The organism is Campylobacter subantarcticus LMG 24377 (genome assembly GCF_000816305.1).
Classification (GTDB): Bacteria; Campylobacterota; Campylobacteria; order Campylobacterales; family Campylobacteraceae; genus Campylobacter_D; species Campylobacter_D subantarcticus.
Genome location: NZ_CP007773.1, coordinates 1,209,534 through 1,670,906, shown reverse-complemented (window position 1 = coordinate 1,670,906; position 461,373 = coordinate 1,209,534). Strand labels below are relative to the sequence as shown.

General features: G+C 30.1%; 455 protein-coding genes, 2 tRNA genes, 1 other RNA gene, 13 pseudogenes and 1 riboswitch (2 of these 472 running past the window's edge). Of the genes and pseudogenes, 280 read left to right on the top strand and 191 right to left on the bottom strand.

Features of this window, described 5'->3' with window-relative positions; translation table 11 throughout:
* The 11 genes from rlmB to purF form a co-directional block, all read left to right on the top strand.
* A protein-coding gene (gene rlmB / locus CSUB8523_RS08550; RefSeq protein WP_039664586.1) for a 23S rRNA (guanosine(2251)-2'-O)-methyltransferase RlmB crosses the window boundary here: on the top strand, positions 1–524 show its 3' portion. Its footprint begins 157 nt before the window's first position; 524 of the gene's 681 nt are visible here — the last part of the coding sequence; the start codon falls outside the window, past its left edge; its stop codon occupies positions 522–524.
* Positions 517–1,392 carry a hypothetical protein gene (locus CSUB8523_RS08545; protein ID WP_043020221.1) on the top strand — a complete coding sequence of 292 codons (876 nt, stop codon included), beginning with the start codon at positions 517–519 and terminating at the stop codon, positions 1,390–1,392. The genes rlmB and CSUB8523_RS08545 overlap by 8 nt, the downstream gene beginning before the upstream one ends.
* Positions 1,386–2,192, top strand: a complete 807-nt coding sequence (locus tag CSUB8523_RS08540) for a hypothetical protein (RefSeq protein WP_043020220.1) — start codon at positions 1,386–1,388, stop codon at positions 2,190–2,192. The genes CSUB8523_RS08545 and CSUB8523_RS08540 overlap by 7 nt, the downstream gene beginning before the upstream one ends.
* Before the next feature lie 12 nt (positions 2,193–2,204).
* Positions 2,205–3,407, top strand: coding sequence for an LL-diaminopimelate aminotransferase (locus CSUB8523_RS08535; RefSeq protein WP_043020219.1), 1,203 nt, complete (start codon positions 2,205–2,207; stop codon positions 3,405–3,407).
* A 1-nt stretch (position 3,408) separates the two neighbouring features.
* Positions 3,409–4,662 (top strand): homoserine dehydrogenase, encoded by a 1,254-nt coding sequence (locus tag CSUB8523_RS08530; protein WP_039664582.1) that lies wholly within the window; start codon positions 3,409–3,411, stop codon positions 4,660–4,662.
* Positions 4,663–5,001: a YraN family protein gene (locus CSUB8523_RS08525; RefSeq protein WP_039664581.1), complete on the top strand. Its 339-nt coding sequence runs from the start codon at positions 4,663–4,665 to the stop codon at positions 4,999–5,001.
* A 49-nt stretch (positions 5,002–5,050) separates the two neighbouring features.
* Entirely contained in the window at positions 5,051–5,365 is a 315-nt protein-coding gene (trxA, locus tag CSUB8523_RS08520; protein WP_039664580.1) for a thioredoxin, read from the top strand.
* A 119-nt stretch (positions 5,366–5,484) separates the two neighbouring features.
* On the top strand, positions 5,485–6,423 hold the full coding sequence (gene trxB, locus CSUB8523_RS08515) for a thioredoxin-disulfide reductase (protein WP_043020218.1): 939 nt from the start codon (positions 5,485–5,487) through the stop codon (positions 6,421–6,423).
* 122 nt (positions 6,424–6,545) lie between these two features.
* The gene (locus CSUB8523_RS08510) at positions 6,546–6,785 is read left to right on the top strand and encodes a PepSY-like domain-containing protein (protein WP_392389816.1); all 240 of its coding nucleotides are present in this window, start codon (positions 6,546–6,548) and stop codon (positions 6,783–6,785) included.
* Between the two features lie 70 nt (positions 6,786–6,855).
* Positions 6,856–7,584, top strand: a complete 729-nt coding sequence (gene dapB, locus CSUB8523_RS08505; protein WP_039664577.1) for a 4-hydroxy-tetrahydrodipicolinate reductase — start codon at positions 6,856–6,858, stop codon at positions 7,582–7,584.
* On the top strand, positions 7,585–8,925 hold the full coding sequence (gene purF, locus CSUB8523_RS08500) for an amidophosphoribosyltransferase (RefSeq protein WP_043020217.1): 1,341 nt from the start codon (positions 7,585–7,587) through the stop codon (positions 8,923–8,925).
* Between the two features lie 3 nt (positions 8,926–8,928).
* On the opposite strand, the gene CSUB8523_RS08495 is transcribed toward purF, so the two are convergent.
* Genes CSUB8523_RS08495 through ilvE form a run of 4 tightly spaced genes read right to left on the bottom strand, consistent with a single transcriptional unit; the run spans position 8,929 to position 12,009 of the window.
* Positions 8,929–9,459: a DUF2393 domain-containing membrane protein gene (locus tag CSUB8523_RS08495; RefSeq protein ID WP_043020216.1), complete on the bottom strand. Its 531-nt coding sequence runs from the start codon at positions 9,457–9,459 to the stop codon at positions 8,929–8,931.
* On the bottom strand, positions 9,459–9,995 hold the full coding sequence (locus CSUB8523_RS08490; RefSeq protein WP_039664574.1) for a DUF2393 domain-containing membrane protein: 537 nt from the start codon (positions 9,993–9,995) through the stop codon (positions 9,459–9,461). Before CSUB8523_RS08490 ends, CSUB8523_RS08495 begins: the two co-directional genes overlap by 1 nt.
* 16 nt (positions 9,996–10,011) lie before the next feature.
* A complete protein-coding gene (locus tag CSUB8523_RS08485; RefSeq protein WP_039664573.1) occupies positions 10,012–11,082 on the bottom strand; it encodes a prohibitin family protein in 1,071 nt (356 codons plus the stop codon).
* 12 nt (positions 11,083–11,094) lie between these two features.
* On the bottom strand, positions 11,095–12,009 hold the full coding sequence (gene ilvE / locus CSUB8523_RS08480; RefSeq protein ID WP_043020215.1) for a branched-chain-amino-acid transaminase: 915 nt from the start codon (positions 12,007–12,009) through the stop codon (positions 11,095–11,097).
* A 100-nt stretch (positions 12,010–12,109) separates the two neighbouring features.
* Between ilvE and CSUB8523_RS08475 the strand changes: the two genes are divergently transcribed.
* The 10 genes from CSUB8523_RS08475 (at position 12,110) to CSUB8523_RS08430 (ending at position 21,898) form a co-directional block, all read left to right on the top strand.
* Positions 12,110–12,316 carry a tautomerase family protein gene (locus CSUB8523_RS08475; RefSeq protein ID WP_043020214.1) on the top strand — a complete coding sequence of 69 codons (207 nt, stop codon included), beginning with the start codon at positions 12,110–12,112 and terminating at the stop codon, positions 12,314–12,316.
* On the top strand, positions 12,313–12,774 hold the full coding sequence (gene bcp, locus CSUB8523_RS08470) for a thioredoxin-dependent thiol peroxidase (RefSeq protein WP_043020213.1): 462 nt from the start codon (positions 12,313–12,315) through the stop codon (positions 12,772–12,774). Before CSUB8523_RS08475 ends, bcp begins: the two co-directional genes overlap by 4 nt.
* On the top strand, positions 12,768–13,841 hold the full coding sequence (locus tag CSUB8523_RS08465; RefSeq protein ID WP_043020212.1) for an epoxyqueuosine reductase QueH: 1,074 nt from the start codon (positions 12,768–12,770) through the stop codon (positions 13,839–13,841). The genes bcp and CSUB8523_RS08465 overlap by 7 nt, the downstream gene beginning before the upstream one ends.
* A 68-nt stretch (positions 13,842–13,909) precedes the next feature.
* Positions 13,910–14,350 (top strand): 3-hydroxyacyl-ACP dehydratase FabZ, encoded by a 441-nt coding sequence (gene fabZ, locus CSUB8523_RS08460; protein ID WP_039664568.1) that lies wholly within the window; start codon positions 13,910–13,912, stop codon positions 14,348–14,350.
* Positions 14,350–15,141, top strand: a complete 792-nt coding sequence (gene lpxA / locus CSUB8523_RS08455) for an acyl-ACP--UDP-N-acetylglucosamine O-acyltransferase (protein ID WP_043020211.1) — start codon at positions 14,350–14,352, stop codon at positions 15,139–15,141. The genes fabZ and lpxA overlap by 1 nt, the downstream gene beginning before the upstream one ends.
* Positions 15,134–16,363: an ATP-dependent Clp protease ATP-binding subunit ClpX gene (gene clpX, locus CSUB8523_RS08450; protein ID WP_039664566.1), complete on the top strand. Its 1,230-nt coding sequence runs from the start codon at positions 15,134–15,136 to the stop codon at positions 16,361–16,363. The genes lpxA and clpX overlap by 8 nt, the downstream gene beginning before the upstream one ends.
* 2 nt (positions 16,364–16,365) lie before the next feature.
* The gene (locus tag CSUB8523_RS08445; protein WP_039664565.1) at positions 16,366–17,403 is read left to right on the top strand and encodes a rod shape-determining protein; all 1,038 of its coding nucleotides are present in this window, start codon (positions 16,366–16,368) and stop codon (positions 17,401–17,403) included.
* A complete protein-coding gene (gene mreC, locus CSUB8523_RS08440; RefSeq protein ID WP_039664564.1) occupies positions 17,393–18,133 on the top strand; it encodes a rod shape-determining protein MreC in 741 nt (246 codons plus the stop codon). The genes CSUB8523_RS08445 and mreC overlap by 11 nt, the downstream gene beginning before the upstream one ends.
* A gap of 82 nt (positions 18,134–18,215) precedes the next feature.
* Positions 18,216–21,479 carry a carbamoyl-phosphate synthase large subunit gene (carB, locus tag CSUB8523_RS08435; protein WP_043020210.1) on the top strand — a complete coding sequence of 1,088 codons (3,264 nt, stop codon included), beginning with the start codon at positions 18,216–18,218 and terminating at the stop codon, positions 21,477–21,479.
* Positions 21,476–21,898 (top strand): hypothetical protein, encoded by a 423-nt coding sequence (locus CSUB8523_RS08430; RefSeq protein ID WP_043020209.1) that lies wholly within the window; start codon positions 21,476–21,478, stop codon positions 21,896–21,898. The genes carB and CSUB8523_RS08430 overlap by 4 nt, the downstream gene beginning before the upstream one ends.
* Here the strand turns inward: CSUB8523_RS08430 and CSUB8523_RS08425 are convergent, their stop codons facing one another.
* Positions 21,899–22,930 (bottom strand): isoaspartyl peptidase/L-asparaginase family protein, encoded by a 1,032-nt coding sequence (locus tag CSUB8523_RS08425; RefSeq protein WP_039664561.1) that lies wholly within the window; start codon positions 22,928–22,930, stop codon positions 21,899–21,901.
* Between the two features lie 340 nt (positions 22,931–23,270).
* Here CSUB8523_RS08425 and CSUB8523_RS10735 point away from each other — a divergent pair.
* From CSUB8523_RS10735 to bioD, 5 genes and pseudogenes are all read left to right on the top strand, one after another.
* Positions 23,271–23,900, top strand: a pseudogene (locus CSUB8523_RS10735) (cache domain-containing protein); the annotation flags it as partial.
* Positions 23,901–24,716: 816 nt separating this feature from the next.
* Positions 24,717–25,118 (top strand): annotated as a pseudogene (locus CSUB8523_RS10730) (methyl-accepting chemotaxis protein); the annotation flags it as partial.
* A gap of 64 nt (positions 25,119–25,182) precedes the next feature.
* Positions 25,183–25,530 carry a DMT family transporter gene (locus tag CSUB8523_RS08415; protein ID WP_039664559.1) on the top strand — a complete coding sequence of 116 codons (348 nt, stop codon included), beginning with the start codon at positions 25,183–25,185 and terminating at the stop codon, positions 25,528–25,530.
* Positions 25,530–25,844: a DMT family transporter gene (locus tag CSUB8523_RS08410; RefSeq protein WP_039619256.1), complete on the top strand. Its 315-nt coding sequence runs from the start codon at positions 25,530–25,532 to the stop codon at positions 25,842–25,844. The genes CSUB8523_RS08415 and CSUB8523_RS08410 overlap by 1 nt, the downstream gene beginning before the upstream one ends.
* Before the next feature lie 6 nt (positions 25,845–25,850).
* Positions 25,851–26,423 carry a dethiobiotin synthase gene (gene bioD / locus CSUB8523_RS08405; RefSeq protein WP_039664558.1) on the top strand — a complete coding sequence of 191 codons (573 nt, stop codon included), beginning with the start codon at positions 25,851–25,853 and terminating at the stop codon, positions 26,421–26,423.
* On the opposite strand, the gene CSUB8523_RS08400 is transcribed toward bioD, so the two are convergent.
* Positions 26,397–27,665, bottom strand: a complete 1,269-nt coding sequence (locus CSUB8523_RS08400) for an adenosylmethionine--8-amino-7-oxononanoate transaminase (protein ID WP_043020207.1) — start codon at positions 27,663–27,665, stop codon at positions 26,397–26,399. The genes bioD and CSUB8523_RS08400 overlap by 27 nt on opposite strands.
* Before the next feature lie 128 nt (positions 27,666–27,793).
* Here CSUB8523_RS08400 and CSUB8523_RS08395 point away from each other — a divergent pair, with 128 nt between their 5' ends.
* The 7 genes from CSUB8523_RS08395 to panD are packed head-to-tail and all read left to right on the top strand — an operon-like array spanning position 27,794 to position 33,072.
* On the top strand, positions 27,794–28,525 hold the full coding sequence (locus tag CSUB8523_RS08395) for a TPR repeat protein, Sel1 subfamily (protein WP_043020206.1): 732 nt from the start codon (positions 27,794–27,796) through the stop codon (positions 28,523–28,525).
* Positions 28,526–28,533: 8 nt separating this feature from the next.
* Complete coding sequence (locus CSUB8523_RS08390; protein WP_043020205.1) at positions 28,534–29,658, top strand: aminotransferase class I/II-fold pyridoxal phosphate-dependent enzyme; 1,125 nt, start codon at positions 28,534–28,536, stop codon at positions 29,656–29,658.
* On the top strand, positions 29,655–30,281 hold the full coding sequence (locus tag CSUB8523_RS08385; protein ID WP_043020204.1) for a pimeloyl-ACP methyl esterase BioG family protein: 627 nt from the start codon (positions 29,655–29,657) through the stop codon (positions 30,279–30,281). The genes CSUB8523_RS08390 and CSUB8523_RS08385 overlap by 4 nt, the downstream gene beginning before the upstream one ends.
* Complete coding sequence (locus tag CSUB8523_RS08380) at positions 30,266–30,967, top strand: biotin synthesis protein BioC (protein ID WP_052243013.1); 702 nt, start codon at positions 30,266–30,268, stop codon at positions 30,965–30,967. Before CSUB8523_RS08385 ends, CSUB8523_RS08380 begins: the two co-directional genes overlap by 16 nt.
* Positions 30,968–31,007: 40 nt before the next feature.
* Complete coding sequence (panB, locus tag CSUB8523_RS08375; protein ID WP_043020203.1) at positions 31,008–31,832, top strand: 3-methyl-2-oxobutanoate hydroxymethyltransferase; 825 nt, start codon at positions 31,008–31,010, stop codon at positions 31,830–31,832.
* 8 nt (positions 31,833–31,840) lie between these two features.
* Entirely contained in the window at positions 31,841–32,689 is an 849-nt protein-coding gene (gene panC, locus CSUB8523_RS08370) for a pantoate--beta-alanine ligase (RefSeq protein ID WP_039664551.1), read from the top strand.
* Positions 32,686–33,072: an aspartate 1-decarboxylase gene (gene panD / locus CSUB8523_RS08365; RefSeq protein WP_039664550.1), complete on the top strand. Its 387-nt coding sequence runs from the start codon at positions 32,686–32,688 to the stop codon at positions 33,070–33,072. The genes panC and panD overlap by 4 nt, the downstream gene beginning before the upstream one ends.
* Here the strand turns inward: panD and blaOXA are convergent.
* The 3 genes from blaOXA to surE all read right to left on the bottom strand — a co-directional run bounded on the left by blaOXA (position 33,055) and on the right by surE (position 35,288).
* On the bottom strand, positions 33,055–33,807 hold the full coding sequence (gene blaOXA, locus CSUB8523_RS08360; RefSeq protein ID WP_043020202.1) for an OXA-493 family class D beta-lactamase: 753 nt from the start codon (positions 33,805–33,807) through the stop codon (positions 33,055–33,057). The two genes, panD and blaOXA, sit on opposite strands and share 18 nt — an antisense overlap.
* A gap of 61 nt (positions 33,808–33,868) precedes the next feature.
* Positions 33,869–34,522, bottom strand: a complete 654-nt coding sequence (locus CSUB8523_RS08355) for a dinucleotide-utilizing enzyme, molybdopterin/thiamine biosynthesis family 1 (RefSeq protein ID WP_043020201.1) — start codon at positions 34,520–34,522, stop codon at positions 33,869–33,871.
* Positions 34,515–35,288 carry a 5'/3'-nucleotidase SurE gene (surE, locus tag CSUB8523_RS08350; protein WP_043020200.1) on the bottom strand — a complete coding sequence of 258 codons (774 nt, stop codon included), beginning with the start codon at positions 35,286–35,288 and terminating at the stop codon, positions 34,515–34,517. Before surE ends, CSUB8523_RS08355 begins: the two co-directional genes overlap by 8 nt.
* Before the next feature lie 108 nt (positions 35,289–35,396).
* Between surE and pepE the strand changes: the two genes are divergently transcribed.
* Positions 35,397–36,101, top strand: coding sequence for a dipeptidase PepE (gene pepE / locus CSUB8523_RS08345; protein WP_039664546.1), 705 nt, complete (start codon positions 35,397–35,399; stop codon positions 36,099–36,101).
* A gap of 9 nt (positions 36,102–36,110) precedes the next feature.
* Positions 36,111–37,403, top strand: coding sequence for a C4-dicarboxylate transporter DcuC (gene dcuC / locus CSUB8523_RS08340; protein ID WP_043020199.1), 1,293 nt, complete (start codon positions 36,111–36,113; stop codon positions 37,401–37,403).
* A gap of 17 nt (positions 37,404–37,420) precedes the next feature.
* Here dcuC and pepT read toward each other — a convergent pair whose 3' ends face one another.
* On the bottom strand, positions 37,421–38,653 hold the full coding sequence (gene pepT, locus CSUB8523_RS08335) for a peptidase T (RefSeq protein ID WP_039664544.1): 1,233 nt from the start codon (positions 38,651–38,653) through the stop codon (positions 37,421–37,423).
* A 125-nt stretch (positions 38,654–38,778) separates the two neighbouring features.
* On the opposite strand from pepT, the gene CSUB8523_RS08330 reads away from it, so the two are divergent.
* From CSUB8523_RS08330 to uvrA, 36 genes are all read left to right on the top strand, one after another.
* Positions 38,779–39,564 (top strand): RICIN domain-containing protein, encoded by a 786-nt coding sequence (locus tag CSUB8523_RS08330; protein ID WP_039664543.1) that lies wholly within the window; start codon positions 38,779–38,781, stop codon positions 39,562–39,564.
* On the top strand, positions 39,561–40,361 hold the full coding sequence (locus tag CSUB8523_RS08325; RefSeq protein WP_043020198.1) for a cytolethal distending toxin subunit B family protein: 801 nt from the start codon (positions 39,561–39,563) through the stop codon (positions 40,359–40,361). Before CSUB8523_RS08330 ends, CSUB8523_RS08325 begins: the two co-directional genes overlap by 4 nt.
* Positions 40,362–40,370: 9 nt before the next feature.
* Complete coding sequence (locus CSUB8523_RS08320; RefSeq protein ID WP_043020197.1) at positions 40,371–40,934, top strand: cytolethal distending toxin subunit A/C; 564 nt, start codon at positions 40,371–40,373, stop codon at positions 40,932–40,934.
* Between the two features lie 96 nt (positions 40,935–41,030).
* Positions 41,031–42,716 (top strand): carbon starvation CstA family protein, encoded by a 1,686-nt coding sequence (locus tag CSUB8523_RS08315; protein WP_043020196.1) that lies wholly within the window; start codon positions 41,031–41,033, stop codon positions 42,714–42,716.
* Complete coding sequence (locus tag CSUB8523_RS08310) at positions 42,713–42,976, top strand: cory-CC-star protein (RefSeq protein ID WP_043020195.1); 264 nt, start codon at positions 42,713–42,715, stop codon at positions 42,974–42,976. Before CSUB8523_RS08315 ends, CSUB8523_RS08310 begins: the two co-directional genes overlap by 4 nt.
* A gap of 1 nt (position 42,977) precedes the next feature.
* Positions 42,978–43,889 carry an ArsA family ATPase gene (locus CSUB8523_RS08305; RefSeq protein WP_043020427.1) on the top strand — a complete coding sequence of 304 codons (912 nt, stop codon included), beginning with the start codon at positions 42,978–42,980 and terminating at the stop codon, positions 43,887–43,889.
* Between the two features lie 145 nt (positions 43,890–44,034).
* The gene (locus CSUB8523_RS08300) at positions 44,035–46,344 is read left to right on the top strand and encodes a site-specific DNA-methyltransferase (protein WP_043020426.1); all 2,310 of its coding nucleotides are present in this window, start codon (positions 44,035–44,037) and stop codon (positions 46,342–46,344) included.
* On the top strand, positions 46,344–47,264 hold the full coding sequence (locus CSUB8523_RS08295; protein ID WP_043020194.1) for a hypothetical protein: 921 nt from the start codon (positions 46,344–46,346) through the stop codon (positions 47,262–47,264). Before CSUB8523_RS08300 ends, CSUB8523_RS08295 begins: the two co-directional genes overlap by 1 nt.
* Positions 47,265–47,313: 49 nt before the next feature.
* The gene (locus CSUB8523_RS10080) at positions 47,314–47,460 is read left to right on the top strand and encodes a virulence RhuM family protein (protein WP_158336979.1); all 147 of its coding nucleotides are present in this window, start codon (positions 47,314–47,316) and stop codon (positions 47,458–47,460) included.
* A 71-nt stretch (positions 47,461–47,531) separates the two neighbouring features.
* Positions 47,532–50,348 carry a DEAD/DEAH box helicase family protein gene (locus CSUB8523_RS08290; protein ID WP_043020193.1) on the top strand — a complete coding sequence of 939 codons (2,817 nt, stop codon included), beginning with the start codon at positions 47,532–47,534 and terminating at the stop codon, positions 50,346–50,348.
* Positions 50,345–51,448: a lipid-A-disaccharide synthase gene (gene lpxB, locus CSUB8523_RS08285; RefSeq protein ID WP_043020192.1), complete on the top strand. Its 1,104-nt coding sequence runs from the start codon at positions 50,345–50,347 to the stop codon at positions 51,446–51,448. Before CSUB8523_RS08290 ends, lpxB begins: the two co-directional genes overlap by 4 nt.
* Before the next feature lie 3 nt (positions 51,449–51,451).
* A complete protein-coding gene (gene greA, locus CSUB8523_RS08280; protein WP_039664536.1) occupies positions 51,452–51,937 on the top strand; it encodes a transcription elongation factor GreA in 486 nt (161 codons plus the stop codon).
* Complete coding sequence (locus tag CSUB8523_RS08275; protein ID WP_043020191.1) at positions 51,937–53,670, top strand: phosphoethanolamine transferase; 1,734 nt, start codon at positions 51,937–51,939, stop codon at positions 53,668–53,670. The genes greA and CSUB8523_RS08275 overlap by 1 nt, the downstream gene beginning before the upstream one ends.
* Positions 53,667–54,395, top strand: a complete 729-nt coding sequence (locus tag CSUB8523_RS08270; RefSeq protein WP_148308440.1) for a metallophosphoesterase — start codon at positions 53,667–53,669, stop codon at positions 54,393–54,395. The genes CSUB8523_RS08275 and CSUB8523_RS08270 overlap by 4 nt, the downstream gene beginning before the upstream one ends.
* Positions 54,395–55,348 (top strand): chemotaxis protein, encoded by a 954-nt coding sequence (locus CSUB8523_RS08265; protein ID WP_039664535.1) that lies wholly within the window; start codon positions 54,395–54,397, stop codon positions 55,346–55,348. The genes CSUB8523_RS08270 and CSUB8523_RS08265 overlap by 1 nt, the downstream gene beginning before the upstream one ends.
* A gap of 2 nt (positions 55,349–55,350) precedes the next feature.
* On the top strand, positions 55,351–57,645 hold the full coding sequence (locus CSUB8523_RS08260; RefSeq protein ID WP_039664534.1) for a hybrid sensor histidine kinase/response regulator: 2,295 nt from the start codon (positions 55,351–55,353) through the stop codon (positions 57,643–57,645).
* A 4-nt stretch (positions 57,646–57,649) separates the two neighbouring features.
* The gene (locus CSUB8523_RS08255; RefSeq protein ID WP_039664533.1) at positions 57,650–58,168 is read left to right on the top strand and encodes a chemotaxis protein CheW; all 519 of its coding nucleotides are present in this window, start codon (positions 57,650–57,652) and stop codon (positions 58,166–58,168) included.
* On the top strand, positions 58,168–58,794 hold the full coding sequence (serB, locus tag CSUB8523_RS08250; RefSeq protein WP_043020190.1) for a phosphoserine phosphatase SerB: 627 nt from the start codon (positions 58,168–58,170) through the stop codon (positions 58,792–58,794). Before CSUB8523_RS08255 ends, serB begins: the two co-directional genes overlap by 1 nt.
* Positions 58,791–59,762 (top strand): transaldolase, encoded by a 972-nt coding sequence (locus CSUB8523_RS08245; protein ID WP_043020189.1) that lies wholly within the window; start codon positions 58,791–58,793, stop codon positions 59,760–59,762. The genes serB and CSUB8523_RS08245 overlap by 4 nt, the downstream gene beginning before the upstream one ends.
* Before the next feature lie 46 nt (positions 59,763–59,808).
* The gene (locus tag CSUB8523_RS08240; protein WP_039627041.1) at positions 59,809–60,345 is read left to right on the top strand and encodes a 50S ribosomal protein L25/general stress protein Ctc; all 537 of its coding nucleotides are present in this window, start codon (positions 59,809–59,811) and stop codon (positions 60,343–60,345) included.
* Position 60,346: 1 nt separating this feature from the next.
* The gene (gene pth / locus CSUB8523_RS08235) at positions 60,347–60,886 is read left to right on the top strand and encodes an aminoacyl-tRNA hydrolase (RefSeq protein WP_043020188.1); all 540 of its coding nucleotides are present in this window, start codon (positions 60,347–60,349) and stop codon (positions 60,884–60,886) included.
* A gap of 3 nt (positions 60,887–60,889) precedes the next feature.
* Positions 60,890–61,951 (top strand): LptF/LptG family permease, encoded by a 1,062-nt coding sequence (locus tag CSUB8523_RS08230; protein ID WP_043020187.1) that lies wholly within the window; start codon positions 60,890–60,892, stop codon positions 61,949–61,951.
* Between the two features lie 18 nt (positions 61,952–61,969).
* Positions 61,970–63,175 (top strand): diaminopimelate decarboxylase, encoded by a 1,206-nt coding sequence (gene lysA / locus CSUB8523_RS08225; protein ID WP_043020186.1) that lies wholly within the window; start codon positions 61,970–61,972, stop codon positions 63,173–63,175.
* A gap of 1 nt (position 63,176) precedes the next feature.
* Positions 63,177–63,938, top strand: coding sequence for an HAD-IIA family hydrolase (locus CSUB8523_RS08220; protein ID WP_043020185.1), 762 nt, complete (start codon positions 63,177–63,179; stop codon positions 63,936–63,938).
* A complete protein-coding gene (locus tag CSUB8523_RS08215) occupies positions 63,935–65,008 on the top strand; it encodes a chorismate mutase / prephenate dehydratase (RefSeq protein WP_043020184.1) in 1,074 nt (357 codons plus the stop codon). Before CSUB8523_RS08220 ends, CSUB8523_RS08215 begins: the two co-directional genes overlap by 4 nt.
* Positions 64,998–66,089 (top strand): histidinol-phosphate transaminase, encoded by a 1,092-nt coding sequence (hisC, locus tag CSUB8523_RS08210; RefSeq protein WP_043020183.1) that lies wholly within the window; start codon positions 64,998–65,000, stop codon positions 66,087–66,089. Before CSUB8523_RS08215 ends, hisC begins: the two co-directional genes overlap by 11 nt.
* Positions 66,090–66,103: 14 nt before the next feature.
* On the top strand, positions 66,104–67,789 hold the full coding sequence (fliF, locus tag CSUB8523_RS08205) for a flagellar basal-body MS-ring/collar protein FliF (RefSeq protein WP_043020182.1): 1,686 nt from the start codon (positions 66,104–66,106) through the stop codon (positions 67,787–67,789).
* Entirely contained in the window at positions 67,789–68,817 is a 1,029-nt protein-coding gene (gene fliG, locus CSUB8523_RS08200; RefSeq protein ID WP_043020181.1) for a flagellar motor switch protein FliG, read from the top strand. The genes fliF and fliG overlap by 1 nt, the downstream gene beginning before the upstream one ends.
* 4 nt (positions 68,818–68,821) lie before the next feature.
* Positions 68,822–69,637, top strand: coding sequence for a flagellar assembly protein FliH (gene fliH / locus CSUB8523_RS08195; RefSeq protein WP_043020180.1), 816 nt, complete (start codon positions 68,822–68,824; stop codon positions 69,635–69,637).
* On the top strand, positions 69,634–71,463 hold the full coding sequence (dxs, locus tag CSUB8523_RS08190) for a 1-deoxy-D-xylulose-5-phosphate synthase (RefSeq protein WP_043020179.1): 1,830 nt from the start codon (positions 69,634–69,636) through the stop codon (positions 71,461–71,463). Before fliH ends, dxs begins: the two co-directional genes overlap by 4 nt.
* 79 nt (positions 71,464–71,542) lie before the next feature.
* Entirely contained in the window at positions 71,543–71,956 is a 414-nt protein-coding gene (perR, locus tag CSUB8523_RS08185) for a peroxide-responsive transcriptional repressor PerR (protein ID WP_043020178.1), read from the top strand.
* A 1-nt stretch (position 71,957) separates the two neighbouring features.
* Entirely contained in the window at positions 71,958–73,142 is a 1,185-nt protein-coding gene (locus CSUB8523_RS08180) for a CYTH domain-containing protein (protein ID WP_148308439.1), read from the top strand.
* A gap of 7 nt (positions 73,143–73,149) precedes the next feature.
* Entirely contained in the window at positions 73,150–73,851 is a 702-nt protein-coding gene (gene ubiE / locus CSUB8523_RS08175) for a bifunctional demethylmenaquinone methyltransferase/2-methoxy-6-polyprenyl-1,4-benzoquinol methylase UbiE (protein ID WP_043020176.1), read from the top strand.
* Positions 73,848–75,011, top strand: coding sequence for an exodeoxyribonuclease VII large subunit (gene xseA / locus CSUB8523_RS08170; RefSeq protein ID WP_043020175.1), 1,164 nt, complete (start codon positions 73,848–73,850; stop codon positions 75,009–75,011). The genes ubiE and xseA overlap by 4 nt, the downstream gene beginning before the upstream one ends.
* Before the next feature lie 12 nt (positions 75,012–75,023).
* Positions 75,024–76,100, top strand: a complete 1,077-nt coding sequence (gene serC, locus CSUB8523_RS08165) for a phosphoserine transaminase (RefSeq protein WP_043020174.1) — start codon at positions 75,024–75,026, stop codon at positions 76,098–76,100.
* Positions 76,101–76,121: 21 nt separating this feature from the next.
* On the top strand, positions 76,122–78,953 hold the full coding sequence (gene uvrA, locus CSUB8523_RS08160) for an excinuclease ABC subunit UvrA (RefSeq protein WP_043020173.1): 2,832 nt from the start codon (positions 76,122–76,124) through the stop codon (positions 78,951–78,953).
* A gap of 20 nt (positions 78,954–78,973) precedes the next feature.
* Here uvrA and CSUB8523_RS08155 read toward each other — a convergent pair whose 3' ends face one another.
* Entirely contained in the window at positions 78,974–79,354 is a 381-nt protein-coding gene (locus CSUB8523_RS08155; RefSeq protein ID WP_052243009.1) for a TPR repeat protein, Sel1 subfamily, read from the bottom strand.
* Between the two features lie 192 nt (positions 79,355–79,546).
* Here CSUB8523_RS08155 and CSUB8523_RS08150 point away from each other — a divergent pair.
* Positions 79,547–81,560 (top strand): annotated as a pseudogene (locus CSUB8523_RS08150) (N-6 DNA methylase).
* A 614-nt stretch (positions 81,561–82,174) separates the two neighbouring features.
* Here CSUB8523_RS08150 and trpB read toward each other — a convergent pair.
* Positions 82,175–83,350 (bottom strand): tryptophan synthase subunit beta, encoded by a 1,176-nt coding sequence (gene trpB, locus CSUB8523_RS08145; RefSeq protein WP_043020172.1) that lies wholly within the window; start codon positions 83,348–83,350, stop codon positions 82,175–82,177.
* Between the two features lie 285 nt (positions 83,351–83,635).
* On the opposite strand from trpB, the gene CSUB8523_RS08140 reads away from it, so the two are divergent.
* On the top strand, positions 83,636–84,079 hold the full coding sequence (locus tag CSUB8523_RS08140; protein ID WP_043020171.1) for a YqaA family protein: 444 nt from the start codon (positions 83,636–83,638) through the stop codon (positions 84,077–84,079).
* Here the strand turns inward: CSUB8523_RS08140 and CSUB8523_RS08135 are convergent.
* Together CSUB8523_RS08135 and CSUB8523_RS08130 are read right to left on the bottom strand one after the other, a co-directional pair.
* Positions 84,035–84,904 (bottom strand): annotated as a pseudogene (locus CSUB8523_RS08135) (nucleoside hydrolase). The gene CSUB8523_RS08140 and the pseudogene CSUB8523_RS08135 overlap by 45 nt on opposite strands.
* Positions 84,903–86,119 (bottom strand): annotated as a pseudogene (locus CSUB8523_RS08130) (MFS transporter); the annotation flags it as partial. The pseudogenes CSUB8523_RS08130 and CSUB8523_RS08135, both read right to left, overlap by 2 nt.
* Positions 86,120–86,261: 142 nt before the next feature.
* On the opposite strand from CSUB8523_RS08130, the gene polA reads away from it, so the two are divergent.
* Genes polA through motB form a run of 3 tightly spaced genes read left to right on the top strand, consistent with a single transcriptional unit; the run spans position 86,262 to position 90,431 of the window.
* Positions 86,262–88,901 (top strand): DNA polymerase I, encoded by a 2,640-nt coding sequence (gene polA / locus CSUB8523_RS08125; protein WP_043020170.1) that lies wholly within the window; start codon positions 86,262–86,264, stop codon positions 88,899–88,901.
* A gap of 12 nt (positions 88,902–88,913) precedes the next feature.
* Positions 88,914–89,687 carry a flagellar motor stator protein MotA gene (motA, locus tag CSUB8523_RS08120; protein ID WP_039664511.1) on the top strand — a complete coding sequence of 258 codons (774 nt, stop codon included), beginning with the start codon at positions 88,914–88,916 and terminating at the stop codon, positions 89,685–89,687.
* A gap of 9 nt (positions 89,688–89,696) precedes the next feature.
* Positions 89,697–90,431: a flagellar motor protein MotB gene (gene motB, locus CSUB8523_RS08115; protein WP_039664510.1), complete on the top strand. Its 735-nt coding sequence runs from the start codon at positions 89,697–89,699 to the stop codon at positions 90,429–90,431.
* Between the two features lie 14 nt (positions 90,432–90,445).
* On the opposite strand, the gene CSUB8523_RS08110 is transcribed toward motB, so the two are convergent.
* The 6 genes from CSUB8523_RS08110 to CSUB8523_RS08085 all read right to left on the bottom strand — a co-directional run bounded on the left by CSUB8523_RS08110 (position 90,446) and on the right by CSUB8523_RS08085 (position 93,763).
* Positions 90,446–91,429, bottom strand: a complete 984-nt coding sequence (locus tag CSUB8523_RS08110) for a beta-ketoacyl-ACP synthase III (protein WP_043020169.1) — start codon at positions 91,427–91,429, stop codon at positions 90,446–90,448.
* Positions 91,416–92,405, bottom strand: coding sequence for a phosphate acyltransferase PlsX (gene plsX, locus CSUB8523_RS08105; RefSeq protein ID WP_043020168.1), 990 nt, complete (start codon positions 92,403–92,405; stop codon positions 91,416–91,418). The genes CSUB8523_RS08110 and plsX overlap by 14 nt, the downstream gene beginning before the upstream one ends.
* 5 nt (positions 92,406–92,410) lie before the next feature.
* On the bottom strand, positions 92,411–92,557 hold the full coding sequence (rpmF, locus tag CSUB8523_RS08100; RefSeq protein ID WP_012662034.1) for a 50S ribosomal protein L32: 147 nt from the start codon (positions 92,555–92,557) through the stop codon (positions 92,411–92,413).
* Positions 92,558–92,571: 14 nt separating this feature from the next.
* Complete coding sequence (locus tag CSUB8523_RS08095; protein ID WP_039664507.1) at positions 92,572–92,925, bottom strand: DUF177 domain-containing protein; 354 nt, start codon at positions 92,923–92,925, stop codon at positions 92,572–92,574.
* Positions 92,925–93,338, bottom strand: a complete 414-nt coding sequence (gene ndk / locus CSUB8523_RS08090) for a nucleoside-diphosphate kinase (protein WP_039664506.1) — start codon at positions 93,336–93,338, stop codon at positions 92,925–92,927. Before ndk ends, CSUB8523_RS08095 begins: the two co-directional genes overlap by 1 nt.
* A gap of 140 nt (positions 93,339–93,478) precedes the next feature.
* Positions 93,479–93,763, bottom strand: coding sequence for a ferredoxin, 4Fe-4S (locus tag CSUB8523_RS08085; protein ID WP_043020167.1), 285 nt, complete (start codon positions 93,761–93,763; stop codon positions 93,479–93,481).
* Positions 93,764–93,946: 183 nt separating this feature from the next.
* Here CSUB8523_RS08085 and CSUB8523_RS08080 point away from each other — a divergent pair, with 183 nt between their 5' ends.
* From CSUB8523_RS08080 to flhB, 4 genes and pseudogenes are all read left to right on the top strand, one after another.
* Complete coding sequence (locus CSUB8523_RS08080; protein WP_039664504.1) at positions 93,947–94,543, top strand: peroxiredoxin; 597 nt, start codon at positions 93,947–93,949, stop codon at positions 94,541–94,543.
* Between the two features lie 173 nt (positions 94,544–94,716).
* A pseudogene (locus tag CSUB8523_RS10725) lies at positions 94,717–95,367 on the top strand (cache domain-containing protein); the annotation flags it as partial.
* 993 nt (positions 95,368–96,360) lie between these two features.
* Positions 96,361–96,753: pseudogene (locus CSUB8523_RS10720) on the top strand (methyl-accepting chemotaxis protein); the annotation flags it as partial.
* A 90-nt stretch (positions 96,754–96,843) separates the two neighbouring features.
* Complete coding sequence (gene flhB, locus CSUB8523_RS08070; protein WP_043020165.1) at positions 96,844–97,920, top strand: flagellar biosynthesis protein FlhB; 1,077 nt, start codon at positions 96,844–96,846, stop codon at positions 97,918–97,920.
* On the opposite strand, the gene CSUB8523_RS08065 is transcribed toward flhB, so the two are convergent.
* A complete protein-coding gene (locus tag CSUB8523_RS08065) occupies positions 97,912–98,691 on the bottom strand; it encodes a sulfite exporter TauE/SafE family protein (protein WP_043020164.1) in 780 nt (259 codons plus the stop codon). The genes flhB and CSUB8523_RS08065 overlap by 9 nt on opposite strands.
* Before the next feature lie 108 nt (positions 98,692–98,799).
* On the opposite strand from CSUB8523_RS08065, the gene pseA reads away from it, so the two are divergent.
* Genes pseA through CSUB8523_RS08050 form a run of 3 tightly spaced genes read left to right on the top strand, consistent with a single transcriptional unit; the run spans position 98,800 to position 101,283 of the window.
* The gene (gene pseA / locus CSUB8523_RS08060; RefSeq protein WP_043020163.1) at positions 98,800–99,936 is read left to right on the top strand and encodes a pseudaminic acid biosynthesis protein PseA; all 1,137 of its coding nucleotides are present in this window, start codon (positions 98,800–98,802) and stop codon (positions 99,934–99,936) included.
* Positions 99,933–100,544, top strand: a complete 612-nt coding sequence (gene hisH / locus CSUB8523_RS08055) for an imidazole glycerol phosphate synthase subunit HisH (RefSeq protein ID WP_043020162.1) — start codon at positions 99,933–99,935, stop codon at positions 100,542–100,544. The genes pseA and hisH overlap by 4 nt, the downstream gene beginning before the upstream one ends.
* A 1-nt stretch (position 100,545) precedes the next feature.
* The gene (locus CSUB8523_RS08050) at positions 100,546–101,283 is read left to right on the top strand and encodes a HisA/HisF-related TIM barrel protein (RefSeq protein WP_043020161.1); all 738 of its coding nucleotides are present in this window, start codon (positions 100,546–100,548) and stop codon (positions 101,281–101,283) included.
* Here CSUB8523_RS08050 and pseH (CSUB8523_RS08045) read toward each other — a convergent pair.
* Genes pseH (CSUB8523_RS08045) through pseF form a run of 9 tightly spaced genes read right to left on the bottom strand, consistent with a single transcriptional unit; the run spans position 101,251 to position 107,143 of the window.
* Positions 101,251–101,715, bottom strand: a complete 465-nt coding sequence (gene pseH / locus CSUB8523_RS08045; protein ID WP_039664497.1) for a UDP-4-amino-4,6-dideoxy-N-acetyl-beta-L-altrosamine N-acetyltransferase — start codon at positions 101,713–101,715, stop codon at positions 101,251–101,253. The genes CSUB8523_RS08050 and pseH (CSUB8523_RS08045) overlap by 33 nt on opposite strands.
* Positions 101,712–102,383: a PIG-L deacetylase family protein gene (locus CSUB8523_RS08040; protein ID WP_043020160.1), complete on the bottom strand. Its 672-nt coding sequence runs from the start codon at positions 102,381–102,383 to the stop codon at positions 101,712–101,714. Before CSUB8523_RS08040 ends, pseH (CSUB8523_RS08045) begins: the two co-directional genes overlap by 4 nt.
* Positions 102,370–103,059 carry a formyl transferase gene (locus CSUB8523_RS08035; protein ID WP_043020159.1) on the bottom strand — a complete coding sequence of 230 codons (690 nt, stop codon included), beginning with the start codon at positions 103,057–103,059 and terminating at the stop codon, positions 102,370–102,372. Before CSUB8523_RS08035 ends, CSUB8523_RS08040 begins: the two co-directional genes overlap by 14 nt.
* Positions 103,056–103,559, bottom strand: coding sequence for a UDP-4-amino-4,6-dideoxy-N-acetyl-beta-L-altrosamine N-acetyltransferase (gene pseH, locus CSUB8523_RS08030; RefSeq protein ID WP_043020158.1), 504 nt, complete (start codon positions 103,557–103,559; stop codon positions 103,056–103,058). The genes CSUB8523_RS08035 and pseH (CSUB8523_RS08030) overlap by 4 nt, the downstream gene beginning before the upstream one ends.
* Positions 103,556–104,380, bottom strand: coding sequence for a UDP-2,4-diacetamido-2,4,6-trideoxy-beta-L-altropyranose hydrolase (pseG, locus tag CSUB8523_RS08025; protein WP_043020157.1), 825 nt, complete (start codon positions 104,378–104,380; stop codon positions 103,556–103,558). Before pseG ends, pseH (CSUB8523_RS08030) begins: the two co-directional genes overlap by 4 nt.
* Positions 104,364–105,089 (bottom strand): WbqC family protein, encoded by a 726-nt coding sequence (locus tag CSUB8523_RS08020; protein WP_167333041.1) that lies wholly within the window; start codon positions 105,087–105,089, stop codon positions 104,364–104,366. The genes pseG and CSUB8523_RS08020 overlap by 17 nt, the downstream gene beginning before the upstream one ends.
* The gene (locus CSUB8523_RS08015; protein WP_039664492.1) at positions 105,086–105,760 is read right to left on the bottom strand and encodes a class I SAM-dependent methyltransferase; all 675 of its coding nucleotides are present in this window, start codon (positions 105,758–105,760) and stop codon (positions 105,086–105,088) included. Before CSUB8523_RS08015 ends, CSUB8523_RS08020 begins: the two co-directional genes overlap by 4 nt.
* 1 nt (position 105,761) lies before the next feature.
* Positions 105,762–106,451 carry a class I SAM-dependent methyltransferase gene (locus CSUB8523_RS08010; RefSeq protein WP_235362556.1) on the bottom strand — a complete coding sequence of 230 codons (690 nt, stop codon included), beginning with the start codon at positions 106,449–106,451 and terminating at the stop codon, positions 105,762–105,764.
* Entirely contained in the window at positions 106,442–107,143 is a 702-nt protein-coding gene (pseF, locus tag CSUB8523_RS08005) for a pseudaminic acid cytidylyltransferase (protein ID WP_043020156.1), read from the bottom strand. The genes CSUB8523_RS08010 and pseF overlap by 10 nt, the downstream gene beginning before the upstream one ends.
* Before the next feature lie 62 nt (positions 107,144–107,205).
* Between pseF and CSUB8523_RS08000 the strand changes: the two genes are divergently transcribed.
* Positions 107,206–108,438, top strand: a complete 1,233-nt coding sequence (locus CSUB8523_RS08000; RefSeq protein WP_043020155.1) for a DUF2920 family protein — start codon at positions 107,206–107,208, stop codon at positions 108,436–108,438.
* Between the two features lie 13 nt (positions 108,439–108,451).
* Here CSUB8523_RS08000 and CSUB8523_RS07995 read toward each other — a convergent pair whose 3' ends face one another.
* From CSUB8523_RS07995 to dcd, 12 genes are read right to left on the bottom strand one after another with little or no spacing between them, the layout of a single operon-like run.
* Complete coding sequence (locus tag CSUB8523_RS07995) at positions 108,452–108,670, bottom strand: acyl carrier protein (RefSeq protein ID WP_043020154.1); 219 nt, start codon at positions 108,668–108,670, stop codon at positions 108,452–108,454.
* The gene (locus CSUB8523_RS07990) at positions 108,663–109,730 is read right to left on the bottom strand and encodes a beta-ketoacyl-ACP synthase III (protein WP_043020153.1); all 1,068 of its coding nucleotides are present in this window, start codon (positions 109,728–109,730) and stop codon (positions 108,663–108,665) included. The genes CSUB8523_RS07995 and CSUB8523_RS07990 overlap by 8 nt, the downstream gene beginning before the upstream one ends.
* Complete coding sequence (locus tag CSUB8523_RS07985) at positions 109,720–111,243, bottom strand: HAD-IIIC family phosphatase (protein WP_039664487.1); 1,524 nt, start codon at positions 111,241–111,243, stop codon at positions 109,720–109,722. Before CSUB8523_RS07985 ends, CSUB8523_RS07990 begins: the two co-directional genes overlap by 11 nt.
* Entirely contained in the window at positions 111,240–111,647 is a 408-nt protein-coding gene (locus tag CSUB8523_RS07980; RefSeq protein ID WP_039664486.1) for a VOC family protein, read from the bottom strand. The genes CSUB8523_RS07985 and CSUB8523_RS07980 overlap by 4 nt, the downstream gene beginning before the upstream one ends.
* Positions 111,644–112,486, bottom strand: a complete 843-nt coding sequence (locus CSUB8523_RS07975; protein ID WP_052243723.1) for a class I SAM-dependent methyltransferase — start codon at positions 112,484–112,486, stop codon at positions 111,644–111,646. Before CSUB8523_RS07975 ends, CSUB8523_RS07980 begins: the two co-directional genes overlap by 4 nt.
* 49 nt (positions 112,487–112,535) lie before the next feature.
* Complete coding sequence (locus CSUB8523_RS07970) at positions 112,536–113,438, bottom strand: class I SAM-dependent methyltransferase (protein ID WP_039664484.1); 903 nt, start codon at positions 113,436–113,438, stop codon at positions 112,536–112,538.
* Complete coding sequence (locus tag CSUB8523_RS07965; protein ID WP_039664483.1) at positions 113,432–113,656, bottom strand: acyl carrier protein; 225 nt, start codon at positions 113,654–113,656, stop codon at positions 113,432–113,434. Before CSUB8523_RS07965 ends, CSUB8523_RS07970 begins: the two co-directional genes overlap by 7 nt.
* A gap of 2 nt (positions 113,657–113,658) precedes the next feature.
* The gene (locus tag CSUB8523_RS07960) at positions 113,659–114,441 is read right to left on the bottom strand and encodes an AAC(3) family N-acetyltransferase (protein ID WP_043020151.1); all 783 of its coding nucleotides are present in this window, start codon (positions 114,439–114,441) and stop codon (positions 113,659–113,661) included.
* Complete coding sequence (locus tag CSUB8523_RS07955; RefSeq protein WP_082019388.1) at positions 114,438–115,700, bottom strand: DUF4910 domain-containing protein; 1,263 nt, start codon at positions 115,698–115,700, stop codon at positions 114,438–114,440. Before CSUB8523_RS07955 ends, CSUB8523_RS07960 begins: the two co-directional genes overlap by 4 nt.
* A gap of 35 nt (positions 115,701–115,735) precedes the next feature.
* Positions 115,736–116,860 (bottom strand): UDP-4-amino-4,6-dideoxy-N-acetyl-beta-L-altrosamine transaminase, encoded by a 1,125-nt coding sequence (gene pseC, locus CSUB8523_RS07950; RefSeq protein WP_043020149.1) that lies wholly within the window; start codon positions 116,858–116,860, stop codon positions 115,736–115,738.
* Position 116,861: 1 nt separating this feature from the next.
* Positions 116,862–117,866 carry a UDP-N-acetylglucosamine 4,6-dehydratase (inverting) gene (gene pseB, locus CSUB8523_RS07945; RefSeq protein ID WP_039664479.1) on the bottom strand — a complete coding sequence of 335 codons (1,005 nt, stop codon included), beginning with the start codon at positions 117,864–117,866 and terminating at the stop codon, positions 116,862–116,864.
* A gap of 48 nt (positions 117,867–117,914) precedes the next feature.
* Complete coding sequence (gene dcd, locus CSUB8523_RS07940) at positions 117,915–118,475, bottom strand: dCTP deaminase (protein WP_012661997.1); 561 nt, start codon at positions 118,473–118,475, stop codon at positions 117,915–117,917.
* 131 nt (positions 118,476–118,606) lie between these two features.
* Between dcd and accB the strand changes: the two genes are divergently transcribed.
* Positions 118,607–119,056 carry an acetyl-CoA carboxylase biotin carboxyl carrier protein gene (gene accB / locus CSUB8523_RS07935; protein ID WP_043020148.1) on the top strand — a complete coding sequence of 150 codons (450 nt, stop codon included), beginning with the start codon at positions 118,607–118,609 and terminating at the stop codon, positions 119,054–119,056.
* A gap of 1 nt (position 119,057) precedes the next feature.
* Entirely contained in the window at positions 119,058–120,389 is a 1,332-nt protein-coding gene (locus tag CSUB8523_RS07930) for an acetyl-CoA carboxylase biotin carboxylase subunit (RefSeq protein ID WP_043020147.1), read from the top strand.
* Between the two features lie 18 nt (positions 120,390–120,407).
* On the opposite strand, the gene CSUB8523_RS07925 is transcribed toward CSUB8523_RS07930, so the two are convergent.
* A complete protein-coding gene (locus CSUB8523_RS07925) occupies positions 120,408–121,235 on the bottom strand; it encodes a peptidylprolyl isomerase (RefSeq protein ID WP_039664476.1) in 828 nt (275 codons plus the stop codon).
* Between the two features lie 64 nt (positions 121,236–121,299).
* On the opposite strand from CSUB8523_RS07925, the gene gltX reads away from it, so the two are divergent.
* From gltX to gdhA, 4 genes are all read left to right on the top strand, one after another.
* Positions 121,300–122,691 (top strand): glutamate--tRNA ligase, encoded by a 1,392-nt coding sequence (gltX, locus tag CSUB8523_RS07920; protein WP_043020146.1) that lies wholly within the window; start codon positions 121,300–121,302, stop codon positions 122,689–122,691.
* Entirely contained in the window at positions 122,691–123,926 is a 1,236-nt protein-coding gene (locus CSUB8523_RS07915) for a malate oxidoreductase (protein ID WP_043020145.1), read from the top strand. Before gltX ends, CSUB8523_RS07915 begins: the two co-directional genes overlap by 1 nt.
* A gap of 246 nt (positions 123,927–124,172) precedes the next feature.
* Positions 124,173–124,838, top strand: a complete 666-nt coding sequence (locus CSUB8523_RS07910; protein WP_039664473.1) for a 6-amino-6-deoxyfutalosine synthase — start codon at positions 124,173–124,175, stop codon at positions 124,836–124,838.
* A 12-nt stretch (positions 124,839–124,850) separates the two neighbouring features.
* Positions 124,851–126,218: an NADP-specific glutamate dehydrogenase gene (gene gdhA, locus CSUB8523_RS07905; RefSeq protein ID WP_039664472.1), complete on the top strand. Its 1,368-nt coding sequence runs from the start codon at positions 124,851–124,853 to the stop codon at positions 126,216–126,218.
* Positions 126,219–126,240: 22 nt separating this feature from the next.
* Here gdhA and CSUB8523_RS07900 read toward each other — a convergent pair whose 3' ends face one another.
* The 4 genes from CSUB8523_RS07900 to selA are packed head-to-tail and all read right to left on the bottom strand — an operon-like array spanning position 126,241 to position 130,651.
* A complete protein-coding gene (locus tag CSUB8523_RS07900; RefSeq protein WP_043020144.1) occupies positions 126,241–126,768 on the bottom strand; it encodes a hypothetical protein in 528 nt (175 codons plus the stop codon).
* Entirely contained in the window at positions 126,755–127,468 is a 714-nt protein-coding gene (locus tag CSUB8523_RS07895; protein WP_039664470.1) for a bifunctional thiol oxidoreductase, read from the bottom strand. Before CSUB8523_RS07895 ends, CSUB8523_RS07900 begins: the two co-directional genes overlap by 14 nt.
* A 53-nt stretch (positions 127,469–127,521) precedes the next feature.
* On the bottom strand, positions 127,522–129,327 hold the full coding sequence (selB, locus tag CSUB8523_RS07890) for a selenocysteine-specific translation elongation factor (protein WP_043020143.1): 1,806 nt from the start codon (positions 129,325–129,327) through the stop codon (positions 127,522–127,524).
* Entirely contained in the window at positions 129,320–130,651 is a 1,332-nt protein-coding gene (selA, locus tag CSUB8523_RS07885; RefSeq protein WP_043020142.1) for an L-seryl-tRNA(Sec) selenium transferase, read from the bottom strand. The genes selB and selA overlap by 8 nt, the downstream gene beginning before the upstream one ends.
* 89 nt (positions 130,652–130,740) lie before the next feature.
* Here selA and CSUB8523_RS07880 point away from each other — a divergent pair, with 89 nt between their 5' ends.
* Positions 130,741–132,393 carry a 4Fe-4S dicluster domain-containing protein gene (locus tag CSUB8523_RS07880; protein ID WP_043020141.1) on the top strand — a complete coding sequence of 551 codons (1,653 nt, stop codon included), beginning with the start codon at positions 130,741–130,743 and terminating at the stop codon, positions 132,391–132,393.
* A gap of 10 nt (positions 132,394–132,403) precedes the next feature.
* Here CSUB8523_RS07880 and CSUB8523_RS07875 read toward each other — a convergent pair whose 3' ends face one another.
* The 5 genes from CSUB8523_RS07875 to modA all read right to left on the bottom strand — a co-directional run bounded on the left by CSUB8523_RS07875 (position 132,404) and on the right by modA (position 134,883).
* Positions 132,404–132,616 carry a DMT family transporter gene (locus tag CSUB8523_RS07875; RefSeq protein WP_158336977.1) on the bottom strand — a complete coding sequence of 71 codons (213 nt, stop codon included), beginning with the start codon at positions 132,614–132,616 and terminating at the stop codon, positions 132,404–132,406.
* The gene (locus CSUB8523_RS10715; protein ID WP_417903409.1) at positions 132,558–132,698 is read right to left on the bottom strand and encodes a hypothetical protein; all 141 of its coding nucleotides are present in this window, start codon (positions 132,696–132,698) and stop codon (positions 132,558–132,560) included. Before CSUB8523_RS10715 ends, CSUB8523_RS07875 begins: the two co-directional genes overlap by 59 nt.
* 204 nt (positions 132,699–132,902) lie before the next feature.
* A complete protein-coding gene (locus tag CSUB8523_RS07870) occupies positions 132,903–133,757 on the bottom strand; it encodes an ABC transporter ATP-binding protein (protein ID WP_043020140.1) in 855 nt (284 codons plus the stop codon).
* Positions 133,751–134,140: a hypothetical protein gene (locus CSUB8523_RS07865; protein ID WP_039664464.1), complete on the bottom strand. Its 390-nt coding sequence runs from the start codon at positions 134,138–134,140 to the stop codon at positions 133,751–133,753. The genes CSUB8523_RS07870 and CSUB8523_RS07865 overlap by 7 nt, the downstream gene beginning before the upstream one ends.
* On the bottom strand, positions 134,137–134,883 hold the full coding sequence (modA, locus tag CSUB8523_RS07860) for a molybdate ABC transporter substrate-binding protein (RefSeq protein WP_039664463.1): 747 nt from the start codon (positions 134,881–134,883) through the stop codon (positions 134,137–134,139). Before modA ends, CSUB8523_RS07865 begins: the two co-directional genes overlap by 4 nt.
* Positions 134,884–135,102: 219 nt before the next feature.
* Here modA and CSUB8523_RS07855 point away from each other — a divergent pair, with 219 nt between their 5' ends.
* From CSUB8523_RS07855 to CSUB8523_RS07845, 3 genes are read left to right on the top strand one after another with little or no spacing between them, the layout of a single operon-like run.
* Complete coding sequence (locus tag CSUB8523_RS07855) at positions 135,103–135,789, top strand: MlaA family lipoprotein (RefSeq protein ID WP_039664462.1); 687 nt, start codon at positions 135,103–135,105, stop codon at positions 135,787–135,789.
* A gap of 9 nt (positions 135,790–135,798) precedes the next feature.
* On the top strand, positions 135,799–136,368 hold the full coding sequence (locus CSUB8523_RS07850) for a transporter, toluene tolerance family (RefSeq protein WP_039664461.1): 570 nt from the start codon (positions 135,799–135,801) through the stop codon (positions 136,366–136,368).
* Positions 136,368–138,818 (top strand): efflux RND transporter permease subunit, encoded by a 2,451-nt coding sequence (locus tag CSUB8523_RS07845; protein ID WP_043020139.1) that lies wholly within the window; start codon positions 136,368–136,370, stop codon positions 138,816–138,818. Before CSUB8523_RS07850 ends, CSUB8523_RS07845 begins: the two co-directional genes overlap by 1 nt.
* Positions 138,819–138,855: 37 nt before the next feature.
* Here CSUB8523_RS07845 and rdgB read toward each other — a convergent pair whose 3' ends face one another.
* Positions 138,856–139,473 (bottom strand): RdgB/HAM1 family non-canonical purine NTP pyrophosphatase, encoded by a 618-nt coding sequence (gene rdgB, locus CSUB8523_RS07840; RefSeq protein WP_043020138.1) that lies wholly within the window; start codon positions 139,471–139,473, stop codon positions 138,856–138,858.
* Between the two features lie 76 nt (positions 139,474–139,549).
* Between rdgB and CSUB8523_RS07835 the strand changes: the two genes are divergently transcribed.
* Positions 139,550–140,851 carry an MFS transporter gene (locus CSUB8523_RS07835; RefSeq protein ID WP_043020137.1) on the top strand — a complete coding sequence of 434 codons (1,302 nt, stop codon included), beginning with the start codon at positions 139,550–139,552 and terminating at the stop codon, positions 140,849–140,851.
* A gap of 7 nt (positions 140,852–140,858) precedes the next feature.
* Here the strand turns inward: CSUB8523_RS07835 and CSUB8523_RS07830 are convergent, their stop codons facing one another.
* The gene (locus tag CSUB8523_RS07830; protein WP_043020136.1) at positions 140,859–141,902 is read right to left on the bottom strand and encodes an AI-2E family transporter; all 1,044 of its coding nucleotides are present in this window, start codon (positions 141,900–141,902) and stop codon (positions 140,859–140,861) included.
* Positions 141,892–142,902 carry a Holliday junction branch migration DNA helicase RuvB gene (ruvB, locus tag CSUB8523_RS07825; RefSeq protein ID WP_043020135.1) on the bottom strand — a complete coding sequence of 337 codons (1,011 nt, stop codon included), beginning with the start codon at positions 142,900–142,902 and terminating at the stop codon, positions 141,892–141,894. The genes CSUB8523_RS07830 and ruvB overlap by 11 nt, the downstream gene beginning before the upstream one ends.
* Positions 142,903–142,989: 87 nt before the next feature.
* Here ruvB and CSUB8523_RS07820 point away from each other — a divergent pair, with 87 nt between their 5' ends.
* Both CSUB8523_RS07820 and ssrA read left to right on the top strand, forming a co-directional pair.
* Positions 142,990–143,400 (top strand): hypothetical protein, encoded by a 411-nt coding sequence (locus CSUB8523_RS07820; protein ID WP_043020134.1) that lies wholly within the window; start codon positions 142,990–142,992, stop codon positions 143,398–143,400.
* A 1-nt stretch (position 143,401) separates the two neighbouring features.
* Positions 143,402–143,759, top strand: a transfer-messenger RNA (tmRNA) gene (gene ssrA, locus CSUB8523_RS09685).
* Between the two features lie 27 nt (positions 143,760–143,786).
* Here ssrA and CSUB8523_RS07815 read toward each other — a convergent pair.
* From CSUB8523_RS07815 to CSUB8523_RS07800, 4 genes are all read right to left on the bottom strand, one after another.
* A complete protein-coding gene (locus CSUB8523_RS07815) occupies positions 143,787–146,318 on the bottom strand; it encodes a DEAD/DEAH box helicase family protein (RefSeq protein WP_043020133.1) in 2,532 nt (843 codons plus the stop codon).
* A complete protein-coding gene (locus CSUB8523_RS07810; RefSeq protein WP_039664453.1) occupies positions 146,311–148,245 on the bottom strand; it encodes a site-specific DNA-methyltransferase in 1,935 nt (644 codons plus the stop codon). The genes CSUB8523_RS07815 and CSUB8523_RS07810 overlap by 8 nt, the downstream gene beginning before the upstream one ends.
* A 116-nt stretch (positions 148,246–148,361) precedes the next feature.
* A complete protein-coding gene (locus CSUB8523_RS07805; protein WP_039664452.1) occupies positions 148,362–149,291 on the bottom strand; it encodes a ribose-phosphate pyrophosphokinase in 930 nt (309 codons plus the stop codon).
* 64 nt (positions 149,292–149,355) lie between these two features.
* Positions 149,356–149,760, bottom strand: coding sequence for an acyl-CoA thioesterase (locus tag CSUB8523_RS07800; RefSeq protein WP_043020132.1), 405 nt, complete (start codon positions 149,758–149,760; stop codon positions 149,356–149,358).
* Between the two features lie 64 nt (positions 149,761–149,824).
* Here CSUB8523_RS07800 and ciaB point away from each other — a divergent pair, with 64 nt between their 5' ends.
* Positions 149,825–151,660 carry an invasion protein CiaB gene (ciaB, locus tag CSUB8523_RS07795; RefSeq protein ID WP_043020131.1) on the top strand — a complete coding sequence of 612 codons (1,836 nt, stop codon included), beginning with the start codon at positions 149,825–149,827 and terminating at the stop codon, positions 151,658–151,660.
* Between the two features lie 19 nt (positions 151,661–151,679).
* Here the strand turns inward: ciaB and CSUB8523_RS07790 are convergent, their stop codons facing one another.
* From CSUB8523_RS07790 to CSUB8523_RS07695, 20 genes are all read right to left on the bottom strand, one after another.
* Positions 151,680–151,874 carry a hypothetical protein gene (locus CSUB8523_RS07790; protein ID WP_043020130.1) on the bottom strand — a complete coding sequence of 65 codons (195 nt, stop codon included), beginning with the start codon at positions 151,872–151,874 and terminating at the stop codon, positions 151,680–151,682.
* Positions 151,867–153,336: a Y-family DNA polymerase gene (locus CSUB8523_RS07785; protein WP_043020129.1), complete on the bottom strand. Its 1,470-nt coding sequence runs from the start codon at positions 153,334–153,336 to the stop codon at positions 151,867–151,869. The genes CSUB8523_RS07790 and CSUB8523_RS07785 overlap by 8 nt, the downstream gene beginning before the upstream one ends.
* A 96-nt stretch (positions 153,337–153,432) precedes the next feature.
* Positions 153,433–153,522 (bottom strand) — tRNA-Ser (locus CSUB8523_RS07780).
* A gap of 49 nt (positions 153,523–153,571) precedes the next feature.
* Positions 153,572–154,126, bottom strand: a complete 555-nt coding sequence (locus CSUB8523_RS07775; protein WP_043020128.1) for a membrane protein — start codon at positions 154,124–154,126, stop codon at positions 153,572–153,574.
* A gap of 59 nt (positions 154,127–154,185) precedes the next feature.
* Positions 154,186–154,896 (bottom strand): CDP-diacylglycerol--serine O-phosphatidyltransferase, encoded by a 711-nt coding sequence (gene pssA, locus CSUB8523_RS07770; protein ID WP_039664447.1) that lies wholly within the window; start codon positions 154,894–154,896, stop codon positions 154,186–154,188.
* A complete protein-coding gene (locus tag CSUB8523_RS07765) occupies positions 154,893–155,510 on the bottom strand; it encodes a phosphatidylserine decarboxylase-related protein (protein WP_039664446.1) in 618 nt (205 codons plus the stop codon). Before CSUB8523_RS07765 ends, pssA begins: the two co-directional genes overlap by 4 nt.
* Positions 155,510–157,432 (bottom strand): ATP-dependent zinc metalloprotease FtsH, encoded by a 1,923-nt coding sequence (gene ftsH, locus CSUB8523_RS07760; RefSeq protein ID WP_043020423.1) that lies wholly within the window; start codon positions 157,430–157,432, stop codon positions 155,510–155,512. The genes CSUB8523_RS07765 and ftsH overlap by 1 nt, the downstream gene beginning before the upstream one ends.
* Positions 157,432–158,268: a 50S ribosomal protein L11 methyltransferase gene (locus tag CSUB8523_RS07755; RefSeq protein WP_043020127.1), complete on the bottom strand. Its 837-nt coding sequence runs from the start codon at positions 158,266–158,268 to the stop codon at positions 157,432–157,434. The genes ftsH and CSUB8523_RS07755 overlap by 1 nt, the downstream gene beginning before the upstream one ends.
* A gap of 12 nt (positions 158,269–158,280) precedes the next feature.
* Positions 158,281–158,658, bottom strand: coding sequence for a chemotaxis response regulator CheY (locus CSUB8523_RS07750; protein WP_012661962.1), 378 nt, complete (start codon positions 158,656–158,658; stop codon positions 158,281–158,283).
* A 111-nt stretch (positions 158,659–158,769) separates the two neighbouring features.
* Complete coding sequence (pglF, locus tag CSUB8523_RS07745) at positions 158,770–160,533, bottom strand: UDP-N-acetylglucosamine 4,6-dehydratase (configuration-retaining) (RefSeq protein ID WP_043020126.1); 1,764 nt, start codon at positions 160,531–160,533, stop codon at positions 158,770–158,772.
* Position 160,534: 1 nt separating this feature from the next.
* Positions 160,535–161,695 carry a UDP-N-acetylbacillosamine transaminase gene (gene pglE, locus CSUB8523_RS07740; RefSeq protein ID WP_043020125.1) on the bottom strand — a complete coding sequence of 387 codons (1,161 nt, stop codon included), beginning with the start codon at positions 161,693–161,695 and terminating at the stop codon, positions 160,535–160,537.
* On the bottom strand, positions 161,692–162,288 hold the full coding sequence (pglD, locus tag CSUB8523_RS07735; protein WP_043020124.1) for a UDP-N-acetylbacillosamine N-acetyltransferase: 597 nt from the start codon (positions 162,286–162,288) through the stop codon (positions 161,692–161,694). The genes pglE and pglD overlap by 4 nt, the downstream gene beginning before the upstream one ends.
* Complete coding sequence (pglC, locus tag CSUB8523_RS07730) at positions 162,275–162,877, bottom strand: undecaprenyl phosphate N,N'-diacetylbacillosamine 1-phosphate transferase (RefSeq protein WP_043020123.1); 603 nt, start codon at positions 162,875–162,877, stop codon at positions 162,275–162,277. Before pglC ends, pglD begins: the two co-directional genes overlap by 14 nt.
* Entirely contained in the window at positions 162,870–163,997 is a 1,128-nt protein-coding gene (gene pglA, locus CSUB8523_RS07725; RefSeq protein ID WP_043020122.1) for a N,N'-diacetylbacillosaminyl-diphospho-undecaprenol alpha-1,3-N-acetylgalactosaminyltransferase, read from the bottom strand. The genes pglC and pglA overlap by 8 nt, the downstream gene beginning before the upstream one ends.
* A complete protein-coding gene (pglB, locus tag CSUB8523_RS07720; RefSeq protein WP_043020121.1) occupies positions 163,994–166,132 on the bottom strand; it encodes an undecaprenyl-diphosphooligosaccharide--protein glycotransferase in 2,139 nt (712 codons plus the stop codon). Before pglB ends, pglA begins: the two co-directional genes overlap by 4 nt.
* Position 166,133: 1 nt before the next feature.
* Positions 166,134–167,234 carry an N-acetylgalactosamine-N,N'-diacetylbacillosaminyl-diphospho-undecaprenol 4-alpha-N-acetylgalactosaminyltransferase gene (gene pglJ / locus CSUB8523_RS07715; protein WP_043020120.1) on the bottom strand — a complete coding sequence of 367 codons (1,101 nt, stop codon included), beginning with the start codon at positions 167,232–167,234 and terminating at the stop codon, positions 166,134–166,136.
* A 1-nt stretch (position 167,235) separates the two neighbouring features.
* Positions 167,236–168,300, bottom strand: coding sequence for a GalNAc-alpha-(1->4)-GalNAc-alpha-(1->3)-diNAcBac-PP-undecaprenol alpha-1,4-N-acetyl-D-galactosaminyltransferase (gene pglH, locus CSUB8523_RS07710; protein ID WP_043020119.1), 1,065 nt, complete (start codon positions 168,298–168,300; stop codon positions 167,236–167,238).
* Positions 168,297–169,991 carry a BC-type lipopolysaccharide transporter PglK gene (pglK, locus tag CSUB8523_RS07705; RefSeq protein ID WP_043020422.1) on the bottom strand — a complete coding sequence of 565 codons (1,695 nt, stop codon included), beginning with the start codon at positions 169,989–169,991 and terminating at the stop codon, positions 168,297–168,299. Before pglK ends, pglH begins: the two co-directional genes overlap by 4 nt.
* Positions 169,985–170,971, bottom strand: coding sequence for a UDP-glucose 4-epimerase GalE (gene galE, locus CSUB8523_RS07700; protein ID WP_039664435.1), 987 nt, complete (start codon positions 170,969–170,971; stop codon positions 169,985–169,987). Before galE ends, pglK begins: the two co-directional genes overlap by 7 nt.
* A 53-nt stretch (positions 170,972–171,024) precedes the next feature.
* Entirely contained in the window at positions 171,025–171,810 is a 786-nt protein-coding gene (locus CSUB8523_RS07695) for a 3'-5' exonuclease (protein ID WP_043020118.1), read from the bottom strand.
* A gap of 66 nt (positions 171,811–171,876) precedes the next feature.
* Between CSUB8523_RS07695 and waaC the strand changes: the two genes are divergently transcribed.
* From waaC to CSUB8523_RS07670, 5 genes are read left to right on the top strand one after another with little or no spacing between them, the layout of a single operon-like run.
* Positions 171,877–172,896, top strand: a complete 1,020-nt coding sequence (gene waaC, locus CSUB8523_RS07690; protein WP_043020117.1) for a lipopolysaccharide heptosyltransferase I — start codon at positions 171,877–171,879, stop codon at positions 172,894–172,896.
* Positions 172,893–173,765 (top strand): lipid A biosynthesis lauroyl acyltransferase, encoded by an 873-nt coding sequence (locus CSUB8523_RS07685; protein WP_043020116.1) that lies wholly within the window; start codon positions 172,893–172,895, stop codon positions 173,763–173,765. Before waaC ends, CSUB8523_RS07685 begins: the two co-directional genes overlap by 4 nt.
* Before the next feature lie 8 nt (positions 173,766–173,773).
* A complete protein-coding gene (locus CSUB8523_RS07680; RefSeq protein WP_043020115.1) occupies positions 173,774–175,321 on the top strand; it encodes a glycosyltransferase family 2 protein in 1,548 nt (515 codons plus the stop codon).
* 3 nt (positions 175,322–175,324) lie between these two features.
* The gene (locus CSUB8523_RS07675) at positions 175,325–176,479 is read left to right on the top strand and encodes a glycosyltransferase family 2 protein (RefSeq protein WP_043020114.1); all 1,155 of its coding nucleotides are present in this window, start codon (positions 175,325–175,327) and stop codon (positions 176,477–176,479) included.
* A gap of 55 nt (positions 176,480–176,534) precedes the next feature.
* Positions 176,535–177,704: a glycosyltransferase family 2 protein gene (locus tag CSUB8523_RS07670; RefSeq protein ID WP_043020113.1), complete on the top strand. Its 1,170-nt coding sequence runs from the start codon at positions 176,535–176,537 to the stop codon at positions 177,702–177,704.
* Positions 177,705–177,765: 61 nt separating this feature from the next.
* Here the strand turns inward: CSUB8523_RS07670 and CSUB8523_RS07665 are convergent, their stop codons facing one another.
* Both CSUB8523_RS07665 and CSUB8523_RS07660 read right to left on the bottom strand, forming a co-directional pair.
* The gene (locus CSUB8523_RS07665; RefSeq protein ID WP_043020112.1) at positions 177,766–178,734 is read right to left on the bottom strand and encodes a glycosyltransferase family 2 protein; all 969 of its coding nucleotides are present in this window, start codon (positions 178,732–178,734) and stop codon (positions 177,766–177,768) included.
* A 1-nt stretch (position 178,735) separates the two neighbouring features.
* Complete coding sequence (locus CSUB8523_RS07660; protein ID WP_043020111.1) at positions 178,736–179,608, bottom strand: glycosyltransferase family 32 protein; 873 nt, start codon at positions 179,606–179,608, stop codon at positions 178,736–178,738.
* Between the two features lie 138 nt (positions 179,609–179,746).
* Between CSUB8523_RS07660 and CSUB8523_RS10325 the strand changes: the two genes are divergently transcribed.
* The 13 genes and pseudogenes from CSUB8523_RS10325 to CSUB8523_RS07595 all read left to right on the top strand — a co-directional run bounded on the left by CSUB8523_RS10325 (position 179,747) and on the right by CSUB8523_RS07595 (position 192,798).
* Entirely contained in the window at positions 179,747–180,169 is a 423-nt protein-coding gene (locus CSUB8523_RS10325; RefSeq protein ID WP_256378647.1) for an alpha-2,3-sialyltransferase, read from the top strand.
* A gap of 578 nt (positions 180,170–180,747) precedes the next feature.
* Positions 180,748–181,755 (top strand): NAD-dependent 4,6-dehydratase LegB, encoded by a 1,008-nt coding sequence (locus CSUB8523_RS07650; RefSeq protein ID WP_043020110.1) that lies wholly within the window; start codon positions 180,748–180,750, stop codon positions 181,753–181,755.
* A 27-nt stretch (positions 181,756–181,782) separates the two neighbouring features.
* Positions 181,783–182,505: a class I SAM-dependent methyltransferase gene (locus tag CSUB8523_RS07645; RefSeq protein ID WP_039664422.1), complete on the top strand. Its 723-nt coding sequence runs from the start codon at positions 181,783–181,785 to the stop codon at positions 182,503–182,505.
* Between the two features lie 43 nt (positions 182,506–182,548).
* On the top strand, positions 182,549–183,463 hold the full coding sequence (locus tag CSUB8523_RS07640) for a hypothetical protein (RefSeq protein ID WP_052243692.1): 915 nt from the start codon (positions 182,549–182,551) through the stop codon (positions 183,461–183,463).
* Positions 183,464–183,526: 63 nt separating this feature from the next.
* Positions 183,527–184,644, top strand: a pseudogene (locus CSUB8523_RS07635) (N-acetyl sugar amidotransferase).
* Positions 184,645–184,657: 13 nt separating this feature from the next.
* On the top strand, positions 184,658–185,332 hold the full coding sequence (locus tag CSUB8523_RS07630) for a methyltransferase domain-containing protein (RefSeq protein WP_043020108.1): 675 nt from the start codon (positions 184,658–184,660) through the stop codon (positions 185,330–185,332).
* Between the two features lies 1 nt (position 185,333).
* Positions 185,334–186,338, top strand: coding sequence for an N-acetylneuraminate synthase (gene neuB, locus CSUB8523_RS07625; protein ID WP_043020107.1), 1,005 nt, complete (start codon positions 185,334–185,336; stop codon positions 186,336–186,338).
* The gene (neuC, locus tag CSUB8523_RS07620) at positions 186,328–187,488 is read left to right on the top strand and encodes a UDP-N-acetylglucosamine 2-epimerase (RefSeq protein ID WP_148308437.1); all 1,161 of its coding nucleotides are present in this window, start codon (positions 186,328–186,330) and stop codon (positions 187,486–187,488) included. Before neuB ends, neuC begins: the two co-directional genes overlap by 11 nt.
* Positions 187,485–188,513, top strand: a complete 1,029-nt coding sequence (locus tag CSUB8523_RS07615) for a glucosamine-1-P guanylyltransferase (RefSeq protein ID WP_043020105.1) — start codon at positions 187,485–187,487, stop codon at positions 188,511–188,513. Before neuC ends, CSUB8523_RS07615 begins: the two co-directional genes overlap by 4 nt.
* On the top strand, positions 188,510–189,412 hold the full coding sequence (locus CSUB8523_RS07610; RefSeq protein ID WP_043020104.1) for a Gfo/Idh/MocA family protein: 903 nt from the start codon (positions 188,510–188,512) through the stop codon (positions 189,410–189,412). The genes CSUB8523_RS07615 and CSUB8523_RS07610 overlap by 4 nt, the downstream gene beginning before the upstream one ends.
* The gene (locus CSUB8523_RS07605; protein WP_043020103.1) at positions 189,405–190,112 is read left to right on the top strand and encodes a flagellin modification protein, acylneuraminate cytidylyltransferase; all 708 of its coding nucleotides are present in this window, start codon (positions 189,405–189,407) and stop codon (positions 190,110–190,112) included. The genes CSUB8523_RS07610 and CSUB8523_RS07605 overlap by 8 nt, the downstream gene beginning before the upstream one ends.
* Complete coding sequence (gene ptmA / locus CSUB8523_RS07600) at positions 190,112–190,876, top strand: flagellin modification protein PtmA (protein WP_043020102.1); 765 nt, start codon at positions 190,112–190,114, stop codon at positions 190,874–190,876. The genes CSUB8523_RS07605 and ptmA overlap by 1 nt, the downstream gene beginning before the upstream one ends.
* Positions 190,876–192,798 (top strand): motility associated factor glycosyltransferase family protein, encoded by a 1,923-nt coding sequence (locus tag CSUB8523_RS07595; RefSeq protein ID WP_235362554.1) that lies wholly within the window; start codon positions 190,876–190,878, stop codon positions 192,796–192,798. Before ptmA ends, CSUB8523_RS07595 begins: the two co-directional genes overlap by 1 nt.
* Before the next feature lie 4 nt (positions 192,799–192,802).
* Here CSUB8523_RS07595 and CSUB8523_RS07590 read toward each other — a convergent pair whose 3' ends face one another.
* Complete coding sequence (locus CSUB8523_RS07590; protein WP_043020100.1) at positions 192,803–193,603, bottom strand: glycosyltransferase family 2 protein; 801 nt, start codon at positions 193,601–193,603, stop codon at positions 192,803–192,805.
* 50 nt (positions 193,604–193,653) lie between these two features.
* On the opposite strand from CSUB8523_RS07590, the gene CSUB8523_RS07585 reads away from it, so the two are divergent.
* From CSUB8523_RS07585 to CSUB8523_RS07570, 4 genes are all read left to right on the top strand, one after another.
* Complete coding sequence (locus tag CSUB8523_RS07585; RefSeq protein WP_043020099.1) at positions 193,654–194,568, top strand: heptosyltransferase II; 915 nt, start codon at positions 193,654–193,656, stop codon at positions 194,566–194,568.
* Positions 194,569–194,659: 91 nt separating this feature from the next.
* Positions 194,660–194,962, top strand: coding sequence for an HU family DNA-binding protein (locus CSUB8523_RS07580; RefSeq protein WP_039619003.1), 303 nt, complete (start codon positions 194,660–194,662; stop codon positions 194,960–194,962).
* Positions 194,963–195,059: 97 nt separating this feature from the next.
* The gene (gene cysK, locus CSUB8523_RS07575; RefSeq protein WP_043020098.1) at positions 195,060–195,962 is read left to right on the top strand and encodes a cysteine synthase A; all 903 of its coding nucleotides are present in this window, start codon (positions 195,060–195,062) and stop codon (positions 195,960–195,962) included.
* A 12-nt stretch (positions 195,963–195,974) separates the two neighbouring features.
* Positions 195,975–197,360 carry a replicative DNA helicase gene (locus tag CSUB8523_RS07570; protein ID WP_039664409.1) on the top strand — a complete coding sequence of 462 codons (1,386 nt, stop codon included), beginning with the start codon at positions 195,975–195,977 and terminating at the stop codon, positions 197,358–197,360.
* Here the strand turns inward: CSUB8523_RS07570 and tpx are convergent.
* The 3 genes from tpx to CSUB8523_RS07555 are packed head-to-tail and all read right to left on the bottom strand — an operon-like array spanning position 197,357 to position 200,389.
* On the bottom strand, positions 197,357–197,872 hold the full coding sequence (tpx, locus tag CSUB8523_RS07565) for a thiol peroxidase (protein ID WP_043020097.1): 516 nt from the start codon (positions 197,870–197,872) through the stop codon (positions 197,357–197,359). The two genes, CSUB8523_RS07570 and tpx, sit on opposite strands and share 4 nt — an antisense overlap.
* Before the next feature lie 14 nt (positions 197,873–197,886).
* On the bottom strand, positions 197,887–199,230 hold the full coding sequence (gene mgtE / locus CSUB8523_RS07560) for a magnesium transporter (RefSeq protein ID WP_043020096.1): 1,344 nt from the start codon (positions 199,228–199,230) through the stop codon (positions 197,887–197,889).
* 1 nt (position 199,231) lies between these two features.
* On the bottom strand, positions 199,232–200,389 hold the full coding sequence (locus tag CSUB8523_RS07555) for a M23 family metallopeptidase (RefSeq protein WP_043020095.1): 1,158 nt from the start codon (positions 200,387–200,389) through the stop codon (positions 199,232–199,234).
* 126 nt (positions 200,390–200,515) lie between these two features.
* Between CSUB8523_RS07555 and CSUB8523_RS07550 the strand changes: the two genes are divergently transcribed.
* The 3 genes from CSUB8523_RS07550 to CSUB8523_RS07540 are packed head-to-tail and all read left to right on the top strand — an operon-like array spanning position 200,516 to position 203,420.
* A complete protein-coding gene (locus CSUB8523_RS07550; protein WP_082019387.1) occupies positions 200,516–201,226 on the top strand; it encodes a plasminogen-binding N-terminal domain-containing protein in 711 nt (236 codons plus the stop codon).
* Entirely contained in the window at positions 201,226–202,608 is a 1,383-nt protein-coding gene (locus CSUB8523_RS07545) for a gycolate oxidase, subunit GlcD-related protein (protein ID WP_043020093.1), read from the top strand. Before CSUB8523_RS07550 ends, CSUB8523_RS07545 begins: the two co-directional genes overlap by 1 nt.
* On the top strand, positions 202,608–203,420 hold the full coding sequence (locus CSUB8523_RS07540; protein ID WP_043020092.1) for a ribonuclease BN: 813 nt from the start codon (positions 202,608–202,610) through the stop codon (positions 203,418–203,420). The genes CSUB8523_RS07545 and CSUB8523_RS07540 overlap by 1 nt, the downstream gene beginning before the upstream one ends.
* Here CSUB8523_RS07540 and CSUB8523_RS07535 read toward each other — a convergent pair.
* The 4 genes from CSUB8523_RS07535 to CSUB8523_RS07520 are packed head-to-tail and all read right to left on the bottom strand — an operon-like array spanning position 203,367 to position 207,298.
* On the bottom strand, positions 203,367–204,623 hold the full coding sequence (locus CSUB8523_RS07535; RefSeq protein ID WP_043020091.1) for a ComEC/Rec2 family competence protein: 1,257 nt from the start codon (positions 204,621–204,623) through the stop codon (positions 203,367–203,369). The two genes, CSUB8523_RS07540 and CSUB8523_RS07535, sit on opposite strands and share 54 nt — an antisense overlap.
* Positions 204,620–205,183 (bottom strand): DedA family protein, encoded by a 564-nt coding sequence (locus CSUB8523_RS07530; RefSeq protein ID WP_043020090.1) that lies wholly within the window; start codon positions 205,181–205,183, stop codon positions 204,620–204,622. The genes CSUB8523_RS07535 and CSUB8523_RS07530 overlap by 4 nt, the downstream gene beginning before the upstream one ends.
* Before the next feature lie 8 nt (positions 205,184–205,191).
* Entirely contained in the window at positions 205,192–206,745 is a 1,554-nt protein-coding gene (gene rny, locus CSUB8523_RS07525) for a ribonuclease Y (RefSeq protein ID WP_043020089.1), read from the bottom strand.
* Complete coding sequence (locus CSUB8523_RS07520; RefSeq protein WP_043020088.1) at positions 206,669–207,298, bottom strand: 5-formyltetrahydrofolate cyclo-ligase; 630 nt, start codon at positions 207,296–207,298, stop codon at positions 206,669–206,671. Before CSUB8523_RS07520 ends, rny begins: the two co-directional genes overlap by 77 nt.
* 67 nt (positions 207,299–207,365) lie before the next feature.
* Between CSUB8523_RS07520 and CSUB8523_RS07515 the strand changes: the two genes are divergently transcribed.
* The 9 genes from CSUB8523_RS07515 (at position 207,366) to CSUB8523_RS07475 (ending at position 217,889) form a co-directional block, all read left to right on the top strand.
* Positions 207,366–207,911: a TlpA family protein disulfide reductase gene (locus CSUB8523_RS07515; protein WP_043020087.1), complete on the top strand. Its 546-nt coding sequence runs from the start codon at positions 207,366–207,368 to the stop codon at positions 207,909–207,911.
* Positions 207,911–208,777, top strand: coding sequence for a signal recognition particle-docking protein FtsY (gene ftsY / locus CSUB8523_RS07510; protein WP_043020086.1), 867 nt, complete (start codon positions 207,911–207,913; stop codon positions 208,775–208,777). The genes CSUB8523_RS07515 and ftsY overlap by 1 nt, the downstream gene beginning before the upstream one ends.
* An 87-nt stretch (positions 208,778–208,864) precedes the next feature.
* The gene (locus CSUB8523_RS07505) at positions 208,865–210,658 is read left to right on the top strand and encodes a motility associated factor glycosyltransferase family protein (RefSeq protein ID WP_470262280.1); all 1,794 of its coding nucleotides are present in this window, start codon (positions 208,865–208,867) and stop codon (positions 210,656–210,658) included.
* 41 nt (positions 210,659–210,699) lie between these two features.
* Positions 210,700–212,040 carry a DNA repair protein RadA gene (radA, locus tag CSUB8523_RS07500; RefSeq protein ID WP_043020085.1) on the top strand — a complete coding sequence of 447 codons (1,341 nt, stop codon included), beginning with the start codon at positions 210,700–210,702 and terminating at the stop codon, positions 212,038–212,040.
* On the top strand, positions 212,031–213,539 hold the full coding sequence (locus CSUB8523_RS07495) for a phytoene desaturase family protein (RefSeq protein ID WP_052243690.1): 1,509 nt from the start codon (positions 212,031–212,033) through the stop codon (positions 213,537–213,539). The genes radA and CSUB8523_RS07495 overlap by 10 nt, the downstream gene beginning before the upstream one ends.
* A gap of 62 nt (positions 213,540–213,601) precedes the next feature.
* On the top strand, positions 213,602–214,282 hold the full coding sequence (locus CSUB8523_RS07490) for a F0F1 ATP synthase subunit A (protein WP_043020084.1): 681 nt from the start codon (positions 213,602–213,604) through the stop codon (positions 214,280–214,282).
* Positions 214,283–214,405: 123 nt separating this feature from the next.
* A complete protein-coding gene (gene gatB / locus CSUB8523_RS07485; protein ID WP_043020083.1) occupies positions 214,406–215,824 on the top strand; it encodes an Asp-tRNA(Asn)/Glu-tRNA(Gln) amidotransferase subunit GatB in 1,419 nt (472 codons plus the stop codon).
* Between the two features lie 2 nt (positions 215,825–215,826).
* Positions 215,827–216,729 carry an NAD(P)H-dependent glycerol-3-phosphate dehydrogenase gene (locus CSUB8523_RS07480; protein ID WP_043020082.1) on the top strand — a complete coding sequence of 301 codons (903 nt, stop codon included), beginning with the start codon at positions 215,827–215,829 and terminating at the stop codon, positions 216,727–216,729.
* A complete protein-coding gene (locus CSUB8523_RS07475) occupies positions 216,726–217,889 on the top strand; it encodes a dihydroorotase, subgroup IIa (protein ID WP_043020081.1) in 1,164 nt (387 codons plus the stop codon). Before CSUB8523_RS07480 ends, CSUB8523_RS07475 begins: the two co-directional genes overlap by 4 nt.
* Before the next feature lie 192 nt (positions 217,890–218,081).
* On the opposite strand, the pseudogene CSUB8523_RS10780 reads toward CSUB8523_RS07475, so the two are convergent.
* The 6 genes and pseudogenes from CSUB8523_RS10780 to CSUB8523_RS07455 form a co-directional block, all read right to left on the bottom strand.
* A pseudogene (locus CSUB8523_RS10780) lies at positions 218,082–218,198 on the bottom strand (methyl-accepting chemotaxis protein); the annotation flags it as partial.
* Between the two features lie 362 nt (positions 218,199–218,560).
* On the bottom strand, positions 218,561–218,770 hold the full coding sequence (locus CSUB8523_RS10775; RefSeq protein ID WP_148308435.1) for a PAS domain S-box protein: 210 nt from the start codon (positions 218,768–218,770) through the stop codon (positions 218,561–218,563).
* A 165-nt stretch (positions 218,771–218,935) separates the two neighbouring features.
* Entirely contained in the window at positions 218,936–219,094 is a 159-nt protein-coding gene (locus CSUB8523_RS10770) for a PAS domain-containing protein (protein ID WP_158336975.1), read from the bottom strand.
* 161 nt (positions 219,095–219,255) lie between these two features.
* Positions 219,256–219,690 carry a hypothetical protein gene (locus CSUB8523_RS07465; protein ID WP_043020080.1) on the bottom strand — a complete coding sequence of 145 codons (435 nt, stop codon included), beginning with the start codon at positions 219,688–219,690 and terminating at the stop codon, positions 219,256–219,258.
* 20 nt (positions 219,691–219,710) lie between these two features.
* Positions 219,711–219,796: transfer RNA gene (locus CSUB8523_RS07460), tRNA-Leu, on the bottom strand.
* 27 nt (positions 219,797–219,823) lie between these two features.
* On the bottom strand, positions 219,824–220,147 hold the full coding sequence (locus tag CSUB8523_RS07455) for a F0F1 ATP synthase subunit C (RefSeq protein ID WP_012661906.1): 324 nt from the start codon (positions 220,145–220,147) through the stop codon (positions 219,824–219,826).
* Positions 220,148–220,346: 199 nt separating this feature from the next.
* Between CSUB8523_RS07455 and CSUB8523_RS07450 the strand changes: the two genes are divergently transcribed.
* Genes CSUB8523_RS07450 through pckA form a run of 5 tightly spaced genes read left to right on the top strand, consistent with a single transcriptional unit; the run spans position 220,347 to position 227,817 of the window.
* On the top strand, positions 220,347–221,699 hold the full coding sequence (locus CSUB8523_RS07450; RefSeq protein ID WP_043020079.1) for a sodium-dependent transporter: 1,353 nt from the start codon (positions 220,347–220,349) through the stop codon (positions 221,697–221,699).
* Positions 221,700–221,708: 9 nt separating this feature from the next.
* On the top strand, positions 221,709–223,046 hold the full coding sequence (locus CSUB8523_RS07445; protein WP_039664389.1) for a sodium-dependent transporter: 1,338 nt from the start codon (positions 221,709–221,711) through the stop codon (positions 223,044–223,046).
* 9 nt (positions 223,047–223,055) lie between these two features.
* The gene (locus CSUB8523_RS07440) at positions 223,056–224,390 is read left to right on the top strand and encodes a sodium-dependent transporter (RefSeq protein WP_039664388.1); all 1,335 of its coding nucleotides are present in this window, start codon (positions 223,056–223,058) and stop codon (positions 224,388–224,390) included.
* Positions 224,391–224,448: 58 nt separating this feature from the next.
* On the top strand, positions 224,449–226,233 hold the full coding sequence (locus CSUB8523_RS07435; protein ID WP_043020078.1) for a pyruvate carboxylase subunit B: 1,785 nt from the start codon (positions 224,449–224,451) through the stop codon (positions 226,231–226,233).
* Positions 226,234–226,242: 9 nt separating this feature from the next.
* Entirely contained in the window at positions 226,243–227,817 is a 1,575-nt protein-coding gene (gene pckA / locus CSUB8523_RS07430) for a phosphoenolpyruvate carboxykinase (ATP) (protein WP_043020077.1), read from the top strand.
* A 17-nt stretch (positions 227,818–227,834) separates the two neighbouring features.
* On the opposite strand, the gene CSUB8523_RS07425 is transcribed toward pckA, so the two are convergent.
* On the bottom strand, positions 227,835–228,200 hold the full coding sequence (locus CSUB8523_RS07425; protein ID WP_039664385.1) for a histidine triad nucleotide-binding protein: 366 nt from the start codon (positions 228,198–228,200) through the stop codon (positions 227,835–227,837).
* Between the two features lie 84 nt (positions 228,201–228,284).
* Here CSUB8523_RS07425 and pheS point away from each other — a divergent pair, with 84 nt between their 5' ends.
* Genes pheS through efp form a run of 8 tightly spaced genes read left to right on the top strand, consistent with a single transcriptional unit; the run spans position 228,285 to position 238,129 of the window.
* Positions 228,285–229,277, top strand: a complete 993-nt coding sequence (gene pheS, locus CSUB8523_RS07420) for a phenylalanine--tRNA ligase subunit alpha (protein ID WP_039664384.1) — start codon at positions 228,285–228,287, stop codon at positions 229,275–229,277.
* Entirely contained in the window at positions 229,274–231,604 is a 2,331-nt protein-coding gene (pheT, locus tag CSUB8523_RS07415; RefSeq protein ID WP_043020076.1) for a phenylalanine--tRNA ligase subunit beta, read from the top strand. The genes pheS and pheT overlap by 4 nt, the downstream gene beginning before the upstream one ends.
* Positions 231,601–232,887 carry a 3-phosphoshikimate 1-carboxyvinyltransferase gene (gene aroA, locus CSUB8523_RS07410; protein ID WP_039664382.1) on the top strand — a complete coding sequence of 429 codons (1,287 nt, stop codon included), beginning with the start codon at positions 231,601–231,603 and terminating at the stop codon, positions 232,885–232,887. The genes pheT and aroA overlap by 4 nt, the downstream gene beginning before the upstream one ends.
* Positions 232,877–233,713, top strand: coding sequence for a 4-hydroxy-3-methylbut-2-enyl diphosphate reductase (locus tag CSUB8523_RS07405; RefSeq protein ID WP_039664381.1), 837 nt, complete (start codon positions 232,877–232,879; stop codon positions 233,711–233,713). The genes aroA and CSUB8523_RS07405 overlap by 11 nt, the downstream gene beginning before the upstream one ends.
* A 55-nt stretch (positions 233,714–233,768) precedes the next feature.
* Positions 233,769–235,436 carry a 30S ribosomal protein S1 gene (locus CSUB8523_RS07400; protein ID WP_039664380.1) on the top strand — a complete coding sequence of 556 codons (1,668 nt, stop codon included), beginning with the start codon at positions 233,769–233,771 and terminating at the stop codon, positions 235,434–235,436.
* A gap of 6 nt (positions 235,437–235,442) precedes the next feature.
* A complete protein-coding gene (locus tag CSUB8523_RS07395) occupies positions 235,443–235,922 on the top strand; it encodes a hypothetical protein (protein ID WP_039664379.1) in 480 nt (159 codons plus the stop codon).
* The gene (locus CSUB8523_RS07390; protein ID WP_043020075.1) at positions 235,919–237,499 is read left to right on the top strand and encodes an alpha-ketoglutarate reductase / D-3-phosphoglycerate dehydrogenase; all 1,581 of its coding nucleotides are present in this window, start codon (positions 235,919–235,921) and stop codon (positions 237,497–237,499) included. The genes CSUB8523_RS07395 and CSUB8523_RS07390 overlap by 4 nt, the downstream gene beginning before the upstream one ends.
* Positions 237,500–237,559: 60 nt before the next feature.
* On the top strand, positions 237,560–238,129 hold the full coding sequence (efp, locus tag CSUB8523_RS07385) for an elongation factor P (RefSeq protein ID WP_039664377.1): 570 nt from the start codon (positions 237,560–237,562) through the stop codon (positions 238,127–238,129).
* Between the two features lie 83 nt (positions 238,130–238,212).
* Here efp and CSUB8523_RS10710 read toward each other — a convergent pair whose 3' ends face one another.
* The 9 genes and pseudogenes from CSUB8523_RS10710 to uvrB form a co-directional block, all read right to left on the bottom strand.
* Positions 238,213–238,476, bottom strand: a complete 264-nt coding sequence (locus tag CSUB8523_RS10710) for an ABC transporter permease (protein ID WP_052243006.1) — start codon at positions 238,474–238,476, stop codon at positions 238,213–238,215.
* 181 nt (positions 238,477–238,657) lie between these two features.
* The gene (locus tag CSUB8523_RS09615) at positions 238,658–239,020 is read right to left on the bottom strand and encodes an ABC transporter permease (protein ID WP_052243005.1); all 363 of its coding nucleotides are present in this window, start codon (positions 239,018–239,020) and stop codon (positions 238,658–238,660) included.
* 577 nt (positions 239,021–239,597) lie between these two features.
* Positions 239,598–239,747: a hypothetical protein gene (locus CSUB8523_RS10070; RefSeq protein ID WP_158336831.1), complete on the bottom strand. Its 150-nt coding sequence runs from the start codon at positions 239,745–239,747 to the stop codon at positions 239,598–239,600.
* Positions 239,748–240,232: 485 nt separating this feature from the next.
* Positions 240,233–240,358: pseudogene (locus tag CSUB8523_RS10705) on the bottom strand (ATP-binding cassette domain-containing protein); the annotation flags it as partial.
* 164 nt (positions 240,359–240,522) lie between these two features.
* Entirely contained in the window at positions 240,523–240,735 is a 213-nt protein-coding gene (locus tag CSUB8523_RS09610; RefSeq protein WP_052243004.1) for an ATP-binding cassette domain-containing protein, read from the bottom strand.
* Positions 240,728–240,898 (bottom strand): hypothetical protein, encoded by a 171-nt coding sequence (locus CSUB8523_RS10065; protein WP_158336829.1) that lies wholly within the window; start codon positions 240,896–240,898, stop codon positions 240,728–240,730. Before CSUB8523_RS10065 ends, CSUB8523_RS09610 begins: the two co-directional genes overlap by 8 nt.
* Before the next feature lie 118 nt (positions 240,899–241,016).
* Complete coding sequence (locus CSUB8523_RS07365) at positions 241,017–241,286, bottom strand: HlyD family secretion protein (protein WP_039664376.1); 270 nt, start codon at positions 241,284–241,286, stop codon at positions 241,017–241,019.
* A 33-nt stretch (positions 241,287–241,319) separates the two neighbouring features.
* Positions 241,320–241,586 carry an HlyD family secretion protein gene (locus CSUB8523_RS07360; protein ID WP_043020074.1) on the bottom strand — a complete coding sequence of 89 codons (267 nt, stop codon included), beginning with the start codon at positions 241,584–241,586 and terminating at the stop codon, positions 241,320–241,322.
* 70 nt (positions 241,587–241,656) lie between these two features.
* Positions 241,657–243,630 (bottom strand): excinuclease ABC subunit UvrB, encoded by a 1,974-nt coding sequence (gene uvrB, locus CSUB8523_RS07355; protein ID WP_043020073.1) that lies wholly within the window; start codon positions 243,628–243,630, stop codon positions 241,657–241,659.
* A gap of 154 nt (positions 243,631–243,784) precedes the next feature.
* Here uvrB and CSUB8523_RS07350 point away from each other — a divergent pair, with 154 nt between their 5' ends.
* The 4 genes from CSUB8523_RS07350 to CSUB8523_RS07335 are packed head-to-tail and all read left to right on the top strand — an operon-like array spanning position 243,785 to position 246,556.
* Positions 243,785–244,018 (top strand): hypothetical protein, encoded by a 234-nt coding sequence (locus tag CSUB8523_RS07350; protein WP_012661890.1) that lies wholly within the window; start codon positions 243,785–243,787, stop codon positions 244,016–244,018.
* The gene (locus tag CSUB8523_RS07345) at positions 244,005–244,244 is read left to right on the top strand and encodes a hypothetical protein (RefSeq protein ID WP_012661889.1); all 240 of its coding nucleotides are present in this window, start codon (positions 244,005–244,007) and stop codon (positions 244,242–244,244) included. The genes CSUB8523_RS07350 and CSUB8523_RS07345 overlap by 14 nt, the downstream gene beginning before the upstream one ends.
* Entirely contained in the window at positions 244,245–244,715 is a 471-nt protein-coding gene (locus CSUB8523_RS07340; protein WP_039664373.1) for a type II secretion system protein, read from the top strand.
* Entirely contained in the window at positions 244,712–246,556 is a 1,845-nt protein-coding gene (locus CSUB8523_RS07335; protein ID WP_043020072.1) for a primosomal protein N', read from the top strand. Before CSUB8523_RS07340 ends, CSUB8523_RS07335 begins: the two co-directional genes overlap by 4 nt.
* Here CSUB8523_RS07335 and CSUB8523_RS09845 read toward each other — a convergent pair.
* On the bottom strand, positions 246,549–247,373 hold the full coding sequence (locus CSUB8523_RS09845) for a DUF2972 domain-containing protein (RefSeq protein ID WP_148308434.1): 825 nt from the start codon (positions 247,371–247,373) through the stop codon (positions 246,549–246,551). The two genes, CSUB8523_RS07335 and CSUB8523_RS09845, sit on opposite strands and share 8 nt — an antisense overlap.
* A 247-nt stretch (positions 247,374–247,620) precedes the next feature.
* Positions 247,621–247,842, bottom strand: coding sequence for a hypothetical protein (locus CSUB8523_RS09840; protein ID WP_052243688.1), 222 nt, complete (start codon positions 247,840–247,842; stop codon positions 247,621–247,623).
* A 67-nt stretch (positions 247,843–247,909) separates the two neighbouring features.
* On the opposite strand from CSUB8523_RS09840, the gene ispG reads away from it, so the two are divergent.
* Positions 247,910–248,974, top strand: a complete 1,065-nt coding sequence (ispG, locus tag CSUB8523_RS07325) for a flavodoxin-dependent (E)-4-hydroxy-3-methylbut-2-enyl-diphosphate synthase (RefSeq protein WP_043020071.1) — start codon at positions 247,910–247,912, stop codon at positions 248,972–248,974.
* Here ispG and CSUB8523_RS07320 read toward each other — a convergent pair.
* The 5 genes from CSUB8523_RS07320 to CSUB8523_RS07300 all read right to left on the bottom strand — a co-directional run bounded on the left by CSUB8523_RS07320 (position 248,971) and on the right by CSUB8523_RS07300 (position 254,993).
* On the bottom strand, positions 248,971–250,335 hold the full coding sequence (locus CSUB8523_RS07320) for a nicotinate phosphoribosyltransferase (protein ID WP_039664369.1): 1,365 nt from the start codon (positions 250,333–250,335) through the stop codon (positions 248,971–248,973). The two genes, ispG and CSUB8523_RS07320, sit on opposite strands and share 4 nt — an antisense overlap.
* 19 nt (positions 250,336–250,354) lie before the next feature.
* Positions 250,355–251,461: a cell division protein FtsZ gene (ftsZ, locus tag CSUB8523_RS07315; protein ID WP_039664368.1), complete on the bottom strand. Its 1,107-nt coding sequence runs from the start codon at positions 251,459–251,461 to the stop codon at positions 250,355–250,357.
* Positions 251,462–251,472: 11 nt separating this feature from the next.
* Positions 251,473–252,855 carry a cell division protein FtsA gene (gene ftsA / locus CSUB8523_RS07310; protein WP_039664367.1) on the bottom strand — a complete coding sequence of 461 codons (1,383 nt, stop codon included), beginning with the start codon at positions 252,853–252,855 and terminating at the stop codon, positions 251,473–251,475.
* Positions 252,852–254,330 (bottom strand): peptidylprolyl isomerase, encoded by a 1,479-nt coding sequence (locus CSUB8523_RS07305; RefSeq protein ID WP_043020070.1) that lies wholly within the window; start codon positions 254,328–254,330, stop codon positions 252,852–252,854. The genes ftsA and CSUB8523_RS07305 overlap by 4 nt, the downstream gene beginning before the upstream one ends.
* An 84-nt stretch (positions 254,331–254,414) precedes the next feature.
* On the bottom strand, positions 254,415–254,993 hold the full coding sequence (locus CSUB8523_RS07300) for a class II aldolase and adducin N-terminal domain-containing protein (protein ID WP_043020069.1): 579 nt from the start codon (positions 254,991–254,993) through the stop codon (positions 254,415–254,417).
* A gap of 60 nt (positions 254,994–255,053) precedes the next feature.
* On the opposite strand from CSUB8523_RS07300, the gene rsmH reads away from it, so the two are divergent.
* Together rsmH and CSUB8523_RS10485 are read left to right on the top strand one after the other, a co-directional pair.
* A complete protein-coding gene (gene rsmH, locus CSUB8523_RS07295) occupies positions 255,054–255,971 on the top strand; it encodes a 16S rRNA (cytosine(1402)-N(4))-methyltransferase RsmH (protein WP_039664364.1) in 918 nt (305 codons plus the stop codon).
* Between the two features lie 3 nt (positions 255,972–255,974).
* Positions 255,975–256,889, top strand: a complete 915-nt coding sequence (locus tag CSUB8523_RS10485; RefSeq protein WP_043020068.1) for a hypothetical protein — start codon at positions 255,975–255,977, stop codon at positions 256,887–256,889.
* On the opposite strand, the gene CSUB8523_RS07285 is transcribed toward CSUB8523_RS10485, so the two are convergent.
* On the bottom strand, positions 256,886–257,377 hold the full coding sequence (locus CSUB8523_RS07285; RefSeq protein ID WP_043020067.1) for a hypothetical protein: 492 nt from the start codon (positions 257,375–257,377) through the stop codon (positions 256,886–256,888). The genes CSUB8523_RS10485 and CSUB8523_RS07285 overlap by 4 nt on opposite strands.
* 123 nt (positions 257,378–257,500) lie before the next feature.
* On the opposite strand from CSUB8523_RS07285, the gene CSUB8523_RS07280 reads away from it, so the two are divergent.
* The 13 genes from CSUB8523_RS07280 (at position 257,501) to CSUB8523_RS07220 (ending at position 276,301) form a co-directional block, all read left to right on the top strand.
* Positions 257,501–258,478, top strand: a complete 978-nt coding sequence (locus CSUB8523_RS07280) for a glycosyl transferase family 90 (protein ID WP_043020066.1) — start codon at positions 257,501–257,503, stop codon at positions 258,476–258,478.
* An 11-nt stretch (positions 258,479–258,489) separates the two neighbouring features.
* Entirely contained in the window at positions 258,490–259,350 is an 861-nt protein-coding gene (locus CSUB8523_RS07275; RefSeq protein WP_043020065.1) for a D-amino acid aminotransferase, read from the top strand.
* A gap of 399 nt (positions 259,351–259,749) precedes the next feature.
* Positions 259,750–261,801, top strand: coding sequence for a ferrirhodotorulic acid transporter inner membrane protein (locus tag CSUB8523_RS07270; protein ID WP_043020064.1), 2,052 nt, complete (start codon positions 259,750–259,752; stop codon positions 261,799–261,801).
* Positions 261,798–262,319, top strand: a complete 522-nt coding sequence (locus CSUB8523_RS07265) for a ferrirhodotorulic acid transporter, periplasmic binding protein (protein ID WP_039664358.1) — start codon at positions 261,798–261,800, stop codon at positions 262,317–262,319. Before CSUB8523_RS07270 ends, CSUB8523_RS07265 begins: the two co-directional genes overlap by 4 nt.
* A gap of 76 nt (positions 262,320–262,395) precedes the next feature.
* On the top strand, positions 262,396–263,817 hold the full coding sequence (locus CSUB8523_RS07260) for a ferrirhodotorulic acid ABC transporter membrane protein (protein WP_043020063.1): 1,422 nt from the start codon (positions 262,396–262,398) through the stop codon (positions 263,815–263,817).
* Positions 263,807–265,099 carry an ABC transporter permease gene (locus CSUB8523_RS07255; protein ID WP_039664356.1) on the top strand — a complete coding sequence of 431 codons (1,293 nt, stop codon included), beginning with the start codon at positions 263,807–263,809 and terminating at the stop codon, positions 265,097–265,099. Before CSUB8523_RS07260 ends, CSUB8523_RS07255 begins: the two co-directional genes overlap by 11 nt.
* The gene (locus CSUB8523_RS07250) at positions 265,089–266,204 is read left to right on the top strand and encodes an ABC transporter permease (protein WP_043020062.1); all 1,116 of its coding nucleotides are present in this window, start codon (positions 265,089–265,091) and stop codon (positions 266,202–266,204) included. The genes CSUB8523_RS07255 and CSUB8523_RS07250 overlap by 11 nt, the downstream gene beginning before the upstream one ends.
* Complete coding sequence (locus CSUB8523_RS07245) at positions 266,204–266,860, top strand: ABC transporter ATP-binding protein (RefSeq protein WP_039664354.1); 657 nt, start codon at positions 266,204–266,206, stop codon at positions 266,858–266,860. Before CSUB8523_RS07250 ends, CSUB8523_RS07245 begins: the two co-directional genes overlap by 1 nt.
* Positions 266,850–267,341, top strand: coding sequence for a TlpA family protein disulfide reductase (locus tag CSUB8523_RS07240; RefSeq protein WP_039664353.1), 492 nt, complete (start codon positions 266,850–266,852; stop codon positions 267,339–267,341). The genes CSUB8523_RS07245 and CSUB8523_RS07240 overlap by 11 nt, the downstream gene beginning before the upstream one ends.
* On the top strand, positions 267,302–267,799 hold the full coding sequence (locus CSUB8523_RS07235) for a TlpA family protein disulfide reductase (protein ID WP_043020061.1): 498 nt from the start codon (positions 267,302–267,304) through the stop codon (positions 267,797–267,799). The genes CSUB8523_RS07240 and CSUB8523_RS07235 overlap by 40 nt, the downstream gene beginning before the upstream one ends.
* A gap of 198 nt (positions 267,800–267,997) precedes the next feature.
* Complete coding sequence (locus tag CSUB8523_RS07230) at positions 267,998–270,604, top strand: hypothetical protein (RefSeq protein ID WP_052243665.1); 2,607 nt, start codon at positions 267,998–268,000, stop codon at positions 270,602–270,604.
* 19 nt (positions 270,605–270,623) lie between these two features.
* Positions 270,624–274,316 carry a two-partner secretion domain-containing protein gene (locus CSUB8523_RS09590; protein WP_052243687.1) on the top strand — a complete coding sequence of 1,231 codons (3,693 nt, stop codon included), beginning with the start codon at positions 270,624–270,626 and terminating at the stop codon, positions 274,314–274,316.
* Between the two features lie 137 nt (positions 274,317–274,453).
* Positions 274,454–276,301 carry a ShlB/FhaC/HecB family hemolysin secretion/activation protein gene (locus CSUB8523_RS07220; protein ID WP_043020060.1) on the top strand — a complete coding sequence of 616 codons (1,848 nt, stop codon included), beginning with the start codon at positions 274,454–274,456 and terminating at the stop codon, positions 276,299–276,301.
* 14 nt (positions 276,302–276,315) lie between these two features.
* Here the strand turns inward: CSUB8523_RS07220 and CSUB8523_RS07215 are convergent, their stop codons facing one another.
* Positions 276,316–277,407, bottom strand: a complete 1,092-nt coding sequence (locus CSUB8523_RS07215) for a CinA family protein (RefSeq protein ID WP_043020059.1) — start codon at positions 277,405–277,407, stop codon at positions 276,316–276,318.
* A gap of 100 nt (positions 277,408–277,507) precedes the next feature.
* Here CSUB8523_RS07215 and ileS point away from each other — a divergent pair, with 100 nt between their 5' ends.
* The 10 genes from ileS to CSUB8523_RS07165 all read left to right on the top strand — a co-directional run bounded on the left by ileS (position 277,508) and on the right by CSUB8523_RS07165 (position 290,079).
* Positions 277,508–280,273, top strand: a complete 2,766-nt coding sequence (gene ileS / locus CSUB8523_RS07210; protein ID WP_043020058.1) for an isoleucine--tRNA ligase — start codon at positions 277,508–277,510, stop codon at positions 280,271–280,273.
* Positions 280,274–280,372: 99 nt separating this feature from the next.
* Complete coding sequence (gatA, locus tag CSUB8523_RS07205) at positions 280,373–281,737, top strand: Asp-tRNA(Asn)/Glu-tRNA(Gln) amidotransferase subunit GatA (protein WP_043020057.1); 1,365 nt, start codon at positions 280,373–280,375, stop codon at positions 281,735–281,737.
* 10 nt (positions 281,738–281,747) lie between these two features.
* Positions 281,748–283,199, top strand: coding sequence for an IMP dehydrogenase (gene guaB, locus CSUB8523_RS07200; protein ID WP_043020056.1), 1,452 nt, complete (start codon positions 281,748–281,750; stop codon positions 283,197–283,199).
* Positions 283,199–283,372, top strand: coding sequence for an exodeoxyribonuclease VII small subunit (gene xseB, locus CSUB8523_RS07195; protein WP_039664347.1), 174 nt, complete (start codon positions 283,199–283,201; stop codon positions 283,370–283,372). The genes guaB and xseB overlap by 1 nt, the downstream gene beginning before the upstream one ends.
* A complete protein-coding gene (locus CSUB8523_RS07190; RefSeq protein ID WP_043020055.1) occupies positions 283,365–284,153 on the top strand; it encodes a carbon-nitrogen hydrolase family protein in 789 nt (262 codons plus the stop codon). The genes xseB and CSUB8523_RS07190 overlap by 8 nt, the downstream gene beginning before the upstream one ends.
* Positions 284,154–284,189: 36 nt before the next feature.
* A complete protein-coding gene (locus CSUB8523_RS07185) occupies positions 284,190–284,441 on the top strand; it encodes a hypothetical protein (protein ID WP_043020054.1) in 252 nt (83 codons plus the stop codon).
* 197 nt (positions 284,442–284,638) lie between these two features.
* Positions 284,639–286,162: an LTA synthase family protein gene (locus CSUB8523_RS07180; protein WP_052243686.1), complete on the top strand. Its 1,524-nt coding sequence runs from the start codon at positions 284,639–284,641 to the stop codon at positions 286,160–286,162.
* Between the two features lie 86 nt (positions 286,163–286,248).
* The gene (gene murC, locus CSUB8523_RS07175; protein WP_043020052.1) at positions 286,249–287,541 is read left to right on the top strand and encodes a UDP-N-acetylmuramate--L-alanine ligase; all 1,293 of its coding nucleotides are present in this window, start codon (positions 286,249–286,251) and stop codon (positions 287,539–287,541) included.
* A gap of 160 nt (positions 287,542–287,701) precedes the next feature.
* Positions 287,702–287,881, top strand: coding sequence for a hypothetical protein (locus CSUB8523_RS09980; protein ID WP_148308433.1), 180 nt, complete (start codon positions 287,702–287,704; stop codon positions 287,879–287,881).
* Complete coding sequence (locus CSUB8523_RS07165) at positions 287,881–290,079, top strand: endonuclease MutS2 (RefSeq protein WP_043020050.1); 2,199 nt, start codon at positions 287,881–287,883, stop codon at positions 290,077–290,079. The genes CSUB8523_RS09980 and CSUB8523_RS07165 overlap by 1 nt, the downstream gene beginning before the upstream one ends.
* On the opposite strand, the gene CSUB8523_RS07160 is transcribed toward CSUB8523_RS07165, so the two are convergent.
* A complete protein-coding gene (locus CSUB8523_RS07160; RefSeq protein ID WP_235362552.1) occupies positions 290,074–291,087 on the bottom strand; it encodes a hypothetical protein in 1,014 nt (337 codons plus the stop codon). The genes CSUB8523_RS07165 and CSUB8523_RS07160 overlap by 6 nt on opposite strands.
* A complete protein-coding gene (locus CSUB8523_RS07155) occupies positions 291,053–291,982 on the bottom strand; it encodes a polysaccharide deacetylase family protein (protein ID WP_043020048.1) in 930 nt (309 codons plus the stop codon). Before CSUB8523_RS07155 ends, CSUB8523_RS07160 begins: the two co-directional genes overlap by 35 nt.
* Positions 291,983–292,073: 91 nt before the next feature.
* Between CSUB8523_RS07155 and CSUB8523_RS07150 the strand changes: the two genes are divergently transcribed.
* From CSUB8523_RS07150 to CSUB8523_RS07110, 9 genes are read left to right on the top strand one after another with little or no spacing between them, the layout of a single operon-like run.
* Complete coding sequence (locus CSUB8523_RS07150; protein ID WP_043020047.1) at positions 292,074–292,760, top strand: SIR2 family NAD-dependent protein deacylase; 687 nt, start codon at positions 292,074–292,076, stop codon at positions 292,758–292,760.
* Positions 292,754–293,347, top strand: a complete 594-nt coding sequence (locus CSUB8523_RS07145) for a LysE family transporter (protein ID WP_043020046.1) — start codon at positions 292,754–292,756, stop codon at positions 293,345–293,347. Before CSUB8523_RS07150 ends, CSUB8523_RS07145 begins: the two co-directional genes overlap by 7 nt.
* 3 nt (positions 293,348–293,350) lie before the next feature.
* The gene (gene dapE, locus CSUB8523_RS07140; protein WP_043020045.1) at positions 293,351–294,451 is read left to right on the top strand and encodes a succinyl-diaminopimelate desuccinylase; all 1,101 of its coding nucleotides are present in this window, start codon (positions 293,351–293,353) and stop codon (positions 294,449–294,451) included.
* Between the two features lie 18 nt (positions 294,452–294,469).
* Positions 294,470–296,329 (top strand): DUF262 domain-containing protein, encoded by a 1,860-nt coding sequence (locus tag CSUB8523_RS07135; protein ID WP_043020044.1) that lies wholly within the window; start codon positions 294,470–294,472, stop codon positions 296,327–296,329.
* Positions 296,330–296,521 carry a sulfur carrier protein ThiS gene (thiS, locus tag CSUB8523_RS07130; protein WP_043020043.1) on the top strand — a complete coding sequence of 64 codons (192 nt, stop codon included), beginning with the start codon at positions 296,330–296,332 and terminating at the stop codon, positions 296,519–296,521.
* The gene (thiF, locus tag CSUB8523_RS07125) at positions 296,518–297,318 is read left to right on the top strand and encodes a thiamine biosynthesis protein ThiF (RefSeq protein WP_148308432.1); all 801 of its coding nucleotides are present in this window, start codon (positions 296,518–296,520) and stop codon (positions 297,316–297,318) included. The genes thiS and thiF overlap by 4 nt, the downstream gene beginning before the upstream one ends.
* The gene (locus CSUB8523_RS07120; protein ID WP_043020041.1) at positions 297,318–298,076 is read left to right on the top strand and encodes a thiazole synthase; all 759 of its coding nucleotides are present in this window, start codon (positions 297,318–297,320) and stop codon (positions 298,074–298,076) included. The genes thiF and CSUB8523_RS07120 overlap by 1 nt, the downstream gene beginning before the upstream one ends.
* Positions 298,077–299,210 (top strand): 2-iminoacetate synthase ThiH, encoded by a 1,134-nt coding sequence (thiH, locus tag CSUB8523_RS07115; RefSeq protein ID WP_039664331.1) that lies wholly within the window; start codon positions 298,077–298,079, stop codon positions 299,208–299,210.
* Positions 299,200–299,814 (top strand): thiamine phosphate synthase, encoded by a 615-nt coding sequence (locus CSUB8523_RS07110; protein WP_043020419.1) that lies wholly within the window; start codon positions 299,200–299,202, stop codon positions 299,812–299,814. Before thiH ends, CSUB8523_RS07110 begins: the two co-directional genes overlap by 11 nt.
* Before the next feature lie 4 nt (positions 299,815–299,818).
* Here the strand turns inward: CSUB8523_RS07110 and CSUB8523_RS07105 are convergent, their stop codons facing one another.
* Complete coding sequence (locus CSUB8523_RS07105) at positions 299,819–301,180, bottom strand: DASS family sodium-coupled anion symporter (RefSeq protein ID WP_043020040.1); 1,362 nt, start codon at positions 301,178–301,180, stop codon at positions 299,819–299,821.
* Positions 301,181–301,376: 196 nt separating this feature from the next.
* Between CSUB8523_RS07105 and mapA the strand changes: the two genes are divergently transcribed.
* From mapA to CSUB8523_RS07075, 6 genes are read left to right on the top strand one after another with little or no spacing between them, the layout of a single operon-like run.
* Positions 301,377–302,024 carry an outer membrane lipoprotein MapA gene (gene mapA, locus CSUB8523_RS07100; protein WP_039664328.1) on the top strand — a complete coding sequence of 216 codons (648 nt, stop codon included), beginning with the start codon at positions 301,377–301,379 and terminating at the stop codon, positions 302,022–302,024.
* The gene (locus tag CSUB8523_RS07095) at positions 302,021–302,602 is read left to right on the top strand and encodes a ComF family protein (protein ID WP_039664327.1); all 582 of its coding nucleotides are present in this window, start codon (positions 302,021–302,023) and stop codon (positions 302,600–302,602) included. The genes mapA and CSUB8523_RS07095 overlap by 4 nt, the downstream gene beginning before the upstream one ends.
* Positions 302,603–302,623: 21 nt before the next feature.
* Positions 302,624–305,212 carry a DNA gyrase subunit A gene (gyrA, locus tag CSUB8523_RS07090; RefSeq protein WP_043020039.1) on the top strand — a complete coding sequence of 863 codons (2,589 nt, stop codon included), beginning with the start codon at positions 302,624–302,626 and terminating at the stop codon, positions 305,210–305,212.
* A 58-nt stretch (positions 305,213–305,270) separates the two neighbouring features.
* On the top strand, positions 305,271–305,786 hold the full coding sequence (locus tag CSUB8523_RS07085; RefSeq protein WP_039664325.1) for an LPP20 family lipoprotein: 516 nt from the start codon (positions 305,271–305,273) through the stop codon (positions 305,784–305,786).
* Entirely contained in the window at positions 305,762–306,208 is a 447-nt protein-coding gene (locus tag CSUB8523_RS07080; protein WP_039664324.1) for a hypothetical protein, read from the top strand. Before CSUB8523_RS07085 ends, CSUB8523_RS07080 begins: the two co-directional genes overlap by 25 nt.
* Before the next feature lie 51 nt (positions 306,209–306,259).
* Positions 306,260–307,462, top strand: a complete 1,203-nt coding sequence (locus tag CSUB8523_RS07075; RefSeq protein WP_043020038.1) for an ABC transporter permease — start codon at positions 306,260–306,262, stop codon at positions 307,460–307,462.
* Positions 307,463–307,471: 9 nt separating this feature from the next.
* Here CSUB8523_RS07075 and CSUB8523_RS07070 read toward each other — a convergent pair whose 3' ends face one another.
* From CSUB8523_RS07070 to CSUB8523_RS07060, 3 genes are read right to left on the bottom strand one after another with little or no spacing between them, the layout of a single operon-like run.
* Positions 307,472–308,029 carry a cytochrome oxidase biogenesis protein, Sco1/SenC/PrrC family gene (locus CSUB8523_RS07070; protein WP_039664322.1) on the bottom strand — a complete coding sequence of 186 codons (558 nt, stop codon included), beginning with the start codon at positions 308,027–308,029 and terminating at the stop codon, positions 307,472–307,474.
* A 3-nt stretch (positions 308,030–308,032) separates the two neighbouring features.
* Entirely contained in the window at positions 308,033–308,479 is a 447-nt protein-coding gene (locus tag CSUB8523_RS07065; RefSeq protein WP_039664321.1) for a hypothetical protein, read from the bottom strand.
* Entirely contained in the window at positions 308,479–308,898 is a 420-nt protein-coding gene (locus CSUB8523_RS07060; protein WP_039664320.1) for a copper chaperone PCu(A)C, read from the bottom strand. Before CSUB8523_RS07060 ends, CSUB8523_RS07065 begins: the two co-directional genes overlap by 1 nt.
* Positions 308,899–309,027: 129 nt before the next feature.
* On the opposite strand from CSUB8523_RS07060, the gene CSUB8523_RS07055 reads away from it, so the two are divergent.
* From CSUB8523_RS07055 to CSUB8523_RS07045, 3 genes are read left to right on the top strand one after another with little or no spacing between them, the layout of a single operon-like run.
* Complete coding sequence (locus CSUB8523_RS07055) at positions 309,028–309,999, top strand: L,D-transpeptidase family protein (RefSeq protein WP_148308431.1); 972 nt, start codon at positions 309,028–309,030, stop codon at positions 309,997–309,999.
* Positions 309,999–311,006 carry an alanine racemase gene (locus tag CSUB8523_RS07050; protein ID WP_039664318.1) on the top strand — a complete coding sequence of 336 codons (1,008 nt, stop codon included), beginning with the start codon at positions 309,999–310,001 and terminating at the stop codon, positions 311,004–311,006. The genes CSUB8523_RS07055 and CSUB8523_RS07050 overlap by 1 nt, the downstream gene beginning before the upstream one ends.
* A gap of 39 nt (positions 311,007–311,045) precedes the next feature.
* The gene (locus CSUB8523_RS07045; RefSeq protein WP_039664317.1) at positions 311,046–311,255 is read left to right on the top strand and encodes a hypothetical protein; all 210 of its coding nucleotides are present in this window, start codon (positions 311,046–311,048) and stop codon (positions 311,253–311,255) included.
* 2 nt (positions 311,256–311,257) lie between these two features.
* Here CSUB8523_RS07045 and CSUB8523_RS07040 read toward each other — a convergent pair whose 3' ends face one another.
* The 4 genes from CSUB8523_RS07040 to hemB are packed head-to-tail and all read right to left on the bottom strand — an operon-like array spanning position 311,258 to position 315,341.
* Positions 311,258–312,526 (bottom strand): anaerobic glycerol-3-phosphate dehydrogenase, encoded by a 1,269-nt coding sequence (locus CSUB8523_RS07040; RefSeq protein WP_043020036.1) that lies wholly within the window; start codon positions 312,524–312,526, stop codon positions 311,258–311,260.
* Position 312,527: 1 nt separating this feature from the next.
* Entirely contained in the window at positions 312,528–313,883 is a 1,356-nt protein-coding gene (gene hemN / locus CSUB8523_RS07035) for an oxygen-independent coproporphyrinogen III oxidase (RefSeq protein WP_039664315.1), read from the bottom strand.
* Positions 313,870–314,355, bottom strand: a complete 486-nt coding sequence (locus CSUB8523_RS07030; protein WP_052243001.1) for a DUF2603 domain-containing protein — start codon at positions 314,353–314,355, stop codon at positions 313,870–313,872. Before CSUB8523_RS07030 ends, hemN begins: the two co-directional genes overlap by 14 nt.
* A 2-nt stretch (positions 314,356–314,357) precedes the next feature.
* On the bottom strand, positions 314,358–315,341 hold the full coding sequence (gene hemB / locus CSUB8523_RS07025; RefSeq protein WP_043020035.1) for a porphobilinogen synthase: 984 nt from the start codon (positions 315,339–315,341) through the stop codon (positions 314,358–314,360).
* A gap of 71 nt (positions 315,342–315,412) precedes the next feature.
* Between hemB and ribA the strand changes: the two genes are divergently transcribed.
* The 3 genes from ribA to CSUB8523_RS07010 are packed head-to-tail and all read left to right on the top strand — an operon-like array spanning position 315,413 to position 316,923.
* Positions 315,413–315,973, top strand: a complete 561-nt coding sequence (ribA, locus tag CSUB8523_RS07020; protein ID WP_039664312.1) for a GTP cyclohydrolase II — start codon at positions 315,413–315,415, stop codon at positions 315,971–315,973.
* Positions 315,970–316,551, top strand: a complete 582-nt coding sequence (gene rsmG / locus CSUB8523_RS07015) for a 16S rRNA (guanine(527)-N(7))-methyltransferase RsmG (RefSeq protein ID WP_039664311.1) — start codon at positions 315,970–315,972, stop codon at positions 316,549–316,551. Before ribA ends, rsmG begins: the two co-directional genes overlap by 4 nt.
* A gap of 9 nt (positions 316,552–316,560) precedes the next feature.
* Positions 316,561–316,923, top strand: a complete 363-nt coding sequence (locus CSUB8523_RS07010; RefSeq protein WP_043020034.1) for a hypothetical protein — start codon at positions 316,561–316,563, stop codon at positions 316,921–316,923.
* Between the two features lie 38 nt (positions 316,924–316,961).
* On the opposite strand, the pseudogene CSUB8523_RS10700 reads toward CSUB8523_RS07010, so the two are convergent.
* From CSUB8523_RS10700 to CSUB8523_RS07000, 3 genes and pseudogenes are all read right to left on the bottom strand, one after another.
* Positions 316,962–317,354 (bottom strand): annotated as a pseudogene (locus CSUB8523_RS10700) (methyl-accepting chemotaxis protein); the annotation flags it as partial.
* 900 nt (positions 317,355–318,254) lie between these two features.
* A pseudogene (locus CSUB8523_RS10695) lies at positions 318,255–318,782 on the bottom strand (PDC sensor domain-containing protein); the annotation flags it as partial.
* 252 nt (positions 318,783–319,034) lie between these two features.
* The gene (locus CSUB8523_RS07000) at positions 319,035–319,490 is read right to left on the bottom strand and encodes a low molecular weight protein-tyrosine-phosphatase (protein ID WP_043020032.1); all 456 of its coding nucleotides are present in this window, start codon (positions 319,488–319,490) and stop codon (positions 319,035–319,037) included.
* A 209-nt stretch (positions 319,491–319,699) separates the two neighbouring features.
* Between CSUB8523_RS07000 and thiD the strand changes: the two genes are divergently transcribed.
* Genes thiD through CSUB8523_RS06980 form a run of 4 tightly spaced genes read left to right on the top strand, consistent with a single transcriptional unit; the run spans position 319,700 to position 322,544 of the window.
* Complete coding sequence (thiD, locus tag CSUB8523_RS06995; RefSeq protein WP_043020418.1) at positions 319,700–320,509, top strand: bifunctional hydroxymethylpyrimidine kinase/phosphomethylpyrimidine kinase; 810 nt, start codon at positions 319,700–319,702, stop codon at positions 320,507–320,509.
* 1 nt (position 320,510) lies between these two features.
* Positions 320,511–321,293 (top strand): hydroxyethylthiazole kinase, encoded by a 783-nt coding sequence (thiM, locus tag CSUB8523_RS06990; protein WP_043020031.1) that lies wholly within the window; start codon positions 320,511–320,513, stop codon positions 321,291–321,293.
* Positions 321,280–321,906 (top strand): thiamine phosphate synthase, encoded by a 627-nt coding sequence (gene thiE, locus CSUB8523_RS06985; RefSeq protein WP_039664306.1) that lies wholly within the window; start codon positions 321,280–321,282, stop codon positions 321,904–321,906. The genes thiM and thiE overlap by 14 nt, the downstream gene beginning before the upstream one ends.
* The gene (locus CSUB8523_RS06980; protein ID WP_039664305.1) at positions 321,903–322,544 is read left to right on the top strand and encodes a uroporphyrinogen-III synthase; all 642 of its coding nucleotides are present in this window, start codon (positions 321,903–321,905) and stop codon (positions 322,542–322,544) included. Before thiE ends, CSUB8523_RS06980 begins: the two co-directional genes overlap by 4 nt.
* Here CSUB8523_RS06980 and CSUB8523_RS06975 read toward each other — a convergent pair.
* Positions 322,525–323,853 carry an MATE family efflux transporter gene (locus tag CSUB8523_RS06975; RefSeq protein WP_043020417.1) on the bottom strand — a complete coding sequence of 443 codons (1,329 nt, stop codon included), beginning with the start codon at positions 323,851–323,853 and terminating at the stop codon, positions 322,525–322,527. The two genes, CSUB8523_RS06980 and CSUB8523_RS06975, sit on opposite strands and share 20 nt — an antisense overlap.
* Positions 323,854–324,121: 268 nt before the next feature.
* Between CSUB8523_RS06975 and CSUB8523_RS06970 the strand changes: the two genes are divergently transcribed.
* The gene (locus CSUB8523_RS06970; protein WP_043020030.1) at positions 324,122–324,742 is read left to right on the top strand and encodes a hypothetical protein; all 621 of its coding nucleotides are present in this window, start codon (positions 324,122–324,124) and stop codon (positions 324,740–324,742) included.
* A gap of 30 nt (positions 324,743–324,772) precedes the next feature.
* Here the strand turns inward: CSUB8523_RS06970 and lepA are convergent, their stop codons facing one another.
* From lepA to CSUB8523_RS06900, 14 genes are all read right to left on the bottom strand, one after another.
* A complete protein-coding gene (gene lepA / locus CSUB8523_RS06965; protein ID WP_039664303.1) occupies positions 324,773–326,563 on the bottom strand; it encodes a translation elongation factor 4 in 1,791 nt (596 codons plus the stop codon).
* Positions 326,564–326,573: 10 nt separating this feature from the next.
* On the bottom strand, positions 326,574–326,999 hold the full coding sequence (locus tag CSUB8523_RS06960) for a hypothetical protein (protein WP_052243000.1): 426 nt from the start codon (positions 326,997–326,999) through the stop codon (positions 326,574–326,576).
* 11 nt (positions 327,000–327,010) lie between these two features.
* The gene (locus CSUB8523_RS06955) at positions 327,011–330,241 is read right to left on the bottom strand and encodes a cytochrome c biogenesis protein (RefSeq protein ID WP_043020029.1); all 3,231 of its coding nucleotides are present in this window, start codon (positions 330,239–330,241) and stop codon (positions 327,011–327,013) included.
* Positions 330,242–330,244: 3 nt separating this feature from the next.
* Positions 330,245–330,940: a high-affinity branched-chain amino acid transporter, ATP-binding protein gene (locus tag CSUB8523_RS06950; RefSeq protein WP_039664301.1), complete on the bottom strand. Its 696-nt coding sequence runs from the start codon at positions 330,938–330,940 to the stop codon at positions 330,245–330,247.
* Entirely contained in the window at positions 330,927–331,697 is a 771-nt protein-coding gene (locus CSUB8523_RS06945; RefSeq protein WP_043020028.1) for a high-affinity branched-chain amino acid transporter, ATP-binding protein, read from the bottom strand. Before CSUB8523_RS06945 ends, CSUB8523_RS06950 begins: the two co-directional genes overlap by 14 nt.
* Positions 331,694–332,725: a branched-chain amino acid ABC transporter permease gene (locus CSUB8523_RS06940; protein ID WP_043020027.1), complete on the bottom strand. Its 1,032-nt coding sequence runs from the start codon at positions 332,723–332,725 to the stop codon at positions 331,694–331,696. Before CSUB8523_RS06940 ends, CSUB8523_RS06945 begins: the two co-directional genes overlap by 4 nt.
* A gap of 1 nt (position 332,726) precedes the next feature.
* Positions 332,727–333,623, bottom strand: a complete 897-nt coding sequence (locus CSUB8523_RS06935; RefSeq protein WP_043020026.1) for a branched-chain amino acid ABC transporter permease — start codon at positions 333,621–333,623, stop codon at positions 332,727–332,729.
* Positions 333,624–333,643: 20 nt separating this feature from the next.
* Positions 333,644–334,759, bottom strand: a complete 1,116-nt coding sequence (locus CSUB8523_RS06930) for an ABC transporter substrate-binding protein (protein WP_043020025.1) — start codon at positions 334,757–334,759, stop codon at positions 333,644–333,646.
* 11 nt (positions 334,760–334,770) lie between these two features.
* Positions 334,771–335,883 (bottom strand): ABC transporter substrate-binding protein, encoded by a 1,113-nt coding sequence (locus tag CSUB8523_RS06925; protein WP_043020024.1) that lies wholly within the window; start codon positions 335,881–335,883, stop codon positions 334,771–334,773.
* 15 nt (positions 335,884–335,898) lie between these two features.
* Positions 335,899–336,336 (bottom strand): c-type cytochrome, encoded by a 438-nt coding sequence (locus CSUB8523_RS06920; RefSeq protein ID WP_043020023.1) that lies wholly within the window; start codon positions 336,334–336,336, stop codon positions 335,899–335,901.
* A 289-nt stretch (positions 336,337–336,625) separates the two neighbouring features.
* Complete coding sequence (locus CSUB8523_RS06915) at positions 336,626–337,834, bottom strand: major outer membrane protein (RefSeq protein ID WP_043019494.1); 1,209 nt, start codon at positions 337,832–337,834, stop codon at positions 336,626–336,628.
* 367 nt (positions 337,835–338,201) lie between these two features.
* A complete protein-coding gene (locus CSUB8523_RS06910; RefSeq protein ID WP_039664294.1) occupies positions 338,202–338,423 on the bottom strand; it encodes a ribbon-helix-helix domain protein in 222 nt (73 codons plus the stop codon).
* A gap of 10 nt (positions 338,424–338,433) precedes the next feature.
* Entirely contained in the window at positions 338,434–338,997 is a 564-nt protein-coding gene (locus tag CSUB8523_RS06905) for a bacteriohemerythrin (protein WP_039664293.1), read from the bottom strand.
* A gap of 77 nt (positions 338,998–339,074) precedes the next feature.
* Positions 339,075–339,662, bottom strand: a complete 588-nt coding sequence (locus CSUB8523_RS06900; protein ID WP_052242999.1) for a bacteriohemerythrin — start codon at positions 339,660–339,662, stop codon at positions 339,075–339,077.
* Between the two features lie 135 nt (positions 339,663–339,797).
* Between CSUB8523_RS06900 and dccR the strand changes: the two genes are divergently transcribed.
* Complete coding sequence (gene dccR, locus CSUB8523_RS06895; RefSeq protein WP_043020022.1) at positions 339,798–340,463, top strand: two-component system response regulator DccR; 666 nt, start codon at positions 339,798–339,800, stop codon at positions 340,461–340,463.
* Positions 340,456–341,679 carry a sensor histidine kinase gene (locus tag CSUB8523_RS06890; protein ID WP_039664291.1) on the top strand — a complete coding sequence of 408 codons (1,224 nt, stop codon included), beginning with the start codon at positions 340,456–340,458 and terminating at the stop codon, positions 341,677–341,679. Before dccR ends, CSUB8523_RS06890 begins: the two co-directional genes overlap by 8 nt.
* Positions 341,680–341,681: 2 nt before the next feature.
* Here the strand turns inward: CSUB8523_RS06890 and CSUB8523_RS06885 are convergent, their stop codons facing one another.
* The 3 genes from CSUB8523_RS06885 to ribE are packed head-to-tail and all read right to left on the bottom strand — an operon-like array spanning position 341,682 to position 343,130.
* The gene (locus CSUB8523_RS06885) at positions 341,682–341,888 is read right to left on the bottom strand and encodes a hypothetical protein (RefSeq protein WP_039664290.1); all 207 of its coding nucleotides are present in this window, start codon (positions 341,886–341,888) and stop codon (positions 341,682–341,684) included.
* 1 nt (position 341,889) lies between these two features.
* Positions 341,890–342,558, bottom strand: coding sequence for a peptidoglycan editing factor PgeF (gene pgeF / locus CSUB8523_RS06880; protein ID WP_039664289.1), 669 nt, complete (start codon positions 342,556–342,558; stop codon positions 341,890–341,892).
* The gene (gene ribE / locus CSUB8523_RS06875) at positions 342,522–343,130 is read right to left on the bottom strand and encodes a riboflavin synthase (RefSeq protein ID WP_039664288.1); all 609 of its coding nucleotides are present in this window, start codon (positions 343,128–343,130) and stop codon (positions 342,522–342,524) included. Before ribE ends, pgeF begins: the two co-directional genes overlap by 37 nt.
* 122 nt (positions 343,131–343,252) lie before the next feature.
* Here ribE and mnmG point away from each other — a divergent pair, with 122 nt between their 5' ends.
* The 12 genes from mnmG to argS all read left to right on the top strand — a co-directional run bounded on the left by mnmG (position 343,253) and on the right by argS (position 355,499).
* A complete protein-coding gene (gene mnmG, locus CSUB8523_RS06870; RefSeq protein WP_043020021.1) occupies positions 343,253–345,109 on the top strand; it encodes a tRNA uridine-5-carboxymethylaminomethyl(34) synthesis enzyme MnmG in 1,857 nt (618 codons plus the stop codon).
* Positions 345,110–345,272: 163 nt separating this feature from the next.
* Positions 345,273–345,776, top strand: coding sequence for a ubiquinol cytochrome c oxidoreductase, 2Fe-2S subunit (locus tag CSUB8523_RS06865; RefSeq protein WP_039664286.1), 504 nt, complete (start codon positions 345,273–345,275; stop codon positions 345,774–345,776).
* A 1-nt stretch (position 345,777) separates the two neighbouring features.
* Positions 345,778–347,022, top strand: coding sequence for a ubiquinol cytochrome c oxidoreductase, cytochrome b subunit (locus CSUB8523_RS06860; protein ID WP_043020020.1), 1,245 nt, complete (start codon positions 345,778–345,780; stop codon positions 347,020–347,022).
* Positions 347,023–347,024: 2 nt separating this feature from the next.
* Positions 347,025–348,152 (top strand): ubiquinol cytochrome c oxidoreductase, cytochrome c subunit, encoded by a 1,128-nt coding sequence (locus CSUB8523_RS06855; RefSeq protein WP_043020019.1) that lies wholly within the window; start codon positions 347,025–347,027, stop codon positions 348,150–348,152.
* A gap of 172 nt (positions 348,153–348,324) precedes the next feature.
* Positions 348,325–349,110, top strand: coding sequence for a 30S ribosomal protein S2 (rpsB, locus tag CSUB8523_RS06850; protein ID WP_039664283.1), 786 nt, complete (start codon positions 348,325–348,327; stop codon positions 349,108–349,110).
* The gene (gene tsf, locus CSUB8523_RS06845; RefSeq protein ID WP_039664282.1) at positions 349,110–350,186 is read left to right on the top strand and encodes a translation elongation factor Ts; all 1,077 of its coding nucleotides are present in this window, start codon (positions 349,110–349,112) and stop codon (positions 350,184–350,186) included. Before rpsB ends, tsf begins: the two co-directional genes overlap by 1 nt.
* 2 nt (positions 350,187–350,188) lie before the next feature.
* On the top strand, positions 350,189–350,824 hold the full coding sequence (locus tag CSUB8523_RS06840; RefSeq protein WP_043020018.1) for an ABC transporter ATP-binding protein: 636 nt from the start codon (positions 350,189–350,191) through the stop codon (positions 350,822–350,824).
* Positions 350,811–351,581: a flagellar biosynthetic protein FliR gene (gene fliR / locus CSUB8523_RS06835; protein ID WP_043020017.1), complete on the top strand. Its 771-nt coding sequence runs from the start codon at positions 350,811–350,813 to the stop codon at positions 351,579–351,581. The genes CSUB8523_RS06840 and fliR overlap by 14 nt, the downstream gene beginning before the upstream one ends.
* Before the next feature lie 57 nt (positions 351,582–351,638).
* Positions 351,639–353,042 carry a hypothetical protein gene (locus tag CSUB8523_RS06830; protein ID WP_043020016.1) on the top strand — a complete coding sequence of 468 codons (1,404 nt, stop codon included), beginning with the start codon at positions 351,639–351,641 and terminating at the stop codon, positions 353,040–353,042.
* Positions 353,039–353,653 (top strand): deoxyguanylate kinase / guanylate kinase, encoded by a 615-nt coding sequence (locus tag CSUB8523_RS06825; RefSeq protein ID WP_043020015.1) that lies wholly within the window; start codon positions 353,039–353,041, stop codon positions 353,651–353,653. The genes CSUB8523_RS06830 and CSUB8523_RS06825 overlap by 4 nt, the downstream gene beginning before the upstream one ends.
* Before the next feature lies 1 nt (position 353,654).
* A complete protein-coding gene (locus tag CSUB8523_RS06820; protein WP_039664277.1) occupies positions 353,655–353,894 on the top strand; it encodes a twin-arginine translocase TatA/TatE family subunit in 240 nt (79 codons plus the stop codon).
* A gap of 9 nt (positions 353,895–353,903) precedes the next feature.
* Complete coding sequence (argS, locus tag CSUB8523_RS06815) at positions 353,904–355,499, top strand: arginine--tRNA ligase (protein ID WP_043020014.1); 1,596 nt, start codon at positions 353,904–353,906, stop codon at positions 355,497–355,499.
* Positions 355,500–355,501: 2 nt separating this feature from the next.
* Here the strand turns inward: argS and CSUB8523_RS06810 are convergent, their stop codons facing one another.
* The 6 genes from CSUB8523_RS06810 to CSUB8523_RS06785 all read right to left on the bottom strand — a co-directional run bounded on the left by CSUB8523_RS06810 (position 355,502) and on the right by CSUB8523_RS06785 (position 359,282).
* Positions 355,502–356,014, bottom strand: coding sequence for a threonine/serine exporter family protein (locus CSUB8523_RS06810; protein ID WP_039664275.1), 513 nt, complete (start codon positions 356,012–356,014; stop codon positions 355,502–355,504).
* A complete protein-coding gene (locus CSUB8523_RS06805) occupies positions 356,011–356,787 on the bottom strand; it encodes a threonine/serine exporter family protein (protein WP_039664274.1) in 777 nt (258 codons plus the stop codon). Before CSUB8523_RS06805 ends, CSUB8523_RS06810 begins: the two co-directional genes overlap by 4 nt.
* Positions 356,788–356,949: 162 nt before the next feature.
* Positions 356,950–357,555 carry a DedA family protein gene (locus tag CSUB8523_RS06800; RefSeq protein WP_043020013.1) on the bottom strand — a complete coding sequence of 202 codons (606 nt, stop codon included), beginning with the start codon at positions 357,553–357,555 and terminating at the stop codon, positions 356,950–356,952.
* Positions 357,556–357,604: 49 nt separating this feature from the next.
* Positions 357,605–358,033, bottom strand: coding sequence for a hypothetical protein (locus CSUB8523_RS06795; RefSeq protein ID WP_043020012.1), 429 nt, complete (start codon positions 358,031–358,033; stop codon positions 357,605–357,607).
* Between the two features lie 49 nt (positions 358,034–358,082).
* The gene (locus tag CSUB8523_RS06790) at positions 358,083–358,565 is read right to left on the bottom strand and encodes a peptidylprolyl isomerase (RefSeq protein WP_043020011.1); all 483 of its coding nucleotides are present in this window, start codon (positions 358,563–358,565) and stop codon (positions 358,083–358,085) included.
* 9 nt (positions 358,566–358,574) lie between these two features.
* Entirely contained in the window at positions 358,575–359,282 is a 708-nt protein-coding gene (locus tag CSUB8523_RS06785; RefSeq protein WP_043020010.1) for a YebC/PmpR family DNA-binding transcriptional regulator, read from the bottom strand.
* 81 nt (positions 359,283–359,363) lie between these two features.
* Between CSUB8523_RS06785 and CSUB8523_RS06780 the strand changes: the two genes are divergently transcribed.
* The 6 genes from CSUB8523_RS06780 to CSUB8523_RS10315 all read left to right on the top strand — a co-directional run bounded on the left by CSUB8523_RS06780 (position 359,364) and on the right by CSUB8523_RS10315 (position 362,772).
* Positions 359,364–359,909 (top strand): GNAT family N-acetyltransferase, encoded by a 546-nt coding sequence (locus CSUB8523_RS06780; RefSeq protein ID WP_039664269.1) that lies wholly within the window; start codon positions 359,364–359,366, stop codon positions 359,907–359,909.
* The gene (locus CSUB8523_RS06775; protein ID WP_039664268.1) at positions 359,910–360,101 is read left to right on the top strand and encodes a heavy-metal-associated domain-containing protein; all 192 of its coding nucleotides are present in this window, start codon (positions 359,910–359,912) and stop codon (positions 360,099–360,101) included.
* Complete coding sequence (locus tag CSUB8523_RS06770) at positions 360,094–362,211, top strand: heavy metal translocating P-type ATPase (protein WP_043020009.1); 2,118 nt, start codon at positions 360,094–360,096, stop codon at positions 362,209–362,211. The genes CSUB8523_RS06775 and CSUB8523_RS06770 overlap by 8 nt, the downstream gene beginning before the upstream one ends.
* A gap of 136 nt (positions 362,212–362,347) precedes the next feature.
* Positions 362,348–362,509: a DUF2165 family protein gene (locus CSUB8523_RS10690; RefSeq protein WP_167333039.1), complete on the top strand. Its 162-nt coding sequence runs from the start codon at positions 362,348–362,350 to the stop codon at positions 362,507–362,509.
* A gap of 40 nt (positions 362,510–362,549) precedes the next feature.
* Complete coding sequence (locus CSUB8523_RS10565) at positions 362,550–362,684, top strand: hypothetical protein (protein ID WP_256378633.1); 135 nt, start codon at positions 362,550–362,552, stop codon at positions 362,682–362,684.
* Positions 362,677–362,772: a hypothetical protein gene (locus CSUB8523_RS10315; protein ID WP_235362551.1), complete on the top strand. Its 96-nt coding sequence runs from the start codon at positions 362,677–362,679 to the stop codon at positions 362,770–362,772. Before CSUB8523_RS10565 ends, CSUB8523_RS10315 begins: the two co-directional genes overlap by 8 nt.
* Before the next feature lie 29 nt (positions 362,773–362,801).
* Here CSUB8523_RS10315 and CSUB8523_RS06760 read toward each other — a convergent pair whose 3' ends face one another.
* The 6 genes from CSUB8523_RS06760 to alaS form a co-directional block, all read right to left on the bottom strand.
* Entirely contained in the window at positions 362,802–364,697 is a 1,896-nt protein-coding gene (locus CSUB8523_RS06760) for an NAD(P)/FAD-dependent oxidoreductase (protein ID WP_043020008.1), read from the bottom strand.
* A 90-nt stretch (positions 364,698–364,787) separates the two neighbouring features.
* Positions 364,788–365,348, bottom strand: a complete 561-nt coding sequence (locus tag CSUB8523_RS06755) for a ferric reductase (RefSeq protein ID WP_043020007.1) — start codon at positions 365,346–365,348, stop codon at positions 364,788–364,790.
* On the bottom strand, positions 365,348–366,241 hold the full coding sequence (gene msrP, locus CSUB8523_RS06750) for a protein-methionine-sulfoxide reductase catalytic subunit MsrP (protein ID WP_039664264.1): 894 nt from the start codon (positions 366,239–366,241) through the stop codon (positions 365,348–365,350). Before msrP ends, CSUB8523_RS06755 begins: the two co-directional genes overlap by 1 nt.
* An 84-nt stretch (positions 366,242–366,325) precedes the next feature.
* Positions 366,326–368,257, bottom strand: a complete 1,932-nt coding sequence (locus tag CSUB8523_RS06745; RefSeq protein WP_043020416.1) for a penicillin-binding protein 1A — start codon at positions 368,255–368,257, stop codon at positions 366,326–366,328.
* Positions 368,257–368,799 (bottom strand): septum formation inhibitor Maf, encoded by a 543-nt coding sequence (maf, locus tag CSUB8523_RS06740; protein ID WP_039664263.1) that lies wholly within the window; start codon positions 368,797–368,799, stop codon positions 368,257–368,259. Before maf ends, CSUB8523_RS06745 begins: the two co-directional genes overlap by 1 nt.
* Positions 368,799–371,336 (bottom strand): alanine--tRNA ligase, encoded by a 2,538-nt coding sequence (gene alaS / locus CSUB8523_RS06735; RefSeq protein WP_043020006.1) that lies wholly within the window; start codon positions 371,334–371,336, stop codon positions 368,799–368,801. The genes maf and alaS overlap by 1 nt, the downstream gene beginning before the upstream one ends.
* Positions 371,337–371,444: 108 nt before the next feature.
* On the opposite strand from alaS, the gene CSUB8523_RS06730 reads away from it, so the two are divergent.
* The 3 genes from CSUB8523_RS06730 to hemH are packed head-to-tail and all read left to right on the top strand — an operon-like array spanning position 371,445 to position 374,280.
* Positions 371,445–372,521 carry a DegT/DnrJ/EryC1/StrS family aminotransferase gene (locus tag CSUB8523_RS06730; protein ID WP_082019386.1) on the top strand — a complete coding sequence of 359 codons (1,077 nt, stop codon included), beginning with the start codon at positions 371,445–371,447 and terminating at the stop codon, positions 372,519–372,521.
* The gene (locus CSUB8523_RS06725; RefSeq protein WP_043020004.1) at positions 372,518–373,381 is read left to right on the top strand and encodes a Gfo/Idh/MocA family protein; all 864 of its coding nucleotides are present in this window, start codon (positions 372,518–372,520) and stop codon (positions 373,379–373,381) included. Before CSUB8523_RS06730 ends, CSUB8523_RS06725 begins: the two co-directional genes overlap by 4 nt.
* Positions 373,378–374,280, top strand: a complete 903-nt coding sequence (gene hemH / locus CSUB8523_RS06720; protein WP_043020003.1) for a ferrochelatase — start codon at positions 373,378–373,380, stop codon at positions 374,278–374,280. The genes CSUB8523_RS06725 and hemH overlap by 4 nt, the downstream gene beginning before the upstream one ends.
* Positions 374,281–374,298: 18 nt before the next feature.
* Here hemH and CSUB8523_RS06715 read toward each other — a convergent pair whose 3' ends face one another.
* The 17 genes from CSUB8523_RS06715 to sstT all read right to left on the bottom strand — a co-directional run bounded on the left by CSUB8523_RS06715 (position 374,299) and on the right by sstT (position 389,679).
* The gene (locus CSUB8523_RS06715; RefSeq protein ID WP_043020002.1) at positions 374,299–376,116 is read right to left on the bottom strand and encodes a cell division protein FtsI/penicillin-binding protein; all 1,818 of its coding nucleotides are present in this window, start codon (positions 376,114–376,116) and stop codon (positions 374,299–374,301) included.
* Between the two features lie 3 nt (positions 376,117–376,119).
* Entirely contained in the window at positions 376,120–376,416 is a 297-nt protein-coding gene (fliE, locus tag CSUB8523_RS06710; protein ID WP_043020001.1) for a flagellar hook-basal body complex protein FliE, read from the bottom strand.
* Positions 376,417–376,419: 3 nt separating this feature from the next.
* Positions 376,420–376,914 (bottom strand): flagellar basal body rod protein FlgC, encoded by a 495-nt coding sequence (gene flgC, locus CSUB8523_RS06705; RefSeq protein ID WP_043020000.1) that lies wholly within the window; start codon positions 376,912–376,914, stop codon positions 376,420–376,422.
* A gap of 10 nt (positions 376,915–376,924) precedes the next feature.
* On the bottom strand, positions 376,925–377,356 hold the full coding sequence (gene flgB, locus CSUB8523_RS06700) for a flagellar basal body rod protein FlgB (RefSeq protein ID WP_039664255.1): 432 nt from the start codon (positions 377,354–377,356) through the stop codon (positions 376,925–376,927).
* 90 nt (positions 377,357–377,446) lie between these two features.
* Complete coding sequence (gene aat, locus CSUB8523_RS06695; protein WP_043019999.1) at positions 377,447–378,088, bottom strand: leucyl/phenylalanyl-tRNA--protein transferase; 642 nt, start codon at positions 378,086–378,088, stop codon at positions 377,447–377,449.
* Positions 378,063–380,192, bottom strand: coding sequence for an ATP-dependent ClpAP protease, ATP-binding subunit ClpA (locus CSUB8523_RS06690; RefSeq protein WP_043019998.1), 2,130 nt, complete (start codon positions 380,190–380,192; stop codon positions 378,063–378,065). Before CSUB8523_RS06690 ends, aat begins: the two co-directional genes overlap by 26 nt.
* Positions 380,189–380,482, bottom strand: coding sequence for an ATP-dependent Clp protease adaptor ClpS (locus CSUB8523_RS06685; protein WP_043019997.1), 294 nt, complete (start codon positions 380,480–380,482; stop codon positions 380,189–380,191). Before CSUB8523_RS06685 ends, CSUB8523_RS06690 begins: the two co-directional genes overlap by 4 nt.
* Positions 380,466–381,083 carry a thioredoxin domain-containing protein gene (locus CSUB8523_RS06680; protein ID WP_043019996.1) on the bottom strand — a complete coding sequence of 206 codons (618 nt, stop codon included), beginning with the start codon at positions 381,081–381,083 and terminating at the stop codon, positions 380,466–380,468. The genes CSUB8523_RS06685 and CSUB8523_RS06680 overlap by 17 nt, the downstream gene beginning before the upstream one ends.
* A 13-nt stretch (positions 381,084–381,096) precedes the next feature.
* Positions 381,097–381,552, bottom strand: a complete 456-nt coding sequence (gene smpB, locus CSUB8523_RS06675; RefSeq protein WP_039664250.1) for an SsrA-binding protein SmpB — start codon at positions 381,550–381,552, stop codon at positions 381,097–381,099.
* Entirely contained in the window at positions 381,552–382,307 is a 756-nt protein-coding gene (locus CSUB8523_RS06670) for a 4-(cytidine 5'-diphospho)-2-C-methyl-D-erythritol kinase (protein WP_043019995.1), read from the bottom strand. The genes smpB and CSUB8523_RS06670 overlap by 1 nt, the downstream gene beginning before the upstream one ends.
* On the bottom strand, positions 382,304–382,531 hold the full coding sequence (csrA, locus tag CSUB8523_RS06665) for a carbon storage regulator CsrA (RefSeq protein ID WP_039664248.1): 228 nt from the start codon (positions 382,529–382,531) through the stop codon (positions 382,304–382,306). The genes CSUB8523_RS06670 and csrA overlap by 4 nt, the downstream gene beginning before the upstream one ends.
* Entirely contained in the window at positions 382,525–383,343 is an 819-nt protein-coding gene (locus tag CSUB8523_RS06660; protein ID WP_043019994.1) for a pseudouridine synthase family protein, read from the bottom strand. The genes csrA and CSUB8523_RS06660 overlap by 7 nt, the downstream gene beginning before the upstream one ends.
* Entirely contained in the window at positions 383,340–385,403 is a 2,064-nt protein-coding gene (locus tag CSUB8523_RS06655; protein WP_043019993.1) for a UvrD/REP family helicase, read from the bottom strand. The genes CSUB8523_RS06660 and CSUB8523_RS06655 overlap by 4 nt, the downstream gene beginning before the upstream one ends.
* Positions 385,400–385,846 carry a hypothetical protein gene (locus tag CSUB8523_RS06650; protein ID WP_039664245.1) on the bottom strand — a complete coding sequence of 149 codons (447 nt, stop codon included), beginning with the start codon at positions 385,844–385,846 and terminating at the stop codon, positions 385,400–385,402. Before CSUB8523_RS06650 ends, CSUB8523_RS06655 begins: the two co-directional genes overlap by 4 nt.
* Positions 385,839–387,560 (bottom strand): M3 family oligoendopeptidase, encoded by a 1,722-nt coding sequence (locus tag CSUB8523_RS06645; RefSeq protein WP_043019992.1) that lies wholly within the window; start codon positions 387,558–387,560, stop codon positions 385,839–385,841. The genes CSUB8523_RS06650 and CSUB8523_RS06645 overlap by 8 nt, the downstream gene beginning before the upstream one ends.
* A gap of 4 nt (positions 387,561–387,564) precedes the next feature.
* Positions 387,565–388,443, bottom strand: a complete 879-nt coding sequence (locus tag CSUB8523_RS06640; RefSeq protein WP_043019991.1) for an aspartate carbamoyltransferase catalytic subunit — start codon at positions 388,441–388,443, stop codon at positions 387,565–387,567.
* Between the two features lie 9 nt (positions 388,444–388,452).
* Positions 388,453–389,679 (bottom strand): serine/threonine transporter SstT, encoded by a 1,227-nt coding sequence (gene sstT / locus CSUB8523_RS06635; RefSeq protein WP_039664242.1) that lies wholly within the window; start codon positions 389,677–389,679, stop codon positions 388,453–388,455.
* A 143-nt stretch (positions 389,680–389,822) separates the two neighbouring features.
* On the opposite strand from sstT, the gene metK reads away from it, so the two are divergent.
* Positions 389,823–391,016, top strand: coding sequence for a methionine adenosyltransferase (metK, locus tag CSUB8523_RS06630; protein ID WP_039664241.1), 1,194 nt, complete (start codon positions 389,823–389,825; stop codon positions 391,014–391,016).
* A gap of 10 nt (positions 391,017–391,026) precedes the next feature.
* Here the strand turns inward: metK and CSUB8523_RS06625 are convergent, their stop codons facing one another.
* Entirely contained in the window at positions 391,027–392,349 is a 1,323-nt protein-coding gene (locus CSUB8523_RS06625) for an apolipoprotein N-acyltransferase (protein WP_043019990.1), read from the bottom strand.
* Here CSUB8523_RS06625 and yajC point away from each other — a divergent pair.
* From yajC to hpf, 13 genes are all read left to right on the top strand, one after another.
* On the top strand, positions 392,319–392,594 hold the full coding sequence (gene yajC / locus CSUB8523_RS06620) for a preprotein translocase subunit YajC (RefSeq protein ID WP_039618686.1): 276 nt from the start codon (positions 392,319–392,321) through the stop codon (positions 392,592–392,594). The two genes, CSUB8523_RS06625 and yajC, sit on opposite strands and share 31 nt — an antisense overlap.
* Positions 392,587–394,167: a protein translocase subunit SecD gene (gene secD, locus CSUB8523_RS06615; RefSeq protein ID WP_043019989.1), complete on the top strand. Its 1,581-nt coding sequence runs from the start codon at positions 392,587–392,589 to the stop codon at positions 394,165–394,167. The genes yajC and secD overlap by 8 nt, the downstream gene beginning before the upstream one ends.
* Complete coding sequence (gene secF, locus CSUB8523_RS06610) at positions 394,167–395,138, top strand: protein translocase subunit SecF (RefSeq protein ID WP_043019988.1); 972 nt, start codon at positions 394,167–394,169, stop codon at positions 395,136–395,138. Before secD ends, secF begins: the two co-directional genes overlap by 1 nt.
* Before the next feature lie 2 nt (positions 395,139–395,140).
* The gene (locus CSUB8523_RS06605; protein ID WP_039618681.1) at positions 395,141–395,482 is read left to right on the top strand and encodes a DUF6394 family protein; all 342 of its coding nucleotides are present in this window, start codon (positions 395,141–395,143) and stop codon (positions 395,480–395,482) included.
* 8 nt (positions 395,483–395,490) lie between these two features.
* A complete protein-coding gene (gene leuS, locus CSUB8523_RS06600) occupies positions 395,491–397,920 on the top strand; it encodes a leucine--tRNA ligase (protein ID WP_043019987.1) in 2,430 nt (809 codons plus the stop codon).
* Positions 397,917–398,426 (top strand): LPS assembly lipoprotein LptE, encoded by a 510-nt coding sequence (gene lptE / locus CSUB8523_RS06595; protein ID WP_039664236.1) that lies wholly within the window; start codon positions 397,917–397,919, stop codon positions 398,424–398,426. The genes leuS and lptE overlap by 4 nt, the downstream gene beginning before the upstream one ends.
* Complete coding sequence (locus CSUB8523_RS06590; RefSeq protein WP_043019986.1) at positions 398,410–399,777, top strand: hypothetical protein; 1,368 nt, start codon at positions 398,410–398,412, stop codon at positions 399,775–399,777. Before lptE ends, CSUB8523_RS06590 begins: the two co-directional genes overlap by 17 nt.
* 1 nt (position 399,778) lies before the next feature.
* Positions 399,779–400,948, top strand: a complete 1,170-nt coding sequence (locus tag CSUB8523_RS06585; RefSeq protein ID WP_043019985.1) for a bifunctional tetrahydrofolate synthase/dihydrofolate synthase — start codon at positions 399,779–399,781, stop codon at positions 400,946–400,948.
* Positions 400,935–401,846, top strand: a complete 912-nt coding sequence (locus CSUB8523_RS06580) for a M23 family metallopeptidase (protein WP_235362581.1) — start codon at positions 400,935–400,937, stop codon at positions 401,844–401,846. Before CSUB8523_RS06585 ends, CSUB8523_RS06580 begins: the two co-directional genes overlap by 14 nt.
* Positions 401,774–402,178 (top strand): bactofilin family protein, encoded by a 405-nt coding sequence (locus CSUB8523_RS06575; protein ID WP_039664232.1) that lies wholly within the window; start codon positions 401,774–401,776, stop codon positions 402,176–402,178. Before CSUB8523_RS06580 ends, CSUB8523_RS06575 begins: the two co-directional genes overlap by 73 nt.
* On the top strand, positions 402,168–405,107 hold the full coding sequence (locus CSUB8523_RS06570; protein WP_043019983.1) for a transcription-repair coupling factor: 2,940 nt from the start codon (positions 402,168–402,170) through the stop codon (positions 405,105–405,107). Before CSUB8523_RS06575 ends, CSUB8523_RS06570 begins: the two co-directional genes overlap by 11 nt.
* Positions 405,104–405,784, top strand: coding sequence for a 3-methyladenine DNA glycosylase (locus CSUB8523_RS06565; RefSeq protein WP_043019982.1), 681 nt, complete (start codon positions 405,104–405,106; stop codon positions 405,782–405,784). Before CSUB8523_RS06570 ends, CSUB8523_RS06565 begins: the two co-directional genes overlap by 4 nt.
* Before the next feature lie 78 nt (positions 405,785–405,862).
* Positions 405,863–406,381 (top strand): ribosome hibernation-promoting factor, HPF/YfiA family, encoded by a 519-nt coding sequence (gene hpf / locus CSUB8523_RS06560; RefSeq protein WP_043019981.1) that lies wholly within the window; start codon positions 405,863–405,865, stop codon positions 406,379–406,381.
* Between the two features lie 29 nt (positions 406,382–406,410).
* Here hpf and CSUB8523_RS06555 read toward each other — a convergent pair whose 3' ends face one another.
* Positions 406,411–408,954: a hypothetical protein gene (locus CSUB8523_RS06555; RefSeq protein ID WP_043019980.1), complete on the bottom strand. Its 2,544-nt coding sequence runs from the start codon at positions 408,952–408,954 to the stop codon at positions 406,411–406,413.
* Between the two features lie 162 nt (positions 408,955–409,116).
* On the opposite strand from CSUB8523_RS06555, the gene groES reads away from it, so the two are divergent.
* The 3 genes from groES (at position 409,117) to CSUB8523_RS06540 (ending at position 411,713) form a co-directional block, all read left to right on the top strand.
* Positions 409,117–409,377 carry a co-chaperone GroES gene (gene groES, locus CSUB8523_RS06550; protein WP_039664227.1) on the top strand — a complete coding sequence of 87 codons (261 nt, stop codon included), beginning with the start codon at positions 409,117–409,119 and terminating at the stop codon, positions 409,375–409,377.
* Between the two features lie 15 nt (positions 409,378–409,392).
* On the top strand, positions 409,393–411,030 hold the full coding sequence (groL, locus tag CSUB8523_RS06545; RefSeq protein WP_043019979.1) for a chaperonin GroEL: 1,638 nt from the start codon (positions 409,393–409,395) through the stop codon (positions 411,028–411,030).
* A gap of 113 nt (positions 411,031–411,143) precedes the next feature.
* The gene (locus CSUB8523_RS06540) at positions 411,144–411,713 is read left to right on the top strand and encodes a nudix-type nucleoside diphosphatase (protein ID WP_043019978.1); all 570 of its coding nucleotides are present in this window, start codon (positions 411,144–411,146) and stop codon (positions 411,711–411,713) included.
* A gap of 12 nt (positions 411,714–411,725) precedes the next feature.
* Here CSUB8523_RS06540 and CSUB8523_RS10685 read toward each other — a convergent pair whose 3' ends face one another.
* The 5 genes and pseudogenes from CSUB8523_RS10685 to rpmB all read right to left on the bottom strand — a co-directional run bounded on the left by CSUB8523_RS10685 (position 411,726) and on the right by rpmB (position 414,494).
* Positions 411,726–412,073 (bottom strand): CZB domain-containing protein, encoded by a 348-nt coding sequence (locus tag CSUB8523_RS10685; protein WP_392389814.1) that lies wholly within the window; start codon positions 412,071–412,073, stop codon positions 411,726–411,728.
* A 99-nt stretch (positions 412,074–412,172) separates the two neighbouring features.
* A pseudogene (locus CSUB8523_RS10680) lies at positions 412,173–412,457 on the bottom strand (methyl-accepting chemotaxis protein); the annotation flags it as partial.
* 426 nt (positions 412,458–412,883) lie between these two features.
* The gene (locus CSUB8523_RS06530) at positions 412,884–413,099 is read right to left on the bottom strand and encodes an HP1242/YdcH family protein (protein WP_039664223.1); all 216 of its coding nucleotides are present in this window, start codon (positions 413,097–413,099) and stop codon (positions 412,884–412,886) included.
* 47 nt (positions 413,100–413,146) lie between these two features.
* Positions 413,147–414,274 carry a potassium channel family protein gene (locus CSUB8523_RS06525; RefSeq protein ID WP_043019976.1) on the bottom strand — a complete coding sequence of 376 codons (1,128 nt, stop codon included), beginning with the start codon at positions 414,272–414,274 and terminating at the stop codon, positions 413,147–413,149.
* A gap of 25 nt (positions 414,275–414,299) precedes the next feature.
* On the bottom strand, positions 414,300–414,494 hold the full coding sequence (rpmB, locus tag CSUB8523_RS06520; protein WP_039664221.1) for a 50S ribosomal protein L28: 195 nt from the start codon (positions 414,492–414,494) through the stop codon (positions 414,300–414,302).
* Between the two features lie 141 nt (positions 414,495–414,635).
* On the opposite strand from rpmB, the gene rpe reads away from it, so the two are divergent.
* The 3 genes from rpe to thiC all read left to right on the top strand — a co-directional run bounded on the left by rpe (position 414,636) and on the right by thiC (position 417,524).
* Positions 414,636–415,283 (top strand): ribulose-phosphate 3-epimerase, encoded by a 648-nt coding sequence (gene rpe, locus CSUB8523_RS06515; RefSeq protein ID WP_039664220.1) that lies wholly within the window; start codon positions 414,636–414,638, stop codon positions 415,281–415,283.
* Positions 415,280–416,044 (top strand): 3'-5' exonuclease, encoded by a 765-nt coding sequence (locus tag CSUB8523_RS06510; protein WP_039664219.1) that lies wholly within the window; start codon positions 415,280–415,282, stop codon positions 416,042–416,044. Before rpe ends, CSUB8523_RS06510 begins: the two co-directional genes overlap by 4 nt.
* Before the next feature lie 32 nt (positions 416,045–416,076).
* Positions 416,077–416,180: riboswitch (TPP riboswitch) on the top strand.
* A gap of 45 nt (positions 416,181–416,225) precedes the next feature.
* Entirely contained in the window at positions 416,226–417,524 is a 1,299-nt protein-coding gene (gene thiC / locus CSUB8523_RS06505) for a phosphomethylpyrimidine synthase ThiC (RefSeq protein WP_043019975.1), read from the top strand.
* Between the two features lie 25 nt (positions 417,525–417,549).
* Here the strand turns inward: thiC and CSUB8523_RS06500 are convergent, their stop codons facing one another.
* Both CSUB8523_RS06500 and nrfH read right to left on the bottom strand, forming a co-directional pair.
* The gene (locus tag CSUB8523_RS06500; RefSeq protein WP_043019974.1) at positions 417,550–419,367 is read right to left on the bottom strand and encodes an ammonia-forming cytochrome c nitrite reductase subunit c552; all 1,818 of its coding nucleotides are present in this window, start codon (positions 419,365–419,367) and stop codon (positions 417,550–417,552) included.
* A gap of 16 nt (positions 419,368–419,383) precedes the next feature.
* Positions 419,384–419,881: a cytochrome c nitrite reductase small subunit gene (nrfH, locus tag CSUB8523_RS06495; protein WP_039664216.1), complete on the bottom strand. Its 498-nt coding sequence runs from the start codon at positions 419,879–419,881 to the stop codon at positions 419,384–419,386.
* Between the two features lie 227 nt (positions 419,882–420,108).
* On the opposite strand from nrfH, the gene CSUB8523_RS06490 reads away from it, so the two are divergent.
* Positions 420,109–422,202, top strand: a complete 2,094-nt coding sequence (locus tag CSUB8523_RS06490) for an RNA degradosome polyphosphate kinase (RefSeq protein WP_043019973.1) — start codon at positions 420,109–420,111, stop codon at positions 422,200–422,202.
* Between the two features lie 19 nt (positions 422,203–422,221).
* Here the strand turns inward: CSUB8523_RS06490 and rpoD are convergent, their stop codons facing one another.
* A complete protein-coding gene (gene rpoD / locus CSUB8523_RS06485; protein WP_043019972.1) occupies positions 422,222–424,099 on the bottom strand; it encodes an RNA polymerase sigma factor RpoD in 1,878 nt (625 codons plus the stop codon).
* Between the two features lie 137 nt (positions 424,100–424,236).
* Here rpoD and CSUB8523_RS06480 point away from each other — a divergent pair, with 137 nt between their 5' ends.
* From CSUB8523_RS06480 to purU, 14 genes are all read left to right on the top strand, one after another.
* Positions 424,237–425,049: a flagellar hook-basal body protein gene (locus CSUB8523_RS06480; RefSeq protein ID WP_043019971.1), complete on the top strand. Its 813-nt coding sequence runs from the start codon at positions 424,237–424,239 to the stop codon at positions 425,047–425,049.
* A 17-nt stretch (positions 425,050–425,066) separates the two neighbouring features.
* A complete protein-coding gene (gene flgG, locus CSUB8523_RS06475) occupies positions 425,067–425,861 on the top strand; it encodes a flagellar basal-body rod protein FlgG (RefSeq protein WP_039626513.1) in 795 nt (264 codons plus the stop codon).
* A gap of 170 nt (positions 425,862–426,031) precedes the next feature.
* Positions 426,032–428,806 (top strand): periplasmic nitrate reductase subunit alpha, encoded by a 2,775-nt coding sequence (napA, locus tag CSUB8523_RS06470; protein WP_039664211.1) that lies wholly within the window; start codon positions 426,032–426,034, stop codon positions 428,804–428,806.
* A gap of 4 nt (positions 428,807–428,810) precedes the next feature.
* A complete protein-coding gene (gene napG, locus CSUB8523_RS06465) occupies positions 428,811–429,560 on the top strand; it encodes a ferredoxin-type protein NapG (protein WP_043019970.1) in 750 nt (249 codons plus the stop codon).
* Complete coding sequence (gene napH / locus CSUB8523_RS06460) at positions 429,557–430,348, top strand: quinol dehydrogenase ferredoxin subunit NapH (RefSeq protein WP_043019969.1); 792 nt, start codon at positions 429,557–429,559, stop codon at positions 430,346–430,348. Before napG ends, napH begins: the two co-directional genes overlap by 4 nt.
* A complete protein-coding gene (locus CSUB8523_RS06455; protein WP_039664208.1) occupies positions 430,338–430,856 on the top strand; it encodes a periplasmic nitrate reductase, small subunit, cytochrome c550 protein in 519 nt (172 codons plus the stop codon). Before napH ends, CSUB8523_RS06455 begins: the two co-directional genes overlap by 11 nt.
* 4 nt (positions 430,857–430,860) lie before the next feature.
* On the top strand, positions 430,861–431,787 hold the full coding sequence (locus CSUB8523_RS06450; RefSeq protein WP_043019968.1) for a nitrate reductase accessory protein: 927 nt from the start codon (positions 430,861–430,863) through the stop codon (positions 431,785–431,787).
* Complete coding sequence (locus CSUB8523_RS06445; RefSeq protein ID WP_039664206.1) at positions 431,774–432,109, top strand: chaperone NapD; 336 nt, start codon at positions 431,774–431,776, stop codon at positions 432,107–432,109. The genes CSUB8523_RS06450 and CSUB8523_RS06445 overlap by 14 nt, the downstream gene beginning before the upstream one ends.
* A gap of 2 nt (positions 432,110–432,111) precedes the next feature.
* Positions 432,112–432,279 (top strand): hypothetical protein, encoded by a 168-nt coding sequence (locus CSUB8523_RS10310; protein ID WP_167333037.1) that lies wholly within the window; start codon positions 432,112–432,114, stop codon positions 432,277–432,279.
* 2 nt (positions 432,280–432,281) lie between these two features.
* Positions 432,282–433,454, top strand: a complete 1,173-nt coding sequence (locus CSUB8523_RS06440) for an MFS transporter (protein WP_043019967.1) — start codon at positions 432,282–432,284, stop codon at positions 433,452–433,454.
* A 62-nt stretch (positions 433,455–433,516) separates the two neighbouring features.
* On the top strand, positions 433,517–433,765 hold the full coding sequence (locus tag CSUB8523_RS06435) for a hypothetical protein (protein ID WP_087691144.1): 249 nt from the start codon (positions 433,517–433,519) through the stop codon (positions 433,763–433,765).
* Entirely contained in the window at positions 433,762–434,199 is a 438-nt protein-coding gene (ciaD, locus tag CSUB8523_RS06430; protein ID WP_043019966.1) for an effector protein CiaD, read from the top strand. The genes CSUB8523_RS06435 and ciaD overlap by 4 nt, the downstream gene beginning before the upstream one ends.
* Positions 434,168–435,277: a multifunctional tRNA nucleotidyl transferase/2'3'-cyclic phosphodiesterase/2'nucleotidase/phosphatase gene (locus tag CSUB8523_RS06425; protein ID WP_043019965.1), complete on the top strand. Its 1,110-nt coding sequence runs from the start codon at positions 434,168–434,170 to the stop codon at positions 435,275–435,277. Before ciaD ends, CSUB8523_RS06425 begins: the two co-directional genes overlap by 32 nt.
* Entirely contained in the window at positions 435,274–436,101 is an 828-nt protein-coding gene (purU, locus tag CSUB8523_RS06420; RefSeq protein WP_043019964.1) for a formyltetrahydrofolate deformylase, read from the top strand. The genes CSUB8523_RS06425 and purU overlap by 4 nt, the downstream gene beginning before the upstream one ends.
* A 26-nt stretch (positions 436,102–436,127) precedes the next feature.
* On the opposite strand, the gene glnA is transcribed toward purU, so the two are convergent.
* Positions 436,128–437,558 carry a type I glutamate--ammonia ligase gene (gene glnA / locus CSUB8523_RS06415; protein ID WP_043019963.1) on the bottom strand — a complete coding sequence of 477 codons (1,431 nt, stop codon included), beginning with the start codon at positions 437,556–437,558 and terminating at the stop codon, positions 436,128–436,130.
* Between the two features lie 205 nt (positions 437,559–437,763).
* On the opposite strand from glnA, the gene CSUB8523_RS06410 reads away from it, so the two are divergent.
* From CSUB8523_RS06410 to CSUB8523_RS06325, 18 genes are all read left to right on the top strand, one after another.
* Positions 437,764–438,474 carry a hypothetical protein gene (locus CSUB8523_RS06410; protein WP_043019962.1) on the top strand — a complete coding sequence of 237 codons (711 nt, stop codon included), beginning with the start codon at positions 437,764–437,766 and terminating at the stop codon, positions 438,472–438,474.
* A complete protein-coding gene (locus tag CSUB8523_RS06405; RefSeq protein ID WP_043019961.1) occupies positions 438,471–439,727 on the top strand; it encodes a peptidase U32 family protein in 1,257 nt (418 codons plus the stop codon). The genes CSUB8523_RS06410 and CSUB8523_RS06405 overlap by 4 nt, the downstream gene beginning before the upstream one ends.
* On the top strand, positions 439,724–440,218 hold the full coding sequence (gene purE, locus CSUB8523_RS06400; protein ID WP_043019960.1) for a 5-(carboxyamino)imidazole ribonucleotide mutase: 495 nt from the start codon (positions 439,724–439,726) through the stop codon (positions 440,216–440,218). Before CSUB8523_RS06405 ends, purE begins: the two co-directional genes overlap by 4 nt.
* Before the next feature lie 9 nt (positions 440,219–440,227).
* Positions 440,228–440,734, top strand: a complete 507-nt coding sequence (locus CSUB8523_RS06395) for a DUF3972 domain-containing protein (protein WP_039664197.1) — start codon at positions 440,228–440,230, stop codon at positions 440,732–440,734.
* Positions 440,731–441,591 (top strand): glycine--tRNA ligase subunit alpha, encoded by an 861-nt coding sequence (glyQ, locus tag CSUB8523_RS06390; RefSeq protein ID WP_039664196.1) that lies wholly within the window; start codon positions 440,731–440,733, stop codon positions 441,589–441,591. The genes CSUB8523_RS06395 and glyQ overlap by 4 nt, the downstream gene beginning before the upstream one ends.
* Positions 441,581–442,306 carry a Nif3-like dinuclear metal center hexameric protein gene (locus tag CSUB8523_RS06385; protein WP_043019959.1) on the top strand — a complete coding sequence of 242 codons (726 nt, stop codon included), beginning with the start codon at positions 441,581–441,583 and terminating at the stop codon, positions 442,304–442,306. The genes glyQ and CSUB8523_RS06385 overlap by 11 nt, the downstream gene beginning before the upstream one ends.
* Before the next feature lie 12 nt (positions 442,307–442,318).
* Positions 442,319–443,038, top strand: coding sequence for a zinc ribbon domain-containing protein (locus CSUB8523_RS06380; RefSeq protein ID WP_043019958.1), 720 nt, complete (start codon positions 442,319–442,321; stop codon positions 443,036–443,038).
* Positions 443,035–444,219 (top strand): lipid IV(A) 3-deoxy-D-manno-octulosonic acid transferase, encoded by a 1,185-nt coding sequence (gene waaA / locus CSUB8523_RS06375; protein WP_043020415.1) that lies wholly within the window; start codon positions 443,035–443,037, stop codon positions 444,217–444,219. Before CSUB8523_RS06380 ends, waaA begins: the two co-directional genes overlap by 4 nt.
* Positions 444,200–444,952, top strand: coding sequence for a 23S RNA-specific pseudouridylate synthase (locus tag CSUB8523_RS06370; RefSeq protein WP_043019957.1), 753 nt, complete (start codon positions 444,200–444,202; stop codon positions 444,950–444,952). Before waaA ends, CSUB8523_RS06370 begins: the two co-directional genes overlap by 20 nt.
* Positions 444,953–445,016: 64 nt before the next feature.
* A complete protein-coding gene (gene ffh / locus CSUB8523_RS06365) occupies positions 445,017–446,354 on the top strand; it encodes a signal recognition particle protein (protein WP_039664192.1) in 1,338 nt (445 codons plus the stop codon).
* A gap of 71 nt (positions 446,355–446,425) precedes the next feature.
* Positions 446,426–446,653: a 30S ribosomal protein S16 gene (rpsP, locus tag CSUB8523_RS06360; protein ID WP_039664191.1), complete on the top strand. Its 228-nt coding sequence runs from the start codon at positions 446,426–446,428 to the stop codon at positions 446,651–446,653.
* 2 nt (positions 446,654–446,655) lie between these two features.
* Positions 446,656–446,901, top strand: coding sequence for a KH domain-containing protein (locus CSUB8523_RS06355; protein WP_043019956.1), 246 nt, complete (start codon positions 446,656–446,658; stop codon positions 446,899–446,901).
* Positions 446,891–447,415 (top strand): ribosome maturation factor RimM, encoded by a 525-nt coding sequence (gene rimM / locus CSUB8523_RS06350; RefSeq protein WP_043019955.1) that lies wholly within the window; start codon positions 446,891–446,893, stop codon positions 447,413–447,415. The genes CSUB8523_RS06355 and rimM overlap by 11 nt, the downstream gene beginning before the upstream one ends.
* Positions 447,412–448,116 (top strand): tRNA (guanosine(37)-N1)-methyltransferase TrmD, encoded by a 705-nt coding sequence (gene trmD / locus CSUB8523_RS06345; protein ID WP_043019954.1) that lies wholly within the window; start codon positions 447,412–447,414, stop codon positions 448,114–448,116. Before rimM ends, trmD begins: the two co-directional genes overlap by 4 nt.
* Positions 448,117–448,127: 11 nt before the next feature.
* Complete coding sequence (rplS, locus tag CSUB8523_RS06340) at positions 448,128–448,484, top strand: 50S ribosomal protein L19 (RefSeq protein ID WP_012661698.1); 357 nt, start codon at positions 448,128–448,130, stop codon at positions 448,482–448,484.
* Between the two features lie 2 nt (positions 448,485–448,486).
* Positions 448,487–448,840 (top strand): cupin domain-containing protein, encoded by a 354-nt coding sequence (locus CSUB8523_RS06335; RefSeq protein ID WP_039664188.1) that lies wholly within the window; start codon positions 448,487–448,489, stop codon positions 448,838–448,840.
* A gap of 52 nt (positions 448,841–448,892) precedes the next feature.
* Positions 448,893–450,233, top strand: coding sequence for a class II 3-deoxy-7-phosphoheptulonate synthase (locus tag CSUB8523_RS06330; protein WP_043019953.1), 1,341 nt, complete (start codon positions 448,893–448,895; stop codon positions 450,231–450,233).
* Entirely contained in the window at positions 450,230–450,556 is a 327-nt protein-coding gene (locus tag CSUB8523_RS06325) for an ArsC/Spx/MgsR family protein (protein ID WP_043020414.1), read from the top strand. The genes CSUB8523_RS06330 and CSUB8523_RS06325 overlap by 4 nt, the downstream gene beginning before the upstream one ends.
* Before the next feature lie 50 nt (positions 450,557–450,606).
* Here CSUB8523_RS06325 and CSUB8523_RS06320 read toward each other — a convergent pair whose 3' ends face one another.
* From CSUB8523_RS06320 to CSUB8523_RS09825, 6 genes are all read right to left on the bottom strand, one after another.
* Positions 450,607–452,847, bottom strand: a complete 2,241-nt coding sequence (locus CSUB8523_RS06320) for an autotransporter domain protein (RefSeq protein WP_043019952.1) — start codon at positions 452,845–452,847, stop codon at positions 450,607–450,609.
* Positions 452,848–452,941: 94 nt separating this feature from the next.
* A complete protein-coding gene (locus CSUB8523_RS06315) occupies positions 452,942–453,508 on the bottom strand; it encodes an anthranilate synthase component II (RefSeq protein ID WP_039664185.1) in 567 nt (188 codons plus the stop codon).
* Complete coding sequence (locus CSUB8523_RS06310; protein ID WP_043019951.1) at positions 453,505–455,253, bottom strand: aminodeoxychorismate synthase, component I (aminotransferase-4 domain-containing); 1,749 nt, start codon at positions 455,251–455,253, stop codon at positions 453,505–453,507. The genes CSUB8523_RS06315 and CSUB8523_RS06310 overlap by 4 nt, the downstream gene beginning before the upstream one ends.
* A gap of 53 nt (positions 455,254–455,306) precedes the next feature.
* The gene (fliP, locus tag CSUB8523_RS06305) at positions 455,307–456,041 is read right to left on the bottom strand and encodes a flagellar type III secretion system pore protein FliP (RefSeq protein WP_039664183.1); all 735 of its coding nucleotides are present in this window, start codon (positions 456,039–456,041) and stop codon (positions 455,307–455,309) included.
* A 139-nt stretch (positions 456,042–456,180) separates the two neighbouring features.
* Positions 456,181–458,001 (bottom strand): autotransporter outer membrane beta-barrel domain-containing protein, encoded by a 1,821-nt coding sequence (locus tag CSUB8523_RS06300; RefSeq protein ID WP_052243685.1) that lies wholly within the window; start codon positions 457,999–458,001, stop codon positions 456,181–456,183.
* A gap of 27 nt (positions 458,002–458,028) precedes the next feature.
* Positions 458,029–458,526, bottom strand: coding sequence for a hypothetical protein (locus CSUB8523_RS09825; RefSeq protein WP_052243684.1), 498 nt, complete (start codon positions 458,524–458,526; stop codon positions 458,029–458,031).
* A 162-nt stretch (positions 458,527–458,688) separates the two neighbouring features.
* Here CSUB8523_RS09825 and glmU point away from each other — a divergent pair, with 162 nt between their 5' ends.
* The 3 genes in view from glmU to CSUB8523_RS06285 are tightly spaced (each overlapping or abutting the next) and all read left to right on the top strand, a layout consistent with a single transcriptional unit that may run on beyond the window.
* The gene (gene glmU / locus CSUB8523_RS06295) at positions 458,689–459,981 is read left to right on the top strand and encodes a bifunctional UDP-N-acetylglucosamine diphosphorylase/glucosamine-1-phosphate N-acetyltransferase GlmU (protein WP_043019950.1); all 1,293 of its coding nucleotides are present in this window, start codon (positions 458,689–458,691) and stop codon (positions 459,979–459,981) included.
* Positions 459,978–461,141 carry a bifunctional phosphopantothenoylcysteine decarboxylase/phosphopantothenate--cysteine ligase CoaBC gene (coaBC, locus tag CSUB8523_RS06290; protein WP_043019949.1) on the top strand — a complete coding sequence of 388 codons (1,164 nt, stop codon included), beginning with the start codon at positions 459,978–459,980 and terminating at the stop codon, positions 461,139–461,141. The genes glmU and coaBC overlap by 4 nt, the downstream gene beginning before the upstream one ends.
* Positions 461,138–461,373, top strand: partial view of a hypothetical protein gene (locus CSUB8523_RS06285; protein WP_043019948.1) — the 5' portion only. It continues 385 nt past the right edge of the window; the window shows 236 of its 621 coding nt (coding positions 1–236); it begins with the start codon at positions 461,138–461,140; its stop codon lies beyond the right edge, outside the window. The genes coaBC and CSUB8523_RS06285 overlap by 4 nt, the downstream gene beginning before the upstream one ends.

The window sequence follows — 461,373 nt, the reverse complement described above, 5'->3', positions numbered from 1 at the left end:
AAAGTTTGGCAAGAGGTGGAAATCATCAGGGTTTTTTAATGGAGATTGATGAGTTTGAATTTAGTTCTTTTGAAAATTTAAAAGAAAAAGATTTTATAGTTATTTTATATAATATTAGCGATGTTGGAAATATAGGTGCTATCGTGCGTAGCGCTTATGCTTTGGGTGTTAATGGGATTGTTTTGGCAGCTAAAAATGTGGCTATGGATGGAGTTATTCGTACAAGTAGTGGTGCAGCGTTGGATATGAAGATAGTTTTAAATGATGATGTTTTAAGTATGATAAATGAGTTAAAACAAAAAGGCTTTTATATCTATGCTAGTGCAAGTGGGGGTAGTGATATACATACTATCAAGACTAAAGAAAAAAAAGTTTTAATTATGGGAAGTGAAGGTTTTGGTATAGCACCAAAGGTACTTAAAAAATGTGATGAATGCGTAGGTATAAAAATGCATAATGATTTTGATAGTTTAAATGTAAGTGCAGCATTTGCAATACTTTGCGATAGGATGAAAAATGGATAGTTGGAAAAAATTAGAAGATTTAAATTTATTAGAAGTTCAAAAAAAAACACAAATAGAGATAGCTTGTCTTGAATATATCATTAAAAAAGATTTTAAGTCTTTATCTCGCTTTAATGTAAATGGTTTTATTAAAATTTTACAAAGAGAATATGAACTTGACTTTTCTAATTTTTTAGAAGAATATCATGTTTATTTAGAAGAAAATGGTATTGAGAAAAAAAATCATGTGCATATTTTACCTAGAATGAACTCATATACCAAAGAAAGCTCGAGTGTATGGTATATTGTGATTATAGTAGTAGTACTTTTGATAGTGGCTTTAGCTTGGGGTGTTTCAAGATTTTTCCAAAGTTCTGTGCTAGATGAAAATACTACTGGTGTATTAAATCAAGAACAGGTTGTTTTAGAAGAAAAAGTTGATGAAAATGAAACCCCAGTTCTTGATTTTTTTGCTAGTGATGTTATAGAAAATAATGAAACAAATGCAACCATTTTAGAGTCAATGGATGGGGGCAATAACACTATAGAAGAAACATTAGAAGATAATGCTAGTTTAAATATGCCTGAAGAAAATACCATTTTGCTCAATGAAAGTATTATAAAACCAAGTGCAGAACTTTGGCTTGGTATAGTGGATTTAAAAACTTTTAGAAAGAGTTCTTTAACTATCAAAAATGATTATGTTTTACCTTTAGATAAAGATATGTTAATTACTACAGGTCATGCTGCTTTTAGTTTAAATGACGAGAATAATAATACTTTAGAGTTAAAAAATGGTATGTCTAAATTTTTAATGATTAAAGATGGTAAAATTAAACAAATTACAAAAACTGAATTTAAAAAAGAAAATAGAGGAAAAATATGGTAAGAATTTTAATATTTTCCATTTTTTTTACTCTTAATGCTTTTGCATTAAGTGCTTTAGAAGTTGCTAAGCATATTGTTAATGATAATTCTAAGGATGCAAAATTAGAGCTTTTGTTTGCAAGAAATGATTATAAAGATGAGTGTGGAAATGTAGATATTTATACCATCTCCCAAATTTTAAAAACTAATTCTTTGGCAAATTTTATACTAAATGAGCCAAAAACCCTAACTTTTAGTTTTAAAGCTCAAGCTGATTCTGTTTTATTTTTTAAAACGATTAATGATACTTTAAACGAGTTGGGCTATGTATATTTTATATCAACTGAGTTAATTTTAAGAGAAAATTATATTACTTATAAATTGGCTGTAAATTCTCAATATATGCTTGATCCGGGAGTTTTTTATAAAGCTTTGTTGGGAAGTTCTGTTTTTATTAAAGACATTTCTAAAATTTCAGAGTTAAATTATGAATATGAGCTAGATTTTTCAAAAGCAAAGCCTAAAGTTAATACTCAAATTCCATTAAATACTATTACTCAATTAAGCAAACCTTTAAGAGAATATATTATTGATTTGCAAGGTGCAAAAAGTATGGAGCTTAGTGCGCATAATCTTGATTCTTGGTTTTGTAAAATTCAGTTTTTGGACAAAAACTTAAATTTTATTCAAGGTGTAGAAAATACACATAAGCAAAATGAAGTAAATGTAAATATACCATTGGGTGCTAAATATGTTATTATAGGGGATATGTTTAGCCTTGATAACATAAAAAGGGGTTTAAAAATTTACTTAAGACGCTAAAAAGGATGGACGATGTTTGAAGAAATTCATTTTAATACCATAGAAAGACTTCCAAATTATGTTTTTGCTGAAGTTAATGCGATTAAAATGGCAGCAAGAAGAGCAGGGGAAGATATAATAGATTTTTCTATGGGAAATCCTGATGGTAAAACTCCCCAACATATTATAGATAAACTTTGTGAAAGTGCAAATAAAGACAAAACTTCAGGTTATTCTGCTTCGAGCGGAATTTATAAACTAAGACTTGCAATTTGTAATTGGTATAAAAGAAAATACGATGTTGATTTAGATCCTGAAAGTGAAGTAGTTGCAACGATGGGCTCTAAAGAAGGTTTTGTAAATTTAGCAAGAGCGGTGATTAACCCAGGGGATGTAGCTATTGTACCTACACCTGCTTATCCTATACATACTCAAGCTTTTATCATAGCAGGTGGTAATGTAGCAACTATGAATTTTGATTTTAATGAAAATTACGAATTAAACGAAAATACTTTTTTTGAAAATTTACAAAAAACACTACATGAAAGCATTCCGCGTCCAAAATATGTAGTGGTAAATTTTCCGCATAATCCCACAACGGTTACAGTAGAAAAAAGTTTTTATGAGAGATTGGTTACTATGGCAAAAAAAGAAAGATTTTATATTATTTCTGATATTGCTTATGCGGACTTAACTTTTGGCTCTTATAAAACTCCTTCGATTTTTGAAGTTGAAGGTGCTAAAGATGTAGCAGTAGAAACTTATACACTTTCAAAATCTTACAACATGGCAGGTTGGCGCGTAGGTTTTGTGGTGGGTAATAAACGCTTAATTGCGGCTTTGAAAAAGATTAAATCTTGGTTTGATTATGGTATGTACACGCCTATACAAGTTGCTGCTACTGTAGCTTTAGATGGAGATCAAACTTGTGTTGAAGAGATTAAGGCAACTTATGCAAAAAGATTAGAAGTTTTACTAGAATCATTTTATCAAGCAGGATGGGAGTTAAAAAAGCCTAATGCAAGTATGTTTGTTTGGGCAAAACTCCCTCAAAGTAAGGCTCATCTTGGTAGCATGGAATTTTCTAAGCAGCTTTTACAAAAAGCAAATGTAGCAGTAAGTCCTGGAGTTGGTTTTGGTGAGGCAGGTAATGAGTACGTTAGAATTGCTTTGATAGAAAATGAAAATCGCATTCGTCAGGCTGCTAGAAATATCAAAAAATATTTAAGAGAATAAAATGAAAATCGCAATTTTAGGCTATGGGACAGTTGGAAGTGCTGTTGTTGAAACACTATTAAAAAATCAAGAATTAATCAAAGCAAGATGTGATGAGGAAATTATTCCGGTGGTCGCTTTAGCAAGAAGTGTAAAACTAAATGCCCTAATTCCTGTGGTAAATGATATTGATGAAATTTTAAATCGTGATGATATTGATGTTTTTGTAGAATTAATGGGTGGTATAGAACTACCTTTTGAATTAATTTCAAAGATTTTACAGAGAAAAAAAGCGGTTGTGACTGCCAATAAAGCTTTGCTTGCTTATCATCGCTATGAGCTTGAGAAGTTAGCACAAAACACGGCTTTTGGTTATGAAGCTAGTGTGGCAGGCGGAATTCCTATCATTAAAATTTTAAAAGAGGGTTTAAGTGCTAATAATATTGTTTCTATTAAAGGCATTTTAAATGGTACAAGTAATTATATTTTAAGTAAAATGACCGAAGATAATGCTAAATTTCAAGAAGTATTAAAAAAAGCACAAGATTTAGGATATGCCGAAGTTGATCCAGCTTTTGACATAGAGGGCTTTGATGCTGCACATAAGCTTTTAATTTTAGCAAATATTGCCTATGGATTAAGAGTAAAACCTGAAGATATCTTGATTGAGGGTGTTAGTAAGGTAAGTGATGAAGATATTTATTTTGCAAAGGAATTTGAATACACTATAAAGCATTTGGGTATTGCTAAAATTAAAGAGGGAAAAATAGAACTAAGATCTCATCCTGCTATGTTAAGTAAAGATAGAATGTTAGCAAAAGTTGACGGGGTGATGAATGCTATTAGTGTTGATGGGGATATTTTGGGTGAAAGTTTATATTATGGTCCAGGGGCAGGTGGTAAGGCAACTGCAAGTGCTGTTATAGCTGATTTAATTGATATAGCAAGAAAAGAAAAAAATAGTGCCATTTTTGGATATTTAAATGATACTTCTTATAAGCTTTTAGAAAAAGATTCAATTTATACAAGATACTATTTAAGATTAAAAGTGTTGGATAAAATAGGGGTATTATCAAAAATTACACAATTAATGAGCAAACATCAAATTTCAATCGATACTTTTTTGCAAAAACCTAAAAAAGAAAAGCAAGATTATAGTACTTTGTTTTTCATTACTCATCAAACTTATGAGAAGAATATACAAGTGCTTATCCAAAAATTACAGGAACAAGAATTTGTCCAAGGTGATGTTTTTATGATGAGAATTGAAGATTAAATGGCTTTATTGCACTATCTTTTTGGAAAAAAAGGTGAAGATTTAGCTTGTGAATATTTAGAAAAATATGGTTTTGAAATTCTTCAAAGAAATTTTCATTCTAAATTTGGAGAAGTTGATATCATCGCCAAAAAAGATGAAATTTTACATTTTGTTGAGGTTAAAAGTACGCAGGGAGATTATGAAGTAACATATCGACTAGATGCAAAAAAATATCATAAACTTGTAAAAACAATACAATATTACTTTATGAAACACAAAAGTGATGAGAATTATCAAATAGATTTACTTTGTGTGTATAAAGATGATATAAAACTACTAGAGAACATTAGTTATTAAGAGAATATTTATTCTAATTCAATAGAATTTAAAAAATAAAGGAGAAAAAATGGGAAAATATATCGATTTAACAGCAGAAAATTTTGCACAAGCAAAAGAAGGTGTTGCGTTAGTAGACTTTTGGGCTCCATGGTGTGGACCTTGTAGAATGCTAGCTCCAGTTATTGATGAACTTGCAAATGATTTTGATGGCAAAGCTAAAATTTGCAAAGTTAATACAGATGAGCAAGGTGATTTGGCTGCTCAATTTGGTGTAAGATCTATCCCGACTATCATTTTCTTTAAAGATGGGGAAGTAGTAGATCAGCTAGTAGGCGCTCAATCAAAACAAGCATTAGCAGATAAACTAAACTCACTTTTATAATCTCAAGCCACTTTTTGTGGCTTTTTTCTCACATTTTTTACTATTTAATAATTTTTATTATTTATAATTAAAGAAAAATTTGTATAATACTTATAAATATAAATTATAAGGAAGATAATATGTTAGACTTAGCTATTATAGGTGGTGGTCCTGCGGGCTTAAGTGCTGGTTTGTACGCTACTAGAGGTGGATTAAAAAACGTTGTTATGTTTGAAAAAGGTATGCCTGGGGGGCAAATTACTTCTAGCTCTGAAATTGAAAATTATCCCGGTGTTGCGCAGGTTTTAGATGGAATTTCTTTTATGGCTCCATGGAATGAACAATGTATGCGTTTTGGTTTGAAACATGAAATGGTAGGAGTTGAGCAAGTTAGTAGAAATGATGATGGCAGCTTTACTATAAAGTTAGAAGGTGGAAAAAGCGAGCAAGCAAAAGCTGTGATTGTGTGTACAGGTTCTACACCATGTCGCGCAGGTTTTAAAGGCGAAGACGAATTTTTTGGAAAAGGCGTAAGCACTTGTGCAACATGCGATGGCTTTTTTTATAAAAATAAAGAAGTTGCTGTTTTAGGTGGTGGAGATACCGCTTTAGAAGAAGCATTGTATTTAGCAAATATATGCTCAAAAGTGTATTTAATACACAGAAGAGATGAATTTAGAGCTGCTCCTTCTACTGTGGAAAAAGTTAAAAACAACAATAAGATCGAATTAATCACCAATGCAGTAGTAGATGAGGTTTGTGGTGATAATATGGGCGTTAATAAGATCAAAATAGGAATGAAAGACGGCAGCAAAAGAGAACTTGATGTGCCTGGAATTTTCACCTTTGTGGGTTTAAATGTAAGAAATGAAATTTTAAAGCAAGATAATGGTGAATTTTTATGTGCAATGGAAGAAGGTGGACAAGTAAATGTGGATCTTAAAATGCAAACTAATATTGCAGGATTGTTCGCAGCAGGAGATTTGAGAAAAGATGCTCCTAAGCAAGTGATATGTGCCGCAGGTGATGGTGCAGTTGCAGCACTTAGTGCTTTAGCTTATATTGAAAGTTTACATTAGTCTTCACATAAATTTCACATAAACTAACTAAGATTCTCCTACAAAAAATATAAGGAGAATCTAAAATGAAAAAAATATTAATCATAAGTGCTACTTTGGCTACTTTCTTAAGTGCAAATACAATGCAAAATCAACCTAACGCGCAATATTATCAAGAGCCTATGCAACAAGCATATCCTTATGCGCAAAATTATTATGGTCTATCTAAACCTATCATGGATAAAATTCAAAGTTCTTTTCCAGGTGCGTTTATCGTTGATGTAGATTGGGAAGATTTTGGATATGAAATCAAACTTAGTAATAATATGGAAATGTTTTTTGATAGGAATGGAAATTTTCTAGGTCAAAAATGGGATGATTAATCAAAAGTGTTATTTGCTTTTAAATAAATAAACGCTACAATTTTCCAAATTCTAAAAAGGTAGATTTTAAATGATAAATATCGGAATTCATGGAAGTAGTGGGCGTATGGGTACACAAATAAGGCTTTGTTTAGAAGGCGATGAGTTTGCAAAGTTAAGTGCCTTGTTTGATCAAGGCTCAAGTTATGAGGATTTTTTCGCAAAATGTGATGTGATAATTGACTTTTCTACCTCAAAAGGTTGTGAGGATTTGCTTTTATATGCAAGAAGCAATCCCAAGCCTTTGGTAATAGGCACAACAGGATTAGATGCTAAACAAAATGAATTGATGCAAAGTGCTAGCATTACTATGCCTATTCTTTATGCTACCAACATGTCTTTAGGTGTTGCAATTTTAAAAAAACTTTCTTATTTAGCAAGCGAAGCCTTAAGAGATTTTGATATAGAAATACTAGAAATGCATCATAATAAGAAAAAAGACGCTCCTAGTGGTACTGCTATGACTTTAGCACAAAGTGTTGCAAAGGCTAGAAATTTAGACTTAGAAAAGGTCAGAGTGAGCGGGAGAGATGGAATCATCGGACAAAGAAGTAAAGATGAGATAGCAGTAATGAGTTTAAGAGGCGGTGATATAGTTGGCTCGCATAGGGTTGGTTTTTATAATGAAGGCGAATTTATAGAATTAAATCATACCGCAACATCACGAGCTACTTTCGCAAAAGGTGCAATAAAATGTGCAAAATGGCTAGTTTCTCAAGAAAATGGCCTGTATGATATAGATGATTGTTTAGGAATTTAAATGTGTGCAGTAGTTGGAGTAATTAATTCAAAAAACGCAAGTACGGTGGCTTATTATGCTTTATTTGCAATGCAACATCGTGGGCAAGAGGCAAGTGGGATTAGTGTAAGTGATGGTTTAAATATTCAAACACATAAAGCTAAAGGCGAGGTTGGGCAAATTTTTAACACGCAAATTTTAGCAGAGCTCAAAGGTAGCATTGCTATTGGGCATAATCGTTATTCTACGGCTGGAAATTCTTCTTTGCATGATGCACAACCTGTTGCCGCTACTTGTTCTTTGGGTGATATTTCTTTGGTGCATAATGGAAATTTAATCAACAAAGAAGCGGTAAGAAAAGAGCTCATTGACAATGGCGCGATTTTTCATTCTAATATGGACACAGAAAATGTAGTACATTTGATCGCCAAAAGTAAAAAAGAAACTCTAAAAGATAGATTTATAGAAAGTTTAGTGCAAAGTAAAGGTGCATATTGCTTTATGTTGGCTAGTAAAAATCAACTTTTTGTAGTAAGAGATCCTTACGGGGTTAGACCTTTGTCTTTAGGTAGATTAAAAGATGGAGGGTATATTGTAGCAAGTGAAACATGCGCTTTTGATTTAATAGAAGCTGAATTTATTCGCGATGTAAAACCAGGCGAAATGTTGATTTTTACTCAAGGTAGTGATGAAATTGAAAGCATTCAGGTTTTTGATCAAGTTGATCCGAGAATTTGTGCGTTTGAGTATATTTATTTTGCTAGACCTGATAGTATTATAGAAGGTAAAAGCGTATATGAAGTACGTAAAAAAATGGGTGAAGCCTTGGCTAAAAAGTTTAAAGAGAAAGTGGATTTTGTAGTGCCTGTACCAGATAGTGGCGTGAGCGCTGCGATAGGATTTGCACAGTATTTAAAGATCCCGCTTGAAATGGCGATAGTTAGAAATCACTATGTAGGAAGAACCTTTATAGAGCCAACTCAAGAAATGAGAAATTTAAAAGTTAAATTAAAACTCAATCCTATGAAAAAAGTTTTAGAAGGTAAAGATATAGTAGTGATTGATGATAGCGTTGTAAGAGGTACAACTTCTAAAAAAATTATTGCTCTTTTAAAACAAGCAGGGGCAAGAAAAATTCATCTAGCTATAGCATGTCCAGAAATCAAATTTCCTGATATTTATGGTATTGATACTCCAACATTTGAAGAGTTAATCTCTGCTAATAAAAATGTTGAAGAAGTTAGAGAGTATACAGGTGCAGATAGTTTAACTTTCTTAGATATCAATGAGTTGGTTTCAAGTATAGGTAATGAAAGAAAGTATTCATTGATCAGTTTTGATGGGGATTATTTTATTCAATAATCCTTATCGACATTTTAACTGTTTAAATACTTTATAGCTTTGAAATTGGGGTGGCAATGCCACTTCAAATGAAAAGTCTTTATAAGTATGCCCTAGTAAGTTTTTTGCAATATTTATATTATATGAAGCATCTCTTTGTTTTTGATTTGCTCTTTTTATGCTATCAAAATTTTGTTGATTAAAAATTTCACCGCTTACTTCATGTTTTTTATTATCATCAATTATCCTAAGCTCTAAAAAGCATTCAGAAATTTTAAAATTAGTATCGTTAGTTATTCTACCTTTGACAATAATACTTTCAGATGCTAAGCGTCTGTAGGTTGAAAAATTACTTAAACTTGCTTTTTTGGTGTATTGATCTATAGTTAATGATAAAGAAATTGTTAAAATCAAAGCCAAGATAAAACTAATTACACAAAAAACAATCATATGTTTTTTATTTTGCACTTTAATGTAGAGTAAGATCCAAAATAAAGCAGTGGAAACTAACATAATGACAATAATCAGAATATGAAAAATAGTAAAATATCCCATTAAAAACACTTTGAGCTAATTTCAATATCAAAATTTTGACCTTCTTTAAAATCGGAAAATTTAGTTTTTAAATTAATAGTTTGTTGAGGATTTATTATTTTTTCTATCATAGTCGATCTACTTCTTAGGGGTTTTATAGTATGTATTAAATTTTTAAAAGTGCTATTGCCATCACTTTTTTTAAAGACTTCTACTTTTAATTTACAGTATCTAAAACTTTTTTTAGAAGTATTTGTCAAGCTATAATCAATGCTAAGTGAGTTATCATATACAAAAAATTGAGCATTATCTAAGCTGGCTATTCTTGATCTAACTTTAGTATCAATTAAAAAATATCCTAAATAAGCGATGCTTGCTGAACATAAAATTCCTAAAAAAATAACTATAAAAGCAAAAACAGGCTTATTTCTAATGATTAAAGCAATAAATAAAGTGATAATGAAAAAAAATATAACCAAAGCCATTAGTAAAAAATCAATCAAGTGCAAATGAGTGGTATAAAAAATCATTTGTTCTCGAATGTGTTGAGCATTCATTATCACTTCTTTAGTTTTAGTTTGCTATTGAGCTTGTTTTTTTGCTATCTTTGCTATCAACCCAAATATTTGGCACCGCTCCACCAGGTGTTAAGAAGATCTTAGCATCTTGGTTAACTTTAAGTGCTTCGTTGAATTGTTTTTGAGTTTCGATTTGTTTTAAGCTAAGCAAAGGAGCATTTAAGCTTTTTGCAATTTCTCTATTAGAATATGCTTGTGCGTCAGCTTCTATTTTTACAGCACTTGCTCTACCTTTAGCACTAATAATAGTAGCATTTGCTTCCCCTTCAGCTAAAGCAGCTTTTTTGAGTGCTTCTTGATTGGCTCTTTCAACTTCGTATTTAGTTCTTTCAGCCTCTTGTTTAGCAATCTGAACTCTTTCAATTTGTTCTTTTACTTTGATAGGTAAAATAATCTCTCTAAGTTGTACTGCTTGGAGTTCTGCTGGTTCATTTGGTTGGCTTTCTATAGTTTTTCTAATACCTTGATCAATTTGTACTGCTATGGTGTTACGATTGGTTGGTAGTTCTTCAGCGGTGTATTGTCCTACAACATTTCTTACTACATCTCTAACTACCGGATCAATGATTTTGTTTTCCCAGTTTAATCCCCAAGTTGCGATAGTTTGAGGAACTTGTAAAGGGTTTAGTCTATATTGTACAGTTACATCGATAGATACAGGCAAACCTCTTGAATCAAGCACAGAAATACTGTTTTTATTAACCACGCCTGAGCCTATATGTAAATTTTCATTTACACCTTCGATTGAAGCGTAATTGATTTGTCGAACTCTAGTGTCTACGATAGTAATTTTTTGCAACACAGGCATAAAAAAGTGAAGTCCTGGTTCTAAAGGAGTAGGATTGTATTTACCGGTGGTAGATTTGATCCCCATTTCACCTGAATTAACAATGGCAAAAGGCTTAAAAAGCGCAAAAATTAAAATTATAGCAATTGTGCTATAAATAAGTGGAGAAAATTTTCCAAAACCTTTAAAGTTAAATTCAGGCGTCTTGAAATTCAAGTTTTGCTTATTGTTGTTTTGATTGTTTTTTTTGTTAAAATAATCATTCAAATCAGCTGGCATTAAGTTCCTTTATTAAATGTAAGTTAGCATTGAAGCGTATTTTTCATTGCGTCCATAAACTACATCAAAATACGCATTTTGAAGCTTTGTCGTTAGCTCACCTCTTTTTCCATTTCCTATAATTCTTGCGTCTATATTGTTAATTGGAGTAATTTCTGCTGCAGTTCCTGTAAAAAATGCTTCATCAGCAACATAAACTTCATCTCTTGAAATTCTTTGACGTACTATGCTTATGCCTAAATCATGCGCAATTTTTAAAACCGTATCTTGCGTAATGCTTTTTAAAGAAAAATCATTTGGAGGAGTGATTAGTTTTTTATCTTTTATCATAAAGAAACACTCACCTGTTCCTTCTGCTATAAAACCTTCCTCATCTAGCATTAAAGCTTCTTCATATCCTGCTTCAATAGCTTCAAATTTAGCCATTTGAGAATTCAGGTAATTTGCGCTCGCTTTTGCTTTACCTAGGCTAGATTTTACACTATTTCTTGCAAAAGATGAAATTTTTACTTTAATACCTTTCTCTAAACCTTCCTCGCCCAAATATGCACCCCATTCCCATGCAGCAATAGCTACCCTAACAGGTGCATTGGCATGGTAGACTCCCATGGTGCCATCTCCCAAAAAAATCAAAGGACGCAAATAAACATTGCTTTGAAAGTTATTTGCTTTTAAAAGTTCAATTTGAGCATTTTCAAGTTCTTCTTGCGAATAAGGGGAGTTGATTAAAGTGATTTTTGCGGATTCTAAAAGTCTTTTGGTATGTTCTTTTAGTTTAAAAATTGCCAATCCATTTTGCGTTTTGTAAGCTCTTGTTCCTTCAAAAACCGCGTTTCCATAATGTAATGAATGTGTTAAAACATGAATTTTTGCATCTTCAAAATCAATGATTTTTCCATCCATCCAAATTTTTTTTGCCCTAATCATAAGTTGGTCCTTCTTGAAAATAAAATCAATTTTATCAAAAATATACTAATAATTGCTAGAATATAGTAAAATTCTTTATTTTATAAAAAAAGGAAAAAGTATGCCAATTATTAATATCAAGCTAGCTAAGCCAGAATTTAGTAAAGAGCAAAAGGAAGAATTAATAGCAGATATCACAGAGCTTTTGCATACAAAATACAATAAGCCAAAACAAAATATAGTGATTATGCTTGAAAGCATTGAGCCTTATGATATTGCTTTTGGAGGAGAAAGTGTAGAAAAATTAAGATCAAAAGGTAACAAATGAAAGAGTTGCAAGTAGGAGATAAGGCACCGGTTTTTGAGCTTTTAAATCAAGATGGTGTGAAAATTTCATTAAGTGATTTTTTAGGAAAAAAGGTTGTTTTGTATTTTTATCCAAAAGATAACACCCCAGGTTGCACTACACAAGCTTGCGAGTTTAGTCAACATTATGAAGTTTTTTTGGAACAAAATGCTGTGATTATAGGTGTTAGTCCTGATAGTGTGAAGTCGCATGAAAATTTTATAAAAAAATATGATTTAAAGCATATTTTATTAAGCGATAGCGAAAAAGAAATCTGCAAACTTTATGGAGCGTGGGGTTTAAAGAAAAATTATGGCAAAGAATACGAAGGACTTATAAGATCTACTTTTGTGATCGATGTAGATGGAAATATTGCAAAAATATATAAAAATGTAAGAGCTAAAGATCATGCTTTTAAGGTGTTGCAAGAATTATGCTAGTTCATATTTGTTGTAGTGTTGATAGTCATTATTTTATACAAGAATTAAGCAAAGCTTATCCTGATGAGAAGATCATCGGATATTTTTATGATCCAAATATTCATCCTTATAGCGAGCATGAACTTAGATTTTTAGATGTTAAGCGTAGTTGTGGTAAATTAGGTATTAAGCTATATAAAGGCGAGTATGAATATGAAAAATGGCTTGAGAGTGTAAAAGGTTATGAAGATGAGCCTGAAAAAGGCGCTAGATGTCAAATTTGTTTTGATTTTAGAATGCAAAAAAGCGTTGAATTTGCTCAAAAAATAGGAGAAAAAAAGCTTACTACAACCCTTTTAACTTCTCCAAAAAAAGATTTGGAGCAATTAAAGCTAGCACTACAAAAAGAATGTGATAAATTTGGTATAGAGTTTTTAGCCCCTGATTTTAGAAAAAATGGAGGTACGCAAAGACAATTTGCCTTAGCTAAGCAAGATATGCTTTATCATCAAAATTATTGTGGTTGTATTTATGCGCTTGCGAAGCAAAAAAGTCAAAAAGCTTTTATCGATGAGCTTATGAGTCCTATTAACAAACAAGTATTGCCCTCAAGTATAGAAGAAAAAATCAAATTATACAATCAAGTTAAAAATTTAGAAAAAAAAGGCATTCAGTTTGCAATCCAAAGAGAGAAATTTTTAAATTATCGTTTGTTAAGAGCTTTGATAAGACAAAACAAACAAGCTATAAAAGCCCATGTTTTATTTTATTCACACTTTAAAAATTCATATACTAAATTCAGTATTTTAGAAGAAGGATTGAAGCATTATAAAAGTGTAAAAGATGAGATTAATCTATGGAGTTTTGATTACCTAAATAGTTTGTGTAAAATGCGTTTTAGGGATTTTGAAGACTTTTTGCAAAACCCCTTAAAAGTGGAACAAGAAATTAAAATAAGACAAAAGCACTTTGGAGCTTATGATCTTTCTCCGCTTGTGATTGTGGAAAAAATCAACAAAGGGTCATATGAATTTATAGCTAAAAGTGAAATTTATTTTGACAGTAGAGAAAAGATAGTGAAGTTATAAAACTTAATTAGTTTATTAATATTTTTTTTGTAAAATCTGAATTTTGAATATATTTTAAGGCTAAATTTATGATAGATGTAATGCAAATTCAAAAAATTTTACCACATAGGTATCCATTTTTACTTGTTGATAAAATCGTGGAATTAAAAAATAAAGAAGTTGTTAGAGGTTATAAAAATATTAGTATCAGTGATCATGTTTTTATGGGACATTTTCCAGGCCATCCAATTTATCCAGGAGTACTGATTTTAGAAGGTATGGCGCAAACTGGTGGGGTGTTGGCTTTTGAAAGTATGGACGATAAAGTGGATCCAAGCGAAAAAGTGGTTTATTTTACAGGAATTGATAATGCTAAATTCAGAAATCCTGTGCGTCCTGGTGATAGACTTGATTATGAAATGAGTGTTGTTAAAAATCGTGGAAATATGTGGATTTTTCAAGGAAAAGCTTTTGTAGATGGACAATTAGTTGCAGAAGCTGAACTTAAAGCCATGATAGTAGATAAATAATGAGCAAAATACATCCAAGTGCAGTTATAGAAGATGGGGCTATTATAGCAGATGATGTGGTGGTAGAAGCCTATGCTTATGTTGGAAAAAATGCCAATATAGGTGCAAATAGTGTCATTAAGCAAGGTGCGAGAATTTTGCCTAATGTGACTATAGGTGAGAATTCAAAAGTTTTTTCTTATGCTATAGTGGGAGATATTCCGCAAGATATTTCCTATAAAGATGAAATTAATTCAGGTGTTATTATAGGAAAAAATGCGGTTATTAGAGAGTTTGTGACTATTAATTCGGGTACAGCTAAAGGCGATGGTTTTACAAGAATAGGTGATAATGCTTTTATCATGGCTTATTCGCATATTGCACATGATTGTATTTTGGGAGATCATATTATTTTAGCAAATAATGCCACTTTAGCAGGACATGTAGAACTTGGTGATTATACTGTAGTGGGTGGACTTACCCCTATTCATCAGTTTGTTAAAGTGGGCGAGGGTTGTATGATAGCAGGCGCTAGTGCGCTTTCTCAAGATGTGGTGCCATTTTGTCTAGCTGAGGGCAACCGTGCAAGTATTAGAAGCTTGAATTTAGTAGGTATAAGAAGACGTTTTGATAAAGATGAAGTGGATGTATTAAGCAGAGCTTTTAAATTTTTATTCAGACAAGGAAATTTAAAAGACAATGCTTTGAATTTATTGGAAAATACCTCGAGTGAAAATGTTAAAAAAATGTGTAATTTTATTTTAGAAACAAAAAGAGGAATTCCTATATATAAGGAAAAAAACCATGGTTAAAAGATGTAGTTTTTGCAACGAAATAGAAACAAGTGAAAGAAGAATCTTAGTCAATGACTATAATAATGCTTTCATTTGTGAGTACTGTGCTGAAAGTGCTTGTAATATTTTCTTTGGAGAAGAAAAAGAACTAAAAAACAAAGAGGTAGACAAAGAGAATTTTAAAGATATAACCCCTAAGGAATTGAAAGCGTATTTAGATAAATATGTTATCGGACAAGATAGGGCTAAAAAAATCTTTAGTGTAGGGGTGTACAATCACTATAAAAGACTTTTTAAATCAGATTTGGAAGATGATGATACAGAATTAGCCAAATCTAATATCTTGCTAGTGGGTCCAACTGGAAGTGGAAAAACTTTACTAGCGCAAACTTTGGCAAGATTTTTAGATGTGCCTATTGCAATTTGTGATGCAACTTCTTTAACAGAAGCAGGTTATGTAGGGGAAGATGTTGAAAATATCTTAACACGTCTTTTGCAGGCTGCAGATGGTGATGTGCAAAGAGCTCAAAAAGGAATTATATTTATTGATGAAATTGATAAAATTGCAAGAATGGGAGAAAACCGCTCTATTACAAGAGATGTAAGCGGAGAAGGTGTGCAACAAGCTTTACTTAAAATTATTGAAGGTTCTTTGGTGAATATCCCGCCAAAGGGTGGTAGAAAACATCCTAATCAAGATTTTATACAAATTGATACGACCAATATTTTATTTGTTTGCGGGGGTGCTTTTGATGGTATTGGTGATATCATTAAAAGAAAACTAGGTGATAATGTCATGGGCTTTTTTACTGATGATAAAAAAGATACAAAAGAAGCCTTACTGCAAAGACTAGAACCTGATGATTTGGTGCATTTTGGACTTATTCCTGAACTTATAGGAAGATTGCATGTATTAGCTTCTTTGGAAGAGCTTGATGAAGAGAGTATGGTGCGTATTTTAACAGAGCCAAAAAATGCCATTATTAAACAGTATCAAAAGCTTTTTGCTATTGATAATGTGGAATTAAAATTTGAAGATGATGCTTTAAGAGAAATTGCTAAGCTATCGCTAGAGCGTAAAACAGGTGCTAGAGGCTTAAGAAGTATTATTGAAGAAATGATGGTGGATTTGATGTTTGACTTGCCAGAATATCATGGATATAGCATAGTCATTACAAAAGAAGTGATCAAAGAGGGTGCTAAACCTTTATTTATAAAAAATAAAAAAATTAAAGGCTGAGAATGATTTTAGATCAAATAATTGGATTTTTTTCAAGTGATATGGGTATTGACTTAGGTACTGCAAATACTTTGGTTTTGGTAAAAGACAAAGGTATAGTTATTGATGAGCCATCGGTGGTTGCAGTAGAGCGTGAAAGATATGGTAGAGTGAAAATTTTAGCAGTGGGAAAAGAAGCTAAAGAAATGGTGGGTAAAACACCAGGTAATATCGAAGCGATCCGTCCTATGAAAGATGGTGTGATTGCTGATTTTGATATGACTGAAAAAATGATCCGTTATTTCATAGAAAAAACTCATAGAAGAAAATCTTTTTTAAGACCTAGAATTATCATTTCAGTGCCTTATGGTCTAACTCAGGTTGAGAGAAAAGCTGTAAGAGAAAGTGCTTTAAGTGCGGGCGCTAGAGAGGTGTTTTTGATCGAAGAACCTATGGCTGCAGCTATTGGTGCAAATTTACCAGTTAGAGAGCCTCAAGGAAGCTTGGTGGTTGATATTGGTGGGGGTACAACAGAAATTGGAGTAACTTCTTTGGGTGGACTTGTAATATCAAAATCAATCCGCACAGCAGGAGATAAACTTGATACTAGTATAGTAAATTATGTAAAAGAAAAATATAACCTTGTTATAGGTGAAAGAACAGGCGAAGAGATTAAAATCGCTATAGGTTCAGCAGTGCAACTTCCAAAAGAACTTTCTATGGTAGTTAAAGGACGTGATCAAGTAACAGGTTTATTAAATAGGATCGAGTTAACAAGTGAAGATGTAAGAGAGGCAATGCGTGAGCACTTAAAAGAAATTGCTGATGCGTTAAAAATTGTTCTTGAAATGATGCCACCTGATCTTGCGGCGGATATTGTTGAAAATGGTGTTGTTTTAACAGGAGGTGGAGCTTTAATACGCGGGCTTGATAAGTATTTATCTGAAATTGTAAAACTTCCAGTTTATGTAGCTGATGAACCACTTTTAGCAGTTGCAAAAGGAACAGGTAAGGCTTTAGAAGAAATTTCATTATTACATCAACTAACGAATGAAGAGTAAAATTCTTAGCATTTTAATCTTATCTTTTTTAGTATTTATTTCGTTTTATTATGGTGATATAATAAAGCGAAATGTTTTAGATTTAAATATTGCTATTGTTAATCAATTCTCTCAAAGTCTTGAACTTCTAAAAAATAAATTCAATGAACATTTCAACCAAGCTCAAGAAATTAGAAATTTAAGAGAAAGAAACGCTGAGCTTGAAAAAAACAACATTTATATGAAAAATTTTGCCAATGAATTAAATAATATTTTAAGTGATAGAAACTCAAGTTTTTATTATCCTAATGTGAGCCTAGTTAAAGCAACTTCTTATGCGCAAATTAGTGATTATCATAAGGTTTGGCTTGATATTGACTATAAGGGAAAGATCAAAGGTTTGATTTATAATGGCTATACAGCGGGCATAGTTATAGAAAAAAATGGCAGAGCTTTGGGGCTTTTGCAAGGTGATGAGGAGTGTATTTTTTCTGTATATATAGGCAAGGATCAAGCACCAGGTATAGCTCATGGTAGAAATGATTATGTTTTGGTTAAGTATATCCCTAAATGGCTTGAGCTTAAAATCGGAGATAAAGTCTATACAAGTGGTTTAGATGAGATTTTCTTTTCAGGAATACCCGTGGGGGAAATTTATAAAGTAGAGGAAGAGGGTGCTTACCAAAATGCTTATGTTAAGCCATATGTAAAAATGATAGTGCCAAGTTATTTTTATATGGTAGAAAACTAATGTTTACTTATTTGTATAATTTCAACTTCTAAAAAACTTATATTTGTTATAATTTGACTAAAAATTTAGCTTAGGAAATCATATGCCAAAAAGAACAGATATCAAAAATATACTATTAATAGGCAGTGGGCCTATCATTATAGGTCAAGCTTGTGAGTTTGATTACTCGGGAACTCAAGCAGCAAAAACCTTAAAAGAGTTGGGTTATAGAGTGGTTTTAATCAATTCTAATCCAGCTACCATTATGACAGATCCAGAATTTGCTGATGCAACTTATATAGAGCCAATTACCAAAGAAAGTATTTTAAGCATAATCAAAAAAGAAAAAATCGATGCGATCTTACCTACTATGGGTGGACAAGTGGCGTTAAATGTAGCTATGGAAGTTTATGAAAGTGGTGAGCTTGGAGAGGTTAAATTTTTAGGTGCAAATCCTGAAGCGATAAAAAAAGGTGAAGATAGACAGATTTTTAAAGAAAGTATGAAAAAAATCGGCATGGATTTGCCAAAATCTATGTATGCATACAATTATGATGAGGCTTTAAAAGCGGTAGAAGAAATCGGTTTTCCTTTAATGATAAGAGCTTCTTTTACTTTAGGTGGCGTAGGAAGCGGTGTGGTGTATAATATGGATGAGTTTAGAGAACTAGCAAATACTGCTTTAGCACTTAGTCCAATTCATGAAATTTTGATCGAAGAAAGTTTGCTTGGTTGGAAAGAATATGAAATGGAGGTTATTAGAGATAAAAACGATAATTGTATTATCGTTTGTTCTATTGAAAATGTTGATCCTATGGGGGTTCATACGGGAGATTCTATCACCATAGCTCCAGCATTAACACTTACTGATAAAGAATATCAAGCAATGCGTAATGCTTCTTTTGCGATTTTAAGAGAAATCGGAGTGGATACAGGCGGATCAAATGTCCAATTTGCTATCAATCCGGTCAATGGAAGAATGATAGTTATTGAAATGAATCCTCGTGTTTCAAGATCTTCAGCTTTAGCTAGTAAAGCAACAGGATACCCTATCGCTAAAGTTGCTACACTTTTAGCGGTTGGATTTAGTTTAGATGAAATTAAAAACGACATCACAGGCACTCCTGCTTCTTTTGAGCCGGTGATTGATTATATTGTAACTAAAATTCCTCGTTTTACTTTTGAAAAATTTCCAAACGCAAGCACCGAGCTTGGCACTGCGATGAAGAGCGTAGGCGAGGTCATGGCTATAGGAAGAACCTTTAAAGAAAGTATTCAAAAAGCACTTTGCTCGCTTGAGAGAAATTTAAGTGGTTTTGATGTGATAGAGTGTGACAAAAACGAACTTTTGGTAAAAATTCGCCATGCGAACGAAAAACGCTTGCTTTATATAGCACAAGCATTCAGAGAAGGTTTTAGCACTCAAGAGCTTTATGAGCTTTGTAAAATAGATCCTTGGTTTTTAAATCAAATCAAAGAAATAGTGGAATTTGAAAACCAAATAGATATGGATATTTTAAGCAATAAGCAACTATTAAGAAAAGCCAAAACCTTAGGTTTTTCAGATAAAAAAATCGCTAGCTTGATAAATCAAAAAGATAATCTTGAGTTAAGCCAAAATGATATTTATTATGCAAGAATTAAGCATAAAATCATCGCTCAATATAGCGAAGTAGATACATGTGCAGGAGAATTTGAAGCACTAACTCCGTATTTATACTCAAGTATTAATGCAAGTGAATCTACGCAAGTTAAAGATGGTAAAGACAAAAAAGACAAAAAAGTAATGATTATAGGTGGTGGGCCAAATCGTATAGGACAAGGTATTGAATTTGATTATGCGTGCGTGCATGCATCTTTTGCTTTAAAAGATATGGGTGTAAAAACGATAATGTATAATTGTAATCCAGAGACAGTTTCAACAGATTATGATACCAGTGATATTTTGTATTTTGAACCGATCGATTTTGAGCATTTAAGAGCAGTGATTGATAAAGAAAGGCCAGATGGGGTGATAGTGCATTTTGGTGGGCAAACTCCGCTTAAATTTGCAAAACGCTTGAGTGCTTTTGGAGCAAAGATCATAGGAACTAGTGCAAGAGTGATAGATCTAGCCGAAGATAGAAAGAAATTTGCTAAATTTATTGAAGATTTAGGCATAGATCAGCCTAAAAATGGCACAGCAGTAAGCGTAGAAGAGGCGATTTTAAAAGCAAAAGAAATAGGTTATCCTGTGCTTGTTAGACCAAGTTATGTTTTAGGTGGTCGTGCAATGCGTGTAGTGCATGATGAGAATGAGCTTAGATTATATATGCAAGAAGCAGTAGATGTGAGTGATAAATCTCCGGTTTTGATTGATCAGTTTTTAGACAATGCGACCGAACTTGATGTGGATGCAATAAGCGATGGAAAAGAAGTGTATGTGGCAGGTATTATGGAGCACATTGAAGAAGCGGGAATTCACTCGGGTGATAGTGCTTGTTCTTTACCTGCTGTAAATATCGATGAAGCTATGCTTGAGATGATTGAGCAAAAAACAAAAGATATTGCTTTAAATTTAGGTGTAGTAGGACTTTTAAATATACAATTTGCCATCCATAATAATAAGCTATATATGATAGAAGTCAATCCAAGAGCTAGTAGAACTGTGCCTTTTGTGAGCAAGGCTACAGGAATTCCTTTAGCTAAGGTTGCAACACGCGTGATGTGGCAAGGAAATTTAAGAGAAAGTTTGAAAATTTATGATACCTTTAAAGTGATAGAAGAAAAAAATGGAATTTTAAGAGCTAAAAAACCAAAACACATTAGTGTAAAATCAGTGGTATTTCCTTTTGCTAAACTTAGTGGAAGTGACCTTGAGCTTGGGCCTGAAATGCGCTCAACCGGCGAAGTTATGGGAGTAAGCAAAGACTTTGAAAACTCTTACGCAAAAAGTCAACTTGCTTCTTCAAATTTCTTACCAGAAAGTGGCAATGTATTTTTATCACTAAGAGAACAAGATAAAAAATATGCAGTAGATTTAGCTAATGAATATATTAAGCTAGGATTTAAAATCATTGCAACAAGCGGTACTTATAAAATTTTACAAGAAGCAGGTTTAGAGTGTGAGTTTGTGCATAAAATTTCTGAAGGACGCCCAAATGTAGAGGATAAGTTTAAAAATTCTCAAATTCAACTTGCTATTAATACTAGCGATGAGCATAGTTTTAAGGGTGATACTAAAAAAATTAGAGCAAATATATTACGTTTTAAAACCCCATATTTTACAAACCTAAGAGCAGCGTATGCAGGTGCTAAAGCGATTAAAGCTATACAAAATAAATCATGCCTTGAAGTAAAGAGCTTACAAGAATACTTAAAAGCATGATTTATCTTGCTCAAACCGATACGACAGCAGGGTTTTTAAGTAAAGACTTAAAAGCTCTTAATGCTTTAAAAAAAAGACCTCTAGACCAAGCTTGTTTGATTACCACAGCTAAATTGAGTGAGTTAACAAAACTCACTAGAGTGCCAAGTCATTTTAAAAACACTGTAAGAAAATCCAAAAAAACTACTTTTTTATACCCTAATTCCAAGGCAATACGCGTTGTGAAAGATTGTAGCCATATAAATTTTTTAAAAAATTTTGATTGGCTTTATTCTACTTCTGCAAACGAACATGGAAAAAGCTTTAATTATCAATGGGCTATCAGCAATGCAGATGTAAAAGTAGATGAGTTTTTTTTTGAAAGTAGTGCCTCTAAAATTTTTAAATTAAGAGGTACAAAAAAGATTAGATTGCGTTAGTTATTTTGCAAGTGGCCAAAATACTTTTGGTTCTTCGCCAATTCTGGCTTCTCCATGATACATACCAAGTTTGTCTTTAGTCCAAGCATATCCTACATTTCCATTTTTATCTATAGAAATAATACCACCTGTTCCACCTAGAGCGGCAACTTCTTTGATAGTTTCTTGTGCTGCTTTTTCAATAGGAAGTTTTTTGTATTTGTATAAAGATGCTACTTCATGTGCTGCTACAGCTCTTATGTAAATATCTCCTGTTCCTGTGCATGAAACTGCAACAGAATCATTATTTGCGTAATTTCCCGCGCCTATAATAGGTGAATCGCCTATGCGACCTGTCATTTTGTTTGTAGTTCCACCCGTGCTCGTTCCTGCTGCTAAATTCCCATTTTTATCTAAAGCAATAGCGCCAACTGTGCCTAAATATGGTTCGGTGTTTATGCCAAGGTGTGCTTTAGCTTTGTCACTATCGAGCAATACTTCTTTACTTTTTTTTGCTTCTTGGAATTGCTTGTATCTATGATCTGTATAAAAATATTTTTGATCAACTATTTCTAAGCTACTATTTTTAGCAAGCCTATCAGCTCCTTCTCCTGCTATTAGAGTGTGAGGGGTTTTATCCATTACAACCCTTGCTGCTTCTATAGGATTTTTAATAGTTCTTGCCATAGCTATTGCGCCTGCATTCAAGCTTTTTCCATCCATTAAAGAAGCATCTAATTCGTTAAATCCATCTGAAGTAAATACAGCTCCTTTTCCTGCATTAAATTCAGGACTATCTTCCATTACTTTAATGGCAGCTATTACTGCATCAACAGAGCTTCCACCTTTTTCAAGTATGTTTTGACCTGTTTTTAAAGATTCTTTCATTACCTTTTCTCTTTTGGTAAATTCCTCTTTAGTAAGTCCTAAGCCACTTGTACCACCATGAATTACTATAATAGGTTTAAAGTCATTTGCAAAAGTATCACTTGTTAGAAATATCAAACTAGCTAATATTATTAAAGCTTTTTTGCTATTTACCAAAAAACCCATTTTTATCTCCTTTTTTTTAAGCTACTTTATCTATTTTATAAATAATAAAATTAAATACAAATTAATTTATATAACAAAATGTGAAAATTTAAAACAAAATATTTATATTTTTTCTATTTTATTAATATAAATCAATAAATTATTAACAATTACATTATAATGTTTAAAAATTATTACAATATGGAGGTATTTTTTGATTTTTAAAACGATTATTGCAAGAAGAATTTCTATACTCACAGCTTTGATCTTGTGTATAGGCTTTGGGGTTTTTGTAGGAATAAATTATCATTCTTCCAAAAGAGATATTTTACAAAGCATTACTCACGGAAAGCAAGAAAGTGTGAAAAATGGTAAAAGTTTCATTGAGCTTTATTTTAATTCAAGAAAAGAAAACATAGATAAAATAGCAAAAGCTATTGTTGCTAGTGAAGATGTTAGTGAGGAAGGTCTTGCTAGGTTTTTGGAGCATGTTTTCACCTTGTATTCTTTTACGGCTATTTATGTAGGCTATGAAAAAGATGGAAGCTTGATTGATGTAGATATGAATTCTAAAGGTAAGCATTTTATTTTAAATCAAGAAAAAGATGGTTTTGATGCTAGAACAAGAGCGTGGTATAAACTTACAAAAGACACCAAAATGACAAACATCTCTGATCCTTTTTTAGATGTGGTTACAAAAAAGATGGTTGTTTCGATCACTACACCTCTTGAAATAGATGGAAAATTTGTAGGAGTGTTAGCGGGGGAGATTTTTCTTGATGATATGCGTAAAGCTTTTGAGGGGTTAAAAATAACTCCAAGCAATAGTGTTTTTTTGATTAATAATAATGAAAATTTGATCGCTCATTCTTCAGGGGATATTGATTTAAACAAAGAAACAGAAATAGCAAATGCAATTAATCTTTTTATAAAAGAAGTTAAAGCAACACCTAACACGCCAACTGATTTGATCGAATACACCTTAAAAGGTGATCAACGTGTTGCAGTGTGTTTAAATACAGCCAATGAAATGATGTTGTGTTCTGCAAATTCTTTAAAAGACTATGATGATGTTTTTGATAAATTGCTTGTTACGCAGATTATTTTTGGAGTGATATTTGTGATTGTTATTATTGCTATTTTGGGTGGTATGATAGATTATTTTTTAAAAAAAATCATCATTATACAAAATACATTAAAAAGCTTTTTTGATAGTTTAAACTATAAAAAGAAAATGGATTCAATAGAAATTAGTCTCAAAGGTAATGATGAATTTTCAGTTATAGCGCGTGAAATCAGTCAAAGCATTACAAACACTCAAAACAACTTACATAAAGACCAAGAAGCAGTTGCTGAAAGTGTGCAAAAAGTAAAAGAAATAGAACGCGGTAATTTATCTGCAAGAATTGATAAAAATCCTATCAACCCTCAACTTGTAGAGTTAAAAAATATTTTAAATGATATGCTTGATGTTTTAGAAGAGAAAATAGGATCAAATATCAATGAGCTTGATCGAGTGCTTGATAGTTATAAAGCTTTGGATTTTTCTACGCAGGTTCAAAACGCAAAAGGTAATGTAGAGGTTACTACTAATGTGTTAGGTGGGGAGATTAAAAAAATGCTTATTTCATCTTCTGCTTTTGCAAAAGAACTAACTCTACAAAGTGTAAAACTAGAAGAGTCGATGCAAAAATTAGTAGATGGGACGTACTCTCAGTCACAATCGCTTGAAAAATCCATTCATGCGGTAGATCAGATCAACATCTCTATGCAAAATGTAGGCGATAAAACCAAAGAGGTTGCAACACAAGCAGATAATATCAAAGAAATTGTCAATGTGATTAAAGATATAGCAGATCAAACTAATTTACTTGCCCTAAATGCTGCTATTGAAGCTGCGCGTGCGGGTGAGCATGGGCGAGGTTTTGCGGTAGTAGCTGATGAGGTGCGTCATTTAGCTGAAAAAACTGAAAAAAGTTTAGGAGAGATTGAAGCTAATGTAAATATTTTGGTGCAAAGTGTGAATGATGTATCTAGTTCAATGCAAGAACAAACTCAAAGTATTACACAAATTAATGATGCAATTGTTAATTTAGAAGGCGTTACAAAAGAAAATGTAAAAATTGCAAATTTCACAAATGAAGCTACCAAAGCAGTTGGAAACATCTCTCAATCCATACTCAAAGAGGTTGAAAGTAAAAAAATTTAACTCTAAAGAACTTATGTTTTGTAATTTTAGTTATAATTTGCACTTTTAAAAAAAAGGTAGATTTATGATAGAAAGAACAAAAATAAGTTCTAATTTTGGTTGGTTTATGGTTATTTTAGGTGGTTTGGTTGAGTGTTTTTGGGTAAGTGGTTTAAAATACTCAACCGAGGTATGGCATTATATTTTAACGATTATTGGTATATGTATATCCTTTATATGTTTTCTAAAAGCTTGCGAAAGACTTGAAGTAAGCATTGCTTATAGTGTTTTTGTCGGTATTGGTTCAGTTGGAGTGGTGTTTAATGAAATGTTTATTTTTAATGAGCCAACTTCCATTACCAAGCTTGTTTTAATAGCCATTTTGCTTTTAAGCATTATAGGCCTTAAGATCATCAGCAAGGAAACTAAGTAATGGAATGGTTTTTTTTATTCTTAGCGACTGCTTTTGAAATTTTTGGCGTGATTATCATGAAACAGCTTGTAAGCACTAAAAACAAGCTTTATCTTTTAGCTTTGATAGTGTGTTTTGGTTTTTCATTTGGTTTTTTAAGCCTTAGTATGCAAAGTATTGCTATGAGTGTGGCTTATTCTATATGGACAGGTGCAGGAACAGCAGGTGGGGTCATCATAGGAGTGCTTTTTTACAAAGAAAGCAAAAGCTTTTTAAAGCTTTTTTTGATCGCTCTCATCATTGCTTGTACTGTGGGTTTAAAAATACTCTCATAGTTTAAAATGAAAATATACATTAGTGGTATAGACACAAATGTTGGCAAAACTTATCTAAGTGCTAGACTTTGTAAGGAATTGGATTTTGATTATTTTAAGCTTATTCAAGCAGGTGTGCCAAAAGATAGCGAGGCAATAGCTCAATTTAGCCCAAAAACTAAGATTTTTAAAGAAGGTGTGTTTTTACAAACTCCTGCTTCACCGCATAAAGGTAGGATTTTAGAGAATTTAAACTACAAAGCCTTTGATATACAAATTCCACAAAGTGATAAACTCATCATCGAGTTAGCTGGTGGGCTTTTTTCGCCTCTTGATGATGAAAAAACGATGATTGATTATATGAGCGCGTTTAAGCATCCTACGATTTTAGTCGCAAAAGACTATCTAGGAAGTATCAATCACACGCTTTTAAGCATAGAAGCACTCAAACAAAGAGATATTAAAATCCTTGCTTTAATCTTAAAAAGCCAAGATAATTTTAGCAAGGATTTTATAAGCAACTATGCTAAAATTCCTATCATAGAATTTGATGATAAAGTGTGCAAAAAGCTTTTAAAAATCCTTGAAAATCTCTCTTAAAGACTGCACTACATAATTAATCTCATCTTCATTGATAACATATGGTGGCATGAAGTAGATTGTATTTCCAAGTGGTCTTAAAAGCAAGCCTTTTTCTAAGGCTCTTTGAAAGACTTCAAGTCCTGCTCTTTGGTATTTGCTTTTTTGTATATCAAATGCACTTACCATACCTAAATTTCTAAAATTTCCTAAAAAGTCAAATTCTTTTAAACTCTCCCATTGAGTTTTTATAAAAGCACTTTTGATTTTATTTTTTGTGATGATATTTTCTTTTTCAAAAATATCCAAAGTCGCATTAGCCGCCGCACAAGCTAGGGCATTACCCGTGTAAGAGTGAGAGTGCAAAAAGGCCTTTTGACTCTCATAACTATCATAAAATTTCTCATAAATTTCATCTTTAGTAAGCACCACTGAAAGTGGTAAATACCCACCCGTGATAGCTTTAGAAAGACATATATAATCAATACTTTGTGAGCAATAATCAAGCGCAAACATTTCCCCTGTGCGTCCAAAACCTGTGGCTATCTCATCAAATATCACTTGTACGCCATAACTTTTAGCAAGTTTAATCGCTTCATTTAAATACCCAAGCTCATACATATGCATATTGCCCGCACATTGAAGTAAAGGTTCAAGTATAAAAGCACAAATTTCATGATGATGATTTTTTAAAATGCTTTCTAAAATTTCAAGTTCTTTTGTATAATCCTTGCTTGTTGGCACAGGCGTTGTGATACTTTTTAAAAGTAAAGGCTCATAGGTTTTTTTATAAAGCGCTACATCGCCAACGCTTAATGCACCTAAGGTTTCTCCATGGTAAGAATTGCTAAGTGATAAGAATTTATCCTTTTTAGAGCCATTGTTTAAGTGGTATTGAAAACTCATTTTTAAAGCCACTTCTATGGCTGAACTACCATTGTCTGCAAAAAAGCATTTATCAAAAGGTAAAAGCTTGCAAAGTCTTTGTGAAAGCTCTATGATGGGCTCATGTGAAAAGCCAGCCAGCAAGACATGCTCTAAACTTTGAAGTTGATCTTTGATTTTTTCATTGATATGTTCATTACAATGGCCAAAGATATTCACCCACCAAGAGCTAATGCAGTCTATGTAGGATTTTTCATCAAAATCATACAAATACACTCCCTTAGCCTTTTTTATAGGTATTAAAGGTAAAAACTCATGATCGCTCATTTGCGTGCAAGGGTGCCAAATGTGTTTTAAGTCTAGTTCTTTTAAATTCATTTTTACTTCTTTGATTTTTATTACTAATGATACTACAATTTTTACTCAAATTTATGCTTTAAAATGAAAAAGGATTATTTAGAAAATATTTATATAATTAGCTTTTATCTTAAATTTAGAGGTAAAGTATGAAAAAAGTTTTGATTATCTTAACGATTTTATTTTCAAATTTTGCATACTCACAAGAGGATATACTCGAAAAAGGAATTAAAGCCTATGAGAGTGGTGATTATATAAATGCTATGAAGTATTACAAGCAAGCCTGTGATTTAAATAATGGTTTTGGTTGTTATAATCTTGGTTTTATGTATGATGAAATGCTTTTAAAAAAAGACAATTTTAAAGCAGTGGAGTTTTATAAAAAAGCCTGTGATTTAAATGTTGGCAAGGGGTGTGTTAATCTTGGTTTTATGTATAAAAATGGAGAAAGTATTAGAAAAGATAATTTCAAAGCGGTAGAATTGTATCAAAAATCATGTAATTTAAATGAAGGCTCGGGTTGTTCTAATCTTGGTTTTATGTATCAAAATGGACAAGGTGTAAAAAAGGATAATTTTAAGGCAGTAGAATTGTATCAAAAGGCATGTGACTTAAATTTCGGCTTAGGCTGTACCAATCTTGGCGCTATGTATGTAGGTGGAAAAGGTGTAAGAATAGATAATTTTAAAGCAGTCAAATTATATCAAAAAGCTTGCGATTTAAATGATGGATTAGGCTGTATTCGCCTTGGATTTATGTATGGGTTTGGAAATGGTGTTAAAAAAGATATTTCCAAAGCTTTAGAGTATTTTGGCAAAGCTTGTGACTTAAAAAATGAAGATGGGTGTATGCTTTATGCAAATTTTAAAGAACAATTTTAGGTTCAAATATGCAAATTGCACAAATTTTAGATGAGTTAAAACAACAAGATAATTTTAGAATTCTACGCTCATTAAAACATGAGGGAAAATATGTCATTTATAATGGGCAAAAATTGCTAAATTTAGCGAGTAATGATTATCTAAATTTAAGCAATGAAAAAGCATTAAAGCAAGATTTTTTAACACATTTAAAAGAATTTGAATTTTCTAGTTCAAGTTCAAGAAGCTTGAGTGGAAATTATGCGATTTTTGATGAATTTGAAAGCTTTTTAGAAACTAAATTAGGCAAAAAAATTTTGCATTTTAACAACGGCTATGCCTTAAATGTTAGCTGTTTGCAAGCTTTAGCAAGCATTAAAAATACTTTGTTTTTAGCAGATAAACAAGTGCATGCAAGTATCATCGATGGTTTAAGGCTTGGCGGGGCTAAATTTATAAGATTTAAGCACAATGATATAAAGCATTTGCAAAGCTTAGTGCAAAAACACCATAAAGAATTTGAAAATATCATCATCGTAAGTGAAGCGTTATTTAGTATGGATGGAGATTTTGCACCTATAAAAGAATTCATAAATTTAAAAAAAGAATTTAAAAATATCAAAATTTACATTGATGAAGCTCATAGCATAGGGTGTTTTAGTGATGATGGTTTGGGTTATGTGAAATTTTTGGGCTTAGAAAAGGAAGTGGATTTTTTAGTTTTTACCTTTGGTAAAGCCATAGCTTCTACGGGAGCTTGTATGATAAGTGATGAAAAAGATTTTTTTATCAACAAAGCAAGGGCCTTTATATACTCAACTGCTATTGCGCCTATCAATGTAGCTTGGACTTTGCATGTTTTTAAGCATTTGCATGAATTTAGCGCTCAAAGAAAAGAACTTTTAGAGTTAAGCACTTGGTTTAAAAATGCTTTAGCAAGTAAAGGTGCAGTTCTAGGCGAGGCTTATGTGATATCTTTTATTTTAGGGCAAAATGCACTAGCTAGTGAAATTTCACAAAAGCTTTTAGAAAATGGTATTTTTGCACCTGCTATTAAAGAGCCAACCGTAGCTAAAAATACAGCTAGAATTCGCTTTTCTTTGCATGCTGGGCTAGTGAAAAAAGATTTAGAAAAGGTTTTGGAGGTACTTTGAAAACTCATTTTTTACATGAAAATGCAAGTTCGCGTGAGTTGATTTTGTTTTTTTCAGGGTTTTGCTCGCATTTTAGCCATTTTGCACATTTAAAAAGCGATGTAAATGTTTTAATGGTGTATGATTATACGAGTTTTGATTGGGAATTTGATCTTCATAAATTTGAAAAAATCACCCTTGTTGGTTTTTCTATGGGAGTTTGCGTCGCGAGTAAACTTTTAAAAGATATAAAATTTGATAAAAAAATAGCCATAAATGGCACCAATTTACCTATAGATGATGAATTTGGGATCAAAAAAGCCATTTTTAAACTAACGATGAAAAGATTTGCCTTGGAAGATTTTAAAGCGAATTTATTTGAAAAAAGAATGAGTTTAAGTGATGAATTTTACTTTGAAAAAAATGAGTATTTAAAAGCGGAGCTTTTAAGTTTATATGAGTTTTGCACTAAAGACTTAAATGAAAATTTCACTTGGGATAAAGCCATAATCAGTAAAGATGATAAAATCTTTCCGCCAAAGCATGCTTTTCATTTTTTCAAAGAAAAGGCAATGTTTGTTGATGAACCACATTTTGCATTTTTTAAATACCGCACTTGGGAAGCACTTTGCAAACTTTCATAAGAGCAAAAGACACTTATAGCGCAAATACACCTGTGCAAAAAGACATGGCTAAAGAGCTTTGTAAAATGCTTGTTGAGAATGATTTGAGCGATTTTGAAGCGGTGTTTGAGTTTGGCTGTGGGGTAGGGGATTTTAGTAAGACTTTACAAGAGTGTATTAAATTTAAGCATTATTTTTTAAACGATATATATCCTTTTGAAAATCCTTGTAAATTTGATGAATTTGGTGTTTTTGATATGAATGAACTTAAAAATCATCATTTTTATGCGAAAAAATTTGATCTTATAGCTTCCAATGCCTGTGTGCAATGGTTAAAGATAGATGAGCTTTTAGAAAACCTTGCAAGTATGTTAAATCAAAATGGGATTTTGCTTTTTTCTACTTTTGGAGAAAAAAATTTCACTCAAATAAAGCAAAGCACCAATTTATCGCTAGAGTATTTAAGTTTAGAACAAATTGCACAAAAGCTCTCTAAAAATTTTAAGATTATAAAAGTAAAAGAAGAATTAAAAGAGTTAAAATTTGATCATACTTTAGAGCTTTTTAGACATTTAAAACTAAGTGGTGTAAATGCATTAGAAAAGAATTTTTTTATAAGTAAAGCTTTTTTAAAAAACTATGAAAAAGAATTTCAAAACATGTTAAATTATCATTCTATTTGTCTTTTGTGTAAAATTATATGTTAATTTTACATTTATTTTATAAGGTAAATATTTAAGGTGAAAAATGAGAAAAAGTATGCTTGGTTTTTCAGAAAAAAAAGCCAAAAATGAAAAAATAACTATGGTAAGTGCTTATGATTACCATAGTGCAAAAATTTTAGATGTATGTGATATAGATATTATTTTAGTTGGAGATTCTTTGGCTATGGTAGTGTTGGGTATGCAGGATACTTTAAGTGTTACTATGGATGAGATGTTAATCTTTACTAAAGCTGTTTCTCGTGGAGCTAAAAAGGCTTTTATTTTAGCGGATATGCCTTTTATGTCTTATCAAAGTTCAGATTATGATGCTATTTCAAACGCATCAAGATTTATCAAAGAAAGTCATGCAAATGGGGTAAAGCTTGAAGGAGGTAAAGAGGTTTTTAGTAAAATTAAATTAATTTCTCAAGCAGGAATACCAGTAGTTGCACATTTAGGTTTGACACCGCAATCTATTAACACTTTAGGTGGATATAAGGTGCAAGGAAGAGATTTGCATTCAGCTCAAAAGATTATAGATGATGCAAAAATTATACAAGATGCTGGTGCAAGTATGTTGGTTTTAGAGTGTATACCTTTAAAATTGGCACAAAAAATAAGTTCTATTTTATCCATTCCTACAATTGGTATAGGTTCAGGAAAATACTGTGATGGGCAGGTTTTGGTATATCATGATCTTTTAGGGTTAAATCAAGATTTTAAAGCTAAATTTGTTAAGCATTTTGATGATTTTAATCCAAAAGTTGCGGTTGAAAGATATATTCATGAAGTTAAAAATGGTATTTTTCCTTCTCAAGAATATAGTTTTGATTTTTTAGATGAAGAATTGTTGGATAAATTATATTAAGGGTAAGTATGGAAATTGTTGATACTATTAAAACTGCAAGAGAAATTGTTAAAAACTGGAAATCACATAATCAAAGTATAGCTTATGTGCCAACGATGGGTTTTTTGCATGATGGGCACTTGAGTTTAATCAAAAATGCTCAATCACATGATAAAATCATAGTAAGTATATTTGTAAATCCTATGCAATTTGGCCCTAAAGAAGATTATTCTCAATATCCACGAGATTTAGAGCGTGATATTCAATTGTGTAAAGAAAATAATGTTGATATGGTTTTTATTCCTGATACAAGTCAAATGTATTCGCATTATTTTAGTACTTATGTGGATATGAATTCTCTTAGCAATACACTTTGTGGTATTAAAAGGCCAGGCCATTTTAGAGGTGTTTGTACGGTTTTGGCTAAATTTTTTAATATCTTAACTCCTGATGTGGTATATCTTGGACAAAAAGATGCGCAGCAATGCGTAGTTGTAAAGCATATGATTGAAGATTTAAATTTTGATATAAAAGTTCAAATTTGTCCTATTGTAAGAGAAGATGATGGTTTGGCTAAAAGTTCTAGAAATATATATCTTAACCAAGACGAAAGAAAGGCTTCTTTGGCTTTATCAAAAAGTATTTTTTGTGCTGAGAAAATGATTCAAGAGGGTGAAAAAAGTAGCTTTAAGATTATTTATGCTATGACTAATATTTTAAAGCAAGAAAAATTAATTGAAATTGATTATATAGAATTAGTTGATTTTGATACAATGGAAAGTGTTAATACAATAGGTGATAATGTATTAGGTGCGGCAGCTATTTTTGTTGGAAAAACAAGATTAATTGATAATTTTTTATTACAAGGAATAAAATGAAAGTTACTTTACTTAAATCAAAAATACATCGCGCAAGTGTTACAGAGGCTAAGCTTGATTACATAGGAAGTATAAGTATAGACGAAAAGTTATTGCAAGCTAGTGGAATTTTAGAATATGAAAAAGTACAAGTGGTGAATATTAATAATGGTGCTAGATTTGAAACTTATACCATTGCTACACAAGAAGAGGGAGTCATTTGTTTAAATGGTGCCGCAGCGCGTCTTGTTGCAACAGGAGATAAAATTATTATTATGGCTTATGCTGATTTTAATGAAGAAGAGGCAAAAACATTTAAACCTAAGGTTGTTTTTGTAGATGAAAATAATATGGCTGTTAAAATAACAAATTATGAAAAACACGGTTCAATTTTTAATATTTAGGATAATATTTATATATTTTTTTGCTAGTTTTTCTCTTAGATAAAGTTTGTTAAAATCACTTATATCTATATATAAAGCAAAAGCGTAAATTTTGTTACTTTTTGTAAAACCTACGATTTGTCCATATTGTCTAAGACCCCAACCTGTTTTTGTAAAAAGTTCATAATGATCATTTTCTTTTAGCTTGATGATATTAATCACTTCTTTTTGTATATGTTTAGGGTAATCTAGTGTTAAATTGGCAAGTTTAAAAAGTAAAATAGCTTGTTCTTTAGGGCTAATTTGTAAAGAATTATCAAGCCAGAATTCATCGATTTTGCTTATTTTTTGGTTGCCGTAATTGAGTTTGTTTAAGTTTTTTTGCATTTTTTCTAAGCCTATTTTTCTAGCTAGTTCTTTATAAGCAGGAACTTGAGATCTTTGCATGGCCAAAGCTAAATTTGCATCATTTTTCCAAGAAGGTAGAAAAACTTCCTCTCCTTTATAATGATAAAAAATTGTATTAGTATCTTTTACAACGCCTTCATTTAGCGCAATTAGGGTGTTAAAAATTTTAAAAGTAGAGGCAGGTAAAATGCGTTTGTTTGCTTTTTTAAAATCATTGCTATAGTAATTCTTACCATCATAAGCTATAAAAACTCCACTTTCATTATAATCTTTAAAAAGATCTTTTAAATTTTCATTTGCCAAAATAAAAGAGCAAAAAAGACTAAAAAGCAAAAATATTTTTTTCATTATAAAACTTAATTTTATTTACCTATAACTCAAGCTTGATTCAAAAATTGAAATCTTGTAATCAAGCTTTTTTATTGAGTACTTTTCTTAAGGCTAAAGAAGCTAAAGCAAGTCCAAAAGAGGCTGTCACACCCATAAATGAACCAAGTTCTTTACAATGAGCTTCTTCATCTGAGAATACCACATCAAAATCCCCTTTAAAGCCTGATTTTCTAAGCTCATAGCGGAATTTTTTAGCTAGAGCGTCACCGTGTGTTTTAAAGATACTTGTGGTTTTAATGCGTGTTGGATCAAGTTTTCTAGCTCCACCAGTTGATGAGATAAAAATTTGCTTTTTTAAATCAACCAAATTGGCTAAGGCAACTTTAGCGGGTATATCATCGATTGCATCGATGATAAGATCAAACTCGCTTAGATTAAAACTTTGCAAAAATTCATTATCGATTTTACTCACTATACTTTTGGCGTTGTAAATACGTTCAAAAATCTTAGCTTTTTCTTCGCCTATATTTTCGCTATGAAGTTGGCGGTTTTGATTAGTTGTTTCAAATCTATCTGCATCGATTAAAGTTAAATCACCAAAACCGCTTCTAAAAAGTGCATCTGTGCAAATTCCACCAACTCCACCTAAGCCACAAACTAAAACCTTAGTGCTTTGAATTCGAGCAAAATTTTCTTCATTAATAAGCCATTTTATACGCGTGTATCTATCCATTCTTTATCCATTTTTTGAGATTTTTTATTTGCTTATAAGCTGTGAGATCAAGCATTATAGGCGTGATTGTAGCATAACCTTGTTTTAAAAGTGTTATATCTGAATTTTTTTCATTTTCATGATCAAGATTAGCAGCAGCTAGCCAGTAGTACTCCACTCCTCTTGGATTAGTGTTAGAATGTGCTTCATAGCTATAAATTCTTTTTCCTGCTTTGCATACTTTTATGCCTTGAAAAGCTACTTTACTAGAAGGAAAATTGATATTTAGAAATTCTTTTTTATCCAAAGGAAAACCATGATCGAAGATGTTTTTAACAATTTTTTTAGTAAGTTTTAATGCTAATTTGAAATCAAGTTCTTTTTGATTGTCCTGATAAAATTGAGACAAAGCGATGGCAGGAATTCTATGAAGTACAGCTTCCATTGCTCCTGCACAAGTACCTGAGTAGGTTATATCTTCACCCACATTGGCACCTTTATTGATCCCACTAATGACAAGATCAGGCAAGCGTTTTTTATATAAAGCATGTAAAGCAAGGTAAACACAATCAGCGGGTGTGCCATCATCAAGTTTGTAAAAATTTTTTTTTATTTTTTGAAATTTTAAGGGTTTGGTTAAGCTTATAGAATGTGAACAAGCGGATTTTTCATTTGCTGGAGCTATTATGGTGATTTCAGCCTTAAAATGTTTTTTTAGCATTTTAGCAAGTTTTATTAGTCCCTTGCTTTCATATCCATCATCATTAGTTAGTAAAATTTTTTTCATAAAATTTCCCTTTTATCTAAGAGTAAATTATAACATAAGTTGTATAATACTTTATTATGAAAATTATTTTTGAAATACTAATTGCCAATTAGATTCTAAGGATGGAAAATGTCAAAACTTCTACTTTTTAGTGCTTCTGGCTATAAAGATAGCCCATATTTAAGCCATACTATCGAATTTATAGATACATTTTTAAAAGAAAATATAATGATTGATGAAGATATACTTTTTATACCTTATGCAGGTGTTAGAAGAAGCTATGATGCTTATGAAGCTAAGGTAAAAGATGGTTTAAAAAAAGACAATATTAAATCTTTACACCATTTTAGTGATAAAAAAGAAGCTATTTTAAATGCTAAGGTTTTTTTAGTAGGTGGTGGAAATAGCTTTATGTTGTTAGCTAAACTTTATGAATATGATTTATTGGAGATATTAAAAGAGCGTATTGAGAGTGGAGCTTGTTATATAGGTTGGAGTGCAGGATCAAATATAGCAGGAAAAAGCATAATGACTACTAATGATATGCCTATAATAATGCCAAAGAGTTTTGATAGCTTAGGTGTATTTAAACATCAAATCAATCCGCATTTTATAAGCGGTAAATTTCCTGGACATAATGGAGAAAGCAGGGAAGAGCGTTTGGAAGAATTTTTAATTACCCACCCTAAAGATATAGTTTATGCTATTCCTGAAGGAACTGCTTTGAAAATACAAGGAGATAATTTAAGTGTCGTAGGTTATCATGATGTTTTAAAAATACATCATCCTTTTGAGGTTGAATATTTAAAAATTAATTGTGAATATAAAATTTAAAGGAAATAAATGCAAACTTTGTATCTTTTAATTGCTATTTTGGGTGTTATTGGTGTAGTATATTTATTAGTTAAAAAAGTAGAAACTAAAACAGCACTGATCGGAGTTGGTTTTATTTTGTGTTTGCTTTCTTTAAAGCCTATAGAAGCTTTAAATGCTTTTACTCATGCTATGGTTCAACCTGCTTTGATTGAAGCAATTTGTGCAAGTATGGGCTTTGCTTTTGTGATGAAGGTTACCAAATGTGATAAGCACTTGGTAAAGCTTTTAACAGCACCTTTAAAAAATGTAGGATTTTTTTTAATTCCCCTTGCTTTTATGGTAACTTTTTTTATCGCGATAGCTATACCATCAGCTGCTGGGTGTTCGGCTGCAGTTGGAGCTACTTTGATACCACTTTTAATGGCTTCAGGTATAAAACCAGCTATGGCGGCAGCTACTGTTCTTTGTGGAACTATGGGTGGTATATTAAGTCCAGGGGTTTCGCATACAGCTTTAATTTCTGAAATTTCTGGTAAAAATATACAAGAAATAATTTTAGTTCAAACTCCAAATGCTCTAACAGCAGGAGTGATAGTAATGATTTCTTTGATGATTATGGCTTTAGTTTTTAAAGATTATCAAAAAGGTAAGGTGTTTGAGGTAGCAAATCAGAATATTAAAGAAGAAAGTATAGAAAAAGTTAGTATTTTATATGCATTGATGCCTTTAGTGCCTTTAGCAATTCTAATAATAGGTGCAAGTCCTTTGCGAATGTATGAATTTTTATCTTGGACATCTAAAATAGGTGTGGCTGAGGCTATGCTTTTAGGTACTATTATTGCTGTAGTTGTAACTTGGACTAAACCTGATATAATTTCGAGAGAATTTTTTAATGGTATGGGAAAATCTTATGCTGAAATTATTGGTATTATTATAGCAGCAAGTGTTTTTGTAGCAGGTCTTAAGGCTTGCGGAGTAATAGATATAATCATAGAATGGCTTAAAAATGAACAAGATTATGTGCGTTTTGGCGGTACTTTTATTCCTTTTTTAATGGCTATGGTAACAGGAAGTGGAGATGCTGCTGCGATGGCATTTAATAAGGCAGTAACAATTCATGCTCAAGATCTTGGTTTTGATCAGTTAAAATTAGGAACAGCTGTGGCAATGTCTGCAGTACTTGGAAGATATCTTTCTCCTATTTTGGGAGCTTGTATTATTGTTTCGGCAATTGCTGGTGTTAATCCTTTAGAAATTGTAAAGAGAACAGTTTTAGGATGTGTGATTTCAGTAGTGGTAATTGCTTTTGTGTTGTTATAAGTTTAAGCTTTTAAAGCTTAAACTTCTTTGGCTGCAAGTATAATAATTTCTTGTATAACTTTGCTAGCTGCTTTTAAAGAATTTACTGGTAAATACTCATAAATAGAGTGAAAATTATGTGCTCCTGTAAAGATATTTGGACAAGGTAGGCCTTTTTCTGAAAGCACAGCTCCATCGTATCCTCCGCGCATAGGAGTGATTTTAGTTTTTATGTTTAGATTTTCATAAGCTTTTAATGCAAGTTTTATAGGTAAAGAATCTGTGCTTTTTAAAGAATTAAATACATTTTTATATCTATTGCTTAATTTTATATTTATTCTTTCTTCTCCATAAAGAATTTTAAAACTATCACATAATTTTTGTAAAAATTGCATTCTTTGAGTATATTTTTCATCATTAAATTCTCTCACATCGATTTTTAATATAGTTTTAGCACTATTTCCTTTCAATTCTTTTACCCAAAAATATCCTTCTTTGTTTTCTGTATATTCAGGGGCTTCACCATTTGGAAGTAGTAATATAAATTTATGAGCCAGTATTAAAGAATTGATCAATTTTCCTTTAGCGCTCATAGGATGAGCCGATTTTCCTATAAATTCTACCTCACAATCTCCTGCATTCCAATTTTCGTAGATAAACTCACCTATTTCACAACAATCTAGACAATATCCAAAATCTGCATTTATTTCTTTTATATCAAAAGCTTTAGCACCTCTTAAGCCTTGCTCTTCATCTGGTAAAAAACAAGCATAAATATCGCCATGTTTAATTTCAGGGTTTTTTACAAAAAATTCTAACATATCCATTATAGCTGCAATAGCTGCTTTATCATCAGCTCCTAATAAGCTTGTGCCATCTGTGTGTATAATATCATCGTTTATATAATTTTTAAGTTCTTTGAATTCACTTTCTTTTAAATATAAATTTAAATCTTTGTTTAAGCAAATATCTCCACCTTTATAGTGTGTGATTTGAGCCTTAGTGTTATTGGTTTGTTCCATACTCGTATCTAAGTGTGCAAAAAATGCTATTTTTGGTGCATTTGGAGTATTTGCTGGTAAAAGAGCTGTTGTGATGGTATTTTCTCTTCTTTTTATATCTTTTAAACCAAGTTCATGCAATTGTTCTTCAAGTAATTTTGCAAGTTCTGCTTGATTAGGACTTGATGGCATTATACCTTTAGCACCATTTTCTCTATTTGTAGTGGTGTTTATTTTTGTATAATTTATAAATCTCTCAACTATATCCATATTTTTCCTTTTTAAATATAATTTACATTATTGTAGCAAATATTTTATTGTAAATAATTGTTTATTTATATTTTTTTTATGTTAATTTTTCTAAAATTAATTATAAAAATAAAAGGAGGTTTTTTGTGAATAAAAAATATGTTGTTATAATATGTTTTGCGATGTTGGTTTTAGGTTGTTCTTCAAAAGAAGATTTAAATCCTTTAGGTAGATCTTTAGGCGATGTACATGATAGTGATCCTTTAAAACTAGGGAGTGTCCCAAAAGAACCAAAAAATTTAAAAATAACTACAAGTGAAAATTCTACCAAGGTTAAAGTGCCTTTATATCCACCAAGTATAAAGTCAAATCCATCAAATATAGATTTTAAGCCTCAACCAAGATTATTGGGCGGGCAGTTTAGTGATGTAGCTGTCTTTGAAAGTAAAGGAGTAAAAGGAGATTTTGTAACCATAATGAATCCTGCTGGAAGTATTTTAGTAGCCTCAAATCCAAATCCTGGCAATTGGATATGGGCTTATACCTTACTTAATAGTAAAGATTTTCGTAATGCTAGAGCATGGCAATTAATCGAATTTCCAAATAATAATTTTATGATTAAAAATTCAAAAACAGGTACTTGTTTAAATGCTTATAATGGAGGAGTTGTTCATTATCCTTGTGATGAAAGTAATCAAGCACAATTTTGGACTTTAATTCCATACAATAACAAGGCTGTAAAAATTCAAAATTTAGCAACTAAAACATGTATGAGAGTTATTATAAAGAATCCATTAAAAGACTTTGATACTATAAGACAAGTCTTTTTAACAAAATGTGCTCCAAAGGGTCAAGATAATTTAGATCAACAATGGTATATAACCGCACCTGCATTTAATGCAAAACCACTTTATTTAAAGGGTGAAAAATGAAAAAAATAGTGTTAATTTTATTGAGTGTTTGGTATCTTTTTGGTGCTATTGAAGATTACAATATAGGAACTTGGAATTTGCAAGGTTCATCAGCAACTAGTACAGAAAGCAAATGGACAATAAGCATAAGGCAATTAATAACAGGAGAAAATCCTTTGGATATATTAATGGTTCAAGAGGCTGGAATTTTACCTTCAACTGCAGTTATGACTCCAAGACAGGTTCAACCAGCAGGAGTTGGAATTCCCATACACGAATATATTTGGAATTTAGGAACTTTATCGCGTCCTAATAATGTATTTATTTATTATTCTCGTATTGATGTAGGAGCAAATAGAGTTAATTTTGCTATAGTTAGTAGAAGAATGGCTGATGAGGTTATTATTTTGCCATCTCCTACTGTTGCGTCTCGTCCTATAATAGGTATTCGTATAGGAGATGATGTATTTTTTAACGTGCATGCTCTTTCTCCTGGTGGAAATGATGCTGGTGCAATTGTAACAGCAGTTGATATGCATTTTAGAAATATGTCTAATGTAAATTGGATGATAGCAGGAGATTTTAATAGAGAACCATTAGATACTTTAAGATTATTAGATAGAGATTTATTAAGAAGAGTTAATGTGTTTTTCCCACCTAGTTTTACTCAAACTACTTCTGGAAGAACAATTGATTATGCAATAGTAGGTAATGCTATGAGACAGACTCCACCGCTGCTGTCAGCTGTTTTAATGTTTGCTGGACTTAGAACTTTTTTAGCTTCAGATCATTATCCTGTTAATTTTAGGAAATTTTAAGGAAATAATATGAAAAAAATTTTAATTATATTGAATTTATTTTTAAGTTTTATTTTTGCCTTGGATGAATCTACTAACTCAACCTCTATGCTTTCTATAAGATCTTTAGAAACAGGTATAAGTTTAAGTCCTTTTAGAGAAACTTCACAAGATCTTAGAGATCAAAATTGGGTTGTGAAAGAAATTGTTTTAGATGAGAAATTAAAAGCTAGGGACAAAATGGCAGAGCGTTTGCCCTTTGGCTATGTTCAATTTACTAATCCAATTAATGAAGATGTGTGTTTAGCTATAGCTCCTGATGGGTTTTTTACGGGTAAATCTTGTTCTTTAGATTTACAAACTGGAGAATTAGAAACAGTTTTTTCTATTATGCCAACTACAACTTCAGCTGTACAAATAAGATCTTTGGTTTTAAATAGCGATGAGTGTATTATTACATTTTTTAATCCAAATGTTCCTGTAGAATATCGATTTGGACTAGGCACTTGTACTATAGATCCAGCATTTTTTGCCGAGTTAAATGAGCTTATGATTTTAACTCCACCATTAATTAATGCAAAACCTTTAGAGTGATGTTGTGTAAAATATAAATAATATATATTTTTATATAGAAATAAAGAAAAATATATAGCAATTAATGCTACAATAAAATATATTTAGGAGGATTGCATGAGTGCTAGTATCTTGTTAATTGTTGGTGTTGCTATGTTCGTGTTTGGCTATTTTGTTTATTCTAGATTCGTGGCTAAATATATTTTAAAACTTGATGATAAAAATATCACTCCTGCTCATGAGTTTAGAGACGAGATTGATTATGTTCCTGCAAATAAATTTGTCTTATGGGGCCATCATTTTACTGCAGTTGCGGGTGCTGCGCCTATAGTAGGACCTGCCATAGCAGTGCAATGGGGTTGGTTACCTGCATTTTTATGGGTTGTTTTAGGAACAGTATTTTTTGCTGGAATTCATGATATGTCAGCTTTGTGGGCCAGTGTTAAAAATCAAGGAAAATCTATAGGAAATGTTTGTCAAAAAGTTATAGGAACAAAGATTGGGCAATTATTTATGGTAGTAATATTTTTGGTTCTTTTGATGGTAAATGCTGCATTTGGTGTTATCATAGCAAAAGAATCAGTAGAGTATCCAACTACTATTATACCTGCTTGGGGAGCAATTTTAATTGCTTTATTGATGGGGCAGGCAATTTATAGGTTCAAAATGAATTTAGCTTTGGTTACCATAGTAGCTGTTGTTTTATTGTATATTTTAGTACCAATTGGTGTCGCATATCCTGTGAATTTACCTGAAAATATAGCTGGACTTGATTCTTTAAGACAATGGGTAGTGATTTTATTTATATATGCTGGAATTGCTTCTATTTTACCTGTTTGGATGTTGTTGCAACCTAGAGATTATGTAAATGGAGTTCAACTTGTTATAGGTTTGTTTCTTTTGTATGGTTCTATTGTTATAATCAACCCTACCGTTTTAGCGCCTGATATAATTCCTGCTATAAAAGCTGGAGATTATAGCTTGATTATACCTGTTTTATTTATTACTATTGCTTGTGGCGCAATTAGTGGTTTTCATGGTATAGTAGCAAGTGGAACTACTTCTAAACAAATTAATAAAGAGGGTGATGTAAGATTTGTTGGATATTTAGGAGCAGTTGGAGAAGGAAGTTTGGCTTTAGGTACAATTATAGCTTGTGTGGCTGGTGTTGGACTTTTAAGCATGAATGCTGGATTAAATCCTGAAACATGGACCTCTTTATTTAAACCTGGCGCAGGTAATTTTGCTTCTGGTGGGGGTGCTATTGTTGCAAATGCCACTGGACTTTCTTTTGAAGCAGCTTCTACTTTATTTTCTTTGATGCTTATTTTATTTGCAGCAACAACGATGGATGCTGGTATAAGACTTCAAAGATATATCATTCAAGAATGGGGTGAAATTTATAAAATTCCTTTCTTGAGAAAAAATGTTATTGCAACTATTTTGGCTGTGGGTATATCTTTTATAATGGCGATGAATGGTATAGGAGAAGGTGGTAAAAATGAAGTTGCAATTTGGCCTTTATTTGGTGCAACCAATCAAATACTAGCTTCATTAACTCTGCTAACTATAGCGGTTATTTTAATTAAAAATAAAAAAATAGGCGGTTCTTTGGTTGTTTTAGTACCTTTGGTGTTTATATTAATCATGGCATTTTGGGGTGCTTTGATAAAGGTTTTTGAATTTTACAATCAAGGTAATTGGTTGTTATTTGTAATTGATATTTTGGTTTTGATAGTGACTATACTAGTGGTTTTATCAGCATTATCAACTATAAGCAAAACATTAAGTAATAACAAATGAATGTATTTCATAGCTTTTCTAAAAAATTAGAAGAATTTTACTTTTCTAAATACGGAAAAGCTATAAAAAAAGAACAAGAAGAAATTGATGATTTTTTTATGATTATCACTTTTTCAGAGCTTATGGGCATAGAAAATCCTTTTATGCTATATACCTTAGAGCTTATACCCACTTTGTCACCAAAATTTCATAAATGGCATACAAAGATGGGCTTAAAGCATAGTGTTTTTGATAACTTTCCTTGTTCGTGTTGTTGTTAAAATGATTTTTCCAAAGATAGTTTTTATAGGTGGCAAGGGAGGAGTAGGTAAAAGCACTATATCTAGTTCTATAGCTAAGATGTTATCTTTAAATGGTAAAAAAGTGTTATTAATTTCCACTGATCCTGCACATAATTTAAAAGATATTTTTGATATAGAAAAAAATAATAAACATAATGCAAACTTGCAAATTTTAGAATTAGATCCGAAAAAGGAAGCAAAAGAATATATAGAAAATGTAAGTAATGCAACAAAAGAGTTTATAAGTCCAAATTCTTATGAAATGCTTGATAATTATTATAATATAGTCAAAGAAAGTGCTACTGCACAAGAAAGTGCTATGTTTGATAAATTGATAAAAATTATAAGTGAAGATGTAAATTTTGATCACATTGTTATAGATACAGCTCCGACAGGTCATACTTTAAGATTATTTAAAATGCCAAAAAATTTAAAAATTTGGAGTGAGCTTTTATTAAAACAAAGAGAAAAAAACTCAAATTTACAAAATATCATTGGTAATATAGAAGGTAAAGACATTTTAAAGGATAATCTTGAAAATAGGCATTTAAGGTATTCTAAATTTTTAAATATTTTAAAAGATTTTAAGCAATGTGGCATTATTTTTGTTTTGAATTTAGAAATATTACCTATAAATGAGACTTTAAGAGCTATTGAAGAATTACAAATACAAAAAATAGCCCCTTTTGCGATTATTATTAATAAAATTCCACCTAACAGTAATGATGAATTTTTTAAAAATAGATTTGAGATAAGTTTGCAAAATTTAAAACTTGCAAAAAAGCTTTTTAAAGATTTTAGCTTACTAGAAATTCCTTTGCATAATAAAGATATTTCTAGCGAGAATGATTTAGAATTTATAATCATGCATTTAAAATCTTTTGTCGTTTAACTATATAAATTAACTAAATTTTTGCAACGACAAATATAATTTATAATTTTATTATGTTTTGTTAAAATATATGTTTTATTTAAGAATTTAAATGATTTTTGAAAATGAAAACATAATTAATATCTACTTTAAGGAAGAGCAAAATATGGATTATAAAAAAGCATTTTATTCAAAATTAGAAGATTGTTATTTGGGTGTGAAAATCAAAAACTCGCAAAATCATGCTAAAAATGGTTTTACAAATTTACTTGTTATAAAAGAAAAATATTTTCAAAAAATCAAAGACTATTTAGACACGCAAAAGCTTTATACAGATACTTATAATAAACTTTATAATTTTTTTAGCACTTATTTAAACGAAACAGGAACGCCGTTTTTTTACGATACACCTATGTATAAAAATATCTATGCAAGGGTATATTCAAACTCAAAAGACACAAGTCTTTTTTATAAAACACAAAAATTATACTATGTAAAATCAGATACTATTTACAATCCTTTAAGCTTGCAAAGTGAAGATAAAAAATACACTTTAAATTTTCTTACCGATGAGTATGAGCAAAATGCTGATAATAATAAAAGTAAAACAATTTTTATTTGCAAAAATATACAAGATAGCAATATAAACATAAAAGTGATAAATTCTAAAAATTATGATGGCGCAAATGTATTTAAACAAAACTCAAGTGAATTTAGTGATGTTTTTTTAAAGACTTTAAAAAATGCACAAATAAACATAAAAGAAGAAGAGCTAAAAAAGCTTTTTAAAACTTATAAAAAACAAAATGAAGTAGATTTTTTCATACATAAAAATGCGAAAGAATTTTTAAAAGAACAATTTGATTTGTGGTTGTTTTCTTATGTGAATGATAGCATTACCGAATGGACCAAAGAAAAGATAGATGAGATTAACGCTCTAAAACAAATTGCTTTTGCTATCATTGACTTGATAGCTGACTTTGAAAATGAGTTAAAAGCTATATGGTTAAAGCCAAAATTTGCTAAAAATGCTCACTATGTATTTAGCTTAGATACTATTAAATCACACTCAAATAACGCTGATGAAATTTTAAAATCCATCTATAAAGATATAAAATTTAATGAGCAAATCACAGAATGGAAAGAATTAAATTTCATAAATGATGAATTTGATATAAATGTTATAAATGATGAAAAATATAAATTCTTACCATTTGATACAAAGTATTTAAGTGAGAAAAATTATTATAAACTTTTGCAAAGTTTTGAAAATTTAGATGAAATTTTAAACGGAGAGCTTGTAAAAGCAGATAATTTTCAAGCACTTAACTCTCTAATGCCAAAATACCAAGGTAAAATAGATATAATTTACATAGATCCACCATTTAACACAGGAAGCGACTTTGATTACAAAGATAAATTTCAAGATAGTACTTGGCTTTCTTTGATGCATAATCGCTTAGAACTAGCAAAAGAATTTTTAAGCGATAAAGGAAGTTTTTATTTGCATTTGGATCACAATGCAAATTATCGTGGCAGAGAACTTTTAAATGAAGTTTTCGGGGAAGAGAATTTTGTAAATGAAATTGTGTGGAGTTATCAAGGAACTGGAGAGCCAAAGATAGGTTTTAAGAATAAACATGACTATATTTTATTTTTTTCCAACAAACTTGATAAATTATATTTTAATCGATTAGAAGCTATGGAAAAAATTAGTGAATTTTCAAAATCTAAATACAATAAAGAAGATGAAAATGGAAAGTATAAAGAGATAAAACATAGCGGTGGAAAAATTTTTAAACAATATGAAAAAGATGAAATGCTAATGAGATCTGTATGGGAATTACCTATAATAAATGCTCAAGCTTTGGAAAGAATTAAAGAATATAAAATAACTCAAAAACCTGAAGCTTTACTTCAAAGAATAATAAAGGCAAGCAGTAATGAAAATTCTATAGTTTTTGATTATTATTCGGGAAGTGGCACGACAATAGTTACTGCACATAAACTAAAACGCAAATGGCTTGGGGTGGAAATGGGAGAGCATTTTTACAAAGTCATCATTCCTAGAATGAAAAAAGTTTTAAATGGTTTTGTTTGTGGTATAAGCAAAGAAGTAGAATTTAAAGGTGGTGGTGCTTTTAGATACTATGAACTTGAAAGCTATGAAGAAAGTTTAGAAAATTGTGAATACAAACTTGATGAAAATTCACTCATAGATTATAGAAAATCACGCAAACTCATAAAAGCACTCAAAAAAGGTGAAAATATATGCCTTGATATGAATGCTTATAATAAAGAATTTGATATATTTTTAACGATGTCAAATCTTTTAGGACTTCAAATCAAAAATATTTTTATAGATGAAAATGGCATAAAATCTTGCAAATTTGAAAACGATGAGATTGTGAATTTAGAAAATATAGATTTAATTAAATATCCAAAACTAAAAAATCTAATTTGGTGGGAAAAGTGATGAATGAGAGTGAATTATATATTTATTTAGGACAAGATGAGCATTATATTACTCTTGATGAAATGAATTCGATTGTAAATGCTATTAATATAATTAGCAATGATTTGTGTGTAAAGTTGTTATCAAATTATCAAGATATTTCATTGGTTATATATCCATGTGAACAAGGTTCGTTTAAATTAAAAATTAAACATATGTTGTTAGGTACAGGTGTTTGTATTTTGACTTGGCTCAATGAAAGTGAAGCTGGTAGAGCCTTTGTTGAAGGCTTAACAGGACATGAAACACCATATTACTATAAGAGGGCTGGACAAATTTTAGGAGATGCAATAAAAGGTGTGTTAGAAAAAGATATATTTACACTCGAAAAAATAAATAATGAATTAGGTAATTGCGGGTATATTTTAGATAAATCTATAAAAGAAAAAAGTGTGTTGTATGAAGCAATCAATAAGAGCAAAACGATAAAATCAATAAGTTTTAACAATGAGAATAGCAATGCAATACCAAAAAAAGATTTTATTAATCATATTAAAAAAGGTGATATTATCCGTCAATTAAAACCTAATTATGAAATATTAGATTTAATAATTTCAAAATCGATCAACACTAAGCAACAAGGAAAATGGACATTTGAATTATTAGAGACTAAAAAAAAGTTTAATGCAAAAATACTAGATAATGTATTTATGTCAAAATTTTTGGATGGTTTTTATCCGCTTAAAGAAGGTAATCAGGATGATATTATCAAGGCTTTATTACGCATAGATACAAAAATAAAAAATGGAAATAAGGAAACGGAGGAATACTTTATTCAAGAAATTTTTAATTTCAATGAAAATAAAATTAAAGTTATTCCTCAAGAATTTGAAAAATATCTGCAAACAAAGTATGATTATAAAATGCCAAGCCTTTTTTAATTGAGATCAGAGGTAATAAGCTAATGCAAATAACATTATTTTTTACACTATGCAAGTTAAAAAGTTCAAAGCAGGGCTTTATGAACTTGGCGATAGTGTGTATTTAAATCAAGAAAGTTTAGTAAAACTTTTTTACATCCTAAGAGAAAATATTGATATGTATATTAAAAACATATTGCAAGATGAGCGGTTATAAGAATTTCAGTATGTAAAAAATTCTTACATGCTGCAAATGATAATAAACAATTAAAGCTTTAAAGGAAAATAATGGCTAAAGCAAAACAAAACACAAGAAAACATTTATTGTTAAACAAATTTATCCATGATAAATCACTAGTACAAAAGCTTGATGAAAGTTATGATTTTAGTAATTTTTCTCAAGCCATAAATTTGCAATTTTATCAGCAAGAAAGTGTTAAAAATGCTTTAGCCATACTTTCTTTTTATATGAAAGATGAGTTAAATTTACATGAATACAATCAAGAGCACAGAAAACTTTTAGAATTTTATCAAGATGAAAGCGAGAATTTAAAACTACAAAAAGAACATATCGCAAGAGCTTCATTTTGGATGGCTACAGGAAGCGGTAAAACTATAGTTATGATCAAACTTATAGCTTTGATACATGAATTTATTAAAAATAATCAATTACCTAAAAAGCCTATCATGCTTTTAGCACCAAATGACAAGATTTTAAATCAATTTAAAGCAAATATAGCTAAATACAACAATCATCACAGTAATTTTATCAAAATAAAAGATTTAAAAGATTTTGAAAGCATAGAAAAAGAAGCTAGTTTGTTAAATGAAGCGGTGGTGTATTTTGCAAGAAGTGATTTACTTGAGAGTGAAGAAAATGTAGGCAAAGATAAAAAAGCAAAAAGATTAAATTATAAAAATTATCTTAATAAAGATGGTTGGTATATATTGTTAGATGAAGCTCATAGAGGCGATAGTAAAACATCACTAAGAAAAAACTATTATCATGAGCTTGCTAGAGGTTTTATCAAAGAAGATGAATTTCCAAAAGGCTTTGTTTTTAATTTTTCTGCTACTTTTGAAGATGAAATAGACTTTGTAACTTGTGCTTATAATTATAATCTTCAAAAATTCAATCAAGAAGGATATGGTAAAAATATAGCAGTTTTAAATGAGAATTTAGATTTTAAAAGTGAAAATAACGAAGAAGCAAAAATTAAAACGATTTTAGAAAGTTTTATAATATTCAATGCTATTGTAAAATCAAAAGAAGAATTGTTTTTAAAAAGACAAGATTTTACATATCATAATCCTTTAATTATAGCAGTTTCTGATAAAGTAAATACTCAAGATGCGGGTATAAAAGCGTATTTTAAAGTAGTGCATAGTGTGCTAAAAAATAAAGTAGATGTAGGTAATATAGCCTTAGAACTTCATGAAAAACTTCAAAATCAAAATTTGCATTTTGGTATAAATACACTAAGCGATGATTTTTTGAAATATATAAAAAATGCAAATAACGATGAACTTAGAGAAAATATTTTTTATGCAAATGCAAATGCAAATTTAGAATGCTATAGTATTAAAGGAAATGATAAAGAATTAGCTTTTAAGAGTAAAAATTCAAACAAATCTTTCATGCTTTTAAATATTTCAAATGCAAAAGAATGGGAAAAAGATTTTTTACTTGAGCTTGGGGTAGAAAGCATAAGTGATATATCACAAAGTCATTCTTCTATCAATATAATGTTAGGAAGTAAAGTTTTTTCAGAAGGTTGGGATAGCAATCGCGTAAATTTAATTTCTTTTATCAATATAGGCAGTATTAATGCTAAAAAATATGTTTTACAAACTATAGGAAGAGGTGTTAGAATAGAACCTTTCTTAAATATAAGAAAGAGATTAAATGCTTTAAAAGAAATGTTTAAAATCGATGAGCGATGTGTAAATTTAGCATGCGGTTTAGAAACTCTTTTTGTAATGGCAAGTGATAATGAAGCCATAAAAGCTATCATAGAGGGTATAGAATGTGAATTTATGGAAAGTATGCATTTAAAAGGATTTAAAGAAACAAAAATGTCATTTAATTTACCTGTGCCAAAATACAAAAACGAAGCAAAACTAAAAAATATTTATAAAATTTCAGAAAAAGAAGCAAAATCTTTAAAAGAATTTATAAAATCTTATGATGAGGATGTTTTGATTTTAGAGCAGTGTTTGTATAAAAATTTTAAATATTCTACATTAGAAGAATTTTATAAATTTAGCAATGGCAAAGAAAGTAAAATACAATTATCAGGAGATAGAGTAGAATTTAATGAAAAAACAACATTAAAAATAATTAATAGTGTGTTAAATTCTAATGCTAAGGTTTTAGATAAATTTGTAAAGTTAGAAGAAGAAATAACGCACCATAAAAATATACAAGCAAAGTTAGATTTTGAAACCGTTCAAAAAATTAATAAGACTATAAAAAATGTTTTAAATGCAAAAAGTGAAGATGAATTAAAAGCAGACTTTGAAAATAAAAAAATAAATTTAGATGAGCTAATGCAAGGTATAAAAGAAAGTCAAAAAAGCAAGGAAGTGCAAAATTATATAATTAGTGCAAAACTTAGCAAGCATTATTATAGCCCTTTAATCATTTACAATAAAAACGATAAAGAAAATAAGATTAATTTTGCCATTTCTAATAAAAGCGAAAAAGAATTTTTAGAAGATTTAGAAAGTAATTTAAAATCACCTTTTTTTGAACAATATGAATGGTATTTTTCTAAATTGGTAGAAAATCAAGATGAAATTTATATCCCTTATTTTGATGAAGAACAGCAAAAAGAAAGAAAATTTTATCCTGATTTTATATTTTGGTTAAAAAATAAACAAAGTGGAGATTTTTTTATATATTTTATAGATCCAAAAGGCTTAAAAATAGAAGATAATCCTAGATTTAAATTAAAAGGCTTTAAAGCAATATTTGAAAATAAAAATTTAAGTTATGAAGATAAAAGTATAAAAGTTAATTTATTTTTTTATAATAAAAATTATACTTTTTCGGATGAATTAAAAGACTTTGTTAAATCCACAATAGAGGATATTTTCAAATGAAAACCTTTTTAGTTTGTGCCTTAGAGCCTTCAGCAAATTTGCATTTAAAAGAAGTTTTAAAAGCTTATAAAAATGAGTATAAAGAATTTGATTTAGTGGGAATTTATGATGAGAATTTATGTGAAGAATTTGGTTTAAATTCCAAGCCACTTTATAGTTCACATGAGTTTAGTGCTATGGGTTTTATAGAGGTTTTGCCTCTCATTTTAAAAGCTAAAAGAGCTATAAAAGAGCTAGTAAATCTAAGTCTTACTCAAAATATTGATGCGATTTTGTGTATAGATTCACCTGCTTTTAACATACCTTTTGCAAAAGCTTTAAAAAAAGCAAATTCTAAAGTAAAAAGAATTTATTATATTTTACCTCAAGTTTGGGCGTGGAAAAAAGGTCGTATACCCATCATAGAAAGTCATTTTGATGTGCTAGCTTCTATTTTACCTTTTGATAGTGAGTTTTTTAGTAAAAGCACTTATGTGGGACATCCGCTTTTAGATGAGATAAAAGAGTTTAAAAACCAAGAAGATATAAATTCTATATTTTCAAAAAAAGATGATGAAAAAGTCATCGCTTTTTTATCAGGCTCAAGAAAAAGTGAAATAAAGCGTTTAATGCCTATTTTTAGAGAATTAAGCACTAAATTTAAAGGTAAAAAAATCCTTTGTGTGCCTGAGTTTAATCTAAAAAGATTAGATCTTTATGGTGATGTGGGTAATTTTGAAATTCAAACTAATACCCCAAAAGTGCTTAAAAATGCTGATTTTGCTTTTATTTGTAGTGGCACAGCTACACTTGAAGCAGCTTTGGTTGGCACGCCTTTTGTGCTTGCTTATAAGGCTAAAGCTATTGATGTATTTATCGCAAGATGTTTTGTGAAGCTTAAGTATATAGGCCTTGCAAATATCTTTTTAAATTTTGCAGGAAAAAGCGAACTTAATCCTGAATTTTTACAAGAGCAAGTGAGCGTAAAAAATTTGCATCAAGCTTATCTTAAATACGATTATAAGGCATTTTTTGATAAAGTAGATTTTTTAAAAGAATATTTGCAATTTGCAAGTGCAAAAAATTTAGCTAAAATACTTTATGAAATCAAACAAGGATAAATTATGCAAAAAGAACCTATGAGTAAATATGGCTATGAAAAATTAGAAAAAGAATTAGAGCATTTAAAAAAAGTTGAACGCCCAAAAGTGGTAGAAGAAATAGATATAGCAAGAAGCCATGGCGATTTAAAAGAAAATGCAGAATATCATGCAGCTAGAGAAAAACAAGCTTTTATAGAAGGTAAGATTGCTGAACTTGGAGATTTGATCTCAAGAGCGCAAATCATCGACCCATCTTCTTACGAGCATGATAGTGTGAAATTTGGCTCAACTGTGGTAGTAGAAGATTTAGACAGTGAAAAACAAAGCACCTATACTTTAGTAGGAGTTAATGAAGGAAATTTAGAAAAAGGTTATATTTCTATTAGTTCGCCTATTGCTAAAGCAATGCTTGGTAAAAAAGAAGGCGATGACTTTAAAGTACGCTTGCCAAAAGGTGAAAGTGAATTTGAAATCATCTCTATAGAATACAAAGCTTTGGAATTTTAATGCAAAAAAAAAGATATTTCGATTTTGTCGTTGAATATTTTCCGCATATTTTTTTAATTTTTATTTTAGATACAAGCATTTCGTTATGGTGGAGTTATTTAACTTTTGAAAGAGAAATATTTGAATGGATTATATTTAAAGCTGTAAAAAATATTTTTATAGTGCTTGTATTGAATATTTTTATTATTCATCTATTTTTTATTTTATTAAAGGAAAAAACCAAGTATGTTGTATATTTTTTAACTTTATTTGCTATTTTAGTTTTTTTGTTGCAAACTTATTTATTATTAAATTATTCTGCTAAATTTAATCCTTTGTTTATAGATGTGTTACTACAAACAACTTGGACTGAAATTTTTGAATTTATAGAAACTTATATCAATAAAAGCTATATTATTTATTTGTTTTTATTTGTTTGTATAGTATTTTTGTTTTTTTATATTTTTAAATCTATTCAAAAAAAACTTAGTATTAAAAATAAAACAGTAAAAAAGTTTATAGGAATCATTTATATCCTATGTATTTTTGGATTGCTTATAGATTGCACCAATAGATATTTTATTAAAAAACATGGAATAAATTCTATTGATAAAATAAATTTTAGTTTTTTTATTGATATTCCAGAGCAGTTTTTAAGATATTATGCTAACAATGGTATATGGGCAAGTTATAATTTTTATTTGAAAAATTATGAGCGTATTTTTAATTTATATAGGGGGGGGGTAAGTATTCAAAAGAAAATTCCTTATATAGTATTTATTATTGGAGAAAGTACTCAAAGAAATTATATGAGTTTATATGGATATAATCTTCAAACAACTCCAAAACTAGAAGAATTAGAGAAAAAAGGATATTTGATTAAATTTAGTGATGTTATAGCTCCTTTTGCAAGTACTCATGCTTCTTTAAGAAGGGTTTTAAATTTTTCAAATATTGAAAATGAAGAAGAATGGTTTAATCAATTAAATATGGTTGATTTATTTAATTTGGCAGGTTATAAAAGCATATTTATATCAAATCATGAACCTTTATCTGGCCACACAAGTATCACAACAGCTGTAGCCAATAGGGCAGATAAAGCTATATTTATTGATCAGTTTTCTACTGATGATAAAATTTTTACAAAACAAACAGATGGAGTAATGTTGCCTATTATAAAAGATAGCATTGATTCAAAAAATTTTTTTATTGTTCAGCTTATGGGAACTCATTTTAAATATAACAGAAGATTTGAGAAAGGATTTGTAAAATTTGAAAATAAAGATATTAATAGAACTCTTAATAATAAAGAAAAACAAAATGTCGCTGATTATGCAAATGCAGTTTTGTATAATGATTATTTTATTAATGAGACTTTTAATTTGTTTAAGGATAAGGAAGCAATTATAGTGTATATAAGTGATCATGGAGAGAGTGTTTATGAATTTCGGGGTAGAGCTGAGCATTTTGTAACTTCAAGATTTACTGCTGAAATCCCGTTCTTTTTTATAGTTAGTGATAAATTTAAACAAAAAAATCCAGAATTACTAAATAAAATAATCAAAGCAAAAGATAAACCTTTTATGAGTGATGATTTAATTCATACTATGGTAACTATAGCAGGAATTAAGGTAAGGGATTATAATAAAACTAGAGATATTTTAAGTGATAATTTTAATGAAAAAAGAGTGAGAATTTTTAATGGTGAAATTGATTATGATAAAATTTTAAAATACGAGAAAGCCAAATATTGATTAGTATCAAAGAAAATGCTATTTTTATCGCTGATGCGCACGAAAATGAGAATAGACGTGGTTTTTGGAAATTTTTACAAATTTTAAAAAATGGTGAAATTCAAACTCCACAGCTTTTTTTAATGGGTGATATTTTTGACTTGTTAGTTTATGAAGTCAAAGCTACTCATGAATTTGCATTGCCTTATATAGAGCTTTTGGAGGAATTAGCTAAAAAAATTGAGATAGTGTATTTGGAAGGAAATCATGATTTTAATTTAGCCAATTTTTTTACTCGTGTAAAAGTTTTTAGTATAGATAAACAACCTTTGCTTTGTAAATTTGAAGATAAGGCGCATACTTTTGCCCAATTAGCTCATGGGGATATTTTTTTAAAACCATTTTTACAATTTTGCTTAAAAAGTTTGAGAAATCATTATTTGCTTTGCTTTTTAAATTTTATCAATAATCTTTGTGACTTTAAGATAACACAAAAAATTCTACAAAATCAAAACAAAAAACAACTTGTTGGAAAAATTAATAATTTTGATTTGATTATTAAAAATCGAATTGAAAACTATAGAACTAAATTTGTTATAGAAGGACATTATCATCAAGATGTGCTTTATAAATTTAATGAGATAAAATATTTAAATTTAGCTACTTTTGCATACAAGGAAAGTTTTTTTATAGTAGAATATAACTCAGAAATCAGATTTCACAAAATAGAACTTAAGGAGGCATAATGTTTGATGAGAATGTCGTTAAAACAGGTTCAAATGAAATGGAACTTGTTGATTTTCGCATCTTTAAGCAAGGCCAAGATAAAGTTTATGAGGGAATTTATGGTGTGAATGTATCTAAAGTTAGAGAAATCATTAAAATTCCTTTCTTGACTGAAATTCCAGGAGTGCCTGAGTATGTTGAAGGTATCTTTGATCTTCGTGGCGTGGTAATTCCTGTGATTAACTTAGCTAAGTGGATGCAAATTCAAGAACCAGAAATGACAAATATAAAACCTAGGGTAATCATTACTGAATTTAGTAATGTATTAATCGGTTTTATCGTGCATGAGGCAAAAAGAATTCGTAGAATTAATTGGAAAAATATCGAACCAGCTAATTTTGCTACAAGTGCAGGTAGTTTGGATAAAAGTAAAATAACAGGTGTAACCAAAATCGAAGGCGATGAGGTATTGTTGATTTTAGACTTAGAAAGTATTGTACAAGAGCTTGGAATTTATACCCCGCAAACTGATATTGAAGATGATAAAATTCAAAAAATTGAAGGTATAGCTTTAGCACTTGATGATAGTTCTACTGCAAGAAAACTTGTTAAAGATTTACTTAATAAAATCGGATTGAAAGTTGTAGAAGCAAAAGATGGAGTTGAAGGTTTACAAAAACTTCAAGAGTTATACGGGGCATATGGTGATGATTTAAGCAAACACTTAAAAATCATTGTAAGTGATGTTGAAATGCCTCAAATGGATGGTTTCCATTTTGCGGCTAAAGTAAGAGAAGACGAGAGATTTAAAAATATTCCTATCGTATTTAACTCTTCTTTGTCAAATGAGTTTATGAGTGATAAAGGTGTTAAAGAAGCAGGTGGAGAAGGGTATTTGGTTAAATTTAATGCAAGTGATTTCTTTGCTGAAATTTCCCGCGTTATTAAAAAACATGAAAAAGGTGAGGAGTAAAAATGGAAGATATTCAAGAAATACTTGAGGATTTTTTAGTTGAAGCCTTTGAATTAGTCGAGCAAATTGACCATGATTTGGTTGAATTAGAAGCAAATCCTGAAGACTTAGAGCTATTAAATAGAATTTTCCGTGTTGCGCATACTGTTAAAGGTTCGTCAAGTTTTTTAAATTTTGATGTTTTAACAAAACTTACTCATCACATGGAAGATGTTTTAAATAAAGCAAGGCACAATGAGCTTAAAATTACTCCTGAGGTAATGGATGTAGTTTTAGAGTCTATTGATATGATGAAGACCTTGTTAAATTCTATTAGAGATAATGGAAATGATACGACTATTGGACTTGATATTGCTCCAATTTGTGCAAGATTAACGGCTATTTCAGAAGGTGAAAGTTTAGAGTCTGTTGCACCAGTTAAAGTTGAAGAAGTAAAAGAAGAACCAAAAGCTGAAGAACCTGAAGTAGATGTGAATAAACTAAGCGATGATGAAGTGGAAGCAGAGATTGAAAGACTTTTAAAAGTAAGAAAAGCAGAAGATCAAGCAAGACGCGCAGAAAAGAAAAAAACACAAGAAACCAAAGCAGCTCCTGCTAAAGCAGCTCCGCAAGCACAAGGTGCAACTGCTGAGAAAAAAGTTCCTGCAGCAGGTGGTGGAAGCAGCGGTGCAAATATGGATCAAACCATCAGGGTTGAAGTAAAAAGACTTGATCACTTGATGAACTTAATCGGTGAGTTAGTATTAGGCAAAAACCGCTTGTTAAAAATTTATGATGATGTTGAAGAAAGATATGATGGTGAAAAATTCTTAGAAGAATTAAATCAAGTTGTATCACAGCTTAGCATCGTTACAACAGATATTCAGCTTGCGGTAATGAAAACAAGAATGCAACCTATCGCAAAAGTTTTCAACAAATTTCCAAGAGTTGTGCGTGACTTGGGTCGTGAACTTGGTAAGCAAATGGAGCTTGAAATTTCAGGGGAAGAAACCGAACTTGATAAGTCAATTGTAGAAGAAATAGGTGATCCTATTATGCATATGATTAGAAATTCATGTGATCATGGCATTGAAGATCCAGTAACACGTGCGGCAAATGGCAAACCAGAAAAAGGAACGGTTAATCTTAAAGCTTACAACGAAGGAAACCACATTGTCGTTGAAATTGCTGATGATGGTAAAGGTTTAGATGCAGATGCATTAAAAGCAAAAGCGATAGAGAAAAACTTAATCACAGAACGCGAAGCAGATCAAATGAATGACAAAGAAGCGTTTGCACTGATTTTCAAACCAGGTTTTTCAACAGCTGCCAAGATCACCAATGTATCAGGTCGTGGCGTTGGGATGGATGTTGTTAAGACAAATATTGAGAAACTAAATGGTGTGATTGAGATTGATAGTGAGCTTGGAAAAGGCACTGTGATGAAGCTTAAAATCCCACTTACCTTGGCGATTATTCAGTCATTGCTTGTGGGTACACAAGAAGAATTTTATGCAATTCCACTTGCAAGTGTTCTTGAAACAGTTAGAGTGCCAATTGATGATATTTACACTATTGAGGGTAAAAATGTATTAAGATTAAGAGATGAAGTTTTATCTTTAGTCAGACTTTCAGATGTATTTGGTGTAAAACAAGTGCTTGAAAATAGTGATCAAACTTATGTGGTTGTTATAGGTGTAGCAGAAAGTAAACTTGGTATTATAGTAGACACTTTAGTAGGTCAAGAAGAAATTGTTATTAAATCTATGGGTGAGTATTTGCAAAATATCCAAGGTATAGCAGGGGCGACTATTCGCGGTGATGGTAGAGTTACATTAATCATTGATGTTGCGGCTATGATGGATATTGCAAAAGAAATCAAAGTTGATATCAAAGCTCAAATTGAAGCGCAAGCTAAAAAGGTTGTGAAAGAAAAACCAAGCGATTATACAGTGCTTATAGTGGATGATTCTAAGATGGATAGAAACATTATGCAAAAGTCATTAGAGCCACTAGGTGTGAGTATTATAGAGGCAACTAACGGCGTAGAAGCCTTAAATACAATCAAATCAGGTGAGTATGATATTGATGCAGTATTGATTGATATCGAAATGCCAAGAATGGATGGTTATACCTTGGCAGGTGAAATTAGAAAGTATTCTAAGTATAAAAATCTTCCGCTTGTTGCAGTAACTTCAAGAACTAGCAAATCAGACCGTTTAAGAGGTGTGGAAGTAGGAATGACTGAGTATATTACTAAGCCTTACTCTCCAGAGTACTTAGAAAATGTAGTTAGAAAAAATTTAAAACTAGGATAAGAAGATGAATGATAAGTTAAGTCAAGTTTTGCAAAAACAACAAGCACAAATTGCAGAACCAGATCTGGACAAAGAAGAGGATATTATTCAGCTTGTTGGTTTTGTGGTAGGGGATGAGGAATATGCTATTCCAATTCTTAATATCCAAGAAATTATTAAACCTATAGAATATACTAGGGTTCCAAGTGTGCCTGATTATGTATTAGGCGTATTTAACATGAGGGGTAATGTAATGCCTTTGATTGATCTTGCGAAAAGATTTAATCAAGGTGGTTCTAAAATGACTCCTCAAACAAGATATATTGTTTTAAAAGGTATAGCAAATGGAAATCAAACTCCTACAGGTAATGCAGGATTTGTGATAGATAGATTAACAGAAGCTATCAAAATTCACAGAAGTAGAATTGATCCACCACCTGAAACCTTACTAAAAGAAAAAGGTATGATTTTTGGTATAGGTAAAAGGGAAGAAAATATCTTGACTATATTAAAAGCTGAAGCTTTGTTAAAGCGTGAGTTTTGATGATAAAGCTTTGTGCCTTTGACTTTGACTCTACATTAATAGACGGAGAAACTATCGATATTTTAGCAGATGAGTATAATGTTGGTGATGCTATTAAAAGTATCACCAACAAAGCAATGAATGGTGAACTTGATTTTTTTGAAAGCTTAAGTGCGAGAGTAGCCTTGCTAGAGGGTATGCCAATCGAACGAGTAAACAAATGCTGTGAAAATTTACCTTTGATGAATGGTGCTAAAGAATTATGCGAGTATTTAAAAAATAAAAATATAAAAATTATTGTTTTTAGCGGTGGATTTCATGAGGGAATTGACTTAATACAAAATAAACTTCATTTTGATTTTGGTTTTGCTAACTTTTTACATAGTAAAAACGGTGTTTTAACAGGAAAAGTTGGCGGAGAAATTATGTTTAACAACTCAAAAGGTATTATACTACAAAGACTTAAGAAATTTTTAAATTTAAAAACAGAAGAAATTATGTGTGTGGGCGATGGAGCTAATGATATTTCTATGTTTAAAGAATGCGGGTTAAAAATAGCTTTTTGTGCCAAAGAAATTTTAAGATCTCATGCAGATATTTGTATAGATAAAAAAGATTTAAAAGAAATAATAAAGGTAATACAATGAAAAAATTTTCACTATGGTGTGATTTTATAGAAAATGAATTTTTAGATCATGAATTATTAGATTTAATATATTCAAAAACAATTAACGGCGCTACTTCAAATCCTGCTATTTTTAAAAATGCGATTTTAAACTCAGCTATATATAAAGAAAAAATCAAAAAATTAAACATGCAGGATAAAAAATCTTTGTATGAACACTTAGCGATAGAAGATATCGCTAAAGCTGCAGATAAACTCGCTGCGAATTATTATGAAAATAACGATGGTTTTATTAGTATTGAAATTGATCCAAGATTAAAAGATAATACTAGCTTATCTTTGGCTGAAGCAAAAAGATTATATATGCAAATTGCAAAAGAAAATGTGATGATGAAAATTCCTGCTACAGAGGCTTCTTATGAAGTAATGCAAGAATTAATGAAGAATGGTATTAGTGTAAATGCTACTTTGATTTTTGATTTTGAGCAAACTAAAAAATGCTTTGAAGCTTTAAATTTAGGTTTAAAAGAATTTAGAAAAAATAATATTGCAGCTAAAAAAGAGCCTCAAGCGGTTATTAGTATTTTTGTAAGCCGTTTTGATAGGCTTTTAAATCATCAAGTTCTAGATAAAAACTATATAGGAATTCTTACAGCAACTAAGGCTTATAATTATATTATCAAGCAAGAAGAAGCTAACATTAGAGCATTGTTTGCTAGTACTGGGGTGAAGGGTGATGATTTAGAAAAAGATTATTACATTAAAGAGTTGTTATACGATAAAGCTATCAACACTGCACCTTTAGATGCTATCATGGCTTTTAAAGGTAAAGCGCTTGTATTTAAAGAGCCTTTGAAAGATGAGTGTATAGAGAAAAAGCTCAATGCAAATATTTCAAAAGATGCTTTAAGTAAAGCTTGCAAAGATTTACTTGATGATGGTTTAGAACAATTTTGTATCGCATATGAAGATATTTTAAAATCTTTATAAACTTATTTAGATATAATTAGCGTTTATTTTTTTAGAAAGGAAACAGATGTTAGAAGGTATCGTTAGAGAGAGTATCGGTAGAAAAGCTGCTAAAGCTTTAAAAAGAGATGGTTATCTAATCGCAAACATCTACGGAAAAGGATTAGAAAACATCAATGCTGCTTTTAAAGTAAATGAATTTATTAAAGAAGTACGCAAAAAAACTACTTTAGCTTTTGATGTAAAAGTTGGAGATAAAGTATTAAATGTTGTAGTGGTAGATTACCAAAAAGATCCTGTAACAGCAGAATTAAAGCATGTGGATTTAAAAGTAGCACAAAAAGGTGTTATTTCTAAATATATGGTTCCTGTAAAAATCGTAGGAACTGCAATGGGTCTTAAAAACAAAGGTGTTTTAATCCAATCAAAAAGAAGATTAAAAGTAAAATGTGCAGCTGAAAACTTACCAAATTATTTTGAATTAGATGTTACTAAGCTTGATGTAGGTGATGCACTTTTAATTCGTGATGTAGTTGTACCTGAAGGTGTAACTATGGTTGATGCTGATAGAGTAGCTGTAGTTGGCGTAGAAAAAGCAAGATAAAATGACCTTAGTCGTAGGACTTGGTAATATAGGAGAACAATACGAGCAAACTAGACATAATGTCGGGTTTATGCTGATTGACTTGCTTATAGAAGATTTGGAAGTAGCAAAACTTTCAAATGCTAAATTTAAAGGAGAACTTTTTAAAAGTTCTTCTACTCTTTTTTTAAAACCTTCTACTTATATGAATCTATCCGGAGAAAGCGTTAAAGCAGTTAGCGAATACTACAAATGCGATAGGATTATCGTAATTCATGATGATATTGACTTAAATTTGGGTGCATTGAAATTTAAAATGGGCGGATCAAGTGGCGGTCATAATGGGCTTAAAAGTATTGATAGTCTTTGTGGGAATGCTTATGAGAGAGTGCGTATAGGTGTGGGAAAAGGCCAAGATGCGGTTTCTCATGTTTTGGGTAAATTTAAGCAAGACGAAAAAGAAAGTTTAGCTAAGGTTTTAGAGCATAGCAAAAAAGCTTTATTTGAACTTTTAGATTCTAATATAGAAAAAATTGCTTCGAAATATTCTTTAAAAAGTTAGATAATGAGTATTTTTTTTCGTTATATTTCATCTTTGTATTTAAAATCATTTTTTATCTTATTTTTTTCTTTAACTTTTTTCTTTGTAGCTATTGATTTTTTACTCAATTTCAATAGACTGCCAAAAAGTGCAAATTTAGAATTATTATATATCTTTTTTTTAACATGTTCAGCAGCTTCTTATATACTACCATTAGCTATAGTTCTTGCTTTGGTTTTATGTATTTTTAATATGATACGCTCGAATGAATTGGTTAGCTTATATGCTTTGGGTTTAAGTAAAAACCAAGTGATTTTTTATCCTTTTTTATGGGCTATGTTTTTTTGTTGTGTTTATGTAGGACTTAATTTTAGCTCCTTTGCTTATGCGGATGAATATAAAAGCAATATTCTTAAGCGAGGTGTTGTAGATAGAGAGGGCGGAGATGTTTTGATTAAATATAATGATAAATTTATTTATATACAAAAAACAAGTTCTCAAACCTTATATAATGTAAAAATCTTTGATGTAAAAAATTTAGACATTCAAAGCATAATCCATGCAAAAACTGCTAAATTTAATGGAGATTCTTGGGATTTAAATGACGCTAAAGCTATCAATGTACCACAAAATTTAATTGTTTCAAAAGAGGGTTTAAGTATAGAAGAATTTAAAAATATTAAAGGCTTAGAAGACTTTTCACCAAAAATTTTAGAAAGAATTTCTTTAGTAGAGAGTAATCCTTCTTATTCTATTTTAGACGCACTAGAAAGTATGGTAATTTTTGTAAAACAAAATATTTCTACTAATACACTTAGAACAAGTTTATATTCTTTGGTTCTTACACCATTTTTTGCACCATTTTTGATGCTTATTATATATTATTACTTTCCTTTAACGGCAAGATTTTTTAATCTCGCACTTTTAGCTTTTGTGTTTTTTGTATGCATACTTTTGGTTTGGGGTTTATTGTTTTTATTAACAAGATTGAGTGAAAATGAAATTTTACTTCCAGAGCTTGGTATAATGCTACCAGTATTTATTTTAATGAGTATAGGAAGTTTTTATTATTTTAAACACAAATAACTACAAGTGAGGTTTTTTATGGATTATTTAAAACTAGCAAAAGAATACAACACACCATTTTATATTTATGATTTTGATAAAATCAAAGAGCGCTTTACAATGTTAAAAGATGCCTTTAAGGCAAGAAAATCGCAAATTTTTTATGCAGTTAAAGCAAATTCTAATTTAAGTGTTTTAAAACTTTTAGCTTCTTTAGATAGTGGGTTTGATTGTGTTAGTGCGGGTGAGATTTATAGAGTTTTAAAAGCAGGTGCTAAAAATTATAAAATTATTTTTAGTGGGGTTGGCAAAAGCGAAGATGAATTAAAATATGCTTTAGAACAAAACATACTTTATGTAAATTTAGAAAGTTACGAAGAAATGCTTCTTTTGGAACAAATTGCTAAAGAAAATCAAAAAATTGCTCGTATAAGCATAAGAGTCAATCCAAATGTAGATGCTAAAACACATCCTTATATTTCTACGGGTTTGCATGAAAATAAATTTGGCGTAGATATAAAAAGCGCTAAAAAAATGTATCTTTATGCTAAAAATTCACAATTTTTAGAGCCAGTTGGTGTACATTTTCACATAGGTTCGCAAATTCTTGATATACGCAGTATTCATGAAGCTTCTGTGATTGTTGCAAAATTGGTAAAAGAACTTTTGGTTTTAAAAATTAATATTAAATTCTTTGATATAGGTGGTGGCTTAGGGGTTTGTTATAAAGATGAACAAGAGCCAAGCTTATATGATTATGCTCAAGGAATTTTAGCAAGTTTGCAAGGACTTGATGTGTGCATAGGTATGGAACCTGGTAGGTTTTTAGTAGCAAATGCAGGGGAGTTTGTTACTAAAGTTTTATATGAAAAATTTAATGATAAAAAGCGTTTTGTGATTGTTGATGGGGCAATGAATGATTTATTGCGTCCAAGTTTATATAGTGCTTATCATGAAATCAAGCTTTTAAGTGAAAATAAAGAAGAAAGCCTTTGTGATATTGTCGGTGGGGTTTGTGAGAGTGGAGATTTTTTAGCTAAAGATAGAAAATTAGCTAAAACAAAAGCAGGGGATTTGATTATAATTAAAAGTGCAGGCGCATATGGTTTTAGCATGAGTAGTAATTATAATACTCGCAATAGAGTATGTGAGCTAGCTTGTGAAAATGGCAAGGTAAGAATGATTAGAAAAAGAGAAAGTTATGAGGATCAAATTGCTTTAGAGCTTGATTTTTTAAAGGATTAAAATGTTGTTTTTAGATGTGCAAGGAACTTTGATTTCAGATTATGATAAAAGTCCTATAAATGGTGCTTTAGAACTCATTAAATCTTTAAATAAAGAAAAAATTCCTTATGTGATTATTACTAATAACACCAAAAGATTAGATTTTTTAAATTATTTGCAAAATTTGGGTTTTGAAATTAATGAAAAGGTTTATATTGATCCTTTTTGTGTTTTAAAAGATTATTTAAAACCTTGTAAAATAGCAGCTTTTGGGGCAAAAGAATTTTTAGATTCACTTCAAGAGTTAGGTTATGAGCTTGATTATAAAAATCCAAAAGCATTTTTGCTAGCAAGTTATGATAATTTTAAATTTCAAGATTTTGCTAATATGATAGAGTATATTAAAGATGGCGTGCAAGCTATAGCAATGCATGAGGGTAGTATTTATAAGAAAAACTCAAGGCTTTATCCAGGCGTTGGAAGTATCATGTCTATGCTTAAAAATGCATGCGAGTTTGATTATAAAGTGATAGGAAAACCTAGTAAGGCTTTTTATGAAAGTGCTTTAAAATTATTAAAACAGCAAGATTGTAATGTGAGTTTTAAAAAGACTTTGATTATTAGTGATGATTTTAAAGGTGATTTACTTGGTGCTTATGAGCTTGGTATGCAAACAGGCTTAGTTTTAAGTGGTAAAATTTCTAACACTCAAGGTCTTGATACAACTAAACTTAATTTTGTATATGATAGTATTAAGGATTACTACATATCGAGGTTTAAATGAAAGATATAGAAAAATTACGCAATAAAATCGATACTATCGATGATAAAATTTTGGCTTTGCTTAATGAAAGAATGCTTCATGTTAAAGATATAGGAGTTATTAAACAAAATTTAGGCGGGAGTATTTATAGACCTGAGCGTGAAAGAGCTATTATAAATAGACTTAAAAATTATAATCATGGCTTATTAGATCAAAATGCAATCGAAGCAATTTACCAAGAAATTTTTGCTGTATCAAGAAATTTAGAAATGCCTCAAAGCATAGCTTATTTAGGGCCTGAAGGAAGTTATACGCATCAAGTAGCAAGAACGCGTTTTGGTGCTATGAGTCGTTATACTCCACTTACAAATATAGAAGATGTTTTTAAAGAATTAGCCCACAAAGAAGCAAAATATGGAGTAGTACCTATAGAAAATAATACAGCAGGTGCAGTGGGTGTGACGCTTGATTGTCTTGGAAAATATGAAGATGTAAAGATTTTTGCTGAAATTTATATGGACATTCATCATTCTTTTGTAAGTATGAGTGAAAATTTAAAAGATATTAAACGCATATATTCTCATCCACAAGGCTATAATCAATGTAGAAATTTTTTAGAAAGTCATGATTTAAGTGAAGTAGAATTTGTAGCAAGCAAATCCACAGCTCATGCGGCTTATTTAGCTTCGCAAGATGTTACTTCAGCTGCGATTTGCTCTAAAATTGCAGCAAAACTTTATAATGTACCTATATTATTTGAAACGATTGAGGATAATTTGGCAAATCGTACTAGATTTTTGATTTTAAGTGATATAAAAATACCTCAAATGTCTCATTGTAAAACTTCTATCTTAGCACTTGCTGCACACAAACCAGGTGGGCTTAGCGATTTATTATATGAGTTTAAAAAAGAAGGAATAAATTTAACAAAACTTGAATCACGCCCTATAAAAACAAGAGAATTTGTACATAGTTTTTATATAGATTTTGAAGGACATATTGATGATGAAAATGTCCAAAGAGTATTAAAAAAAGCTGAGCATATAAAATGGCTTGGATCGTATTTATCAGGAGAAAGTAATGAAATTTAATCCTTTTTTAGAAGCTATTAAAACTTATGAAAGTGGTAAGGATATGGATTTAATTGCTAAAGAATATGGTTTAAAAGAGGTGATTAAATTAGCTAGTAATGAAAATCCTTATGGAGTCAGTCCTAAGGCTAAAAGGGCTATTGTAGATCATGCGCACTTGGCTTATTTATATCCTGATGATACTATGAGTGAATTAAAACAAGCCTTGGCAAAACATTATAACATCTTAAATGAAAACATCATTATAGGCAGTGGAAGTGATCAAATCATAGAATACATCGTGCATGCAAAATTAGATCAATCTAAAGCATACTTACAATGCGGGGTTAGTTTTGCTATGTATGAAATTTATGCAAAACAATTAGGAGTTAAGGTTTATAAAACTCCAAGTTTAACGCATGATTTAAATGAGTTATATGAATTATATCAAAAACATGAAAATGAAATAAAAGTAATCTTTTTATGCTTACCAAATAATCCTTTGGGTGAATGTTTGGATGCAAGTGCGGTTTTTGAGTTTTTAGGGAAAATTGATGATGATTGTTTGGTGGCAATTGATGGGGCATATAATGAATTTGCTGCATTTAAAGATGATAAAAAGCGTATTGATCCTAAAGAATTAATTAATAAATTTCAAAATACTATATACCTAGGAACTTTTTCAAAGCTTTATGGTTTAGGTGGTATGAGAGTGGGTTATGGTATAGCTTGCAAAGAGATTATTGATGTATTTTATAAACTAAGAGCACCTTTTAATGTAACGAATTTAAGTTTAAAAGCCGCTGTTGCTGCGCTTAATGATGATGAGTTTGTGCGAAAAACCTTAGAGAATAATTTTTCACAAATGCGACTATATGAAGATTTTGCTCAAAAATATCAAATCAAATATATACCAAGTTATACAAATTTTATCACATATTTTTTTGATAAAAAAAATAGTACAGATTTATCTGAAAAATTGCTTAAAAACGGTATAATAATAAGAAATTTACAAAGTTATGGTCTAAATGCTGTGCGTATAAGTATAGGTACAGAATATGAAAATTCAAGGTTTTTTGAAGAGTTTTCTAAAAATTTTTAGTTTGTAGGAAATAAATGGATTATAAAACTATACTGCACCAAGTAGGTCAGCTTTATCAAAATTTAAGTTTAAGACAGCGTATTATTATTGCTGCTTCTATTGTTGTTGTAGTTGGATTTTTAGTATTTTTAACCCTTTTTAGAAGTGGTTCGACGGTAGCTAGTGAAGCTGGATATTCGGTACTATTTGAAAATACTAATACTAGTGATTCGGCGATGATCGTAACTCAACTTGAAAAAAGCGGCGTTCCTTATATTTTGCGTAATGAAGGAACAATTTTAGTACCTAATGAGCAAGTATATAAACAACGTTTAGCTATTGCTTCTGCTGGGTTATTACCAAAGGATAATAAAGTAGGCTTTGAGCTTTTTGATAAACAAGAATTTGGCGCAACCGAAGCTGAACAAAAAGTAAAATATCAAAGAGCATTAGAAGGAGAGCTTGCTAGAACGATTGAAAGTTTAGAGCCTATTCATAGTGCCACAGTGCATATTGCTTTTGCTAAAGATACGCTTTTTACCCAACAACAAGTCCCGCCAACTGCTTCAGTAGCTTTGACGATAAAAGAGGGCTTAAAGCTTAATAAAAAGCAAATTATGGGAATTAAAAATCTAATTGCATCTTCTGTTACAAAGCTTAGCCCTGAAAATGTAAAAATCATGGATCAAAAAGGAATTCCTTTAGATGATGAGGGTGCTTTTGAAAGTGACTTAATCGCTGCACAAATCAAATACAAAAGAGACCAAGAGTACGAATTAGAACAAAAAATTGTTGCTTCTATTGCTCCATTTGCGGGTGGTTATGATAGAGTAGTGGCAAAGGTTAGTATTGATTTTGATTTTTCTAAAGAAGAATCGCAAAGTGAAATATATGATCCAAACACAGTTGTGCGTAGTGAGCAAACTTTAGAAGAGCATAGAGAAGGTTATAAAGATAAAGAAATTCAAGGTGTACCAGGTGCTGTTTCAAATATCGGACCTGTAGAAGGTTTAGATGATAAAGGTGCACGCGAGGTTTATACAAAAAACCAAGCCACTACTAATAATGAAATTTCTAAAAAAATTACCAACACTACTAAGCAATTTGCAACTGTGAAAAGAATTTCAGCGGCTGTTGTTGTTGATGGAAAATATAAAGTGATTACCGATGATCAAGGAAATGTAACAAATGAATACATTCCTTTGAGTGATAAAGAAATTCAAGCTATTGAAAATCTTACCAAGGGTGCGATTGGATTTAATCTTGCTAGGGGTGATGCAGTTGAAGTTAATAACTTAGAGTTTCATAGAACAGTCAAGGTTGAAAACAAGGTTCAAACTTTTTATTCTAAATTTGTGGAACCATTTATCCCGCCTGTTAAGTATGTATTTGCAGCGATATTGCTTTTTATCTTTTACAAAAAAGTTATTGTGCCATTTTCTCAAAAAATGCTTGCAGATATCAAACTTGAAGAAGAAATGGAAGGCAAAGATGGACAAATTATCGATGAGGCTGAAGATGCCATTGAAAAATTCAATGCTGCACGTAAGAAAGTTGAAGAACAACTTGGCTTTGGAGATAATTTTGATGAAGATGCGCTTCAGTATGATGTTTTACTTGAAAAATTAAGAGCTGTGGCAAATGAAAAAGGTGAAGAAGTTGCGCTATTATTGCAAAAGCTTGTGGAAAATGAAGCTGAATTTGGTGAGAAGGATATCTAATGATAAAGCTTAGTGAAGAACAAAAAATGGTCTATGATGACCTTTCTATGCCAGAAAAGGTTGCGATATTTTTAATTCAATTAGGAGAAGATGTAACGACAGTTTTATTTTCTCATATGGATATTAATGTCATTACAGAAATCTCACGTTATATTGCTTTGGCGAAGAATGTTGATAAACCTGTAGCCACAGCAGTATTAGAAGAATTTTATACTCTATTGCAGTCAAACCAGTATTTAAAAAGCGGTGGTTTGGAATATGCAAAAGAAATTTTATTTAGAACTTTTGGTCCTGAAATTGCCAATAAAATTTTGGAAAAACTTACCAAAAGTATGGAAAACAACCAAAACTTTGCTTATCTTTCACAAATTAAACCACAACAACTTGCAGACTTTATCATTAAAGAGCATCCACAAACCATTGCATTGATTTTGGCGCATATGGAAACTACTCAAGCGGCAGAAACTTTAGAGTATTTTAGCGATGAATTAAGAGCTGAGGTTGTGATTAGAATGGCAAATCTTGGAGATATTTCACCTTCAATCATCAAAAGAGTATCTGCTGTACTTGAAAGCAAACTCGAAAGTCTTACTTCTTATAAGGTTGAAGTGGGTGGCCCAAGAGCTGTTGCTGAAGTACTTAATCGTTTGGGTCAAAAAGCTTCTAAAACAACACTTTCTTATATTGAACAAAGCGATGAAAAACTTGCTACAACCATTAAAGATTTAATGTTTACATTTGATGATATTTCTCAACTTAGTACTAATGCAATTAGAGAGGTTTTAAAGGCTGCTGATAAGCGTGATTTGATGATAGGTTTAAAAGGTGCAAGCGAGGATCTAAAGCAAAAATTTATGGCAAATATGTCTACGCGTGCAGCTGAAGCTTTTGTAGAAGAAATGGGATTTTTAGGTGCAGTACGTGTTAAAGATGTAGAAGAAGCACAAAGAAAAGTGGTGGAAGTGGTGCAAAAACTTGCAGAACAAGGTCTTATCCAAGTGGGTGAGGCTGATGAGATGATAGAGTAAAAGCATGGCTAAATTAACCAATGTGATCTCACCTGAAAATATTTCTACTCATGTGGTTGAGGATTATCATTTTAAAGTTATGAGTGAAATGTCTTCTAATGAAGAACAAAAACAAGAAGAAAATCAAACTATAAACCAAACTTCCCCAGTTCAAAATGCTATCCAGCAAACGGTAGAAATTCAAACAGTAGAAACCACCCAACAAGCTCCACAACCACAAATTCAACCTGATTTTGTAGAAGATTTGCTTAAAAAAACTGATGAAATGTCAGGGAATATTATTAAGTTGCAAATGCAAATAGAAAGTCAAGAAGCTGAATTTAATAATCGCTTAAATGTAGAATTAGAACATGCAAAAGAAAAATTTACCAAAGAAGGTTATGAACAAGCTCAAAAAAAATTTGAAAATGAATTAGAAGCTTTAAAAGAAAAATACTTAAAAAGTGTGGAAAAACTTGAAGGTACAGTGCAAAATTTAAATGAGTTTTTATCTAAAAATGAAAAAGAATTAGCCGATACTGCTGTAATTATTGCAAAAGAAGTGATAGCAAAAGAGCTTGAAGAAAATTCATCACTCATAGCATTAAATTTAGCAAAAGAACTTATGAATGAGCTTAAAAATGCTACTAAAATAGAATTAAAATTAAATCCTGATGATTTTGAGTATGTAAAAATACACTTGCAAGAACAAAATAATATCAAATTTAGCCTTGATGATGCGATTAACAAGGGAAGTGTTTTAATATTAAGTGATGCAGGCAATATAGAATCAAACCTTAATAATCGTTTGCAAAAAATCAAAAATATGGTTAACGAATGATAGATTTGAATAACTTAAATATTAAAAATATGCAAATTAAAGAGTTAGAAAATTTAGCTAATAATTTGCGTGAAGTTATTATAGATACAGTGAGCAAAAATGGTGGTCATTTGAGTTCAAATTTAGGTGTTGTTGAGCTTAGTATAGGAATGCATTATGTTTTTAATGTACAAAAAGATCCTTTTATTTTCGATGTTTCACATCAATCTTACCCGCATAAGCTTTTAAGTGGTAAGATAGATAATTTTCATACTCTAAGGCAGTTTAATGGTATAAGTGGTTATACCAAACCTGATGAAGGGGATTATTTTGTAGCGGGTCATTCAAGTACTTCTATATCTTTAGCGGTTGGAGCTTGTAAAGCTATAAGATTAAAAAATGAAGATCGTGTACCAGTGGTGTTAATCGGTGATGGTGCATTAAGTGCAGGTATGGCTTATGAAGCCTTAAATGAGCTTGGTGATAGAGAATACCCATGTGTAATTATCTTAAATGATAATGAAATGAGTATTTCCAAGCCAATTGGAGCTATCTCTAAGTATTTATCTCAAGCAATGGCAACGCAGTTTTATCAAAAATTTAAAAAACGCATAGAAAATCTTTTAGAATACTTTCCTCAAGGTGCTTCTTATATGGCAAAGCGTTTTGAAGAAAGCTTAAGACTTATCACACCTGGACTTTTGTTTGAAGAATTAGGACTTGAGTATATTGGGCCTATTGATGGGCATAATTTAAATGAAGTTATTAATGCACTCAATCAAGCTAAAGCTATGAATAAACCTTGTGTAGTGCATGCGCAAACTATCAAAGGCAAAGGTTATACATTAGCTGAGGGAAAAAATGCAAAATGGCATGGGGTAGGTGCTTTTGATAGAAGTAGTGGGGAGAGCTTAAAGGCTAATATGAACAAAAAAAGTGCGACAGAAATTTTTTCAAATACACTTTTGAATTTAGCTCAAAAATATGAAAATATAGTAGGTGTAACTGCTGCTATGCCAAGTGGAACTGGAATAGATAAGCTAATGGAAAAATACCCTGAGCGTTTTTGGGATGTAGCAATTGCAGAACAACATGCTGTGACTTCTATGGCGGCTATGGCAAAAGAAGGTTTTAAACCTTTTATAGCAATTTATAGCACTTTTATGCAAAGAGCATATGATCAAGTAATTCATGATTGTGCTATTATGAATTTAAATGTTGTTATTGCCATGGATAGAGCAGGAATTGTAGGAGAAGATGGAGAAACTCATCAAGGTGTTTTTGATATTAGTTTTTTAAGTGCTATACCAAATATTACCCTAGTGGCTCCAAGAGATGAGGCTATGATGGAAAAAATCATGGAGTATGCTTATTTTCATCAAGGTGTTTTTGCTCTTCGTTACCCTAGGGGCAATTTTTTATTAGACGATAATTTTAATCCATGTGAGATAAAACTTGGTAAAGCTCAAATTTTATCTAAAGTGCAAAGCGATAAAGTGTTTTTAGGCTTTGGACAAGGTGCGGCTAAGGCAAAACTAGTTTTAGATAAACTTGGTTTAGATTATGCGAGCTTAATAGATTTGATTTTTGCAAAACCTTTAGATGAAGAGCTTTTAAAAGAGTTGGCAAAAGATACAAAAACTTGGTTTATTTTTTCAGATAGCGCTAAGATAGGTGGAGTGGGAAGTTTGATTGCAAATTTTTTACAAAAAGAAAATCTTTGTCATATAAAGCTAGTAAGCTTTGAATTTGAAGATCAATTCATAACTCATGGTAAAACAAATGAAGTGGAAAAATTTCTAGAAATTGATGTTGAATCTTTGTGTAAAAAGATTAAAATTTATTAAAAGATAAAAAATATCCTTTAATATAATCATTTTTTATAAAAAAGCGTTATACTATATAAAAAATATCGGAGAATTAATAATGGAACTTATTCAACTGCTTAAAAATTGTGATTTAAAAGCCACTCCTCAAAGACTTTGTATTTTAAAAATTTTAAAACGCCATGAACACCCTAATATTGAATCTTTATATGAAAGTATTAAGGAAGAATACCCTTCTATTTCTTTAGCTACAGTGTATAAAAATTTAAATACCTTAAAAGAACAAGGTTTGGTAGTAGAAATCAACACTCCAAATCAAAAAACTTGTTATGATATTTATGAATATCCACATATTCATGTTATTTGTAGCAAATGTAATCATATTGAAGATGTGTGTTATGAAGATAGTGGGATTAATAAATATCAAGAAGAACTTGAGAAAAAAATCGGCAATATTATTGATTATCTTGGTGTGTTTGCTTATGTGAATGGTTGTAAAGCTTGTAAAAAATAAAATGGTTTGTGAAGTTCAAAGACACTTTTTACTCAAAAATGGTGACTTTATAAAAAATTTAAAAGAAGAAAAAATTATATATTCTAAGGATAAAATACGCGTTTTCTTTACGCGTATAAGTCCTTTTTGTGATGTGAAATACAAAAAAATCAATCAAGATTATTATCAATTTTCAATTTATAAATTGCATGAAATTATAGATAAAAAAACTCATAAGCTCTCTAAAAAAGAATTTAAGCGCCAAAGTAAAAATGTTATAGGGGATGTTATTAAAAAAACTAGAACTAGTTTTGAGATTAATGGCATTCGATTTTTACTTTATAAGTTTAAAAATAATCTGCAAGATTTGGTTATTTTGAAAGTTGTTTTTCCTACTTTTGAAAAAGCAAAGCAATTTAATTTACCTCACTTTTTTAAAAGCTATAAAGAGATTTCAGATAATGAAAATTTCTACAGCAAAAATTTAGCATTATATGGAGATTTTTCTAAAATTTTTGATAGTGTAAAATGTATTAAAATTTTAGACAAACAAGGAGATATTAACTTACATTTTCCAAGTCAAATTCAAAGTTTTGAAGCGGGTAAAATCTTACTTTTTGTGCTTTCAAAAAGATTAAAAAATAATAGATTAAACTTTTTACAAAAATTAAATTTTGAAAGTTTTGAGCAATTTTTTATAAGTCTTAGACAAATTTGCATTTTTTTTGAGCTTTTTAGCACTCTTTTTGAAAAAAGTATTCAAAATAAACTTCAAAATTATATTTTAAATTTAGAAAAACAAGTTTGTAATGATAAAATTTGTAAATTTGAACTAGAAAAATATATTTTTATTTTAAGCGATGAAAAAATTAATGATATTTTTCTTGATATGGATTTTATTTTAAAAAATAATTATGAAATTTATCAAGGAGAGAAAAATCAAATTTTAAAGCCTTTAATAGCTTTTAAACTAAGAAAAGAATTAGTTTTTTTAAAGAAAAAAATTGTAAAATCTCAAAGAAATCTTGAAGAAGAATTAGAAAGAATAAAATTTTTATTATGCTATTTTGCAACTATGTTTAAAGAAAAAAGTATTAGTAAGCTAAAAAATTATTTTAGACATAATCATTTAGAGCAAATTTCTTTTGATGAAAATATAATAAAACAAATTGAAAAAAGTATTAAAAAATTAAAAATATATAGTTAGGAAAAACATGCAAAAACAAGAAAAAATAGTTAAAATGTTTGATGATATAGCTCCAACTTATGATAAAGCTAATAGAATTTTAAGCTTTGGAACTGATGTGAGTTGGAGAAAAAAAGCTTGTTTAGATGTTTTTAAATTTTCTAATAATGAACTTGATATTATCGATGTAGCTTGTGGTACGGGCGATATGATTATAGAATGGCAAAATCAAGCCCTAAGAGCAAATAAAAATATCCTTAGTATAAAAGGGGTTGATCCAAGTGCAGGTATGCTTGAAGTGGCTAAGAAAAAAATTCCAAATGCTATTTTTATACAAGCAAAAGCACAAGAGCTTCCGCTTGAAAATGAAAGTGCAGATATTATAAGTATAAGTTATGGCATACGCAATGTTGTAGATAGAAAAGAAGCTATAAAAGAATTTGCAAGGGTGTTAAAAAAGGATGGGATTTTACTTGTGCTTGAATTTACCAAAAGAGAGCAGGGTGGTTTTATAGCTGCTTGTAGAGATTTTTACTTAAAAAATATTTTGCCAAAAGTGGGTGGATTTATCAGTAAAAATTATAGTGCTTATGAATATTTACCAAATTCCATTGATGATTTTTTAAGTAAAGAAGAATTTATTAAAGAACTCCGTGAGCATTTTGAAATGCTAGAGTATAAAAGCTTTAGCTTTGGTGTTTGCTCTATGTTTATTGCAAGAAAAAAATGAAAGTTTCAGAACTTAATTTAAAAGCTAAAAGTTTATTAGAATTTCATCTTGATGATATAGAGCTTAGTGGAGAAATTTCTAAGATAACTATACACGGTTCAGGACATTGGTATTTTGATTTAAAAGATGAAAAATCAAGTATAGCTTGCGTAATGTTTAAAGGCTTTAATCAATTTGTTCAAGTTAAACCTAAAGTTGGTGATATGCTTGATCTTAGAGGCTATGTGAGTTTATATGAAGCAAGCGGTAGGTATCAATTTATCGCTAAAAGTATGCAAAAAACAAGCCTTGGAGATTTAGAAGCTAAATTTTTAGCCTTAAAAGAAAAACTTGAAAAAGAAGGTTTGTTTGATGTAAATGCCAAAAAAAGCATTGTAAAATTTCCCAAAAAAATAGGCATAATCACTTCTTTTACTTCAGCTGCTTTGCAAGATATGTTAAAGCTAATTTCACAAAAAGAATACAATCTTTGCAAAATAACTATTTTTAATGCTCTCACTCAAGGACAAAGCGCTCCAAATTCTTTGATAAATGCTTTAAAAAAAGCTGATGAGTATGATTTTGATGCGATTATTTTAGCAAGAGGTGGTGGAAGTAGGGAGGATTTATTTTGTTTTAATGATGAAGAACTTGCAAGATGTATTTTTTCTTTAAAAACGCCTACTGTTTCTGCTATTGGACATGAGATTGATTATGTTATTAGTGATTTTGTAGCAGATTTAAGAGCGCCAACTCCAAGTGCGGCTATTGATATGATTTTTCCAAATAAACTCAGCTTAGAACAAGGACTTGATGAGCTTGCTATGCGTTTTAAAAGCCAAATGTTAAACCATCTTAAGTTTTATCAAAATAAAATCGATCATTTGCAAAATTTAGCCAAAGCCAAATCTTTAGAAAATGCTTTTTTTCTTAGAAAACAAAAGCTTGATTTTTTACAAAGTCAACTAAAGAGCGTTTTAAATTTAAAATTACTAAACTATGAAAACAAACTTAATAATTTTGAAGAGCTTTTAACTCAGCATAAAAATTTTTTTGATAAAAGTAAAAATTTGATAAATTTACAAAAAGATGGCAAAAATATTTCTCTTGAAAAACTAAAAAAAGGAGATATTATAAAACTTTGCTCAATAAATGAGAGTAAAGAAGCCCAAATACTATAAAAAGGAGACAAAATGAGAGTAATGAATTTTAGTGCAGGTCCTTCAAATTTGCCTGATGAGGTTTTAAAAGAAGCACAGGAGCATTTGTTTGATTATCATGGCAAAGGCTTTTCTATTATGGAAGTTTCTCACCGTGGTAAGGTTTTTGAAGAAGTGCATTTTGATGCGATTAAAATGGCTAAAGAACTTTATGGCGTAAGTGATGATTATGAAGTGCTTTTGATGCAAGGTGGAGCTAGCTTACAATTTGCTATGATACCTATGAATTTATATATGGGTGGAGTTTGTGAATTTGCTAATACAGGAGTTTGGACTAAAAAGGCTATTAAAGAGGCTGAAATTTTAGGAGTAAATACAAAAATAGTAGCAAGTAGCCAAGAAAGTGAGTTTAATCATATCCCACAATTTGAATTTAGCGATAATGCTGATTATGCATATATATGCTCAAATAATACCATTTATGGAACTCAATATAAAAGTTATCCAAAGACTAAAAGTCCTTTGATAATTGATGCTTCTAGTGATTTTTTCTCTAAAAAGATAGATTTTTCTAATATTGCTATGCTTTTTGGCGGAGTGCAAAAAAATGCAGGAATTTCAGGACTTGCTTGTGCATTTTTGCGTAAAGATATGATAGAGCGTAGTAAAAATAAAAATATACCTAGTATGTTAAAATACAGCATTTATGCTGAAAACAATTCTTTATTTAATACACCTGCAACCTTTGCTATATATATGTTTAATCTTGAAATGAAATGGCTTTTAAATCAAGGTGGCTTAGATAAAATCAATGAGCAAAACATACAAAAGGCTAAAATTTTATATGATGTGATTGATGAGAGTAATGGTTTTTATAAAGGTCATGCTAAAAAAGAAGATAGATCGCTAGTGAATGTTAGTTTTAATATAGCTCATGATAAAAACTTAGAATCAGTTTTTGTAAAAGAAGCTGAAGAAAATGGCATGATAGGCCTTAAAGGGCATAAAATTTTAGGTGGAATTCGTGCTAGTATTTATAATTCTGTCAGCATTGAAAAGGTTCAAAAGTTAAGTGAATTTATGAAAGATTTTGCTAAAAAACATGCTTGATTAGATAAAAAGAGGATTTTTATGAATAATGACAAAATAAGTATCATTGGTGCTAAGGAAAATAATCTTAAAAATATCAACCTAGAAATTCCTAAAAATAAGCTTATAGTTTTTACAGGACTTAGTGGAAGCGGTAAATCTACTTTAGCTTTTGGCACACTATATGCAGAAGGTCAACGCCGTTATATTGAGAGTTTAAGTGCTTATGCAAGACAGTTTTTAGATAAAGTAGGCAAACCAAATGTTGATAAAATAGAAGGCCTAACTCCTGCTATTGCCATTGATCAAAAAACAACTTCTAAAAATCCTCGTTCTACTGTCGGGACTATTACTGAAATTTATGACTATTTAAGACTTTTATACGCAAGAGTAGGGGTGCAACATTGTCACCAATGCGGACAAAAAATTTCATCTATGAGTGCAGCAGATATTGTGGGAGAAATTTTAAAACTTCCAAAGGGAGCGAAGATCATTATTTATGCGCCATTGATTAAAGAAAAAAAAGGAACTTTTGCAGATCTTTTAGAGAATTTAGTTGCAAAAGGCTATGTTAGAGCGCAAATTGATGGGGTTTTGACGCGTCTTGATGAGGATATTGAGCTTGCTAAAACAAAAAAACATACGATAAAGCTTGTGATAGATAGACTTGAAGTGCAAGATGATATGCTAGCAAGACTTGCAAGTGATATAGAAAAAGGACTTAGTGAGAGTTTTGGTGAAGTAGAAATTGAAGTTTTAAATAATGAAGAATTAAATATACCTAAACATTTTCATTATAGTGAACATAATGCTTGTTTTGATTGCAAAATTTCTTTTCCTTTGCTTGAGCCTTTGAGTTTTTCTTTTAATTCTCCCAAAGGTGCATGTCCAAGTTGTGATGGTCTTGGTATAAGATATACATTAGATATGAAAAAGCTTATCAATGAAGAATTAAGCTTAGAAGCAGGGGCTGTAAAGCTATTATACGGGTTTAATAAAAGTTATTATTATAAGTTTTTAATGGCCTTTTGTGAGCAAAATGATATCAGGGTAAAAATTCCATATAATGAGTTAAGTGAAGAGGAAAAGCGTTTAGTGCTTTATGGTAATGCAAAAGAAATTAATTTTTTATGGAAAAGACATCGTTTAAGCCGTAAATTTGAAGGTGCGGTTAAATATGCTTATGAAATGTTAAAAGATGAAAAAGATCTTAGTGAGTATATGAGTGAAAAAATCTGTAAAGATTGTAATGGTCATCGTTTAAGAGCTGAAAGTTTGGCTGTGAAAGTAGCGGATAAAAATTTAGGTGAAATTTTAGATATGAGTATAGAAAATACCACTGCATTTTTTTCAATAGAAGCTAATTTTGCGTATTTGAGTGAGCAAGAAAGATTGATAGCTAAGCCTATTTTTAAAGAAATTAATGAAAGATTATTTTTTCTTTATGATGTGGGACTTGGGTACTTATCTTTAGGGCGTGATGCAAGAACCATTAGCGGAGGCGAGGCGCAAAGAATTCGTATAGCATCTCAAATTGGAAGTGGCTTGAGTGGGGTGATGTATGTTTTAGATGAACCAAGCATAGGTTTGCATGAGCGAGATACTGTAAAACTTATAAAAACCCTAAGAAATCTTCAACAAAAGGGTAATACTCTAATCGTGGTTGAACATGATAAAATGACTATAGAAGAAGCAGATTTTATCGTAGATATAGGCCCAAATGCTGGTAAATTTGGTGGTGAGGTTGTATTTAGTGGGACTTATAAAGAATTGTTAAAAAGCAAAAGCCAAACCGCCCTTTATATGAGTGGTAAAAAGCAAATTACCCATCAAAAAAACAGAGAACAAAAAGATTTTATCAGCTTAAAAGATGTGAGTATTAATAATATTCAAAATTTGAGTGTAGATTTTCCACTACACAATCTTGTGGCAATTACAGGCGTTTCAGGAAGTGGTAAAAGCTCATTAATTTTACAAACTTTGCTTCCATTTGCAAAAGAAGAGCTTAACCGTGCTAAAAAAGTTAAAAAACTAAGTGGGGCTAAAATAGAAGGACTAGAAAAACTTGATAAGGTAATTTATCTTGATCAAAGTCCTATAGGAAGAACCCCGCGTTCAAATCCTGCTACTTATACAGGTGCTATGGATGAAATTCGTAATCTTTTTGCAGCTACCAAAGAAGCTAAAATGCGAGGTTATAAAGCAGGGCGTTTTTCTTTTAATGTTAAAGGCGGGAGATGTGAAAAGTGTAGTGGTGATGGAGAGATTAAAATCGAAATGCACTTTTTACCTGATGTAATGGTAACTTGTGATGTGTGTAATGGCAAAAGATACAATGATGCAACACTAGAGATCAAATACAAAGGCAAAAGCATAGCTGATGTTTTAAATATGAGTATTATTGAAGCAAGTGAATTTTTTACTTCAGTACCAAAGATAAAACAAAAGCTTGATACTTTGGTAAAAGTTGGACTTGATTATCTAACTTTAGGGCAAAATGCGACTACTTTAAGTGGTGGGGAGGCTCAGCGTATTAAGCTAGCTAAAGAGTTAAGCAGAAGCGATACGGGAAAAACTCTTTATATTTTAGATGAGCCTACAACGGGGCTTCATTTTGAAGATGTTAATAAGCTCATTGTGGTTTTGCAACATTTAGTTGATCTTGGAAATAGTGTGTTTGTGATAGAACATAATTTAGATGTGATTAAAAATGCTGATTATATCATCGATATGGGACCTGAAGGTGGGGTTAAAGGTGGTAAGGTTATAGCTAAAGGTAGCGTTGAAGAGCTTGCAAAAAATCATGAAAAAAGTGGTTCTTATACGGGGTATTATCTAAATTTAGAGCTTAAAGATAAAAATAACTATGTTTAATTTTTAAGCATAGTTTGTATTTATTTGCTATCTAGTATGTCTTTGATTTTATTTTTTTGGATCTTTCTTTCCCAAATACAACCCATATTATTACCTAAATCACAAGCTTTATCAAAGTATTTTTTAGCCCTAAAATAGCTTTTTTTTACATTAATACCATCTCGATAAATAACTCCTAATCTATTACAAGCAGTTGCATCGTTTTTATCGCAAGCTTCTTTATAAAATTTAATGGCTTTGTATTTATTTTTATAAACTTTACCTCGCCCTTCTTCATACATATAGGCCAAATCTCTACAAGTTTTTGCTTCTCCTTTATCGCAAGAATTTTTTAGATCATCTATCTTATCCGCATAAGAAACTCCAAACACTAAACCCACAAATAAAATAATTTTAAACATAATCAATCCTTTTTTAATTTTCTCAATTATATAAATTTATAATTTAAATTACAATTTATATTTTTACTTTATTTTAAAATTTAAAAGACTCTTAGCTAAATGACAATACAATTGAAATATATTAAAAGAAAAATTTAGAAATCATATTATGTAGTAAAAATATCATTGTATTTAATAAACTGTTAGATTGGTATTGCAAAGAAAGATAATTCTAAATTAAAGGGAGAAAAATTATCAAAAATTCAATCATTAGAGTCTAATATAGCTGATTTAGTCAATGGTTGGCTAAAAAGCTACAAATTGGAATATAAATTAGAACAAGAAAACTTAAATAAAGAAATAGATGATGCTTTGAGTGAGTATTCTTCTAAAAATGGTGGAAAAGGTGGAAATAGATCTGATGTTAAATTACTTTTAGAAGATAAAAATTTAAATAAATATTCTATTTTGATTGTATAAAGATAAATTAGTAAAATTAAATAGTGATAATTAAGTTGTTAATACAACATCAAAAAATGAACCAAATTATATCAATATAAAAGATTATGCCCCAAATGGAGCGATTTACTATGCAAATGTAATTTTGCATTATACAAATTATGTAGATATTATTGCGATAGAGATTACAGGCTATAAAGATGAAAGCGGAAAGTTAAAACATTTAATAGGAGTGTATTTAGTATTAAAAGATAATTTTGGAATTGGATAAGAGATTGGAAAATTTATAGATTTGTCATTTTAAAAAATGAAAATTTTACTGATTTTATAGAAAATAATGTGAAAAAACTTTCTTTTTCTTTAAGAAGAGTTAGAAAAAATTAAAGAACTAAAAGAAATAGACGCTAGTTTAGTACAATTAAATAACGATATATATAAAAACAAACAAGGACTTGGTGAAAATGATAGAGTTTATCAGTAGCAGTTTCAATTATAGCAACACTTGGAATTGCAGGAAAAGTAGCTCCTTTAAAAAAGCTGAGTTAAAATCTTTAAATGAAGAAGGTAATAGAGATAGGGATATTATTCTTAGAAAAATTGAAGCTTTTTTTAAAAGAGAAAAATAATAGAAAGAACTTTAGCAAATACACTTACGAATGAAAATATAAATAAAACAAAAAATGGAGAAAGTCAGCTAAAAAGAGTATTTTCAAAAATTATAGATAATTTAGGAATTTACTATAAAATTAGATCTACAATAGATTTTACAGAAAAACTCTTTAATGAGATGTATTCTTAGCTTGGATTTTCGCAAGATAAATTAAATGATGTTGTTTTAACACTATCTTATGTCACAATATTATTGCAAAACTAATAAGAGTCAATAGAAATTCATATGTTTGGGACTTTGCTACTAGTTCAACTGGATTTTTAGCTGTAGCTATGAATGAGATGTAAATGATGTAAAAGAAAATATAACTTCTCTAGATGAATTAAATCAAAAAATATTAACATATTGAAGTAAAATAGCTTTTAGGATTGGAAGTTTTGTCAAATGAGTATATGTTGGTTATTTTAAATATGATTTTAATGGGAGATGGAAGTTCAAATTTAATGAATAAGGATTCATTAAATTATGATGGTAGTTATGGATTTTTAGAAACAACAACAAAATTTCCTGTAGATGCATTTATATTAAATCCGCCATATTCAGCTAATGGTATGGTTTTTGTGAAAAAAACCTTATCTATGATGAAAAAAAGTTGTGCTACTATTATAATTCAAGGTTTAGCAGGCTCAGGAAAAGCTACCGGGTATAATAAAGAAATTTAAAAACAATACACTTTTAGCTAATATAAAAATGCCAACAGAATTATTTATAGGAAAATCAAGTGCTCAAATATATATGTTTTTAGAGTAGGGGAAGCCCATCAAAAAGATGATATGTGAAATTTATTGATTTTCCAAATGATGGCTTTACAAGAACAAATAGAAAAAAAGCAAGCAGTAATTTAAAAGATACTGATAAAGCCAAAGAAATATACTAATAATTAGTGTATTTAGTTTGTTTTAAAAGAATAAATTAAATATTTTTAGCGAAAAAGAATATTATGAGAGAAAAATATACCCGCAAAAAGTAGATGATTGAAGTCAATTAGCCCCTATAGATACAACTCCAACTTTAGAAGACTTTAAAAAGACTATTTCGGATTATTTAGCTTGGGAGGTATCAAATTTATTAAAAATAATTGATAAATTGGTAAAGTAAATACCCCGCCCCCACTCAATGAAAAATTAAAAAGCGTTGAGTGGGGAGAGTATAAAATAGGGGATTTTTTGAAAGCAGCAATGGAGATTTTGATATTCAAAAAAAATATATAAATGAAAAAGGAGATTATGCCATCACAGCAAGACTAACAGATTATGTAATTTTAGGAAAAAGTGATGTTTTAGTTAATACTTTTGATGAAAATACAATAACAACAGATATGTTCGGAAATGTTTTTTTAGAAATTTTAAATATAAAATGGTTGTACAAGCTAGAGTTTTTCCATTAAAACCAAAATTAAAAATAACAAAGCATCAAGAATTTTTCTTATCGACAAATTTTCATTTTTTAAATAAAAAATTTGGATGTAAAAATATGTGTTCTTGGGCAAAAATAAAAGACGAAATAATCAAGCTCCCAATAAAAATAAAGAGATAGATTTTGAATTCATGGAAAATTTATATTAGCCATTGAAAAGCTTGTAATATAAAGATATGGTTAAATACGATCAAAAAAACAAAAATACTGTAAATCATATAATCAACAATTAAAAATAAATTAAAATTTAGCATATCAGTATTTATATAGGACTTAAAATCCTATATAAATATTTATTAACCATAAATTTCACCTTTTTTATACTCATAAATACTTTGCATGTCTTTGTCACCTCTTCCTGAAAGATTTACAACTATTACACTTTTTTTCTTTAAAGTAGGACAAAGTTTTTCTAAATAAGCTAATGCATGTGAGCTTTCAATGGCAGGTATAATACCTTCTTCTTTACATAATAATTTTAAAGCATTAATACACTCATCATCACTAATAGCATGATAACTTGCTCTTTTGTTTTCTTGTAAATATGCGTGCAAAGGTCCTATCCCAGGGTAATCAAGTCCAGCAGAGATGCTAAAAGTATGAGCAATATTTCCTTTATCATCTTGTAAAACTTTAGTTTTCATACCATGGATAATACCTTCTTTGCCTTTAGTAAGTGTAGCTGCATGATAAGGTGTATCCTTTCCTAAACCTGCTGCTTCAGCACCTATGAGCTTAACTTTTTCATCTTTTAAAAATGCATGAAAAATTCCAGCAGCATTGCTACCACCTCCAGCTGCTGCTATGATGTAATCTACTTTTTTGTTTAATTTTTTAAGTTGTATTTTGCATTCTTTACCTATAATGCTTTGAAAATACGTAACAATTTGTGGATAAGGATAAGGTCCTACCGCACTTCCCACTACATAAAATACTTCTTTGGTATTTTTAACCCAAAAATTTAAAGCCTCATTTACTGCATCGCTTAAAGTTTTACTTCCGCTTTCTACCGGATGAACTTTTGCTCCTAAAAGCTCCATTTTATAGACATTTAAAGCTTGTCTTTTTACATCAATAGCTCCCATAAATATCTCACACTCAAGTCCTAAAAGCGCTGCTGCAGTAGCAGTTGCAAGCCCGTGTTGTCCTGCTCCAGTTTCTGCGATAATTTTTTTCTTATTCATTTTCTTTGCCATTAAGGTTTGAGCTATGGCATTATTGATCTTATGAGCTCCTGTGTGAGTTAAGTCTTCTCTTTTTAAATAAATTTCATGATTATAAAGCTTGCTTAAATTTTTAGCATGATATAAAGGTGTAGGCCTTCCTACATAATTAGCTAAAAGTTCTTTTAATTCTGCGTTAAAACCTTTGTCTTTTTTGAATTTTATAAAAGCTTTTTCTACTTCATCTAATGCTATTTTTACTTCATTTGACACAAATTGCCCGCCAAATTTTCCATAATATTTTTTCATAGTATTTCCTTAAAATGATTAATAATTTAAAATCAACAATGATCAACTAAAACTAAAACTAAAACTAAAACTAAAATGTAAAATGATTGAAAATGTAGTAGCAGGCTTAACGCCAAGAAAAAGAAGCTTTATTAAATGAGTATTCTAAATTTAATTTAGAAAATTTTTTCCTTTCCATAGTTTTTTCCTTTTAAAAATTGCCAAATGACTTTACATTCTAAGACAATTATTATTAAAAATTCTTTAAAATGATCGTTTAGAAAATAAATACTAAGAAAATTTGTAATGTTTGATTTTTTATATAATGATATAAGCTATATAGGGCTTTTTATAGTATGTTTTCTTTCTAGCACGCTTTTACCTATGGCAAGTGAGGCTTTTGTGCTTGCTTTTGTGAAATTAGATTTTAATGCTTATATGGTTTTATTCGTCGCAAGCTTAGGCAATACCCTGGGTAGTTTAAGTACCTATGCGTTAGCTTATTTTGGAGAGAGTCAAATTTTGGAAAAATATTTTAAAGGCTCTTTACAAAAATTAGAAAAAATCAATGCAAATTTTAAAAAATTTGGCTCTTTGTATGCTTTTTTTACTTTTTTACCCATAGTGGGAGATCTTTTTGCGTTAGGTCTTGGATTTGCTAAGTATTCTTTTTTAAAAGCAAGTATTTTTATAGCCTTGGGTAAATTAAGTCGTTATGCTTTTGTAATTTTCATAGCAAATTCCATCTGAAAGCCTTGATTTTAAAAGATTTAAAAGTCTAGTATTATCAATATTTTAAAACTTTTATAGTGTTTTTTAATTTATGATTTTTCATAGGCATTTTAGCATCTTTAGAACACCTTATCGTGCTTCCTCCAGTAAAAGCGCTATCACAAAAATCACATCTATTAAATACTCATCAAAATTTGCTAAATTTGGATCAAAAGCATATAAGTAATAGTTAATGCATCATGTATCCATGTGCCTTTTGTACCTCTTGTTTTGCTTGCATAATCAATCCAAACTCTTAAAGTCTGTACCAAAAAATCACAAAGAGGATTCTGATTTTTTAAAACATTTAAATCTTCATGTGTGAGCTTTGATATGATAAGGCATATCAAAACTTCTACCCATGATAAAAATTCTTTTACATTTTTATCAAAATCTTTAAAAAGTTTCATAGATATAGCTATGTTTGTTAAAGGTTCTATAGCGCAAATTGAAATTTCACCTGGATTTTGCATAATAAGCTCACCCATTTTCATACAAGCATTTGGGCTTATGTTTTCTAGGATGTTTATAGGTTTTATATGATCCCAAAGATGAGCAAGTTTAAACTCTTCTATGCTTTTATCTAGACTTTGTCTCCAAAAATGACCATCTTCGTACAAGGCCTCATGAGCACCTAAATGCAAAGGTATGTCTAGATTAAGCTTATTTAATAAATCCTTAGCAACGCTATAAGCGGTTAAAGCCTGTATATTCCTGCTTGAAGTGCTAATCATTTCAAGTTTGATTTCTTTCGAGGTTAAAATAAGCCCAAGGACTAAACCATCATCCTATGCCATTACCTATATCGGTATCTAAAAGCTGAAGCTATCATAGGAGCAGTTCCCTCTAAAAGTATAGAGCCAAATTCTTTTGTTAGTGCCATTTTGGTATAGCGATTTTTTGCTCTAAAAAGCTCTACACCCCATGTAGCTTTCACGCCAAAAATTCCCAAAGATGCCAAAGACATACCTACGATGATAGTTAAAATTACGATAATTTCATTTTTATTATCAAAGTAACATAAAAGCAGGAAAGGCATAAAGTATTAAAAGCAAGCAAAAGGTTCTATAAGTAATACGCCTTCCAAATTTATCATTCAAATATCCTGCTAAATGTATGATTAAAAATCTCACTAAAGAAGCGATAACAACTGCGGTTGTGGCAACTGATTTATCAAGAAGTAAAATTTTGGTTACATAGCCTACTATAAAACCTTATGCAAGATAAGACGGTCCATTTTCTCTTATTCTTATACCCACCATAGTCCAAAATGCACGACTTTTTGCCAAAAAGTTTTATCATCTTTTTTCATATGTGCTTCATTTTCATGACGAATTTTTAACATTAATTCTTTTTGTTTTTCAAAAACGGGAGTTTCTTTTACATTTAAACGCATATAGACAGCAAAAAGTGCTATAAAAATTCCCCATAAAAGGAATTCTCCATACCCATTCTTTAAAACTAGTATCATCTATACTTGTAACTAAAAGCCACACAAAAGCCGCAAGTAAGGTTCCGTTATTTGATCCAAGAGTGATGATAGAAGAGATTAAACCTCTATGTTTGCTAGGAGCATACTCTCCAAGTATGACAGTTTCACCTGAAAGTTCAGCACCTATCCAAAGCCTTGTATAAAACGCAAAATAACTAAACATATAGAAGCCCAAATTCCAATTACCGCATAGCTTGGTATAAAACCAATTAAAGTAGTTGAAATACCCATTAATGCAACAGTACTCATTAATACATTTTTTCTTCCATACTTATCACCTAAGTATCCAAAAAATAAAGCCTCAATAGGTCTGGCAATAAAACCTATACCATAAGTAACAAAACTAAGCAATAATGCTATAATAGGAGTTTGCTCAGGAAAGAAAACTTTCGAAAAAACAGTAGCCGCAGCTAAGCCATAAAGTGCAAAATCTGCATACTCCATGGCAGTTCTTAGCCAACATGAAAACACAGCTTTTTTAAAAGCTTTTTTTCTTGTGGAGTTTGAAATTTTTTTCCACGATTAATTTTGTTTGCAAGATTAAACCTTTATTTGGAATTTCAAAATGATAATTTTATCTAAAATGCTTAAAATGAAATTTAATATTTTTTACCGACTTTTAAATAAATTTGGGCGATAATTATTATTAATTTTAATTATAGGAAAAAAATGAAAACATTAACGATAATTGATACTTTTGGTTTTTTCTTTAGACTTTTTTACGCTTTAAAGGGTTTAAAAAATTCAAAAGGCGAACCTAGTAACATGATTAGTGGTTTTGCGAATTTTGTTTATAGCTTAAAAAGTGAACATCCAAGCGATATGATCATCTTTGCTCTTGATAGCAAAGGAAAAACTTTTAGAAGCGAAATTGATCCAAATTATAAAATCAACCGCACACCCCCTCCGTCTGACTTGCTCGCTCAAATTCCAATTTGTATTCAGATGATAGAAAAAATGGGCTTTTCAAGCTTTTCTTGTGAAGGCTATGAAGCTGATGATATTATTGCTTCTTTGGTTAAAGAGTGCAAAGACAAGAATATCTTTGTTAGAATTATCACCCAAGATAAAGATTTGTATCAGCTTATAAAAGATGGTAAAGTTGGCATTTATAGTCCTATTTCAAAAAATGATTATAATGAAGCAGGATGTTTGGAAAAATACGGAGTAAAGCCTAGTCAGATAAGAGATTTTCTCGCACTTTGTGGCGATAGCTCAGATAATATCCCAGGAGTTAAAGGAATTGGTGCTAAAGGAGCTAAAAACCTACTTGATGAATTTGAAAGCATTGAAGGAATTTATGAAAATTTAATATTGGTGCGCAATGAAAGAAGTCGTAATTTATTGCTTGAAGGCAAAGAAAATGCTTTTTTGAGTAAAAAACTTGCTTCATTGTATGAAGACTTAGATGTGAAAAATATGCTTTTAAATTGTGAGTATCCAAAAGATGAACCTTTGCTTAAGATCATGGATATTTTAGAGCATTATGAGTTAAATGCTTTATTGAAAAAATTACGCACCAATCCAGAGCATAAAGATAAAAATTTAGGATTTAACGCGAGATTAGTTTTAGATGAAAATGAATTGTTTGAAATTTTAGAAAAAATTGATGAACAAAGCATAATCGCTTTTGATACAGAAACAACAGGTTTAAATACCAAAGAAGCTAAGATAGTAGGATTTAGCTTTTGTTTTCATGAGAGTGAAGCCTTTTATGTGCCACTTGCACATGATTATTTAGGAGTTTGCAAGCAAATTTCTATGCAAGCAGCTAAAAAGGGCATAGAAAAAATTTATTATAGTACGGTTATAGGTCATAACCTTAAATATGATTTTGAAATCATAAAAAACAATTTTAATTTGCTTCCTCCAAAAAAATACGCTGATACCATGATACTTGCATGGCTTAAAGAACCAAGTTTGCGGGTAAATATGGATGATTTGGCAAAAAGATTGTTTGACTATGAGACTTTGCATTTTGAAGATTTAGTGAAAAAAGGAGAAAGCTTTGCAGGAGTAGATGTAGAAAAAGCCTGCAAATACGCCGCTGAAGATGCTTATATTACTTTAAGATTTTATTTGTACTTTTTACATAATTTAGAGCAACCTTTATTTGAACTTGCTCAAAAAAGTGAATTTGAATTTATCAAGGTGCTTATTATGATGGAAAATAACGGCATCAAGCTTGATATTCAAAAACTTGAAAGTTTAATGCAAAGTTTTAATCAAGATATTAAAATGTTAAGTGAAAAAATATACGAGTTAGCAGGTGAAAAATTTAATATTAACTCTCCTAAACAAGTAGGAGATATTTTGTTTGAAAAATTAAAGTTGCCAAGTGGAAAAAAAAGCAAAACAGGACATTCCACTGATGAAAAAGTTTTAAATACTATTTTAGACGAACATTTGATTGTGAAAGAAATTTTGGCATATAGAGAGCTTGCAAAGCTTGTTTCTACTTACTGTGAACCTTTGTTGAAATTAGCTAAAAAAGATAAAAATTCAAGGATATACTCAAGCTTTTTGCAAACAGGTACAGCTACGGGACGTCTTTCATCTAAAGATCCAAATTTGCAAAATATTCCTGCGCATGGTCAGTATGCAAAAGATTATAAATCGTGTTTTGTGGCAAAAGAGGGTTTTAGCTTTATTTCGCTAGATTATTCTCAAATTGAACTGAGAATGTTGGCACATTTTAGTGAAGATGAGAAATTGCTTGAAGCGTTTTTAAATGATGAAGATATCCATGCAAAAACTGCGATTATGATTTTTGGACATAGTGATTATGAGACAAGAAGTATTGCCAAGAGTATTAATTTTGGTTTAATTTATGGCATGGGTTATAAGACTTTGAGTCAGAATTTAAAAATAGAAGCAAAATTAGCCAGAGAATATATTGAAAAATATTTTGAAAATTTTACCAGCATTAAGATGTATTTTGAAAAAGTAAAAAACGAAGCCAAGCAAAATGGTTTCATAAAGACTTTACTTGGACGTAAGCGTTATTTTGACTTTGAAAATGCAAAGCCGATGCATGTTGCAATGTATGAAAGAGAGAGTATTAACTCTACACTTCAAGGTTCTGCTGCCGATATAATAAAACTAGCAATGATAGAAATTGCAAAAGATTTAGATGAGAATAAGCGTTTGATTTTACAAATTCATGATGAACTTGTTTTTGAAGTCAAAGATGAACTTTGCGAGGAATTTGCGAAAAAGGCTAGTGATATTATGGAAAATATTGTAAAATTAAAAGTCAAATTAAAAACTTCATCAAGTATTGCCAAAAATTGGGGCGCATTAAAATAAGGAGAATAACTAATGGATCTTTCAACCATACTTGGGATGGTATTAGCTGTTGTTAGTATTTCTGTAGGGGATATATTAGAGGGTGGTAACCCTTTGCATGTTTTACACTTAGCATCTTTTATTATTGTGGTGCCTACAGCAGCTTTTTGTGCAATGACTTCTACACATAAAAAAATTGTTAAAGGTGCATATAAGGAATTAAAGGTAGTTTTTAAAGGTTCTGGGGTAAATTTAAGTCAAAGAATAGCTGAGCTTGTAGAATACTCTATCATAGCAAGAAGAGATGGGCTTTTGGCTTTAGAGTCAAAAACTAATGAAATTGACAGTGAATTTTTAAAAGAAGCTATGATGATGATGGTAGATGGTAAGAGTGTAGAAGAGATTAAAGAAAGCATGGAAATCCAAATAGAAGAAATGGAAGAGTATTATAAAGAATGTGCAGAATATTGGATACGCTTTGGTGAGACTTGTCCTACTATGGGGCTTGTTGGAGCTGTTTTTGGACTGATTTTAGCGCTTAAATTGCTTGATGATCCACAAGCTATGGCAGCAGGTATTTCAGGAGCTTTTACAGCAACAGTAACGGGAATTTTTGGAGCTTATGCTTTATTTGGACCTTGGGGTAATAAAATGAAAGCTAATTCACATGATTTGATCAAGGAAAGAATAGTAATTTCTCATGCTATTGTAAGTATTGCAGAAGGAGCTAATCCTAGAGATTTAGAGGCTAAATTGTTTAATTATCTTGGACAAGGCGAGCCTAGAATTTCTCAGTTTGATAAGTAAGAGCTAAAAATGGGTAAAAAACATAAATGTCCAGAATGTCCAGCAGGAGAAAAATGGGCGGTGCCTTATGCAGACTTTTTAAGTTTGCTTTTGGCGCTTTTTATTGCTCTTTGGGCAATTTCTGAAAGCAATCCTGCTAAAACTGAAGCTTTAAAAACTGAGTTTGTTAAAATTTTTGAATTTACTGCTTCTAATCCTTTGGAAAAAGAAAGTGAAGTGCATAATAAATACAGTGCACCATCTAATGCAAATGTTGAAGAGCTTGAAAAGCTTAAAAAATTAAGTATCACTCAACAAGAAAATATAGAAAAATTAAAAGCGGCATTAGATCAAAGGGAAAATAATATCGTTTTAAATTTGCCTGCAAGGGTTGAATTTACTAGAGGTAGTACACAAATTGATTCAGCTGACGTGCAAGATTTTCTAAAACGTATTAGTGAAGTTTTAAAAAGAATGCCTGCGCAAGCTCAAATAGAACTTAGAGGTTATACTGATGCAAGTGATAAAGATCCTAAAAGAAATTTTGATTTGGCAAGCAAAAGAGCTCAGGTTGTGGCTGATTATTTGATTGCTAGAGGGATTAATCCAGCCCAGCTTATAGTGGTTAGTTTTGGTGAAAATTATCCTTTAAGTACAAACAAAGAAGATGGGATAAATAATAGGGTTGAATTTTATATCCGAGTAGATTCTTCGGATAATCAAACTAGAAAGTCTGTATTAGATCAAATTGGTGCTTTTAAATAACAAATAAGTTTTTCTTATTTGTTATTTTCTCCACCAAAGTGAAGTAGCGCAGAACCCCAAGTAAATCCACCGCCAAAAGCATCAAGCAGTATCAGCGAACCTTGTTTTAAACGACCTTGTTCATAAGCATCATTCATAGCCATAGGGATTGAAGCAGCTGAAGTATTGCCGTAATTTTGCACGGTAACTACACATTGTTCATCTTTAAAATTAAGCTTTTCTTGTACAGCTTTAATGATTCTTAGATTGGCTTGGTGTGGTATAAAAAGATCAATTTCTTCGCTTTTGATATTGTTCTTAGCAAGAATATCGATCACATCATTACTTAAGGTATTGACTGCGATTTTAAATACTTCATTACCTTTCATTTGCATTGAAAGTGGAGAGCAAATACTACTTTTTTGGGCTCTTTGTGTCATTAATAAATCGCCAAATTCTCCATCACTAGCAGTATGAGTGTCTATAATAGGAAAATTATCATCTAATGATACAACTCCAGCCCCAGCTCCATCACCAAATAAAACACATATACTTCTATCGGTATAATCCATAATAGAGCTAATTTTTTCAGCTCCTATGATTAGTACATTTTTTTTAGCACCGCTTTCAACCATGGATTTTGCAAGTTCAAGTAAGTAGATAAAACCCGAGCAAGCTGCTGAAATATCAAAAGCAGTGATATTCTTTAGACCAAGATTATGGGCAATTTTACATGCAGTTGATGGCATGGTAAAATAATCTGGACTTAAAGTAGCAACAATAATTGCATCGATATCTTCAGGGTTTAAATTTGCCCTTTGAATAGCTTTAATAGCTGCTTTGGTGCCAAGATCACTTGTGTTTTCATTTTCACTTGCGATACGTCTTTCTTTGATACCTGTTCTTCTTAATATCCATTCATCACTAGTTTGCACCATAGATTCTAAATCATGGTTACTAAGAATTCTTTCTGGGATATAAGAAGCTATACTTTTTAAGGAAGCTTTAGTTGATTTCATAATTAGAAAGTTCTTTTTCTATGGTTTGATTTATATTTGATTGTGTGAAATTTAATGCTTGAAAAATTGCATTTTTAATAGCTTTTGGTCCACTTTTACCATGGCTAATGATAACACATTCTTTAACGCCCAAAAGCGGTGCTCCGCCGTACTCTTCATAATCAATATGTGTTTTTAGCTCATTAAAAGCTGGTTTTGCTAAAAGGTAGCCAAGTTTAGCTAAAAATGATTTTTGAATTTCCTGCTTTAAAAGTTTGGTAATAACACTTGCAACTCCCTCGCCTGTTTTTAGCAAAATATTTCCGTTAAAACCATCACATACTAATACATCAATAGTACCATTAAAGATATCTCTACCTTCAGCATTTCCTACAAAATTTGGAAGTTGTTTTAAAAGTTGGTGAGTTTCTTTAGTAAGTTCATTGCCTTTGCATTCTTCTTCACCATTTGAAAGTAATGCAACTCTAGGTTTAGCTATATTTAGAATTTCTTTCGCATAAGCCTCACCCATAATGGCAAATTGGAATAAATGCTCACTTTTGCAATCTACATTTGCACCCACATCTAAGACAAGTGTTCTTGAATGAATATTTGGCATTAAAGTTGCAATTGCTGGTCTAGCGATGTTTGCCAATCTACCTAGTCTTAATGTAGCTAAACTCATCGTAGCGCCACTATGTCCAGCAGAAACTACAGCTTTTGCCTTTTGATTTTTTACTAAATCTATGGCTTTATAAATAGTACTATCTTTTCTTTTTAATGCATCTGTGGAATTTTCTTCCATGGCAAATACATCAAAAGCTTCTTCGTATTCTATGTATGATTTTAAATCTTGAGGGATTAAGGTTTCAAGTTTTTGAGGATCTCCCACTAAGATAGCTTTAAATTCTCTTTCTCTTAGAGCTTGAATTACGCCTTCTATGATAGGTTTTTCCCCAAAATCTCCACCCATTGCATCAATAGCAATGCTTGTCATCGTTTTTAGTATTCCTTAGTTACTGGATTTACACGATGAGGCATTTTGTAGCTACCATCTTTGTCTTTAATAGGCATAGGTAAGGTAACTTTGTAATGAGTTCTGCGTTTTGCTGCACGAGTTTTACTCACTCTTCTCTTAGGTACTGCCATTTTTTACTCCTTTATTAATTTGAACATTTATTACAATAAAAATAATCACTCAAATAAGACTGTAACTCGCTAGTAGCAAGTTCTATTAAATCAATATGCGAATCAAAAAATTCCATCGTGTCGCTTAAAGTGTTATTTTCATCTTTAAAAATTCCATCACTTGCAAAAAGCTCTATGTTTTGATTGATTTCAAGCTCTATTTCATCGCCACATCGATCACAATTTCTATAAGCAAATCCTTTAAAATTAGCTTCTATTTTTGCTAGTTTTGGATTGACTTTTTTGATGGTTCCTTCAAAAACTATATTATCAAGATCTAGCTTAAAAGGATAAACCACAGAGCTGAGTTTTGCAAATGCGATTTTCATTATAAAATTTCAGTTTTTGAAAAGAAAAATTCTATTTCAATTTTAGCATTTTCTAAGCTATCGCTTCCATGAACCGCGTTTGCATCAATACTATCTGCAAAGTCTGCTCTAATAGTACCAGGAGCCGCTTCTTTTGGATTTGTAGCACCCATTAATTCTCTGTTTTTTAATACAGCATTTTCGCCTTCTAAAACAGAAACCACAACCGGACCACTGATCATAAATTCTACTAAATCTTTAAAAAATGGTCTTTCTTTATGAACTGCATAAAATTCTTGTGCTTCTTTTTCTGAAAGTTGCACTTTTTTTGTTGCTGCTATTCTTAGACCATTGTTTTCAAAGCGTGATAAAATTTGACCAATAACGCCTTTTTTTACCGCATCAGGTTTAATAATAGAAAGTGTTTTTTCCAAAATCGTCCCCTTAATTTTAATAAGTTTTATGTTTATAAAAGAGCTAATTATATCAAAAAATGCTTTAAAATTATATAAAATTTAGTGTTTATAAAAGAAGTTGTAAGTATCTTAAAAAAGATACTTACATAAAATATAGATTAAGCAAATACTGGAGTTGATCCGTCTCTTAAGTCGCTTCCGATACTGTCACGGCTTGGTTGTCCGCTAGCAACTTCACTCCACACAATACAACCATCAGTTGGACATGCGCTTGCACAGGCTGGTTGATCATTGTGACCTACACATTCTACACATTTATCAGCATAAACATAATATCTATCTTCACCCTCTGGATTGTTTGCATCATCAACGATCGCACTTACTGGGCATTCATCTATACAAGAACCACATGCTATACAAATATCAGTAATTTTAACTGCCATTTTTTACTCCTTAATTTAATATTTAATGTAAGATTATCAAAATTGTGTTAATTTTATTCTTAAAATCGCTTAATTTTGATAATAAAAATAGTTTCTGGATAATTTTACACAATTAATATGTTTTTAAATTTATAAATGATATTATTTTCTTATAAATAAAATTTATTAATTAGGAGAAAGAATATGATAGTTACTAAAAAAGCTATTGATTTTACAGCGCCAGCTGTACTAGGAAATAATGAAATAGTTGGAGATTTTAATCTTTATAAAAATATAGGTCCAAAAGGTGCGGTGGTCTTTTTCTATCCAAAAGATTTTACTTTTGTTTGCCCATCTGAGATTATTGCTTTTGATAAAAGATATCAAGATTTTAAAGATAGAGGTATTGAAGTAATCGGCGTATCTTGCGATAATGAATTTTCTCACTTTGCATGGAAAAATATGCCAGTAAATCAAGGTGGTATAGGTCAAGTTAAATTCCCTTTAGTAGCTGACTTAACAAAACAAATTGCTAGAAATTTTGATGTATTATTTGAAGAAGCAGTGGCTTTAAGAGGATCTTTCTTGCTTGATGCTGATGGAACAATTCGCCATGCAGTGATCAATGACTTACCACTTGGAAGAAATATTGATGAAATGATCAGAATGGTTGATACTATGTTATTTACTAATGAACATGGTGAAGTTTGTCCTGCAGGTTGGAATAAAGGCGATGAAGGTATGAAAGCAGACCCTAAAGGTGTTGCAGATTATCTAAGCAAAAACGAAGGTAAACTATAATTTTATAGCAGTGAAGTCTTGTTTCACTGCTATTTTTTCAAAAACTTCTACATCTATCACTTTATTTTACATTTTTTTAAAAAATATTTTGTTTTTATGAATTTTTGAATTATTATTATATTTTTTTGGATAGAATTATTAACGCAAACAATAATAAAATTTAAGGAAAATAAATGCTTTTTAAAAATAATTTTATTAGTGTAAAAAATAAACTTTCTTATATTACTGGGATTATAGTGGCTTTAGCTTTGTTTATAGTAACAGCAATGGCTTTTTATTCGAGCAGAGAAAATCTTATTGCAAATAGTAAAAATGCAAATAAAGATTATTTATTGGTGACTACCGCTCAAGTGGAAACTTATATTGAAACTTATATTGATATTTTGTTATCTATAAAGAAATATATAGATGTATTACCAAGACACCAAACAGAAAATTTTGATAAATTAGAGGAATATTTTGCTAAGGATTTAAAAGTATTTAAAGATGGATCAAATACTTTGGCAGTTTATCTTGGTTTTCCTGATGGAACTATGCTTGTTAGTGATACAGAATCAGATAAAAAAGGAATACCCTTTAGAAAAAGAGGTGGAGGTATAAGTCATTATGATGATCCTCAATACAATGTAACTACACGGGATTGGTATAAAGGTGCATTAAAAAATAAAGGTATTTTTGTCAGTGATGTGTATGAAGATTCAGTAACAAAACTTCCTAGTTTTACTTATTCTGTTCCTATTGAAAAAGATGGTAAACTCATAGCTGTTTTGGGTATTGACTTGCTTTTGACATCACTGCAAAAAACATTTGAAAAATTGCCAGGAAATGTATTTGTTTTTGATTATACCAGTTCAATACCTTTTGCATCCAATGATAAGTCTTTAATATTAAAATCATATCCAAATATTGATGAGATTAAAAGTCATCATAAAATAATAGGTGATTATAATACTTTTGAATACACTGAAGTAAATAGTAAAGAAAAAAGATTTGGTATTTGTGCAAATATTAATAATTCAAATGCTCATGTTAGCTATGTAGCTTGTGCAATTCAAAAACAAGATGATTTAGAAGAATTAGTTATTAAGGATATGTTCTATCAAATTGTAATATCCATGGTAATTTTGATTTTATCGTGTTTTATTATTTATTTTATTTCATCAAGATTATTATCACCTTTACAAGCAATCCAAAAAGGCATCAACTCCTTCTTTGATTTTATCAATCATAAAACCAAAGATTCAGCTATGATTGATGTAAAAAGTAATGATGAACTTGGTGCTATGGCTAAAGCCATTAATGAAAACATCACTAAGACTAAAAATGCATTAGAACAAGATGCTAAAGCTGTAGAACAATCAGTAGATACAGCTAAAGAAATAGAAAGTGGCAATTTAATGGTGAGAATTACTGCAAATCCTGCTAATCCTCAACTTATAGAATTAAAAAATGTTTTAAATGATATGCTAAGCGTATTAGAACAAAAAGTAGGTTCTAATATGAATGAAATTAATAGAGTGTTTGATAGCTATAAAGCATTAGACTTTACCACTGAAGTTAAAAATGCTAAAGGCGGGGTTGAAGTAACTACAAATGTATTAGGTCAAGAAATTGTAGCTATGTTAAGACAATCCTCTGAATTTGCTTCTTTATTAGCAGATGAAAGTGGTAAATTACAAAGTGCAGTTAAAGACTTAACTGATTCTTCATCCTCTCAAGCTTCTTCTTTAGAAGAAACAGCAGCAGCGCTAGAAGAGATTACTTCTTCCATGCAAAATGTTTCGCATAAAACTAGTGAAGTAATTGCTCAAAGTGAAGAGATTAAAAATGTTACTTCTATTATTGGAGATATTGCAGATCAAATTAACCTACTTGCATTAAATGCTGCTATTGAAGCTGCAAGAGCTGGTGAGCATGGTAGAGGATTTGCTGTTGTTGCAGATGAAGTTAGAAATCTAGCTGAAAGAACTCAAAAGTCTTTGGGTGAGATTGAAGCTAATACTAATATCTTAGTTCAATCTATCAATGAAATGGGTGAAAGTATTAAAGAACAAACTACAGGTATTACTCAAATTAATGATGCAGTAGCTCAAATTGATCATGTAACTCAAGAAAATCTTAAAATAGCTAAAGATAGTGCAGTAATTTCTGATAATGTTAATAAGATAGCTAATGATATTTTAGAAGATGCTAGGAAGAAAAAATTTTAATCGTTAAAATAATTTTTAATCCAAGTATGAAATTTGTAGATACTTGGATTAAATGATATAATCTTGCTTTAAATTCTTATAAGGTTTTTTATGGCTGCTGATGATCAAGAAAAAACAGAAGAGCCCACGTCCAAGAAAATAGAAGATGCGCGTAATGAGGGTAATGTCCCAAAAAGTCAAGATGCATCCGCTGTGGCTGTACTTGTTATAGCGGTTTTTGTGGTGTTGTTTATGTTGCCTTTTATAGGTGAGAGAATTAGCGGTTTATATAGGTTTTATCAAAGTTTTATAGGTATTGAACTTGATTTAAAAATCTTGCAAAAAATCATTATAAAAACAGTTATTGAAATGTTTATTATGGTTTTACCTATTACTCTGACAATTATGGTTGCAGGTGTGATTGGAAACTTAATGCAATTTGGGTTTATTTTTACAACTAAACCTATTACACCAAATTTTAATAAAATTAATCCTATTAATGGTCTTAAAAATCTTTTTTCTTTAAAGAAAATTATCGATGCTTTAAAAATCATACTCAAGGTTGGGGTTGTTTTTGGTATAGCGTTTGTGTTTTTATTGCAATTTATGCAAGAGTTGCCAAGAGTAGAGCTTTATACGATTTATCCACAGCTTTTATGGCTAAGAGATAAAGCCATTATACTTGCTGCTGTTGTTATTATAGCTTTTTTGATTATAGGTCTTTTAGATGTGCTTTTAGTGAGATATCATTACTTTAAAAATTTACGTATGAGTAAGCAAGAAATTAAGGATGAATTTAAACAAAGCGAAGGGGATCCTTTGGTAAAAAGTAGAATTCGTCGCTTGCAAATGGAAGCAGCAAGACGTAGAATGGTGCAAGATGTTGCTAGTGCTGATGTAGTGATCACCAACCCTACTCACTATGCGGTTGCCTTACGTTATGATAATTCTAAAGAGGCTGCACCGAAGGTTTTGGCAAAAGGGGTGGATTTTTTGGCTTTGCGTATTAAAGATATGGCATATGAATACAATGTAATGATTTATGAAAATCCTCCTTTAGCAAGAGAGCTTTATAAGGCTTGTGAGGTTAATGATCTTATCCCTCCAGAGCTTTTTAAGGCAGTGGCAGAAGTGCTAAGTTTTGTCTATACTTCTAACAGACAAAAATTTGCTGATAGACTAAAATAAATTTAGTTTTTTAAGTAAGCTAAAAATAGTCATACTAATCGAAAGTGTATAAATACCTAAAAGCGCTATGCGGTGAGAATTAAGGTTAAGTTTTTCTATGATTTTAATACCAAGATAAACTCCTAGCATAGAGCTAATACCCACTAAGGTTCCATTGTGTAAAACTTCCTCATCAATAATGTCATTGTATACAAAAGAACTAATGCCTGAAATGGAAGCAAATATAACAAAAAATAAGCTAAGAGGAACTACTTTTTTGGTGTCATATCCTAAAAAATATGCCAAAATCGGGGTGATCAAAAGTCCACCGCCAATACCTAAAGAAATAGCAAAAATACCTGTAAATATACCACAAATTAGCAAAATAGAATTTTTTAAGGTATTAGAGTGGCTAATATTTCCAATAGTACTTTTTTGATTAAAAGCAAATTTTAAAAAGAAAACAATACTCACACATAAAAATACGCTTGTGAGTGTAATGTCTGAAAAGTATGAAAGCAATACCCCGCTAAACATCGCACCTAAAAAGCCTCCAAAGCCTATGATAAGTCCATCTTTTAAGATTAAATTTTTCTTTTTATGGTTTATATAAGACCCAAAAACAGAAGCAAAGATCATTTGTACAACTGAAATTGCCACAGCATGGTGGGAGCTTAGTCCTAAAGTAAGCATAAAAGGGACAATGATCATTCCACCGCCTATACCAAAAACCCCTGAAGCCATTCCTGAAAAAATTCCTATAATCATATAAGGAAGTAAAGTTAAATCCATGATTAGCCTTTTGCAAATAAAAACATTGTAACAAAATAAAATTTATTTAGCTTTAGAAAATATAATCATAGTCGATTTAATAAAGTTTATGATATTTTTGGAGTAAAAATGAAATTTTGTAAAAAATGTGTAATGCCAGATACTAAACCTGATTTGCATTTTGATGATGAGGGTGTTTGCGATGCTTGCCGTTCTCAAGAAACAAAAAATCAAGAAATAGATTGGAAAAAAAGAGAAGAAGAATTTTTAAATCTTGTTAAAAAATATAAAAAACATCCTGTGTATGACTGCGTGATAGGGGTAAGTGGTGGCAAAGATTCTACTTTTCAGGTATTAAAATGTCTTGAGCTTGGGCTAAATCCTCTTTGTGTATGTTTTGAGCCAACTATCCCTACTAAAATAGGTAAAAAAAATTTAAAAAATTTAAATCAACTTGGAGTAGATTTAATCCATATCAAAAGAAATCCTTTGGTGTATAAAAAATTAGCTAAAGAAGCTTTTATAAGAACAGGGGATAATGAATGGCAAAATCACTTAGGAATTTTTACTTGTGTGCCAAAAGTGGCAGTTGCCTTTGGTATCCCTTTGATCATTTGGGGTGAAAGCCCTCAGATTGAGTATGGTGGTCCAGCTAGTTCTAAAGAAAAAAATACTTTAGGTAGGGAATGGCTTGAAGAATTTGGTGGGCTTTTGGGTAATAGAATTTCTGATATGATCGGTGTTGATGGCATTAGTGAGAAGGATCTGTATTTTTACACTTATCCGAGCAATGAAGAGCTTCAAAGGGTTGGAGTTACAGGGTTGTTTTTAGGATATTATTTTAAATGGGATTATAAGTATAACTTAAAGGTATCTCAAGAAAATGGCTTTAAAACTAGTACAAAACCAGTTGAAACTACTTATGAAAATTTTGAAAATCTAGATTGTTATTCAAATCATGTGCATGATTATTTAAAATATTGTAAATATGGTTTTGGAAGAGCAACTGATAATGCATGCTTGGATATAAGACTTGGGTATATTAGCCGTGAAGAAGGTGTAAGGCTTGTAAATAAATACGATGGAAAACCACCTAAAAAAGCTATCAAAAAATACTTAGAATTTAGTGGATTTAGCGAGCAAGAATTTGAAAAAATTGTAGATTCTTACACTAATAAAAAAATTTTTAAACGCGATGAAAATGGTAAATTTTTAAGAGATAGTGATGGGTCTTTGATAAAAAAATATGAGTTTGTTTTAAAATGATTTGCATTGTGGATTATCATCTTGGTAATTTCAAGTCTGTCTTGAAAGCTTTTGAAAAAATCGGTCATAAAGTGATTATAAGTTCTAAAAAAGAAGATATAAAAAATGCTTCTAAACTTGTATTACCAGGTGTTGGATCTTTTAAACAAGGCATGGAAAATTTAAAAAAACTTGCTCTAGATGAAGTTTTAAAAGAATGCGTTTTAAAAGATAAAAAGCCTATTTTGGGGATTTGTCTTGGTATGCAGCTTTTTGCTAGCAAGGGATATGAGGGCGGAGAATGCAATGGACTTGATTTTATCCATGCAAATGTTTTGAAATTTGATTTAGCTAGAGAAAAATTATTGCATAGTGGTTGGGATGATTTGCGATTTGGTAATAACAAAAGCAAGCTTTTTGATGGAATTTTAGAAAAAAGCGATTTTTATTTTGTGCATTCTTACTATGTAGAGTGTTTAGAGAGTGTGGAGACTTCTTTTTGTGAGTATGAAAAGCCATTTTGTGCAAGTTTTGAAAAAGAGAATATTTTTGCTGTGCAGTTTCATCCTGAAAAAAGCCAAAGTATTGGTCTAAAACTTTTGGAAAATTTTGTAAATTTAAAGGCTTAGTATGCTTAAAACAAGAATTATTCCTTGTGTGTTATTAAAAGATCATCAGCTTGTAAAAAGTATCAATTTTTCTTCTTTTAGGACTATAGGGCATGTGGTTAGTACTGCTAGGATATATAATGCTAGAAATATAGACGAGCTTATCGTTTTGGATATAAACAAAAACGGCAAGATAGATTTTGAGAGTTTGGAAGATATAGCTAATGAATGCTTTATGCCTTTGACAATTGGAGGTGGGATTAGAACTTTAGAAGATATTAGAAAAGTTTTAGATATAGGTGCGGATAAAGTTAGTATAAATTCCATAGCTTTACATGATCCAAATTTTATCAAAGAAGCAGTAAATACTTTTGGAAGTTCTTGCGTGGTGTGTTCTATTGATGTTAAAAAAGATAAGGGTTGTTTTAAAGTTTTCAATGATGAAATCTTAGATATAGATCCGCTAGAACTTGCACTTAGATACGAAGCTTTAGGAGCAGGGGAGATACTTCTAACAAGTGTTGATAAAGAGGGAAGTGCTTTGGGGTATGACTTGGAGTTGTTGAAGTATTTTCAAGATAAGTTGAAAATCCCGCTTATTATTAATGGTGGGCTTTCTAAACCTCAAGATGGAGTAGAAGCTATAAAATTAGGTGCAAATGCGCTTGCTGGTGCTTTTATCTTTCATTTTAGTCAATATACACCAAATGACATCAAAAAAGAACTTTTAAAACATGAAATTCCTGTGAGGATTATTTAAAACTACAAAATAAAAATTACAGTCTTCTTTGGTAATTTCGAAACTATGTTTTAGGTATAAATTTAGAGCTTTTGTATTTTCTTTAAAAACACAAGCGTTTAGAGTTTGAACTTTTAAAACATTAAAAGCATAGTTTTTAACTTCTTGCATTAAAAGTTCACCTACTCCTTTTTGTATACCATAAAGCCCAAATTCACATGAATGGTTAGTTATATTGATAAAATATATTACTCCTATTTTTGTATCGTCTTTTAATAATAAAAAATATTGTTGTTTGTTGTTTTCTTTGAGTTTTTGTAAAAATAACTGATGTTCTTCTAGGCTAATATGTTGTGTTTTCATAAATTTAGAAATATATGAAGAATTTCTTATGTGAAAAATTTCTTTTGCTTCTTCTTTGTCAAGTTCTGTAAAATTTTTATAAGTAATCATTTTATTACCTTGATGCTTTTAAATGCTTCAGCATATTGAAGACCGACTCTCATTCCTTGATATTGAGCGTTGATTTTAATCCCTTCTAGACTTCTTGGGTGGGGGTATTGTTTTAGTTCTGATTGGTAAAAAGACATAGCTTGTAGTTTTAGGTTTAATGTTGAGCTAATATCAAAAAAAACATCAGGTTGAAAACTCAAAGGATAATTCCACTCTGTACTAGATAAAATTTCAAAGCTATAAATTTCCTTTACACTTTCCTTTGGCATGGATCTTGTAGCTGTAATAGTTGCTTTGTATGTAATTTGATGATCAATATTTAAATCTTTTTCATAATGCGTGAAAATAATATTTGGCTGAATTTCTTTTTTTACTTCTTCAATGCTTTTAACAATATCCAATAAAGGAATTTTATCAAAAGCATTATCAGGAAAAAATCTTCTAAAAACTTTTTTGACACCTAAAAAATTATTTGCTTTTGAAAGTTCTTCCTCTAAAATTTCTTGGTCTTTTGAGTGATTTTCATTTTCTCTGCTTGTCTTACCTTCTCCGAGTATTAAAGTGAAAATATCATGACCTTGTTGTATATATCTTGCCATGGTGCCAAAGCATCCTAAAACCTCATCATCTGGATGGGCTGCTATAATCAAAATTTTATTCTTTTTCATAAAAAACTACCTCTGCTTTTACTTGATTGTGGCTTTTTTTTGCATTTTGGAAATATATTTTTATATTATTGATTTCTAAAAATGCTTTCGGGTAATCGACCGCATCAAGCATACGTATAAAATCATATATTTTTATCAAATTTGGATTTTTTAGCATGTTTATATTGCTTTGGTCTTTGGTTCTTCTTTTGAAAACCACCACTTTTCCTTTTTGTTTTTGGGGAGTAATTTTTGTGTGTAAAATTTTTGGTATGAGTTTAAAAAATATAATTTTTGAAATTCTTTCGTAAATTTTTTGCGCATTTGAATTTTTAAAACTGATATCGTGTTTTAGGTATATCTCTCCACCATCTAGTGTAGCAGAGGCTTTTAAGGCGCAAATTTTACTTTTATATATTCCTCTTATGATCAAATTTTGTAATGGAGAGCCACCGCGTCCAAATGGTAAATTTCCAAGATGGAAAATGATACATTGGTAGTTGTCATAAATTTCTTGAGGTATGTAGAAAGACCAATGTGGAAAAAATATATAATCAGGATTGATTTTTGCTATATTTTTTAAGGTAAGATCGCTTTTGTTGGTTATAAGATAAAACTTATGTGCTTTGTATAATTCTTTTAGTTGATGAAAATTATTAATATTATGTTCTCTAAGAGTTGCTATAATTATATTCAAACTGCAACTCCATATATTTGATTAAACGTATTTAAGTTGCTACCCCCCCCCATATATACAGGAAGTAAAGATGTGAAATAGAAATTATTGTCTTTTTTGATAATCTTAAAACCATGTTTTAAATATAATTTTAAAGCTTTTGTGTTTTCTTTAAAAACACAAGCGTTTAGAGTTTGAACTTTTAAAATATTAAAAGCATAGTTTTTAACTTCTTGCATTAAAAGTTCACCTACTCCTTTTTGTATGCCATAAAGCCCAAATTCACATGAATGGTTGGTTATATTGATAAAATCAATTACGCCTATGATATTTTTATCGTCATAAACTAAAAAATATTTTTTAGTATTGTCTAGCTTGAGTTGTGATAAAAATTTCAAATGTTCTTCTAAAGTAATATTTTGAGTTTTCATAAATCGGGCTATGTTCTCTTCATTACGCCATTTTAAAACAAGTTTTATTTCTTCTTGATTCAGATGAATGAAATCTTTTAAAATTATCATATCAGATTCTCCACTTCATAGCCTTTTTTCGCAAGCCATATTGCAAGTTTTTCTTGGTTTTTAGCATAAGCTATAGCTTTAAAATTTGCTTTTAAAATTAAAGCTTCATTGACTAATGAACTTGCACTAATGATAAGCTTTTTGCTTTCGTTCATTAATCTTGCAAGATTAGGACAGTCTATGAGAATTTGTATGTTAGGGTTTTTTTGGCTTAATTTTTGCAAAGACTTTATATGTGAATTTGCCCTTGTGGTTGCTATGATGATGGTTTTGTTTTGGTTGAGTTTATTTGCAACATTTAAGGAGATGTTTTTTGGATCACTCCCGCCAATGCAAATAAAATAATCATAATTTTTTTCTCTTTTTATTTTACTTTCCTCATAAAACTCATTACGTATTAAAGCATAAGAAAAACCACATCTTAACTCACAGTATTTTGGTACTAAATTTTCATAGTCGCTTTCTTTGGCATAGGCATTGACATTTAGTAAAATATCGCAAAAATGTTCTTTGATTTCATCATCAAAGCTTAGAATTTTCACTCCTGTTTCTAACTTGATAAGTTTTTCATCATCGGCGGTGATCTCATAATGATCGATGATTAAAAGATCAAATTTTTCTTTTTTGATGAGATTGATGAGTTCATATATACTAGCACTAGCTAGCTCATGCACGGGATAAGGAATTTCATCTATCAAAGAGCCTTTTAATGGCAAACAAGCAAAAGTAACATCTTGGTATTGCTTAGCCAGCAAAAGATCTCTTTTAATATGTCCATGTCCTATAGTGCTAGAACTATCGCTTCTAAAAAGAACTTTCATAATTATACTCGTTCATTTTAATACATTCTTGAAATTTTATATGAGGATTTTTTTCATTAAACAAGAAATCTAAAATTCCCAAATAAGCTATAAAATTTACACCTAATTGATTATATATCGGATGGATAAAGTCAAAATATTCAATTGTTATATTTGCATTTTCAAAAATTTCTTTTGCTGTTTCTTTTTCGAGATAGTTTTTTGATCCCTCGGGTGAAAGGTAGTGGTTGGCATTTAATGACTGGCAGATTTCAAGCAACAATTTTTCTTTTTTCTCGTTTTTTAATCTCAAAGAAGAAGCTTGTAAAATAGGGGTTTTAATGTTTAAGTGTTCGCAGTATATTTTGATTAATTCCATATTAAATTGCGCTAAATGCGTGTATTTAAATAAATTTTTTTCTAAAATATTATAGTATTTATTAAAGTTGATGCTCTTAGAGTATGCGTGGTGGATTGTTTTTAGAAATTTAAATTTCCATTTATCATCTTTTTCTAATAAAATATCTTGAAGCGATGTTTTTTGCGGTGCTTTTTGTAGGTTTAGACCTAGTAAAAAAGTTTTATCTTGTAGTTTGATTTTGTTTCTATTTTGCCATGATCTGCGTTCAAATTGAACATTATCCAAAAAGACAAAAATATCAACGCTTTGTATCATATATATATAACCAAGCCATGGATTGAAGGTTGGCTGCATGATGGCTATTTTCACTTAATTTTCCCATAAATCACAATATCACTATCATGAACCAATCTTTCATCTTTTCCCATGATGTTGGTATTTTCATAGGTAAGCACTTTAAAATCATATAAATTTAAATATTCTTTTAAAATTTCTACAAGCTCATGTTCTTGATATAGAGTGTTGATACACCCAAGTTCTCCTGTAGTGTTATCGTTTGTGATTTTAAAACAATTATGAGCTATTTTTTCTCCATAACCATATCTATAATCTTTTATACTTCTTGTTCTTAAAAAAAACAATGCATTTTCTTTATACATAGAATTTTCTTTAGAAATTTTTAATAATTTTAAAAAATCTTCTCGTAGGAGATAGTTAATCACATTAGGAATCATAAAAATATCTGCATTGATATTGGGATTTTTAAAAGGAAATTCTAAGATATTATCATGAAAAAATTGATAGTTTTTGCATTGGATTATTTCTTTGAAGTTATAATTGGCATTGTTGACATTTTCTTTGTTTAAATCAACCCCGATACATTCATAATCATAATTGGCAAATAAAGAAAGATTATTGCCATTAGAACAAGCAAATTCTAAAACTTTTTGGTTATTTTGTTGATGTAGCCCCTGTTTAAAAAAAAATTTAATTACTGCTAAATCTGGAAATTTCAATCCTTTTAAATCTCTTAAATACATTTTACTCCTTAGTGATTTTACCATAGATGATTATATCGCTATCTTTGATATAAACTTTATTTTTTATATTAATATTTTCACTTGTGATAACTTCAAAATCATATAAATTTAAATTCTCTTTTAAAATTTCTACAAGTTCATATTCTTGATAAGCTGTGCAAAGACAATTTTTCTCGCCACTAAATTCATCGCCGCTTAAGATAAAGCTACCATTTTCCAGCTTTTCTCCAAGTCCATAACGATGATCTTTAATACTTCTTGCTCTTAAGAAAAAATGAGCATACCCCCCCCCACCATTTGCTTGATATAGATTGTTTTGTTTTGCATCTTGCAGTAAATTTTTAAATTCATCTTTGGTGATATAGTTAATAACATTAGGTATTAAAAATACATCCGCATTTATATTTTGGTGATTTTTAGCAAAATCAAGCATATTTTTGTTAAAAAAACTTGCCTTTTGATGTTGCATAATTTCTTTAAAATTATAAATAGCGTTTTCATGATTTTGTTTGCTAAGTTCTACACCAATACACTCATAATCATAATTTGCAAATAAAGAAAGATTGTTGCCATTATGGGAGGCAAATTCTAAGACTTTTGCATTTTTTAATGTATTGAGCTTGTTTTTAAAAAACCATCTTACAAGCTCCATGTCAGGGTATTTAAAACCTTTGATTTTATTTATAAACATTTATTACCTTTGTGAAACTGATATAGTATTTTAGCAAATTCTAAGTCTTCAAAAGTATCGATATCGCAAATTTTATTTCTAGGGAGTAAAAAGGCTTTAGAGTGAGGTTTAAATATAAAATCTTCTTCTAGCCATGCTTCTTTTTTACCAAAGTAAAATGCACCACCATCATGATAAGCTTTAGTAAGATCTTGTGAGCGTTTATGGTAATTTGACTCATCAAACATATAAACTTTATTTCGCTTATCAAGATAAAAACCTCTTTGTATAGGGTAGTCAAACTCACAAGCTGAAAATAAAAATTTACATTTTTCTTGATTAAATTGTTCAAAAGCTTGTCGCAAGATAAACTCATCTATAAGTGGCGCAGTAGCGTATAAACAGCACACATTTTTATAGTTCTTACCTTGTTCTTCTAAGGTGGTGATGGCATCTTGAATCACAGTGGTTGAGCTTGCATAATCATCACTTAATTCTTTTTTGCGCACAAAAGGAGTTTTTGCGCCGTATTTTAAGGCTACATTGATGATTTCATCATCATCACTTGAAATAATCACATCATTAAAAATATCCGAATTTAAAGCACTTTCTATGCTATAAGCAATCAAAGGTTTTCCTAAAAAATCAATGATATTTTTTTTTGGAATTCTTTTTGAACCACCGCGTGCAGGGATAATACAAAGATTTTTCATGATTTCTCTTTAAATTTATAAAAAAGTAAGTATAATTTAATTTTTATTTTAAAAGGCTTAACATGCTTAAAAATGAAACTTATTTCATAGACTCTTGTGATGATGTAGAATTAAATATAAAAAGAGAAAGTAAGTTAGAATACAGAATCACTTATGATGATAGTAAAGAAATAGAGGCTATTGTTTGTGTTATAAATGGTATTGGTGGAGATATAAAAGATGATTTATATATAAGTGACTATTGTGCTAGAAATTATAATGTAGCAGTTTTAAATGTAAATTATCATTGCATAGGAAATCGTCCTCAAATTGGGGCTAAATTTTATTTAGACAATATAGATAAGTTTATATTTGAAACTAGCTTAAAAGCTTTAGGTATAACAATTCCTTATGATATACAAAAACTAAATACCTTTGAAGATTTTCATCCTGCTATGAAATGTCTTAATAAAAAAATTCAAGATATGAAAAATAATTGGGAGCTTGATAGAAATTATTATTTAGATTTAAGTGTGAGTTTGCAACCTACTAAAAATGAATATCAAAATTTTGGTATTATGCAAGCAACAGATATACTAAATGCTCTTTTATATATTAGAAAAAGTCCTCCTTTTAAAGTTACGGGGGGGGGTATAAAGCATATTTTAATAGGATCATCCCATGGAGGATATTTAGCAAATTTATGTGCAAAATTAGCTCCTTGGTTTGTTGATGTTGTAATAGATAATTCTTCTCATGTTAGTCTTGCTAATTTATGGAGGGTTATAGGTTTTGGAAAAGAAATTGATTATACTCAGTATTTTTGTTTTGGAACTTTTCATTTTTTTAATAATATTAGACTTTGTGCTTCTGATAAAACACTATGGACTACAAACAAACAATCACCTTATTATTTTTCACTTGCTAGAAAACTAATTAGAGAAACACTAAATAAAGATCATCTAAACATACAAGCAAAATATCCAAATCCAAAATACATTGTTTATCATTCTAAATTTGATGAATGGGTGTCTTTAGAAGAAAAAGAAGAATATGTTGATACTTTAAAAAAATATGGATTTGATGTTGAATTTGTAAAAATCACAGATAGTCAACAAGTTGATGGTAAGTTTATTAAAAATTTAAATCATGGTATGGGAATACCTATGAAGTTGCTCATCAAAAAACATTTATCACAAATTTTAAAAGAACCTTTAAAAGATAAAATTTGTAAAAAAGAAATTTCTTACAAATGTGATGATTTAGTCTATATTTTTAAGGAAGAGAATAATCAAATAAAATTAGAGATTAAATAATAATCTCTAAAAATTATAATTTTGCTAAAGCTAAAAGATCACTTACTTTTTCACATTTTTTAAGATCATCGCCATTAATTTGCTTGCCAAGTGAGTTTTTAAATAATACCATGATAGATACAAAAGCTAAGCTGTCCCATTCATCAATATCATCTAAGATCATATCTTCTTTTAGTGTTTCATCCATATGCATAGCCTCACTAATAGCTTCTAACAATTGTTCTTTAGTCATTTTTATCTCCTTTATAAATTGAAATTGTATCAGTTTTAAAATCTTTATCAAAATTGATATAAGCACTCCCCCAAGCATAGCCAGCCCCAAAAGCACTTAAAATCGCATTAAAATCATTTTTTTGCATTTCGCAAAGTAAAGCTGGCAAAGAGCATGCGCTTAAATTAGCATATTTTGACATTAAAAAATTCGGTGTTTTTGCACTATCAAGGTTTAAGTCATTAATAATAGAGTCTATTAAAAATTGGTTAGACTGGTGCAATAAGAAGTAGTCAATTTCGTCTTTGCTTTTTTCACACAATTGAAGCATTTCTTTTATACATTGACTTTCAAGATGAAGCGCTTGGTTGAAAATTTCAGCCCCATCCATGTAAAGTTCATCTAAGTTTCTGTATTCGTTGGTTTGGAATATTTCTTTATTGGAACTTTTGTTTTCATCAAATTTAGCAAAAGCTCTATTGGGTATGATGAGTTTATCAAAACCCTCTCCGCTAGAGTAAAGTTTAAAGAAAGATTTTTCATTTGCACAGTTTATGAGTGTTGCGCTTACTCCATCACCAAAAATTGGTGCTAAATTTGCATTTAAAGGGTTTATGGTTTTGCTTAAAGTATCACCACAAATTAATAAAATATTTTTTGCACTTTGATTTTCTAAAAAAGAAAAAGCTACAAATAAGCCATATAAATACCCCGAACATGCTTGATTTATATCAAAAGCTATGGTGCAAGGATTTAAATTTAATCTTTTGTGAAGATAGTTTGCACAAGATGGCATAAAAAAATCAGGTGTTTGGGTTACAAAAATCACCATATCAAGATTATTTTTATCAAAATCGAGCATTTTAAATAAATTCACGCTTGCTTCATAGGCTAAATCTGTTGTGCTAATATTTTCATCGGCGACAAATCTTTCTTGTATGCCTGTAATTTTTTTCATTCTTTTTAGCATTTTATTGTCGCCTTGAAAGATATTTTCTAGACAATCATCTATGTTGATGTGTTGATTAGGTACGCAAACGCTTATCCCTGATATTTTGGCATTATTAAAACTAGCTTTCAATTGTAAGTCCTTCGTAGTTTATCATTTCCTTTTGGATTAGGGCAAAATTTTCTTTTATATTAGCATTTAGACTGTATAGAAAATCTAAAAAAGGTTTATTTCTTTCTCCTTTTTGAAAATACAAAATGCATTCATTTGTATTAAAATGCAGATGAAGTAGCTCTATGGCCTTATATAGCATAACTTTTTCAAGTTTTCTTCCTAAGGCTCTGCAACTTATGCAAAGATCTTTTATTATTAAATCATCATTATTTTTGCAAGCTATAAAAATGGCTATTATGCCACTATCGCTTAATTTATCACTCATAGCTATAGTTAAAATAGCATTTTCTTGTATAAAATCTTCACATTCTTTTAAACTCATACGAGAATAATTTGATATAAATTGATTGGTTTTATTTAAAAGTTGGCTTATTCTTTCTAAGTTTTGTGCGTTGTTTATTTCAAATTTTAAACGAATTTGTAAGTTTTCAAAATAATCTTTTTGGTTTAGTTTGCTTAGCTCTTGTCTTTGTAAATTTGCTTTTATGTCAGCATTTCTTAGTTCATCTTCTTTGCTTAATTTTATTTTTAAAAGTCCAGGAAAAAGTTTTAACGCAAAATAACTTTCTTCATTTGCTAATAAAGTTTTTATACCTAAATATCTTACATTTTCAATTTCTGCTATGTTATCATCTATAAATAAAACACTATCAAAGCCTATGTTAAAAAATTTTATAATTTCTTTTATATTTTCATCTTTGCCTTGCCAATTTGCTTTTATAAGCGCAAAATCATCTATTTTTAAAGGAAAATCTTTTCTTTTTTTAAATAGATTTTTTACATCTTTTTCATCATTTTTAGAGCATATGGCCAGTAAAATTCCTTGATTTTTTAAATTTAAAAGATCGTTTTGTAAATTTTTGTGATTTTGATTTAATTTTAAATTATTTATTCCATCTTCGCCTAAAATTCCACCATATAAGGTATTGTCAAGATCTGTTATTATAGCTTTTAGTTTTGGTTTTAAAAGGGAAGGTATTATGCTAAGGCCTAAAATTTGTGCCAAGCTTATACAAGCTTTATTGCTTAATCTGCTTGCATTTATTTCAAAATTACTCTCATCTATAATTAATTTTTTATTAACAAAGGGCTTTAAAATTTCATAAATATCATATTCTTTTAAGGAAGTTTTGCCTAGTAAAAGTGTTATTATAGGTGCTTTACTAAGATTTGATAATTCTTGTATTTTTTCTTTTATAAAATCGTCTATATTGTTTTTGTAATTGTTTAAATCTAAAAATATGATATTGATTTTCGCATCTTTATAATCATCAAAATTTAAACTATCATCATAAGAGCTTATATTAAATTCAGCTTTAAGATCACTAAAAGCTAAAAATGCATTTATAATGCTTGATATAACTTCAAAGGAATGATTTCTAAAAACATTTATCTTTATACTTTGAAAATTATTTTCTTTGCTAAGTTTTATTAAATCATTTCTTTTTAAATTTGGCGAAAAAAGCTTCATTTTAATTCCACTAATTCTATTAATAAATTATTATTCATCATAACAAAACAAAGCTTAGCAAAATAACTAGCTTCCATTATATCTACTACCAAAATCCCCCCCCCCATAGATAATATATCCAAATCTTTTTGTATATTTTCACTTTCATAAGCTATATGATACATTTTGATTTTATTTTTTAAATAATTATCTAAAACACCTTTTTCATTTAAATTGGATAAAAGTTCAAAGCGATATTGTGGAAAATTATTATCTTTTGGTATTATAAACTCCCCTTTAACTCCTTGCCTTTCATCTATAAAATCTGCTTCTTTGATAAAACCTAGTTTATAAAAAATTTCTCTTTCTTTTTCTAAATTTTTACAAGCTACGCCTATATGATGTATTGGTAAGTTTAGATTCATTTTTTAAACACTACAGCCATAGTTATGGCATTTTTAAATTTCAAAGCTTTTTCTAAAGAATAATCATTAGCCATAAAGCATTTATAATTTTTTATTTTTAAATCAGCTTTTTTTGCCATATCAAAAATTTCATCAGGATGAGAAAATAAGTATATATGATCAATAGCAGGAGCATTTATAGGTATAGTTGCAAAAATTTCTCCACCATCACTTAACAAATCTTTAGCTCTTTTTAAAAATTCTAAAGGTTTTTCTACATGCTCTAAAACTTCTCCCATTACTATTAAGTCGGCTTTTTTGTCAAAATTAAAATTAAAAAAATCCTCACATAAAAATTTGCATTTATTTATAAGAGTTTTCACTTGATATTCGACCATATTTTTTGTAAGCTCACAGCTAGTTGGAGATAAGTCTAAGCCTATATAATTTTTAAATTTTAAACTTTTTACAGCTTTGGTGAAAAATTCCCCATGTCCTGGACCTATTTCAAAATAAAGTTCTTTTTTATTTATTGATTTTATATAATTTTCAAAATATTTTCTAACCTTTATATGAGCTATCCATATATAAGATGAAAGAGCTAAGCCTATCATATATTTTTTCATATAGGCTTTATTAAAATACACTTTATCTTTGATTTGTTCAAAACTTTCATATCTATATTTGCCATGTTCTATAAAATATTTTGTTTCTTCTAAGGTATCATTTAATATGGTCAAATAACACTCACATTGCTCTTTTAAGCTTATATTATTTTTTAGATAATATGTTATTAAATTATTAAATTCTATTTCATCTTCTTTTGAAAATGTAATTTTATTTAAATATTTTGCATGCATTGGATTTTCAGTGGATATTAGATCAAACAAATCTTTTATGTAATTCACATTAAGCCTTTTGCAATACTACAGCCATAACTATGGCATTTTTAGTTTTTAAAGCTTTTTCTAAAGAATAATTATTTGCCATAAAATATTCACATTCTTTGATTTTTAATCCTGCTTTATTAAGTAATTCTTTAACTTCATCAGGATGAGAAAATAAATAAATATGATCAATCGCAGGAGCATTGATAGGTATAGTCGCAAAGATTTCTCCATTATCACTTAACAAAGCTTTTACATCTTTCATAAATTGTAAAGGCTGTTCAACATGCTCTAAAACCTCTCCCATTACTACCAAATCAGCTTTGTTGTTAAACTCACATTTGGTAAAATCTTTACATATAAATTCACATTTAGTATTTATTTGACCAAACTGATTTTCTACCATATCTTTGCTCATTTGACAACTTATAGGAGATATATCGATGCCAAAATATTCTTTAAATTTTTGACTTCTTAGGGCTTTAACAAAAAACTCACCATGTCCTGGACCTATTTCAAGATAGGTGCTTTTTTGATTTTGTTTTTCATCTATATACTTAGCAAAATATCTTCTAACCTCAATATGAGCATTCCATATAAAAGAAGATATGGCAAGACCCACCATGTATTGCTTCATATAGTTTTCATTAAAATATACCATATTTTCTACTTCTGCTAAGGTGCTATATCTATATTTTCCAAATTCTATAAAATATCTAGTTTCTTCTAAAGTATCATTTAATACAACTATATAGCTTTGAGCTTGTTCTTCTAAAGTAATATTTAGTGTATCTTTGTAATAAATAATAAGCTTTTCTAAATCTTCATATTCTTCTTTAGAGAGTTGTAATCCATCTAAACATTTTTTGTGTAGTGGATTTTTTTCTTCTATTAGCTTAAATAATTCTTTTGTATTTTCTAGCATAATTTCTCCTTAATAGCTTGCAAAAGTTCATTTTGTGATTTTAGCTGACTTAATTCATCTTTACTAAATTTGATTTCAAATTCTTCTTCTAAGCTCATGATTATATCAATATGATTTAAAGAAGTCCAATTTTTACAATTTTGCATACTTAAATTCGAATTTTCATTGACTTTTACTTCTAGTATATTTTCTAAAATTTCATAAAATTTATTTTCCATGATTAATCCTGTAATATAAAAATATTTTTATCTTCATCAAGAGCATTTTTTATCGCTTCTTTGTATTCTTTTGTATGAAATAAACATATAGTCGCACCACCAAAATTTTCGTATATAAAATTTTTTGTTTTTTTAGTAATATAGTTTATATTATCGACATTTGGTAAAGATTTTTTATCTAAATGTCTAACATAAAATTTTATTTTTTTATCATGCTTTCTGTTTTGTTCATCTATTATTTTTCCGTAAAAATCTTTAAAATATCTATAATCTACTTGATATTCTTCTTCGATATAATGAGTTAGAGTGTGTCCTGTAGTGCTTCCAAAAAGTATATATTTTCCATTTTCTTTTATTAAAACATCATACACACAATTTTCACCAAAACAACTTGTAGTGTCTTTTAAAAACAATTCTTCTTTGGCTCCTTTTATGGCAAAAGAAAAGATAGGATCATTGGTGCGTTTTACCCCCCCCCATTTGCGAAAATATTCATTTAAAGCACCCATTTTTGTAGGAGAGTTTAATTTATCATAAACTTCATTTTTACAAAAGCTATAGGTAAAAGTTGGCATTATGAGTGTACCTTCTTTTCCTATTACTTCAAAAAAACAGTTCAAAATAGTTTGCAAAAATTCATTTTTTTTAAGCAAAGGCATACCAAAATTAAATAATTCTGTATGCACGCATAAAATATCACCTTTTTTAATGCCTAAATTTTCAAAAGCTTTTATTAAATCAAAATTTGAGTATTTTTTATCATTGTGCTCTAAAAAGTATTTCATATTATAAGCTCATTTTCTTTTAATTTTTCTATTAATTCTTTTATTTCATAACCTTGTAAATTTAATTTATCAGCTATATCTAAAATATCATTTTTACCATCGCAATATGCTAAAAAATTACATGATATTGGTATGTCGTTAGTTGATGAGGTGTTGATGGTATGGTATAAGTCTCTTTTGCCTAAATTGGGTTCGCAAAATATCGTATTTTGATAAATTTCATTAACCTCTAAATTCATAATGATTTCTTGCATAGCTTTTAAACCACCCTGTAGCCCCTCTTCACTGATGAAATTTAAATCATCTTTACTAGTATGGTATTCTTTATAATCACCAAATCTAGTCCTGCATATGCAAACCACAGGTAAATTTACCAAAGGAGAGCAATATTGTCTTTCATCAGATCCTCTATCTATAAAGGAAAATCTTTTAAAATTTTCTTTATTTTTTAGAGTATAGAGTGCTACTTTATCAGCTAGGGTAGTTTCACTTGGAGTGTGTATGAGTGAGTAGGCATTATCATCACCTATGCAAGAGAGCACAAAACCTGCTTTGGTGTATTTTTGTAGGTGCTCTAAATGCTTACTAAGATAAACTATACTCCCTATAGTTTCAGGAATAAAAACAAAACGGTAATTATATTTTCTTTCTTTGAGTTCTAAAAGCCATTTAGCTAAAAACGTAGCTACCACAGGACCACTTAGTTCATTGTTTGCCATGGAAGGATGACAAAGATAAGTAGAGATTAAAATTTCTTCTTTATTGTTTTGTGTGCTAGATATTATAAAATCAGCATAGTTTAAAACCCCATTTTCATGGTGTTTTGCATTGATAAAAACTTTATATTTTCCTTCTTTTAGTTTAACCCTATCTTCATGTTTGATACAAAAGCCCCATCTTTTTTTATAATAGCTAGTTACATAAGGTATGGCATCTGGATAATCTTCTATAGAGTATAAATGTTCTTGTAGCTTATCTAGCGTGATTTCATCATTTATACCTTCACTATAATTTAATACATGTAAATTATTTTGCTTAAAATCACAAATTTTCTCTCCATCTGGAGTGATGATATAAGCATCGTTTATCTCCCATTCAGCGGGTACTTCCCAGTCAAATACCTTGCTTCCACTTGCTATGGAGTGAATTTTTAATATACCCCCCCCCATAGCATCATCAAGTATTTTTAAACTAGCTCTAAAACCAACTCCTGTAATGCTTCTGCAAATTGGAAAAAGTTTTTTAGCTAATTCATACATATCCCCCCCCCCAATATCCACTAAATTTCATCATTTTAACAATCCTTTTTAGAATTTTCTAAAATTTTAAATAAATTTTCTTTTATAAAATTTGCATCTTTTAGACTCATTTCTTGATGAGCAGGTATACTAAGTTCAGCTTTGTAAAAATTATCCGCATTTTCTAAAAATAACTTTCCATATAAGTTTTTATAGTAACTAAACTCATAGGTAGGCTTATAATGTACTTGCACGCCTATGCCTAAATTTAATAATTTTTCAAAAATAATTTCTTTTTGACAATAAAACTCAGGATAAAGTAAAATAGGATATAAATGTCTTGAACTTTTTTTATAATCTTTGATTTTGATCGTACTAAAATAAGGATTTTTTTCAAATTCTTTATCATAAAAACTTGTGATGACTTCTCTTTTTTCTAGTATATTGTCAAGCTTTTTAAGTTGATTTATACCCAAAGCACAAGCTACATCGCTTAAACGATAATTATAGCCTAACTCAAGCATATCGCTATCCCAAAGTCTTTTTTTGACTATGCCATGACTTCTTAAAAGCTTGATTTTTGAGATCAATTCCTCATCATTGCTAACGACTGCACCACCTTCAAAAGTAGTGATTGGCTTGACAGGATGAAAGGAAAATATGCTTAAATCAGCCATAGAGCCTACTTTTTGATCTTTATAAGTAGCGCCTAGAGCATGACTTGCATCATCAATGAGTGGGATATGGTATTGTTTAGCTAGAGTTAAGATTTCATCCATTTCTATGCTATTTCCTGCAAAATCAACCACGCAAATTGCTCCTATATTGGAGCTATCTTGATTTAATCTTGCAGCAAGTTTTTTCTCATCAATATTCCCATCGCTTTTTATATCAATAAACTCTACTCTAGCACCTGCCATTAAAGCTGCATTTGCAGTTGCGGCAAAGGTTATTGGGGTGGTTAAAACGATTTTATCTTTTACATCTAAAGATAAATACGCAAGGTGTAAAGCAGAAGTAGCTGAATTTAGTACACAAGCATATTTTACACCTACATATTCACAAAGAGCTTGTTCAAATTCTTCAATCTTTTTTCCACCGGTTAAAAAATCATCTTTTAAAGCTTCACAAACTACTTGTATATCTTGATCATCGATGTTTTGATGAGAATAAGTAAGCATGTTAATCTACCTTTGTATGATCAATAATATTTAAAAGTTCTTCTTGGCTAATCCATGAAGGGTTATTATCAGAACTATAAGAAAATCCATCAGCTACTTTTTTACCTTTTTCGCCTTTGGCATTAATGCTAAAGTTGATGTTTATATTATTAAATTGAATGTTCGGACTAATGGCATAATAATTTTTAAATTCATAAGTTAAGTGACTATCATCACTTGAAATCATAATCTCATGTAGTTTTTCACCTGCTCTTATGCCTATGATTTTATGGGCTAAATTGGGCGCCATAGTTTTAGCTAAATCAGTGATTTTCATCGAAGGAATTTTTGGCACGAAAATTTCTCCTCCATGCATACATTCAAAGTTATTTAGCACAAAATTAACTCCATATTCTAAAGATATCCAAAATCTTGTCATTCTCTCATCAGTGATAGGAAGCTCTTTTGCACCCTCATTGATTAGTTTTTTAAAAAAAGGTATAACAGAGCCTCTTGATCCTACGACATTACCATATCTTGTAACGCTAAATTTAGTATGTGAACTTCCTGCGATATTATTTGCTGCTACAAAAAGCTTATCACTTGCAAGCTTTGTAGCACCATATAAATTAATAGGATTACAAGCTTTATCGGTGGAAAGTGCGATACATTTTTCTACATTGTTTTCCAAACATGCATCGATTACATTTTGTGCACCATTGATATTGGTTTTTATGCATTCCATTGGGTTGTATTCAGCAATTGGTACATGTTTCATGGCAGCTGCATGAATGACAAAATCAACATCTTTCATAGCTATGCTTAGTCTTTCTTTATCTCTTACATCACCAATAAAATAACGCATGCAAGTATCATTAAATTCTCTTGCCATTTCAAATTGCTTGAGTTCATCGCGTGAATAGATGATGATTTTTTTAGGTTGGTATTTTTGAAGCAAAGTTTTGGTGTAAGTCTTTCCAAAACTTCCTGTGCCACCGGTGATTAAAATACTTTTTCCATTAAACATCTTCATTTCCTAGTATTCAATAACTTTTTATATCGTCTAAAAATTGAATTATTTTAAAATTCTTGGTAAAGTTATACCTGTTTGAGCTTGATATTTGCCCTTTTTATCTGCATAAGTTACATCGCAAGGTTCATCGCCTTGTAAAAATAAAACTTGTGCTATGCCCTCATTGGCATAAATTTTAGCAGGTAATGGAGTGGTATTTGAAATTTCTATAGTAATATGCCCTTCAAAACCTGGTTCAAAAGGGGTTACATTGACTATAATCCCACATCTTGCATAGGTACTTTTACCAAGGCAAATGGCTAAAACATCATTTGGCATTTTAAAGTATTCAACTGTTCTTGCGAGTGCGAAAGAATTAGCAGGCACTATACATACGTCGCCTACAAAATCTACTACATTCTCTTCTACGAAATTTTTTGGATCCACAACTGTGGAATTTACATTAGTAAAAATCTTAAATTCTCTCCCAACTCTTATATCATACCCATAGCTTGAAAGCCCATAACTTACTATGCCTTTGCCTATATTTGCTTCGCAAAATGGCTCGATCATATTGTGTTCTAATGCCATTTTTTTGATCCAATTATCTGCTTTTAAGCCCATTTTTGTCCTTTTATTATTAAAGTGAATTTTTAAATTATATCTTAAAATAAAAGTAAAAAATAAATAATTGAAGTTATTTTTAGTATTTTTATATATAATTATAAATTAAGTCTTATAAATAAGGAGAATATATGACAAAAGAAGAAATTAAAGAACTAATGCAACTTTTTGCAGAAGCAAATATAAGCAAGATTAAAATAAAAGAACAAGATGGATTTGAAATAGAACTTGAAAGGGAAATGTGTTGTGAGTTGCCAACCCCAGCTCCTGTTGCTCCAGCACCACAGCCAATTAATGTAAATGTAGTAAATGAAACTAAAACAAGCTCAAATTCTTCCAATAAACCAACTATCAACAGCCCTATGGTAGGTACTTTTTATCAAGCTCCAAGTCCAGGTGCAGCACCTTTTGCTAAAGTAGGTCAAACTATTAAAAAAGGAAGCACTATGGCAATTATTGAAGCGATGAAAATCATGAATGAAATCGAAGCAGAGTATGATTGTAGGATAGTAGAAGTTTTAGTAGCAGATGGTCAACCTATAGAATTTGGTATGCCTTTATTTGTGGTGGAGAAATTATAAAATGGAAATTAAAAAAGTTTTAATAGCAAATCGTGGAGAAATTGCATTAAGAGCTTTAAGAACTGTAAAAGAAATGGGAAAAAAAGCAATTTGTGTGTATTCTACTGCAGATAAAGATGCTTTGTATTTAAAATATGCTGATGCGAGTATTTGCATAGGAAATGCCAGAAGCTCAGAAAGTTACTTAAATATCCCTGCCATCATTAGCGCAGCAGAGATTAGTGAAGCAGATGCGATTTTTCCAGGATATGGATTTTTAAGTGAAAATCAAAATTTTGTTGAAATTTGCGCAAAACATAATATCAAATTCATAGGTCCTTCAGTAGCTGCTATGGCACTAATGAGTGATAAAAGTAAAGCAAAGCAAGTAATGCAAAGGGCAGGTGTGCCTGTGATCCCAGGAAGTGATGGAGCTTTAGGTGGGGTAGAAGCGGCAAAAAAACTTGCTAAAGAAATAGGTTATCCTGTGATCTTAAAAGCAGCAGCAGGTGGTGGTGGCCGTGGTATGCGTGTGGTTGAAGATGAGAAAGACTTAGAAAAAGCGTATTGGTCAGCAGAAAGTGAAGCAATGAGTGCTTTTGGTGATGGCACCATGTATATGGAAAAGTACATTCAAAACCCACGTCATATCGAAGTGCAAATCATAGGAGATAGCTTTGGTAATGTGATTCATTTTGGCGAGAGAGATTGTTCAATGCAAAGACGCCATCAAAAGCTTATAGAAGAATCTCCTGCGATTTTACTTGATGAAAAAACAAGAGCAAGACTTCATGAAACAGCGGTTAAAGCTGCTAAAGCGATTGATTATGAAGGTGCAGGTACTTTTGAATTTTTAGTGGATAAAAATTTAGATTTTTATTTTATAGAGATGAATACACGTTTGCAGGTTGAGCATTGTGTGAGTGAAATGGTAAGCGGTGTGGATATCATTGAGTTGATGATTAAAGTGGCTGAAGGGTATCCTTTGCCAAAACAAGAAGAAATCAAACTTAAGGGTCATTCTATAGAGTGTAGAATCACTGCTGAAGATTCTAAAACCTTTTTACCATGTCCAGGTAAAATCACAAAATATGTAGCTCCTGCAGGTCGCAATGTAAGAATGGAAAGCCACTGCTATCAAGATTATAGCGTACCTCCTTATTATGATTCTATGATAGGAAAATTAGTCGTTTGGGGTGAAGATAGAAACACAGCTATAGCTAAAATGAAAATAGCGTTACACGAACTTATCGTAGGTGGAATTAAAACAACAAGAGATTTTCACCTAGCTATGATGGATAATGCGGATTTTATTAACAATAATTATGATACAAATTATCTTTCAAGACATTAATTAAGATAGGTTTTTAACCTATCTTAATTCTTCTATATGAGCATTTGCTCTTATTTTATCAAGATGATTTTTTAAGGCTTGTTCTTTTTGAGTTAGAGTATAGACATTGCTAACTTGATCTTTAATTAAATCAAATTCAATAGGGTTTTTGCCATATTTTTCTTTTATAAAGTATACAATATAAGCATTTTCTCCATTTAATACTGGAGTAAATTCTCCTATTTTGGTATTATTTAATAAAGCAAGTAATCTTGGATCTATACTAGCTGCATTTAAACTAATGGCTTTTGATTTAATTTGAGAATTTTTATACATAGGGTTTTGTGCAAGTTGTTGTAAAAGTTCAGGATTAATAGAGTTATAAACCACTAGGTCGATGTTAGAAAAAGTGCTAAATTTATCAAGATTGCTTTCATAAAAATGTTTTAGTGTTTCATCATCAATATTGATTTTTGCATTTTGCATTATGCTTCTATAAAGTTTTTCTCTTTCAAGATCTTTTCTAACTCTGTTTTTAAAAACTTCAAAACTTAAACCATCTTTTTCTATCTTTACTTGCAAACCATTAATGTCGGTTTTATTGCCTTTTGCTATTTGAGCTAATTTTTCATTGAGTTCAAAAGTGCTAACATAAATTCCCAGCTTTTTAGCTTCACTTTGTTGAACTTTATCATCTACTAAAAATGCTATAGCTTTTTGCTTGTCATTAGTTTTTAATTCTTTCATGGTTTGTTCTATATCATAAAGAGTAACAGGTTGATTTTCTACTATCATTGCCACACCACCAAGGGTTTGAGCATATAAAATATTTGCAGCAAAACAACAAGATATTAAAAATTTTCTCATATAAAACCTTTATTTAAGTGTAAATATAGCATTATAACAATAAAAATTTAAAAAAGGTAAAAATATGCAAGAAATCACAACACGTTTTGCTCCTTCTCCAACAGGATATTTGCATATAGGAGGACTTAGAACGGCTTTATATAATTATCTTTATGCAAGAAAGAATAAGGGTAAATTTTTATTGCGTATTGAAGATACGGATTTAAAAAGAAATTCACAAGAAGCTACGCAAGCTATTATAGAAGCATTTAAATGGTGTGGACTTGATTATGATGGGATGATTGAGTATCAATCTCAAAGATTTGATATTTATAAAAAATACATTCAAAAATTATTAGATGAGGGTAAGGCTTATTATTGTTATATGAGCAAAGAAGAGCTTGATGAGTTAAGAGCTAAGCAAGAAGCAGCTAAAGAGCGCCCAAAATACGATGGTAGATATAGAGATTTTAAAGGAACTCCGCCAAGTGGTATTGAACCTGTGGTGCGCATAAAAGTACCACAAAGTGGAGAGATTAAATTTATAGATGGTATTAAAGGCGAGGTTAGTTTTAAGGCTAAAGATATTTTAGATGATTTTGTAATTGCAAGAAGTGATGGTAGTCCAATTTATAATCTAACTGTTGTAATTGATGATGCGCTAATGGGTGTGAGTGATGTTATAAGAGGAGATGATCATTTGTCAAATACACCAAAACAAATCGTTCTTTATGAAGCATTAGGCTTTAAAATTCCTCAATTTTATCATGTGGCTATGATACATGGAGAAGATGGTAAAAAACTTTCTAAACGTCATGGTGCAACCGATGTAATGGAATACAAAAATATGGGAATTTTACCTCAGGCTTTGCTTAATTTTTTAGTGCGTCTTGGTTGGAGTCATGGCGATGATGAAATTTTCTCTTTAGAAACTATGCAAGAACTTTTTGATCCAAATCATATCAACAAAAGTGCATCTTGCTATAACTTTAAAAAATTAGAATGGCTCAATGCTCACTATATTAAAACTTTACCATTTGAAGAAATCAATAGACAGCTAAAAGATCTTGGTTTTGATTTAAGTCAGTTTGATAAAGCACCGTTTTTATTAGATCTATTAAGAGAGAGATCTAAAACTTTACATGATATCATTCAAAGTGCTAAAGTGTTACTAAATGACCCAAAAGAATATGATCAAAAGGCTGTAGATAAATTTCTTAATGTAACAAATTTAACTTATTTGGAAAAATACGCTATGGTTTTAAATGAGCAAAAAAATGCTTGCGAATTTGAAGAATTAACTAATCAATTCTTAGAAGAAAATAATCTTAAGTTAAAAGATCTAGCTCAAGCTATACGTATTGCACTTACAGGTAGCTCAGTGAGCCCTAGTATATTTGAAGTATTAGAATTTTTAGGAGTGCAAAAAGCTAAGCTTAGGATAGAGAATTTACTCAAATACATGAAGGAGAAATAATGAATTTAAAAGAAGAGGCTTTAGAATACCACTTAGGTGGCAAAGTAGATATTGTCACTAGAAAACCTATGGATAGCGCTCATGACTTATCTTTGGCGTATTCCCCGGGTGTTGCTGAGCCTTGTATTGAAATAGCAAAAGATGAGACTTTAGCATACAAATACACCAATAAAGCTAATTTGGTTGCTATTATAAGTGATGGAAGTGCGGTTTTGGGGCTTGGCAATATAGGAGCTAGCGCAAGTAAACCTGTTATGGAAGGTAAAGCGTGTTTGTTTAAAAAATTTGCGAATGTGAATGCTTATGATTTAGAGATTAATGCACATAGTGTGGATGAAATTGTTACTTTTTGTAAAGCTGTGGCACCTACATTTGGAGGGATTAACTTAGAAGATATTTCAGCGCCAAAATGCTTTGAGATTGAAGCTGCTTTGCAAGATCTTGGAATTCCTGTAATGCATGACGATCAACATGGCACCGCGATCATTTCTACTGCAGGATTGATGAATGCTATGGAAATTAGTGGTAAGAAATTTGAAGATATTAAAGTAGTTGTAAGTGGTGCTGGCGCAGCGGGTATTGCAAGTGCTAGAATGTATAGAAATTTAGGGGTTAAAAATATCGTTTTGGTAGATAGCAAAGGTGTGATTAATACCCAAAGAGATGATTTAAATAAGTATAAACTAGAATTTGTAAGCGATACTAAAGATAGTACTTTAAGAGAAGCTTTAAAAGGTGCTGATGTGTTTTTGGGTTTAAGTGCACCTAAGATTTTAGATGATGAGATGATTTTAAGTATGGCTAAAGATCCTGTGATTTTTGCATTAGCTAATCCTGTGCCTGAAGTAATGCCTGAAGATGTTAAAAGAGTTAGAAATGATGCTATAGTTGGAACAGGAAGAAGTGATTATCCAAATCAAATTAACAATGTTTTAGGTTTTCCTTTTATTTTCAGAGGAGCTTTAGATGTAAAAGCGACTAAAATTACCGAAAACATGAAAATAGCGGCGGCTAAGGCCTTGGCTGATTTGGCTAAACTTGAAGTAACTGATGAAGTAAAACAAGCTTATGGGGTAGAAGAGCTTAGCTTTGGTAGAGATTATGTGATACCAAAACCATTTGATAGTAGGGTAAAAGCTGTAGTTAGTGCTGCTGTGGCAAAAGCTGCGGTTGAAGATGGAGTAGCTTTGGCGAAAGAATTTGACTATCAAAAATATCTAGCAATTTTACAATAATTTTTATATATTAAGTTTTATTTAAAATATTTTTTTGAATAAAACTTAATTTTTATTTTAAATCTTTCAATTTAACTTTTCAATTTCTAATTTTTAATTTAATAAAATCAAGTAATAAGATAATTTTTTACAATAAATGTTAAATTTTGACATAAATTTTAGTATTGATTATATTCTTAATTAAATTAATTTATATTTAAGATATTTTTTTATAGGATACTAATACTTAATCATAGAAAGGCTAAGATGGTTTTTGGAAAGATAGATTATCTTAATTTACTCCCTTTGCATATCTATCTTAAAAAAACAGCTTTTCCTGGCTATGTTAAGCAAACTACAGAATACAAAAAAGGGGTTCCTAGTAAGCTAAATCGCCATTTGTATTTTAGGCGTATTGATGCAGCGATTATTTCAAGTATTGAAAGTCGTAGAAAAAAATACAAAACCTTAAATGTGGGAATTTGCGCAAGCAAAAAGGTAAAAAGCGTTTTAGTGAAAAAACATTCTCAAAGCAAAGAAGATGCAAGCTCTGCAACTTCTAATGCTCTTGCAAAAGTTTTAAAGCAAAAAGGGGAGGTTATCATCGGTGATAAGGCTTTAAAACTTTATTTGCAAAATCCAAAAGATTATATTGATTTGTGCGAATTATGGTATGAAAAGACAAAATTACCTTTTGTTTTTGCGCGCTTTTCTTGTGTTAAAAATTTTTCTATTTATAAAAAAATGATGAAAAATTTCACAAAAAGTAAAATTTTCATTCCACAATATATTTTGCTAGATTATTCTAAATCAAGAAATCTTTCTCAAAAGGAAATTAGCGCATACTTAAAGCTAATTTACTACAAAATAGGAACAAAGGAGCAAAAGGCGCTAAAAAAATTTTTAGCCAATGCAAACAGCAAGATACTATAAAAAGGACAATTTATGAGTATAGCTAAACAATATATCAATGAAACCTTAGAAAAAATTCAAGCAACTTCCCCAAGACAACCTATCTTTTTTCAGGCAGCAACTGAGGTGTTAAATTCTTTAGAACCTTTACTTGAATCTAACAAAACTTATCAAGATCATGCTATATTAGAGCGTATTGTTATGCCTGAAAAAGCGACTATTTTTAGAGTAGTATATATTGATGATGCAGGTAAAGCTCAAACACATTTTGGTTATAGAGTGCAGTTTAATTCTAGTTTAGGACCTTATAAAGGTGGGATCAGATTTCATCCTAGTGTAGATTTAGATGTTTTGAAATTTTTAGGTTTTGAACAAATTTTCAAAAACTCTCTAACAGGTTTAATGATAGGAGGAGCTAAAGGAGGAGCAAATTTTGATCCTAAAGGTAAAAGCGAAGCAGAAATTATGCGTTTTTGTCAAGCTTTTATGACCGAGCTTTCAAAAATCATAGGTGCAAGCACTGATGTGCCAGCAGGCGATATAGGGGTTGGCGCTAGAGAAATTGGATATATGTTTGGAGCTTATAAGAAAATTAGCTCTAATTTTGATGGAACCTTAACGGGAAAGAAAATTCCATGGGGTGGAAGCTTAGTAAGAACAGAAGCAACAGGATATGGCTGTGTGTATTTTACTCAAGAAATGCTAGCAAAATATAATAATGCATTAGAAGGAAAAGAGTGTGCAGTCTCAGGTAGCGGAAATGTGGCAATTTATACCATAGAAAAATTACATCAACTTGGTGCAAAGGCTATTACAATAAGCGATAGTGATGGATTTGTCTATGATAAAGATGGGATAGATTTAGATTTATTAAAAGAAATTAAAGAAGCAAAAAGAGCTAGAGTGAGTGATTATGCAGTGCTTAAAAAAGGTGCTATTTTTACTCCAAAAAGTGCGTATAAACAAGGTTGCAATGGAGTATGGAGCATACCTTGTGATATAGCTTTTCCAAGTGCTACGCAAAATGAGTTAAATTTAGAAGATATTAAAACCTTATATCACAATGGCTGTCGTATGGTAGCAGAGGGAGCTAATATGCCAAGCACACTTGAAGCGATTGATTTTATGTTAAATCAAAAAGACTTTTTATTTGCTCCGGCTAAGGCTGCTAATGCAGGTGGTGTAGCGACTTCTCAACTTGAAATGCAACAAAATGCAAGTATGTGTCAATGGAGTTTTGAGGAAGTTGATGCAAAATTACATAAGATTATGAAAAATATTTTTGAAAATTCATACGAGTGTGCAAAAGCTTATAATCATGAAGGAAATTTAGTAGTAGGTTCAAATATAGCAGGCTTTAAAAAAGTAGCTGATGCAATGATTGATCATGGTTATATTTAAAAAGATGGCTTAAATGCCATCTTTAGTGTATATAAAAAAAGCTTGTTATTTGATTAGTGATTTTTTCTTCTAAAGATTCTTTGGCTCTGTCTATGTTGCCAAGATAAGCAGTTCTTGCTAAAAGCGAGGTGCTTTGAGTAGAGTTTTTGGAGCTAATTTGTAAATTAACTTGCAAAAGATAGTAATTTTCTACTTCCATTTCAAAAACATTATCTATTTTATCAAAGTCATTATAAAAAAATCTTGCATTAGAAGCAATTAGTCTTTGTGCGTAAGAAAATTTCTTAAAATCTACTATATTGATATAAATTTTATAATCACTTTGAGTATTATCTAAAACCAATCCTAAATTTTGTAATTTTTGAGTGAGTTTGGCTTCTAAATTTGTGTTTAATTTTGAAGGATTATTGATGTGTAAAGAAAAACTTTGATTTTTATTAGCATGTAGGAAAATACCTTCATTGCTAGTTTGAACGAAAGATTGCATAGAGCCTGTGCATGCACTAAAAAATAATGCAAACACAAGCAAGAAAAAACTATTTTTGAGCATTGATGATGGTTGGTACAGCACGAAGGCCAAGTTTGGAGTATTTTGCAAAAGTATCTCTTACAGCTTGAACCTCTGATTCACTTGGTTTTTTATAGTCTTTTAAATTTTTATCATAGTATTTTTTCATGATGGCAATTTTTTGCACATCATTTTTTGCACTTTTACTTTCTTTGTAAATTAATGCAGACTTTTCAAATGCACTTGTATCATGGATTGGAGTAAGGATAAATTTTACTTGGTGAGTTTTTAATACTTCTTCGATTTTATCTAAATGCATTCTACAGTAAGGGCATTCAGGGTCGCTAAATACATAAAGTAAAGGTTTATTTTTATCACCTAAAGATACAAACATTTTTTCTTTTTTAAGTTCTACTAAAGCTTTTTTTGAAAATTCAGCTTGTTGTTTTTCCATGAGTTTTGCTTGATAAACTTGAGAATAAAACTCACCTTTTTTTACATCAATCACTTCAGTTGTAATGATGTTTGCTTGAGTGAAAACAATTTCTTGAAAGCTTTTTCCGCTGATTTCAAAATTAACCGTAACTACCTCAAAATCAGTTTCAGGAACTTTTTCTCTACTAGAAACACTAATGTTAGCGTTAGATAGGTTGGGATTTTTTTTGAAAAAATTAATAATTTCTTCATTACTCGCAGCAAATAAAGAACTAGCAAGAGTTAAAAGAGCTAAAGATTTTTTCATTCTTTTCCTTTATTTTAAATTTTTCACACATTATAAAATGTAAACTTTAACACTTAGGTTCTTAAAAACCTTTTTTCATCTATTTTTACTACTTGAGGGTAGTTTTTGTCAAGATACTCTAAGTAAGCTATGGCATACTTTCTTGAAATTTGAAAATGGTTTTTAACAAAAGCTACATCTAGATGATGTGTTTGTAAAAGTTTTAAAAACTCTTGTATAAGATTTTCAAGAGAATTTTTTTCTATGAAAAGATTATGTGCAAGTCTGATGACTTTATTTTCTTTGGTGAGTTTTTTTAAAATAAAATCTCCATTTTTTCTATCAAGTTCTAGATACTCATAAAGATTATAAGGCGCAGTAGGTTTAATACCTTCTTTTTTTAAAATTTCATAAAGTTCACAATGGGCTTTTTCTTGCAATCTTTCATAATTTTGTCCTTTTAAAAACCATATCCCATCTTTAAAATCTAGCTTTTCTTGCATTTGCATAAGTGTATAAGCGCAAAAATTTTCACTCGCCCAAGAAAGTCTTAGGGCAATAGAATGAGGCGATATTAATGCGTAAGGATTTTTAGAAAAGATAAAATTAATAAAATCTTTCAAGTTTTGCATAGCATTAAGATCGTATACATTTAAAGCTTGCTCATCGACAAAAACATGATCTAAGCTTTTTGCTAAATTCAAAGCTTGTTCATGGGAGAGTTTGAAGCGTTGGTAGCATGAGAGCAAACCAAAACCAAGTTTGTGGGTTTGTTTTAAAAATTCAAACACTCTTTTAAAATCTCTTTGTTCTAAAAGCATGAGATATTTGGTTTTGATATCTTTTTTTAAAGGCTCGCTTACTGCATTAAGCACTACACCACCACTTTTAATGCGTCCATTTTCAAGTAGGATAAATTTATCATCAAAACATAGAGCCAAGTTTTTATCAAAATCTAAACTCACATAAGTTTTATCTTCTAACTCTTTGATGATGCTTATTTTGGCATTTAGTTTTTTTGACCCACTACAAAATTCCAAAATACTTCCATGTTTAATCCCTGTGGTAAAAACTACCCCATCGATGCTTTTAAAGCTTTTAAAAATACCTTTTTTGCTAAGCACATAGCCTTTTTTTAATTCATGATAATCACAGTTTAAACTCAAAGCAACTCTGTTGTAAGTTTTTGCTTCTAAAATATTTTCTTCGTGAATTTGTATATTTTTTATCATGATATCTTTTTGGGTTTCAAGGCAAAAGATTTTTTCGTTTTTATGGATCTTTCCCTCATTTAAGCTTCCTGTTACTACTGTACCTATACCTTTTAGAGAAAAAACCCTATCAATGTAGTACCTAAAAATCAAATTTTCATCATTTTCTTTGGGTTTTAGGCTTAGAAGATAGTTTTTTAAACTCAAGATACTTTGCTCATCATAAATACTAGTTGCAAATACTTTTAAGATGTTGACTTTAAAAGTGCTGATCTCATTTAAAAGTTCTTTTTGCTTATATTCAAAGTCTTTGCACAAATCAACTTTGCTTAAAACAAGCACTACATCTTTTACACCTAAAAATTCTAAGACCTTTAAATGCTCTATACTCTGAGCTTTTAAACCCTCGTTGATATCTATGACAAACATACACACTCTAAAACCAAAAGCACCACTTATCATGGTTTTGATCAAACTTTCATGTCCTGGTACATCGATAAAAGCAATGTTTAAATTTTCACTTTTTAAGTTTGAAAAACTCAAATTAATCGTAATGCCTTTTTCTTGTTCTTCTTTTAAATCATCTCCTTCAAATCCATTAATAGCTTTAATCAGTGAAGTTTTGCCATGATCAATATGCCCAGCTGTACCTATGATAATACTATGCATGAAATACCTCTTTGATAGCGTGGATTAAACGGCTTAAATCTTTTTCTAAAATACTTCTAAAATCTAGCACAAAACACCCATTTTCAATACGACCAATGATACCTTTTTTTCTAAATTTTTCTTGCAAAGGCAAAGCCTTCTCATTAAAACTTAACACAAGAGTGTCTAGACTTTTATCGGGCATAGATCCACCACCTACTAAACTTTTAGAAGCTTTTAACTCGCATTTTACAGGAATCTTTTCTTGGACAAAAAGCACCTTTTTTTCTATAGTTTTTAAATCATCATTTAAAAGTTTTAAAGTAGGAATTTTTTCATATTCTTTTTCCAAATAAGCCTTGGCGGTTCCATTTAAAAAAGCAAGTGTGATTTTATCAACTCTTAACATTCTTAAGAGTTGATTTTTCTTTAGCTGTTGAATGTATTTTTTCTTTCCAAGTATAATGCCTGCTTGCGTAGAGCCAAAAAGCTTATCACCACTAAAACTTAAGATATCGCAGTGTTTTAAAAGCTCTTTCACGTTTGGCTCATTTTTACTGAGTTGTTTGTTGATTTTTTCACACCAGCCAGCACCTAAATCATAATATGAAATGAGTTTTTTCTTTTTTGTTAAAGTGTGAATTTCACTTAAACTTACTTCTTCAAAAAAACCTTTAAAAGCAAAGTTAGAGCGGTGGGTTTTTAAAATCATCTTAGTATTTTCATTGATGGCATTTTCATAATCATACAGATGAGTTTTATTAGTTGTGCCTATTTCTTTTAGTCTAACACCGGCTGCTAGCATAACTTCAGGAATTCTAAAATTTCCACCAATTTCAACTAGCTCACTCCTTGAAGTGATAACCTCATTATTTTTTGCTAAAGTATTTAAGATTAAAAATACAGCTGAAGCGTTATTGTTAACTACTAAACAATCTTCACAATCAAACAAAATTTTTAAATTTGCATTTAGCGCATCATATCTTGATCCTCTTTTGCCAGTTTGCATGTTAAATTCTAAGTTAGAGTAAGAGCAAATAATTGGCTTAGTTTTTTCAAAAATATGTTCATCAATGATACTACGACCAAGGTTGGTGTGTATGATCACACCAGTGGCATTGACTAAGCTTTGACTTTGTGTATTTAAAAAATCTTGTATATTTTGTGTGATTTTTGTGAGTAAATTTTGTAAACTAAAATTTAAATTCTCATTTTTAGTGAGTTCTTTTTTACAATTTGAAACAACTTGCTTAGCAAAGTAAGATCTTAGGTATAAAGGGTAATCAGCTAAGCTTTCATCGTTGATTAAAGTGTTTATGGGCGGAAAATTTCTAAATTTGTTCATCTTAAACCTTAAGAATAAATTAGTAAAATTATAACTTTTTTATAATGAAATTTATATAATTAAAGCCAAAAAATTAAAAAGAGAGTGTAATGAAAGATTTTGTATTTTTAGAAAATGAAGACTTAATCCCTTTAAGTGATAATATTAGCATAGCTCAAAAAGCCTGTGAAGAAGAAGTTTTTATAGGAAATTCAAAGCTTTTAAATCCTGAAGTTTACGCACCTGAGATTAATTTTTATCTTAAAAATTCTCAAGATGATGTGCTAGCAAAATCAAAAACTATTGATTTTTTATATCAAGTTAGATCTAAAGTCTATGATTTGGGTCTTGATTTAGAATATACTAAAGAAGTGGGTAAAAATGTAATCCTTGTAAGCGATGAGGAGCAAAGTGAGTTAATTGGAAGTTTAAAACAAGAAGAATACAAGGTTTTAAAACTAAACAATGAGCAATGTTTGGGTGTTTTAGGTTGTGTAGGTGAGCTTTGTGTGATAGCGTTGAAAAATGGCGAGCAAGTGGATATTGATTGTGATTTTTTTCTCTATGATACAAAAAAAGAAAGCTTTGATCAGCAAAGTGGCTGTTATGATTTTTCTAGCTTGAGTCAAGAAGCACTTATAAAACTTTTAAACTCTAATTCTCCAAAATATAAATTTAGAAATTACATTAGTTATGATGATAGCATTTGTCAATACCATGAAAGAAGAAGTGTTCATTGTGGAAAATGTGCCGAAATCTGTCCTAGTGTGGCTATTTTAAAAGACGATGAGCAAAAGAAATTAGAATTTTCTCATGTAGATTGTTTAAGTTGTGGCGATTGTGTAGGAATTTGCCCTAGTGGCGCGCTTGATTATGCGCCTATGCCACGCAATAGTTTTTATGAAATTTTAAAATTCTACGAAGATAAAATCATCTTAATCATTCCTGAAAAAATGTCGATTGAAAATTTAAATATCACTTTAAAAAAAGATGTGATGCCTTTTATGATTAAAGGAGAAAATTATCTAGATCAAGCACATTTTCTAGCTATGCTTCAAACAAGTGGTGCGAGTGTGATTTTTTACAGCAATGGTTTATCACAAGGTGCTTTAGAAGTGGTAGATTTAATGAATGAAATTTTTCAAAGAAAATATAAACAAAATGCAATTTTTGTAGCTCAAAATGAAAAAGAACTTTTAGAAGCTATGGAACAAGCTTGTTTTATTGATGATCTTAAATTTATTTCTTATAATCCTGCGCTTTTAAAAAGAGAAGATTTTGCAATAAGACTAAGAGAAATTATAGGGGATCAAAATTTAGGCAATATTCCAAGTAAAGAGTGGATACGCTATGGAAAAATCACTATCAATACCGATACCTGTACTTTGTGTCTTTCTTGTGTTGGAGCTTGTAATGTAGGAGCTTTAGTGGCTGATGCTAAAGATAATTCTTTGAAATTTAATGCGAGTTTATGTACCACCTGTGGGTATTGCGAAGCAAGTTGTGCTGAAAAAGACACGCTAGTGCTTCAAAGAAGTGGTATAGATTTAGAAAAAGAGTATTTTTCTTTTATGGTTTTAGCTCAAGATGAGCTTTTTGCTTGTGTTGAATGTGGGAAGGAATTTGCTACTAAAAAAGCCATTGAAAAAATCGCTAGCATTATGAAGCCAAGATTTATGGGCGATGAAGCGAAAATAAAAACGCTATATTGTTGTGCTGAATGTAAAGCAAAGGTAATGATACAAAGTATGAATGTGCTTTAAGCCAAAAGGCTTAAGCACTAAGTTTTAACCCCACAACTCCAGTGACGATTAAAATAATAAAAATAATCTTATTAAGCGTTATGGCTTCTTTAAAAACTAAAAACCCAACCACACTAACAAGTGCTAAACCACATCCAGCCCAAGTTGCATACGCAACACTAAGATCAATTTTCTTTAAAGCATAAAATAAACCTACTAATGAAAAAGAAAAAAAATATTGCAAAAACAATCAAATAAAGATTATTTTTACTTATACTTGCGTATTTCATAGAACTAGTTGCAATTACCTCAAAAATTATACTCATCGCCAAAACAAACCAATGCATTTTTATTCCTTTATCAGTTAAAATAAATTAAATTATAAAAGAATAAAAGGCGGTGCAGTAGGGGCTATAAAATAACCACAAGATAGTCTTACTTTCCATGGAGTCCATAAACTTGTATAGAATTTAAGATAAAAAATCCATAAGTCATTTATCGCCTTAGAATGTTATAATCAGTGTATTTTATCATATTTTAGCTAGGTTAAGTGTAAAAGCTTTTTGGCTTAGAAGTACCTCATCGTTTTCTTTGAAATTTTTTGCTTCTAAAGGACTTAATACAACTTGAGTGATTTGGTTTCCTATGGCAAGAATAGCAACAAAAATACTATCTTGCTTTTGTAGTTTTAAAATGCGTGCTTTTATGGCAAATTTTTGTGAGCCCTGTGTTTTTAAAAAAACTTCACTAGGCGAGCCTTCCTTGATGATAGCTCCATTTTCTAAAATGATGACTTTATTGGCTAGTTTATAAACTTCGCTTACATCATGACTGATTAAAATGGTAGTGATTTTATAAGTTTTATGAATGTTGAAAAGATAATCTTGTAAACGTTGTTTGATTTCATTATCTAAAGCGCTAAATGGCTCATCTAAAAGTAAAAGCTTTGGTCTTTGCATAATGGCTCTTGCTAAAGCTACGCGTTGCTTTTGTCCTCCGCTTAGTTCTAAAATATGACTTTTTCTATGCTGATTTAAATCCAAAAGTTCTAAAAGTTCATTTGCAAATTCAAGATCTTTTTTGGCATATAGTAGATTTTGTTCTACATTCATATTTTCAAACAAAGCATAGTCTTGAAAAACAAAACCAAGTTGTCTTTTTTGCGGGCTTAAGAAGTTTTTTTCATCAAAAAATATCTTATCATGAAAGATACAACTTCCTTGTGCTTTTTCAAAACCTGCTAAAATTCTCAAAAGCGTAGTTTTACCACTACCACTTTTTCCAAAAATAGCACAAAATTCTCCTTCTTTAACCTCAAATTTAACCTTAAGTTTAAAATCTTTTTCTTTATTTTTAAAGATTTTTTCAAAGTCAAGTTTTAGCATAAATACTCTTTGATAAATAAAGCGCTAGGATGTACATAAGCAAATACAAAATCATTTTTTTGATAATTTTGTTCTAAAAATTCAAAAGTGCTAATTTGAGCTTCAAAGGTGCAAATCTCATTTTTTAATCTTATTATAGTGATGATTTGTCCTTGGAAAATATCAATAATTTTTGCATAAAAGGTATTTAAAAATGAGTTTTTTAAATTTTTCTTACTAAGTAAGCATTCGCTACTTTTAAAAGCAAGTGACACTTCTTGATCAATGCTTGCTTTTTCATCAAGTTCTAAAGCAAGCATGTATAATTTATGTTTTTTTATAAGAAATTCCACCCAGTTTATATTTTCATAATTTTTTATCGTGTTTATTTTAGCTTTAATCATGGGGTATTATAGCCATAAGCTTTGAAAATTTGCTTGGCTTTATCGCTTAGGATAAAATCATAAAATTTCTTAGCTTTGGCATTATCTTTACCATAAGAAGTGATAATAATGCCTTGATTGATTGGTCCATAAAGCTTTGGATCGATTAAAATATAATTTTTTCCTTCTTGGAGTTTATAAGATTTTAGTGTATCTTCATATAAAGCACTTGCTGCTATAAAACCCACATCGGCTGCTTTTAGTGTTTGAGTAAGTGCTTCTCCTATGGATTTTGCTTCGATGATTTTAGCTTTTGTTTGCTCATAAATTTTAGCATTTTGTAAAGTTTCTATGCTAGCTTGACCATAAGGAGCTGCTTTGGGATTAGCTATGGTGATGATTTTTATTTTTTCTTCTTTAAGCGTGTTTAATTCTTTGCTTAAATCCATTCTTACACTAAGTAAAGCTAAAGCTCCTTGAGCGTAAATAACAGGTTTTGTACTAGCAAAATGATCATCATACAAACTTTGAGCAAATTTCATATTTGCCGCCATAAATATATCAAATGGTGCTCCATTTTTAATCTGTGCAACTAAATTTCCACTAGCTCCCAAGCTTACATTGATACTAATATCAGGGTTTTCTTTTTGAAATTCTTTTTGCAAGGCTTTAAATGCATAGGCTACATTTGCAGCTGCTGCGATATTTACATCAGCTCCATAGCTAAGAATGCATAAAAAAAGTAAGGTGAAAATTTTTTTCATTTTTGATCCTTTTTGTCGTAAATTTAAAAAAATTATAGCTTATTTTTGAATACAAAAATAAATTTTTATTTTTTGCATATTTTCTAAGACTTATTTTATAAGCAAATAAAAATTATTATTTTTTTTAAAGAATATTTTAAAAGCATTTTAATGTAAAAATTTATTTTAATTTTTGTATAATCTAAAATTTCAATTTATAAAATTTTAAAAGGAAAAAGCTTGTTAAAATACATACTAGTTTTGTGTTTATTTTTAAATGCTTTGATTTTAGCAAATGACTTTGAAGATTTTGAGCAAGAGTATCAAAAAAAAGAAGTCAAAGATAGTTTTTATATTTATAATAAAGCTATGAGTAAATTTAATTACGATCTTTATATTTATTTTTTAAGGCCGGTTACACTTTCTTATAAAAGTATTACTCCAAGTTTTATAAGAACAGGAGTAAAAAATGCTTTTGATACCACAAGATCGCCTTTTAGATTTATCAATCACCTTTTAAGTTTGGAATTTAGAAAAGCTGGTGAGGAATTTGGAAGATTTTGTGTGAATGTGATTTTTGGATTTGGTTTGCTAGATAGTGCAAGCAAAACTCCTTTAAAAAGTTATGAAGCAGATTTTGGAACTACTTTGGGCAAATGGGGTATGGGAAGTGGGCCGCATTTGGTATTGCCATTGATTGGTCCTTCTAATTTACGAGATAGTTTAGCCTTGCCGGTTAATTGGTTTATGGTGCCTGAGGGGTATATTAAGAATTTTTGGCTAGGTGTTAGTGTGAATACTGCATTAAGATTAAATGAATTAAGCTTTGATCATGAAAAAATCGATGATGTTTATCAAAATAGTGTGGATTATTACACTTTTATACGTGATGCGTATGAGCAAAGACGCCAAGAGATGATCAAATAAGGAGAAAAAATGAAAAAAATCATAGTTTTACTTTGTAGTGTGGCATTTGCTTTTGCTTTAAATTTGCAAGATATCTCTAAAACTATGCAAGAAAAAATTGATGAAAGTTTAAAAATTTTAGATCAAAATAAAAACAATAAAAACAAAGCAGCAGATGAAATCTTTGCTCTTTTTGATGGTGTTTTTGATTATGAATTAATGGCCAAACTTAGTCTTTCTACTAGATATGAAAAATTAAATTCAGCAGAAAAAACACAATTTAATCAAGCTTTTGAAAAAAATCTTAAAAAAAGCTTCACAGACAAGCTTGCTTTGTATGATTCGCAAAAATTAAAAGTCGTTGCTTTAGAAGAAAAAAATAAAAGAGCTTTTTTAAAAACATCAATGTTAGTAGATGGTAAAGAAAATTTTGTGACTTTTAAATTTTATGACAAAAATAATGATTGGCAAATTTATGATGTGGATATTTTTGGCATAAGTATCATTCAAACTTATCGTTCGCAGTTTAAAGATGTCTTGCAAAATGGCGACTTTAAGACCTTACTTGAAAAGCTTTCTAGTGTTGATTTTTCTAAATAATGATAAGTAGAATTTTAAAAGTTTTTTTAAATTTCCCAAAATTAACTTTGGGCTTTGCTTTGATTTTTTGTGTTTTTTTTGGATTTTTCGCAAAAAATTTAAGTGTAGATGCTAGTGCTGAAAGCTTGCTTTTAGAGCATGATGAGGGTTTGAAATTATATAGAGAAGTTTCAACACGTTATGGTAGTGATAACTTTTTAATGCTTGCTTTTAGCCCCAAACAAGGGGATATATTTGACCAAGTTAATTTAGGTAAAATCAAAAATTTAACCCAAGCTTTGTCAAAAATCAACGGAGTGGAGAAGGTTTTTTCTATCGCTAATGCTCCTTTGCTTACAAGTTCTAAAGGGAAAGAATTAAAAGAAATTATTCAAGATATTCCTAATATTTTTAGCCAAGATGTGGATATCGCACTAGCTAAAAAAGAAATTTTAAATCATCCTTTTTATAGAAACAATATTATTTCAAAAGATGGAAAAACGACAGGAATTTTGATCTATCTTGCACCTGATCTTGCATATAATGCCTTAGTTCACACAAGAGATGAATTAAAAGATGAAAAAGAAAAGCACCAACTTAGAGTTTTGATAAAAGAACATCAAGAGCATTCAAGAAAATTCAGTGCTCAAAGACTACATGAAATCAATGCACTAGTGGCACAATATAGTCAAAATGGTGATTTTTTACATCTTGGTGGCGTTGAAATGATCGCTAATGATATGATTAATTATGTTAAAAGCGATTTGAAAATTTATGGACTTAGTTTAATTGGACTTTTGTTTGTTGCGCTTTGGTGGTTTTTTGGCTCTTTGCGTTTAGTATTTTTAGCTTTAGGGATTTGTTTGCTTTCTCTTTTTAGTTCTAGTGGAATTTTTGCGCTTTTGGGTTTTGATATCACTGTGGTTTCTTCAAATTATGTAGCTTTGGTATTGATCATAACTGTTTCTATTGTGATTCATTTAATTGTACATTTTATAGAAAATTTACAAAAACATCCAAAGTCTAGTGTCTATAAAATACTTCTTTCAACTTTACTAGACAAAGCAAAGCCGAGTTTTTTTGCTATTTTAACCACGGTTGTTGGATTTTTAAGTTTTGTTTTTTCAGATATTGAGCCTATCATCAAACTTGGTATAATGATGAGTCTTGGTATAAGTGTGAGTTTGATTTTAGCTTATGTGTATTTTGCTAGTATTTTGGTGTTAATGCCGCGTTTAGAATTTAAAAAGCTTAATCAAAGCTCGCTTTGTTTTTTAAATTTTTGTGCAAATGCGAGCTTAAAACATAGAAAAATCATTTACGGTATTAGTGTTTTATGTGTAGTGTTTGCTTTATGGGGTATTGCTCAAATTAAAGTAGAAAATAGCTTTGTGAGTTATTTTAAAGACAGCTCTAGAATTAAACAAGGTTTGCTAGTTATCGATAAAGACTTGGGTGGGACTATGCCTTTAGATGTGATTGTTCGTTTTAAACAAGAAAAGCAACACCAACAAAGTACTGATGAGTTTGAGCAAGAATTTGATGATCTAGCTAAAGATGATAGGTATTTTTTTAGTAGTGAAAAAACAAGAATAGCTGCTAAAGTACATGAGTTTTTGAGTAAACAAAAATATGTAGGTTCTGTGTTAAGTTTAGAAAGTTTATTAGAGCTTGGCAAAAGCATTAACAATGGCAAACCTTTAGATGATTTTGCTTTGGCTTTTTTGTATGAAAATTTAGATGAGGGTTTTAAAAAGCAAGTTTTAATTCCTTTTGTTAGTGTGGAAAACAATGAGTTAAGATTTAGTGTGCGTATGTTAGATAGCGACCCAAATTTAAGACGCGATGTCTTTTTAAAACAGCTTGAAAAAAATCTAAACAAACTTTTACAAAATGACAATGTACAAGTGCAAATTAGTGGCATAATGCCTTTGTATAACAACATGCTTCAAAGTCTTTTTTCTTCGCAGTTTGATACTCTAGCTTTTGTAGTGCTTGTGATTTTTGCTTTATTTGTGGTGATTTTTAGAAGTTTTGTTTATGCTTTTGTTGCAATTTTAGCTAATCTCATACCTTTGGCTTTGGTGTTTGGCTTAATGGGAATTTTAAATATACCGCTTGATATTATGAGTATTACCATCGCTGCTATTTGTATAGGGATAGGAGTTGATGATATGATTCATTATATTTACCGTTTTAAAGAAGAGTTGAAGCATAAAAGTTTAGAAGAGGCTATAAAGGCTTCTCATCTTGGCATAGGAAGTGCAATTTATTACACGAGTGTTACGATTATTCTAGGCTTTTTGGTAATGGTAAGTAGTAATTTTATCCCAACGATATATTTTGGCTTACTTACGGTTTTGGCAATGAGTTTACTTTTGCTTGGATCACTCTTTTTGTTGCCAAGTTTTATTTTGACTTATCATTATTTTAAGCAAAATTACAATAAATCAAAAGCCAAAGCACATTAATGCTAAAATATATAAAAAGTACTTGATGAATTGCTTTTTAAAATGCTATTTTTTCAAGCACTCTTAAAATGTAAGTAGAAAACATTAAAGCTTGAGAACGATGTGATATGGCTAGTTTAACTTGTTCTTCTAGTTCTCCTAAGGTTTTATCAAAACCTTTTGGGATAAATAAAGGATCATAACCAAAACCATTACTTCCTCTTAATGTGTCAATGACAAGCCCATGCATATATCCATGGGTAGTAAAATGTCCGTATTTTGAGCTTATAGCTATAGCTGCGGTGTAAAATGCTTTACTTTGATGTAAATTTTTTTCATGTAAGGCTTGAATGAGTTTGTTTCTATTGGCCTCATCGGTGCCTTCTTGAGAGTATCTTGCAGAAAAAATTCCTGGTGCATTGTCTAAAGCTTCTACACTAATGCCACTATCATCGCTTAAGGTGATAAATTCATCTTGTTTGTTACCTAGAGCATTAAAAATAGCCTTAGATTTTATCAAAGCGTTTTCTTTAAAGCTTGCGCCATCTTCGATGATTTCAAAAGGAGTGATGACTTCATTTAATGCATAAATTTCATAAGTAGTTAAAAATTTCTTAATTTCTTCTATTTTATGTGTATTGGAAGTAGCTAAAACTATTTTTAATTTTTTTTTCATAAATTACTCTTTTTGTTTAGACTTTAAAAAAAGTTTATCAAAATCATAGTAAAATTATCCTTTATAAGGAGAAAAAATGCTTAAAACAGTTTTACCTTTGTCCTTTATTGTTGGGACTAGATTTTTTGGATTATTTATAGTTTTGCCGGTTTTAAGTTTATATGCTTTAAATTTAAAAGGAGCTAATGAGTTTTTAGTGGGACTTTTGGTAGGAGTATATGCTCTCACTCAAATGGCGTTGCAAGTTCCTTTTGGAATCATTTCAGATAAAATAGGGCGTAAGAAAACTATGCTAATAGGACTTATCGTGTTTATCATAGGTTCTTTGGTGTGTTCATATGCAGATGATATTTATACGATGATGTTTGGAAGATTACTACAAGGAGCAGGGGCTATAGGTGCAGTAGCTACTGCCATGATAAGTGATTTTATCAATGAAGAAAATCGTGGCAAGGCGATGGCTATCATGGGATCATTTATAGGGCTTTCTTTTGCAGTCTCTTTAGTGCTTTCTCCTTTAATGAGTGCTAAGTTTGGACTTTCAAGTTTATTTGATTTAAGTGCTATTTTGAGTTTAATTTGTATCGTGCTTTTATTTAGTGTTGTGCCAAAAGAACATACAATCATACATGAAAATACCAAAACTCCATTAAAAAAACTTCTAAAAGAAAAAAATCTAGCTTTAATGAACCTTACTAATTGTATGCAAAAATTGCTTATGAGCATCGCATTTTTGAGTATACCTTTGGTTTTGGTACATGAGTTTAATTACCCAAGTGAAAATTTGTGGTATGTATATGTTAGCTCTATGGTGCTTGGCTTTTTGGCTATGGGTTTGTCAGGATCTTTGGGAGAAAAAAGAGGATTAAGCAAAGAGATACTGCTTTTAGGTGTGGCATTTTTTATTATTGCTTATATTATATTTGCTTTTTCATACAATGCTTTAGTATTTATGGTGGGTGTTGTGGTATTTTTTATAGGATTTAATCTACACGAACCTATCATGCAAAGTTGTGCGAGTAAATTTGCTAAGGTAAATGAAAAAGGCGCGGCTTTAGGTGTATTTAATGCTTTTGGTTATTTTGGAAGCTTTTTGGGTGGTGTTATAGGAGGGTATTTTTTACATCATTTTAGCTTAGTTACTCTTGCTTTTATTTTGGTTGTTTTGTCTTGTCTTTGGTTTGTGTTGCTTTTGTTTTTGCAAAGTCCAGCGGATTTTAAAAATGTCTATTTGTCTTTAGAAACAAAACATGATTTAAATGTATTTAAAAATATAAACGGTGTTTTAGATGTATATAAAAACTCTAAATTTTTAGTGATTAAATACAATAAAAAATTTACAAGTGAAGGGGAAATTTTAGCGATTATTGGAAAATAATCGCCTTTTATACAAAATGTTTTTCTTTTAAAATCACATATAATTTTAAGGTAGAGATAAAGAAAGTTAAAATAGCAGGTCCAAGGATAATACCCCAAAAACCAAAACTTGAAATTCCTGCTATCATTGCAAAGAAAATCAAAAGCTCATTGATTTGTGTTGGAATTTGAACAAGTTTTTCATTAATCCATTTAATGATGTAGGGTTTTACTAAAGTATCCGCGATAAAAGATATTATCACAACGCTATAGATAAAAATCACCAAAGCACCGCTTAGATTATTGTTTGCAAATTCATATAAAGAAACAGGCACATAAACCAAAGCCCCTCCCACTACAGGGATTAAAGAGCTAAAACAAAATAATATCCCCATTAAAATAGCATCATAGCCATAAATTTTAGCAATGATAGCAAAAAGTACTCCTTGTAAAATAGCATTTAGCACCATAGAATAAAACACCACAGACATTACATTACTCACTTCACTTAAAATGCCTTGAGTTTCTTCTTTTTTCATAGGAATTATGGTTTTGATATAACCAATGAGTTGGGATCCATAAAGATTAGCAAAGAAATAAAATACACAAATTAATACCATATCTGTTAGAAATTTCGTACCAAATTTAGTTGCACTTGAAAGATAGGTTAAAATATTTTTAGAGATAGAATTTAAGTCAATACTTGCTAATGCTTCTTTGATTTTAGGTTCTATAAAGCTTAAAGACTCAGGTAAGTGTAAAGAATAATTTTTGAAATATTCTATAGTATTGTGAAAATAGTTTACATCAAAACCTTTTGCAGCCTTTACTAGTTCTATGACAGCATAAACAAAAGGTATAAAAAACATAGCCAACATAAATGCAGTGGTAGCAGTAGCTGCAACAACTTTTTTTCCTTTAAAAATAGTTAGAAATTTAACATTGATATTGGAAGTGGAAACGGCCATCAAACTTGCTATGGCAATATTCATTAAAAAAGGCTGAAATAAATAAAGCACCCAAAATAAAATGATTAAAATAAAACTAATTAAGAAAAAATTACTATTTTTCATCAAATAAGCCTTTGTTATATTTTAGTTTTAATACATCAAAGCTTTTTAAACTCGCAATACGACCTTTGGCTGTTCTTTCTATATAGCCATTTGCTAGTAAGTAAGGTTCTATAACATCTTCTATAGTATTTTCATCTTCACTTAGTGCTGCGGCTATGCTTGAAAGTCCTATTGGTTTTCTTTTGGCTTCTGTTAAAAGTTCTAAGTATTTTAAATCCATTGCATCAAAACCTAGCTCATTTACTCCTAAAGAATTTAGTGCTTCTTTGGCTCTTTTTTCGCTAATGTTATCCTCATCATTAACATCAGCAAAATCTCTTACACGTTTAAGTAACCTTAGTGCGATCCTTGGAGTAGAGCGACTGCGTTTGGCTATTTCCAAAGAAGCCTTTTTTTCACAAGTTTTATTAAGCTTTAGGGCCGCTTTTTCTAAAATGATAGCAAGTTCTTCATTTTTATAAAATTCTAAGCGAAATTGCATACCAAAGCGATCGCGCAAAGGATTGCTTAGCATACCTGCTCTTGTAGTAGCACCTATTAGAGTAAATTTTGGTAAGTCAATTTTTATAGTTTGTGCAGCAGGACCACTACCGATGATAATATCAAGACGAAAATCCTCCATAGCAGGATAAAGCACTTCTTCTATGGCGGGACTTAAGCGATGAATTTCATCGATAAATAAAATATCTCCTTCGCTAAGGTTGGTTAAAATCGCAGCTAAGTCCCCGCTTTTTTCTATCATGGGTGCAGCAGTAGTTTTGATATTTGCATTCATTTCATATGAGATAATATTTGCTAAAGTTGTCTTACCAAGTCCTGCAGGCCCACTAAAAAGGATATGATCTAGACATTCATTTCTTTTTTTAGCAGCTTTGATAAAAATTTCTAAATTTTTTTTAATGTTTTCTTGTCCTATGTAGCCATCAAAATTTGAAGGTCTAAGGCTTGTTTCATAAGTCTCATCAGGGGAGAATTTTTCAATCTCTACAATTCTATCCATATTTTTTCCATTTTATTTTGTAAGAAATTTTAATTTTATCTAAAATTTGCTAAAATAAACATTTAAACTTAGATTATAGAAGTTTTTATGGGAATTTTAGAGCAATTAGAGTTAGATTACGAGCTTGAAGAAATCGAGCGTTTTTTGTATTTTTTTAGAAGTCTTTGTGATGTTTTAGAGCCTTTGATAGTAAAGCTAAGCAGTGATAGCTTAAAATACAAAGAAGCTTTAAAAGACTTAGGGCAAAATATCCACAATGTAGTTTGGGCTGCTAAAAGACTAAATTTAGATGAAATTGCGAATTTTTGCACTTTTTGTGAGGAAATCATGCAAGAAGCAGCTAAATTTGATGGACCTGCTAGTGATGAATTTGTGGATTGGATGTTTTTAGTGGGTGAGCAACTTGATAGATATTGCAGTGATTATGAAAAAAATACTTCTTTTTTAAGCATGTTTAATCCTCAGATTGCAAATGTTCCAGATAAAATTTCTCAATAATGGGGACGACTTGGCTTCGACAGGAGTAAAGTGGCCTTGGTGGCATGTCGCTTTGAGCAAAGCGTATAAAGCTCAAATAAAATTAAACGCAAACAACGTTAAATTTGCTCCTGCTTACGCTAAAGCTGCGTAGGTTCAGTTGAGCCTGAATTTTAAGTGATACTATCTAGCTTAGAATTTGGTCATTTTTGATAGTGTAGATTGAAATTTGACAAGTTTTGATTGAAGTTAAAGTCTTAGTCTAGCTTGAAATTTTGGAAGGTGAGTTTGGCTGGATGAATTTTTCACCTTTGCTAAACATGTAGATGCCGTGGTTGTTTTATTTTTGGACAGGGGTTCAATTCCCCTCGTCTCCACCATAAATAATTCTCATTCTATTTTCGTGTTTATATTAAAAATTCATCAAAACTACTAACAAATTTATCATTCATTTTAAAGTTTTTGTTTATAAAAAACGGTAAAGATTGAAGAGTTAATTTTGCGCCATTGTTTATACTAATTTCTTTTCCTTTTAAAGTTTTTAAAAAATCTTCTTTCCACTTATCATTTCCTTTAGCTAAATGCTCTCCTTTTGTTTCTATAAAACATTGTATATTTAAAAAATTATCATTATCTTTTTTCTTACCAAAGAAAATAAAATCAGGTTCAAATCCCGTCGCATAAGTTGTTTCATCTTTTCTATTATCATAAATTTTAAATTCTTCAAAACCTTCATTTCTTATAATAAACCATTTAGAAAAAATTTTATCAATTTCATCTTTATGTTCTTCTATGAAAATCAAAAAATCTTTTTCTAAATCACTATCAAAACAAAAAGCTTTATGATAAAGCCACTCAAAATTCATTTCTTTAAAATTCTTTTTATTTTTAAATACTATCTTATCGCCTATATTAAATTCGTGAGTTTCAAACTCACTTACTTCATATTCTTGTTTTATGCTTTGCTTGAATGATTTAAAATTTTCTAAAATATATTTAGCTATTTTAAGATTATTTATTTGATTAAATTCTTGTTTTTTTGAAAAACGAACTTCTATGTTTTTTAAATAATTTTCTATAAAATCTTTTTTACTTTTAAAAGTTAAATTTTCGTTAATCTTATTAAAATCAAGTCCTAATATATTCATTGCTTTTAAAAAATATATGCTATTTATATGATTAAGAGTAGATGGTTTTTGAAGATCATATTCTTCTTTGATTTTTTCAAATTTTTCTTCGCTTTCTTTTATAGAATTTGAAAAATAAGGAATTTGTAAATCTGTTATTTTTTGTTTTAACTCAGATTGTTTAATATTAAAATTTTTCAAATCACATTTTTTAATTCTTTTATTATTAGCATAATAAATTTTGTTATTTTTAACGATTTTTTTTATTTCTTCATTGACTATTAAATCTATGCGTGTTTTTTCTTCTTCAAATAATAATCCTTCTTTTCTCATATTTTCGTTAAGTTGTTTGATAAACTCAACATCATTTCTAGTATGATAAGTTAATCTTTCTAAGACATTTAATTCATTTTTAAGATCACTATCATACCTTCTTTTAAATTTAAGCTCATCATCAAAATCAAATAAATCGCTTTTAAAAGGATAATACCTAGCACCTCTTCCTATAAGTTGTACTTCTTTAGTAGTTATAGCCTTACTTGCTTTTTTGTTACCAAGTCTAACTATATCAAAAAGATTTAAAACATCCCATCCTTCATTAAGTTTATCTACACAAAAAATAACTCTTATTTGATTGTTTTTTTCTTCTAAGTTATTAAGTAAAATTTGATTTTTTTCTAGTTCTTTATCATCATTTGTATTTAGCATATAAAGCGTTTTAAAATTATTTTTCAAAAAAATTACAATAGTTTTTGCATAAGTATTTTGATATTCTTTTTTGAAAAACTCCAAGCTCTTATATAAAAGTTCGCTTTCTTCGTTTATGTTTTTATAAAAATTTTCTATATGCAAGCTTTGTAAATTATCTATAAAATCTATAAAATTTTTTTGATTTTGTATAGATTCTTTTATAGATTCACTTTTAAATAAAATAACAGGTTTTAAAGCGATTTTATATTTTTGAGCCAATAACTCTCTATAAAGACTACAAAGCACAGCTCCTAAAAATCTATGTTCTAAGCTATCATTGTCATACTTGACTAAAAATATACGCTTAGAATATCCATCTTCGCAAAATTCTTTTAAAGCATATTCATAAATTATTTTATCTTGATATTTTTTTAAAACATTAAATTCTTGCGGAATAGTAGCACTAAATTCAAATAATAAATTTTCATCATTGCTTTCATAAGCTTTTTTTATAATAGCTTCCCAGCCTTCTTTAAGTTCATTTTCATTTTTATTTTTAGTATTGCTATTTAAATGATGAGATTCATCAGCTAAAAATACAAGTTTTTTATTTTTTAAATCTTCAAAACTTAAAGAATTTTCTCTTTCATTTTTAAAAAGAGAAAATAGAGCTTGTATGGTTGTAAAATGTATATTTATACACTCATCTTTACTTTCAAAAAGATTATTTATAATGTTAATTTCTATATTTTTAGAATCTATATTTATATTTTCTTTAAAAAGATATTTGTTTGAATAAATATTTGCAAAATTTTCTTTTGTTTTTTCTAAAATAGAAGTAGAATTTACAAAAAATATAAAATTTCTATATCCTTTTTTATAACAATCTAGTATTAAAGCTGCCATTATAAGAGTTTTTCCACTTCCAGTTGCCATGTTAAACATTAAATGTCTTTGTTTTATGCTATCAGAATTTGCATAATAATGCTTTAGAGCTTTTTCTTGATAAAATCTTAACTCTTTTGATAAATTTTCTTTTATATAAAAAGGAATTTCTATTTGCTCTATACCTCTTTTTCCAAATTCTTCTTGTAAAAGCTCATGTAGTTTTTTATTAAACATTTTCATCACCATAAAATATTTTATTAAGTTTTATTATTTCTTCGGATATAGCATAATCTTCATCTTTTATATCGCCATATAAAACATAATCCATATTAGAATCTAAAGTAAGTTTTAAAATTTCCTTTTTATCTTTTAAGTCTAAATTTTCAAATTCTTTATCTTTTAAGATTTCATTTATATCCACTCTATAATCTAAAAAAGCTTTAGTTTTTAACTCTTGATAAATGTTATCTAGTTCTTTTTCATCGTTTAAATTTTGTATTTTTTCTTTATAAATTGCATTAAGTGACATAAGTTCAACATAAACAAAATTTCCACCACCTTGCCAATTTACTGCTTTGCTGATACCACCTTGCTCACCTTTTACGACTTTTTTAAGTCTTTCTTTTGTGATAGTTTCTATATAATCCATTTGTTCTATGCCAATCCATTTGCGTTTCATTTTATGAGCAACGGCTAAAGTAGTGCCACTTCCTGCAAAAAAGTCCATTACTATGTCGTTTTCATTGGTGGAGATTTCGATTATTCTTTGAAGTAGTGCTTCAGGTTTTTTTCCATTTTTAAATTCTACATCTCCTTGATCACCTATAATATCCCAGCTAATATCACTCCAAAAATTATCAAGGATTTGCTTTTTTATTATCTTATTTTTTCTGATATAAGCAATAGAATGTAACATTTGAACAATTCTTTTATTGTAAAAATACACACTAGTATTTTGATTTTGATTTTTCCCTCTTATGGGTTTATATTCAACTTCGTAAAAATTTTTATCTAAACTAGCAATCATTCTTTTAGCAAATGTGCTTTGTGGATTATATGTTGTAAAGTGGCTATTAAAATTTTCTATGAATTTTTCATGTGTTAAATTAGTTGCTTTACAAATTTCATAATCAAGTTTATATATTTTCAGCATGCCACATGTTTGGTCATTTTTTTCTTTTAGTAAGATTTTATCTTTAATGATTATATAATTTTTGTAATTTTTCATTTGCTTTTCATCAAAATCAACATTTATATAAAATTTGTTATATGTAAAGCTATTTTTATTTTTACAGTATACAATAATATATTCAGTAACATCTAAAATAAATGCATCTTGTCCTACACCAGCTGACTGTTTCTTTTTGATATTAATTGTTCTTAAATAATTATCCTTGCCAAAAATTTCATCCATCAGCACTTTTAAATAAGCTTGCTCATTATCATCACATTGTACAAAAATTACACCATCATCTTTTAAAAATTCTTTAGCTATTTCAAGGCGATTTTTCATAAAAGTAAGCCAAGTAGAATGATTAAATTTATCGTTATATTTAAAACTATCATTACCTGTATTATAAGGTGGATCAATGTAGATTAATTTTATTTTATTTGCATAGAGTTTTTTTAAAGAATATAAGGCTAAAAGATTATTTCCTTTAAGAAGTAAATTATTATCTAAAAGTGAATTTTTTAAATCCCCCCCCCCTATGAGTTCAAAATTACACAAAGCCTTTGGGATAAATAAAACATCTAATTCATCACAGGCTAGTATTTCATTAAAAAATATTTCTTGTGTTTTTTGCTCATCCTTGCTTTGTCCGCCTTTTATAACACCATCTTTAAAAGCAAAATTTAATACTACTTCGTTATTTGTTTTTAAAAGAGATTTTGTTTTATTTGCCAGTCCTATTTTATTAGCATAGCTTGTAAAGCTACCACCCAAGCTTCTAAGATCTAAAAAATTTAAAAAATCATCAAGCTTAAAAACCAAAGTTTTTTTGCTAAAAAGAAAAAATCTACTTTTAAATTCTTCTTTATATTTACTTTCTTCTAAAAGATAAACAAATAATTTCTCATCGTAAATTTGTGCTAAGTTTCTAACTTGTCCTAGAGTTTCAAAATGTTCTTCTAAATCCTGCAATAATTTATCTTTTAGCATTTATTGTTTTCCTTTTTTAATTGATTATAGTTTATTATATGAAAATTGCTCTTAAAAGCGGAAAAAATTAGAAAAAGCTAAAAAATATAGTTTTATGGAATTAACCCATAAAACTATTATACAAATAAAGAATTCACACTCTCGTTATGATAAACTCTGCGTATTACCTCACCAAAAATAGGTGCTACGCTTAGGACTTTGATTTTATCCATTTGTTGTTTTAAAGGTATAGTGTCAGTTACTACTAGCTCATCAAGCGCATCTTTGGCTACTCTCTCATACGCTACACCACTAAGTACAGGGTGAGTACAGCAAGCTATTACAGACTTTGCACCTTTGCTTTTAAATACTTCAGCAGCTTTTACGATGGTTCCTGCTGTATCGATAATATCATCTACTAAAATTACTTCTTTATCTTTTACATCACCGATGATGTTCATTACTTCGCTTTCATTGGCCTTTTCACGTCTTTTATCTACTATAACAATATCAAGTCCTAAAGCTTTTGCTACGCTTCTAGCTCTTGCTATACCGCCTATGTCAGGACTTGCGATGATAGGATTTTTATAGTTTTTATTTTTGATATAATCATTAAAAATAATACTTCCATAAAGATTATCCACAGGTATATCAAAAAAGCCTTGAATTTGTCCAGCATGTAAGTCTATGGTGGCTACTCTATCCACTCCTGCTGATTCAATGAGATTTGCTACTAATTTTGCAGTAATAGGCACCCTAGGACTTGCTTTTCTATCTTGTCTAGCATAACCAAAATAAGGAATGATAGCCGTGATAGAGCTTGCGCTTGAGCGACGCAGAGCATCTGTCATGATTAAAAGCTCCATTAAATTATCATTAGTTGGAGCACAAGTGCTTTGTATGATAAATACATCTTTACCACGCACGCTCTCATCTATTTGAATGCTAATTTCACCATCACTAAAACGCTTCACACCTGCATTGCTTAGAGGTAGTGAAAGGTATTTTGAGATTTTTTTAGCAAATTCCTCATTTGCTGAACCAGAAAATATTTTATATCCACGCATATATAAGCCTTAGAAAGTTTTTTGTGATGATATAAAATTTTTTTTAAAAATACAATAAAATATATCAAAAGCCGTGTAATCTTTTTAAATCCGCATCAATAGGAAATTTATTTCCATCTTTATCTACGCTTACATAAGTTACTACAGCTGAAGTTACATGCATGCAATATACACGGCCATAATCATTAGCTCTTTGGGTAACTACTTCTACTGCTACGGTGATAGAAGTATTACCTGCTTTGATGATTTTTGCATAACAAGATACCAAATCACCTACGAAAATTGGTTCTTTAAAAATGATCTTATCCACTGCTACGGTTACTACTCTTTGAGGGGAAAGTTCTCTTGCAGCAATGGCTCCAGCTAGATCAATTTGTGACATGATCCAACCACCAAAGATATTACCAGCAGGGTTTGTATTGCTTGGCATGGCTATAACTCTTAGCTTAGGTTCTCCCATATCTTTCATGCATTCTCCTTGTGTTTTAAAAAAAACATTATAATTAAGTTTTAAAAATAAAGAAAGGTAAAAAATGAATGATTTTAAGCAAATAGCAAAAATTGTGAAAAATAGGAAACAAAATATCAATAGTCTTTATAATATACTTCAAACTAATCAAAGTCACCCTTTGATAGATAGAACTTTAGAACTGGCTAATCTTGAAAATGAAAAAAGCAATGTTTTGGCAATGTTGCGTCGCTTGGTGGATTTAAAAGAGGAAAATTTAGTTCAAGAGCTTGAGAAAAAAGGTTTAAGTGAAGAAGAAATTGCTCAAATAAAATATAAAGTTTTTTCTTTAGTAAGAGCTTTTTATGAAGTAGAGCACCAAGATTTAATTGATGAGATTAAGAATAAAAATTTACTTGATGAGTTTTATTTGGCTTTAGCTCAAGGTGTGCATAATATAGGCGTGGTAATGAATTCCTTTGAGCTTGTTTGGAGTAAGCAAATTTTAGATACAAATAATAAAATCTTAAAAGAACAATTTCCAAATTTAAGCGATGCTTTGGAGTTTTTAAAACAAAATGAACTTTATCAGTTTAACCAAGATGGGGAAATTTGTGAAAGAAGCTATGGGGCTTTAGTCAAAATAGGGACTATTTGGAAATTTTTACCTTATGCAAAAGCTTTTGAAAATGAAGTTTTAAAGCTTGAATATGAGTTTGATAAACTTTTAGAAAAACTAAGAAATTGTGCGCTAGATGATGAAAAAAATGCTTATATTGATTATATAGAAAAATTAAAATTTGCTTTTTGTGAAAAAGACAATAACGAGGTAGTTAAAAAATGGCAAGAAGCAGAACTTGCATGGATGGAAGTAAAATGCCCATTACAAATTGGTCATCCTTTAGAATACTATGAAGACTCTTATACACATGCAGTAGCACTTGAGTGGGATATACGCTTAGAAGATATGAGTGATTTTAATGGGGGTGAGTTTAAAGATAAAATCAAAGAAAGCTTTGCAATGGTGTATGCAAATTTAGATGAAGAAGATGAGGTTTTGTTTGATGAAGTGAATTTTAATCTTGAGAAAACTCAGCTTTATATTTGTATGCCTATGATTTTTTATGGAGCAGAGCTTAAGGGACTTTTTTCTGCTCAAGTAGTACCAAATGATGAGTATGTAAGTAATATAGCAGGTAAAAAGATCTTTGCTTTTTTAAATTATGTTTATGAAAATGCTAAAACCAAGCCTTTTATGAAGCTTTCTTCTATGGTGTTTGAAAAAGAATTTTTAGATTATGGTAGAGAAATTTTATTTTATAATGAAAAACTATGGAAAAGAATTTATGAAGTTTCTACTATAGGTCATGAGTTTGGGCATATTTTCTTTGTGGCAAATGATAGTGAAAAGAAAATGAATGAAAGTGGTGTGTTTAAAAATATAGAAGAGTTTAAAGCCACTGCAGGTGGGCTTGTGAATTTCTTTTTGCATGAAGAAGATGATTTAAAGCTTCCTGTATTTTATGAGCTTATTAAAAGGGCTATAGGATTGATTTCTTGGCAAAGAGTAGAGGAGGTTAAGCCTTATTATACAGAAGGTTTGATTCATTTGTCATTGTTGTTTAAATCAGGGGTGCTATCTTTTGCAAATGAGAAATTAAACATTAAATTTGACGAAGAAGCATATGAGAGTTTTAAGGCTGTATTTATGCAAAATTACTATAAGCTAGCAAGACATTATATACTAAAAGAAGATGCTAAAAACTATCTAGATGAATTTTGTGTTTTAGAAGATGGGGTATTTTTACCACTTAATGATGAGTGTAAAGAATTTGTAAAATATTACTATGAATTACACAAACTTTATGGCAATGAAATCGATGAAAGTGGAGAGTTTGAGAAGTACTCTAACGCAAGATAATACAACTTCAAGAAGAAAGTTAACTTTCTTCTTGATATTTGCTTTTTTCTAATGTTTCTTCCATATCTTTTTGTGTTTTTAAAATAGCTTTGCTAAAACCATTTAGTACTGAAAATGGAGCAAATTGCGCCGCTCTTTTTTCTCTTGACATTGGTGGAAATTGTTTTGATTTTTGATATTTTATGTCTATTATATCTTTATAATCATCATGCATTATGACCTCCTATTAAAGAAGTAATTTCTTTAGTCTCATCATCCAAGCTTGAAGCTTTTAAAATAGCTTTTTTGCCAAATTTTTGCATGATTTGAAGTCTTGCTTTTTGGAGTTTTTCTTCTTTTTCAAGTTGATTTTTCTCTTGTGAAATTGCATTAAAATCACTAAATAAATTTAATTCTTGGAAATTTTCTTGTACTTTATCTGTGATATTATTTAAACTTAGGCTGATTTTTCTAATGCTCAAGTTTTTATCGCTGATTATGCAAAAAAGTTCTAAGGTTTTTTTATTGATAATTTTTAAAGAATGGGTAAAATTTTCTAAATTTATACTTCCATGAGCATTTTTGGGTATAGTTCTTCCATAATTATCTTTAGTAATAGTTCCTTCATAAGATGCTAAAAGGTTTGAATTTTCTAAATTGCTTTTATCATATTGTATATCTAGCGTAATATGATTTGTTTTAAGGTTATTTTGAATAAGTTCAAGTACTAAATGGTCAACAAGTTCTTTTAAAACTTTCATTGCTTGATTGTTATCATATGCAAAAGGTAAAACCTTAGCCATGACTTTAGAGTGATTTTGTGATTTGTAGTTTTTAATATCTTTCATCGTGCAAGTTTCAACACCCCATGCATGATCGATTAAAAGTTCAGCATTAACACCGAAGTGTTTATAAAGTAAAGCTTCGTGTTTTAAAGAAAATCTTGCAAGATCCCCCATAGTATGAATATTTAAATTTTCGAGCTTTAATGCTAAACCCTTACCTATGCGCCAAAAATCTTTTAATGGTCTATGATCCCACATTTTGTATCTATATAATTTTTCATCTAGAAAGGCTATAAGCAAGCCATTTTCATCTACTTTTTGTCTTTTGGCAAGTGTATCCATGGCAATTTTAGCTAAGTATAAATTTGTGCCTATGCCTGCTGTTGCAGTAATTTTACTTTTATGTAAAATATCAAGTAAAACCTTAGTAAGTAGCTCATAAGCTGAAAGTTTGTATTTTTCAAGATAAGAACTAAGATCAATAAAAACTTCATCAATAGAGTATATATGGATATCTTTAGCATCAAAATACTTCAAATAAATATTATATATTTTTGTGCTAAATTCTATATAAGTAGCCATTCTAGGTTTAGCTATGATGTAATCTAATTCTAAATTTAAATCATTTTTTAGTTCTAATGTATTAAAACTTTTAGCTTTGAAGTGATGTCTTTGAGCTTGTTTTAATCTTTCTTTATTAATTGAATGGATTTTTTGTTTAAACTCAAAAAGTCTTAATCTACCAGGTATATTATAAGTTTTTAGTGCAGGTGAAACAGCTAGTATGATAGTTTTATCCGTTCTTGATTCATCTGCTACAATAAGATTAGTTGTTAAAGGATCTAAATTTCTTAAAACGCATTCAGCTGAAGCATAAAAAGATTTTAAATCAATAGAAGCGTAAAATTGCATAGTATGTGAAGCTTGCCTTTAGATTTATTAAGTTTAATAGTGTTAATTATAACAATAAAAACTATTATAATAGATGAAAGAAATGGATTTTATAAGTGGCGGACAGAGAGGGATTTGAACCCTCGAGACCCGTTAAGATCTGCACCCTTAGCAGGGGTGTGGTTTCAGCCACTCACCCATCTGTCCATGTTAAAATAGAAAGTATATCTTATTGATTATAAGATATACCTTAAATTTATACACTAAGATAAGCTATGATTAAAGTTATAATAAAACCAGCACTCAAAACCGCTATTTGCTTGCTTCTATCTTTGTGTATAGTTATGATAGTGATTAAAAGCCCTGAAATATAAAGGATTATCATAGCAAGTGCAAAAGCCAATCCAAGCACAGAAAAATACCACATACCTTTGTCTTTATGTAGCAAAACCATGTTACCAAGTAAGCTTCTTGTTTTGGTAGTAATCTTATAATTATTTTCTGAAATTTTAAGAATACTAGCAGTATAGTTGATGATACCAAGCTCTATGGCTCCATTTTTTTTATTGAGTTTAGGCTCTAGAGATAATGGAAGTTTTAAGTTATTTTTCTGTAAAAAATCAATTAAAAATTCAGCTTCAGCACCTTCTTGGATAATAGCTTGAACTTTGTAATTTTGAACTTTAGCACCACTTTCTCCGTTAAAACCTGCTAAATATGCAAAACCTGTAAGCGCATATAAAAAAGCCAAAGGTAGGAAAAATAAACTAATATAAATGTGAATTTGTCTGAATAATTTGTTCTTATTCATTTTTTAACTCCTTTTTTAAAATAAAAAATATTTATTAAAAAATGAAGTGAAAATAAAATCTAATCTTTTTTAAATTTACGCATTAAAGTAAAAAAACTACGCACAAGTCCATAGCATACGTATAAACTTGCTACAATTAAAGCACTTTCTAAAAAGTACAAATAAAGCATAGAAAATAAGATTACTAGAAGAATTAACACTTTTAATACATTTGCTCTTTTTAGATCAATCTTTTTGAAACTTGGGTATCTTATGTTACTGACCATTAAAAAAGCTAAAAGGATTTGAATACATACTATCATCAAAGAAAAGTTATGTAAAAAATCATAATACAAATAAGCACCAACCCATAATGCACTTACAACTGCAGCCGTTGGTATAGGAAGTCCTATAAAAACTGAAGGTTCATAAGTACCTGTGGTTACATTAAATCTTGCTAAACGTATAGCACCAAATACCACAAATAAACCCGCTATCAAAGAGCCAAAACGACCATACTCATAACCTATACTCATATAAAAAAGTATAGCAGGCGCAACACCAAAAGCGATCAAATCTGCCAATGAATCAAATTCAACTCCAAATTTAGAAGTTGAATTTGTAGCTCTTGCCACACGCCCATCTAAACCATCGCAAATTAATGATAAAATGATATAAATTAATGCTTTATCAAAATTTTGATTAATAGAAGCAATCACCGAAATAATGCCTAAAAATATGGAAGCAGCTGTAAAAAGATTAGGTAAAATATAAATTAGTTTAAAATTCATGGATTTAAATACCCTATCAATGCACCAATGCGTACTTTATCATTTTCATTTACGCAAATTCTAGTATCTTTTGGAAGTAGTAAACTTACACTACCATCAAACATAAAGCCGATGTTTTGACCATGGTTTAAATGATGACCAAAATCATCAATATGAACTTTTTTATTTAAGGTGCCAAAAATGATACGCAAGGCCCATTGTTTACTTTTAGAGCGTGCTAAAAATAACATTCTTTCACCCATTAAATTTGTATTTTTCATAAATGGACATAAAAAAAGTCCATGTCTTATCCTAGTTTCTTCTATATCCATATCAAGTGGAGTTATGATATTGCCTTGGTGGATGATATTATTTATAATTTGTACTTCTATGCATTCACCAAGCTCTTTATATGAGCTTGCTTTAATGCATTTTATTTTTCCTTCTATAGGAGCTATGATGGTATTTGGATCTGCTATATAATCGATTTTACTAGTTCTAAAAAGACAAGCAAAAAGTATAAAAATACACCATAAAAGCCAAGAAAATCCCCATATAAATTGAGCTATTGCAAAAACTATAGCTAGAACTATAAGTAAATTCCAACCAGCCTTTGCAATAAAATTTGTTTTCATTAGTTATCCTTGGTAACTTCTTGCTCTTTTTCTTCTAAGTGTGTTGGAAGATTGTTTTCTTCCTCATAATTTTTAATAATCTCTCTTACTTTAGCACCATCAATAGTTTCTTCTTCATAGAGTGCTTGTACCATTACTTCTATAGCACCGCTATAAGTTTTTAAAATTTCTTTTACACCCGCATAGCGTTCATCTAAGGTTTTCTTCACATACTCATCTAAATCTTGAGCCATTTTATCAGAATAATCTTTGATGGTTTGTCCACCACTTAAGAAAGTATTTCTTTGTTTTTCAAGCACCATTAAACCTGCGATTTCACTCATACCGTACATAGAAATCATAGCTTTTATGATATCAGTTGCACGTTCAAGGTCATTGCTTGCACCAGTTGAAATTTCTTTAATGAAAATTTCTTCAGCTGCACGTCCTCCTAAAAGTACATCAACTTCAGCCAAAAGCTCGTGTTTTTGCATTAAAAATTTATTTTCTTCAGGTGTATTGAGCGTATATCCTAAGGCTGCTAAACCACGCGGTATAACAGAAACTTTACTTACTTTTTTAGCACCTTTTGTGGTTTCAGCGATTAAAGCATGGCCGCATTCATGATAAGTTACGATTTTTTTCTCTTTATCATTAATTCTACGTGATTTTTTCTCAAGTCCTGCTATAGCTCTTTCTACTGCTTCAACTAAGTCTTTTTGTTCTACATGTTTTTTAGAATCTCTACCCGCAAGTAAAGCTGCTTCATTGATGATATTTGCTAAATCAGCACCTGCAAGACCTGCTGTTAATCTTGCGATATCTTCTACTTTTACTTCAGGTGAAATTTTAACATCTTTCATATGAACTTTTAAAATATCACATCTGCCTTTAAAATCAGGCTTATCTACTAAAACTTGTCTATCAAAACGTCCAGGTCTAAGTAAAGCCGCATCAAGTACTTCAGGACGATTAGTAGCGGCTAATACAATTACCGGAGAACTTTCGGTTCCAAAGCCATCCATTTCTGCTAGAAGTTGATTTAAAGTTTGTTCCCTCTCATCATTTCCACCCATCATGCCGCTTGCCGCACGCGATTTACCTATAGCATCAATTTCATCTATAAAAACAATAGCAGGAGCTTCTTTTTTTGCATTTTCAAATAAGTCCCTTACTCTTGAAGCACCAACCCCTACAAACATTTCTATAAAAGATGAGCCTGATACACTAAAAAATGGCACATCAGCTTCACCTGCAACAGCTTTTGCAAGTAGAGTTTTACCTGTACCTGGAGGACCCACAAGTAAAAGACCTTTTGGAATTTTTGCACCAAGATTGATGTATCTTTCAGGGTATTTTAGAAAATCAACTATTTCTTTAACTTCTTCTTTTGCTTCTTCTACGCCAGCTACATCATTAAATTTAACTTTTGGCTTTTCTGAATTTACAAGTTTTTTAGAACTTCCTATGCCAAGTATAGATCCGCCCATATTTTTTTGCATACGAGAAGCTAAAAACATCCATATACCAAAGAAAATAAACACTGGTAAAACCCAAGAAAGCAAGATATCTATAAACCAATTACTCTCGTTAAAAGCTCCATATGAAACACCTTTTGAATCAAGCAAAGGTACAAAAGTGGCATCATTTGCAACTTTTTTAGTGATATATACCATATTTCCTGCTTTAGAAACCGCTTTGATGGTGGTTTGACCTATGTTAACTTGGGCGATTTGATTGTTTTCGATTAAGGTTTTTAATTCAGAATAAGTAACCTTTTTGGTATTTTCTCCGCCCATAATGCCCATGTTACCATCATCTGAAAATCCTTTAAATAAAAGAATCATCACAATAGCAAAAAGAGCAAAAATAAAAATAGGATTTCTATTGAAAAAGCTATTATTGTTTGGATTATCTTTTGGATCGTTTGACTTTTTATTCATTATTTTATTTCCTTTTTGTAAGCTAAACTCAACCATTCTCCTTTGTGTTTGCATTCCAACAAAGTTAAATCTTTGAATTTATCTTTAATTCTTTCTTCATATTTGTTTAAAATACCAGATAAGATTAAAATTCCGCCTTCTTTGGTTTTTTCTTTTAAATCTTTTTCTAGTATGATTAAAATATCAGCGATGATATTTGCTACTACTATATCATATTTATGTAAGCTTTTATTAACGGAGCCTACCCAAATATCATTAAAGTTTACGTGGTTTAATTGTGCGTTTTCTTTGCTAGCAACTATAGCTAGTTCATCTGTATCGCATGCTTGTACTTTTGCACCAAGTTTTGCCATGATGATGCTTAAAATCCCACTTCCACAACCCACATCTAAACAAAATTTAGAATTATCTGTGTATTTTTGTAAAAATTCTATACAAGTGTAAGTACTTTCATGATGTCCTGAACCAAAAGCTAAAGCAGGATCTATAATAATGTTGATTTTATCTTGTTTTGATTTTTGCCAAGTGGTGTGAATGTGAATATTGTCAATAGTTAAAGCTTGTATGCCTTTTTTATACTCTTCTATCCAGTTTTTATTTTCTTTTTTTTCTAAAGTAGAATAAAAATAAATCTGAGTATTAAATTTTTCACATAATTTTTGATGAAAGCTTTGCAGGGCTATTTGAATGAGTTCTATATCTTCTTCTGAGCGTATATAAACACCATTATTTTTTTCTTCTATGGCATCTATATCTAGAGAAAAAACAAGATCAAGGAATAAATTTAAGTATTCCTTATCTGTTTGAAAAAAAAGTTCGTAATAATGTGTTTGCATAAAAACTTATAATTAGCCTTCGTTTGTTCCTAAAACATCTTCAAGTTTTTCTTTTAATACTTGAGGTGTAAAAGGTTTTACAATATAGTTATTTACACCTGCTTTTAAGGCTGTGATAACCTCTGCCTTACCACCTTCTGTTGTTACCATGATAATAGGCATATCAGCATATTTTTCTTCCGCTCTTACTTTTTTAACTAGTTCTAGTCCATTCATTTCAGGCATATTCCAATCAGTAATTAAAACTTTAATATCATCATTTTGTGAAAGTAAATCCCAAGCTTCTACACCATGCTCAGCTTCTAAAACATCTTTATGACCTAATCTTACAAGAGTGTTTTTGATTATTCTTCTCATGGTAGAACTATCATCAACTACTAATAATTTCACTTTTTTTCCTTTATTTCGATCTAATTACATAAGATGTAATTGTATCGTTTTTATTTTTATTAATCAATTAAAGATTATATTATACCATTTAAAAATAAAATTAGAATTTAATCACTCTCCATTTTTATTATGATTAAATTCAGGCACGATCTCTTTTAAAACTTTAGCAGGATCTGTACTTTGGAGTAATTTTTCTATTTCTTGATTTAAAATATTTAAATCTTTTATCTCACTTGTTGTTACAAAAATACTTTCATATTGGGTTTTTAAATCATTTTCATGAATTAGAAGTTCTTCATAAAGCTTCTCACCTTTTCTAAGTCCTGTGATTTTGATTTCTAGTTTTTTGTTAGAAAGCAAAAGCATTTTTTTAGCTAAATCCATAATTTTTACAGGTTCACCCATATCAAGTACAAACAACTCTCCACCTTTTGCAATAGCTGCAGCTTGCAAAACAAGTTGTACAGCTTCATCCACTAACATAAAATAACGTACTATATCAGGATGGGTAAGTGTAAGTGGCTCATTAGCTGCAATTTGAGCTTTAAATTTAGGTATTACGCTTCCACTTGAACCCAAAACGTTACCAAAACGCACACATGCTACTTCAAAATTTTCACAACTTGAGCTTAATGCGTATAATTCGCAAATTCTTTTCGTACAACCCATGATATTAGTTGGTCTTACGGCTTTGTCTGTACTTATCATAACAAATTTAGCAACCTTATAAGTTTTTGCAAGTTCGATTAAATTTTTAGTACCTATGATGTTATTTAAAATAGCTGAATGTGGATTTTGCTCACACAAAGGTACATGTTTATAAGCTGCTGCATGTAAAATCAAGTCTATGTTTTTTTCTTGTAAAAGTTTTTCTAAAGCTTCTTTGTCTAATATGCTCATCATAATAGGTTCGATTTTTTCTTTATACAAGCTTAATTCTTCATTGATTTTATATAAATTATATTCGCTATGATCTAACATAATTAAGTGTTTTGCACCAAATTTAATACATTGTTTGCAAAGCTCACTTCCTATAGTTCCACCAGCGCCACTAACTAAAACCACTTTATCTTTAATAAAATCAATCACGCAAGCATTGTCTAAGTCTTTTGGTTTACGTGCCAGTAAATCTTCGATGCTTATGTCTCTTGCTTCATTTTGCGTAAAAGAAAAAAGCTTTATATCGTTAATCCCATAAGCGATAAGCTCATCAAAAAGCTTTTTTAATTCTTCTTGTTCGAGTTTTAAAGCAATAATGGCAGTATGAATGCCTTTGGCGGTATATTTTCTAATCGTTTCTTTTTCTTCAACTATAAATTTATCACAATAAGTACCTATTAAATTAGTGCGTTCATCTACCACAGCTACAGGAAAAAGTCCCAAGCTTCCTTCTTTAGCACCTTTTAGCAAATGCAAAGCTTTTGAGGTAGCACCTACTACAATACAAGGGTGTTCTTCGTTGTATTTTGGTTTTCTAAAATCTACAATCATTCTTTTGCCAATGCGTAAACTTCCAATTAACATACATGATAAAACAAAGTCTATTCCTATAACACTTCTTGGGAAGGGATTAAAAAAATCATCATAAAAATAATAAATCGCTAAAAATACAAGTTCAGCTAAAGCCAAAGCGATAACTAGCTTACGTGCTTCATTTAGAGAAAAAAATCTCCATGCAACTTGATAAATTCTAAAAAAAGCTAGAAAAAGAATTTTAAGCAAAATTAAAATCACAGCACTTTTAAACATTCCCTCGTAAAACTCACTTGGGATATCTGCACTAAAGCGTAAAGAAAAAGATAAATAAATACTTATAACAAAAAGTAAGATATCTGCACCTAGAAAAAAACCTAGGCGTTTGCTTTTGTAATCCATCTTAGTCCTTTAGGGTATTTAAGATTAAAATAGAAACTTCTTCTACATCAGCTTTACTCATAGTGGTTGCACTTGGAAGGCAAATTCCATTACTAAAGAAAAACTCACTATTTCCATTTAAATAAGCGCTGCAACCTTTATAGAGTTCTTGCAAATGCATAGGCTTCCAAAGTGGACGACTTTCGATTTGATTATCTTTTAGAACTTGTATGATTTTTAAAATTTTATCTTGAATTTTGACTGCTTTATGATCGCAAATATAGTGTTTTTCATAAGTATTTAATTTATTTGAATCAAAATTAAGTAAAGCAGTACTTAACCAACGATTAGATTTGGTGTTTTCAAGTTCATCTAAAAAAGTAAAAGTACCATTTAAAAATTCTTTATACCAGCTGTAAATTTCACGCTTTTTACTTACTCTTTCTTCTAAAACCTCCATTTGAGCAGTTCCGATTGCGCCTAGGATGTTACTCATTCTATAGTTATAACCGTATTCTTTATGTTCATAGTGAAGACAGTTTTCTCTAGCTTGGGTACTGTAAAATCTTGCTTTTTCAAGATTAGCATGATTTTCACTTACAAGCATACCACCGCCACCTGTTGTGATGATTTTATTGCCATTAAATGAATATACTCCAAAATCTCCAAAAGTCCCTAAAGCTTTATTTTTATAAAAGCTTCCTAAAGCTTCTGCAGCATCTTCGATCAAGAAAATTTCATTTTCTTTGCAAATTTGGACAATCTCATCCATTTTAGAGGCATTGCCATAAAGATGAGTTAAAATGAGTGCTTTTGGCTTTTTAGGACTTTCTTTGATAGCTTTTTTTAATAAATTTACATCTAAATTATAAGTTTCATCACAATCAATAAACACTGGCGTAGCATTCATGTATGAGATTGGAGCTACTGAAGCGATAAAGGTAAAACTTGAGGCTAAAACCACATCGCCTTCTTTAATGCCTAAAACTCTTAAAGCTAAATGAATAGCTGCTGTGGCTGCATTTAGAGCAAGAGCATTAGAGCTTTTTGTGTAGTCTTTAATACTTTGTTCTAAGGCATTTACAAACTCACCTAAAGGTGCTATATAGTTGCTTTCAAAAGCTTTGTGTATGTATTCTAATTCTTTACCACTCATATGTGGTGCTGATAAAAAAAATCTCATTTTGCCTCCTTTATTTTTTTGGCAGGAACTCCAGCATAAATGCCTTTAGACTTTAAGTCTTTAACGACCACTCCACCTGCACCTAAAGTTATATCATCACATAAAGTTACACAAGGAATAACACTTGAGTTTACTCCTAAAAAACAACGTTTGCCTATTTTAACCACTCCAGCCAGTTTGGCTCCAACGCTAATATGGCTAAACTCACCTACAAAACACTCATGCTCAATCACACAAGCAGTATTTAAGATCACACCTTTTGCAATGCTAGCTTTAGCATTAACTACGACATTTGGCATGATTAATATACCCTCATCATCTAAAAAAGCACTAGGACTAATAATAGCACTTTTGTGTATCAAATTTACTAATCTAAATCCATCTTCTTTCGCTTTTTTGAAAAGTTTTTCTCGGATATGATTAGCTCCAATAGCAATAAACATATCATGTTTTTCTAAGTTTGAATGGTATTTTAATCCTTTATTATCATCTAGAAAAATGATTTTTTTATATCCTAGATTTTTAGCTACATCAACACAGACTAAACTGTGCCCTCCTGTACCATATATATAAATACTTTTAGTTGTGTCCATTGAATTTATCCGTTGTGACAACACCTTCTTTGTTGACTCCACTTCTTTTAAGCACTTTAACAATAGTCATAAAAAAGATTTTAAGATCAAATAAAAAAGAGCAATTATGTACATATTCAACATCGTATTTAAATTTTTGTTCCCAAGAGATAGCGTTTCGCCCATTAATTTGCGCCCAACCTGTAATACCCGGTCTTACATCATGGCGTTTTTTTTGTTCTTGGTTGTATAAGGGTAGGTATTCTACAAGTAAAGGTCTTGGACCTATAAAGCTCATATCGCCTTTTAACACATTAAAAAGTTGTGGCAATTCATCTAAACTCAAGCTTCTAACTAGTTTTCCAAAAGGTTTTAGGCGTAATGCATCAGGAAGTAATTCCCCGTTTTCATCTTTTTCATCACTCATAGTTTTAAATTTATAGATATAAAATATTTTTTCGTTTAAGCCAGGTCTTGCTTGTTTAAAAAGTACGCTACCTTGAACGATTTTTAAAACAATGCCAATAAGCACTATAAAAGGTAAAAAAATAACTAATAAAATTAAAGCCAATATAAAGTCAAATACTCGTTTCAAACCATTTTTATACATTTGCAAAACCTCTATAAAAATCAAGATATTTCAAAGCTATGATATTTTCATCATAATTTTGCGCCCTAAGAAAGCCATTTTGCGCTAAAGTATTTCTTAGTTTTTCATCTTCTAGTAAAATTTGAATTTTTTCTGCTAAATCATTACTGTCTTGGCTTTTACAAACTAGTCCATCTATGGCATTGCTTACCGCTTCTATGCAACCTTCTGCATCGCTAACTACGCATGCTTTTTTACATGCTTGTGCTTCTAAAACGGTTCGTGGATAACCCTCTTTATAGCTTGGTAAAACAAAAATATCACACAGGTTTAATAAATGCGCAATATCACTTCTTGCTCCTAAGTAAAAAACATTAGCCGAGTTTAAAAAATCCATTGGTGCGCAAGATTTATTATCATCAGCCCCACCTACTAAGATAAAATTTGCCTTATCTTTTAAAATTTTACTCGCTTCGTAAAATTCTTTAATACCCTTATGCCAAAGCGCTCTTGATATCATTAGCACAATGGGTTTATCAGGTATATGGTGTTCTTTTAAAAAAGCTTGTTTTTCTTCAGTACTAATTTTTAAAGGTAAGAATTGTTTTAAATTAACACCGACGGACTTGATGATCTTGATTTTTTCTTCTTTTAATCCTAGATTTTTCATAAATAAAGCATTGCTATCATTGACAAAGATAAAGCCATTAGCAAGTTTAAAAGAAATTTTATAGAGTAGGTTAATGCTTGTTCTTACTAGTTTGCTTTTAAAATCATTATCGATATAAAAACTCCCTAGGCCTTCAACTAAGCCAAAAGTATATTGAATGCCTGCCATTTTAGCTGCTATGATACCTGTTGTATTGCTTTTGTGTGCACTTGCTTGTAAAAGATCTAAATTTAAATCTTTGAGTATGTTTTTCAAACTTAGTAGGTTTTTAAATACCACCAAAGGATTTACGCTTGATCTTGCCAAATCATAAAAGCAAACCTTGTAGCCTAATTCTTGTAATTTTATGGCAAAATCATCTTTGGGAGTGATGATTATCACTTCATGGTGGTTTTTTTCTAGGGCTTTAATGAGTGCAAGGCGAAAATAATACACACTCATTGCACTATGAGTTAAAATTCCTATTCTCATCTTTTTAACCTATAAATTTTTGCTCTTGCATCATTGGTGATTTGTTCAAATAAATCTTGATCATATTGATTAAGTAAAAACATTTGTATATAAGCACTATTATAAAGACTTTCATCTAAAATAACAAAGCTTTTGTATTCTCTTAAAAACAGTAGGTAAATTTGTGCTTTTGGATCAATCTCACTATAGTAGAACTTGCCATTGGTGATTGATTCTATATCCACAAAGGCTTTTAAAGGTATGGTTGTACCTTCTAGATTTAAAGCTCTAAAATCATTGATGATTTCTACGCCATTATCAAGCATAACTGATCCTGTAGTTTTATCTTGTGCTATGGCATTAGCTTGAGAGAAAAACAAGCTTTTTTCTTGTTCGCCACTGTCTGGGTTTGTATTGGCAAATTGAGCTACCACAGGCATAATACGCAACATTCTATAAGGCATATAGATGTAAACATCTCTTGTTTTATTAGTGTCAAATTGAAAGTTTTTGTCATTTAAACTCTCTAAAAAGCTTGTGGCATTTGTTTGGTTGTAATCTTTAACCATAGCTTTTAAAACATCAGGATAATGCTCACTAAAGGATTTTTCTGTATATTCTACGCTAAGCCTTGCCATATTAGCAGCTGGTGTTTGCTCTTTACTTAAAACAAAAGAAGAAAAGAAGTTATCTTTTCCTAGGTGTTTACCGCCATCGATTAAGGTTTTGACATCACTATAATAACGGATAGGATATCCATAGTCCCACCATGCAATAACATAGTCTTCTCTTTGTGCTTTGCTTTTTAAATTATTTAAAATTTGAGCTTCATAAGAAGTGAAAACAGTGGAAGACTTATAAGAATATATATGCATTAAAGCAGGGCTAATACTAAAAAATGTGATTAGTATTAGTAAGATATTTTTGTTTTTCAAGCTTAGTTTGATTTGTTTTTTTTCTAAAAAATGAAAAAATACATATAAAAAATAACCAAAACCTAAAGCCATAACAGGAACCGCGTAAATGGTAAATCGAAGCCCCGCTCTTAAAGCCATAAATCCTAATGCAAGTATAGGTAAAGCTAAAAGCATGCTTTTATGGTCTTTACAAAATAAAATAAAACCTACAAAAGAAAGAAGAAATACTAAAACACTAGAGCTAATTCTTTGCATAAATACTTCAGGATCGATAGTATTTACTTCCATAATAGTTTCATTAACATTAAAATATATAAAAGCCGCATCTTTTAAATTTTGCACATCAGCGGCTTTAAAGACATAAAATTTGAGTTGGTATAAAACAGGATCTAAGCCACCGCTTATAAATAAAATCAAAATACTTGCAAAAATCAAAGCCCAAATCATATAAAAATTGATTTTTTCTTCTTTAAAGGCAAAAATAGCAAATAATAATACAATCAATGCAAGTTTATATTGCCATGCTAACATACTTAAAGCTATGATCATTAAAGCAATGGCAAGGTAAAAAATCTTTTCTTTTCGGTGTAGTATAAGTGTGTATAATCCAAAAAGTCCTATCATGGCAAAATTCAAAGAATAGCTTGAAGGATACCACCATAAATAAATCATGATAAAAATAGGGCTTAAAAGTAAAGTAAAGATATCTTTATTGATGGTTAATCGTATAAAGCTTAATAAAATGAGCATTGGTAAAACCAAAACAAGCATATCAGTATCATAATACCCACTCATTGTACGATTGTAATAGCTATTTGCAATACTAGCAAGCAAAGCTGCTATGAACCCATAAGTGGTGAGTTTGTATTCTCTTGCGATTAGTATAATAGGCACAACAATCAAAGAAGCAAAGAAAGTACTCATATATAAAATAATACTTTCAAAGCTAAAAGGCAATATACTATAAATCCAATAAGTTAAAGTAGAAAGTGAACTTCCAAAATATGATAAATCATTAGGTTGGTGAAACCCCGCTATCATATCTCTTGCGCCTTCTGCAAAAGCATAGCCATCGTTAGTAGTGATCATGAGTTGATCATTGAAGAAAAACTCATAAAATTCGCTTGCCCAGCTTACCCAATAAAGTCTGCATAATACGCTAAAAGCAAAAGCGATAAAAATCAATATACAGGTGTATTTGATAGAATTATTATCCGTGAAATTTTGTTGCAGTTTCATTTTATGCCTTATTAAAAAATTCAAATAACTGTTTTGCTATGTTTATTTTGTCAAATTCTTTTGCACGTAAGAAAGCCTTTTCTTTATAAGTGGCTTTTAATGCCTCATCGTTGCACATTTTCTCTAAGCCTTCTTGCATAGCTTTTTCATCATCTACTTGAACTAAAAGTCCAAATTCATCATCTAAAAACAATTCTCTTGCACCACTTTTATGGTCAGTGCAAAGCACAGCGGTGTTGCAAGCTAGACATTCGATTAGGACATTTGAAAAACCTTCAAAGCTTGAGGCAAAAGCAAAAAAGTCACATTTGCTCATATATTTATAAGGATTTTTGTCAAAACCGAGTAAAAAAATCTTGTCTTTTAAATTTAACTCCTCAATTAAAGCCAAAAGTTTATCTTTTAAGATCCCTTCACCTAAAATGACTAGTTTTAAATCAGTCTTAACTTTCGCATAAGCTTTTATAAGCATGGCGTGATTTTTACCATGATCAAGTCTACCAACACTAAGTATAAAAGGTTCTTTAAAGTCGATTGCTTCTTTAGATTTTTCTATAATACTTTCTAAATCTATAGCATTATATAAAATGTCACATTTCTTGGCTTCTATGTTGAAATTGTGCAATAAATCTTCTTTATTTCCTAAGGAATTTGCTAAGATCAAATCAGCTTTGTTATAAAGCTTTTTGATAAGAAATTTATTGATTATAGAGTTTAGGTTATTATGCTTATAAATCACACTTGGCGTTGTGCACTCATTGATAATAAGGGTTGATTTAAGACCTAGAGATTTTGCCATCAAAGCGATATAATTAGGTCTATTTAATAGCACAAATTGTAGATCTATTTTTAAATCTTCACAAAGTTTTTTGTATTTTATAGCAAGTAAAGGAAGCTTTAAAAATTTAGCTAGATTGCTTTCGCTTGGGCTTGATTTTTCAAGATAGTGAATATTTACCTCAGGAATATCATATGAAATTTTATCATTCATTAAAATCAAATGCACTTCGTATTTTAAATTTAACACAGGTAATAAGGTTGAAACAACCCTTTCAGCGCCACCACTTCCTAAAGAATAAATAAAAATTGCTAATTTTTTCATTTTAAACCCTTACTTCTTTGATTAAATCAAGCCATTTTTGCACTATATTTGTTACTTCATAGTCTTTACATCGTTGTTGTGCATTAAGTGCCAAAGTTTCTCTTAAATTTTCATCTTGCATTAAAAGCGCGAGTTTTTCACTTAAAGCCTTTTCATCATTTAAATCTACTAAAAACCCATCTTTTTTATCATCGATTAAATCTTTATGGCCGCTTACGTATTTTGTGCTAATACGTGCTACTTGATAGTGTAAACTTTCAAGTAAAACCGTTGGTAAGCCTTCTATGAAAGAACAAAGGCAAAGTATTTTTGCTTTTTTATAAAGTTCTTGTATGTTTTCGACTTTACCTAAAAAATGAACTTTGATTTTTAATTTTTCAGCTTCTTGCTCTAGTTCTTGTCTTAATTCCCCATCACCTGCTATAAAAAAACGATATTGATTTTGTAGATTGATGTCTAGCCTTGCTATGGCTTTTAAAAACATAGAAGCATTTTTATTATGATCAAGCCTGCCTACAAAGATGACATTGTTTTCTTTTTCTAGCTTTTCTTCTGTGAGGTTAAAATGGCAAGGATTTGGCATATTGACAACTTTTTTGACAAAGTTTTCATAATAGCTTTTATCATCATTACTTAGCACGGTTAAAGCATTTGCATATGGAAAGCTAATACGACGTAAAAATTTCCAAATTTTAGATTTTAAATAAGTATGAGAGCTATGTTCGCTAATGATCAAGGGCGTATTTGAGCCTTTATTCGCCCAAATACAAGCGATATTGGTAGTGTCTAAAAATGAGATAAAAACATCACTTTTATGCTCTTTGAGTGCTTGTTTTAAGGCATTGAATTTTTTAATACGTGAAGCTATTTTGTTATAAAGCGTAGAAAAATCAAACTGTTCTAGAGTAAAAAGTTTGATTTTTGGATCAAGCTTATAAAATGAGTCTTCTTTATGAAATTTGATAATATTTATTTCATGGTTTTTACAAAGTTCATTAGCCAAAGTAACCAAAACCCTTTCAGCGCCACCTGAATTTAAAGTGGCTATAATGAAAGTGATTTTCATATTTTTTCCTTTAAACACCCATGATTTACTTCAAATACTCTATCACAACCTTGTATAGTTGAAAGTCTATGAGCTATGATGATAAGGGTTTTGTCTTTTGAAATTTTATAGATTTCTTCCATGATTTTTGCTTCACTTTCTTGATCAAGTGCGCTAGTTGCTTCATCCAGAACTAAAATTTCAGGTTGTTGGTAAAGTGCTCTTGCTATGGCTATTCTTTGTCTTTGACCCCCGCTTAAAAAAGAACCCGAATCACCCACTTTTGTATGTATTCCCTCTTCAAGCGAATTCACAAAGCTTTCAAGATTAGCTTGTTTGATCACCTTGTGTAAAAGCGCTTCATTGATTTCTTCTCCAAAGCTAATGTTTTTTGCAATAGAATCATTAAAAAGATAAATTTGTTGAGGTATGTAGCCAATTTTACTTCTAAAACTTTTGATGTTATTTTCATCGAGTTTTACCCCATCTACTAAAATAGCTCCATCACTTGGTTTTAAAAGTCCTATGATAAGATCAACTAAAGTACTTTTACCACTACCGCTTTTGCCTATAAAAGCGATTTTTTCATTTTTCTTTAGTTCAAAATTTAAATTTTTAAATAAATTTTTCTTACCCTTGTAGGCAAAGAAAAGGTTTTTTAAAACGATTTTTTCTTTAAATTCGATACTTTCATCGCCTAACTTTTCTTCTTTTTCATTAAGCATATTATAAATAATATCTAAAGAGTTTTTATAATATGTGATTTCATTATAACTTGTGATGATGCGATTAGCACTTGGCATAAGTCTATAAAGAGCCACTACAAAAATAGTAATGGTTGCTAAGATAGAGGAAATATCACTTTCATATCTTAAAACCAAATACACCACAATAAAACAAAGCATACAAAAACCTATACCTTCAAGGTAAATTCTAGGTATGCTTGCCATGCTTTCGTTGCTAATGTTTGCTTTGGCAAAAAGTCCACTTTGAATCTCATAAAGTTTTTGTGTGCTTTGTTCTTTGGTTTTGAGTTTGATGATTTTAAGATTGTTTAAATTCGCATTTAAAATTTCAAAATAATTTTTCATCGCTTCTTCTCTAGCTATGGAAGCTTTTTTTACTAAGGGCGAGAGGATTTTGATCAAAATAAAAGCATTTAAAAGTAAAAAAGCATTTAAAGCTAGGGTGATTTTATAGTTGATAGTTAACAATAAAGCATAAAGCAAAAACACCACAAAACTTTCGCTTAACATAAGCAAAAAAGCACTAATTAAAGTACTTAAGTGAAAGACTTCTTGGGTAATGGTTTTTAAAAGTTCTGATTGATTTTTATTGGTGAAATTTTCATATTCAAGATGTAGATATTTGTCAAAAATACGACAAGCAAGGCTGTGGTAACGCCCTTTAGAAAAGCGTGCTAGTAAATGAAAATAAAAGGCATTTAAAAAGGCTCTAAAAATATAAAAGGCAATTAATATACAGCCAAAATAAGCAATGATCTTGTAACTTGGTAAATTAAAATACTCATATATAGGTTGAAAATAAGAGCTTTTTTCTAAAAGCTCAAAATTACTTGCTACTGATACAAAAGGCATGATCAAAGAAATAGCAAAGCTTTCTATAAATCCTATAAAAATAGAAAAAATTAGCAAAGCAAATAAAAATCTTTTATCGTGAGTATCGAGTATAAAAAAAAGTTTTTTTAACACTGTTTTTCCCACTCATAAGCACTTTTGCAGATTAGTTCTAAATCATCATATTTTGGCTTCCAGTTAGTTAGAGTTTTGATTTTATCCGCATTTGAAATAAGCACAGAAGGATCTCCGGCTCTTTTTGGTGCAAGTTCTACTGTAAAATCTACCCCGCTTACTTTTTTCATGGTTTCGATCACTTCTTTTACGCTAAAACCGTGTCCATAGCCTACGTTGAAGATGTTGCTTTCGTTGTTTTCTAAGTATTCTAAAGCAGCTAAATGTGCGCTTGAAATATCATCAACATGGATAAAATCTCTAATACAAGTACCATCTTTGGTATTATAATCATCGCCAAAAATATAAAGTTTCTCTCTTTTTCCTGTAGCTACTTCAGCAGCAACCTTGATAAGTAAAGTAGCTTTTGGATAGCGTTGTCCTATAGGATAACTCATGCAAGCACCTGCTACGTTGAAGTATCTTAAAATGCAGTATTTAAATTCAGGATTTGCCATATTAGCATCTTGTAGGACTTTTTCGCTCATAAGTTTGCTTTGTCCATAAGGATTGATCGGTGCCAATGGGCTTTGTTCATCTACGATAGGAGTTTGTGGCTCTCCATAAGTTGCTGCAGTTGAAGAAAAAATGAATTTTTTCACACCTGTTTCTAGACAAGTTTGGATTAGATTACTTGTGTTTGCAGTGTTGTTCATATAGTATTTTAAAGGATTCTCCATACTCTCAGGAACTTCAATGCTTGCTGCAAAATGCACAATTGCATCAAATTTTTCTTCTTTGAAAAGTTTTTTAATCCCAGTATAATCGCTTAAATCTTGCTCAAAAAATTTAAAAGGTCTGATTTTAGAAAGTTCATCTAAGCTTTTTTTACTACCTTTTGAAAGATTATCTAATACACAAATTTCATGATTTGTTTCTAAAAACTGTTTTAAAGTATGAGAGCCTATGTATCCTGCGCCACCGGTGATTAAAATTTTCATTTTTATCCTTTTTGTGTTATTTAATATTAGTTATTTTAATATACTTTTCTTAATTAATTTAAAACTTTGCTCTTTTCTTTTTCTATGGCCTCTAAAAATGGCTTTTGATAGCTTTTATCGCTGTGTTTTTGCAAAAGTTCTTCTTTGAAATTTTCTAAAATATTAAGATAATCTTCTTGGGTTAAGTTGCCCTTGATGAGTTCGTATTTTAAAAATAGCATATAAGTGTTTAACACATCACTTTCACAGTATTCGTGAATTTTTTCTAATTTGTTTTGATAAAAGAGTTCTAACACCTCATTTCCATGCACATCATACTTTCCAGGAAGTCCTGCCATAGCACAAAGCGTATCAAGTCTTAAGCCTTTTTGACCAAAACTCCCTAAAGATTCTAATAAATCACAGTGTTTATTTTCTATAAATTTGCTTTTGTAGTTATTCCATTTATCGCTTGCATCTAAATAAGCACTTGCGTTGATGTTGTATTTTAACGCTCTTATAACAAGTAAAGGCATATCATAGCTTTTACCATTAAAACTTACAAGGCGAGGTTGGTGTTTATCTATGAAGTTAAAAAATTCTTCTAGCATTTGTTTTTCGCTTTCGCCTTTGATTTTATTAACTTTGATGAAATTTCCAAATTTATCTGCAATCACTGCGCAAATACTTACAACTTTATGAAAAGGCAGGGGTAAAAACTCGCTTCCGCTTTCTTCTTTTTGTTTTTCTAAAGCTTGCTTGCTAATGCTTAAATCACCACCATTAAAACCATAAAGATGTTTTATTAATTCTACATCAGGAATGCTCTCACAATCAAAAACGCAAATATATTCTTGCATGATAAACCTTTTTTTAAAAAAATCTTTGTTAAAATCATAACAGAAAATTTAAAAATAAAGTAGCACATGAAAATAGGTTTGGTTAAATTATCTGCACTTGGTGATATCATCCATGCGGTGATTGTTTTGCAATTTATTAAAAAGCATTATCCTAAGGCGAGTATTGATTGGTTTGTAGATGCAAGATTTGCAGGATTATTACAAGATCATCCAATGATCAATGAAGTATATGCCCTACCTTTAAAAGATAGAAAATTCAAAGAAGTTTTTGCTATGCTTTTTGAAGCAAGGCAAAACAAATATGATGTTGTGATTGATTTACAAGGTTTGATCAAGTCTGCATTGGTGAGTAAATTTTTATGTGCTAATACTTTTGGTTTTGATCAAGAAAGCATAAAAGAAAGCTTCGCGAGTAATTTTTATGCGCATAAATTTGCGTGTAATTATGAAGAAAATATTGTCGTGCGTAATCTTTCTTTGGTGGCTTATGTTTTAAATGAGCATTTTGATCATAGTGATATAGAATTAAAACAAAGTTGCTTTAGTATAGATGATGAGTTAAAGGAAAGCTTAGAGCAAAGATTATCTTTGAATGAAAGTGCGCCTAATATACTCATACATGTAGGATCATCTATGCCAAATAAAATTTACCCAAAAGAGCGTTTGATACTACTTTGTAGAATGCTTTTGGAGCATTTTGCTAGTGCAAAAATCATACTTGGTTGGGGCAATGTAGGGGAATTTAATTTTGCTAAAGATATGGTTTTAAATTTAAAACATCTAAAAATAGAACTTGCGCCAAAATTAAGCTTAAGCGAGCTTTGTGCTTTAACCAAGGTAAGTGATCTAATCATTGGAAATGATAGTGGGCCTACTCATTTAGCCTTTGCATTAAACAAACCTTCTATAACGATCTTTGGTGCTACTCCTAGTCAAAGAAATACCTATGAAACCAATATCAATAAAACAATCAATGCAGGTAAAAAAATATCGCAATCAAAGCATATAGATAAGAGTGATTTTTGTATACAAAATATCGATGAAAAAGATATTTTTAAACTTGCTTGTGAGCTTTTAGAAAAATGATAAATTATGTATATTTAAGTCTTTTTTATGCATTAAAGGTGCTTGTGGGAATTTTACCTGCAAAACTTTTAAATTCTTTTGCAAATTTGGTTGCTTTAATCACTTATAAGTTAAATCGTAAGCACCGTAAAATCATCGATGTTAATTTAAAAATTTGCTTTCCTGAAAAAGGTCAAAAATGGCGTGATGAAACTAGCCTTAATATCTATAAAAATTTTGCTAAATTTGGGATTGATTTTATCAAAAATCAAAATGCAAGCAAAGAAGAAATCATCAATAAAATTTGCTTTGATGATGAGGAACAAATTCTAAATATAATGCAAAGCAAAAAACCTTTGATCGTAACTACGGCTCATTATGGCAACTGGGAGCTTTTGGCTTTATCTTTTGGGGCTAAATTTCAAGGAATTTCCATAGTTGGAAGAGCACTTGATAGTATGGTAATGGATAAAATTTTAAGCAAAAATCGCACGCAGTTTAACATAGAGCTTATAGAAAAAAAAGGCGGACTTAAAAAAATGCTAAAAGCCTTAAAAGAAGGCAAGTCTCTTGGAATTTTAACTGATCAAGATGCGGTAGATAGTGAAAGTATAAAAATACAGTATTTTGATCAAGAAGTAAATTTCATAGCAGGTGCAAGCGTGCTTGCAAAAAAAACAAATGCTATGATTTTGCCTTGTTTTGTGTATCAAAAAGATGAAAAATTTTTTGTAAAAACTTTTAAGGCCTTAGATGCAAGTAAGGCAAGTGTAGAAGAGCTTACTAAGTATCAAGCAAAATGTTGTGAAGAGATGATTAAATTTAAACCCGATGAGTATTTTTTCTTTCATAAGAGGTTTAAAAGATACAATCATGAGTTGTATTTGTAGGATTTAAAATGGATTTAAGGCAAATTAGTGTGATAATGATGGTTAAAAATGCCCAAAAAACTTTAAAAGCTTGCTTGGAGTCTTTGCAAGAATTTGGCGAGATCGTTTTGATAGAAAATGGTAGTAATGATGATACTTTGAAAATTGCTTATGAGTTTAGTAAAGGTTATAAAAATATCAAGATTTATCAGCATGAATTTATAGGTTTTGGACCTTTGAAAAATTTAGCTATAAGTTATGCCAGTAATGATTGGATTTTTAATATTGATGCAGATGAGCTTGCTAAGAAAGAATTTTTACAAGAACTAAAGCAAATTGAGCCTAATAAAGAAGATATCATAGCCTTACCAAGAGAAAATTTATACAATGGAGAGTGGATTAAAGCTTGTGGGTGGTGGCCTGATCATGTAATGCGTGTGTTTAATAAAACTCATACTAGTTTTAATGAAAATTTGGTGCATGAGAGTTTGATTTTGCACGAAGATAGTAAGAAGATTAAACTGCAAAATGGTTTGAGGCATTTTGCTTTTGAAGATATCGATGGTTTGTTAGATAAACTTCAAAAATACTCTAAGCTTTGGGCTTTACAAAATTTACATAAGGACAGTAGTGTTTGCAAGGCTTTGCTAAGAGGAATTTGGACTTTTTTTAGAAATTATGCTTTAAAAAAGGGAATTTTTTATGGTTATAAAGGCTTTATCATAAGTACTTGTAATGGTCTTGGAACTTTTTTTAAATATATGAAATTATATGAGTTAAAAAAGCAAAAGCCAAAAACTTGTGCTTTAATCATCACAACCTGTAATCAAAAAGAAAGACTTGCTTTGGTGCTTGATAGCGTTAAAAACTTAGAACCTTTACCAGATGAGGTTTTAATAGCTGATGATGGAAGCAAGGAAGATACGGCTAAGCTTATACAAGCTTATCAGAAAGATTTTCCTTGCAAGTTAGAGCATATTTGGCAAGAAGATGAGGGGTTTAGACTAAGTGAGATTAGAAACAAAGCTATTAAAGCCTCTAGCGGTGAATATATAATCGTCATAGATGGAGATATGATTTTAGAAAAAAAATTCATTGATGATCATTTGAAATTTGCGCAAAGAAAAGTATTTTTACAAGGCTCTAGAGTAATTTTAAATGAAAATGAAAGTAAAGAACTTTTAAGTAAAAATGATTTTAGTTTGGCTTTTAATAAAAAAGGTTTGAAAAATCAAAGAAGTACTTTTTTAGCTAAATGTGTATATAAATTTTCAAGACTAACTAAGAAAATTTTCAAAAAATCACAACTCATTAAAGGTATAAGAGGTTGCAATATGAGTTTTTATAAAAGTGATTTTGAAGCCATTGAAGGTTTTAGCGAAAAATTTATAGGCTGGGGTAGGGAAGATAGTGAGTTTGTAGCTAGATTTTTATTTAATAATGGAGTGTTTAAAAGACTTAAATTTAATGCTCTGGCTTATCATATCTACCATGAAGAAAATAGCAAAAATATGCTTGAAATCAATCATCAAATTTATCTTGATACTATAAAAAACGAAAAAACAACTTGGAGATAAAGTATGAAAACCGTAGGCATAGTAATCCCCATATATAATGTGGAAAAATATCTAAAAGAATGTTTAGATAGTGTAATCAATCAAACTTACACTAACTTAGAAATCATACTCGTAAATGATGGTAGCACAGATGAAAACTCACTCAATATTGCAAAAGAATACACTCTAAAAGATAAAAGAATCACTCTTTTTGATAAAAAAAATGGTGGTTTAAGCAGTGCTAGAAATGTAGGTATAGAATATTTTAGTGGAGAATATGAAACACAATATATTGAAGATGAGGATGAATTAAATATTTTTAAGATTATTAGTGATAATCCGCAAAATATTTATAAAATTTATAAACACAAAAATGCTTTAGCAAATGAAAGACTAGAAATTCCAAAGATTGATTATATTATCTTTTTAGATTCTGATAATTATTGGGAGTTAAACTGCATAGAAGAGTGTGTTGTAAGAATGCAAAATGTAGATGTATTATTGTTTGACTATAAATGTATTTATGAAGATGGAATTAAAGATAAGGGAAAGGAAACGAGATTTCAAAAATTTTCTTACAATGATGAATGTATTGTTAGCCCAAAAGAATATGCGCAAAGAGCAGAAGATGTTGGTATGAGAGATATTTCTTTTGGTGTTATGGGAATGATAGATTTTGACTTTTTAAGGTCTATAAAATTAAAGTTTATTAATTATATTATCAATGAAGATATACATTTTGGTATGGTTTTGTTTGCTTGTTCAAATTCTATTTGTATTTTACCTAAACCACTATATGTTTGCATTCTAAGATCTAATAGCATATCAAATCATGATAAAAAGGTTACAAAAGCAAATGTATCAGAGTATTTTAAAGATTTATACGAAGCTTTTGGAGAAAATGCTAAAGAGGCAAAAAGCTATTTAAAAGCAGCAAGTAGGATGATAACAGCTTTAGAGTTGATAGAATTTTTTAAAGATCAAAAAAGTGAAAACGCATTAGCTATAAAGGAAACTTTTTTGTCTTTTTATGTAAAAAAGGCTTTAATGATTAAAAAATTTAAAAAAGATCCTTTGAATTTAAAAGAAAAATTACCTATTATCACACCATATATAGAAACACGAATTCCTTATGATCTTTGGAAAATTTGGCAAAAAGTAAAAAGTTTTTTTAAATAATTTAATGTTTTACCTTGATACCATAAAAAACAAAAAAACAACTTGGAGATAAAGTATGAAAACCGTAGGCGTAGTAATCCCCATATACAATGTAGAAAAATATCTAAAAGAATGTTTAGATAGTGTAATCAATCAAACTTATACTAACTTAGAAATCATACTCGTAAATGATGGCAGTACAGATGAAAACTCACTCAATATTGTAAAAGAATACACTCTAAAAGATAAAAGAATCACTCTTTTTGATAAAAAAAATGGTGGTTTAAGCAGTGCTAGAAATGTAGGTATAGAATATTTTAGTGGAGAATATAAACTCAAAAACAAAACTCAAACTATAAAAGAAAATTCTTTAATAGAATTTAACATAGAAGGTAATAATCCTTATGAAATATACACTGTATATAAAAGCTATAAAGCTTTTAATAACGAACAAGATTTAACTAACTTTACCTATCCTATTATAGATTATATTATCTTTTTAGACTCTGATGATTATTGGGAATTAAACTGCATAGAAGAATGTGTACCTAGAATGGATGGGGTAGAAGTGGTTTGGTTTGATAGTATCGAATATCATGATATGGAAAAAAGTTATCTTAGACATCATAGTCGTTTAAAAGACACGGGCATAAAGGAGGAATGTAAAATAAATCCTATAGAGTGGCTTGAGTGCTTAATACAAAGAAACATTAAAGACTTTGCATTTGCGTGGAGTGGTATGATTGATTTTGATTACATAAATGATAAAAAATTAAAATTTAAAGATGGTATTTTTGCCGAAGATCATCTATTTGGAATTTTACTTTTTTCGCAAGCTAAAAATATTTATGTCTATCCTAAAGTATTTTATTATTATAGAATTCGAGCTAATTCTTTGACAAATCAAGATAAAAAAATTACTAAAGATAATATTCTTCCGTATTTTAAAGATATATTTATTGCATTTGAAGAGAACGCAGCTTTAGCAAAAGAGTATTTTAAATACGCCAGTTGGGTGCAAACTAGTTTAGAATTGGTGCAATTTATAGAAAATTATCATGACAAAAAAATTTCATCATTGTTAAAGGATGTTATTTTATACTTTTATATCAAAAATGCATTTAAAGTTGAAAAATTTGATAAAGATCCTTTGTGTATTAAAGAGAAATTACAACTATTAAAACCTTATAAAATTTCGAAAATAAGATATAAATTACGTAATTTTTTAATTTTAGTAAAAAGGTAAAATATTTAATGCAATTTTTATTTTGATTTAGATTGAAAATATTTATATGTTGCAATAGAACTTATGAATTAAAACATTTAGCTAAAAATTGTAAAAACATATAATATTTTATCACTGTTTTGTTGTATGTTTTTTTGCACTTGTAAGGAATATAGCTAAATTTCAATTTTAGCTTTTTTATCTCATTAGCTTTTTTTATCTCCCTGTGTAAATTATTTATCATTAAATCAATGATTAAATTTCTTAAAAGCTTACAAATATTTTTATCTATATTATTTTTGTTGTTTTTAAAAAAAGATTGTAGTAAATCAATTACTTTTTTTTCATCTAATAAATTTTTTTGAATTATCGCTATATCTTTTGTATTAACTGAACTTTTGCAGTTTTGAAAATAATAATATATGTTTTTTGAGCTTGTGATTATTGTTTTGCAATTTAATATAATGAAAAAAAAGACTAAGGCATCTTCTGCCATTGTTAGTTTTGTTTGATTTTTTAAGTGTAACAGCGCATCTAGATAGATTTGCTTTTTTATTAGTTTTGAGCAAAGATTCCAATAGCATATATTATTTTTTTGTTTTAATATAAGTTGACAATATTCAGATATGGTATAAAATTTATCTTTTAAAAAGTTATCTTTACTGATAGCACCTTGTTTATCGTATAAAAAGTTAAACCATATTAAATCAACATTTTTTTCTTTTTTAAAAAGTAAATTAATACATTCTTCGCAAGCATTAAGCTCTAAATAATCATCAGGATCTAAAAACATGATATAAGGTGAAGTTGCCACTTTGACACCTTCATATCTTGCTCTTAAAAGTTTTAAATTCTTTTCATTATGTATGATTTTTATCCTACCATCTTTATTAGCATATTCTTTGGCTATGTCTATGCTTTTATCATTTCCACAATCATCTACCACAATGATTTCTATGTCTTTAAAAGTTTGGTTTATACAACTTTCTAATGCTCTAGCTATATATTTTTCTACATTATAAGTTGGTAGTATGATTGAAATTTGATTCATTTTATTTTTTCTTGAATATTCTTTTTGGGTGACAAATATAATATTTAATATTAGGATATATAACAGATAGAAAATAATATTTATCTTTAAATGAAAGTTGATAGTCAAGTTTTTCTATCAAGTCTTTTATTTTGTGTTTTTTTAATAATTTTCCATAAATTCCTTTTTTATAAAAATAATTTTTATTTAAATTGTATATTCTCCACATTTCTGAAAATAAATGTAAAAATGGTTGATTTTCATCCAAATGCATCTTGTGGTCTATAAAATTTTTTGTTTTTTGCCATGAAAATTGACAAGTTTTTTTGTATTCCCAAAAGTAGTTTTCTAAATTATATTTACTAACTTCTTTTGCTAAGAAATTGGGTCCTATAACTCCCCATTTAATTAATTTTTGATTGTTTATTATTTTTTCAGCTTGCATGACTAGGTTTTTGCCAAATTCACTGTTTTTTGGAAATTTTAAAAAAGAAGTTGTAATTCTTGATGCGTTTTTTTCTTCATCTAATTCTTGTGAAAGAATATATTCTTGGTCTAAATTTATATAATTTAAACAAATCATATCAAGATCTACCCAAATCGCATCTTTTTGATAAAGCATATAATATCTAAAATAATCACTAAAAGCCGCTACGCCTGCTCCTCTATCATCACTAAAATAATTTTCAAAAGGAACAATTTCATTTGCATCTCTTAATTCAAAATCATCAAATAATTCATCTAATTTTTTAAAAACTGTATCATCGATATTATAAGTATAGAGAATAAATTTATAACCATTATCCATAAAAGATTTTATAGATAAAAGCTCCATTAGTCCTATGCCTTTATAACCTTTAGGTGTATACCAAAAACTACTAACTTCTTGTTTCATATAATTTCTTTTGTGAAAAATTAACTTGTATTTTTATATGGAATAATATATAATTTTTAAGTTAATAAAATTTCAATGAATTAGGATTAAAATGAATAATGCTGTTATTGTAGTAGGAAATGGACCTAGTTAAAAGAAATTGACTATTCTTTGTTATCTAGTGATTATGATGTATTTAGGTGTAATCATTTTTATTTAGAGGATAAATATTACCTAGGTAAAAAGATAAAAGCATGTTTTTTTATTGCACGGGAATTTTTCGAACAATATTATATGATTCAAAAGCTTATACAAAATGGAGATTATGAGTGCGAAGATATAGTATGTAAGATGTATAATTTTCAAGACAGAAAAGAAAAAATTTTAAGAAAAAATTTTAAATATTTTTTTCCTATGGCTACTAATGGATATGATGTTTATTTTTCAAAGCTGAAAGATCTTAGCGCTGCTATAGATTTTGATGTTTGTTGTAATTTTGAACGAGTGGAAATGTTAACAGGCACTTGTGCAATATGCTGTGCTGTTGCTAGTGGTTATAAAGAAATTTATTGGATGGGGTAGATTTTATGAACAAGGAAATTCTCACTTTTATAGCAATTGTAAAATGGATTTAAAAGAGACTGTTATGCATCATAAAAACAAAGATGTTGAAAATATTAATTTTTTGCAAAAAATATAGTGTGAAAATTTATTCTATAATGCTCAAAAAGCCCTATTAATAATTTTATTCCTTTGGCAAAAGGTATAAACAATAATATATATAAACCTATAGTTAAACCGCAAGAAGCTATTAAAAAAAATTGCTCCCAAGTGAAAAAGCTATAAGGAGATATAAAAGGATGTATTTATTATCTAATAGTTTTATCAAATTTATTTACGATGTTTTAAAGACACCGAGTGCTATAAAAAAATATTTTTCTAAGAAGTATTCAAGATAGATAAATTACTCTATTCTTCAGCCCTAAAATTTCTTTTTCTAAAACTTCTAATATTTTTTCATTAAAATGTTTGTATGAAAAAATATTAGCTAATTTTTTAATATGTTTTAAACTTTGCTTTTTATGCTCATAATTTTGCCATAAAATTGCTTTATTTTTTATATAAATGGTATTATTATATAAAAATTTATGAGAAGTTATATGAAAAAGATATTAGTTACCGGTGCAGATGGTTTTATAGGTTCGCATTTGGTTGAAATGCTTTATGAGCAAAGTAAAATGCAAGAGTCGTTATTTTATGGATATGAGATTAGAGCTTTAAGCCAGTATAATTCTTTTAATCATTGGGGATGGCTTGAGGATATAGAGTGTTTGAAAGATATTGAAGTAGTTTGTGGGGATATTCAAGATCCATTTTTTTGTAAAAATATCACTAAAGATGTAGAAATCATTTTTCATTTGGCTGCTTTGATTGCTATACCATTTTCTTACATCGCTCCTTCATCTTATGTGGAAGTTAATGTCAATGGGACTTTAAACATATGTCAAGGTGCGCTTGAAAATAATGCAAAACGCATCATCCATACAAGCACGAGTGAGGTTTATGGCACGGCTTTGTATGTGCCTATTGATGAAAAGCATCCTTTGCAAGCACAAAGTCCTTATTCAGCTAGTAAAATAGGTGCTGATGCAATGGCGATGAGTTTTTATAATGCTTTTAATCTTCCACTAACCATAGCAAGACCTTTTAACACTTATGGTCCAAGACAAAGTGCAAGAGCGGTTATACCTACTATCATCACGCAAATTGCAAATGGGGCTAAACAGATCAAGCTTGGAGATGTAACGCCTACTAGAGATTTTAACTATGTAAAAGATACCTGTGCGGGATTTTTAGAGCTAGCTCAATGTAAAAATGCTATAGGCGAGGTGGTAAATATAGGCTCAAATTATGAAATTAGTATTAAAGATACTTTAGAACTTATTAAAAAACTTATGAATTCAAATGTGGAATTTATCATAGAAAATGAGCGTATAAGGCCTGAAAATAGTGAAGTTTTTAGACTTAGATGTGATAATAGTAAAATCAAAAATCTTACTAATTTTATACCTCAATATGACATAGAAAAAGGTTTAAGTCAAACCATAGAATGGTTCAGTAATTCTTTAAATTTAAAAAAATATAAAAGTGATATTTATAATGTTTAGACATATAGATTAAAAAAAGGAGTATTTATGGAAAATAAATTTATTTTAAATTCTGAAATTTCAAAGAATTTAGGAGATAACTCTCAAATTTGGGAAAATATCTTTGCAAATAAAGAATGGGGTAAATATCCAAGTGAATATTTGATACGCTTTATAGCCAGAAATTTTTATAATGTTTCTAATAGAAAAGATATTAATATCTTAGAACTAGGACTTGGCACAGGAGCAAATTTATGGTTTTGTGCAAGAGAAGGTTTTAGTGTAAGTGGAATAGAGTGGAGTCAAAATGGAGTAGATAGATTTTTAAAAAGAATGAAAGAAGAAAATTTATTAAGCTTTATAAAAGATATAAAAATTGGTGATTATTTTGAAAAATTAGATGAATTTGAAGATGAGAGTTTTGACTGTTTTATAGATAATTATTCTTTAGCTTATAATGATTTTGATAAAACAAAACAAATTATTGAAAAAGTTATGAAAAAATTAAAACCCAAAGCTAAATTTATTTCGGCAACGCCAAGTTTTAATAATCTTGGATTTTATTATGATGAAAATTTAGCTTATCATACTTGTAAGCCTACTCAAGGTCCTGATGCTTTTACTGGGGAAATTAGATATTGTGATGATGAAGATATTGTATCATTATATAATGGAGCAAATTATAAAGTTGATTGTGTTAAAACTTTAATTTCAAAAGAAAAAGATATTGTAGAAAAAGAGCTTTATATCATAGAAGGAAGTAAATTGTAAATAGTTAAAATTTTGGTAATTACTAATTATTAAAGGTAAAATAATGCAGTTTAATAATGATATTTATCTTAATGAAAATTATGTGAAATTGTATGGAGAAGTGTTTGTCTTTGAAAATTTCGATGGTGATAAATATTTTAAAATCATTGCAAATAAATATCCAATAAAATCTTCTAAATATTTTGATTTACAAAGCGTATATGGTTATGGGGGGGGGTTATCTTGTAATAGCAATGATGAAAATTTTATCAAGCAAAGTATAATAAAATTTAAAAACACCGCCAAAGAACAAAATATCATAGCCTTTTTTATCAGATTTCATCCTTTTGATTTAAACATAGATATTTATAAAAAATATTTAAATTTTTTTAGACAAGAAAAAAAGATAATCATAGTAGATACCTCAAATACGATTATCCAAATTCGAAAACAATATAAAAAAAAGAACAAATACGCTATTAATCAAGCTAGAAGATTGATTGAAATTTTACAATGTGATAAAAATGAAACATTAAGTTTTTATGAACTTTATCAAAAAACTATGCTAAGAAATAATGCCAGTAAATTTTATTTTTTTGATAAAGAATATTTTGAAAACTTGTGGAATTTTGAAGATTATGTAGTATTTAAGGCACGATTAAATAATGAAGATATAGCTTTTGCTTCATTTTTCATGGGTGAAGAAATAACTTATTATCATTTCAGTGCAAATACTCTTAAAAATAATGCAAATGCTTTATTGTTAGATCATTTTTTTGAATTTTCAAATCAAAAAGGAAAACAAAAATGTATTTTAGGAGGTGGAATAAAAGATGATGATAGTTTGTTTGCGTTTAAATCAAAATTTTCAAAACAATTTACTTATTTTTGCATAGGTGGAATTGTTATTAATGATGAAGTATATAACAATATGTGTGAAAAATACGATAATAATTATTTTTTAAAATATAGAAATTAGATATTCAAATTTTACAAATTTTAGGTAAGATGATTACAATATTAATGTTAATAGGAAAATTGAATGATATATTGTGATTATTGTGTGATGCCAGATACTAGACCAGGGATTAAATTTAGCAAAGATAGAGATGGCAAAAATATTTGCTCAGCTTGTATCAATCATAAAAATAAAGAAAAAATTGATTATGAAGCTAGATTTAAAGAGTTAGAAGATCTTTGTGATAAATATAGAAGAATGAATGGAAAATATGAATATGATTGTGCTATAGCTGTAAGTGGTGGCAAAGATTCTCACTTTCAAGTGCATATCATGAAAGAAAAACTAGGTATGAATCCTATTTTATTTAGCGTAGAAGATAATTTTACTATGACTGAAGCTGGTAAGAAAAATTTAAAAAATATTTCTGAAGAATTTGGTTGTCATCTTATAAGTTTAAAACCTGATATAAAAACTCAAAAAAAGTTATGTTGAAAACCTTTGAAAAGTATGGAAAACCAACTTGGTTTATAGATAGACTGATATATTCTTATCCTTTTGCTATGGCTTTGAAATTTAACACCTCGTTGCTTGTTTATGGAGAAAATGTATCTTATGAGTATGGTGGAAGTGATGGTGTGGAGACTCCAAGTGCAAGTGGTATTTTTTTAAATGGGGTAGCAAGTGATTTGGATATTAATGAATTTATAGATGATGAAATAAAAGAAGAAAATTTGCAGTTGTTTTTTAATCCTAGTAAAGATGATATTGGGAAGTTAGATCCTATATATTTAAGTTATTTTATCAAGTGGAATTCTTATTCTAATTATATTTTTGCTAAAAGTAGGGGTTTTAGTGATTTGCAAGGTGAATGGGATAGGACTCATTGTGCTGAAAATTTTGATCAAGTAGATAGTATAGCTTATATTATACATGCTTGGATGAAATATCCTAAATTTGGCCATGCTATGGCTAGTGATTATGCTGCTAGATTTGTAAGATATGGTATGTTAAGTAGAGAAGAAGCTATAAAAATAGTAAAACAAAAAGATCATAATTTAGATAATAGATGTGTGGAAGATTTTTGTAGTTTTTTAGGAATTTCAAAAGCTAATTTTTGGCAAATAGCGCAAAAGCATTATAATAAAGATTTATTTTATATAAATGAATTTGGAGAATATAAATTAAAATATCAATTATAATAAAGGATTAATCATGATTTCATCTTTAAAAGCCTATGACAAAAAATATGAACAAGGTTATGGAGTAGTGTATCCAGATGGTCATATAATAAGATTTTATGAAAGAATTTTAAAATATAAGTTAAATAAAACTAGTGGAAATATGCTAGATTTTGGTTGTGGTAACGGTACTCATTGTGCTTATTTTAAAAGCAAGGGTTTTAAGCCTTTTGGGATAGATATAGTGTCAAGTATAAAAGATAATTGGAAAAAATTATCACTAGGGGGGGGGATGCATATAATAGAGCCAAATTCTAGTTTTAAGCATCTTTTTCAAGATAAAATGGATTTAATTTTTGCTAACCAAAGCTTGTATTATATACCATCTAAACAATTGCAAAATACTATAAATGAATTTTATGATTTGTCCAATGATGGTGCAATTTTCTTTGCAAGTATGATGAGCACTAAAAATGGTTATTATAAACATTCTATAAAACAAGAAAATAGTGATTTAAGAAAGGTTATTTTAAATGGTAGATTAAAAGAAGAAAGTTATATAAATTTCATAGAAAAAGCACAAGACATGATAACTTTGTTTAAACCATTTAAAACTTTATATTTAGGAGAATATAATCCTATTAATATTTTTGATTTTGAAGATGAAGGAAGTGCTCATCATTTTATATATATTGGAATAAAGGAATAAAATGCAAAAAACCATAATCATAGCTGAAGCTGGAGTTAATCATAATGGCAATATTAATATAGCTAAAAAACTCATTGAAGTAGCTAGTGAAGCTGGGGCTGATTTTGTAAAATTTCAAACTTTTGTAGCTGAAAATTGTATAAGCAAAAATGCCAAAAAAGCAGAGTATCAACTCCAAGCTACTGATGAAAATCAAAGCCAGCTTGATATGGTTAAAAAATTAGAACTTTCTAAACAAGATCATGAAATTTTAATAGAACATTGTAAAAAATTTAATATTAAATTTCTTTCTACTGCTTTTGATTTAGAAAGTATAGATTTACTTGTGGAACTTGGAGTGGAAATTTTCAAAATACCAAGTGGAGAAATAACTAATCTTCCTTATTTAAAAAAGATTGCTAGTTTTAATAAAAAGATTATTTTATCTACTGGCATGTCTACACTAGATGAAATTAAAAGCGCTATAAAGATTTTGGAGCAAAATGGCACCCAAAGAGATAAAATCACTATTTTACATTGTAATACTGAATATCCCACTCCTTTTGAAGATGTAAATTTAAATGCTATGCAAACTTTAAAAAAAACCTTTTGCTTGCCCGTAGGATATTCTGATCATACTTTGGGAGTAACTATACCTATAGCAGCTGTAGCTATGGGAGCTTGTGTGATAGAAAAGCATTTTACTTTAGATAAGAGCATGTTGGGACCTGATCATAAAGCATCTTTGGAGCCTGATGAGTTAAAGATTATGGTAAAGGCTATAAGAGATTTGGAGCAAGCTTTTGGAGATGGAATTAAAAAACCTAGCAAGAGTGAAGATAAAAATAAAAATATAGCGAGAAAATCACTAGTAGCTAAAAAAGCTATAAAAAATGGCGAATATTTTAGTGAAGAAAATTTAACCACAAAGCGACCAGGAAATGGAATTTGTGCCATGAATTATGATAGATATTTAGGTAAAATTGCACAAAGAAACTATAGTGAAGATGAGTTGATTGATGAGTAGAAAAATTTGTGTTGTTAGTGGTACTAGAGCCGAGTGGTATTTGCTAAAAAGACTGTGTGAATGTATAGATCAAGATGATGAATTAACACTGCAACTTGTTGTTACAGCAGCTCACTTGAGTAAAGATTTTGGCTTTACTTACCAAGAAATTGAAAAAGAATTTAAAGTTGATAAAAAAATCCCAATATTGCTATCTAATGATGATAAAATAAGTATTTGTAAAAGCATGGGGCTTTTGCAAATTTCACTTTGTGAGGCTTTTGAAGAGTTGAAACCTGATATGGTAGTAATATTAGGTGATCGATATGAAATGCTCTCTTGTGCTAGTACCTGCTTGCTTATGCAAATCCCTTTAGCGCATCTTTGTGGAGGTGAGCTTACTTTGGGAGCCATTGATGATAGTATAAGACATGCTATTAGTAAAATGGCGCATTTGCATTTTGTTAGCACGCAAAATTATGCAAATAGGATTTTACAGCTTGGAGAAAGCAAGGAGAGGGTTTTTAATGTGGGGTCTTTAGGAGGAGAAAACATTAAAAATATGATTTTTTTAAGTAAAAATGAATTACAAAAAGAATTAAATTTAACCTTTAATAAAAATATATATTTAATAACCTATCATCCTCAAACAATACAAACAACAAGTGTAGAAGAAGAAGTGAGATTACTGCTTGATTTTTTAGATAGTTTGGAGAATTCTACTTTGATTTTCACTAAAGCAAATGCTGATGAAAATGGTTTGTTTATTAATAAGCTTTTGGAAAAATACTGCATAAAACAATCTCACAAGGCACGTTTGTTTGACAATTTAGGCTCTAAAAGATACTTGAGTTTGATGAAAATATCAAGCATGTTAATAGGGAATAGTTCTAGTGGAATTTGCGAAAGTCCTTTTTTTAAAATTCCTTGTATTAATATAGGCAATAGACAAGAAGGGAGAATTTTTGCAGATAATATCATAAATTGTGATATTTATCATTTAAAACAAGCATTTTTGTATACTAACACCAAAGAGTATCAAGAAAAACTAAAAAATTTTACCAATCCTTTTGAATGCAAAGAAGATAATACAAGTGTGATGATAAAAGATATCATAAAAAACATATCTTTGGAAAAAATTTTATATAAAAAATTCGTGGATATGCAATGAGTATCGAAAAATTAAAACTTACTAAAAATGCAAGTATACAAGAAGCCTTAAAAACCATAGGCAATGAACGTGTCAGAATAGCTTTAGTGGTAGAAAATAATAAATTTTTAGGTGTAATTAGTGATTCAAACATTAGAAGAGCTTTGCTCAATGGTCAAAAGCTTGAAGACAGCATAGAGACAATTTATACTAAAAATTCTTTAACTATAAAAGAAAATACAAGCAAAGAGTATCTTTTAAAATTAGCTAGTCAAACAGATGTTTATGATTTTCCGGTTTTAAATGATAATAATGAAGTCATAGCTATAAAGTCAATTGCTTCAGTGCTTAAAGAGAAAAGCTTTGAAAATGAAGTGGTGTTAATGGTGGGTGGTCTTGGAAGTAGATTGGGTGAGCTTACCAAAGATACTCCAAAACCCATGTTGAAAGTAGGAAAAAAACCTATACTTGAAAATATTGTTTTAAATTTTAAAGAGCAAGGTTTTAAAAAATTTATATTTTGTGTAAATTATAAAAAAGAAGTTATTTGTGATTATTTTCAAGATGGTAAGAATTTGGGAGTTGAAATCACTTATATCAAAGAAAAACAAAAGCTTGGAACCGCCGGAGCTTTGTCTTTGGTGCAAGATATAAAAAACACTTTCATTGTGATGAATGGAGATATTTTAACTAAACTTGATTTTGAAAAGCTTATTAAAGAGCATAAAAAAAGTAAAGCGGTGATGAGTGCAGTGCTTAGAGAATTTGAGCACCAAATTCCTTACGGTGTTGTGAAAGTTTTTAATCACTACATAGAAGATATCGAAGAAAAGCCTGTGCAAAAATTTTTAGTGAGTGCTGGAATTTATGTATTAGAACCAGAGGTTTTAAAGTATATTGATAAAAACACATATTTTGATATGCCAAATTTAATAAAGTCTTTGCTAGGGCAAAAGTTAAAAATTAATTCTTATTTATTAGAAGATTATTGGATTGATATAGGTAGGCTTGAAGAGTATGAAAAAGCAATAGTGGATTTTCAATGAAAGCATTAATTATTGGGTATGGTAGCATAGGAAGAAAACATCATTTGGCTTTAGAGTGTTTGGGGTTTAAGGTAAGTATTGTCTCAAAAAGCTATGATAAAAATAAAATTGAGTGTTTTAAAGAACTATATGAGGCAAATTTGGAAACTTTTGATTTATTTGTGATTGCAAATATTACAGTTGATCATTATCACACTTTAAAAGCGATTGATAGTAAAGTAGAAAATAAAACTATTTTGGTAGAAAAACCTCTTTTTGAAACTTTTAAAACTTGTCATTTAAGTGGTAAAAATGATATTTTCGTAGCCTATTTATTGCGTTTTCATCCTTTGATTTTGGATCTAAAAAAAATTATACAACAAGAACCTCATATCTATTTCGCAGAATTAAACTGCTCTTCTTATTTGCCAAATTGGAGAGATTGTGATTATCGGTTTAATTATAGCGCTAAAAAAGAGTTAGGCGGTGGGGTGTTGTTGGATTTATCGCACGAACTAGATTTGGCATTTTTTATGTTCGGTAAACCACAACTTCTCTATGCGCAAAATTTAAAAATTTCAGAACTTGAGATCAATAGTGATGATTTTGCGTTTATGTCCTTAAAATCAAAAGATAGTTTGATGCATATTAAACTTGATTATTTTTCCAAATTAACTAAAAGAGAGATTATATTGCATTCGCATACAAAAACTTATCATGCAGATTTGATTGATAATAAATTACATATATATGATAAAAATGCTTTGTTAGAAACAAAAGAATATCAAAGTGATACAAATAAAGTATTGATCAATCTTTATAAAAAAGTTTTAAAAAGAGATGATAGTGTTTGTAAATTTAATGAAGCTTTAGAAGTTTTAAGATTGAGTGATGAGGTTAAAAGGAGAGTAGATGGGTGATGTTTTGTGTACCATATGTGCAAGAGGTGGAAGTAAGGGAGTAAAAAATAAAAATATTAAAAAAATTAATAATTTAGAGTTAATAGCATATAGTATTATCCAGGCTAAAAATTCTAATTTATTTGATCATATTGTAATCAGTACAGATAGTGATGATATAGCTGAAGTTGCCTTAAAGTATGGTGGAGAAGTTTTTTTTAAAAGAGATGAAAATCTGGCAAAAAATGATAGTGCTAAATTACCTGTTATAAAAGATGCTTTGTTAAAAAGTGAAGAATATTTTAATACCAAATTTGACACTATAATAGATCTTGATGCTTCTGCACCTTTGCGAAATAGTAAAGATATTTGCAAAGCATATGAGCTTTTTAAACAAGAAAAAAAATCAAATTTAATCACAGCTACTCCAGCAAGACGCAATCCATATTTTAATCTAATAGAAGTAGATAATAATGAGGTAAAAAAATCCAAAGAAGGAAATTTTACTACGCGTCAAAGTGCTCCAAAATGTTATGATATGAATGCTAGTATTTATATTTTTACTAGAGAGAAATTACTAAAAAATGATACTTTGTTTGGGAAAGATACGAGTTTGTATATAATGGATGAAAAAACAGCTTTTGATATAGATAGTGAGTTTGATTTTGAAATAGTTGAATTTTTAATCAAAAAGGCTAATTTAAAACAGGAAGATTTTTAATGATTAAAGATAAAGTAGTATTTATAATAGGAGCATGTGGCCGTATAGGGAGTGCTTTGAGCAAGGCGTGTTTAGAGCATAATGGAAAAATTATCATTGCAGATATTAACGAGGAAAAATTATCTCACTTAGTATTAAAATTAAATAATAAAGAACGCATTTTAAGCAAAAAAATTGATATAAATGATCAAAAAGCAATTGAAGATTGTTTAAAAGAAGCTATTTTAAAATTTGGAAAAATTGATGCTTTTGTTAATTGTGCTTATCCTATGAGTAAAGATTGGGGGAAAATTGCTTATTATGAAGCAAGTTATGAACAAATTTGTGAGAGTTTGAATTTACATTTAGCTAGTTTTATTTTTGTGGCTAATACAATGGCGAAATTTTTTAAAAAGCAAGGCTTTGGAAATATTATTAATTTAAGTTCAATTATGGGTGTGTATGCCCCTAAATTTGAAAATTATAAAGGAACTTCTATGCAAAGTTCTTTAGAATATAGTGTGATTAAAGCTGGTATTAATCATCTTGGCGTTTGGCTTGCTAAGGAGCTTTTTAATACAAACATAAGAGTAAATAGTGTAGCCTTTGGTGGTATAAAAGACAATCAACCTCAAGTGTTTTTAGATGCTTACAGAAGGTGTTGTGCTTCTAAAGGTATGCTAGATGCTAATGATGTATGTGGGACTTTGATATTTTTAATGTCTGATTATTCTAAATTTATAACAGGACAAACTATAATAGTAGATGATGGATGGGGACTTTGATGAGTATTTTAGAAAATAATATTAATGCAGTATTTGATCATAATTTAAAAGAGCAATTAAAAAAAGTAAATCAAACTTATCAAATAGTGCAAGGTGATGATAATTTAGATATAAATATCATAGACGGGGGGGGGTATAGGCTTTATGATAAGCCGTTAGAAGAATTAAATAAAACATTAAATTTATACAATGATAAATATCTTTTATATCCTGTATTGTTCTTTTATGGTTTTGGAAATGGAATTTTATACAAAGCTCTTTTGCAAAATCTAAATCATAAGATTATTTTAGTATTTGAACCTGATGTAAATATAATCTATACTATGTTTAAAATGATAGATTTTTCTAAGGAATTAAAAGAAAATAGATTATTACTACTAGATCCAAATAATGAAAATATCAATGATTTAAAAAATTTGTTTTTAAACAATTTGATATTTAATTTTTTAAGGACCTATTTTTTAGAGATACATTGTGATTATTATGATGACAAGTATCAAGAAGAAATTTTAAAATTAAATTCTTTAATACAAGATGCTATAAAAGAAAATATAATTTCTATTGGTGATGATCCATTGGATACTTTACAAGGTATAAAACATTTTATACAAAATATTCCTAAAATGATAGCCAATCCAAGCTATAAAGAATTATTAAATAAAAGAAAAAATTTAAGCGAGACAGCTATAATAGTTTCAACAGGTCCTAGCTTAACTAAACAACTTTCACTTTTAAAACAATATCAAAACAAAGCTAGTATATTTTGTGCTGATAGTGCTTACCCTATACTTGCAAAAGCAAATATTAAACCTGATTATGTTTTTTCACTCGAGAGAACTGATTTTACTAGTGAATTTTTTAATCATGATTTTGGTGAATTTGATAAAGATATATTATTTGTTATTAAATCAGTTACTCATCCAAATACTATTAAGTATTTAGAAAAAAATAAAAGAAAATATATGATAGTTTCAACTCCAGAATATTTTTTTAAATATTGCTCTTTAAATGATTTTGGGTATTTTAACATGGGATGGAGTGTTGCTCATATGGCCTGTTATTTATCAGTTCATTTAAAACATAGCAATATAATATTTATTGGGCAAGATTTAGCCTATAATGATATAGGAGAATCCCATCCAAAAGATTATCAAAATTCATCAACTTTCGAAACTGATACCTATGAACATATAGATGTGTTAGGGTATGGTGGAATAGGCTATGTTAAAACACATAAAACATGGATTTTTTTTAAAAAAATACTTGAAAATGATATTCTTACCTTTAATAAGATGAATATAAAAATTTATAACTGTACTGAGGGTGGAGCAAGAATAAATGGAACCATTGAAGAGCCTTTTAAGCAAGTATGTGAAAAATTATTAAAAAAAGATTTGAATAAGCCTTTTATAAAACTTGAAAATTTAAATTTAAATAAACAAAATGAATTATTATTAAAAGCATATTTCAAAATTATAAAAAGCATTAGACAATATGAAAATTTAAAAAAAGAATTATGCGAAAGAAATATATCTATAAATAAAAATTTATTACATATTGATAATTTAGATATTCAAAATTCTATACATATGTTTGAATTCATATTAAAACAAATTGATGCAATTAAAACTAGCATATATCGCTGTGGTTTGTTGAATGGACCTTTAATCAGACAATTTGAATTAAATTTAGCAAGAATTTATGTGTTAAATCCAAAAACACAAGAAGATAGCTACAATAAATCAATGCTTTGGATAAAAGAACATCTAGATTGGATAAAATTAATCATAGCTCATATAGATTCTCAAAAAGAAGTTTTACAAAGAAGTGTAGTTACAACTAAAGATGAGCTTATAGAAAAAGGTTTTCTAAATTTAGTAGAAAAAATCGAGCAAAGAACTTTAAGAAATGTTAATTTTTGATATTTTATAATCTATTTTTTAAATTTATTAAATCCATTTCAAAAATTTCAAGTAATTTTTCATTAAATTTTTTATAATTATATGAGAGCTTTTTTATAAGCTCAAAACTTCTTTTTTTATCTTTATAATTTTGCCATAAAATTTCTTTATTTTTGTTTTCATATCTACCATTTTCATTAAATTCATAGCGGTATATGCATTCTTTTGATATAAAAAAACTTTCACTTAGCATAAAATTTATATAGTTAAAAAGCACATCCTCCCCATAACAAAGTCTTTCTTTGAAATCAATATATTCAAAGCTTTTTAAAATCAAATTTTTTCTATATACTTTTGCCCAAACACTCCAGCAAAAATGTTTTTGCCTAAGTAAAAATTCCAAAAATTCATCTTTATTAAAAAGCTCATCTTGCTTAAATCTATAAAATTTTTTAAATTTCACCCTATGCACATATGCATCAAATACTACCATATCGATATTTTGTATTTTTTCAAGCCCAAGCTCGCAAGCATTAAGCTCTAGATAATCATCAGGATCTAAAAACATGATAAAATCTGATTTTGCATTTAACACACCTATATTTCTACTAGCAAAAGTTCCTAAATTCTCTTCATTGTGTATGATTTTTATTCTATCATCTTTACTAGCATATTCTTTAGCTATATCTATACTTCTATCATTACCAAGGTCATCTACTACAATGATTTCTATGTCTTTAAAAGTTTGGTTAATACAACTTTCTAATGCTCTAGCTATATACTTTTCTACATTATAAGTTGGCAGTATGATAGAAATTTGACTCATTTTAGCTCTTTATTTTTGATATAATTATAGCTTTTATTTTAAGGAAAATCATGAATATTTTTATCAACCTTCCTACTTGGCTTGGTGATGCAGTGATGGCTAGTGCAGCTATTTATGCTATAAAAGAAAAATATCCCCAAGCTAAATTTACTTTTTATGGTTCTTTTGTGAGCACAGAGCTTTTTAAACGCTTTGAAAATGCTCAAGTCTTAGTAGAAAATAAAAAGCAAAGATATAGACAAATTTTAAAAGCTAGAAAAAACCTTGGCAAATTTGATCTAGCTTTTTCATTTCGCTCGGCATTTTCAAGCAAGATTATTTTAAGTCTAATCAAAGCAAAAAAAAGATTTTATTTTGATAAAAATATTCTAAAAGAAGAGCATCAAGTCTCAAAGTACTTAAATTTCACAGAAAAAGCTTTGAATTTTAAAGCCACTTCAAATGTTTTAAAACTCCCTATAAAAGCAAAGTCAACTCGAAAAATTTTAGGTGTAAATGCAGGCGCACATTTTGGAAGTGCTAAAAGATGGGAAGCAAGCTATTTTGCCCAAGTTGCAAAAGAATTTAGCTTCACCCATCAAATTTTAATCTTTGGGATAGAAAGAGAGAGAGAAATTTGTAATGAAATTGAACATTTACTTTCAAAAGCAGGTATAAAGGCAAAAAATCTTTGTGGTAAAACCAGCATTTATACTTTATGTAAAAACATTTCTATGCTTGATTTGCTCATCACAAACGACAGCGGTCCTATGCATATAGGTGCAGTTTATGGGGTGAAAACAGTAGCTATTTTTGGATCAACCAAATTCAGTCAAACCTCACCTTGGCAAGAAAACGCTAAGATAGCTCATCTTGATCTAGTTTGTATGCCTTGCATGCAAAAAGTTTGCCCTTTAAAACACCACAAATGTATGAAAGAATTAAAACCCGAAGTGGTAATAAATTTAGCAAAAGCATTTTTTTAGTGTATTTTTCCTTATGATTTGGGCTTAAACTCTTGCAAAAGCTTGATAAATGTGTTAAACTTAACAATCATTTTTAATCAAGGAGCTTTTTATGACTAAAGCAGATTTTATTTCTCAAGTTGCTCAAACTGCTGGGCTAACTAAAAAAGATGCAACTGCAGCTACTGATGCAGTAATTGCTACTATTACTGATGTGTTAGCTAAAGGTGATAGCATTAGCTTTATCGGTTTTGGTACATTTTCTGTAGCTGAAAGAGCTGCTAGAGAAGCTAGAGTGCCAAGCACTGGTGCTACTATCAAAGTACCTGCTACTAAAGTTGCTAAATTTAAAGTAGGTAAAAACCTTAAAGACGCAGTTGCTGCTGCTAAAACTGCTAAAAAAGCTAAAAAATAATTCTTACGCAAAAGTTTTTTAGCTTTTGCGTTTTTCTTCATAGATTATGCATTAATTTTCTTTTGATATTGTTTTTAAAAATATTAAAGGAAGACCAATGTCAGTTTATAATAATATCTTAGATTGTATAGGTAATACCCCGATTATCTCTTTAAAAGAATTTGCTCCAAATCTTTATGCTAAATGTGAGTATTTTAACCCAAGCCATTCTATAAAAGATAGAGCAGCTTTAGAGATGATAAAACAAGCTTTAGAAGAAGGTAAGATTAACAAAGAAACAACGATTATAGAAGCCACAAGTGGAAATACAGGCATAGCTTTGGCAATGATTTGTGCAAGTTTGAAATTAAAATTAGTCATCGCAATGCCTGAGTCTATGAGTATTGAGCGTAGAAAAATGATGAGTTTTTTTGGTGCAAAACTAGAGCTTACTCAAGCAAGCAAAGGTATGCAAGGAGCACTTGATAGAGTCAATGAGCTTTTGAGTGAAATTCCAAATTCATTTATGATAAGCCAATTTGAAAATATTAACAATAAAAATGCTCACAGAAAAAACACAGCTTTGGAAATTTTAAAAACTTTACCTGATCTTGATATTTTTTTGGCAGGTTTTGGTACGGGTGGGACTATTAGTGGGGTAGGAGAAATTTTAAAAAAACACAATCCTAATATCAAAATCATTGCTTTAGAGCCTGCAGCTTCTCCACTTTTAAGTCAAAACAAAGCTGCAAGTCATAAAATTCAAGGTATAGGAGCTAATTTTATCCCTAAAATTTTAAATCAAAAAATCATAGATGAGATAGTTTGTGTAAGCAATGAAGATGCTATAAATACAGCCTTAGAGCTAGGTAAAAATGGTATCATGGCAGGAATTTCAAGTGGGGCAAATGTTTTTATGGCTAGAAAAATTGCCTTAGAAAATCCTGACAAAAAAGTCTTGACTATGCTAAATGATACAGCCGAGAGGTATTTATCAACTGATTTATTCGCAAATTTATAATTAGGAGTATGTATGAGTCAAAATAATGAACATTTTGATTTAGATCTTGAAAGGGCGATTTTGAGTTCTTGTATATATAGTGAAGATTCTTTTTTTAGTATTTCTTCTGATATTGAAGTTAATGATTTTTCACTCAAAGCTCATCAAGATATTTACAAAGCGATTTTAGCTTGTGTGAATGCAGGTGAGCCAATAAGTGCAAGTTTTATAAGAAAACATAAAAAAATAGATGAGCAGATTTTAGCTGAAGTTTTAGCCACTACTTCCATAGCAGATGTGAGTAAATACGCATATGAATTAAGAGAAAAATCCATTAGGCGTCAGCTTTTAAATTTTGCTTATACTATACCTTCAAGGGTAAATGAAGATAAAAGTATTTCTCAAATTTCAGATGAAATAGGCAAAGAAATTTTCAATCTTACTAACCGTGTAAATAGCAATAATATTAAAGATATGACTATGGTTATGTCTGAACTTATGGATGAGTTTAAAAAGCAAAAAGAGGCTGAAAATAAAGATATTCTAGGACTTGATACAGGCTTTAGTGAGCTTAATAAAATGACAAAAGGCTTTAAACCCGGCGATCTTGTAATCATCGCAGCACGTCCAGGTATGGGAAAAACTACAATTTGTTTAAATTTTATAGAAAAAACGTTAAGGCAAAATAAAGGTGTTGTGATGTTTTCACTAGAAATGCCTGCTACGCAAATCATGCAAAGATTAATCAGTGCAAAAACTTCCATTCCTTTGCAAAAAATTCTCATTGCAGATTTAAACGATGATGAGTGGAGTAGGGTGGGTGATGCTTGTAATGAATATGCGCAAAAAAATCTTTATATTTACGATAGCGGCTATGCTAGCATAGCAGATATTCGTTCGATTTTACGCAAAATTAAAGCTCAAGATGAAAATATTGAGCTTTGCGTAGTTGATTATATCGGTCTTATGATGAGTAATTCAGCTTTCAATGATAGACATTTACAAGTGAGTGAAATTTCAAGAGGTTTGAAACTTTTAGCAAGAGAATTAAATATGCCAGTGGTTGCGCTTTCGCAATTAAATCGTTCATTAGAAAGTAGAGCTAACAAGCGTCCTATGCTTAGCGATCTGAGAGAAAGTGGTGCTATCGAGCAAGATGCAGACACGATTTTATTTGTATATAGAGATGAGGTTTATAGAGAGCAAGAAGAAAAAGAAAGAGAAAATAAAGCCAAAAATGAAGGCAAGACTTATGAGAGGAAATTTATGTCAAACCCTGTGCAAGAAAAAGCTGAGCTTATTATAGGTAAAAATAGAAATGGCCCTGTGGGACACGTGGATTTGCTTTTTTTAAAAGAAAAATCGTGCTTTATTGAAGCTCCAAAAGAAGATTTTATGGTTACAAACTTTGAAGGTTAATTCAAAGGATAACCATAATTTCTATGCATAAAAAGTTCTAAATCTTTAAAATCGATTTTCCCCATTAATTCTTCTACGAGTTGTTTATATACTATTTTTCTATCTTTGACTACAAAAGCTGCTCTTGCTAATCCTGCAAATATACTATTATTTATTAACACTCCATAATTAGTACCAAAATCTTTAAAGGCAAAATCACTTGCGGTTGTAATGTTATCAATCCCTTCAGTAGCACAAAAACGATCCATAGCAAAAGGTAGATCCATACTAATAATAATAACTTCAATATTTTTCATAGAAGTTAATCTTTTGTTGGTTTCTTTTGCTTGTTTAGAGCATACTTGAGTGTCTAAGCTAGGAAAGGTTAATAAAATTTGAGTTTTACCAGGTGGTGCTATTTCTACTGGAGCTAGGTTTTTGGTTCTTAGAGTTACTCTTGGAGCATTATCGCCAACTTCTAGTTCAACTCCTGCAAGTTCTATGTTTTGATCTTTGTATTTAATACTTGACATAATTCCCCTTTTTTTTATAATAAAATCATTTTTGCCAAAAGCAAAAAGCTAAAAAATCCTAATCCATCTGTGATAGCTGTGATCACTACACTTGAACCTACTGCAGGATCGATTTTAAATTTTTTCAATGTTAATGGTACAAAAGATCCTACAAAACCAGCTAAAGCAAGATTAATTAACATAGATAAAGCTATCACAAGTCCTAAAAGAGCAGTTTTAAACCATACAAAAGCTATGATACTCATAATACTTGCAAATACTAAACCATTTAGCAGAGAAATTCCGCTTTCTCTTAAGATGACTTTTTTAGCGTCTTTAAATTCTACTTCATTGAGTGAGAGTTTTCTAACGGTTACTGCTAAAGCTTGCGAGCCTGTGTTACCTCCCATAGAAGCTACGATAGGCATAAGTACTGCTAGGGCTACAAGCTGTTCTATTTCACCTGAAAAAAGACTAATAATATTAGCTGAGATTAATGAGGTAGTAAGATTAATCATTAGCCAAAATGCTCTTGCTTTGGCTGCTTTAAAAGCGCTTTCTTCTTCAGCATCTTCATCAACTCCAGCTAGATTGTAAATTTGTTCTGTTGCATTTTCTTGGATCAAATCATGGATATCATCATAGGTAATTCTACCTAAAAGCACTCCATTATCATTTACAACCGCTAAAACACTCAAATCATAATCTTCTACCAAATCAATAGCTTTTTGTATATCTTCATGATCTTTAATACTGTAGCTTTTGTACTTTTCGTCATTATTTTTAATGATATCTGCAAAACTTAGTTTAAAATCCCAAAGTAAAAGATCGCTTAAGTTGATTGCATTGCAAAGTTTTCCATAGCCATCTATGATGTAAACTTGAAAAATTTGATCTACCCGGCCTGAGTGCTTTAAAATTCTATATCTTTTTATCGCTTTTTCTATACTTTCATCAATAGAAGCGGTAAAAATTTCTGTTTGCATATAAGCACCTGCGGTATTTTCATCGTAATTTTTAAGACGTAGAATTTCTTCCTTATTTTCAGAGCTTAAGCGGTTTAAAATAGCTAAAGTTTTTTGTGGATTTAGCTCTTCAAAACGCTTAATTAAGTCAGTCGCATCATCACTTTCAAGTTCTTCAACTGCCTTAGCAATCTTTATAATGCTTAAGTGTTCTAAAATATCCTCTAATATATGTTCAGGCGTTATAGTAGCTACATTTGCAAGTGTTTGGGTGTCAAAAGATTTAAGGGTTTGAAGATAAAGTTCTTCATCATATCTTTTGATAGTCTTTAGAGCTTCATTGGTTTTATGGGTACTTTGATCTTTAGAAATATTTTTTAAAAGTTCTTGCGCTTCTAAAAAATCATTTATCATCTCAAAGCTCCATAGAATTTTCTATATTTTGTTCTTTTGGTGGATTTTGATAGTTTTCATCTACACTTTGCAAACGGTTTTCATATTCTTTTACCATTTTTAAAAATTCTTCTTTGTTTTTTCCACTTAGGCTTGATTTTGGAATTTTAACTATGGTTTCAGGATTGATTGCTTTATTATTGAGATAAAGTCCAAAATGCAAATGTGGGCCAGTACTCATACCAGTAGAGCCTACATAAGCAATTATTTGGCCTTGTTTAACTTTTTGACCACGCTTGATTTTTGCAAAACGGCTAAGATGAGCATATAGGGTCATATAGCCTGATATATGTTTTACCTGTACAACCTTACCATAACCACCTTTGGTTCCAACAAAACTTACAACCCCATCTCCCGCGCTTTTAACCGGAGTGCCTGTTGGAGCAGCATAGTCAATGCCTAAGTGTGCTCTATAGCGTTTTAGTATAGGGTGATATCTTGCTCTAGTGAAGCGATCTGAAATTCTTGTATATTTAACAGGTTTAGTTAAAAAGAAATTTTCAAGTTCTTTTCCTTGGGCATTATAATAGGAATCTTTATATAAAAATACAGAATACTCTTTGCCTCTGATGTTAGCTAAAGCTGCGTGGATGTTGATATCACCAAAAAGTCTTCCTAGTCTTCTTTTTTGCTCATAAATCAAAACAACACTATCGCCTTTTCTAACATTCTTAAAATTAACGGTATTTTTAAAAGCTCTTACCATGGCTCTTGCTAAGGTTACGCTACCGCTTTCATCATAAACATCCTGATAAGCTGAGTTGTTAATAGCTACGCGAATGATTCTTTTTTCTTTAGTGTAAGAAATGGGCGTGAAACTTAATACGAATTTATTATCCGTATTTTTATAAATGTGAATTTGTAAATCATCACTAATAGGGATTAAAACTTGCTCAAGCTCGCCTTGTTCATCTTTTAGCATTTGGTATTTAATACCACTTGCAATTTCTGCGCTTAGCTCTTTGTCTTCAGCATCAAGATTATAATATAAATTGAGTGGTATAGTATGATCTTGTAAAAAGTCAAGTAAAGTTTTGCCATTTTCCCAAGAAAGTTCTTCAATGCTTGAAATAGCAAAAAGCTTCATTGAAATAAGTAAAGTTATGAAAATTTTTTTCATGATATTTTAAGCCTTCTAAAATTTAAACATAAATTTGTATTTTACTTAATTTTTCTTACAATTTTGTAAGGAAAAAACAATATAATTTAATTTTTAGACATTTTTAAGGAGTATAAATTGTCAAGAATTATTTTATTGCTTTGTTGTTTTTTAGCATTTTTGCAAGCTAAAAATTTTGATTTGATACAAACAAAACTTGAAAAAGTTGATGATATTTACGGCTATATAAAAGATGATCCTAGAATTTTATTATATTCAAGCGGTATTGTGGTGCATGAGATTGATACGCAAAAATCTATCATTGCAAGAGTGGGTGTGATTGGGCGTGAAAATGGCTTAGTTAAATTACAGTTTAAAGTTTTTGATATGCTAGCTCAAGATGCTATGCCCTTACCAAGTGTATTGCCGCAAGTAGGCGATAAAATAGTTTTAAATTATTTATACGATAGAGCTTTGATTATAGCTCCTGATAAAAGTGTGTATGATTTTATAGCACAAAAATTAAATGGAATTTATTTTTTACACCCTGATTTATTTGGTGCGCATATGATACAAGAATACCGTCAAACACCAAGAAGATCAGATTTTAGATCTTTTTGTTCTAAAAATGCAGTAGGACTTTTGGTAGTGGCTTTGGAAAAAAGAGCTGAAGTGATCGATTGTCAAGATTTTGGCAAGATTGAAGAAATTAGCATTCCATCAGCAAAAAGTTTACAGATACCATTTTACTCAAGAATCACAGGCTATAAAAGTGATATTTTTAGTTTAAACGATGAGGCAATTGGAAATTATTATGTATATTATGAAAAATTAATTAGCTTAACTAGAGAAAAATAATGCAAGAAATTCACCAAAAATTTTTTCAAAATCTTTTAGGGGTTGAAAACGCACACTTTGATCCTATTCATAAAAGAGCGTATAGTTATGATGCTACCAAAAAGCATTATTTGCCCGATGGGGTACTTTTTCCAAGAGACGAAAATGATATTAGTCAAATTTTAAAATATTGCAATAAAAATAAAATCATAGTGATCCCTAGAGGCTCGGGTAGTGGTTTTACGGGTGGAAGTTTGGCTATTAATGGCGGAGTAGTGCTAAGTTTTGAAAAGCATATGAATAAAATTTTAGAAATTGATCTTGAAAATTTAGTCGCAGTAGTGCAACCTGGTGTGATTAATATGGTTTTGCAAGAAAAGATAAAAGAGTATGGTTTATTTTATCCACCTGATCCTGCGAGCATGGAATATTCTTCTTTAGGGGGAAATGTAAGTGAAAATGCAGGTGGTATGAGGGCTGCTAAGTATGGTATCACCAAAGATTATGTGATGGCTTTAAGGGCGGTTTTACCTAATGGGGAAATTATTAGAGCGGGTAAAAAAACCATAAAAGATGTGGCAGGATATAATCTTGCTGGAATTTTAATCGCAAGTGAAGGTTCTTTGGCTGTACTTAGTGAGATTACTTTAAAGTTAGTCGCTTTGCCAAAATTTAAAAAAACCGCAATGGGAATTTTTAATAGCATTGATGAAGCTATGAATGCGGTTTATAAAACCTTAGCTAAAGGTGTTACGCCTGTTTCTATGGAATTTTTAGATCAACTTAGCATACAAGCATTAGAGCAAAAATTTCAAAAAGGCTTGCCAATGGATGCGGGTGCGATTTTGATTGCTGATGTAGATGGTAATGTGGAAGAAGCCATAGAAGCAGATCTTAAAATCCTACAAGAAAGTTTTTATGAATCAGGTGTAAGAGAATTTAAAATAGCAAAAAATGAGCAAGAAGCAGCTGATATTTGGTTTGCTAGAAGAAACTGTTCTCAAAGTATAGCAATGTATGGCAATTTAAAACTTAATGAAGATATTACAGTGCCGCGTTCAAAGCTACCAGAGCTTTTAAAAGGCATAAGCGAAATTTCTAAAAAATATGGTTTTAAAATTCCTTGTTTTGGGCATACTGGTGATGGAAATGTGCATACAAATGTTATGGTAAGTGATAAAAACAATCCTGAATTAGTTAAAAAAGGCTATGAAGCTGTGGAGGAAGTTTTTAAGCTTACGGTTTCTTTGGGTGGGACTTTAAGTGGAGAGCATGGCATAGGAATTTCAAAAGCTCCTTTTATGAAGCTAGCTTTTAATGAAGCTGAAATGGAGCTAATGAGAAATATCAAAAAAGCATTTGATCCAAATAATATACTCAACCCTTTTAAAATGGGACTTTGATGAATTTTAAAAACTTATTTAAAATTCTTTTAGCTTTAAGAGATAAAGAAATTTTAAATTATGCAGCAGCTTTAAGTTTTTATACGATTTTGTCGTTAATACCACTTTTATTTTTATGCTTTTGGGTTTTTACGCAAATTCCGAGTTTTGAAATTTATCAAGAAAAAATTAAAAATTTAATTTTCACTTTTTTGATTCCAACACAGCAAGATTTGATTACACAATACATCAACACTTTTTTAAAAAACAGTGTCAACTTAGGGCTGATCGGGCTTTTGGCTATGGCATTGACATCGTTGGCGTTTTTTTCAGGTTATGATTATGTGATTAATAAGCTTTTAGAGGAAGATTCAAAAAGTCTTTGGCATAGTATTAGTTCTTATTGGACTTTGGCAACTTTAACTCCACTTGGGCTTGGAGTGAGTTTTTATATCTCAGGTTTTATACAACAAACTTTAGATGAATTTAATATTGCTTTGAATTTTTTTGAGGTATTGCCTTATGTGATTATCTGGGCTTTATTTTTTGTATCTTATTCAAGTTCGGTTAGCAAGAAAGGGGATTTAAAAGCTTTGCTTGTTAGCTCTTTTGGTGCTTCTGTGATTTGGTATATTTCTAAAATGGTGTTTGTTTATTATGCGGTGTATAATAAGACTTATTTAAATGTGTATGGTTCTTTCTCGGTGATTTTATTTTTCTTTTTGTGGATTTATATTTCTTGGATTATTTATCTTTTAGGCTTAAAAACATATTTGTTTTTAAATCAAGAAAACAAAGGGAATAAACCCAAGAGAAACTATAAAAAGAGCTAAATATTTATTAAATATAGCGATTAAAGATAAAATTAAATAAATAAAATAAAACACAAAAGGTATTGATAGATTAATCGCATGCATTTTAAACTCAAAAAAATGCATTAAGTATAAATCTAATAAATTTCCATAAGAAAAAATATGCAAGATTAAAACCAAAGGATAAAATATTATAAAGGCTAAACTTAAAGGTATGGCTAAAAATTGCTGAAAGCTAAGTAGAGGAAAAAAGTATAATACAGGAGTAATCATTGCTAAAAAGGTCCAAATATTTAGTAAAAAAATGTGAGTGAAATTTGAAAATTGATCTTTGAAGTGATGAAGATATAAATAAATATAAAAAACTCCCAAAATAGAAAATAAAAATCCAACACTAAAAAGAAGTTTTGGAAAAATGCCAATACAAAATACTATACTTAAAAATAAAAATTTAAAACTTAAAATTTTGATATTTTTACTAAATAAATAAAAAGCGAAAAGACTCATTAGTAAAGCTCTTGTGTAAGAAGGGCTAAAGTCTATTAAAAATATATATAAAAGCAAAAGCAAAAAAGCAAAAATACTAACATCAAGTTTTAAACTTCTATAAGGAAAATATCGTTTGTGAAAAAAAGCATACAAAGGAGCAAAAATCAAAAAGCAAAAGCTAAATAACAAGCCCAAATGATACCCACTAATAGCGATTAAATGTGCAATATTGTAAAAATTCACATCATTTCTAAGTTCGCTTGATATATTTTTGGCAAAAAATAAAGCCCCATAAAACTCTTTGATTTTTTCGTTTTGATGTTGATTTAAAAAATACTTTATTAAGATATTTTCTTTTTGTGTTTTGGTTTTATTAAAGTCATAACTTGGCGCATAAAAACTTTTACTAAGATAATCTTTAAAGCTAATATTTTTAGTAATAATTCTAAGATTTACTACATCATTTTTGTTTAAATTTAGATATTTAAAACTAGTAGTGTAAAAAACAAAATCAGAATTTTTAAGTTTTAAAACTTGATATTTTTTATCTTTTTTATTAGTTTTTTCATAAGAAGATAAAACGATATTGTCTTTTAGCAATAAATGCTTAGTAAGTTTAAAATTTTGATATTTTTTATACTCATAGATAAGATTTAAACTAAAAATAGTAAAAAAGCATAATAATAAAATAAAAAAATCTCTATAAGTTTCTTTTATAGAGATTTTTAAAGTCATTTTTTCTTAGAAAAACGTGATAGATATAACCATATAATAAAAATTAAAGTGATTATAAAAGCAGGAGCTATGTAGGGATAGTTGGCAAATACCTCAAAGGCTTCTTTTAGGGTATTCCCAAAAATAAAACCAGCATAACCTAAAACAACAGCCCAAATCAAACTAGCTAAGGTATTAATAATAACAAATCTTAAAAGGCTAAATTTGCAAAGACCTGCTGCTATAGGAATGATAGTTTTTACTCCGTAAATAAATTTCTGCACCACTAAAAGCAAATCACCGTATTTTTTGATTTTCATCATAGCAAGAGCAATTTTTCTTCTATGATTTTTAAAATAAGGCATTATGTCTTTTTTGTAGTATTTTCCTAGGATAAATAATAAAGTTGAGCCTATGGTATTAGCCAAAAAGGCTAAAAATATACACAAATGTAAATCAAGCTTAGTAGAACTTGCACAAAGCACTCCTGCAGCAAGTATAGCAACCATACCACCACCAAAAGAATAAAAAAATAAAATCAAATAGCCATAAGTGCTTAGATTATCTATCATTTCTTGCATGAAAAACCTTACCTTGCAAAATCAATAGCTCTAAGCTCTCTGATAACATTGACTTTTATTTCACCAGGGTATTGAACTTTTTCTTGAATTTCTTCAGCTATTTCTTTAGCTAAAAGCACAGATTCATCATCATTGACTAATTTTGCATTAACAATAACTCTAATCTCCCTACCAGCATTAATTGCATAAGCTTTTTTAACTCCTTCTTTGCTTTTTGCTATATCTTCAAGCTCACTCACTCTTTTTAAGAATGCTTCAAGCACTTCACGTCTTGCGCCAGGACGTGCAGCACTTAATGTGTCGGCTGTGCAAACTGCAGCTGATTCTATACTAGTTGCTTCTTCGTGTCCATGGTGGGCATAAATAGCATTGATAACCACAGGGTGTTCTTTATATCTTTTACAAAGTTCAGCTCCTAAATCCACATGTGAGCCTTCAAATTCATGGGTTAATGCTTTGCCTATATCGTGTAAAATTCCAGCTCTTCTTGCTAGTTTTTCATCGCCACCACACTCAGCTGCTATGATTCCAGCTAAATGCGCTACTTCCAAAGAGTGTGCTAGAGCATTTTGTCCATAACTTGCTCTATATCTTAATTTTCCTATTAATTTAACAATTTCAGGATGGATATTATTAAGTCCTAAATCCATTACTATAGTTTGACCTTCTTCTAAGATATTATCTTCAAATTCTTTGCAAACTTTTTCATGAATTTCTTCTATTTTTGCAGGTTGTATTCTACCGTCTTCAACTAAAAGTTCAATCACCTTTGTAGCAATGGCGCGTCTATAAAGATTAAAACAACTTACAATGATCGCTCCTGGTGTGTCATCGATGATAATATCAACACCCAAAACCATTTCTAAGGTTTTAACATTTCTCCCTTCTTTACCTATAATGCGTCCTTTTAACTCATCATTTTTGATATTTACTACATTGATCAACCTTTCAGCAGCGAATTCTCCTGCAAATCTTGAAGTAGCTTGTGCTAAGATAAAATTAGCCTTTCTTTTGGCTTCATTTCTAGCTTCTTCTTCGTATTTTCTGACAATATGAGCAATTTCAGCTCTTGAGGTTTCTTCTACTTTTTGCAAGACTATACTTTTTGCCTCTTCTTGTGTGAGACCAGCTGAATGTTCAAGAATTTTTAAAACATCATTTAACTTTATTTCGTAGCTTTGTTTTAAATTTTCATTTTCTTCATGTAAAGCTTTTATAGCTTGTTGTTCTTTTGCTAATTTGTTTTTGTTTTCTTCATGAAGTTTTTCTTGATAATGAAGGTTTTGTTCTTTTTTGTTAAGCTCTTCTAGTTTAATAGAATGCTCTTTTTGTAGTTTTTGAATTTTTTCATCAAATTTTTTCTTTGCTGCAAATTCAGCCTCAGCAACTGAATTTTTAGCATCTTTAAGTGTTAGCTCAGCTTCATATTCAATGGCTTTTGCTTTTGCTTTTGCTTGCTCTAAAAAGATATTGAAATTTGCATCATTAATCTTTTTGGCGACTATATATCCAATCCCTCCGCCTATAAAAACGGCTATTAACGCGACTAATATTTCTATCATTGTTTTTAACTTTCCTAAAATATTTTTTATAAGGGTTTATATAAAAATTTCCTTTTATATCATGATCTTGGCTAAAAAATTGATCAGATTTTGCATCTATCATCTGTGTAAAAATAACCAAAGGTTTTTTATAAGAAATGCTTTTAAAAAACCTATCGTAAAAACCCTGACCATGACCAACTCTTCCTAATTTTGCATCTACTCCTATAACAGGGATAATCGCAACATCAATGCGAGTTTGCAAAAAAGAATCCTTTGGTTCATATACCCCAAAACTCTTTTTTTCAAGAGCTAATCTTAATTTTACTACCTTTAAACTTTTATCTTGCATAAATGGAACGAAAATTTGATATTTTTTTGCTAAAAGATGCCTGAATTTATAAAGATTGATTTCATATTTTAAAGGGATGTAAAGAAGTATATTTTTGCAGGTTTTATGCTTTTGTAGAATTTTTTTTACTTCTAAAAATACAGTAAAATCTCTTTTGTATTGATATTTTAATTTTAAATGCATTTTGGATTTTTGTTTTATTCTAAAATTGTTTTTTATCAAGGCTTTCCTTAAAGTTTTTAACTTTTTATGTTATACTTTTAAGCTTAAAAAATCATAAGGATAAGACTTGAAAATTAAATTTTTTTTAGTAATTTTTATTGTGGTATTTTTTGCTTCATGCTCTAGTGATAAAGAAAAATCTAGCACTGAAAATACAGACAATGCAAGTTTGACTCAAAGTGAAAATACTGATTTTACATTAAAATTTTTAGATGAAAGAAAAATGTATGTGAAATACTATGAGCAAGCATTTAATTTTGATGATACGGCTAAAGCTAAGTTGTTTGTTTTTTTTACGACTTGGTGCGCACCTTGTAAAGCTCAAATTCCACATTTAAATAATTTAAATAAAAAATATCAAGATAGGTTTGAAGTAATAGTGCTTTTTTTAGAAGAGAATAAAGAGCAAGAAATATTAACTTTTATAGAAGATGAAAAAATGAAATTTTCAGTAGCTATAGGAGAGAGTAATTTTGCTTTTTCTAAAGTTTTAAATATTAGTTCTGTCCCAACAATGGTGTTGTTTAATACAAAAGGTGAAAAGATTAAAGAGTATTTAGGGATAATCCCTGAGGAAATGTTAGATATAGATATACAAAAAGCGATAATGTGATGTTTGGATTCCTAAAAAATGGTTTAAAAAAAACCTTAGAAAGTATTCATTTAGTTAAGGCTTCAAATAAAATCATTACTAAAGATTTACTTGAGGAAATGCTTTTAGAAGCTGATGTGGCGTATGAAATAGTAGAAGAAATTATTTATTATCTTCCTCCAAATGATGAGGTTAAAAAAGCTGATTTAGAGCGTGTCATGGGGACTTATTTTATTTATGATAAACCAGAACTTGCTAATGCTAAACCTTTTGTGGATTTGATTTTAGGCGTAAATGGAGTGGGTAAGACTACAAGTATTGCTAAAATGGCGCATTTGCATAAAGAAAATGGCAAAAAAGTTATACTAGGAGCTTGTGATACTTTTAGAGCAGGAGCTATAGAGCAGCTAAAATTATGGGCACAAAAATTAAATATAGATATCATAGCTACTTCACAAGGACACGATCCTTCGGCAGTTGCTTATGATGCTATTTCTAAAGCTTTGGCAAAAAACTATGATAGAGTTATTTTAGATACAGCAGGACGCTTGCAAAATCAAAAAAATCTTGCTAATGAGCTTGAAAAAATTGTCCGCATAAGTGATAAAGCTATGCAAGGAGCTCCTCATAGAAAAATCCTTGTGCTTGATGGCACTCAAGGTGTAGCAGGAATTTTGCAGGCAAAAGCTTTTAATGATTTAGTAAAACTTGATGGAGTGGTGATTACCAAGCTTGATGGAACGGCTAAAGGTGGAGCGTTGTTTAGTATAGCAAGAGAGCTTGAGCTTCCTATTTTATATGTAGGAGTAGGGGAGAAAATGCAAGATTTGTGCGAGTTTAGCGTTAAAGATTATTTGGACGCTATATTGGAGCCTATTTTTAAATGAACGTGCTATTAAAAAATTTGTCTGCATTAAATAATCCTTGTTTAGTAGAAAAATTAAAGCAAAAACATAATAGTGTTTGGATGGTAGATAATAGGGGGGGCAGATCAACTAAATTGGATAAATCAAAATGGAGAATATTTATATAAAAACCCAAAAAAATATTTAGAAGAAACCATTATTTTATATCAAAATAAATATCTACTATATCCTGTTTTATATTTTTATGGCTTTGGTAGTGGTGTTTTGTATAAATGCTTGCTAAATAATCCAAATTTAAAGCATATAGTTGTTTTTGAAGATGATTTAGAATTGTTATATAGTGTGTTTAGTGTTTTAGATTTTTCGAATGAATTAAAAGAGCGAAAAATAATTATTTTAAATAGTGAAATTTCAAATCAAGATTTAGAGTATTTACTCTATATGAAACCTTTTTACAATTTTTTAAGAATATATGATATACACATACATAATGAGTACTATGAAAAATTTGAAAATAACATTCTTAAATTAAACAAAAAAATTTCAGAAATTTTAAAAATTATTGTTTTGCATCAAGGTAATGATATTAAAGATTCTTTACAAGGTTTGGTGCAATATATTTATAATTTACCAAATATGATAAAAAATCCTCCCTTGAAAAATTTATGGCTTAAGCAAAATAAAAAAGTTAAATCAGCCATTATAGTTTCTACTGGGCCATCTTTAAACAAGCAGCTTCCTTTACTAAAACAATATCAAGATAAATTTAGTATTTTTTGCGTAGACAGTGCATATTCCATTTTGGCAAAAAACAATATCAAGCCTGATTATGTTTTAATGAGTGAAAGAACAGAAGTAACTTCAAAATTAATAGAAAAAAATTATGAAAATATAGATAAAGATATTGTATTTGTTTTGTTGTCTTTAGTACATCCCTTATCGATCGAATGTTTAGTAAAAACTAATAGAAATTTTTTGCTAATTCCATACCCTACTATCTTTTTTAATGAAATTAATTTGTTTGATTTTGGAAAATCTCCATCAGGTGGAACGGTAGCTTATAATGCTTTACAATTAGCGTGTGATTTTAATCATGAAAATATTATTTTTATAGGTCAAGATTTAGCTTATGGTGAAGATGGTAGTTCACATCCTAAAGATTATATTTATGGTGCGCGTTATGAAAGTAATACAGAAAGAAAATTATGTGTAGCTTATGGTGGAAAAGGTGAGGTTTACACTCATAATATGTGGAATACATTCAGACTTGCTATACAAAATTATATAGCCAATAAAAAAGGTTTTAAATTTTATAATGCAACAGAAGGTGGAGCCAGGATAGAAGGCACTATAGAGAAACCATTTAAAGAGTGTTGCGAAGAATTTTTAGATGAAAACCTAACAAAGCCTTTTGAAAAACCATTATCATTGGATGAAAATATTCAAAATGAATTATTATTAAAAAGCTATAAAGTAGTTAATGATAATTTAGAATTTTGCGATGGGTTTATTAAAGAATTTGAGTTTTATTTTAAAAATTTAATTCAAATAGAAAATAAAATTCAATCTTTGGAGGTATTTGAAGATAAGAAGAGTTTGATTATCCAAAGTATGAAAAATTTAGATTTTTATAAAACTAAGCTTGATGAGTATTGTAAAACCTTTTTATATGAATTTATAAGACCTTTTTTACAGCAGTTTGAATTTAATTTAGCAAGAATTTATGTGATTAATCCAAGGACTAATGAAGAATGGTTTGGTAAGAATATAGCTTGGATGAAAGATCATATATTTTTATTTGAAATTTTAATAGCAAATATAAAAATGGCAAAAGATGAGATAAATAAACATTTAGATCCACTAAAAGATGAGATTCGAAAAAGACAACTAGATAATATTTAAAAATAAAATATATAATCTTTTTAAAAATATAGGTAATATTTATGGCTAAAAAACACATTTTATTTGAATGTCAAGCTTGTGGAAATCAACAAAGTAAATGGCTAGGAAAATGTCCCGAATGTGGCTCTTGGGATAGTTTTGTTGAGTTAAAGCAAGAACAAATTAAAGTCTTAAAAGAATTAAACTCACTTTCAAACACTCCAAGTTCTGCTGTATGTATAAATGATATTATAGCAGAAAATTTTACACGTATTAGTACTGATGATAATGAGCTTGATTTAGTTTTAGGTGGTGGGCTTGTTGTGGGCTCTTTGGTGTTGATAGGGGGTTCCCCGGGAGTTGGAAAATCTACGCTTTTGCTAAAGATTGCTTCAAATCTAGCTAAAAGTGGCAAAAAAGTGCTTTATGTAAGTGGTGAAGAGAGTAAATCGCAAATTAAATTACGCGCAGATCGCTTGAGCGCAAATTGTGAAAATTTATTTTTACTTACTGAGCTTTGCTTGGAAGATATTTTGAGTGAGCTTTCTAAAAAAGACTATGAAATTTTGATTATTGATTCTATACAAACCTTATATTCTAACAAAATCACTTCAGCTGCGGGTAGTATCACTCAGGTGAGAGAGATTACGTTTGAATTAATGCGTTATTCTAAAGCAAATAATATTAGTACTTTTATCATAGGGCATATTACCAAAGATGGAGCTATAGCAGGACCTAGAATTTTAGAGCATATGGTAGATGTGGTGCTTTATTTCGAAGGTGATGCTAATAAAGAAATAAGAATTTTAAGAGGTTTTAAAAATCGCTTTGGAAATATTTCAGAAGTTGGTATTTTTGAAATGACTTCCAAGGGTTTAATTAGTGCTAAAGATATAGCTAATAGATTTTTTACGCGTGGTAAGGCAGTAAGTGGTAGCGCTTTAAGTGTGGTGATGGAGGGAAGCAGAGCCTTAATACTAGAAATTCAAGCCTTGGTTTGTGAGAGTGCTTATCCAAAACGCAGCGCAACAGGCTATGAAAAAAATCGTTTAGATATGTTAATAGCTTTACTTGAGAGAAAGCTTGAAATTCCTTTGGGTCATTATGATGTTTTTATTAATATAAGTGGTGGGGTAAAAATTAGTGAAACTGCAGCAGATTTAGCGGTGGTTGCGGCGATTATTTCAAGTTTTAAAAATCGTCCTTTAAGTAAAGATAGTGTTTTTGTGGGTGAGCTTAGTTTAAATGGTGAGATCAAAGAGGTATTTTCACTTGATGTGCGTTTAAAAGAAGCTAAAATGCAAAAATTTAAAAATGCCATAGTGCCTGTAAAACCTATGGAGGAACTTGGCTTAAAATGTTTTGTAGCTAAAGAATTGCGTGAGGTTTTAGAATGGATGTAAAATTTGATGTAATTATTATAGGTTCAGGTCTTGGAGGATTAAGCGCAGGCGCTTTTTTAGCTAAAAATGGGAAAAGAGTTTTAGTTTTAGAACAGCATTCTTTAATTGGTGGATGTGCTACTTGTTTTAAAAGAAAAGGTGCTTTGATTGATGTGGGGCTTCATGAGATGGATTGGGGTGAGGCAAAAACTGATATGAAGCATTTGGTTTTTGATAAGCTTGGCATAAAGAATAAAATTCAAATTTTACCTTTACCAAGTGCATGGAGTATTAAAAGTAAAAATTATAATCTAACTTTACCTCATGGTATAGAAAAAGTAAAAGAGATTTTGAAAAAAGAATTTCCACAAGAATGCAAAGGTATTGATAAATATTTTAAAGCTATAAAAACGCAAGCTTATGCTATCCGAAGATTTCCTTGGGATTTAAAATTAAGCGAGTTATTGTTGTTTCCTTTTGACACTGCTTGGATATTTATTAAAAATAGATTGTTTAATAAAAAAGTTTATGATGTTTTGAATGCTTATATTAAAAATGATAAGCTAAAAAAGATTTTAAATGCAAATATGAGTTATTATCATCATGATAGTAAAGAATTTATTTTTAGTTTTCATGGTATTGCTCAAAAGCATTATTATGATGGCGGGGTGTATATCAAAGGTGGCTCACAAGCTTTAAGTGATGCTTTGGCTGAAGTTGTTAAAGAAAATCAAGGGCAGGTTTTAGCTAAGGCTGAAGTTGTTAAAATACTTATAAAAGATCAAAAAGCTTATGGAGTAGAATACATTCAAAATAATCAAAAACACACCATCTATGCACAAAATATCATCGCAAATTGCGATCCTTTAATTGTATATAAAGATTTGCTTAAAGATTTGAATTTAACCCTAGAAATCAAAGCAATAGAATCTAAAAAGCGTGCTTGTTCTTTGGTAAGTGCTTATTTTATTTATGATAAAGATATTTCTAAAATTTATGAAAATATGGATTATTGTAATTTTATATTCGAAGATGATTTTTTAAATAGTTCATATGAAAATACTAATATTTTAAAACTAGATATTAAACAAAGACCTATGGCTTTTGTGAATTATTCTAAGGTTGATAGTGGCTTAGCTAGCGATAAATACATAGGTGTTGTAGCTTTTAGTTCAAATTATAGCGAGTGGGACTTAAATAAGCAAGATTATAAAGCTAAAAAAAAAGAAGTATTAAAAGCTATAGTGCAAAGACTTGATGAGATTTTTCCAAATTTAAGTTCACACTTAATCCATCAAGAATTAGCCACGCCAAAAACTATACAAAGATATACTAAAGCTTACGAGGGCGCAATTTATGGATTTTCTCAAGATCAAGAAGGTGCTAAAAATAGACTGCATTATAAAAGTAAAAGTATAGAAAATTTGTATTTTGCAAATTCCTTTATTTTTCCTGGAGGTGGTTTTACGGGTGCGATTTTGGGTGGATATTTTTGTGCGAATAAAATGAATTTTCATTAAAATATAAGCAATTTTTTTTTATAATATTAGCTTTGAAATATTTATTCTGCTAAGGATTTTTAATGAAAGATTTATTTTTATTTAGTTCTTTTATAGATTCTAGTCACACTTTTGCATACTTTTTTCATTTGGGTATAGTGGTTGTGATTTCTTTGATTTTAGCAAAACTTGCTACAAGATCTATGCAAATTGTCCCAAGAGGTAGTCAGAATTTAGCTGAAGCTTACATGGAAGGTATTTTAAGTATGGGTAGAGATACTATGGGTAGTGATGAAGCTGCTAGAAAATACTTGCCTTTGGTTGCAACTATAGGTTTTATGGTATTTTTTAGTAATATTATAGGAATCATCCCTGGTTTTGAATCTCCTAGTGCTAGTTTAAATTTTAGTGCTTCTTTGGCTATTATAGTATTTGCATATTATCATTTTGAAGGTATCAAAACTCAAGGATTTTTTAAATATTTTGCACATTTTATGGGACCTGTGAAAATTCTAGCACCTTTAATGTTTCCTATAGAAGTGGTTTCTCATTTTTCAAGAGTTATTTCTTTATCTTTCCGTTTATTTGGCAATATCAAGGGGGATGATTTATTCTTAGCAGTTATTTTGGCTCTTGTACCTTGGGTTGCGCCATTGCCTGCTTATATGCTTTTAACTTTTATGGCATTTTTGCAATCTTTTATTTTTATGATTTTAACTTATGTTTATTTAGCAGGTGCAACTGTAGTTGATGAACATCATTAATTTTTAAAAAGCAAAAAATAATTTTTTGCTTTTTCTTTTTTTAATATTCTTCTTTTATTCTTTTTTAAACTCTTTTTGAAATAAAAAACGCTAGAATAAACAAAAAATTCTAAGGAAAATTTAATGTTTGAAGTTGTTATAGGACTTGAAGTTCATGCGCAATTAAATACAAAAACAAAAATCTTTTGCTCATGTGCGACTTCTTTTGGAGAAAAATCAAATACTAATGTATGCCCAACATGTTTAGCTTTACCAGGTGCTTTACCTGTATTAAATCAAGAAGCAGTGAAAAAAGCTATAGCATTTGGAAAAGCAGTTAATGCAACTATAAATAAAAAAAGTATTTTTAATAGAAAAAATTATTTTTATCCTGATTTGCCAAAAGCTTATCAAATTTCGCAATTTGATATTCCTATAGTGGAAAATGGTGAATTGTTTATCAATGTAAATGGAGAAAATAAACGCATAGGTATCACAAGAGCGCATTTAGAAGAAGATGCAGGAAAAAATATACATGAGAGTAATTTTTCAAAAGTAGATTTAAATAGAGCAGGTACGCCTTTGCTTGAAATTGTTAGTGAACCTGAACTTAGAAGCTCTGATGAAGCAGTGGTTTATTTGAAGAAATTGCATTCTATTATAAGATTTTTAGATATTTCAGATGCAAATATGCAAGAAGGTAGTTTTAGATGTGATGCTAATGTAAGTATTCGCCCAAAGGGTGATGATAAATTTTATACTAGAGTGGAGATTAAAAATTTAAATTCATTCCGTTTTATCCAAAAGGCGATTGAGTATGAAGTAAAACGTCAAAGTGAAGCTTGGGAAGATGGAAAATACGATCAAGAAGTTGTGCAAGAAACAAGATTATTTGATACGGTTAATTTAGTTACTAGAAGCATGAGAGGCAAAGAAGATTCTGCTGAGTATAGATATTTTCCTGATCCTGATCTTTTACCTGTGATTTTAGATGATGAAATGATAAGTCAAGATATACCTGAACTTCCTGATGAGAAAAAAACTAGATTTGTTGGTGAGTTAGGTATTAAAGAAAGCGATAGTGAAGTGATTGTTTCTTCATTAGAGCTTTGTAGGTATTTTGAGTATTTAATTGATCAAAAATTAAACCCAAAACTTTGTGTTACTTGGCTTACGACCGAGTTAATGGGACTTTTAAAAGGCGAGTTGACTATAGAAAACTCACCTATAAAACAAGAAAAACTAGCTGTTTTGATCAAGCGTATAGAAGAAAGTGTCATTAGTGCTAAAGCAGGTAAGGATATTTTAGCTCATGTGTTTGATAATACAGAAGTTGGAATTGATGATGCTATTGAAAAACTTGGTTTAAAACAGGTAAGTGATGATGGTGCTATTGAAAAGATTATCGATGAAATTTTAGCAAACAATGAAGATAAAGTAGCTGAATATAAAAGTGGTAAAGATAAGCTTTTTGGTTTCTTTGTTGGTCAGGCAATGAAAGCAGGCAAGGGTGCGTTCAATCCTGCTAAGGTAAATGAAATTTTAAAAGCAAAACTTGGTTAAATATGAAAATAGCAGTTGTTGGTGCAGGAAAATGGGGAAGCGCTTTATATGATGCATTGAGTGTTAAAAATGAATGCGTGATAACTTCTTTTCATAAAAAGGATCTTTCTTATTTTGTTGGCACTAAAGAAGCTTTAGAATATGAATATTTAGTTTTTGCCTTATACGCTCAAGGAATACATGAATGGCTTGCAAATAATTTTAAAGATTTAAATCAAAAAATTCTTGTAGCTTCTAAGGGTATTGATTGTAAAAGTTTAAAATTTATGGATGAGGTTTTTGGTGAGTTCGTAAGTAGCGATAGGCTTTGTTTTTTAAGTGGACCTTCTTTTGCAAGTGAAGTGCTAGAAAAAAAACCTTGTGCTTTGGTTATTAGTGGCAAAAATCAAGAACTTTGTAATCAATTTGCAAGTTTTTTTCCAAATTATATTAAAACCTACACAAGTTTTGATGTTAAAGGTGCTGAAATTTGTGGTGCATATAAGAATGTTTTAGCAATTGCAAGCGGGGTTTGTGATGGCTTAAATTTAGGAAATAATGCAAGAGCCTCTTTAGTCTCAAGAGGTTTAATAGAAATGTACCGCTTTGGGCAGTTTTTTAGTGCTAAAGAAGAAACTTTTTTAGGACTTAGCGGGGCTGGGGATTTGTTTTTAACAGCTTCAAGCAATCTATCAAGAAATTATAGAGTAGGTTTGAGTTTGGCTAGTGGTAAAAATATAAAAGATATTTTAATGGAACTTGGCGAGGTAGCCGAAGGAGTGCAAACTGCTTATGCAATTCATTCTTTAGCTAAGCAACATCAAATTTATACTCCAATTGTCAATGAGGTGGTTTTAATGCTAGAAGGTAAAAATGCTTGGGAGTCTTTAAAAGACCTAATGGTATCTAAGGAGGAAGCACAATGATTATCAAAAATGCAAAAATATACGGCGAACAAGAATTGGATCTTAAAATAGAAAATGGCAAAATCACTCAAATTGAACAAAATTTGAATGGCGATGAGCAAATGATCGATGCTGAAGGTAAAACACTTTTGCCTTCTTTGATTGATTTAAATGTTGCCTTGCTTGATAATGAATTTAGTATTGCAAAACTATACGAATTAGAAAAAGCATGTTTAAAAGGCGGAGTTGGGACTATTGTTTTAAAAGATAGTATGGAAGCAAATCTTCAAGGATATGCACTTTATTTTGACAAATTACAATCACTCGATGTAAATATCTTACCTAGTGTTAATGTGTTGGATAAAGAAGCTAAAATGAAAAATATTGCTACCTTGGTTGATATGGGCGCAAAAGTTTTGGAGGTTTCAAGTATATTAGGAGTAAATTTTTTAAAACAAAGCATGCAGTATGCGCATATGAAAGAAGTGCCGGTTTTTTTAAAATGCTTTGACGAAAATTTTGATGATCATGGTGTAATGAATGATAGCCAAATGAGTTTTGAGCTTGGATTAATAGGGATTAGTGATATAGCCGAAACAAGCGAAGTTGCAAAAATGAAAGAATTGGTAGATTTTTATCAAAATAATGCTTGTTTTAGTGCATTAGGCGTTGTGAAATCTTTTGAGCTTTTGAAAGATCATCAAAGTGAAATTTCCATTCATCATTTAGCTAAAGATGAAAACGCATGCGAGTGTTTTAATACCCAAGCAAAAATTTTACCGCCTTTAAGATCGAAAAATGAACTTTCATGTCTTATAAAAATGCTTCAAGATGGAAAAATTACCTTTTTAACTTCATTGCATACTCCTAGAACTAAAAAAGATTTGGCGTTTGATGAAGCAGATTTTGGAGTGGACGCTATAGCTGTGTATATGAGTTTGTGTTATAGTTATTTGGTAAGGACAAATATTTTATCATGGAAAGAGCTTTGTGATCTAGCAAGCTATCATCAAGCACAATTTTTAGGTTTAAATAAAGGTAAGATAGCAGTAGGATATGATGCAGATTTGGTTGTATTTGATGAAAGTGTTTCCTTTAAGGGCGAAGGTTTGTATCAAAATGATATTTTGCAAGGTAGAGTAGAAAAAAATTTTATCGGTGGAAAAGTTTTTAGCGTTTAAGCTAAAAACTTTTATTTATTTTGCATAGCTTGGGCTACTTGAGCAGAGCTATTTCTAATTTTTCCATACATTCTCTAGCTTCTTTAGCTAAATCTACGCTTTGATTTACTCCGCTTAATCCATCTTTAATGCTTTGTACTACTTCAGCGGTTACATTTCTGATAGAATTAATTGTATAATAATTTCATTTGCTGAATACCCAGTTTTTTCAGCTAGATTTCTAACTTCATCGGCAACAACAGCAAATTCACGTCCATGTTCTTCAGCACGTGCTGCTTTTATGGCAGTATTTAGTGCTAAAAGATTGGTTTAATTGCTATATTGCTAATGGCTTGAATGATATTTGATTTCTTCTGATTGTTCATTTAATGATGAAGCCAAATTACTACTATTATTCATCATTTCAGCAATATTTTGAATATTTTGAACTGTATTTTCTATAACACTATCACCTTTTTGAGTTAAATTATCATTTTACTCAGCTAATTCTTTGATAAGTTTTAATTTTTCCTCATCTCTTGCAACCTGCTCGGTAATATCTGTTGCAAATTTGATGACTTTATAGATTTCCCCATCATCGTTTTTGATAGGATTATAACTTGCTTCTAGGTGGATTAGCTTGTTATTTTTACCAAAGCGTATGAATTTTCCTGATTGAAATTTACCACTTCTTAATTCTTCCCAAAAAATGTATATTCTTTTGAGTTTCTAAACTTTTCCTCACAAAACATACTATGGTGTTTTCCTTTGATTTCACTTAGTGAATAACCCATTGTTTGAGTGAAGTTTTCATTGGCATTTAGAATTTCTCCATAAGGATTAAATTCAATAATCGCCATAGAATGATTAGCTGTATCTATGGTATTTTTTAAATCAAGCATTTCATAGCGTCTTTAAGTAATGTTATTGGCAAATTTAATAACATTGTGTATTTTGTTTTTTTGATCTAAAATAGGAAGATAATTAGCTTCAAGATAGATGCCTTTTCCACCTGTTGCAATACGTCTAAAAAGACCATTTCTTGATTCACCGCTTTTTAAATCTTTCTAAAAATCAGTATAGCGTTGAGATTTTACAACTTCAGGTAAGCAAAACATGCTGTGATATTTTCCTTTGATTTCATCTAGAGAGTAATTCATAGTTTTTAGAAAATTTTCATTAGCACTAATGAGGGGTCCATCTATTTGAAATTCTATCATTGTCATAGTTTTGCTTATAGCATTAAGTATATTTTGAAAAGCTTGGTTGGATTACTCTAATAGAGTAATTTGTTCATTAATTTTTTTCTTGTTGATAAATATAAAACCCCTTTATAAAATAGTTTGGAATTATATAGTGTTTTTTTAAAATAAATAATTTGTTTATATTAGTTTTTTGTTAAATTAGAAAATTTTTCTTGTAAAGAAGTTCTTATTGAATCATTGATTTTTTCACCATCATTTAGGTATTGCTTGTTAAGTTTTTCAAACTCTTTTAAAAAATCAAAAAGAACCTCTTCCCATAAAGCACTATTTTTTTTACTTAAATTCATGGTTTGAATATGATTAAGTTTTCTACTCATATCGCTTAAATTTTCTAAAAATTCATCTTTCTGATTTTCATTTTGAAGCATAAAAGTGTTTTGTAAAAGACTATTTTTGATATTTCTTATTTCTTCATTGATAAGATCACAAAATTCAGGATAGATATCATTTTTAATGGGTTCAAGTAAGACTTGCTCATCTAATTTTAAAGTATATTTTTTAATAGTAAAAAAAAGAATTAAAAAAGCTATTGCACTAATTAAGAGATAAAAAACCATATTTTTAAAATTCCTTAAAATGGTGCGGTTAGCGAGATTTGAACTCGCACACGCTGAGCGCACCACCCCCTCAAGATGGCGTGTCTACCAGTTCCACCATAACCGCATAAAGCCCTGTAAAAGGGCTTTTTAATTAAGCTGCTACTAATGCTTGGAATGGATTAGCATAAAGAGCAATAAGAGCAATAACAAGTGCATAAATAACTTGAGCTTCAATCATCGCTAAAGCAATAAACATAGTAGTCATTAATTTACCACCAAGACCAGGGTTTCTAGCAGTACCTGCTATAGTTGCTGCTGCAGTATTACCCATACCAATAGCACCACCTAAAGCTGCAACACCAAGTCCTAAACCTGCTGCTAAAATTGAAAAAGAAGCTAACCATTGATTCATAGAACCTTCAGCTGCGAATGCAAAACCACTTAAAGCTAGCATTAAAAATACGATTTTTTTCATAGTATTTCCTTGATTACAAAAATTTAAATCCTTTCGGCTTGCGTATCCCTACTCGTGATTTATAAAAATGAAATTATATATTAATGTAGCTTTAAAATTATTGAAATTTAAATTAATAAGCGTATTTTAAAATAAATTAAAGTTTTTTTTAGCTACATTAAATATTTTTCATGTGTTTATAAAATTTAAGGTTATTTTTATGAATGATAAATTTTCTAAAATAGGTTTTGTATTAGCAGTGGCAGGTTCAGCTGTTGGGCTTGGAAATGCTTGGAAATTTCCAACTTTAGTAGGGCAAAATGGAGGCTCAGCCTTTGTACTTTTGTATTTACTTTTGACTTTGGGTGTAGGTTTTGTGATATTTTTAGCAGAACTTAGTATAGGAAAACTTAGCGAAAAAGATCCTGTAAATGCTTATTATACTTTAGCACCAAAACATAAAAGAGCTTGGTCTATAGTTGGTTTTTCTTTAATAGGTGCTATTTTGATTGTTTCTTTTTATAGTGTGATTATAGGATGGATTGTGAAGTATGCTTATTTTGGATTTTTTCCTTTACCAAAAAGCATAGAAGAAAGTGGCGCTATTTTTGGAAATTTACTTTCCAATGATGTTTTATCTCAATTTGTATGTTTTACTTTTGTATTTATAGTGATTTTTTATGTAGTATCAAAAGGTGTTAAAAGTGGTATAGAAAAACTTAATGTTTGGATGATGCCAAGTTTATTTATACTACTTATTTTAATGCTTGGGTATTCTTTTAGCATGGATGGTTTTTCTAAGGCAAGTGAGTTTTTGTTTTCTCCGGACTTTTCTAAGCTTGGGACAGGGGCGTTTTTGAGTGCTTTAGGACTTGCTTGTTTTTCTTTATCGATTGGAGTGGGTTCAATTATAACTTATTCAGCAAGTTTATCCGATAAAACAAATTTTATTACAAGTACTATTAATATTATTATTATTAATATTATTATTGGTATTATGATGGGGCTTATTGTATTTACTTTCATATTTGAATTTAATGGAGATCCAGCTCAGGAAGGTCCAGGTTTGATTTTTGTATCTTTAATGAGTTTATTTTCAAATATTGATCCAGTTGGTTTTTTACCTTTGGGAAATATTTTGGCTATAGCCTTTTTTATAGCTTTATTTTTTGCAGGGATTACTTCAGCAGTTTCTATGATAGAACCTTTAACTTTTTACTTAATCAATTCTTATAATTTTACTCGCAAAAAAGCTTTAATTTTTATAGCATTCATTGTATATTTTTTGGGAAGTTTGTGTATTTTATCAGGAATTGAGTGGAGTAAAGATTCTTTAGAGTTTTTTGGAAAAAGCTTTTTTGATATATTAGATTTTATTGCTTCAAATTTAATGATGCCTTTGGGCGGGTTATTTGGTGCAATTTTTGTAGGTTTTGTGCTTAAAAAAGAAGCTTTACAAACTTTATTTTATCCTTATATGAGGGGTAAATATTTTGAATGTTGGTATTTTTTTGTAAGATATATTTCACCTTTAGCTGTGATTTTAATCATGGTAAAACAATTATTTTTTTAAGGTTAAAAGATGAATGAAAAATTTTCTAAAATAGGTTTTGTATTAGCAGTGGCAGGTTCAGCTGTTGGGCTTGGAAATGCTTGGAAATTTCCAACTTTAGTGGGTAATAATGGTGGATCAGCTTTTGTGGTGGTGTATTTGCTTTTAACTTTAGGTGTGGCTTTTGTGATATTTTTAGCCGAACTTAGTATAGGAAAACTTAGCGAAAAAGATCCTGTAAATGCTTATTATACTTTAGCGCCAAAGCATAAAAAAGCATGGTCTTATGCGGGATTTTTTATGCTTGGTGCTATTATTCTAGTGTCTTTTTATAGTGTGGTGATAGGTTGGATAGCAAAATATGCTTATTTTGGATTTTTTCCTTTACCAAAAAGCATAGAAGAAAGTGGCGCTATTTTTGGAAATTTACTTTCCAATGATGTTTTATCTCAATTTGTATGTTTTACTTTTGTATTTATAGTGATTTTTTATGTAGTATCAAAAGGTGTTAAAAGTGGTATAGAAAAACTTAATGTTTGGATGATGCCAAGTTTATTTATACTACTTATTTTAATGCTTGGGTATTCTTTTAGCATGGATGGTTTTTCTAAGGCAAGTGAGTTTTTGTTTGTGCCTGATTTTTCAAAATTAAGTGTTAATTCTATATTAGATGCACTAGGACTTGCATTTTTTAGTATGTCTTTGGGTGTATGTGTGATTTTAACTTATGCAGCAAGTTTGCCCGATAAAACAAATTTTATAAGCAGTGCTTTAAATATTATCATTATTAATACTATCATTGGTTTGATGATGGGACTTATTGTGTTTACCTTTATTTTTGAATTTGGCGCTGATCCCACCCAACAAGGACCAGGGCTTATTTTTGTATCACTAACTACGCTTTTTGCAAAGTTAGGATTTTTAGGAAATATTTTAGCCATAGCCTTTTTTATTGCGTTATTTTTTGCAGGAATCACCTCGGCTATTTCTATGATAGAGCCTTTCACTTTTTATCTAATAAACCGTTATCAAATTTCAAGAAAGAAAGCTTTGATTTTTGTAGGTATGATAGTGTATTTTCTTGGAAGTTTGTCTATACTTTCTTTTTATCATGTAAGTGCACCAAGTTTAAATTTCTTTGGAAAAAGTTTTTTTGATATTTTAGACTTTTTCATACAAAATTTACTCATGCCAATTTCTGCATTGATTACTGCATTTTTTGTGGGATTTGTGATTAAAAAAGAAGCTTTACAAAAATTATTTCAGCCTTTTATGCGTGGTGTGTGTTTTGAAGTGTGGTATATCTTTTTAAGATATATTTCTCCTTTAGCAGTGATTTTAATCATGGCTAGACAGCTTTTATTCTAAGGCGTTAAAATGAATGATAAATTTTCTAAAATCGGCTTTATTTTAGCCGTAGCAGGTGGAGCTATAGGACTTGGAAATGCTTGGAAATTTCCAACCCTAGTAGGGCAAAATGGTGGTTTTGCTTTTGTACTTTTGTATTTGCTTTTAACAATTAGCGTCGGATTTTGCGTGTTTTTGGCTGAAATTGCCATGGGAAGATTAAGTCAAAGTGATCCTGTAAATGCCTATAAAAGCCTAGCAACCAAATGCGCTCATAAGTGGAAATTCGCGGGATTTTTTATGCTCGGTGGAATTTTTGTGCTTTCGTTTTATTTAGTGATCATGGGTTGGGTTTTAAAGTATATGGTCACTTCAGTTTATTATTTACCTAGTAATACTCAAGAAGCGGGTGCTTTGTTTGGTAATTTGATACAAAGTAGCATCTTAGAAAGTAGTGTGTATTTTCTTATTGCGTTTTTTCTTACTTTATTTGTGGTTTCAAGAGGGGTAAAAAGTGGCATAGAAAAATTAAATATTTGGATTATGCCAAGTTTATTTATCATGCTTATTTTGATGCTAGTGTATTGTTTTTTTCAAGATGGTTTTAAAGAAGCATTTGTGTATTTGTTTTATCCTGATTTTAGTAAATTAAGTTTAAATTCAGTATTGACAGCATTAGGACTTGCATTTTTTACCTTGTGTTTGGGCATAGGTTGCATTACAACTTATGCGGCGTCATTAAAAGATGATACTAATTTGATCACAAGTTCAATGGTGATTGTGCTTTTAAATATTCTCATTGGCTTGATGATGGGGCTTATTGTGTTTACTTTTATATTTAAATTTAATGCCAATCCAGCAGAAGGTGCGGGCTTAGTTTTTATTTCTCTAACAACACTGTTTTCCAATTTAGATAGTGTTTTGGGACATTTTTTAGCTTTTTATTTTTTCTTGGCATTATTTTTTGCAGGAATTACCTCGGCTGTTTCCATGATAGAACCTTTTACTTTTTATCTTGTAAATGAGTATCAAATTTCAAGAAAGAAAGCCTTGATTTTTATAGGTTTGGTGGTTTTTGTTTTAGGAATGAGTTGTATTTTATCTTTTAGTGCAAGCTATGGAGCTAGTTTTAGCTTTTTTGGATTGAACTTTTTTGATATTTTAGATAAGTTAACATCTAATTTTATGCTACCTTTGGGCGTGATTGCGAGTGCTATCTTTGTTGGCTTTTTTATGGATAAAGAAAAAATATATCACTTATTTTCTAAATTTATGAGTCGAAGGGTTTTTGAAGTGTGGTATTTCTTGTTAAGATTTATTGCTCCTTTATCAATTATTATCATTATGTTAAACCAAATTTTATAAATTTTGTTTTTTAAGAAAGTAAAGTTATAATTGTATGGAGTAAAAAAAAGGAAATGTTATGGCTAAAAAATTAATCGATGTGATGGATACCACTTTTAGAGATGGTTTTCAATCTGTTTACGGCGCTAGAGTTTTAATGAATGACTTTTTTCCTGCTTTAGAAGCGGCCAAAGAAGCAGGAATTACGCATTTTGAATTTGGTGGTGGAGCTAGATTTCAGAGTTTATTTTTCTATTTAAATGAAAATGCTTTTGAAATGATGGATAAATTTAGAGCCATTGTTGGAAAAGATGCAAATTTACAAACTCTTGCAAGAGGTGTAAATACCGTAGCACTAGATACAGGCAGTAAGGAAATTATTGACTTGCATGCAAAGATGTTTGCAAAACATGGCACAACTACTATAAGAAATTTTGACGCATTAAATGATGTAAATAATCTAAAATTTAGCGGAGAATGTATAGTTAAACATGGTTTAAAGCATGAAATTACTATCACATTGATGGATCTTCCTCCTAAATGTAAAGGTGCACATGATGTGCCTTTTTATGAGAAAATCTTAAAAGAAATTTTACAAGCTCAAATTCCTTTTGATAGTATATGTTTTAAAGATGCAAGTGGTACCTCTAATCCAAATAAAATTTATGAAGTTATAAAAATGGCTAGAAAAAACTTGCCTGAAAATACACACATAAGATTACATACTCACGAAACAGCAGGGGTAAGCGTGGCATGTTATTTAGCAGCCTTAGAAGCAGGTGCTGATGGGATAGATTTAGCAGCTGCACCAGTGAGTGGTGGTACTTCTCAGCCAGATATCTTAACCATGCTGCATGCATTAAAAGGTAGTAATTTTGATCTTGGTTTAGATGAGGAGAAAATTTTAAAATATGAAGATGTGTTAAAAGATTGCTTGAAAGATTATTTTTTACCACCAGAAGCAACAGCAGTTAATCCTTTAATACCTTTTTCTCCTATGCCAGGTGGAGCATTAACTGCCAATACTCAAATGATGAGAGATAATAATATCTTAGATAAATTCCCGCAAGTGATCAAGGCAATGCAAGAAGTAGTGGAAAAAGGTGGATACGGTACTTCGGTTACTCCTGTGTCGCAGTTTTATTTTCAGCAAGCTTTTAATAATGTTATATTTGGTCCTTGGAAGAAAATCGCAGAAGGATATGGAAAAATGGTTTTGGGTTATTTTGGTAAAACTCCTGTTGCTCCAGATGCTGAAGTGATTAAACTTGCAAGCGAGCAGTTAAAATTAGAGCCTACAACAAAATTGGCTACAGATATCGCTGATGCTGATGAGAGTAAAAGCATAGCATATATTAAAAATATTTTAGAAAAAGAAAATTTAGAAACAAGCGAGGAAAATATTTTTATTGTTGCAGCTTGCAAAGAAAAGGGGATTGCTTTCTTAAAAGGTGAGGCGAAAGTAAATGCTAGAAAAAATAGCAAACTAAAACCAAGTGTTATTAATGAAAATCAATTCACTGTTTCTGTTAATGGCAACAAATATCACGTTGAGGTAAGTCCAGGTTTTGATAGAGATGTAAATGTTAAAAGTGCTGTAAAAGTAAATACAGATAAGACAGAAGTGAAAAAAACACAAGTAAATGACAATGCTAATGCGATCGTTGCGAGTATGAATGCAAATGTTTTTAAAATACTAGCAAAAGAAAATGATACTGTTAAAGCTGGTCAAGTAGTAGCAGTCCTTGAAGCAATGAAGATGGAAATTGAAATCACTGCAGGAAAAGATGGGGAGATCGCAGAAATTTTAGTAAATGCAGGTGAAAGTGTGAGCGAAGGTCAAGCTTTGATGACTTATAAATAAGGAGGCAAAATGAAAGGTTTAGAAAAATTAGGTTTAGAAAATGTCGGGCAAATTTTTCATAACATCAGCTACGATGAGCTTTTAAAGCATGAAAAAAACAACCAAGAAGGTGTTTGTACTAAAAATGGTACCTTTAGTGTGGATACTGGAATTTTTACCGGAAGAAGTCCTAAGGATAAATATTTTGTAAAGCAAGATCCTTCACAAAAGTATATTGCTTGGGGTAAGATTAATCAACCTATTAGCGAAGAGTTATTTGAAAAGCTTTTAGCAAAAGCAAAAAAACAACTTAGCAACAGTGATATTTATATTCAAGATGCATTTTGCGGTGCTTCTTTGAAAAGCCGTAAAGCTGTGCGTTTTGTAACACAGATTGCTTGGCAAGCGCATTTTGTAAAAAATATGTTTATTCGTCCAAAAGAAGAAGAACTTGCAGAATTTGAACCTGATTTTGTAGTATATAATGCATGCAAATGCGTGAATGAAGACTATGAAAAAGATGGTTTAAATTCAGAGGTTTTTGTTATATTTAATATAGAAAAAAATATCGCAGTAATTGGTGGAACTTGGTATGGTGGAGAAATGAAAAAAGGAATTTTTTCTATGATGAATTACTGGTTACCACTAGAAAACAAGCTTCCTATGCATTGTAGTGCTAATGTTGGGGAAAAAGGCGATGTAGTACTTTTCTTTGGACTTAGTGGTACAGGTAAAACTACACTTTCAACCGATCCAAAAAGAAAGCTAATCGGAGATGATGAGCATGGTTGGGATGATGAGGGTGTATTTAATTTTGAAGGAGGTTGTTATGCAAAATGCATTAACCTTGATCCTCAAAGTGAGCCAGAAATTTATGGAGCAATCAAACAAAATGCACTTTTGGAAAATGTAGTTTTAAGAGATGATTTAAGTGTTGATTTTAATGATAGATCAAAGACTGAAAATACTAGAGTTTCTTATCCGATAGAACACATTTTAAATCATGAACCAAGCCTTAGTGCAGGACATCCAAATAATATCATTTTTCTTTCAGCGGATGCTTTTGGTGTTTTACCTCCAGTTAGTAAATTAAGCAAAGAACAAGCGATGTATTATTTCTTAAGCGGTTATACTGCTAAAGTTGCAGGAACTGAAAGAGGCATCACTGAACCAGTTGCGACTTTTTCAGCTTGTTTTGGCGAGGTATTTTTGCCATTACACCCAACTGTTTATGCAAAACTTTTAGGTGAAAAAATCAGCAAGTATAATGTTAATGTTTATTTAGTAAATACCGGTTGGAGCGGTGGAGTTTATGGTGTAGGTAAGAGAATGAGCATTAAAGCAACAAGAGCTTGCATTAATGCGATTTTAGATGGTAGTATTCAACAATGTGAATTTGAAAATTATGATTTATTTAATCTTGCAGTTCCAAAAGAATTAGCGGGCGTAGAGAGTAAGCTACTTAATCCTGTTAATACTTGGGAGGATAAAAAAGCTTATGAAGAGACAAAACTAAAGCTTGCAAAAATGTTTGTAGAAAATTTCAAACGCTATGAAGATGTCAAAGAAGGAGCAGAGTTTAAACTAGCTGGCCCTATGATCTAAAAAGAGTTAAGTTCTTTTTAGAATAGTGATTCAGGGTTGATTTGAGTTTCTTTATTTTTTGGAAGCTCAAATCCACCTAGCATATGAAAATGTAAATGAAAGACTTCTTGTCCACTATTTTTTCCACAATTTGTGATTAATCTATATCCGCTTTTATCTAGCCCCAAAAGAGTGGCTAATTCTTGAATAAATTGTGTCATTTCGCTCATTAATTCAGGTCTTAATGCTTGAAAGTTTTCAAAATACTCTTTTGGAATGATTAAAATATGAATAGGTGCTTTAGGATTAATATCATGAAAGGCTAAAAATTTTTCGCTTTCTAAAACTTTATTAGCAGGGATTTTTCCCTCTACGATTAGTTCAAATACGGTTTTTTCTCTCATTTAATAGTCCTTTTTTTATTATTTTTGCTAATTTTAAATAATTTTACATTAGAATGTTTAAAAATAATTTATTTGGAGCTAAAATTGCAAGATATGATAGAAAAAATTGCTTCTGCAAGTACTTTAGCAGAACTTGAAAATATAAAAGTAAGTATTTTGGGAAAAAAGGGTATTTTGACTTTGGAATTTGCAAAGTTAAAGGATTTGCAAGGTGAAGAAAAGAAAGAATTTGCTAATGGCTTAAATAAGGCAAGAGATGAATTTAACGAAGCTTACCAAGTAAAATTAAAAGAATTAGAAGAAAAAGCTTTAAATGAAAAAATGAAACAAGATGTACAGGATTTTAGTTTTTTTGATGAGACTTCAAATGCAGGTGCTTTACACCCAATCATGCAAACCATGGATAAAATCATAGAATATTTTACGGCTTTAAATTTCAGCATAGAAAAAGGGCCTTTGATTGAAGATGATTTTCATAATTTTGAAGCATTGAATTTACCTCAAAATCACCCTGCAAGAGATATGCAAGATACTTTTTATTTTGAAAACAAAACTTTGCTTAGATCGCAAACTTCTCCAGTGCAAATTAGAACGATGTTAGCACAACAACCACCTATTAGAATGATAGCACCGGGAGCGGTCTTTAGAAGAGATTTTGACATTACCCATACACCAATGTTTCATCAGGTTGAAGGACTTGTTGTAGAAGAGGGAGATAAAGTTAATTTTGCAAATTTAAAAGATATACTTGAGCATTTTTTAAAACATATGTTTGGCGATGTAAAGGTGCGTTTTAGACCTAGCTTTTTTCCTTTTACAGAACCATCTGCTGAAGTAGATATTTCTTGTGTATTTTGCAAGGGTTGTGGATGTAGAGTTTGTAAACACACAGGGTGGCTTGAAGTCCTAGGATGTGGTGTGGTAGATCCTAATGTTTATAAATTTGTAGGTTATAAAAATGTAAGCGGTTATGCTTTTGGTTTAGGGGTGGAGCGATTTGCTATGCTTTTACATAAAATTCCTGATTTGCGTTCTATGTTTGAAGGTGATTTAAGATTATTGGAGCAATTTAGATGATTATTAGTAAAAATTGGTTAAATGAATGGATTGATTTAAGTGAGATATCAACACAAACTATAATAAATACTTTAAATTCTATAGGATTGGAAGTTGATAGCTTTAAAAGTGTGAAAGCTCCTGAAAAAGTTGTAGTGGGTAAGGTTTTAGAAAAAGTTAAACATGAAAATTCCGATAAATTAAATATCTGTAAAGTGGATGTTGGGAATGAAATTTTACAAATTGTTTGCGGGGCTAAGAATGTTGATAAAGATCAGTTTGTTGCTGTATCTTTGGTAGGTGCGGTACTTCCTGGTGGACTTGAGATAAAGCCTGCCAAACTTAGAGGAGTTGAATCAATGGGTATGATTTGTTCTTCTAGTGAGCTTGGTTTTGGAAAAAGCAATGATGGTATTATGGTTTTAGATGAAAGTATGGGAGAGTTAGTTTTAGGAAAAGCTTTAAATACCTATGAACTTTTCAATGATGAAATAATTGAAATAGAACTTACGCCAAATCGTGGAGATTGCTTGAGTTTGTATGGTGTTGCTAGGGATCTAAGTGCGGCATTAGATCTAAATTTAAAAGAATTAAGTCCTTTGAAAGAAGGCGAAAATAGCGTAGGCATAGGAAGAATACTTAGTGTTAAAAACCAAAGCGATGTGGAAGGTTTTTTCGCATATAGAGCATTAGAAATCAAGGAAGAATTTAAACTAAATATTACGATAGGAATTCGTCTTGCATTGATCGAGGCTTATAAAAACAACCATATTGAAAATCTTTTAGCATATGCAACACATGCAAGCGGTGTGGTTTTTTGTGCTTATGATTTTCATAAGCTTTGTCAAGATTGTCATGTTGATGAGAAAATTACACTAGAAGTAAAAACTCAAGAGCATGGTGAATACGGAATTTATTATAAAGATGAGCTGATTGCTTTAGCAGGGATAGAACAAGAAGATAAGTATAAAATTAATAATGAGAGTAAAATCATCATCATAGAAGCAAGTTACACTCAACCTCAAATCATAGCTAATGCAGTAGCTTTTCATAAAAAGAAAAACGATACCATATACCGCACTTCAAGAGGCAGCGAACCCAAGCTTTCATTGGGAATGGAGTATTTATTTAATGAATGCTTGAAGATTAATGCTATAAGTGTTTTTTCAGGAAGTCAGCAAATCTTTAAAGAGTGCGAAGCAAAGGTTATTGGTATTTTTGGTACAGAGATTGATAAGATCATCGGTATGCCTATAGACAAAAATATTTTAGTTAAAATTCTTAAAAAATTAGGCTTTGAAATTAGTGTGATTAATGATGAACAATTTAATATCAAAATTCCACTTCATCGCAGTGATATCGTGAATATTGCGGATATTAGTGAAGAAGTGGTAAGGATTATTGGTATTGATAATATTCCTTCAAGAGCTTTAGAATTTAGAGAAAAAAATCGTTTAAATCAAGTGTATTTTGACTATCAAGAAATAAAAAATTTAAGATTAAAAGCTAGTCATAATGGTTATTTTGAAAGTATTCATTATGTTTTAGATAATGAAGAAGAATTGGCACGCTTAGGTTTTAAATGTATAAAAAATAAACTAATCAACCCAATTACTAATGAATTAAATACACTAAGAAGTACTTTGGTTAATCATCTTTTAAATGCTGCAAGTTTTAATTTGAGAAATTCTAAAAAGAAAATTAAGCTTTTTGAATGTGGTAGTGTTTTTGATGAGTTTTCAAATGAGCATACTAAATTTGCAATGATTTTTAGTGGTTGCAAAGAAGAAGCCAAAATAGCAAACAAAGCCAAACCTGTTTTGGTGGATTTTTATACTTTTTTAGCTGAATTAAAAAGTATTATCGGCGAATATAGTTTGCAAAAATCAGAATATACATTTTTAAGCCCATATGAGCAAGCAAATGTCTATAAAAATGGTAAACGCATAGGTTTTGTGGGTAGAGTGCATTTAAGCATAGAAAATGAAAGAGATCTGGCAAAAACTTATATATGCGAACTTGATTTAGAAAGTTTAAAACAAGACTTTAAGATCGCCAAAGCTTACTCTAAATTTCCATCTATGAGCAGGGATTTAAGCGTGGTTATTCCTAAAGGTTTTGAATATGAAAAAATCAAACAAACCATTGTTAAATTAAACATTGAAAGATTAGAAAGCTTTAGAGTGGTGGATTTGTATACAGATGAGAATTTAGGCGATTTTTATAGCTTGACTATTAATTTAGTATTTAGAGATTTTGAAAAAACTTTAGAAGATAATATTGTTTTTGAGTATATTGACAAAATTATCAAAGCTCTAGATGATGAGCATGGTTTAAAACTTCGATGAAAATAAACTCCATTTCTTCTTTTGAAGCAAAGCTTGAAGATATAGCTTCTGATAAGTCTATATCTCATCGCCTTGCTATCTTTTCTTTGCTTACACAAGGAACTTGTAAAATCAAAAATTACTTAAAAGCGCAAGATACTTTGCATACTTTGGCGATTATTCAAGCTTTGGGTGCTGAAGTTAGCATGGATGAGGAATTTGTTTATATTAGAGCACCACAGTATATAAAGTCTCCAAATTGTATTTTAGATTGTGGAAATTCAGGTACAGCTATGAGACTTTTGATTGGTATTTTAAGTGCCATAGAGGGCGAATTTTTTATTTTAAGTGGAGATGAGTATCTAAACGCAAGACCAATGAAAAGAGTAAGTGAGCCTTTAAAACATATAGGAGCTAAAATTTTTGGAAGAGATGAGGCAAATTTAGCACCTATTGCGATTCAAGGAGCAAAGTTAGAAGGATTTAACTTTACTAGCAATATTACTTCAGCTCAGGTAAAATCGGCTTTAATTTTAGCGGCTTTATTTGCAAAAAAAGAAAGCTATTTTAAAGAAATTGAACTTTCAAGAAATCACAGTGAAATTATATTAAATAAAATGGGCGCTTGTATTGAGTATTTAAATCAAGAAAAAACTTCTATAAAAATACAACCATTAAAAACAAAACTCAAAGCATTCGAAGTATGTGTGCCAAATGATCCATCATCGGCATTTTATTTTGCACTAGCAGCTTGTATTTTACCTCATTCAAGGGTTGTTTTGAAAAATGTTTTATTGAATAAAACGCGCATTGAAGCTTTTAAAATTTTAAAAAAAATGGGTGCAAAAATTACATACTATCTTGATAATGATGAGTTTGAAAGTATCGGAGAAATTTGTGTTGAAAGTGCACCTTTAAAAGCAGTAAGTGTAAATGAAAATATTGCGTGGTTGATTGATGAAATTCCAGCTTTAGCTATAGCTTTTGCTTGTGCTAGTGGTAAAAGCGTTATAAAAAATGCTAAAGAATTGCGCGTAAAAGAAAGTGATAGGATCAAATCAATAGTATTAAATTTACAAAAATGTGGCATAAATGCCAAAGAATTTGAAGATGGTTTTGAGGTAGAAGGCGGGGAAGCCAAATGTGCTAAGATCAAAAGCTATGGAGATCATAGAATCGCAATGAGTTTTTTGATTTTGGGATTAAAATGCAACATGGAAGTAGATGATTGTGAGTGTATTAAAACCTCTTTTCCAAATTTTATTGAAATTTTAAAACAAATAGGAGCTAAAGTTGGAGATTGAATTAGCAAAAAGTTATGGTTTTTGTTTTGGTGTAAAACGAGCGATAAAAAAAGCAGAACAGATTAAAGATGCAGCTACTATAGGACCCTTGATTCATAATAATGAAGAAATCACAAGATTATGGAAAAATTATAATGTTAAAACATTAAATGATATTAATGAATTAAGCGCTGAAAAAAAGGCGATCATTAGAACTCATGGTATTACAAAGCAAGATTTAGAAAAGTTAAAGCAAAAAAATATAGAAATTTTTGATGCAACATGTCCTTTTGTAACTAAACCGCAAAAAATTTGTGAGCAAATGAGCAATGAAGGCTATGAAGTTGTTATTTTTGGGGATGAAAATCATCCTGAAGTTAAAGGAGTTAGAAGTTATGTAAGTACAAAAGCTTATGTGGTACTTGATGAGAAAGAATTGCTTGATGTAAAACTACCTTCAAAAGTTGCTGTGGTATCTCAAACAACAAAGAAGATAGAAAAATTTATGGAGATTGTAAATTTTTTAATGCTTAGGGTTAAAGAGGTACGTGTTTTTAATACCATATGCGATGCAACTTTTAAAAATCAAGAAGCGATTAATGAGCTTGCAAAAAAAAGCGATGTGATGATAATAGTCGGAGGTAAAAATTCAGCTAATACCAAACAACTTTTTTTAATAGCTAAAAATTACTGCAAAGAAAGTTATTTGATAGAAAACGAAAAAGAAATCCAAGAAGAGTGGTTTAGTGGTAAGAAAAAGTGTGGTATTAGTGCAGGGGCTTCTACACCTGAGTGGGTGATTGATTTAGTTTTGGAAAAAATCAAAGAATATGTCAAAATTAACTAAGTTTAAAGAAAACAATACTATAATCAAAAATTAAAATTTAAAACAAAGGACCACAATGAGCGAGGTGAACAAAAAAGTTCAAAACAGACTAGAGGATATTATCATAGAAGAAGATTTTGAGCAAATGCTTGAAGAATCTTTTAAGTCTGATGAGGAGGCAACTACACAAGGCATAATCGTTGCTATCAAAAGTGATGAAGTATTTATAAATGTAGGGCAAAAATCAGAAGGTATTTTGGCAACAGAAGAAATTCAAAATGAAAATGGCGAACTTATTTTTAAAGAAGGCGATACATTAGAAGTTGCTATAGTGGGTTCTCGCGGTGGCAGATCTTTACTTTCTCATAAAAAAGCTTTGAGAAAACAAAAAGTTAAAGAATTTATTGATAATTATAAAGATAATGAAAGTATGTTTGATGTGAAAATCATTGGTAAAAATAGAGGTGGCTTTGTAGCTGTGGATGAAAATGGAGTAGAGTTTTTCTTGCCAAAATCACAAAGCAGCTTTAAAGATTCAAACAATATCATCAATAAAACCTTCAAAGTTAAAATCATCAAAATAGACAAAGAAGCTCAAAGCATAGTAGTTTCTAGAAAAAAAATAGTAGATGAAGAAAGAAAAAAACGCAAAGAAATTATTTCTAATGTATTAAATCAAGAAGAAAACATAGAAGGTATTGTTAAAAAAATCACTACCTATGGTATGTTTATTGATGTGGGTGGTGTTGATGGTTTGGTTCATTATAGTGAAATTTCTTATAAAGGACCGGTAAATCCTAGTTCATTATATAATGAGGGCGACAAGGTTCTTGTAAAAGTGATTAAATACGATAATGATAAAAAGCATCTTTCATTATCTATCAAACTTGCTATGCCCGATCCTTGGGATGAGATTAAAGATGGTTTAGAGCTTGGAGATACTATTAAAGTCACGGTTTCAAATATAGAACCATATGGTGCTTTTGTGGATTTAGGAAATGATATAGAAGGATTTTTACATATAAGTGAAATTTCTTGGGATAAAAATGCTAAAAATCCAAAAGATTATATTAGCGAAGGTCAAGAGCTTGATGTAGAAGTGATTGAGATTAATGCTAAGGAAAGAAGACTTAGAGTTTCTTTAAAAAATTTATTAGCAAAACCTTTTGATGAATTTTTGAAAACACATAAAGTAGGTGATGTGGTAAAAGGTAATGTTACTTCTGTGACTAACTTTGGTGCTTTTGTAAAAATTGCAAACTTAGAAGGTTTATTGCATAATGAAGATGCCTCATGGAATAGAAACGATAAATGCAAGGATATTTATAAAGTTGGTGATAATATCGAAGTAAAAATAATCAGACTAGACAAAGAAAATCAAAAAATTTCTTTAAGCACTAAAGAATTACAAAAAAGCCCTGCGCAAATTTATGCACAAAAACATCAAGTAAATGATATTATCTCAGGTAAAATTAGAGATATCAAAGATTTTGGAGTTTTTGTTGAGCTAGAAGAAGGCGTGGATGCGCTTATTCATAAAGAAGACTTAGGTAATATTGATTTTTCAATTCTAAAAATTGGGGATACAATAGAGGCTTTGATTGTTTTTATTGATGAAAAGAAAAATAGAATTCGCTTAAGTGTTAAAAGTCTTGCGAGAATGAAAGAAAGAGAAGCTCTAAATGAAATCAATGATAACGACAAAGTAACTTTAGGTGATATTATCAAAGATCAGCTTTCATAATAAAAAATGAAAAAATATACCCTGTATGGTATTTTAGGCTTTTTAAGCCTAGCTTTGGTTATTGCTTTTATTTTTATGGTGAGATATGTAAGCATTGGGAGCTTGCCTATCTCACAAAATGTTAAATATTCTTTTGATGAAATAAAAAAAGAATTGCCACAAACTTGGCAAGATAAGCTTTCAAATCTTAAAATCAATGATTTTTCCCCAGCAGCAAATGAATTTTATATGAGTTTTAAAATGGATGATTCTATAGTAAAACCAAAGCAAAAATTCTATATGCTTGATGTGAATAAAAACGATGTATATTCGGTGTTTTGTTTAAAGCAAACTTTGCATTCTTTTTTTATTAAATACACTTTAACTCAAAGTAAAGATGAAGTAGCAATTTACCTTGATACTAACAATGAAAAAGTTTTAAATGCTCTGATTGAAAAATTAAAAATTTACAATATAAATGCAAAATTAAAGGAGGTTTGGTTATGAAAAAGATTATTGTGTGTGATGCGATACTAGATAAAGGTGTGGAGCTTTTAAGAAAAGCAGAGGATGTAGAGTTAATCGAAGCAGCACATTTGCCTAAAGATGAGCTTTTGACAAAACTAGGTGATGTAGATGTGGCTATCACTAGAAGTTCTACAGATGTGGATTTGAAATTTATTGATGCGTGTAATAACTTAAAAGCATTAGTTAGAGCAGGCGTTGGGGTTGATAATGTAGATATTGATGAGTGTTCTAAAAAAGGAATCATTGTAATGAATGTCCCAACCGCAAATACTATAGCAGCAGTAGAGCTGACTATGAATCACTTGCTCTGTTCTGCTAGATCTTTTGTAAATGCTCATAATTTTTTGAAAATAGAAAGAAAATGGGAAAGAGAAAAGTGGTATGGCGTAGAGCTTATGAATAAAACCTTAGGTGTGATAGGTTTTGGTAATATAGGCTCAAGAGTTGCTGTGCGCGCAAAAGCTTTTGGTATGAAAGTTATTGCATATGATCCTTATGTAGTAGCATCTAAAATGACTGATTTGGGTATTGAGTGTGTAAATTCTTTAGATGTGATTTTAACCCAAAGTGATTTTATTACAATCCATACACCAAAAACAAAAGAAACTACAGATATGATCTCTTATGATGAGATTGATAAAATGAAAGATGGAGTTAGATTAATTAACTGTGCTAGAGGTGGTCTTTATAACGAAGAGGCATTGTGTGAGGGATTAAGAAATGGTAAAATCGCTTGGCTTGGTATTGATGTGTTTGATAAAGAGCCTGCAACAAACCATCCATTTTTAAATTTTGAAAATGTTTCAGTTACTTCTCATCTTGGAGCAAATACTTTAGAAAGTCAAGAAAATATCGCTATTCAAGCATGTGAGCAAGCCTTAAACGCTGCAAGGGGAATTTCTTATCCTAATGCCTTAAATTTGCTAATCAAAACAGAAGATTTACCAAAATTTGTCGCACCTTATATAGAACTTATTTCGAAAATGGGTTTTTTGGCTGCTCAGCTTGATAAAACTCCTATTAAAGCTATTAAACTTGAAAGCGAAGGGCAAATTAGCGAATACAATGAATCTTTATTAACTTTTGTAACAGTGAGTGTTTTAAGAGGAATTTTAGGAGAAAATATCAACTATATTAATGCGCATTTTGTGGCTAAAGATAAAGGAGTGGAGCTTTCTTCTCATATTTTACCAAGTAGTGGATATAGTAATAAAATTACCATAAAAGTGCTTACAGATAACTCGACTTTATCGATCTCGGGAACGATTTTTGGAGATAATGAGCAAAGAATTGTAGAGTTAAATGGCTTTGATATAGACTTTAAACCTAAAGGAAAAATGATCATCTTAAATAATAATGATATTCCAGGTGTTATTGCTAATGTGAGTGGAATTTTGGCTAAAAATAATGTAAATATAGCCGACTTTAGACTTGGTAGAAATGGCTTTGGAAAAGCTTTATCGGTCATTTTACTTGATACGAAAATTTCAAAAGCATTATTAGAAGAATTAAGAGCGGTTGATGCTTGTATTTTTGCAGAATATGCAGAAATTTAAGACTTTTTATAAGGCTTAATTGTTACAATTTGTTTTTAATTTTAAAATTAAGGAAAATACATGGCTTCTTATGGAATGGGAGATTTAAAAAAAGGTTTAAAAATAGAAATTGATGGTATTCCTTTTAAAATTGTTGAATATCAACATGTAAAACCAGGAAAAGGTCCTGCGTTTGTTCGTATTAAAATTAAATCTTTTATTGATGGTAAAGTTTTAGAAAAAACTTTTCATGCAGGGGATAAATGCGAATCTCCAAATTTAGAAGAAAAGCAAATGCAATATCTTTACGATGATGGTGAAAATTGTCAATTCATGGATACACAAACTTATGAGCAAGTAGCAATTAGCGATGAGGATGTGGGTGAAGCTAAAAAATGGATGCTCGATGGAACCATGGTTGATGTTTTATTTCATAATGGAAAAGCAATTGGTGTTGAAGTACCTCAAGTAATGGAACTTAAAATCGTTGAAACAGCACCAAATTTTAAAGGCGATACCCAAGGTTCAAATAAAAAACCAGCTACTTTGGAAACAGGTGCAGTGATTCAAATTCCTTTCCATGTACTAGAAGGGGAAGTAATCCGTGTTGATACTGTGCGTGGAGAGTATATAGAAAGAGCAAATAAATAAAAGCCTTTTTTAAGGCTTTTAACTTCTTTTTTTATAACTTATTATAGTAAAATGGTTAAATATAATCGCAAATATATCAAGTATTATAAAATTAGAATAAAAATTTGTTGTATCAACTTTTTTAGAAAAATCTTTTTTAAAGATTCTATAAAGTATTTTAATGGATTTGGATGGCTTAAAATATAAGCCCATTTTGGCATAGAAAGTATAAAAGTAAAAAGTCCACTCATTAATATAAAAATCATCATGAAGCAAATAATTACAAACATAGCTTGTGCCATGGTATTAGAATAGTTAGATATGATAATTCCAAATACAAAAATAGCTAAAATATAAATTAACACCACAGTGCATAGTAGAATACATTACTTTTAGGATACAAATCATAAACAAAAAATGAAACCAAAAGACTATGTTAAAAGCAACTATGCTAATTATTTAGTATATAATGAGCTTGGCTAGTATAAAATTAAATTCAGAAATAGGGCTAATATTTACTTGTTCAATATTCCCTTTTTTCTTTTTCGTTTACAATGTTAATTGCTGGAAAAAACCACAAAGTAGAGTAAATGCTATAGTACTTAAAGCAGGAATCATATAATGTTGATAATTAAGATTTGGATTAAATTTGAAATTGCTTAAGATGTTGATTTTGTATTGTTTGAAATTTAAGCTTGAAGCGATGATTTTGTTTATATAGGTTAAGGATATATTTGCTTTTACTCCATTTATAGCATTAATATAATGAAATAAATTTAATTTATTTTCTTTGGAAAAATTGCGTTCAAAATTTGAGTTAAATTCTAGTATTGTATCATAAATGTTATTTTCTATACATTTTTTAACATCTTTGCATGTGGAAAATATTGTGATATGTTTGTACAAATTCAAAATAAGGGTTATTTATTATATTTGAGTATTTGTTTGCTAATATTGTCTTTTGATTAATTTAAAATGCTAAATTTATATGATTTGCTTCCATGCTAAGTGCAAAACCAAAGAATAAAATTCGCACTATAGGCATAAAATACTATCAACATAGTTCTTTTATCCCTTATAATAGCAAACTTTCTTTTTAACAATAGCTAGAAAAAGATTCATTTTAAGATCTTTTTACTTCTTTTGTTGGTTGAAAAAATACTTCTTGTATATCTTTAGCATTATATGTTCTTATTAAATTTTTTGAAGTATCTAATATTTTGATTTTGCCATCTATCTTGATGCCTATTCTATTGCAATATTCCATCTTGACTATATAATGTGTCGTGATAAAAAAGAAATATTTTATCACTTGTTTTGCAAATAAACCCCCAAAATCCCTTCTTATTTTTTGGATCTACACTACTTATGAGCTCGTCTAAAAAATAATCTTTGGCTTGAGTAAAGTTGGGCTAACTTTTTTATAATAATGATTCTCCATTTTCTCTTATTGTTTTAGCGCTTAAACCATATATTGTGCTAAATAATTTTATATTTTAAAAACACTTAGATTTTCATAAGGTGAAAATATTTGACTCATATAGCTTATATTTTGTTTTATTTTTTCACTATCTTTATATATATCATATCCACCAATAAAAGCATTTCCACTTGTTGGCAAATCCAAGTCGCAAAGCATTTTATATCAGCGTTTTCCCTGCTCCATTGGTTCCTAAAAGGCAAATATTTCTCCTTTTTGAACTTCAAAATTTAGATTGTCTACTGCTTTAAAAGTTCTAAAATATTTACAAAGATTAGAAGTTTTTATAATATTATCCATAGTTTAATTCCATAAAACAATCTTCTATATTTGCATTGATTTTATATAAGGAAAGTTTTTGATTACATTTTTTCTATTGTAGATAATCATTTAGAAGTATTGGTATGTTCTTTAAAAAGAATATGAATATTTTCTTTAAAAGCATAAAAATTTTACACCATCATCATTTTTTAAAATTGCCATAATATTTTTGATTTTTATTTCCTCTAAAGCATAAATTTCTGTTGAATATTTTCACATAGTGTTTTTGGTTTGTCTAGTTTTATAAATTTACCATTTTACATAAAAGTGATTTTATCTGATCTTGTAATTTTATCCATGTAATAGCTTGTTATAACAATGCTTTATAATACATCCCAAAAATCTTTTCTTGAACAAGAATCCACCCCAGTTGTAGGTTCATCTAATATTAAAAGTTTTGGTTTATGAATGAGAGTACAACATAGAGCTAGTTTTTGTTTTATTCCTCCAGAAAGTGCACTTTCTTCTTTTTATTTTTCTGATATATGAGTAATGTTTCTTGTAAATTTTCTCTCCAATTGTAAGAGTGAATTTTGAAAAAAAATCTATTTATCTATACTAAGATCCCCATAGAGACTAAAATAAGGACTCATATAGGCTATTATTTTCGAATTTATTGATAGTCTTTTGCTAGATCATATTCATAAATTTTAGTTTTTGTTGTATCGGGTAATATAAGTGTGCTTAAAATTTTTAACAAAGTGCTTTTGCCAGATCCATCTGCTCCAATAGTACCTAAAATTTCACTATCATTTAGGTTAAAATTAATATCACTTAGAATTTTCTTATTATTGTAACTTTTATAAAGATTTTTTACTTCAATCATGGCAAAAATATACTTCAGTATAGGTTTTGATTTTCAAATAATCATTGTTTTTGAGATTTATTTTTATCATATAAACAAATATTTTCTCTCTTATGATAGTCTTTGGTGTAAATTCAGCTTTTTGTGAAATATAAGATATAACATCTTGGTAATTTTCACCCATGCCAGAAATTATTTTACCTTATCTTTGAGTTTTATTTTATTGCAATCTTCATTGATAATATAAGCTTTAAGATATAAGTTTGATAAATCTGCTATTTTAAATAATGCTTGATTTTTATTTATAACTCTCCAATAAAAGCATACTTTTCTAAAACAGTATTATAAATAGGTGATCTAATAAAGCTTTTAGCGATACTATCTTTCAAGATAGCAATTTGAGTCAATGCGGTTTGAATTTGTTCATCTATAGAAGCGTTTTTAAGGGTTAATTTTCTTTTAGCATTGATTTCTTTTTCTAATAACGAATATTTTGCATTAATATTATCATATTCTTTTTGAGAAATTGCCTCATTTTTCAAAAGTGTATAATAGCGTTTTTTATCTACCAATGTGTCTTTAAAGGTGAGAGTTGGTTTTTATATCTAGTTTTGTAGTTTTAATACTTCAATAACATGATAAAGCTTTTTCTTTTTTAACTCCAAAGTAACACTATCTATTTTTCCTATTATTTGGTCTTTTTGTAGTTTTTGTCCTTCTTGGATATTAAATTCTAAAATTTTTCCTTGTATTTCACTAGAGACAATTATCTCATCACTTTCAAAAATTCCCATTGCATCAAATTTATTATTTGAATTAGAACATGCATAAAAAGAAAATATTGCTATGATAAGCAAAAGAAATTTGAGCATAGTTTCACTTTAAATTTATTATTTATTTTTAGTTTATTAAAAAACAAAAATAATCTTAAATAACAAGAGTTTATAAAGTTCTTAATTTATTAATTTCATCTCTAAGCATTGCCGCTTTCTCAAACTCAAGATTTTTAGCTGCTTCTAGCATTTGTTTTCTTAATTCTTTTACTATTTTAGCGCGTTCTTTCGCAGGCATTTTTTCAAGTTCTTTGCCTTTACGATAAATTTCTCCTTGTTCAAGCTCATGTTTTAAACTTTCTTCTATGTTTCTTTTTACTGAGGTTGGTGTGATGTTGTGCTTTTTATTATAAGCTTCTTGTAGGGTTCTTCTTTCATTGGTGGTATCGATAGCTTCTTGCATAGATTTTGTGATTTTTTTAGCAAAAAGCAATACTTTTCCATTGACATTTCTAGCCGCGCGTCCCATCGTTTGAATGAGTGCAGTGGTGCTTCTTAAAAAGCCTTCCTTGTCTGCATCCATAATCGCTATAAGGGAAACTTCAGGTAAATCAAGTCCTTCTCTTAAAAGATTAATCCCGATTAAAATATCAAAAGCGCCACTTCTTAAGCCACGGATGATTTCATTGCGCTCAATTGCATCAATTTCTGAGTGCATGTATTTTACTTTTAAGCCAAGTTCTAAGTAGTATTTACTAAGCTCTTCAGCCATTTTTTTAGTTAAAACGGTTATTAAAACTCTTTCATTACGCTCTATAACTTTTTTAGCTTCATCATATAAAATTTCTACTTGATTTTCACTATCTTTGATTTCTATTTTAGGATCTAAAAGCCCTGTTGGACGCATGATTTGATAAAAAATATTTTCTTTGCTTAATTCTAGTTCTAAAGGTGCAGGTGTAGCTGAAACAAATAAAAATTTACAATTTTTATTAATAAATTCATCAAACATCAAAGGTCTATTATCTAAGGCACTTGGCAAGCGAAAACCATAATCAACCAAAGTTTGCTTTCTGCTTCTATCCCCTGCAAACATTCCGCGAAATTGTGGTAAAGATACATGAGATTCATCTACAATGACTAAAAAATCTTGATTTTTAATGGCAAAATAATCAAAAAGCGTATAAGGTGTATCGCCGCTCTTAAGCCCTGTTAAATGCAAGGCATAATTTTCTACCCCTTTACACATGCCGGTGCTTTGAAGCATTTCAAGGTCAAATTCTACCCTTTGTTTTAGTCTTTGTGCTTCTACGAGTTTATTTTCATTTTCAAAATAAGCAAGGCGTTTATTTAATTCAGCTTTTATACCTTTTATAGCCTCTTTAAGTCTAGTTTCACCTACGCTAAATTGACTAGTTGGATAAAGTATAAATTTTTTTAAGTCTTTACCTTTTTTATTTTCTAAAACATTATAATGATACATCGCCTCAAGTTCATCGCCAAAAAATTCAAGTCTAATAGCTTCATCCTCATAATAAGCTGGATATATATCTACTATATCTCCATTTACTCTAAAATCAGCTCTATCAAAGAAGTTATCATTGCGTTTATAACCCATATCTACAAGTTTTTTTAAAAGTTCTTTTTGTGAAATTTGCATATTAAGCTCTAAAATCAAAACCATACCCACATACTCACTTGGATTTCCCAAACCATAATTTGCTGAAACACTAGCTATGCAAATAACATCATCATAACTTAAAAGCGAAGCACTTGCGCTTAGTCTTAATCTTTCTAAGTCTTCATTAGTAGAGCTGTCTTTTTCTATAAAAACATCGGTTCTTGGAATATAAGCCTCGGGTTGATAATAATCATAATAGCTTATAAAATACTCCACATGATTATTTGCAAAAAAGCCTTTAAATTCACTATAAAGTTGCGCGCATAAGCTTTTATTGTGACTCATGATAAGAGTAGGCATGTTTAAGTTTTTAATGATATTTGCCATAGTGAAAGTTTTTCCACTACCTGTAACACCTAGCAAGGTTTGGTATTTATTGCCTGCTTTAATGCTTTTTACCAAACCATCAATGGCTTGTTTTTGATCAGGACTTGGACTAAAGTCGCTAGTAAGTTCAAACATAATTTTTCCTAACTTGTATTTTTACTAATTTTACACAAAATTTTTTCTAAAAATTTAAATTTTAAAACAAAAAGCTGTGTAAAATTAAATTTTTTTTTGTTACAATTATATATTTAAAATACTCTAAATATAAAATCAATAAAGGCAAGAAAATATGTATGATGAAAGAATAATCAACACGATGACAGATAAAGTAAACGAACTTTTGGCAAAATACAATGAAGTATGCGAAATCAATGAAAATTTAAGAAATGAATTGGTAAGTGTAAAAGCACAAAATGAAGCTAAAAACAACCAAATCGCACGCTTAGAAGAAGAACTTAAAAATAAAAATATTGAAAGTGAAGATGTGATCAAGAAAATAGAGGCTGTTCTTGGCAAACAATAATCAAAGAAAAGTTACAATCAATGTCTATGCAAAAGACTTTGTTGTAACTTGTAGTAATGAATTTGCAAACCATCTTGAAGATGAAATTGCTCTAATTTCAGGAGGCACAGGCAAGATAGAACTTGCAAATTTCATTAATGCTTTTGTAAAACTTAGCTACGAAAACTATATTTTAAAAAAAGAACTCAATAAACTTATCAATACTATCGATGAAGAAATAAAATAAATGCAAACAAAAAAAGCTTTTACTTTGATAGAGCTTGTTTTTTGTATGATGATTATTGCTATTCTTAGCGCAATTGCCTATCCGTATTTTTCTTTTGGAAAAAATGATGCTAAACTCATTCAGGTAAAAAGTGAGGTAGAGCTTATTAATGCTTCTTTATCCTTACTTAGAAATCAGTTTTTATTTAAAGAAAGTAAGGATTTTCCGGCTATTTTAGATGAAGCTTTGATAAATAGTGAAAATCAAAAATTATTTATATGTTCTAATTCTCAAAATCATAAAAATATAAAACAATGCACTTATAGCGTTTTAGAAAAACCAATCATTTCATCTAAAAAATCGTGGATGAAAATAGCAAACACTCAATATAGATTTTTCATAAATACTAAAAATTACATAGATTTTTCTTATAATAGTGAAAAAGTTTTTTTAGAATGTGTGAGTTTAAATTGTAAGGATTATGGGCTTTGAATTTTTATCAACTTGCTATTAAAGGATATTATTTAGATATCTTAACTTATGAAAGTGAGGAAGAATTTGAAATTTTAGATGAGGTGGTAGTTGATCTTGCAAGGAAAAAAAATCTCAAAGCTATAATCTTACAAAAATGTTCAAAGCCTGATTTTAAAACCCAAGCTATAAAAGAAAAAACAGGTTTTAAGCTAACACAATACCAATATGAACTTGCTCAGTTTATTGCTTATTATTATGCTAGTAAAATAGCTTTTGTTTTGGGCATGTTTGAAAGCATTAAAGAGTATAAAAATGAAAAAATTCATATAGAAAAAGCACCTAGTTTAAGTAAAAACCAGCAAGAGGCTTTGGAATTTATAAAAACCAAACAAACTAGTTTGCTATTTGGTGATACAGGAAGTGGTAAAACTGAAATTTATATTAGCTTGATAAAAGAGCATCTAGAGCAAGGAAAGCAAGTTTTGCTTTTAATGCCAGAAATCGCTCTAACTCCGCAAATGCAAAAAAGATTAAAAGTGTATTTTGGTGAGCATTTTTTCTTGTGGCATTCTAAAATTACTAAGAAAAAAAAGCAAGAATGTTTGCAAGATTTGGCAAATTCAAAAGCTCTTTTAGTGGTGGGAGCTAGGTCGGCTTTGTTTTTGCCTTTTAAGAATTTGGGTTTGATTATTATTGATGAAGAGCATGATAATTCTTATAAAGCTTCTAATAATCCAAAAATCAATGCAAGAGATTTGGCTTTATTTATAGCAAAAAAAATGCATATAAAAGTTCTTTTGGGTTCTGCTACTCCAAGTATTGTGAGTTTTTATAAACATCCTTGTTTTAGACTTAAAGGAACTTTCTTTGAAAGCAAAAAGCAGTTTTTATACGATGAGAGTGAGCTTAGTGTTTCATCAAAATTGCTTTTAGAATTAAAAATTAGCTTAAGAAATAAAAAGCAAGCCGTGGTATTTTTACCTACAAGGGCAAATTTTAGACAAATTTTATGTAAAGAATGTGCTAATACCATTAAATGTCCTTTTTGCTCTATTGCTTTGAGTTTACATAAAAATAAAAATGCATTAAAATGCCACTATTGTAATTTCACTAAAGAAATCGATCAAACCTGCCCAACTTGCAATGGAGTTATGCTTGAAGCTAAAAAAATGGGTACAGCAGAGCTTTGTGAGCTTTTAGAAAAAGAATTAGCTGAGTTTAATCCTATCATAAAAAGATTTGATAGTGATGAGGTTAGCAGTGTAAAAAAGCTTGATATGATTTTAAAAGATTTTAATCAAGAAAAAATTGATATTTTAGTAGGTACTTCCATGCTTGCTAAAGGACATGATTATCATAATGTGGATTTGAGTGTGATTTTGGGTCTTGATGAGTATTTATTTAGACCTAATTTTAAAGCTTTGGAAGAGACTTTGGCTCTTGCTATGCAAGTAGCAGGTCGTGCAGGTCGAAAGGGCGAGGGTAGGGTGCTTTTACAAACTAAGAATAGATCTTTTTTTGAAAAATATATACAAGATTATGATAGCTTTTTAAAAGATGAATTAAATGCTAGAAATGAACTTTACCCTCCATTTAAAAGACTTTTAAGGCTAATTATTGAAGATGAGGATAAAAACAAAGCTTTAAATTTGTGTGAATTTATAGCTAATAAAGTTCAAGAATTAAAACAAGTGCAATTAGTAGGCCATGGTGCTTGTGGCATTGAAATGCTAAATAAGAAATGGCGTTTTTATGTATTATTGCGTGCTAATACTCATCAAGAGCTTGTAAAATTTGAGCATTTTGCCTTAAATTTTAAAAATATTACTTGCGATATAGATCCGGTTGATTTTAGCTAAAGAATTTTTCAAACTCTTGATAATACTTCCATGATTTTACAATATCAGGGCGGAAATTTTTAATATGTATCAGTTCTTTATCTAATATATCTTTGAGTTTCAATCTTGCTGTTTTGTTTTTCTTGAGATAGTCTAATACTTCATCTTCTTTCATAAGATTTGTTTCTGTGTAGTCAACAATTTCTTTGATTGCGTCTAAAAAATTGGATAAGTATTGTTTGATTCTTGCATAATTTTTATGATTTAAAAATTTAGATATTTTATTTTTATCTATATAAATACCAATGTTATTTTTAAGATCATTATTGCTAATGTAGGAAAAAATATTTATTTGTTCGTTGCTTATATGATATCTATTAATAATTAATTTTATTTCACAATCTACTTGAAAAATTAAAGGAAATAAATATCTTATATAACCTCTAAATTCTTTTCTTTTAAAAAGATTTTCATCATTATGGGGGGGGGTAAAATCAAATTTATCTGCCAAGCTAATAAAAGTATTATAAGCTTTTTTTTCGTTTAAATCACACATATCTATATAAGTAATATTGTTTGTGTTAATTTTATTAAGTAGAGTATGCATTATAAAAGTATTTTCTAATAAATTTTCAAAATCATCTTTCATGTAAGTTTTGTTTGGTTTTAAAAAATTAATATATTCTTGGTAGTTAAAATTTAAGTTAAAATTTTGATTATAGTTTCTTTGAACTTTACTCCAATCTCTTCCATATGAATGTTTTAATAAGGATATGGGATCTCGTGTTTGAATTAGTATAGGTATATCACAACTAATTAAATTTAAATATTTATCCAAATCTAAAATATTTGTCTCGGATATATTAATAGCTGTTTGAGAGTATTGAAGAAGTGATTTAAAATTTAAATTATATCTGTAATATCCGTTGTTTGGAGATATCCAAGAAGCAGAGCAATAAACATTGCATGCTTCATTGAGTAGTGTTAAAAAAGCAGCAGCACCAACACCATGAGGGGAAATATAGATAAATTTAGCATTTTCTAGAGGTATGTTTAGTTTCCAAGCAAGTTCTGCACAATAATCACTAGGTTCTATATCGATATTTTTTTGGATTTACTAATGGTGGATAAGTCTTATTTTCATATTGTTTAAAATCGTCACTATTAAGCCAAGCTGTAATATAATTTATATTATCTAGGATAAATTTTTGAAAAAAATAATCTTGATTGGTTTTGAGTGAATTTAATAAAAAATTTGCTTTTTTGCTATCTAAATGAGCTGATAAAAAATTAAGTAATTTTTCCATATTAAATCCTTGATATTTTTAGATTAAATTATTAAAATTATATAAAAATATTTTTAGAGTGATTTTAATGACAAGATATAAAACAAGACAAATAAAAGTAGGTGATGTTTTAATAGGCGGAGATGCTCCTATTTCTGTGCAATCCATGCTTTTTACTAAAACAAGGGATGTTGAAGGTTGTTTAGAACAGCTTAACAGACTTTATTTTGCTGGTGCAAATATAGTGCGTTTAGCCTGTTTGGATATGGCAGATGCAAGAGCTTTAAAAGAAATTAAAGCAAAAAGCCCTTTACCTTTAATAGTGGATATACATTTTAATCATAAGCTAGCAGTTTTTTGTGCTGAATTTATCGATGGGGTAAGAATTAATCCAGGAAATATAGGCTCAAAAGAAAATATCAAAGAAGTGGTACAGGCTTGTAGACAAAGAAAAATTCCTATTAGAATAGGGGTAAATCATGGCTCTATAGAAAAGCAATTTAGCGATAAATATGGCTATAATATAGAGGCTATGCTTGGGAGTGCTTTGTATAATATAAAATTACTCGAAGATTTAGATTTTTTTGATATTAAAATTTCTATGAAAACTTCAGATGTGCAAAATACCATAAAAGCTTATGAGGCTCTAAGACCACTTTGTGATTATCCGTTTCATTTAGGAGTTACTGAGGCAGGGACTAAATTTCATAGTACGGTTAAAAGCTCAATTGCCTTGGGAAATTTGCTTTTAAAAGGTATAGGCGATACGATGAGAGTTTCTATGACAGGGGAGCTTGAAGAAGAGATTAAAGTAGCAAGGGCTATTTTGCAAGATAGCGGAGTACAAAAAAGTGGAGTAAATATCATCTCATGTCCAACTTGTGGAAGAATTCAAAGCGATTTGATTAAAGCGATTAAAATAGTAGAGGAAAAAACTAAACATATAAAAGAGCCATTAAATATAAGTGTTATGGGTTGTGTTGTAAATGCTTTGGGCGAAGCTAAGGGTGCTGATGTGGCGATTGCTTTTGGAAAAAATCAAGGTTTAGTTATAAGACATGGTGAAGTGGTAGCGAAATTAAAAGAAGATGAGCTTGTAGATAGATTTTTACTTGAAGTAGAAGATGAGGCAAAGCTTAGAGAAAAAGATTAATTTTTTTCTAAGTAAGTTTTTTGTGTATTCTGTAATTTTTTAGAAATTTTTACTTTATAAATACTTGGATTTTGGAGTTTTTTTAGTTTAAAATCTAAACCATCAACACTTTTTTTATGATACTCTTGAATATTTTTCAAGTTAGGAAGCTCATAAACTAATTTTCCATCTTTAAAAATAAGCTCGTGTAAAATTTTATATGTATAGCCTTGGTAATTTTTGATACTCTCATCATGTGTATATAAGATATCAAAATTTGCTTTATTGTTTTTATAATACCTTATAAGTTTTTTAAAATGTGGTAAGGTTGTTTTGCTTGAGTTTGCACTGATTTTTATTTTAGGGATGATTTGATCATCTTTTTCAATCGCAACAAGCTTATAAACAGCTCCAAAAATAGGCGAGCTTGCCGAAGTAATAAGCTTTTCTCCTACCCCAAAAACATCGATTGGAGCTTTGTTTTTTAGTAATTTTTCTATGATGAACTCATCTAAAGCATTGCTAACTATGATTTTGCATTTTGTTAAGCTGGCAAGATCTAGTTTTTTTCTAATATATTTAGAGATTTTAAGCAAGTCTCCTGAGTCAATACGGATAGAATAATTTTGCATAGAATTTTGTGCATTTAACTCATTAAAAACCAAAATAGCATTTTCAATACCTTTTTTATAATCATAAGTATCAATCAAAAGACTTATATTATCTTTATAAATTTGACAATATGCCCTAAAAGCACTTAACTCATCATCAAACATTTGTACCCAAGCATGAGACATGGTTCCGCTAATAGGAATATTAAATTTTTTTCCAGCTAAAGTACAAGCACTTGCATGAAAACCGCCTATAAAAGCAGCTCTAGAACCATTTAAAGCCGCGCTTTCTCCATGGGCTCTGCGAGAGCCAAATTCTAAAAGCAATTTTTCTTTTGCAATTTGAGTGATTCTGCCGGCTTTAGTAGCAATTAGGCATTGATGATTTAGGGTTAAAAGTATCAAAGTTTCCAATAATAAAGCCTCTATTATAGGTGCTTTAATGATCATTAAAGGAGTATTAGCAAAAACACATTCACCTTCTTTAATACTTAGTATATCTCCACTAAATTTTAAAGTTGAAAGGTAGTTTAAAAAATCATCACCAAATTTTTGAGTATTTTTCAAAAAATCTATGTCATCTTTAGAGAAAGAAAAATAATTAATATGATCTATGATTTGTTCTAATCCGCAAAAAACAGCGTAAGAAGCATTATCGGGAGCTTTTCTAAAAAAAACTTCAAAATAAACAATTTGCTTATGCATATTTTGTTTAAAATATGCATAAGCCATACTTAGCTCGTAAAAATCACACAATAATGAAGAATTCATATAAGGATTTTTACAAAAATTAATCCATTTGGCGACGTAAGAAAGCAGGAACATCAAGTTGAGAAATCACTTCCTCATCAAATCCGCCGCTAGCTTTACGTAAATTCATATAGCTATTTTTTTTACTTTCTTCTTGTTCTTTAGCGTTTTCTATTTCAGTTTTATCTTCAAAACCTGTAGCAATGATAGTAACTTCAACACGATCGCCCATATTCTCATCAGTAGTTGCACCAAAGATTACTTTCGCATTTTCATCTGCTATATCACTAATGCTTTGAGTGGCTTGTGAAATTTCTATCAATGAGCATTCAGGTCCAATTTTATAGTGAATGATTACGCCTTTAACGCCTTTCATAGTCATGCCATCTAATAATGGAGATTCTATAGCACTTGATAATGCATCCATGATGGCATTTTCACCTTCTCCATGACCCACACCCATTAAAGCCAAACCTCTATGGCTCATAACAGTTCTAACATCAGCAAAGTCAACGTTAATATCGCCATCTTCTAAAAGGATAGACACCATACCCCTAACAGCTCTAGCTAAGATATCATCTACTAGTTTAAATGCTTCTTTTATACCTGCTTTTTTTGGAAGTATGCTAAGAAGTTTTTCATTTTGGATTACAATGATAGAATCACTTTCTTTTTTTAATTCAGCCAAGCCAGTTTCGGCTAATTTTTTTCTTTGTTTTCCTTCAAATGTAAAAGGCATAGTCACAACTGAAACTGTTAGTGCACCTACTTCTTTAGCAGCTTGTGCTACAACAGGAGCCGCACCTGTACCAGTTCCACCACCAAGTCCTGCTGAAATAAAAACAATATCGCTTTGACTTAAAGCCGCTTTTACTTCTTCAAAACTCTCTCTAGCGCTTTCTGCTCCAATTTCTGGTTGCATTCCTGCACCTAGACCTTTTGTTTTCTTTTCGCCTAGTTGAATTCTAGTTTTTGCTAAAGATTTTGCTATAGCTTGTGCATCGGTGTTTGCTGAGATAAGATCAAGATCATGTAAGCCCATGTTTACCATATGATCTATCATATTACCGCCACCGCCACCGCAGCCTATGACTTTTATTTTTGCGCCTTTTGCGTGTTGCATTTCTTCTACTAGATATTCGCTCATTGTATCTCCTATTAGAACTGGTTTATTAATTTATTCCAAAATTTATGCATAAAACTTGATTTTTTATCTTTTTTGCTTTCAACTTTTGTTAATTCTGTTTTTTCATCTTCAAGGTTTTTTTGATCTTGGAAAATTTCTTCAAAATCTTTATTTTCTTCTTTTTCATGCTCTTCTATGGTAAGATTTTGCTTGATCTGTTTATTGATAAACTCAGGCTCTCCTTTGTATCTTAGTTTCTCATTAGAATCTAACTCATAAGGAGTAAAATGTCCACCACCATATAAGCAAAGACCTATAGCACAGCTATTTTCTGAATCCTCAAAAATTTCTTTAAAGCCATCCATAGTATATTTTTTTGCGGTCGCTATTCTAACAGCTTTATTATCAAAATAAGCTGAAGCAAGTTTGTCAAGTCCTGTAAATTTTGTCATTCCCCCAGTTAATACTATGCCAGCTCCTGCTAAATTGGCACATGCATTATCACTTAGCATTTTTGCTAAAATAATAATAGTTTCTTCAATTCTTGCATAAATAACATTAGATATAACTTCCACCGAAACTTCATTTTTTCTTTTTTCATCACCCATATATGGAATTTGTATAATAGAGTTTTCATTTTGTGCCAAAGATGCATAATTTAATTTTAGTTTTTCAGCTTCTTTTGGCGGGGTATGTAAGGCAATTGATAAGTCGTTGGTGATATTTACTGATCCAATCTGTAAGCATTCATTATAGCGTATGGAATTGCCCGCATGAATGACCATATCACAAACCGCTCCACCCATGTCAATTAAAATAGCACCTAATTCTTTTTCACTATCGTCAAAGCATGCAATAGAAGAAGCATATCCTGAAAGAACGATATTATCTACTCTAAGATCAGCAAGCTCCATGGCTTTTTTTAGATTTTTAATATGCACCTCTTGTGAGATTACAATATGTGTAGAAACTTCAAGGCGATTTCCACTCATTCCTAAAGGATCTTCAACATGCTCAAGATCATTTACCTTGAAATTGTAAGGCAATACATGAATGATTTCATATCCGCTAGGTATATTTGCAGTATGTTTTGCTGTACTTACTGCTCTATGAATTTCTTTGATGCCTATTTCGTGATTGGGTATATTAACCACACCTATGCTATCAACACTCTTAGCATATGCTCCCGAAATAGATACGATCACTTTGTCATAATGCACACCTGACATCATTTGTGCATCAGCTACCGCCTCTTCTATAGATTTTGAAGCAAGCTCTATATTAGTAATTGCTCCTTTTTTTATACCATTTGATTTTGATTTTCCAAAACCAATGATTTTAAGTCCTTCTTCGCTTTTTTGTGCTAATATGGCACAAGTTTGTATTGAGCCTAAATCAATTCCTAAAATATTCAATTTGTATTTCCTTTATAATAGCGTTGAATTGGATATAATTCTATAAGTTTTTTTAATAATTCTTCCTTAAGCAAAGCTTGTTTAGTTTGTTTAGCGCTTTGCTCTATGATAAATTTATAAATTTCTTCTTTATTTTTATTTTCTAAAGTTTGCTTTGTAATTTTATAAACTATTGCTTTATCATCAAATAATACATAAGATTTAGCTTTGTTTGAATCAAATACATGCATTAAAAACTCGCTAAATTCAGTATCATTCATCATATTTCCTACTTTTGCATTTTTACTTGAGTCGCGACTATAAGTACCTATGTCTATACCTTGGAAATTATCTAAAGCAAACTTTGCTTTTTCTTCTAATAAGGCTTTGGTTTTTTCTTTGATGTAAAGCTTGCTTATTTCATTTTTAGCTTGCTCAAAAGTCATGGTTTGTATAGGATTTATTTTTATAATCTTTGCAACCATATAGCCATTTTCAAATTGAAATGGTTTAATAAAATCATTTTCTTTGGATTTTTGTATATTTTCTAAAGGATAATAAATATCTACATCGCTAATGGTGATATTTTTATCAAAATTAAGTTCGTTTTTTCTTAAAGCCACATAGCTTTCATTGGCTTTTAATTTTAGCTTAGAAAGTTTTAGATCTTTTATCACTTGTGTTTTGCTTTGTTCATAGCTTAAGATTTTTCCTGCAAAGTCTTTGTAATTATTTTTGTTTTCTTCGTAGTATGCTTGAATTTCTTTATCATCCACTGCTATTAAGTCAGGTTTTAAAAAGTAAGTTGCAAGCTCGTAATTTTTTTGTGTCTTATAAAGTTCTTTGTTTTTCTCCCAAACTTGTTTTAACTCTTTTTCATCAATTGTTATGTTTTTATTATCAAGTGTTATAGCTTGAATCTTTAAACTATCTTGCATTAAAAAACTTGCACCAAACATATCAAGCTCATTTGGTTTGATTTTTAAATTTAAAATAGCATTGATTTTTTTAAGTAATAGCTCATCATGAATGATTTTTTCATAAGTTTTTGGTGTATAGTTGTTTCTTGCAAGAAGATTATAATATAAATTTTTATCAAAAACACCTGAAGCATTATGAAAGATTTTTTGATGTGCTAAATCATAAGCAATTTCTTCCTCACTCACATTTAAACCTAAGGTTTTGGCATAAGAAAGCAGTAGTTTTTCTTGTATAAGTTCATTGATAGCTTGGGTATCTAAGCCATCTTTTTGTGCTTGCTCTTGTGTATAGTTACCATTATTTAGCTGAGAATAATAGCCAAATAATTGAGAATATTTAAGATTAAACTCATCGTAGCTTATTTTTTCATCACCTACTTTTGCAACAGAGTTGGATCTATCAGTGTTAAAATCATAACTTCCCCAACCAACAAAACCTGCTCCAACAAACGCAATAACACTAACCCAAATAGTAACAACTAAATACTTTTTATGATGCTGCATCCAAGTGAGCATTTTTACCCCAATTCATAATTAATTAAATTAAACCATAAATTATAGGTAATTTGTGATTAATAAAAGATTAATTTTATAAATTTTTTATGATAAATTTGTTTCAGCAAGATGGATAACTTTACAAGAATTTTCAATTAAATCTATAATTTTACCTAATTCGTAACTTGTTCTACCATAAGCAAAGATACCATAACCTCTTACAACAACAAAATTTTGCTTTTGTTCTAGCATATAACGATAAATTTCAGTTTGCGATCTATCCTCCCAATCTTCATAATTTTTAGGATTATAAATTCGAATTTCTTTTAAAAAAATTTCACCAAAATAATCCTGAGGTATTATAAAATCGTGATTTAAACTCATTGATAAAGTGTAAGTTGGGCAAGCAAAACATACAAATTTAGCTTCAGGTATATTCTCATATATACTTTTATGGATTTCAGAATCACTACTAGCTTCACTCCAACTGTAGTCTTTTGCAAATTTTAAAATGCTTAGATTTTTTTCATCTAACTGATTTAAAAAAGTGTCGTTTTTGTTTATAATAAAAAAACTTTGAGATAGTTTTGCTGAAACCGATCCGTGGCAAATTCCAAAAAATTTTTTTTTAAACATTGAAGTAGAAAGCATTTTAATTTGTGAAATGATATTTTCTTTATTCATTGAAAACCTTGTTTTAAACTTAACTAAGATATTATACTAAAAAATTTTAAAAGGTTTATTTTGCAAAGTCCACATATTCCCGTTTTATTACAAGAAGTTTTAGATATTTTTAGTGATTTTGATAGTGGAGATTTTTTAGATTGTACTTTAGGCTATGGAGGGCATTCTAAAGCATTATTGCAAGCTCATGAGAAACTAAGATTAATTGCTTGTGATAAAGATTTAGAAGCTTTAAATTTTTCTAAAGAATTTTTAAAAAAATTTCAAGATAGGATAAGTTTTAATCATATAGGCTTTAAAGATATTTTAACTCAAATTTCAACGCAAAACTTAAGAGGAATTTTAGCTGATATTGGTGTATCTTCTTTGCAGCTTGATAAAAATGATAGAGGTTTTTCACTAAATTCTGATTTTTTAGATATGAGAATGGATCAAAATAACCCTTTAAGTGCTAAAGAAGTGGTAAATTCTTATAGCAAGGAAACTTTGGAGCGAATTTTTAAAGACTATGGAGATTTAGCACCAGTTGCTTCAATGCTTGCTCAAAAAATCATCAATGCAAGAAGTCAAAAAGAAATTACAAGTGCAAAGGAATTGAGCCAAATTATAGGAAATGCTAAGTTAAAAGGACGCAATGTGTCTTTAGTTTTGCTTGTATTTCAGGCTTTACGCATAGAAGTAAATAATGAACTTGGTGAGTTAAAATTCTTACTTGAAAACATAGAAAAAGCAAAATTAAAAGATTGTAAATTAGCTATTATTAGTTTTCATTCTTTGGAAGATAGGATAGTAAAAAATACTTTTAAAAGATGGGAAAAAGACTGCATTTGCGATGAAAGAGCCATAAAATGTGAATGTGGTAAAGGACATAGTCTTGGTAAAATTTTAAGTAAAAAAGCTATAAGTGCCTCTAAAGAAGAAATAAGTTATAATAGTAGATCAAGTTGTGCGAAAATGAGAATTTTTTATTTTAGGTAAATAATGATTGAAGATGATTTTTTGAAAGAAAAACAAAATATACGCGAAAAAATGTTGAAATATTCTAGGGCTATTAAAGAAGGTAGGCCTTACGAAAAGCAAAATTTTAATGAAAGCGATTGTATATTAAAAAATAGAATACAGCGTAAAAAAAGACCTAAATTTACGGATTTTGATGAAGAATATGAAGAAAAACCTAAAAAACAATCTGCCATTTATTTAAAAGAAGATTTGATTAATGTTAAATTAGAAGAAAAAAAGCCTTTTAAATTGCAACTTAATTTTTTCAAAAAGCAAAAAGAAAAATCCGATAAAAAAAATATTACAAATTCTAAAACGATTAAAAACAATAAATCAACACAAGAAGCAAAAAAAACAGAAAAAAAGCAAGAAAGTAAAGATTCTATTCAAATATCTAAAATTCTTACTCAAAGTAATGTTTTTGTCACTTCAAAATTTCAAGATTTAAAAGAAAAAAGAAAAGAAAAAAATAAACTTAAACAAGAAGCAAAAGAGCAAAAAAAAATAGAATATGAAAGAATCAAAAAAGCACAAGAAGAGTTAAGAGAAAAAGAAAGACTTGCCAAAGAAGAGCAAAGAATTTTAGAGGAAAAAGTAAGACTTGAAGAAAATCAAGAATACAACCAAGAAGACAAATATGATCTTTTAGATAGTATAGTTAGTGAAGAAAACAAAAATTTAAGTCCTAAAAATTTACTCTATGTTGGATTAATGATAGCTTTTGCCTTGCTTGTGTTTTTCCCACAAATTTATATTAGAAATCAAATTTACTATATTAGTAGAGATATCGCTGACTTAAGATCACAAGAGCTTGTTTTAGATGAGGAAAATAAAGAACTCCAAAGACAGCTTGAAGCGCTGTATTTTCAAAATCAAGTTTTGGATTTTCTTGATTAGTTTTGTGTTTGAATGATTTTTTCTAAAACGTATTGTTCGAGTTGATTTTTTGGAATTTCTTCCTTGATGGCTTGATTGTAAATATTTTCCGCTATTTTGGAGTATTTTTCATATGCAAAATACGGAAAATGCAAAGCCCATGCTTTTTTTAATAATCTTTTGCTGATGATTTTTCTTGTATAAATTTTAAAAATATCATAACCTATAAAAATACATGCAGTCACTAAAACAGCGCTTAAAATACTAATATGAAAATCAATAATAGTCAAAAAATAATGTGTAATCACCAACATAGGTACTAAAATCGCAATACAAAAAAGAGTATATATAAGGTAAGAATTAAAAACCCTAAATTTAAAATTTAACTTTGCTGGATCGACCATCATACCTTCATTTAATAAAGCATTAGCTTCAAGCAGGTCTTTTAGATTGACTGGTTGGTTTGAAACTTTAAAAATAAATTTTAAAATAAATTCTTGAATTTTCATTGTTTTACCTATTTTTGATATTTTTGTGATTTTAACATTTTTGTTTTTAAATAAACTAAATTTTAAGTCTTGTAAATGAAATCTTGTGTTAAAATTTATCTTATTTTGTAATGAAAGAGTAAAATGGCAGATTCTAGATTGATGATGAATGTTAAGGGTGTTGCTAAAAGTTTTATACCTAGAAGAATTTATCAAAATCAGCTTAGCAATATTTTCAATGAAATATTAAAATCAAAACATTTAGATCATATTATCAGCCGTGTGAATTATTATAATTTACAAAATGATTTTTTTGATATAAAAAGTTTAGATTGCTATGAAAAAATAGGCAAATTACCTTTTAAAAAAACTTCTTATGCTTATGATGCTTATGCGATTAGTAAGTATTATGATGATGATTTGTTGTGGATTAAAGGTTTTGGTGATATTAGTTATAACCTTAAATACCCAAGTATAGCTAAATCAAGACCTATTAAAGAAGGTTGTAATAATATCATCTTAAAATTAGATAAAAATAGACATTTTGATTTTATACAAGATCAGTATGTTTTTGAAGATAAAAAAGATCTTCTTTTTTTCAGAGGTGCGATCTATCAACCACATCGTATTCGTTTTTTTGAAAAGTACTTCAATCACGATCGTTGTGATATTGCTCACGTTGGGGATAGAAAAATTCATGCAGAAAAGTGGATAAAAAATTTAAACTTTAAAATCAGCAGGTCTTATCAAACCCAATTTAAATTTTTACTTTCTTTGGAGGGTAATGATGTAGCTAGTAATCTAAAATGGGCTATGAAAACTAATTCCTTGGTCTTAGCACCAAAAATGCGCTATGAAACATGGTTTATGGAAGGTAGATTGGTTCCAAATGAACATTTTGCTTTAATTGATGATGATTATGAAAATGTAGAGGCTTTGATGGATTATTATCTAAGTTATCCAAATCAAGCAAAAGAAATCATACAAAATGCCCATGCTTACATAGAGCAATTTTTAGATGAGAAATTAGAATTTTATATAGGTATTTTGGTTTTGGCGAAATATTTTTATTATTCAAATCAAATCACTTTGCCACAGGCTATTGTGGATTTATTTGACTAAAAGGAGAACTGATGCAAGAAAAAGAGATTGTTTTTTTAAACGGCGAGTTTTTAAAGGCCAATGAAGCCAAGGTCAGCATTTTTGATCGGGGTTTTATCTTTGGAGATGGAATTTATGAGGTGGTTCCTGTAGTAAGTGCAAAAATAGCAGATAAGGAAGAATTTTGGGAGCGTTTTGAGCGTAGTTTGGCGCAAATTGATCTTAAAATACCTTATACAAAAGAAGAATTTGAAGCCATTTTAACACAACTAACAACAAGCAATTTACTTCAAGAAGGTGGAGTTTATATGCAAGTTACTAGAGGGGTTGGTAGCAGAAATTTTGCACTTTTAAAAGGTTTAGAGCCTACCATCATGGCTTTTGCTTTTGAAAGTAAAGTGCTAGATCATGAATTAGCTAAAAATGGAGTAAATATTATCTCTACGGTTGATTTAAGATGGAAAAGAAGAGATATTAAGTCTATATCTTTATTAGCACAGTGTCTTGCAAAAGAAGAAGCGGTAAAAGCCAAAGCTTTTGAAGCATTTATGGTGGAAAATTCTTTCGTTACTGAAGCTTCGAGTAGTTCAGCTTTTATTATTAAAAATGATACTTTGATCACCAAGCCTTTTTCAAATGAAATCTTACCAGGAATTCGTCGTAAAAATATTTTAAAATTTGCAAAAGAATTGGGTCTTAAAATAGAACAAAGAGCTTTTAATATGAAAGAAGTATATGAAGCAGATGAAGTGTTTATCTCTGCGGCTACTTTTTTGATTTTAGGTGTTGTGAAAGCAGATAGCAAAGTCATAAAAGATGGTAAAGTAGGATTTTATACTCAAAAACTAAGGGAAAAATATATTGAAAAAATTCAAAATGAAGTAATGTTATAAAATTTATATCAGTTCTTTTTTTGTTAGACTGGGCTTATTTTAGATAGTATTTTATTTCAAAATAAGCCCTAAGCAGTTTTGTACACACAAACTCATCTAAACTCCCATGGGAAATTTCTAAAATCATTTTTGAAAATAAAAATAATAAAAACTAAGGTATAAAAGTTGTTTTTATGATAAAAATAAATAAAAAATAAATAAATAAGATTAAAATGATAATTTTTTATTTTATTTTGTGCATAAAAACATTTTTTGCAGTAAATTTAATCTTTTCTCTAAGAAATAAATAATGATAATGTTTATCTAAAATTAAGAAAGGGGGTACTATACTTCTAACTATGATTTTAAAAATGAATATCAATTCGGAGTAAAATAGTGTTTAAAAAAATAAGTATATTGATGATTTTTTTATTTTGTTCTATTGTATATGCTAGAGAAATTGACTATCAAAAAGAAGCTCAAGCGATTAAGCAAATTTTAGATGAAAGTGTGCTTTTATACAAAGAAGATAAAAATTTAGAAGCAAAAAAGAAAGCTGAAGATGCTTACTTTCAGCATTTTGAAACCATGGAGGGTTCTATAGGGCGTAATGTTGGAAGAAAAGTTATTGTAATGGAGCGTAAATTTGTCAACTTAAGAAAAATGTATAAAGATAAAGAAGATTTTTCTAAGATTGAAGCATTAATTAGTAGTTTGTATTTTGACTTAGATGAGGTTGTGCCTATTTTAGAGAAGGGTTTTCAACTTAAAGCTGAAGCAAGCGATGTCAATTATGACAAAAAAGCAGCCGAGGATTCATCTTTAAAAGCAGAAAAAGCACGCCAAGCGCAAGCAGAAGCAATGTTTGCTGCATTGCTTGGAGAGAAGGTTGAAGGTCAAGCTACACAAAGTTCGCAAGCAAGTAGCGCAAATTCTCAAGAACAAAATGCTAATGATGATACTTTATTAGCATTGCAAGAAGCTTCTGCTATGGATGCAAGATTGCAATTTTTGATGGATTCGATGATTTCGAAATTAGATCAGGCTGCATTAGCTTTTATCAACAAAGATAATCAAAAAGCTAAAGACTTGATCCAATCTGCTTTGTTTGATGATTATAGAAATTCTAAAGTTGAGGTTTTGGTCGCAAGATACACCAAAGCAGGTATTGATAAAAAAATTCAAACCAAACTTCGAACGATCATTAGACAAATCAACGCTAATACCTTAAACGAAAAAGCCATAAGAGATGAAATTTCAACTATATCAGATCTGCTTTATGAAGCCTTTTTGGATCTTCCTAAAGAAGAATTAGCTTTACTTCAGGTTAAAGGCTTTGATGAAAGTGTTATGAGCACTAAAAACTATACTAAAGTATATGATGATATAAAAATTGCACTTAATAATATTTTACAAAATTATGATGGTTTTAATTTAAATAGCATAGATGCTTTACAAAATGTTTATTTGGATATTTTTGAAGCAAGTGGCATGGAAAGTAAAATTGGTGCTATTGATAGTGCTTTAAAATTAAAAATAGAAAGTTATTTTTCAAAAGGCGTTGCTTTGATTAAAGCGAGTGCTTCTAAAGAAGAATTAAAACAAAATTTTGATGAATTAAGTGCGTTGATAGAAGGATCATTAGATAAAATTCAAGAATCATCGCCTATGTCGTTGTTTATATGGGCTTTGGGTATTATCTTAAGAGAAGGCTTGGAAGCTTTAATTATCATCGTGGCTATTGTTTCTTATCTAGTTCAAAGTGGCAATAAAAAGCGTTTAAGTATAGTGTATTCAGCACTTTGGAGCGGAGTGTTTTTAAGTTTTGTGACAGCATTTTTTATATCATGGATTTTCAAAGAACAAGCTGGACAAAGTAGAGAATTACTAGAAGGTATCACCATGCTTGTTGCAGTGGCGTTGCTTTTTTATGTTGGTTTTTGGCTTTTATCAAATGCACAAAATAAAAAATGGGCAAACTATGTTAAAACCCAAGCAGTGGAAGCCATCTCGAATAATTCAGCAAAAACACTATGGTTTAGTGTATTTTTAGCTGTATATAGAGAAGGTGCTGAAACTATTCTTTTTTATCAAGCATTGTTGTTTGATGCAAAAACAAGCATAGATTATAGTTTTATATTTATAGGTTTAGGTAGCGGTTTAGTTATACTTGTCATACTTTATTATTTATTAAAAGCTGGTGCGTTAAAAATACCAGTAAAACAATTTTTCTATATTACTTCATATATTATATTTTATATGGTTTTTGTCTTTACGGGCAAAGGCATCGGTGAACTTATAGAAGCTAAGGTTATCACCCCAAGCTTGCTTCCTTTTGATTTTGAAGGAATTTTATGGCTTGGAATTTATCCTTACTATGAGAGCATCATACCACAGTTTATGGTTTTAATCTTACTCGTTATGGGTATTTTTATAACAAAGCAAATTTCAAATAAAAAGGGGAAAATATGAAAAAAACTTTATTAAGTTTAGGTGCAGCAGCGAGCATTTTAGCTAGCTCGGTTTTCGCAGCAGAGGTGCCAATTGGTGATCCATATGAGTTAAATGGTATGGAGATTGCAGCGGTTTATTTGCAACCAATCGAAATGGAACCAAGAGGAATTGATCTTGCAGCAAGTTTAGCAGATATTCACCTTGAAGCAGACATCCATGCATTAAAAGGCAATAAAAACGGTTTTCCAGAAGGATTTTGGATCCCTTATTTATCTGTTGCATACAAACTTACTAACCTTGACAATGGTAAAGTAAAAACAGGAACACTTATGCCTATGGTAGCAGATGATGGCCCTCACTATGGTGCTAACATTAAAATGGATACAGGTATAGGAAATTATGAGTTGGTATTTTTGATTGAAAATCCAGAAAAGCAAGGCTTTGGACGTCATGTTGATAAAGAAACAGGTGTTGGTAAGTGGTTTGAGCCATTTTCAGTTAAATACAACTTCAAATACACAGGTAAACCAAAGTGATTTTTCCCTAGCTTTTGCTAGGGTTTATTTATGAAATTATTGATTTTATAAATAAATTCTATCAAAAGAAGAGCCTATGTCGATTTATTTTGTACATTTTTTTGGAGTTTTCTTCTCCTATGCGCTTTTAAGTGCTTTATTTTTTTACAATCTAAAAAATTCTTTTGTGTGTAAACTCGCTTTTGTGGGTTTTGTTTTTTCTTATTTTGCTTTTTTTATTAGTTCTAAGACACTTCAATACGATCTACTGTTTTTTTTCAATAACATCTTGTTTGTTTTAGTGTTTTTAGTGTTACTTGTTTTAGTTTATATGCAAAATAACATCATAAAAGAAAAAATTCAAAGCGTATTGGTGTTTTTGCTATCCTTTGCTTTTGGTGTGAAGTATTTGCATGTTTCGGTGGATTTTCCTATATTAAGTACTAATTTTTTAGATTCTTTAGCGATTAGTTCTTTTGGATTTATTTTGCTTGCTTTTGTGATATGTCTTGGAATTTACCTTTATATAAGATGGCTAAGAGAATTTAAATTTAAGTTTTTAAATTTATTTTTATTTGTTATCGTGATTTTTTATCTAAATGAAGCTTTAGCACAAATTCTATTACACCTTATGAGAGAAGGCGTAATAGAAACAGAAAGCTTGTATTTAAGCTATGTAGCAAAAAGTGTGTATTATGCTAAATTTTATACTTATGTATGGTTTGTGTTGTTAGGGCTTTGTGTTGTTTTAGCTCTAAAACAAAGAGTGAGTGAAAATACCAAGAAAAAAGATTTTGATATAGAATTTAGAAAAAATCACGCTAAAAATTCAACCATAACTAACTTTAGCGCAAGTGTTTTTAGTGCTATGGTTTTAAGCCTTTGTATTTGTCTTTTTTATGACTTGCATGCTTCCAAGCCAATCACCATAGATGAGCCAACCTATGTAGAACCAAATGAAAATGATGAATTTGTCTTTGATGTAGCTATTTTAAGAGATAACAACTTACACCGCTTTGCTTATATTAGTGATGAGGGTAAGGTAGTGAGATTTTTCTTAATCAACAAAAGAGAAGACAAAGACTCACCGGTAGCGGTTTTTGATGCTTGTAGTATATGTGGTGATATGGGTTATGTTAAAAGAGGTGGAGAGTTAATTTGTATTTCGTGTAATGTGAGAATTTTCCTGCCAAGTGTGGGCAAAGCAGGCGGATGTAATCCTATCCCAATGAAATATAAATTTGAAAATGGTAAAGTTATCATACCTTTTTCAGAAATTTTAGATGGGGTGAATTTTTTTACTCAAGTAGTAGAAAAGAAAGTTTATGATCCTATCGATCGTACTGAGCTTATTAACTTAAAAGCACCAAGATCTTATGTTTATAAAGGAAGAACATATTTCTTTGCGAATGAAAAAAACTATGAAGAATTTAAAAACGATCCTTTAAAATACATTGATACCAATAAAACTTCAAAATATAGAATTCATAATTTATTAGGAAATGACTATGCAAGTTAAGATTGTAAAAAATTCCATTTTTCAAAATAAAATTCAAAAATCCTTGGCTTTGCTAACGATTTTTTTAGCTACTTTGCTTATGGCTACAATGTTAAATCTTACTTTAGGTATAGGCAATGAGATTACAAAAGAACTAAGAAGTTATGGATCAAACATCTTGGTTTTACCTAAAGGTGCGAGTTTGAGCGTGGAAGTAGGTAATAAAATCTACGAACCTTTAAAAAATCAAAATTTTTTAGAAGAAAACAAGCTTCATACTATTAAAGAAATTTTTTGGAGAAACAACATCAACGCCTTTGCGCCATTTTTAGATACGCAGGTAAAAATTCAAACTCCAAGCGCAAGTTATGAAAATATAGCCTTAGTAGGGACGTATTTTGATAAAGCTATAAAAGTCCAAGATGATGATGATTTTTACGCAGGGATTAAAGAGCTTTATAAATATAGCAAGATAGAAGGAAACTACCCAAAAGATGATAGTTTAGATGAGGTAATGCTGGGAAAAGACTTGGCACAAAAATATCATTTAAAAGTTAATGATGAAATTCAAATCATACAAAATGACCAAAATTTTAAAGTAAAAATTGTCGGCATAGTGGACTTAACTCAGGCTTTTTCAAATAAGCTTATCACTTCTTTGCTTTTGGCGCAAAAACTTTCTAATAAAGAAGGTTTGTTTGCTAAAGCAGAAGTTTCAGCGCTAACTATACCTGAAAATGATTTAGCACAAAAAGCAAGACGTGATGTAGATAGTCTTGATCAACTTGAATATGATCAGTGGTATTGCACTGCTTATGTAAGTTCAATCGCTTATCAAATTGCAGAAGATTTCAAAGGTGCTAGCACAAAAGTGGTGAGTGCGATTTCAGATGCAGAAAGTTTAATAGTATCAAAAATTCAATCTTTAATGGCTGTGGTTAGTATCATATGTCTAGTTGTGGCTTCTATAGCTATTTCTTCTTTAATGAGTGCGGATATTTTTAGAAGAAGAAGTGAAATAGGGCTTTTAAAAGCTTTGGGTGCAAGTACTTTACAAATTTATATGATTTTTGCATTGGAAGGGGTTGTAGTGGCTTTGGTTGGAGCTGTTTTGGGTTTTGCTTTTGGTATAGCTATGTCAGAGATTATCGCTTTGAGTATATTTGATCATACTATCGCACTCTCTTGGATTATTTTGCCAATTTGCTTATTTTTTGCAGTGCTTATAGTATTTTTAGGGTGCTTGTTCTCGATTAAGGGCATTTCTAAACTTTCTACTTCAGAGGTTTTATATGGGAAATAATTTTTTTATACAAGAGGTTTTTAAATCTCTTATTTTTTCTTATAAAAGAGTTTGTGTTATCTTTATAGCTGTATTTATGGGTGCTATGGTAAGTGCTTCGTTTTTTAATATTTATTTTGATATTGATACTAAATTATCTAAAGAATTAAAAGCTTATGGTGCGAATTTTATTATCACGCCTAAAGACGATGAGTTTTTAAGTATGCAAGATTTTAATCAAGCTAAAGAAAATTTAAAAGCAAAAGCTTTAACCCCATTTTTATACGGTTTTTACAATCTTGAAAGCTCTAGTGCAGTAGTAGTTGGAGTTGATTTTGCCAATTTAAAGCTTACCAAGCCTTTTATGGAGGTTTTGCAGGGTAGTTTTTCTTTAAGTGATTTTAGCGAAGATAGTGCTTTTGTGGGAGCAGATTTAGCAAAGCAACTTGAACTCAAAATAGGACAAGAATTACAAATTTACAATCCAAGCATTTCTAAAATAGCCAAAGTTAAAATCAAAGCCATTTTAAGAAGCAATGATGAGCAAGATGGCGTTTTGATCATCTCTTTGAAAAAAGCCCAAGAGTTAGCTGATAAAGAAGTAGTTAATTATGCTCAGGCTATTTTACTAGGTAATTATGAAAGCTTAGATCAAAAAGCAAAAGAACTTAGCAAGGGTAATATAGAAGCAAAGGTGATTGCTTCGGTATCTATTAGCGAGGGTGTAATTTTAGATAAAATTAAAGCTTTAATGGCTTTGATTAGCTTAACGATTTTACTCATTAGCTCTTTGAGTGTAAATACCACTCTTAGTGCGGTGATTTTTTCAAGAAAAAAAGAAATAGCTTTACACCTTGCTTTGGGAGCTAAGCATAAAGAGATTATTAAGCTTTTTGGGACTGAAGTGTTTATTTTAAGTTTAAGTGCGAGTTTGCTTGGTGCTTTTTGTGGATATTTTTTAGCAAATATTTTTGGGTATTTGATTTTTAATGCAAGTATAGATTTTAGACTACTTTCGGTATTTTTTGCAGTGCTTGTTTCTTTGATATTTGCATTTTTTGCGAGTTTTTTACCGTTAAAAAAAGCTTTAAAAATCAATGTTTGTGAAAATTTAAAGGGTGAGTGATGAAAAATATTATAAAAATTTCAAATTTAAATCGTAATTTCAATGAAGTTAAAGCTTTGCAAGATATCAACTTAGAAGTAAAGCAAGGCGAGTGGCTAGCTATCATGGGTCCATCAGGTTCTGGTAAATCTACGCTTTTGAATATACTTTCTTTGATGGATACTCAAAGTAGCGGGGAGTATTTTTTAGATGATAAAGAAGTTGGAAATTTAAGCGAAGAAGAAAAAAGTGTAATTAGAAGAGAGAAGATAGGTTTGATTTTTCAGCAGTTTCATTTAATACCTTATTTAAATGCTTTAGAAAATGTCATGCTAGCGCAATTTTACCATTCAAGCATAGAACAAAAAGATGCTATGATAGCACTAGAAAAAGTAGGACTTTCTCATAGACTTACGCATTTGCCTAGTCAGTTAAGTGGTGGAGAGCAACAAAGACTATGTATAGCAAGGGCTTTGGTGAATGATCCTGAAATTCTACTCGCAGATGAGCCTACGGGAAATTTAGATGAAGCAAATGAAAAAAACATCTTAGATCTTTTTTGCAAATTAAAACAAGATGGCAAGACTATAGTTTTAATCACTCATAATCCAGACTTAGCTACTTTTGCTGATAGAACGATCATTTTAAGCCATGGGGCAATGAAAAGTGAAAATTAAAATTTTAATCTTAACTTGTTTGTGCAGTATATTTTTAAGTGCTTGTTTTGAAAACAATAACAAAAATGGTGGCAAAATAGGTCTAAAAGCACCAGAAATCGCAGCTAGGAATTTAGCTGGAGAAAAAGTTAAATTAGCCGATTTTGATAATCTTATCGTTTTAACTTTTGTGGAGCAAGGTTGTGCATCTTGTTTGAAAGATTTGCCACTTTTGGAGAAATTAGCTAATGAACACCCTAAAAAAATGACTATTTTAGCACTTGATTCTATAGATAAAGGTAAAGATTTTGAAGAATTTGCTACAAAATATGATTATAAAAATATTATATTTTTGCAAGATGATTTAGATATATCATGGCAAAGATTTAGTGTTTTTGCTGTGCCAACTACTTTTGTCATTAAAGATGGTGTTGTGCAAGATAAAATCATAGGAGAAAAGCCATGGTCGCAACTAAAATTTTCTATTGTTTCTTGGCTTTAATAAGTATTTTTTTTCTTAATGCTTGCTCAAATAACGAATTTAAAACTTTAAATTCAAAATATAATTATATTTTTGATTATGATGGTTTTAAAAAAACTTTAAAAATTCAGAATTCTAACCATGCGTATGCTTTATTTTTCCTTACGCAAGATTGTGGCGCATGTGATGCACAAATTCCTATATTAAATGAGCTTTACAAGGAAAGAAAATTTCTTATTTTAGCAGTGTTAAATGGAGTTAAGTTAAAAGAAGATGCTCAAAAAATTCTTTTAGAAAAAAAGTTAGATTTGCCACTTATATATGAAGCTAAGGCAAGTTCTTTTTTATCTAAAGCGGTGGGTGGGATCTATGGTGTACCTGTGATAGTTTTTTTTGATGAAAAAGGCAATAGATATGAAAAATTCATAGGATTTACCCCTAAAAGCATTTTAGAAAATAAAACCAAATTTTTACAATAATTTTATTGAAAATATTAAAATTATTGTACTTATAGTATTTAGGAGATTTTTTATATTAAATTTTCTTTAATTAAAAATTTATAATTTCAATGTTAGTATTGCATTGTTATTAATAATATATTTGTAGTAATTGCTGCAACATATATAAACAAACACAGGCTGATTAAATATATTAATTATTTTGAAAGGACTTTTTCAATGTATATAAACACACCTAAAAATCACCTCACGGGGGGGGGATACGATAATTTTCATTTTGGCTTAAGTGCTTTAGCTTCTTTAAAAAACTTTAAAAACTTCAATCTTTTAAAACTTTCTTTATTTACTATTTTTTCATTAAGTTCTTTAGAAGCAGCTATTCAGGCAGATTATGATAAAAGTTCTAATGCTTATATTATCACAAAGCATAAATTTAATAATAATGATGTATATGATTATACAAACAATACTTATAAGTTTTTAAATGGTAAAAACTTCTATGGTCAAATGGCTAGTAATAAAAATCTATCTCATATTACTTTAATTTATGATAATCCTAAAGATAATACTAGTGCATTGCATTTTAGACAAGACATACTCACTCCAAGCATTAAAGAAGATATTTTTGTAATTAATGGCTTTCATGGAGCTTATTCTTCTAACACCACCATGAATCAAATCAGCTATATACCTTTTTTAGTTTCTGCTTATGCTTTTAATGCTAAAGCAAATAATAATACCTTAGTATTAAAAGCAGGAGAATTATCTTCAGTATATTATTTAAAACCAACCAATAAAGAAGTAATCAATCCTAAGGCTAGTGGTTTGGATAATAAATATAATTTTTTAATTACTCCTGCTATAGCTAGAAAAGGTGAAGCGAGCAATAATACTTTAAATTTCTTAAAAGATGCCTATGTGAATATGGGTGTTGAGAACACTTATACCTTAGCCTTAAATGGAGCACCTTATATAGTAGGTGCTTTTGGTATAGATGCTAATACTAATAATAATACTGTAATATTAAATGATGGAGTAAAGATAGACTTTCATACTACTCCTTATCAGCAAAGTGCTTTAAATGATGGTGATATTTTTGATGAAAGAATGACTCATGTGGTTGGAGCTATAGCTTATAATGCTAATGCAAATAATAATAAATTACTTATTAATGGTGCTTCATTAATTGTGCATGGTCCAAGTGGATCATATTCTACTTCAGCTGCTACACATATGGCAGGTGGCTTTGTGGATGTTAATAATAATCAAAGCTATGAGGTAAGAGGAAATAGTGTTATTATAAATGATTTACAATTAGACTTAAGAGTAGATGCTAAAAATACTCCTTTAGCTTATAATGCTGTATTAGTAGGTGAGATATTTGGTGGTAGGATTATGAAAGGTAATGCTTATAAAAACACCATAGATATCAAAGACTTACAAACCTTATTAGAACTTAATAATAATATAGAAGTAAAAGCACTCTTAGACTTTTATGCAGGTGTAACTAATAATGGTATAGCTAATGATAATAGTGTTAGAATTCATCTTAAAAAGCCATTTGAGATTAATTCTAATTTTACAGGAAAAAATGAGTTTAATATTTATGGAGGGGTAGCGACTAAAGGAGCTAGTGGAAATAGCATTCATATTGATGGAGATTTAACCCAAGGACTTACTGTTGAAGATAACCAAGATAAAATTCAAATCATAGCAGCACAAACTCTAAGTTCTAAGGCAAATAATAATAGCATTGTTATTAACAACTCAAATATTGCTATGCCTTTATTTTTATATGCAGTTTCTAAAGCTAATTTAGATAATAAAGATTATTATGCAAGTAGTGCTTATGCTAATAGCATAGTTTTAGATAATGTAAAATCAGGTAGAAATCTAACTGCTATTATAGAAGCTGATAATTTAGAAAAAAATACTATTAATTATAATCTTGTGCAATCCTTAACCAATGCTTCTAATATAGATAAAGGTTCTAAAGTTATACTAAGAGCTAATCAAAAGGCTAATGATAATACTTTAAATATTAAAGATTATTCTAGTAAGGCTAGGGATAATGTATATATTATTAAGGCTAAAGATGAAAGCACTAATAATAATATAATATTTGATAATATAACCCTAGGCACAGCTTCTAATAAAAGAGAAGGTGAAATAGTAATTAGTGCAGGTATAGCTAAGAATACGCATGATAATTATACACATATACATAATCTAAATATAGATGAGTATAAAGACAATTTTAGTATTGTCATAGCAGCTTCTGGTGTATATGGTAAGAATGATAAAAGCTATAATAATACTTTATATCTAAGTGGTGATATTAATATTTTTAACCATACTGATGCAAAAGTATTAGTAACAGGTAGCTTTTTACGAATTCAAGAAGATAATAACTTTAAATCACAAGCTCTAACGCATCAAAGTGGTACTAACAATCACTTAGTGCTAAATACAAACATAACAACAAATACTATCAATAACTTTGATCATTATAGCTTTATATTAAAAGATAATATTCAAGCTTATTTAAGTGCTAAAGAAGCTATTTATCTTTCTAAAGATAGTTCTATTAATGTGTATACAAATAATGAGATAAAAAACAAAAGCTTTGTTCTAATGCAAAGTGAAAAAGGCTTTGTTAATGCTAATAATAAAAGATTAAATCAACAAGATTTACAACAACTTTTAAACACTATAAGCAAAAACAATTACAAACTACATCAAAACATCAAAGCAAAAACTCAAAAGGCTAATTGCACCCTAAGTGTTAGCAAAGATGCTAAAAGTATTTATGTTAATTTAAATTAAAAGCTAGAAAGGATTTAACATGAAAAAGTTAACACATCATATCATGCTCTCAGGTATAACAGTATCTTTACTTTTCTCTCCACTAATGGCAACAACTAAGATTAAACCAAATCAATTACCTAGTGGAGGTAAATTTACACATGGAACAAGTGGAAGTATAAACACTAACAATAATATTATGAATATAACGGGTGATAAAACAAACTCTGTTATCCAATGGGGTGGTGGTTTTAGTATAGGAGAAAAAGCTCAAGTTAATTTTAAAGGTGAGAATAAAAACTATTTAAACATTGCTCATGGAACAAGTAAATCTACCATAGAAGGTATATTAAATGCAGATGGTAATAATGTCTTTTTAATCAATCCTAATGGAGTAATCATTACTAAAACAGGAACTATTAATGCTAATCGCTTTGTGACTTCAACTTCTTCTATGAGTGATGCTGATATGGATAAATTTGCTAAATTAAGTAGTTTAGAAGCAGGAATAAGCTTTTCTCCTGTGTTTAAACCATCTAAAGCAGGTAATGTAGTAAATATGGGTAATATTAATGCAAATGATATTACCTTGCAAGCTAATAAAATTATTCTTGAAGCTGGCATTAACACAAAAGGACAATTAAATAAAATTACAACTGATAAATTACATTTAAAAGCTAATGAAGTTTATGTAGATGTAGGAACTACAAAAGTAAATAATGCAAGCATTGCTGCTAATAAAGGAAATTTGTATTTAAGTTCTACAGGATATTATTATAATCCAAAAGCAAACTACAATGTTTTTGATTCTGTAAATAGTATTAATAAAACATACAATCAATATATAAGTATAGGTTCTGATGTAGATTGGTGGCATTTTGCTAAGGGATGGAATGAAAATAAAGAGGATTTTAGAAATACTGCAAGTGAATATAGACTCACAAATAATATAGACTTTAAAGGTAATCAAGGACAAAACTATGCAAATTATTGTATAGATAGTCTTGGTTGTACTTCTATGATAGTTGGGACAAGTGGTAGTTTTACAAAGATTTTTGATGGACAAGGATATACATTAAAAAATATTAATATAGACACAACAACATTAGACAATAAACCACAATATGTTGGTATATTTGGAAGTGCTAATAAAGCTACATTTAAAAATATCAATGTAGATTATATGGATGGTGGTATAAAGGCAGAAAATAACAATGGTTATATTTATGTAGGTGGATTTGTTGGTGCTGCTGATTTTGGTGAATTTTCCAATATTTCTTTAAGCAATATAGGTAATATTAATAGTAGAAGTAATAATAATAAATATAATTCCTCTGTAGGTGGTTTTGCTGGATATGGTTATGGTAATAAATTTAGCAATATCTCTTTAAATGATATAGGTAGTATTCATAGTAGTGGTAATCGTGTTTCCTATGTAGGTGGATTTATTGGAGACAGTATGCAACAAAATAGTTTTTCTAATATTATCTTAAATGATATAAATAGTATTGTTGCTACTGAAGCTACCTATACTCGTTTAGGTGGTTTTGTTGGGTTTACTTCGTTTGAAGATGATTATTCTAATATTTTTTTAACTGATATTGGAGAAATAAAATCTGAATCCAAAAATAATGCAGATGTAGGTGGTTTTGTTGGGTATGCTAATGGTGCTGGTGGTGTTACTTTCTCTAATATTTTTTTAGATGAGATAGGCGTGATAGAAGCTATTGCTAGTGATGAAAATGATGATTATTTCGAAGCAACAAATGTAGGTGGATTTGCTGGAGAATTATTTAATATTTCAAAAATTGATAATATTGTTTTAAATAATATAAAAAAAATAAATGCTGATGGACCTTATAAAGTTAATTCTGGCGGATTTGCTGGGGAAATTAGGATACAAACAGCTGAAAAAGCTAATATAATAAATAATATAATATTAGATAACATAGATTATATTGGCGCTAGTGGAAGCAATGTTATGTCTGGCGGATTTGCTGGGATGATTTCAGATCACAATAGCATATTTTCAAATATTCATATAAAAGATATAAAAAATATTACCACTACGGCAAAATCACACTATGAAAATGGAGGTCATGTTTCTATACATACTGGAGGTTTTGCAGGTTATTTGACTGGAAGCGCTAGTCATTATTCTGATATTTATTTGGAAGATATAAAAAATATTAATGCCGAAGCAGATAATGACGAAACAATTGATGTTCTTGCAGGCGGTTTTGTTGGGCGTGCTCTTTATGGTAAATTTTCTAATATTTATATAAAAGGCTTAAAAAATATTCATACTCATGTAAAAAATGGTGAAATTCATTCCTATAATATAGGAAGTTTTGTTGGAGCCGCTTATTCTGGAAAAGAAATTGTAAACTATGAAAATATTTTTATATTTTTAGATCCTGATTTTAGTTTAACTGCAAATAAGAATAGTAATATTGGATTGTTTGTAGGCAAAAATGAAGTTTTTGACGAAAATTTAAATAAAAAGTATACAAATGTCAATATCTATTATAAAAAAGATACTTTAACCAATGCAACAGCTGATAATGAATATCTAAATAAACAAGAGTTTAATAAAAATGCTAATAATGATAATAAAATTAATGCATACGCTTATTCTGATAGTAATAAGGAACAAGCTTATGAAGATTTTATAAATCATGTTAATACTATCCCTAAACCTATCTTTCCTACAACACCGATATCTAAACCATCACAAGATACAGATTACATCGTTAGAGCAGAAGATATTATCAATGAAGAGGTTGTTTTAGATAAAAATGATTTACACCAAGAAATGATCAAAAAAGAAATCATTAATGATATAAAATTTAAATTACATATTAGTGATTTATTAGCTATGCTTAATGAATTAAAAGAAGAAGATGCTTATTCTAATATGAATGAAGATCAAAAAGTTGAGTTTATAGCTAAATACTTTCTAAGTGGTGATAAAACTAAAGCTAGAAGTTTAGTTCAAAGCTTAGACTTTCTTTTAGCTTATAAAAACAATGGTTTAAGTGCTGCTTCGGAAGATAAATTTGAAGGAAAAGGTTTTAATACAAAAAAAGATATACTAGAACAAGTGAATGATACAATCGAAAATATTAATAAAACCAACCAACTAAAAGAAGTGTTGCGTCCTTTAGTGAATAGTTATAATAACTATCTAAAAGAACTCTTAGCTAAAGAAAAAAAACTCGAAGATGCCGTTAAAGCTTACAATGCTTATGTAGATTTAATCAATCAAAACAAAGCAAGTAAAAATGATCCTGCATTTATTTTATTAAAAGAACAAATAGATACTATAATTGCAAAAAGTCAAGAATATGCAAATAAGATTAAAGGTTATCAAGATAAATTATCTGATTGGCAAGAAGAAAACAATACAGATAATTTTCAAGTAGTTGGTGCTTTTGCTAATGTGATATTAAATACTAATCCTAAATTAACACCAATTACTGGAGATGGTGGTACTATACCTACTCCATCGCCATCACTTCCTGATGTAGCTATTCAACCTGATAATGATAATTCTGATTTAACCCTAAGTTTTGAACAAACTTCATCTTTCAATCTAAAAGGAGATGAAGCTATTAAAGAAGAAGAACAAGTTGAAGTAGTAGAAGAAACTTCATTGACGCAAAAAGGTAAAATTTGTATAGTAAGTGATAATTATAAAACTATGAATTCTTGTTTAGTTAGTGGAATGTAAATATTTTGCTAGGATAGCTATATCCTGGCAATAATAATGAGCATATTAATAAATGCTCATATTAAATACTATTTTGATTGATCAATAAATATAAAAACAAAAATTCTTGATTTTAAGAATAAAAAGGAAAAACCATCATGAAAAAACTCTCTCTTTGTATTGTAGCTATTAGCTCTTTAGTTTATGCTAATAATGGAAGTATTACCATAGTAAAAAATGATATAGAAAAGGCTATAGAGCTATCCCCTGATAGAAACCTCCCTCAAAACAAAGCTTTGAAAGAAAATCTAAAAACCAAAGATGATTATATAAAAAGCCAAGAAGCTAAAAAAGACTTTGAAGAAAAAAAGAAAGCTTTAAAAGAAAAACTACAACAAGAAGAGGAAGCTAATGAGGAAACTACTAATACAAACAATGATAAAACTAATACTAGTATAAATGATAATAATTCTAACTCAACTAATGATACTACTAATACAAACAACCAAACCAATACTAATTCTAACAATAACACCCCTACCATCAAAAAAATAAAAACCAAATACAAATTTGTCATCTCTAATAAAAATACTAGCTTTGAAAAACTAGGTATTAAAGAAGAAGATTTACAATTACTCATTAGTGAGTTTAGTACAAGAAAATTAAACTTACAAGATTTACAAGATATATCTAATATTATTGCTTATTATTTTCAAGTTAATGGCTATCCTGCAGCAACAGCTTATGTGCCCCAACAAGAATTTGAAGATAGTGTACAAATTAATATAGCCTTAGGAACACTAGGTAAATATGTAGTAAAGAATAAAACTAGCATAAAAGATCATTTCATAGAAAATAAACTTAATGAAAGAATCAAAGGTAAAATCATTTCTACTGCATTAATAGAAGATAGTGTATATAAAGTCAATGAAATGTATGGGATAACAACCCTAGCAGGATTACAAGCAGGAGAGAATATAGGAGAGACTGATGTAGTCATAGAAGTAATGCCTGATACCAAGGCTAATGTATTATTATATGCTGATAATTATGGTATTGAAAGTGCAGGGGATATTAGAGCAGGTATTAGTATGGGTTTTAATTCTATACTTAATATGGGGGATTATTATAATTTTTACTTACAATCAAGCAATGAAAAACAAATCAATTATGGAGCAAGTTATACTTTCTTTTTAGGAAATTTAAAAATTACTCCAAGTATTTCTCAAGGAACTTATTCTTTAGGTGGAATTTATGAGGGTTTAGGTTTTAGTGGTAAATCAAGAAATATTGGTATAGACTTTTCTTATCCTGTGTGGATTAATACTTATTCTTCTTTATACTTTACTTCTAGTATATATCATAAGATATTAAGTGATACTAGTTTAGATGTTATAAGCTTTGATAAGCATTCTAATGTAGGGAGTATGGGTTTAGAAGGTTTATTTAGAGGCTTTGAAAACAATACTCTTGCTTATGCTGGCAAAATAAGCATAGGTAAGGTTAATAATGATAGTGTAGATATTATATCTAATAAAGGCTTTGGTTGGTTTAGAAAATTAAATGCTAGTGTGAATAATTATTATAGTATTAATGAATACATTACTCATACACTTAATCTTAACTATCAAAAGGTATTAGGGAATTTTGAACTTGATTCTTCAGAGAGTTCATCTTTGGGTGGAGCTTATGGAGTAAGAGCTTATGATAATGGAGAGGGTGATGGAGATAATACTATAGTGGCTAATTTTGGTATAAGAATTAATCTACCAAATACTAATTTTTATTTTACTCCCTTTTATGATATAGGTTATGCTTGGTATGAAAAAAAATCATCAGATAGAAGAAGCAATGAACATTTCTTAGATGCAGTAGGTTTGCAAATACTTTATAATAAAGCAAATGAGTATTATATTAAATTAGATGCAGCAAGAGCGCTACATCAGTATAAATATGATGATGAACATAGAATGAAATTATATTTAAGTGGTGGGGTGTATTTTTAACTATTGTATAGGGTTTAAACCCCAAAGAAAATTTCAGGTTTTAATCTAAGCATTAGACTATATACAGCTAAGCTAGCTTGCTCTCTTGTATAGTTTCTATTGCCTTGTATATGGATACATTCTTGTAAAAAAGTTCCATCTTTATACATAGCCCCTATGTAAATAGTGCCTGCTTTGGTGTTTTTATCATTCTCTTCCCCAGCTACCCCACTAAGCGCTAAAGCAAAATCACAATTTGCAGTTTTAAAAACCCCTTTTAACATAAAATAAATACAACGATCAGAGTATTCGCTAACGCTTTCTAAGGTGTCATTGCTTACGCCAAGCCAAGTATTTTTTAAACGGTTGGAGTAAGTGATCAAAGAACCTTCATACACACTAGAAATTCCTGAATTTTCAGCCAGTTTTGAAGCACAAAGTCCAGCTGTGCAGCTTTCAGCAAAGGAAATTTTTAAATTTTTCTCTAGAAGTTTTTTGGCTATAAATTTGATAGGATTATTTCCTAAAAATACTTTTCCTGCAAAAAGCTTAAACACTCCTTTTAAAAACCCTTCTAGTTTTCCGTGTTGACTAGCACTTGCTTTGATGCAAATAAGATTATCTAGCAAAGCACTTGAGCTTGTTTGAATTTCAAAGGAAGCAGTAAGTGTGTTAAGTAAGATATTTGCACTTATTTCGTCAATATCTAAAAGACAAAAGTATGTATAGTCAAGTTCAGGATTTTGTAAAATCAAAGGTAGTTTTTGCTCTATATTTATGTTTAATAAATTAATATGGCATTGCTCAAAAGAGCTTAAAAAGGAATTTTTTTTACGCAAAGCTTTAGAAGGCACTAGGGTGTCATTTTCTAAGATTAAAACATCATCATTTAAAGTTGCTATGATTTTAGCTATGGTTGTATAGTATTCGCTAATGCTAAAAATGGTTATATAATCATATTTTTTAGAAAGTTTTTCAAGTAAAAAAGGAAGTTCTTTGCTAGGTTTGTTTATAAATTGCAACTCATGAAGCTCTAAAAACTGTTTTTTGTATTCTTCTTGTATATAATGCATATAATTTTCATTAATAATAATTTCACTACCTATGATAATGATAAGATGTTTCATTATTTTCCTTTTTTTATTGTGATTATAACAAAAAAATAAGTGCAAATTAAAAGTATTTTAAGTAAAATTTACTATTTTTAAATTTTTTAAGGTGGATTAGATGGATTATAAAGATACGCTATTGCTTCCAAATACGACTTTTGCAATGCGTGCAAATTTAGCAGAGCTTGAGCCTAAGCGTTTTAGCAAGTGGTTTGAAAATAACTATGCTTATGAGAAAATGAAGCAAAAAAGACAAGAAGTAGGTGAGAGTTTTACTCTGCATGATGGTCCTCCTTATGCTAATGGACATTTGCATATTGGTCATGCTTTGAATAAAATTTTAAAAGATATCATTATAAAAATGCATTATTTTCAAGGTAAAAAAGTGCATTTTACTCCGGGCTGGGATTGTCATGGTTTACCGATAGAACAGCAAGTTGAAGTTAAGCTCAAAGAAAAAAAACAAAGCTTAAGTAAAAAAGAAATTCGTGAATTTTGTAGAGAACATGCGAGAGAATTTGTTAATATCCAAAGAGATGAATTTAAGTCTTTAGGAGTGATTGCTGATTGGGATGAGCCATACTTGACTATGAAAAATGCTTTTGAAGCAGATATTTATAAGGCTTTATGTAAGATCGCTAAAAAAGGACTTTTGCTAGAAAGAAGTAAGCCGGTCTTTTGGAGTTGGGCTGCTAAGAGTGCTTTGGCAGAAGCTGAAGTAGAATATGAAGATAAAGAAGATTATTCTATCTTTGTGACATTTGAGCTTGATAAAACTTCGGTTGGAAAATTAGGAGTTGAAAAAGCAAAGGCAGTGATTTGGACAACTACTCCTTGGACTTTACCTGCAAACCAAGCAATATCTTTAAATCCAAATGAAAAATATGTTATCACAAAAGAAGGTTATATTTTTGCTAAAGCTTTGCTTGAAAATATGATTAATAAAAACTTTACCCAAGGTGAAATTCAAAAAGAGCTTTTGGGTGCTGAATTTGAAAATTTAAGCGCCATTAATCCGCTCAATCAAAGAAAATCAACCCTTATTTTAGGTGATCATGTTTTAATGGAAGGTGGTACAGGGCTTGTGCATACTGCGCCAGGACATGGTGAGGATGATTATTATGTATGCTTAAAATATGGTATTGAAGTGATTATGCCGGTAGATGATGGTGGGTGTTATGATGAAATGCTTAGAGTAAAAGGACTTTTGCCAGAGCATTTGTTAAATGAATTTATAGGACTTCATATTTTTAAAGCAAATGAACGTATTTTGGAATTATTAGGTAATGCTTTACTTGAAAGTTCTAAATTTGTGCATTCTTATCCGTTTTGTTGGAGAACGCATAAGCCGGTTATTTATAGAGCCACAAAGCAATGGTTTATCTTAATGGATGAGAAAAAACTAGATGGAAAATCCTTAAGAGAGCTTGCACTAGAGCAGTTAAGCATGGTGAAGTTTTATCCAGAAAGTGGGGTAAAAAGACTTAATTCGATGATAGAAAATCGTCCTGATTGGTGTATATCAAGACAAAGAGATTGGGGTGTGCCTATCGCATTTTTTAGAGATAAAACTACCAAAGAAGTGATCTTTGATGATGATGTTTTAGATCATTTAGTCAGTGTTTTTGAGGCAAATGGGGCTGATGCTTGGTGGGAGCTAGAAATCAAAGACTTACTACCGCCTAATAGTAAATACGATCCAAATAGCTTAGAAAAAGTTTATGATATTTTAGATGTTTGGTTTGATAGTGGTAGCACCTGGGAAGCGGTGTTAAACTCAGCTAGATATGATGCGGGAGAATATCAAGCTTCGATGTATCTTGAAGGAAGTGATCAGCACCGTGGGTGGTTTCAAAGTTCACTTTTAATCTCTACTGTGATTAATCACAAAACCCCATATAAAAACATACTCACTCATGGTTTTACCGTAGATGAAAAAGGTCAAAAAATGAGTAAATCTAAGGGCAATGTAATCTTACCTCAAAATGTAGCTAAAAACTATGGAGTGGAGATCTTAAGACTTTGGATTATGCTTAGTGATTATTCAACGGATTTAAAAATTTCAGATAATATCTTAAAGCAAGTAAGCGAACAATACAGAAAGATAAGAAACACCATAAGATTTTTGCTTGCAAATACCAATGATATAGAGTTTTTAGAAACTAAAAATTTCACACTTTTGGATAAGTGGATTTTAATGCGTGCAAAAGTAGCTTTTGAAGCGTGTGAAAGTGCTTTTGAAAAATACGAATTCGCAAAAGGCTTTAATGCACTTTTAAATTTCTTGAGTGCTGATTTAAGTGGTATATACCTAGATGTATGTAAAGATAGGTTGTACTGTAATGCAAAAGATGATACAAAAAGAGTAAGTGCTCAAAGTGCTATGGTGTTAATAGCTAGAAAACTTTTTGCACTTTTAGCCCCAAGCCTTACTTATACTATAGATGAGGCATTAGAGCATGCAAATGTAGCTATTAAAGAAAGTGCAAAAGATGTATTTGATTTGGTGTTGAAAAATGGATTTGATTATGAGTATAAAATAGAAGATGAGTTATTTATACAATCAAGAGAGAAATTTTTTGAAACGGTCGATGTGTTAAAAAAAGATAAAACCATTAAGTCAACTTTAGAATTAAACTTACAAACAAGTGCGAATGAGCTTTTAAGTGAAGATATCGAAGAGGTAGCAGACTGGTTTATGGTGAGTTCAGTAGAAAGCTTAGATGACAAAGAAGCTTTGGTTGAATTTAAAATAGGCGATCATAGCTTTAAGATTATTCGTTCTTCATTGCATAAATGTCCAAGATGTTGGAAATTTTTAGCTAAAGAAGAAGACTGCTTGTGTCCAAGATGTAATAGTGTGGAAAAAGTGAAAAATGTTTGAGCAAACTTTACCTTTTAGCGTGGTGGTGGTGACTTTAGTTGGTTTTTTATTTGCTACGCTTTTTTTGTTTTATTTGGTTAAAAAATTTAAGGATAAATAATGGTAACTTTAAAAGAGGCTTTGAAATTTTCAAACGAAGAATTAGAAAATTTAAAAAAAGAATTAAATGAAAAAGCACACCAGCAAAAAGAGCTAGGTGCTTATGTGGAGCAGTTTTTAAATAAAGACTTAAGTGCTTCAGGTGTAGGTGTGCCAGTGGCCATAAAAGATAATATCAGTGTAAAAGACTGGGAGTTAACTTGTGCTTCTAAAATTTTACAAGGTTATGTGGCCCCTTATGATGCAAGTGCTGTTGTAAATTTACGTAAAAATAATTTTGCACCATTTGGAAGATGTAACATGGATGAATTTGCCATGGGAAGTACGAGTGCGACTTCTTTTTATGGTAAGACTTTAAACCCACTTGATCATACTAAAGTTCCAGGTGGAAGTAGTGGCGGAAGCGCTGTGGCTGTAGCTGCAGGGATTGCTTTGGCAAGTTTGGGTTCAGATACAGGTGGTTCAGTAAGACAACCTGCTGCATTTTGTGGTTGTGTAGGATTTAAACCAAGTTATGGAAGAATTAGTAGGTATGGTTTGGCTGCGTATTCTTCAAGTTTGGATCAAATCGGTGTACTTACGCAAAATGTTGAAGATGCTGCGATTTTATATGATGCAATTGCTGGATATGATGAAAAAGATAGCACAAGCGCTAAGATCGCTTTTGAAGCAACCACACCAAAACTCAATCCAAATAAAAAATTAAAAATAGCAGTGATTCAAAACTACATTGAACAAACTAATGATGATGTAAAACAAGCTTTATTAAAAACCATAGATATGTTAAAAGCAAATGGTCATGAGATTATTTATAAGGATTTGATGGATTCTAAATTTGATGTTGCGGCTTATTATATCATCGCAGCAGCTGAAGCAAGTACTAATTTAAGTCGCTATGATGGTGTGAGATATGGTAGAAGAAGTGAAAATTGCGATAATTTAAATCAACTCTATGTCAATAGTAGAAGCGAAGGTTTTGGCGAGGAAGTAAAAAGAAGAATTTTGCTTGGAACTTTTGTTTTAAGTAGTGGGTATTATGATGCATATTACATTAAAGCGCAAAAGGCTAGAAGATTTATCAAGCAAAAATATGAAGAAATTTTAAGTGATTGTGATTTGATTTTTATGCCAGTTGCTCCAAGTGTTGCTTTTGGTTTGAATGATGTTAAAACTCCTGTGCAAATGTATTTAGAAGATATTTTTACCATTTCAGTAAATTTAGCAGGACTTGGTGGTATAAGTGTGCCAGTAGCAAAAAATGAAGATGGATTAAATATTTCAGCTCAGCTTATATGTAAAACTTATGATGAGCAAACTCTGCTAGATGGGGCTTTAAGCTTGGAAGAAATGATTAAAAACAAATAAAGGAAAAATTATGAAAATCATCAAACGCGCTTTAACTTTTGAAGATGTTTTGCTAGTTCCTCAATATTCTGAGGTTTTACCTAAAGAAGTAGATATCAAAACAAGGCTTACAAAAAATATTACTTTGAATATGCCTTTAATTTCAGCTGCTATGGATACGGTTACTGAGCATAGAGCAGCTATTATGATGGCAAGACTTGGTGGTATAGGGGTAATCCATAAAAATATGGATATAGCTTCACAAGTTAGAGAGATAAAAAGAGTTAAAAAAAGTGAAAGCGGCGTGATTATGGATCCTATTTATATAGGAGCTAAAGCAAGTGTGAAAGAAGCATTAGAACTCATGGCTGAATATAGAATTTCAGGCGTTCCTGTGGTAGATGAGAATAAAACTTTAATAGGAATTTTAACCAATCGTGATTTGAGATTTGAAACTAATTTTGATAATTTGGTGGAAAATGTAATGACAAAAATGCCTTTAATTACTGCCAAAAAAGGCTCTACTTTAGATGATGCAGAAAGAATTTTTTCTACTAATAAGGTAGAAAAACTTCCTATTGTAGATGAAAATAACCACTTAGAAGGCTTAATTACTATAAAAGATTTAAAAAAGCGTAAAGAATACCCAAATTCAAATAAAGACGCCTATGGAAGATTAAGAGTGGCTGCAGCTGTGGGTGTAGGTCAACTTGATCGCGTAAAAGCTTTAGTAGAAGCTGAAGTTGATGTTATAGTAATGGATAGTGCACATGGGCATTCTAAAGGGATTATTGATACATTAAAAGCAATTAAAGCTGAATTTAATGTAGATGTAATAGTAGGAAATGTTGCTAGTGCAAAAGCAGTAAAAGATCTATGTGAAGCAGGTGCGGATGCTGTTAAGATAGGTATAGGGCCTGGTAGTATTTGTACCACACGCATTGTTTCAGGTGTGGGTGTGCCTCAAATTTCAGCTATAGATGAATGTGCAATAGAAGCAAGCAAATACGGCGTGCCAATAATTGCTGATGGGGGTATAAAATACTCAGGTGATATAGCAAAAGCTATCGCAGCAGGAGCAAGTAGTGTGATGATAGGTTCACTTTTAGCAGGAACTGATGAGAGTCCAGGTGAGTTATTTACTTATCAAGGAAGACAATATAAGAGTTATCGTGGTATGGGAAGCTTAGGTGCTATGCAAAAAGGTAGTTCAGATAGATATTTCCAAGAAGGTACCGCTCAAGATAAACTTGTGCCTGAGGGTATTGAAGGTAGGGTGCCTTATGTGGGAAGTATAAAAAGTGTAGTTCATCAACTTTTAGGTGGACTTAGATCTTCTATGGGTTATGTGGGTGCAGTAGATATCAAAGCTTTCCAAGAAAGGGCTGAATTTGTAGAAATCACCGCAGCAGGGTTAAAAGAAAGCCATGTGCATGATGTAACTATTACAGCTGAAGCACCAAATTATAAGGTAAGTAATTAATGGAATTTGAAGATCACATCAAACAAGCCGAGCTTTCTTTGGAAAAACTTAACGATAAAGATTTAGACCTTAAAACCTGCGTAGAAATTTACAAAGAAGGTTTAAAAAGTATTAAGCAAGCAAGAGCTATGCTTGAAAATGCTAAATTAGAAATCGAGCAAGTAGATGAGTAGTGTTGTAGCTTTACAATTTCCAACTTTGGCTTTGAGCGAATCAAGACTTGATTATTATCTAAAAGCTGCTAAGGAAAGTGGTGCGAATTTGGTGGTTTTAGGCGAGTATGTTTTAAATAGCTTTTTTAGCGAGCTAAAAACTATGCCAAAAAGCATGATTAAAGAACAAAGCCAAAGCAAAAAAGCAAGCTTGATAAAACTTGCTAAAAAATATGAATTAAATATCATTGCACCTTTTATAAGTGTAGAAAATGATGGTTTAAAAAAACTATGCTTAAAAGTAAGCCCACAAAATGTAAAAGTGTATGAGCAGCAAATTTTAATGCCTTATGTGCACTGGAATGAAGAAAAATTTTTTAACAATAAAAAAACTGATAAGCTTAAACTTTTTACTTTCATACATGAGGGATTAAAATGTACTTTGCTTTTTGGTTTTGAAGCACATTTTGATATCTTTTGGCAAATGATCATGAAAAAAAAGATAGACTTAGTCATCATTCCTACGGCTAGTACTTTTGAAAGCAATCAAAGATGGCTAGAGCTTTTAAAAACAAGAGCCTTTTTAAACTCAACAAATATTTTAAGAGTTAATCGCATAGGTAATTTAAAGCAAGAAAATGAATGGAAATTTTATGGAGATAGCTTTTTTATTAATGCTTTTGGGGAGGTTCAAGAGCAACTTGGTGATCAAGAAGAAATGCTTGTAGTAGAAGTTAGTAAAGCAAATGAAGCTAGAAATTTATGGAGCTTTGATAAGCTTGTAAAAAATTATGAAGAATAATCTTTTTAACAAGAAAATATTATTTAAAGGAGTGTAATGAGAAAAATTTTATTACAAATTCTTTCTTTTAGTTTTATTTTTATGGGAATTTTTGCTTTAGCTAGGTTTTTGATGATAAAAAATTTAACTAATGAAAGTGAAAATAGCTTAATGGTTTATGTATATGGACTAGGTCATGATATGAGAACTTTTAGTGCTATTTTTCTACCCCTATTTTTGTGTGGTTTATTTTCTTATGTAAATTTAGCTTTTAAAGATAGAAAATATCATACCACGGGGGGGGGGTAATCGCTAAATTTTATATTTATCTTTCTAGTTTTTATGTAGCTTTTATAGCTTTTGTTGTTTTAATTTTTGCGTTTATACATTATTATTATTTTCAACTTTATACAAGCAAAATTGATATTTTTATTTTTGGTTTAAAAGATGATGATACTAAGGCAATATTATCTATAGTCTTTTCTGATTATCCTATTATAAAAGCATTGTTATTAGCTATAATTTTTAGTATATTTTGTTTTTATCTTAATATTAAAATTCTTAGCTTAAAATTAGAGACTACTAAAGTAAAGCTAGTATTTTTTGTTTTATTAAACATTTTGCTAATTTATGCTTATATTGTAGCACTAAGAGGGCATTTTACTTATAATGCATTAAGAGCTTCAAATTATGAATTTAGTACCATAAAAGCTTTTAATGAAATTTCTACAAATCCTTTGATGGCTTTTTCATGGGCATATAAAGAGTATAAAAATCAGCAAGAGTTTAAAAGTGTAGATATAAAACAGCTTAATCAACTAGAAGAAAAACTTTTTCCTATGTTTGATACTACTTCGGCACATCAAAATCATGCTAAAAATCATATTTATATTAATATCATGGAAAGCTTTGGTTTAAATTTAGCTGAGTTTAACACTGAAAACACTAATCTTTTAGGAAATTTAAAAAAACATTTTGAGCAAGATATTATTTTTACTAGATTTTTATCCAGTGCGAACAATACCATAGAAAGTTTTAATCGTTTGGTTTTTTTAAGTCCAAATATTATTTCAAATGGATTATATCAAAAAGAAAAATTAGCCTTTACACCTTTGCAAATTTACAAGAATGTAGGGTATAAAATAGTTTTTGTTTATAGTGGTAATGCTTCTTGGTATAATCTTGGCAATTATTTTAAAAATCAAGGTGTTGATGAAGTCATAGATGAAAATATACTAATGCAAGATTTCCCACAAGCTAGAAAAACAAAACATAAATACGGTATAGCCGATGAGTTTATGTATAAAAAAATATATTCTATATTTGAAAATGCTAAAAATCCTACACTTGTTATTTCTCTTAGTATTTCTACTCATAGACCTTATATACACAAAAGTAAAAAACAACTTATTGATGAGAATGCTTTAGATGAGAAGATACTAAATCAATTTATTATCAGTGATTCTATAGATGCTTTAAATGCTTATGCGTATGCAAATGATGAATTTGGAAAATTTTTAGATCACATAAAAGAAAGCAGTTTTAGGGAAAATATTATTATTGCTGCTACAGGCGATCATAGATTTAGAGATATTAAGATGGATATAAAATCCCAAAAAGCTTTTGCCTATAGTGTACCTTTTTATTTATATCTTCCAAAGTATTTAAAAAATGATATTTATTATGATAAAAACCGTGTGGGTTCGCATAAGGATATTTTTCCAACACTTTATAATCTTACTCTTAGCAACACAGAGTATTTAAGCCTAGGAGGAAGAAATATGTTAGCACATATAAAAAATGAAAAGTTAGAATTTGGTTTTAATGAGCTTGTTTGGATTGACCAAAATGGGCTATATGATGGAAATAGTGGTTATTATTTTGAAAATAATACTAGTATAAAAGATGCAAATAAAGCTTTTGAGTTAGATTTATATCATAAAAATTTTTCAAAAAATTATAAAGAGTTATTTCAAAAGCAATTAAATTATAGACTAGTCAATCTCAAAACATCAAACAATAGTGAGTAGATTTTATTTAAAGGCTTTTTATATTTTATTTTTAGTAAATAAATGATAAAATTTTGCCTTAAATTTTCAAAAAATTTGAGGCAAGAATGCAAAAAATTCATTTTATAGGTATAGGCGGTATTGGAATTTCAGCTTTGGCGAGATTTTTAAAAGAACAAGGCTTTAAGATTAGTGGTTCTGATATCAAAGAAAGTAAAATCACAAAAGAATTAGAAAAAGAAGGTATAAATATAAAAATTCCTCATCATAAAGATAATGTCAAAGATGTAGATTTAGTGGTGTATTCAGCTGCTATCAAAGAAGATAATGAAGAATTAATTAGTGCAAAAGAGCAAAACATCACAACATTTTCAAGAAAAGAAGCCTTGCCTATGATTTTAAAAGACAAAAGAGTTTTTGCAGTTGCGGGAGCTCATGGTAAAAGCACGACTTCAAGCATTTTGGCAAGCTTGATAGAAGCTTCTGTTATTATTGGTGCGGTGTTAAAAGAAAGTGGCACTAATATGCTTTATAAAGAAAGCGAAAATCTCATTTTTGAAGCTGATGAGAGTGACAGTTCTTTTTTAAATTCAAATCCATACCTAGCTATAGTAACTAATGTTGAAGCAGAGCATTTAGACCACTATGAAAATGATCTTGCAAGATTGCACAAAGCATATGAGGATTTTTTACATTTGTCTCAAATTCAAGTGATTAATGCTGAAGATGAGTTTTTATCAAATTTAAATTTAAATAATGTAAAAAAGCTTTACCCAAGTAAAGATATCACAAATATTTATATGAAAGTGGAAGATTTTAAACCAAGAACGTATTTTACGCTTAAAGATTTAGGTGAATTTAGTGTTTTTGGTATGGGAGAGCATGTAGCGATGGATGCTGCTTTGGCTATTTTGGCTGTGAGTGAATTTGTAAGCATAGAAGAGATCAAAACCCAAATTTTAAAATACCAAGGGATTAAAAAGAGATTTGATATTTTATTTGCAAATGAAAACATGGCCTTGATTGATGATTATGGACATCATCCAACAGAGATCAAAACCACACTTAAGGCTGCGAGCGAATATGCAAGATTAGCCGGATATAAAAAAATCATAGCGATTTTTGAACCACATCGTTATACGCGCTTGAGTGCAAATATAGAGTATTTTGCTAAAGTGTTTTCTTATGTTGATGAGCTTTATATTTTACCTGTATATACTGCAGGGGAGGCTAAAGTAGAGATTAATATGAAGAAATACTTTCCAAAGGCTAAATTTATAAAAGAAATCAAAAGAGAAGAACATGCTATTTATCTTGATGATGAGTTGATTGAAAATGGCTTGATAATTGGCTTTGGTGCTGGAGACATAAGCACAAAACTTAGGGGAAAGTATGTTTAAGGTTTTTTTATATCTCTTAGCTTTTTTTGCAATTTTACTTTTTTTCATTTTTTTACGTAAAAAAATCGGCAAGATTAGTAATTATCTTTTAATATTAGTGTTGATTTTAATGATTGCTTTTGCGGTTAAATTTGAGTTAAGTGCCACAAGGAGTGGTGTTTTGAAAAAGGAAACACTCAATGCGTTTTTACAAGGACAAAGCCTAATTTGTAAAGATGTCAATGTAAGCAAAGAATACTTCAACTTCGAACACGGAACGCAAAGTTTTATTTCTAATGGCAAAAATAAACAATTCAAAGCATATGTTTTTGATATAAAAGATTGCAAAGTAGATAAATAATGCAAGAGCAATTTTTTAAAAAGCTAGATTTAGATGGTTATATAGAGGATTTTAGGGGATTTTTTGCAAGAGATAAAGAAATTTTTTTACAAGGTGATAGTAAACTTCATTATAAAAGGATCAACGAGCTTTCACTGATTGATTTTAATCCTCCTCCTATAATAGAAGAGTTAAATAGTGCTTTAACCCATTTGAGTAAGCAGGGAATTTTGCATTTAAGTCAAAGTTTTGAGTTTATTAAAATTTGTATGTATTTTAGATACTTAAAGGGTTTAAAATTTGAAGAAAGTTTAAAAGAATGGCTTTTAAAAATAGAAATTCCACAAGCTATTTTAGAACTTTTTGAGTATTTTGATGAAAAGGGTGAGATTAAAGAAAGTATCGATGAAAGGCTTGTTAATTTAAATTTAGCTCTAAAGATGAAAAAAGAAAGCTTGGTAACTGAGTTTAAAAAACTCACATATACTAAAAGTCTTAGTGCATATTTAATCGATACGCAAATCCATCTTATCAATGGTATGGAGGCCTTGCTTTTACGCGGCGGGTTTAATCATGTCTTAAAAGCAAAAATCATAGGTAGAAGTAGTGGCGGTGGATTTTATGTGGTGCCTTTGAGTGTAGAAAAAATTCAAAGTCAAATAGATGAGATCAAAGACGCTAAAGAAGAGATTTTTTATGAGTATGCTAAAAAAATCAGTTTGGTTTTTTATAAAAATTTGATGTTTTTGAAATTTATCAACAATGCTTTTGATTTATTTGATCATTATAGCGCTAGAGTTTTAATGGCTAAAAAGCATGATTATGAGTTTGTTTTAACTGATAGTTCTAATAATTTAAGCTTATACAACTTCGCACATCCGGCTTTAAAAAATGCAAAAAATGTCAATATAGAATTTAGTAAAAAAGTTTTAATCATCACAGGTGTAAATGCAGGCGGTAAATCTATGCTTTTAAAAGGAATTTTAAGTGCGGCTTTACTTGCAAAGTATTTGCTTCCTATGAAAATTAATGCACAAAAAAGCCAAATAGGAAATTTCAAAGAATTTGATGCGATTTTAGAAGATCCACAAAATGTAAAAAATGATATTTCTACTTTTGCAGGAAGAATGTTGCATTTTTCTAAGCTTTTGGGTAAAAAAAATGTTTTACTAGGGGTTGATGAGATAGAACTTGGGACAGATTTTGAAGAAGCAGCGTGTTTGTATACTGAGCTTATTTCAAAGCTTTTAGAACAAGATAATAAAATCATCATTACAACTCACCATAAACGTCTTGCTATGCTTTTGGCGAAAAATGAGCAAGTTGAACTCATCGCTGCTTTATATGATGAGGAATTATCACGCCCAAAATATGAGTTTTTAAAAGGCACCATAGGTAAATCTTATGCATTTGAAACAGCTTTAAGATATGGCATAAGTGCGAATTTAGTGCAAAATGCCAAAAAACTTTATGGAGAAGATAAAGAAAATTTAGAAGAAATGGTGAGCAAAAACATCAATCTTGAACTTTCTTTACGCAAGAAAAATGAAGAACTTGAAAAAAAAGAAGCCAAAGTAGATGAAATCTTGCTTTCACTCAAAGACCAAAAAGAAAAAAATGAGCATGAATTTAAAAAGCTTATTTCTAGTTTAGAGTTTAAATACCATAAAGCGATAGAAGAGGCTAAAAAGACAATAAATTTAAAAGATACCAAAGAAAAACAAAGAAGTTTAAATAAAGCCAATGAACTTAAAAAAAGCATTGTTTTACCAAGTATGGAGCAAAATGAAGAACTTAGAGTAGGGGATTTTGTAAAATATGAAAAAATCAAAGGTAAAATCACAGCTATTTCAAAAAATGATGCGATGATTCAAAGCGATGGCTTAAGTTTGCGTGTGCCATTAAAACTGCTTAAAAAAAGCAATCAAACTCCAACGCAAAAGGTAAAATCAAGTGTCAATATAACCCGCCCAAGTGCTTTAAATATGACTTTAGATTTACATGGTTTAAGAAGCGATGAAGCGCTTGAAAGATTAGATAAATTTATCTCTGATGCTTTGATAGTGGGTTTTGATGAGGTGGTGGTTTATCATGGTATAGGTACAGGGAAATTAGCTTTTGCAGTAAAAGAGTTTTTAAAAGCTCACAAAAGTGTTAAAAGCTTTAATGATGCACCGATTAATCAAGGTGGCTTTGGCGCTAAGGTGGTGAAACTATAGTTGATTGATTCTATCTTGGTCACTATCTCCTTTAAAAAAGGCATAGTTTTTGTTTTTGCATTTATAGGCAAAATAAATATCTTGATTTTCTTTTATGAATGGTTCAAAATAGTTTGTAATTATTTCTTCATTTTTTTCTATAAAACCCATATTTGTAATTTTTGAAAAATCATTTACATAGCATAAAAAATCTATATACTCATAATCATTTTGTATTAAAAATTCCTGGAAAAGACTATAAATATTTTCTGTAAAATTTCCTATAAAATCAACAATTCTAACACATTTGCTATTGCAAATTGAAATTTCTCTTATAACAAAGATACATTTTAATACAGATTTTTCAAATATGCCTAAAAATTGATATTTGTAAAAAGGATTTTTGTAATATCTATTGATAAAATATTGTTTTGATTTGTATGGGATGAAAATAAATTTTATATTTGATCTCTCAAACTCGTCTATTTTTAAAAGTTTATATGTGAAGTTGTTGTTTTTCATATTGTGTGTAATTGGAGAATTGTGAAAATTTGCTATGTAAAAAATATTTTTACTATTATTTTTGATATAGAAATGTTTAAGAGGTTCTACTTTATCATATGAAAAGAGTTTATAGTATTTTATACCGTGTTTGGATAATCCAGCATTTCCAATTGATTTTGGATTTAAGGTTTCTAGTAGAAATTTTATTAATACTATTCCGAAAGCAGGTTTGACGCTTCTCCAAATTCCAAACCATAAATCTTTATTAGTTTTGATATTGTTGTCATATTGACTAAGTAGAGTAAAACCTAATATAGATTGAATTGTGTTATTTTCTATTCCTAAAACTATATTGTATCTTTGGTTGTGTTTATCTAAATATTGAAAATCTAGCGCTTTTTTGCTGTGAGCAAATACATGATTCTTATTCCAATGCTTTTTAATGAAACTCATTATTTTATATGCTTCATCTAATCTTGCAAAACGAATTTCAACCATAACTAGCTTTTCCGTGTATAAATTCATTGCAGTCATATCTACGGAGTGCAAAGGGATTGTTAATTAAGTCTTTATAATCAATATCTTTTGACGGTATGGAGCTAAAAGCAAAGTCAAAATTATGCTTCTTAAGCCATCTCTTTGCATAGGAGGTGTTTTCTCCGTAAGGATAGGAAAATATTTGTATTGGTGGTTTTATAAAGGAGTTTAAAAAATTTACGGAGGTTTGTAATTCGTATTTTTGATTATACAGATCTAGTGTTTTAAAACTTAAATGAGTGGAGCTATGACTAGCTATTAGCATACCGTTGTCACTCATTGTTTTTAGTTCATTTTTATTTAGATACAAGTTATCAAAAATTTCATCATCATTCCAATAGTTTGCAGTAATTTGATCTAAAATATTTTCTTTAAAATTAGGTTTTATGAAATAGTTAAATAAAAGTTTAAATTCTTTAATATTTTTGTCATCGTCTAGTTCCTGATAATAATTTTTAAAGAGTTTTAAGGAAGATTTCTTCAGCATATTTGGTTTAATAATATTATAAGCAGTATTTAGTAAAATACCCCCCCCCATTTTTCCAAGTAAATAGTGTATTCTATGAACATCTAATGCTTTTTTTTGTTTAAATATGCGTGTAGGGATGAAAAATATACCAAAAAGTTTTCTTTTTGTTAATTCATCAAAAACATAAGTGTAATGATCTTTGAGTCCATCATCAAAAGTTAGTAGAACTTTATTGTGTAATTTATTGCAAAACAGCGGATTGTCTTTTAAAAGTAAAAATTCTTTATAGCTTACAAACCCATATTGTTTTTCGAAAAAATCTAATTGTTTCTTAAAATTTTTAATATGTAAATATCTGAAATTAGGAAGTTTTTTGATACTCTCTCTTACATAATGATACATTATTATTTTCATAATTATCCTTGTTCAGAATATTGTATCAAAGTTATTTAAAAATAAATTTAAATTTAATATTTTTTGTTACTATTTCAAATAAGGTTTGACAATGAAACAAGTGATGATTTTAAGTGGAGCAGGTTTGTCTGCTCCAAGTGGTATAAAGACTTTTAGGGCTAGCGGTGGACTTTGGGAAGAACATGATGTAATGGAGGTTTGCTCTGCAACTGGGTTTAAAAAAATCCCAAAAATTTATAACAAAAGAAGAAAAGAGCTAGCTAGTGTTAAGCTAAATCATGCACACGAAATCATCGCTTTGTTAAAACAAAAATTTCCAAAACAAGTGAGTGTTTTAACTCAAAATGTTGATGACTTGCTAGAGCGTGCAGGATGCGAAGACATAGTGCATTTGCACGGTTTTTTACCTGAACTTAGATGTTTAGAATGTGAAAGTATTTTTAACATAGGCTATGAAAGTAGTGATGATAAGATTTGTCCTAAATGTCAAAGTAAAAATATAAGACATAATATCGTGATGTTTGAAGAAATGGCACCAAATTATAAAATTTTATATGAAAAATTGCACAATTGTGATTTATTTGTATGCATAGGTACAAGCGGACAGGTTTTACCTGTGGGAGAGTATGCAAGAGTGTGCAAACAAAGTATATTAAACAATCTTGATGAGGATAAACATCTAGAAAATAATTTTACTAAAGTTTATATAGAAGATGTTTGCACAGCCATTGATAAAATTAAAATCGAGATAGAAAATTTCTTGGAAGTAAAATGTTAGAGGCGATTTTGCATGGTATTATTTTAGGTATGGGTGTATCTGTGCCTTTTGGACCTGTGAATATCTTGATCTTAAATACTGCTTTGTCTTCTTTTAAAAATGCCTTTTGTGTGGGGCTTGGCGCGTTAAGTGCTGATGTATTTTTTTTGATTTTGATCCAATTTGGACTTTTAGGCTTTGCAAATAATGAATTTTTTTATAAAATACTAGCTGTTTTTGGCTTTTTCTTTTTGAGTTTTATGGTATTTTTAATGCTAAGAAAAACAAGAAAAGTCGATCTTAACAAGGTAAATAAAACCCATCCTTTAAAAGGTTTTAGCAAGGGATTTTTGCTAAACATCACCAATCCTTATGTGATAGGCTTTTGGGTGAGTGTGGCAGGACTTAGCATGCAGAGTAAGAACTCTTTTGCCTTGCTTTTTGGCTTGGTGGGTTTTATTGTGTTTTGGATTTTTACTTTATCATTTTTTGTGTCTAAATTCAAAGCCCTTGTGAAAAACAAACATATATTTTACATTAATCTTTTTTCAGCATTTATTTTAGAGTATTTTGCTCTTTCTATGCTGTATAAAGCTTTTATAGGATAAAACATGCAAGTAGTTGAAATTTTTAAAGAACTTAGTAAATTTAAATCCATCACTCCAGATGATGATGGAGCGTTGAATTATATCGCAGTGGAGTTGAGTGATTTTGAAGCTTTTTTTATAGAAAAAGAAGGTGTGAAAAATCTTTTATTGACTAAAAAATTTAGCGAAGATGGCGAGCATTTGGCTTTTGGTGGGCATGTAGATGTGGTACCTGCAGGTGAAGGTTGGAGTAGCGATCCTTTTGTGCCTTTGGAAAAAGATGGGTTTATTTATGCAAGAGGTGCGCAAGATATGAAAAGCGGTGTGGCTGCTTTTATGTGCGCAGTTAAGGAAGTAGAAAATTTCAAAGGAAGAATTTCATTAATTTTGACAAGTGATGAGGAAGGCGAGGCTAAATTTGGCACGCTTGAAGTGCTTAAATTTATGCAAGAAAAAGATATGCTACCTGATTTTGCTGTGGTTGCTGAACCAACTTGTGATAAAAAAATGGGAGATAGTATTAAAATAGGGCGTCGTGGTTCTATCAATGGAAAATTACTCATCAAAGGCAAGCAAGGTCACGTAGCATACCCGCAAAAATGTATCAATCCGGTGCATAATTTTGCTTCTGCTTTGAAATTCTTAGCAGGATTTGACCTTGATCCAGGTGATGAGGTATTTGCACCATCTAAAATTGTTATCACTGATATACGCGGTGGTATGGAAGTGTGCAATGTCACCCCAAATGATTTAAAATTAATGTTTAATATAAGAAATTCTCCACAAACTAGCTTAGAAGATGTAAAAGCTTATGTAGAAAAGACTTGCGAAGGGCTTGATTATGAGTTATGTTTAGATCAAAGCTCAAAGCCTTTTTTAACACAAAGTGATTCTAAAATCGTACAAAAACTAAATGAAAGTGTACAAAAAATTACTCAAGTTGTACCAGAACTTAACACCAAAGGTGGCACAAGCGATGCTAGGTATTTTGCGCAATTTGGTGTGAAGGTAGTGGAATTTGGCGTGTGTAATGATAGAATTCATGCCATTGATGAGAGAGTGAGTGTAGAAGAGCTTGAAAAATTGTATTTAGTTTTTAAAGATTTATTAGAGAATTTTAATTAATTTTTTAGGAGTATATTTATGCAACAAGTTGTTATGCCAGATAAACAAAGTGTAGAGAATTGTTTAAAACAAAAAAAATATTATATTGATTTTTATCAAAGAAATTATACTTGGAGTAGAGAAACTACATTAATTCTCTTAAATGATATATTTTATAATTTTAATTTAGGTTATGAATATTATAAAGATTCAGAAATTACAGAAGAGCTAATGGAGAAGTATAATTGGTATTATCTTAGTGTTTATATTACAAACAATATTAATAGTAAAACATATATAGTTGATGGACAGCAAAGACTTACTACCCTAACTTTAATAGCTACAAAACTTTATCATATGCTTGATAGCAAAGAGAAGTTGAGAGAATTATTAGGACAATGTATTTTTAGCAATAATGGTTTTAATGATTTTTTTAATATCGATAACGATAAAAGATATAAAATTATGGATATTATTTTTAATAAGAAAAATTATCCAGATGAATTTGATAATGAAACAGAAAAAAATCTTATAGAAAGATATAATGATATATCGAATTATTTAGAAAATGAATTTAAAGATAATAATTATAAAAAACTTAAAGTGTTTATTTTATATTTTTTAAAACGATTAGTATTGGTTGAGTTAGCTATCGATCAAAGTGATACTCCTATGATATTTGAAGTTATAAATGATAGAGGTGAGCCACTTAAGCCTTTTGAAATACTAAAAGGTAAATTGATAGGTGTTTTAGATAAAAACGACACAGAGTATTTTTGTAAAATATGGGATAACGTTTTCTCCATTTTGTCAAAATTTGAAGATAGTTTCTTTGCGGATTTTTTAAAATCTAGATTCATTTTTAAAAGAAATTCTGATGTTGAAAAAAACATAAATAAGCGATATCATAGATATATTTTTGAAAATAATGAAATAGCTAATAATCTAAATTTTAGAAAACAAGATTTTGATCGTATTGAAAATATTAAAAAATTTATTAAAAATGAAATATATTATTATGGCAAATTATATAAAAAAATAACAAGTAGCAATAATGATTTTTTACGTTATTGTAAAGTGATAAATGATTTATCTGGTCAATATCAAAACATTTTAGCTGCATGTGAAATAAATGATAAATTAGAAGATGAAAAAATAAATTTAATAGCTAAAGAATATGATAGATTATGGATGTTATTAAATTTAAATGGTATGTATAATAGTAACAATTTTCAAGATATAACATATAGTCTTAATGAAAAACTGAAAGAAGCAAAACTAGAAGAATATAAAACAATATTTGATTGTTTGTTAAAGGATATTATAAAAAATAAAAAGAAATTAGAATCAGATCCAAAATCTTTATTGGATTATAAAGATTTTTTAAATAGAGATTATACAAATGTGAATCCTAGATTTTTACGATATTTATTTGCTAGAGTAGAAAAATTTATATGTGATAATATGAATATACAACCGCAAAATGATGTTTTTACCATATCAACGAGAACAGGAGATAAAACAGGTTATCATATAGAACATATATTGTCTAATAATGCTACTAATATCAATTATTTTGATAATGAAGAAGAATTCCAAAGACAAAGAAATCTTTTAGGTGGATTATTGCTTTTAAAAGATAAATCAAATATATCATCAGGTAATGAAGAATACGGGGATAAGTTAAAAACTTATATTGCTGCTAAATTAATATGGGGTTGTTCTATTTGTGAAGATTTTCATCACAGAACAAATAAAGATTTCAAAAATTTTAATGATAAATACTTTAGCTCTGAAAATGGATTTAAATTTTATAAAGAATTTGATAAAAATGCATTGCTTGAAAGAACAAAACTTTTATATGAAATTGTAAAAATTATCTGGGAAGTTGATAGATAAATGATTATTAACGGGCAGAAGCTTAAATTAAAAGAGCTTAAATTTATGGACTATGTTAAAGAAAAGCGATTAAAGATAGAATTGATTGCCTTGGAATTAAACGGAGAAATTATTCCAAGGGATCAATTTGAAAATTTAATTTTGAAAGAAAATGATAAAGCAGAAATTGTTACTTTTGTAGGTGGTGGTTGATGAAAATTAAATTTAATGGCAGTGTAATAGATACGCATTTTAAAAATACTTTAGAATTTTTCCAAAGTGTGAGTAAAAATGAAAACGATGTGTGGATAGTCAATGGTTTTGCGACAAAAGAGAATATGAGCTTAAAAGAAGAAGATGAGCTTTTTTGTATAGAGAAAAATACTTTACCTCCTTATGAAGCCCTTGATGCGATGATGAGGGCAAGGCATACTCCAAAACTTCACGATAAGCTTAAAAAAGCAAGTGTGGCTATTTGCGGGCTTGGTGGACTTGGATCGCATATTGGGATAAATTTGGCAAGAAGTGGGGTTGGTAGACTTCATTTAATTGATTTTGATGTAGTTGAGCCAAGCAATCTTAACCGCCAAGCTTATATGGTAGAAGATTTAGGTAAATTTAAGGCTGAAGCTTTAAAAGATCAAATCGCTAAAATCAATCCTTTTATCGAAGTTTTTGCACAAGTTTTAAAAATAGAAAAAGAAAACATTGTAGAGCTTTTTACTAACGATGATATTGTCTGTGAAGCCTTTGATAGTGCAAAATACAAAGCTATCTTAGCACAAAATTTTCATCAGTTTTACCCTGAAAAAGCCTTAGTGTGTGCTTCTGGTTTAGCAGGATATGGCGATAGCAACAGCATACAAACAAGAAAAATTGCAAAAAACTTTTATGTTTGTGGTGATTTGCAAAATGAAGCAAAAGTAGGTAATGGGCTTATGGCTCCGCGTGTAAATATTTGCGCAGGACATCAAGCAAATTTAGTTTTAGAGCTTTTAGCGAGTGAATAATGGAAAAATTAAAAATAGGAAAATATGAGTTTAATTCCCGGTTTATTCTAGGTTCTGGGAAATTTTCTTTTGAGTTGATACAATCAGCCATTGAAGAAGCAAAAGTGGAGCTTATCACCTTAGCTTTGCGTAGAGTTAATGATAAAGGCATAGAAAATATACTTGATTTTATCCCAAAACATATTAAACTTTTGCCTAATACTTCGGGTGCAAGAAATGCCAAAGAAGCTTTGCGTATAGCAAAACTTGCAAGAGAGCTTGGCTGTGGAGATATGATCAAGGTTGAGGTAATTAGCGACAGTAAATATTTGTTGCCAGATAATTATGAAAGCATAAAAGCAGTCAAACTTTTAGCAGATGAGGGTTTTACTCCTTTGGTTTATATGTATCCTGATTTATATGCTGCGCGTGCTATGGTTAGTGCAGGAGCTGGGGCTATAATGCCTCTTGGAGCTCCCATAGGAAGCAATAAAGGCTTAAAAACCAAAGAATTTATACAAATTTTACTTAATGAAATCAGTTTGCCTATTATCGTAGATGCAGGCATAGGAAATCCTGCGCAAGCTTGTGAAGCGATGCAAATGGGTGTGAGTGCAGTTATGGCAAATACTGCCATAGCTCAAGCTAAAGATGTAGCAAAAATGGCAAGAGCATTTGCTTTGGCTATAGAGGCAGGGCATAGTGCATATTTAGCAGGTATAGCAAGTGAAAATAAACCGAGTGCAAGTTCTCCTTTAAGTGGTTTTTTAAGGGATTAAATGCAAAAATATCCTCATATGCAAAGCATTGAAAGTGAACTTTTGGCTAAGGTTTTAAAAGAAGTTGAAAATTTTGATGAAAGTAAATTTAATGCTTTTGATGTAAAAAAGGCTTTAGCTAAAGATTATCTTAATATAGAAGATTTAAAAGCTTTGCTTTCAAGTACAGCAGAAGATTTTATAGAGGATTTAGCACAAAAGTCAAGCTATGTTACCCAAAGACACTTTGGAAATTCCATCTCTCTTTTTACGCCTTTATATCTTTCTAATTTTTGCAATAGTAAATGTACTTACTGTGGGTTTCAAAAAGGTAATAAAATTAAAAGAGCTAAGCTAAATGAGGCTGAAATTCATCAAGAAATGCAAGAGATTAAAAAAAGTGGCTTGGAAGAAATTTTGCTTCTAACTGGCGAAGGTAGGGAGTATGCAAGTGTAGATTATCTTGCCAAGGCTTGTGCAATAGCAAAAGAGTATTTTAAAGTTGTAGGGATTGAAGTTTATCCCATGAATATAGATGAATATGCACTACTTCATGACAAAGGTTGTGAGTATGTAAGTGTATACCAAGAAACTTATAATCTAAAAACTTATTCTAAAATTCACGTTGAAGGTGAAAAAAGTGTATTTGAATACCGTTTTCATGCGCAAGAAAGAGCTTTAAAAGCGGGTATGAGGGGAGTGGCTTTTGGGACTTTGCTTGGTGTAGATGATTTTAGAAAAGATGCTTTTGCAACGGCTTTACATGCGTATTTTTTACAGCAACAATATCCTCATGCTGAGATAGCTTTGTCTATTCCTAGATTAAGACCTATCATCAATAATAAAAAAATTCATCCAAAAGATGTAAGCGAGACAAGACTTTTGCAGGTTTTGTGTGCTTATAGGTTGTTTTTGCCTTTTGCGAGTATTACGATTTCTACACGAGAAAGAGTGGGATTTAGAGATGGGGTTATTAAACTAGGTGCTACTAAAATGAGTGCTGGAGTGAGTGTGGGGGTAGGAGAACATCAAGGCGATAAAAAAGGCGATGATCAGTTTCAAATCAGCGATAAGCGAACCGTAGATGAGGTGCTAGCTATGTTAAAAAGTGTTAATTTGCAAGCTATTATGAGTGATAATATTTATGTGGGATAAAAAAATCATTGCTATTAGTGATAGTCAAAATACTCAAGAGGATTTTTTTCATTTTGTTGAAAAGTTAAGTAAAAGCAGTATTGATGCATTAGTACTTAGAGAAAAATCTCTAGATGAGTTAGAATATTTTAAGCTAGCTAAAGAGGTATTAAAAATTTTTAATAAAACTCAAAAAATATGTTTTTTGCATTATCATTATGAAGCTTGTTTAAAATTAAATCATCGGTTTTTCCATGCACCCTTGTTTGTTTTGCAAAAATATCCACAGTGTTATAAGAATTTTAAGCTTTTAGGAGGTTCTATTCATTCTAAAGAAGAACTAGACTTAGCTTATAAATTTAAAGTAAACCATGTGTTTTTTGGACATGTATTTGAAAGCTCTTGTAAGATTGATTTAGCTCCAAAAGGTATTGAAAGTCTAAAGGCTTTACTAGAAGTTTCAAAAATACCCATTTATGCAATAGGTGGAGTGAATGCGAAAACTATACCGTATTTAAAAAACATAAACATAGCCGGTGTGTGTATAAGAGAAGCTTTATATAAGAGTAAAATTGTAAAAGATTATGTTTTAGAATGTAAAAATCTTTTAGCCCAAAAGGACTAAAAGATTATAGCCAGAAAAAGTATGCAATCACTGCAAGGCTGATTGAGCAGAAGATATTTAGCACAATTCCCACTCTTATCATTTCTTGTTGTTTAATGTGACCTGTGCCAAAAACTATAGCATTTGGTGGGGTGGCAACAGGTAGCATAAATGCGCAAGAAGCCCCAATAGCAATGATTAAAGCAAGTCCTAAAGCAGGAACACCTAAGGTATCTGCGATAGAGATAAATAAAGGTACCAATAAAGCCGCCGAAGCAGTATTTGAAGTAAATTCAGTTAAAAATACTATAAAAAATGCTACGATCAAACCTATGATAAATAAATGTCCATTTTCAATAAATGAAATGATTGTATCAGCCATGACCTTGCTAGCACCTGAATCTCTTAAGACAACACTTAAAGTGATACCTCCACCAAAGAGCATTAAAACACCCCAGTCGGTATTTTTTTGTATATTTTTCCAATCAATCACTCTAAATGTGCAAACTAAAACAGCAGCAAGCAAGGCAATCACTGCATCTAGATTTGCGATTTTATAGCCAAAAGTACTTTGTATGATAGGACTAATATTGCCACTAAAAATCCAAGATAATGCAACCACTAAGAAGATAAGTAAAGTTATAATTCTTTCCCTTGTAAGCTCGATATGCTCAGTGTGTAGCTCGACTTGAAGATTAAATTTAGGCTTAAACATCATATATAAAATCAAGATCATTACTGGTAAAAACACTAAAACAATAGGAATACCATATTTTAGCCATTGCGCAAAGCTAATGTGTAATTGAGTAGCAACTATAGCATTTGGAGGTGTTCCTATTATAGTACCTATACCTCCTATGCTTGCACTAAAAGCTATACCTAAAAGAATAAAAACATAAGTATTTCTATCTTTTTGTGGATCAAGTGAAGCTAACATGCCTATAGCAAGCGGGAGCATCATAGCTGCGGTTGCAGTGTTACTCATCCACATAGATAAAAAAGCCGTAGTGATAAAAATATACAAGCTAGAAAGCCCTAGATGTCCTTTTGCTAGAGTGAGTATCTTATGTGCGATAAGTTTATCTAGTTTTTGATGGTGCATTGCAGCCGCTAGAGCAAAACCACCAAAAAATAAAAAGATGTTAGAATCAGCAAAACCTGTTAAGGCTTTAGAAGTGGGCATTAGCCCTAATCCTGCCGCTAGAATAGGTACTAAAATGGCTGTGATTGTAACATGTAAAGCTTCACTAAGCCATAATATAGCGATAAAAATCAACAAAGATAAGCCTTGGTTTACCTTAGTTTCACCGAAAGGGGAAAAATAAAGCAATGCGATAAATAACACTAAGTCTGCAACGACTATGAGTGATTTAACATTAGAACTCATTTACAACTCCTTAAAAATATTGTAGTTTTGTAACATATTCTAAATGAATTTTATTTTAAATGTCAATTTTTTTATCTTAAATTGTATAGAAAAATTTTTCTATGTGCAAAAATGTGAAGTTTGATTAAATTTGTATCTTTTTGGTATAATTTTTGCTAGTGTAGGTATTAAAAATGAAATTTATTAAGGAATAATAATGGTTAAAAAGATACTTGTATTTGCTCTAGCTTTGTTTTTTAGTGCATGTGCGGTTAATTCTAAAAACCAAGGGGTTGCCAAGGTTAATGAGGTTATAAAAATTCAAGCAGAGTGTTATAATCCTTCTAGTTCTAAAGCATATGAAGCAAAAATCAAAGGGCTTTTGTATATTAGCGATGTGGGTCTTAAATACTGTGCAAATAAAAGAACGATTGATAAAAGTGTTTCTTTAAAAAAAGTTTATATTCATAGAGTGTATGATTTGAATGAGAATTTAAAATATTCTTTTTCTAATGGTAAAAACTACTATATTGATGAAAATTTTAATTATTATTTTTATGTATTCTTAAAAGAAGAGTTAGAAAATAGAGGTATAGTGGTGGTAGAGGATACTCAAAATTCTCCTTATGTTTTAAGAGTTGATTTGAGTTTTAATGATTTTTACTCTCAATTTGATTCTAATTCTTTATTTTCAGTAATTGCGAGTCAATTGACGCTTAAAGATATCAACACAAATAAAACCATCAATATCAAAACAAAACAAGAGGTAAAAGGCTTTTATAAAATTAATGATTTGCCTTTTTTTACCCAACTACTTATTAAACAAGTAGCTAATAAAGCCGCAGATATTATTAGTTCTTTGTGAGATGTTTTAACTGTCATGGTTTTTCCCTTGCAAGTTTTTGTCCAGCTTGCAAGGAAGAGCTTTTAGAATATTCTTTGGGTATAAGAGAGCTTGAAGAGGGATTTAAGGTTTATTATTTTTATCAATATGAACAAATCAAGCATTTGATTTATTTTAAACATCGGTTTCAAGGTTATTTTGTCTTAAATGCTTTAGCAAGATTAAGTTTTGCTAAATTTAAAGATTTTTTTCAACCTGCATGCGAAATTAATGCTATAGCCTTAGATGATAAAACTGAAAAAAATTACTCACATACAGCAATTTTAACACGCCATTTAAAAACTCGATTTATAAAGCCTATGTATCATACTTTACAAGCTAGTTCGCAGCATAAATATAGTGGAAAAAGTTTGAAATTTCGTAAAGACAATAAAAGAACATATCAGTTATTAAAGCTTCCAAAACATCCTGTAATTTTAGTAGATGATGTAGTGACTACAGGGTTAAGTTTGTTAGAGGCAAAAAAGCTTTTGGAAAAAAATAATATTAAAGTGTTATTTGCTTTAGTTTTGGCTAATGCAAAATTTGATACAATATAAGCATTAATTTTAAGGATTTTTATGGAAAATATTTTTACTAAAGATTCAGATATTGAAAATATAGATATAGAAAGTTCTATAAAAAGTAGCTATTTAGATTATTCTATGAGTGTTATTATAGGTCGTGCATTACCTGATGCTAGAGATGGACTTAAGCCTGTTCATAGAAGAATTTTATATGCTATGAATGATTTAGGCGTTGGAAGTCGTAGCGCATACAAAAAGTCAGCGCGTATAGTAGGTGATGTAATTGGTAAATACCACCCGCATGGTGATGTGGCTGTATATGATGCTTTAGTAAGAATGGCGCAAGATTTTTCAATGCGTTATCCAAGCGTAGATGGTCAAGGAAACTTTGGTTCTATTGATGGCGATGGTGCTGCTGCGATGCGTTATACCGAAGCTAGAATGACGATTTTAGCTGAAGAGTTGCTGCGTGATATAGATAAAGATACAGTTGATTTTGTACCAAATTACGATGACTCTATGAGTGAGCCTGATGTTTTACCTGCTAGAGTGCCAAATTTATTGCTTAATGGTTCAAGCGGTATTGCAGTAGGTATGGCTACTAATATTCCTCCACATAGTTTGAATGAGCTTATTGATGGTTTGCTTTATTTGATTGATAATAAAAATGCAAGCTTGGAAGAAATAATGCAATTTATCAAAGGGCCTGATTTTCCAACCGGTGGTATTATCTTTGGTAAGAAAGGTATTATAGAAGCTTATCGCACAGGTCGTGGCAGGGTAAAAGTAAGAGCAAAAACGCATATTGAAAAAAGAGCTAATAAAGATATTATTGTAATAGATGAGCTTCCTTATCAAACTAACAAAGCAAGATTGATAGAGCAAATTGCTGAACTTGCTAAAGAAAAGCAAATTGAAGGCATTGCTGAAGTTAGAGATGAGAGTGATAGAGAAGGAATTCGCGTGGTGATTGAGCTAAAACGCGATGCCATGAGTGAGATTGTGTTAAATAATCTTTTTAAATCTACCACTATGGAAAGCACTTTTGGTGTGATTATGCTTGCTATACATAACAAGGAGCCAAAAGTTTTTTCTTTGATTGAACTTTTAAATTTATTCTTAAATCACAGAAAAACTGTAATTATTAGAAGAACGATTTATGAGTTGCAAAAAGCTAGAGCTAGAGCGCATATTTTAGAGGGTTTAAAAATAGCATTAGATAATATTGATGAAGTGATAGCATTGATTAAAAATTCCCCAGATAACCCAACGGCTAAAAATTTATTGATGGAAAAATTTGGTCTAAGTGAACTTCAATCTAATGCTATTTTAGATATGAAGTTAGGTCGTTTAACAGGACTTGAAAGAGAAAAAATTGACAATGAGCTAAGAGAATTGTTAGCAGAAATCGAAAGACTTGATCAAATTTTAAAAAGCGAAACTTTGCTTGAAAATTTAATTAAAGATGAGTTAAAAGAAATTAGAACAAAATTTGATGTACCAAGAATCACTCAAATTGAGGATGATTATGATGATATTGATATAGAAGATTTAATACCAAATGAAAATATGGTGGTTACTATCACTCATCGTGGTTATATTAAGCGTGTTCCAAGTAAGCAATATGAAAAACAAAAACGTGGCGGTAAGGGCAAAGTTGCTGTTACGACTTATGATGATGATTTTATTGAAAGCTTCTTTACGGCAAACACACATGATACTTTAATGTTTGTTACTGATCGTGGGCAACTTTATTGGCTTAAGGTTTATAGAATTCCAGAAGGAAGTAGAACCGCTAAAGGTAAAGCTGTAGTAAATCTTATAAATTTACAAGCTGATGAAAAAATCATGGCAATTATCCCGACAACTGATTTTGATGAAAGCAAATCATTGTGTTTCTTTACTAAAAATGGTATCGTGAAACGCACAAATTTAAGTGAATATCAAAATATTAGAAGTGTGGGCGTAAAAGCGATTAATCTAGATGAAAACGATGAACTTGTTACTGCAATTATCGTAGCAAGAGATGAAAACGAAGTTGTCAATGTCAATGCAGACGAAAATTTAGAAATAGATGAAAATTTAGAAAATGAAAGCAGTGAAAATAGTGAAGAATTAGAAAATATCACTAGTGGCAAAATGCTTTTTGCGGTAACTAAAAAAGGTATGTGTATCAAATTCCCTCTTGCTAAAGTTAGAGAGATTGGTCGTGTAAGTAGAGGGGTAACTGCGATTAAATTTAAAGAAAAAGATGATGAGGTTGTGGGTGCTGTTGTGATCGAAAATGATACACAAGAGATTTTAAGTGTGAGTGCTAAAGGTATAGGTAAGCGCACTAATGCAGGAGAATACAGACTTCAAAGTAGGGGTGGTAAGGGTGTAATTTGTATGAAGCTTACTGCTAAAACAAAAGATTTAATCGGTATAGTTATAGTTGATGAAAGCATGGACTTAATGGCTTTAACAAGTAGCGGCAAAATGATACGTGTGGATATGCAAAGCATTAGAAAAGCAGGTAGAAATACAAGTGGTGTAATCGTAGTAAATGTAGAAAACGATGAGGTTGTAAGCATTGCTAAGTGTCCTAAGGAAGAGGATGAGGATTTAGATGCTGAAAATAATATGGATTTAAATTTTGAATAGTAAAATTTGGAATGCTTTTTGCTATTTTAATAAAATCAAATAAATTGAAGGTGTAAAAATGAAAAAAGTTATTTTTATGTTTTGTTTGGCTTTAGGTTTTAGCGCTTGTGCGCTAGATCAAAGAGGCGTGAACCCAAATCAAGCTCAGGCTACTCAAGCAAATTCTGATGTGGTGGTTCAAAAAGTAGATAAAGATGATGTGCGTAGTATCATCAGAGAAGAAAAAATGCTTGCAAATGATACAAGCGCAGATAATGATCTAACATTTACAGCAGTGGGTGAGGGTATTGCCCCTTTGAATACTGTTTCAGTTGGTCAAGCTTTGGCTTTGGCAAAAAGAGCAGCGATTACTGATGCTTATAGACAATTAGCTAGTAAGCTATATGGTGTAAGAGTAAATGGTAAAGATACAGTAAAAGATGCAATGCTTAAAAGCTCAACGATTACGGCACAAGTAAATGGTTTGATTAAAAATGCAAGTGTGGTTGATCAAGATTTCAAAGATGGTCTTTATAGAGTAAATGTAGAACTTAAAATCGATGCTGACAAGTGGAAAGAATTGTTTGCTTATTAATCTTTATAGTATTTAACACTACTGCCCAAGATGAGTTTATATTTTGGGCAGAACTCTCTAATAGAAATTTAATCCTTTTTCATCAAAATGAAACTATTTCTATGGCTATGACTCAAAGTAAAAATAAAAACTTAGAATATGCTTGTGAATTAATTTACACTCCAAAAGATTTAAAAACTTTTTTACGTGATGATTTTGGTATGATTGATGAAGAAAGAATGACTAAATTAGACAAATTTAATTTTTTAAATACACATAAAAATGAATTAATTGATTGTTTTTTTAACTCAAAAATAGATGTAAAAGATTTTGTTAAAAGTGAGCAAGCAAGCGCTCAAAGTGAAACATATGTGAGAATTTTACCTTTAAGATTTACAGTTGAATTTCATGACAACAGCGCCTTTATATATTATCTTAAATAAATGCAAAGCTTGTTTTTATTAAAATACTTAAAAAAATATTAAGAGTTTGAAATGCAAAAAAGTATCCCGCGATATTTGTTGTTTAAATATCTTCGTTTTGACAAAGATCAACCCTTTATTATGCTTTCAAAGATTTTAGCTTTTTTGGGTGTGAGCATAGGATTATGTGTACTCTTGGTTGCAATGGCTATTATGAATGGTTTTGATAAGGAATTTGAAAGAAAACTTTTTACGATGAATTACCCCATTACGATATTACCACGTTTTGGGGCTAGTGTAGATGAAAAATTACTGCAAGAACTAAGAGCTCAGTTTCCAAATTTATTATTTAGTCCTTATATTAGTACTCAAGTTATAGCAAGAAATGATGTAAGGTTAGAAGGTGGAATGTTATTTGGCGTAAACTTCGAAGATGAAAAAAAAATCAATGAAGTAGTAGCACATGCTTTAGATGGGAAAAATTTGCAAAATTTTGACATTTTGATAGGCAAGGGATTAAAAAGCGAATTTGGACTAGATTATGATGATAAGATCGCATTGATTTTTTCTAATCTTAGTGCAAGTGGTCTTTCGCTTATCCCTAAGGTAAAGCGTTTTGATGTTAAAGCTGAATTTTCTTCTGGTTTATTGGCTTATGATAAAGCATATATGTATGTAGACGCAAAAGCTTTGGCGAAGATTTTATCTTATCCTCAAGGGATTTATGATGGAGTTCATGTGTATTCGTTAAAGCCTTTTGATGATATAAAACACATTGAAACTTTTTTAGGTGCAAAATATGCCAGTATAGGTTGGTGGGAGCAAAATGGAAATTTCTTTGCAGCGCTTGCTTTGGAAAAAAAGGCGTTGTTTATTGTGTTGATGTTGATTATTTTAGTCGCTAGTTTAAATATCGTAAGCTCTTTATTGATGATCGTGATGAATAGACGCAGTGAGATAGCTTTATTGCTTTCTTTGGGAGCTAGTAAATTAGAGATTAAAAAAACCTTTTTTTCTTTGGGTTTTTTTATAGGTGGAAGTGGAATTATAGCAGGTGTAATACTTGCAGCTATAGCCTTATGGGTGCTTGGTAACTTTGATATCATTTCTTTGCCTACTGATGTTTATGGTATGAGCAAATTACCTTTAGAACTTTCTTTTATGGATTTTTGTGCTACGCTTTTGGGTGCAATTGTGATTGTGAGTTTGTCTTCTTATTATCCTGCAAAAAAAGCAACCCAAGTAGATATTTTAGATACTTTAAGAAACGAATAAATTTAATATTTATTCGTTTAGAAATTTTTTGATTTCATTGAAGAAATTTTCATAGCTAACATCTTTGATCGTTTTTACAAGCTTACCATTTTCATTAATCAAATAAAACTCCCCACTATGAGCTATAGAATACCCCATGGCAGAATCTTTAAGATCGATTTTTTCATAAACTACACCATAGTTTTTGGTTATTTTTTCTAATTCTTTTTCATTCTTTGCTACTAGCGCAGTAGAATTAGGATAGAAGTATTTTACCCATTGGCTAGTTTGAGTTAAGTTACTATCTCTTGCTGGATCTAGTGAGATAAATATCACATGAGCTTTTTCTTTGTTTGGTATTTGGTTTAAAACACTTGCAATTAGTGCAAGTTCGCTAGGACAGACATCAGGGCAATAGGTGTATCCAAAATACACAATCAATTTTTTTCCGGCAAAATCTTTTAGGCTAAGCATGCCTTTTTCAGAATTTAAGTGAAAATTGTATTTATTGTTTTCAAAATATTGTATTGAAAGAAAGAAAACACCAAAAATCACTATAATAAGCAAAAGAATATTGATTTTTTTCATAAATTACCTTTTTACATCAAAATCAAAATAAAAATCTAGTGGATCTTCATTGTCAAAAAGTTCTATTCTAAAACGCATCACATCAAGCATGCAAGAGCTTAAAACTAATTTGGCGTGATAGGTATTGTTGATTTTTTTAAACTGTGGAACGATATCTCCCATATACATATTTAGCCCATAAACTCTAGCATTAAGTTGAGGGTAATTGCCTAAATTAGTGATATTTAAATCAAGCTCGTTTAACGCCATAATAGGTTTTGGGGTTAGACTGATTAAAACTTTTTGGTTTTTAAAATTATACTCACAGCTTTGTTGATTTAAATCACAATCTAAAGGAGTTAAAGTGGTGATTAATTCTCTTTTTTTACCTGTGCTTGGCATATGGGTATAAAAATAAGCTCCGCTTATAGCAAAAGCTATAGCTAGAGCAAAAATGAGTAAATTTTTCATTATTTTTGAATGCTTCGTGATTGAATATTTTTAAGTTCAATAGTACTATTATCATCAAAATAAAGTGTTAGATTAGCTTTGGTTTGTGGAGTGATATTTTCTTTAAGGTTTAATACCATGATGTGCATACCACCTGGTTTGAGCTCAGCACTTGATTTAGCTTTAATGGTGATTTGTGGAATTTGCACCATCATTTTTTTACCATTCTCCATGATATGATTGTGAATTTCTGTGGTATCACTTAAAGAACTTTGAGCTTTTATTAGTTTAATATCTTTATCAGAGTTATTTTTAAGCTCTAAGAAAAATGCTGTAGTTTTAGAGTGAGGTGGAGTTTGTCTTACATAAGGATCATTTACAGTAATTTCATTTGCAAAAACAAAAGTGCTTAAAATAGCCAAACCTAGTAATTTTTTCATTGTATTTCCTTTTTTGGTGTTTTGATAAAATATAAAACATTATACACGGAAAAAATTAAAAATATATTTATTGTAAAAATAATATAATTAGCACCTTGTTGTTTTAAATTTTACAAAGAAAGGTTGAAATTGTTTAAAGTTGCATCTATAATATTTAGCATGGTTGTATTTGCAAATGCAAATAATCTTGTAAAGATTTATTTAAATGAAGGTATTAAAGCAGTTGAACAGGTGCTAGAGCAAGAATTAAGCAAAAAGGATTTTTGGCTTGATGAAATCAAAGACAAAAATGTTACTCTTGGGTATTATGATGAAGATGTAGCGATAGTTTTAACTAATAAAAATGATAAAATTATTCGTGTTTATCACTATGATGATGGTAAAGTTGAGAAGAAATTTATCCAAAAAGATGTTTTAACCGGTTTAGCGGGAGATAAAGAAATCGAGGGGGATCTAAAAACTCCTATAGGTTTTTATGAACTAGGTAAGAAATTTTATCCCGGTGATCCTTATTATGGTCCATTTGCTTTTGCTACAACTTATCCAAATGTACTTGATAAAACTTTAGGTAAAACAGGTGGGGGAATTTGGATTCATGGGTATCCACTAGATGGAACACGCTTGGATACTTATAAAACTAGAGGCTGTATTGCTGTGCAAAATGACTTGTTAGAAGATTTTAACAAACTTGTTGCTGATAGAAAATCTTATGCCATGACAGAAGAAAAAGCCAAGGTAAGAACTAACTATGATGAAATAGCTATTTTGTTGGCAAATTTATTTGCTTGGAAGGATAGCTGGCAAAAAAGTGATATTAAAAAATACTTGTCTTTTTATGATCAAAAAATCTTTAAACATAAAAATAAATTCAACTATGAACAATTTGCAAGAAATAAAGAAAGAATTTTTGCTAAAAACGAAGAAAAAAGCATTAAATTTTCAGATCTTAGTATCAGTCCTTACCCAAATGATAGAAATGAAAAAATTTTCAGAATAGGTTTTTATGAGGACTATCGTAGTACAAATTTTAAATTTAAAGGAGAAAAAGTCCTTTATGTGAAGCTTGTAGGCGATAAAATGCAAATTTTAGCTGAGCAATAATGGCTTATATAAAAATCAACCGTGCAGCTTATGAGCACAATCTTGACTTAATAGCTTCTAAGGCAGGAGGCTATGAAAAAGTTATATGTGTCTTTAAAGACAATGCTTATGGACATGGAGCTAAGATTTTGGCTCCTATTGCCAAGGCAAAGGGTATTAATTTTATTGCAGTAAAAAATGAAACTGAAGCAAAAGAGCTTCAGGGTATTTTTGAACATATTTTGATTTTATCCCACCATCCACATGCAAATGAAAATGAAAATTTTATTTATGCTTTAAATGATAGAAATGATATTAAGAAATTAAAAAAAAATACAAAAATTCATTTAGTTATAGATACAAATATGCATAGAAATGGAATTGCGCCTAAAGAGCTCGAGGAAGTTTTATGTGAACTTAAAAGTCATGGTTTGCAGCTTCATGGCGTGATGATGCATTTTGCAGGAAGCGATGAGATGGATGCAAGCTATTTCGTGCAAAAACAAAAATTTAAAGAAGTCAAAAAAAATATCCAAACCTTGTTACAAGATGAGGCTGAAAAATTAATATTTCATTCGCACAACTCAGAAGCTTTGTTTAGAACAAGCACTTTGGAGCCAAAAGAGTATTGTAGAGTAGGGCTTGTGCAGTTTGGGTATGCTTATTTTAGCGATGAATTGCATAAAGTATTGAGTTTGTGGGCTGAAAAAATCAGCCAAAGAACGCTTAAAAAAGGACAGACGGTAGGTTATGGTGGTGTATTTTGTGCAAAAGAAAATTTAGAGATCGCAACTTATGATTTAGGTTATGCAGATGGACTTTTACGCTATGATGGTAAAAAAGAGTTGGTTTTGCCAAATGGTAAAAAAATGCTAGGAAAAATGTCAATGGATAGCTTTTCATGCGAAGGCGATGATGATGTAATTTGTGTGATTGATGATGCAAATGCAATGGCGAGTTTTTTTAATACAATCAACTACGAGATTTTAGTAAAGCTTTCTCCAAATTTAAAAAGAATTGTAATTTAAGATAAAATATATTAATATAATGCTTTCGAAAGGATAAAAATGGCATTTTTAAATTGGGCTATTTTGATTTTATTTTTGTTTATTGTATTTTTGCTCATTAATCGTTATGAAAGAAAAATGAAAATCCTATATAAAAATATAGAGATTTTAAAAAATGAGTGCAAGAAAAACAATGAAAACATCGAAAAAAATAGAATTTTAATAGAAAAAAATAGATCAAATATCGAAAATATAAAAAATCAAGATTAGTATTAATCTTGAAGTATTTTAGCTATAAGTTCTAATGGGTGTGAAAATTTAGTAGAAACTTTTTCATGTTCTAAAGCATTTGAAATTTGCATTCTACAAGCTGAACATTCTGCGCTGATGATTTGCACATCTGTTTTTTGAATATTATGTGCTTTTTTCATACCAACTTTTAAGACTTTTTCATAGTGATCAGTCTGCATGCTTACCCCACCAAAACCACAGCATTCATTTGAAGCAATAAGCTCTTTAAAATGATAGTTTTGTTTTAATAGATTTCTTGGTTCTTTGTAAATTCCTTGCATTTTTTTTGCATGACAAGGATCATGATAGCTGATACTGATATTGGCTTTGTTTTTAGTTTTTAAAAGTTGTTCTAAATTCGTATGCTCGTATAAATACTTAGTCGTAAGAAGTATTTTATGGGAGATGTTTTTTGCTCTTATTGTCCATTCTTGATCACCTTGCATATGAAAAAAATGTTCATAGTCTATATTGATCATTGCAGAGCAGGTTGCTTCAGGGATGATGATATAATCAAGTGTTTTGAGTTTTTCTTCAAAATATACAATATTTTTTTTAGCTAGATGTTCTACGCTTTTAAAATCTCCTGTAAAGTAGTGAGGAGCTCCACAACATGATTGTTCTTTTAATAAATCTACATTGATCTTAAGATGCTTGCAAATTTCAAGCAAAGCAAATCCAGTACTTGTATAAGAATAATTAGACAAGCACCCTATAAAAATCCCTATAGATTTTTCCCCTTGATTATTAATAAAATCAGGGTTAGAGCTTAAAAAACTTTTTTTACTCAAAGATGGAAGCAAGCGTCCTTTTTTGATTAAAGGTAAGTTTAATTTTGCTTTCATACCTTGGTTGTTATTTTTAGTGCTAAATGCGCAACTTTGAAAAACATAGCCCAATCTTGCTAAAATATTTAACACTTGTCTATATCTTAAAAAGAAAAAGGCAAGTTTTTTATACCATGCAATGCCAAATTTTTGTGCTATATCATAGCGAGTTTTTTCAATAGCGCTATCAACTCTTAAGTGGCTTGGGCAAGCTTCAACGCAATTGGTGCATAAAAAACATGATTCAAAAATTGTTTTAAGATCACGATCAAGTTCTAATTCTTGGTTTTTATAAGCACTTATGAGATCTAAAAAGCCACGAGGAGAAGTACTCTCATCGCGATTTATCTCATGTATGGTACATGTTGGTATGCATTTGCCACATTTTACACATGCGTTTGTGATTTCATCAACGTTTAACATATTAAACCGTCTTGGAAAATACTTTTTTATCTTCACTAATGCGTTTGAGATATTTATCAAAACACATTGCAATATTACGGATCAAAAGTACTCCTGTTTCATTGACTTTGATATGGTTTTTATCAATAGTCATAAATTCATTTAATTTGCTTAATTCTTCTAGATCTTGTTGAAAGTATTCAAAAAAGTCAATCTTAAATCTTTGCTCTATTTTTTCAATGTTAAGCGAGAAATTACTCATAAGTTCCATAATCACGGCTTTTCTTAGTTCATCATCATCATCTAGCATAATGCCTTTTTCACAAGGCAATTTGCCCTCATCAATGGCCTTTTCATAGCTTGGCATATCTTTGAAATTTTGCATATAGTGTCTTTTTCCCTCACCAATACTTGTCAAACCAATGCCAATTAAATCTGTTCCACCTTTAGTAGTATAGCCTTGAAAATTTCTATGTAGACTGCCATTTTCTAACGCTTTAAAAAGTTCATCTTCTGGTTTTGCAAAATGATCCATTCCTATCATTTTGTAACCGTTGTGGGTTAAAAAATTTTCACAGTATTCTAAAATTTGAAGTTTTATGTCAGGACTAGGTAGGGTGTTTTCATCAAATTTTCTCATATTTTTTTTAAGCCATGGTACATGTGCATAGTTAAAAATAGCAAAGCGATCAGGATTGATTAGCAATGCTTTTTCCAAAGTTTGTTTAAAGCTTTCTAAGCTTTGATATGGCAAACCATAGATCAAATCCATATTTACCGAGCTAATGCCTTTTTTTCTAACCATATCTACTGCGTTTTTGGTAAGCTCAAAAGGCTGAATTCTATGAATTTCTTTTTGTACTTTTTCATCGAAATCTTGTACGCCAAAGCTAATGCGATTAAATCCATTTTGGATTAAAACATCGGCTTGTTCTTCATTTAAAAACCTTGGATCAATTTCACAGCTTATTTCGCTATCTTGAGTAAAATTTGGAAAAATACTTTTGATTTTTAAAATCAAACTTTCAAGTTGCTTAGCAGAAAAAAATGTAGGGGTGCCACCACCAAAATGCATTTGTGTGACTTCTCTTTGAGTGTTGATGATGTTAGCTAAGAGTTCGAGTTCTTTAAAAAGATAACCTAAATATCTTTCTTTGCTTTCTTCTTTAGCGGTATAGATTACATTACAACCACAAAAATAACATGCACTTCTGCAAAAAGGCAAATGAAAATATAAAGATAATTGTGCTTTTTGTTGTTTGAAAATTTCAATATAATCTTCATATTTAAACTGAGTGTTAAATTCTACCGCAGTAGGATAAGAAGTATATCTTGGTCCTGCTTTGGAGTATTTGACAAAGCTTTTATAATCTTTCATTGGGTTTTACCTTTTCTATCATTTTTTTCATGTCAATAAATAAATTTGGATGTTGAATGTGAATGTTACTAACAAGCTGATCTAAGTCAATATTTACTTCTTTTATGCCCTTAGCGACTTGATGCTTTATTTCATCCATTGCAACTGTCCATACATCATTAAAATCAATTGGAATTTGTTGATAAATGGCTTTCTCTAATTTCAGTTCAAAGTTATTTTTTTGTATTTCTTTTGCATTTTGCAAAAATTCGATTAAAGTTTTTACAGAAAACATCGTTTTTACTTCGTCGTTTTTATCTACAATAAACCATGGTTCATGTGCTAGTTCATGACCGTTTTTTAAACTGAGTTTTTTTTCTTTTTCATTAATATGGGTGAGATGAAATATAGTTTGATTATGTTTTTCTATACCTAAGTAATTAGAAAGCTCATTGATGATATCTTCGGAGCTTTTTTTATCTAGACTATTCAATCTTACTCCTTGTGATTTAATAATTGCGCGATCTCTTTTGCATGGTAAGTTATGATAAGTTTGGCTCCAGCTCTTTTAAAAGCAAGCATGGTTTCAAGGACTATTTTTTCATAATCAATCACACCAGCTTTTTGACCTGCTTTTAATAAGGCATATTCACCGCTTACATTATATACGCAAAGTGGAAGTTTAGAGTGATTTACAATGTCTTTAATCACATCTAAATAAGCCAGTGCAGGTTTTACCATCAAAATATCAGCACCTTGTTTTTCATCTTCTAAGCTTTCGCACAAAGCTTCTTTGCCATTAGCAAAATCCATTTGATAAGTTTTTCTATCTCCATAACTTGGAGCAGAATCTGCTACATCTCTAAAAGGACCATAGTAAGCTGAAGCAAATTTGGTTGAATAAGCCATGATAGGAAGATTTTCAAAACTATTTTCATCTAGAGTTTTTCTTAAGGTTTGAATAATCCCATCCATCATGCCACTTGGTGCTATCATATCTGTTCCGTTTTTTGCATGAATTAGAGCTTGTTTAGCTGAAATTTCTAAAGTTAAATCATTATCTACGCTTTTGCTTTTTGGATCTATGATACCACAATGACCATGATCGGTATATTCACAAAAACAAAGATCAGTAATTACCACTAAATTAGGAAATTTTGTCTTAATAGCTCTTAAACTTGTAGCAATCAAACCATCATTGCTTAATGCATCACTACCACAACTATCTTTTTTAGAACTTTCTAACACGCCAAATAAAATAATCGCTTTAATACCAAGATTAATCAGCTCTTCACATTCTTTTAAAATTTCATCCAAGCTCATTTGAAATACGCCCGGCATAGATGCAATTTCATTTTTAATATTGGTACCATTTACAACAAAAAGAGGGTAGATTAAATCATCTAAATTTAAAGTATTTTCTTTTATTAAACTTCTTATATTCTCATTTAGCCTTAATCTTCTAAAGCGTTTAAACATAAATTTCCTTTTTGTTTGTTAAAATTCCATAAATTCTAGCATATTTTTTATAAAAAAGGTAAAGTAAAATAATGACGATTCAAATTTCTGAAATAGCAAAACTTCCTACGCGTTTTGGGGAGTTTTATATACAAAGTTTTAAAGAAGAAGATAAAGAGCATTTATGTATTTTTAAAGGAGAATTTCAAAAGGAAGTAAATGTTAGAATTCACTCAGAGTGTCTTACGGGAGATGTTTTAAGTAGTTTAAAATGTGATTGTGGGGAGCAACTTGAATTCTCGTTAAATTATATCCAAGAACACGGTGGAATGGTGATATATCTAAGACAAGAAGGAAGAGGCATAGGTCTTTTTAATAAAATCAATGCTTATGCTTTGCAAGATAAAGGTTTTAATACTATAGAAGCAAATCATCAGTTGGGTTTTAAGGCAGATGAGCGTAGTTATGAGATAGTAGAATTTATTTTAAAGTATTACGGTATTAGTAAAATTAATCTTTTAACAAATAACCCCCAAAAACTTGAATCATTAAAAGATAAGATACATTTAAGAGTGCCTATTTTAATAGAGGCAAATCGCTTTAATAAAGATTATTTAGAAATCAAACATACACAAATGGGGCATTTAAATTGAAGCAATATGAAGAACAATTAAATTTTTTACAAAATTTTTCTCATAAAGATGATTTTTTTCAAAAAATCACACTATATAAAGAATTATTAGAAAAATTTAATGCTGTACATAATTTGATGCATTTTAAAAATATTGATGAAAATATCATTGATAGTGTGAAAATTTTAGATTTTCACGATTTGAATAATAGAAAAAAAATCATTGATGTGGGAAGTGGGGCTGGGTTTCCTGCTATTTTTTTAGCTTGTATATTTTTAGAGAGTGAATTTTTTCTTTTTGAGCCTAATCCTAAAAAAGCATCGTTTTTAAGGGTAGTGAAAACAGAACTAGGTTTAAATCATGTGAATATTATCAAAGATAAATTACAAAATCATTCTTCTTTTAGAGTGGATTTGATCACATCAAGAGCCTTGATGGATGTGAAACCTTTGATCAATATCGCAAGTGGTTTTTATGATGATAAAACATTGTTTTTGCTTTATAAAGGTAGTGAAATTTATGATGAATTGCAAGGTTTAAAAACGTATCAGATTTTTAATCAAGGTTTTAGAAACTATTGTCTTTTGAAGAATACTTAAAGGAAAAAAATGTTAATTTTTGGCCACCCATTAATTAGTATGGAAAAAATGAAACGCTTTAAAGGTGAGATAAATCAAACGGTTGTGAATTGCTTTGATTATGATGAAAAAATAATCCAATTGGCGCAAGAAAAAAAATGCGATTTTGCTGTTTTTGTAAAAAATGAAGAAGAAGTTTTGCTTTCTAATGCTTTGGGCGCTAAATATATTTTAATCAATGATCAAGCACTTGCAAAAATAGCTTCAAAAATGGCTGAGTTTTATATGTTTGATTCTAAAATTTTATTAATATTGGATAAATTAGAAAACAACCTTAAAAATGCTTATGACTTAAGTGTAGATGGGGTTTGTTTAAGTACTTATATAAAATAAAAGCCAAACCCTTAAAGGGTTGGCTTGCTAACAATCAATTAAAATTTTTTCTTCCTAGCATCTTCTAAAATATCATTAGCTATCTTATTAACATTATCAGAAATTACTGCACTATCTTTAGCTATTTTAAGATTTTCTTGAGTTACATGATCAATTTGAGCTACTGCATCATTAATTTGAGTAATACCTGTAGTTTGTTCTTTAATACTTTCACCCATTTCATTGATAGATTGAACTAAGATATTAGTATTAGCTTCAATCTCACCCAAAGACTTTTGAGTTCTTTCAGCTAGATTTCTAACTTCATCTGCAACAACAGCAAATCCTCTACCATGCTCACCAGCTCTTGCAGCTTCAATAGCAGCATTTAATGCAAGTAGGTTAATTTGATCTGCAATATCTCCAATAATAGAAGTAACATTTTTAATCTCTTCACTTTGAGCAATTACTTCACTAGTTTTATGCGAAACATTTTGCATGGAAGAAGTAATCTCTTCTAGCGCTGCTGCTGTTTCTTCTAAAGAAGAAGCTTGAGAGGATGAAGAATCAGTTAAGTCTTTAACTGCACTTTGTAATTTACCACTTTCATCTGCTAATAAAGAAGCAAATTCAGAGGATTGTCTTAACATAGCTACAATTTCTTGACCTAATACATTTGTAGTTACTTCAACCCCGCCTTTAGCATTTTTAACTTCAGTGGTAAAGTCTAATGCTTTATAGCTATCAAACACTCTATTAATTTCATTCATATTAGAACCTACTTTTTGTTCTAATACGCTTAGCATATCATTTAAAACATTTTTTAATTCTATAAGTTGAGGATTAGCAGGATTTGCAGTAATTCTCACCATTAAATTGCCACTTTCTATTTCTTTAGCTGTATCTACTGATTGTTCTACAGCTTTAGCATCTTGTTCTAATGCATTTTTAGTCTTAGTGATGTTTTCATTAATGGCTTTAGCCATAGCACCAAGTTCATCATTACTTTTTACATCAATCATAGCTGAATCTTTGGTTTTATGATTGATAAAATCAAATAAGGAGTTGATGCCTTTTTGGATTGCTTGTAAAGGTGATAGATAATAAGAGATGATGAAATAAAGTAAAATGATACTAGCTATGCTTGTAAAAATAACAATGGTAGTTTGAATATAAGCTATTTTTAAAGCTGGGGTTTCAATAACCTCTATATTTTCACCCGCACAAGTTGTATAACCATCAACATTAACACAAATACCAAACCTACTATTACCATTTTTTGTAGTGTAGTTAAAAATATTATAATTACCAACTTTTTCATAGGCCTTTGCAACTGTAATAATATCCGGATTTTGTTTATCGCTAATTAAAGATTTATCAGTTGATGCAAATACGGTATAAGCTTTGTCAAATACAAAAGTTCTTCCTGGCAATTCGTTAAATTTGTTTTGCAAATCTTTTACTAAAACATCAATAGCCAAAATACCTATGAATTTACCATCTTTGACTAATGGCATAGAGTAGGTAAAACATGGTAATCCTGTTGTTACATCGATATAGGACGCAGTGATATATAATCCATTTTTCTTTCTAGATTCTATGTAAAATTCTCTTGTAGTAGCATCGTAATTATCTGCTTTTCCATAAATCCCATAATCTAAACCCTTGCTATCAGTATCTGGATCGCTTACTATCAATTCGCCGTTTGGTTGAGCTATATAAACAGCTAAATAATTATTCATATCTCTAATCGTTTTTAGTAAATTACCTGTATTATCCATAAGTTTTTCTTGAGTATTAAGCTCGCTATATGGAAATTTCAAGATAGCTTGAGAAAGTTTTTCCAAAGAATGTATATTTGAATTTTTAAAATCTCTCATTGATTTTTCTGCAGTTTTTACATAATTAGTTTCAGCTTTTACTACTTCATGGTTCAAGGCCTTCTTTGTAAAAATAAAACTAATAACACCAAGTATTATTAGACACACTATGGCAATAATGTTTGCAATTAGTGAAATTTTAATTTTAATACTTTTCATTAAAATAAACTCCTTTTTTTGATAAAATTAATAGTTTAAATTAATTATATATCATAAAATTAAAATATATTATAAATTTTATATAAATAATATTTATTTATATAAAAAGTAAAGTAAACCATCACAAGCTTTAGAAAGTATCATATAAGTTTCGTTAAAATCTCCGCTGTACCAAGGATCAGGCACTTCATTATACTCTAAATCTTTTGCATAAGAAGTGATTTTTTGGATTTTATGTTTACAATCTGGAAAATTTTTAACTACATCATTATAATTAGAATTATCCATTACAATAATTAGATCATTATCTTCGCACATTTTCAAATTCAGTTTTTGGCTGTAAAATCCTTTAGTGCTAATATTTTTACTATGAAGTAATGCTTTGGTTTGATGATGCATATCTTCTCCATCGTGATAACCTGAAGTTCCTGCACTGCATATACTAAAACGATCATTTAAATTAGCTTTATTGACAAGATCTTTCATAATAAACTCAGCCATAGGGGAGCGACAAATATTTCCTAAACATACAAAAATAATTTTAGTCATAATTTTTCCTCAAAAAATGTGTAGTTTTATTAAAATTATAGCAGTAATTAAAAATGTTTTTTAAGGTTAATAAAAACTAAGATATAATTTTTAACAAGCGGGGAGCTTTTGCTGAGAGGAAGTTTAACTTCGACCCTTGAGAAGTTTGGTAATGCAAACTTTGAATTCTTGCAAAAACTTTCCTTTTTAGTAAAAAAGGATAAATAATGATACAAGCAAAAACTAAAACTAAAATTCCTATTTTGACGATAGCCGGAAGTGATTGTAGCGGTGGAGCAGGAGTGCAAGCTGATCTAAAAACTTTTAGTGCACACCATTTGTTTGGTATGAGTGTGATTTTAAGTGTGGTAGCTGAAAATACCGCAAGAGTTATTTCATCTTTTGATATACCCATTTCAATTATCAATGAACAAATGCTAGCTGTATATGAAGATATAGAACCAATGGCTGTGAAAGTCGGTATGCTCGGCTCCAAAGAAATCATCACTTGCGTGAAAGAAAATTTATTGCATTTTCAAGCTAAAAATGTAGTGATTGATCCTGTTATGTTTGCTAAAAATGGCTATGCGTTAATGCCTTTGGAAAATTGTCAATTCTTTAAAGAAGAGATTTTACCTTTAGCGGATGTGCTTACTCCAAATATTCCTGAAGCTGAGTTTTTATGTGGCTTTAAAATTCACAATGAAGATGATATGAAAAAAGCAGCTATAAAATTACACCAAGAAGGTGCAAAAAGTGTTTTAATTAAAGGTGGGCATAGTAAAGAAAACACTAATGATGTTTTTTATGATGGAGAGGTGTTTAATATTTTTAAAGCTGAAAAGATTGATACAAAAAATACACATGGCACAGGGTGTACATTAAGTTCAGCAATAGCTAGCAATCTTGCTTTAGGTAAGACAAAGCATGAAGCTGTAAAACTTGCTAAAGAATATATATATGGGGCAATTTTGCATTCATTATCACTTGGTAAGGGTTGTGGCCCAACGAATCATTTTTTTATGTTAGAAAAGGAATAAAATGATCATTCAAACATTAAGAGAAAAGCAACCTTTAATTCATCATATCACAAACTATGTTAGTGTTAATGATTGCGCTAATGCAACAATTGCCATTGGTGCAAGTGCTGCGATGGCGGATTTTTATGAAGAGCAAGCTGATTTTGCTAAGATAAGTTCAGCTTTAGTTTTAAATACAGGTACTATTAATCAGCTTATTGCAAATTCCATGTTAAAGGCGATTAAGGAATATGCTGCTTTAAACAAAAGTATAGTGCTTGATCCGGTTGCTTTAGGTGTAAGTAAAGCAAGAGATCAAATTAATTATGAATTACTTGGTTTAAAAGGTATTTGCATTATAAAAGCAAACGCATCTGAAATGGCAAGTGTAATTGGTTTAGATGGAAAAGCAAGGGGCGTGGATAATACTTTTATTATTCATGATGAGTTTTTGGAAAAAGCAAGAGAATATGCTAAAAAAACCAAAAGGATTTTAGCCGTAACTGGCAAGGTGGATTATATTATCAGTGAAGATAAAATTGCTAAAATTTATAACGGATCGTCTATGGCTGCAAAAATAACAGGTGCGGGTTGTATGTGTGGTTCTTTATGTGGTGCTTTTGCTGGAATTTTGGAGGATAAATTTGAAGCGAGTTTGTATGCTTTGTTGAGTTTTGGTATAGCTAGTGAACTAGCGCAAGAAAATTCAAACGGAAGCGGTAGTTTTAGAATAAATTTAATCGATGCGTTGAGTAATTTAAACGATGAAAAAATCAAAAATAAGGCACAATATGAATTCATTTAAAATTTATCTAGTTGCAAGCAAGGGCACCAAAAGCGAAGTGGAATTTTTGAATATTTTAGAAGCTTCTTTAAAAGCAAGAATTGATATTTTACAACTTAGAGAAAAAGATCTTAGCACTTTAGAATTTTACAATCTTGCTTTAAAGGTTAAAGTGCTGTGTGAAAAATACAACACTCCTTTGGTGATAAATGACAGAATTGATATTGCTATGGGGGTAAATGCACAAGGAGTGCATATAGGTCAAAAAGATATGCCATTAAAAAGAGCTAGAGAGCTTTTAGGAGAAGATAAGATCATTGGACTTACGATCAATCATAAAAGCGAACTTGATAATATTCAAGGTGCGACTTATCTTGGGGCAGGGGCTGTTTTTGCTACACCGAGTAAGCAAGATTGCACTGTGCTTGGAGTAGAGGGCTTAAGAGAAATAGCAAGCCTTAGCACTTTGCCTGTGGTAGCGATTGGTGGGATTAGTGAAAGTAATTTAAATATGCTTCAAGGATGTGATATTCAAGGGGTTGCGGTAGTCAGAGCTATAATGCAAGCAAATGATTCTTATATAGCAACTTTAAATTTAAGATCAAGTTTTGATAAAACTTTTATAGGAAAATAATGATTTATTTTATAGGAGATAAAGAATTCGATGGTGTTAAGACTATAAGATTAAATGAAATTAAATTTCTTGATTTTGAAGCGAATTTAAAGGAATTTGATTGTTTAATCATTAGCTCTAAGAATGCACTAAAAGCATTAATGTTAAGTAAAAGCAAAATTGATTTTGATATTAAACTTTATGCTGTAGGTCAAAAAAGTGCTGATTTTGCAAAAGAGCTTGGTTTTAAAAGTGTCAAATATCCCAGCAAGACTTATGGTAAAAATTTAGCTAGTGAGTTTTTATCTGAGTTTCAAAATAAAAAATGTCTTTATCTAAGAGCTAAAAAAATTAGCTCAGGTCTTGATGAGTATTTGTTAAAAGAAAATATCTTTTTAAAACAATTAATCGTTTATGAAAATATAGTTATAGAACCTAAAAAAGATGAGCTAAAAATACATCATCCTAGTGTTTTTATCTTTAGTGCTCCTTCAAGCATAGAGCAATTTTTGAAGTTTTTTACATTAGAAAAAGAAGATAAAGTTGTAGTTATAGGCCAAAGCACGGCTTTAAAACTTTGTAATTTTAAAAATTTATATATATGCAAAGAGCAAGATCTAAACTCTTGCTTGAAATTAGCTAAGAGTTTGGTTTTTTAAAAGTTTTATATACTAAAAATGAAGCAATAAAAATCATACAAATATCCCCCACTAAAGTAGCTAGCCAAACTCCGTTAATTCCTAAAAATTGCGTTAGTATAAATAAGGATAAAAATGGAAAAATAAGACTTTGAGCAATAGAAATCCCCAAAGAAAGTAAGGGTTTGTCAAGTGCTGTGAAAAATGAAGCGCAGAGTTTTCCAAACCAAGAAAATAAAAATGAAAAAGAAAAAAAGATTAAGGCATTTTGTGCTATATGGATAAAATCTTGATTGTTATCTTTATTAAAAATATCTACTATAAGAGTGTTGAATAAATAAACAAACAAAAATGCCATTGTGCTTACACCCCAAGAAGCAAAAAACATTCTTTTAAAAATAGCTTGAATTCTTGTAATATTTTTGTGTCCATAGTTATAGCTTAAGGCTGGTTGCATAGCATCGCACATGGCTAAAACTAGCATGAAAACAAAAGTACTAAGATATAAAATCACAGAAAATGCTGCAACAGCTGTATTTCCAGAAAGTTTAAGCAAGAAAGCATTAGCTAAGATGGTATAAAAAGAGCTAGAAATATTAGAAAAAAATTCAGATGAGCCATTATAGAGTATATTTTTTAGTATTTGTAGTTTAATTATTGGTTTTTTAAATTTTAAAGTTAAATCTTTAAAAACAAAAGGTAATATCCCTAAAATGCTTCCTAAAAACATCCCTATACAAGTTGCTAAAGCTGCTGAAAAAAGCCCCCAATCAAAAACTACTATAAAAAGCCAATCAAGAAAAATATTACTCAAAGCAGTAATGATATTAACCATCATGCTATAAAAAGTTTTTCCACAAATCCTAAGATAATTATCCATAGCAAAAGCTAGCATAATAAAGGGAGCAAAAATGGCAAAAATTTGCATATATTCAGTAGATAAACTTTGAATATTCTCATTAGCTCCCATAAAAACACTTAATGTTTTTGCTAGAAAAAATCCTAAAATTCCCATTAAACAAGAAATTGCAAAAATAAGAACTATACAAAAAGAAAAAATAGCTCTTGCTTTTTCGATTTTTCCTTTTCCTAGATTGATTGCTATTTGTACTGATGAGCCTATGGCTATCATATCAGCTAGAGCAAAGCTTATCATGATAAAAGGCATCATTAAATTCATAGCAGCAAGTGCATTTGAACCTAAATATCTTCCAACAAAAATTCCATCAATAATCACATAAAGATAAATAAAAGCCATACTAGCCATATTTGGCAAAGCGTATTTTATAAAAAGTGTAGTAGGATTTAGTGTAGTGTAAAAATTATGTATCGACATAGCTTTCCTTATTAAAAATTATTTTATTTAAAATTTTATAGATAAAATAAATTTAATAAAGAGATTCTATACCTTCTATAATATCTTTAAAATATGGATCAACAATGATAATGAAAAAATCTTTGAAAAACATTTATATCACCCAAATTTTAAAAATACAATAAATATTTGGCATTATATTTAAGCTGTAATTATAAATTTCTTAATGTAAATTTTAATTTTTTTTAGACGATTTTTATAAACCCACAAAAAAGGAGCAAGGATGCAAATAAATTCGTATTCACGCGTGGCAGTAGAGTCGCAAGTTAGCAATAGGAAGGCTAATTTGAATACAAAACTTGAAGATGCCAATACTAAAAGTGCTAATAGCACAAAAGATATAGATGAGGATAAGCTTAGTAAGCTTGCTAGCATAGGCGGAAAAGGCATAACCGAGCTTTATGCTATGAGTTTTATGCAACAAGCATTTAGCATGAGTTCATCCAATGGTCTATCTCAGGCAGGGATTTTTCAAGGAGCTCAATCTAAGGATTCTTTAACAGCTATTTTATCAAATGTAGATTTTAAAGCTATAGGATATGAAGGTAAAGATATACTTAGTTTAAATGCTGATGAAGCAAAAGAGCTTATTGGGGAAGATGGATATTTTGGTGTAGCAAAAACATCTCAGAGATTGGCTGATTTTGTTATTAATGGGGCTGGTGAAGACATGGAAAAACTTCAAAAAGGTTTAGAGGGTCTAAAAGTAGGATTTGCACAAGCGGAAAAAATGTGGGGTGGCAAACTTCCTGACATCAGCTATGAAACAATTGATAAAGCTATTGAAGTAGTAACTCAAAAAATTAATGAGTTGGGCGGAAATTCTTTAGATATCAATGCATAAAATTGTATCCCTAGTATGCAAGCTAGGGATTTAGTCTATTTTTAAAACACTTAAAAATGCTTCTTGAGGTAAATGTACTTTGCCGATAGCTTTCATTCTTTTTTTACCTTCTTTTTGTTTTTCAAGAAGTTTCCTTTTTCTAGTGATATCCCCACCATAGCATTTTGCGGTTACATTTTTACCCATAGATTTTACATTTTCTCTTGCAATAATTTTATTTCCTATGCTTGCTTGGATAGCAACTTCAAAAAGCTGTCTTGGGACGATTTCTTTCATCGCTTTTACTAGTTCTCTACCTTTGCTTAGTGCTTTTTCATTTGGCACTATAATGCTTAGTGCATCGACATTTTCACCAGCTACTTTAATATCAAGCTTTACAAGATCGCCCACTCTAAATTCAATAGGCTCATAATCAAAGCTAGCATAGCCTTTAGTGAGTGATTTTAATTTATCATAAAAGTCCATAACGATTTCATTTAAAGGGATATCATATTCAAGCAAAACACGCTCAGGAGTGATGTAATCCATCTTTGCTTGCATACCACGCTTGCGATTTAAAAGAGTGATTAAATTTCCTAAGTACTCACTCGGTGTAATGATAGTTGCTTTTACATAGGGTTCTTTTATATGATCTATTTTATTTACAGGTGGTAATTCACTTGGATTTTGAATTTTTAAGACTTCTCCATCGGTTTGATAAATTTCATAAGTAACGGTTGGAGCTGTTGCAATTAAATCAAGATTAAACTCACGCTCTAATCTTTCTTTTATAACTTCCATATGTAAAAGACCCAAAAAACCAACCCTAAAGCCAAATCCTAAAGCCAAAGAAGTTTCAGGTTCATAAGTGATAGAGCTATCATTTAATTTTAATTTATCAAGTGCGTCTCTTAAATCTTCAAATTTATCCGTTTCTATAGGATACAGTCCTGCAAAAACAAAAGCTTTAGCCTTTTCAAAACCACCAATAGCTTCTTTTGCTTTGTTTTTAGTTAATGTTATGGTATCACCTACTTGAACATCAGCAACATTTTTAAGTCCAAGCACGATAACACCTACTTCACCTGATTCTAATTTTTTAGTTTTTATAGGGCTTAATGGATGAGGGTAGAAAAGATCTTGCACGAGATGTTTTTTATCTGTACTCATAACTAAAACTTCATCATTTTTAGCAATATTTCCCTCATAAATTCTAACTAAAGCTAAAGCTCCAAGATAATTATCAAACCAAGAATCATAAATTAAAGCTTTAGTAGGTGCTTCATCATCAGTTTTTGGCGCAGGAATTTTTGTAATGATAGTTTCTATGAGTTCTTTTATACCTACACCTGTTTTTGCACTAACACAAATTGCATTAGAGCAATCAATTCCTATAATATGCTCTATTTCATGTTTTACTTTTTCAATATCAGCCGAAGGAAGATCTATTTTATTAATCACTGGTATGATTTCAAGATCATTTTCTAAGGCTATATAAACATTGGCTATAGTTTGAGCTTCTACTCCTTGTGAAGCATCAACAACAAGCAAAGCCCCTTCACAACTTGCCAAAGAGCGACTTACTTCATAAGAAAAATCAACATGGCCTGGAGTGTCGATCAGGTTTAATATATATTCTTCATTATTAAATTTATAATTTAAACGTACAGATTGAGCTTTTATAGTTATACCACGCTCTTTTTCTATATCCATGGTGTCCATTACTTGCGCACTCATTTGTCTATCACTAATTGCTCCGCATTCGCTAATAATTCTATCAGCTAGTGTGCTTTTTCCATGGTCAATATGAGCTATGATAGAGAAATTTCTAATATTTTTCATTTAAAAACCCTTAAGATTGTCTCATTTTTCTTTTTGCTAGGCCTATTTGCTCATAAGCATCTATTTCTTTTTTTAAAGCCTTGTAACGCTTTGTTAGTTCATTGTTTAAAAATGAAATATTTTTAGGGGTAGCATTAGCATTAGCTGAAATAGCACTAATGAAATCAAGTTTTCTTTTAGTAGCACTATCTTTTGGATTAGAGCCAAATTTTTGTGAATTTAAAAATTGCAAGATTAAAGCTTGAATTTCTTGGGAATTTTTTGCCCTATTAGCCTTGGATATAAAATCTTCTATATTGCTTATTTTTGGAGCTTTGGTTGTATTGGATTTATTGGCTTGCTTATCTTTATGAGTAAAAAATAAAACCAAAAGAATACCAAGTATGATAACAATAACTAAAGTTACAATTAAAAATATAAAAAGAGAATTATTCATTTAAAACTTTCTTATAATTTTTTCGCATAAGATTTTTTGAAATAACTTGCTATACTTAATGCCACCATAAATAAAAATCCCCAATATACATAATCAGGAATTTTTACAGAATCTCCTGCTGCGTAAGAATGCATACCGGTTAAAAAGTAATTTACTCCAAAATAAGTCATGATAATCACCCAATATGCAAACATAGAGCAAACTGCAAAAATATATTGATTTGCCCATTTTGGTACCATTCTAATGTGCAAAATAGCTGCATAAACTAAAATACTAATTAAAGCCCAAGTTTCCTTAGAATCCCAACTCCAATATCTTCCCCAGCTTTCATTTGCCCATATAGCACCTAAGAAATTCCCAACCGTAAGCAAGCAAAGCCCCAAAATCATAGCCATTTCATTAATTCTTGTTGCCTCTGTGATATTTCTTAAAATATTTTCATTATGCTTGCCATTGATTTTTAGCATACATAGTAAAACAAGTACAAATATACCTAATAATGTACATAGTCCTAAAAATCCATAACTAGCAGTAATAACTGAAACATGTATAGTAAGCCAATAAGATTGTAATACAGGAACCAAATTAGTAATTTGTGGATCCATTTGGCTAAGATGAGCTACGCCTAAAGTAACTCCTGCTAAAATAGAAGTTAAAGAAAGTGCAATAGGGCTTTTTCTTGAAAAGAAAATTCCAGATAGCGATAGAGCCCAAGCTATATAAACCATACTTTCATATGCATTGCTCCATGGAGCACGACCTGCTATATACCAACGCAAAGCCAAGCCTAGAGTATGGATGAAAAATGCTACAATGTTAAATATATAAACATATTTAAAAATAAAATCAATGCGAATTTTTGGCATTAGCATTTTAACAAAAACTATAATCAAAAGTAAAAGTCCAGCACATAAATAAAGTGGAGTAAGATTTACAAAAATTTGACTTTTATTGAAAAAGATCTCTGTGCTAATTTTTTTAGCACTTGGTATAACTTCATGGCCATATTTTTCTTGATAGTTTTTGATGATATTTAAATTTTTAGTTGCATCGTCCCAGTTATTGTGTGTAATAGAATTATTAACTGCATTAAAATAGTTTTCTAAAATACTTTTAACTTCCGCACCTTCTTCACCTTTTAATCCTATATAGGCTTCACGTGGTGCTACCCATTGATTATTAGTGCTATTTTGCAAAGGAATAAATCTAAAAATATCACCTGAGAAGATTAAATTTACAATATTAACTCTTTCATCAAGCTTGATGATTTCTTTATCAAAAACACTTCTACGATTTGGATTTTTTCTATTAGCATTTTCTACATATTTTTGTAGTTTATAAGTATCTGTAGTAAAAAAATCTTTAAAACTAGTATAAGCTCTAGGTTTAATACCTAAAATTTTAGAAATTTCTTCATTAACCAAACGACTTGTTGGCATAAATATAATATCTTTATCATACCATGCGCTACCATCAAAAATCATTGATATAATAGTTGCTTCAGCACTTTGGCCTTGAAAGATTGTATTTTTATATATTTTTTCTAAAACTTCCATAGCTAAGGTATTAAAAGGAACCATTCTACCATCAGGTTTTTGTACTACTAAAGAAGCAAGTTCCTTAGCATGTGTTTCATCCACCTTGATGGGTTCATTTGCATAAGTATTTTGGCTTGCAAAAAAAACTAATATAAATGCCAAAATAGCACTTGTTTTTTTAAGAGTGTCTTGATTGATTAATTTAGCTAAGGTTCTAAATCTTGAATGAGGATTTAAAATATTTAAAAACATTCCTAGTGTAAGTAAAAAATATCCTATGTATGTAGGAATTTTACCCGGATCTTTATTAACTGAAAGTATAGTGCCAAGCTCATCTTGATCATAAGAACTTTGGTAAAATCTATAACCTTGATAATCTAAAACATTATTCATGAAAATTTTGTATTCTAACTTTTGATTAGCATTGTTAATTTCGACATAACTTGCATAAGACATAGGTGACATCGAGCCAGGATAGCGTTTTAGTTCAAAGTCTTTTAAGTACATTTCAAATGGCATTTCTATTCCTTTAGGACCCCATCTTAAAAAGAAAGGTTGGCCTGCTACATCAATACGAATAGGTGAGTTGTATTCTACTAGGAAAACTTCTTTAGATTCTCCTTTATAGCTTAGTTTTAGTTTCAAAGCATTAATGGCGTTATCTGAAAGTTGAGTTGGCATATATTTAGTGCTTTGTGCAAAATCTTTGAAGTTGTTTAATAAAGAATTATTCCAATATTTTGCCTCGCCAAATAAAGAAATCAAAGCGTTGCGCCCTAGCTCTATCCAACTATTTTTAAACCAAGTAAAATAGCTTTCATCTTGAACTTGATTAATACCTTCTAAGGTTTTTTTACCATGCAAGGAAGCAAATTTAACCACTAAATTAATATCATTAAAAGAATATAATCTTAAATCTTTAGCTTGTGCTTTTTGATTTGCTTTTAAAATATTTTCTTTTCCATCGCTCATTGACATGTATTTTAAATCAAAGTCAGCACTAAGTTTTAAATCTTTATCAATTTTTATATAAGGACTTGGAGCAGAGTCGTTTAAAAATGCTATATTAACACCGTTGATATTTTCAATATCTCCTGCTTGAAAAAGCAATTCTTTGGACTCATTATTTTGTGAAAGCATTAAAGATAAAAGAGGAGCAGAATTGTTATCATCAATATAAATTTCTTTTGCATCTAAGATTAAATTTTCATATGAAATTTGAGCTTTTTCATCAGGTAAGATTAAATTAAATGAAAAATCATTTACAAAAGGTAAGGTAGCAATATATTCAGATTTTGCAGCACTATATACTTTATCATCTTTTAAAGTTGCTATATAGATATAACTTTTTGAAGTTTCAATGATGTTGTTTTTTTCATTTTCTCTAATATGTAAATTTCCTTCAAATCCCATATATCTAGTCATAGCTGAACCTAATAATATAAATAAAAATGAGATATGGAAAATTAAAAGCGGTATTTTTTTCTTATTAAACATTTTATATTTAAAAAGAGCTGCTAAAAGATTAATCCCTAGTATGAGCTGTATAAAGGCAAACCAAGAAGAGCCATAGATCATTGCCCAAGCTGTTGGAGTGTTATAAGCACTTTCTATGAAAGTAGCTAGGGCGCAAAATAGGGCAAAAATTAAAAATAAAAAAATTGAAATTTTTATATTCCCAAAGGCTAAAAGTTGTTTTTTCATGAATTAAGCTCCAAGGTATTTTTTTCTAATCTCATCATTACCGATAAGATCTTTTCCGGGTGCATGCATGGCGATTTTGCCATTTTCTAAAACATAAGCATAATCGCTGATTTTTAAAGCTGAAAATGCATTTTGTTCTACTAATAAAATAGTGATTCCTTCTTCTTTTAATTTGACTATAATATCAAAAACCTCTCCAACTATTTTTGGAGCAAGACCTAATGAAGGCTCATCAAGCATTAAAAGTTTTGGCTCACTCATAAGTGCTCTTGAGATAGCTAGCATTTGGGCTTCTCCGCCACTTAAAGTTCCTGCTAATGCATTTTTTTTATCTTTTAATCTTGGGAAAAGTCTATACATTTGATTTTTTAAATGCTCATAATTTTCTGCATTATTAAAAGCACCGATTTTTAAATTTTCTTCTATGGTGAGATTGATAAAAACTCTTCTTCCTTCGGGCACTAAAGCAATACCTTTTTGAACTAGAGTGTGAGGTAGGTGTCTTTGAGTATCATAGCCTAAAAAGGTTACTTCACCGGTTTTTTTAACACAATTTAACATTGCACTAAGTGTTGATGTTTTTCCTGCGCCATTTGAACCTATTAAGCTAACTATACTTCCTGTTTTTATGGTAAAATCAATACCTTTAACAGCTTCTATTAAACCATAATAAACATGTAAATCCTTAACTACTAGCATTAAAATCTCCCAAATATGCACTAATTACTTCAGGGTTTTGCACCGCATCGTTTGGTTTTCCCTCAAAAATAGTCTTACCATAATCAAGCACCATAACTCTATCACAAAGCTTATTCACAAATTTCATATCATGCTCAATAAGCAAAACACTAATTTTTTTGCTATCTCTTATGTTAAAAATTAACTCAGCTAAATCATCACTTTCTGTAGAATTCATACCTGCTGCAGGTTCATCTAGCAATAAAAGCTTAGGATTTGTTGCTAAGGCTCTTGCTATTTCAACTTTTCTTTGCTGACCATAGCTTAAACTAGTAGCTTTTTCATTGGCTAAATAAGCAATATTGAGTTGTTCTAAAATTTCATAAGCTGCTTTTTTCGCATTTTTTTCTACTTTGGAAAATCTTCCAAGGTGTAAAAAAGCTTCAAAAATATTATATTTAATACTCTTATCAAAGCCAATCAATACATTTTCTAAAACACTCATGCTTGAAAAAAGTCTGATGTTTTGAAAAGTTCTTGCTATACCCAGATGAACTATTTTGTGTGGTTTTAAATGATCAATTTTTTTTCCTAGAAAAAAGACTTCTCCGCTACTTGGCTTATAATTTCCTGTAATAATATTAAATAGTGTGGTTTTTCCTGCACCATTTGGGCCTATAAGTCCAAAAATTTCACTTTCTTTAATGGCAAATGAAGTATTTGCTATAGCATTAACTCCACCAAAATTTTTATGAATTTCTTTAAGTTCTAAAATCATTTTTTCTTCCTTTTAGAAAACTTAAATAAAATATCTGTTAATTCTTTATCGCCCATTATTCCTCTTCTTGCAAAAAGCATTACTAAAATTAATATAACAGAAAATACAACCATTCTAAGACCAGGCATAGCAGGAGTTTCATAGCCAAAAATATTCATACTTTCATCTAAAAATCTCAAATATTCACTTCCGCCTATCACCAAAATAGCACCTATGATAGCACCGGTAGTTGAGCCTAAACCACCCAAAACAATGATGATTAAAAGTTGGAAAGTAAATAAAAAGTCAAATTGCTCAGGTGAAACTGAAGCTAGCGCACAAGCTAACAAGCCTCCTCCAACACCTTCTAAAAATGCTGAAGTGCTAAAAGCTAGGGTTTTGATATTAAAGGTATTTATGCCCATTGCTAATGCCGCATCCTCATCATCTCTTACAGCTTTCATGGCTCTACCAAATTTTGAACTAACAATGTTTAATATGATAATAACAGAAAATATAGCAATCCCACCACTCCAGTATAAGGTAGTATGCTTAGGAATATCATTTAAACCTAAAGAGCCATTTGTAATAGAAGCAAAGTTAATCGCCACCAGTTTGATGATAATACCAAAACCTAGTGTTACAATAGCTAAATAATCTCCTCGAACTCTAAATACTGCAAAAGCTAAAACTAAAGATAAAAGCATAGCACAAAGTCCAGCAGCAAGTAAAGCTACAATAAAACTTGGCGAATGTATCATCAAGATAAAACTACTTGGATCTTCTAAGGAAAACTGATCGATTTTGCTTTCACTTGTAAGCAAAACTAAAGCTGTAACATAAGCTCCTATAGCTACAAAGCCATTTGGTTCTAATGAAAATTGCCCTGTAACTCCATTAATAAGATTATAACTTACTGCTAAGATTACAAAAATAGCAATATTACTTAAAATTCCCATTTTATAATCATTGAAAAAATAAGGAGATATAAAAAGAAAAGCAAGTGCTATGATAAAAAAACTTAAATGTATAATTTTTCTTGCAACCATCTTAAAACCTACTTTTTTCAAAATTTATGCCCAAAATTCCGGTTGGCTTAAAAAGTAAAATTAATACTAAAAAGATAAATGCAAAAGCATCTTTAAAACCAGAAAGATCAGGAAAAATAGCAACTACAACAACTTCTGTAAATCCTATAATCAAACCACCTAAAACTGCTCCAGCAACCGAACCAATACCACCTAAAACAGCAGCACCAAAGGCTTTGAGTCCTATAAGGGTTCCCATGCTAGGTTCAACAGAAGGATAACTAACAGCCCAAAAAATACCACCAATAGCAGCTAAAGCTGAACCTAATGCAAAAACAATAGCAATAATACGATTTGCATCAATACCCATTAAATTTACAGTATGAATATCAAAAGCTAAAGCTCTAATAGCAATGCCATATTTGCTTTTATAAAGTATGAATAAAACTACTAATAATATGAAAAATGTTAAAATAGGCACTAAAATACTATTGATACTAATGCTGATATTATTGAAATTCATCACTGTTTCAAAATAACTTGGTACAGGAAAATATTTTGGAGTTGAGCCAAATAAGACATTAAACACATTTTGTATTAAAAAACTTATACCTATGGCTGTGATAAGTAAAGAAATTCTAGGTGCTTTTCTTAAAGGTTTATAAGCTACTCTATCAATAGCTATACCTAAAGCTGCCGCAAATAACATAGCCAAAGAAAGAGCACCTAAAAAAGGTATATTCATACTTGTAACACAAAATAAAGCCGAATATGCACCTACCATCATGATATCACCATGTGCAAAATTGATCAATCTTAAAACGCCATAGACCATTGTATAGCCTATAGCAATAAGTGCATACATGCTACCTAAGCTAAAACCATTTATAATTTGCTGTAAAATTAAAGAACTATCCATTGAACCTCTTAAAATTTTATTTACGGAAGAATCGTATCTTTATAAACTTGTTTTTGATTTTCTATTGATTTTATAACAATTGAACGTGCGGCATTACCTGATTTATCAATGCTAATTACCCCGCTAACTCCTTCAAATTTTGAAGTAGCGTGGATATTATTATTGATACATTCACTATTAAAATCATTAATACATTTTTGCATAGCCTCAAAAATCACAAAATACGCATCCGCACCCATGGCTGTGAAATTTGGAACTTCTTTGCTTTGTTTTTCATTTTCATAGGCTAGTATGAAGTCTTTTGAAAGCTGTGTTGGCGGATTGTTATAATCAAAACTATCAGTAAATAAATATCCTTCAGCTGCTTCTTGAGCTAGATTGATAAAGGTTTCATCGGCAACCCCATCTGCTGAACCCATAGGGATATTTATACCCATTGCTTTTGCTTGGCGTGCAAATAAAGAAGCTTCTGTGTAATATATTGGAAGAAAAATAAAATCAGGTTTTAAATTTTTAATTTGTGAAAGAATGGCTTTAAAATCTTTATCACCTGCTGTAATTCTAAATTTATCTAAAATTTTTCCACCTTGTTTATTAAATTCTTTTTCAAAGGCTCTAGTTAAACCCAAAGAATAATCCGTACTTTGATCGCTAATAATTACAGCCTTGGTATAATTTAGTTTATTTTTTACATAAGTAGCCAAAGATGAACCTTGGAAACTATCCATAAAACAAACTCTACTAGCATATAATTTTTTATTTAAAATTTTATCAGCAGTAGCCGCAGGAGCAACCACCGGAATCTTTTTCTCTTCACCGATTCTTATCACTTGTAGAGTATTAGCTGTTAGCATTTCGCCAATAAGCGCATAAGCTTTATTTTGTGAAATCAATCTTGCACTGGCATTCGCACTTTCTATTTTATCGCCCTTTGTATCGACCACAACTAAATTTACTTTATCGCCATTGCTTAAAGTGTTTTTCATAAAATTGGCAATTTTTATTCCATCTAAGGCGCTTTGTCCATAAGCAGCAGTTGCTCCTGTTAGAGGTAAAACTACGCCAATGTTAATTTCTTTTGCTTGTATAATATTGCAAGCTATGATAGATAATATAGCTATACTGATTTTTTTCATAGTTTAACCTTTCAAGGATTAATAATAGTTTTATAAACTTGTTTTTGTTCTTGTATTTCTTTTATAATTACAGAACGACTTGCATTGCCACTAGCATCTATACTTATGACTCCACCTACACCTTCAAAATTACTGGTTGAATGAATTTTATCATTAATGCATTGTGTATTTAAATTATTAGAGCATTCATTCATTGCATTTATCATTACATAATAAGCATCAGCTCCCATAGCAGAAAATGCAGGAAGTTCTTTGGTGCCATGATCTTTTTCATAAGCATCAATGAATTTTTTAGATAGAGTTGTTGGAGGGTTATTGTAATCAAAACTATCAGTAAAGATTACTCCGTTTACAGCATCACCACCAAGCTCGATAAATGTTTTATTATTTACCCCATCTCCTGCACTTAAAAGTTTATTAAAACCAATTGCTTTTGCTTGTCTTGCTATTAAAGCAGCCTCTGGATGATAAATTGGCATATAAACAAAATCAGGGTTGATACTTTTAAGTTGTGAAACAATAGCTTTAAAGTCTTTATCGCCTGAAGAAATAGTTAATTTTTTAAGCACTTTTCCACCATTTTTTTTGAATTCTTTTTCAAAAGCCCTTGCTAAGCCTAGTGAATATACATTGCTTTGATCAACTATCACAACTACACTTTTTAAATTTAAATCTTTATAAGTATAGTTTGCAAATTTATTTCCTTGAAAACTATCCATAAAGCAAACTCTACTAGCGTAGCTTTTTTTATCTAAAAGCTTATCACCTGAAGCAACTGGAGCTATAGCTGGAACTTTTCTTTCTTCAGCTATAGATAAAACTTGCATAGTGTTTGGTGTAACAGCTTCACCTATGAGCCCTAAAACTTTATCTTGAGAGATAAGTCTTGTAGTGGCATTTGCTGCTTCTATTTTATCACCTTTTGTGTCAATGGTTATGATTTTAATACTATCTCCATTTTTTAAGTTTGGATTTAAAGTATTGGCTAGTTTAATACCCTCGTATACATCATTACCATAAGCTGCTAAAGCACCGGTAAGTGGTAAAACAACACCTATTTTTACTTCTGCGGCATAAATTGAACTAGCATAAAGTAAGCTAGCTAATAGTAGATTTTTTTTCATAAAAACTCCTTTTTGTTATTTTAAAAATATATTATTTTTTGTTTTGGGAGCAGGTTCTTCTTCTAAAAGATCTTTTTGATTAAGTTCTATAGAAAAATTCTGCCCCTTTAAATAAGCTATGATGTGATTCATATCATTATCATTTAGTTTTTTAGCATATAAACTCATTTGAATATTATCACTTGATTTATTTTCAAAATAACCATTAGCATAATCTTTCAAAGCACCTTTGATTTCTTCTGGACTCAAATCCTTAAGAGCTCTTTTGCCATAAGAATTTTTTTCACCATTTTCTCCATGACAAGTGTTGCATTTATTTTTAAAATATATTTTTTTAGCTTTTTCTAAGTCATAACTAATATTATCATTAAAAGTATAGGTAAATAAAGATTTTATATTAAAAGCCAATAGCGAATTGGCAAATAAAATACTTATAATAAACAAGCGAAACATAAATATACCTTTAAAATATATAAATAAATCTCGATTATATCTAAAAAAAATAAACAATTTTACTCCACTCTCACTTTTTTAAAAATTCCAAAACTTTAAGTCATTTCGCAAAAGCTTATAGAGGTAAAATACTCAGAGTATTAGCAAGTAAAGATGTACATAACAAAGAAACTTTGCTTGAAAACTTACCTAATGAATTAAAAATAAAAGAGATTAAAATACAAGGATTAAAAGAGGAAATTGTTTTAGATATAGTAGTAAGCTAAGCCAAAAGGCTTAGCTTGTAAAATTAGAATTTGTATAAAGCTTCAAGTCTGATGAATTGATCTTTTTTATCATCTTCACCATTAGTGTTTAAATCTTCAGTTAAGAAAGAATAAAATCCACTAAATGTAAGTTTTGGACTATAAGCATAAGATACACTTGCTGTATATTCGTTTTTGTCAGTATCAGCTCTACCTGCTGCATATTCAGTTGAACCACCAGTATAGTCAAATCCTACTCTTAAGGTTTCAGCAAAAGTATAACCTAAACCTGCAAAATAGAAGAAGTTTTCACCCATGTCCCCAGTTAATTTACTACCATCTGAATAGAAAATTTGTTTAGCTGGAGCTATTACTCTACCTGTATCCTCTAAAGTAACTACAGTAATTTTATCTTTTTCACCATAGCCGATAACACCTGCTTGGAAATCAAAGGCAGAGATTTGTCCGCTGAATTTAGCAGCATAGAAGTTACCATCATCTACACCATTTTCATAAAATTTTTCAAAATCACTTTCTAGGCTATTTCCTAAGTATTGACCTTGAATTTTAAAATTCATATCATTAAATGCGAATTTATAACTAGCATCTACTGCATATAAGAAAGCATTGCTTGCTGAATATGCTGCCCATAATTGGAAAGCAAATGGATCAAAATCACCTAATACAGCTGCACCATATAGTGATGATTTAGGTAATTTTGTATCTGTATAATCTCCGTCATTGTTCCAGTTGAAAGCATCAAACCAAAAACCAGCAAAAGTTAAACCTTCGATAGAGTTATTGATAATTTTACTACCTGTTCCTACAGCATCATCAGTCCAGATTGAACCAACTTCCATTTTACCAAAAGCAATGCTTGTAGCATAAGCTTCGTTAGTATATTCTAAGTAAGCTTGTTGAACAGCAAATGTAGAACCAGTATCTGTTCCTGTTGTTCCTTGACCAAAACCAGAATCTTTTGAAGTATATTGGAATTGAACAAAAGCTTTAAAATTATCATCTAAAGCTGCTTTAAAATTTAATTGAGCTTTATAATTGTGTGTGTTGTTTTTAGAGCTATTGTAACCATTGTCAATTGTATCACCTTGCTCTAATCTATCAGATTGGAATCTGTATCTAAACATTCCTGATACATCAACATCTTTTATAGCTTCTTCAAGTGAAACAGCATTAGCTGCTGAAAAAGCACCTGCAGCTAAAGCTGCTACTAAACTAAGTTTAACTAGTTTCATGAGAATTCTCCTTATTAAAATTAAAACTATGACTTGTATTATAGCACAGTTTTATATAAGAATTCTTAAAGTTAGTAAAATTGTATATTTATGAAGTTAATTAATAAGATAAAATATTAAACTAAAAGATATAACTTTTATATACTAAAGAGTTGATTATAAAAATACATTTAAGAATAAATAAAAATACTAGTTTGCTTTAATTGGTTAATTACTTATGAAAACATTTTACAATTTGCATTTAGAATATATCTTTAAAGATCTAGTAAAAAACTAGATCTTTAAAAACTAAGGAGTTATCTATGAATGTTTGCTTTTACAAGTATAATTATGCTCTTTGATGGTTAATGTTTGGAAACTGAGGAAATTAGCATTTTAATTTTTTGATAATACTATCTAGTTTTTTACTATCTCCATCTTTTAGATCTTCTAAAGCTTCTATAGCAGGTGCAAAATCTTCCATTTCATCAAGATAATTTTCTAAAGCATTGCGTAAAATTGCAGCTTTTTTCTTTTTAGAAAATTTTGCAGTTTGACTTAAACGTTTATAAAGTTCTTCTGAAAGGGTTAAAGTATATCGTTTATTCATTGTTTAGCCTTTATTTTTGTTTTATTGCTTCTTGGCAAGTCTTGCATTTGTAACTTGCGTTGGTTTTTTGAATTTTTTGATGCACATCAAAGGGAACTTTGTGAATTTTATCCATGCATGAGCAAATGTATTCATAAATTTCTTGTGTATTTTCAGTGGCTGGTGTAGATTTGTTTTTATTTAGCTGTGCTTGATGCCATTTTTCTATCTTCATATCCTCTCTTAAGATATGCTCTAAAAGCCATTTAGATGCAATTATATTAAGTTTTTCTTTTAAATCATTAGTGCTTTTGATATTTTGAATTAAATCTATCATGGATTGAATAATACTTTTGTGAATTTTTTGATGATTAGCAAGTTCAGGATAACCTATTTTTGCCATATATTTTTCTTCTTCGGTAAAATGCTCTTTCATATAGTTAAAAAAATCTGCAAGTAAAAATTTGATTTGTCCTTTGTGAACGGGTTTATCTGAAATCATCTCAACATTGGCAGCAAGTTCGAAAAGTTTTTTATGTTGTTTATCAATTTCATCATTGTGAATACTGTATTTATCGCACCATTTTGGTAGCATATTAACTCCTTATTTATATTTAGCAGAGTTTTGTAGGCATTATAATTTACAATATTTTAAATTATGATTAATTTTTGTTAAATTTCAATTTTTTCTTTACATAAAATTAAATTAGCAGAGCATTCTTTGCATTTAAATTGCACTTTGGAATATTGTATTTTTAAATGAATGTCATAAGGGACTTTATGAGTTTTTCCTTCGCATTGACATTGATATAAAAATTTTTTAGGCTTTTGTGGTTCTTCTTTGAAAGTGTCTGAGGTGTTTTTGACTTGGGTACTTTGACGCCAATACTCTATCATCATATCGTGTTGAATGATATGCTCTATAAGCCAAGAATTAACTACTATATATAATTTTTCTTTTAAGTCATTAGTGCTTTTTATACTTTGTATGAGTTTTATCATAGATTTTGTGATTTGTTTATGCATGAGTTTGTGTTGGTTTAAATAAGGATAGTTAATTTCAGCCATGTAATTTTCTTCATCTTGAAAATGAATTTTAATATAGTTGAAAAATTCAGCAATGAGCTTTTTAAGTTCTACTTGGTAGATTGGCCTATCAGAAATTTCTTCAGCTTTAGCGGCAAGTTCGAAGAGTTTTTGGTGTTGAGTGTCTATTTTTGCATTATTGATACTATATTTTTGATCCCATTCAGGTAACATAATAAATCCTAAGAGTATAAATTATAAAAATGGTTAATATTTTATAAATATTTGGCTTTAACTCTGCTAAATTCACATTTAATTTACACAAAAAAAATATAATGTTTTAAATAAAAAATAATAAAAAGGTTAAAAATGGCCACACAAATTCTTTTGCTAGAAGATGATATTAATTTAGGGGAAATTGTTAGCGAATTTTTAGAAGAAGAAGGTTTTATAGTTACTTTAGTAGATAATGCACAAGATGCACAAGATAAAGCTTATGAGAAAAATTTTGACTTATGGATTTTAGATGTGAAAGTTCCTTTGGGAGACGGTTTTAGTGTGCTTAAAAATTTAAGAGAAGCTGGTAAATATACTCCGGCTATTTTTATGACATCATTAAATACCACTATGGATTTACAAAAGGGATTTGAAAGTGGTTGTGATGATTATATTAAAAAGCCTTTTGAATTACAGGAGTTAAAAATAAGAATTAACGCTATTTTAAAACGTTCTTTTGCTCATAAAAATGAAGACTACGAGGATTTGGGGAATGGTTTTAAATTTGTTTTTGTTTCGCAAGCTTTATATCAAGATGACAAGCCTTTAACTTTACCTTTGAAAGAATTAAAACTTTTATCTTTACTTTTGAAAAATAAAGGTAAATTTATAAATACCACTTGTATTTTTGAAGAAATTTGGGAATATGATCAAGAGCCAAGTGAACTTAGTCTAAGGGCTTATGTGAAAAATTTACGAAAAATTCTAGGTAAGGATAGTATTATTAATCAAAGGGGGAGAGGTTATTGTTATGTATGAAGCCAAGCGTGTTGCATGGCAAATTCTTTCTTTGTATTTAGTAAGTATAGGAAGTGTTCTTATAGTACTTTTTGGTGTATGGTATGCAAAGTTAATAGAAGAATTAATAACTGAGCACAGTATAAAATTAAGACAAGAATATCGTTTTGTGATTTTACAAATGGAAAAATTACGTTTTAAGCCTATTGAAAAAGGTGCTAAAAAGATTGCTCAAATTTCTAATATAAAATTTGCAATATTTGATAGAACTAAGGTTTATTTTTCTAATCTTGACTTGCCAGCTCAAACAACTTTTTTTAAACTTAATAGTGCAAATATTTACAATAATAGTACCTTGATTTATATAGCTGATGTAAATTTAAATAACTTATTGCTTGTAAACACTCAAAGTCAAAGTGCTTTAGAGGTTTTAGGCGATGTCAATCGCTTGAGAGTTTTGATACAAGGTATTGATATCTCTAAAGAACTTGGATTTATAAGGTTTAAGGTAGCTTTAGCTATGGTTTTTTCTTTGATTTTTGTAAGTATAATGGGGTATTTGATCCTTAAATTTGCATTGAAGCCTTTAGAAATGAGAATAAGATTTTTAAATAATTTTATAAAAGATACTACTCATGAGATTAATACGCCAATTAGTGCAATATTAATGAGTGTAGAGAGCTTAGAAAGAAAAAAGAATTTTGAAGAGATTAAAGCCTTAAAACGTGTAAAAATAGCTGCTTTGACTTTAAGTCATTTGTATTCAGATTTAACTTTTTTGAATTTTTATCAAGCTTATGAAGCTAAAAAAGATTGGATATTTTTAAAAGATTTGATTAAGGAACGAATGGAGTATTTTAAGGTATTTTTAGATCAAAAAAATATCAACTTAGAACTTGTTTTGGAGAATGGCGGAAAAATTTATGCTAATAAAGAGCAGTTTTTTAAAATGTTTGATAATCTTATTAACAATGCTATAAAATATAATGTAAAAAATGGTCATATTAAGATAATGCTTTTAGAGCAAAGACTTATAATAGAAGATAGTGGTTGTGGTATTGCAAAAGAAAATTTGGTCAATATTTTTGAGCGTTATTCAAGATTTAATGAAAATCAAGGCGGTTTTGGTATAGGGCTTTCTTTGGTCGATAAAATTTGTAAAGATCATGATATAAAAATAAAAGTAGAAAGTGAGTTAAACAAAGGGACAAAATTTATTTTAACTTGGAAAAATTAAAATTATTTATTACTCATTTTAGCTTTTTCTTTAGCATTTATAAGTGTTGTGATAAATTCATTTAAATTTTTAGTATCATTTTGGTTTAGAGTTTGCGGGGTATGATTTAGCATTTGAGTGATTAAAATTTCATTACTTAAGTCATTATCGCCAAATTCTCTAGCTTTTTGTAAAATTTTTAAAGCAAGTAAATTTTTTATTTCATACATTTTAATCCTTTAAATAAATCACGCTGGCAATACGCTTTGGAGTTTTATTTTCTCTATATGAGAAAAATCTCTTATCGTCAAAGGTGCAAAGATTAATATCAAAAATATCTTCAACCCCTAATTCTTTTGCTTGAAATTTAACTAACGCTTTTAAATCAAACATATTTTCATACAAAAAAGATACGAAATTTTTTTTACTGTAGTTTAAAATTTCACCATTAATCTTATAATTTTTAGCACAAATTCCTGCTGAAATAATGAGTTTTAAATTCTTTGCTTGAGTGTTAAAACTTTCTTGCATTTTCAAAATAGCTTCTTTTAAGATATTTTCAAAACAACCTTTTCTACCAGAATGTAATGCTGCTATGACTTTATTTTTATCATCATATAAAAGTAAAGGTAGGCAATCAGCACTTAAAATACATAAAGCCACATTTTTCTCATTGCTAATTACTCCATCAGCATCAAAATGAAAATTTTTATCATAGCAAGTGATGATGTTTGAGTGAATTTGGTTTAAAAATATGCATTTTTGTATGGTTTTTTCCCAAGGAAAAATATTATTATAAATCTTTGCTCTAAAAATATTATAGTCTTGATCAAAGGCTATGAAAGCCTTGCAATGATTATTTTCTAATAAAGTGATATAATCTTGTCTATTTGTTGCCATGAAGGTTCTTTTTTATAGTGTAGTTGTCTATGAGTATATCTTGCTAAAAGATCGCTTTCTATATTCACTCTTCTTCCTATTGTATAGGTTTTGAATAAGGTTTCTTTAAAAGTTATAGGAATGATAGTTAAACGAATACCATCTCTTAAAACTTCATTGATGGTCAAGCTCACTCCATCTATGCCAATACTAGCTTTATTTGCCATATAAATTTGTATATCATTAGGACATTTAATATAAAAATCTACTCCATTTTCTTTTTTGATAATATTGCTAATTTCACCGATACCATCAATATGTCCTTGCATTAAGTGCCCATCTATTCTATCGCCATAGCGTAAAGCAGGTTCAATATGTACATAGTCTTTTAGATTTTCAACTACTATGCGAGTTCTTGTTTCATAAGAAAGCTCAAGATTAAAACCATCATCAAATAATTTAGTCACACTTAAGCATGCACCATTAACAGCAATACTATCGCCGAGTTTTGGTTGGTAAGCGGCCTTTAGCCTTAAAGTGTTGTTTTCGTAGGATTTGACAAAGGCTAATTCGCGGATTAATCCGTTAAACATTTAATACCTTTAATTTTTATGGGATTTTATCTAAAACTTTTAAATTTCAAAAACATTTTTAGTGTTTTATTTTAAAAATTATTATATAATTTTTGCCTTTTTAGTGAAAATGAGGTCAAAATATGTATGATATAATCATAATAGGCGGTGGGCATGCTGGCATTGAAGCAAGTGCTGCCGCAGCTAAAATGGGTAAAAAAACTTTACTTTTAACTACTTTAATCGAGCAAATTGGTGCTGCAAGTTGCAATCCTGCCATAGGTGGTTTAGCAAAAGGACACTTAGTAAAAGAGCTTGATGCTATGGGTGGACTTATGGGACAAATTACCGATGAAGCTGGAATTCAATTTAGAATTTTAAATGAAAGCAAAGGCATTGCGGTACGTGGAAGTAGAGCGCAAATTGACATGGATGCTTATAGAATTTGTGCTAGAAATATGCTTTTAAAACTTGAAAATTTAGAAATTTCTCAAGAGCAAGCTTTATCTTTAATTATAGAAAATGATGAGGTTAAGGGAGTAAAGACAAATTTAGAAAATACATATTTTGCCAAAAAAATCATACTTACAACAGGAACTTTTTTAAATGGACTTATCCATGTAGGCGAAACCAAACTTCAAGCAGGTAGGGTAGGAGAGCTTGCGTCTATAAATTTAGGGGATTATTTAAAACAAAGTGGTTTGAAAATAGGAAGGTTAAAAACAGGAACTTGTCCAAGAGTAGATGCTAAAAGTATTGACTTTAGTGTTTTAGAAATTCAACCTGGAGATGAAAATCCTAAGGCATTTAGCTTTAAAACCAAAAATTTCAAACCTAATCAGCTTCCATGCTACATTGCAAGAACCAATCTCACTACGCATGAGATTATTAAAAATAATTTTTATCGTGCACCACTTTTTACAGGACAAATTGAGGGCATAGGTCCAAGGTATTGTCCTTCTATTGAAGATAAAATTAATCGTTTTGGTGATAAAGAAAGTCATCATTTATTTATAGAACCGCAAACTAAAGATGCAACTGAATATTACATCAATGGCTTTTCTACTTCTTTGCCTTATGAAGTGCAAATTGCAATGTTAAGAAGTATAAAAGGTTTTGAAAATGCTAAAATCACGCGTTTTGGTTATGCTATAGAATATGATTATATTGATCCAACAGAGTTAAAACATACTTTAGAAGCTAAAAAAATTAAAAATTTATACTGTGCTGGGCAAATTAACGGGACAACCGGTTATGAAGAAGCGGCCGCACAGGGATTTATGGCGGGGATAAATGCGGTTTTAGCAATCGATGAAAAAGAGCCTTTTATACTAGGGCGTGATGAGGCTTATATAGGAGTTTTGATCGATGATTTAGTTATGAAAGGTACCAAAGAACCTTATAGAATGTTTACTTCAAGAGCTGAGTACAGACTACTCCTAAGAGAAGAAAACGCTATTTTAAGACTAGGGGGGTATGGTTATAATTTTAAACTTTTAAGTCAAGAAGATTATGCATATATTGATAATATAAAACAAAATGTTAGTAAAGGACTTGAGTTTTTACTTCAAACTACATGGACTCCAAGTAGCCAAAACAATGATTTTTTACAAAGCATAGGAGAAGAAAAAATTACTTCTATTGTTACTTTGCAAAAAATTGTCGCAAGAGCTAGTTTTAATACAGAAAAGCTAAAAACTTTAGATGAGATGTTTAAAAATATGGATGAGTATTCTTTGAATGAAATCTTAAATGAGGCGAAGTATTATCATTATATCGCAATGCAAAAAGCACAAATTGAAAAAATGAAAAATTTAAATGAGCTAAAAATTCCTGAAAATTTTGATTTTAAAAGTGTAAGTGGTTTAAGTAATGAAGTGGTAGAAAAGCTTCAAAAATTTAATCCACCTACTATTTTTGCTGCTTCGCAAATTAGTGGCATTACTCCTGCTGCTTTGGATATTTTACATATTTATATCAAAATGAAAAACAATAGATGATATTAACTTTGTCTATTGTTTTAATTTGAAAATAAATACACTCTTATTATTTTAAATAAACACTTGTATATCTTAAATAAAGCTTTTTTGCATAAAGAAAAAATTTATTATTTTTTAGATAAACTGTTATGTTTTACATACAAATCAAAACAAAGGAAGTAGAATGGCTACATCTGAAAGTAGACGAAGCTTTATGGGCTTTGCCTTTGGAACAGTAGCTGCTGTGGGTGGTGCTTTTTCATTAGTTGCAATGAAAAAAACGTGGGATCCGCTCCCAAGTGTAAAAGCAGCAGGTATTACTACTGTAGATCTTTCTGGTATGAAAGAGGGCGAATTAAGAACAATCGAATGGCGTAAAAAACCAATATTTATCTTAAAAAAAGATGCAGATATGGCAAAAGATAGCAACAGAGATGTTGTTGTTGGTGATGTTGCTTATACTGTGGTTATTGGTCTTTGTACGCATTTGGGCTGTATTCCAGCTTATGCTCCAAGTGAGAAATTATTTAAATGTGCGTGTCATGGTGGTGAGTTTGACATTAGCGGTAAAAATGTATTTGGTCCTCCTCCAAGACCTTTGGATATTCCTCCTTTTAGAATCGATGGAACGAAATTGGTATTAGGTGAAGAAGGTCCTGAATATAAAAAAATGATCGCGGAGGCTTGATATGGCACAAATAAAAAAAGCTAACGGTATTGTAGATTGGCTTGATCAAAGATTAGCTGTAAATAAGCTTTTTAATGTATTGATGGCTCAATATTGGATACCAAAACAAATAAATTTCTTATGGGCAATGGGTGTTATTTTAACTACTCTTTTTGCTATTTTATTTATCTCGGGTTTATTTTTAGTAATGTATTATAAGCCGGATGTGGCTTTGGCTTTTGATAGTGTAAATAAAACTATCATGCAAGAAGTTGAATATGGCTGGCTTTGGCGTCATATGCATGGTGTTGCAGCTTCGGTTGTGTTTTTGATTATCTATATTCATATGCTAACTGGAATTTATTATGGTTCTTATAAAAAAGGCCGTGAGATGATTTGGGTTAGTGGTATGCTTTTATTTGTTGTCTTTTCAGCGGAAGCATTTAGTGGTTATATGCTACCTTGGGGACAAATGAGCTTTTGGGCTGCACAAGTTATTACACAACTTTTTGGTGGAATTCCTTTTATAGGTGATGCTTTGGTTATTTGGATAAGAGGGGATTTTGCGGTATCTGATCCAACCTTAACAAGATTTTTCATGCTGCATGTATGTTTATTGCCGATTATGATTTTGGCGATTATTGTATTTCACTTTTATTCTTTGAGAATTCCTCATGTTAATAATGAAATCGCAGAAGAAATTGATTTTGACTTAGAAGCTGAAAAATATTTAGCAGGTGATACAAAAGGTTCTAAAGTAATTCCTTTTTGGCCAGGATTTTTAGCTAAAGACTTCATGTATATTGCTTTATTTATGATTTTCTTCTTTTATTTGGTATGTTTTAAATTTAATTTTGCAATGGATCCGATCAACTTTGATCCTGCGAACTCTTTAAAAACCCCTCCTCATATTTATCCTGAGTGGTATTTCTTATGGAGCTATGAAGTATTAAGAGGATTCTTCTTTGATATTGGAAGTATTAAAGCGTTTGATATAGGACTTGCAGCATTTGGTATAGCACAAATTATCTTCTTCTTATTGCCTTGGCTTGATAGAAGTGATGTGGTAAAACCTGCACATGAAAGACCATTGTTTTTTGTATGGTTTTGGGTGTTATTGATAGATTTAATCGTGTTGACAGTTTATGGAAAGCTTCCTCCAACAGGAATTAATGCTTGGATAGGATTTTATGCTTCTATGGTATTTTTATTGCTATTATTAGTGGTATTGCCAATTATTACTATCATGGAAAGAAAAAGGAGCTAATAATGAGAGAATTAAAGATATTTTTTATAGTTGTCTTTTTCACAGGTTTAGTATATTGGGGAGTTGAACCTTATGCACATTCAGTGATGAACCCTCCTTCAACACCAGTAAATTTTGATTTCGCAAAAGCTGATGCAGAATTTGCTAAAAATGAATTAGCTGTAAAACAAAAAGCAGCTATTGATGCAAATGCTTCGGGTAATGAAAAAGCTATTGTTAATGCGCAAAAAGCATTAGAACTCGCTCAAAGCCAAGAAGAGGCGACTAAGCAGTTGTGGGAAAAAATAGCAAAAATTGATTTTACTAAAGGTAATGCTCAAAAAGGTAAAGAGCTTTTTGAGGGAAATTGTATTGCATGTCATGGTGTTAAAGCGGTGGGGATTCCTGCGATTATTACAGATTCTTCTTTGGGTGTAACACCGCCTGATTTAAGTGATAGTGGTGCTATCTATGATGAGAAATTTTTAGCAGCATTGATTGTTGATCCGGTGAAAGCTTTACAAATTTCACACAAGTTTAACGATGAAAATCCATTCTTGATGCCTGCTTATCCTTTAAGCGGAGATGAAGTGCAAGATAGCCAAGATTTGGCAGATTTAATTGCGTTTTTCAAAGATACAGCTAATGCATATGAAAAAGATTTTGATGCGAAATTAAAAGCTGAATTAGATGAAAAATATGCAAAAAATCAAGAGCTTTCAGAGCAAGAAAAAGCAGCTTTGATAACTAAAGAATTTGATTTTATAAAAAGCAAACATACCTTTGAAAATGCTTGTGGAAGATGTCATGATGTGAAATATGATGGTTTTGTTTCAAGTTCAAATATGAGTGATTTGAAAAACTATCTTGGTATGACTCCTCCGGATTTGTCTATGATGATTAGATCTAAAGGAAGAGATTATCTTGATATTTTTATCAATGAGCCTCTAAAGAAAATCCATGGTACAGCTATGCCAAGAGTTGGTTTAAATGAAAAAGCACAAACTCAAGTTATAGATTATCTTGAAAAAGTTGGCGATAGCAAAAAAGAAGAAAGAGAACAAACAGGAATTTACATCATGATATTCTTTGTTATCTTAAGTATCTTTGCTATAGGCTGGAAAAGATCAGTTTGGTCTAAATTACACTAATTTGCTCAAAGAACGCCTTAGGCGTTCTTTTTCTTCAATAATAAGCTAAATATAAAATAAAATTTGATATAATATTCTTTCATTTCACACGCATTAATTTCCTTATTAGGTTGCTTATGGGTTAAAGAATGCGGAGGAATAAACCTAATTATTTTATTTCAAGGAGAATTTCATGGTAAGCATGAGAGATTTATTAGAGTGTGGTGTACACTTTGGGCACCAAACAAGAAGATGGAATCCAAAAATGAAAAAATTTATTTTTGGTGAAAGAAAAGGTATTTATGTAATTGATTTACAAAAAACACTTAGATACTTTAGATATACATATAATATTGTTCGTGATGCTGCAGCAGAAGGTAAAACAGTTTTATTTGTTGGTACTAAAAAACAAGCTGGTGGAGCGATTAAAGAGTATGCTGAAAAATGTGGTATGCCTTATGTAAATCATAGATGGCTTGGTGGTATGATGACAAATTTTGGAACAATTCGTCAGTCAATTAGAAAATTAGAAGTTATAGAAAAAATGGAAGAAGATGGAAGCATTAAACTTTTAACTAAAAAAGAAGCATTAATGCTTACTAGAAAAAAAGAAAAATTATTGGCATATCTTGGTGGTATTAGATATATGAAAACCCAACCTGATATGATTTTTGTTATCGATACTGTGAAAGAAAAAATCGCAGTGCAAGAAGCTAATAGATTAAAAATCCCTGTAGTTGCTCCGCTAGATACAAACTGCGATCCTGATTTAGTTGATTATCCAATACCAGGAAATGATGATGCAATTCGTTCAGTTCAACTTTTCTGCCAAGAAATGGCCGAAGCTATCAATGAGGGCAAAGCTTTAAGAGAGCAAGATGGCGAAGCAAATGAAGAACAACCGATCTCTGAAGAAGAAAAAAAAGAAGTTTTAGAAGAAGTTATGAGTGAAGAAGATTTTGAAGGAGATAAAGAGTAATGGCTGAAATCACTGCACAAATGGTAAAAGAACTGCGCGAAAGTACTGGCGCAGGTATGATGGATTGTAAAAACGCTTTAAAAGATACTGATGGTGATTTTGAAAAGGCAGTACAGCTTTTAAGAGAAAAAGGTCTTGGTAAGGCTGATAAAAAAGCCGATCGTTTGGCTGCTGAAGGCTTAGTTAGTGTAAAAGTAAGTGATGATTTTAAATGTGCTACGGTAAGTGAAATTAATTCAGAGACAGATTTTGTTGCTAAAAATGAGCAGTTTATTGCTTTAACAAAAGATGCGACAGTGCACATTCAGAGTAAAAATCTTCAAAGTGTAGAAGAATTACACTCAAGTGAAATTAATGGTGTTAAATTTGAAGAGTATCTAAAAAGTCAAATTGCAACTATTGGTGAAAATTTGGTTATAAGAAGATTTGCTACTTTAAAAGCTGAAGTCAATGGCATAGTAAATGGCTATATTCATACTAATGGTCGTGTGGGTGTAGTTATCGCTGCTGCTTGTGATAGCGAGGCTACGGCTAGTAAATGTGGAGACTTTTTAAAACATCTTTGTATGCATATTGCTGCAATGAAGCCAAGTTATTTATCTTATGAAGAACTTGATATGGACTTTGTAGAGAATGAATATAAAGCTTTAGTTGCTGAGTTAGAAAAAGAAAACGAAGAGAGAAGAAGATTAAAAGATCCTAACAAACCAGAGCATAAAATTCCAAAATATGCAAGTAGAAAACAGCTAACTCAAGAAGTAATTCAAGCAGCCGAAGAAGCTATTAAAGCTGAACTTCAAGCTCAAGGTAAGCCTGAAAAAATTTGGCCTAATATCATTCCTGGTAAATTAAACAGTTTTATCGCAGACAACTCTCAACTTGATAGTAGACTTACTTTAATGGGTCAGTTTTATGTAATGGATGATAAAAAAACTATAGAACAAGTAATCGCTGAGAAGGAAAAGGAACTCGGTGGAACTATTAAAATAGTTGAATTCATCCGTTTCGAAGTAGGCGAGGGTTTAGAAAAGAAAACCGAAGATTTTGCTGCTGAAGTTGCTGCTCAAATTGGTTAACAATGGAACTTTTAAAAGCGGAAAATTTAAGCCACAGTTTTGATATTCCGCTTTTTGAAAACCTAAATTTTACTATAAATGCAAAAGATTGTATTGCGATACAAGGAAGTAGTGGATGTGGTAAATCCACTCTTTTGCATATTTTATCCACTCTATTAAAACCACAGTCAGGAAAAATTTTTTATCATAATCAAGATCTTTACGCATTAAATGATGATGCTTTGTTGCAAATTCGAAGAAAAGATTTTGGTATCATTTTTCAAATGCATTATTTGTTTAAAGGCTTTTTGGCTTTAGAAAATATAGAGCTTGCTAGTATTTTAAGTGAGCAAAGTATTGATTATAAACTACTAGATAAACTTGATATTGCAAATTTAATGCATCAAAAAATCACAAAACTAAGTGGTGGTCAACAGCAAAGAGTAAGTATAGCTAGAGTGTTGAGTAAAAAACCTAAGATTATTTTTGCTGATGAAGCTACGGGAAATTTAGATTATAAAAATGCCTTAAACGTTATGGATATTTTGATTGATTATGTTAAAGAAAACAATGCAGCTTTGGTTTTTGTTACACATGATCATGAGCTTGCAAAAAAATGCGACAAGGTATTTCACTTAAGCAATCATGGAATTTGTTAAATATTTAGGTGATGAAAATGTAGTCATTTTCATGCTTTTATTTGCTAGAATGAGTGGTTTGATTGTTTTTTTTCCATTTTTTTCACATAATAACATTCCTTTGGTGGTAAAAACAACATTGGTATTATTTTTTACAATGTTTTTATATCCATTAGCAAGACTAGAGGGAACTAGTCCTGATTCTTTTTTTATTTTATATCTTTTAGCAGAAGTGCTTTTTGGTATGATTGCTGGACTTATTTTGCAAATGACATTTGCTATTTTACAAATGGCAGGTGAGCAAGTTTCTTTTACTATGGGTTTTTCTATGGCTAGTGTTATGGATCCAACAACCGGTGCTAATACACCCGTGATATCACAAATTTTAAATTTGCTTGCTTTGCTTGTTTTTTTGGCTTTTGATGGACACCATTTGATTTTGCTTTTTATCTCTAATTCGTTAGAGTATATTAGCTTGGGTGGATTTTACCCACATGAAAATTTAATGCTTTATTTAAATAAAGCTATGGTTAATATCTTTGTATTGGGTTTTTCGATGGCATTTCCAATCTTAGCAATATCTTTGCTTTCAGATGTGATTTTTGGTATGCTTATGAAAACTATGCCTCAATTTAATCTTTTGGTGGTAGGTTATCCTATTAAGATATTTTTATCTTTTGCGGTATTGATTGCCATTTTGATGATTATGATGCAGTATTTTAAAAGTCTTATGATTAAAAGTTTTGAACATATGGAGTTGTTATTTTTTAATATATAAGCAATAAATAATTAAAAATGTTTTAAAATAAGATATTTCTTTATACGGGAGATGATAATGAAGGTTTTACTCATAAATTCTAATACAGCTGTTTCAAAGCTAGTTAGTTTAGGAGTTCAAAAGCTAGGCTATGATTTTGAAGAAGTTTTAACAACTGATGAACTCGAGGAATTTTATGATGTAATTATATTAGATCATGATATAGAAGCTAATTTAGATGAGTTAAAAGATAAATGTACTAGATTGATATATTTATTACCTAGAAATCAGGAAAAAATAGATGGCGTTGAATGCTTGTATAAACCATTTTTACCTACTGACTTTATTGAACTTTTAGGTGAGGATAGTGCTTTGGTAGTTGATGATAAAAAAGAAGATTTGAGTGAAGATGAGTTAAGTTTTGATGATGGAGATGATGTGTTAATAGATAAAGATACACCTTTAGATGGTAATGAATTGCTTGAAGGTATTGATTTGTCTGAGCATGAAGAGAATTTAAGCGAAGAAGATTTAAGCTTGCAAGAAGAGTTTTTTGAAGATAGTTTAGACAGTGAATTAAAATCAGAGGATGGTTCTTTAGCTGCAAGTGGATTGGAAGATAAGCAGCTAGAAGATGATTTGCTTTTAGCTGATTTCCAAGAAGAAAATATAGAAGAAAATATAGAAGAAAATATAGAAGAAAATATAGAAGAAAATATAGAAGAAAATATAGAAGAAAATATAGAAGAAAATATAGAAGAAAATATAGAAGAAAATATAGAAGAAAATATAGAAGAAAATATAGAAGAAAATATAGAAGAAACCCCGGCGTCTTTTGATTCTTTAGAAGACTTACCTGTAGTCGAAGAAGTGGTTGAAAAAGAAATGAATTTTGATGACTTACCAGGTGATGCTCAATTTATCGGAGAGGAAAAAGATGAAGAAATTTTAGTTGATGAAAAAGAGCCTTTAGTAGAAGAGCTTTTAGAAGATGAAGCTATGGATTTTGAGCCTGAAGAGGAGTTAAGTACTCAAGATAAAATTAAAGAAGAACTTGCAGCCATTGATGAGCTTGATGAGGAGCTTAATGGTCTTGATGAGGAATTAATGCAAGATTTTGATAACCAAGAGCCTGGTGATAATGATGATGAGCAGTTAGGTGGCATTGTAGAGGAAAATATAGAGGAAAATATGGGCGAAATTTTAGATGAGCAAGATGAATTTGCAAATTTAAGCGAAAGTGATATTATGCTTGCTTTGGGCGAAGAGTTAGCTGTAGCTAGCTTAGCCGCTAAAGAAGAAAAGACAAGCAATATAGAAAAATCGCAAGAGCCACAAGATGATGAAATGGTGAATGAGTTAAGCAAAAGCATAGCACAAACTATCACTTCAAGTATCACTGATGATACCTTAAAAGCAGCTTTAAAAGGTATGAAGATGAATATAAATATCAATATAAGCTTTGATGAGGATAAACATTGAGCGGGCAGATTTTGATCATTTCAGGGCCAAGTGGAGCGGGTAAAAGCACCTTGCTTCAAAGGCTTTTTAAAGAAAAAGATAATATTTATTTTTCTATTTCAAGTACAACAAGAGCTCCTAGAGAAAACGAAAAACATGGAGTGGATTATTATTTTATCACCCAAGAAGAATTTAAACAGGGTATTGAAAAAGGCGAGTTTTTAGAGTGGGCTTTGGTGCATAAAAACTACTATGGCACCTCATTGATACCTGTAAAACAGGCTTTAAAAGAAGGCAAAAGCGTTGTTTTTGATATCGATGTGCAAGGGTATTGCATTGCTAGAAAAAAAATGGCAGATTACATCACTTCAGTATTTATTACCACAAAAAATAAAAAAGAGCTTGAAAAAAGATTGCTTAAGCGAAATACTGATAAAATAGAAGATATTAGCAAAAGATTGGAAAATGCTAGTGATGAAATGGCTTATTTAGATCAGTATGATTTTTTAATTATTAACGATGATCTTGAAAAAAGCTATAAGCAACTAGAAGCAATTTTTGAAGCTTCAAAGTTAAAAAGTAAAAAACATGATTTAAAACAAATTCAAATTCAATGGAATAAAGGAGAATAAAATGCATATGCCAAGTGGAACCCAATGGTTGATTATCTTACTGATAGTAGTGTTGCTTTTTGGTGCTAAAAAAATTCCAGAACTTGCTAAGGGTTTGGGAAAGGGTATTAAAACCTTTAAAGATGAGATGAATACCGATGATGATAAAAAAATCGTTCAAGATAATGCGCATAAAATTGAAAAAATCAACGAAAAAGATGTGTTTGTAAAAGAAAACAATGAAGAAGTAAAAAAAGCTTAAGGTATAAAATTGAAAACTTTAGTTTATAAGGAAATCAAAGAAAAACTAGGAAGAGATTTTATCCTAGAGAATCCTAAAAATAAAAATTTAGCCCATTTTGCAACACCTTTGGCTTTTTCTTTGGCTAAAGAGTTGAAGCAAAATCCTATGATGATTGCTAATGATATTGTTGCTAAACTAAAAGACTGTGAGTGTTTTGAAAGTGTAGAAGCTTTAAATGGTTATGTTAATTTTAAACTTTCTAAGTCTTTTTTAAATTCTTTAGCAACACAAGCTTTGAGCGATGGAGAAAATTTTGCCAAAGATGAGGCAAAAAACGAAAGTTTTCTACTAGAGTATGTTAGCGCTAATCCAACAGGACCTTTGCACATAGGGCATGCTAGAGGTGCTATTTTTGGTGATACCTTAACTAGAGTTGCTAGACATTTAGGATATAAATTTGATACAGAGTATTATGTTAATGATGCGGGAAATCAAATTTATCTTTTAGGGCTTTCTATATTGCTTGCGGTGAAAGAGCATTGTTTAAATGAGCAGGTGATATACCCAGAAGAATATTACAAAGGTGAATATATCATAGATACCGCAAAAGAAGCTTTTGTTGAATTTGAAAAAGATTTTTTCACTGAAGACAATATCGCACCACTAGCTCTTTGGGCTAAAGATAAAATGCTAAAAATCATTAAGCAAAATTTAGCAGATGCGAAAATAACAATCGATACTTATGTGAGTGAGACAAGTTATTATAGTGAGTTAGAAAACACCTTAAAAGCTTTAAAAGAACACGGTGGCACCTATGAGCAAGATGGCAAAATTTGGCTTGCTTCGAGTGCTAAAGGTGACGAAAAAGATCGTGTGATTATTAAAGATGATGGAAAGGGAACTTATTTGGCAGCTGATATAGTTTATCATAAAGATAAAATGAGTCGTTCTTATGATAAATGTATCAATATCTGGGGAGCTGATCATCATGGCTATATAGCTAGAATGAAAGCTGCTATGGAGTTTTTAGGACATGATAGTCAAAAACTTGAGATTATTTTGGCGCAAATGGTTTCATTGTTGAAAAATGGCGAGCCTTATAAGATGAGTAAAAGAGCGGGAAATTTCATCTTAATGGGTGATGTTTTAGAAGAGCTAGGAAGTGATGTATTAAGGTATATTTTTATTAGTAAAAAATGCGATACGCATCTAGAATTTGATGTTGATGAGTTTAAAAAAGAAGACAGTTCCAACCCTGTGTATTATATTAATTATGCTCATGCAAGAATTCATCAAGTATTTGCAAAGGCTGGTAAAAGTGTTGATGATGTAATACATGCTAAATTTGAAAATCTTAACGAAGATGGTATGAATCTTTTGTTTGAAAGTTTAAATTTAAAAGCAGTGTTTAATGATGCATTTGAGTCAAGAGCGTTGCAAAAAATTCCTGATTATTTAAAAAACTTAGCTGCTTTATTTCATAAATTTTACAATGAAAATAAAGTTGTGGGATCAAGCAACGAAGATGAGCTTTTGAAACTTTTTGCTGTGTGTGCTTTAAGCATAAAAACAGCTTTTGCACTTATGGGTATAGAAGCAAAGAATAAAATGAATCACGACTGATTTTAGTCGTGATTTTTACCTTTTTTTGCATTTCTTGTCATCATAAAGCTTTGCTCAAAAAATAATAATAAAGTCACGCTTACACCTACTGCTAGTGCTAGTGTTACTGAAAGAGTTGTTAAGAAATAATCAAAAAATTGGATTAAGAAATTAGTTTTTTCGTTGATATTTTCTGAACGTATAAATGAAATAAGATATAAAATTGCTTTATAAGCATAAATTCCAGGTATCATGGGTATAAGTGCAGGAAAAGCTATGATTTCAGCGGGTGTTTTGAAAATTTTTGCTAAAAATAAGCCAAGACATCCAATACTAAATGAAGCTATAAAAGTAGCAATAGCTAAAGTTTGAAAACCAAAATAAGCCATCAGAGTAAAGCGTAGCCCATGTGCAATAGCAGCTAAAAAAGCTGAAAGTATGAGAGTTTTAAAAGGAGGGTTGCATACAAAAGCAAAACCAAATCCTGTCAAAGCTGCAAAAAACATATCCCAAAAAATAGAACCATAATCAATCATCTTAAAATCCCAAAATCATTAATACTCAAAGTAGTATAAATTCCAATCGCTATACAGCAAACAAGTATAGCCACGCTAATAATGCGACTAAAGCCCATGAGTATGTGGTCTTTTAAAATATCAATAATGGAGTTTATAAAATAAACCCCAGGAATTAAATATAAAATACTAGAACCCAAGGCAACATTAGCTTCTTGTATGAGCTTTAAGTCAACTCCTAAAAAGACAATAGAAGAGGACAAAAACGAACAAAGAATGTATTGAATTCTTAAATCTATTTTGATTTTTGTGAGTGAAATTCTCAGGCTAAAACCGACTATGGTGGCTAAAAATACAAACAAACACCCATATAAATCACCACCAAAAAGTTTACAAAATGCAGCATTAGCTATGGAAACAAAAAACAAGTTGGCTAAAAAAGAAGTGTTTTGGTGTTGATTTAATTTTAACAAAGAAAGTTTAGCTTCTTCTAGATTGTATTGATGATCGTGAATTTGCCAGCTTAATGCGCTAAGTTCTAAAATTAGTTTGAAATTAATATGACTGTATTTATTAGGTATGATATAGGTTCTTTGTATGGAGTTATCATCCTTATCGAAAATATTAAGTGTGGTGTGGTGAAAGAAAAAATTCATGTTAATTTCATAACCATAGGCATTAGCTATCCTGCTAACACATTTTGAAACTCTAGCAGTATAAGTTCCCGCACTTAAAAATATACTGATATATTCAATCAAAAAATTGGTTAGATTTTGAATTGATGGTTTTTCCATAAATAATCTTTATAAAATAATTTTTAAAGATTTTATCAAAATTAAGCCATAAAATTTAATAAATTCTAAAATATTTTAAACTCAATTTTTATAAGTTGATCCACTTGATATTATTTTTTAAGATTAATAAACATCTTAAGCTATCACTTAAGATGTACCTAGCTAAATATGGCTTTTCTTTTTTTGAAAGTAGATGTAAATAGCGATGATTACTGCTATAAAAACAATACACGCGATAATAACCAAATATAAATATTCTTTGATTAAATCTTCATTTTGTCCTAAAACATAGCCTAATATAAGCAAGATTAGACACCAAATTCCTGCACCTAAACTAGTGTAAAATATAAATTTTTTCAAATTCATTCTTGCTAATCCTGCAGGTAAAGAGATATATTGGCGTAAACCAGGGATTAATCTTCCACTAAAGGTTGATATCTCGCCGTGCTTATTAAAAAATGCTTCAAATTGTGCAAATTTTGCTTCATTAACCCCAAAATATTTGCATATTTTTAAAGTAAAATTACGTCCTAAAAAATAACATAAATAATAATTAAGCAAAGCTCCCAAAAGTGCTCCAAAAGTTCCACAAAGTAAGCATAGCCAAAAATTAAGTTCATTTTGATGAGCTAAATATCCAGCAGGTATCATCACTACTTCACTAGGGAAAGGAAAAAATGAGCTTTCGACAAACATAAGAAAGATGATCCCCCAATAACCCCAATCCTTTGCAAGGGTAAGTAAAAAATTAATCATATCACTAAGCATAAACAACCTTTGTTTTTTAAGCTAATGATATAAATTTAGTTTTAATGCATTAAAAATACAGCATTGCTTTTGCACAAATAACAATAAAAATACACAAAATTAAAGCAATTAGATGTGAATTTAAAGGATCTTTTCTTTTTAAAATTTTGATAACAAATAAAGAATAACATGTTAAAATCAACATTGTAGCCAGTAATAGAAGCTTAATCAATAAAAATACACCAAAATTGGTTTGAAAAAAATCCCAAAAAGAATTTAATTCATAAAAACTTAAAAGATAAAATCCACTCAATAAAAGCAAGATAAAAATACTAGCAAAGATAATAACACTTGATTTTGTATAAGCTTTTTTGATTTTATCGCAATCTTCTTTGCTTTCATGGTTATAGGCAAAACGATAAACACATATATCAAAAAACACATAAGCGATAAAGCATATAGCACAAATAAGATGAATACAAATAAAAATAAAATGCATTTTTAACTTCCTTAAAATGTATCATAACACATTTTAAGGAGAAAAAAGTTTAAAATTTTTCTAGAATTTGGATTGTTTTGATTTTATCTCCAGCTCTAATGCTATCTAAAACTTCTAGGCTTTCTTTATCTTCTGGGTTGATTTGTCCAAATATGGTATGTACGCCATCTAAATGAGGTTGTGGGCTGTGGCAGATGAAAAATTGCGATCCGCCTGTATCTCTACCAGCGTGAGCCATAGACAAACTACCTCTTAAGTGTTGGTGTTTTTGATCATCACACTCACACTCTATCTCATAGCCAGGACCACCTGAGCCTATACCATAAGGACAACCACCTTGGATAACAAAATTTGGAATCACACGGTGAAAAACAAGTTCATCATAAAAACCTTCATTGGCTAAATTAGCGAAGTTGCATACTGTTTGTGGTGCTTCATCAGGAAATAATTCTAATTTCATATCACCTTTTTCAGTGCTAATGATGGCAAAGTTGTATTTTTTAGCATCTTTTGTATCGATTTTTTTAAGCATTTTTTATTCCTATTCTATGTTAGTGTAAACTGCTTGTACATCATCATCATCTTCTAATTTATCAAGCAATTTTTCAATGTCAAGAAGTTGTTCTTCGTTGAAACTTACAGGATTGTTAGCAAGGTATTCAAGTCCTGCTTTTTTAAGCACCAATCCTTTTTTTTCTATGGCATTACTAAGCTCACCAAAAGCAGTATAATCGCCAATAACCAATAATTCTTCATCATTTTGCTCAAGCTCTTCAAGTCCTGCATCGATTAGCTCAAGCTCGAGTTCTTCAAGATCTCCATCGTATTTTTCAAGATGAAAAACAGCCTTATGTGAAAACATAAAAGTCAAAGAGCCATTTTGTAAAATTTCTCCGCCATTTTTACTAAAAATTGCTTTTACATTTGCTACAGTACGAGTAGGATTATCGCTCATACATTCAACAATGATCAACGCACCATGCGCAGCTTTTCCTTCGTAGTGGATATTTTTAATATCAGCACTATCTTTACCGCTAGCTCTTTTAATAGCCGCATCGATATTATCTTTTGGCATATTATTGGCTTTTGCAGTAGCAATAGCACTACGAAGCTTTGGATTCATGTCAGGATCGGCTCCACCTTCTTTTGCTGCTACTTGTATTGCTTTTGCAAGTTTTGGAAAAAGTTTGCTCATTTTATCCCATCTTGCTTCTTTAGAGGCTCTGCGGTATTCAAACGCTCTTCCCATAAATTCTCTCTTTCTTATATTGTTTTAAAGTTAAAAGTATAAACTAAGAACTCTAAATTTGATTTTAAAAGGAGTAAAAGAGTGGTAAGAAAAGCTAGAAAAACTGATGTGAAAAAATGCATTCAATTACTTGCTTTGGCGATGGATCATTTTATTTATAAGCTTAGTGGATATGATGAGTATCAAAAAGCCATAGAAGTTTTAGAGGGCTTTTTTGTCCAAGAGAATAATCGTTTAAGTTATGAAAATGTATGCGTATATGAAGAAAATGGGGAAATTTTGGGTGCGATTTGTTTTTATGATGGAATTATGGCAGATGAACTAGATATGCCTTTAAATGAACATTTAAAAAATTTAGGCATTAACGAAAAGGTGTTAAAAGAATGCGAAGATGAGTTTTATTTAGATAGCATTTGTGTAGATGAGAAAGCTAGGGGAAAGGGTATTGCTAAGAAATTGATTGAATATGCCTTTAATGAAGCTTTGAGAAATGGTAAAAAACTTTCATTGATTGTTGAAGATGAAAATATCAATGCAAAAATACTTTATGAAAAAATGGGTTTTAAATTAATAAAAAATAAAATTTTTCATTCACATTTATACGAATATAGAGAAAAAGGAGAATGAGTGATTATCAAGACTAAAAATATCAACTGTCAAAGTTGTGTAAATTTGATCAAAGCTTCTTTGGAAGATGAATTTGGTGCTATGCAAATTAATGTTGAAACAAAAAGTATTGAGATTGATTTAAAAGCAGAGCAGGTTGAAGAATTTAAAAAACAATTACAAGATTTGGGTTTTGAAATAGATAATGCATGAGATAAGATTAAAAATAGGCAATATGACCTGTGTTAATTGCTCTAATGCCGTAGAAAAAGTCTGTGCAAAAATTGATGGGGTGGAAGATGTAAGTGTTTCTTATGTGAATTCTAGTGGAGTGTTTTTGCTTAAAGATTTATCTTTGGAGAAAAAAATAAAAGAAAAAATCAAAGCACTTGGTTTTGAAGTATTGCATGAAGAGCAAAATTTATATGAATTTAAAGTGCAAGAACTTAAAAATATGAAAATAAAGCTTATTACAAGCATAATCTTAAGTGCTATTGTGATGTATTTTGAAATGTTTATTCAAAGCAATACTTCTGCTTTGATTCAAATGTTTTTATCTATGGTAGCGATTTTTGGTTGTGGAAAAGATTTTTTTATCCATGCTTTTAAAGGATTAAAACATAAAAATTTAGACATGAATACCTTGATATCCTTGGGAGCTTTTACTTCTTTTGCATATTCTTTTTTTGTGTATTTTGGGGTATTTAGTAAAGATGGGTATTTGTATTTTAGTGGTGGAGCGATGATTATAAGCTTTGTTTTGCTGGGTAAATATCTAGAAGAAAAGGTCAAATTTAAATCCTTAGAATATCAAAACAAATTAAAAAACATAGATGTTAAAAAAGCTAATATAATCTTAGAAGATGGAAGCATAAAAAGCATACCTAGTGCTTTTGTGAAAGAAAACGATGTGATCTTGGTAAAAGAGGGAGAAAGTGTTGTTGCTGATGGGGTGATTATCACAGGTGAGGCTGAAGTTGATGTGAGTTTTTTAACAGGAGAGTTTTTACCGCTTTTGAAAAAGCAAAATGATGAAATTTTAGCAGGAACTGTGTTGATTAATGGAAGTTTAAAGATTAAAGCTAGTAAAAAAGCGATTGAAAGTTCATTAGAGCAAATCAAGGATCTTGTTTTTAAAGCAGGTAATGTCAAAACTCCTTTGACTAATTTAGCGAATAAAATTTCAGCTTATTTTGTAGCATGCATAATTATTTTTTCATTTTTTGTGTTTGCTTTTTGGTATTTTAAAGAAGGGATAAATGTAGCATTTTTATATGCTTGTGCTACACTTTTAATCTCTTGTCCTTGCGCTTTAGGCTTAGCAACTCCTATAGCTATAGTCAGTGCTTTAGCAAATGGTGCAAGAAATTTTATCTTAGTGAAAAATCCAGCGGTATTGGAGAGTTTATCTAGCATAAAACTTGCTATTTTTGATAAAACAGGCACATTAAGCCAAGATGATTTAAGTGTTTACAAACATAATCTTACTCAAGAAGATTTTCAAAAACTTACGCAAATTGAAAATTTAAGCTCGCACCCAATCGCAAAGGCTTTTATTAAAGAATTGAATGTAAATTTAAATTTGCAAGGAAAATTAAGTGTTTTGGTGGGTAGTGGTTTGCTTTATGAGGAAAATGAAGATAAATATTTAATAGGCAATGAAAAATTAATGCTTGAAAATGATGTTGATATACAAAAAAGCAAGCAATTTTTGCAAGAATTTGAAGATCAAGCACCTATATGTTTGTATTTTGCAAAAAATAATATTTGTCTTGGCGGGGTTTGTTTAAAAAATAAACTTAAAAACGAAGCTAAAGACTTGATAGCCAATTTAAAACAAAAAGATATAAAAAGTATTATTTTAAGTGGTGATAATAAAAAAAGTGTTACAAAAATAGCAAATGAGCTTAATATCGATACATATTATTTTGATTTAAAACCTAGTCAAAAACTTGATTTCATAAAAGAAAAAATCAAAAAAGAAAAAGTTCTTTTTATAGGAGATGGTATCAATGACGCTCCTGCTTTAAATTTAGCTAGCGCAAGCATAAGTTTTTCTAAAGCAAGTGAGCTTGCTAAAAAAAGTGGAGATTTGATTTTAATAAAAGATGACTTATCGTTGATAGCTTATTGTTTTGAGCTGTCTCAAAGAACTAAAAATATCATCAAACTTAATCTTTTTTGGGCTTTTATTTACAATGCTTTGTGTATTCCCATTGCGGCAGGATTTGTGCCATTTATAAGTCTTAGTCCACATTTGGCAGCTTTAGCAATGTGTTTTAGCTCAGTAACAGTTGTAGTTAATTCTTTAAGATTGCGTTAGATATTTTAGTTTTGTTTAATATTTATTATATTAATATAATTTTAACAAAAAGGAGTATCATAATGAATTGCAATTGCGGTTTTTTTATGACGAACATAGTAAGATATTCTAAAATGATTATCTTGCTTACCGTTGCTTGCGGCAATTGTTTTTTGGTAATATAGCTGATTATAATTCAAATTTTCAGTTTCTAAAGCATGTTATGAGTATGGATACCAAACCTGATTATTTAGGTAATGTTATTTTTATAGGACTATTACAAATTCTATTATCCATCATATTGCCTATATTTTTATGATTTGTTTTGAAACTTTTATTATGTAAAAGGTATTTTGGATATGTTTAGTGCAAGAAATTCAGATGTAAAAACTTTTCATGAAGCTAAAAAATTTGGAATTATTATTTTAACTTGTTACTGTTTACTTTGGTTTTCAAGTGGTGGCTGCAGAGTGGTTTGGCATGTGGATGAGTAAAACTTGGAATGGCTTATCTGATGCTACTAGATTAGTAACTTATATGCTTTTAGCTTTAATTTATATTAGCATCAAAAACGATGATTGATTTATCAAACTCCTAAAAGGAGTTTGATTTTATAATTCATTAACAGCACGATATGCTTGATCAATTGCTGTGTGCATATAAGCATCCCAATCAGCATCTGAATTTGCTATAACGATATTACCAAAAGGTTTTCTTGCAAGTTCTATAGTTTTTTGCACTTCATCGCTATCATCAAAAAGACTATTTTCTGTATATGAATAGCAGTGTCCCCAACGATTTACAACTATAGCCTTAATGTCTCTTTCATGGTCAAATCCAGCCGAACCTAACATGCCTTGAAGTTGATCGCGAACAATTTTTTCGTGTTCTTCAAAACTCATAGTGAATAATAAATTTCTACCCACTCTAGCTCTATCTCTTGCATCCATTCCCTCAAGGTCGATTCCTTGCATAGAAGCAAATACTAAAGGTGAGCATACCATATGAACACAAATAGATTTTTTAGGATCTCTTGGATGGTGGTATCCTCCCATATCTACAGGATAATCAAGTTTAGTTCTAGCATAAGGCATTTTTGGTGAATAAATTTCATGCACTCCAAGCTTTATAAATGGTTCCCAGTTGCTTATAATAACATTTGTGTGTAAAAGTGATGTTTTTACGTTTTTACTCAAAGCATCTTTTTGATCTTGTGGCATGCTTGGTACTATGTATGGAATCATACTATTATAATTTGCCATTACAACTTTTTTAGCTTTTACTCTGTAATTTTTGTCTTTATTAACATAAGTTACCAAAGCTCCATCTTTTGTGTTTTCTACATTTATAACAGTGCTGTTTAATCTTAAGCGTACTTTGTTTTTAGCAAGATCAAGTTTAGAATAATCAAAATGAGCTAGAGTAACTTCATCCATATCTTTACCTTTTTTAGATACATCAGGAATTAATCTTCTAACCATTAATCTAGCAACAGTAGTATTACCATCAGCGCAGTGGTGGATGTATGGCTCTTCCATTTCAGCTAATGCTTCTCCCTCGATTGGATCTAGTCCTAGTTTGTCAAAACCAGGTAAAAATGAAACCCTAGCATCTCCACAAGAAACAGCATCAATACCTAAAGCTAAAAAGTCATCTGTTATACCTTCAAAGAATTTTACGGCTTGTGGTGAAAGCTTAACCTTTTCTTCTAAGAATTTTTTATAGCTTGTTTTGGCCACATACTCATCTCTTTGCTCTTTTGTCAAACCTTTTAAATAGTCTTTTTCGCTTTTAAATAAAGCAATAAGATCTTTTTTATCTTTTTCATTTAATGGAAAATCACCTATAAAAGCTTCGATGCTTCTACCATTGTGTCTGCCTTCAGGAATATCATCGCAAATCACCTTTCTAGGGTTGCCGCTAACGATTTTATCTACACCAAATTCAGTTTTAGAAAAATACACACCGCGACTAAGATTTAAATCAGGATAAAAATTTACATCAAAACGTTTAGCAAGCTCATCAATATCCACACCCAAAGATGATAATAAATCTACTACTTCTTTAGAATATAACGCCTTTGGTGATTGAAATGTTTCGCTACCACCATAACTTAAAATAGTACCATCTTCTAAATCTATTTCATTTCTTCTAGCATGTCCACCAAAATCATCATGATTATCAAGGATAAGAATTTTTTTATCTTTTCCAAATTTATCTTGATAAAAACAGGCAGCTGCTAAACCACTAATTCCAGCTCCAACAACAACCAAATCATATTCTTGTTTAGGTTTGATAGCGCTAAAGTCAAATTTTTCACCATCTCTTAGCATATGTGCAAATTCATAACTTGCATTATTGCTACCTCTTAGTCCAAGCCATTTTGGAGGGTAGTATTCTTTGGTAAAATCTTCTATTTTGGCTTCTTTTCCATAAAGTACTTGCAAAGGAGTCATTCCTGCAAGTATAGTCAAAGCCATTCCATTTAAAAAGTCTCTTCTTTGCATGATTGTCCTTAAAATAAGATATATCAAGTCTTATTTTAAGAATATATTTATATATTTACTCTTAAAAGTGTTTCATTTGAATACAAATTTTTATAAAAAAGTTACTTTTTTTCTCTTTTTATAATTTTTATATAGTTTAATAAGTAGAAAAATTAAGGCTAGGCTTAAAGCTAAAAAATGTGGAATTTGTGGTACTTTGGCAGATAAAAAATAATGCCAAGTGCTTATTAGAAAACAAAGATAACCTAACTTTCTTACTTTGCTGAATTTTTTAAAAGGCTTAAAAGAGCTTATAAACATTAAGGTAAGGATGAAAAAGCCTATAAAACCACTTAGTTCTAAAATTTTGCTAAAAGTATCCTTGATAAAAATAAATACATTTAGATTTTTTCCAAAGATAAAATAATTTAAAAAATGAATTAAAATCCAAAAAAAAGCATAAAAGCCCAAAAATTTAGGATAATCTTTGGAGTGTTTGTATTTTAAAAGTGAGAAAAATAAACTAAAACCAAAAAAGATTAAAGTAAATATTCCACTATAAAAATACACAGATTTAACAATATCAAATTCTTGTGTTATTTGATAACAACTATAAATTATGCTAAGTATAAAAGCTAAAAATCCGATGCTATTGTAAATTTTTTTATACATCAAAAATGAACCTTTAAATCCATATCTTTATATAAATATGCTACTTCTTTTTCATAACCATTAAACAATATAGTTGGTTTGGTGAAAAAATCTCCCAAAGGACGCTCATTAGCTTGAGACCATCTTGGATGTGAAACGTTGGGATTGACATTGGCATAAAAACCATATTCTCTAGGGTTGGCTATCTCCCATGTTGATTTTGGCTGCTCTTTGGTAAATTCTATTTTGGCAATAGATTTAATACTTTTAAAACCGTATTTCCATGGCACAACAAGGCGAATCGGTGCTCCATTTTGTCCTAATAAAGGTTTTTTATACATACCTACTGCCATAATCGTTAAGGGGTGCATAGCCTCATCCATTCTTAAGCCTTCTACATAAGGATAGTCTAAAGTTGGAAAAAACGAAGCTTGATCGGCAAATTGGTTTTTATCAAAAAGAGTGGTAAATTTGATAAATTTTGCATCACTTTTAACCTTGCACTTTTCTATCAATGCGCGCAGTTCAAATCCTACCCATGGCACAACCATAGACCAGGTTTCAACACAGCGAAATCTATAAATTCTTTCTTCTAGAGGAAAAGCTAGTAAATCTTCCATAGTTAAACTTAATGGTTCTTCTACTTCTCCGCTTACTTCTATTTTCCAGCCTTGAGTATTGAAATTTTTTGCAAGTTCAACGGCTCTTTTTTTATCTGTGGAAAATTCATAAAAATTAACATAATTAGTTGCGATTTTTTCATCGCTTAATTTTAGCTTTTCATTGTTTGGATCAGGAAAGAAATTAAGCGCCATTAGCTTAGATTGTATAAGTGTTGAACTAACTAAAGCACCCGCACCTAGTTTTAAAAAATGGCGTCTTTTGTTATATAATTGTTCGTTTGTGATATTCATGAAAAATCCTTTATACATTTTGTAATATTAAAACATATAAAGGAAAATAGAAGGATAATTTTTATTATTTTATAAAAAATATTTTTAAAAAATTACTTCATTATTTTCAGATAGAGCAGGGTTATTTTTTGGAAATGGAGAAGTATTGGTGTAATACTCTCTTTGTTTTTCATAAATTCCTTGATAAACTCCTTTTGGGATGATAAATTTTCTAGCACTATCAGGATAAAGTTCTAAGTATTTTGTTAAAAATTCTTTAAAAACCGGAGCAGCAGTTCTTGCGCCACCTTCGGTTTGCTTCATAGGTTTGTTATCATCATTGCCATACCAAATGATAGCTTCTATTTCAGGTGTTAAACCACAAAACCACGCATCAACACTTTTGTTTGATGTGCCGGTTTTACCTGCTATTTCAATACCTTCAACTCTTGCATTGCGTCCGGTGCCTTTTTTTACAACATTTTGCATCATATCATTAACCAAAAAGGCTTGTTCAGGTTCGCTGATTTTTCTTTCTCCGGAGTTAAATTCCACAACAACCTTACCATTTTTATCTATCACTCTTTTAATGAGTATTAAATCTTTTTGCACACCATAATTTCCAAATACCGTGTAAAGCTTAGCATAATCATAAATTGAAATTCCAAAACTACCCAAAACTATAGATAAATCAACCGGTATATTTTCAAAACCCATAAAGCTAAGTTTATCGTGGATTACATCAAGTCCTAGGGCAAGAGCTAAATTTATGGTAGCTAGGTTTCTTGATCCAGTTAGTGCTTCTTTTAAACTTATAAGTCCTAGAAATTTTCCACCATAATTTTTAGGCTTCCAGTCTTTTTCATCTTCTTTAGTGCTTTCAAAAATTCTTGAAATATCAGCAATCTTACTCATAGGAGAATAACCCATGTCAATGGCAATTTGGTATAAAAAAGGCTTAAAAGAACTCCCAGGTTGTCTTAAGCTTTGAGTAGCACGGTTGAAGTTACTTTTGGTGTAGTTTACTCCACCAACTAAGGCTAAAATATCGCCGTTTTGATGATTTGCTACTATCATGGCGCCGTTAAGAGTACTTAAGTTAGCATCTTTGTCTCTTTTTACTATCTCATCATAGCCAAATTTTAATGCTTCTTTTGCGATGTTTTGCACATCAAGATCGATGGTAAGTTCTATTTTGTAACCACCATTTTTTAGATCCTTAATCCCACTTAGTTGTTTTAAAACTTCTTGAGTAACATAAGGAGCTGCATTTTGCGTGAGAGTATCATCATATACTTTTGGAATTTCTTCCAAGGCTTTTTTATATTCTTCATTGGAAATCCAACCAAGATTATGCATTCTTTGAACTACACTGTTTGCTCTAGCTAAAGAAAGGTCTAAGTGTCTAGTAGGATCATAAGCGCTTGGAGCTTTTGGCATACCTACTAAAATGGCAATTTCTTTTAAGCTAAGCTCATCTAAATTTTTTCTAAAATATCCAAGTGCAGCAGTTTTCACTCCATAATATCCATGTCCAAAGAAGATGAAATTTAAATATCTTTCTAAAATCTGTTCTTTGGTTAAGGTGTTTTCTATTTTATACGCAAGCAAAACTTCTTTTAGCTTTCTACTCAAAGTGCGTTCAGGAGTTAGCTCGGTATTTTTTATAAATTGTTGTGTGAGCGTGGAAGCACCTTCTATGGTTTTACCGCCACTTCTTATAATCTTAATGGCTGCTCTAAAGATTGCATCGACATTCACACCATTATGCTCAAAAAAGCTAGTATCTTCTATAGCCACCAAAGCTTCTATGAGTCTTGGCGGAAGTTCTTCATAGGGAGCATAAAAGCGGTGTTGTTCGAAAACATTTGCAACTAATTTTCCATTTTTATCAAAAATTTGTGTAGTAAGAGGTGGTTTATAGTCTTTAAAGGTGTATTGATTTAAATCAGAATCTGAAAATAAATAAGTAATAAAAATAAAAACACCCACTATACAAACTACGCATAAAGAAAGAAAAATTTTTAGTATTTTTATCATAAAAATGCTTTCAAAAGTTCTATATTAAGTCCTAAAGCTGTGCTTTGATGGCCTATGATTTTTTTAATATACTTTTTATGAAAACCTTCGCACATCACCGCTCCAGCTTTTCCTTCGTATGATTTTGAATCAATATATTCTTGCATATCTTGAGGATCAAATTTATCTAAAATCAAATCGCACTTGCTAAGGTTAAAAATTTTTTTATTTTCTAAAATTAAAATCATTGCACTTAAGATACTAATGCTTTTGCCACTTTGCAAATTAAGCATATTAAAAGCTTCGTTGTCATTTTTGGCTTTGGTTAAAATTGTGTTTTGAGTACAAACTATACTATCAGCAAACAAGACATTTTTTAAATCAAGGTGTTTTACAAAAAATTGCCTTTCTTTTTCTAAGACAGTTTTTTGTACATAGGAGTTTGGATTATCTTTTATAACCAAACTCTCATCATAATCAACAATAATTTGTTCAAAGGCTATATTGGCTTCTTTTAACAAAGCCACGCGTGAAGGTGAACTTGAAGCTAAGTAAAGCATTAAGAAAGACTTTCTTCGATGATTTTTTTAGCATGATCAAGTGCTTGAGCTATTTTACTTGTATCTTTACCCCCAGCTGTTGCAAAGTCATCTCTACCGCCACCATTTCCGCCTAAAATTTGTGCGATTTCTTTGACTAAAACTCCTGCTTTTAATGGTGCTTCTTTAACACCTGCTGCGATGATGATTTTACCTTCTTTTTCTTGTAAAAGCAAAATTGCAGCTTTGCTAAATTTGTTTTTAAACGTATCAATCATAGCTTTGATGTCACCGCTATCGATTTTTTGCACACAATATTGAACACCATTGATTTCTTTAGAGCTTAATTCTGCTTTTTTGGAATTTTTTAATTCGTTTTTTAAACATGTGATTTCATTTTTTAATTTTGCAACATAGTTTAAAATGCCATGGGTTTTCAACTCTTCTTTGACCTGGTTGAGTTCTTTTAAGTTTTCATGAATATAATCAAGCGCAGCTTTGCTAACCACAGCTTCTATTCTTCTTATCCCAGCACTCACCCCGCTTTCCTTGATGATATAAAAACTTCCTATTTGAGCGCTATTTTTTACATGGGTACCACCACAAAGTTCTTTGCTAGCACCTAGTGATAAAACTCTTACTTTGTCTTGATATTTCTCACTAAATAAAGCTATAGCACCACTTTTTTTTGCTTCTTCTAGATCTAAAATTTCGATTTTAGCTTCATCTGCTTGTATGATATAGGCATTAACTAATGATTCTATTTTATTTAATTCTTCTTTATTTAGAGCTTTTGGATGAGTAAAGTCAAATCTTAGTTTATTATGCTCCACTAAAGAACCTGCTTGACTAATGTGTGAACCAAGAATTTCTCTTAAGGCATGGTGTAGCAAATGTGTTGCACTGTGGTGTCTTGCGATTTGCTCTCTTTTTTTGGTGTCAATACAAGCTAATACTTCATCATTAGTTTTAAGATCGTTTTTTAGCTTCACCTGACTTAGGTTAATATCAAAGAATTTTTGTGTATCTAACACCTCATTTTCGTTAATAAAACCTATATCAGCGCTTTGTCCTCCACTTGTTGCATAAAATGGTGTTTTTTCAAGCATTAGCCATACGGTGCTTTCTGCTTTAGCTTCAGTTATGATTTTAAAATTTTCATCTAAAATAGCTACGATTTTGGTTTTTTCTTCATAATTTTCATAGCCACTAAAGGTGTTTTTTTCAAATTTTTCTAATAAAATTTTAAAATCCCCACTAATTGCTTTATCTCCGCTTCCTTTCCATGAAGCTTTTGCTCTATCTTTTTGTTCTTGCATTAGAGTATTAAATCGAGCTTCATCTATGCTAATATTTTTTTCTCTTAGCATATCTTGAGTTAGATCTAGTGGAAAACCATAAGTATCATAAAGTTTAAAAGCTATTTCACCACTAAAGATATCTTTGGTTTTTTTAAGTTCCTCGTTGAAAATTTCAATACCGTTTTCTATGGTACTTAAAAATCTCTCTTCTTCTAGTTTGATTTGCTCTTTAATAAATTCTTTTTTTTCGTTTAAGTAGGTATAATGTTCACCCATCAACGTACAAACTACATCAACAAGTTCAAACATAAAAGGTTTTTTTAGTCCTAGTAAATACCCATGTCTTAAAGCACGACGCATAATTCTTCTTAGAACATAACCCCGACCTTCTTTATCAAAACCCACTCCTTGAGCAAGTAAAAATACGCTTGAGCGAATATGATCAGCGATCACTCTGTAACTTGCGCCATTTTCATAAGTATAAGTTTTTCCGCAAAGTTGCGCGATTTTTTCGATTATTGGCATAAATAAAGAACTATCAAAATTACTAAATTTTCCTTCTTTTATAGCATAAACTCTTTCTAACCCCATGCCTGTATCAATACTAGGTTTTGGTAAAGGGGTTAGCGTACCATCTGCACTTCTTTCATACTGCATGAAAACTAGATTCCAAATTTCTAAGAATCTGTCTCCATCGCCACCCATATAATCCTCATCAGAATTAAAATGCTCAGCACCTTGATCATAAAAGATCTCACTACAAGGCCCACAAGGTCCAGTATCGCCCATTTGCCAAAAATTATCTTTATCACCAAATTTATAAATTCTTTCTTTTTCAATATGTTTTTGCCAAAGTGCATATGCTTCATCATCATTTTCGTGTACCGTGACGTATAATCTTTCTTTTGGAAGTTTTAAAACTTCAGTTACAAATTCCCAAGCATATGCAATGGCTTGTTCTTTGAAATAATCTCCAAAGCTAAAGTTTCCTAGCATTTCAAAAAAAGTATGATGGCGAGCTGTGTAGCCTACATTATCTAAATCATTGTGTTTTCCACCCGCTCTTATGCATGTTTGGCAGCTTGTTTTGCGTGGAGGGTTTGGGCGTGGTATTTCGCCTGTAAATATACTTTTAAAAGGTACCATACCTGCATTTGTAAAAAGTAAGGTTGCATCATCAGGTACCAAAGGGCTTGAAGGGGTGATTTCATGACCTTTTGATTTAAAAAATTCTAAATATTCTTTTCTTATATCCATGGATTTTCCTAGCTAGTTTTTTACTTAAAATGATACCAAAAATACTTTAAATTAAGTAAAACTATCTTATAATCGTTATTTTAAATTTACAAGGTTATAACAATGAAAATCCCTTTTATTGATTTAAATGCTCAATATAATGCTTATAAAAATGAAATTGATAATGCAATTAATGATGTTTTGCAAAATGCCTCTTTTATCGGGGGTACAAAATTAGAAGAATTTGAAAGTAATTTAGCTCAATATGTAGGCATTAAACACGCAATAGGTTGCTCAAGTGGTACAAGTGCGCTATTTTTAGCTTTAATGGCTTTGGGTGTAGGTAAGGATGATGAGGTAATTGTACCAAGTTTCACTTTTATAGCTACTGCTGAAATGGTTGCTTTAATTGGCGCAAAACCCGTTTTTGTAGATATTGACTATAAAGATTACAATTTGAGTTTAGAAGAAATACAAAAGGCAGTTACACCCAAAACTAAAGCATTAGTTGCAGTGAGTATTTTTGGGCTTATGCCTGATATGTTTGCTTTAAAAGAACTTTGTAAAAATCATAATATTGCTTTGATAGAAGATGGTGCACAAAGTTTTGGAGCTAGTCAAAAAGATGTAAAATCATGCGCTATGGCCGACATATCTTGTACGAGCTTTTTTCCATCAAAACCTTTAGGAGCTTATGGAGATGGTGGGGCGATTTTTACCCAAGATGATGAATTAGCACAAAGAATAAAAATTTATTTAAACCATGGACAAGTGCAAAGATATAAACACAAGTACATTGGTATAAACGCAAGGCTTGATACAATTCAAGCGGCTATTTTAAATGTGAAATTAAAATATTTAGATGAAGAGATTAAAAAAAGAGAAGCGATAGCTCAAATTTATGATGATAATTTGAAAAATTGTATTTTGCCGCCAAGAAAAGATGGTTTTGTGAATGCTTGGGCGCAATATAGCGTGCGTGTTTCAAATAGAGAAGATTGGATGCAAAAACTACAAGATCAAGGTATTCCGACTGCAGTGCATTATCCTTTAGGACTTCATTTGCAAGAAGCCTTTGAATATCTTGCATATAAAAAAGGCGATTTGCCAAAAACAGAACTTTTAAGTAATGAAATTTTGTCTTTACCTATGAGTGCATTTTTAAAAGAAGAACACCAAGCTAGAGTGATCGAGGCTTTTCAATGAAAATAGGTCTAATAGGTCTTGGAAAAATGGGCAAAAACCACTTAAGAGAGCTTGAGCGTAATTTAAGAGTAAAAGAAATTTATCTTTATGATCCTTTTAATGAAGAACAATTTATACACCCTGTGTATAAAAATTTTGACGAATTTTTAGAACAAAAGCTTGATGGGGTTGTGATCGCTACACCTACTCATACACATTTGGATATCGCTATCAAAGTTTTTTCTAGAGTGAAAAATGTTTTAATCGAAAAACCTTTGGCTTTAAATCTTGATGAAATTTTAATTTTACAGCAAAAAGCTAAGGAGCATAAAGTCAAAGTAGGGGTGGGATTTTGTGAAAGATTTAATCCGGCTGTGTTAACTTTAAAAGAAAAGCTTTTAGATGATGAAATTGTAAGTATTAATATCCAAAGAATTTCACCTTATCCACAAAGAATAAACGATGTAGGTGTTTTAAGTGATCTTAGCGTACATGATATTGACTTAGTTAGATTTTTAAGTCAAGAACAAATTTTAAAAGCAAATATTTATAAAAGTCTTCATCATGATAAATTTGAAAATGAGGCGATGATAAGCTTAAAATTAGAAAATATTTTAGTAAATATCCATGATAGCTGGAATGGACAATATATTATAAGAAAGATCATACTTTTAGGTAAAAAACGTACTTATGAGCTTGATCTTAAAAATTTTGAACTTTTTATCAATATGCAAAAAATTCCAAATTTATATGAAAATTCTCCATTGTACGCTGAGCATGAAGCTTTTTTTGATCTAGTATTAAACGGAGATGGTAAAAATTTAGCTAGCATTGAAGATGCTTTAAAAGTACAAGAAATTTTAGAAGGTGTTGTAAAATGAAATATGTATTTTTTTTAAATATGGGTGGAGTGAATCAACTAGATGAATGTGAAATTTTTTTAAACAATATGTTTAATGATCCTTATATCTTAGGGATTAAAAATGTATTTTTAAGAAAATTTGTAGCTTATATGATAAGAAAATCAAGATTAAAAGCAATGCAACAAAATTATGAAAAAATGGGTGGAAAATCTCCTCTTACTGAAATTACACAAAGTCTGTGTGATAAGTTAAATGCTAAAAACCAAGCATATAAGTTTGATTTTATTAGTTTATATGTGCCACCTTTTGCAAAAGATGTTTTTGCAAAATATGACTTTAAAAGCAATGATGAAATTATTTTATTTCCTTTGTATCCACATCATTCCAAAACAACAGTAACTAGTTCTTTAGAGGTGGTGCAAAATGAATTAAAATCTGTACAAAATCAAGCTAAAATCAAGATTATTGATGTTTTTTATAGTGATGAAAAATACAATGCGATGATCATTAAACATATTTTAGAGAAAAAGAAAGCGTATGATTGTAATGTTTTGATTTTTTCTGCACACTCTTTGCCAGTTTCTGTGATAAAAAAAGGCGACTTGTATGAAAAACACATGCAAGAACATGTGGGTATTTTAAGAGAAAAGCTTAAAAATGAATTTGATGAAGTTATTTTATCATACCAATCAAAACTAGGTCCTGTAAAATGGCTTGAGCCAAATACTAGCGATATTTTAGCAAATTTAGATCAAAAAGCTTTGATTTATCCTATTTCTTTTTGTATTGATTGTTCTGAAACGATTTTTGAGCTTGGTGTGGAGTATAGGCATCTAGCAAAATCTGATTATGAGTTAGTTGCTTGTCCAAACGATAGCGAGGAATTTATAGAGTTTATTATAAATTGTTTATCTTGATATAAATGAAATACAAAGCTAGTTGCTTGAACTAGCTTTGTTTGTTGTTTTATTTTCTATGGGCTTTAAATAACTTTCTTTGATCATAAGATTTACTGTATCTTTAAACATAGGCAATGCGCTTTGTGCAGCATAGTAACTATAAGCTTTGGTTGGATGTCTAACTAAAACCCCTATGGTGTAATTATGCGTTTCATCATTTGCAAAACCAAAGAATGAAGCATTGTAGCGATTTGAAGTATAACCTTTTCTTTCAGCAATCCTTGCAGTACCTGTTTTACCACCTATAATGATACCTTTAGTTTGTGCCTTTTGACCTGTTCCTTTTTCTATTACGTTGATTAAAATTTGTCGCATTGCTTTAGCTGCTTTACTTGAGAGAATTTTTTCTTTTTTAGCTTCTTCATCAAGTTTAATCCAACGTCCATCTTGGTAAATTTTGTTGGCAATTTGTGGGGTGATATAAATACCGTTATTATTAAATACATTGTAGGCAGCTAAAAGCTGTATAAAAGTAGTTTTTAGTCCATATCCATAGCTTAAAACAGACTTTTCAACCTCTCTTAGTCTTTTAGGGTTAGGAATTTCTCCTTTTTGTTCATAAGGAAGATCAATACCGCTTTTTTCCCCAAAGCGGAAAATTCTAAGACCTGAAACGATTTCAAGACTGCTAAGTCTTTGTGCGATTTTAATCATACCAACGTTTGAAGAGTAGGTGATAACCTCTTCCATACTCATTTTATTTTTCTTGTGGTCATCGCGTATGGTAAAACGACCAAGTTTGTATTGACCGCCCTGTGTGTCAATGATTTCATCAACTTTAATTTTATCTAGCATTAATGCAGTGGTAAATATAAAAGGCTTTACAACAGATCCAGCTTCATAGCCATATTCTATCGCGCTTGCATTAAGTACAGAAAGATCTTTTCCGCGGTTTTGTGGATCATATCTTCTTGAGCTAGCTAGTGCTAGAATTTTTCCGCTATTACTTTCCATGATAGCCACAATGATTTCATTGGCTTTTAGGTCCTCATTTCTCTTATCAATTGCTTTTTCCAAACCTTTTTGTAATTTTAAAGAGATGTTAAGATATAAATCACATCCATCTATTTTGCGTTGTTCATAAGAATGTAAATTTAAGATAATATTGCCACCTATATCTCTTAAACCTTGAATTTTTGCATTTTGCAAAGGACTTAAGCATTCATCGTAAGATTTTTCTAAGCCTTTAATGCCTACATTTTTAAAAATTTCACTTTGTTCATCCATATAAGTTCTTGTATAACCAATAACGGGTGTTAGTGAGTCTTTGGGCATATATACGCGATCTTCCTTGTGTTCGATGATGTCAAGACCTCTAGTTTCAACCCTGCCATTGCTATTGGTAAAGGATTTGAAAAAACCTTGAGTATAAAGTTTTTTAGATAGTTCTTTTAAATAACTTGCATCTTTAGAGTTGATATTTTGTAATAATATAAAATTATAACCTCTTTTTTTCTTAGACAGCATTCTTTTTTTTATGTCTTGCATTTGCTCATCGCTTGCACCACTATAAATTTGAAAAAGAGTTAAAAATAATTCTTTTTTGTTGGGATTTAAACTTCTTAGATCAATTTCGGCTCTATAAATTTGTCTACTTGATGTGACAGTGAAATTGTCACTTGTGATGATATTACCTCTAAGAGCGGAAAAGTATTGTTCTTTTTGAGTGTTTGGTATATGGCGTTTTGATGTAAGAAAAAAAGTAGAAAGTAAAAACAAGGCCATAAAAAACAGAGCCATACAAAAAGCAAAAGCTACCTTTGAAACTCTATTTCTAATGGTGTTTGAAAGCATATATTATATTTGAGTTCTTGAAATTTCTTTATATGCGTTTATAGCCTTATTTCTAACTTCAAGCATAAATTTCATGCTCGATTCAGCTTTACTAATAGCTATTGCGGCTTGGTGTAGGTCTTTGACTTCACCTGTTGCAATATCTACCATAGCTGCTTCAGCTGTTTCTTGGGTTTTATTAAGGTTGTTGATTGAATTTTTCAATAAGCTTGAAAACTCATCGCCTATATTTATGTTATTATTGTTGTTGGTTTTGTTTCCAATATTGTTAAATTGATTTATACCATTAATAGTGTTCATTCATTAACCTCTTAATAAATCTATCGCACTTTGTGCTATGGTTTTTGTGCTAGTAAAAGCACTTACATTTGCTTGATAGGCTCTTGTTGCTTCTATTAAATCGGCCATTTCAATCACTGGGTTTATATTTGGAAAAGCAACATATCCTTGTTCATTTGCATCTGGGTGAGATGGGTCAAATTTCATACGGAAATCTTTATCATCTCTTACAACTTTATCCACTACTACGCTCATTATAGCAGGTTTTGCATCTTTTGGAGAAGCCGGATCATTTAAAGGATTTTCATATTCTAAAAAATTATTGTCTTTAGCGATTTGCTTGTTTAGTAATTCATTAAAATCAGTTGCTTTAAAAATCACTTCTCTTCTTCTATATGGACCACCCTCAGCTGTTCTAGTGGTATTGGCATTAGCTATGTTTGAGCTAATTACATTCATTCTAAAACGTTGTGCACTAAGTCCGTATCCGCTAATATCAAAATCACTTAAATAAGCCATTATTTTTCTCCTAGCCTAATTTAGAGCTTGTATCTATGATGGTTGAAAAAATATTACTTTGTCTTCTTAAAACACCATCTAAAGCAGTGATCATCATAGTATTTTTACTCATTTCAGTGGTTTCCACATCAAGATCTACTGTATTTGCATCATTTCTTGCTAAATGTCCATCCCTTAAATAAATAGTTGATTTGTTAGGATCTGGAAATTTCCAAGGTTTTTGATGATTTGCATTTGTACTTGCTAGTTCAAGCTCGTTTTTATCTTTCTTTTTGAAAATTTCATTTGCTCTATTAACCAAAGCAGTTTCAAATTCTATATCTCTTGCTTTATAAAAAGGAGTGTCAACATTTGCAAGGTTAGAACTAATCATTTGACTTCTTAGGTTTCTTCCTGCTAAAGCATCGACAATAAGTTCTTTTGACTTAAAAGGGCTTATCATGTTTTTTCCTTTAAATAAAGCTTTTATAGACTAAAAGCAAAAATCATTCCAAAATATTTAGCTTTTTTGTATATTTATAAGTATATCTTTTTATAGTAAATTTTTAAAATTTTTAAAGCCACTTTCAAGTGAAACTTTGTTTTCTAGTATTTTTAAAAAATCTTTTTTTATCATTTCTTTTGCGCCCATAAATTTTAAATGTTCATTGGGCACCTGGCAGTCTATTAAAAAATCATAAGGTTTTAAAATTTCACAAAGCTTTATTAAAGCTACTTTTGAGGCATCTTTTTTTAAGCTAATCATGCTTTCACCAAAAAACATTTTGCCTATGATAAGCCCGTATAAACCACCAATTAAAACATCATCTTCATATACTTCAACACTATGGGCTAAGTTTTGTTCAAAAAGTTGAGTGTAAACTTCTATAAATTCTTGACTTATCCATGTTTTTTTTCTCAAAGCACAGTGTTTTATGAGTGAGTTAAAATTAAAATCAAGTTTTACTTCATAACTTTTTAGAGCTTTTTTGATGCTTTTTTGTATGCGAACTTCATCAGGGTAAAGCACCATTCTAGGCGAGGGACACCACCAAGTTACAGGGTCGCTAGTCCAGGGAAAAAGCCCTAGGTTATAGGCATAGGGCAGGAAATTGGGCTCTAGTTTTTTGCTGATAAAAACAGGTGCATCATCAGGGCTTTTTAAAAGCTCAGAATACAAAATCGATTTTTTCATTTTTCGTAAGTTTGAGTTTTAAAACACCACCATTTTTTAATCTTCCAAATAAAATTTCATCACTTAATCTCTCACCCAATTCTTCTGCGATAATACGTTTTAACAATCTTACTCCAAATTCTTTATTGTTGGTTTTTTTAGCAAGAAATTCTTTTATATTTTTATCAGCTTGTATTGTGATGTTATTTAAATTTTGTGCCATTAAATCAAGTTCTTTTTGGATTATTTGTTCTAAAATTGTTTGATTTAGATCATTAAAATGAATGATTTTATCAATACGGTTGATAAATTCAGGCGCAAAGAAATCTTTTATAGCTTTATTGCTTTTTTCTTTATCGCTACTTAGAAATCCCAATTCATTGTTTTCTTTTAAACCTAAATTAGAAGTCATAATGATAATGGCGTTTTTAAAATCAGCTTTTAAGCCACTACTATCAGTTAAGCTTGCATTGTCAAAAATTTGTAAAAAGATGTTAGTTAGATCAGGGTGGGCTTTTTCTATCTCATCAAACAAAACTACACTAAAAGGGTTTTTTTTAATACTATTGCTAAGCAAGCCCCCATCTTCATAACCCACATAACCTGCAGAAGTTCCTATGAGCTTGCTTACATCGTGTTTTTGCGAGTATTCGCTCATATCAAATCTTTCAAGATTAAGATTTAAAATTTGTGCTAAATTTTTAGCTAATTCAGTCTTACCCACTCCACTTGAGCCGGTAAATAAAAATACGCCTTTTGGAGTGTTTTTGCCTTTTAATCCTGCATAGCTTTGTTTTAAAATAGAACATAAAGCTTTAATAGCCTCATCTTGTCCAAAGATATTTTGCTTTAAATTAGATTCTAGATTTTTTAGAATTTTTCCTTGATCGCTTTCGTAAATTTTGTGCGAATGCGTCATTCTTGCTAAGGTATTTTCCAAGTCCTTTGTTTTTACTATTTTTTTACTTTTTTTATCTTCTAAAGCAAAACTTGCCCCAAGCTCATCGATTAAATCAATAGCACTATCTGGCAAAAACTTATCGTGTAAAAATTGCTTTGCTAGTTTTATGCTTGTTTGTAAAATTTCATCACTGATTTTGATTTTATGAAAATTTTCATATTTAGTTCTTAAACCTTGTAAGATTAGAAAACATTCTGCTTCGCTTGGTTCATCTATGTCAATTTTTGCAAATCTTCGACTTAGAGCTTTGTTTTTGTCAAAGGTGTTTTTGTACTCTATAAAGGTAGTTGCACCGATACATTTGATATTACCATTGCTTAATGCAGGTTTTAGTAAATTTGACATATCAGCATGGCTTTCGTTGCTTGCTCCTGTTCCTACTATGGTGTGAATTTCATCTATAAACAAAATCGCATTAGGGATATTTTCCAATTCTTTTATAATATCTTTTAACCTTTTTTCAAAATCTCCCCTATATTTTGTCCCTGAAAGTAAACTTGCCATATCAAGACTATAAATTTTTGAATTTTTTAAGTGTTTAGGTACTTTTTCTTCTGCTATAGCTAGTGCTAAACCATCAATAACAGCACTTTTACCAACGCCTGGTTCACCTACTAAAATAGGATTATTTTTTTTACGTCGACTTAGAATTTGCATCATTCTTTCTAGTTCAAATTTTCTACCTATAACCGGGTCTATTTTGCCATTTTTTGCAAGTTCAACTAGTTCTATGGTGTGGGCTTTTAAATTTTCAAATTCTGCACTTTGTAATAATTCGTGTATTTTTTCTTCCTCGATGAAGTGTTTTTTGAGAATATTATATGAATAAGCTTTTTCTTCTTTACAAAGTGCAATAATGAAGTCAATTACTGTATTTTGATTTTTTGCATTAAGTTTATGTAAGATGCTTTCTAAGATCACAGAGAAAGTAGGTTCTATTTCTTTTTTCAAAATTTCATTGTTTTTGGCTAAGTAGTTTTTTAATTCATTTTCAAAGCCTTGTAAATCACCATCTCCAATTTCTTCTAGTAAATTCTTAAAATCATTGCTAAGTTTAACCAAAGCAAAAAGTAAGTGTTCACAAGTGATAAATTCATGGTGATTGATAAAGCTTAAGTGTCTTGCATTGGGTACAAATGAATCAATTAATTCTTTATATTTCATTGTTCTTCTATCCTTGTTTGGAGTGGAAAGTTATTGTTCTTTGCTACTATGTCAACTTGTTGCTTTTTGCTTAATGCGATTTCTTCTGTATATACGCCGCAAACCCCACTACCTTGATGGTGAATTTCAAGCATAATTGCACTAGCTTTTTCAAAGTCATGATGAAAAACATTCATTAAAATTTCAATCACAAAATCCATGGTTGTCACATCATCATTTAAAAGCAAAACCTTAAACATTTTAGGTTCTGCTAGTTTTTGTTGTTCTAAAATTTCACTTTTTAGACTCATTTAATATCCTAGTAATATCTTCTTGCATAGTTTGAGTAGAAACTTTTCCAAGATAATATTTCACATAACTTTTTGAGTCTTTATTCCAAAAATCTGTTAAATCTTGATAGTTTCCATCTTTTAAAACTACTTTAAAAGGAAGTTGTTCCATACTTTGGTAATTGATATCTTTTAAAGCTTGTGCAACAATTCTATCATTTTCTTTAGAATTGCTTAAGAAATAATAAGCTCCATATTTAATGGCAAAATCTTTTACGGCTTGGTCGCTAACATTTTCAAAATGACTTAGCCCTATGATGATAAAATTGTCAGCATTTTTTTGCCATAAACTTGTTAGATGAGTGGCTTCTTCTTGACAAGGTGTACAAAAGGTTCCAAAAAAATCAAACATTAAAATTTTATTCTCTTCACCTTTTACTACAAAACCATTTTGTGTTCTTACTAAGGTTTTCTCGCCACCATTGACATTTTTTAAAAGAATTTCATCACCCATTTTGTATTCAGTAAATGCAAATTCATTTTCGATTTTTTCTTCATTTGAGCAGGCACTTATTAAAAATGCAAAAGCAAATGTAAAAAATAAATAAGTAAATTTTTTCATTAAGATCCTTTTTTTAATAATGATTTTTCATAGCAGCTCTTGCTTCAAGATCTGCTTGTTTTTTCTTTAGGCTTTCTCTTTTGTCGTGTAAGTTTTTTCCTTTAGCTAAGGCTATTAAGGCTTTCGCTTTATTTTTTTCATTAAAATAAAGTTCTAATGGCACTATAGTAAAGCCTTGGGTGCTGATTTTACCAAAAAGCCTATCAATTTGCTTTTTATGCATTAGAAGTTTTCGTGCGCCTTTTTCATCATGTTTGTAAAATGAATGAGTAGTGCTAAGATGAGAAATGTGTGCATTGAGTAAAAAAATTTCACCCTTAATAATACGCACAAAAGAATCTTTTAAATTAGCTCTTGAAGCTCTTAATGCTACTACTTCAGAACCCTTTAAAACAATACCTGCTTCAAGTTTTTCCAAAATTTCATAATCAAAAAAAGCTTTTTTGTTTTTTACTATAGTTTTTTTCATCATTTAGCCTTAAAAACTCCACTTCCACTTCCACTTAAAAAATAAGCCTCATCAAGAAAAGTTTGCATTTTAGGGTAAATTTTTACACAAGGAGTAAATAAGTCGTTTAAATCGGTATTTTTATATTCCAAAATTTCACTTGTTTTGAGTGTTTTGAGTGTTTTAGCTAAATTTAAATTTGCTTTTAAATCATATGAACTTTTATCAAATGCTTTATATACTTTTGCACTTGAGCATTCAATAGTAGGAAAAGTAAAATCAAATTGGGTAAAATCATCTTCAAAATATTCTACAATCTCACCACACCCACTAACATTTGCACTATCATATCCACTTAAAAAAAAGATTAAATCAGAGCCTAGTTTTTGGCAGATTTGTTCAAGTTGTTGTTGGTTGAGTTTTAAATTTAAAGCTTCGTTGATCATTAATAAAAATGCAACTGCATCAGTGCTACTTCCACCAAGTCCCCCGCCAATTGGAATATTTTTAATAAGTTTTAAGCTTTTGTCTTTAAAAAATTCATTTAATTTATTAGAAAATCCTAAATTTTCTAATTCTTTATAAGCTTTGCGTATGATAGTATCTTGGGTAAAATTTCCAGTGATTTCAAATCCTTCTTTAGTTTTTTCATCACTAAAGCTTAACTCATCAAAAATATCTTTTAATAAAACAAAGCGTGATTGTAATAAATGATAAGATTTTGAATCAATTCCTATGATTTTTAAAAAAATATTAGCTTTTGCATAAGCTTTCATTTTTTAAGCTTTTTACTTAGATCATCAAGTTTTATCGTTTCATCGCTAATTGCATGTAAATTTTCACTTTTTACTTGCTCGATAAGTTCTTTGCGTAGTATCATTAAAGATTTTGGAGCTTCAATACCTATTTTAGCATAACCTTTACCTGTTTGAACTATTTTAATTTCTATATCATCTCCGATTTTTATACTTTCATTTTCTTTTCTTGATAAAATTAACATTTTAATACCTTATTTAAATAATATTGCACTTGATTATCTTGGATAGAAATGATAGAAAAAAAATCTTTTTCTTCTAAAATATAGCTACCTTCTTCTTGAATTTTTAAATCATCCAAAAATATTTTTTGTCCATTGTGTAATTTTTGGGGATATTTTATCGTATTTTTTCTAAGATTTAAATAAGCCAAAGGATTTAACTCTTTTTCATTCTCATAAAAAAACTTTCCCTCGCTTAAACGTTCTAATGAGCTTAACGTGGCTTTAATGCCTAGTTTTCTAGCAAATAACTCACAATAAGAGCGTATATAAGAACCTTCACTAACTGCTATTTCTATAGTTAAAAAAGGATGATTGTAGTGTAAAATTTTAGTATAAAAAATTTCCATAACACAGGGCTTTAAATTGACTTTAAAACCTCTTTTTGCAAGTTCATATGAGCGTACACCATCTATTTTTTTTGCACAAAATGCGGGTGGGGTGTAGGTGATTTTACCTAAAAGTTCATTTTTAATTTGTTCTAAAACTTTCTCATCAAAAGCATTGATAAGGTTGATTTCTTTGATATTTTGATTATCAAGGCTTAGTGAATGCACACCTAGCCAAAGTGTTGCTTTGTAAACCTTTGGGTTTTTATCAAAAAAACGAAAAAGTTTTGTGTATTGATCAAAGGCTATGAGTAAAACACCTTTTGCAAAAGGATCAAGTGTTCCTGAAAAACCTGCTTTTTTATTTTTATATTTTTTCTTGAGTTTACTTAAAAAAGCATTAGAACTCATTCCGCTTGGTTTATAAGCTACAAAAAGTTTATTCATATCACTTTTTCTACAAAACTTGACATTATCATTCTTTCTATGCCTCCAAAATTAATCGTGAGTTTTTCTTCAACACCTATTTTACTTACCCCAGTGACTCTGCCTATGCCAAAAATTTTATGTTTGATTAAATCTCCTTTTTTATAGCAATTTTTTTGATGATCTAAGGTTAGTTCTTTTTTGATTACATTACTCTCACCAAAAAATCTACTTTTTTCTAATCTTGTACGACTTCCTTTATAAAATCTAGAATTAGCGTAACTTAAATAAAGTTTTTTCTTAGCTCTAGTGATTGCCACATAGGCTAGTCTTCTTTCTTCTTCTATATTGCTTGATTCACTAGTAAGTGGAAAAAAACCTTCTTCTAATCCTATGATAAAAACATGATCAAATTCCAACCCCTTGCTTGCATGGATACTCATGATACAAATGCTTTCTTTATCTAATCCATCTTGTTCGTTTAATAAAGAAATTTCATTTAAAATATCATCTAAGCCATTGTAGTTACCATGAGTGATTTTGTCTTTTAAATTTGCATAAAGCTCATCTATATTTAAAAGCTTGTCTTCTCCTTCTGGGTTATCTTTGTAAAATTCTTTAATCTTAAATTCATCTTCTAAAGCTAAAATCATTCCAAGCATATCATCTTTTTCTTTGATTTTATGTATGCTTAGTATGAACTTTTCTAATTCATTATCGGTTTTTTTGCTAAAAAAGCCACTTCCTTGCAAAGTACATAGACTTTCAAACAAAGACAAATGATTTTCTTTAGCATAATTTTCTAGCTTTTCTAAACTTGCATTACCAAAGTTTCTTTTAGGGCGGTTGATAATGCGTTTAAAAGAATAATCGTCATTTAAATTTGAAAACAATCTTAAATAAGAAATAATATCTTTAATTTCAGCTCTTTCATAAAAACGAATTCCGCTTAGTAGTTTAAAAGGAATTTTTTCTTTACTAAAAGCTTCTTCAAGAGCACGAGATAGGGCATTTACTCTATAAAGTATGGCTATTTCACTAGGATTAATTCCTGAGTTTAAAAGTTTTGAAACTTCTCTTGCAACTTTAAAACTTTCAATCTTTTCATCATCGTTTTGTAAAATTGTAATTTCTTCGCCCTCATCTTTGGTGCAAATTAAAGTTTTTCCCAGTCTTTTTCTATTATGCTCTATAAGCTCATTTGCAGCTTGTAAAATAGCGCTAGTTGAGCGATAATTTTGTTCTAGTTTGACTAATTTTACATTATTAAATTGTTCTTTAAAATTTAAAATATTTTCTATTTTAGCCCCACGCCAACCATAAATACTTTGATCATCATCACCTACTACACAGATGTTTTCATGAGATGTGCAAAGTTTTTTTAGAATTTGATATTGCAAGGCATTGGTATCTTGATACTCATCTACTGTTATATAGGTATATTTTTGACTTTGTTCTTGTGCAAATTGTTCATCTTCTAAAATTTTATTAGTTAGCATGAGTAAATCATCAAAATCCATGAAATTATTTTGGATTAAAAAATTTTCATATTGTTCGTAAAGATAAATGATCTCTTCGTGATTTTTATTTTTTTCATCTTTTAAAAATTCTAATTCCTTGCGAATTTCTTGAGCGCTTTTACTTTGATTTTTAAAATTTGAAATATAAGCCCCAATGCTTGCTAGGGAATTTTTAAGATTTTCATTTGCTAGGTCTTTTAAAATTTTCTTTTTATCATCTGTGTCGATGATGACAAAATTATTCGCTCTAGCAATTCTTTCGCTATAAAGCCTTAAAAATAATAAGCCAAATTTATGAAAAGTACACAAAAGAGGATTGTGTAAATTTTGATCTTGCAAAAGTGCCAATGCTCTAGTTTTCATCACATTAGCAGCTTTATTGGTGAAAGTTAGTGTAAGGGTATTTTGTGCAGGAATGCCCACATGGTCAATCAAATAAGCAAGTCTAGTGGTTATAGTTTTAGTCTTACCACTGCCCGCACCTGCTAAAATAAGCATAGCTCCATCAATGTGCATGATAGCTTCTTTTTGACTATCGTTTAATCCTTCAAAAAAACTCATTTTTTAAATAAGTCTTTATTGTTGGGATTGTTTAAAAAAGCATTCATAGACTTTTCTTTAAGTTTTTGCTCGCTTTGTTTTTTAAAATAATTAGAAAAATTAACAAAGATGATATTATCTTCAACTTGAATTTGGGTAATTGCGCCTAAATCTACTTTTACAAAGGTTGCAAAATCATCCGGTCCAAAGCCCGCATGAAATTCAATATGTTCTTTGTTTAAAACTATGGATTTAAAAGTATAGCCACCAAGTGCAAAAACACAATAATGATTTTTACTCACTACATCTAAATCTTGTGGTAAAGGAGGCTCTAGAGTGACAAACTTGGTGTTGACAATAATATTAAATTCAATATCTTCTTGAATTAAAATTTGCAGACACTCATAAATGCTTTTTTGCATTAAGTCTATAAAAGTTTTGTTGTTTAGTATTTTATCAATCATTACTCAACCTTAAAAATTCATCTACTAGTTTTCTAACTTGCTCTAGGCCTATATTCCAAAATTCATCACTTTCAATATCAAAACCAAACATAGCCACAAGCTCTTTTGGACTTTTACTTCCGCCACTACTTAAAAAATCAATATAAATCGAAGTAAAATCGGTGCATTTTCCACTTTTATATAGACCATAAAGCGCTAAAACCAAAAGTTGTGCATATGCATATGCATAGCAGTAAAATGGAGAGTGTATAAAATGTGGTATATAAGAATACCAAAGACCATAGTTTTTGGTTAAAATCACGCTATCTTGAAACATTTTTCTTGATTCTTCAAGCCAGATTTGACTTAATTCATCAACGCTAAGTTCTTCTTTTTTAGCATGAAATCTGCGTTCAAAAGTAGTAAAATTAATCTGTCTATAAAGTGTGGCGAAAATATCTTCAATTTTTGCTGCATATAAAGATAAAAGTTCTTCTTTGTTTAAATTTTCTTTAATGTGATCAAAAATCAACATCTCAGCAAAAACAGAAGCGGTTTCTGCTGTGGTTAAAGGCGTATCTTGATTTAAAAAACTTACTTTATAGGAAAGTTTTTGATGTATGGTGTGGCCTAGCTCATGTGCTAGGGTGAAAAGATCGCGTCTTTGGTTGGTATAGTTTAAAAGTATAAAAGGATGGCTTAGTGGTGTGCTTGAGTGAGAAAATGCTCCACTTTGTTTAAATTCTTTAGGATAAATATCAATCCAATTATTCTCAAAAGCTTCTTTTGCTATCATATAAAAATCTTTAGAAAATTTTTCAAAGGCTTTTAAAACTATACCCTTTCCTTGATCAAAATCAATCTGCATTTCTTTTCCAATAGGTGCATAACGATCATAATCTTTTAACTTTTTATACCCTAGAACTTTTTTCTTTGCATTGTAAAATTTAGAGACAATATCAAAACTATTTTCACTTGTATAAATAAGCGCATCAACGCTTTTTTTGGAAATTTGATTTCTTATATGTCTTGAGCTTTCTGGACTCTCATAGGATCTTAGCTCGCAAATACTAGCAAGTTCACTTTTAATCATATTGAAAATATATACTAAAAGCTTGTTATGTTTTTTTAAGGTTTTGCTAAAACATTTTGAAGCTTTTTTTCTAATGCTTCTATCTTTATCATAAAGTTTGCTTAGAATTTCTTCCTCGCTTAATTTTTGTCCTTCAAAATTAAATTTTAAAGCACTAAAGGTTTCATCAAATAATCTTGCAAATGCATTTGAACCTGTACTTGATAGAGTCAGGATAACTCTTTCTTCTTTTTTAGAAAGATTGTGTTTTTTGTGTTTGATAAGATTATTTAAATAAAACTCATAATCTTTACAAAATGTGATGAAAATTTTACCTTTTTCTTCTTTTAACTCACAAAATTCAAGTTCAAAAAATAAAAGATTTTCTTCTATTTTTTTACTTAAATTTTCATATTTTGCATAAAAAGCACCTTTGGTAGTATCTTGAGCAAAATTTAAATACACATAGGTTAGTATGTGAGAAAGTTTTAAGATTAATTCTTCATAGTTTTTTAAAGCTTGCAAGAATTGCTCATTACTTAAACCATGAAGATTATTTTCATATTGTTTTTTAAATTCATAAGCTTCATCTTGGGTTTTTTGTAAAAAAAGATTTAATTCTTGCTCATCTTTAAATAATGTATTTAAGTTCCAGTTTTGCATGATTTTAGCTTTCTAAAATGAGTTTTTTTAATACAGCCATTCTAATGGCAACACCATTTTTAACTTGAGTTAAAACCTTGCATCTTTTATCAGCCATTACTTCATCGCTAATATCGATATTTCTATGTACAGGACCAGGATGTAAGATAATGAGATTTTTATCTTTTATTAAATCTTTGCTAATACAAAAATCATTTGCATAATCTTTAAGCGATGCATAGGTTGGAATATTGTGTCTTTCAGTTTGTGTTCTAAGACTCATGATAATATCTACATCATCAATAACTTCTTTTAATTTATTTGTTTTTTTAATAGGATAATTTGGCATAAAATGAGGCGGGGCTACTAGGGTAATGTCTATACCAAAACGAGGTAATAATTCTAAATTTGAAGCAGCAACGCGTGAGTTTTTAATATCTCCTGCTATTGCTATTTTTTTACCTTTAACATTATAATCAAAATGCTCCATTATGGTAAAAAGATCAAGTAAAGCTTGGGTAGGATGAGCGTGTTTACCATCACCTCCATTAACTATAGGACAATGAGTATAATTTGCTAAAGTATGAGATACGCCTGAGTTTTTGTGTCTAACTACAATAGCACTTGGTGCCATTGCATCTAAATTCGCAGCAGTATCAAAAAGTGTTTCGCCTTTGCTTGAACTACTTCTTGAAACATCTAATTTTAAAACTTTAGCACCTAGTCTTCTTGCGGCTGTTTCAAAGCTTGATTGAGTGCGTGTTGAATTTTCAAAGAAAATTGTTGTAACACTTTTTCCTTCTAAAAATGTACGCGGTTTTTCATCCAAAAATTCTTTTGCTTCTTTAAATAAAGCCAAGATTTCATCATTGTTAAAATCTTTTGTAGTAATTAAATGCCTCATAAGCCCTCCTTAAATTTTTAAATTAAGCTCATTATCTGAACAAATAGCACTAAATAAAACATCTGTTGAGCTATTTAATGCAGTTTCAACACTATCTTGGATAACCCCTATGATAAAACCAACCGCAACTACTTGCATAGCTATGTCATAATCAATATTAAACAAAGAGCAAGCAAGTGGTATAAGTAAGAGTGAACCTCCAGCAACCCCGCTAGCTCCACAAGCTGCAAATGCAGCTAAAACACTCAAAAGCATAGCTTGTAAAAAGTTTATTTCAATACCTACTGTGTGAGCTGCCGCAAGACTTAATATGGCTATGGTTACAGCTGCCCCTGCCATATTAATCGTAGCACCTAAAGGAATGGAAATGCTATAAAGACTATTATTGATGTTTAATTTAGAGCAAAGAGCCATGTTTACAGGGATGTTAGCAGCAGAACTTCTTGTGAAGAATGCAAAAACAGCACTATGTTTTAAACAAATAAAAATAAGTGGATAGGGATTTTTTTTAGTGTATACAAATACAATTAAAGCATTAATTACAAAAGCGACAAAAAACATAGTTAAAACCAAAACTAATAATAATTTAGCATAGCTTAAAAGCCCTGCTGCTCCTGTTTGAGCAACTGAATTAGCCACAAGTCCAAAAATTCCAAAAGGAGCAAGCTTGACTATAAATTTAACAATTTTTAATACACCCTCATTTATATCAGTAAAAAGTTGTTTTGCATCATTAGAGCAATGTCTTAGAGCAAAACCACCGCCTATAGCCCAAGCTAAAATACTTAAATAATTCCCAGATGATAGGGCATGGATAGGGTTGTTTACTACTTGGAATAATAAATTTTTAAAAACCTCACCTATATGTGCAGGAGTACTTGTAGATGCTTTGTCAATATCGGTTAATACTAACTCTATAGGAAAAATAAAACTAACACTTACTGCGCTTAAAGATGCAAGAAAGGTACCAAAGATATATAGAAAAATGATGTGTTTAATTTTTTTGCTTCCATAATTAAATTCTTTGGTGCAAATTGTGGTTAAGATTAAAATAAAAACCAAAATAGGTGCAATAGCCTTGAGTGCTCCTGTAAATAAAGCGCCAAAAATATTTGCAAAAATAGCCAAATCTTTAGAAAAAATACCAACTAAAATCCCCAAAAAAATTCCAATGCAAATTTGTAAAATAAGATTGCCATTTTTATAGTGCCAAATTACGCATGAAAATACATTCATTCAATGCCTTTGTTTTTTAAGATAAATTTTAATTTATTCTAGCAAAGTAAAGCTTAAATAAGCTTTTTTGTTTTTTTAAGCTACTATGTGGTATTATTTTGTAAATTTTAATATTTTAGTAATAGACATTAAAAAGGAAAAAAATGTATTTATTTACTTCTGAAGTTGTGAGTGCAGGGCATCCTGATAAATGTGCAGATATTATCGCAGATTCTATAGTGGATACTTTTTTAACTCATGATAAAGATTCAAGGGTTGCTAGTGAAGTTTTTGTAGCAGGAAATAAAGTTGTCATTGGTGGTGAGATTAAGTCAAAACATAAGCTTGAAAAAAACGATTATGAAAATATTGTAAAAAAAGCTTTAGCGGATATTGGCTATAATGGACATCCACATTTTAGTAAAAAGCAATGTTTACATCCTGATGATTTAGATGTAATGGTATTTTTAAATGAGCAAAGTCCTGATATCAACCAAGGTGTTGATCAAGAAGATGGAGAAATTGGCGCAGGTGATCAAGGGATTATGTTTGGTTTTGCAAGTAATGAAGCTAAAGAATATATGCCAGCGGCTATTTCTTACGCTAGAATGCTTTGTGATAAAGTATATGAGTTTGCAAAAAATAATCCTGATAAACTTGGTGTAGATATTAAAACTCAAGTTACTATTGATTATGTTAGCAAAGAAAATTTTGAAAATTGCAAACCGCAAAGCATTCATACTATTGTAGTTTCAGCTCCTTGTGTTGAAAGTATGAAAATAGAAGACTTAAGAGCTTTGGTGATGGAGTTGATTTTGGATTCTAATTTACCAAAAGAACTTTTTTGTCCAGAAAAAACAAGAATTTTAATCAATCCAACTGGCAAATATGTCAACCATAGTTCATTGCATGATAGTGGTTTAACAGGAAGAAAACTTATAGTGGATAGTTTTGGTGGCTATGCTCCAATAGGAGGTGGCGCACAATCTTCTAAAGATTATACCAAAGTTGATAGAAGCGGGCTTTATGCTGCAAGATGGCTTGCTAAAAATATTGTAGCAGCAGGTCTTGCTAAAAAATGCATAGTGCAACTTTCTTATGCGATAGGTGTTGCTAAGCCAACTTCTGTAAGCGTAGACTGCATGGGAACAAATACAAGATTAAATGATGATATTTTAAGTGATTTTGTAATGAAAACTTTCCCATTAACTCCAAATTGGATTAAAAATAAATTTAATCTTGATAAGCCAAGTAAAGATACTTTTATGTATGCTGATGTTGCTGCTCGTGGTCAAGTGGGGCAGGCTGATTACCCTTGGGAGAAATTAGACGCAGTTGAGGAATTTAAAGCATTGTAAAATGAAGCCTTTAGGCTTCGTTTTGCTTTAAAAACCTCTCTTTTATCTTTAAAACTAGCATTTCTTTGGGTTGAATTACTGCATTTTCTTTTCCATTAACCGCATGATATATACTTACTTGATAATTGTTAGCATAAAAACGCATTAGGAAATTTTGTAGTTTATATTCACTTGAATAGCTAAACCATGCATTATTTGAAATTGCAATCATGATTTGTGTGTTTTTGTAAAGACTTTCTTTGGTAGCCTCAAAACATATTGCATTAGTGATGAGTTGATTGTTGAGGGTATATTGGTTTAACTCTTTACCTCTTGAAAATTCATCTATATTTAAAAGATATTTCTTAAAAAAGTTTTTAAATAGAGGAATTTCTTCTCCAAAAGGCACAAGATAATGTTTGTTAAAAACTTGTATTTGCCCATTATCAAACACATAAGTGCTATTGTATAGATGGTTAGGCGTGGTGCTGATAGCTCCTGTTATAATGATAATATGTTTAGAAAGTTCTTTTAAGGCTTGTAGATAATTAGGTGCTTTGTTTAAGGCAAAAGCAAAAGCTGTTTCAGGAAAGATAATTACTTCTTTACCTTCTTTTATAGCTTGGTTGATTTGAAGAAAAATATCTTTAGAATGTGTTTGTAGGTTTTCTTGTATGAATTTTTGATCTTGTGGGATATTGGTTTGGATTAGTTTATAGTCTAATTCAAGAGTTTGTGATGGTTTTTGTTCATATTGTGCGCCGATTAAAACTAAGATAAATATAATTGCCATTTTATAATATCTTGAAATATATTTTTCATAATAAAAATAAGCAATTAAAAACATAGCTATAATACCTTGATAGCTTGCATCGAAAATACCATATACACTTAAAACACCCCAATTTAGCCAATCAAAATCAAAAGGATGAATAAAACTAAGTGCAAAAATCCCACAAAGTCTTAAAAAATCATATTTAAACAAATAACAAACCCAAAATAAAAAACCATAAATTAAGCCAATTAGCATAAGCTCTAAAGGGATTAAATAGGCTAAATCAAAATAAATAGAAGATAAACTAATCCACCAAAACCATAAAATTCCTATAAAAAATCCCGTGTAAAAATACGCTAGTTTATCTCTGCTTTTTAATAACAATACCAAACCATAGATACTTAAAAAAGGAGAGATAAATTCAAAAAGTAAATTTTCAAAAAAAGAAAAATAAATAAAATTTGACAATAAAAGTGCAGAAAAAAAGGCTTTTATTATTTTAAAAGTGGTAGAATTAGAATTTATGAATTTTAAAAAAAGGGGAAGAAATGGCAGAAAACGGAAATATTTGGACTTCATTGTTGCCTCTCATTGTGCTTTTTGCGATTTTTTATTTTTTGGTTATTAGACCACAACAAAAACAAGCAAAAGACCACAAATTGATGGTTTCATCTTTAGAAAAAGGAGATAAAATCATCACCAATGGTGGAATAATTTGCGAGGTGGTAAAACCAGAAGAGGATTTTATCAAAGTTAAGCTTAATGATGAAAATGTAGTTGTAAAAATTTCTAGAGATTTTATAGCAAAGAAAATTGATGCGTAGTGGAAAGATTACTTATAGAAGTATTATTTTCTTTGTAGTTTTTCTTATAGGACTTGTATTTTCTATACCTTCTTTTATGCAGACCCAAAGCGGAGCAAAGATCAATCTAGGACTTGACTTGCAAGGTGGCTTGCATATGTTATTAGGCGTGGAAGTGGAAGAGGCAGTTAAATCAAAGGTTAAATCCATAGCCTCTTCTTTGAGTTATTCTATCAATAAAGAAGATATTATTGTTGATAAAATCAAAGTTAATAATGCTAGTATTGAATTTACCTTATTAGATGATAATGATGTGGCCAAGGTGGATTTATTGTTAAAAGACATTAAAGGTTTGGCTATTACAACTGATAATTTACACTACACACTTTCTTTAACCCAAGAAGAAATCAAATTAACTCACGAACAAGCTATTTTACAAGCTGTTGAAACAATCAGAAACAGACTAGATCAATTTGGTCTTGCAGAACCAAATGTAGCAAGATCGGGTGAGGATAAAATTTTAGTAGAACTTCCAGGTATAAAAACTGCTGCAGATGAAGCTAGAGCTAGAGAGCTTATTGCAAAAGCGGCACATTTGCAATTAATGGAAGTAGATGATGTTAGAATGGATCAAGTAAACAATCTCACACCAAGCCAGGCGGCTGAATATGGAGATTTGATTTTTGAAGATGCGAAAAATCCACAAATTAAATATCTTGTAAAATCTATACCAATTCTTGATGGTTCTATGCTAACAGATGCAAAGGTGGGCTTTGCACAAAGTAATAATCTTCCTGTGATTAATTTTACTTTAAATTCAGAAGGAGCGAAGAAATTTGGAGATTATACTGGAAATAATGTAGGTAAACGCTTAGCTATAGTTTTAGATGACAAGGTTTATTCAGCACCAAGAATTAATGAAAGAATAGGCGGGGGTAGTGGGCAAATTAGTGGTAGTTTTACTGTAGAAGAAGCTCATGATGTGGCGATTGCTTTAAGAAGTGGGGCGCTTTTAGCACCGGTTAAAATGCTTGAAAAAAGAAGCGTTGGACCATCTTTGGGTGCTGATAGTATTAAAATGAGTATGATAGCCTTAGCGGGTGCTTCTATTTTGGTTATTGCTTTTATGGTGATGTATTATGGTATAGCGGGAATTTTTGCAAATATTGCTTTGGTTGCAAATATTTTGGTTATCATTGCTGTAATGGCGATGTTTGGAGCAACTTTAACCCTACCTGGTATGGCAGGACTTGTCCTTACTGTGGGTATGGCAGTAGACTCTAATGTTATTATTAATGAAAGAATCAGAGAATTGCTGCGTGAGGGTGCTAGTATAAGACAAAGTGTGGAAAATGGCTATAAGCATGCTATGAGTGCAATTTTAGATGCTAATATTACCTCACTTATTACTTCAATAGCACTTTATGCTTATGGTACAGGTGCTGTGAAAGGTTTTGCGGTAACTTTGAGCATTGGTATCTTGGTTTCTATGATCACTTCTATTATAGGAACTCATGGTATGTTTGAAATGTTTATGAATCGTATGGAAAAAAGCAATAACACAAGATTATGGTTTGGATATAGGAGACCTTGATGCAATTTTTTAGTCAAAAACATATTTATGATTTTATGAAAATGAGATTTGCAGCAATCTCTTTATCTTTTATTTTATTTTTTGGTTCTATTGTGGTTCTTTTTACTAAGGGTTTAAATTTTGGAATTGATTTTACTGGTGGCACTTTAGTACAGTTGCAGTATGAGCAAAAAGCACCATTGGCTGAAATTCGTAATGCCTTAGCTGCTAATGAAAATTTAAAAGGTGCAAGTGTGACTGAGTTTGGTAGTGACAATGAGGTAATCATTCGTTTTTCAGGAAGTAGCGATAGCCTGGGAAGTGATATTGGTGTGAGTATTGCTAACTTACTGCAAGGAACCGGTAGTTTTGAAGTGCGCCGTGTGGATGTGGTAGGTCCAAAAGTAGGAGATGAATTACGCAATAAAGGTCTTATGGCAGTAGGAATTTCACTGATTGCGATTTTGATTTATTTAGCAATAAGATTTGAATGGCGTTTTGCTATGGCTTCTATAGTTTGTGAAATTCATGATATTGTTATTACTTTGGGTGCTATTGCTTTATTTGAAATTGATGTAAATTTAGATATTTTAGCGGCTGTTTTAACCGTACTTGGCTATTCTTTAAATGATACAATCATTATTTTTGATAGGATTAGAGAGGGTGTTAAAACTAGTAAAAATTCAAAACTTGATCTCATTATTAATGAATCAGTTTCAGCAACTCTATCAAGAACAACTCTGACTACAGGTTTAACTTTAATTACTGTAGTGGTGCTTTATTTCTTTGGTGGATCGATGATAGAAGGCTTTGCTTTAACCATGATAGTAGGCATTGTAGCAGGTACTGCAAGTTCTATCTTTGTGGCAAGTCCAGCGCTTTTATGGTTTAAATTTAGTGTTGCACAATATCGCCAAAAAGAATTAGAAAAAATCAAAAAGAAACAAGAAAAAGAAAAATTAAGATCGATGTATGAAAAAGGAACAGTGTAAAAATGAATTGGGGTAAGGTTATTTATATCTTTTTTGCTTTAATGAGTTTAACTACAACCGCAGGATTTTTATATGATCAAAACGAGGTTGCATTATTTATTGCAGCTTGTGTGAATTTGATTTCTACTTTATTGAAAATTGGAGTTAGAAATTTCTTAGCAGCTGAGTTATTTGCAAGTTCTTTAGTGGCGGATTTGCATTTAATTCCAGCTTTTGCTTTAATTCAAATCAACCCAGAAGCCAATGTGATGGTTTATACTTTGGCGATAGGAGCTTTGATAGCTAATATCTTTTCGATGATTTTAGTTATAGTAGATTCAGTGAAAAATCAAGAAGAAAACTAGGAGTGAAAATGGCATATGAAGCAGGTAAAATAGAAAAAAAATGGCAAAAAATTTGGCAAGAAAAAGAGTATTTTGAACCAAAAGATGATTTTTCTTTGCCTAAAAAATACATTTTATCTATGTTTCCATATCCAAGTGGTAGAATTCATATGGGACATGTGAGAAATTATAGCATTGGTGATGCTATGGCTAGATATTATAAAAAAAAAGGCTTTAATGTCTTACATCCCATTGGTTTTGATAGCTTTGGTATGCCTGCTGAAAATGCTGCGATAAAACATGGCATTCACCCTAAAAAATGGACTTATGAAAATATTGACTACATGCAAAATGAGCTCGCTTCTTTGGGATTTTCTTTTTCTAAGAAAAGAATGCTTGCAACTTCTGATCCTTTGTATACTAAATTTGAGCAAGAATTTTTCATTAAAATGTATAAAAAAGGATTAATTTATACCAAAGAAGCTGAAGTAAATTGGTGTGAAAATGATAAAACAGTGTTAGCTAATGAGCAGGTTGAAGATGGTAAATGTTGGCGCTGTGGGCATGAAGTTGTTCGTAAGAAAATGCCAGGATATTATGTAAAAATCACTGCCTATGCAGATGAGTTGCTGCAGGATTTAAAAAAACTTGAAGGAAAATGGCCCAATCAAGTTTTAACCATGCAAGAAAACTGGATAGGTAAAAGCACAGGACTTAGTTTTGATTTTGATCTAGAAGAAAATGATAAAGTTGATGCGGTAAAAATCAATGTATTTACCACAAGAGCTGAAACAATTTATGGTGTGTCTTATATCGCTTTAGCACCTGATCATGCAATAGTAAATGAATTAATCGAAAAAAAGCTATTAGATCAAGATGTGATTGCTAAAATTCAAAATATACAAAATCAAACCCCACGTCAAAGACAGGCTGCGGTAAAAGAAGGATATTTTTTAAATCTCCATGTTATTCATCCACTAAGCAAAGAGAAAATTCCTTTATGGGTAGCTAACTTTGTTTTAAGTGATTATGGTAGCGGAGCGGTTATGAGTGTGCCTGCTCATGATGAGAGAGATTATGAGTTTGCAAAAACTTATAACTTAGCTATAAAAAAAGTTATCTACAAAGACGAAAATGACGCACAATGCTATACTTTAAAAGATGGCATTTTGGTTAATAGTGGAGAATTTGACCATATTGAGTGCAACGAAGCAAGAGAAAAAATTAGTTTGAAAATTGAATCTTTAGGTATAGGTAAAAGGGTTACTAATTTTAAAATTCGTGATTGGGGAGTTTCTAGACAAAGATACTGGGGTGCTCCTATCCCTATGATTAAGTGTAATAGTTGTGGATTGGTTCCTCAAAAGTTAGAAAATTTACCTATCACCTTACCAGAAGATGTGGTGATTAATGGTGAGGGCAATCCACTAGATAAACATGAGACATGGAAAAAGTGTGCTTGTCCAAAATGTGGCAAAGAAGCGCAAAAAGAAAGTGATACCTTGGATACATTTTTTGAAAGTTCTTGGTATTTTGCGCGTTTTGCAAGCGATGATAAAACATGGCAAGAAAAAGCAGTTGATGAAAAAAGTGTTGATTATTGGATGAATGTTGATGAATATATTGGCGGGATTGAACACGCAATATTGCATTTGCTTTATGCTAGATTTTTCCAAAAAGCACTTAGAGATCTAGGATATTTAAAAGATGATGAGCCTTTTAATAGATTACTAACTCAAGGTATGGTGACAAAAGATGGCGCCAAAATGAGTAAGTCTAAGGGCAATGTGGTTGATCCAGATTATATTATAGAAAAATATGGTGCAGATAGTGCAAGATTGTTTATATTATTTGCTGCACCACCTGCTAAGGAACTTGAATGGAACGATAGTGCCTTAGAAGGTGCATTTAAATTTATTAATAGACTATATGAAAAAGCGATGAGTTTGGAAGGTGGAAAACTAGGGGAGATTGATCATCAAAGTTTAAGTAAGGATGAAAAATACGCTAGAATGAAAGTGTATGAGGCTTTGAAAAAATCTTTTGAAGTTTATGAAGAAAGTTTTGCTTTTAATACCTTAATAGCTGCGTGTATGGAAGCATTGAATGCTTTGAGTGTAATAAATCATAAAGAGGTTTTAAAAGAAGCTTTTTATATTATCTTGAATATTTTAGAGCCTATTATCCCGCATGTTTGCTTTGAGTTGAGTGAGTATTTGTTTGCATGTGAAAATTTCAAAATATTAGAGCTTAAAAATGAAGTTTTTGTAAAAGATAGCTTTAATATCGCCATTAGTGTAAATGGTAAAAAAAGAGCGCAGATTGAGATTGCTTCAGAGACTAATAATGAGCAGGTTTTAGCCCAAGCTAAAGAAAGCGTAGCAAAATGGCTAGAAGGTAAAGAGATAATTAAAGAAATTTATATTGATAAAAAATTAGTCAATTTGGTGGTTAAATGAAAAAATACTTTGTATTTTGTTTTGCATTTTTGATCGTAGCTTGTGGATATATTCCATCATCTCAAATGGCAAGTAGGGTTTTAGGTGAAAATGTTTTTTTAAAAATCAATATCAGCAAGCAAGATCCTGGAAATAGCGTATATATCACAGATATTTTAAGAGAAGCGATGCTAAATAAGTTAGGCAGGAAAATTACAGATGAGTATAATGCTGATAGTTCCATCATAGTGACAATGAAAAAACTTGAATTTCACCCTATGGTGTATGATAAAAATGGTTATGTTGTAAACTACAAAGCAGAGCTTTATTTAGAATTTTTAATGCGTTATAAAAATGGAAAAGAAGAGCTTGTTAATACCAAAGGAAGTTATAACTTTGATATCAATCCTAATTCTATCATCAGTGATCAAGCTAGATTTGAAGCGATTAAAAATGCCTCAAGTGAAGCCTTTGATGAGTTTGTTTCTATTATGGCTATTAAGGGTTATAATGCCAAGTCATATTAATGAAATTGCCAAAGAAACATTAATTAAATTAAAAGAACGTAAGCTACACCCCACTCCTGAAAATTATAGCGAAGTGTTTGAAGAGTGCGCTAGAAAAGCAGGGGTGATAAGTTTTAATAAAGCGAGGATAGAAAAATACACCAATCTCTTAGATGATACATACAAACAAGAGTTAAAAAGAAAAAGCATTCGTACGATTGACGAGTTTTTGATGTTTTTGGTTTCTAGACTTAATAGACAAGTAAGTAGAAAATATGAAGATGTTTATGCTTTGTTAGATTTGATTATTCAGCAATTAGGTATTAGTAAAGACAAAAAGATCAAAGAATTAGCACAAATTACCCAACATAGACTATCTCAAGCGATGGATATAGAAACAATTTATCTTTTAAGGGCAAAATGGAAAGAGCTTGAAAAATCTTATGAAGATGGAGAGCTTTTAAAAAAATTAGAGGAATTTAATATCCGAGCTTTTTTGGATTTTTACTCCTTAGTTGAAAGACTTATTGCTATGCTTAAAGAGCGATCTTATGAAAAACAAGCGGAACTTTTACTGCTTTCTTTGGAGCCTTTGTTTGGAGAAAGCAAAGAGTTAGAGCAATTTAGGCAGAGTTTGAAAGATAATCCTAAATTAATAGCTAGAAAAGAATTTGCACACGAGTATTGCTTGATGTTGCAAAAAAAAGAGGCCATAGATAAATACTATATACAAAAAAATCTTTCTTTTTTTAATCAGCACTTAGAAAGCTTAAATGAGATGGTTTCAAAGCTTTATAACAACAGTCAAGAAGATGTGAAATTCATTAATGCTTTAGCTAAAGATGAAAATGGTAACGTACAGGTTAATTTTGATACTTTGAAAGATAAACTTTTGTATGCTAATGAGCAAATAGCTCAAATTAAAACCCAAATTCAAGCCACTAGCGATGATGAGCAAAGAGAACAATGGAATCTTGCTCAAGAACTTAAAAAACTTGATGAAAACTATAGATTGTACGCAGTTAATTATGCATTGTGTTTTTTCAAGGTTGATAATATTGAACATGTGATTAATACTTATGGTATTGATAGTTTTAAAACTATCAGTGTAAAGTTTAAAAAAACGCTTAAAGATTTATGTAAAAACATAGGTGAAATTTGGATTTTAGATGAAAGTTCTTATTTGATTATTTTACCAGGGAAAAATTTAGAAGAGGCGCAAATTTTTACAGAAAAAGCCTTGAAAATGATTGATGATTATAAGTTTATATATAAAGAAGAAGTGGTAAAGTTAGTCATTACATCATCTTGTATAGAAAAAAAAGAATTTCCAGATGGCGATATTTTAAAAGAGTTAATCCATAAAGCCTAAAATGAAATTACAACAAGTTCTTTCACAAAAAACAATGCATGTGCAAAAAATTAGTAGATTTTTCATGATGAGTATGTATGAAAAATACAAAGAGCATTTTGTAAAAACTAAAAATATTCAAATCATTGGAACCAATGGCAAAGGTAGCACAGGTAGATTTTTAGCTCTTTTACTTTTAAAACAAGGTTATAAGGTAGGACATTATACTAGTCCACATATTTTTGAATTTAATGAAAGATTTTGGCTCAATGGAGAGGTTGTAAGTGATGGGCTTTTGGAAAAAGCTCATGAGAATCTAGAAAGCATTTTTTTAGAAGATGTAAAAAGATTAAGTTATTTTGAATATGCAACTTTTTTGGCTTTTTTTGTTTTTGAAAATTGTGATTATATTATACTAGAGGCCGGAGTAGGTGGGGAGTATGATGCTACTAGTGTGTTTGAAAGGGATTTTAGCATCTATACTAAAATAGGGTTTGATCACCAAGATTTACTAGGTAAAAATTTAGAAGAAATAGCAAGAACAAAACTAAAAGCCATGAGTGCTAATGCTTTGATTTGTTGTAATCAAGAATCAAGGGTGTTAAGTCTAGCTCAAAAAATTGCCAAGCTAAAACAAGCCCATTTATATGTAAGTTCTTGGAATAAAAATGAAATAATCAACCAATATGTGCAAGAATACATAAATAAAAATCAATTAGCGCCTTTTTTAAAAGAGAATTTATTGGTGGCTTTGGAAGCTTTAGCTTTAATTTGTGCTTATGATGAGACAAAAATAATCCAAAGTATCATCTCTTTACCAAGACTTGATTTAAGAGGAAGATGTGAGCAAGTTAGTCAAAATGTATTTGTTGATGTGGGGCACAATGAGATGGCTGCTTTGGCTTTGATTGAAATTTTCAAGGAAAAAAAAGTTCACTTAGTTTATAATTGTTTCTTAGATAAAGATTCTTATAAAATTTTAAAGGTTTTAAAACCTATTATAAAAATAGTTGAGATTTATGAATATGAGAGTAGAGATAGACCTTTGGCAGGTTCTGCTTTGCTTGAAAATTTGGAAAAATTAAATATTACTTATCAAAAATTTAACGCTATAAAAAAAGATGAGCTGTATTTGGTATTTGGATCCTTTGTGTTGGTAGAAAATTTTTTAAGAGGAAATAATGAAAGATAAGTTTACTTTGACTATAACAGATGTCAATGGTTCTAGGCATTTTTTATTAAGTCAAATAATTAAAAAAGTAGTGCTTTATTTTACTTCTTTTGTTTTTATCGTTATTGTGTTGGGTGCTTTGTATATTAATTATCTAGCAGATAAGCGTTCAGAGCTTTTAAAAGAACAAGAAGCATTATCAGCTACAAACACGAAGTTATTCTCTCAAAATGAAAGTATGCAAAAAAGTTTAGAGGAAAAAACTGCTTTATATGATGAGCTTCAAACCCAGCTTGCAGATATTGAAGATAATTTAGGTTTAAAGCAAGATGAAAGTTTGGATATACCAGAAAGATTAGAAAAGATTAAGCTTACAAACGATCAAGCTTATTTGTTTTTAACGCAAATTCCAAATGGTCATGTGATAGAGGACAACGGTATTACGGGTAATTTTGGTTGGAGACATCATCCTATTTTAAACAAAAAAGAATTTCACCCAGGAATTGATTTAAGAGCCGCGTTAAAAACTCCTATTTACGCTCCTGCAAATGGGGTGGTAGAATATGCTGCTTATAGTAATAATGGCTATGGATATTCAGTGATTTTGATCCATAATTTTGGTTTTAAAACAGTTTTTGCACATATGACACGCCAAGATGTGGTTAAAGCGGGTCAATTTGTAAAAAAAGGTGATTTATTGGGTTATACGGGAAATACCGGACTTTCAACAGGTCCGCATTTGCATTATGAGGTTAGATTTATTAATAAACTTTTAGATCCTAAAATTTTTATAGATTTAAACCGAAAGAATTATGAACAAATTTTTGAAAAAGAAAGGAGAGTTCCATGGCAATCTTTAATAAAGGCTCTATTGCTACAGTATCCGAAACTACAGTCATTTCAAACGGAGCAAAAATAGAAGGAAAATTTTACTTTGATTCTATGTTACATTTAGATGGAGAAATCACTGGAGTGGTGAATTCTTCCAATGTTATAGTTGTAGGTAAAAGTGGTGTATTAAAAGGACAAGTAAAAGCGAGTAAAATTGTTATAAATGGTGTTTTTGAAGGGGAAATGCAAGTTGATTCGTTAGAGATTTTATCTGGTGGTGTGCTAAATGGTAATATCATAGTTAAGCAACTAAGCATAGAAAATGGTGGTAAATTTAATGGAAGCAGTAAGATTATAGAAAAAGATGAAGAACTCGCTACCATTGATGTAAGTGTAGAAAATTCAGATAATGCAAGCTAAATTATACGAATACTTATTAATCAACCAACCTGAGCTTATTATTTGTGAAAATGATAAAGAAGCAGATGAATTAGCTCAAGTTTGCTTATTTCTAAATTTCAAGACCTTTGTTTTACCTGATTTTAGAGCAGAATTTGGTAGTGATTTGCGCTCTTTTTCTAAAGAGCTTTTTGAAATTTGTAAAGTATTAAATGCTTATCATAAAGAAGATAAAAATAAAATTTTAATTTCTCCTATAAAAACAATCTTACAAAAACTCCCCGGAAAAAAGCATCTAAAAAACATTATTCTTAAAAGAAATTCGCTTCTTGTTTTAGAGAAATTTAAAGAAGAAATTTTACATAGTGGGTATGAATTTGTAGATATAGTTCAAGATAAGGGTGAAGTTTCAATACGTGGGGATATTATAGATATTTTTGCGATTAATGAAGAACAACCTTTTAGAATTTTGCTTTTTTCAGATGAGATAGAAAGCATAAGATATTTTGATATTCATACACAAAAATCAATCCCAAACGAACTTTCAAAAATTGAAATTTGTCCATTTTTGAGTGCTTTTAATCAAGAGCAATACGAAAATTTACAAGAAAAAATTCAAAATTTTCAAAGCCAAAGCATTATTAATGATGTTAATTCTATAGGCTTTTGGTGTGTTGATGATTTTTATGATTATTTAGATTTAAATTTTGTGAGTGTAAAAAATTTTGATACAAATGATTTTGAAGAAGATATTAGCAAAATTAATCAAAATATTTTACCTGAGCCAAGATTTTATAAAGATTTAATAAGCTCTTATAATCATGATTTTTTCACTTTTCACAAAGATAAAAAAATTACTATTTTGGCAAAAAATGAAGCTTTATTTAAAGCTTTGAATTTACAAGAATTTTCAAATATTAAATTAAAAATATCTCAAGAAAGAATCAACCTAATTGCTCAAGATGAGCTTATCATCTCTTTAAATAAAAAAGAAAAAAGTAAAAGAGTTAGAAAAGCAAGCTTGGTGATAGATGAGCTTAGAATTGGGGATTTTGTTGTACATGAAGATTATGGTATAGCTAAATTTCTAGGACTTGAAATCATTGCAATAGCAGGAGCTAGAAAAGAATTTGTGGCGCTTGGGTATTTAAATAACGATAAGCTTTTATTACCTGTGGAAAATTTATATATGATTGATAAATATATCGGTGCAAGTGGTGGTGTGCCTTTACTTGATAAGCTTGGAAAAGGAAGTTTTTTAAAGATCAAAGAAAGATTAAAAGAAAAACTTTTTGCTATTGCTTTTAATATAGTTTCTTTAGCAGCAGCTAGAACTTTGATAAAAGCAAAAGAATTAAAAATTTCTCAAGAATTACAAGATGAATTCATCGGTAAGGCAGGTTTTTTTTATACTAAAGATCAAAGTCAAGTTTGTCAAGAAATTACTCAAGATTTAAAAAGCTCTCAAGTAATGGATAGGCTGCTAAGCGGTGATGTGGGTTTTGGTAAAACAGAAATCGCTATGAATGCTATTTTTACATGTTTAAAAAGTGGTTATACGGCTTTGTTTTTTGTGCCAACAACCTTACTTTCAGCGCAGCATTTTAAAACTTTAAAGCGAAGATTTGATCCTTTTGATATAGAAATTTTTAAACTAGATCGTTTTACTAGTGCTAAAGAAAAAAAACAAATTTTAGCACTTTTAAAAGAAAATAAGCCTTGTGTGGTAGTTGGAACACATTCTCTTTTAGGAGTTGAGTGTGAAAATTTAGGTTTAGTTGTGATAGATGAGGAGCATAAATTTGGTGTAAAGCAAAAAGAAAAGCTCAAAGAACTAAGTAAAAATTCACATATTCTATCTATGTCGGCAACGCCTATACCAAGAAGCTTAAATCAAGCTCTTAGTTCTTTAAAATCATATAGTGTTTTACAAACTCCACCTGAAGATCGTTTGGATGTGCGTACCTTTGTTAGAGAAAGTAATGATGCTTTGATTAAAGAAGCCATTTCAAGAGAATTAAGAAGAGTAGGGCAAATTTTTTACATTCACAACCATATAGCAAGTATTGATGGGTGTAAAAAATATCTTTTAGATTTATTTCCGAATTTAAAAATTTTGATTTTGCATTCAAAAATTGATGCAAAAACCACAGAAGAAGAAATGCTTAAATTTGAAAATAAAGAATATGATTTATTGCTTTGTACTTCTATAGTAGAAAGTGGTATTGATTTAGCAAATGCAAATACTATCATAGTAGAAAATTCAGATCGTTTTGGTATGGCTGATTTGCATCAACTTAGAGGAAGAGTAGGGCGTAGCTCTAAGCAAGGATATTGTTATTTTCTGATTGAGGATAAGGAAAAAATCACAAAAGATTCTTTAAAAAGACTTACGAGTTTAGAGAGTAATTCTTATTTGGGTTCAGGAAGCGTGCTTGCTTATCATGATTTAGAAATTCGTGGTGGTGGAAATTTATTAGGCGTGGATCAAAGCGGGCATATAGAGCAAATTGGTTATAGTTTATATCTTAAAATGCTTGAAGATGAGATTAACAAGCTAAGCAAAAAAGAAGAAATTAAAGAGAATAAAATAGATCTCAAACTTAACATCAATGCTTTTTTAAATAGTGAATATATTAGTGAAGATCGTTTGAGATTGGAACTTTATAGAAGACTTAGTAAATGCATGAGTGCAAATGAAGTATATGAGATAGAAGGTGAGATGAATGATCGTTTTGGCAGGCCTGATATTTTTACTAAGCAGTTTTTGGATTTAATCATCATAAAAATTTTAGCTAGCAAGCATTATAAACTAGTGAGCAATTATGAGCAAAATATTTGTTTTGTAAAAGATGATGAGAGTAAAGAAGTTATTAAAGCAAAAAGTAAAGATGATGATGATGTGATTGAGGCTATTTTGATGCATTTAAGAAAGAATGAAAAAGCATGAGTGGATATGAAATTTTTAAAGCTTTAATTAATGCAAATATAAAATACAAGGATTTTGAATGGCTTGAAAATAATGGTCTAAGCGAATTTGAAATTTTAGTATCTGTAGTATTAACTCAAAATACAAACTGGAAAAATGTATTAAAAGCTTTGGTAAATTTAAAACAAGCAAACATTACCACGCTAGAGGATTTACATAGATTAAATACGCAAGAAATAGTACTTTTGATTAAGCCTAGTGGGTTTTATAATACCAAGACAAAGTATATACAAAATTTTACCCAAAAGTTTTTTCAAGATTTTGATTCTTTTGAAGATTTTAAAGTGCAAGTAGATAGAGAGTGGATTTTAAGCATTAAGGGTTTTGGCCAAGAAAGCGTAGATGGAATTTTAAATTATATATGTAAAAAGGAAGTTTTGGTAGTTGATGCTTATAGTGCAAAAATAGCTAATTATTTGGGCTGTGAGTATCAAAGCTATGATGAGCTAGCTGATTTTTTTAAAAAAGATATAGCTAAAAATCAAAATGAATTAAATGTTTTATTAAAAAAAGAATGTAAATTATATGAGCTTTATCAAATTTTTCATGCTTTAATTGTTTCTTTTTGTAAAATGCATTTTCAAGGTAAAAAACTTTCAGCAGATGGTGTGTTTATTTTAGATCCTTTAAAATTTTAAATTTATTTTTTATTTAAAAAGTTAATTTTTTACGATTAAAGTGCTATAATGTATTTAACTTCATAAAAAGGAGAAGTGATGAATACAAGTATAGTTGGAAAACAATTTGAGTTAACTGAGTCTATAAAAGAGTATGTGGAAAAAAGCTTTGATGCTTTAAGTAAATACGGCTTAGATGTGATTTCTGCGCGTTGTGTTATAAGTGCTGATGAAAGGCATGGAAAGAAAGGATTTTGGGTTGAATTTAGTATTAACCTAGCCGGTATTAACACAGTGGTTGTAAAGCAAAAGGATAAAGATTTGTATGCTGCTATAGATTTAGCTATTGATAGAATTTCTAAGGTTTTAAGAAGATTGCATGATAAAAATATCACCCATAAGCATCAAGATGAGATAAAAGAAAATTTAGTATTGCCAAGTGTGATTGAGGAAGATGAGATAGTTCCAATGGAGCTTGAACTATATAAACCTTTAGAAATTGAAGAAGCATTGGAAAAATTAAAAGCAAGCAAAGATATATTTTTAGTTTTTAATGATATAGATGCAAAAATGAGGATGTTATATAAGAAAAAAGATGGTAAATTTGGTTTATTTTAAAAAATCTAGCCTTTTTAAGGCTAGATGTATTAGAAGATTTTGTTAAAGATTCTATCTATTGTTTGATCTACTTTTTTACCTGTATTTTTAGCACCATCACCAGTATTTCCACCTATTGTATTAACAATAGAATTTATAACACTTTTTGTATCAAGACTTACTTTAGGATCTTGTGTTGTTCCTTTTATAATTCCTTTGAAATTTGCTCTATCAATGACGATGTTAAAAGGAATGTTTAATTTTGTGCTTTTTGTATCAATCTTACCTTTGCTAATATTTATATTGCTTCTATCGGCTATTAGGTTTAAATTTAAATCTATGAGGTTTTTATTGATATTTATTTTAGCTTCGCCGTTGCGATATACATCTTGAGTGATATCTTTTTGTAAAAGTAGCATTAAAGCACCTGTGATGAGGTTTTTTTTAAGTTGTCCATCGGCTAAGTTCATTAGCACCACACCGCTTTCTTTTAAAAGATTATAATCAATGCTTAAATTTGATTTTGCTTGGTAATAATCAGGCAAATCTAAGCTTTGAGCTAAATTTGAAAGATCGGTATTTTGCATTTTAGCGTTAAAAATATTATTTTTTAAAGTGGCATTTAATGAACCATTGAATATATTTTTACTATTAATACTTGCATCTATTAAAGCATTTTTAAAATCAAATTTTCCTTCAAAATCAGCCTTACCTTTTAAGTTTCTATCAATTAAAAATCCTAGCTTAGAAAAATCTTGCAATGATATACTATAAGTACTTGCCAGAGCCATTTCATTAAGATCAAATTTTCCTTTTAATGAATTAATATTTGCAAATGAACTTAGAGCTTTAGTGTTAAAATCAATGATTGATTTAGAAATTTTTCCATCAAGATTGATTTTTGCTGAAGTATTCTTTGGAAATTTTTTCTCTAAAAGCTTAGATAATTCTACTTCATTAAAAGAAGAATTAATAATGGCTTTAAAATCACCATTAATATTGTTAAAATCAAGTGTTTTTAAGTCAATGTCAGCATTTACATCGCCAAATGCTAAAACTTTTTGTCCTATTAAAGGGAAAAGTTGTTCTAATTTTATATTATCAACCTTTGCTTGTAAACTTTTCCCATTAGATTTTGCATTGATAATGCCTTGCATGATCTTAATATTTGCATCAAAATTTTGAATTTGATTTGCCTTAAGATCAACTTTGGCATCTAAATTTAAAGGTCCATTGAGATCTTGTTTGGTTAAAGGTTTTAATTTATTAAGATTATCCACAAAAGCACTAATTTGTGCTTTTAAATCTTTGTTTGTAAGATTATACGAGCCTTTTAGTTGAGGTATTTTTGCTATGCTTGAATCAAGTAAAGCTTCATAATCAATCAAAGAATTTTTCGCATTTGCTTTAGCTTGTAAGTTAAAAGTTGTTTTTGGAAAATCAAGATTGCTTAGTTTTTTAAATTCTATAACATTTATATTTGCATTATTTAACCTAGCATTTAGATTGAAATTTTTAAAATCAAGCCCTTGTGTCTTTAAATCTAAAATTAATTTAGAATTAATAAAAGCAGGTATGGATATGGTTTTTAAAAGCTCTGCTATTTCTATATCGGCTGTGTTGATGTTAAGATTACTATTTTCTAAAATAGCTTTTAAATTGCCACCAAATCCAAGCAAGTTAGCATCTAATTTTTGCAATTGATTGTTTGCAAAAAGTAAATTGCCTTGAATTTGACTTTTACCTTGGAGTTTCATTTTGGCTAGGGTTGAAAATTGATTCAAATCATCTATTTTGATATCAAAATCACTAGTTAAGCTTTGTTTTGCTATATCATAGATACTTTTTTGTGTATAAAGTTTGAAGAAGTTGCTTAAAATTTCACTTTTAGAAAAAACTTCATTGTTTTGGATTAAAGACCTTATCTCACCTTTTATATAACTTTGTTTTGGCAAGCTTAGATTAAAATCTTTTTCAATTAGAGTATTATTGATAGAACTTGTGTAAAAATTAATCAAAGTATTACCATTTTGTTTTAAATCTTTAGCTTGTATATCGCTTATAATACTAATTTTTCCTTGAGCGTATCTTGGTAGATTAGCAAAATCTAAAATTTGAGCTAAATCTATATTTTTACCAATAAATTCAAGATTTATAGGAGAAAAATCAACGATTTTTGCATCTAAGCTAAGATTAGAATCAAATAAAAATCCATTACCTTTTATTGAAAACTCGCTACTTTTACCTACAACATTACCCTTAAATGTAAAATCTTTATTGCTTTTTAAACCAAGTTCTTGAATATAATTTTGTTTAAGTCCTAAAAGATAGTTTAGACCAAATCCTAGTCTTAAAGGTGATATATCACCTTCTATGTTAGCAAAAAATTTATCATCAATATTTGCTTTAATGTCAAGTTGTGAAAAACTAATTTTAAAATTTTCAAATTTAACATTCATACCGCTTTTTTGAGCAATAATCGTTTCGATTCTTGGCTTTAAAAAAGCGTTGCCTATACTTGTAAATAATAATGTATATATAGCTAGTAATGCCGCACACACTACGCCTAAAAGAATGTAAAGAATTTTTTTCATGAGAAACCTTTATAATGATATATCATAAAAATTTAGTGTAATAGACTAAACTTATATGATATATTTTACTTAATTTATTGACAATTAACTTTCTTTAATGTATAATTCTTTCACTCAAAAACAAAGAGTGCTAAAATTGGCACATTTTAGAAAGGATAAAAAATGAATTTTCAACCTCTAGGAAAGCGCATTTTAGTAAAACGCTTAGAAGAAATGAAAACTACTGCTTCTGGGATTATTATACCAGATAATGCTAAAGAAAAACCATTAAATGGTGAAGTTGTTGCAGTAAGTAAAGAAATAGAAGATATCAAAGTAAGCGATAAAGTAATGTTTGCAAAATATGGTGGAACAGAGATTAAACTTGATAATGAAGAGTATTTAGTTCTTAATGTTGAAGATGTTTTAGGGATTATTAAATAAAAAAAAGGATAGAAAATGGCAAAAGAAATATTTTTTTCAGATGAAGCAAGAAATAAACTTTATGAAGGCGTTAAAAAACTAAATGATGCAGTAAAAGTGACTATGGGGCCACGTGGTCGTAATGTATTAATCCAAAAAAGTTTTGGTGCTCCAACTATCACAAAAGATGGTGTGAGTGTAGCTAAAGAAGTAGAATTAAAAGACTCTTTGGAAAATATGGGCGCTTCTTTAGTTAGAGAAGTAGCTAGTAAAACCGCTGATCAAGCAGGTGATGGAACAACAACAGCAACAGTTTTAGCGCATGCTATTTTTAAAGAAGGTTTAAGAAATATCACAGCAGGAGCTAATCCTATCGAAGTTAAAAGAGGTATGGATAAAGCTTGCGAAGCTATAGTAGCTGAACTTAAAAAACTTTCTCGTGAAGTTAAAGATAAAAAAGAAATAGCTCAAGTTGCGACAATTTCTGCAAATTCAGATGAGAAAATTGGAAATTTAATTGCTGATGCTATGGAAAAAGTTGGAAAAGATGGTGTTATCACTGTTGAAGAAGCAAAATCAATCAATGATGAATTAAATGTAGTTGAGGGTATGCAATTTGATAGAGGCTATCTAAGTCCGTATTTTATTACAAATACTGAAAAAATGACAGCTGAACTTTCAAATCCTTATATTTTGCTTTTTGATAAAAAAATTGCAAATTTGAAAGATTTGTTGCCGGTTTTAGAACAAATCCAAAAAACAGGAAAGCCACTTTTAATTATAGCTGAAGATATTGAAGGTGAAGCTTTAGCAACTTTAGTTGTAAATAAATTAAGAGGTGTATTAAATATTTCAGCAGTTAAAGCACCTGGCTTTGGTGATAGAAGAAAAGCTATGCTTGAAGATATTGCTATTTTAACAGGTGGCGAAGTGATTTCTGAAGAGCTTGGAAGAACTTTAGAAAGTGCTAGCATCCAAGATTTAGGTCAAGCATCAAGTGTAATTATTGACAAAGATAATACAACTATTGTAAATGGTGCAGGTGAAAAGGCAAATATTGATGCAAGAATTAATCAAATCAAAGTTCAAATTACTGAAACAAGTTCAGATTATGATAGAGAAAAATTACAAGAAAGATTAGCTAAATTAAGTGGTGGGGTAGCGGTAATTAAAGTTGGTGCTGCTACTGAAACTGAAATGAAAGAGAAAAAAGATAGAGTTGATGATGCATTAAGTGCTACAAAAGCTGCTGTTGAAGAAGGTATAGTAATAGGTGGTGGTGCTGCATTCATCAAGGCAAAATCAAAAATAAGCTTGAATTTACAAGGTGATGAGGCTATTGGTGCAGCTATCGTAGAAAGAGCTTTAAGAGCACCTTTAAGACAAATTGCTGAAAATGCTGGATTTGATGCTGGTGTAGTTGTAAATACAGTAGAAAATAGTAAAGAAGAAAATACTGGTTTTGATGCTGCAAAAGGTGAATATGTAAATATGCTTGCAAGTGGTATTATTGATCCTGTTAAAGTAGAAAGAGTGGCTTTACTCAATGCGGTTTCAGTAGCTAGCATGCTTTTAACAACTGAAGCTACAATTAGTGAAATCAAAGAAGATAAACCTGCTATGCCTGATATGAGTGGCATGGGCGGTATGGGAGGCATGGGTGGTATGATGTAATACCATCTTTTTGCTACTTTTGAGTTGCTTTTTATGTAAAGTAACTCACTCTTTATTTTTCTACACTGATTTTTATTTTTGCTATAATAGATGTAAAATTACAAGGATTTTACATGAAAAATTTGCAAGAAGAGCAATTTTCCAACTCAAAATACATTAAACCTAAAAGATACACTTATATAGGTAAAGATAATAAAAAATATACTTGGGATTTTATAGAAGTATTAGATAGTGTTTCTGTTTTTTTATATCATACTCAAAAGGATTCTTTTATTTTTGTAAAACAATTTAGAATTCCTTTATGGGATTATCAAAAACGTAATAATTTAAAATTTGATGAGATGGGATTTAGTATAGAACTTTGTTCAGGGCTTGTTGATAAAAATTTGAGTTTAGAGGAAATAGCTAAAGAAGAATGTATAGAAGAGTTAGGTTATACTCCTAAACTTGTAGAAAAAATAGGAGAGTTTTATACAGGTTTTGGTTCGGGTGTAAGTAGACAGTTTTTATTTTATGCTGAAATTAATGAAGATGATAAAATTAGTCATGGTGGTGGAATTGATGGAGAGGATATTCAAGCCATTTGGATAAAAAGAAAAGATTTTGAGCAATTTTCTAAAGAAAATTCTATCAAAACCCCTTTGCTAGAATATGCGTATTTATGGTTTAAAGGTAAGAATTAAAAATCTTACCTTTTATTTTTCTTCTTTATTCTCAACGCTTGGGTCTTTTTCATCAAGCATTTCTTTAAAGATTACAAATAAATCTTCAGAGGCTTTTTCGGCATTAGAGCATTTGTCTAGAATTTGATTTTGGACTAATTCATTACCTGTGTTTTCATTGTGTGCTAAGGCAACAGCTTGATTAATATTTTCATGTACTTTTTGGTGTGGTAAATTTAATTTACCAAAAGCTCTTCCATTAGAAAATTTTTCTTTGCCCACGCCTGAAATCCATTTTGCAAGTCTACAACTTAAGTGATCAGAAAGCGTTTTTCCTGATGCATGAATGATTTCATTGTAACCATTTAATTTAAAAGCGATATGATCTAATTTTGCTAGCGATATAAAAATCTCAGAAGTAATGCTCTTAGCGTGTGAACTAGTTGAATTTGCATTAGAAATTAATTGAGTAAAATTATTAGAGAATTTTATAATATGTTCATTTGATTCAAGTGATACTTTTTCTACTTGTTCACTTTGTCCATACATTTCATCTGCATTTTGTTTTAATAGATTAATATTTAATTCTACTTCAGAAGTTGCTTTTTGTGTTTTTTCTGCAAGTTTTCTAACTTCATCAGCAACTACAGCAAAACCACGGCCATGTTCACCTGCACGTGCAGCTTCAATAGCAGCATTTAATGCCAAAAGATTGGTTTGGTCTGATACATCTTTAATGAGATTGATTACATTGGTAATTTCATCAACACTACGGTGTAAATTGCCAGCTGTATCTCTTGAACGATTAGCTGATTCGATAATGCTTTGTAGTGAAGATATGATTGATTGAGTGATGGAATTTAACTCTTGCATATCTTTTAATGATGAGTCAGAATACTGAGAAATCATCTCTGCTTTATTTACATTTTCTTGCATATCGCTTTGCACATTTGATATGCCTTTTAATACTCCATTTAGCAACATCTCTAAAAGATGAGTTTCAAGTGCATTTTTCCCGCAATCTTTTTGGGTTTGTTTTTCGTATTTTTCGATTAGTTCTTGTTTTTCTAAAAGAAGTTTTTTATTTTCCTCTTCTAGCTTTTTGATTTTATTTTGTAAATCTTCAAAGTCTTGTTTTAATTGACTTTTTCCAAACATAGTTTTTCCTTGAAAGTTAAAATTAGAAAGAAATTATTTTTTATAATTTGATAAATAAGTGTTTAGCTCATCTTTTAATCTTAGTTTTTCTTTTTTAAGATTTGCAATTTCCAAGCTATCAAGATGAATTCTACCTTCTTCTGCGTCTTTGATTTTATGATCAAGTTTATTATGTTCTTCAAACAACTTATCAAAGTGCATATCTTTGCCTTTTAATTCAGTAATTAAATCTCTAAATTCATGTAGCATATAAGTCTCCTTTTTAAAATGAATATTTGATTATAGCTTAAAATAAGTTAAATATATTTTAACTCATCAGGTTTTTGTTTGTTTTTTATAATCTTTTTGGCTATTTTTATACTATCTGCTGTACCTACGATTAATAATTTTGCTCCAGTACCTATTAAGGTATCACCTCTTGGCATAGGTGTGAATTTTTTATTTTCTAAAATTCCCACTATACTTACATTTGCCATATCTCTTAAGTGAATTTCTTTTAATCTTTTAAATCTCACCCATGATTCATCAGGAATTTTAATTTCTTCTAAATCAATAGGGCTATTTTTTTTGTATAAATAATTTTCTAATAAATTTTCCATATCTGGTCTTGCTGATATCGCGCTAAGTCTTTGTGCGACTAATTTTGTAGCAGAAACAATGGAATTTGCTCCAAGTTTTTTGAGCTTTTGGGTTTCATCTTCGTTACTTGAGCTAGCTAGTATAAAATAAGGATTAATTCTTTGTAGTTCTTTTTCAAATAATCTTACTGAGGCAATGATTGCAATATTATCTGCTATGTTGTTACTAAGGGTGATTACTCCTTTTGCGCTAGAAAGATTGGTTTTTAAAAAGGCTGTATTAGTATGAGGTGCGCTTTCTATGTAATAAGGATAATTATATTTTTCGGCAATCTCACTGAAATTTTCAACTTCATCAACTACAACAAAAGGAATATGATTTTCTCTAAATTGCTGTGCTAATTCTATAGTAAAATCATTATGATAGCATATTACAAAATGATTTTTTAATCTTGCAACTTTATGTAGCATTCTTCTTTCCTTGATGATTTTAGACAAAACACCTTTTTTTACTATTTCTATTACTAAACCCATGCAAAAAGTAAATATTGTAAAAGTTAATAATACATATACAACAGTAAAAATTCTACCCGCTGTTGGTATGGGATTAACTTCAGTATAACCCAAAGTGGTGAAAGTCATACCTGCTTGATAAATAGCATCGTTAAGGTTGTAATTACTTGTAAGCATATAGCCAAAAGCTCCAATTAATGTCATCATTACAACGGCAATAAGAGGGATTCTTAAAAATCTAAGTTGTTCATAAAGCTCATCATTGAGATTAATTGAAGGTTTTGGAGAGGGGGACCAATTGAGGAATTTTTGTAGCTTTTTCAAAAAAGACATAATAATTCCTCGTTTACATTAAGGATTACTTGCTACTTTGTTTTTTAAGCGTTCTTAAAGTTGAAGCAGCAACTCTAACTTTTCTAGTTGTTCCATCTTCTAAAGTAATGCGGACTGTTCTTAAATTTGGCAAAAAGCGTCTTTTTGTTTTATTGTTAGCATGACTAACATTGTTACCCACCATAGGTCTTTTTCCTGTAATTTGACAAATTCTTGACATAAATTTTCCTTATAAAATAAAAATAATTTTTTGCATTATATCTAAAACAAGCTTAAAAAATCAAATATTATCAAAAATATATAAAGAAAATTTGATAATAAGTATGATAAAATTATTTTTTACTTTTATTGGAGATATAAAATGTATGTAGCGCCAAGTTTATTGTCTGCAAATTTTTTGAATTTAGAAAAAGGTATTAAAGAAGTATGTGAAGCAGGAGCTGATTTATTGCACATTGATGTGATGGATGGTCATTTTGTGCCAAATTTGACTTTTGGACCTTGTGTAGTCGAAAATATATCAAAAATCACTTCTGTTCCTTTAGATGTGCATTTAATGGTGCATAATGTAAATAGCTTTGTGAACTTGTTTGTCCCAATAAAACCAAAATTTATTAGCTTTCATGCAGAGGCTGAAAATCATCCTATTAGGGTGTGTGAGTATATAAGAAAAAACGGCATTCATCCTGCTATTGTTTTAAATCCACATACTCCAGTTTCAAGCATAGAACATATTTTAGAATTTGTAGATATGGTGCTTTTAATGAGTGTTAATCCAGGCTTTGGCGGGCAAAGTTTTTTACCTTTAGTGTATGATAAAATTCGCCAACTAAGAGAAATGATAGATAGAAAAAATTTAAAAGTTTTTATAGAGGTTGATGGTGGGGTAAATGGCTTAAATGCACCTGATTTGGATGAAGCAGGGGCTGATATTTTAGTCGCGGGTAGTTATATTTTTTCTTCACAAGATAAAAAAACAGCAATTAATTCTTTAAAGCTTGAATTTTGAGCCAACAACAAATCGATGATTTAATCATCAAGCTAAGCAAAGAAAATAAACCTTTTCCTTGGGTTTTAAAAGAACTTGAGAAAATAGAAGAATTAAAACACTATGATTTTGATTTATATCTTTTTGAGCTTTTAGGATTAGGGGTAGAGCTTAATACGCAAAATTGTTTGTGTTTGAAAACAAAAAAAACAAAAATCAAAAATGAAGTATTTTGTGTGGTAGATATTGAAAGCACAGGCGGGATAAAAAGTGGCCAAATTTTAGAAATCGGCGCGGTAAAAATTCAAAATTTTAAAGAAATTGATAGATTTGAAAGTTTTATTAAGGTTGATTTTATACCTGAAAATATTACCGAATTAACTGGGATTAGTTTGGATATGGTAAAAAATGCACCTTCTTTAAAAACTGTGCTAAATGACTTTAAGTTATTTTTAAAAGATAGTATTTTTGTAGCACATAATGTGCGTTTTGATTATCATTTTATGTCTAAGGCTATGCGTGAAAATGATTTTGGTGTACTTTTAAATAAAAGATTATGTACAATTGATTTAGCTAAAAAATGTATCGAAAGTCCTAAATATGGTCTTGATACTCTAAAAGAGTTTTTGTGTATTGAAAGTAAACATCATAGAGCCTTAAGTGATGCTTTGGCTGCGAGTGAAATTTTAAAATACTGTCTTAAAAAAATTCCTTTTTATATAAAAACTACCGAAGAATTGTTACATTTTAGCAAGCAAGCTAAAAATCAAATAAAAAAATAAACTTTGTTTTGTATTTATTGTTATACTTCTTTTGCATAAATGACGGGAGCTTGTGATACAGGCTGAGAGTAAGCTAAAAGCTTAGACCGCACCAGAACTAGGTAATGCTAGCGTTGGGATAATTTATCAACTACTCACATACCCTTCATTTATCCAAATTTTATTTTAAGGATAAATTTCAATGAAAACTCAAATGTCTTATGCAAAAGAAGGAATTTTCACAAAACAAATGCAGATTGTGGCGCAAAAAGAACAAGTAAGTGAAGATTTTTTGCTTGAAAATATTGCATGCGGAAAGATTATCATTCCTGCTAATATTAATCACAAAGCATTAGATTCAAATGGTATTGGTTATGGACTTAAAACAAAAGTAAATGTAAATTTAGGTGTTTCAAATGACTGTGTAGATTATAGTGAAGAGATGAAAAAGGTAGAATTGGCTCATAAGTTTAATATTGAAGCTATTATGGATCTTAGTAATTATGGTAAAACTAGTCGTTTTAGAGATGAATTAATTACTACTTCAAAAGCTATGATAGGCACTGTGCCTGTTTATGATGCGGTAGGTTTTTTGGAAAAAGATTTAAAAGATATTAAAGCAAAAGATTTTTTAGATGTAGTATATCATCATGCTAAAAGTGGAGTGGATTTTATGACAATTCATGCAGGGATAAATTCTCGTGCTGCTAGGGTTTTTAAAGAGTGTGATAGAATTACTAATATAGTTTCAAGAGGAGGCTCAGTTCTTTATGCTTGGATGCAAATGAATGATGCTGAAAATCCATTTTACGAGTATTTTGATGATTTGCTTGCTATTTGCAAAGAATTTGATGTGACACTTTCTTTGGGTGATGCTTTAAGACCTGGTTGTACGCATGATGCAAGCGATGGAGCTCAAATTGCTGAACTTATAGAACTTTCATTATTAACTAAAAGGGCATGGGCTCAAGATGTGCAGGTGATGATAGAAGGACCCGGTCATATGGCTATTAACGAAATAGAAGCTAATATGCAACTTGAAAAAAGAATTTGTAACGGCGCGCCATTTTATGTTTTAGGACCTTTAGTAACAGATATAGGCGCAGGGTATGATCACATCAGCGGGGCTATCGGCGGGGCTGTGGCTGCTGCGGCTGGTGCGGATATACTTTGCTATGTTACACCTGCTGAGCATTTAAGACTTCCAAATTTAGAAGATGTAAGAGATGGTATAGTTGCTACTAAAATTGCAGCCCACGCAGGAGATATTGCAAAGTTGCCAAAGGAAAGAAAAATAGATGATGTAATGAGTAAAGCTAGACAAGATATTGATTGGGAGAAAATGTTTAAATTAGCAATCGATGGAGAAAAAGCAAAAAGAATGTTTAATGAAAGAAGGCCCGAAGAGCTTAATTCTTGCTCAATGTGTGGAAAAATGTGTGCGATGAATACTATGAATCAAATTTTAAAAGGCGAAGATGTAAGTTTGGTAAAATCTTAAGCCCTCTAAAAGAGGGCTTAGGTGATTAATCTATTACTTTATAGTTATAAGGTTTTAGATTTTTATCATCTTCAAGAAGTTTTGCTGGTGGATTACCATTTATTTCTTGGTGTTTATAATAACGATCGCCAGCTTTATTGTCATTTAAGTCTATTTTGTAGTGAATTTCACCTGGGTTGAATTTTTGGATATCTTCAAAACCTAAATTTGAAGTTTTAAAATCTTTAATGCCATTTTTGGTTGCAATTTCTACTAGTTTAGTTTGTCCTTGTCTTGACATATCAACTGATTGTAAAAGCATTCTTGAAGCTTCTCTAGGATTATGGAAACCTGTTGAATTTTCAGCACCCACAAAGTCCGCTCTTACTTGAGATTTTCTATGAAGTTCTAATACTTCTTTTAATTCGGCTGAAATTTTAGCATCATCTGCCTTACCATCGGTTTGGAATTTAGGCATTTTGCCAAGTTCTGCACGAATGACTTCTACATCTTTGATTAAACTTACTAAAGAGTATTCAGCTGTTCTTAAATCGTGTGCTACTGAATTTTGGATATCTTTAACCTGTTTAGCCAAATAACCTTCACTTTGTGTATGGCAAGTTTTACAAGCTGAGTTGATATCAACTAAAGGTGAAGTGATGTTATGGTTGGTAACTTTTTTTGCACCTTTTCTAATATAAGGCATGTGACAATCTGCACAACTTACACCATTTGCAGCATGTACGCCACCACTATAAAGCTCGCTTTCTGGGTGTTGAATTTTTAGCATAGGTGCTTTAGTGATTTTATGAACCCAATCGCTTGGAAAATTTTCTCTATTTTTTTCATAATAATCATCAAACATTTCTATTCTAAATGGTTCGTCTTTTTTCCACTCACTCCAAGGAAATGCTAGTTCTATACCATCAACCTCAATTTCAACTGGTTTATTACCATCTCTCCAAGAGTCAAACTCATCATAAGTTTTTTGAGTGCCATTCCACCATTTTTTAGAACTATCATTAGCTATACTTTCACCAATAGTTTTTACTTTGGTACCGGTTGGCTTAAAGTAGTATTCAACGTGACATTGAGAGCATACCAAAGTTCTCATTTCGCTTCTTGAAGCTTTCACACCTTGTTTTTCATCTGCTTCATAACCTCTTGAAATGAGTGCATTAATTAAAGCTGGTCTTGTAAGTCTTAAACTCATATCCGTAGGGCTGTGACAGTCTGCACAAGTAACACCCATTCTTTTCCCGCCATGTGGCCCGCTATGCTCAGGTGAGTTTTCTTTAGCTCCGTTTACTGCAGGAACTGTTTTGATCATAGTCCAATATTTTGCAGAGTTAAATGCTACCCAATCACCTTTTGCCGTATTATTTAAAAGCCAAGGAGTCCATCCGCTATGGCAGTTCATACAAGCTGTTGGTTGACCACCGAATCCTGCAAAACCGTGTGCATTTAAGAAATCTTTATTATTTCTAGCGGTATCCATTTGGTCAACTTGAACCCAAAAATGACCTCTTTCTTCATTTGCATCAATACTAAATGGATATCCAGCCCAAAGAATAGTAAGTTGTGGATAGCGGATTAATTTTGAGTAGGCTAAGTTTCCACCAAATTCTGTTGCGTTAGGTGTTTGTTTTTCTACTGCTGTATGCATATCTAAATAATCAGGAAAATTTTTCCCCCAATAATCAAATGTAGGATTTTCATCACCAAGTTTTACAATCTCTTGAGAGATAATTCCACCTACTGAATCATTTGTTTTAGCTGTGATGTCTTGGTTTAGCCACAGCACACCTGCAATTGCTACTATAGTAGCACTAATAGCACTATATAAAATGCCTTTGTTATTCATTGAATACTCCTTTCATTTAAAATCCTCTTTTGTGTCCAACGCCTTGGTGACAAGATACACAGTTTAAAGCATTGTCTTGCTTATGTGGATCTAGAGTAGGGTTGATGGTGTTACTTGCAATCTCTTTGTGACATTCTATACAGTTATTTTGCACTATTTCTTTACTTTTTGCATTTGCGCTTAAATGCGTTGGTAGAGAATCTAGTTTGAAAGTAAATGCATAAGCATGTCCTAAACCACTTTGAGCTTTAGCAATCCATTTTTCAAAGAAACTATGTGGTAAATGACAATCATTACAGGTTGCTCTTGGTTTACCATCAATTTCTTTGGAGTGTGAAGCTTTTAAATAGTCATTATAAACTTCGTTCATAATATGACAGTTGTTGCAGCTTTCACTAGCATCACTAAAATAAGAAGTGCCTTTAGCATTATGGAAAGTATACATTCCAACTCCTGCTAAAATTACAAGTAAGAAGAGGAAAACAGCAAAAAGTTTTGAGTTTGCTTTTTTCAAAGTCTCTCCTTTGAATGAAGTTTAAGTTACAAGAACTTAATTATAATTATAATACACTATAAAACTTAAAAAGTAAATATAAATTTATTAATCATTTATTATTTTTTTAATAAGATAAAAAAAGTATTATTTTTTTATATAAATTTATTTACTATTATAAAAATAAAATAAATTTTAATAAAAGAAATACTAAAATATTAAATACTAGAAAATGAGGCAGGTGTATTATGCAAATTCAACCATCAATGTATATTAATAGAGAACTTTCTTGGCTTGCATTTAATTCCCGTGTTTTGGATCAATGCTCCAAAGATCTTCCTTTGCTTGAAAAACTTAAATTTATTGCTATATACTGTACAAATTTAGATGAGTTTTATATGATAAGAGTAGCTGGATTAAAACAGCTTTTTGTAGCAGGAATAGGTACAACAAGTAATGATGAAATGACTCCTCTTGCGCAGCTTAAAGCTATTAGAAATTATTTACATGAAGAAAAATACGTAGTGGAACAGTATTTTACTAAAATCACCCAAGAATTAGAAAAGGAAAATTTATTCATTCGTTCTTATGAGAAGCTTGATGAGGATTTAAAACAACAATGTAATGAGCATTTTTTTTCCAACATTTTTCCTGTGATAGTACCAATTGCAGTTGATGCAACTCATCCTTTTCCACACTTAAATAATCTTTCTTTTTCTTTGGCAGTGAAGCTTTGCGATCCGATGCACCCTGAACTTTTGAAATTTGGTATGATTCGTATACCTAGAGTTTTGCCAAGATTTTATCAAGTGAGTTCTAATATTTATGTGCCTATAGAAAGTATAGTGCGTCATCACACAGAGCATATTTTTCCTGGTTATAAGCTTTTATCATCTGCTGCTTTTAGGGTTACTAGAAATGCAGATATGGAGATAGAAGAAGAAGAGGCTGATGATTTTATGTTGATTTTGGAGCAGGGCTTGAAGCTTCGTAGAAAAGGTGCTTTTATACGCTTGCAGATAGAAAAAGGTGCAGATGAGCAACTTATAGATTTTTTAAGTTCTCATATGAATATTTTTCATAAGGATATTTATGAATACAGCATACTTTTAAATTTGCCATCACTATGGCAAATCATCTCTAATAAAGAGTTTACTCATTTATTGAGTCCAGTTTATACACCAAAAATCTTACCGCCTTTTGGAGACAATGTTTCTATTTTTAGTGCGATAGATAAACAAGATATTTTAGCTATACAGCCTTATGAGAGTTTTGAGCCTGTGTATCAGTTTATCAAAGAAGCAAGTAAAGATCCTAAGGTTGTTTCTATAAGAATGACACTTTATAGGGTGGAAAAAAACTCTAGCATTGTTCAAGCTTTGATTGATGCTGCAAGTGAAGGTAAGCAAGTTACTGTGATGGTTGAATTAAAGGCGCGCTTTGATGAAGAAAATAACTTACACTGGGCAAAATCACTAGAAAATGCAGGGGCTCATGTGATATATGGAATCACTGGTTTTAAAGTGCATGCAAAAGTAGCGCAAGTGATTAGAAAAGAAGGGGATAAGTTAAAAATTTACAACCATCTTAGTACAGGAAATTATAACGCAAGCTCGGCTAAAATTTATACAGATGTAAGCTATTTTACTTCTAAAGAAGAATACTCGCAAGATACGACAACTTTTTTTCATATCCTTTCAGGATATAGCAAAAGTCGCCGCTTAAAAACTTTATCGATGAGTCCAAAGCAAATTAAAGAAAGAATTTTAGATATGATAGCTACAGAAATAAGCTATGGTAAAAATGGAATGATTATAGCAAAAATGAATGCTTTGGTAGATGGAGAAGTGATTGAAGCTTTATATAATGCCTCTAATAAAGGTGTAAAAACAGAACTAATCGTGCGTGGAATTTGTTGTTTAAGACCTGGAGTAAAAGGTTATAGTGAAAATATAAAAGTTAGAAGTATAGTAGGAAAATACTTAGAGCATGCTAGAATTTTATACTTCAAACACACAGCGCCTAATTATTTCATTTCAAGTGCTGATTGGATGCCAAGAAACTTAGAAAGAAGACTAGAGCTAATGACTCCTATTTTTGATGAGCATTCTCGTGCAAAGTTAGCTCAAATTTTAAAACTACAATTAAGCGATAATGATTTAGCTTATGAGTTAGATAGTGAAGGAGTATATCGTAAAGTTATTTTAAGTGATGCAGAAAAAAATAATAATTCTCAGCAAATCTTAGAAGAATATATTAGTAGAATTTTTAATACCTTGAAAAAAGATACCGATCACAGTAGAGCAGCGCATTTAGCGACAAAGCTTTTTAGAGATAGCTAATCCTTGCTTTTTGCAAGGATTATTTCCAACCTTCTATGTAATTTTTCAGCTTTCTACCAACTTTTGGATGCTTAAGTTTTTTGATTGCCGAGCTTTCTATTTGTCTTACTCTTTCTCTTGTAACATTTAATTCTTTACCGATTTCTTCTAAGGTTCTATCACTCTCATCATCCATTAATCCAAAGCGCATTCTAATAACAGCTTTTTCTCTATCATTAAGTTGATCTAAAACTTCATCAATTTGTTCTTTTAAATCATCTTTTAAGATATGATCCATAGGCGAAATTGAAGTTCTATCTTCTACAAAATCTCCAAATTTACCATCATCCTCATTGCTAATAGGTGCTTCAAGCGAAATCGGCTCTTTGGTGATTTTAATCACTTGTTTTACTTTATCCACGCTAAGGCCTACTTCTTTAGCGATGATGCTTACATCGGGTTCTTTGCCTTCTTTTTGCAAATACTCGCGAATGATTTTATTGATTTGATTGATAGTTTCTATCATATGAATAGGAATTCTAATCGTTCTTGCTTGATCAGCAATAGCTCTTGAAATGGCTTGTCTAATCCACCAAGTTGCATAAGTTGAAAACTTATATCCACGTTTGTATTCAAATTTATCCACTGCTTTCATTAGACCTATATTGCCTTCTTGGATTAGATCTAAAAACGGCAAACCTCGGTTGGTATATCTTTTAGCAATGCTTACAACCAAACGTAAATTTGATTTGGCCATTCTTGTTTTAGCTTCATCTGAGATTTTTTTACCACGTTTGATTTGTTCTAGAATTTCTTTTAATTGATCTTTTTCTAAGTCAAAAGAATTTTGACTAGCTTCTTTGGTTTGGATTAGTTTTTTAATTTCCATATAGGTGCTAACCATAGTTGTTTCTAAAGCGCGTTCAGCGATTTCTTCTTTGCTGAGTTTAGTAATATCTTTTAAAATATCTTGGTGTCTTTGTTTGAGTTCATCTGAAAACATCGGTAAGCGATACTCTAGACGTTTTAATTCTTTGTCAAATTCCTCATCACTTTTTAATGCAGTTTCCATGGATTTTACGATCTCAGAAATGAGTTTTGAAGTAGGACCTAGATCCATTAATTTTTCTTTTAGTATGTTTTTCTTAAAGGCGATGATTAGTTTATCCAATAACTCATCGTTGTTTTTTTCTGCATTAATGGTAGAAATAGTTTTAAGCCACTCCTTTTTTGCTTTTTCTAGAGCTTTAAAACTTTCTATAACTTTTAAAGTTCTCTCATCTTCTTTTTTGCTAGTTTTTTTAGGTTTTTTTTCGTTTGAGTTTTCGCTTTCTTCGTGTTCGCCATCATCTTCATGGTCTACTTCATCATCACTTTTATCATCATCACTTTTATCATCATCTTCAAAGCTTTTAAAAAGTTCTTTAACTCTTCTTTCTCTGTTGATTAAAGGTTCTTTATAATCTAAAATAAAGTCAATCAAATAAGGCACTGAACAAAATGCATCAATGATAATGTCTTCGCCTAATTCAATTTTTTTAGAAATTTCAATTTCTTCATCTTTGTTTAAAAGAGCAATTTGTCCCATTTCTCTTAAATACATTCTAACAGGAGAGTCTGATCTACTCCACTCAAGCAAATCATTTTCATTGGCTAAATCAAATTCATTTTCTAAACTTGTATCTTGTAATTTTTGTTTTTCTTCTTGTAATTTTTTTGCTTCTTCTAAATTTCTTTTTTTAGCAATTTCGGCTGAGGAAATTAATTCCACTTTGTATTTATCCATTAAATCATGGATTTTTTTAGCACTTGTTGTATTTGGAAGCTTTGCAAAATACTTGACAAGTTTTTCATATGTGATATAATCTTTAGAGTTTTCTTTGAAAAGTTCTTCTAAAACATTAGTTCCATTAGCCATAGATACCCCTTGTATTTAAGTAGTGAGTGTAAAACTAAATATTATGCCTAAAGATTAATTAAAAACAAATAAAAATATTTTGGAACACATTTTGCTTTGTTTGGTACAAAAAATAAAGATTTTAGATAGGAAAAACAATGCAAAATGGTTATTATCAAGCTACTGGTGCTATGGTTACACAGTTTAATCGTTTGGATGTTGTGACTAATAATCTAGCAAATGTTAATACAAGTGGCTATAAAAGAGATAATGTTGTTATTGCAGATTTTAAAAGGATTTTTAAAGAAACTCAAGATGAGTTACCTATAGAAAATCACACAAGAGATGCTGCAAGATTTGTAAATACAACTATAGATAGAGTTCCGCAAGTTAATCATGTTTACACTAATTTTAGTGTGGGTTCTATGAAAATGACACATAATCCTTTAGATTTGGCTCTTGCTCGTGAGGATACTTTTTATTTGATCAAGACCAATAATGGAGAAGTAAGATTAAGCCAGGATGGAAATTTCCAACTTGATGATGAGGGTTATTTAGTAAATCGTCAAGGATATAGAGTTTTAAGTAGTGATTATTTTAATAATCCTGAAAATGATGGTATACGTGTAGGAGATTCTACTTCTTTTATTAATGTAGATAAAAATGGAATAATTAGTGCGTCTAATCAAGATATAGCAAGATTATTCGTAGCACAGGTTGATGATTTAAGAGATTTGCAAAAAGATGGCGATAATATGTATAAAATTGATAATTTAAATAAAATTAGAGATTTGCCTAATTCTAGTGCCGTAAAGCAAGGTTTCACCCAAGGTTCAAATGTTAATCCAGTTACAGAAATGGTAGGATTAATAGAGGCAAATAGAATGGTTGAGATGTATCAAAAAGTCATGACATCTCATATGGATGATTTAAATCAAGAAGCTATTAATAAATTAGCAAGTACTAAATAAAACTAAGGATAGATAAAATGTTAAGATCATTATATACAGCAGCATCAGGGATGGTATCACAACAAACACAAATTGATGTAACTTCAAATAATATTTCAAATGTTAATACAGTGGGTTATAAAAAATCTCGTGCAGAATTTGCAGATTTGATGTATCAAACTATGAAGTATGCAGGTACTTCAACTTCAAGCACCACAAAACACCCAAGTGGTATAGAAGTGGGTCTTGGCTCAAGAGTGACAGCTGTGAGTAAAATTTTTAGTGAAGGTAGTTTAAAACAAACTTCAACTTCAGGTCTTGATATGGCAATTGCAGGTAACAATGGCTTTTTTCAAATTCAAATGCCTGATGGAACTATAGCTTATACTAGAAATGGACAATTTACAAAAGATGCTGAAGGAAATATAGTAAATTCAGATGGTTATAGGTTGTTACCTGAAATGACTATACCAGAAGATGCTACAGCTATAAATGTTGCAAGTGATGGAACTGTTTCAGTAATGCAACCAGGAAATACTGCTGAAACTCAAATAGGACAAATTGAACTTGTGAATTTTATCAATCCAGCAGGCTTACATGCTTTAGGAGATAATCTTTTGGTAGAAACTGATGCAAGTGGAGCACCTATTGCAGGTATAGCAGGTGAGAATGGATTTTCTGTAATCAAACATGGCTTTGTAGAACTTAGTAATGTACAGCTTGTAGAAGAAATGACAGATCTTATTACAGGTCAAAGAGCTTATGAAGCAGGTTCAAAAGCTATTACTACAAGTGATGATATGCTTGGTATTGTAAATCAATTAAAACGCTAGAATTAACTAGTGTTTTATAATATGCAAAAAATATTAAAAAATACCAAAAAACTCCTATTTATAAATACCTATAAAATATTCTTTCTTATAATTTAAATTTAAAGTAATCTATAGTAATGTTATATTTATGTATTCTTTATATACATAAATAAACAATAACGAGGGATATGATGAACAGAAGGGACTTCATTAAAAATACCGCTATTGCTAGTGCTTGTGGTGTTGCAGGTCTTAGTGTTCCAAGTAGTGTGCTTGCAAATACTGAGAATAAATGGCGTTGGGATAAGGCTGTTTGTAGATTTTGTGGTACAGGCTGTGGAATTTTAGTTGCAAGTTTAGATGGTAAAATTGTTGCTGTAAAAGGAGATCCAGCAGCTCCTGTAAATCGTGGATTAAATTGTATTAAAGGTTATTTTAATGCAAAAATTATGTATGGAGAAGACCGTTTAGTTACACCTTTACTTCGTGTAAATGCAAAAGGTGAGTTTGATAAAAAAGGAAAATTCCAACAAGTTTCTTGGCAAAGAGCTTTTGATGAAATGGAAAAACAATTTAAAAAAGCTTATAAAGAAAAAGGTGTTGAGGGTATTGGAATTTTCGCAAGCGGTCAATATACTATACAAGAAGGATATGCTGCTGCAAAATTAGTAAAAGCTGGTTTTAGATCAAACAATATAGATCCAAATGCACGTCACTGCATGGCTAGTGCTGTTGTTGGTTTTATGCAAACTTTTGGAGTTGATGAGCCTTCCGGTTGTTATGATGATATAGAGCTTACTGATACTATTATTACTTGGGGTGCAAATATGGCAGAAATGCATCCGATTTTATGGTCAAGGGTAAGTGATAGAAAATTAAGCAATTTAGATCAAGTTAAAATAATAAATTTATCTACTTTTTCTAATAGAACTTCTCATATAGCAGATACTGAAATTATTTTCAAACCAAATACTGATTTAGCTATTTGGAATTATATAGCAAGAGAGATTGTTTATAATCATCCTGAAACTATGGATAAAGAATTTATTGAAAAACATTGTATTTTCACAACAGGTTATGCTGATATTGGTTATGGGATGAGAAATAATCCAAACCATCCTAAATTTAAAGCAAGTGAGAAAGACACGGTTGCAAAGCAAAATGCAATTGTTTTAGATGAGGAAGAAGCGGTTTCTTTAGCTTATTTGGGAGTAAAAGCAGGTGATAAATTTGAAATGAAACACCAAGGCGCTCCTGATGCGCATTGGGAAATTTCTTTTGAAGATTTTAAGAAAGCTTTAGAACCTTATACGCTTGATTATGTTGCTAAAGTTGCTAAGGGTAATGAAGATGAAAGTATTGATGAATTTAAGAAAAAACTTCAAGAATTAGCTAGTCTTTACATAGAACAAAACAGAAAAGTTGTAAGTTTTTGGACTATGGGCTTTAATCAACACACAAGAGGTACTTGGGTGAATGAGCAAGCTTATATGGTGCATTTTCTACTTGGTAAACAAGCTAAACCAGGTAATGGGGCATTTTCACTGACAGGACAGCCAAGTGCTTGTGGAACAGCAAGAGAAGTAGGGACTTTTTCACACCGTTTACCTGCTGATATGGTGGTGGCAAATCCTAAACATAGAGCTATTAGTGAAAAAATTTGGAAAGTTCCTACGAAAACGATTAATCCCAAACCAGGTGCACCGTATTTGAAAATCATGAGAGATTTAGAAGATGGAAATATCAAATTTGCTTGGGTGCAAGTAAACAATCCTTGGCAAAATACAGCTAATGCAAATCACTGGATAGCAGCAGCAAGAGAAATGGATAATTTTATTGTTGTGAGTGATTGTTACCCAGGAATTAGTGCTAAAGTGGCTGATTTGATTTTACCAAGTGCAATGATTTATGAAAAATGGGGAGCTTATGGTAATGCTGAAAGAAGAACCCAACATTGGAAGCAACAAGTATTACCTGTAGGTGAGGCTATGAGTGATACTTGGCAAATTATGGAATTTGCAAAACGCTTTAAACTAAAAGAAGTTTGGGGTGAAACTAAGGTAAATGATAAGCTTACTTTACCAAGCGTTTTGGAAGAAGCAAAAGCTATGGGTTATAGCGAAGATGATACTTTATTTGATGTGTTATTTGCAAATAAAGAAGCAAAAACTTTCAAAGCTAAGGATAATATCGCTAAAGGTTTTGATAACTCTGAAGTATTTGGCGATGAGAGAAAAGTCATAGGTAGCGATGGTAAAGAATTTAACGGCTATGGGTTTTTTGTGCAAAAGTATTTATGGGAAGAATATCGCAAATTTGGTTTAGGTCATGGACATGATTTAGCTGATTTTGACACTTATCATAAAGTAAGAGGCTTAAGATGGCCTGTGGTTAATGGTAAAGAAACTCAATGGAGATTTAATACTAAATTTGACTATTACGCTAAAAAAGCTGCTCCAAATTCAGATTTTGCATTTTATGGAGATTTTGCAAAAGAACTACCAAAAGGAGACTTGCTAGCTCCGCAAACTAAAGAAAAATACAGCTTAAAAAATAAAGTAAAAATTTTCTTTAGACCATTCATGAAAGCACCTGAAAGACCAAGCAAAGAGTATCCATTCTGGTTGTCTACTGGTAGGGTTTTAGAGCACTGGCATAGTGGAACAATGACCATGAGAGTTCCTGAGCTTTTCCGTGCAGTTCCTGAAGCGCTTTGTTATATGAATGAAGATGATGCTAAAGCAATGCAGATTAACCAAGGTGATATTGTATGGGTAGAATCTCGCCGTGGCAAAGTAAAAGCAAGAGTAGATTTTCGTGGTAGAAATAAACCTTCTAAAGGTCTTGTTTATGTACCTTGGTTTGATGAGAATGTGTATATTAATAAAGTTACACTAGATGCAACTTGTCCATTGTCTAATCAAACAGATTTTAAAAAGTGTGCCGTAAAAATTACCAAAGCATAAAATAATGAATAAAAGAAGAGAATTTTTAGCCTTTACATTGAAGCTTTTGTGCATAGGAAGCGGTAGTGCTTTTTTAGCAAGTTTAGCACTGAGTTCCAATCAGGAGTATTTTTTAAGACCACCTGGTGCTGATGATGAAAAAGAATTTTTGTCAAAATGCATACGATGTGGACTTTGTGTGAGGGCTTGTCCTTATGATGTTTTAAAATTAGCTACAGTGCAAGATAGTGCAAAAAACGGAACACCTTTTTTTGTAGCTAGAGAAAATCCTTGCAGGTTGTGTGAAGATATCCCTTGTATAAAAGATTGTCCAACAAATGCTTTAGATCATAAGTATTTAGAGCAAAAAGATGGAATTTGTAAAACAAAAATGGGTATAGCTATTATTGATAGCGCAAGCTGCGTGGCGTATTGGGGGATACAATGTGATGCTTGTTATAGAGCTTGTCCTTTGATTGATAAGGCGATTAAGCTTGAAGCAAAGCGTAATGAAAGAACCGCAAAGCACGCATTTTTGCTACCTGTGGTAGATCATGAAGTGTGTGTGGGTTGTGGAATTTGTGAAAAAGCTTGTATTACTCAAAAGCCAGCCATTAGAGTTTTGCCTAGGGAATTTGTTTTAGGAAAAGCTGGAGATAATTACATCAAAGGTTGGGATGAAAAAGATGAAAAGCGTTTACAAGATGTAAATACTGAAAAAAAATTCAACCAAAATAAGGCTAGAGATTATCTTAATGATGGAGAATTGCTATGAAGTATCTTATTTTAAGGAGAATGGTGCAGTTTTCTATTTTAGTATTGTTTTCTTTTGGTATGTTTGATTTTGTATTAAAAGGAAATTTAAGCTCTTCGGTACTGTTTTCTTCTGTGCCACTAAGTGATCCTTTTGCTTATATTCAACTTGTTTTGGCAAGTTTACAAGTGGATTTGATAGCTTTAAGTGGAGCTTTGATAGTGTTTTTATTTTATGCTATTTTTGCAGGAAGAGCTTTTTGTGCTTGGGTGTGTCCAGTTAATATCATCACAGATTTTGCTTATTATATAAGGGTGAAGTTAAGATTTAATCAAACTAAGATTTTTAATGTTCATAAAAATTTACGTTATTATGTGATGGGTTTTGTTTTGATTTTTTCTTTTCTTTTTTCCTATCCTGTTTTTGAGGAATTTTCTTACATAGGAATCATTCAAAGAGGGTTGATTTTTGGCGGTATTTCTTGGCTTTTTATAGCTTTGATAATCTTTTGTATTGATGCGTTTTTTAGTCCAAGATTTATTTGTTCACATTTTTGCCCTTTAGGGGCTTTTTGGGCTTTAAGTTCGCGTTTTTCACTGTTAAAAATCAAATATAACCTCCAAAAATGCACTCAATGCTACAAATGTCTTGGAGTATGTCCTGAAAAACAAGTACTTTGGATGATAGGTAAAGAAAATCAAAATGTAAAATCAGGAGAATGCATTAGATGTGGAAAATGTGTTGATGTTTGTGAGGATGATGCTTTAGGTTTTAGTATTATAAATTTAAGGAGAGAAAATGAAAAATAAGATCTTTTTATCCTTAGCAGCAGCTGTTTTAATAAGCGCTTGTGGATTTGCTGTTAAAAGTGTGGATTCAAAGGATATAGGTTTAAGAAAAACAAGTTTAGAAAGTGAAAATGTAGAATTGTTAGATGTAAAGTATTCTCAAGCTTTAGCAGGAGAATCTGTTTTGATCGAAAGATCATTTGAAAATGCTCCGCCATTGATTCCGCACACTTTAGAAGATATGCTTCCGATTGTAAAAGATAATAATATTTGTCTAAGCTGCCATGATAAGGCTATTGCTAAAGATGTGGGTGCTACAGCGCTTCCAAGTAGTCATTATTTTGACTTGAGAAAAAATAAGTCAACTAAAGATATGGTTAGTGAGGCAAGATTTAATTGTACTCAGTGTCATGTTCCACAAAGTGATGCAAAACCTTTGGTTGGAAATAATTTTGAGGCGAAATTTAAAAACGAAGAACTTAAAAGAAAATCAAATTTCTTAGAAGTCTTAAATGAAGGCGTGAAATAACACAATGAAAAAAATATTTTTAATCTTGTTGATAAGTATTTGGGTGTTTGGCTATGAACTTAAACTCCCTGCTAATGTAAATGCTTTAAAACTAGTTGGCAGTGATTTGCTTATAGGGCTTGATAATGCAGAGCTGTATTGGTATTTTACGCAAAATAAAAAATTGCAAAAAATCACCCAATTAGACAAGATTAAAAATTTTTATGAAGAAAATCTCAGCCCTAGAATTTACAGTATTGATTACTTAAATGGGGCTGTTTTGATTTTAAGTGAAGGAAGTTTTGGGGGTAAAAGACTTTATATTTACAAAGACAAGCAACTTATAAGCTATGACTTACATAGCGATGGGGTTAAAAAGGCTTTGTTTTTAGATGATGATACTATTTTGTTAGCCTTGTTAGGTTCTAACATAGAGCTTTTTGATCTAAAAACAAAAAAAATAGCAAAGAATTTTGTTTTTTCTAATTCAAGTTTGAGTGATGTGGTTTTAAATGAAACAAAAACACAGCTAGTAGCGGGTTTTGAAAGCGGTGAGATCATTCTTTTTGATGTAAAAAATTGGCAGAAAATAAAAAGCTATAAAAATGCTCACAAGGATAATATCTACCAATTAGATTATAAAAATCAAATTATTACAAGTTGTAGCACTGATAGAAAATTGGCAATCATCAAAAATAATCAAGAAAAAAGCATAGAAAGAGACTTTTTGATTTACACTTGTGCCCTAAGTAAAGATGGTGCTATCGCAGCTTTTGGTGATAATGAAAAAAACATCATAGAGCTTATAGACGTTTATAATTTAAAAACTATAAAACAATTTCAAAATCAAGATTTTCTGCTAGAATATCTGATATTTTTAAATAAGCATGAATTTATCAGTGCGGGTTATGAAAATAAAATTATTTTTTGGAGTATAGATGAATCTTTCTAGTGTTTTGATTTTAAGCAAAGAAGAAAAAATCAGCAAGTTAAAAGAACAAATTCAAAATACACCTTGTTGTAGTGTGGAATTAATTGAAGAAGAAAAAATCATCGTGGTGATTGAGAGTGAAAATTTAGAAGATGAGTTGAAAGCTTATAAGCAATTAGAGCAGCTTGATGGTGTGGTGAGTATCAATATGGTTTTTTCGTACCAAGATTTAGATGAAGAAAGAGAAAAAATTTTAAAGTCAAATTTTAAATCTGATGCTTTTGATGAGAATTTAAAAAAAGATGATATAGAATACTATGGCAATATTTTTAGAAAGTATTAATTATGGTTTTTTTAATTCCTTTGATTTTTATAATTTCATCTATTTTTATCGTAGATTATTTGTATTTTTCTGAAGAAAATGAGGCGGTAAAAACTCAAAAACAAGTAGAACAAAAAGACACAGAGCAAGATAAGCAAAAATATCTTGAAAATATTTTAAAACAAAAATAACAATGCATCATCAAATTGTATATAAAAAATTCTTTTGGATTAATATTTTAGTAGTAGTTGCCTTGGCTTTAAATTTAAGAGCTCCTATAACTTCCATAGGACCTATGATAGGGCATATTCAAGAATATTATCAGATCAATTCTACTTTAGCGGGTATGCTTACTACTTTACCTTTAATAGCTTTTGGTCTTATTTCTTTTTTTGTGGCGTATTTTTCACAGATTAAAGCTTTATTTTTTGCCTTGCTTTTGATTGTTTTTGGTGAAGTGCTTAGAAGTTATGGTGCTAATATAGGTTTGTTTTTGGGTGTGTTTTTTATAGGAGGTGGGATAGCGATTGCAAATGTATTGTTACCTTCTTTTGTGAAAGAAAAATTTCCTAAAAATACTTATAAAATAATGGGCTTATATGGTTCGATTATTGGGTTATCTTCTATCGCAGGTGTGGCATTGTCGCTACCCTTACTTAAAATTTTTGATGTGCCACAAGCTATGTTTATTTGGGTGATTTTGGCGTTGATGGCTTTGTTTTTTTATCTTCCGCATTTAAAAAACAAAAGATTGTTGCGAGCTAAAAGAAAAAATGTAAATCGCTTTAATATCTTTTTAAACAAAACAGCATGGAAAGTAACTGTAGTAATGGGCCTACAAAGCTTTTTATCTTATAGTTTGTTTGCTTGGCTTAGTATGATGATTAGTGAAAAGGGGTTTGGGATTGATTTTGGTTCGAATGTTTTATTACTATCGCAAATCATCGGTATGCCTGTGGCTTTTTTGTTGCCTCTTGTTTTGGGTAGACTTAGAAATCGTGCTAAAAGCATTGTGATTGTGACATTGGGTTTTTTATATGTTTTAAGTTTTATGATGATTTTTATATGCTATACCAAGGCAATGTTGTTTTTAGCAGCATTTTTTTTAGGTTTTGCCTCTAGTGGGGTTTTTACGATTTCTTTATTGTTTATTGCTATTAAAAGTTCCAATTCTGCTATCGCAGCTAAGCTTTCAGCTATGTCGCAAGGAGTAGGATATTTAATCGCTGCTCAATCACCTTGGGTGGTTGGGATATTGCATGATCATTTTAAAAATTTTACCTTTGGTTTTTTAATGTTGATAGTTGTAGCGATAATTTTAAATATTTTTGTGTTTTTAGCATATAAGGCCCCCGTGATCAAATAAAGATTAAAAATAAATTAAAGCCTTTTTTGTTAGAATTTTTAAGATTTTATTTTTGTGAGTTTATAATGCGATATACAGTTACAGAGGCTTCTATTTATGAAGCACAAGGCTTAAAAGATGAGGCCTTGGAAATTTATAAAAATATTTTAAAGCAAGATCCGCAAAATAAAAATGCCATAGATGCAATAAGGCGTTTAAGTGGTTTGCGTTCAAATCATGAAGATTTAAATTATGATATGCTTGATTTTTTTGTTAATATGAAAAGTGAAGAAGAAATTAATGAATTTAAAAGGTGGTTGATAAAGCTATGAATATTGAAGATTTAGCAAAAATGGCTATAAGTGAGGTTAATTCAGAACTTGATAATTCGAAAAAACAAAGTAATGAATTTGCTCCTATGGTTGAAGAACTTACGCAAGAAAAAAGTATAAACCCACAAGAAAAAAAGATCAAAGAAGAAATTAGCAAGGTAACACAAGAATTAATTCAAGAATTAGATGATTTAGAAGTAAAAGTTAAAGAAGAAAAGCAAGCTGCGGCGATTAAGATCGAGGTTTTAGAAGAAAAAGAAGAAAGTATTATTAATAATGAAGAATTTTTTTTGAAAAATCTTAGAGAGCGTATTTTGGTTTTGTTTGAAGGTTTAAAAAATACCAAAGATGAGCATGTAGAAAAAAGACTAGATATTACGATTACTTTTTTAGAGTTTTTACTTGCAAAGATTGAAGATAGACTTAAAAAATGATCAAGATTTTTTAAGGATTAAAAATATACTCAAACCTTACACACAAAGAGCTTATTTAGTAGGTGGTTGTGTAAGGAATTCTTTTTTAGATTTATCAAGTGATGATTATGATATAGAAATTTATGACATTCAGCCTGAACTTTTTGATACACTTATGCAAAAACTTGGAGCAAATGGAGTAGGGAAGAGTTTTTTTGTATATAAGTATAAAAAATTTGACCTAGCTTTGGCACGTTATGAAAATAAAATTTCACAAGGACATAAGGGTTTTGAAGTTAAAGTTTGCAATGATGAACAAGAAGGAGCTAAGAGGAGAGATTTTACCATTAACGCTATGATGGTAAATATCTTTAGCTTTGAATTTTTAGATTTCTTTAATGGTTTAAAAGATTTGCAAGCAAAAACAATCAGACATATTCATGATCAAAGTTTTATAGAAGATAGCTTAAGAGTGCTTCGTGGAATTGCTTTTGCGTGTAGGTTTGATCTAAAGATTGCAAGTGAAAGTTTGAATTTAATGCATACTATGGACATTAACGATCTTTCAAGAGAACGCATTAACAATGAATTGTATAAAATTTTTAAAACTTCAAGATTAAATAAAGCCTATGAATATTTTAAAATTCTAAATTTAGAAGAAAAAATCTTTTTTTATCAAAGCTTTGATATGGAATTTCAAAAGCTTTTAGAGCAAAGTCAAAAGTTAATTTGCGATGAGGCTTTGTATTTGTATTTGTATTTAAATTTTTTTCATATAGATAAAAATGATTTTTTTAAAAAAACAAAACTAAAAAAAGATCTTTTAAAAAAATGTGAGCAAGATTTTATGCTGGGAAAAATTGATGATTTTGATTTGGCTAAAGTTGCTTTAAAAATACCCCTTTGTGAGTGGCTTGGACTTTGGAGCAAAGAGCGTATCTTGCAAGCTAAAAAATTAAAACTATATAAACAAACTTTTACAAGCAAGGTAAAGTCAGAAGATTTATTAAGGGAAGGCTTTAGCGGAAAAGAGCTTGGGGGTGAGCTTGAAAAAAGAAGATTACAAGAGTTAAGAAACTATATCAAGGAGCAAGAATGAATGAATATATTTTAAAAATTTCAAGTAGTGATGAAAAAGGTTTGATTTATAGAATTTCAGATGTCATTTTCAAATACCGAATTAATATCGTAAAAAATGATGAATTTGTTGGGGAAAATCGTTTTTTCTTTAGAGCGCATTTAGAAGGAGAGCTTGATGTGAAAGCATTTAAAGGAACACTTGAGACGATGCTTTCTGATGATGCACATATAGAAATAACTTCAAAAAGAAAAAAAGATATTGTTGTTTTAGCTACTAAAGAAACGCATTGTTTGGGTGAGTTGTTGATTCGTCAATTTAGTGGTGAATTTAATGCAAATATCAAAGCAGTGATTGCAAATTATGATGTATTAAAGCCTTTGGTGGATAAATTTAACCTTCCTTTTCATGCGGTTTTAGCGCAAGATTTAAGTAGGCAAGAGCATGAAGAGAAGATACTAGAATGTTTAAGTCAATATGAGTTTGATTATATTGTTTTAGCAAAGTACATGAGGATATTATCTCCATCTTTTGTGGAGCGTTTTGAAGGAAGGATTATTAATATACATCATTCTTTTTTACCTGCTTTTATTGGTGCAAATCCTTACAAGCAAGCTTATGAGAGGGGAGTTAAAATCATTGGTGCAACTGCGCATTTTGTCAACAATAATCTTGATGAGGGGCCAATTATCACTCAAGATGTTATACCAGTAACACATGAGTATTCTTGGCAAGCTATGCAGCAAGCTGGTCGTAATGTAGAGAAAAATGTTTTTTCTAAAGCATTGGATTTGGTGTTTGATGATAGAATTTTTATTTATGAAAATAAAACTATTGTCTTTTAAATTTTGATACCAAATGGCATCAAAATTTAGCAAGAATAGCAGGTTTTAAACTCATAAGCAGTTGGTCTAGCCTCTACAGGCCAAACTTGAGTTTCAAATTTCATATGTTGATAATCATCAATAAAAATATCACTCATTATAGGTTTTAAGAAGGCATTTTTTCTAATGAGTGCTTCTAAAGAGCCTCTTAGAGTGTGAGGTAGTTGTTCGATCCCTTTTTCTCTAATTTCATCTAAAGTAAGTGCAAATAAATTTTCATCCATTGGGCCTACTGGTATGGTTTTGTTTTTGATACCATCAAGTCCTGCCATCAATAAACTTGTAAAAGCCAAGTAAGGATTAGAAGTGCTATCAGGAAATCTTATTTCAACCCTTGCACTTTTTTCATTAATACCATAAGGCACACGACAACTTGCAGAACGGTTTTGACAAGAATAAGTCAATATACAAGGAGCTTCAAAACCTGGAACTATTCTTTTATATGAATTTGAACTAGGGTTGGTAAAGGCTGCCACGCTTCTAGCATTAGCTAAAATCCCACCGATGTAGTTAATCGCACATTCGCTTAGTTTTCCATAGCCTTCTTTATCGTAAAATAAATTTACCCCATCTTTCCAAAGGCTCATATGTACATGCATACCACTTCCATTATCCCCATAGAGTGGTTTTGGCATAAAGGTTGCTGTTTTTCCATTTAAATGTGCTACCATTTTTACTATATATTTGTAAATTTGCACATTGTCAGCAGCTTCAACTAAATTTCCAAATTCTACGCCAATCTCAGCTTGTCCTTGTGCTACTTCATGATGATGTACGAAAGTTTTTAAACCCACTCTTTCTAAAACTTGTACCATCTCAGACCTAATATCCACACTAGAATCAATAGGACTTACAGGAAAATATCCACCTTTATTTCTTGGTCGATGTCCACTGTTGTAGCTATCTGTAAAATCTTTGTTATCATTCCACTCACCTTCTTCAGTATCTACTTCATATTTTGCACAATGAGAAGAATCAACGATTTTTACATTATCAAAAATAAAAAATTCATTTTCAGGGCCAAAATAAGCTGTATCAGCGATATTGCTTGTACTTAAATGTTGTATGGCTTTTTTAGCAATACTTCTTGGACATTTTTCATACATTTGATTTTTATAAATATCATATACATCACAAATTACTATGATAGTAGGATCTGCTGTAAAAGGATCTAAAAAAGCACTTTCAACATCAGGTTTTAAGATCATATCAGATTTTTCTATAGGTTGCCATCCATGTAAAGAACTAGCATCAAATGGAATTCCATTTTCAAAAGTTTTATCATCAACCGCTTTTATATTGTAAGTAATATGATGCCAAGTTCCTATCATATCAGTAAATCTAAAATCAACAAATAAAACTTCATGCTCTTGGCAATAGCTAAAAAACTCATCAATATTATTTACAAACTTACCCATTTTTTTCTCCTTTTTTAATAGGTATTAATTTATTTTTTAAGATTGTAGTATCTTTTTTTTAAATTAAGTTTAAATTAATATTTTTTTTATAGTCAAATATAAAAAAATGTTATTTTATATAAAAAAACTAAAATTAATATTGATTTATATTTTTTTGTAATATAATCTCACATTAGTTTTTTATTATATAAAAAAAGGTGTGACAATGACTCAAGAAGAATTAGATGCTTTAATGAATAGTGCTGAAGACTTAGATCTTGATTCTGTAGAAGAAAGTGCAAAAGTAAAACCTGAAACAGACTATGAAGATGAAGAAAAAAATAAACAAATAGTTAGTGATATGATTAGTGGTGATTATAAAGCAAGAGCGGATATGGCATGGCCACCACCACCACCTAGCAAAGAACATAAAGTTGTGCATCAACTTGATGATGTGACAAGAGATAGCGAGATTAAAGCAACTGAAATGATGGAAAAACTAGAAGTTATCAATGATTTTTTTGCAAATTCGGAAAATCAGCTTTGTGTGATTAGTGATGCTTTAAATAAAAATATAGAAATTTTTGAAAAATTAAATACAAAATTTCCTAATGTAGCTAGCTTTAAAGAAGCTATTGATATTAATAATGATGCTAAAAATATTATCGATGAGATAACTGGTTGCTTGCAAACCGGACAAGATGAGGTTATGATGGCAATGGATGCAATGCAATATCAAGATATTCATCGTCAAAAAATTGAGCGTGTTATTAATGTTATGAGAGCCTTGAGTAGATATATGAGCAGTCTATTTGAAGGTAAAATTGATGATGAAAAACGTGTTGGTTCTGCTGTTCACATTGAAGGCGATACAACTACAGATGTTGTAAGTAATGATGATATCGAGGCCTTAATCGCAAGTTTAGGAAAAAAATGATTATTCCTGAAATAGTTTCTCCAGCAGGTAATTTTATAAAATTAAAAATAGCATTGGCTTATGGAGCTGATGCTGTTTATGCAGGCGTGAGTAATTTTTCACTTCGAGCAAGAACTGCTAGAGATTTTAATTATGAAACTTTTAAAGAAGCTATTAATTATACTCATACAAGAGGAAAAAAAATTTATGTAACTATTAATGGTTTTCATTTTAGTTCACAAATTGAGGGTTTAAAAAGGCATATTTTAAAATTAAAAGAAATGAAGCCTGATGCTTTTATAGTGGCTTCTGTGGGTGCTATGCGTTTAGTTAAAGATCTTGCGCCTGAAATTAATCTACATGTGTCAACCCAAGCTAATATTTTAAATTATTTAGATGCTCAAGTTTATAAAGACATGGGAGCTAAGCGTGTTGTTATAGCAAGAGAACTTGGTTTAAAAGACACAAAAGATTTAAAAAATAATTGCGATATTGAGCTTGAAAGTTTTGTGCATGGTTCGATGTGTTTTGCTTATTCGGGTAGATGTTTAATAAGCTCAGTGCAAAGTGGACGTATGAGTAACCGTGGATCTTGCGCAAACGATTGCCGTTTTAATTATGAATTGTATGCAAAAAATTCAGAAACCAATACGCTTTTTAGATTAGAAGAAGATGAAAATGGTACACATGTGTTTAATTCCAAAGATCTAAATTTAAGTTCATATATTCAAAAAATTATGCAAGAAAACTGCATTCATGCTTTTAAGATTGAAGGAAGAACAAAAAGCGAGTACTATGCTGCTTTAACCACAAGAACTTATAAAATGGCAGTAGAAGATGTATTGCAAAATACTTTCGATGCGAGCAAATATGAAAAAGAAATTCATACTTTAAAACATAGAGGTTTTACAGATGGATATTTGGTTTCAAGGGCTTATGAAAAAACTGATTCAATTAACCATAATACAAGCATAGAAGAAGGCACGCATCAAGTGCATGCTATTAGCGAGGATGGGGAATTTTTCAAATGTAAAGGTAAAATAGAGCTAGGAAAAGAATACGAAATTTTAGCTCCGGTTAATTCTAATATAGAATTAGGGGAGAATAAACTAGGCTTAATCTATGAAAATGATGGTAAAAAATTTATAGTTTTTAAGCAATTATTAGCTAAAAATAATAAAGATTTTAGCGAAATTCATAGTGGTAATGAAAATGAAATTACGTTACCATTTAAGCTTCCAGAATTTAGCTTTTTAAGAAGGAGTGTTGAATGAAATTTGTTTCTATATTAATGGGAAGTAAAAGCGATTATGATATCGTAAAAGAAGCTTTGGGTGTTTTAGAAAAATTTGATGTAAAATACGAAGCTTTAATTACTTCAGCACACAGAAGCCCTCAAAGAACGCAAGAATATATCAAAAATGCCGAAGAAAAAGGCGCGAAAGTTTTTATTGCAGCAGCAGGGATGGCAGCACATTTGGCTGGAGCTGTGGCAGCTCATACAACAAAACCTGTTTTAGGTATACCTATGCCAGGAAGTAATCTAGCAAGTATGGATTCTTTGTTTTCTACGGTTCAAATGCCAAGTGGAATTCCAGTAGCAACTCTGGCTATAGGTAAAGCAGGTGCAATGAATGCAGCTTATTTGGCGGTTCAAATTTTAGCTATCGAAGATGAGAGTTTAGCTCAAAAACTATTAGAAGATAGAAAAAAACAGCAAGAAAAACTTATTCAAGATTCAAATGCGATTGAAGTTTTTCTTTAAGGAGAGTGTATGCAAACTTACTTGGAATTAAAGGAATTTTGTCAATTGGTGCATTTATCTGAAGATGTAGTAAAAGGAATGATGGCAAATGGAGCTTTAAAATTCAAAGAAGAAGAGGGTAAAATTTATATTGAAGCAAATCAAGGTACTTTTAGTGTTGTGCCGATGAATTCAAAGCAACCAGCTATAGTAAATTCTATGACTTTAGCAGGAGAAAGTTTTGTTGAAAAAACCATAGGAACTATTTTAAATCTACATGAAAAAGTACTTGATGCTAAAGATGAAACCTTAGAAGCCTTAAAGGGTGAAAATAAATTTTTAAAAGATGCACTTTATTCTATGCAAGAACTTTATGATGAAGATAGAAAAACTATTGAAAATCTTAACGAGCAACTCAAATATGCTCATAATGAAGTAGAATTTCTAAAAAGAAAATATAAAATGATGTGGAATAAAACAGTAGAGCTATACGCAAACTCATCTGAAAAGCCAGAGGAATTAAAGGAAGAAAAATGACTTTTTCTCAAATGATATTAAATTTACAAGAATTTTGGCAAAAACAAGGTTGTGCTATTATGCAACCGTATGATTTTCCTGCGGGAGCAGGGACTTTTCACCCTGCAACTTTCTTAAGAAGCTTAGGTAAAAAACCGTGGGCTGCAGCTTATGTTGCACCAAGTAGAAGACCAACAGATGGAAGGTATGGAGAAAACCCTAATCGATTAGGGGCTTATTATCAATTTCAAGTTTTAATGAAGCCAAGTCCTGATAATATCCAAGAATTATATTTAAAAAGCTTGGAAAATTTAGGTTTTGACTTAAAATCTCACGATATCCGTTTTGTAGAAGATAATTGGGAGAGTCCAAGTTTAGGTGCTTGGGGTTTAGGCTGGGAAGTTTGGCTTGATGGTATGGAAGTAACACAATTTACTTATTTTCAACAAGTTGGCGGTATAAGCGTAGATTTAGTAAGTGCTGAAATTACTTATGGCTTGGAAAGACTTGCAATGTATTTGCAAGATGTTGATAATGTATATGACATAGTTTGGAATGAATTTAACGGTGAAAAAATTACCTATAAAGATGTTCATAAGCAAGGTGAGTTTGAGTTTAGTAAATATAATTTTGAAGTAAGCGATGTAAAAACTTTAAACATTCAGTTTGAAAATGCTTACAATGAGTGTAAAAATGCTTTAGAAGCAAAACTTGCTTTACCTGCGTATGATTATTGTATGCTAGCAGCTCATACTTTTAATCTGCTTGATGCAAGAGGGGCTATTTCTGTTACTCAAAGACAAGATTTTATGTTAAAAATTAGAGAATTATCTAAAAATTGTGCCTTGGTGTATAAAGAAAGTTTAGATGAAAATTAAAGAAATTTATGAGTATTTAGATACGATTAGTCCGTTTTCTACACAAAGTTCATGGGATAATAGTGGCTTATTGCTTGGAGATTTTGAACAAGAAGTAAGCAAAATTTATCTTACTCTTGATGTAGATATGCATTTGATTGAGAATGCGAGTGAAAATTCGCTATTTATAGTTCATCATCCTTTGATTTTTAAAGGTTTAAAAAGTTTAAATGGAGCGTTTTATCCACAAAATATTCTTATTAAAATGATGCAAAAAAATATAGCCTTAATTGCTATGCATACGAATTTTGATTTAAGTCATTTAAATGCTTATTTTGCTAATGAAATTTTAGGTTTTAAAATCAAAGAGCAAAATGAGTTTTTGATTTATTGCGATATTGATTTTAAATTTAGTGATTTAATTACCCATGTGAAAAAAAGTTTAAAGCTTGATTATATAAGAGTTGTAAATGCGGGTAATGAGAAAATTAAAACTTTAGCAATATGTACAGGTAGTGGAGGAGATTTGATTTCTAGTGTTAAGGCAGATTGTTTTTTAAGTGGAGATTTTAAATACCACCAAGCTTTGGAAAGTTATCACAATAAACTTAGCTTGATTGATATAGGGCATTATGAAAGCGAATCTTGTTTTAGTGAAATTTTAGCAAAAGATTTGCAAAAATTTCATTTAGAAGTTATAATATTAGTTTCAAAAAATCCATTTCAATATTTTTAAGGAAAAAATTCAATGAATAAATACCTAGAACAACTTATAACTTTATCACAAATTGATAAAGAACTTGATGGTTTTACAAATAAAGTAGAAGATGCTACAAAAGATTTAAAAGAAAAGCGTAGTTTGCTCGATAAAACTGAAGAGGAAATTGCTAGTTTTGAGAAAGATATTAAAGATATAGAAAATCAAAAAATTCAAAACAATAATCATATTGCAGAATTTGGTGTAAAAATCAAAGAAATAGCTAAAAAAAGTACTGCAGTAAAAACTGAAAAAGAAGCAAATGCTTTAAAAATCGAAGAAGATATAGCTAAAGAGCAACTTGATGCAGCAAATGAAGAAATAGAAAGATTAGATAAAATTTTAGAAAATAAAGAAAAATTCATACAAGAATTGCAAGCTAAAAGAAGTGAACTTGAAAATGAAGTGGATCAAATTGATACTCAAACTAAAACTGTTTTAGTAGATATTGAAAAAGATAGATTGCAAATTTATGATAAAAAAGTTAAACTAATGGGTGAAATAAATCAAAAAGTTTTAACTTTTTATGAAAAAATTAGAAAATGGGCGGGAAATAGTGCTGTAGTTCCTGTAAAAAAACATGCTTGCTATGGCTGTTTTATGAGAATTTATGATAAAACTTATCTAGCAGTTTTAAAAGGTGATGAAATCATAACTTGTCCACATTGTGGAAGAATTTTATACAAAGAAAAAGAAGAAAATCAAAATTGATTTTTTTTTATTATATTTTTGCTGTGATTGTATATATAATCGCGGCTCCTTTTCTATTGATTTTAAGTTTTTGTAAGGAAAAGTATAAAGTATCATTAAAATCAAGATTTTTTCTTCACAAAAATTTAAAACAAAAACAAGGTGATGTATATTTTCATGCTTGTTCTTTTGGTGAGATTAAAAGCCTTATTCCTTTAATAAAACTTTTTCCAGCCTGTAAAATTTCAACCATTACTCAAACCGGTTTTTGCGAAGCTTCAAGACATTCTGAAAAAGTAAATTTTTTTCCATTTGAAATTTTTGTGCCTTTTTGGATTAGGCCTTGTAAGGTTTTGATTATTTTTGAAGCAGAGCTTTGGCTTATGCTTGTATTGATGGCTAAATTTTATAATGCAAAAGTTATTTTATTAAATGCTAGGATTAGCGATAGATCTTTAAAAAACTACAAGCGTTTTAGCTTTTTTTATCGTTTAATTTTTAAATATATTGATGTTGTGTTTGCACAAAGTCAAAAAGATAAAGAAAGGTTAGAATATTTAGGCGCTAGAAATGTTATAGTGTATAAAAATATTAAAGCTAATATAAAACAAGGACAAATGAAAAATTATTCCAAACCTAAAGCCAGGATTATTATATTTGCTAGTACGCATGAAAATGAAGAGCAATTGTTACTTGATGAGATTAAACTAGAAGAAAATGATAAATTGATTATTGCTCCAAGGCATCCAGAGCGTTTTGGTGAGGTTGAGGGGATTTTAAAAGATTTTTGCCAAAAAAATCATTATAATATGCAAAAATTTTCAGACTTTACTTTAAGCGAAAATGATTTTGCAAATTTTTTTAAGACTAAGTGTTTATTGCTAGATGCTTTGGGTGAGCTAGAAAATTTTTATAAGATTAGTGATGTGGTTTTTTTGTGTGGCTCTTTTGTAAATAATATAGGTGGGCATAATCCTATAGAAGCGGCTAGATGGAATAATGTTATTATCTCGGGGAAATATTATTTTAATCAAGAAAGTTTATATCAAGAAGTTGATGATTTGTATATTTGTGAGAGTGTAAAAGATATAAATGATTTTTTAAGGCAAAAATTATCACAAGCACGAGTCAAAGAGCAAAATGATTTAAATGAAGTTATATTAAGTATAAAAGAAGGTTTAGATGCAAGAAAAAGCTTATAAATTGCTTGCAATGCAAGAAAAAATTTCCAATAATGCAGCAAAAGATTTGATTGATAAAGGCTGTGTTTTTGCTATGGGAAAAAAGGTTGTTATAGCTAGAGCTTTGATGAGTTCAAAAACAAGATTTGTTGTGCAAAAAATAAAAAAAGCAAAAATACTTTTTGAAGATGATAAAATCATAGCTTTAAATAAGCCTTATGGGGAAATTAGCGAGAAATTAGAAGGTGTTTATAATGCTAAATTAGTCAATAGAGTTGATAAAGAAACAAGCGGGGTTTTGCTTTTAAGCAAAGATGAGGAATTTAGACTAAAATGTATTCAAGAGTACAAAAAACAAAATGTTTATAAAAGTTATTTGGCTATTGTCGATGGGGTAATTGCTGAAGAACTTGAAATTTGTGAAAAAATAACTACTATAAAAAATAAATCCGGAGCTTTTAGTAAAATTGATAAATTTGGTTTAGAAGCCCATACCCAGGTTATACCTTTAATGGTAAATGCTAAAAAAACCTTAATAAAAGCAGTCATTAAAACAGGTAGAACACACCAAATCAGAGTGCATTTAAATCATATAAAACATGGTATTATTGGTGATGAAAAATATGCAAAAATTAGTTCATCAAGAATGTATTTGCATTCTTATGAAACGCATATTTTTGATTATCAATTTAAAGCCTTGCTTGATGAGAGCTTCAATGCTTACGGTTTTGAAATAAAAAATTTAAATTTTTAAAGGCGTTTAAAGCTAAAAGGGTTTATAATTTAGCTTTTTAAAATTTTAATAAAGGGAAAATAAAGTGTTTGAAATAGTTAGTGAGTCATTTAAATCCGCAGTTAATAAACTTCGTTTTGTTGACGATGAAAAAGCTTTAAAAAACGCTCTTGACACTTTAAAAAAAGCCCTTTTAAAAGCAGATGTGCATCATAAAGTTACTAAAGAATTGCTTACTTTAGTAGAAAATGATGTAAAGACTAATGGTATAGGTCAAAAACAATTTTTAGACTCAATTAAGAAAAATTTAGAAGAAATTCTTAGTATTAAAGGTAAAAATCAAGGTTTTGTATTTGCTAGTAAGCCACCTACGGTTGTTTTGATGTGTGGTTTGCAAGGTGGTGGTAAAACTACTACTACGGTAAAAATTGCTAATTATTTAAAGCTAAGAAATAAAAAAGTACTAATTGCTGCATGTGACTTGCAAAGATTAGCTGCAGTAGAGCAACTAAGACAACTTACCCAAGCTAATGAGCTTGATTTGTTTTTCATAGAAAATGAAAGTAATCCTTTGAATGTAGCTAAACAAGCTTTAGAAAAAGCAAAAAATTCCATGTATGATGTTTTACTTGTAGATACTGCCGGCCGTTTAGCTATAGATACTGCTTTAATGAATGAGCTTAAAGAGGTAAAAGCTATTTTAAGTCCTGATGAAGTATTTTATGTAGCTGATGCTATGAGTGGTCAAGATGGCGTTAAAACCGCAAGTAGCTTTAATGAAGCTTTAGAAATTACAGGGGTTATTTTAAGTAAATTTGATGCAGATACTAAAGGTGGTGTTGCGCTAGGTATAGCTAAACAAATTGGTGTACCTTTAAGATTTATTGGCGTTGGTGAGAAAGTAGCTGATTTAGAAGTATTTATCCCTGATAGAATTGTTAATCGTATTATGGGCGAGGGTGATTTAGCGACTTTAGCCGAAAAAACTGCAGCCATTATTGATGAAAAAGAAGCAAAAAAACTTAATAAAAAAATCAAAAAAGGTGAATTTAATTTTAATGATTTTTTAAATCAAATGGAAAGTGTTAAAAAACTTGGTAGTATGAAATCAATTATTGGTATGATACCTGGTTTATCATCCATGGCAGCAAATATTAAAGATATTGACTTGGATAATTCTAAAGAAATTATTCATATTAAGGCAATGATTTCATCAATGACGTTAAAAGAAAGAGAAAATCCTGATTTGTTAAACAATGCAAGAAAACGTCGTATTGCAGAGGGCGCTGGTTTATCACAAATGGAAGTAAATCGCTTTTTAAAACAATTTAGTAATGCAGCTAAATTGGCAAAGAAATTTTCAAACAAAAAAGGAATGGAAAACTTTATGAATATGTTGCAGCAAGCTAAAAGACCACAATAATTAAAGCTTTTTTATGGATATATGAGTTAAAATATCTATAACAAAATTTTAATTTTTTTAGGAGTATTAAAATGACAGTAATCAGACTTACAAAAATGGGACGTAAAAAAAGACCATTTTATCGTATAGTTGTAACTGATAGTAGAAAAAGACGCGATGGCAGCTGGATAGAAAGCATTGGATATTATAATCCTATGATTGAGCCTGAAGTGGTAAAATTTGATGCTGAACGTTTAGCTTATTGGAAAAGCGTAGGTGCTAAATTAAGCGATAGAGTAGCAGCTATTACAAGCAAATAAAAATGGTTGAAAATTTTTTAAGAGAATACGCAAAATTAATTGTTGATTTTCCTGAAAAAGTTGATATACAAAAACAAAATTTAGAAAACAATTTTGCTGAAATTATCATTTATGTTGATCCAACTGATACTGGTAAGTTGATCGGAAAAAATGGGAAATTAATCAACGCAATAAAAACAGTTATTATGGCTTATAAAGTTAAAGATGCAACTTCATATCGTATAACGGTAAAAGCTATTGAAGAATGATTTAGTCCAAGTTGCTAAACTTGGGAAAAGTGTTGGTTTGAAAGGTTATGTAAAATTACATAATCTTAGTGATTTTTATGAGCAATTTAAAGCAGGTGCTAAATTTTTTGATGGTAATCAAAAAATTTACACCATAAAAGCTTTTGATAAAACTAGATCTTTGGTTTTATTTGAAGGCTTTGAGGGTATTGATGCTGCCAAAACCTTAACCAATATTACTCTTTTTCAAACTATTGTAACTACAAAAGAAACTTGTAAGTTAAAAAAAGATGAGTATTTTTATTTTGATATTATAGGCTGTGAAATTTTTGAAAATGAACAAAAATTAGGTGTAGTTGAAGATATTTTAGAAAATGGAGCAGGGTTTTTATTTTGTATAAAATGCGATGAAAAACTACAGACGAAGGTTAAAAACTTTTATATTCCTTATATTGATAAATATATTCAAAAAGTTGATGTAGAAAATAAAAAAATATTCACACAATCTGCTTTAGATATTTTAGAAAATTCATGAAATATACTTTTGTAAGTTTATTCCCAGAGCTTATTGAGCCTTATTTTAAAGCTTCTATTTTGGCAAGAGCAAAAGAAAAGGAGATATTAGAATTTGCTTTTGTTAATCCTAGAAATTTTACCACAAATAAGCACTTTAAAGTAGATGATTATAAAATAGGAGGAGGTGCAGGGCTTTTGCTACAAGCTCAACCTTTGTATGATTGCTTAATGCATATTAAAAAGCAAGATAAAAATGTTCATTTTGTTTTTCTCTTGCCTTGTGCTAAGATTTTTAAGCAAACTGATGCTAAAAGATTAAGCAAGAAAGATCATATTTGTTTTGTATGTAGTAGATATGAGGGCTTGGATGAGCGCATTGTGGAAGAATTTGCTAATGAGATATTTTCTATAGGTGATTTTATACTTACAGGCGGAGAGTTAGCGTCTTTGGTAATGTGTGATGCTATTAGCAGAAATATTCAAGATGTTCTTGGAAATAGTGAAAGTTTAAGTGAAGAAAGTTTTGAAAATGACTTATTAGAAGCCCCGTCATTTTCTAAGCCATTTGTTTTTGAAAAGGAAAATAAAAAATTTTATGTACCTTCAGAGTTTTTAAAGGGAAATCACGCTAAAATCACAGCTTTAAAAACTACTTTGGCGTCTTGCAAAACGAAATATTTTCGTCCTGATTTGTATCAAAAGCATGAACGCAAATTTTAAGGAATATCATTATGAAAAATAAATACATTGAGCAATTTGAGCAAAAACAAATTGAAGGTAAAAATGTTCCAGAATTTCGTGCTGGAGATACTTTAAGACTTGCTATTCGCATTAAAGAAGGTGATAAAACGAGAATTCAAAATTTTGAAGGTATTTGTATAGCACGTAGAGGAAATGGTGTAGACGAAACTTTCATCGTACGCAAAATCGGCGCTAACAATGTAGGCGTTGAAAGAATTTTCCCTATATATAGTGAAAGTTTAGAAAGTATTACTGTATTAAGAAGAGGTCGTGTACGCCGTGCTAGATTATTCTACCTAAGAGATAGAAGAGGTAAGGCTGCTCGTATTAAAGAACTTAAAAAATAAAAGTGAAATTTAGAACTCAAATATATGAAGTAATTTCTTGGGAACAAGAAATTCAAAATGGCATAAATATAACTAAGAAAATAGAAAATGCTTATGCTAAAGAAGTATGCATAACTATGTCAAAAGATAGCTTTATGAAAGATCATAAAGCACCTTTTGATATTACTATACAAGTATTAAAAGGTTCTATTGATTTTGGAGTTTTAAACCAAAAAATTCTACTTAAAACATTAGATAGTATAACCCTAAAAGCTCATGAAGTCCATAATCTTTTAGCACTAGAAGATTCTATAGTGCGCTTAACTTTATATAAGCAAGATAGTCTTGAACGTGTTGAAAGTGTTTTAAAATCTTAATTTAAGGCTCATTTTGTATAATTTTAGCTTACTAAAATGAGGAAGTTAAGCTATGAAATGGACTAAAGATTCTTGGAAAAATTATAAAATTCAACAACAACCACAATATCCTGATGAAAATGAATTGCAAGATGTTGTTAAAAAATTAGAAAAATTACCACCACTTGTTTTTGCAGGTGAGGTGGATAAATTAAAAAAATCTCTTGCTAAGGTTGTAAATTCTCAAGCATTTTTACTCCAAGGAGGAGATTGTGCTGAGAGTTTTGTAAATTTTGGTGCTGATAATATAAGAGATATGTTTAAAGTTATGCTTCAAATGGCTATAGTGCTTACTTTTGCAGGGTCTTGTCCTATCGTTAAAGTAGGGCGTGTTGCAGGGCAGTTTGCAAAACCAAGGAGTAGTGATTTTGAAGAAGTAGATGGAGTAAAACTTCCAAGTTATCGTGGGGATATTATCAATGGTTTTGAATTTAATGAAAAATCAAGAATAACTAATCCTAAAAGAATGCTAGAAGCATATTATCAAAGTGCTACAACTTTAAATTTATTAAGAGCTTTTTCAAGAGGTGGTTTGGCGGATTTAAGAGTAGTACATAAGTGGAATTTGGGTTTTTTAAAAAAGGCAGAGCTTGGGAGAAAATATGATGAACTTAGTGAAAAAATCACTCAGGCCTTAGCCTTTATGCAAGCTTGTGGCATCACCGATACTCCAAATCTTTCTCAAACAGCCTTTTATACTTCTCATGAAGCCTTGCTTTTACCTTATGAAGAAGCTTTAACTAGAGTAGATAGTTTAAGCGGGGAAATTTATGATTGTTCAGCACATATGCTTTGGATAGGTGAGCGTACTAGAAAAGCAGATGAAGCACATGTGCATTTTTTAAGTGGAGTAAAAAATCCACTCGGTGTTAAGCTTAGCGCTAATTATGATTTAGATGAGATTAAAAAGTTAGTAAGTATTTTAAATCCGCATAATGAAGCAGGAAGGTTAAATTTCATCATTCGTATGGGATGTGATAAGATAGAAAATGCCTTGCCAAAATTATTTAAAGAGTTAAAACAAGAAGGATTTAATATACTTTATAGCATAGATCCTATGCATGCAAATACAGTTAAATCAGGTAATTTTAAAACAAGAGAATTTGATAAAATCATCCAAGAAGTGCGTGCATTTTTTGAAATAGCTATGAGTGAGGGAGTGTATCCTGGTGGGGTGCATTTAGAAATGACAGGGCAAAATGTAACAGAGTGTGTAGGAGGCTCTTTAAATATCACTCAAGAAGAACTTTCTAAACGTTATGAAACACAATGTGATCCAAGATTAAATGCTGATCAAGCTTTAGAATTAGCATTTATCATAGCAGACTTAGTTAAAAAGGCAAGAAAATGTTGAAATTTTATGGTATTAAAAATTGTAATAGTGTTAAAAAAGCTATGGATTATTTAAATTCTAAGCAAATTGAATTTGAATTTTTAGACATTAAAAAACTAGATGAAAAAACTTTAGATTTTTGGCTTAGTAAAAGAAGTGTTTTGGAGCTTGTAAATACAGTAGGTATGAGTGCTAGAAAAATAGGCTTAAGTAAAGAAAAACTCCAAAATTTAAACCAAGGTGAAATTAAAGCGATGATTTTACAAAGCCCAACACTCATAAAACGCCCATTAATTATAAAAGATGATAAAGTATTTATAGCTAAAGAATATGAGAATTTTTAAAATGCTAGAGTTTTACTCTAGCATTTAGGAGTTTCTCAAAAAATATTTTTTTAGAATTTGTATTTGAAGCCTACTTGACCACTTACATAAGTTTCATTTTTACCATCTGTTTTACCAGCTAGTATTTGTTTGGCTCCAACGCCTGCGTTTAGGCTAAATTGCTCGTTAATATCTACATTACCACCTATAATGATTTGTCCATAGGTTTTTTTCTTGTCATCGCTTTTTACACTAGGCAATGCTACTCCATTTAAACTCGCTACATAATCATCTCCATTATTCATTACATATTGTTCTATTTTTGGAGTGATAAATAAATATGATTCTTTACTCATATATTTTCTAAATTCAGCACCAAGTTCTAATGAGATAGAATTGTTGCTAGCACTACTCACATCTTTTCCCGCAATTCCATTTTCTTTGTAGCTTGGAGTGTGTGCATAGTAGTAGTTTGCTCCAGCGAAAGGTTTGATAAATAAAGTATTGTCGCTAAAATCAAAAACATACCCCATATTAGCACTCAAACCAAAGAATTTTCTGTTAAAATCAGCACTATTAGTAGTGTTGAATCCTCTATTTATAATATCTTGATCTGTTGGAGAAATTTGAGCATATGCTTTAACATTAACTTCTACTTTTGGACTTATATAGATATTAGAATAAGCACCAAATTGGAAATTATCTGATTTTTGGGTTAAAAGATTATCTTTTATTTTTGCATTTGCATAAGTAAAATAAGCACCAATAATAACATCATCGTTAATTTTTCTATCCATACCTATAGTAGCTCCATATAAAGCACCACTATCTCCATCTATGATGTTTGCACCACCTATAACATTACCCCAAATGCTGTTATTATAATTATCAACATAATTTCCTCTATAATCATTAGTAGCAAATCTTATTTGAGATAATTTTGTGGCATAATTTCCATAAGGATTATTTAACATAGCTACACGAGAACCTATAGATACATCATTTGATATATTGATAGTCGAGTTTATACCTGATGAGGCTTGATTTACATTTGAAATGGACTTTGCTGAATCTTTTATATCATTTGTCACTTGTTCTCCGACTTTATCAAATTTAATACTACCTATTGCGTTAAAATCTTTACCGAGTGCAAGTCCATCTAAAATTTTAGAAACAAAATCTTTATTAGAAACTGAAACACTAGAATCATTTTTAACATAATCATCGTTAGATATTGTTCCACTTGGTGCATTGTTAATCATTTCTTGAATTTGTTTTATTTGCTCATCAATTTTTGCAATAGCTTCTTTAATTTTTTCTTTATTAGCACCTTCATCATTTTGTGCTTTTTCTAAATCTGTTTTAACTAATGTTAAATATTTTTTATCGCTTTCTAAGACTTTTTTATTATCTAATACATTTTCATTTGCTCCACCATTGATTAAAAGCTTATTATCTTTAGTAGAAAGTTTATAATCAACAAAGTCTTTTACATCCATAGCTCTTATAACTTCATAATCAAGCCCTAAGTCTTTATTGCTCATACCTACAATGCTTTCAAAACTTTTACTTATATTTGCACTAGCTTTGTTTGAGCTTGTTATATCTTCGTTAAATCCACCACTTGCACTCATGAAAACATAATTATTTAAAGCTAAATTACCAAAACTTGTTGTTCCGATGGAAAAATTTGAATTTGTGATATTTGCTTTACCATTTACTTGTATATGATTTTGACTTTTATTACCACCTATAGTAAATAGAGTAGATTGATCTGCTGTAAAATTTCCATTTACTTCAAGAGAGCCTTGTAGGCCATGTCCATCGCCGATTAAAATAGCTGAAGATTTTATATCATCTAAAACACCTTCTGTAGGATTAGATGAACCTTTTATACTAAAATCTCCATTAATGATAGATTTTCCATTTGTGCTTTGAAATATTACATCTATAGCTTCAGTTTTTTTAGCATTGATGGTATAATTTGTTACATAGGTAGAAATATCTCCATGTGAAATATTTTTAATAGTAAGATCGTTAGAACCTAAATTAATATTCACTGTCGCAAGATCTTCATAGCCTTCTTTTGCTATGCTGTTAGGTAGATCTGTATTGTTGATATTTATGGTTAAATTGCCATTAGTATAATCATTTTTTAAAGTAAAATGTTGCCCATCATTTGTTTCAAAATGTTGTTCCATACTACCATCGCCATCAGCAATAGTAATTTCTTGAGCTAAAGCAGCACCGCTTAATAAAGCACTAATGCTAACTCCCATTAAAACTTTACTTGTGTAATAAGAAAGTTTCATTTGATTACTCCTTGTAAATTTAAATTGAAAAAAGCATTATACCCCCCCCCATAAATTTAAGTTTAAAGTAAATGAAAAAAATATAAATATTAGATTATTGCAAAGTAAGAAAGTTTTTAAGTAGCTTTTTGCCATTTTGACTTAGTATGGCTTCAGGGTGGAATTGAACTCCATAAATATCGTATTTTTTATGTTTTAAAGCCATGATGATATTATCTTCACTATGGGCTAAAATTTCACATTTTTTACCTATATGATTAACATAAAGAGAGTGATATAAACAAATTTTAAAATTTTGTTTAAGATTTTTAAAAAGTGGGTTTGGTTTAAATTTTATAGTTTTTACCTTACCATGAGTTGGGTTTGGAAGTTTAGAAATTTTACCACCAAAAACATGTGCTATACATTGGTGTCCTAGACAAATTCCAAGTATTTTTTTATCTTTTTTAAAATATTTTATAGCTTTTAAGCTTAACTTTGATTCTTTTGGAGAATTTGGTCCAGGGGAGATTAAAAGATGGGTAAAATCATATTTTTTAAGCTTTTTTGGATTTTTAAATTTATCGTTTTTAATGATTTTATAAGTAATGTTTAATTCTTTTAAATAAAAGGCTACGGTGTAGGTAAAAGAATCATAATTATCTATAATCAAAACTTTCACAAAAATACCTTTTTTAAGCCTCTTAAAGAATTAATAGCATAAATTTCTTTAGCATTTAAAAGCTCATCTTTAGTGATATCTTTTTCTTTGATGAGCTTGTGTTTTAAGAGTGTTTGTCTATAAATACCATTTAGGCAGTTTTTAGCATAAGGGGTAAAATACTCATCATTTAAATTTATGATAATGTTGGTTCTTGAACCCTCACAAAGCAAACCTTTTTCATCAAAAAAAACTATATCATAGCAAATATTTTCTTTCCATAGATGAGAATTTGCTTCATATAAACTACGCAGAGAAGTTTTATGGTGTGTTAAAAGATTTACTTTTATGATGTCTTTACTTATGAGTAGTTTTTTGCTCGAATTTTCTTGTATATTGCTAAAATCAAACTCATAAAGGCCATTTTTAAAAAGTTTTAATTTAATAGCTTTTGAGTTTTTTTGAGTAAAATTGCTTTTTGTAAAAAAATAATGATGATTGAAAACAAAATTGTTAAAATTTTGTAATGATTTAAAATGGAATTTTTTATCTTTACTCTCTAGTATATTTTTAAAATCATGTATTAATTTTTTAGTATCAAAGCCAAAAAATTTAGCTGAGTTTAAAATTCTTGCTAAATGTTCCTTGAAGAATAAAATAGCATGATCTTTATAATACATTGTTTCAAATAAATAAAAGTTAGGTTCTAAAATTTTACTTTTTAGTTTTAATTCTTCAAATTCATCTTGCTTTTGTGAGTCCCACACAAGTCCGCTTCCTACACCATATCTTAAAAAATCATCATTATTTTTTTTCTCTAAAGTGCGTATGGCTACGCTAAATTTTGCTTCGTTTTTATGGATCAAACCTATCGTTCCGCAATAAATCCCGCGTTTTCTTTGCTCTAAATTTTCTATGAGTTTAATAGTTTCTATTTTGGGTGCACCTGTGATAGATCCACATGGAAAAAGGGCTTTGAAAATTTTAAAATAATCATTTTTTGGCTTTAATTTCCCACTTATTTTTGAAATGAGTTGGTGTAAGGTAGGGTAGGTTTTAACCTTAAAAAGTTTGCATTTTAAAGAATGCTTTTTGATGAGTTTTGAAATATCATTGCGTAATAAATCAACTATCATTACATTTTCACTAATAGTTTTTTCATCGCATTTTAAAAAGTTTTTTAGATTTTCATCTTCTTTTGGATTATTTGAGCGTTTGATTGTACCTTTCATGGGTTTTGTGATGATTTTTTTATTTTTGATTTTAAAAAAAAGTTCAGGTGAAAAAGAAGCTAGTTCTAAAAATTCATTTTTCATATAAGCTTTATAAGGGGTATTTTGCTTAGGATAAAGGCTTAAAAAACTCTCATATAAACTAAGATTTGATTGCAAATGTAATTCTTGAGTAAGATTAACTTGATAACTTTGTCCTTTAGCTATGGCATCTTTGACTTTGTCAAAGTTTTCAAAATACTTTTCTTGATTTAAATTGGATGAAAAGTTTGGGTAAAAGTCTAATTTTTTTTCTTCATTTTTAAATATTTTTCTTGTTTTAAAAGCAAAAAAATATAAAAAAGGCTCTTTGCTTTTATAGTTTTTATCTTCTAGATATTTATAAAATTCGTATTGAATATAACCTAAAAAATAATATTGATTTTTATATTTTTTTATGATTTTAAAAGCTTTCTTGCTTTCTTTTTGAGTGTGAGCTTTAAGAATGAAGGCAAGATCATCATAAAGGTATTTTCCAAAGATAGCAAATGCCATTTAAAATCTTTGATTTAGAAAAATAAGAATACACATATTTTTACTCTAAATTACTAGGTTAAAAAGCTTTTGACGAGATTTTGTATAAGTAAATTCCATCCATCTACTAAAACAAAAATAAGCAATTTAAAAGGCATGGAAATCATAACAGGTGGCAACATCATCATACCCATAGCCATTAATACCGAGCTTACTACCATATCAATAACTAAAAATGGTAAGAAAAGCAAAAAGCCTATTTCAAAAGCAGTTTTGAGCTCACTTATCATAAAGGCTGGTACTAGAACCGTTAAAGGAACATCATCTATGGTTTTTGGATTTTCTAAATTTCTGATCCTATAAAAAAGTGCTAAGTCTTTTTCTCTAGTGTTTTTTAGCATAAAATCCTTAAAAGGTTTAACGCCTTTAGCAAAGGCTTCTTCATAGCCGATTTGTTCAGCGATATATGGTTTTATGCCTTCGTTGTATGATTTTGTAGCAACTGGCTCCATAATAAAAAAAGTTAAAATCAAAGCTAGGGTTACCAAGATAGTGTTAGGTGGCATAGTTTGAGTACCAAGAGCAGTTCTTAAAAAAGAAAACACCACTATAAGTCTTAAAAATGAAGTCATTACAAAAATGATTGTTGGCGCAAGTGCAAGTATGGTCAAAACTATGACTATGTTCAGGGTTGTTACAAGTTGTTGAGGGCTGCTTGGTGCGCTAAGACTTAAATTTACAGTTGGTATGGTTGCTTCAGCACCTAAAAGAATTAAGTTTGATAAAAATAAAACAAGTAAAGCCCTCAAAATATTTCCTTAGCTAAAATTAAAAGCACTATTTTAGCAATTTTACTCTTAAAAATGCAATTTATATGATTGAATTAATGGTTTATTTTAAAATGCTAGAGTTTTTGCTCTAGCATTTAAGGAGTTTCTCGAAAGATTTTTAGAATTTGTATTTAAAACCTACTTGACCACTTACATAAGTTTCATTTTTACCATCTGTTTTACCAGCTAGTATTTGTTTGGCTCCAACACCTGCGTTTAGGCTAAATTGCTCGTTAATATCTACATTACCACCTATAATGATTTGTCCATAGGTTTTTTTCTTGTCATTACCTTTGATGATGAAATTTGAATTTGATCCAACAAATCCAGCTACATAATCATCTCCATTATTCATTACATATTGTTCTATTTTTGGAGTGATAAATAAATATGATGTTTCACTCATATATTTTCTAAATTCAGCACCAAGTTCTAAAGATATGGAATTATTTGTCATGCTTTGAACATCTTTTGCAAACATACCACTTTCTTTATAACTTGGAGTGTGTGTATAATAGTAGTTTATACCAGCAAAAGGCTTGATGAATAATGATGATGAATTTGGATTAAAAATTCTACCAGCATTAGCACTTAAACCAAAAAATTTACTATCAAAATTAGCATTACTAGAATCACTTAACATCATTACACTTTGATCTGTTGGAGAAATTTGCCCATAAGCTCTTAAATTGATTTCCCATTGATCGTTTGGATTAATTAAAGAATAAATACCAAATTGGTAATTATCTGATTTTTGTTCCATAATACCATCTTTGATAGTTGAATCAGCATAGGTAAAATAAAAACCAAGCAAAGCACTATCGTTGATTTTTCTATCAGCACCTAGTGTAAATCCATATAAAGCGCCACTATCTCCATCTATGATATTTGCACCGCCAAAAACATTACCCCAAAAGCTATTATTAAATGAAGAATTTCCATAATAATTATAAACATCATTAGCTAGTGCTGCTATATGGGTTGTAGCAAATTTTTCCACTAAAGCTTTATCTTGATAAGGATTTGAAAGTTTTGCTATTCTTGTTCCAATTGCTAGGTCATTTGCCACGCCTATAGATGAATTAACAGAAGAATTTTGAGCATTATTTACTATAGCTTTTGCACTTGCTTTTGTATTTGTGGTAAGTGTGTTTAGATTTTTTCCTGTGGTATCTAGAGTGAGTGCTGCGACAGCGTCATTGCTAAGTTTAGAATCTAAAATATTATTTAGCATATTTACAGCTAAATTTTTATTTTCTAAGCTAACATCTTTCATATTTTCAACTAAATCACTACCATCAAATTTTCCACCATTATCTTTTATATCTTGGATTTGTTGTTCTAATTTTTGAATTTGTTCTTGAAGTTCTTTTTCTGCTTGTGCTATGGCTTCAAGCATAGCATCATCGCCAATATATCCTGGTTTTTGGTAGGTTCCAAATCCAGAATTTTCTAAATTTTCATTTCTTTTAATATCTTCTTTTATATGATTAAAGCTATCTAAAGCTTCTTTTCTAATATCAATTTCATATTTTAATATTTTTTGTAAATCTCTTACATTTTTATTAGCACCACCGCTAATTAAAAGACTTTTGCCATCATTAGAAACACTAAGTTTATAATCTGTAAATTGAGCCAAATCAGTATCTTCAAAAAATACATTTTTTGGTAGTAAATTGCTTGTTTCAAGCATGCTTGTTATATCTTTAGTATATAGTGCAGTTACTATGTTTTCATCTATATTTTCATTAAAGCTACCTGTTGTTTTTATAGCTACATAGTTGTTTATACCTAAATTTGAAACACTATTTGTGCTTATGCCTATAGCTGAATCTTTTATATTTACATCTCCATCTACAGAGATCAAGCCACCTTTTTTATTTGCATCATATATACCAATAAAAGAATTATTTACATTTAAATTTCCTTGTATGCTCATATAGCCATCTTTTTCGCCATATCCATTTCATACTTCTAAAAGAGGTCTATCAAGTTCTTCATTATGTATATTATCATTTGTTATAGGTGAGCTACCATTAAGCGTAACATTTCCTTTTATATTAAAAGCTTTATTTGCTTCTAAGGTAGCTCTATCAGAATTTAAAATGATTTCTTTTGCTTCTAAATTAACACTATATAAATCATATTTTGCTTCATTAGTTGAAGTGCTACCCACATCTATCCAATTATCTTTATCTCCAATAGTTAAAATACCACTTGTTTTGATATTAAATTCTTTTATAGGTTTATCATGATTTTCTCCACCATAATATGCTTGAATGCTTCCAGGTTGTATTTTTAATTCTATATTTTCTTTAGAATCTAAACTCCAAATTCCATCTTTATAGTTAAAAAAATCAGAAAAATTTCCATAAACTATCTCTTTTGCTAAAGCAGCACTGCTTAATAAAGCACTAATGCTAACTCCCATTAAAACTTTACTTGTGTAATAAGAAAGTTTCATTTGATTACTCCTTGTAAATTTAAATTGAAAAAAGCATTATACCCCCCCCCATAAATTTAAGTTTAAAGTAAATGAAAATCTGTAAAAAACAAATAACAATCAGTAAGAATTTTTACTTTAGCTTGTTAAAATAAGCAATAATTTTTAAAACAAAGGTAAATTATGAAAATTTCTGTGCTTATTTTAGCTGCTGGCCTTGGCACGCGTATGAAATCACAAAATCCAAAAGTGCTTCAAAAAATTTGCTCAAAAGCAATGATTTTACATATTTTAAAACAAGCATATAAAATTAGTGATGATGTATGTGTGGTGCTTTCTCATCAAAAAGAAAAGGTTGAACAAGTTGTTTTAGAGCATTTTCTAAATACACGCTTTTTAGAACAAGACTTGCAAAATTTTCCAGGCACTGCAGGGGCTTTAAGGGGTTATGAGAGTAAGCATGAAAAAGTATTAATTTTATGTGGTGATATGCCTTTAGTTAAAGCAGATGATTTGGAAAAAATAGCTTTAAATGAGAGTGATTTTAATGTGGCAGTTTTTAAGGCAAAAGATCCAAAAAGTTATGGAAGAATAGTTTTAAAAGAAAATAAAATTCAAAAAATAGTAGAAACAAAAGATGCAAGTAAAGAAGAACTTGCTATAAATATTTGCAATAGTGGTGTTTATGCTATAAAAGCACAAATTTTAAAAGAAGTGTTGCCTTTGATAAAAAATGATAATAAAGCTAAAGAGTATTATTTAACCGATGCGGTTTATTTAGCAAAAGAAAAGGGCTATGAAATCGATGCGGTGTTTGTAAATGAGCAAGATTTTATGGGGGTAAATGATAAAATTGAGCTTTGCCTAGCTCAAGATCTTATGCAAGAAGCGATTAAAAAAGAATGGATGAAGCAAGGAGTGATTTTTCACATGCCTGCGACGACTTTTATTTCAGATGAAGTTGAGTTTGTAGGTGAGTGTGAAGTGTATGAAAATGTGCGTATAGAGGGAAAATCAAAAATCATTAATTCTATCATCAAAAGTTCAAGTGTGATTGAAGATAGTATAGTAGAAAATAGCGATGTAGGACCTTTAGCACATTTGCGTCCAAAATGCCAGCTTAAAAATACCCATATAGGAAATTTCGTAGAATGTAAAAATGCTTTATTAAATGGAGTTAAAGCAGGGCATTTGAGTTATTTAGGGGATTGTGAGATAGATGAGGGAACTAATATAGGTTGTGGTACTATCACTTGTAATTATGATGGGGTTAAAAAGCATAAGACCAAAATAGGTAAAAATGTTTTTGTGGGTTCAGATACGCAATTTATCGCTCCGGTTGAGATAAAAGATGAGGTAATCATCGCAGCAGGAAGCACCGTGTGTAAGGATGTAGAAAAAGGCTCTTTGTATATTAATAGAGCAAAGACGCAAATTATAGAAGATTTTTACTATAAAAAACTAGGTAAAAAATGAAAACAATCTTACTAGCAGTAAGTGGAAGCATAGCCTTTTATAAAGCTTATGAGCTTATTTCTTTATTAAAAAAAGAAGGTTTTAGGGTTAAAGTTTTACTAAGTTTGGGAGTTTTAAAATTTGGCACTAAGCTTAGCTTTGAAGCTTTAGCGGATGAAATTTTATGTGAAGATAATGAAAGTTGGCAAAATACTAATAATCATATAGCTTTTAGCAAGACTTGCGATTGTGTGCTTTTTGCGCCTGCTAGTATAAATTCTATTAATAAATTAAACTATGGTATAGCAGATAATTTATTTATTCAAACTTTAATAGCAGTAGATAAAAATAAACCATTTTTAATCGCACCCGCTGCAAATACAAACATGTATTTACATTTTAGCACTCAAAATTCTTTAAAAAATTTAAAAGAGCAAGGTTATATTATCATTGATCCTATAGTTAAAACTCTAGCTTGTAAAGATGAGGGCTTAGGAGCTTTGGCTGAGCTTGATAGTATTATAAATGTTTTAAAAAGAAGTCTAATGCAAGAAGATTTTTTTAAAAATAAAAGTTTTATTGTAAGCGGTGGCGGGACTAAAGAAAAAATTGATGATGTAAGATGTATTAGTAATTTTTCAAGTGGAAAAATGGCAAAGGCGGTTGCTGATGCTTTATATTTTTTAGGTGCTAAGGTGGTGCTAGTTAGCTCAGTAGGGTTTAAAACACCTTATAAATTAGAAAAATTTGAATCTTCTTTAGAACTAAAAGAAAAATTGCAAAAATACAAAGATTTTGATGCTTTAATTATGGCTGCTGCTGTGAGTGATTTTACTCTTGAGGCTTATAAGGGTAAGATTAAGAAAAATGAGCATTTAAATGGACTTGATTTAAAATTAAAGCTGAATGAAGACATCTTAAAAAATTTAGATTTTAAAGGCAAAAAAATAGGCTTTAAAATGGAATTTGATGAGCAAAATGCTTTAGAAAATGCTAAAAAAACTTTAATTAGTAAAAATTTAGATATGGTGTGTTTAAATGTCTTAAATGAGCAAATGAGCTTTGGAAGTGATGAAAATAGCATTTGCTTTATTACTAAAGATAATATTTCTCAAAGTTTTAAACAAAGCAAAGAAAAACTTGGCTTTATTTTAGCGCAAGAATTAAGGAAGCTTTGGTGAATATCATTAATTCAACCTTGCCTGTAAGAATGCAAATTTTAGAAAAACGTGCATATAATCGCTATGTATTGCTTTTAAACACTAAAAAGCTTGAAACAAAAAGTATGATAGAACTTGAAGTAGGGGAGGAGTATTTAGCTGAAGTTTATGAAGATAAAGGTGTAATTTCTTTTAAAAATCTTTTGAAAAAGCCTAAAATTAGACTTTTTGAAGAAGGAGTTGAGCTTATAGA

Coding starts and splice junctions, on each gene's coding strand:
- CSUB8523_RS08545 (WP_043020221.1), top strand. CDS start 517: ATGGATAGTTGGAAAAAATTAGAAGATTTAAATTTATTAGAAGTTCAA.
- CSUB8523_RS08540 (WP_043020220.1), top strand. CDS start 1,386: ATGGTAAGAATTTTAATATTTTCCATTTTTTTTACTCTTAATGCTTTT.
- CSUB8523_RS08535 (WP_043020219.1), top strand. CDS start 2,205: ATGTTTGAAGAAATTCATTTTAATACCATAGAAAGACTTCCAAATTAT.
- CSUB8523_RS08530 (WP_039664582.1), top strand. CDS start 3,409: ATGAAAATCGCAATTTTAGGCTATGGGACAGTTGGAAGTGCTGTTGTT.
- CSUB8523_RS08525 (WP_039664581.1), top strand. CDS start 4,663: ATGGCTTTATTGCACTATCTTTTTGGAAAAAAAGGTGAAGATTTAGCT.
- trxA (WP_039664580.1), top strand. CDS start 5,051: ATGGGAAAATATATCGATTTAACAGCAGAAAATTTTGCACAAGCAAAA.
- trxB (WP_043020218.1), top strand. CDS start 5,485: ATGTTAGACTTAGCTATTATAGGTGGTGGTCCTGCGGGCTTAAGTGCT.
- CSUB8523_RS08510 (WP_392389816.1), top strand. CDS start 6,546: ATGCAAAATCAACCTAACGCGCAATATTATCAAGAGCCTATGCAACAA.
- dapB (WP_039664577.1), top strand. CDS start 6,856: ATGATAAATATCGGAATTCATGGAAGTAGTGGGCGTATGGGTACACAA.
- purF (WP_043020217.1), top strand. CDS start 7,585: ATGTGTGCAGTAGTTGGAGTAATTAATTCAAAAAACGCAAGTACGGTG.
- CSUB8523_RS08495 (WP_043020216.1), bottom strand. CDS start 9,459: ATGGGATATTTTACTATTTTTCATATTCTGATTATTGTCATTATGTTA.
- CSUB8523_RS08490 (WP_039664574.1), bottom strand. CDS start 9,995: ATGAATGCTCAACACATTCGAGAACAAATGATTTTTTATACCACTCAT.
- CSUB8523_RS08485 (WP_039664573.1), bottom strand. CDS start 11,082: ATGCCAGCTGATTTGAATGATTATTTTAACAAAAAAAACAATCAAAAC.
- ilvE (WP_043020215.1), bottom strand. CDS start 12,009: ATGATTAGGGCAAAAAAAATTTGGATGGATGGAAAAATCATTGATTTT.
- CSUB8523_RS08475 (WP_043020214.1), top strand. CDS start 12,110: ATGCCAATTATTAATATCAAGCTAGCTAAGCCAGAATTTAGTAAAGAG.
- bcp (WP_043020213.1), top strand. CDS start 12,313: ATGAAAGAGTTGCAAGTAGGAGATAAGGCACCGGTTTTTGAGCTTTTA.
- CSUB8523_RS08465 (WP_043020212.1), top strand. CDS start 12,768: ATGCTAGTTCATATTTGTTGTAGTGTTGATAGTCATTATTTTATACAA.
- fabZ (WP_039664568.1), top strand. CDS start 13,910: ATGATAGATGTAATGCAAATTCAAAAAATTTTACCACATAGGTATCCA.
- lpxA (WP_043020211.1), top strand. CDS start 14,350: ATGAGCAAAATACATCCAAGTGCAGTTATAGAAGATGGGGCTATTATA.
- clpX (WP_039664566.1), top strand. CDS start 15,134: ATGGTTAAAAGATGTAGTTTTTGCAACGAAATAGAAACAAGTGAAAGA.
- CSUB8523_RS08445 (WP_039664565.1), top strand. CDS start 16,366: ATGATTTTAGATCAAATAATTGGATTTTTTTCAAGTGATATGGGTATT.
- mreC (WP_039664564.1), top strand. CDS start 17,393: ATGAAGAGTAAAATTCTTAGCATTTTAATCTTATCTTTTTTAGTATTT.
- carB (WP_043020210.1), top strand. CDS start 18,216: ATGCCAAAAAGAACAGATATCAAAAATATACTATTAATAGGCAGTGGG.
- CSUB8523_RS08430 (WP_043020209.1), top strand. CDS start 21,476: ATGATTTATCTTGCTCAAACCGATACGACAGCAGGGTTTTTAAGTAAA.
- CSUB8523_RS08425 (WP_039664561.1), bottom strand. CDS start 22,930: ATGGGTTTTTTGGTAAATAGCAAAAAAGCTTTAATAATATTAGCTAGT.
- CSUB8523_RS08415 (WP_039664559.1), top strand. CDS start 25,183: ATGATAGAAAGAACAAAAATAAGTTCTAATTTTGGTTGGTTTATGGTT.
- CSUB8523_RS08410 (WP_039619256.1), top strand. CDS start 25,530: ATGGAATGGTTTTTTTTATTCTTAGCGACTGCTTTTGAAATTTTTGGC.
- bioD (WP_039664558.1), top strand. CDS start 25,851: ATGAAAATATACATTAGTGGTATAGACACAAATGTTGGCAAAACTTAT.
- CSUB8523_RS08400 (WP_043020207.1), bottom strand. CDS start 27,665: ATGAATTTAAAAGAACTAGACTTAAAACACATTTGGCACCCTTGCACG.
- CSUB8523_RS08395 (WP_043020206.1), top strand. CDS start 27,794: ATGAAAAAAGTTTTGATTATCTTAACGATTTTATTTTCAAATTTTGCA.
- CSUB8523_RS08390 (WP_043020205.1), top strand. CDS start 28,534: ATGCAAATTGCACAAATTTTAGATGAGTTAAAACAACAAGATAATTTT.
- panB (WP_043020203.1), top strand. CDS start 31,008: ATGAGAAAAAGTATGCTTGGTTTTTCAGAAAAAAAAGCCAAAAATGAA.
- panC (WP_039664551.1), top strand. CDS start 31,841: ATGGAAATTGTTGATACTATTAAAACTGCAAGAGAAATTGTTAAAAAC.
- panD (WP_039664550.1), top strand. CDS start 32,686: ATGAAAGTTACTTTACTTAAATCAAAAATACATCGCGCAAGTGTTACA.
- blaOXA (WP_043020202.1), bottom strand. CDS start 33,807: ATGAAAAAAATATTTTTGCTTTTTAGTCTTTTTTGCTCTTTTATTTTG.
- CSUB8523_RS08355 (WP_043020201.1), bottom strand. CDS start 34,522: ATGGATAGATACACGCGTATAAAATGGCTTATTAATGAAGAAAATTTT.
- surE (WP_043020200.1), bottom strand. CDS start 35,288: ATGAAAAAAATTTTACTAACTAATGATGATGGATATGAAAGCAAGGGA.
- pepE (WP_039664546.1), top strand. CDS start 35,397: ATGTCAAAACTTCTACTTTTTAGTGCTTCTGGCTATAAAGATAGCCCA.
- dcuC (WP_043020199.1), top strand. CDS start 36,111: ATGCAAACTTTGTATCTTTTAATTGCTATTTTGGGTGTTATTGGTGTA.
- pepT (WP_039664544.1), bottom strand. CDS start 38,653: ATGGATATAGTTGAGAGATTTATAAATTATACAAAAATAAACACCACT.
- CSUB8523_RS08325 (WP_043020198.1), top strand. CDS start 39,561: ATGAAAAAAATAGTGTTAATTTTATTGAGTGTTTGGTATCTTTTTGGT.
- CSUB8523_RS08320 (WP_043020197.1), top strand. CDS start 40,371: ATGAAAAAAATTTTAATTATATTGAATTTATTTTTAAGTTTTATTTTT.
- CSUB8523_RS08315 (WP_043020196.1), top strand. CDS start 41,031: ATGAGTGCTAGTATCTTGTTAATTGTTGGTGTTGCTATGTTCGTGTTT.
- CSUB8523_RS08310 (WP_043020195.1), top strand. CDS start 42,713: ATGAATGTATTTCATAGCTTTTCTAAAAAATTAGAAGAATTTTACTTT.
- CSUB8523_RS08305 (WP_043020427.1), top strand. CDS start 42,978: ATGATTTTTCCAAAGATAGTTTTTATAGGTGGCAAGGGAGGAGTAGGT.
- CSUB8523_RS08300 (WP_043020426.1), top strand. CDS start 44,035: ATGGATTATAAAAAAGCATTTTATTCAAAATTAGAAGATTGTTATTTG.
- CSUB8523_RS08295 (WP_043020194.1), top strand. CDS start 46,344: ATGAATGAGAGTGAATTATATATTTATTTAGGACAAGATGAGCATTAT.
- CSUB8523_RS10080 (WP_158336979.1), top strand. CDS start 47,314: ATGCAAGTTAAAAAGTTCAAAGCAGGGCTTTATGAACTTGGCGATAGT.
- CSUB8523_RS08290 (WP_043020193.1), top strand. CDS start 47,532: ATGGCTAAAGCAAAACAAAACACAAGAAAACATTTATTGTTAAACAAA.
- lpxB (WP_043020192.1), top strand. CDS start 50,345: ATGAAAACCTTTTTAGTTTGTGCCTTAGAGCCTTCAGCAAATTTGCAT.
- greA (WP_039664536.1), top strand. CDS start 51,452: ATGCAAAAAGAACCTATGAGTAAATATGGCTATGAAAAATTAGAAAAA.
- CSUB8523_RS08275 (WP_043020191.1), top strand. CDS start 51,937: ATGCAAAAAAAAAGATATTTCGATTTTGTCGTTGAATATTTTCCGCAT.
- CSUB8523_RS08265 (WP_039664535.1), top strand. CDS start 54,395: ATGTTTGATGAGAATGTCGTTAAAACAGGTTCAAATGAAATGGAACTT.
- CSUB8523_RS08260 (WP_039664534.1), top strand. CDS start 55,351: ATGGAAGATATTCAAGAAATACTTGAGGATTTTTTAGTTGAAGCCTTT.
- CSUB8523_RS08255 (WP_039664533.1), top strand. CDS start 57,650: ATGAATGATAAGTTAAGTCAAGTTTTGCAAAAACAACAAGCACAAATT.
- serB (WP_043020190.1), top strand. CDS start 58,168: ATGATAAAGCTTTGTGCCTTTGACTTTGACTCTACATTAATAGACGGA.
- CSUB8523_RS08245 (WP_043020189.1), top strand. CDS start 58,791: ATGAAAAAATTTTCACTATGGTGTGATTTTATAGAAAATGAATTTTTA.
- CSUB8523_RS08240 (WP_039627041.1), top strand. CDS start 59,809: ATGTTAGAAGGTATCGTTAGAGAGAGTATCGGTAGAAAAGCTGCTAAA.
- pth (WP_043020188.1), top strand. CDS start 60,347: ATGACCTTAGTCGTAGGACTTGGTAATATAGGAGAACAATACGAGCAA.
- CSUB8523_RS08230 (WP_043020187.1), top strand. CDS start 60,890: ATGAGTATTTTTTTTCGTTATATTTCATCTTTGTATTTAAAATCATTT.
- lysA (WP_043020186.1), top strand. CDS start 61,970: ATGGATTATTTAAAACTAGCAAAAGAATACAACACACCATTTTATATT.
- CSUB8523_RS08220 (WP_043020185.1), top strand. CDS start 63,177: ATGTTGTTTTTAGATGTGCAAGGAACTTTGATTTCAGATTATGATAAA.
- CSUB8523_RS08215 (WP_043020184.1), top strand. CDS start 63,935: ATGAAAGATATAGAAAAATTACGCAATAAAATCGATACTATCGATGAT.
- hisC (WP_043020183.1), top strand. CDS start 64,998: ATGAAATTTAATCCTTTTTTAGAAGCTATTAAAACTTATGAAAGTGGT.
- fliF (WP_043020182.1), top strand. CDS start 66,104: ATGGATTATAAAACTATACTGCACCAAGTAGGTCAGCTTTATCAAAAT.
- fliG (WP_043020181.1), top strand. CDS start 67,789: ATGATAAAGCTTAGTGAAGAACAAAAAATGGTCTATGATGACCTTTCT.
- fliH (WP_043020180.1), top strand. CDS start 68,822: ATGGCTAAATTAACCAATGTGATCTCACCTGAAAATATTTCTACTCAT.
- dxs (WP_043020179.1), top strand. CDS start 69,634: ATGATAGATTTGAATAACTTAAATATTAAAAATATGCAAATTAAAGAG.
- perR (WP_043020178.1), top strand. CDS start 71,543: ATGGAACTTATTCAACTGCTTAAAAATTGTGATTTAAAAGCCACTCCT.
- CSUB8523_RS08180 (WP_148308439.1), top strand. CDS start 71,958: ATGGTTTGTGAAGTTCAAAGACACTTTTTACTCAAAAATGGTGACTTT.
- ubiE (WP_043020176.1), top strand. CDS start 73,150: ATGCAAAAACAAGAAAAAATAGTTAAAATGTTTGATGATATAGCTCCA.
- xseA (WP_043020175.1), top strand. CDS start 73,848: ATGAAAGTTTCAGAACTTAATTTAAAAGCTAAAAGTTTATTAGAATTT.
- serC (WP_043020174.1), top strand. CDS start 75,024: ATGAGAGTAATGAATTTTAGTGCAGGTCCTTCAAATTTGCCTGATGAG.
- uvrA (WP_043020173.1), top strand. CDS start 76,122: ATGAATAATGACAAAATAAGTATCATTGGTGCTAAGGAAAATAATCTT.
- CSUB8523_RS08155 (WP_052243009.1), bottom strand. CDS start 79,354: ATGTTTAAAATTATTTTATTTGTGGGTTTAGTGTTTGGAGTTTCTTAT.
- trpB (WP_043020172.1), bottom strand. CDS start 83,350: ATGAAAAAATATTATGGAAAATTTGGCGGGCAATTTGTGTCAAATGAA.
- CSUB8523_RS08140 (WP_043020171.1), top strand. CDS start 83,636: ATGTTTGATTTTTTATATAATGATATAAGCTATATAGGGCTTTTTATA.
- polA (WP_043020170.1), top strand. CDS start 86,262: ATGAAAACATTAACGATAATTGATACTTTTGGTTTTTTCTTTAGACTT.
- motA (WP_039664511.1), top strand. CDS start 88,914: ATGGATCTTTCAACCATACTTGGGATGGTATTAGCTGTTGTTAGTATT.
- motB (WP_039664510.1), top strand. CDS start 89,697: ATGGGTAAAAAACATAAATGTCCAGAATGTCCAGCAGGAGAAAAATGG.
- CSUB8523_RS08110 (WP_043020169.1), bottom strand. CDS start 91,429: ATGAAATCAACTAAAGCTTCCTTAAAAAGTATAGCTTCTTATATCCCA.
- plsX (WP_043020168.1), bottom strand. CDS start 92,405: ATGACAAGCATTGCTATTGATGCAATGGGTGGAGATTTTGGGGAAAAA.
- rpmF (WP_012662034.1), bottom strand. CDS start 92,557: ATGGCAGTACCTAAGAGAAGAGTGAGTAAAACTCGTGCAGCAAAACGC.
- CSUB8523_RS08095 (WP_039664507.1), bottom strand. CDS start 92,925: ATGAAAATCGCATTTGCAAAACTCAGCTCTGTGGTTTATCCTTTTAAG.
- CSUB8523_RS08085 (WP_043020167.1), bottom strand. CDS start 93,763: ATGGCAGTTAAAATTACTGATATTTGTATAGCATGTGGTTCTTGTATA.
- CSUB8523_RS08080 (WP_039664504.1), top strand. CDS start 93,947: ATGATAGTTACTAAAAAAGCTATTGATTTTACAGCGCCAGCTGTACTA.
- flhB (WP_043020165.1), top strand. CDS start 96,844: ATGGCTGCTGATGATCAAGAAAAAACAGAAGAGCCCACGTCCAAGAAA.
- CSUB8523_RS08065 (WP_043020164.1), bottom strand. CDS start 98,691: ATGGATTTAACTTTACTTCCTTATATGATTATAGGAATTTTTTCAGGA.
- pseA (WP_043020163.1), top strand. CDS start 98,800: ATGAAATTTTGTAAAAAATGTGTAATGCCAGATACTAAACCTGATTTG.
- hisH (WP_043020162.1), top strand. CDS start 99,933: ATGATTTGCATTGTGGATTATCATCTTGGTAATTTCAAGTCTGTCTTG.
- CSUB8523_RS08050 (WP_043020161.1), top strand. CDS start 100,546: ATGCTTAAAACAAGAATTATTCCTTGTGTGTTATTAAAAGATCATCAG.
- pseH (WP_039664497.1), bottom strand. CDS start 101,715: ATGATTACTTATAAAAATTTTACAGAACTTGACAAAGAAGAAGCAAAA.
- CSUB8523_RS08040 (WP_043020160.1), bottom strand. CDS start 102,383: ATGAAAAAGAATAAAATTTTGATTATAGCAGCCCATCCAGATGATGAG.
- pseH (WP_043020158.1), bottom strand. CDS start 103,559: ATGATAATTTTAAAAGATTTCATTCATCTGAATCAAGAAGAAATAAAA.
- pseG (WP_043020157.1), bottom strand. CDS start 104,380: ATGAAAGTTCTTTTTAGAAGCGATAGTTCTAGCACTATAGGACATGGA.
- CSUB8523_RS08015 (WP_039664492.1), bottom strand. CDS start 105,760: ATGTATTTAAGAGATTTAAAAGGATTGAAATTTCCAGATTTAGCAGTA.
- CSUB8523_RS08010 (WP_235362556.1), bottom strand. CDS start 106,451: ATGTTTATAAATAAAATCAAAGGTTTTAAATACCCTGACATGGAGCTT.
- pseF (WP_043020156.1), bottom strand. CDS start 107,143: ATGAAAAATCTTTGTATTATCCCTGCACGCGGTGGTTCAAAAAGAATT.
- CSUB8523_RS08000 (WP_043020155.1), top strand. CDS start 107,206: ATGCTTAAAAATGAAACTTATTTCATAGACTCTTGTGATGATGTAGAA.
- CSUB8523_RS07995 (WP_043020154.1), bottom strand. CDS start 108,670: ATGACTAAAGAACAATTGTTAGAAGCTATTAGTGAGGCTATGCATATG.
- CSUB8523_RS07985 (WP_039664487.1), bottom strand. CDS start 111,243: ATGAAGCTTTTTTCGCCAAATTTAAAAAGAAATGATTTAATAAAACTT.
- CSUB8523_RS07980 (WP_039664486.1), bottom strand. CDS start 111,647: ATGAATCTAAACTTACCAATACATCATATAGGCGTAGCTTGTAAAAAT.
- CSUB8523_RS07975 (WP_052243723.1), bottom strand. CDS start 112,486: ATGCATGCAAAATATTTAAATAAAATTACATTTTCAAAAGAAGATGAA.
- CSUB8523_RS07970 (WP_039664484.1), bottom strand. CDS start 113,438: ATGCTAGAAAATACAAAAGAATTATTTAAGCTAATAGAAGAAAAAAAT.
- CSUB8523_RS07965 (WP_039664483.1), bottom strand. CDS start 113,656: ATGGAAAATAAATTTTATGAAATTTTAGAAAATATACTAGAAGTAAAA.
- CSUB8523_RS07960 (WP_043020151.1), bottom strand. CDS start 114,441: ATGAAATACTTTTTAGAGCACAATGATAAAAAATACTCAAATTTTGAT.
- CSUB8523_RS07955 (WP_082019388.1), bottom strand. CDS start 115,700: ATGTATGAATTAGCTAAAAAACTTTTTCCAATTTGCAGAAGCATTACA.
- pseC (WP_043020149.1), bottom strand. CDS start 116,860: ATGCTTACTTATTCTCATCAAAACATCGATGATCAAGATATACAAGTA.
- pseB (WP_039664479.1), bottom strand. CDS start 117,866: ATGTTTAATGGAAAAAGTATTTTAATCACCGGTGGCACAGGAAGTTTT.
- dcd (WP_012661997.1), bottom strand. CDS start 118,475: ATGGGCTTAAAAGCAGATAATTGGATCAAAAAAATGGCATTAGAACAC.
- accB (WP_043020148.1), top strand. CDS start 118,607: ATGACAAAAGAAGAAATTAAAGAACTAATGCAACTTTTTGCAGAAGCA.
- CSUB8523_RS07930 (WP_043020147.1), top strand. CDS start 119,058: ATGGAAATTAAAAAAGTTTTAATAGCAAATCGTGGAGAAATTGCATTA.
- CSUB8523_RS07925 (WP_039664476.1), bottom strand. CDS start 121,235: ATGAGAAAATTTTTAATATCTTGTTGTTTTGCTGCAAATATTTTATAT.
- gltX (WP_043020146.1), top strand. CDS start 121,300: ATGCAAGAAATCACAACACGTTTTGCTCCTTCTCCAACAGGATATTTG.
- CSUB8523_RS07915 (WP_043020145.1), top strand. CDS start 122,691: ATGAATTTAAAAGAAGAGGCTTTAGAATACCACTTAGGTGGCAAAGTA.
- CSUB8523_RS07910 (WP_039664473.1), top strand. CDS start 124,173: ATGGTTTTTGGAAAGATAGATTATCTTAATTTACTCCCTTTGCATATC.
- gdhA (WP_039664472.1), top strand. CDS start 124,851: ATGAGTATAGCTAAACAATATATCAATGAAACCTTAGAAAAAATTCAA.
- CSUB8523_RS07900 (WP_043020144.1), bottom strand. CDS start 126,768: ATGCTCAAAAATAGTTTTTTCTTGCTTGTGTTTGCATTATTTTTTAGT.
- CSUB8523_RS07895 (WP_039664470.1), bottom strand. CDS start 127,468: ATGAAAAAATCTTTAGCTCTTTTAACTCTTGCTAGTTCTTTATTTGCT.
- selB (WP_043020143.1), bottom strand. CDS start 129,327: ATGCATAGTATTATCATAGGTACAGCTGGGCATATTGATCATGGCAAA.
- selA (WP_043020142.1), bottom strand. CDS start 130,651: ATGAACAAATTTAGAAATTTTCCGCCCATAAACACTTTAATCAACGAT.
- CSUB8523_RS07880 (WP_043020141.1), top strand. CDS start 130,741: ATGAAAGATTTTGTATTTTTAGAAAATGAAGACTTAATCCCTTTAAGT.
- CSUB8523_RS10715 (WP_417903409.1), bottom strand. CDS start 132,698: ATGAGTATAATTTTTGAGGTAATTGCAACTAGTTCTATGAAATACGCA.
- CSUB8523_RS07870 (WP_043020140.1), bottom strand. CDS start 133,757: ATGCTAAAACTTGACTTTGAAAAAATCTTTAAAAATAAAGAAAAAGAT.
- CSUB8523_RS07865 (WP_039664464.1), bottom strand. CDS start 134,140: ATGATTAAAGCTAAAATAAACACGATAAAAAATTATGAAAATATAAAC.
- modA (WP_039664463.1), bottom strand. CDS start 134,883: ATGAAAAAAATTTTCACCTTACTTTTTTTATGCATTCTTAGCTATGGA.
- CSUB8523_RS07850 (WP_039664461.1), top strand. CDS start 135,799: ATGAAAAAAATCATAGTTTTACTTTGTAGTGTGGCATTTGCTTTTGCT.
- CSUB8523_RS07845 (WP_043020139.1), top strand. CDS start 136,368: ATGATAAGTAGAATTTTAAAAGTTTTTTTAAATTTCCCAAAATTAACT.
- rdgB (WP_043020138.1), bottom strand. CDS start 139,473: ATGAAAAAAAAATTAAAAATAGTTTTAGCTACTTCCAATACACATAAA.
- CSUB8523_RS07835 (WP_043020137.1), top strand. CDS start 139,550: ATGCTTAAAACAGTTTTACCTTTGTCCTTTATTGTTGGGACTAGATTT.
- CSUB8523_RS07830 (WP_043020136.1), bottom strand. CDS start 141,902: ATGAAAAATAGTAATTTTTTCTTAATTAGTTTTATTTTAATCATTTTA.
- ruvB (WP_043020135.1), bottom strand. CDS start 142,902: ATGGATAGAATTGTAGAGATTGAAAAATTCTCCCCTGATGAGACTTAT.
- CSUB8523_RS07820 (WP_043020134.1), top strand. CDS start 142,990: ATGGGAATTTTAGAGCAATTAGAGTTAGATTACGAGCTTGAAGAAATC.
- CSUB8523_RS07815 (WP_043020133.1), bottom strand. CDS start 146,318: ATGTTTAATAAAAAACTACATGAGCTTTTACAAGAAGAATTTGGAAAA.
- CSUB8523_RS07810 (WP_039664453.1), bottom strand. CDS start 148,245: ATGCTAAAAGATAAATTATTGCAGGATTTAGAAGAACATTTTGAAACT.
- CSUB8523_RS07805 (WP_039664452.1), bottom strand. CDS start 149,291: ATGCGTGGATATAAAATATTTTCTGGTTCAGCAAATGAGGAATTTGCT.
- CSUB8523_RS07800 (WP_043020132.1), bottom strand. CDS start 149,760: ATGAAAGATATGGGAGAACCTAAGCTAAGAGTTATAGCCATGCCAAGC.
- ciaB (WP_043020131.1), top strand. CDS start 149,825: ATGAATGATTTTAAGCAAATAGCAAAAATTGTGAAAAATAGGAAACAA.
- CSUB8523_RS07790 (WP_043020130.1), bottom strand. CDS start 151,874: ATGCATGATGATTATAAAGATATAATAGACATAAAATATCAAAAATCA.
- CSUB8523_RS07785 (WP_043020129.1), bottom strand. CDS start 153,336: ATGCAATTTTACGCTTCTATTGATTTAAAATCTTTTTATGCTTCAGCT.
- CSUB8523_RS07775 (WP_043020128.1), bottom strand. CDS start 154,126: ATGAATAAGAACAAATTATTCAGACAAATTCACATTTATATTAGTTTA.
- pssA (WP_039664447.1), bottom strand. CDS start 154,896: ATGAATTTTAAACTAATTTATATTTTACCTAATCTTTTTACAGCTGCT.
- CSUB8523_RS07765 (WP_039664446.1), bottom strand. CDS start 155,510: ATGAAAACAAATTTTATTGCAAAGGCTGGTTGGAATTTACTTATAGTT.
- ftsH (WP_043020423.1), bottom strand. CDS start 157,432: ATGAATAAAAAGTCAAACGATCCAAAAGATAATCCAAACAATAATAGC.
- CSUB8523_RS07755 (WP_043020127.1), bottom strand. CDS start 158,268: ATGCAAACACATTATTACGAACTTTTTTTTCAAACAGATAAGGAATAC.
- pglF (WP_043020126.1), bottom strand. CDS start 160,533: ATGGATTACAAAAGCAAACGCCTAGGTTTTTTTCTAGGTGCAGATATC.
- pglE (WP_043020125.1), bottom strand. CDS start 161,695: ATGAGATTTTTTTTATCAGCACCACATATGAGTGGTAAAGAATTAGAA.
- pglD (WP_043020124.1), bottom strand. CDS start 162,288: ATGGACACAACTAAAAGTATTTATATATATGGTACAGGAGGGCACAGT.
- pglC (WP_043020123.1), bottom strand. CDS start 162,877: ATGTATAAAAATGGTTTGAAACGAGTATTTGACTTTATATTGGCTTTA.
- pglA (WP_043020122.1), bottom strand. CDS start 163,997: ATGAGAATAGGAATTTTAACTCATAGTGCAATGAGTGTGTATTATTTT.
- pglB (WP_043020121.1), bottom strand. CDS start 166,132: ATGAAACTGCAACAAAATTTCACGGATAATAATTCTATCAAATACACC.
- pglJ (WP_043020120.1), bottom strand. CDS start 167,234: ATGAAAAAATTAGCAATTTTTATTTATTCTTTAGGAAGTGGTGGCGCT.
- pglH (WP_043020119.1), bottom strand. CDS start 168,300: ATGAAAATCACTTTCATTATAGCCACTTTAAATTCAGGTGGCGCTGAA.
- galE (WP_039664435.1), bottom strand. CDS start 170,971: ATGAAAATTTTAATCACCGGTGGCGCAGGATACATAGGCTCTCATACT.
- CSUB8523_RS07695 (WP_043020118.1), bottom strand. CDS start 171,810: ATGCAAGAATATATTTGCGTTTTTGATTGTGAGAGCATTCCTGATGTA.
- waaC (WP_043020117.1), top strand. CDS start 171,877: ATGAAAATAGGTTTGGTTAAATTATCTGCACTTGGTGATATCATCCAT.
- CSUB8523_RS07685 (WP_043020116.1), top strand. CDS start 172,893: ATGATAAATTATGTATATTTAAGTCTTTTTTATGCATTAAAGGTGCTT.
- CSUB8523_RS07680 (WP_043020115.1), top strand. CDS start 173,774: ATGGATTTAAGGCAAATTAGTGTGATAATGATGGTTAAAAATGCCCAA.
- CSUB8523_RS07675 (WP_043020114.1), top strand. CDS start 175,325: ATGAAAACCGTAGGCATAGTAATCCCCATATATAATGTGGAAAAATAT.
- CSUB8523_RS07670 (WP_043020113.1), top strand. CDS start 176,535: ATGAAAACCGTAGGCGTAGTAATCCCCATATACAATGTAGAAAAATAT.
- CSUB8523_RS07665 (WP_043020112.1), bottom strand. CDS start 178,734: ATGAATCAAATTTCAATCATACTACCAACTTATAATGTAGAAAAATAT.
- CSUB8523_RS07660 (WP_043020111.1), bottom strand. CDS start 179,608: ATGAAACAAGAAGTTAGTAGTTTTTGGTATACACCTAAAGGTTATAAA.
- CSUB8523_RS07650 (WP_043020110.1), top strand. CDS start 180,748: ATGAAAAAGATATTAGTTACCGGTGCAGATGGTTTTATAGGTTCGCAT.
- CSUB8523_RS07645 (WP_039664422.1), top strand. CDS start 181,783: ATGGAAAATAAATTTATTTTAAATTCTGAAATTTCAAAGAATTTAGGA.
- CSUB8523_RS07640 (WP_052243692.1), top strand. CDS start 182,549: ATGCAGTTTAATAATGATATTTATCTTAATGAAAATTATGTGAAATTG.
- CSUB8523_RS07630 (WP_043020108.1), top strand. CDS start 184,658: ATGATTTCATCTTTAAAAGCCTATGACAAAAAATATGAACAAGGTTAT.
- neuB (WP_043020107.1), top strand. CDS start 185,334: ATGCAAAAAACCATAATCATAGCTGAAGCTGGAGTTAATCATAATGGC.
- CSUB8523_RS07615 (WP_043020105.1), top strand. CDS start 187,485: ATGAGTATCGAAAAATTAAAACTTACTAAAAATGCAAGTATACAAGAA.
- CSUB8523_RS07610 (WP_043020104.1), top strand. CDS start 188,510: ATGAAAGCATTAATTATTGGGTATGGTAGCATAGGAAGAAAACATCAT.
- CSUB8523_RS07605 (WP_043020103.1), top strand. CDS start 189,405: ATGGGTGATGTTTTGTGTACCATATGTGCAAGAGGTGGAAGTAAGGGA.
- ptmA (WP_043020102.1), top strand. CDS start 190,112: ATGATTAAAGATAAAGTAGTATTTATAATAGGAGCATGTGGCCGTATA.
- CSUB8523_RS07595 (WP_235362554.1), top strand. CDS start 190,876: ATGAGTATTTTAGAAAATAATATTAATGCAGTATTTGATCATAATTTA.
- CSUB8523_RS07590 (WP_043020100.1), bottom strand. CDS start 193,603: ATGAGTCAAATTTCTATCATACTGCCAACTTATAATGTAGAAAAGTAT.
- CSUB8523_RS07585 (WP_043020099.1), top strand. CDS start 193,654: ATGAATATTTTTATCAACCTTCCTACTTGGCTTGGTGATGCAGTGATG.
- CSUB8523_RS07580 (WP_039619003.1), top strand. CDS start 194,660: ATGACTAAAGCAGATTTTATTTCTCAAGTTGCTCAAACTGCTGGGCTA.
- cysK (WP_043020098.1), top strand. CDS start 195,060: ATGTCAGTTTATAATAATATCTTAGATTGTATAGGTAATACCCCGATT.
- CSUB8523_RS07570 (WP_039664409.1), top strand. CDS start 195,975: ATGAGTCAAAATAATGAACATTTTGATTTAGATCTTGAAAGGGCGATT.
- tpx (WP_043020097.1), bottom strand. CDS start 197,872: ATGTCAAGTATTAAATACAAAGATCAAAACATAGAACTTGCAGGAGTT.
- mgtE (WP_043020096.1), bottom strand. CDS start 199,230: ATGATAAATGATTTTTTAGAAGCGCAAGAACTTTTAAAAAATATTTCT.
- CSUB8523_RS07555 (WP_043020095.1), bottom strand. CDS start 200,389: ATGAAAAAAATTTTCATAACTTTACTTATTTCAATGAAGCTTTTTGCT.
- CSUB8523_RS07545 (WP_043020093.1), top strand. CDS start 201,226: ATGCAAGAAATTCACCAAAAATTTTTTCAAAATCTTTTAGGGGTTGAA.
- CSUB8523_RS07540 (WP_043020092.1), top strand. CDS start 202,608: ATGAATTTTAAAAACTTATTTAAAATTCTTTTAGCTTTAAGAGATAAA.
- CSUB8523_RS07535 (WP_043020091.1), bottom strand. CDS start 204,623: ATGACTTTAAAAATCTCTATAAAAGAAACTTATAGAGATTTTTTTATT.
- CSUB8523_RS07530 (WP_043020090.1), bottom strand. CDS start 205,183: ATGCAAGAAATGATAGATAATCTAAGCACTTATGGCTATTTGATTTTA.
- rny (WP_043020089.1), bottom strand. CDS start 206,745: ATGATAGAAATATTAGTCGCGTTAATAGCCGTTTTTATAGGCGGAGGG.
- ftsY (WP_043020086.1), top strand. CDS start 207,911: ATGTTTGGATTCCTAAAAAATGGTTTAAAAAAAACCTTAGAAAGTATT.
- radA (WP_043020085.1), top strand. CDS start 210,700: ATGGCTAAAAAACACATTTTATTTGAATGTCAAGCTTGTGGAAATCAA.
- CSUB8523_RS07495 (WP_052243690.1), top strand. CDS start 212,031: ATGGATGTAAAATTTGATGTAATTATTATAGGTTCAGGTCTTGGAGGA.
- CSUB8523_RS07490 (WP_043020084.1), top strand. CDS start 213,602: ATGAAAGATTTATTTTTATTTAGTTCTTTTATAGATTCTAGTCACACT.
- gatB (WP_043020083.1), top strand. CDS start 214,406: ATGTTTGAAGTTGTTATAGGACTTGAAGTTCATGCGCAATTAAATACA.
- CSUB8523_RS07480 (WP_043020082.1), top strand. CDS start 215,827: ATGAAAATAGCAGTTGTTGGTGCAGGAAAATGGGGAAGCGCTTTATAT.
- CSUB8523_RS07475 (WP_043020081.1), top strand. CDS start 216,726: ATGATTATCAAAAATGCAAAAATATACGGCGAACAAGAATTGGATCTT.
- CSUB8523_RS10775 (WP_148308435.1), bottom strand. CDS start 218,770: ATGCTTGATTTAAAAAATACCATAGATACAGCTAATCATTCTATGGCG.
- CSUB8523_RS10770 (WP_158336975.1), bottom strand. CDS start 219,094: ATGACAATGATAGAATTTCAAATAGATGGACCCCTCATTAGTGCTAAT.
- CSUB8523_RS07465 (WP_043020080.1), bottom strand. CDS start 219,690: ATGGTTTTTTATCTCTTAATTAGTGCAATAGCTTTTTTAATTCTTTTT.
- CSUB8523_RS07455 (WP_012661906.1), bottom strand. CDS start 220,147: ATGAAAAAAATCGTATTTTTAATGCTAGCTTTAAGTGGTTTTGCATTC.
- CSUB8523_RS07450 (WP_043020079.1), top strand. CDS start 220,347: ATGAATGATAAATTTTCTAAAATAGGTTTTGTATTAGCAGTGGCAGGT.
- CSUB8523_RS07445 (WP_039664389.1), top strand. CDS start 221,709: ATGAATGAAAAATTTTCTAAAATAGGTTTTGTATTAGCAGTGGCAGGT.
- CSUB8523_RS07440 (WP_039664388.1), top strand. CDS start 223,056: ATGAATGATAAATTTTCTAAAATCGGCTTTATTTTAGCCGTAGCAGGT.
- CSUB8523_RS07435 (WP_043020078.1), top strand. CDS start 224,449: ATGGCTAAAAAATTAATCGATGTGATGGATACCACTTTTAGAGATGGT.
- pckA (WP_043020077.1), top strand. CDS start 226,243: ATGAAAGGTTTAGAAAAATTAGGTTTAGAAAATGTCGGGCAAATTTTT.
- CSUB8523_RS07425 (WP_039664385.1), bottom strand. CDS start 228,200: ATGAGAGAAAAAACCGTATTTGAACTAATCGTAGAGGGAAAAATCCCT.
- pheT (WP_043020076.1), top strand. CDS start 229,274: ATGATTATTAGTAAAAATTGGTTAAATGAATGGATTGATTTAAGTGAG.
- aroA (WP_039664382.1), top strand. CDS start 231,601: ATGAAAATAAACTCCATTTCTTCTTTTGAAGCAAAGCTTGAAGATATA.
- CSUB8523_RS07400 (WP_039664380.1), top strand. CDS start 233,769: ATGAGCGAGGTGAACAAAAAAGTTCAAAACAGACTAGAGGATATTATC.
- CSUB8523_RS07395 (WP_039664379.1), top strand. CDS start 235,443: ATGAAAAAATATACCCTGTATGGTATTTTAGGCTTTTTAAGCCTAGCT.
- CSUB8523_RS07390 (WP_043020075.1), top strand. CDS start 235,919: ATGAAAAAGATTATTGTGTGTGATGCGATACTAGATAAAGGTGTGGAG.
- efp (WP_039664377.1), top strand. CDS start 237,560: ATGGCTTCTTATGGAATGGGAGATTTAAAAAAAGGTTTAAAAATAGAA.
- CSUB8523_RS10070 (WP_158336831.1), bottom strand. CDS start 239,747: ATGCTTTGCGACTTGGATTTGCCAACAAGTGGAAATGCTTTTATTGGT.
- CSUB8523_RS09610 (WP_052243004.1), bottom strand. CDS start 240,735: ATGATTGAAGTAAAAAATCTTTATAAAAGTTACAATAATAAGAAAATT.
- CSUB8523_RS10065 (WP_158336829.1), bottom strand. CDS start 240,898: ATGGGTGAAAATTACCAAGATGTTATATCTTATATTTCACAAAAAGCT.
- CSUB8523_RS07360 (WP_043020074.1), bottom strand. CDS start 241,586: ATGCTCAAATTTCTTTTGCTTATCATAGCAATATTTTCTTTTTATGCA.
- uvrB (WP_043020073.1), bottom strand. CDS start 243,630: ATGTTTGAACTTACTAGCGACTTTAGTCCAAGTCCTGATCAAAAACAA.
- CSUB8523_RS07350 (WP_012661890.1), top strand. CDS start 243,785: ATGTATGATGAAAGAATAATCAACACGATGACAGATAAAGTAAACGAA.
- CSUB8523_RS07340 (WP_039664373.1), top strand. CDS start 244,245: ATGCAAACAAAAAAAGCTTTTACTTTGATAGAGCTTGTTTTTTGTATG.
- CSUB8523_RS09840 (WP_052243688.1), bottom strand. CDS start 247,842: ATGGAAAAATTACTTAATTTTTTATCAGCTCATTTAGATAGCAAAAAA.
- ispG (WP_043020071.1), top strand. CDS start 247,910: ATGACAAGATATAAAACAAGACAAATAAAAGTAGGTGATGTTTTAATA.
- CSUB8523_RS07320 (WP_039664369.1), bottom strand. CDS start 250,335: ATGAATTCTTCATTATTGTGTGATTTTTACGAGCTAAGTATGGCTTAT.
- ftsZ (WP_039664368.1), bottom strand. CDS start 251,461: ATGAGCGAATATCTAGTAGAAGAAATGCAACACGCAAAAGGCGCAAAA.
- CSUB8523_RS07305 (WP_043020070.1), bottom strand. CDS start 254,330: ATGCTCACTTGGATGCAGCATCATAAAAAGTATTTAGTTGTTACTATT.
- CSUB8523_RS07300 (WP_043020069.1), bottom strand. CDS start 254,993: ATGAATAAAGAAAATATCATTTCACAAATTAAAATGCTTTCTACTTCA.
- CSUB8523_RS10485 (WP_043020068.1), top strand. CDS start 255,975: ATGATTGAAGATGATTTTTTGAAAGAAAAACAAAATATACGCGAAAAA.
- CSUB8523_RS07285 (WP_043020067.1), bottom strand. CDS start 257,377: ATGAAAATTCAAGAATTTATTTTAAAATTTATTTTTAAAGTTTCAAAC.
- CSUB8523_RS07280 (WP_043020066.1), top strand. CDS start 257,501: ATGGCAGATTCTAGATTGATGATGAATGTTAAGGGTGTTGCTAAAAGT.
- CSUB8523_RS07275 (WP_043020065.1), top strand. CDS start 258,490: ATGCAAGAAAAAGAGATTGTTTTTTTAAACGGCGAGTTTTTAAAGGCC.
- CSUB8523_RS07270 (WP_043020064.1), top strand. CDS start 259,750: ATGATTTTTTTATTTTGTTCTATTGTATATGCTAGAGAAATTGACTAT.
- CSUB8523_RS07265 (WP_039664358.1), top strand. CDS start 261,798: ATGAAAAAAACTTTATTAAGTTTAGGTGCAGCAGCGAGCATTTTAGCT.
- CSUB8523_RS07260 (WP_043020063.1), top strand. CDS start 262,396: ATGTCGATTTATTTTGTACATTTTTTTGGAGTTTTCTTCTCCTATGCG.
- CSUB8523_RS07255 (WP_039664356.1), top strand. CDS start 263,807: ATGCAAGTTAAGATTGTAAAAAATTCCATTTTTCAAAATAAAATTCAA.
- CSUB8523_RS07250 (WP_043020062.1), top strand. CDS start 265,089: ATGGGAAATAATTTTTTTATACAAGAGGTTTTTAAATCTCTTATTTTT.
- CSUB8523_RS07245 (WP_039664354.1), top strand. CDS start 266,204: ATGAAAAATATTATAAAAATTTCAAATTTAAATCGTAATTTCAATGAA.
- CSUB8523_RS07235 (WP_043020061.1), top strand. CDS start 267,302: ATGGTCGCAACTAAAATTTTCTATTGTTTCTTGGCTTTAATAAGTATT.
- CSUB8523_RS07230 (WP_052243665.1), top strand. CDS start 267,998: ATGTATATAAACACACCTAAAAATCACCTCACGGGGGGGGGATACGAT.
- CSUB8523_RS09590 (WP_052243687.1), top strand. CDS start 270,624: ATGAAAAAGTTAACACATCATATCATGCTCTCAGGTATAACAGTATCT.
- CSUB8523_RS07220 (WP_043020060.1), top strand. CDS start 274,454: ATGAAAAAACTCTCTCTTTGTATTGTAGCTATTAGCTCTTTAGTTTAT.
- CSUB8523_RS07215 (WP_043020059.1), bottom strand. CDS start 277,407: ATGAAACATCTTATCATTATCATAGGTAGTGAAATTATTATTAATGAA.
- ileS (WP_043020058.1), top strand. CDS start 277,508: ATGGATTATAAAGATACGCTATTGCTTCCAAATACGACTTTTGCAATG.
- gatA (WP_043020057.1), top strand. CDS start 280,373: ATGGTAACTTTAAAAGAGGCTTTGAAATTTTCAAACGAAGAATTAGAA.
- guaB (WP_043020056.1), top strand. CDS start 281,748: ATGAAAATCATCAAACGCGCTTTAACTTTTGAAGATGTTTTGCTAGTT.
- xseB (WP_039664347.1), top strand. CDS start 283,199: ATGGAATTTGAAGATCACATCAAACAAGCCGAGCTTTCTTTGGAAAAA.
- CSUB8523_RS07190 (WP_043020055.1), top strand. CDS start 283,365: ATGAGTAGTGTTGTAGCTTTACAATTTCCAACTTTGGCTTTGAGCGAA.
- CSUB8523_RS07185 (WP_043020054.1), top strand. CDS start 284,190: ATGAGAAAAATTTTATTACAAATTCTTTCTTTTAGTTTTATTTTTATG.
- murC (WP_043020052.1), top strand. CDS start 286,249: ATGCAAAAAATTCATTTTATAGGTATAGGCGGTATTGGAATTTCAGCT.
- CSUB8523_RS07165 (WP_043020050.1), top strand. CDS start 287,881: ATGCAAGAGCAATTTTTTAAAAAGCTAGATTTAGATGGTTATATAGAG.
- CSUB8523_RS07160 (WP_235362552.1), bottom strand. CDS start 291,087: ATGAATTTATACACGGAAAAGCTAGTTATGGTTGAAATTCGTTTTGCA.
- CSUB8523_RS07155 (WP_043020048.1), bottom strand. CDS start 291,982: ATGAAAATAATAATGTATCATTATGTAAGAGAGAGTATCAAAAAACTT.
- CSUB8523_RS07150 (WP_043020047.1), top strand. CDS start 292,074: ATGAAACAAGTGATGATTTTAAGTGGAGCAGGTTTGTCTGCTCCAAGT.
- CSUB8523_RS07145 (WP_043020046.1), top strand. CDS start 292,754: ATGTTAGAGGCGATTTTGCATGGTATTATTTTAGGTATGGGTGTATCT.
- dapE (WP_043020045.1), top strand. CDS start 293,351: ATGCAAGTAGTTGAAATTTTTAAAGAACTTAGTAAATTTAAATCCATC.
- CSUB8523_RS07135 (WP_043020044.1), top strand. CDS start 294,470: ATGCAACAAGTTGTTATGCCAGATAAACAAAGTGTAGAGAATTGTTTA.
- thiS (WP_043020043.1), top strand. CDS start 296,330: ATGATTATTAACGGGCAGAAGCTTAAATTAAAAGAGCTTAAATTTATG.
- CSUB8523_RS07120 (WP_043020041.1), top strand. CDS start 297,318: ATGGAAAAATTAAAAATAGGAAAATATGAGTTTAATTCCCGGTTTATT.
- thiH (WP_039664331.1), top strand. CDS start 298,077: ATGCAAAAATATCCTCATATGCAAAGCATTGAAAGTGAACTTTTGGCT.
- CSUB8523_RS07110 (WP_043020419.1), top strand. CDS start 299,200: ATGTGGGATAAAAAAATCATTGCTATTAGTGATAGTCAAAATACTCAA.
- CSUB8523_RS07105 (WP_043020040.1), bottom strand. CDS start 301,180: ATGAGTTCTAATGTTAAATCACTCATAGTCGTTGCAGACTTAGTGTTA.
- mapA (WP_039664328.1), top strand. CDS start 301,377: ATGGTTAAAAAGATACTTGTATTTGCTCTAGCTTTGTTTTTTAGTGCA.
- gyrA (WP_043020039.1), top strand. CDS start 302,624: ATGGAAAATATTTTTACTAAAGATTCAGATATTGAAAATATAGATATA.
- CSUB8523_RS07085 (WP_039664325.1), top strand. CDS start 305,271: ATGAAAAAAGTTATTTTTATGTTTTGTTTGGCTTTAGGTTTTAGCGCT.
- CSUB8523_RS07075 (WP_043020038.1), top strand. CDS start 306,260: ATGCAAAAAAGTATCCCGCGATATTTGTTGTTTAAATATCTTCGTTTT.
- CSUB8523_RS07070 (WP_039664322.1), bottom strand. CDS start 308,029: ATGAAAAAAATCAATATTCTTTTGCTTATTATAGTGATTTTTGGTGTT.
- CSUB8523_RS07065 (WP_039664321.1), bottom strand. CDS start 308,479: ATGAAAAATTTACTCATTTTTGCTCTAGCTATAGCTTTTGCTATAAGC.
- CSUB8523_RS07060 (WP_039664320.1), bottom strand. CDS start 308,898: ATGAAAAAATTACTAGGTTTGGCTATTTTAAGCACTTTTGTTTTTGCA.
- CSUB8523_RS07050 (WP_039664318.1), top strand. CDS start 309,999: ATGGCTTATATAAAAATCAACCGTGCAGCTTATGAGCACAATCTTGAC.
- CSUB8523_RS07045 (WP_039664317.1), top strand. CDS start 311,046: ATGGCATTTTTAAATTGGGCTATTTTGATTTTATTTTTGTTTATTGTA.
- CSUB8523_RS07040 (WP_043020036.1), bottom strand. CDS start 312,526: ATGTTAAACGTTGATGAAATCACAAACGCATGTGTAAAATGTGGCAAA.
- hemN (WP_039664315.1), bottom strand. CDS start 313,883: ATGAAAGATTATAAAAGCTTTGTCAAATACTCCAAAGCAGGACCAAGA.
- hemB (WP_043020035.1), bottom strand. CDS start 315,341: ATGTTTAAACGCTTTAGAAGATTAAGGCTAAATGAGAATATAAGAAGT.
- ribA (WP_039664312.1), top strand. CDS start 315,413: ATGACGATTCAAATTTCTGAAATAGCAAAACTTCCTACGCGTTTTGGG.
- CSUB8523_RS07010 (WP_043020034.1), top strand. CDS start 316,561: ATGTTAATTTTTGGCCACCCATTAATTAGTATGGAAAAAATGAAACGC.
- CSUB8523_RS07000 (WP_043020032.1), bottom strand. CDS start 319,490: ATGACTAAAATTATTTTTGTATGTTTAGGAAATATTTGTCGCTCCCCT.
- thiM (WP_043020031.1), top strand. CDS start 320,511: ATGATCATTCAAACATTAAGAGAAAAGCAACCTTTAATTCATCATATC.
- thiE (WP_039664306.1), top strand. CDS start 321,280: ATGAATTCATTTAAAATTTATCTAGTTGCAAGCAAGGGCACCAAAAGC.
- CSUB8523_RS06970 (WP_043020030.1), top strand. CDS start 324,122: ATGCAAATAAATTCGTATTCACGCGTGGCAGTAGAGTCGCAAGTTAGC.
- lepA (WP_039664303.1), bottom strand. CDS start 326,563: ATGAAAAATATTAGAAATTTCTCTATCATAGCTCATATTGACCATGGA.
- CSUB8523_RS06960 (WP_052243000.1), bottom strand. CDS start 326,999: ATGAATAATTCTCTTTTTATATTTTTAATTGTAACTTTAGTTATTGTT.
- CSUB8523_RS06955 (WP_043020029.1), bottom strand. CDS start 330,241: ATGAAAAAACAACTTTTAGCCTTTGGGAATATAAAAATTTCAATTTTT.
- CSUB8523_RS06950 (WP_039664301.1), bottom strand. CDS start 330,940: ATGCTAGTAGTTAAGGATTTACATGTTTATTATGGTTTAATAGAAGCT.
- CSUB8523_RS06945 (WP_043020028.1), bottom strand. CDS start 331,697: ATGATTTTAGAACTTAAAGAAATTCATAAAAATTTTGGTGGAGTTAAT.
- CSUB8523_RS06940 (WP_043020027.1), bottom strand. CDS start 332,725: ATGGTTGCAAGAAAAATTATACATTTAAGTTTTTTTATCATAGCACTT.
- CSUB8523_RS06935 (WP_043020026.1), bottom strand. CDS start 333,623: ATGGATAGTTCTTTAATTTTACAGCAAATTATAAATGGTTTTAGCTTA.
- CSUB8523_RS06930 (WP_043020025.1), bottom strand. CDS start 334,759: ATGAAAAAAATCAGTATAGCTATATTATCTATCATAGCTTGCAATATT.
- CSUB8523_RS06925 (WP_043020024.1), bottom strand. CDS start 335,883: ATGAAAAAAAATCTACTATTAGCTAGCTTACTTTATGCTAGTTCAATT.
- CSUB8523_RS06920 (WP_043020023.1), bottom strand. CDS start 336,336: ATGTTTCGCTTGTTTATTATAAGTATTTTATTTGCCAATTCGCTATTG.
- CSUB8523_RS06915 (WP_043019494.1), bottom strand. CDS start 337,834: ATGAAACTAGTTAAACTTAGTTTAGTAGCAGCTTTAGCTGCAGGTGCT.
- CSUB8523_RS06910 (WP_039664294.1), bottom strand. CDS start 338,423: ATGAATAAACGATATACTTTAACCCTTTCAGAAGAACTTTATAAACGT.
- CSUB8523_RS06905 (WP_039664293.1), bottom strand. CDS start 338,997: ATGCTACCAAAATGGTGCGATAAATACAGTATTCACAATGATGAAATT.
- CSUB8523_RS06900 (WP_052242999.1), bottom strand. CDS start 339,662: ATGTTACCTGAATGGGATCAAAAATATAGTATCAATAATGCAAAAATA.
- dccR (WP_043020022.1), top strand. CDS start 339,798: ATGGCCACACAAATTCTTTTGCTAGAAGATGATATTAATTTAGGGGAA.
- CSUB8523_RS06890 (WP_039664291.1), top strand. CDS start 340,456: ATGTATGAAGCCAAGCGTGTTGCATGGCAAATTCTTTCTTTGTATTTA.
- CSUB8523_RS06885 (WP_039664290.1), bottom strand. CDS start 341,888: ATGTATGAAATAAAAAATTTACTTGCTTTAAAAATTTTACAAAAAGCT.
- pgeF (WP_039664289.1), bottom strand. CDS start 342,558: ATGGCAACAAATAGACAAGATTATATCACTTTATTAGAAAATAATCAT.
- ribE (WP_039664288.1), bottom strand. CDS start 343,130: ATGTTTAACGGATTAATCCGCGAATTAGCCTTTGTCAAATCCTACGAA.
- mnmG (WP_043020021.1), top strand. CDS start 343,253: ATGTATGATATAATCATAATAGGCGGTGGGCATGCTGGCATTGAAGCA.
- CSUB8523_RS06865 (WP_039664286.1), top strand. CDS start 345,273: ATGGCTACATCTGAAAGTAGACGAAGCTTTATGGGCTTTGCCTTTGGA.
- CSUB8523_RS06860 (WP_043020020.1), top strand. CDS start 345,778: ATGGCACAAATAAAAAAAGCTAACGGTATTGTAGATTGGCTTGATCAA.
- CSUB8523_RS06855 (WP_043020019.1), top strand. CDS start 347,025: ATGAGAGAATTAAAGATATTTTTTATAGTTGTCTTTTTCACAGGTTTA.
- rpsB (WP_039664283.1), top strand. CDS start 348,325: ATGGTAAGCATGAGAGATTTATTAGAGTGTGGTGTACACTTTGGGCAC.
- tsf (WP_039664282.1), top strand. CDS start 349,110: ATGGCTGAAATCACTGCACAAATGGTAAAAGAACTGCGCGAAAGTACT.
- CSUB8523_RS06840 (WP_043020018.1), top strand. CDS start 350,189: ATGGAACTTTTAAAAGCGGAAAATTTAAGCCACAGTTTTGATATTCCG.
- fliR (WP_043020017.1), top strand. CDS start 350,811: ATGGAATTTGTTAAATATTTAGGTGATGAAAATGTAGTCATTTTCATG.
- CSUB8523_RS06830 (WP_043020016.1), top strand. CDS start 351,639: ATGAAGGTTTTACTCATAAATTCTAATACAGCTGTTTCAAAGCTAGTT.
- CSUB8523_RS06820 (WP_039664277.1), top strand. CDS start 353,655: ATGCATATGCCAAGTGGAACCCAATGGTTGATTATCTTACTGATAGTA.
- CSUB8523_RS06810 (WP_039664275.1), bottom strand. CDS start 356,014: ATGATTGATTATGGTTCTATTTTTTGGGATATGTTTTTTGCAGCTTTG.
- CSUB8523_RS06805 (WP_039664274.1), bottom strand. CDS start 356,787: ATGGAAAAACCATCAATTCAAAATCTAACCAATTTTTTGATTGAATAT.
- CSUB8523_RS06800 (WP_043020013.1), bottom strand. CDS start 357,555: ATGCTTAGTGATATGATTAATTTTTTACTTACCCTTGCAAAGGATTGG.
- CSUB8523_RS06795 (WP_043020012.1), bottom strand. CDS start 358,033: ATGCATTTTATTTTTATTTGTATTCATCTTATTTGTGCTATATGCTTT.
- CSUB8523_RS06790 (WP_043020011.1), bottom strand. CDS start 358,565: ATGCTTAAAAAAATCGATACAAAAGATGCTAAAAAATACAACTTTGCC.
- CSUB8523_RS06785 (WP_043020010.1), bottom strand. CDS start 359,282: ATGGGAAGAGCGTTTGAATACCGCAGAGCCTCTAAAGAAGCAAGATGG.
- CSUB8523_RS06770 (WP_043020009.1), top strand. CDS start 360,094: ATGCATGAGATAAGATTAAAAATAGGCAATATGACCTGTGTTAATTGC.
- CSUB8523_RS10565 (WP_256378633.1), top strand. CDS start 362,550: ATGTTTAGTGCAAGAAATTCAGATGTAAAAACTTTTCATGAAGCTAAA.
- CSUB8523_RS10315 (WP_235362551.1), top strand. CDS start 362,677: ATGAGTAAAACTTGGAATGGCTTATCTGATGCTACTAGATTAGTAACT.
- CSUB8523_RS06760 (WP_043020008.1), bottom strand. CDS start 364,697: ATGCAAAGAAGAGACTTTTTAAATGGAATGGCTTTGACTATACTTGCA.
- CSUB8523_RS06755 (WP_043020007.1), bottom strand. CDS start 365,348: ATGTATAAAAAAATTTACAATAGCATCGGATTTTTAGCTTTTATACTT.
- msrP (WP_039664264.1), bottom strand. CDS start 366,241: ATGAATATCACAAACGAACAATTATATAACAAAAGACGCCATTTTTTA.
- maf (WP_039664263.1), bottom strand. CDS start 368,799: ATGCTTTACTTAGCTTCAAGTTCACCTTCACGCGTGGCTTTGTTAAAA.
- alaS (WP_043020006.1), bottom strand. CDS start 371,336: ATGGATATAAGAAAAGAATATTTAGAATTTTTTAAATCAAAAGGTCAT.
- CSUB8523_RS06725 (WP_043020004.1), top strand. CDS start 372,518: ATGAAAATAGGTCTAATAGGTCTTGGAAAAATGGGCAAAAACCACTTA.
- hemH (WP_043020003.1), top strand. CDS start 373,378: ATGAAATATGTATTTTTTTTAAATATGGGTGGAGTGAATCAACTAGAT.
- CSUB8523_RS06715 (WP_043020002.1), bottom strand. CDS start 376,116: ATGCTTTCAAACACCATTAGAAATAGAGTTTCAAAGGTAGCTTTTGCT.
- fliE (WP_043020001.1), bottom strand. CDS start 376,416: ATGAACACTATTAATGGTATAAATCAATTTAACAATATTGGAAACAAA.
- flgC (WP_043020000.1), bottom strand. CDS start 376,914: ATGGCTTATTTAAGTGATTTTGATATTAGCGGATACGGACTTAGTGCA.
- flgB (WP_039664255.1), bottom strand. CDS start 377,356: ATGATAAGCCCTTTTAAGTCAAAAGAACTTATTGTCGATGCTTTAGCA.
- aat (WP_043019999.1), bottom strand. CDS start 378,088: ATGAAAAAATCGATTTTGTATTCTGAGCTTTTAAAAAGCCCTGATGAT.
- CSUB8523_RS06690 (WP_043019998.1), bottom strand. CDS start 380,192: ATGAAATATAAAGAATTAATTGATTCATTTGTACCCAATGCAAGACAC.
- CSUB8523_RS06685 (WP_043019997.1), bottom strand. CDS start 380,482: ATGAGTCTAAAAAGTGAAATTTTAGAACAACAAAAACTAGCAGAACCT.
- CSUB8523_RS06680 (WP_043019996.1), bottom strand. CDS start 381,083: ATGAAAAAATTTACTTATTTATTTTTTACATTTGCTTTTGCATTTTTA.
- smpB (WP_039664250.1), bottom strand. CDS start 381,552: ATGAAAAAAACTATAGTAAAAAACAAAAAAGCTTTTTTTGATTATGAA.
- CSUB8523_RS06670 (WP_043019995.1), bottom strand. CDS start 382,307: ATGAAAGCTTATGCAAAAGCTAATATTTTTTTAAAAATCATAGGAATT.
- csrA (WP_039664248.1), bottom strand. CDS start 382,531: ATGTTAATTTTATCAAGAAAAGAAAATGAAAGTATAAAAATCGGAGAT.
- CSUB8523_RS06660 (WP_043019994.1), bottom strand. CDS start 383,343: ATGAATAAACTTTTTGTAGCTTATAAACCAAGCGGAATGAGTTCTAAT.
- CSUB8523_RS06655 (WP_043019993.1), bottom strand. CDS start 385,403: ATGAGTTTTTTTGAAGGATTAAACGATAGTCAAAAAGAAGCTATCATG.
- CSUB8523_RS06650 (WP_039664245.1), bottom strand. CDS start 385,846: ATGATTGATAAAATACTAAACAACAAAACTTTTATAGACTTAATGCAA.
- CSUB8523_RS06645 (WP_043019992.1), bottom strand. CDS start 387,560: ATGCAAAACTGGAACTTAAATACATTATTTAAAGATGAGCAAGAATTA.
- CSUB8523_RS06640 (WP_043019991.1), bottom strand. CDS start 388,443: ATGAGGCATTTAATTACTACAAAAGATTTTAACAATGATGAAATCTTG.
- sstT (WP_039664242.1), bottom strand. CDS start 389,679: ATGAATGTATTTTCATGCGTAATTTGGCACTATAAAAATGGCAATCTT.
- metK (WP_039664241.1), top strand. CDS start 389,823: ATGTATTTATTTACTTCTGAAGTTGTGAGTGCAGGGCATCCTGATAAA.
- yajC (WP_039618686.1), top strand. CDS start 392,319: ATGGCAGAAAACGGAAATATTTGGACTTCATTGTTGCCTCTCATTGTG.
- CSUB8523_RS06625 (WP_043019990.1), bottom strand. CDS start 392,349: ATGAAGTCCAAATATTTCCGTTTTCTGCCATTTCTTCCCCTTTTTTTA.
- secD (WP_043019989.1), top strand. CDS start 392,587: ATGCGTAGTGGAAAGATTACTTATAGAAGTATTATTTTCTTTGTAGTT.
- secF (WP_043019988.1), top strand. CDS start 394,167: ATGCAATTTTTTAGTCAAAAACATATTTATGATTTTATGAAAATGAGA.
- CSUB8523_RS06605 (WP_039618681.1), top strand. CDS start 395,141: ATGAATTGGGGTAAGGTTATTTATATCTTTTTTGCTTTAATGAGTTTA.
- leuS (WP_043019987.1), top strand. CDS start 395,491: ATGGCATATGAAGCAGGTAAAATAGAAAAAAAATGGCAAAAAATTTGG.
- lptE (WP_039664236.1), top strand. CDS start 397,917: ATGAAAAAATACTTTGTATTTTGTTTTGCATTTTTGATCGTAGCTTGT.
- CSUB8523_RS06590 (WP_043019986.1), top strand. CDS start 398,410: ATGCCAAGTCATATTAATGAAATTGCCAAAGAAACATTAATTAAATTA.
- CSUB8523_RS06585 (WP_043019985.1), top strand. CDS start 399,779: ATGAAATTACAACAAGTTCTTTCACAAAAAACAATGCATGTGCAAAAA.
- CSUB8523_RS06575 (WP_039664232.1), top strand. CDS start 401,774: ATGGCAATCTTTAATAAAGGCTCTATTGCTACAGTATCCGAAACTACA.
- CSUB8523_RS06570 (WP_043019983.1), top strand. CDS start 402,168: ATGCAAGCTAAATTATACGAATACTTATTAATCAACCAACCTGAGCTT.
- CSUB8523_RS06565 (WP_043019982.1), top strand. CDS start 405,104: ATGAGTGGATATGAAATTTTTAAAGCTTTAATTAATGCAAATATAAAA.
- hpf (WP_043019981.1), top strand. CDS start 405,863: ATGAATACAAGTATAGTTGGAAAACAATTTGAGTTAACTGAGTCTATA.
- CSUB8523_RS06555 (WP_043019980.1), bottom strand. CDS start 408,954: ATGAAAAAAATTCTTTACATTCTTTTAGGCGTAGTGTGTGCGGCATTA.
- groES (WP_039664227.1), top strand. CDS start 409,117: ATGAATTTTCAACCTCTAGGAAAGCGCATTTTAGTAAAACGCTTAGAA.
- groL (WP_043019979.1), top strand. CDS start 409,393: ATGGCAAAAGAAATATTTTTTTCAGATGAAGCAAGAAATAAACTTTAT.
- CSUB8523_RS06540 (WP_043019978.1), top strand. CDS start 411,144: ATGAAAAATTTGCAAGAAGAGCAATTTTCCAACTCAAAATACATTAAA.
- CSUB8523_RS06530 (WP_039664223.1), bottom strand. CDS start 413,099: ATGCTACATGAATTTAGAGATTTAATTACTGAATTAAAAGGCAAAGAT.
- CSUB8523_RS06525 (WP_043019976.1), bottom strand. CDS start 414,274: ATGTCTTTTTTGAAAAAGCTACAAAAATTCCTCAATTGGTCCCCCTCT.
- rpmB (WP_039664221.1), bottom strand. CDS start 414,494: ATGTCAAGAATTTGTCAAATTACAGGAAAAAGACCTATGGTGGGTAAC.
- rpe (WP_039664220.1), top strand. CDS start 414,636: ATGTATGTAGCGCCAAGTTTATTGTCTGCAAATTTTTTGAATTTAGAA.
- thiC (WP_043019975.1), top strand. CDS start 416,226: ATGAAAACTCAAATGTCTTATGCAAAAGAAGGAATTTTCACAAAACAA.
- CSUB8523_RS06500 (WP_043019974.1), bottom strand. CDS start 419,367: ATGAATAACAAAGGCATTTTATATAGTGCTATTAGTGCTACTATAGTA.
- CSUB8523_RS06490 (WP_043019973.1), top strand. CDS start 420,109: ATGCAAATTCAACCATCAATGTATATTAATAGAGAACTTTCTTGGCTT.
- rpoD (WP_043019972.1), bottom strand. CDS start 424,099: ATGGCTAATGGAACTAATGTTTTAGAAGAACTTTTCAAAGAAAACTCT.
- CSUB8523_RS06480 (WP_043019971.1), top strand. CDS start 424,237: ATGCAAAATGGTTATTATCAAGCTACTGGTGCTATGGTTACACAGTTT.
- flgG (WP_039626513.1), top strand. CDS start 425,067: ATGTTAAGATCATTATATACAGCAGCATCAGGGATGGTATCACAACAA.
- napA (WP_039664211.1), top strand. CDS start 426,032: ATGAACAGAAGGGACTTCATTAAAAATACCGCTATTGCTAGTGCTTGT.
- napG (WP_043019970.1), top strand. CDS start 428,811: ATGAATAAAAGAAGAGAATTTTTAGCCTTTACATTGAAGCTTTTGTGC.
- napH (WP_043019969.1), top strand. CDS start 429,557: ATGAAGTATCTTATTTTAAGGAGAATGGTGCAGTTTTCTATTTTAGTA.
- CSUB8523_RS06455 (WP_039664208.1), top strand. CDS start 430,338: ATGAAAAATAAGATCTTTTTATCCTTAGCAGCAGCTGTTTTAATAAGC.
- CSUB8523_RS06450 (WP_043019968.1), top strand. CDS start 430,861: ATGAAAAAAATATTTTTAATCTTGTTGATAAGTATTTGGGTGTTTGGC.
- CSUB8523_RS06445 (WP_039664206.1), top strand. CDS start 431,774: ATGAATCTTTCTAGTGTTTTGATTTTAAGCAAAGAAGAAAAAATCAGC.
- CSUB8523_RS10310 (WP_167333037.1), top strand. CDS start 432,112: ATGGTTTTTTTAATTCCTTTGATTTTTATAATTTCATCTATTTTTATC.
- CSUB8523_RS06440 (WP_043019967.1), top strand. CDS start 432,282: ATGCATCATCAAATTGTATATAAAAAATTCTTTTGGATTAATATTTTA.
- ciaD (WP_043019966.1), top strand. CDS start 433,762: ATGAATATTGAAGATTTAGCAAAAATGGCTATAAGTGAGGTTAATTCA.
- purU (WP_043019964.1), top strand. CDS start 435,274: ATGAATGAATATATTTTAAAAATTTCAAGTAGTGATGAAAAAGGTTTG.
- glnA (WP_043019963.1), bottom strand. CDS start 437,558: ATGGGTAAGTTTGTAAATAATATTGATGAGTTTTTTAGCTATTGCCAA.
- CSUB8523_RS06410 (WP_043019962.1), top strand. CDS start 437,764: ATGACTCAAGAAGAATTAGATGCTTTAATGAATAGTGCTGAAGACTTA.
- CSUB8523_RS06405 (WP_043019961.1), top strand. CDS start 438,471: ATGATTATTCCTGAAATAGTTTCTCCAGCAGGTAATTTTATAAAATTA.
- purE (WP_043019960.1), top strand. CDS start 439,724: ATGAAATTTGTTTCTATATTAATGGGAAGTAAAAGCGATTATGATATC.
- CSUB8523_RS06395 (WP_039664197.1), top strand. CDS start 440,228: ATGCAAACTTACTTGGAATTAAAGGAATTTTGTCAATTGGTGCATTTA.
- glyQ (WP_039664196.1), top strand. CDS start 440,731: ATGACTTTTTCTCAAATGATATTAAATTTACAAGAATTTTGGCAAAAA.
- CSUB8523_RS06385 (WP_043019959.1), top strand. CDS start 441,581: ATGAAAATTAAAGAAATTTATGAGTATTTAGATACGATTAGTCCGTTT.
- CSUB8523_RS06380 (WP_043019958.1), top strand. CDS start 442,319: ATGAATAAATACCTAGAACAACTTATAACTTTATCACAAATTGATAAA.
- CSUB8523_RS06370 (WP_043019957.1), top strand. CDS start 444,200: ATGCAAGAAAAAGCTTATAAATTGCTTGCAATGCAAGAAAAAATTTCC.
- rpsP (WP_039664191.1), top strand. CDS start 446,426: ATGACAGTAATCAGACTTACAAAAATGGGACGTAAAAAAAGACCATTT.
- CSUB8523_RS06355 (WP_043019956.1), top strand. CDS start 446,656: ATGGTTGAAAATTTTTTAAGAGAATACGCAAAATTAATTGTTGATTTT.
- trmD (WP_043019954.1), top strand. CDS start 447,412: ATGAAATATACTTTTGTAAGTTTATTCCCAGAGCTTATTGAGCCTTAT.
- rplS (WP_012661698.1), top strand. CDS start 448,128: ATGAAAAATAAATACATTGAGCAATTTGAGCAAAAACAAATTGAAGGT.
- CSUB8523_RS06330 (WP_043019953.1), top strand. CDS start 448,893: ATGAAATGGACTAAAGATTCTTGGAAAAATTATAAAATTCAACAACAA.
- CSUB8523_RS06320 (WP_043019952.1), bottom strand. CDS start 452,847: ATGAAACTTTCTTATTACACAAGTAAAGTTTTAATGGGAGTTAGCATT.
- CSUB8523_RS06310 (WP_043019951.1), bottom strand. CDS start 455,253: ATGGCATTTGCTATCTTTGGAAAATACCTTTATGATGATCTTGCCTTC.
- CSUB8523_RS06300 (WP_052243685.1), bottom strand. CDS start 458,001: ATGAGCATACAAGGAAATTTAAATGTAAATAATTCTTTTATTGGTATA.
- CSUB8523_RS09825 (WP_052243684.1), bottom strand. CDS start 458,526: ATGAAACTTTCTTATTACACAAGTAAAGTTTTAATGGGAGTTAGCATT.
- glmU (WP_043019950.1), top strand. CDS start 458,689: ATGAAAATTTCTGTGCTTATTTTAGCTGCTGGCCTTGGCACGCGTATG.
- coaBC (WP_043019949.1), top strand. CDS start 459,978: ATGAAAACAATCTTACTAGCAGTAAGTGGAAGCATAGCCTTTTATAAA.